The sequence below is a fragment of the Acinetobacter sp. 231_lipA genome, assembly GCF_058243005.1.
In genome coordinates this window covers 2,248,492-2,709,864 of sequence record NZ_JBZAYU010000001.1, presented here as the reverse complement: position 1 = coordinate 2,709,864, position 461,373 = coordinate 2,248,492, and the positions used below count along the sequence as shown (strand labels likewise).

Here is a 461,373-nt window from a genome sequence, read left to right as displayed (position 1 = left end):
CTGCTGGAAGCTGCGGTACGTCGTCATAGTTTCTTAGGGTTTGAAAACTCCGCGTTGGGTAAGCGTGATGGTCAGAGTGACGCTGCAACTGATACAAGAATAGATTAGTCACCAAGTTGTTATTGTTCCAACTATGTTCTGGCTGGGTGCGTGCATATTGGCCATTTTCAAGCTGCTCCCGCTTTAGGCCATAGTGCTCAATATAATTTACGACTTCAAATAACGTAATACCGTACAAAGCTTGAGTGGCTTGGGTGACCGCAATATTTTTCCCAAAACATTTCAGCATCGCCGCATGATAAAGCCCTGACATCGCCCAACCTTGCAACAACTCATTCTTGAGTGACCAAAAACCAAGACCTTGGCGCTCTAAACGTCGAGTTTCAATTTCAACTGCCGACTTAAAACTGCCCACAACCGTTCTCGGCCAAAACTGCCAAAAAGACTCGCCCATTTGCGAAGAAGCTGGGTCCTCAGGTGTCGCCACACGGTGATGGTGCCCATAAGGATGCTCAATTCGAAAATGATTATAAGCCGTCGGTGCCAATGCCAAATGCGACAACATTTGTTCTAATTTATTCGGTTTATGACTCAGCTCATGTGCAGTATTAATCGCGACACCATTCAATACACCCAATAACGTACCAATAAGCACACGATCATGCGTTGGAGTGCTATCACGACTGGCGAGGTATAAAGCATATAAGTTGGCAGTGTATTGTAGTGGAATAAACAACTTCAAAATACGGGCATAGTAGGGATCGGCCTCTAAGGCTGCAATTGCGGCATCAGGTGGGTTTTCGCTGTCCTCACCAATCAATTTGTCCAAAGCTGGCATGACCACGTGCATAAAAATCGGGCCTGTCGAGGCAAACACCGAACGTAATTTTTTGGGGCCAAACTGATAGCCTGCCAAAGCACCCATAGCAATACACGGGTACGCCAAACCAAATAACCATAAATGCCGTTTTTTATCCTTAAACTGATGTTCACTGTGCTGCTGCTCAAGCAAGGTCAGTGCATTCATGCGGAACTCCTTTTTATTTTAGATAGAACGCTTGCTCATTATTGGTAAAATCAGTTGTGATCATTATTCATTTTCGGACACTATATATTCAAAACAAGACATCACTTTAAAAATATGAATCCTCACATTCCATCTATTCCAGCCCGATATTATTTGCGTTTGCTGCCTTTATTGCTGGAACGCGAGATGGATTTGACTGAACTTTTTCAACTGTTAGGAACGGATTTGAGCAGCTATGTACAACAGGAGGATGCCAAGCTTTCTCTGGCACAAATTGAAACCTTAGTCAGCTATTTACTTAAATTTCCAGAAAACCGTGATTTGGCCTTTGAGCTCGGTCGCTCCTTAAAATTGAGCGCCCATCATTTAGTGGGTTATGCCTTACTCAGCTGTGAAAATGTTATGCAAGCCTTAGGCGTGATGTCGCAATATTTCAGCTTAATCATGCCGAACTTTCGACTAAAAGTGACTGAGTTAACAAACGTCGTGGTTTTGGACATTCACCCGCTGCAAGCCATGAGCACGCTCACATTGAATTTTCATTTAGAAGCCATTGCAGTGGGTTTTTGCAGCAGTTTTGCTGAATTGCTCAATCACCAAGTTAAACCCTATGACATTCATTTATCCGTGTTTCAACCGACTTATGTACAAGCTTTACAGCAACTCAAGCCCGCTCAATTTCACTTTGGTACACTCATTCGTCCTAGCATTAAAATCTTTATTCAAGCGGATAATTTAGACACTAAACTCCCCAAAGCAGATGCATTTTCATTGAACATTTTGGAACAACAGTGCCGCGAACAACTGAAACAAATCAGTTTAGATGGAGAGATTATTGACTGGATCAGCATGATGCTCCGCGAAGCATCTCCTCCGCCAAGTTTTGAAGACTGTGCACAAATGTTGAATATCTCAAGTAAAACCCTGCAGCGCTACTTAAAAAAGCAGGATGCCAATTTTAATACCATTCGTAAGCAGGTCATTTTAAGCCGTGCTGAGCATCTGCTGATGCACACCAACAAAAGCATCACCGAAATTAGTTTTGAGCTGGGCTACTCCACGACAGCGAATTTTTGTAGGACATTTAAAGCTGAATTAGGCACCACACCACAGATGTATCGGCTGAATTCCACACCGAAGATAAGCTGACCTTTGTAGTTTCAATAAAAGACACTTTAATAAGAGTTCATACCAAATAAAACAATGATTATCCTGCCAAAATAAATGTCGTAGTCCCTGCTGGTTTTTATTTCAATATCAATAGTAATTTGATATATAACTGTATAATAAAACAGATTTTAAATTTATTTTTTTGGGGCAAGGATGCGCGAAACTGATCACGAAATTATTCAACTTTTTAAACAACACGTTCACCCGCTTTCAAGCAAACTCACCGAAATGTTAAATGAGCATTTCTCCCACCAAACAGAACGTCGCGGTTGCGGCTATACGCAGGCGACACGTGTTTTAGCGGACTATATTAACAGCCCCAGACTCAGCCAAGATTTTGCCGACTTAAAACTGTTTGACCAATACGAAACCAAGACCTTAAAAGTATTGCTTGAGCAATCGCAGTACATGATTTCTGATTGGCATAATTTAGATTTGAATGAGCAAATTCAACCACTGCTCGCAACCGAAAAAAGCTCTGAATTTGCTCAGCAAGTGCAACGTCAACGGCAGTTACAACTACAATTACGCAGTATCAGCACACAAGCGCAACTGGAAGAAACTCAGATTCTGTGCCAACTCATTGCCGATATTATTCTCCCGCAAAGCACAGCGAAAACAGGTTTGGTTGAGCTCGAAGCCTTGGCTGAAAAACCGAAAGTCGGTTCTTGCCCCATGGCTGAAAACTTCTTTCTTAAAATTGCCCATGGCCGCGTCTTAAGACAGGGCGAACTCAATATTTTTGTGGATGAACAACAGCAGCCCTTATTGTTAGAAAAACTCAATATGGGAGATGATCATTCCTGTATTAGCCTCAAACCGATCCTGATGAATGGGGTATGTTTGCCTGCGGGTTCATTGTTCTCAGTCAACTACGATCGCACAGCCATTCAAAACAAAACTCAAAACCAGCAATATAAAGGCTATGTGATCCCCTATTCTGAGATCAACGGCTTTTGGTTTTTAAGACTCACGACCTTAGCCATTTCTCCTGAAAATCGTGCACGTGCTTTTACAACGCATTATCAGCAGCAAGTTGAAAATGGTTTATTTAGTCCGGGAACCACACGCCTACAACAATTGGTTGATGTCGCGACCGTGCAAATACGGAACTAAACGCATGCTACAGGTTTGCTACTCACCAGATTATTATGCTCAGACCCATACCAACAGTATGGAAAAACTGAGCGCTGTGGCCGATGCTTTAGATCCCCTAGGTATCGTAGAGTTCCATCGCCCTGAAAAGCTCTCCATAGATATTTTAAAACAACTGCATGATCCAAAATATGTCGATGCTTTTGATACAGGCTTCCCTGAAAAGCTAGCCACTTTCCAAGGTTTTAAGCCTTGGAATACTCAACTGCGTGATGCGGTTTACCAGATTAATGCAGGGCAAATTCTCGCAGCAGAATTGGCATTCAAACATCAAATTTCGGCCAATATCGCACAAGGCTTTCATCATGCGGTTTACGAACATGGTGGGTCTTTTTGTACCTTTAACGGGCTAGCTTTAATCGCACAACAGTTTCCAGATAAACGTATTTTCGTGCTGGACTGTGATCAACATGGCGGTAATGGTACGGCAGAATTTACCAGCCGTTTTGACAACTTTTTTAATTATAGTATTTATGGGCTGGCCTTTGGCTGTCCGACCTACGAACGTTCAGAAACCTATCATGTGCATAAACATCAAGGGAACTTCAGCCAATACATTTTAGCGATCCATCAAGCTTTTCAACGTGCCCTAGACTGGAACGCTGATTTAATTATCTTTCAGGCGGGAATGGACTGCCATCAAGATGATCCTTGCGGCTCATCATGGTTCAGTACAGAACTGATTGAAAAACGCGATGAAATTGTATTTCGCTTGGCCAAAAAGCACCAACTGCCTTTGATGTTTGTTTTAGCTGGCGGCTATCAAGCACTACCAGAACTGGTCAAGCTTCATGTGGGGACGTTTCAAACTGCTTATAAAACTTACTATACCGAATAAAAAATGCCAGCATATTGACATACACTGGCACAGATAACTCGGCTATTTAATTAAGAAAAATCAAGCTCTTTCTCAAAGCCTTTTAACTCATAACGCGCCATCGCTAAGTTAGACTTGGTACGGTCAAGTACCAAATATAAAAACAATGTTTCATTGCTATCAAGCGGACGAATCAAATGATATTGTTTACCCAAAGTAATCAAAATATCTTCAATGTTATCGTTTAATTGTAATGCTTTCGCAACTTTACGCTTAGAACGTACAACTTCAGTATTACCTGCTGCTGCTAATTCTAAGTCTACACCACTCCCCTGAGTCGCGAGTGCTAAGCCACTGTCACTGTCGACCAGTGCAGCAGCAACAAAACCATCAATCCCTGTTAACGCATCTAAACTAACACGTGCCATCTTATTCTTACCTCTAGTTATAGGGTTACCCCAAAAAATTTAAAGACCCAGTTTCTTACGTAACTTCCCAATAAAACCGCGTAATTTATTTACTTGCCCTGTTTCTGCTTGTTGTGTATCTATCTGATACTTCACTTGATTTTGATCAACAAACTGACCTAATTGCAGTAGAACAGCACATGCTACAAAATTCAATACCCTTTCATTACTTAAATTTAAGGACTGTTTTACTTGATCAATTTGTGCGCCTTGTGAAAAACAGGTTGCCATCTTTAAAAAGTCACGACGTTGTAAATTTTTTTCAAACTGAGGCCATATTTCAAGTCTAAAGTTCTGATTCAAGCTGACTTGCGGTAACTGAATCGCAGACGAAGCATTCACCACTTTCCACAGCCAAATTCTTAGATCATAAACGTCTTTATCTTTAATCGTATCTTGGACCAACTGTGCAGTTGCATACGTTTGGTTCAAGGTCTCATTAAACTGAATCTCTTTATTCGGCTCGACCCAAACACGTTCGGTCCGCGTATCGACCAAAGCGAGAAAACCATGGGCATCGAACAACTGAATATAACCATTACGTGGTGTAAAAATTTCGCTAAAAACCTGTGCCGTGGTCATTACTGGGTTCAGCACTGTAGGCATAACAGATTGAACAGGCATAATGACTTCAAGCGTTGATTTCACATGCACGGTAAGTTCATGTTGTGATAGTAATTTTCTAGATAACCAATCGTGCAAATGCTCTATGTTTGAAAATGGATAGAACAATTGATCTCCAACAATGTGCCCTGCATTTTCAACCTTTTTGACCAGACGCAAATACACAATGTTTTGAATGGTCAGCAACTTTTGAATGCCTGGTGAAAAAAAAAACACATCATTGACCAGCAATAAATCGATTTTTTGCTCAGCAAGATTGACCCATTTCACATTCAAATTTTCAGGTAAAGACAGTAAAATTTGTTCTTTTATTTGCTCTAACGAGTTTAAACTTAAACCAAATACTGCAATATTTAATACGTTTTTCATGCCTAAACCCACGACAACCTCACCCTTTAAATCACGGCATCACGCCGATTGATATAATTAAAAATCAAAAAATATAGAATTTCTTATGATGCAAGGCTGAGCGGCGCGCTGCTTAATCGTGCACTTAACTCTTTGTAGTAATACAGCATTTGCCCCATCAAAATATCTGTGTGGGTGACCGCCACCATGACCATCGGATGCTGTGGGTGGTGGACAGCAGTTAAAAACACTTTGCCATTGTCCGCATCAAGAGTAATGGTTTGGCAGCCCAACAATTGAATTTCTGTAATAAATGCATTCACCATAGCCAAGATGGAGCTGCTGACTGCTGCGATTTTTCCTGTATTGTCGATATTTTTCTTTGAAGCCAAAGCAAGCTCAAAACCATCCGATGAGCACAACATCACAAAGTCGATGCCTGTAACGGTATTTAAAAAACGTTGTAACTCGATATGGGCAGACTCAATCAGTGCTTGCGGAATTTCACGTGAACTATTCATTTATCCTACCTATGCAACTGCAGATTCAGCTTGCATTTCTAGTGTTGTAATTAGTGTTTCAATCATCAGTAAAACATCATCTTGTTCACGCGCATCAACGGCAAACAGCGGAAATTGTTTTTGATGGATCTGCATCCAATCACGGTAAATTTTGAGCTTATGCTGATCTTCTTGATCTAAATGCGTAATGCCAACCACCACATTTGATCCATACTGCTCAAATGCTTTTAAATAAAACTCTAAATCCTTTAAACGATCTGCTTGGCTATGATCGATTAAGATCACGATTCCCATTGCACCCTTGCAGACAATAGACCACATAAAATCAAAACGATCTTGACCTGGGGTACCGTACAAGCCGATCTGCGTACCGTCATCAAGGCTAATTTCACCGTAATCAATACCTACAGTGGTCAAAAATTTATGGTGCGCTGCAGTATCAGTGTTTACTGCTTCTGTCGTCACGACAGGAATATCAGACAATGCTTGAATGGCAGCAGATTTTCCTGCCCCCATGGTTCCCCCGAAAACAATTTTGTACTGCTGTAGGGCTTTGTTGCACAAACATTCAAAAGCTAAACTTCTTCCAAGTTATCTAAATTTAAGTGGCAACTTGGGTGTGAGGTCGACCTAAATCTGTAAATTTATTTAATACGGCCACACGTGCATGAATCTCATTGACTTGGCTTTGAAAGTTTCTCGCACGGAGTTTATCGCCTAATAATTTGATGCAATGCATCTTGGTTTCGACCAAACTTCGGCGATGATAGCCTGCCCATTTTTTCCATAGTGTCCTGCCGAAACGTTTAACTGTTCGTAGTAATTCATTTCGCTCTAGCGAACTGGTCTTTGTATCTTTCCAAGGCTTCGCATTTTTTCTTGGCGGAATCACTGCATGTGCTTGCCGATCTGCAATGACCTGACGGCATTGCTTGGTGTCATAAGCCCCATCAGTATAGACAGAGTCAATCTGCTCATCTTGTGGAATCTGATCGAGTAAATCACCAAGCACTTGTGAATCACTCACGTTATTGGTTGTAAGCTGAACTGCTCGTATTTGAAGGGTTTCAGCATCTATCCCAATATGAAGTTTACGCCATTGGCGACGATATTCAGGTTGGTGTTTCTTACGCTTCCATTCACCTTCGCCTAGAAACTTTAAGCCAGTAGAATCGACGATGAGCTGGAGACCATTACTGCTTTTTTGATAGTTAATTGCAATATCAATATGCTTTTGTCTTCTGCAGATGGTGGAATAGTCTGGTGCTGTCCAATCTAATCTACAAAGATGAATGAGACTTTGCACAAAGCCAGTGACCATGCGTAAAGAAAGATGAAATAAGGATTTGATCATTAAACAGCATTGGATGGCTGTATCTGAATAAGTTTGATTTCGACCATGTTTACCTTTGGGTTGAGCGTACCATTGAGTCTTGGGATCAAACCAAATTGAGAGATATCCTCGATTTATTAATGCACTGTTATAAGAAGACCAATTGGTTGTACGATAGATTTTAGGTGTGGGCTTATTCATTTGAGAATTATATTGTGGAATAAGCCTTTAGAGATAGGTTTGTGCAACAAAGCCATTTAGATATCTCCCCCAAAATAGAGTCGGTCAAAGCGTGCCTTGAAAAGCCAGCTGGAACTGTCAAAACATCTTCTAATGCATGTCGTAAAAAAGATTTTGTTTCTTCAGGAGTCGGGGTATAAAGTTTATTGTCATTTTCTTGAATCAAAGGATGACTACATAAATGACGTTTCTTTTGTAAATGTAGAAGATTTTCATATGTATCTTGGTCAAAAAATTTCATTCGTTCATATACATCTTTAACAATAGACTGCTCCCAATCGCTTCCTTTTTCTCTTTTTTGTTGTTTAGTTTTTATTTCAGCTAAAATTTTATGGGCTGTGGAATCATTAAAATCGATTTCAACCTTTTGCAATTTTGAAACTATATCTGTTACAACTACAGACCACAGTAAGCCAACAGCAGCTCTATAGCACCCAGCTTCATAGCACTTGTATACTTCTAGAAAGTTTTCTTTAGAATTTTTATCTACAATTTTCTCAATTGCTAACTCGATTGAAAATGGTGTCATCAGTTAGTTATTCCGTTTTAAATGATTTAATTTTTTTGATTTTAACAATTTATATAAGTTAAGTATTTATTAGATCTCTTGCGAAAGTAAAAACCACCTCAATATAAATTTCATGAGATATCAGAAATTAAATCGTTTTTCAGATTCTGAATTCAAACGCTTGGTTGGCGTACCTCGACAAGTTTTTACTGAAATGGTAGAGGTTTTAGAAAAAGCAGAATCACTCAAAAAGAAATCAGGTCGTCCTCATACTTTAGATATAGAGGATCAGTTGTTATTAACTCTCAATTACTTACGGAACTACAGCACTCAACTGGAATTAGCGGCAAATTACCATATCGCTGAAAGTAATGTGAATCGAACCATTAAAAAGGTTGAAGATGCATTGATGAAATCAAGACGTTTTACTCTGCCAAAACGAAGCATTACCACAGCAGACGAACACTTTAACTGGGTCATTATTGATGCGACAGAATGTTCAATAGAACGTCCGAAAAAAAAATCAGAGTAAGTTCTACAGTGGTAAAAAGAAGAAACATACGCTAAAAGCACAAGTGATCTATCATCCGAACAGCAAACAAATCATAGGGCTAGATATATCGAATGGCAGTCAGCATGATATTAAATTGGCAAGAAAAACGGTTAAGAAATTCAAACATTGTGAATATGTTATGACCGATTTAGGGTACTACGGATTAGAGCAAGATGGCTTTAAATTATTGATGCCAATAAAGAAAAAGAAGAATTTACCCTTATTTGATGTTGAGAAAAGGTACAATAAAATGATTGGAAAAATACGAGTTGTGATCGAACACATTAATAGTCAATTGAAAACATTTAGAATATTAAGTGAACGCTATCGAAATAGACGGAAAAGATTCGGTTTACGCATTAACTTAATTGCTGCACTCGTAAACCGGATAAACTTGCAATAATGACTTTCGCAAGAGATCTATTTTTTGCTTATTATCTGCTTACGTTACACAAATTAGAAACAACAAAGCCCTGACATTATCAGGGCTTTGTTGTTTCTAATTTGGCGGAAGCGGTGAGATTCGAACTCACGGAGGGGTATAAGCCCTCGTCGGTTTTCAAGACCGGTGCATTAAACCGCTCTGCCACGCTTCCATGTGCGCCATCATACGGAGCTTTTGTTTTCATGACAAGTAAAACTTACCGTCAAAGCAACCAACTGCATATTGTTTCATCAAAAGCTTATAATTTCGAGGCGATTTCGGCACCTTCACGAATCGCACGCTTCGCATCTAGCTCAGCTGCCAATTTAGCACCACCAATAATGTGATAATTCGCTAACATATTTTGCTCAACACTTGGCATCAGATCCTTCACAGACTCCTGTCCTGCACACACAACGATAGTATCAACACGGAGCAATTGATCTTGTCCTGCCATATCGACCCAAAGCCCTTCATCAGTCACAGCTTTGTACTGAACCCCACGTAACATACGTACTGCATGCTTTTTCAACTGTGCGCGGTGTACCCAGCCCGAAGTTTTGCCCAAACCTGCTCCAAGTGCAGAGGTTTTACGCTGTAATAAATAAATCTCACGAACAGGCGGATGAACTTCTGCGGCCTGCGTGCCTCCTTCAGAAACATAATTCGGGTTTGGATCTACGCCCCATTCACGTTGCCAATCTGCAAGCGGTTGTGGCTGAGGTTGATGCTCTGGTTTCAATAAATACTCAGACACATCAAAACCAATCCCTCCAGCACCAATCACTGCAACCTTTCGACCGACAGGTGCGCCGCGTAACACTTCTGCATAAGACAAGACTTGCGGTGAATCACTCCCTTCGATACGTAATGCACGTGGCACAACGCCTGTTGCAATAATAATTTCTTCAAAGCCTTCACGCTCAAGCTGCTCACGATTCACCTTGGTGTTTAAACGTAAGTCGACGCCAGTTTTTTCAAGCTGTACTTTGAAATAACGAATGGTTTCATGAAACTCTTCTTTACCGGGTACAACTTTTGCCAAGTTGAACTGTCCACCCACCTCATGACTTGCTTCAAACAGAGTCACTTGGTGTCCACGACTGGCTGCAACCGTCGCGGCTGACATACCTGCGACGCCACCACCAACAACCGCAACTCGTTTCGGTTGTTTCACTTTCAAATAAACCAACTCAGTTTCAAACGCCGCACGCGGGTTAACTAAACAGGTTGCACGCTGATTTTTAAAAGTATGATCTAGGCATGCTTGGTTACAGGCGATACACGTATTGATTTCATCGACACGATTGGTCGCTGTTTTATTCACCCAAAAAGCATCGGCCAATAACGGACGTGCCATTTGCACCATATCGGCTTTGCCCGATGCCAAAATCTCTTCTGCCGTGTCTGGCATATTGATGCGGTTTGAAGCAATCACTGGCACAGCCACTTGCTTTTTCACTTCCGCAGTATAGTCAACAAAAGCAGCACGTGGCACAGAAGTCACAATAGTTGGAATACGTGCTTCATGCCAGCCAATTCCTGTATTCAACAAAGTAATACCTGCTTTTTCTAGTGCTTGCGCAATGGTAATTACTTCTTGCATGGTATTGCCATCATGCACCAAATCGAGTAATGACAAACGGAAGCAAATAATAAATTTCTCACCAACTTGTGCACGTATCCCTTTGACGATTTCGACCGCAAAACGCATACGGTTTTCAATCGGCCCACCCCAACGGTCTTCACGTTGGTTCACATGACGGCTTAAGAATTGATTCAGTAAATAACCTTCTGAACCCATAATTTCTACACCGTCATAGCCTGCTTTTTTTGCAAGACTGGCACAGTTAACATAGTCATCAATGGTATTCAAAATTTGTTTTTCAGACATTTGACGCGGTTTAAAAGGCGAAATCGGCGACTTGATTGGACTGGAAGACACAACAAAAGGTTGGTAGCCATAACGTCCAGCATGCAAAATTTGCATTAAAATTTTTGCGCCATGCTTATGTACCGCATGTGTCACTAAACGATGCGGAGCAATATCCCCCAGCGTATTCATCGTCCCGCCCGCAGGAAGAAGCCAACCTTGACGGTTTGGAGAAATCCCGCCTGTAATGATCAGGCCGACACCGCCTTTAGCACGCTCACCGAAGTATGCTGCCAATTTTGGATAATTATAAAAACGATCTTCCAAGCCCGTATGCATGGAGCCCATCACCACACGGTTTTTAATGGTGGTAAAACCCAAATGTAAGGGTTTTAAAATATGTGCATAGCTATTGGTTGTCATCATGAATCCTTATCTTTGGCTTTGCAACTTGTTGCATACTACTTTAGCTGTTTTTTAAAATATTGGGATGACAATTTATAAAAAATTCTTGGCATCTACGGTCAATTCAACTGAGCTCTCAAAAACATACGACAATAAAAAACCAGTGACGTTGCCCTCACTGGTTTAGTTTTTTAGACCAAAGCCCTTTACTGCCAATGCTTCAGCTTACTGGTTTGACCAATACCCACATTAAAACTATTGGTTGGATCAAGCTTTTCATAATGCGTTCGTAGTGCAGGTTTTGCTACATATAAATGTCCGACATTATGCTCAGCTGGGTATTCCGCCCCACGAGCATCCAGTAAATGCCACATTTGGTGCTCCATCGCCAAAGGATCTACGCCTTTTTTCACAATATAGTCCTGATGGAACACATGACATAAAAAGTGACCATAATAGAGTTTATGAACAATCAGATCATCCATCTCTTTGGGTAAGGTTTCCACCCACTCGCGATCATTACGACGCAATGCGATATCCAGAGCCACAATATCTTCAACTTCTGAACGGTGCGTATCCCGATAGCGAATTGCTGCACCTGCAACGGCAAAGCGATGTAAAAATGCTTTACGTCCTTCTTCCTCTGTACAGTGGAAAAAATCACCTGAGGTTTTATCTTGAAAATAACATTTTAAAAAGCTTTCAACTTGCTCGACATCTTGATTTTCAATCCGAATAACCAAATGATGTTCATACAGATCACGAAAAACATTCATCCGTTTCGGTAAATGATTGGGCAAAAATTTGGTGATCAATTGCAGGACTTTATCTGACAGACCTTTCACACCAAATTTTTCTAAGTACGCATCGACCTTATCTTTCATTGCAAATGCGGCAGGTACTTTGGCTGTACCGAGTTTTTCAATGAACATGAAGGTGTCTTTACCGTACTCCGCCCCAATATCATAAGCCACACGGTGGATGTATTCCCCTGCAATCGGCAATCGCGGCAAATCTTTTAGTAAAAAACGGCGGATTTCAGTCAAATCATCATGTGAGTTTGTACCGACATAGAATACTTGACTTGGAATTTTTTCAAAGGTATCCAAACGTACGGCAAAAACACACACTTTACCTGCCGAACCCGATGCTTCATATAAACGAGACGGATCGGCATTAAAACGTGCCGGCGTATTTTCATCAACTTGTTTAACATCATGTCCATAACGATGGTCCGATGCGCAGCAACCTGAGTTATTGATAATATCGCCGATTTGATAATTTTTAGTTTCAAGCTTGCTTAGAATTTCTTCAGGTGTTTCTCCGAGATTTACCCCTAAATGATTCACCAACTCTAACTGACCTTCATCATTAACACGGGCATACAATGCCAGCTCAGTATAAGCAGGACCACGACGCACCAAAGCACCGCCTGAGTTATTACAGACGCCACCTAAAACTGAAGCTCCAATACACGATGAACCAATCACCGAATGCGGCTCCCGATTAAATGACACCAATTCTTTTTCAAGTCGATCTAGTGTTGCACCAGGTAGACAAATCACTTGCTGACCGTCATTAATAACCTGAATGCCAACCAAACGACGCGTGCTGATCAGAACTACAGGACGGTCATAGTCATCGCCAAAAGGCGTTGAACCACCGGTCAAACCTGTATTGGCTGCTTGCATAATCACAATACAATCTGCATCAACAGCGGCTTGCAGTACTTGCCACTGTTCCAGTAATGAACCTGGCGCAACAACAGCTAGTACTTTCCCTGCACCGTAACGACGACCTTGGCGGTATAAACGTGTGTCTTTATCGTCAGTTAAAACATGTTGTTTACCAACAATGGTGATGAGTTTTTGAATAGTTTGCGGTGCGTCTAAATTGGATTGCATTTTATATCCTGCCCATTAATTTTTTGAGCTTTTCAATAAAGCTAGATTATGAAATAACTCATTCATTTTTTAAGCGTATTAATCACGGTATTCGATGTCGTGTGGCGGCATGGATGTCGCCGTTGGGCGGGGGTACAGGACGTACCCCTCGCCCAACAAAAGATTTTTGTTACTTTTCATCTTTGAAAAGTAAGGTATCGCCTACGCAATTGAACTTAAATTTTTAATTCAAAATGAGGCAAAGGATGCTTCTTTATATTCATTCGCTTTTATTAGAGAGTTTTACTCAGCCAACTCTCGTTCTAACTTCACTAAACAGTCAGACGTAATATCAGCAATGGTTTTTGCACCTGTTAAGGTCATAGCAACACGCATTTCTTTATCAATCAATTCTAAAAGATTTGAAACACCTTCACCGCCTGCTGCACCTAAAGCATAAACAAAGGCACGACCAAGCATACACGTGTCTGCACCCAACGCCAGCATACGCACAACATCTAGACCATTACGAATACCCGAATCCGCGAGGATTTTAATATCACCTTTGACTGCATCTGCAATTGGTGGAAGTGCGCGTGCAGAAGATAAAACGCCATCGAGCTGACGACCACCATGGTTTGAAACCACAATCCCATCTGCACCGAAACGCACTGCATCTTTGGCATCTTCAGGATCCAAAATTCCTTTAATGACCATTGGGCCATCCCAAAACTCACGAATCCACTCAAGGTCTTTCCACGAAATAGACGGATCGAAGTTAGAACCTAACCAACCAATATAATCTTCTAGACCTGTAGGCTTACCTAAGTATTTGGAAATATTACCCAAGTCATGCGGACGTCCCATCATGCCAACATTCCACGCCCAGTGTGGGTGGAAACACGACTGCATATAACGACGCATTGCTGCATTCGGGCCACTCATACCCGAGTGGGCATCACGATAACGCGCTCCCGGAACAGGCATATCCACAGTAAACACCAAGGTTGAACATCCTGCCGCTTTAGCACGTTCCAAGGCATTTTTCATGAAACCACGGTCACGTAGTACATAGAGCTGGAACCACATTGGACGCTGAATCGCAGGTGCCACTTCTTCAATTGGACATACTGAAACAGTAGACAGTGTAAATGGAATACCCTTTTTATCTGCAGCGACCGCAGCTTGAACTTCGCCGCGGCGTGCATACATGCCTGTTAAACCCACAGGAGATAATGCAACAGGCATCGACAAAGTTTCATCAAACAGTTTGGTTTCTAAACTTAAAGCAGACATGTCGTTCAATACACGCTGGCGCAAAGCAATTTTTGACAAATCTTCTACATTACGCTTCAGGGTATATTCTGCATACGCACCACCATCGATGTAATGGAATAAAAATGGCGGTAAACGACGTCGTGCCGCTTCACGGTAGTCATTGGCAGAAGAAATAATCATGCTTATATCCTGTTTAATCGACTGGCGCGCTGACGACGAGCTTCTTCCTCATCAATCATTCGCACCTGTTGTACTACAAACTCAATGTGTCCACAGACTGCTTTACGTGCAGCTTCTGGATCACGACGTTCAATTGCATTCATGACTTGAAAGTGCTGATCATGCAATTGATCAAACCGGTGTGCTTCGCTATAGACTTTTCGACGTCCCAAAGCGACGTTGAACTGCAACAAATCGAACAGACCACGCATCATCTGAATCAAGACCAAATTATGAGAGGCTTCAGCAATCGCTAAATGAAATTTCGCATCTGCACGAGCCGCTTCGTCATCATTTCCCAAAGCCTGAAAATGGTTAATCTGGTCATAATGATGTCTGATGTTCACCAGATCTTCTTGGGTTGCGCGTTGTGCTGCATACCAAGTTGTTCCACCTTCTAAAATAATGCGCGCCTCTTGCACATCAAATCGATAGGCAGGATCCTCACTCATCAAATTACTAATCGGTTGTACGATTTGATAACTGGACCAAGTTGCTGGTAATTGTTTTAAAAAAGTCCCCGCCCCCACTTTGCTGACCAACATACCCATGCTGGTCAACTGCGAAATGGCCTCTCTTAAAGAAGAGCGAGAGACTTGAAGCTGTTCACACAGTTTTCTTTCAGCAGGCAGACGGTCTCCAACTTGCATATTGCTTTGTTCAATCAATACACGCAGGCTTTGTACAGCTTTATCGGAGACTTTCATCTGCTTTCCTTAACGTTGATACACAATTTGTGTTATGGAATCATCCATGGGAACACATAGGCTTGTAGAGTAATCATAATACCCATCATAATTGTGAACGTTATACTGTGTTTTAAGGTAAAACGGAATAAATCAGACTCTTTACCAACCAGTCCTACCGCCGCACACGCAATCGCAATCGATTGAGGTGAAATCATCTTACCGGTCACACCACCACTGGTATTTGCTGCCACCAGTAAAACTTCTGGCACACCAATTTGCTGAGCCGTAGTGGCTTGAAGTGCTGAAAACAGTGCATTGGCAGAAGTATCTGAACCCGTGAGGAATACACCCAACCAACCCAAGAAAGGCGAGAAGAACGTAAATGCTGAACCTGTATGTGCAAGGGCCAAAGCCAAGGTCGAAGACATACCCGAATAGTTTGCGATAAAAGCAAAAGACAACACCATACCAATTGAATAAATGGGAACTTTCAACTCATTCAGAGTTTCACCAAAAGTTACCACAGCATCTTTCGGTTTCATCTTCAAATAGGCAATGGTGATCAATGCTGCAATAAAGATCGCAGTTCCTGTCGCCGAGATCCAATCAAACTTGTAAATCGCGTCATAATCTTTAATTTCAGCAACCACTGGTGGCATTTTTTGAATCATTTGATGCAAAAATGGCACTTTGATTGAAATCACGAGATCATGCAATGCACCGTCTTTGGCAAATAAATCCTTAAACGGTTTCACACTCCAGATCGTCACCATCACAGTTAAAATCGCGAATGGAGACCATGCTTTTGCAATTTGTCCTACAGTGTATTTTTGCTGTTTTTGTGCAGCCACATCTTCACTCATCGTTGCATCTTGATCTGCAAAACGGAAAATGTGCTTTGGCTGCCAGTATTTAAACAAAATCGTTAAAGAAACCAAGGATGCAATTGCAGCCGTAATATCGGGTAATTCTGGACCGACAAAGTTAGAAGTTAGGTATTGTGCAATTGCAAAGCTACTTGCACCCACCACAACTGCAGGCCATGTTTCTTTAACACCGCGCCAGCCGTCCATAATTGCCATAATCCAGAACAACACGATTGGCACCATAAATGGTAGCTGACGGCCCACCATTTGGCTGATTTCCATCGTATCAACACCAGAGACTTGTCCAGCAACAATAATTGGAATACCCATTGCACCAAAAGCCACAGGTGCTGTGTTTACGATTAGACAGAGACCTGCTGCATATAACGGTTTAAAGCCTAAACCGACTAATAATGCTGCGGTAATCGCCACAGGAGCACCAAAGCCTGCAGCACCCTCTAAGAAAGTACCGAAAGCAAAACCCACCAACAGCATTTGTAAGCGCTGATCTTCAGTAATTGAGAGAATAGAAGAACGAATGATGTCAAACTGGCCTGTCTTCACTGAAATTTTATACAGGAATACCGCACCAATAATAATCCATGCAATCGGCCATAAACCGTAGAGGAAACCATAAGCCATCGATGCGAATGCCATCAGCACCGGCATCTTATAGGCAAATAAAGAGACAAGAAGTGCAAGTACAACAGTGATCGTACCTGCCACACTGCCTTTTAAACGAAATACCGCGAGCGCCAAAAAGAAGAATATAATCGGAATCAGTGCAATTAGACTTGAAATCCAAATATTCCCCATCGGGTCATACATTTGCTGCCATTGAAGCATTGTCATCTCCTTGAAATGCTTACTAAGATTTAATTTTGAGCATATTATTGGCACTTTTGCCAATATTGGACAGACCAATATAAGCAACCGTAAAGAGAAACAAACCAATAATGACTTATGCTTGGCTTATTTTGATTTAAAATGAAGTAAAACTTCAATTAAAAGTTAATATTGGTATGACCAATATTGACTACCTTCATAAACTAGATCATATTTCAATCAAATTAATATCATTGTTTTTACTGATATTTTTATGAAAATAATGCCAATTTTAGACTTTAGTCTAATAATATAAAAAATAATCACCGAACTTAAATCCAGCTTAATACTCAAAAAATGGAAAAATCACACAATATTGATCATACCAATTTAAAACCAAACCAACTTCCCCACTTTTCTGATTAATTTACAGCCTAAACATCTTCTAAAAAGACAAAAAGTGAGCACACAATATAGAAACCGATTTTCTCCAGAAATTTTTCAACAGTATCGATATGCACATGAGCTTTAATATTTTTAAAGCCCTATGATTTTTTAGAAAAACCATTTGGAAAAGTGCTACAATCGCGGACATATTTATTCTTTCAGGCCACCCATTCTCGGTGCCTATATTTATATCGTTAGGATTAACAATGACTGATAATGCAACTATCTTGCAGAATGTCCCAGTTGGCAAAAAAGTTGGTATTGCCTTCTCTGGTGGTCTAGATACTTCAGCTGCACTTTTGTGGATGAAACAAAAAGGCGCAGAACCTTATGCTTATACAGCAAACTTAGGTCAGCCTGATGAAGACGACTACGATGCGATTCCAAAAAAAGCGGAAGCGTATGGCGCAGTAAAAGCTCGCTTAGTTGACTGCCGTTTACAGCTTGCACTTGAAGGTATTGCTGCAATTCAATGTGGTGCGTTCCACATTTCAACTGGTGGTGTACCGTATTTCAACACGACGCCATTGGGTCGTGCAGTAACAGGGACTATGCTTGTTACCGCAATGAAAGAAGATGATGTAAACATCTGGGGCGATGGTTCAACATATAAAGGAAACGATATTGAACGTTTCTACCGTTATGGTTTGTTGACCAACCCTGCACTTAAAATCTATAAACCTTGGTTAGACCAAACGTTTATTGATGAATTAGGTGGCCGTGCTGAAATGTCGCAATTCTTGATCGACAACGGCTTTGACTACAAAATGTCAAAAGAAAAAGCGTATTCAACTGACTCAAACATGTTGGGTGCGACCCACGAAGCAAAAGATCTTGAATACCTCAATGCAGGGATCAAAATTGTTGACCCAATCATGGGTGTTGCATTCTGGAAAGACGACGTAGAAGTTAAAGCTGAAGAAGTATCGATTACTTTTGAAGAAGGCTTCCCTGTTGCAATCAATGGTCAACGTATCGAAGACCCTGTTGAGTTCATCCTTGAAGCCAACCGTATTGGTGGTCGTCATGGTCTAGGTATGTCTGACCAAATCGAAAACCGTATTATTGAAGCAAAATCTCGCGGTATTTATGAAGCACCAGGTATGGCACTTCTACATATTGCTTATGAGCGCTTGGTTACAGGTATTCATAACGAAGACACGATTGAACAATACCGTATTAACGGTCTACGTTTAGGTCGTTTACTTTACCAAGGTCGTTGGTTCGACTCTCAAGCATTAATGCTTCGTGAAACTGCACAGCGTTGGGTTGCGAAAGCCATCACAGGTACTGTGACTTTAGAGCTTCGTCGTGGTAATGACTACACCATCATGAACACAGAGTCTGAAAACCTCACTTATGAAGCTGAGCGTTTGACGATGGAGAAAGGCGATTCAATGTTTACGCCAATGGACCGTATTGGTCAGTTAACTATGCGTAACTTGGACATTACCGATACTCGTGCGAAACTTGGTATTTATACCAATACTGGTTTACTTGCAGTCGGTACTGGTTCTGCTGTTCCACAGTTAAAAGACAAAAACAAATAAGTTTGTTGAATGTCAAAAAACCGCTCATAAGAGCGGTTTTTTTATTCAGTGATTTATTCCGTACAAGTAGAAGTGGTTAAAGGCTGATAATAAATCTGATTACGTCCTAATTGCTTGGCACGGTATAAAGCCTGATCTGCGATCCCTAGCAACTCGACTTTGCTCAAATCGACCTCGCCTTTAAAGACTGTAATCCCTAAACTAATGGTGACAAATGGCGATACTTCAGACATTTCATGCGGAATTTCCAACCGCTCAATCGCTCGGTAAATATTCGAAGCAACCGCATAAGCGCCATGTGCATCGGTTTCTGGCAATAAAACTACGAATTCTTCGCCACCATAACGCGCCACAAAATCCATATGCCGAATCGCATTTTTAATAGACTTTGCAATCGATGAAATCACATCATCGCCCTTTTGGTGACCATAACAGTCGTTATATTTTTTGAAAAAATCAACATCAATAAACAAAATCGACAAGGGTGTTTCATCCTGACGTGATTGCTCATAATAAGTATCCATCATTTCGTCAAAATTACGCCGATTTGATATCTTCGTCAGCTCATCATTCTGACTCAAATGCAGCAATTCTGAAGTATGTATTCGATGTATTTTTTCACTAATTTTAGCGCGGCGAATATTTAAAAAAATGATGCGCTCGCGAGCATAAATCATACGACTAATGATATACCCCAGCAAACAGCTACCAAGCATCACACGCCCCATCACGATCGCATCAAACTTGACCAAAGTCGAGATCAGGACTAAAAATGAAACCCCAGCAGCCACTACGCCAGTGATAAAAATATATCCTGGTTTTACTCCAGTCAGCAAATACCCCAAGACATAAATCATGCAGATGATCATCATCGCTTGATGACGCAAAGCTTCAGTATGCACCGACATGGTCAACCAAGTCGTAGAGACCACAGCCCAAAACACAGCAAACATGGCTGCATAAGCAAAAAAAGGCTTCAGCTTGGTAAAATGTGAAAAAACATAAAGGAACAAAAGACAGACAGCACCATTCAGCAATCCCAGTAAGCAATGAATAAAATCTTGTTTAAAATGAGACTGTTCAATAATCCAGTAATCCCCCGGAATCGTGAAAATGGCAAAAATAAAATAAGCCAAAACACCAGACCAAAGAAAGTCATTAATATTACGACGCGCGCGCTCTAAGTTTAATCGCCAAAACTCTTGTTCTAATTTCTGAGGAAAAACCTGACCAATACGACGGTTATGTCGTGTAATCAGCTCTTCCATTTTTTCTTTATCGTACTGAAGTTTGGCGAGGTTGTATTTATATTCCATACCAGACCAGATTTAATTCTTGTGGTTGCTTAAAAATAACACAAATTTACAAAGATGAATCATAATAATCAGACAAGATGCCTTTATTTGTCATTACCATTTTTGGCGTATATGCATTATCATCTGTTTTATTTCTTTGACAGAAATCGCCTTGAATACGATTACGATTCTCCAGCCAGATGACTGGCACGCTCACCTTCGTGATGGTCTTGCATTACAACGTACGGTTCCCGATTTAGCCCAACAGTTTTCACGCGCTATTTGTATGCCAAATACCGTACCTCCCGTTAAAACGGTTGAGGAAGCGAATGCGTACCGAGAACGCATCATGGCGCACGTACCAGAAGGCAATGCCTTCGACCCACGTATGGTGTTGTATTTTACTGACACAACTTCGCCTGAAGAAGTCAAGAAAATTAAAAACTCTGAGTTTGTAAATGCGATTAAACTCTACCCTGCTGGCGCGACCACCAATTCAGACAATGGCGTAAGTGACATTCGTAAAGTCTATGCTGTCATTGAGCAACTTGAAGAACATCAGGTTCCATTACTTCTGCATGGCGAAGTTACACACAATCATGTCGATATTTTCGATCGTGAAAAACGTTTCTTAGACGAAGTTCTTTCTCCGCTGCTAAAACAATTTCCAAAACTGAAGTTGGTTTTAGAACACATTACGACCAGTGAAGCGGCCAACTTTGTTTTAGAACAAGACCGCAATGTGGCTGCAACCATTACTCCGCAGCATTTACTGTTTAACCGTAATGATATGTTGGTTGGTGGCATTAAACCGCACTTCTATTGCTTACCCATTTTAAAACGCCAAACGCATCAGCAAACTTTGCTCGAAGTTGCGACCAGTGCCAACCCTAAGTTTTTCTTAGGCACAGACAGTGCACCACACTCTAAAAATGCTAAAGAAAATGCATGTGGATGTGCAGGCTGCTACAGCGCACCAACGGCAATTGAACTTTATGCTCAAGCATTCGATCAAGTGGGTAAACTTGAACGCCTTGAAGGTTTTGCCAGCCACTTTGGTGCAGACTTCTACGGTCTACCGCGCAATACTTCAACAATTACACTGGTAAAAGAAGACCAAGTCATCCCTGAGAGTTTAGACTATTTGGATGGTGAACAAATTATTCCGCTGTATGCGGGTAAAACCATTCAATGGAGAAAAGTGTGACAAATGAAACATTGCCAATAATTGGTCAGCGTTTCCGTGGTTTTCTACCTGTTGTTGTCGATGTTGAAACAGCAGGTTTTAATGCACAGACCGATGCCTTATTGGAAATTGCCGCAATTCCGATTATTTATAATGAAGAAGGTCAATTTGTACCGGGTCCTGCACATCATGCGCATATCAACCCATTCGAAGGTGCAAATCTAGACCGTCGCTCATTAGACTTTATTGGTATTGATCCCTTTAACCCCATGCGCATGGCTATGGCTGAAGACGAAAAAACAGCATTAAAACGTATTTTTAAAGCCGTCAATGAAGTCCGTCGCCAACAGAACTGTACACATGCGGTCTTGGTCGGTCATAACGCCCACTTTGATTTAGGCTTTGTACAGGCAGCGATTGCACGTACAGGGACTAAAAATCAAAACCCATTTCACAGTTTCTCTGTATTTGACACCGTCACCTTAAGTGCTGTGATGTTTGGTCAAACCGTTCTTGCGAAGTCATGTATTCAAGCAGGGATTGAGTTCGATGGTAGAGAGGCCCACTCGGCTTTATACGACACTCAAAAGACCGCCGAACTGTTCTGTTATATTTTGAACAAACTCGCGCCGCACCTACTTGACACTCTGGTGGCGGATCAATAGGATACCGCCATCCTCGCAACGTCCCTATCGTCTAGAGGCCTAGGACATCGCCCTTTCACGGCGGTAACCGGGGTTCGAATCCCCGTAGGGACGCCATCTTATTCTATTTCTAGAAAACACCACTTTTCATTTAATCAGTTCTAATTGAACACCGATATTTCATTTCAATTTTAACCATGCGCTAGTTATACGATGCTTCGTGTTTTTCAAGGTTGATTGTTATGTTTAAGAAATTTTTAATCTTTTTATTGATTCTATCACCTTCTATTTTTTATCTATGGTTTGTCCAACAAGGAACCAACAACACCAAACAAGACCCTGTTGCAGAAGAAATACACCCAAGTGCTGAGAACAGCCCTTCTTATCCAACACCTGACCACTAAAAGTCGACTTTAAACATTTGTTTTTTAAATTAATACTGAGATTTCATTAGAAAATTTCAATTCACGTGATTTTTCATCTTATTAAAAACTAGAATATAACTTTAAGCCCATTGTTTGATTTTCTATGCAATCTGCAACGCCGCCTTCGCGGTCTTCAACTGATTCACCGTAAAATACCTCATTAAAACGTGCCATGAGCACACGCCACCTGATCATGTTATCGCTTGGTGGTGCCATTGGTACAGGCCTGTTCATGGGCTCAGGCGAAGTGATCTCTCAGGCAGGCCCTCTTGGTGCTGTGCTGGCTTATATTATTGGCGGGTTGATCGCATATATGGTCATGCTTTGCCTTGGAGAGCTTGCAGTACATTTGCCTGTTTCTGGTTCATTTGGTGCCTTTGCAACACTTTATATTGGCCCTGGCACAGGTTATATGGTGTCGTGGATGTACTGGCTCGGCTGGTCGGCAACACTCGGTACCGAATTTACCGCAGCAGCCATTTTGGTACAGGAATGGTTCCCACAAACGTCGATCTGGTTATGGACACTGATCTTTGCCAGTGGCGTCCTGATTTCAAACCTCAGTTCAACACGAGCCTTTGCAGAGTCTGAGTTTTGGCTCTCCATGATTAAAGTCGCAACTGTACTTATTCTCATTCTATTAGGCTTTGCCTGTATTTTCGGTATCATCCCTTTTCAGGGGTATGAATCTGCACCCTTATTTAACAACTTAACCGCACAGGGCTGGCTACCAAATGGCCTTATTCCTTTGTTTACCACCTTATTAATTGTGAATTTCGCTTTTAATGGCACAGAAATGATTGGCATTGCCGCAGGTGAAACTGAAAACCCAGAAAAAAATGTACCCAAAGCCATTCATGCCGCGGTTTGGCGCCTCATTATTTTCTTTGTTGGTACTATCATTGTCATCAGTTCGCTACTTAACTACACCAACACAGGTTTGCAAGTAGGTGGACATGGCGGCTTAAGCAGCAGTCCATTTGTGACTGTATTCACCCAAATGGGCATTCCCTATGCCGAAGACTTTATCCGTTTTGTGATTATCACGGCATTATTATCAACCGCGAACTCAGGCTTATATGCTGCATCACGCATGATGTGGGCCCTGTCCTCACAAAACCAACTCCCCAAGCTTTTTGCTAAAGTAAGTAAATCTGGCGTGCCTTATATTGCCATTTGGGTCACCATGATTGGTGGCTTGCCGGGCTTACTCTCAGAGCAGTTTGGTGCAGATGTCATTTTTAAGAACTTGATGGGTGTCGCAGCATTTACCATGGTGATTGTCTGGATGAGTATTTGCTGGAGTCAGTTTAACTTTCGTCGCCAATGGTTAAAGCAAGGTCGGGCTTTATCGGAGCTGAAATTCCGTACCCCTTGGTATCCGTTGGTTCCGATCCTAGGCTTTATCTGCTGTACAGCAACAGGCTTAAGTATGGCGGCTGACCCTGAAATGCTTTCAGGTTTTATTGGCTGCTTACTCTTTATGGCGGCTTGCTATGCTAGTTACTATTGGCTCTATCATAATAAAAACTAAGTACCTTCAGCAAAGTGAGCTCAAGCTTATTTTTTGGGCTCACTTTTGCAGCAATAAAAAATTCATTCAATTTAATTACTTGTTTTGCCTAATGTTTGAACTTTCAACCATCACAGAGCAAAAACCCTTTTGACAAATAGGCCTTTAATCCTTAATATACGCATCACCTCGCAACGTCCCTATCGTCTAGAGGCCTAGGACATCGCCCTTTCACGGCGGTAACCGGGGTTCGAATCCCCGTAGGGACGCCATATCTTGATCTTATCCGATCAACACTTATTCATAATTATTATTATTTCATTGCAGATTTGCAGTTTTTCACTACAATAGCCCGCTTCATTCCTGAACTTATTAACGCTTATGCACTCATCTCCGAATGATGCTTCGCATCAGGGCAATTCTGCGCCTTTAAAACGCGCTATGAGTACTCGACATCTGGTTATGATTTCGCTTGGTGGCGCAATCGGGACTGGCCTATTTTTAGGATCGGGTGAAGTCATTGCACAAACGGGGCCTGTAGGTGCCATTATTTCTTATTTCCTCGGCGGGATCATTGCATATATGGTCATGCTGTGTTTAGGGGAACTTGCTGTTCATATGCCTGAGTCTGGCTCATTTGGCGCCTATGCCAAACGCTACATCGGACCAGGTACAGGTTATACCATCACATGGCTGTACTGGCTAACGTGGTCGGTCACGCTAGGAACCGAGTTTACAGCTGCTGCACTGCTCATGCAGGAGTGGTTTCCAGATAGTTCAATGTGGATGTGGACCTTAATATTTGGTGCTTTTGTATTTAGTTTAAATATGATCTCGACCAAATGGTTCGCAGAATCTGAGTTTTGGTTGGCTTTAGTCAAAGTTATCACCGTTGTTATTTTTATTTTATTGGGTCTACTCGCTATTTTTGGCGTGATTGGCTACAGAGGCTATGAAGCTGCGCCTTTATTTAGCAACTTAACGGCTCAGGGTTGGTTCCCAGAAGGCTTGTTCCCTATCTTTACCACCATGTTGATCGTGAACTTTGCATTTTCTGGTACAGAGCTGATTGGTGTTGCTGCGGGTGAAACCAAAGATCCTGCTAAGAATGTACCCAAAGCCATCAATACTGCGATTTTCCGCTTATTGATTTTCTTTGTGGGTACCATCTTGGTCGTGACTTCACTCCTTCCGCATCAAGAAGCAGGTTTAGCAGCTGAAGGCGTGAGTAGCAGTCCATTTGTAACCGTATTCCAACACATTGGCATTCCTTATGCTGAAGATATCATTCGTTTTGTGATTATCACTGCGTTGCTATCTGCTGCGAACTCAGGACTATTTGCCGCTTCGCGTATGATGTGGTCGTTATCTTACCAAAAGCAGTTACCAGCAGTCTTCTCAAAAATCAATGCACGTGGTGTCCCTTATGTGGCAGTCATCGTGACCATGATTGGGGGTATGCCAGGTTTACTGTCTGAACAGTTTGCACCTGAAGCCATTTTTACCAATTTACTGGGTATTGCAGCGTTTACCATGGTCGTCGTTTGGATGAGTATTTGCTTAAGCCAATTTAACTTCCGTCGCCAATGGTATAAACAAGGACGTAAAAAAGAAGAATTAGGTTTTGCAGCACCCCTGTTTCCTATTGTGCCAATCCTTGGCTTTATCTTCTGCTTTATCACCTGCGTCAGCATGGTGTTTGATCCAAGTATGCGTATTAGTTTCTTTGGTTGTTTATTGTTTATTGCAGTATGTTATGCCAGTTATTACACCTTTTATCACAAGAAAACTTAATCCGTATTGTTAAAAAGAGCGACTTCGGTCGCTCTTTTTTTATACTGTTTTGATCAAGTACATCATCGGTGCATGCACGATGAATATTGTATGGATTCATGGGATGAATCAGCAGCACAAGACTGCACGTACCCTGCTTAAACATTGGCTTGTGATCTTACAACAGGTACTGAGCGAACTTGGCCGCGCAGATGACCTTCCCTATCTTCAGCGGCACAGTTGGCTGGCCTTTTATGGAGATCTTCTAACACGTCAGCATTTAGAAAACACCCTCAATGCCAGCACCCTCATGCCACAACATTGGTCTCCTTTTTCTTTTTTACATCCTATTCACCTGACGCACACCGCTGCACCCAATATCGAACATCAAGCTGAAATTTCTAAAAACCCTCAGCTCACAATTTCAGATGAACTCTCATTCAATAATAAAATTAAATACATTAGCCTCCTCGGCAAAGATCTGGCCTTACGTGAGTTAGCTAGTTTAATCAACCACTTCCCAGAGCTGCATAGTAGCTTTATTCATCGTTTTTTGATGGAAGCGTATCTATATTTATCCAATCCACACTTCATCCACACCGTGCATACGCGTCTGCATGAGCACTTACACGGTACGAAACCCAATATTGTGATTGCCCACTCTCTAGGCAGCGTGATTGCCTATATTTATTTAATTCAACACCCCGAACTTAAGATTCAAGCACTAATTACCCTCGGTTCACCACTTGCCTTTCGCGTTATTCAGTGTCATTTGCAGCAACCTATTCAACGGCCTGCAGCTTTATATGGCGATTGGATCAATTTTTATTCAGATGCTGATTTTCTGAGTGCTTTTCCACTGAACCAAAAACCGTTTGCTTTTACACCCGCCATTATCAACAAGCAAATCACCACCGATCTTGCTCATCCTCATCTAATCGAAGGCTATTTACACCATCCCGAGTTCATCAACAACTTGCTAAGTTTGCTTAAAAAATCGGCTTAAATCATATGATTTTTAATCATTTTATCTAGATTGTTTTAAATTTATGCACTCAACACTTAAAACTGGAATTATTTAGAGAAAAGCGTTTGACACCCCTCTGTTTTCGACCTAATATACGCCCACCTCTGAAACGTCCCTATCGTCTAGAGGCCTAGGACATCGCCCTTTCACGGCGGTAACCGGGGTTCGAATCCCCGTAGGGACGCCAATTTCAGAAGTAAAGTTTTATTAAGTCCCTATCGTCTAGAGGCCTAGGACATCGCCCTTTCACGGCGGTAACCGGGGTTCGAATCCCCGTAGGGACGCCATTACTTAAGATCAAAAGTAATCGGTTTTAAAACATCACTTCTGTACTGTCCCTATCGTCTAGAGGCCTAGGACATCGCCCTTTCACGGCGGTAACCGGGGTTCGAATCCCCGTAGGGACGCCATATTTGAGATTGATTTTTTTCTATAGTCATCTCATAAAAAAGCCCAAGCATGATGACTTGGGCTTTTTTATTCCCTGTTCATTTACGATCGACTTCAACCAAAGCGGTCGAGGCAAAAATAGTCTGTGGTGCAATCACAGTTTCATTCAAGGGAATGTTTTGCCCATATCGCTGTTGCATGAGTTGCTTGACTTCAGACGAACTTAAATCAAATTGCTTCAGTTTGGATAACGGAGCCAACTCAATACCTAAAGCATCATGATAGGCCTTCCAGACTATTTCTGAGCAATATAAAGCACGATTGTCCCACTCAAAATAAAGATCATAAGGCTGGCCTAAGTATTGTTCTGCGTTCTTGCTTAGTTGCTGCTTTTGCTGAACAGTCAAATTCGTTTTAAAACGCTTCACCACATAATGCCGCTCTACCCCGCGATCAATCCACTGCTGAAGTGCTGTATATTTCACAGGCTGAACTGCCTCTAAAACCCATGCTTTTCCATCTTTATTAACAATTAAACCCATATGGCTATAACGAGACTTGGTCGCTTTTTGTATCCCTAAACTTTGCTGAGACTTCGAAACATGAAAAATAATATCGCCCGTTTGATAGGACATATTCGCCCATAGCAGTTGAGGACTTACCAACAGTAAAACAGCACTTAAAATCACAACATTTCTATTTTTCATCCTAGATTTCCTTTATTCTTCTTTTTATAGACACGATCAATCACTTAAAACTAAAAATCTTTATGATCTTACATCATCTTCAAAACTCACGTTCACAGCGTATTCTTTGGCTACTCGAGGAACTTGAGCTTTCTTATGAACTCAAACTGTATGATGCAACACAAGCTAGACAAACAAATCTGAAATTTCCAACGCTCGACATTCCACATAATACTCAGACGATACGACTTACGGAAAGCAGCGCAATCGTAGAATATTTATGCCAACGACACCAGAAGTTGATTATTCCCCATGACCATACACAGTATTGGAACTTCTGTTTTTATAGTCGTTATAGCGATGTCAGTCTCATGCCCAATTTGGCATTGAAACAAGTTTTCCAACACATTAAGCAACAAACACCTTTGGTTGTACGTTTTGTGAGTTTGGCCTTTCAAAGCGCATTCAATTATGCTTATTTAAACCCTGAGCTACATCGACAACTTAAAGAAATTGATACCCACTTAAGCGCGTATGCATACTTTGCAGGCGATGTGTTTAGTTATGCGGATATACTAATGTGGTTTCCACTCTATGCAGCCAGTTATGCCACACCGCAGTTTGCTCAGTATCAGGCCATTCAACACTATTTCACCCAAATACAAAGCAGACCTGCCTTCGATGCTGCTATGGCACATGGGCAATGGTCTGCTTCTGATTTTGAACACTATTGGTCTATCACGCAGTAATGCTATGCTTAAGCTGACTTTCTAGAGTTGACTTGCCCTTTAATCACCGCCTTTACATTGCCTTTTAAATAATTAAAAAACACTTTGAGCGGTGACAGTTTCGGATTTGGTTGTTTACCTTCTGCGATATCCTTAAATTGCGCGGCATACCAGATCACTTCCATAATCGCCATTTTATCGATCATTGAAATGCCTGTTTTGATCTTATCGACTGCATAACGTACATCTTGCCCTGCAATTAAACGATTGGTCACGTCGGGTTCAACCGCAAATGGACGCGCCATCCCAATAAAGTCACACGCGCCACTTTCTAAGGCTGCGCTCATACCCGCAGCAGTACGAAAACCACCTGTCACCATCAACTTACACTGGACTTGTTCACGAATTTTTTCAGCAAACTCTAAAAAATAAGCCTCACGTGCAATGGTCGACGCTTTACGTTTTTCTTGCTTCACCCCAGCCATGGCAGGTGCTTCGTAGCTACCACCTGAAATTTCAATCAAATCAATCCCAGCCGCATCAATCGCTTTAAATGTCGCAATGACATCTTCTTCCGAGATTCCACCACGCTGAAAATCTGCCGAGTTGAGTTTGACCGAAATAATAAACTGCTCTGAAGTCGCTGCACGTACTGCTTTATAAATTTCCAATAAAAAACGCATGCGGTTTTCAGCAGAGCCACCCCATTGATCTTGGCGTTTATTGGTCAACGGCGATAAAAACTGACTAATTAGATAACCATGTGCACCATGTAATTGCACGCCTTCAAAGCCTGCTTTCTCACAAATGGCAGCTGAAGTTGCAAAGCGCTGGATAATATCAAGGATTTCATCTTCACGAAGCGCTCGCGGCGTTCCAAAACTCATTGATAAAGCGGGACTAAATGGTACTGCTGAAGGTGCAACCGTTTCCTTATTTAAGCCCTTAGGACATTGACGGCCCGGATGTGACAACTGTACCAATTGCACCATGCCATGTTTTTTACCAATCGCAGCCCATTGTTTTAGTGGTTCTAAGTCACGCTCGGTTTCAATCACCACCACGCCTGGCTCATTTTTAGCTCGGAAGTCCACCATCACATTACCTGTAATGGCACAGCCTAGGCCTCCTTTTGCCCAAGCCTCATACAAGCCTAAGTGCAAATGATTCGGCTGGCCAGCATGATTAGCCAGTGCTTCACTCATTGCCCCTTTAATCATCTTATTTTTAAAATGGACCTGCCCAATGTCGATTGCGCTTGCAAGCTGGCTCATGAAAATTCATCCTTTAATATTTTTTAGTGTTTTTACTCTATGTGTTTTTTGGCTACAGTCAAGAGAATTTGACAATTCATTTTGTCAAAATTTCTGATCTTTTATTTAGAAAATGATTTTACTGATACTGACTGGCTTGAATCAATTGACGCGTATAGTCAGACTGCGGTTGCTCAAAAAGTTGTTCAGTGGCTTGCAATTCCACTACTTTGGCATGTCGCAAAACCAAAACTTGTTGGCAGAGTGCACGTACCACTTGTAAGTCATGGCTAATAAACAAATAGCTCATACCCTGCTCGTGTTGTAGGCGGCGTAATAACGCCACAATCGAACGCTGCGTGCTTCGGTCTAAGGCCGAAGTTGGTTCATCTAAAATCAATAGTTTCGGTTGAAGCACCAAGGCTCGTGCCAAAGCCACACGCTGTCTCTGTCCACCGGATAGCTCATGCGCGTAATAGCTTTTAAATATAACTGGCAACTCCACCTGAGTTAAGACATTCTCAACACATTGCGTCCTCTCAAATGAAGACAAAGGTTTTAAAGTCAAACCTTCTGCAATGATTTGTTCAACACTCATGCGTGGATTCAAACTTGCAAACGGGTCTTGAAACACGATTTGAAAATCACCGCGAAGCGGACGTAATGCTTTTTGCGAAAGTTGGTTTAAATCATGTTCTCCAAACAGAATCCGCCCTCGACTTTCAATCAACCTTGCTACAGCCAGTGCCAAAGAACTTTTGCCTGCACCACTTTCCCCAACAATTCCCAACGAATGCCCTTGAGCCAAGCTCAAGTCCAAAGCTTCAACCGCAGCAAGATACTGTGTCGTGCGATTAAACCAGCCTTTTTTAATCGGAAATTTAACCTCAAGTTGTTTTAAGCAGAGCAAAGGTGCTGCATCTTGTACATTAATGGCTTGACCAAAAGAATGATTGAGTAAGTTTTGAGTATAAGTAGACTGCGACTGCTCAAAAATCTGCGCAACCGCCCCTTGCTCTACGACCTTACCTTGATGGATGACCACGGCATCATCAGCATAGTGTTTCACCAAGTTGAGGTCATGGCTAATCAAAATCATGGCCATGTTATGGCGCTGTTGTAAAGACTTCAGCAAGTCTAAAATTTGAACTTGCAGCATGACATCTAGTGCTGTGGTGGGTTCATCGGCAATCAAAATATCAGGCTCTTGCACCAGTGCCATGGCAATCATGACCCGCTGACGCTGCCCGCCAGACAGCTCATAAGGAAAACGCTGCAACACACTTTCAGGATTTGGAATGCCCACATCCTCCAGCAAGGCAATTACACGTTGCCGAGCTTGCATTTTAGACCAGCCCTGTAACCACAAAGTCTCGGCAATGATCTTTTCCACCCGATGCAAAGAATTCAAGGCAGTCATCGGCTCTTGAAAAACCATTGCGATTTTTTGCCCACGAATCGACCTAAATTGTGCATCGTTTAACTCTAGTAGCTCTTTTCCGTCTAACAGTACTGAGCCGTGCACTTGCAATGCTTTCGGCAATAAACCCATCAAGGCTAAAGCACTGATCGATTTTCCTGAACCACTCTCTCCAACCAGCGCCAAAGTCTGCCCAGCATACAGTTCAAAACTGAGCTGATCGACCAATACCCGTTCTGCACTTTGAATGCGCAGTGTATTCACTTTAAGTATGTGAGCAGTCCTATTATCGTCTAGGGTCAAATGCATCGCGCAAAGCCTCCCCGATATACATCAACAACGCAAGCACAATGGCTAAGCTGAAAAAGCCAGACAGTGCTAACCATGGTGCATTTAAATTATTCTTCCCTTGTAACAAAAGCTCGCCCAATGATGCCGCATCAGGCGGTAGACCATAACCCAAGAAATCCAGTGCTGTTAGCGCTGTAATATTGGCAGTTAAGATAAAAGGCAGTTGTGACAGACTCGAGCTGATCGCGTTGGGTAAAATATGCCGAAAAATAATGGCTCGGTTGGTCACACCCAAACTTCGCGCGGCACGGACATAGTCCAACTGACGTGCCCTTAAAAACTCAGCACGTACCAGTGGAACTAAAATTGTCCAACTGAATAACAGCATGATTAAAAACAGCCAGTAAATATTTGGGCTAAACATACTGACTAAAATCATCACCAAGAACAGCATAGGTAACCCACCCCACACTTCTAAAATGCGCTGCCCGATTAAATCGATCCAACCACCGTAATAACCTTGTATTGCTCCAATCACTATGCCCAGTACAGCTGAACTGAAAGTCAAAATAAAACCGAACAGCAATGAGACACGTAAACCATACAACACGCGTGCCAAGACATCACGACCTTGGTCATCTGTCCCGAGCCAATTTTGCATCGTGGGTGGTGACGGTACAGGGATAGTCAAATCTACATTGGGAGTTTGATATGAATATTGGATCAACGGCCAAACAACCCAACCTTTTGCTTGAATCAGCTGTTGTACCACTGGATCTTTATATTCAGTTTCAGTTTCGAAAACACCGCCAAAAGTCGTTTCAGGATAGTGTTTCAATACTGGAAAATATAAGGTCTGATCATACCTTACCAACAGCGGTTTATCATTCGCGATCAGCTCTGCAGCTAAAGACAGTACAAAAACACAAAGAAATAAAATACAACAACTGAGACCGAGCCTATTTTGCTTAAATCGTTTGAAACCTGCATGTAAAATAGGTGACATCAGCCTCTCCCTTGCGAATCAAAATGTATTCGCGGATCAATCAGCTGATACAACACATCGCCAATTAAACGCAGCAGCAAGCCCAACAAAGTAAAAATGAACAATATGCCAAAAATCACAGGATAGTCACGCTGCACAATGGCTTCAAAGCCCAATAGGCCTAAACCATCCAGATTAAATATGATCTCAATAAATAAATTGCCCACAAAGAAGTAAGCGATTAAAGCTTCAGGTAAGCCTGCTACCACAATCAATATCGCATTGCGAAACACATGACCATACAACACTTGAGACTCAGTCAGGCCTTTGGAACGTGCCGTCAGCACATAAGGCTTGCTGAGCTCTTCCACAAACGAATACTTGGTGAGATAAGTCACTGTGGCAAAGCCACCCATCACCATCGCCAAAAGCGGTAAAGCCATGTGCCAAAAATAATCTTTAATTTTGCCCCATAACGACAAATCCGCAAAATTTTCCGAGACCAAACCTTGTAAGGGGAACCATTGGAAATAAGAACCGCCTGCAAAAAATACAATCAGGAGAATTGCAAAAATAAACGCAGGAATTGCATAGGCCACTGCCAACAGTAACGATGTAGACTGATCAAACACTGTGCCATGCAATCGGGCTTTTTTGATGCCCAAAGGAATGGAAATCAGATAAATCAGCAAAGCACTCCACAATCCCAAGGACACGGATACAGGTAATTTATCCTTAATCAGCGCTGTAACGGGCTGGTCTTTAAAAAAGCTTGTACCGAAGTCCAGTTGCGCATAATTTTTTACCATTTCAAAAAAGCGTATATGCATAGGCTGATCAAAACCATAATGTGCTTTGATCTTTGCGAGCATTTCATCACTGAGTCCTTGCGCGCCTTGATAGACATTTGAGCCTCCACCTGCACTGCGCAGATTACCCAAAGTTTGCATAGCTTCCGCTTGCTGAATGGCTTGCTCAACAGGACCACCGGGTGCAATTTGGATCACAGCAAAATTGATCAGTAAAATCAGAAATAAGGTCGGAACGATCAGCAACAGCCTTTTGAATATATACATACGCATCTCAAAAACCCCTATGCAAGCTTATGGCTTGGCTGCCCGACCTAAATACTGACTCACCGTTTTCGCCTGTTTGGCATCACTCCACCAATAATCCAACCCGACATGTAACTGTGGACTTCGTGCCGGTTTTTGATACATGTTCCAATAGGCATACCATTGATCCGCTTTACCATAGGTTGGAATTTGATAATAACCTGCACGCAGTAATCGATCTAAAATACGCGTTTGCACGACCACTTGCTTACGATCAGGCGTTTGAATCAACTGTTGAATCATCTGATCAATCACCGGATTTTGAATACCCGAATAATTATAATTTCCCACCTGATGGGCTGAAGCACTGCCCCACAGTTGCACCTGTTCTTTGCCCGGTGTCAAAGACTGTGGCATCGTTTGTAGGGTCATATCAAAATCTTGAGTACGCATCCGCTCATAATACTGCGGTGTGTCAACCTGTCGAATCCTCAGCTGTATTCCTAGGCGCTTTAGATGGCGAACAAAAGGCGTAATTTCACGCACAGCATCACTCGGCTGAATCAGAAACTCAAACTGAATCGGCTTGTTCTTCCGATCCAACAATTGCCCTTTGGCATTATATGTATAGCCATTTTTTAATAAAATCTGTCGTGCGATAAGCAAATTATTTCGATTATAACCCGATCCATCCGAAGCCGAATAACGCCAATTCTTTAAAACACCATCGCGCTGCACAGGATGTAATTTCGCCAAATAAGGCTTTAAGATTTTGATTTCAGCAGCCGAAGGCACACCTTTGGCCTCTAATTCACTGTTAGAAAAATAACTTTGCAGGCGTTGATATTGCCCATAGAACATCGCCTTGTTTTGCCATTCGAAATCGTAGGCATAGGTTAAAGCTTGGCGAAAATAAATATCTTGAAAAGGCTGACGGCGGGTATTAAACACAAAACTTTGCGTCGGTATCGGATTGAAATGCTTAAATCGATATTTTTTAACGAGACCTTGTTTCGCTGCGGGAAAGTTATAAGCAGTCACCCATTGTCGTGCGGACTCTTCCTCATGCAAAGTATATAAACCCGCCTTAAACGCAGTAAAAGCAATATCTTTGCTGCGATAATATACATAACCCACGCGGTTAAAATTATAACGCCCTTGGTTGACCTTTAAATCTCTGGCCCAATACTTTGGATTACGCTTATAAATAACCCGCTGCCCTGCATTGATTTTCTCTAAGAGGTAAGGGCCTGAACCTAAAATCGGTTTGACCGAAGTTTGACTAAAGTCTTTGCCTTGCCAGTCTTTTTTGGAATAAATTGGCATTCTGGCCACAATCAAAGGCATTTCCACATTATTTCGGGTTTTAAAATGCATTTTGACGCTGTATTTGGACAACACTTCTGTCTTGGCTAAATCTGACAAATACATCTGTAAGCCAAAATTGGATTTGCTTTGAAAGATATCAAAACTGAACTTTACATCGGCTGCGGTAACAAGACTGCCATCACTAAACCGTGCTTTTGGGTTTAAATGAAAAATGATAGCGTTAAAGTTTTTCGGGTCATAGCTGACCTTTTCTGCCAGCAACGGATACATCACCGCAGGCTCATCCAAAGAACTACTCATAAGTGAGTCAAATAAATAATTGGTTCCCTCAACCGCAGTACCGCGACCATTCATACTGTTTAAGTTATCAAAACTCCCGATGACTGCACGTGTTAATTCGCCACCCTTTGGCGCCTGCACATTGGCATAAGGCAGATAATCCAATTGGCTGTATTTCGGCGTAGCATAAGGTGCAATAAAAGGCATGGTCTGCAGTGCAGACCATGCCTTTAATGGAATCGCTACAAGGCTGAACAGCAAGAATGTTGTTCTAACCTTCATCGGGGCGTTCTCTGAAATTGCATTTCAACTCAATATTAGTTCGGCACCTTAATTACATCGCCAATGCGCAACTGCGTATTCGGTTTAATGTCATTGAGCTCAGCCAATTGCGAAGTGTCCATACCATAACGGCTTGCCAGTCCAATTAAGGTATCACCACGTTTCACTGTGTACTGTGAAATCAGTTTTGGAATTTGAATGGTCTGCCCAACTTGTAAGCCCGCACGCGGACTCAGATTATTTAAACTAGCAAGCTCTGACACAGACATCCCAGCACGGTTTGCAATTGAGTTTAACGACTCGCCTGACTTCACTCTATAAGCTTCAGTTGCACGGCTAGAAGTTGCTTGTGGCTTTGCTGCCACTGTTTCTGTTTTGATCGGCGCGGGATCAACATCACCTTCAATTTTCAAACGCTGACCGACACGAACATTGGCTGTACGGCTTAGGTTGTTTAATGCAGCCAAATAGTTCAGTTGCAAGTGATATTTACGCGCAATACTATTTAGGGTTTCACCCGATTTCACAACGTGAATATCGGTTGAGTTATTACTTGCAGTAGTTTGTTTTTCGACTGTTTTCGGCGTTTCAACAGCAGGCACTTCACCCGTTAATTTGAGTTTTTGACCCGCACGTAAGCCCGCTGTACGACTCATGTTGTTGAGGTCAGCAATATAATCCATACCCAAATTATATTTCGAAGCAATCGCAGTTAATGAGTCTCCAGACTGAACGGTATAAGTATCTGGCACGCTTGAACCCGCAGGGATCTTAATACTTTGACCCACTTGCAAGCCGCTATTGGTTGAAAGATTATTGAGATCAGCCAACTCCGACAAGCTCATCTTCGACTGTGATGCAATGCTATACAATGTGTCACCACGTTGTACTTTATAACTTTCAACTTTGAACTGTGGCTCAGCTTTGACTAGAGATGCTTTGGCACTACTTGTCGTCAAGCTTTTGACCTCATTGAGTGGCACATTAATTTTTTGTCCCACCAACAGGTTGCTGCCCGCATTTAAACCTGGTGTTAAATCTGCCAATTCTTGATTTGACAGCGCATAGCGGTCTGCAATCAGTTTCAGATATTCGCCACGTTTCACCGTATACGACTGGGTTGCCACTTTGGTTGGTCTGCTAGTTTTTTCATCGTTGGATTTAGTAAGGGATTGAGCTGTTTCTTTTAAAGAAAGCTTTTGCCCCACACGTACACCACTCGTTACGCTTAAACCGTTATAGTCAGCCAACTGTTTTAAGCTTAAACCAAACTCATCCGCAATGCCTGTTAAGGTATCATTGGCACGAACGGTATAACTCTCGGGTTTAGTCTCAGCTTTCACTGTAGAACGTACTTCAACTTTTTCAGTTTGTGGTTTTGCATCATATAAATAAATCGATGTACCAACATAAAGTATGGCATTGGCATCCATTTGGTTCCACTTCGCCACATCACGCCAGTTCACCCCATTTTTGGCCGCAATCAGCGCCAAAGTATCACCCGGTTGTACGGTATAAGTTGAACGTTTACCTTTTGGCGGCACAATCACAATTTCAGAGTCGGTCTTAACAAAGTTTTTGCCTTGATTACGTTTCACTTCATCTGAATCTAAACGGGTATTGTCAGCCACAGATTTTGGATAAGCAAAACCTTTGGTTAACTCTTTACCTTGCAGCTCTGCCACGGACTGACTGGTTTGAATTGCGGTGAGTTTAATTTTACCATCTAAAGGATCCACAATTTCTGTGCCTTGAGGGGCCAAAGCTTGAATTTCAGCTACCACTTCAGCTTGCTCTGCTTTGGTCGCAACTGGTTTCAGAACTTCATCGACAGTTTTGCTTTGACCTTCGGCTTGAATTGCCGCGGTTAACTGCTCACGCTCTGCTGCTGAAATTGGTGGTTCAACGGAAACTGGTTTCACTGGGGTCGCTGGCGTAACCGCAACTGGAATACGCGGCGCACTTGGAATATCGCTATTGGCAGCAAAAGCAGCCAGTGCATTAGACCCTTTAGGCGTTGAACCACGGGTAGGCGTCGCAATAGCAGTACTGCTCGACGACGTCACTGTAGACGAAGTGGCAGGCTTTCCTGTTGTGGTTTTTGTTGTTGTCGTCGCTAAAACAGGTGGTGTAGTTTTCGACGGTGTGATCGCTTTGGTGTTTAAGGTCGGCGGTTCAATTTTGCTTGGTTGAATCGTTTGGTTATTTTCAGGCAGTTTGGTATTTGCAGATGCCCACAAGCCGCCTGAACCACCCTGTAATTTTTTCAAACGTACATCCACTGAAGGACTCAAATCCGCAGGAATTAAAATCCGCATTGGACTTGCACCATCAATCCATTCACCGCGGTGTCCCGGGTTTAACTGATACAGCTCGGCACGGCTTAAACCGGTAATCGACGCGACTTCATTTAGACTCACCGCGCCCACAGTAACTTCTCTAAAGTGCGGACGGTTGGCAATCGGTGGTAAATTGATGTTATAGGCATTTGGATTTTTAATGATCTGCGCAACCGCCAAGAAACGTGGCACATAGTTCATAGTTTCTTCAGGCAGTTTTAATGACCAATAATCTGTCGGCAAACCTGCGGCTTTATTACGGTTAATCGCTTGTTGAATACGGCCCGGACCTGCGTTATAAGCTGCTAGGGCAAGTTCCCACGAACCAAACTGGTTATATAAACTGCCCAAGAACTCATACGCGGCACGTGTTGACTCGACCACATCACGGCGACCGTCATATTGGCTACTTTGTTTTAAGCCATAAATACGCCCCGTACTTGGAATAAACTGCCATAAGCCCGCAGCCGCAGCACTACTGGTTGCAGCAGGATCATACGAACTTTCAATCACAGGCAGAAGAGCCAGCTCTGTTGGTAATCCGCGACGCTCGGCTTCTTTAACGGTGTGATACAAATAACGTGAAGCACGTGCACTTAAACGGTCCAAATACGGTTGGCGTGAAATGAACCAACCACGCTGTGCATCAATGCGCGGATTCCAATGATCGCTATTCATTTTAAAGCCCACGGTCATACGCTTCCAAACGTCACCGTGCTTTAACACCAACAGTCGATCCCCTTCCACCGCACGCATGTCGGTTGCAGAAAGTAAATCTTCTAAAGAATCTAGACTATTTGCGTCTAAGTAGTTTGATACGACTTGTTTGGATTTAGATGTTTGCGTTGCACTTTGCGTCGAGGAGCAACCAGCCAGTCCAAGTGTCGCGAGAGCTGAACCGAGTACTGTAATTTTAAATAATGTCGGTAACATCGGTTGGCCAAAAATGGCAGCTGACTTATACATAAGAAAATCCAAACAACTCGTATAAAATTTATTTTTTAGATCTGCCATTGTAGTAAAGCACGCCGCAGACACAAGGCGTTAATTTAACTTGAAATCAGTATAAATGTTACAAGAAATTAAAAAAGCTGCATCTTATACACTTCTCTAGTGCATTTGCGTTATACAATGGTGCCCGCTTAGTTTTAATTTTCAGTTTACGGAAGTTGTGTATGTCACAAACAATTACCCTGTATGTCGATGGTGCTTGTCGTGGAAACCCTGGTCTTGGGGGATGGGGCGCGTACATTATTACAGAAACTGAAGAACATAAACTGTGTGGCGGTGAAGACAACACCACCAATAACCGTATGGAACTCACCGCGGCCATTGAAGGCATTCTTTTTTGCCCAACCGATGCGAAGTTGGTAGTCTGGACAGATTCAACCTATGTCAAACGCGGCATTACCGAGTGGATTACGGGTTGGAAAAAGAAAAACTGGAAAGACGTTAAAAATCCAGATTTGTGGAAAAAACTCGATACAGCCTGCCAAGGCCGTGATATCGACTGGCACTGGGTCAAAGGCCATGCAGGTCATGAAGGTAACGAAATGGCAGATCAATTGGCGAACCTCGGTGCCGATCAAACACAGGCTCAACTTCGTCAGTCTAAAACAGCGACAACAGAACCGTCTGTAGATAAAAAAAAAGTTGAACCAGACTGGTTGTTAAACGACCCTTTTGGTTTGGGTTTCGATGACGAAGAAGCCGATGACAGCGAAGATTTAACCGAAAGTGAAATACACGTTGCAGAACAAAAGCCAAGTTTAGTCGCTGAACCAGAACTTGCTACAACGGTGCCTTCCATTGAACAAACGCCTGAAGTTGTGGCAAGTGTGGATTTAACACAACTCAAACAACATCCACAAATTGTGATTACTCCACGTAAGGTTGAGGTCTTTGGACCTCGACAGCTCATCCTCGATACAGAGACTACAGGTTTCTATTATCAAGATGGCGATCGCATTATTGAAGTTGGTGCGATTGAAATGGTGAACCGGAAGCTCACAGGCAGCTCGATTCATATCTACATCAATCCAAAAAAACCTGTGGGCGACTCTGAAAATATCCACGGTATCTCTGATGACTTTTTAAAAGATAAACCGCTATATCAAGAGATTGCCGACACCTTATTTGCCTATCTCAAAGGTGCGGAAATCATTGCGCATAATGCAAGCTTCGATATGAACTTCTTAGACATGGAGTTCAAACGTGCAGGATTTGTTGCGCTTTCTGAAGTTTGTGTAGTGACAGATACCCTCGCGATGGCAAAATCTAAGCATCCGGGGCAAAAAAACTCACTCGATGCCTTAGTTCGCCGTTACGAAATTCCACAGCGTGACCGTACCTTCCACGGGGCCTTACTGGATGCTGAAATTCTAGCCGACGTTTACTTGGCTATGACAGGTGGTCAGGTTTCCTTTGATATGGATGCCCTGTCACATAGTGAACAACAAAATGGGCAAAGTCAGCATCAAACACTAGATATTGAACTGGCGGTAATTCACCCTTCAGCCGAAGAACTTGAAGCACATGAGACTTGGGTCAAACAATACCAAGAAAAACACGGCACACCCTGCTTTTTTGCCAAATAAATTCTAAAGTTTTTGTTAACTTTTGTATTACAAGATTTTTCAGTTAGGCTATAGTGATGAACAAGTTGCTATGCCTTGTTTGGGCCGCATATAAACACGATAAAACACTAGGATAGGTGCAGATCAATGTCTTACCAAACCTCTATTCATTTTGATCCAACGGCGCTGCTGATAATAAAAAATGAAGTGGATAACTCCATTAAGCTGGTTGAATCAGCTGTGAGCACCTTAGCAGAAGATCAGACTTTACCTTTTGGAATTGACGATGCATTAAACCAATTTGAGCAATGTGCTCAAGTGCTTGCATTGATTGATATGTCGAGCTTGGCCAAAATTGCTGAATATTCCGCAGAGCTTATGCGCAAGATCATGGGGAATCCTGCACAGATTAATACGCAAGATGTGATTGCACTCAGCGAAGGCACGACCATGCTGAAGCGCTATATTGAGTTCATTTGCTTAAGAGAAGTGAAAATTCCACAGTTTTTACTCGATACCTTAAACCGTCTTGAAATTGCATTAGCAAAGCCTTTAACGCAAGAAGGTCAGCAAATCGAGTCATTACTAGACTGTATCACCCCAGATTTCAGCCTCCCTCAAGCACCAAGTCTTGAAAAATCTCAATATGTTCACCGCCTGTACAAGCTGTCTTTAAGTCAAATGCTGAAACAAGAAGAAAGCGAACTTGATTTACAAGCAATGAAATTGGTGGGCACTTATTTAGCGGATCTAGCAGAACAAACGCCGAGTAAACAGTATTGGAACTTGGTCTATGTTGCACTCAATCAAATTGAACAATTGCTCATTAATGAACCACGTTTACGCACTCTGATTAGCATCGAACGTAACATTGCACAGTTCTTTACTGCGCCTGAACGTTTCAAAGCCAGCCTCACAGATCTTGCCAACATTCTCAGCCTATGTATCAGCCAAGAAGACGAAGTTTCTCAACACATCCGTGGCAAACTCAATATTGGCGACGACCTGCTCACAGATACGCAGCTGCAAGTTTTCAGTCGTCATCTGTATGGCCCAGATTTCGACACGATGCATACCATTAGTGATTTGGTAACCACCGAAATGTCTCAAATCCGCAATGACATTGAGTACAACTACCAAAACATGACCCCAGAGAAGACCCAAGAGCTCCAAGCAAAACTGGTCGATTTGGCGAACATCTTCAAAGTATTGAACTTAAATGAAGCGCATAATGACTTAAACCGTCAAGCAACATCACTTAGTCAAGCCGATATGCTGAAAGATGAAGGTTTTGCGCAGCAGTTGATGAACGTGATCTTGTCGGCAATGAACTCGATTGGAGTGTTAGAACGTCACCATACTTCAAGCCGCCTACAGCTTCGTGTGAACAACATGAATATTTCACTAGACCGTTTAGATGAAGCCCATGCTGCGTTATTGTCAGAGGCTAAAACGTCTATTGACTTAAGTAGTCAAGCGTTGGCGCAATATCAGCAAGAACAAGTTTTAACTGTTCTTGAGAATACTCCTGCGCAACTACGTGAAGTTGCGGGCGCAATGTTGTTCTTAGGCGCAGAAAATGGTCAAACAGCCCTGAATATTTCAGCAGATTTTGTGCAACAACAAATCACGGCTGAAACTGCGCTCACTGCTGCTCAGGTGAATCATGTACTTGATGCACTCGCAAGTGCAGATATGCTGATTGATAACTTAAAAAACAAACAGCCTGTATTACACAGTATGTTTGATGTAGCATTGGACAGTAGCCAAAAACTAAAGACTGTTGCCTAATGTCAGAACTTTCACTTGCTTATATTTTTCACCAACAACAATTGTTGGTGGATCATAACTTTCAATTGCCTCGTGTAGAAAAGCTAGCAAGTGATTTAAGTTTTCACTCGGGTGATCAAGTGATTGCCCGAGACCTGCTAGACAATGAGCCGATTCCTGAAGGCTTAGAACTCATCCCAATTCGCCAGTTGCTTCCACTCTGGAGCACCAAACAATTCGAACAGGCCAGCCGAGCTATTCAACTGCTAGAATGGCGTCGCAATCATAAATTTTGTAGTCATTGCGGCCACGCCACAGAAGCACATGCCAGCGAATATGCCATGATCTGTCCTGCCTGCGGTTATCATCAGTATCCACGGGTACAACCCTGTGTCATCACCGTCATTACACGAGGTGAAGATGAAATTCTGTTGGCAAAAAATGCGCGTAATACCCGTAGCAATATGTATGGTTTGATTGCGGGTTTTGTTGAAGTCGGTGAAACTTTAGAAGAAGCGGTACGCCGCGAAACCTTGGAAGAGGTCGGCATTCAAGTTAAAAATGTTCAATACTTAGCGAGTCAGCCTTGGCCTTTCCCAAGTAACCTAATGATTGCGTTTAAAGCAGAATACGCATCGGGTGAACTTTGCTTACAAGAAGAAGAAATCAGTGATGCCCAATTCTTTAAGTTTGATCAACTGCCTGAAATTCCGTTCAAAGGCAGCATTGCACATGCCATGATCATGCATGCGACAGAAGGCACAACGGTCGCAGATGATACACGTGAGTGGCTGTAAGCTCACTCACCATCTCTACAACAAATATACTTTAAAACCCAATTAGTGCTTAAGCGCATCCTCTAGCGCCTGCATAATTTTTTGCTTGGTCGTGAAGTAACGACTAAACAAACTCGATACCGAACCAATCATTGAAATATGACCGATACGCGGCACCGTCCAAAGTTGACTGTAGTTGCCTTTTTCTTTCAACCTACGATCCAAATCAACGGCATTACTCAACCCGACGACATCATCATTTTCTGCAACCAACAGATAATGTTTAACCGTATTCGACTCGACGAAATAATATGGCATCACTTCCTGATAAGGCCTGTTCTGATCAAAAGCATCTGCACAAATTGGATCGCCTTTATAGTCGAAATGATAAGGGCCTGCCAAACCAATAATGGCGGTAATTTGATTGCGGCATTGTATTTCATATGGCTTCGGATGATAGAGCGCAGACATCACATTAAACGCGCCCGCAGAATGCCCCATCAACACCACTTTTTCCGTTGAAATTTGATATTTAAGCTGATGCACATTGAGATAATTTAAAGCCAAGCTGAGATCATCAATAGAGGCAGGAAAAATATGCTCAGGCGCCAAGTGATAGTTAATCACCGCCACATCAAAGCCTTCTTTGGCAAAGGCTTCACCAATAAAACGATAATCTTTTTTATCGCCATGCATCCACGCGCCGCCATGCACAAATACAATCAGAGGACGGTGTTCACGCGGTTTTTGCGTGCGAAACAGATCTAGACGGTGTCGCGCGCGTAAGCCATAGGCCACATTTTCTTGGACCGAATAACCCTTACGTGGTGTTAAACGGTTTAGGGCATAACTACCTACATCATAAATACGAAAGTCACGATAGAGTAATCTTGCATACTCTACCGAACGATTCAGTCTTTGAACAAAAGGCTGAAGCTTATTGAACATTATTTGGTTCAACTTGGTCTGGGTCTATCGCAACAGGCGTTTGCTCTGTCGGTGTTGAATTAATCATTGGTGATGCAAACGCACTGGTCGTTTGCGACTGTTGCTCTATATTATCCACCAATGTGATAATTTTAGTAACATTCCCCACTTGCTGTAAAACTTGGTTTAAATCGGTGATTTCAGCACCATTTAAACGCCCCATCACATATAACACACCATCTTCGGTGTGAATACGCACTTTCGCATCTGAAACAACAGCAGCTTTCATGATCAAGCCACGGGTATTTGCCGTAACTGAGGTGTCTTGCATGATGGTGCTATAACTAATTTGGTTTCCAACTGTAATGTAGTTATGCACGGTTTTGACATCTGACATCGCACGTACATTGTCTTCAGCCAACTGACGTAAGTGTTGATCGGGTACTTGTCCTGTTAACAAGACATTCCCATGAAAACTTTCGATATTGACACGTGACTGTTTAAAACGGCTGTCCAATTTATATAAGTTAATTTTTGCAGTACGCTCAATTGAAGAGTCAATAAAGACCTGCCCTAATGAACGTGCACCGCTTTCTGTTCCTACAGCGGCTGTTCCTGTCCCACCCGAAATGAAACTTGCACATCCAGATAAACTTGCGACGCATAATACGGTCATTGCAATACGATTGAACACTCAGCAAGACTCCTCAACTTTTCAAACTATTTTAATTCAGCATTTCAGCTTTGATTTTGTTCAAAGATTAATAAAGTCTTGATCAAAAGTAAAAGCATTTTCTATCCATTGCTGATCATAAGTGAATTTTGAAAAATCTTGCTGTATGGTTTTTGCAATTTCTTTAAAAAAATCAAAACAAATCACATCAAAGCGGCAATAATATTGCTGGAAATGTGGATGATCTTGTAAAAAAAACATGGCCGTTTTTGCTATTTTGCGTTGTTTTGAATAGGAAATTGTTTCAGCAGCCTGTGCAAAACGCGTTTTTGAACGTGCTTTGACCTCAACAAAAACCAATTCCTGCCCTTTTTGTACAATCAGATCAATTTCACCAAAGCGCGAGTGATAATTGGACTGCACATGAACATAACCCTGTTCTTCTAACACCGTCAAAGCTTGTTGCTCTGCCCATTGTCCCAGCTTCATCTCTTTATCTTCCCCCATTTCGTTTTTTATTTTTTTAATCATCACATTTCGAAAAACTCAATTTCGATCAAAAATCTCACGTCTTGATATTTAAAACCACTGCTGTGAGTCTCTCGAACCAAACAATTCATTTCATTCTACGTTTTAAAGCCTTCTTGGCGTTTAGATTTCAATCGAATGTCTTCCCGACTCCTGCAAATCCATCGCCGACAATATTCTAACTCACGCCACGACGGACAATTCAGGTAGAATGCTTATCGCGGTATCGGTTGAATGCATCAAAGCACTCAAGCCAACCTATCATTTTATTATTTTGCAACGCGGAGAAAACCCATGAGTGCCCAGTTATTTGTAGTCGCAACCCCTATTGGGCACTTAGATGACATGACTTACCGCGCAATTGATGTACTAAAATCAGTCAAAATCATTGCTGCTGAGGATACACGAACTTCAGCACAATTACTGAAACACTTTAATATTCAAACACCGCTCACCGCATGCCACGATCATAACGAAAACAACAAAATTGACATCCTTATTCAGCGTTTGTTGAAAGGTGAAGATATGGCGCTTATCAGTGATGCAGGAACGCCTCTTATCAGTGATCCAGGTTTTAAATTGGTTCGTGCGGCACAAGAGCATAATATCCGCGTAATCCCTGTACCGGGCGCATGTGCTGCCATTGCAGCTTTAAGCTCAGTGGGCTTACCAAGTGATCGTTTCAGCTTTGAAGGTTTTTTGTCCTCTAAACAAACCCAACGACTGGCAAGCTTGGAAAAACTCAAAGACGAAACGCAAACCCTGATTTTTTATGAGGCACCACATCGTATTTTAGACAGTGTCAGTGACATGACTAAAGTCTTTGGTGCTGACCGCCCTGTCGGTTTTGCTCGTGAAATTACCAAAACCTTTGAAACCATCAAGAAAATGACATTAGGTGAGTTGGTTGAATTTATTGCAAACGATCATCATCAACAAAAAGGTGAGATTGTATTGATTGTTGGTGGCGCGACCACTGAAAAAGATATGGCACAAGAAAAACTCGACCAGCTTTTAACGCGCCTCTTACAAGATTTGTCAGTGAAAGCCGCATCACAGTTAGCGGCTGATTTGACTGGCATCAAAAAGAAAATTGCTTACCAGCGCGCTTTAGAGCTAACGCAAGATCAGGCTGAATAGGCTTCGATAGCTTGAACTTAAAATAAAAGTATTGCTTTTTTGAAGGAAAAAATAAAGAGCAACAGACGTAAGTGCTTTGGCCTTTCTCTGCTGCTCTCCATGTTAAGCGGTTCCATGTGAACCGCTTAACTCAAATTATGTAGTTATGTCATTTAAAATTTATAAGCATGTGTATGGGTTGACTGATCGTCAGTTACAATCTCTATCGAATTAGCTTGCTTCTTGGTAAATACGACCGCCGGGTAGTTGGCAAAAGTATTGTTTCAATGCATCCAAACAACGATGGATCTTCATCGGCTGTTGTTCATGCTTTGAAATGATGGCATATAGCGTAAAGTTAGGGAGCTTCCACTCTGGAAGAACTTCCACTAAAGAACCGTTAACCAATTCTTTTTGCACATCTAAATATAAAATACGTGCAACTCCATGCCCATGTTGGCATAAAGTCTTTGTTACTAAAATATTATTACTGGCTACTCTTGATTTCATCTCAAGTTTAACCGCATCACCTGTCACCACATTTTTAAAATCAAAATCATGATTATTTTTCATAATCGTGATCGGAATAAGATCATGATTTTTCAAATCTTCAGGTCGTGAAATTGGTGCAGACTGATTCAAATAGCTCGGTGAAGCAACCAAAATCTGTTCCACGCGCGCCAATGGCACGACATGTACGCTTTGATCGTCAACCGTTGGACTCATTCTTAACGCAATATCAATTCGCCCATTCATCAAATCCACATAATGATTATCTGCTTCAATATGAATAGATAATCCGCGATGTGCAGACATCCAATGCGACAAAGCAGGAATCACATGATTGGCACCCAACTCTGGCGTAGTGGCTATTCGCAGCTCACCCACGAGATCATCGCGCAATTCATTGATACGTATTTTGCCACGTTCAGCAGCGGCGAGCATTTCTTGACAGCTGTGGAAAAAAGCCTGGCCTGCTTCAGTTAAATTCAACTTTCTTGTTGAGCGATGTAAAAGAACAACTTCCATCTCTTGCTCTAAAGAACGAATTTGCTGACTCACAGCACTTGTAGTGATGCCTAACTCACGCGCGGCACCACTAAATGAACTCTTTTCGACAACACAAGCAAAAACACCCATTGCCCGTAGTTGATCTAACATAAAATTCTCTCTGGATTCATGAGAAGTTTTCATCTATTTGATAAAAACAACTCATTGTATTATACGGTGAATTTTTTGCGTTGCATCCAAATTTTTTAATTTAATGGTAAAACTATAGTCGGATTGATTGGCTTGCCATCTAAGCGTACTTGGAACTCTAACATGGTGCGCGTTGCACCTGTGGATCCCATTTCAGCAATTTTCTGTCCTGCCGTCACATTTTGACCGCTCTTCACATTCATCGCACTGTTGTGTGCATATGCTGTGATATAACCATCAATATGCTTAACCAAAATTAAGTTCCCATATTCTTTCAATCCGTCTGCTGCATACACCACTTGGCCATCTGCTGCTGCATAAATTGGATCACCTTGGTTACCAGCATAGCGAATACCTTTTACATTATTTGCTAAATTATAACCTTGCAAAACAGCGCCATTACTTGGTTTTACCCAGCGTAAAGTTGAACTTTTCGAGCTCGCAACAGGTGCGGTCGGTACTTTAGCAGGAGTTGTTGTGGTTGTGGTGGTCGTATTTTGACTCGGGAGACCAACATTTTGACGTTGAATTGGGGCGGTTTGTGTAATAGGTTGCGTCGTGGTTGTACGTGGGCTACCCGAACCTTTTAAACGTAATGACTGCCCCACATAAATACGATACGGCGCAGCAATATCATTCATGTCCGCAACAGAGGTATAACTCAGCCCATAACGAGTTGCAATACCGCTCAGCGTGTCGCCTGAACGAACTGTATAATAGTCTGGTGCTTTCGCAAAACGTGTCGCATTGTTAACCTGTGGTTTAGAAGCACAACCACTCAAAATAACAGTTGAAACTACAGCAGTAGATAACACGACAGTTTTCAGTAGTGCTGTAGGAATTGCAATGAAACGAATTTGAGACAACACAGACATTTATCTTACTCTCTAAAAATACAAAAAATAATCAGTTTAATTTGCGCTAAGATTAGCAAAAAAGTATGTGAAAATAGTATCTCTGCGCGTATTTTCACAAAGTTATAACAAACAGCTGAATACATTCCTTGTATTGCTCAGCTGTAGCGCCTTTTAAGCACTTATTTGCCCTTGTAATGCATGCAAAACTTCATAGTTGGTTGCATCCATCTGAATAGGCGTAATACTCACAAAACCATTTGCCACAGCGAAAAAGTCTGACTCTACCTCATCATAGCCTCTTTTCGGTTCCGCCACAGCTTCACCTGCAAGCCCAATCCAGTACACTTGACGACCACGTGGGTCAACATGACTGGTAATCGGCTTAGACTGACGACGACGTCCTTGATAAGTAATTTTAGCGCCCTGTAACTCAGCGACATCTGGAATATTAATATTTAAAATATGGCGTGGTGGCAGTGCTGGCAAACCTTGTTTCACAAAGTCATGCACCCACTGTGCAGCATGATGATAATCTTCTGGACGATTGTACGAACGCACTTCAGGGCCCGCAAGTGATACCGCAATGGCTGGCTGTTTCATTAGACGCCCTTCAAATGCTGCTCCAACTGTACCTGAGTAGAGTACATCATCACCCAAGTTTGCCCCGCTATTGATGCCACTAACAACCAGATCAAACTCAAAGTCAAATAAGCCATTCATGGACAAATAGACGCAGTCCGCGGGTGTACCATTGACTGCCCACATGTCGGATGCAATTTCGATTGGACGTAAAGGTCGATCTAAAGTTAAAGCACTGGAAAAACCACTGCGTTCACTTTCGGGTGCTACAATCACCACGCGACCTAATGGACGTAAAGCATGTGCGAGCGCTTGAATACCTGGTGCAAAAACACCATCGTCATTAGCTATTATAAAATATTCACTGATGAATCTTCTTAAATCTATATTAATTTAGAAAATATATAAAAAAAACCTCTGTACACGACAAAAATAGATAACTCATTGAAATAATGTCATAATAATTGTTTTCTAACGACGAATACTATGACACATCTCAATGAGTTATATCTTATCTTAAACAAATATCTAAAATGGAACAAGTCACATTTAAAGTGCTTTGCGCTCATCATGCTTGTGATTATTTTAAAGCAAACATGTAATCTTTCTTCTGCATCTAAAGCCTTGCCCATCAAGTGCTTACCACAATCATTTTATCGACGTATGCAGCGCTTCTTTGCAGGTCAGTATTTTGATTATCGTCAAATTTCTCAGTTGATTTTCAATATGTTTTCATTCGACCAAGTGCAACTGACTTTAGATAGAACCAATTGGAAATGGGGAAAACGAAATATTAATATCCTGATGCTCGCAATCGTTTATCGTGGAATAGCGATACCTATCCTTTGGACATTGCTTAATAAACGTGGAAATTCAGATACGAAAGAGCGCATTGCTTTGATTCAACGCTTTATAGCCATTTTTGGTAAAGACCGTATTGTGAATGTGTTCGCAGACAGAGAGTTTATCGGTGAGCAGTGGTTTACATGGTTAATTGAACAAGACATCAACTTCTGCATTCGTGTTAAAAAAACTTCATTGTCACCAATCATTTAGGAAAGAATCATAAAATTAGTGATTTATTTCGCCATCTTAAAGTTGGTCAAATTGAATGTCGTAAACGACGGATTTTGGTTGGTCGGGTGAAACTATATATAAGTGCACTACAGTTAGAAAATGGAGAGCTTTTACTCGTCGTTTCTCCTCAGTTTAATGCCAATGCTATTCAGGATTATGCATTACGCTGGGAAATTGAAACCTTATTCAGTTGTCTCAAAGGACGCGGGTTTAATCTTGAAAATACGCGCTTGACAGACCCTAGACGAGTGAAAAAATTGATTGCGGTGTTAGCTATAAGCTTCTGTTGGTGTTACTTAACGGGTGAATGGCAACATGATCAAAAAAAAGTGATAAAAATAAAGAAGCATGGACGACTCTCAATGAGTTTATTTCGCTATGGTTTAGACTATGTTCAAATGGCGATTCAGCGTTTAATTGGTTTTGGGAAAAAAGAAGAGTTTAAGGAAATTTTGGCAATTTTAAGAAGGCAGAACCCTGATAGGATAAGGGTTCTGTGAAATTTGTCGTGTACAGAGAAAAAAAACATTTATTTAACTTTAAATTTAATCTATTTTAGTCTGTATTAGTTCGCACTAATCTGTCAAAAAACCGAGACTTTTGCGGGTAACTTAATGCTATCAGATACTAAAATAAAATCACTAAAGTCTAAAGAAAAAGCATATAGAGTGCTTGATGCAGAAAGGTTATACATTGAAGTTAGACCCACTGGCAAGAAAATCTGGCGATTCAAATATACATTAAAAGGAAGGAATGGTAAGTTTTGGTGAATATGCTATTGTCTGTCTAGCTGAAGCATGTAAAAGAAAGATGAATCTAGGATCTTATTAAAAGACGATATAAACCCTGTTGATGAAAAAAGAAAAAAAGGCAGAATCTGTTACGGCCTCATCCAATACTTCTACTGCTAACTGCATTCGCTAGCTCACTATCTACTGTATCACAGCTTATCTCTAAAACATTACTTATTTCACCTCCAACTTTACTCATGTTAATTCATCTATATTTATAAAAAATCAAAAAAAACTATTTTAAAAACCTAACCAAGCCTAAAACCATTAAAAAACATTCATATTGTTTTCATTAAGATAAATCATATATATACCTCCTTTCAAAAAACCAATAACCAACTTTTACATATTCAATCTTATAACAAGAAATATTGACATCCATTTTTCTTTCAAAAGCAAATTTTTTAGCGTAATATGGAAAACCACTAATACTTATATCCATGGTACTATAAACTTTACCATCAACATTCACATCATATAATAAAAAATCACTACTATTTCTATGACGATATTTTTTCTCTAAGAACAAGCACCCCCTAATAATATTTTTATCATCTAGCGCCAACTGTCTTGCTCTTTTTTCAAAAAAATAATCACTAATAAAAGGTTGAATAATAACCATTATTAAAATTGGATATATTATAAATTTCACATTACCCCCCTTATCACAACACATTCATAAAATCAAATATAAAAAATGATTTAAATATTTAATTAAAAACTTAGAAGAACTCATATCTTATTAAACGTTCTATTTCTACACGGCTTTGTTGTACAAACCTATTTTTGACAGCTTATTCAGAAATATAATTTTCAAATGAAAAAACCTATAACTGAATTTTATCGCTCAACGAATTGATCCTCTTATAATCAAGCCTTAATCAATCGAGTAAATATATTAATTTGGTTTAATCCTACCACTCAATGGCAGAATGCCATTTGCAACATTACTCCATGAAAAACGTATTTGGGCTGAAAAGAATTTAGCTCAAATTTAACCTAACAGTCTTAAGCAAATATCTGTAACTATCAGCTCAGGTTTGAGCTAGTATACACTATTATAAAAACACGCTTTAAGTATGAGTATATTGAGCCAAGTTATTCGCGTTTTTTACTCATTTCGGATAACAAATCCAGTTGTATTTCTTGTATTTGGGCTAACCTATTCCACTGATGCATCAACAGATGATCTAGTTTTTCATTTAAATGTTGAATTTCTAACTCTGCCTTTAAATTAATTTTATAATCGTTTTGTGAACGCAATCTGTCTTTGGCTTCCTGTCTGTTTTGGCTCATCATAATCACAGGAGCTTGAATCGCTGCAATACAGGATAAAATTAAATTTAATAAAATAAAGGGATATGGATCGGCAGGATGCGTGACCATGACCACTGTATTGACAATAATCCAAATGGCTAGGAAAGTAGCAAAGCACATGAGAAAAGCCCAACTACCACCAAAGGTCGCAATTTTATCTGCCAGCCTTTCCCCTAAAGTCCAATTTTGATCCAACTGATTTTCAACATTTTTGGTGATCACTTCATGTTGTTGCAAACTTTTAATCACCTCATATTCAAGATCAGTCACTTCCCCCTTTTCAGACTTTAACAGTGAATGAACATACTGAATTCGATACTTAGTTAAATCTGCTTGGCAAATATAACTTTGAGGCGACCATTCTGGAAAATCATGTGAAATTTCTTCGGTAATAGATTTTCGTATTGCCCCCATAGGAATGAGGTTTTTAATGAGGAATTTCTGCCCACAGACTAAACATTCATGACTTTGATTTTTTTCGCTCATGCTCGTTCTCTTTTATAATCATTATTGGTTTTGGGGGAGATAAACATCTTCGAACAAATTTTAAACCAATGTCAAATTTTCAGCACCACTCAGAGTAGCTCCTCATTAAGTTTTCTCTAGACAGTAGCCATGAATAAAAAAATGCCACAGATATAATCATGATTCTGTGTCTTAAATAAGGCTAAACAAGTTCATATCATCAGGCTAAAAATTAAAAAAATCCAGCTTTAGAGCAAGGAGACAATCAATGCCTAACTCCGCAAGGCCTATGCGTTTAGGTCTACTTTTTCATACAATATTGCTCACAGGTATCACTGCTAACGTAGATGCGAATACACCACCTGTAATGTTGACTTCTCCTAAAGATTTTATATACCCAGATGTAGATCTGGGTCTAAGTGAAAGTCTTTATCCAAATGAGGCCGCCACTGCTAAAGAAATCGCGAACATCATTGAAATGACGATCCGAAAACAATATTCCACAGATATCGCGCTACGTGATGCGCACCCTAAAGCACATGGTTGCGTACGTGCAGAATTTAAAATAAATGAGACATTGCCTCAAAACATGGCTTATGGTGTTTTTATTCCAGGAAAAACTTATCAAGCATGGATTCGTTTTTCGAATGGATCGAGTAATGCAAAACAGGCGGATATAAAAAAAGATGCACGCGGCATGGCGATCAAACTTTTAGCCGTGCCAGAGAAAAACCTTTTAGATGAACCTGCGGCTACGCAAGACTTCATTATGATCAATCACCCTGTATTCTTTGTAAATGACCCCGCTCGTTATCTATCATTTATACAAGATATCAATAGTGATCGATTTCTAAAAAAACTGCATGTCCCTTTTGCATTAGGAGCCAAAGGAACTTGGATTGCCTTGAACACTAGAAATAAAATTTCAAATCCACTGCAAACCAGATACTGGTCTATGGTTCCCTATCAGTTAGGAGTCGGCGATCATCGTCAAGCAGTAAAGTACTCTGCTCGTGCATGTTCAAGCGTTGTTAGCCCGATTCCAGCTACTCCTCAAAAGGACTTTTTAAGAGAGACACTTCGAACGACGTTACAAGATCGTGATGCCTGCATGGAGTTTTTAGTACAACCTCGGACATCCAGCGCAATGTCTGTTGAAGACTCGATGACGGAATGGAAAGAAGACCAAGCTCCCTTCTATAAGGTGGCCACTATTCGTATTCCTCAGCAAGTTTTTGATACCCCTGAGCAAAATAAGTTTTGTGAAAACCTATCCTTTACACCATGGCATGCATTAGCTGAACATAAACCACTGGGTGCGATAAACCGAATGCGCAAAGTCATATATGACCAGATTAGTCGCGTCAGACATGAAATGAATTCGGCTAAACAAACAAACGCTAACAATGTCGGAGATCAATAAGGAGTCCTATGGTTAAACTCGATGGCCTATTAATCTGTGTGTCTAAAGAAGAAGTCCATCTGGTGATGAAACTCCTTCCAGAACATATTGAATTAACTCATCAAGAAGAAGGCTGCATTTCTTTTGAGGTCAAGCAAAGCCACGACCCTTTTATCTGGGAGGTGCTAGAAGTTTTTGATAGCATGAAAAGTTTTAAGCATCACCAAAGTAGAACGGCCTCGTCCATTTGGGGAGTGAAAACACAAAATATTAAACGACAGTATAAAATATCTGAGGGTGAATAAGGTTTAACTTTCTAGCTATAAAATGACACTTCTATGACTAAAACTTGAAATAGCCCTCAAATGAAAGCTATCTCTATTCAGACCTTAAAATTTAAAATGTTCTGTACTAAAAAACACAATGAAGAATAGCGATTTTTGTATGGATCATCATGCATTGAGCAGGTGTTAAAGCTAAGAGCTTTTTAGTGAGCAATCGCTGCTGCTTTGGGTTTAAAAGCCACCAAACAAAAGACGATAAAAGCACATAGAACAAAGGATGCGCCAAATCGACTCAGATCCAACCCTCCGTGACTAATGGGCTTATCTAGGAAATCCCCCAGTACGGCACCTAATGGTCGCGTGAGTACAAATGCAGCCCAAAATAAGAAAGTTCTAGAGATTTTGGTCCACATATAAAGCATCGTCAGCAATAAAAGTAAACCGCCAAAGATAAGTGCTGCACTGGTATAGCCCAGTCCTTGCGTATCTGCTGTCCAATCCCCTAGCGCTGTGCCCAATGTTTGGGAAAACATAATGGTCAGCCAATAAAACGCTTCACTTTTAGAAGATTGAATACTCTGTACCGCAATTGACCCGCTGCTGTAGTACCACGCCAATAAAGATAAAATAAGCAGGCCAAATAAGATTAAGCTGCCACCTAAATAGCCCAGTCCTAAGGTACGATCAACATAGTCCGCTATAGTTGTCCCTAGAGTTGTTGTTGCAATGATTGTAGACCAATAAAAAAATGCATTATATTTTTTGGCCTTAATCTGTGCCGCAACGAATATTGCAAAAATAACGGCGAAGATACCCGTACTTACGATATATCCCAAATTAAGCGACATGGATAAGGCATCCCCCGCTGTTTCACCCAGAGTTGTTGCCGCAATTTTAATGATCCAAAACAGCAAAGTGACTTCAGGCACCTTGCTCAGCACCTCATGCAGTGTTTTTTCTTCAGTCATGATACGCACCCAAACCTTATTCTTTTGTCTATGCTGAATAATAGTGCTCACAACTGAAACCAATCTTAAATTTCAAAGACCTCGCCCATAGAGGCTGTTTATGGCTTTCAATAACACAACGTCCATAGACTTATTCATCCGCTTTCTAAATGGACTTGAAACCAAGCTGAGCTGAGTTAAACACCTAAGCTGTTGTTACTCGCTACCCGTAAAGACAGCTGTAAAATAAGCCATGGCAAATGTTCTGTTCGCATCAGTTTAATTTGCGATATTTTTGAATTCACCTGATTGACCCGTCTATAAGTAAAGGGTTTAGCTTAATGGAACAATGAACGAATGATGGAAACTATGCTTACTGTATCTCGCTTAGCGAAAAAACTCGGTTTATCCAGAACGACTATTCTCTATTATGAGAAACAGGGTTTATTAAAACCAAGCTTAATCGCTGAAAATGGATACCGGTGGTACGGTGAAAGTGAAATTGAGCGTCTTAAAAGCATCATCTCCTACCGTTCTTACGGACTATCCATTTCAGATATTCGCTTGCTTTTAGAACCACTTAGCATATCCCAAGGGCAGATCTTGGAAAATCATTTTCGGGCATTGGAACAAGAGATCAATAACTTAAGAGCTCATCAAAAAGCCATCATTGAGTTATTGAAAAAGTCCATTTTATTAAAGGAAAAGTTCGTGAATAAAGCCAAATGGGTAGAGATTATGATCGCAGCAGGTTTATCAAAAGAAGATATGATTAAGTGGCATCAAAAATTTGAAGAGATGGAACCTGAGGAGCATCAAAAATTCTTAGAGTCACTCAACATTACACAAGATGAGATTACGGCTATTCGAAGCTTATAGTGCTTTTTAGCTCTCAATATTTGATCATTTGAACATCAAACCCAATAGCTCTCATCTAAGCGCTATTGAGTTCACTGCTTACCTATCGTAAGCATTTTTTATCCCTAAATATTATTCCTGCACCAACAAGCAGATCATCCTAAAGACTGCCAAAACTGAAGATTAGAAGTCGTTAGGATGATCATTGGCGATTAAAAAGTCCAAAACAAAAAACTTTATTAAAAAATGACTGGTCAGAACTTTTCATTGAATTCTAATTGAAAATATATATATTGAGTCTCCGCATCCACCATAAATATGTGATTTTAAAAATGATTAAAAGCTTAACATTACGTAATTTCTTCGGATTAGGCATGGCTATCATGATTTCTCAATCTGCTTTTGCACTAGAGGGATTAAGCACAGAAGAAGCCAACACCATCGTGAAAGAAGATATTGCAGCAGCGCAAGTCATGACCGAATTTTGCCCTGCTTTGGTGGGTCAAGGCCCTAAAATTGAAAGCAACATTCAAACTTTAATTCAAACCTATTTACAAGACTACTCAGATAAGTCGATGACCTATGCAAAATTACAGTCAGACAGCGAATACCAGTCGATTCTGAAAGAAGCTCGTACAGATGCAAATGGTACTGACAAAGCAGAACAAAAGTCAGTATGTGATGACGTTGTAAACTTTGAAGGTTAATTCAAGTTCTACATCTATATCGCAAAGAAAGGATGAATAATGGGGTTATTCATCCTTTTTTATTGGACTGAAAAATGTAAAAACGATGAAGCGACTTCAACAGCTTCTATACATTTTTGCGCTTACATTTACTTAAAATTTGTTTAAGCTCATCCTATTATGGCAACAACATGTATGCACTTAGGGTTTATAATGAATTTAAATGTAATGAAAAAAGTGATTTTGGCAGTTTGTGGTTCTTCTTTGATTGCTATCGGTTCGGCTCATGCGGCCAATAAAGACGAAAATATTGAAGTAACTCCACTGCAACAAGTGACGCAGCAAGAGTTGGCTGCAATTTATGTCCTATCAGAAGTTTGTCCAAGTCTCGTTTCAGACCAGAGTCAGTTTGAAAATGGCTACAACACTTTGGCCAAAGAATATCTACCGCAACAGAAAAACCCGACTGAATACCTTAAAAGCCTCAGCAAAGAGAAAAAATTTAAGCCTATTTTAGCCGAAGCTCAAGCCGATGCGAAAAAAGCAGGTAAAGCGAAAAACCAAGAAATTTGTAAAGAATTGAGCACTTACAGCAAATAATACCAATTGGTTACAATATCTTTGAAATAAGCCGATTTCTCCCGTAGAAGTCGGCAGAACTTTGTCCTAAAATGCAAAGCTCTCGTGCTTATACTAAAGAAATCGGAACCCCTTAGAATGATTCAAAAAAGCGCCCTTGCTGCGGCATTACTCGTACCAAGCATTTCATTTGCAGCAACTGTCTTATCCTCACCACCAGAACTAAATAATAAATCATATGTGCTGATGGATTATGAGACTGGGCAAATCCTCGCATCTAAAAATGAAAATGAAAAATTAGCACCAGCGTCAATGACAAAAATGATGACGAGTTTCATTATTGAGCAAAAGTTGTTGGCGGGCGAGCTAACCGAAGATGAAAAAGTTCGGATGAACGAGTCTGCTTGGTGTCGTGGTAGTAGTTCGGAATCATGTATGTATGTGCCATTAAATGGTACTGCGACTGCATTAGAGATGTTACGCGGCATTATCATCCAATCGGGTAATGATGCATCTAAGGCTATGGCTGAGCACATTGCTGGGAACGAAGGCACTTTCGTTCACATGATGAACACTGAAGCAAAACGTATCGGCATGACCAATACCAGCTTCATGAACTCAACAGGTATGCCTGCTGAAGGTCACTACTCCACTGCTAAAGACATGGCAACGCTTGCACAGCACATCATTCACGACAGTTCAAAATATTATCCGATTTATTCTGAAAAAGAATTTACTTTTAACGGTATCAAACAAGGCAACCGTAATGCCTTGCTTTATACTGACCCAAGTGTCGATGGTTTAAAAACTGGTCATACTGACGAAGCGGGTTATTGCTTAACAACTTCGGCTAAACGTGGCCCAATGCGTTTGATTTCTGTGATTTTTGGTGCGCCAAGCATGCAAGAACGCGCAACGCAAACACGTGAAATTTTAGCGTGGGGTTATGCAAATTTTGAAACTAAAAATGTTCAAGCTGCGAACCAAGTTTTAGCAAAATCAAAAGTGTGGTTTGGTAAAGAAAGTGACGTACAAATTGGTTTAGCTGAAACCTTTAATGTGACTATGCCTAAAGGTCAAGCCAACGCAATCAAAACACAACTCGTGGTTCAACCGAAACTGACTGCACCGTTGAAAAAAGGACAAGTGGTTGGTAAATATGTAGCAAGCCTTGATGGTAAAGTGATTGCTGAAAAACCACTTGTGGCGCTGAAAGATGTTGAAGAAGCAGGTTTCTTTGCACGTATGCTTGACCACATCAAACAATTCTTCTCAAACTTATTCTAAGTAATATTTAGACTTAAGTTAAAGCATCCACACCTCGGTCTGGATGCTTTTTTATTTTATAATGGGCACCTACGCAAAGGCAGAACACCAACATGGCTAAAAATATTCGCCCTTATTTGAACAGCACTCCACAGCTTGGCAACAACTGCTATATCGATGAAATGTCGGTAGTGATTGGTGATGTCATCTTGGCTGAAAATGTTTCTGTGTGGCCTTTTGCCGTGATTCGTGGTGATGTAAACCATATTCAGATTGGTAAAAACTCAAATGTACAAGACCATGCTATGCTGCATGTTAGTCATAAAAAAGCGGACAAACCAAATGGCTCGCCTTTAATCATTGGCGAAGATGTCACGATTGGTCACCATGTTACCTTACATGGCTGTACGATCGGCAATCGGGTTTTGATTGGTATCAATAGCATTGTTTTGGACGATGTCATCATTCCTGACGATGTGATGATTGGCGCAGGAACACTAATTCCACCAGGGAAAGTACTGGAAAGTGGCTATTTATATGTCGGTAGTCCTGCCAAAAAAGTTCGTCCTCTAACAGAAAAAGAGTTGGCATTCTTACCGTATTCAGCACAAAACTATGTCAAAGTATCGGGGCATTATTTAGAGTCATAATCATTGGGAGCATTTTGCTCCCCTTTTCGTATCAGATCAAATAACAATATTCCCTTCAAAAATGCTGAATCTGCGGATTAATACTTCTCAAATGCTGTCACTAAAAAATCAATTAATGAATCATTTCGGGTTTTGGCTCCCAGTTTGGAATCACTTTGACCAAACGCCCTTCTTTTAAATCATTATGAATAATCAGCTCTGGTAACTTGGCAGTCCAAGTCCACCACAATACCTACATAGCCTAGCGGATGAAGACAATACCTAAAGCTTGGAACTAAGCTACTAATTTTATATTCATAACATAGCCACCACCGCCTAAATTTTGTAGAATACTCCTTTTACCCCATGGTGCTTTTATATGACCGCTTGGACAGCTCACGTCACCGTCGCAACTGTTGTTGAAAAAGACGGAAAATTTCTATTTGTAGAAGAGCATACTGCGGGTGTGACACACACTGTATTTAACCAGCCTGCTGGCCATGTTGAATCAGGTGAAACACTCATCGAAGCTGCCATTCGTGAAACTATGGAAGAAACTGGACATGAAGTGTCTATAGATGCGTTATTGGGCATTTATACCTATACACCACCCATGTTTCCAGACCGCACGTATTATCGTTTCTGCTTTTTAGCGCAGTCACTTCATCACAGTCCAACCGCTGAACTCGATACAGGTATCGTGGGTGCAGTATGGATGACTTTGGATGAACTACTCGAAACGGCCCGTGCACGTAGTCCATTGGTGATTAAAGCGGTTCAAGACGCACTCGCGGGGCAAAAATATCCTTTATCGCTCGTTTATGAGCACCAAAATTCTCCCCTTATTTCAAGTTTGGATGCCTAGTCCTATGCAACAACGTGTCATCGTCGGTATGTCGGGTGGTGTAGATTCATCTGTTTCTGCTGCTCTTCTTCTTCAACAAGGTTATCAAGTTGAAGGTCTTTTCATGAAGAACTGGGAAGAAGATGACGGTACGGAATACTGCACGGCTATGGAAGACTTAGCCGATGCTCAAGCCGTCTGTGACAAACTAGGGATTAAGTTACACACCGCTAACTTTGCTATGGAATATTGGGATCGGGTATTTGAGCATTTCTTAGCGGAGTATGCTGCGGGCCGTACACCAAACCCAGATATTTTATGTAATAAAGAAATCAAATTCCGTGCGTTCTTAGATCATGCTATGCAACTGGGCGCAGACTTTATTGCGACTGGTCATTATGCACGTCGCGGCGAAACTATGACCAACTCTAAAGGTGAGGAATACGCACCTTTACTGCGTGGTTTAGATAAAAACAAAGACCAGACCTATTTCTTACATGCTGTGCATGGCCGTGAAATTAATAAGACGTTGTTCCCTGTCGGTGAAATTGAAAAGCCTGAAGTACGTAAAATTGCGGAACAATATGACTTAGTCACGGCGAAGAAAAAAGACTCAACAGGCATCTGTTTTATTGGTGAACGTCGTTTTAATGACTTCTTAAAACAATACTTACCTGCACAAGCTGGAAAAATCGTCTTAGATGATGGCAAAGAGGTTGGTGAACATCACGGCTTAATGTACTATACGCTCGGTCAACGCGGTGGTATTGGTATTGGTGGTTTGAAAGGTGTGGCTGAAGGCGCATGGTTCGTTCTACATAAAGATATTGAAAACAACCGTTTGGTGATTGGTCAAGGTCATGAACATCCACTCATGCAAAGTACTACACTTTGGAGTGAAACAATTGACTGGGTCGCAGGTGAAATGCAGATTCCTGAAACAGGTTTCCGTTGTACCTCACGGACGCGCTATCGCCAAGATGACCAAGATTGTGTGATCTTTAATGATCCGACTACCCCAGGTGGCGTACGTGTTGAGTTCGATGAACCCCAACGTGCTGTGACTCCGGGTCAGAGTGTCGTATTCTACTCAGGTGAAGTTTGTTTAGGCGGTGGCGTGATTCATCATACCAATGCTCCTAAACCTGATTTTATTTAAAGGATTTTAAGACATGGCTGAGTTACCGTTTCAACAGCCTCAAACTTTGAACGAACGCCAAAACCGAGCTTTGGCGTTGGCGGCTGTTTTTCAGTCCGCGCAACTAACGCATATGACCGCCTTAAGCGGTCAGCAAAGTATTGGGGAAAGCGGTAACTTCTATTTAGAGCAGTTGATTAAAGCCAGTTTAAATATCCGACCGAAGGGCAACCAAAGTGGACAAACTTTAGACTTCTTTCATCAACTGGCGGACATCTCCTTAGGACTGAAAACCTTAGAAAGTAGCATTACCCAGCCCTTTAATACCTCACCCAAAACTCGAATTCCCAAATTATCCACCGCTAAACTTCCCATGACCTATGCCATGGCACTCTTACAACTCGAAAAGAAAGTGTATAGCAACCCCAAATTCGTTGAAATTATTGAACAGTCCCAACAAAAAATCTTAAGACAGCTTTCTTTTTTCGATAATAACTATTTACACCCAAGCATCATTGCCAACCTCGCACAAACCTACGTCGATACCGCCGGGCAAATTAACCCACGCATTATGGTGCGGGGCAATGCAGAAGCATTTAAAGACTCATCGCATACCAACCGCATTCGAGCTTCCCTCTTCACTGGCTTACAAATGGCACATTTATGGCGTCAGCTCGGTGGAAGTTCATGGGGCATGGTGTTTAGTAAACGCAAATTGCTCAAAGATATTCAAGATCTCGCTCGTTTACAGTATCAGGTGATTTAACACATGATCGACGGGCTTTTTAGTTTTACGTTTAATTCCAAAGTTTAAGGAATCGCTATGAACGCTTTAACCGCACTTTCTCCATTAGATGGACGCTACGCTAGCAAATGTGATGCGCTTCGTCCTTTCCTCTCTGAGTTTGGTTTAATCCATGCTCGTGTGACTGTTGAAGTGCGTTGGTTACAAGCGCTTGCAAACCGTCCAGAAATCACTGAAGTGCCTGATTTCAGTGCTGAGACCAATGCTGCACTTGATGCAATTGTTGCTGACTTTTCTGAAAGCGATGCCAACCGTATTAAAGATATCGAACGTACCACGAACCATGACGTCAAAGCCGTTGAGTACTTCCTGAAAGAAAAAATTGAAGGCATCGAAGAGCTTAAAAATGCGGGTGAATTCATTCACTTTGCGTGTACCTCTGAAGACATCAACAACTTGTCTCATGCATTAATGCTGAAAAGTGGTCGTGATGTATTGGTTGCATCTATGCAGCAAATCATTGACTCAATCGTGGCATTGGCTGAAAAGCATGCTGACCAACCTATGTTGTCTCGTACACATGGTCAGACGGCAAGCCCAACCACTTTGGGTAAAGAAATGGCAAACGTAGCGTACCGTCTTGCGCGCCAAATCAAACAATTCAAACAAGTTGAGCTTTTAGGCAAAATTAATGGTGCGGTAGGTAACTATAACGCTCACCTTTCTGCTTACCCAGACATCAACTGGCCTGCACACTCACAAGCATTCGTTGAGTCTTTAGGCCTAAGCTTTAACCCATATACCACTCAAATTGAGCCGCATGACTACATGGCGGAACTGTTTGATGCTTTACGTCGTTTCAATACGATTTTGATCGACTTTAACCGTGACGTTTGGGGTTATATCTCGCTTGGTTTCTTCAAGCAAAAACTCAAAGATGGTGAAGTGGGTTCTTCAACGATGCCACACAAAGTAAACCCTATTGACTTCGAAAACTCAGAAGGCAACTTAGGCTTAGCCAATGCTGTACTGGCGCACCTTGGCGAAAAACTTCCAATTTCTCGCTGGCAGCGTGACCTAACGGACTCAACTGTACTACGTAACATGGGTGTTGGTTTTGCACAAAGCTTGATCGCTTTTGAAGCCTGTTTAAAAGGTATTGGTAAACTTGAACTGAATGCTGCACGTATTGATGAAGACTTGAACAATGCGCAAGAAGTTCTAGCTGAACCAATTCAAACGGTAATGCGTCGTTACAACGTTGAAAAACCATATGAAAAACTAAAAGCATTAACTCGTGGTCAAGCCATGACACGTGACATGATGGTTGACTTCGTCAATGGTAATGAACTTGAAGCTGTCCCTGCTGCTGACCGCGCACGTTTAGCGGAAATGACACCTGCAACCTATACAGGTAACGCAGCTGAACAAGCAAAACAAGTTGCTGACTTAATTTCTAAAATCTAATTTTTAGAAATTGAAAAAAGCGAAGCTTAGGCTTCGCTTTTTTATCTATAATGCAAACAAGAATCTCCTATATGCATAATTGAAAAACCAATAAAAATGATGACAATCCTTAAAAGTACAACAACGAAAGCTCACTTTGACTATCAACTGAAAAAACCGCATTGGGTTGCGCTCATTGTACTCGCTGTCGCCATTGCTTTCGCATCGATCCACCCCCTTGAAGTCAGCTCTTATATTCTGCATCAGGTCGGAACCGTATTCATGTTGGTGACGCTGATCATTTGTCTTTATAAAATGGGGCTCAGCTTAATCAGTTTTATGCTATATATTGGGTTTTTGCTGATTCATATACTCGGTGCGCATTATCTATATTCTTATGTGCCCTATAATGAATGGTCTATGCAGTATTTAAATCTAGACCTCAACCAGAGTTTCGGTTGGACGCGGAATATGTATGATCGCTTTGTACATTTAGCGTACGGTTTGCTGCTCTACCCGTTTTTCTACCGTCTGTTTCAAGTGTGGCTGCCTCAACTTTCTAAACTCACCCTATTCTTGCTGGTCATTCAATTTGTGATGGCAAGTAGCCTCATTTACGAATGGATTGAATGGTTTATTGCGATGGGCTTATCGCCTGAAGATGCTGAAAACTACAATGGACAACAAGGTGATATTTGGGACGCGCACCAAGACATGCTTTTAGCCACAGTTGGCGCAATCATCACAGGCATAGCCTGTCTATTGAAAAAGTAGTCATTTTGTCTACCATAAAAAATAACGACAGGACTCATTCAAGTATAAGTGATTTGTACATCAGTTTTAAAAAACAAAAAAAAACACCACGTCAGGCGTGGTGTTTTTAACTCTCTTAGTCTTTCGCAGACTCATCTGTTGGCACTTCAGTAATTCGGCCACCGCGAGCAAGGAATGCCGCAACTTCGTCTTCAAGTGCTTGGCGTTGTTTTAATTTTGCAGTCACCGTCAGTGTTTCAGCTTCGGCAACATCACCATCACTTACAACATTATCAGAAGAATCTGATGCGCCTTTTTCCGCTGCTTGAGCTTCATCTTCGTCGACTGCTGAGTCTTCTACATCATCATAATCATTTGAATCAGTCATCTTAATCTCCCCACAAATGACATTTTAGGTTCCCATGAATTACTGGTTTCCAATTATGTTGAAATTTAACAAGCTCTCAGCCTTTCGCATAGTCTTATTCAACGGAAAATCGTATCTTTTTTAATCAAAATCGTAATCTTATTTTACGACTGCCTAAAAAATAACACTTCCGTTCTTAGACAGCATAACGCGTCTCTTTGAGCAACCCTAAACCATTGGCCTGTGCCATAAAAGCATCTTTTAATACAGGCAGTTTTTCAACCTGTTTCAAACCAAAGTTTCGTGCCCACACCACAGGAAAGAGTTGTGTGGTTTCCATCCAACCGATGGCAGACATGCTATGCATCATGGCATCATTTTGTCCTTTACGGCGGTGTTCATAACGCTTCAGTGTTTGCTCATGTGCCCACGCGCCACGTGCTAGATCATGTAGTAATACATCACACAGTACAGCCGCATCAAGACAACCAATATTCACACCTTGCCCCGCCAACGGATGAATCACATGAGCCGCATCACCAATTAAAGCCAAGCCTGCTTTAACATATTGCTGTGCAGCACGTGCTTTGAGTGGGAAAGTGGCACGAGGTGTCGCTTCCAACACTTCGCCTAACATGTGATGACTTTCTCGCGTTAACAGCTGGGTAAATTCAGCATCTGAAAGTGCAGCATATTCTTCTGCATAATCATCGGGGAGCGTCCATACGATAGATTGCCAATGCCCTGCTTGCTCTGGCTGTAAACTCGCCATTGGTAAAAATGCTAAAGGTCCCATTTCTAAAAAAATCTGATGTGCAACGTGTTGATGAGGCTGTGCCGTGCGAATGGCGCAGCTTAAACCAGCCTGTTTGTAATCCAGCACATCGATATCGATAAACGCTTGTTCCCGTACAAAAGAGTTTGCACCATCTGCACCAATCACCAGTTTGGTTTTCAACACCGTACCATCGGCCAAATGGATATACCACATCCCAACACCTTCTTCTACACGGGCAACTTTAACCTGAGTTCGGTAATCGTTGAGTACAGCAAGCATCTGCTGTTGAATCGCTAAATTAAGCAAACTTGGCTCAACCATAGAACCGAGTGCTTGTTCGCCTTGTGGTTCCTTCTTGGACGCATGACCAAAGTTAATTTCACCATAGCCATTTTTATTCCACACCTGCATGCCACTATACGGCATCTGGCGGGCAATCTTGTCCCAAACATCAACGGTTTTAAGCAAGTGTATCGTCGCTTGACTGAGTGCCAAGACACGTGGGTTTGCAACACTCAAGGTTTTTTGTTCATCTAAAATAGGTGCAGCATCCAGTACGGTAGCTTGCACACCGCCTTGCGCCAAAAGCAAGGCGGTCAGTCCACCAACCAAACCACCACCAATAATCACCACATCTAAAACATCAGTTTGAACATGACTCATGCTTTTAGTCCCATGGCATAGTTGGCAACGAGCGGTTTAATGCCTGGAATCGTATCAAACGCGACCAAACCAGTATTCCGAATAAACTTTAAGATTGGATTACTGTTGCTAAAACCTCGTACCACCGAATCACAGAACTTAATTACGCGTTGTTGATCGGTCAAACGTGAAGCCTCATAAGCTTGCAGCATTTCGGCATCGCCCAAATCGGCATTTTGCGCAATTTGCTCCGTCAAATAGCGTACTAAGACGTGTGCATCTCGCATACACAGGTTAAAACCTTGCCCGGCAACGGGGTGAATGGTATGCGCGGCATTGCCCATTAACACCAACCGTCCTACGGCCTGCTTTTCTGCTAATACTTGTGACAATGGAAAACTAAAACGCTTACCTGTTTTTTGGAACTTTCCTGCACGGTCGCCATAAGTTTCTTGCAAAGCATCTAAGAAATGCTGGTCATTTTCATCGCCCAACCATTCACCTTCTGTGCCTTTTTTCACAGGCCAAACCACGGAACGACGGTATTCTCCAGGAAGAGGTAATAATGCCAATGGCCCTAAGCTACTAAAACGTTCAAAACCCACATGGTTGTGCGGTTTTGAGGTTTGTACCGTGGTCACAATAGCGACTTGATCATAATCATGCTCCGAAGCACCTATTCCTAAGGCTTTACGGCAGAATGAATCACGTCCATCTGCAGCAATGACAAGTTTTGCTTGCAATGACAGTTGTTCTTCTCCACGACTCGCTTCTATGTATGCCATATCGGCATCTTGGGTCAGTTGGGTGACTTGTACACCATCAATCAGCTCAATAAATGGTTGTTTTTGAACTTCCGTCAGTAGTACACGACCAAGCCATGCGTTTTCTATGACCTGCCCGAAGCTTTCGACTTTTTCTTGTTCTGCTTTAAGACGCGCCTTACCAAAGCTGCCTTGTTCGGTGATATTCACTTCTAAAATAGGTGTTGCATGTTCTTGTAAAGCGTTCCATAAACCCAGTTCTTGGTAAATTTGAACTGTGCGACGTGACAAGGCGCTGTTTCGTGCATCAAAGCTAGAATGGTATGGCGCAAGGTTTACATCATCATAATTTGGGTATTTGATCGCCTCTAAAAGCTTCACTGCCATGTTTTGTTTGGCTAACATCAACGCTAGACTGAGTCCGACCATACCACCACCGACTATGATGACTTCTTGTTGCATGCTTCTATCCTTTTTATGGCGTACCTAAAGTCAAAAACTTCAAATACCTATAAGTTTTAATGGATTTATATTACATCAAAGATTTTCTTTTTTATAATGAAATGGATGTTTTTACGTACTTTCACCGTAAAGTGTCATGTCATGATTTTTGAAAAGACAGTCTTTTCGATTTTCATCAAAACTTGTTCAGAACACGGTTTAAGCAAACTTATGAAAAATCTGGAGCTCTGATTAAATAGTAGGCGTGGAACGTGAAGAATCAATAAAAAGCCGTTCTAGGGTTCAGAGCACTAGAACAACTTTAATTAAAGTATTGATTAAGAAGGATAAATTTCAATAATTTCGTATAAGGTGTATTATGTTAATTTTAGAAAATTTAAACATTTACCTTATAATTCAACTGTAGTTCATCCGCATTTCTCCCTCTAATGCCCCAGTTTTCTTTAGGAGTTTCAAATATAGTTATCTCAACATCATTTGAATCAATACCGCATAGATTGTTTATATTTTCGAATAGAGACCTAATAAATGCTTTTTTAGTCTCTTTTGTTCGTCCATCGAACATAGAAATTTCAATAATTATATAAGATTTACTGCGATCTACTGGATATACAAAATCCTTAGATTCTAGTGCGATAAAACGTTGAAACCTTTTCTCTTCAGGGTATTTTAATTCTTTAACTAAAGCCTGATGGATAGCTTTACTTAAATTATCACGATGTAATTCTATTGTTTCATTTAAAGCATAAATTTTTATCTGAGACATTACTTTCTCTAAATTAAAACCCTAATTTTAGCTTAGTTTCTCCCCTATTTAACATAATGGCACTTATACGAAACAAGAGTGTTAGAACCCATTTAAAGTGTCTATATTCTCACCAATAAAAATGTCTGGTTTATGATGGTTTTTATCACCATGGACTGGATATAAAATATAGATGCTGATCACTATGTCTGATAAAGAAATTCAACGTCTTGCAGTTCTGCAAGACGTTAGAGATCATCGTATTACCCAGGTCCGTGCTGCTGAAATCCTGAATCTTTCCACCCGTCAAATTACCCGGTTATTGCAGAAACTCAATCAAGATGGTGTCTCAGGTATGGCACATGCCAGTCGTGGTCAACCTGGCCATCGTCGCCATGATGACTTGTTAAAATCAAAGTGCCTTTCCATTATTGCTGAACATTTGCTGGGCTTTGGACCCACCTTGGCGCATGAGAAGCTCAGCAGCATGTTTGGTCTGCATATCCCGGTAGAAACGGTTCGTCGCTGGATGACTGCAAATGACCTGTGGATTCCTCGATCCAAGCGTCTGAAACGTCCGTATCAGCCTAGATATAACCGTGATTGCTTCGGTGAGCTGATCCAGATCGATGGCTCATATCATGACTGGTTTGAAGGCCGAGCTTCCAAATGCTGCTTGCTGGTTTATATCGATGACGCCACTGGAAAGCTGTTGCATCTGCGCTTTTGTGAGGCTGAAACGACCTTTGATTATATGCTTTCAACCCGAGCCTACATTGAGCAATACGGCAAGCCTTTAGCGTTTTATAGCGATAAACACTCGGTATTCCGAGTGAATCAGAAATCGAGCCAAGATAGCCAGATCACGCAATTTGGGCGGATTCTGAATGAGTTAAATATTGATATTATCTTCGCCAACTCACCCCAGGCTAAAGGCCGTGTGGAACGTGCCAATAGAACACTCCAGGATCGCCTGATCAAGGAAATGCGCCTAGAAGGTATCTGTTCAATTGCCGAGGCAAATGCCTGGCTGCCCTGCTTTATTGAGCATTTCAATCAGAAGTTTGCCAAGTGTGCGCGAAACTCAAAGAATTTACATCGGCCATTAACCGAATCTCATCTTGAACTGGATGATATTTTTACCTGGCAGGAACCGCGTAAGGTCACCAAGAATCTGACCCTGACCTATGACAAATGTATTTATCTGCTTGAACCGACAGAGCTGAATCATAAGCTTGTTGGGCAATATATTTCATTTCTGGAGTACCCAGATGGCACTGTGGCCCTCATGCACGAGGGACGAAAGCTCAACTACAGCATTTTCAATAAATTAGCTGGGCTACAGCAGAATGAGATCGTTGAGAATAAACGGTTAGGTACAGTTCTGGCACATATTCAGCAACAGCATGAAGAGTTGGAAAAACAGAATAAACGTTCCCGTCTCAAGAAAAGTATGCCGAGTCGTAAAGCTCAGAAAGCTGTTATTGAACAAAGAAAGTTAAATCCTGTGCTTGACTCTTGTGGTTAAAAACAGGACATTTTAAATGGTTTATCGCATAGACATTTTAATTGGTGAATAACAAAGAGTCTTAGAATCTAATCAAGCATCTCTAATTCTTTTAATGCAATTCTCAGCGTCCGAATTGCGGAAGCACGAAAAATAGGATTTGTCCCATCAGCGGAAGGATTTTGATCTGTCCAAGCGATTGCTGCAAGACATTGAATGCCAACATAGAATAGAAATTTCATTTTAGGCACAGTCTGCTTATACGTACATTCCCAACCCTCTAAAAAAGCATTTCGTAATTCTAAATCAGAGAAATCTATATCCACCCAAATAATTTTAGCTAAATCATAGACCGCATCTCCAATACGAGCAGCGTCGAAGTCTATAATACCCGAAATTCGATTTTCACTGTCTACAAGGATATTTCGACCTTTATAGTCACAATGCAGTAAATGAAGCTGTGTCGGCTCACATATCGCTTTAGCGTATTTTCGTAACTCATTCAATTGGTCGCAAAACTCATGATAATCAGATGACAATGGATTTATACGTGACATCCATTTTGAGATCATTAATTCTAATTGTTGCTTCCACAATACCCAATGTGTTGATAAGCCATCACGATCTTGCCAGAACCTCATATTCAATATGCGCGTTTGTGGAAGCGCACGATGAAGTTCGCCCAAAGCTCGTCCTGCATTCCCAAGCAAAGAGATTTTCTGTACCCGCGTACAATTCTTTAATGCTTGATCGACTTGAGTACCTTCTATGGCACTTATGACAAGGATAGAAGAACCTTCCCATTCAAACTTATTTAATACCTTTGGTGTTAGTGGAAATTCTTTGAGAGCTTCTAAGATTTCACAGTAACGATCATTAGCCGTTTGAATATTTGCTATTTTGATAAAGACTTCTCCTTGAGAGGATTGCCCTTGATACACTGAAGCCCCATTTCTCTGTGTAACTAAATCTAACGTCTTTGCCTGAATCCTATGCTTTAACTTAGATAAATCTTTCATGCTGCCTAATTTCTGTTGTGAATAAAAATGATGATGAAATAACTAAAATTTTTATTTATAAATATTATAGTTCTCTATTCAACATAAATACCTTATAAAAAATAAAAGCCGATCACATGATCGGCTTTTATACAGTAAATTATATTTATCGCGCCATTAACGCTTCAATCTCTTCTACCGACTTCACCACTTTCGCAGTCAAATTCAGTGGACCGTTTTGGGTTGCTACGATGTCATCTTCAATACGAATACCAATACCACGCCATTTCGCATCGACCGTTTCATCATCAGGCGCAATGTACAAGCCCGGTTCAACAGTCACCACCATGCCTTCTTCATAGGCACGCCACACACCTTCTTGCTTATATGAACCGACATCATGCACGTCCATACCGAGCCAATGTCCTGTACCATGCATATAAAACTGACGGAAACTTTCCTTTTGGATAATCTCTTCAATATCACCTTGCATAATACCCAGATCAAGCAAACCTTGGACTAAAATGCGCACAGCAACATTATGTGGTTCTTTATACGAGTTCCCTACACGCACTGCGTCAATTGCGGCAAGTTGTGCATCAAGGACGACATCATAAAGTGCTTTTTGCTCAGGGCTGAACTTTCCATTGACGGGGAAAGTACGGGTGATGTCGGAAGCATAGTATTCATACTCACACGCTGCATCGATCAGCACCAAATCGCCATCTTTTAGCTCTTTGTTGTTCTCTACATAGTGCAAAATACAAGCATTTTCACCACCACCGACAATGCTGTTATACGACGGCACGCAGCCATTTTGCCCAAATACATAATTAAGCTCAGCTTCAAGAGCATACTCCATCATACCGGGCTTAATGGCTTGCATGGCACGAGTATGCGCTTGTGCGGAAATATCAGAAGCTGTTTGCATCAATGCAATTTCTTGTTCTGACTTAAACAAACGCATTTCATCTAAAATACGGTCTAGCTGTATCACTTGTGCAGGTGCAGCAGTCCCACGACGTGACTCACCATTGGCAGTCGTGATCCATTTTGCTACACGCGCATCAAATTCAGGCTGTTGCCCAATACGATAGAATAATTTTTCTTTGCTTAAGAGTTTTTCAATGATTTCTTCATCTAACAAATCTATCGCATACGCTTCGTCAGCTTCATATTCTTCTACCGCCCCATCCACACCTGCGCGGTAACCATTCCAGATTTCCATCTCGCGGTCACGCTCACGGCAGAACAAACTGTAGCTGTAACCGTCTTCATCGTCTTCGGCAAAGGTTTCAATGACTGCCACGGCTTCGGGCTCAGCAAAACCAGTTAGATAAAAGAAGCTGCTATCGGTACGGTATTTATAGTCTGCATCACGATTACGCATCGCCACTGGACTGGTTGCAATAATGGCAATACTGTTCGGACCCATTTGTGCAGCCAAACGGTCACGGCGTTCCTGAAAATCCACTTGCGTTAGTTTCATGTTTGATCTGTCTTTTTTATACCAAAGAATAAAGTTGCCACGCGCACCCTATCATGTACGCGCAGCAAGTCTTATGCCAATCAGCTTGGGCGATGCGGCGTAAACATTTCTACAACATTGTTCGCTTCTGTTACAGAACGGTCGATTTGTTGCTTGTTATGAAAGTGTTTAAGCAGCGAACTTTCCTCTACCGCAATCTTTTTGCGGCCTACAGATAAGCTCACAGGAATTAAACGTACAAACTCGTATAATTCTTGATAGCTTTGTTCACCCTCTTCATCATCATCGGTTTCTTCAAACTCAACTGCCGCGACATCTTGTAAATGTTCGATCAGTTCCATTTCATCTGGGCGAATATGACCAGACGCCAAACCAAAGCCCAGCACTACGCCTGCGCACCAATCAGCCAAAGCTTGTACACGGTCTGCCAGCGTATGTGTGTCATCGGGAAGTAATGGTAAATAGTCCAATTCATCGTCAGAAAGTGCATGTGCGACATCTTCTGCTTCATCGGCTAACAACGCCAAAGCTTCTTCGCTTAACTCTGGAATTTCCAAAGTCGTGAGGATGTGTTGCCACTCTTCACGGCTCGGTGCCTGAGTTACACAAATGATACCTGTGAGTAAACCATGTAACTCACTTGGGCTAGAAATCTCTTCAATTTTAGAAAAATTTGGCTGCCATTCTGACCAACCTGAAATATCGTCTTGCATTCGTTTATCCAATCTCTATACTTCTTATATATTACCTTTGTTTGCAGCACTGTGCGACCACGATATGTTAGAAGAATTACAGCGTCTACAGGCGCATATTGGCGTTTTAAAAACGCGACTTGCTCATTTTGAAAGTGAAAATAGCACTTTAAATGCAGCTAAACTGGATGCTGAAGAACAGCACCGTTCTCAAGTTGTGCAAAAAAATGGCTTAATTACCCAGAAGCAAGAACAAATTGATGATTTAACTGAGCAATTAAGCAGCGCTCAGACCCAATATCAACACTTAAACACTGATGCGACTGCTTTGGCCGATCGTTATAGTCGTTTGGAAAAAAGTTGTACGGATTTAAAAAATCGCTTTCAGGAAATCTTGGCTGAACGTAATGAATTACGTGCAATTAAAGAAAAAATGAACAATGATCAGCGTCAAGCTCAGCAAGAAATCCAAGCACTTCAGCAAGAACGTGAAAGATTGTTACAAAAAAATGAGCATGCCAAAGCTAAAGTCGAAGCCATCATCCAACGTTTGGCTGTTTTAGGCACAGAGCAAGATCATCACGCGCAAGAAATTCAACAACTTGCCCACCCTACTGAAGCTGGCGAGGAAGTTTAATTATGAGCGAACCAATTACCGTTGAATTACGTGTCTTAGGTCATAGCTTTCGTTTAGTCACAACGGAAAAAGAAAAAGCCGACCTTGAACGTGCAGCTCTGCTTTTAAATGATAAATATGATGAGTTTCGCCGTAAAGCGCCACGGGTAGAACCCAGTAAAATTATCATTATGGTGGCACTAGAATTAATGCAAGAAGTGTTGTCGATGAATAAAACACTACAAGAGTATGCACACGCAGAACGATTACTGGCAAATATTATCGATGAGGTTGCAGAACTTGTTTAAACTCGACTTAATTGAATAAAGTATCAACACTTACTCCAGTTGTTTACAGTTCGTAGCGGTGTATGAGTTGCCATCAGTGTGATATTCGTTATACTTAAGGCAACTCTGAGGTGTTCGCCAGCGGGTCTATTCCCCTGCCGATACTTAAACTTATGGATGTGTTCTGTATATTTAGAGTGTATGCCCACTTTCATGTGGGAAACCCAGCAAGTATACGTCGCGTCCACCTTGAACTCATCGGGTTCAGGGTAACGACACATGCAGCGGCATCTTCGGAGTACTTTATTTAGTTAAAAATAATAATTACATACATCGTTAATACTCTTTTATTTTTTAACTTTATCGTTTTCATCTTGTCTTCCAGTTACCAAACAAAATGATTATTGAATATTTCTATCTCTTTAAATAACGCTTTTATTTGGCTATTCAACCTTTATCAAGTTATTTTTCTATAGAGCAAAGCTAACCAGCCCTCAATTTTTAAAAATTTCCAAACAAAAACCTGACTTAGCTGAATGCTGCATCAGGTTCATTCAAATGATTTATTTTTTTAGCAAATCGATCCAATAATATGCTCTGCGTGACAAGTTGTGCCTTGCAAAGCTGTCAATTGAATCATTCCGCTTTGATGTGCAAGTACAGGGACTTCCATTTTCATGGCCTCCATAATCGCAACCACTTGCCCCTCTACTACCTGCTCCCCGTTTTCTACCTTCCAAGCGCTAATTACGCCATTGATTGGAGCAAGTAAGTGTTCAGCACTCACTGCTGTTTCTGTAGCTGGTTGGTCATGAGATATAATTGCAGGGTTTTGTGCAAACATGCCCGCAGGTAAGCCTAAACGATGTAATTTCCCATCAATTTCAATATAGCTGAGTAACATCGGCTGTTGATGATTCGGAATACTGCGTTTCGTTGGCTTTAAGTCCTGTTTAAAATCATTTTCAATCCAACGAGTATGGACATTAAATGTTTCGGTAAAATCAGCTTCATTTAATACAGCACGGTGAAAGTCTAAAACCGACGCAACCCCTTCAATTTTAAATTGCTTCAGCGCACGTTTAGCACGAGCAATAGCAACCTCACGTGTCGGGCCAGTGATAATCAGTTTTGCCATGAGCGAATCAAAATGACTCGACACCAAAGAACCAGTACGAACACCTGTGTCTACGCGTACGCCCTGACCAAAAGGTGCTTCAAATAAACTCAATACACCAAATGCAGGAATGAAGCCACGAGCAGGATCTTCAGCATTGATACGAAACTCAATGGCATGCCCTTGCACTTTCGGGGTTTCTTTGATTGAAAGTTCATGACCTTGAGCCACACGAATTTGCTCGACCACCAAATCGACTTTGGCCGTTTCTTCAGTAACAGGATGTTCCACCTGCAAACGGGTATTAACCTCTAAAAATGAAAGCTTTCCATCACGGCTCAGCAAATATTCAACGGTACCCGCACCGACATAGTTGGCTGCCTGACAGATATTTTTAGCCGAAGTTAAAATTTCTTCATAAATTGCATCGCTGATAAAAGGCGCTGGGGCCTCTTCAATCAGCTTCTGATTACGACGTTGTAGAGAACAGTCACGTGTACCTAAAACCACTACATTGCCATGTTGATCGGCAATCACTTGCGCTTCGACATGGCGTGGTTGATCTAAGTATTGCTCAACAAAACACTCACCGCGGCCAAAGGCAGCTTGCGCTTCACGTACAGCCGAATCATACAGCTCTTTTACATCTTCCAGTTTCCAAACAACTTTTAAACCGCGACCACCACCGCCAAATGCGGCTTTAATCGCAATAGGTAAACCAAACTGCTTTGCAAACTCGAGTGCTTCATCAGCATTATTCAAGGGGTCTTGTGTGCCTTGAACTAAAGGTGCGCCCACTGAAGCGGCTATCTTACGTGCTTCAATTTTATCACCCAACTTTTCAATGGCGCTAGGTGACGGCCCGACCCACTTTAAGCCTGCATCAATTACGGCCTGTGCAAATTCAGCACGTTCAGATAAAAAGCCATAACCCGGATGAACCATGGTCGCCTTAGATTTTTTAGCAACCTCAAGAATGGCTGGAATATTTAAATAGGTTTCACGTGCAGTTGCACCCGCCAGCCCCCATGCTTCATCCGCCAGTTCGACATGCATACTATCCATATCATCATCGGCATATAACGCAACTGAGCTAATACCCATATCACGACAAGCATGAATAATACGAACGGCAATTTCACCACGGTTTGCAATTAATAATTTTTCAGTAGTCATCATTCATTCTCAAAATCTGTAAATTCAGTCATTTTTTTAAATTTGATTTGGCAACCTGCTGGAATCTGCGCCACCAAGTCCCAATGGTGCTTCGCCACAGCCGCAATCACGGGGTAGCCACCAGTTAAAGGATGGTCATTCATAAACAATACAGGCTGTCCACTTGGCGGAATCTGTAAGGCACCAATACAAGTTCCCTCACTTTCCAACTCATGGGTAATTTTGCGTTGCAACGGCTGCTCACCTGAAAGTCTCAGTCCAACCCGATTGCTTTCATTCGTCACAAGCCAAGCTTGCTGACATAAGCGCTCAATGCTCTCCGCTTCGAACCAATCCGTTCGCGGTCCCATCACAATGTCGAGCTCAACCACATCGCCGACTTTGGGCAAGTGTAACTTCGCAATTTCGGTAATACTGATATTTGAAACTTCAACCTGTCCTTGATAAACCGTATCCCCCATTTTTATAGGTTCTGGCCCCAATATGGCCAAACTATCAAATGAGGCGCTATTCAGCACAGGCTGCACGTCGATACCACCACGAATCGCCAGATAATTCCTCAGTCCTGCCGTCGGTGCTTGAATCTGAAATTCATCACCTTCATCAAGGGCAATCGCCTGATAACTACCAAAGTCAGCCTTTTGGCCATCACTAAATTTCACGTGGATGTTTGAAATCGCTCCCGTAACCGCAATGACTGCGGACTGATGCATTTTGGCTTTCAAACCACCATTTAAAACTTCAATCACAGGCGTCGGAGTTGGGTTACCAACAATTCGATTTGCACTGTGCATCGCCGATACATCCATCGCCCCTGCAACACCAACCCCTATCTTGGTCTGGTTAAAACGCCCTTCATCTTGAATCAGCATCTGTAGGCTCGGTGCAGTTACCGTAAACAAAGGCATGGATTGTTTGGGCTCAACTGTACGAGTGACTTGCTGTGCTACGCTAACCGTGGTTGGTTGATGTGTGACATCTTCAAAATGGACCGTCATTCCTGGTAACAATAGCGCTGGATTTTTACGCTCTAGATCCCACATTTTTTCAACAGTCGTACCGATCAGCTGCCAGCCTCCCGGACTATCTTTCGGGTAAATCCCCGAATATTGTCCTGCCAGTCCCAAAGAACCCGACGGTATTTTTTTACGTGGTACGGCTAAACGAGGAATATCTGTAAAAGGTCGATCGGGACTGCTCATATAAGCAAAGCCCGGCGCAAAGCCAATAAAAGCCACATTCCAAACACTTTGACGATGCTTCAAGATAACATCAGCAATTGAAAGCCCTTGTAACTCTGCAACTTGAGCAAGATCTTCGCCCGTATAGCAAATAGGAATAATCAGCTCTTGGACATTACGCTCAACACCTGAACCAATTTTTACAGTCTGAATCGAAGTAACCAGTGTTTTAAAGGTGGTCTCGATTTCATTAAAAAATACCAAAATCGTTTTTGCAGCAGGGACTAAGTCTTTAATTCCATTCAATTGCATCGTGTGCAATTTATTGTACAACGCCAATGTTTCCTCTAGGCTGGCAAGCTCTATAAGAAAACAATCCGCGTTTACCGATAAAAAACGCATATGCCTATCCTTTTAATTGTTCTTTAGTGCCGCTTAACCCATCCATGCACGATCAGGAATGTCGGTAATCAACATATGACCGGGTGCATGGCTTATGGCAAAAGGAATTTTTGAGTTCATCACCGCTGCTTGTGGGGTTACACCACAAGCCCAAAATACTGGAATTTCCCCAGCCTCAATACGTGAAGCATCACCAAAGTCTGGCTGATTCACATCACGAATGCCTAAACCTTCAGGATGTCCAATATGTACAGGCGCACCATGCACACTTGGCATCCGTGCTGTAATTTTGACGGCATCCGCAATTTGATGGGATGGAATTGGGCGCATAGAAACCACCATATTGCCCGAAATACGACCCGCAGGCTGACATTGAATATTACTCAAATACATCGGTACATTGGTCTGATCATGGATATGACGAACTTCAATGCCCGCCTCCTGCAGTGCTGTTTCAAAAGAGAAACTACAACCAATTAGAAACGTCACCAAGTCAGGATGTGCATGATAAATGTCACTCGCATCCGTGACTTCATCGACCATTTCACCCTCTTTCCAGATGCGATAACGTGGAAAGTCGGTGCGTATATCTGAGTTTTCTGCCAGTCTTGTAGCATAAACACCTTCTTCTAACACGTCTAAAACAGGACAGCTTTGCGGATTGCGATGTGCATACAGTAGAAAATCATAAGCCCAATCTTTAGGCACCGAAATCATATTGACCTGCGTCATGCCCGCAGCCATACCCGCCGTTGGTTTGTCAAAGCCTGCACGGATTTTTAAACGTGCAGCTAAAGCGGCTTCAAGCTGCGCTGAATCGACTCGGATATCCTTATACATTGCGTAGTTCCTCATGCTTTAAGACAAAGGGACGAATTTCAATATGATGATTTAGCAGTTCAGCTTTAATCGCAGCCGACATCTCTAAAGCACCTGCGGTGTCACCATGTAAGCAAATCGTGTCCGCTTGGATAGGGGTAAATACACCATCAATCGACTCAACGCCGCCATTTTTCAACATAGACACCACACGGCGTGCCACAAAGGCCGAATCATGTAAAACAGCCCCGTCCAAACGACGTGAAACCAATGAGCCATCACTGTTATAAGCACGGTCTGCAAAAGCCTCAGATACAACCTTTAAACCTGCTGCACGTGCTTGCTCAACCAAGTGGGAACCAGCCAGTGCCACCAAAACCAGTTCTGGGTTATACATCTTGATAGCATCAATCACCGCAGCGGCCTGAGCGTGATCGTGTGCAATGGTGTTATACAGTGCGCCATGTGGTTTCACATATTGCACGTGAGAACCAGCCACTTTAGCTAGACCATCCAGTGCAGAGATTTGATACAACACATCGGCAATCAGCTCATCACGTGATACATCCATATTGCGGCGACCAAAACCGACGAGGTCTGGATAAGATACATGCGCGCCAATCGTGACATTTAATTCAACAGCTTTACGCAGTGTCTTTAAAATCCCCAGCGGATCTCCTGCATGAAAGCCACATGCAATGTTGGCACTTGTCACCACAGGTAGAATTTGGTCATCATTGCCCATTTTCCACGAACCAAAACTTTCACCTAAGTCACTATTTAAATCTACAAACATGGCTTAATTCCTTTATCACTTCACCGTCTACTGGCTTAAAGTTTGGTTAAATAATTAAAGACTGTGGTAAAGGACATATAGCCCATCCACCATGTCAACATACATGTGAGTACACCCAAAATAAGTAACCATTTTGGATAGTTATAATTCCCCATCATATCTTTACGGCAAGCGGCAACATAAACAAAAATAGTCAAACCAATTGGCAGTACCAAACCATTAAAACCACCAACGAAGATCAACAATCCAGCAGGGGTTGCGCCCAGTAGGACATACAGTAGTAAAGCTAAAGAGATAAATGTAATGGTGGTGTAGTTGGTTTGTTTTGGACTGAGGTTTTTCTTAAATGCAGTAAAGAATGAAACCGAAGTATAAGCGGCACCAATGGTGCTACTGATCCCTGCTGCCCAGAAAATCAGACCAAATAATTTATAACCAAAAGTCCCTGCGGCATATTGAAAAGCTTGCGCTGCGGGATTGGCATCATGGCTGGCTAAATCAATACTTGCACCACTCACCACCACGCCCAAGAAAGCTAAAAACAGCACATAACGCATGATGCCCACAACCACAATACCTTTGGTTGCAGCTCTTGCGACTTCATCAATATTTTCAGGGCCAACCGCGCCTTTATCCAGTAAACGATGGGCGCCTGCATAGCAAATATAGCCGCCGACCGTTCCACCGACAATCGTGGTGATGATGGCAAAATCAATCTGGTCGGGTGCAAACGTTTGATGAACAGCTTGGCCCACAGGTGGCATCACAATGACGGCAACAATGATAATCAAGATGATTTTGAGCAACCCCAAAACGATCATGCTTTTATCCATGGCCAAGGTGGCTTTTCTTGAAGCAAAAATTAAAATGGCTAAAGCACCACTTAAAATGCCACCCCATTTAGTGTCCAAACCAAATAATGCATTGAGACCTAAAGCTGCGCCTGCAATATTACCAATACTGAAGAAGAAGCCACCCAAAATGACCAGAAAAGCCAGTAAGTAACCACTGCCCGGCAAGGCTTTATTGGCAATATCCGAGGCACGCATTTGCGTCAGTGTTACGACACGCCAAATATTTTGCTGAACTACATAATCAATCAAAATAGACACGAGAATGGCAAAGCCAAACGCCGCACCTAATTTCACAGTAAAGACCGCGGTTTGAGTTAGAAAACCAGGTCCCATGGCAGAGGTTGCCATCATGAAGATTGAAGCAACAATGGCCCATTGGCGATCTGATAAAAAAGAAGATTTTAATAAAGACATATTTAATGCGTTCCTCGTCCATTTGAGCTTAATAACGCTATTTTCAAGTTGAACCAAGAACATCATTTTGCTTACAAATTCTGTTCTTAAATCCCTTTAACTGACAAAGATTCCCTGTTGCCCAACCAAAGCCATGGCGGATCAAATCTTCTATTTGAAATAAGAACATAGGCAAGCGCGATGAACAATACGACTTTTTACCTCCACTATTAAAACTAAATAACTGTATTTTATTGTTTTTTATTTATTAAAAGTCTAATGATAAATTTTACTTATCACACACGATAAGCTGCTTTTATAGTTTTTCAAACAAATTACGGTTTGAGATAAAGAAACGTCGCTTGTCAAAAAACTGCGTACGCCTCAATTATTTTTTAATTTTCTCAAGCAGTCTTTTCATTGCACTTTCAGAAACAGTGACTGCGACATCGGTTAATTTCTCTTTCAAGGCAGCATCATTTCCTTGCATATAAATCGAGGTGAAATGAAAGGTTTTGAGCTGGATCGGTGTATTTAAAATCTCTAAACGACCATCTGTAATTTCCTTTAGCGCCGTTAAGGTCGGCACAACGGCGATCCCCAAACCTTGCTCTGCAAGACGCAATAAGGTCGCAAGCGAATAACTGGTAATTGAAAGCGGCTCATCTAGTGCCTGCTCTTTCATTTTGGCCTTGAGCTCTTTATAGGGATAGGTAATTTTCGGGTAAGTTAAAATGGTATGAGACATTAATGCCTTAAACGACATTTGGCCCACACCACCTTTAAAAGATGGAGCTGCCAAAAAACTCAGTTCAAAGTCGCACAGCGCCTGCTCCACACACTCGAAAGCCAAAGTCGGACCCAGCAAAAAGGCCATGTCCAAATCCCCTGTACGCACACCTTCTTGCAAATTTGGGGTTAAATCCACCACAATTTCCACAGAAACTTTGGGAAACTCTTTTTGTACTTTTTCGATATATTCAACCAACCACGTATAAACGATCGTCTCAGAAACACCTAAACGAATTGTTCCTGTTAGGTGTTGATTTTCAGTCAGCTCAGCCACCAAATCGGTTTCCAAACGCATAAACTTTTCAGCATATTTAAACAGGGTCATGCCTTTATGGGTGGGTTTAAGCTGTCGAAAACTGCGATCGAGTACTTTAAAGCCTAAATCATTTTCAAGAGAGGTGATTTTTTGTGAAACGGCAGGTTGGGTCGTTTGTAATTTTGTGGCAGCCTTATTGAAACTATTTAAAGTCACAACCCAATAAAATGCTGCTAGATTTTTTAAATTCACCCTGAATCCTGCCTTTACTCCATCCCGCTTATAGTACGGCAGTTATCACTATTTTTTAAGTTCCTGTTTTATATAATTTCAAAATGACTCACAAGATGACGCTCATTAAAACTCTACCTCTTGCCCAATTACATCCATTTTGCATCTTTTAACCAATTGACTCGGCCTAACCCAATCAAGGCTATTTAAATCAAGTTGAATTAAGAAAAAACGCTTGAAAGGCTTAATGTTTATTCGCACTACTCTTCATTCCATCACGAATCATCATAAAAAAAGCACCTTTGTTTAAAAGATGCTTTTTAAAACTCAACTTAAAAAGAGACTGTAAAATCTAAAAGTGCTTATTTACTCTTCTGTAAGCGCAAAGCGTTTAAAACCACGGACAGTGAGCTCAGTGACATCGCCACCGCAGCGAACATTGGGGTGAGTAATAAACCCGTCAATGGATAGAAAATTCCTGCTGCAACAGGTACACCCAAACCGTTATACACAAAGGAAAAAGCAAGGTTCTGTTTCATATTACGAACACCCAGTTTCGCCATATGTAGTGCATCGGCTGCACCACGAATGTCGCCTTTAACTAAGGTGACTTGCGCGGTTTGTTTAGCAATATCAGTTCCGTTTCCCATGGCAATTCCGACATTGGATTGCGCTAAGGCTGGTGCATCGTTAATGCCATCTCCCGCCATCGCCACAATTTTACCCTGAGCCTGATATTTCTTCACGATCTCCAGTTTTTCAGTTGGCGTACAGTTGCCATAGACTTGTTGAATACCCAATTCCTTAGCCACCAACTGGGCATTTTGTTCATGGTCACCTGTTGCCATGACCACTTCAATACCATCATCAATCAACTGCTGAATTACTTGCTGGGCATTGACTTTAATCGCATCGTGAATAGCAATATAAGCCAGTACTTCTTGGCTATTGCTTAAGAAACTGATCACATTGCCTGTCGCACGCTGCTGGTTCAACTGGCTTTGCAAAGTATCATCTAAAGTGATGCCGAGCTGTTCAAGCAGCTTTTGGCTACCAATATAGAGGGTTTGCTCGCCAATCTGCCCTTTGACGCCAAAACCAGTCACATCCTCAAAGTCTGCCACTTTAAGCAATTGCTGTGCAGGAACTATTTGAGTCAAAGTCTGTGCAATCGGATGACTAGAATACTGCTCAATCGAGGCAATCCACTGTTCTACTTGTGCTTGTTCCACATTTGGGCTGAGCAACTGAATTTCTTTAAGACTCGGTTTACCTTCCGTCAGAGTCCCTGTTTTATCGACAATCAGCGTATTCACTTTACTTAAAGCTTCAATCGCCTCTGCATCTTTAAACAGTACCCCTTTTTGTGCCGCACGACCGGTGGTGGCCATCACTGACATTGGCGTCGCCAAACCCAGCGCACATGGGCAGGCAATAATCAGTACCGCCACCGCACACATCAGTGCCAAATCAAATTGTGCACCACCAAACACCATCCAAGCGGCAAAGGTCAACACACTAATCAGTAACACCACAATCACAAAATACTTGGCAAACACATCGGCCAAACGTTGTAACGGTGCTTTAGAACGCTGTGCTTCTGCCACCGTCTGAATCATTTTCGCCAAAGTAGTATTCGCCCCGACCGCCGTGGTTTGAATACGAATACTGCCTTGTTGATTGACCGTACCGCCGATCACCGTGTCATGCATTTGCTTTTTCACAGGTACAGGTTCGCCTGTCATCATGGCTTCATCGACATAGGTTTTGCCTTCCACCACCACACCATCTAGTGGAATCTGCTCACCCGAGGAAATTTGTAAAATATCGCCTTGTTTGACCATGCCAATATCCACTTCAACCACTTGATCGTTTTGAACCAACTTGGCTGTGTTGGCTTGCAGTTTGAGTAAGGCTTTGAGTGAATCTGCTGTCTTGGCACGTGCTTTCAGCTCCATGATTTGACCAAGCAAACTTAAAGATACGATCATACAGGCTGCTTCAAAGTACACTGCAACGCCATGCCCCGTTTTGGCTTCCATTGGAATCACACTTGGGAAAATCGTTGCCACCACACTATAGATATAGGCCGCCAACACCCCGACACCAATGAGGCTCCACATATTTAAGTTGCGGGTTTTATACGAGGTCCAGCAACGCTCAATAAACGGTTTACCCGCCCATAGCACTACAGGAGTCGCTAGGACCAACTCAATCCACGGCTGAATATGCGGTGAAATGAAACTATGAATATGTGAACCCATCGCCAGTACAAATACAATCAACGTCAGCGGCAAGGTCATCCAAAAGCGATGGCTAAAATCCACCAATTCAGGGTTCGGTGCATCATCTAAAGTCGGTTGCATCGGCTCGAGTGCCATACCACAAATCGGACACGTCCCCGGTCCCTTTTGTACAATTTCAGGGTCCATCGGACAGGTATAGTCCATATCAGCAGCCCCTTCAGGCACAGGACGCTGATCGGGTGGAATCAGATAAAATTCAGGATCTCCCTGAAATTTGTCTAAGCAAGAAGGATTACAGAAATAGTAGGTCTGTTGCTGATAATCAGTTTTTAACTCTGTATTTGGGTCAACGGACATGCCACACACCGGGTCAATAGACTCTGCTGACGCCGATTGAGTACTGTGTTCATGTTGATGTTTCCCACCACCACAGCAGCTACTTTTGGCAGCTTCTACTTTCGGCTTGGGTGTACAGCAACTGGCTTTGCTGTCTGCTTCTGTTTGCGGTTTGGGCGCACAATAAGACGTTTTTTCCTCAGCCACTTTCGAGGTCGAACCACAACAACCTGAGGCTTTAACTACAGAATCTGAACGTTCAGCCTTTACATAAGCCTCTGGGGTTGCAATAAACTTTTGCAAACATTTTTCACTACAAAAGTAGTAGTTTTGCCCCTGCCATTCAGTATGCGGTTTACTTAAGTCCTTGACGGTCATGCCACACACAGGGTCAATAAATGTGGTCTTCTCTGCATCTGACACAGGTTTTGATCCACAACCACAACCCTTAGATGCAACTAATGTGCCTTCCTCTTTCGCCTGAGAACATGCCTCAGCTAAATCTACTTTGGGTTTACTGCAACAAGCACTGGGCGCTTTTTCTGATGTTAAATAAGCCTCTGGATTGGCCGAAAATTTCTTTAAACAGCCTGAACAACAAAACAAATAACGAACTGCTTGATGCTCATACACATGAGGAGAGTCTTCTGCGACCGTCATCCCACAGACAGGATCGATATTCACCACCATCGGCGCTAATTTCTGTTTAGAACAGCAAGACATTTTGTGTTGCTCACTCATTCTGACTCACCTTTTATTTTTTGATTGTGTTAGCATAAAGTCTGTACCTAGGTACTGAGTCAAGCCTTTTGGAGATTATTTTATGCTCACTATCGGCAAGCTGGCAAAACACTGTCAGGTGAATGTGGAAACGATTCGTTATTATCAGCGAATTGGTCTCATGCGCATTCCTGAAACCACACAAAACTATCGTTATTACAGCCAACAAGACATTGAAACCTTAAGCTTTATTCAAAAAGGCAAAGATGCGGGCTTACAGCTCAGTGAAATTCAAGATCTATTGCATTTGCAACTGGACGATCGCGAAAAAGTCCGTCATGTGATTCAGCAACGACTTGAAAAAATTGATCAACGGATTCAAGAGCTGAATGCTTTGAAACAACGTCTTTCAACTTGGGTGGATGAATGTAAAACCACCACTGACAGTTGCTGCCCAATTTTGCAAGAACTGAAAAAAGGTTCAACGGCTACGCCATAAACAGATGCCATCTTTTAAATTTGGCGCTCACTTTAACACTCACTATTTCGATACTCAGGACTGCGTTCACCATGTCGATTGAACTTGCCCAACTCAGAAAACAGCTTCGCAAACAACGCAGACAAGTTTCCGCCTATCAACAGCAGCAGTCCGAATTGCAAATTTTACAACGTTTAAGACGTGTGCCCGAATTCAAACATGCCACCCGTATTGGGATCTACCTACATGCTTTTGGGGAAATTCAGACCCATAAAATCATTGAATATTGCTTTCATCAAAAAAAGTCGGTGTATTTACCGATGATTTGCAATATGAATCAGCGCTTGGTGTGGGTCAAAGTTTCACGCAATCAATTTCAAAATAAACGCTTTTCACACCATCCGCTAGGTATGCAAGAGCCTATGGCAACACGTGGTCAGCACGTTTCACATTTAGACCTGCTACTCATGCCCTTATTGGCTTGTGATCCTTATGGCACACGCATTGGCATGGGCGGTGGTTTTTACGATAAAACCTTGGCTTCTGCACGCTATCACCGTCCATTTCGTCTTGGTTTGGCTCATCACTTCCAGTTGGTGCCACAGCGCTTGATTCGAGAAAAATGGGATCAACCTTTAGATGGACTGCTGACCCCTCAACAGCATTTACGCTTCAAGCGCTAAAATTGACATTTTTGACTGTTGAGAATACTTAAAAATCACATGTTTAGTCATTTTTTATACAATTTATTTTGACCTGCCCTTGTATTTTTTAAAATACCCATCACTATAAAAAACATGGCAACACCGTTGTCACTCATTAGGAGTGCCCATGTCTGAAATTATTATGAATCAAGAAACCTTAGAGCCTCAGGTTCCAAGTGTATTACCACTTTTAGCGTTACGTGATGTGGTGGTGTATCCATACATGCAAATCGCGCTATTTGTAGGTCGTGAAAAATCGATCAATGCAGTTGATGTGGCTCGTAACAGTGACAATCTAGTATTTGTAGTTGCTCAAAAAGATTCTCTTTCAGAAGAAATTGATCACGACAACTTATATCAATACGGTACTGTCGCGAAGATTGTGCAAGTTGTGAATCATGAAAATGATGAAAACTGTATAAAAGTATTAATTGAAGGCTTGCATCGTTCAAAGCTAGAAAAAATCATTGATGAAAATGATTATCTAACCGCAGAACATGCGCTTAGCCCAATGTCAGTCCACATTGACGAAACAACGCAAGAAACACGTGTTCAAGAATTACGTGCCCTGTTTGCACAATACGCTGAAGCAAAACTACGTAACGCACGTGAACTGATTGCTGCAGCGAACAAGATTGACGATTTACTGCAATTGTTATTCTTCGTAGCGACCCGTGTTCCACTGAATATTGATGTAAAGCAAAAATTCCTCGAACACGATGAGTTCGAAGCACATCTACAAGAACTGATGACGTATTTATTGCAACAATCTGAAGAACAACAGATTGAGCAAACTTTACATGACTCAGTGAAGCGTCAAATGGAGAAAAATCAACGCGAATACTTCCTCAATGAAAAGATGAAGGTCATTCAGCGTGAGCTTTCTGACATGAATGGCGGCGCGGAAGATGACGTTGCCGAAATTGAAAAACGTCTTGCCGAAGCTGATTTGCCTGAACACGTGCGCAAAAAAGCTGAAAGCGAATTCCGTAAACTCAAAGCAATGCAACCTGCGTCTAGCGAAGCGGCTGTGGTGCGCAATTATATCGAGGCCATCTTAGATACGCCTTGGAATAAAGCTAGCAAAGTCAGCATTAACTTAAGCAAAGCGCAAGAAATTTTGGATACCGATCATTACGGCTTAGATGACGTGAAAGATCGTATCGTGGAATATTTAGCGGTTCAATCTCGCGTGAAAAAACTCAAAGGCCCAATCCTTTGTTTGGTTGGCCCTCCAGGTGTAGGTAAAACTTCACTGGGTGAATCGGTTGCCAAAGCAACAGGTCGTGAGTTTGTACGTATGGCACTCGGTGGCGTGCGTGACGAGGCGGAAATCCGTGGTCACCGTCGTACCTATATCGGTGCGATGCCGGGTAAAATTGTGCAGTCATTAACGAAAGTTGGCGTGAAGAACCCATTGTTCTTGCTCGACGAAATCGACAAGATGGCACAAGACTACCGCGGCGACCCTGCGTCTGCGTTACTTGAAGTACTCGATCCATCACAGAACAGCAAGTTTAACGATCACTATTTAGATCTTGATCTGGACCTGTCTGAAGTGATGTTCATCTGTACTGCCAACAGCATGAATATTCCAGAAGCATTGCTTGACCGTATGGAAGTGATTCGTCTACCGGGTTATACCGAAGATGAAAAAGTCAATATTGCTGAGCGTTACCTTGTTCCGAAAGCAATGAAGAACAATGGTCTACGTGCGAAAGAATTGACTGTTCACGAAGAAGCGATTCGTGACATCGTGCAACGTTATACACGTGAAGCGGGTGTTCGTAGCTTAGAGCGTGAAGTGTCTAAAATTGCCCGTAAAGTTGTAAAAGAAGCGGTCAGCAAAAAGGCAAAAAACCTGCAAGTTGATGTGACTTCGGCCAATCTTCCAGATTACTTAGGTCCACATAAGTTTGACTTTGGTATGGCGGAAGATGAAGCACAAGTCGGTCGTGTTAACGGTTTGGCTTGGACTTCAGTCGGTGGTGAGTTGTTGACCATCGAAGTTGCAGCGGTCAAAGGTAAAGGTAAATTCATTACCACGGGTTCACTCGGCGATGTAATGAAAGAATCGATTACTGCTGCTATGACTGTCGTGCGTACCCGTGCAGATGAATTGGGTATCGAGTCGACACGTTTCGAAGAAACCGATGTTCACGTTCACTTACCAGAAGGTGCAACACCAAAAGATGGCCCTTCTGCAGGTTTAGCGTTAACAACTGCATTGGTTTCTGCTTTCACAGGCATCCCAATTCGCCCTGATATTGCCATGACAGGTGAAACCAGTCTCGGTGGTCGTGCAATGCGCATTGGTGGCTTGAAAGAGAAACTTCTGGCTGCACACCGTGGTGGAATTAAGCTGGTCTTCATTCCTCAAGACAACGTCCGTGATTTATCTGAAATCCCTGACAATGTTAAAGAAGGTTTAGAGATTAAAGCGGTGAAGTCGATTGATGAGATTTTACCACTGGCGTTGACCTCTATGCCTGAGCCTTTGGTCAAAGCACCAATTGTCAAAGCGGTCGATGAAGGCAAAAAAGCTGCACGCCACTAATTCCGCATCGTAAAGAGAGAGCTTCGGCTCTCTTTTTTATTACAATTTACTGTAGATAACACCACACATCTTTATGCTTTTATTTCCTACAATAATTTGATCAAGGGATACATGTAGGACAACTAAAATGAAAAACCCGATTGGTTGGTTTGAAATTTATGTGGATGACTTATCTCGTGCCAAACAATTTTATGAATCTGTTTTTAATATTCAATTAACTGAATTAACCCCACCAGCGGATGATAACTCACTGCAAATGTGGGCTTTCCCGTCAGATATGCAAGCCTATGGCGCTTCAGGTGCACTGGTGAAAATGCCAGGCCTATCCGCAGGAGAAAACAGTACCTTAATCTATTTTTCATGTGATGATTGTGCGAATGAAGCGAGCCGGCTTGTTGAGTCTGGTGGAAAAATTCATGAAGCAAAAACTGCCATTGGTGAATATGGTTTTATTGTGCTGGCCTTTGATAGCGAAGGAAATATGATTGGCCTACATTCCATGACGTGAAACGGATGAAACTCCAAATTTTTGCCTAGCTTGTTTGATTTTTTGTATTAAACCTTTTCCACTATCATCCATCAGACTTGAAAAATCGATAAAAAGCCCGATATAAATAATAAGAACAGATACGCGCTGTATGTTTCTTTTTATTGATGATTTGAAATTGCATGGTCATCTGATTCTCCAGACGGATGACCTTTTATCGCAGTTCTCGCTACTTGGGAACTGCGTTTTTTATTGCTCAAAATACATTAAGGTTTCAATAAATGCTGTACCAGCCCATCGATCACATTCGCCATTTTGGTCAAATTCAACGTCGCTAAGCGGTCTGCTTTGGTATGGTAGTGACCATTTCGATAAAATGCCGTATCGGTAATCATGACTGCGGGAATATCAAACTCCCAATAATTCAAATGATCTGAAAAATCAAAAGCATTGGCAAAGCTTGGTGCAACCAAACGCTGACATTCTAATTGATCAAGTTTCTGCATCGCTGCACAATATCCTGCGCCTAAATCACGTGAACTGACATTACTCACTGTAGCAATAAAATTACCATGGGTTGGATAAATCCACTTTAAGCCCACAGGATAGCTTTGGATGGTTTGTTCGCTAAAGAACCCTATCATTTCTAAAATATACACACCTTTAATCTTATCTTTTTGTGACTGAACTGATTTCGCATGCACATAGCTGCCCATTTGTTCAGTTTTAGAAAACGGTGGTTCTTCTAAACTATAGAACACAAAGTCCACATTGTTGGGTAGTTTAGCCTTTTGCTCTGCCAAAATACGTGCCGTTTCAATCACGCCGGCAACACCAGAGGCATTGTCATCTGCACCATCTTGATCGCCAAAGACGTCATAATGCGCCCCGACAATCACGCGGTCTGGACGTCCGACGTTTAAACTACACACTACATTTCGGTAGATTTGCTGATTGGCAGTAAAATTTTGATAGTGACATGGGACGCCCAATAAGCGCATTTGTTCTTTGATCCATGCAGAGACACGATTCAGTTCATCAAGGTTTTTATAGTTACGTGCTTTGCCCTGACCAATCACTTGCTCCAAATAAACTTGTAGGTTTTGTTCATCAGCCATTTTGACGTTGCTTGCAAATACCTGCCCTGTGAAAGTACCCAGTACAACAATCAACAAAAAAGCCTGTTTTTTTAAAGTTTTGAGCCACATTGTTATTATTCCAAGTATTTCTTATTCCTCTCATCTGTTGAATTAAGCAACATTAGTTCAGTGAATTCAATTGCATTTTGTTTCGTCTCACTGCAAAGCCTTGCTTTCACCGTTATAATGAATCGTCTCCTTATACATGACCCATTATGAAAATCCGTATTCTGACCATTGGTCAAAAAATGCCTGCATGGGTACTGACTGGTTTTGAAGATTATTTCAAACGTATTCAACCTTTTGTGCAAACGCAGATTATTGAACTGCCAATGGCAAAGCGCGGTAAAAATGATTCAGAAGCAGATATTTTAAAATACCGTCAAATTGAAGGTGATAGCATTTTAAATGCAATGAAAGGAAACGAAGTGCTGATTGCTTTAGAAGTCGGTGGTCGTGAGTTTAGCACCGAAAAACTGGCAGAAACCATGAAAGGATGGATGCTTGAGGGCAATGATATTGTACTGGCAATTGGTGGGCCTGACGGTCACTCTGAAGCAGTACGTAAAGCAGCTGCTTGGCATTGGTCTTTATCCAAACTGACCTTACCTCACCCGATGGTTCGCGTGATGCTGATTGAACAACTCTACCGAGCTATGAGTATTAACCATAATCACCCTTATCATCGTGCAGGTTAAACTCAACTATTGTTCTTTTTTTGGAACAATACGTTGATATTTCCCCCATTACACAGATGATAAGAATCTGACAAAATTCTTTTCATCTTCTGCTATTAGGCTTTCACAATGAACTTACAAACGCTACCCGGCTTATTCATTTCTCATGGCTCACCCATGCTTGCGTTGAATCCAGAGCAAGTTGGGCCTGCGTTACATCGTTTAGGCCTAAACTTACCGACACCACAAGCAATTGTGATTATGTCCGCTCACTGGGAAAGTAACTCACTTGAAGTAAGTACTGGAGTTCGTCCTGAGACATGGCATGACTTTCGAGGCTTTCCTGCTGAGCTTTATGACATTCGCTACCCAGCACCTGGTCAGCCTGTTTTAGCCGAAGAAATTCTACATTTATTGGCAGAAGCGGGTTTTTCAGCTCATGCAAACAGTACTCGTCCGCGTGATCATGGCGTTTGGATGCCTTTACTCCATATGTATCCAGATGCAGACATCCCTGTGGTGGAAATTTCACTCCCGATGAATCTGTCGGCAGAGGAGATTTATAAAATTGGACAAACTCTTGCACCACTACGCGAACAGCAGGTCTTGCTGATTGGCTCAGGGAGTATTACCCATAACTTAGCTGAGCTGTCTTGGCACGGTCAGTCACAAGCGGTACCTGAGTGGGCATCGACGTTTCGTAATCATGTCGTCGCGAAACTTAGCCATCAGGACTTTGACGCCATTTTAGACTGGGAATCGATTCCTTTTGTCCGTCGTAACCACCCAACGTTGGAACACTTTGCCCCAATATTCTTTGCGATGGGTACAGGTCATCGTTTCAATATTGTGCATAGTAGTTTTACCATGGGTGCACTGGGCATGGACATTTACCGTTTTGATTAATGTATAAATTTTACTTATATATTAAAAAAAAATATTTATGGATACATTTTGAAACCCAAAAGAACTGAATGTATCCATTCTTTTAAAAACAACATCGGATATCATGTATCTTGTTATTTTAAATCAAGAACTTGTAACCCATGAAATTAAAATATTTAGCGATTGCCCTTTTCCCACTCGCACTGGCTGCTTGCCAATCATCTGATATTCAAAAAGTAGGAGATTTGGCTGTGTCTGTACTACAACAACAAAATGCAGATCAAACACTCGCAAACTTCCATTGGAGTGCAAACACCGCAGATGCGCCTAAACCATTGGTTTTAAACTTTGACAAAAAAGCAGGTCGCTTAGGCATTGCAACCAGTTGTAACGGTATGGGTACCAGTTGGAAAGTTGAAAACAATCAAATTGTAACGGGTAACCTGATGGCGACTCAAATGGCATGTGAACCAAAAGCCATGGCTCAAGAAGGTGTTGCAGCAGATTTATTTGATAACCGTAAAGCACCGTTTGTTTTAAACCTAAATGATCCTGATGCACCAACATTGACCGTGGTATCGGCAAAGGGTGAAAAAATTGTATTCACAGGTAAGCAAACTGCTGAATCGAAATATCAAAGCCAAGGTGAAACTGTTTTCTTAGAAATTTCACCAGAAACCAAAACATGTTCTGCAGGTGTTGCCCGTATGGAATGCCTACAAGTTCGTGAAATTAAATATGCTGAAAATGGCGTAAAAACGCAGGTCGATAAAGACTGGACGTTATTCTATAACCATATCGATGGTTTCACCCACAATCCGAAAGAGCGTCAAATCGTACGTGTTAAACGTTTTGAAATTGCCAACCCTGCGGCTGACCAATCAAAATATGCTTATGTTCAAGACATGATTATTGAACGTGAAGCGGTAAAAGGTTCATTGTAATCGTTCAATGACCTAGAAAAAAACCGAGGCCTAAAGCCTCGGTTTTTTATTGGGATTTTTCTAAGTGTATATAAACTTAGAATACGCCTTGAGCAAGCATTGCATCTGCAACTTTTACAAAGCCTGCAATGTTGGCACCATTTACATAGTTCACAGTACCGTCTGCTTGTGTACCGTATTTCACACAGTTACGGTGAATTTCTTTCATAATCGCATGTAAACGCTCATCGACTTCTTCAAAAGTCCAACCCAAACGCAAAGCATTTTGTGACATTTCTAGGCCAGAGGTCGCAACACCACCCGCGTTGGATGCTTTACCTGGTGCATATAAAATTTTCGCTTCAACGAATTTTTCGACTGCATCTAAGGTAGAAGGCATGTTTGCCCCTTCAGCGACACAAATCACTCCATTTGTAAGGAGTACTTCAGCATCCGCCTGATCTAACTCATTTTGAGTTGCGCATGGCAATGCGATATCACATGGAATAGACCATGGACGCTGACCTTCTAAGTATTCAAAGCCATGCTTAGACGCAAACTCAGAAATACGACCGCGCTTCACATTCTTCAGTTCCATCACTTCAGCAAGTAAAGCATCGGTAAAGCCTGCTTTTACATATACCGTACCCGCAGAGTCAGACAATGAAACGACTTTTGCGCCTAAGTACATTGCTTTTTCAGCAGCGTACTGCGCTACGTTACCCGAACCAGAAATCGCGACTGTTTTACCTTGGAAGCAGTCGCCACGGGTTTTCAGCATTTCTTCAGCAAAATACACTGTGCCGTAGCCCGTTGCTTCAGGACGCGCCAAAGAACCACCAAAGGTCAAACCTTTACCCGTAAACACAGATGAAGTGTCATTGCTCAACTTCTTCATCATGCCAGCCATATAACCCACTTCACGGCCACCCACACCAATATCACCCGCAGGGATATCCGTATTTGAACCTAGGTGACGGTATAGCTCAATCATTAGCGCTTGGCAGAAACGCATAATTTCGCCTTCAGACTTACCCTTAGGATCAAAGTCTGAACCACCTTTACCACCACCCATTGGCAGTGTGGTTAACGCATTTTTAAAGGTTTGCTCAAAGCCTAAGAATTTTAGGATCGATAAATTCACCGATGGGTGAAAACGCATACCACCTTTAAATGGACCAATCGCCGAGTTGTATTGAACACGGAAAGCACGGTTTACATGGGTTTGACCTTGGTCATCCACCCATGAAACACGGAATTGAATCGCACGCTCTGGCTCAACCAAACGCTCTAGCAAACCGTGGTCTGCATAACGAGGATTTTTTTCAATGAACGGCCAAAGGCTGGTCATGACTTCCTCTACCGCTTGTAGAAACTCGGGTTGATGTTCATCACGTGTTTTCACGTAATCTAAAAACTCATTAAGGCTGTTATATTTCAACGCTTAATCCTCAGCAGAAAATGGATCAAAATTGGTCAAATTTTATAAACAATGTTAAATTTTGGCGCAAACAATTAAATATCTTTTACCAACAATTCACAACACATTTCTATAAAAAAACATATTTATCATTTATATAACAATTATTTATATAAAATATACCTAGAAATTTGTTATAAAAAAACACCAATGAAAACACAGGCTTAAAATCTTTTTTTGCTCAAAAATGATGCAGTTAATGAACCATTTTAGAACACAGGATTAATCAAAAAAAACATGGTAAAATTCAGTGATCTACCTATTTCTCCTAATATCTCTGCAAATTCAGTTGCAGGATTGGTTTACGCATGAATTCGCACATTTCCCTGATCCAAAATATCGATGCCCTCCTTCCCCAAACCCAATGTGGACTCTGCGGACATCGTGATGGATGTCTGCCTTATGCCCAAGCCATCAGCGAAGGTGAAGCAGCCAATAAATGTGTACCCGGCGGGCAGCCTGTAGCCGATGCATTGGCTCAGTTGCTAAACCGACCAGCATTAATTGCAGAGGAAAGTGTTTGGCCTATTCAAGCCGATGGCCGCCCACAGAGAATGAAAGCAATCATTCGTGAGGATGAATGCATTGGTTGTACCAAATGTATTAGTGCCTGTCCTGTAGACGCCATTATTGGTTCGGGTAAACTCATGCACAGTATTTTGACTGATCTGTGTACAGGCTGTGAACTGTGTATCCCGCCTTGTCCTGTCGACTGTATTGACCTTATTCCAGATGTAGACGGCATACCAACGGAAATCTTGCGCAAAGCTGAGCAAGATGATTTAAGACAACGCTATTACGCACATATTCAACGTGAAGAAAAACAGCGCCTACACCGTAAAGGTCCAGTGGTTCGTGCGGAAATTGATACGGCTTTATTTGCCCAGTTTTCAGCACAGAACGATGCTGTACCTGATATTCAGATCATTGAAAAAGAACCAGAAATGGCAGCAAAGCTTGATGCAAAATCCACGATTGAGCTGGCGAAATTACGCGTACAAATTAAAAAATTAGAAAAGCAACTCAGCGTTCGTGAAGATGAAAAAAAACGTCTGTTGTTGGATGACTTAACCCAACAGCTTCATCAGTTACAGGGAGCGTAAAGCATGCTAACGACAAGCGGAAAACCTGTAAAAAACATGACCAAAAAGCAAATTCAAATCTTTTTTGAACGTTTACGTGCACAACGCCCAAATCCCAAAACTGAATTAAATTATTCGAGTCCTTTTGAGCTGTTGGTGGCTGTGACCTTGTCTGCTCAGGCGACAGATGTGAGTGTCAACAAAGCTACAGATAAACTCTTTCCAGTCGCCAATACACCTGAAACTATTTATGCCTTAGGGGTCGATGGTTTAAAAACCTATATTAAAACCATAGGCTTATATAATGCAAAGGCTGAGAATGTCATTAAAGCCTGTAAGATACTGATTGAAAAACATAACAGCATCGTGCCAAACAATCGTGCGGATTTAGAAGCCTTGCCCGGTGTAGGACGAAAAACAGCCAATGTGGTGTTAAATACTGCTTTTGGACAACCGACGATGGCGGTCGATACGCATATTTTTCGTTTAGGCAATCGTACGGGATTAGCAGTCGGCAAAAATGTGCTTGAAGTCGAACACCGTTTAATGAAAGTCATACCGAAAGAATTTATTGTCGACTCACATCATTGGCTGATTTTACATGGTCGATACTGCTGTATTGCACGCAAACCGAAATGCCATGAGTGTATTGTTTCAGATGTGTGTAACTGGCCAGATCGTTTTGAATTTGGTGCAGCACGTATTGCCACAACGACGATAGAAGCTGAACATTAAAGTTCAGTTTTTTTATTTTTGATTTGATTTATCTTTGAAATCTTGCTGCAACTTCGGATGTAACTGACGTTTTGGCTGCTTCTTCGACATTTTTTCTTGTTTACTGACATCGCGTAGCATTTTTACGCTAATGTAAAACAAACCCACCAATACCGCCGCAGCAACAATAATTAAAACAATGATTCCAACTTGTGCCACACGCGACTCCATTTTTAGAGGATCAAGAAAAAGAGCCCTAATATGACTTAGAGCTCTTTCAATGTCAAAACATTGCCATGTTTAAAACATGCAATTATTTGTCTTGATCAAGAATCGCGAACAAATCTGCTTGTACTTCGTCAATTGGACGTAAGCCATTCAGCTTGTCATAGGTTGGTGCATTTTCACCAGACGCTGCGCGACCTTGGTAGAAACCAACCAACTGTTCAGTTTCAGTGTGGTATGAACCCAAACGCTTACGAATCGTTGCTTCTTGGTCATCTGGACGCTGTACCAGCTCTTCACCAGTTTCGTCGTCCTTACCTTCCACTTTAGGTGGATTGTAAACGATGTGATAAACACGGCCTGATGCAGGGTGCTGACGGCGACCAGAAAGACGTTGTACGATTTCTTCGTCAGGAACATCAATTTCAATCACGTGATCAATGTTGATACCTTCATTTTCAAGCGCTTCGGCTTGAGGAATGGTACGTGGGAAACCATCAAAGATACAGCCATTTACACAGTCAGGTTGCGCAATACGTTCTTTCACTAAACCAATGATCAGTTCATCAGATACAAGACCACCATTGTCCATCACGCTTTTAGCTTGTAGACCGAGTTCAGTTCCTTCACGAATTGCAGCACGGAGCATATCACCGGTTGAAATTTGTGGGACATTGTAGCGCTTACAGATCAACTGAGCTTGTGTACCTTTACCTGCTCCAGGTGGTCCGAGTAAGATAATGCGCATAAAAAAACATCCTCATTTAAACAATGTATTTGACACTTTGTACATATCGAAAAATTCGACATATTTTTAGCATCTAATTATAAGAAAGCTACAAACAAATGTATTGTACCCGCAATGAAGCCAGTTACCCCACCCAATAAAATCAAAATCCATTCGTCTTCCTGAAATGCAGGACGTAATAAGTTTTGAAATTCTTTCGGCGTTAGCTCTCGAATACGGTCTCTAAACATTTTATAGATTTTCTGTGCACGGCTCGCATTGAACGCTGGGTCGCATACAGGCACCATCGTAATTTCAATTGAACGATCAATCAAGTCCGTCTTCAGTTTTGCGTATTCACGTGGACCTAAAGACAGTTGCAAAGACGTTCTCACCAATGGCGTTTCCATGATTTCATTAATATGACGTTTGACAATACGACGGGTCTTGTCTTTTTTATTGCCATACATCATTTCAGTCATGATGGATTTTAACGTAATCAGGTCTTCTGTGACTACACTTGCAAACACATCAGACACTTCTTCTTGGCGCTTCATGAAAGCGCCTTGTACATTATAAGTCCCAATGCGCGGAATCACAGGTTTAATCCATGGAAACTTACGATCTTTTGTTAATTCAGTCAGTTGTAAGTATCGAACATAGTGTGGCTCAATTGGATTAAACACCATCCAAATCGCAATCCAGTTGGTTAAGAAGCCCCATACCGCGGCCCAAAATGGCACGGTCCAATGCCATGGCACCACAAACCAAACAATCATTTGGAAGATACCAAAGAACATCCCAATGAGGGCACTAATATGCCAAATAAAGTTGATTTCTTTCTGACCCACTTTCAAGAACATACGCACCATTAGTCTGCGGTCACCTTCCATTTGGCTGACCACCATATCGCGCATATCCACAAGTGACTCGACGTTCATGGTCAGTTCGGTCACTAATTCTCTGAGCACAGCCGGAAGCTGTTTGTGTGCCTGCGCATAAATTCGACGCTTAATCGAATAAGGTAAGTTTTCCCAAAGTACAGCATTACGGTCAATCATGACTTCATCAATCAGGTGCTCAAGTTCAAAACCAACTTGCTCACCAATGATTCGCGCCATATCCTCAGGATCCATTGCATCTAAAAATTCACGCAAAGAACCAAGTTTAGATAAGGTGTTATCCGTAATGATGCCTGAAATACGCCCCGCTTTTCTGGGCACAATACCCTGCCAACCCACAGGCAAAGGCCCAATATGAAACCCCCAAAATGTAATCGGGTAAAAGACCATTTTCAGGGCCATCCAAACGTGTGCCCAAGTCACAAAAGCAGTCACAGGAATAATGCTGAGTACAGCCCAAAAATCGGGTCGATTCAAAAAGGTTTGCCACAACTGATTGACGTACTCAAGCATGCATAACTTCCATATTTAATTTTATTAACTGAATTATATAGCGTTTTAAAAAAGATATTGTGTCTATAAACCGAAACTTAGAGTATAGGAAAATTGTAGTCTCGGTTCAGTTTCTGCAACCACATAGCCCGATTTGGCTTCGAGTTTTTCCCCTGCACCAATCCCCACACTGAAAGTGCTGATTCGCTCAGGACTAAGTAACACATAAGCAAGATCTACACCACCACCAAGGCGAGATTCGTACTCGCCATCTACTTTCTTGCTGTCAATATGCCCTGCGTAAACACCGAGATAATAGCCATTTTTATCTTTACCAGTAAAATGAACTGGAAATCTAAAACCCAGCTGACCACCTACAGGGTAATCATCATTGATAAATACCCCAGCTTTTGCGTATGCAATGCCATAAGGATTCACCCACTCCAAATTGGTGTGCAGTAATTTCTGCGTTACACCAGCCCCTACATTCCACGTTTGAGCACTGCCAGCAGGAATTTTCGCATCTGGCAAAAAGGAATTATCTTGAGCGTAGGCTACGTTTGCACAGGCAACAAGTGCCAACACTGGATAAATTCTTGTCATTATTGTCACCATTATCCGTAATGTTATTTTAGTAATTGGTCCCTTTTTACAGGATTTTGACTGTAGCAGAATTTATAAAACACTTATATACAGCAATTTATATTTTTGATGTCTATAAAGTCAAAATTTAGGCAAAAATGAAAAGCAGAAGCAGCGATAACAAATATCAAAACAGTGTGACATGCGTTAGAATAGCGCGCAGGTATTTTCCTCTTTATCCATGTGTTTAAGTCGATTTGGTATGAAACAGCACTTTCCTTTAAAAAATGTCCAACAAGAAAAGCGCATTTTTCGAAATCGTACCTTTATTTCCATGGGTATTGTGGTTTTCTTCTTGCTGATTTTAGTCACTCGCTATGCCTATTTGCAGCTGGTTCAATTTGACGAGTTTTCAACTGCATCCGATCAAAACCGTATCCGCCTACAACCTTTAGCCCCTGCACGTGGTTATATTTATGACCGCAATGGTGTGCTGTTGGCGGACAACTATCCAGTCTTTACCGCGACGATGAGTCGAGCGGATGTGACGGATATTGATGCCACAATTGAACGTTTAACGCCAATCTTAGAACTCACACCAGATGATATTGAGCGCTTTAACAGTCGTATTAAAGCCTCACGTAAAACTGAACGCGTTTCCATTAAACTTAATCTCAATGAAAATGATATCGCTCGCTTTAGCGAAGTTAAGTATCAATTCCCTGGGGTTAATATCGAAACCCAGATGACGCGCTACTATCCACATGGTGAGCTATTTGCCCATGTGATTGGTTATGTAGGTCGAATTAACGATAAAGAATTAAAAAGTATCAATAAAGATTTGTATGCGGGCACTAACCTGATTGGTAAAATTGGGGTAGAAAACTCCTATGAAGATTTGCTGCATGGTGTACCAGGAAATGAGTCGGTCGAAGCCGATGCGCACGGTAACGTGTTGCGCCATTTAGGTCGCAAAGAACCCGTTCGTGGTAATGACTTATATCTTTCACTCGATTATGGCTTGCAGACGGTTGCCTCAGAGCAGCTTGCAGGTCGTCGTGGTGCAATCGTGGCGATGGATCCACGTACAGGTGAAATTCTGGCCTTGGTCTCAAGTCCAAGTTTTAACCCTAACCTGTTTGTCACGGGGATTAGTCATACCGACTATAGCGGTTTACGCGATAACCTCGATCAACCGCTATATAACCGTGCTGTACAAGGCGCTTACCCACCCGGCTCAACCATTAAACCGATGTTTGGTTTAGGTGGTATTCATTATGGCTTAATTGATTGGGGCACGGCCATTTCCGATCATGGCTATTTCACACTTCCGGGCGATTCGCATAAATTCCGCGACTGGAAAAAGTCAGGTCACGGCGTAGTCAACTTGCATAAATCACAAGTAGTCTCTTGCGATACCTTCTTCTACATTCTGTCGTTCCGTATGGGCATTGAAAAAATGAACACATGGATGCGCCAGTTTGGCTTTGGTGAAAAAACTGGCGTGGATTTACCAAGTGAAAGTACAGGCCTTTACCCCAACCCTGAATGGAAAATGCGTACCCGTGATGCCAAGTGGCTCAAAGGTGAAACCATTTCAGTGAGTATTGGACAAGGTGCTTTTACAGCAACACCGCTGCAATTGGCTATGGCAACAGCCATTACCGCCAACCATGGTTCACATGTGATTCCGCATGTTTTACAAACAAGTAAAGGCGCAAAACCACATAAAGACTTAAATGCACCTGATGGCAGAATCCAGTTCAATGGCACCGATCAAGACTGGATACAAATGCGTGATGCCATGGTCGATGTCATTGAAACAGGGACTGGACGTGGCATTCGCACGCCAATGTATAAAATTGCAGGTAAAACCGGTACGGCACAAGTCAAAAGTATTGCCCAAGGCAAACGCTACAATGAAGCCCTGTTAACCGAACGGCAGTTAGACCACGGTTTATTCGTGGGCTTTGCACCTGCGGAAAACCCTGAAATTGCGATTGCAGTAGTGTGGGAAAATGGTCGTCATGGTGGTTCTGCGGCACAGCTGGCTCGTCCGATCTTAGACTACTGGCTGCTCACACGTCATAAAAATCCAATTCGTCCACAAAACCATCAAATTAGTGGTGGTTTGATGACAGCGGGGATTAAACCGGGTGAATTACCAAGTGGTAGCACGCCACCAGCGACCACAACTGGGACAAGTGCAGCTACGCCAACCAGTACTTCCAATACAGCACCCGCTTCAACAACGGCAAATACAAGCCGTTCAGCTACACCACCTTCTGCACCTGTGGAGTCAGACTAATTATGAAAAACCAACTCCGCATCATTGGAGGGGACTGGAAACGTCGTCAACTGCCTTTTGCCAATATTGAAGGTTTACGCCCTACGCCTGATCGCGTACGTGAGACTTTGTTTAATTGGCTCATGTGGGATGTACAAAATACCAATGTTTTGGATATTTGTGCAGGTTCAGGTGCGTTGGCATTTGAAGCCTTATCACGTGGTGCATCAAAAGTAGTGATGATTGAACCTGACCGCAGTCAAGCACAGTTTTTAACGCAAAACTTGGAACTCCTTAAAGTACCTAAGTCCCGTGCCCAGTTAAAAGTAGCGACTGCACAGCAAACATTAGCCACCTTAAAAGAACAGTTTGATTTGGTCTTTTTAGACCCGCCGTATAGCCTAGAGCTATGGGAAGAATTGGCCCTCTTGGCTGATCCTCTGATTCAAAATAATGGCTATATTTATGTGGAAGCCGATCGAGATTTAAATCTATTAAAACTCCCAACGTCGTGGGTGCAAATAAAGAGCACCAAAGCTGGGACTGTTCGCGCAGGCTTATATCAAAAGAAAGTGGTGGTTTGTCCATAATCTAGACACTTTTATGCCCTTTTGATTTACGCCATCACGAAAGAAAGTGGTCTTAGCGAATATTAGTGTGGTTCTGAGCTACGCTATGTATGAAGATCAATATACATATTCAAAATCAAGCTAAGGTTTCAGTCATTTTACATGTCTAAAACTATGTAGACCGATCAAAAAACCGTACACTCGCTAAAATTTTAAATATATCGCATATGACTTGGTTGATCTTTATCTTAGGTGCAATGGTGGCGGGTTTTGTACAGAGACTCACAGGCTTTGCATTTGCCTTAATCGCCATGTCATTTTGGGTCTGGATCCTGGCACCTCAGCTCGCAGCGCCTCTGGTGGTGTTCGCCTCAGTCTGGAGTCACCTGATTTCCTTAAAGTCAGAATCTGCCTTTCAACTTGATAAAAGCCTCGTTGCACCTTATATCCTTGCAGGTCTGATTGGCGTTCCATTGGGAACCTATCTATTAGACATCATTCAAGCACAGACCTTTAAACTGATACTAGGAATTTTTTTGATTCTTTGGTGTCCATTGATGCTAATTAATCCCCAGATTCGCTTCATTCAAAACTCTGGAAAATACGCCGATAGCAGTATTGGTTTTCTTGGGGGTGTATTGGGTGGGGTGGGAGGCTTTTGTGGCTCACTGCCTTCAGCTTGGGTCATGTTAAAAAACCTTCCTAAAGAGCAACAGCGCTCAATTTTAAGGCATTTTAATTTCGCCATTCAGCTATTCACCTTACTCACCTATCTGCTCCGCGGAAATTTAAACTTGCAACATTTGCCCTATATGGGCATCTTACTTTTGAGTGTGAGTCTACCGGCCATGCTCGGCGCGCAATTGTTTTATAAAATTTCTGAGCGGCAGTTCAAACATACGGTACTGGGTTTATTGTTTAGTTCAGGCTGTTTTCTATGTATCAGCTATCGCTTTCTGTAGTGCTATAAAACCTGACTCTGAACTTTGGCAATGGCTTGGGTCAGCAATTGTGTATTTTGTGTCAATATAGGCTCATCTTTAAACAACTTGGCACTACTAGACTTCCTCCAGCTTCACAAATCTTTATACAATTGGCGCACCTTCCAACCCATCGCTCACCATATATGAAACTGCCTCTTGCACTACTGAGTTTTTGCTTTATCAGTGCTTGCTCCATAAGCTCATCCAAAGAAATAAAACAAGCTGAAAAACTTCTCCAATCTTTTAACTGTCAAAATATAGAGCACGATCAGGCAGACCACAGCAGTATGACCAGTTATCATGAACAAGTGCTTGCCAGCAGCAAACAAAAAGCCCAATCCTATGTAGAAAGCTATCAACATGGCGATCAAATTTTTGACCTGCCACTGCCCGAAGTGATTGAAACACAGCTACAAAGTTATACGGCCGCATGCCAGTCACTAGGTGGGGTTTTACCCAATCCCCAGCAAAGTCTTTAAAATACGATTAGCAATAAAAAAGACAGCTCGAAAACTGTCTTTTTTATTTCATATGACTTAAATTTGAAGTTAAGACACAGTTGAGTCGTTGTGATAACGAGTATCGACACTGAAACCTTGAGGAAATTTAGCAGAAATTTGCGCATAAAATGCCATAATTTCAGCCATATCTTTTTCATAGTCACCCGTAGGATAAATAATTTTACCCACTCCAGTTTTTTTCTTCGCATAGTCCATATAGGCTAACGCAATTGGAACACCTGCACTGACTGCAACATGATAAAAACCTGTTTTCCATTGTTCCTGCTTGGCACGTGTCCCTTCAGGGGTAACCAACATCACCAACTTAGGATGTTCTTTAAAAAGATCACTCATGAGTTGCACCATACTTGGACGTGGTTCACCTTCATGCTTTGGACGACGGTCAATACCTATCCCGCCCATTGCACGAACAAATGGCCCAAATGGCAGTTTCATATAGCTGTCTTTAATAGTAATACGGACATGCACACCTAAGGCCTTTAATGCCAAACGAGCGTACAGCGCATCCCAATTGCTGGTATGTGGCGCTGCAATCATTACACATTGATCGATATTCAAATCCCAATGATTATCAATCTGCCACCCCATTAAGGCCAAACTTTGTTCTGCAAGCTTTTCGAACACAAAAAATACCACATTACTGAAAATCCGCGCCGATTCTAGCAATGCTGCTGATCAAATACACGGCGAGACGCTCAATAAAACAACAATTAATCTATAAACGTATATTTTATTTAATTCCAAATATTTCAGGAAAAATCAGGCTCTTTGAGATTAAAGGTAAAAATACGTGAATAGTATTCTTTATTGAAGATACATAAGCATTCACAGATCTTCACAGTTTCATCTCCAGCACTCCTGTAAGGTAAAACTAAACATTAAGTAATATCGGGTGCTGTATATGCAAAAGACTGTTTTAGCACTATGCCTATCTCTCACCATGTTAACTGCATGCTCAAAGCCAAATGAAAACAATCCTCCACCAGATCACAATGTCACGGCATCTATGGACGACAGTGCTAGCGCAACCGTGATGGATACACCAGACACAGCAAATGCCTTAGATTGGGTAGGCACATATCAAGGGGTTCTGCCCTGTCACGATTGTTCTGGGATCGACACTGAACTTGAACTGACCTTAGATCATCATTTTGTGCTGAAACAAAAAATTTTAGGCAAATCGAATAATAATTATGTCAATGAAGTGAAAGGTTCATTTCAATTTTTGAATGGCTCTGATCAGATGATTCAACTCGACTCATCAGGCGATAGCCGTATTTATTATATTGGTGCGCAATTTATTGAAATGCGTGGCGATAAAGGCCAAGTACTGGATCAACCTGAGTCCAACTTTAAACTCACCAAATCCTTGGAATAGACACTCGCAACATTCTGAATGATTTAAATTGCTTATTTAAATATCACCGCATAAATTTCATCCAAGCATCAAAAAAGGTAGCCAAATTACTTCAGCTACCTTTTTTCATAATTTACTTCTTTTGGTTCTGCATATTTTTGATCACTTCACTAAAGTCAAAAGTTGCTGCTTTTTGTACCGGTGGATAATCCATTAACGATTTGATATGCGAACCAAGCAATTTCTGCATCGGCTCATTGATCCATTGTTTGGTTTGAATAATGTCTGAACGATCTCTAATACTATCAAAAGACTCAAATGGATCCTGACGAAGGTTGTACATAATTGGAAACTTTTGCTTTTGATACTGGTCGTAATAATTTTCACTGGTTTCGAAGTGAACTTTCCATTGATTAATACGAACTGCACGCAAAGTCGACTCATGATAATACAAGAAGTTATCACGTTTACTTTCTTTTGATTTGCCTGTCCAATAGTCGAGATTGTTCACACCATCAATAATTTGCTTACGATTGGTTTTCATTTCCTCTACAACATTTGAGTCACCCGCTGCGGCTGCCAATGTTGTGAACAGATCCATATTGGCTTGAATCCCTGTTTTCACCTGTCCAGCAGGAATATGTCCCGGCCAACGCACCATTGTAGGGACACGAACACCACCTTCATAAGTGGTCATTTTCTCACCACGAAATGGCGTGGTTCCGCCATGATTTTTGGCACTGTGCTCAGGACCATTGTCGGTGGTATAAACAATAATGGTGTTATCCAACACACCCATCTTCTTCATATCGTCCAACAATGCACCGACTTGCATATCATGCTCGATCATACCGCTGCCGTATAAATCATCTTCTGAAGTGGCTTTCGCCGCCAAATAACGATGTGAGTCACGTAAATGGGTAAACATGTGCATACGACTTGGGTTTAACCAAACGAAAAACGGTTTATCTGCTTTCTTGCTGCGCTTCATAAAATCAACACTGGCTGCAATAAACTCATCATCCACCGTTTCCATGCGCTTACGGGTTAAAGGACCTGAGTCTTTACATTTTTGTTTACCCATTACGCCAAAGCGAGGATCGATAGTTTCATCATTATCGTTAGACGAATAACAATGCAATACACCACGCGTTCCATACTGATTCACAAATTCAGGATCTTTTGGATAATCATACTGTTCCGAATCTTCTTCCGTATTTAAATGATATAAATTACCGAAAAACTCATCAAAGCCGTGTACCGTCGGTAAGCTATCGTTGCGATCACCTAAATGGTTTTTACCAAACTGACCATTCATATAACCCAATGGTTTTAGCACTTCTGCCAAAGTCGGCGTTGCAGCTTTAATCCCTAAAGGTGAACCTGGACGCCCTACGGTGGTCATTCCTGAACGAATCGGATACTGACCCGTAATAAAGGCTGCACGTCCAGCGGTTGAACTTGGCTGCGCATAATAATCGGTAAACATAATGCCTTCTTTGGCAATACGGTCAATATTCGGCGTGTTATAGCCCATCACACCATGACTATAAGCACTGACATTCTGCCACCCTACATCATCAGACATAATCACCAAAATATTGGGTGGTTTCGCCATCAATGCAGAAGACAGCAATGCCCCGCCAACTAAAGCTAAAGAGCGAGAAATTAAGTTTTTTTGCATGGTATTTTCCTTAAACAAATTCGTATAAAACGAATTTTCATCCTTGTTTCAAACCCAATTGGCACTAAACGCAAAACGATATCAGTGCCTTACAAATTTAATTTTTAGAAAAATGTTTTTCTAAAAACTAGTGACAATAGTTCCCTAATGCGGCCGTATCCGTTTAGCAATTTCATTCTTTGACAATAGCGCTGTATGAAAAAAACGTTTTAAACCTGAGCAAAGATAATGTAGACCCGCCTCTCCATCCGGGGTCTTGAGGAAACGGTCTTTTGGACAATCTCCCCAGCAATATTGAAGATATGGACATTTTTGGCAGTATTCTGGCAGTGACTTGGATTTGGCATATGCAAATTTCTTTTGTTGCTCAGAAAAAACCAAATCACCTTGGTGAATCTCGTGAATATTGCCCAATTTGTATTCGGGATAAACAAAGTGGTCACAAGAAAATAAGTCGCCATTGTGTTCAACCGCCAAGGATTTGCCACAAATTTGACCCGACACACATTTCTGCGCCCCATAGCCAAACATCATGGAAACCATGTTTTCAAACTGGTCAATAAAGACCTGCCCAAAGTCTTTCTGTAACCATTCTTTCCACACAGTTGAAAGGAATATGCCCCAATCATCGGCAGCAATCGACCAGTTTGTCACCACAGAATCTGAACTTCCCGGTTGTGCTGCTGAACTGCCCAATTTAGGTAAATCTTGAGGATTCCAATGGCCTGGTGCTGTCTGTTGAAACTGGGCACTTTCCATTCCAGGAATCAGTTGAATCATGCGCGGTTGAACTTGGTCTCGGATAAAACGATAAACCTCTAACGGTCGTTTCGCATTATCACGGTTCACCACACATAAGGCATTAAACGGAACTTGATACTGGCGCAATAACGCAGCAGCCTGCATGACTTTGGCATGCGTCGGTTTTCCACCTTTGTTATAGCGATGGATATCATGCAACTCGGCAGGCCCATCTATGGATAAACCCACCAAAAAATCATGTTGTTTTAAAAATGCACACCAGTCTTCATCCAGTAAAGTGCCATTGGTTTGTAAATCATTTTCAATACGCTGATGAGGTTTGGCATATTTTTTTTGCAGCTCAACCACCCGCTGGAAAAACTCTAACCCCATAAGTGTAGGCTCACCACCCTGCCAACTAAAAACCACTTCATTGCCCGTTTGCGCTTCGATATATTGCTTAATATGTAACTCAAGCATCGACTCAGACATACGCGGAACTTTTGGTTGCTGTAACATGTCTTGTTTATGCAAATAGAAGCAATAACTACAGTCTAAATTGCACTGTGCCCCAGTGGGTTTGATCATCACGTGATAGCGATAGGTTTGTCCCTGCACTTGCAGGCTTCTTAATGGCGGAGATTCAGCTTGTATAGGTATCATTCGCATTTTTAGAGTCCTCATTTTTTTCAACGTTCAGGCACAAATTCACAACTGTGCAAAACTATGTACACAAGTCATTCTGCGAAAAGAGATCTGGTAGTTTCATTCCATTCACTGCATGAAGTTTGCTAAAGACTAGAGCCGTTTTGTATTTTGAATAGATTAACCCGAGTGACTATTGCCACTAGACATGCAACAGGAAGGAGGCTATAAGATGACCTTGCAAATCTTTTGATAATTTCAATGTTTTATAATTCATTCTCGTCTTATCCCTAAGCTTAATTTTCATCAGCAAAGCTACCGTGTAAGAGTAAAAATCAACAGCCAATTCCAATTTAGGCATGCTGAAAAATACTGACCCATCTCACACAGTCGCATCGCTTGGTAGAGCACGTTATCAAACTTTGAAAATAGAGAAACCACTCAAAAGAATGGTAATTGCATTTTTTATGGTCGTTATATACTTGAACTACGTCATCGTTCGAATCTAAACACCATTCAGTTAAACCTAAACCAGACATATTTTATAAAAAGTGAAGCTGAGTAATGAATTTTTAAATGATCCATTCATACCTTATGCGCTGGTACGTCTCCGTCTTATCTTTTGTTTTTATTCACACAGTCAGAAAGATCAAAAAGTTCAATAAAAAAGGCCGCTCATGGAGCGACCTTTTTCTTTTCAAATATATGTGAATAACTATGAATAAATTACAAACACTTATTTAATTAGGGTTAGAATTACATCATTCCGCCCATACCACCCATGCCGCCCATATCAGGCATTGCAGGCTTGTCTTCTGGAACGTCAGTAATCATACATTCGGTTGTCAACATTAAACCTGCTACAGATGCAGCATGCTCAAGTGCAGAACGCGTTACTTTCGCAGGGTCAAGAATACCCATTTCTAGCATGTCACCATACTCAGAAGTAGCAGCGTTATAACCGAAGTTACCTTCACCATTTTTCACAGCGTTGATCACAACAGAAGGCTCATCACCCGCATTGGCAACGATTTGACGAAGTGGTGCTTCAATTGCACGACGTAAAATGTTGATACCTACATTTTGATCGTCATTCGCACCATTTACGCCATCAAGCGCAGCTGCAGCACGTACCAGTGCAACACCACCACCAGCAACCACACCTTCTTCAACTGCAGCACGCGTTGCATGAAGTGCATCGTCAACACGGTCTTTCTTCTCTTTCATTTCAACTTCAGTCGCTGCACCAATTTTGATTACAGCAACACCGCCCGCTAATTTAGCAACACGTTCTTGAAGTTTTTCTTTGTCGTATTCAGAAGACGATTCTTCAATTTGCGCACGGATTTGAGTCACACGTTCAGCAATTTGAGCTGCATCACCAGCACCGTCAACAATCACAGTGTTCTCTTTAGACACAGTAATTTTGTGCGCAGTACCTAAGTCTTGAAGAGAAGCTTGCTCTAAAGTCATGCCGACTTCTTCAGAAATCACAGTCGCACCCGTCAAGATTGCGATATCTTGAAGCATTGCTTTACGACGGTCACCAAAACCTGGCGCTTTAACCGCACATACTTTGATAATTCCGCGCATGTTGTTAACAACAAGTGTAGCTAAAGCCTCACCTTCAACATCTTCAGCGATGATTAAAAGTGGTTTACCTGTTTTAGCAACAGCTTCAAGTACAGTAATTAATTCACGGATGTTGCTGATTTTTTTGTCAACAAGCAAGATGAACGGATTTTCAAGTTCAGCCGTTAATGTATCTTGTTTGTTTGCAAAGTATGGGCTGATATAACCACGGTCAAACTGCATACCTTCAACAACGTCCAAAGCATCTTCAAAGCCTGAACCTTCTTCAACGGTAATCACGCCTTCTTTACCTACGCGTTCCATTGCTTGTGCAATGAGTTTACCTACAGTTTCGTCAGAGTTTGCAGAGATTGAACCGACTTGTTCAATTGCTTTGGTATCAGAAGCAGGTTTTGCTGTTGCTTTAATTTCAGCAACTAAGGCTTTAACAGCCAAGTCGATACCACGTTTCAAGTCCATTGGGTTCATGCCCGCTGTTACAGACTTGATGCCTTCATTTAAAATTGCTTGAGCAAGTACAGTTGCAGTTGTTGTACCGTCACCAGCGATGTCATTGGTTTTAGAAGATACTTCACGAACCAATTGAGCGCCCATGTTCTCAAATTTGTCTTTTAGAGAAATTTCTTTCGCAACAGTTACACCATCTTTAGTGATGTGCGGTGCACCAAAAGAACGGTCAATCACAACGTTACGGCCTTTAGGACCTAAAGTTACTTTTACAGCATCTGCAAGCACGTTTACGCCTGCAATCATTTTAGAACGAGCTGAATCACCAAATTTTACGTCTTTAGCTGACATACTAAACTCCAAATATTCTTAAATTTTAATCAATTGTATTGCTTAAACAGCAAATGAACGTTCTGAATTAACCTTCAAGAACCGCTAAAATATCAGACTCTTTCATCACAAGAAGTTCTTCGCCTTCAACTTTAACTTTAGTGCCTGCATATGCACCAAACAGTACATTGTCGCCCACTTTTACATCTAAAGCACGAACGCCATTGTCTGTAATTTTGCCATTGCCTACTGCAATGATTTCACCTTGAGCTGGCTGTTCAGCAGCAGAAGTACTCAAAATTAAACCACCCGCAGTTTTAGTTTCCTTTTCTACGCGGCGAATCACAACGTTGTCATGTAAAGGACGAATTTTGCTCATTTCTAGCTCCATAGACATTTTCAAAATGCCATTGTTTACGATGTGAAGATGACTTCTTATTCCTAGGTCATCAACAAAATTTTGATATGACACTTTTGTGGGGATGGAATAAAACGCTTCAAGGGCAAACACAAAATATTTTTATATTTTTGCGCTCTTTTTAAGCAAACCTCATCAAAGTTTAGACACTCGATTCAATCTGAGGTATTTTGCTGCATCAACTCGAAGCGATTTGTTTCAGCGTTAAAGCTAAAATGTTGTACATCGGCATTCGGCAAAATAATATTCAAGCTATTGGGCAAGCCCGCATGTAAACGATAAGACGTTGCCGTTCCTGCATGAATATCCAGCACAGGATGCGATACCCCAAGTTGATAAATCTGATTCAAATCATAAACGGCAGCGTGGTGTAAATGCCCATGTAAGAGTCCATTTAAACCATGTTGGCTCCATTGCTCCAACGCAATACGACCAAGCATTGGACAGTCTTTCACACAATGACTATGGTCTGGCGGAGTATAAAAAGGCTGATGCGCGGCGATCAGTTTAAGTTTGTGTGCAGGTGCTTGCTGCAATTTTAGGTCAATCTCTTGAATTTGGCTCAGTGAAATATGCCCTCGCGTATGGTAACGCCGACGAATACTATTCACTCCAATGACATAAAAATGTTCAGTTTCTAAGGTGTTTTCCATCCCCCCAAAAAACAGTTGATAACGTGCAAAGGGGCTAAAAAAACGATTCCACACATGGTAAAGCGGAATGTCATGATTCCCCGGCACCACCAAATACGGTAGCTTTAAACTGTCTAAAAACTGCCGACAAGCATAAAACTGAATAAACCGTGCACGTTGGGTCAAGTCCCCACTGACCACTACGGCTTCAAAAGGATGTTCCTCACATAACTGACGAATGGCCTGCATACAGGCTTCGCGTTCGGTTCCAAAGTGTAAATCCGACAAATGTAAAATCATGCGGGAACCATGATATTCAGCGCATGCTTACGTACTGTAATTTTCAGCGGTGGTGTCATCGTGACAATTTCTCCATCTACCGCAACCGTGAGCTTATTACGCTTTGAATGAACAATCACTTCATCTGCTGCAAAGCTATAGACATCGGAAGCCTGATCCAAATTGCCTTTTATCAGCTGCCATAAGGTCTTGAACAAAGTCCGCTTATCACTTTTTGCTACTACCACGCCCGCTACTTTGCCTGCTTCCGCCGCCTTGGCAATGCGTAGTTTCATTTCAGCCAGTTGAAGCTGATTATTGCCAAAGAAAATCAATGGCGTTTTCACTGGATAGCGCTGTCCATCGACTTCTACTTCAAGTTTTAACTCTTTTCGGTCGCGGATGAGAACATCCAATGCCGAGGTATACGCATGCAATGGAAAACGTCCAAAATGCTTATTAAACTGTTCTCTTTTTTGAATAAATAAAGGATAAAGCCCTAAACTAGCATTGTTCAGATAGATATGTTGATTCAGCTGTGCCACATGTACAGAACGTGGCTGCCCTTCACTAATGGCTTTGGCTGCGTCTAATAAATCCAGCGGAATATTCAACACTCGTGCAACATAGTTAAATGTACCTAGAGGCAAGATCCCCATGGGAATATCCGTTCCCATCAATTTAGATGCAACTGCATTTAAAGTACCATCCCCACCTGCAGCAACGATGACCCCTACATTTTCCGCTTGACGATGGCGTAGTAAAATCTCTTGCATCATCTGATCAAAGTTCATGCACTCACTTAACTCAAATGACTGTATTTCAAAACCTGCGGTACTCAGATCTGCTACCAACTGTTCATACACTTCATCTTTATTTGCGGCATGAAAACCTGATTTTTTATTATAAATAAGTGATAAAGGTTTGAGTTGCTCTGACATTTTGCACCTAAACTTGAAGTAATTGCTCTATTTTTGTCCAAATATTCAACACTTAACAGTTTTGTTATGTAAAATTCAAATGATTACCATTTATTTAATCAATAATAAATCTCAATCACAAAATAAATGCAAGCATATGATTTTAATACTAATATCTTAAATGAATAATCTTCATAAATATAATAAATACACAAAATAAAAGCAAAAAATCAAACCAAACTATTGTTTTTTAATAGTTAAAATGAAGCAACCCCATCGAACTGTTCATAATTTAGATACGCCTTTGGTCTTATTTTTTTTATCAAATTATGCTTTAATACAGCCACTTTTTTTTCATCTTTTCATCTCTGCAGTAAATTTTATTGCTGAGATTGTACTTTGTACAAACGTGTACATATTTGAGATAGGCCTCACCATGACCCAAGTGAACGCACCAGAATTCGTTCGTCACCCTAAGCTTATTGCGTGGGTGGAAGAAATTGCAAAATTAACAAAACCAGCGAAAATTGAATGGTGTGACGGCAGCGAAGAAGAATATCAACGTTATATCAACTTGATGATCGCTAACGGCACAATGCAAGCGCTTAACCAAGAAACGCATCCTGGTTCTTATCTTGCTAATTCTGATCCTTCTGACGTTGCTCGTGTTGAAGGTCGTACTTACATCTGCTCTGAAAAACAAGAAGATGCTGGCGCAACAAACAACTGGGAAGAGCCTGCTGAAATGCGTGCTCGTCTAAATGGTTTGTTTGACGGCTCAATGGCAGGTCGTACTTTATATGTAGTACCGTTCTCTATGGGCCCATTGGGTTCTCATATTGCGCACATTGGTATCGAATTAACTGACTCTCCTTATGTAGCAGTTAGCATGTCTAAAATGGCTCGCATGGGTAAAGCTGTTTATGACGTTCTTGGTACAGACGGTGAATTTATTCCTTGCGTACATACTGTTGGTGCGCCGCTTGCTGATGGCGAAAAAGATGTTGCATGGCCTTGCAACCCTGAAAAATACATCGTTCATTACCCAGAAACACGTGAAATCTGGTCTTACGGTTCTGGTTACGGCGGTAACGCATTGTTAGGTAAAAAATGCTTAGCTTTACGTATTGCTTCTTCTATGGGTCGTCAACAAGGTTGGTTAGCAGAACATATGCTGATCCTTGGTGTGACTAATCCTCAAGGCGAAAAACACTACATCGCAGCGGCATTCCCTTCTGCTTGTGGTAAAACAAACTTCGCGATGTTGATTCCACCAGCTGGCTACGAAGGTTGGAAAATTGAAACTGTAGGTGATGATATTGCTTGGATCAAACCAGGTGAAGATGGTCGCTTATACGCAATCAACCCAGAAGCAGGTTTCTTCGGTGTAGCACCTGGTACAAATACCAAGACCAACCCGAACTGCATGGCGACATTGACTAAAGATGTCATCTATACCAACGTTGCGGTAACTGACAACGGTGAAGTATGGTGGGAAGGTCTTACTAAAGAAGCACCTGCCAACCTAACCAACTGGAAAGGTCAACCACATGTTGCTGGTGAAAAAGCAGCTCATCCAAATGCGCGCTTTACTGTTTCAGCGGGTCAATGTCCTTCTATCGATGCTGACTGGGAAAATCCAGCAGGTGTTCCAATTTCAGCGTTCATCTTTGGTGGTCGCCGTGCGGACACAGTGCCTCTAATCTCAGAAGCATTTGACTGGGTAGATGGTGTTTACAAAGCTGCAACTATGGGCTCTGAAACAACTGCTGCCGCTGTTGGCCAACAAGGTATTGTTCGTCGTGACCCATTCGCAATGCTTCCATTTGCGGGTTACAACATGGCGGATTACTTCTCTCACTGGTTAGAGCTTGGTGAAGAAGTTGCAGCGAAAGCTAAAGCTGCGGGGAACAAACTTCCAGGCATCTACAACGTGAACTGGTTCCGTCGTGATGCTGAAGGCAACTTCGTATGGCCTGGTTTCGGTCAAAACATGCGTGTTCTTGAGTGGATCATTGACCGTTGTGAAGGCCGTGCTGATGCAGTTGAAACACCAATTGGTTTAGTTCCAACTTATGAACAGTTGAACTGGACAGGTTCTGACTTCACTAAAGCCCAGTTTGACCTTGTGACTTCTCAAGATAAAGATCAATGGATCAAAGAGCTTGAAAGCCATACTGAGCTATTCGACAAACTTGGTGAACGCCTACCAGCGGCACTTAAAGCTCGCCAAAACGAACTTTTAGATGCTGTTAAGCAATCTGCTTAATCTTTAAATTAAGCCAAAAAAGACCGCGTAAGCGGTCTTTTTTTAATCTCTTTATAATTTTAAAACTTTATAACTCAACAAAAATTTATCACGCTAGACATGGCTTACACAGAAGTAACCACAACTTCATATTTGCGCAATCAAAGGCATACCGGATTCAACTCAATTTGAAATCAAAAAGCGCATCAAAGTCGCTAAAGGCACTTATGGCAGCGTGGTTGAACTCTATCCGCGTTTTGCTGAACGTGCACATCAAGTCGGTGGTAACGTCGTCATTAACTATAATGCCAGCCAACGATTTGGCTTTTGGCCTTGGCGTATTGTCCGCCCAGTCGTTTGGGGAACGGCTGTAAAATGGAAGACACCTGTAGACTGTAAACAGCTCGGCGGTATCGAAATTTAAATCTAAAAAAGCCGCGATAGCGGCTTTTTTAATAGAACAAAATCAAGTGTAACCATGACATGCAATCAACATTATGCAGCATCGCCTTGCATACGACGTAGGTGTAAATCCTGCAAGTAGATGTCTAAAGCTTGAGTTTCTAGTGCATCAAATTTTAAATACAGTTTAGTCCGTCGTTTTAAAATATCTTCACTGCTGATGGCCCACTCACGTTTCACCACATAATCCACTTCTTGCTGATACAAGCCATGGCCAAAAGACTGACCTAAAGTTTGTACATCTTTGTTCTCACCAAGCATATGCCACACTCGACTACCATAACTGTTTGCCCAACGATGTGCTGTTTGAGACTCTAGCCCTTTGATTTCATGCATCAACTCTGCACATAAAACCTCGACTGAACTAAAACCATCTGCACCAGGGAGTTTTGCCTCAGCCGTCCATTCTACTTTCATGTGTGGAAAATAACGTTTTAGCTGTAGCAAAGCCGCTTCCGCCAACTTTCGATAAGTCGTTAACTTTCCACCATAAACAGATAACAATGGCGCTTCATCCGCAACAGATTTAGACATTGCCAGTACATAATCACGTGTCACTTTAGAGGCTTGTGTACTTGCATCATCATACAGTGCCCTTACACCTGCAAAGCTTGAGATTACATCTTCTGGCTGTAATTGAAGCTTGAAATGATCATTAATCACATCAATCAAATAAGCCGTTTCCTGCTCGGTAATGTGGACATAATTTGCATCACCCTCAAACTCTACGTCCGTGGTACCAATCAGGCTGTAATCATCTAAATAAGGAATTACAAACACAATGCGTTGATCATCATTTTGTAGAATAAACGCATGCGGTTCCGGGTATAAACGCTTCACAATAATATGACTGCCCTGAACCAATCGAATACCCGCCTTTGGTGTTTGGAACAGTTGTTGTTGAATAAAATCTGTGACCCATGCACCCGTTGCATTAACCAAAGTTCGAGCTTTAATTTGGTAGTGTTGTTTTTGATGCTCTAAGGTTAGACACCACACACCCTCCTGCTGAACTGCAGAAATGCATCGGGTTTGTGTTCGAATTTGAGCCCCTAACTCATGCGCTTGGATTGCATTAACTACCACCAAACGCGCATCATCCACAGTACAATCTGAATATTCGAAACCACGTTTAATGGTGTCTTTTAAGGGACTGTCGACATTAAAATGAACAAGCTCTGAACCCTCTAATGTTTCTCGTTTTGCCAAATAATCATAGATAAATAAGCCTGAACGAATTAGCCATGCAGGGCGCAAATAAGGCAAATGCGGCATAATAAAACGCATAGGATGGATCAAGTGTGGGGCTTTTTTTAAAAGTACTTCACGCTCTAATAGCGCTTCACGCACCAAACGAAATTCTTTCTGTTCGAGATAACGCAATCCACCATGAATGAGCTTGCTACTGGCTGACGAGGTATGACTAGCTAAATCATCTTTTTCGCAGACGAAAACACTTAAACCACGGCCTACAGCATCATTTGCAATACCCACCCCATTGATGCCTGCGCCTACAACGGCAATATCATAAATGGCATCTGTGTCTTGCATATTCACCTCTCTCATTGAGTTATTGTGTTATTTTTGTTCTTCACGCTAAACTTAACATCAAAATCCAACCTTGTCATATTCCAAAGCCAGTCAAATCAGAGAAAATTCGTTATTCTAAATAAATTAATAACTGCATCTATTTTTACAATTTAATTTTTAATTTTGACTATTCAGTGAAAAGTCGACTAATTTCCAAGCTAAAAACACTTTCTTTTCTAAAAATCAACATTCACCATAAAATAAAAAAGCACTATAACCCTTTGTATTTTAATTGACTATTCATATATTAAAAAACCACAAGAGTTTGTTTTAGATAAGTAAAACGATAATTTCCCATTAAAATAAAGATATTCATTAGAAAAACTTAACAGCATATAAATCATACCAACATTTAGACTAAAGTCGAATGAAGTCCAAGGATAAGGGGCGTATAACGAAACAGAATTTTTTGTTTAATCTTAAAATATATTGTTTTAACTTTTTCTACTTAAAAAAGTTAAAAGATGTATTTTCCGAACTTATCCTTGGGAAATTTTTGTGACTGATCTATCTCCCCAAACTGCTCCAGTAAGCATCGATAAAAAAACCCGTTTAAAATCGATTCTCGGTGGTTCAGCTGGCAACTTAGTTGAATGGTATGACTGGTATGTCTATGCCGCATTTACCTTATATTTCGCGCCACAGTTTTTCCCTGAAGGGGATGACACGGTAAAACTCTTACAAGCTGCAGCCGTCTTTGCACTGGGCTTCCTGATGCGTCCTATTGGCGCGTGGATCATGGGAATTTATGCAGACCGTAAAGGACGTAAATCAGGTCTTACCCTGTCTGTATCTTTAATGTGTGTAGGATCTTTGATTATTGCCTGTGCACCCACCTATGCCAGTGTGGGTATGCTCGCACCTGCCTTATTGCTCTTTGCCCGTTTATTGCAAGGTTTAAGTGTTGGTGGAGAGTACGGTTCAAGCGCAACCTATTTAACGGAAATGGCTGGGAAAAACCATCGTGGTTTCTTCTCTAGTTTTCAGTATGTGACTCTCATTTCAGGTCAGCTCTTGGCGCTGTGTGTGTTGATCATTTTACAACGCACCATGAGCGAAGCACAGTTATCTGAATGGGGATGGCGTATTCCCTTCTTCATTGGTGCTGTACTTGCCATTGTGGTGTTCTGGATTCGTCGTGGTTTGGTTGAAACCCAATCCTCAAAAGATGCACAGGAACAAGCTAAAAATGGTGGCCCAAAATCTAGCGCACTTGCTTTATTTACCAAATATCCAAAGCAAGCGTTCACCGTAATTATGCTGACTGCAGGTGGAACACTGGCATTCAATACCTTTACCACGTATTTACAAAAATACTTAGTCAACACCTCAGGTTTTGAGAAAACCACAGCAACAGAGATCACCACAGCTGCAATCTTTGTCTTCATGCTATTGCAACCTGTGGTGGGTGCACTGTCTGATAAAATTGGTCGTAAACCAATTATGATCACTTTTGGTGTATTGGGTGTACTGTTCACGATTCCAATTTTCAACGGTCTTGGTTCAACCAACAGTCCAACAACCGCATTCATGCTATGTATGAGCGGTATGGTAATTGTAACGGGTTATACCGCAATTAATGCCGTAGTCAAAGCAGAGCTCTTTCCAGCACATATTCGTGCACTAGGGGTTGCCCTACCTTATGCGATTGCAAATACCATCTTTGGTGGCACAGCAGAGCTTGTAGCGTTGAGTTTTAAAAATGCAGGACATGAAAACTACTTCTTTTACTACATCACCTTCATGATTGGTTTATCTCTACTGACTTATATCTTTATGAAAGACACCAAAAAGCACAGTATGATTACCGATCATTGATGCTTAAAGTAAGTGTGTAAGTTAATAAGCTAGACATAAAAAATGCCTTCTCGAATGAAGGCATTTTTTATGTCTGATCAATTTTTTGCCGAAACTTGATCGATTGAATTATCGTGAATTACACCCGCGTATGGCATACTAAGAACAAGAATAATGTTAGGAACTTTTTATATGAAAAATACGTATAAACTTTTAGGCTTAAGCTGTATCGTTTTAGCAGTATCTGCATGTCAAAGCACGCCTCGCCAATACAATGGCAATGTTGGCTATCAAATTGAACATCAATCCGAATCGAGTGCTACCCTTGCTTATACGCTTGCTGCTCGTAAAAATCAGCAACTCGATGAAAACAAATTACAACGTGCTTGCCAAAAAGTTTTAGGTTCACAAAAGAATTATAAATTGGCGATTTTAAGTATTAATGAAATTCCTAACACCGCAGCGGATGTTCCCGAATATGGCCGCCAAATTGGTCAAACCCGTGCCACTTTCGGTTTAAGCAATACACCCGACTTACACCAAGGTGAGAACATTGCAACACGTGAGTCACTTGAAGCACGCCCAAGCACACTACATGTTGTACGCTATACCTGCTCTTAAGACCTTCTAATATAAAAAAGGGCTTAGTGCCCTTTTTGAGCATCTAACGTTCGATAAAAACTCACATTACGAAACTCTGGTGACTCATTTAGATCTGGCCAAGTTGTTGCACTACGCTCATCAAGCTTCATGTATTGCGGATGACTAAAATTTTTAACACGACTATCTGCCACCCAAACTTCAGGTGCAAACTTTAAAAACTCATCTAAAAAGAAACGATTGCATTGATCATATAAAACATCGGCAGCCAATAGAACATCAACTGGTTCCGATTGATACAAGTCATCCAAATACTCTAGCTCTACGTTATTGAGTTCCGCATTAGCACGGCAAGCATATAAACTCACTGCATCAATATCGCAACAAATCACACGTTTTGCACCCGCTATTTTGGCTGCAATCGCCACCACACCTGAACCTGCGCCAAAATCCAACACCACCTTATCTTTGACATGATGAGGCTCTGCCAGTAACCACTGCGCCATGGCTAGGCCTGAAGCCCAACAAAAGATCCAATATGGCGTTTCATTCCAAATGCGACGAATGATTTCATCATCCAGTTTATCGGTTGGAAATACGGGAGGAATGAGCCACAGGGAAATAGATGTTTCAGGAAGCTGTTGCGCAAGCAATTCACAGTGTGGAATCACTTCATGCAAGGCTTGAAGTAAATGATCTGGGGCTTTGGGGAATTGGAAAGTACAGCTCATAAGTTGTTGAGTATTTTTATGCTTTTACTGCAGGATCTTGCAGCTAAGATTTGGATTGAGGAATTAGCCTTCGGCTAGACCTACTTTTGTTTTGGCAAAAGTAGGCAAAACCATGGTCATTCGCTGAACTCGTTAAACACCACCATCTATTTAAAATAGTCGCAGAAACATTCAATAAACAATAAAGTCTTAACTCAAACAACAGCGAATGACGTTTTCGTGTATCTAATACTGGCTTCAAGGCAGCATTAGACCACTTAAAATAATTAAGCTAAAGCTTTCTCAGCCGCTTCAACCGTTTGACGAATTAGTGTCGTAATCGTCATTGGGCCAACACCACCTGGAACAGGTGTGTACGCAGAAGCCACTTCTTCAATACCGACCAATTGAATGTCGCCTACCCCACCACCATCACGTGGATGGAAACCAGCATCAACAACTACTGCACCTTGTTTGATCCAATCTTTTTGAATCAATTCTGCCTTACCAACCGCGCCCACGATAATATCAGCTTGTTTCACAAAGTCAGCTAAGTTTTGAGTACGTGAGTGACAGATCGTTACGGTCGCATTGGCTTGAAGTAGCATCGCAGCCATTGGCTTACCTAAAATTGCAGAACGTCCTACAACGACAGCATGCTTTCCAGTAATTTCGATATTGTTTTCTTGCAAAATAGTCATAATACCTGCGGGTGTCGCAGAACCATATGCTGCCTCACCCATAGCCATACGACCAAAACCAAAACAAGTTACGCCATCCACATCTTTGGCAAGAGAGATTGCATCAAAACATGCACGCTCATCAATTTGTTCAGGCACTGGATGCTGAAGCAAAATACCGTGAACATCAGGATTGGCATTCAGTTTTTCAATTTCAGCCAACAATTGTTCAGTGGTGGTCTCTTTTGGCAGTTCAACTTTAAGTGAGTCCATACCAACACGACGGCAGGCATTTCCTTTCATACGAACATAAGTTGCAGATGCACCATCGTCACCCACCAAAATTGTCGCAAGAATTGGGGTACGACCTGATTTTGCTTTGAGCGCTTCAACGCGAGTTAACAAGTCAGCTTCAATTTGTTTTGCCAATGCACGACCATCTAAAACTAATGCCACGGCACATCTCCAAGTGTTGATATGAATCAATTTTGCACATAATACATGATAATTTTAAATATTTTTCGCTATATGCTGTTTTTATGCGCATACGAATGAAAGCACTATTGTTTTTTTTTCAGAGCTTGCTAATATACGCATCAACAAGACGCGGCGGGGTGGCAGAGTGGTCATGCAGCGGACTGCAACTCCGTGGACGCCGGTTCGATTCCGACCTCCGCCTCCATCTTGTTAAAGCCCGAGTGGTGAAATCGGTAGACACAGGGGATTTAAAATCCCCCGCCCACAAAGCGTGCCAGTTCGAGTCTGGCCTCGGGCACCATTCTTATACTTCTAAGTATGGTGCATATAAAGAACCCAGCGTTAAGCTGGTTTTTTTATGCCTATAGAAAAAGCATAATACAATGCACAAAAAAAGAGAGCACATTGACTCTCTTAAAAATAATATCTCATTTGTTTATCACGATAAGGGTGGTAATAAGTAATGTTGCAGATCTTGTTCTAATTTTTCTTGAAAATGAGCTGGCTCAATAATTTTAATGTATGGAATCCAATAACGTACCAAAGGTAAAAGTTGCATTTCATGACAAATTTGACAATCAATTAATAAACCACCTGATACATCTTCTAGTACAATTTGTTGCTCTGGCAATAACAGACGTTGCTTAAAATATAAAGCAACTTCAGGTCGCACCGATCTTTTCACCGTTTGCTTATGCTTTGCAAACCAAATCCCCTCACTGAGCTCTAATTGGGTCAAAACTTCTAAATGGTGCTCGAAAAGCTCCGACTCATGTACAACCACTTGATCTATTTTACTTAAACGATAAGCACGTAATTCATCAGTTACAGCTGCGGCCAAATACCAACTTCCCTGATGATGAATTAAACGATACGGGTCAACATGGCGTAAACGATCATTATAAATAAAACTGATTTTTTGACGCTTATGAATCGCGCCCGCAAAAACCTGAAAATGTTCAGCAAATTGCTGTGCATTTTCATAATAATAACCTTTGGCAGAGAACACTTGATTCGCACGCTCATCAAGCAGGCCACGTAGAAAAGACATATCTAGAGATGGATAGAGCTCACCAATCCCAGAAAGCTGCGCAAAGTTCTGAATGTCTTGTAGCTTAAAGCGCCCAAGATAAACAGGATCTAAGAAGTACTTCTTGGTATATTCATCTTGAAGTAAAGGCAAATACGTATTGAGACGATCAAAATCTCGCTCTATCGTTCGCGTACTCACCTGAAATTCATGTGCTAGTTCTGCAACCCCTAATTGATATCCAGTATTTAATTTAGTCAAAATATTCGCTAAACGCTCCGCAAGGCGTTCATGTGTTGAAGCTTTACGCTTCATATTGCCCTCGCTGCACAATCAATGTTGTGTCTTTATTTATAGTTAAATGCCTAAGCATTATATTCAATATAAGTCACTGAATAATATTAAGTAAAAGACAAACGGTCAGCTTTCAAGCTATGTCATGTTTTTATCAAAAAAAAATCGATCAATGTTTTTTAGATTTCTTCTTCTTTACTACAGTTTGCTGATGCGCTAAACGCTCTATATAACGCTCAAAATGAATTAAAGCTTTATATAGCTTATGTAACTCATCAGGTAAAACACTATTATAGATAACCGCCTTATGCAAGCGCTTGAGCGCACGGAAACCATGCGCATGTGTATATGATGTCGATAAAATTTTCATGACAACCCTCTTTTCTGTTTTATTTTTCATTTAAAACCACGTAAATTTGTCAGGTTTAAATTTAGTTGCAAATTTACACCACAGTTTTGACAGGTTGTGTCGAACAATTATCATTTTTTAATCTTTGTTAAATTATTTTCTATTTTCAGTACATTATTTTTATTTTTTGGCAAAATTTTAGGCAAAAAAAAGCTGACACTAGGTCAGCTCTACTTTTTATACTATAGAAATATTACAGAATTTTTACCACAACTTTACCCACGTGCTCACCCGTATCCATGCACGCATGTGCTGCTTGAATCTGATCGAACTCAAAAGTTTGATAAATCATTGGCAAGCACTCACCTTTGGCCCATAGCGGTGCTACATGATCTTGTAAACCTTGTGCAATCTCCGCTTTCTCAGCGGTATTTCGTGCACGCATGGTCGAGCCTGTAATGGTTAAGCGCTTCATCATAATTTGCCCCAACTTAACCTCTTTGGCTTTTGCCCCCCCTAAAAAGGCAATATAAACCAAACGTCCATCGCGGCGGAGCAAGTTCAAATTTTTTTCTAAATACGGTGCACCCACCATATCTAAAATCACATCCACACCAGCATTATCCGTTTTCTCATTGATCAGGTGTTCAAAGTCTTGGGTTTTATAATTGATGGCATCTGTCAAATTTGCAATGGCTTGTACTTTTTCATCGCTGCCAACGGTTGCAAAGGTTTTAATGCCCAATGCTTTACATAACATGAGTGCCGTGGTGCCAATACCACTGGTTCCACCATGTACTAACACCACTTCCCCTGCTTTAGCTTTACCCATTTGGAACACATTCGCCCAGACCGTGAAAAAAGTTTCAGGAATAGCCGCCGCTTCCACAAAACTTACATTTTCTGGAATATGTAAAGTTTGACTTTGTGGAACTACACAATACTCGGCATAACCACCACCATTGGTCAAACTACAAACTTTATCACCCAATTTAAACTGTGTAACTTCAGCTCCAATTGCAACGACCTCACCTGCAACCTCAAGTCCTGGCACTTGCGTTACCCCAGGCGGCATTGGATATAAACCCTGACGCTGTAAAATATCTGGACGGTTAATACCAAACGCATGAACCTTAACCAAGACCTCGTCTGCTTTTGCTTCAGGGATCGTCACTGTTTCATATGCCAGCTTATCCACACCACCCGGCTCTGTAATAATGACCTGTTGCATCGTTTCTTGTGACATGATTTATTCCTAACTCTTACGATATTTTTCAAGTTTCATAGACCTATTTGATCATAGAAATAAATTGAAATGAAGAACACCGTACTTATGTATAGTGTGAAGCCTATTTTGCTACGTGATAGCGCTGATCATTGATAAAAAAAGCAAGCTGCGACTGCTCTCGACATCCCTCTCAAGCATTACTTAGAACGATTCGGGCCAAATGAAAAACACAGGTATTCAGTTGCGTGGCTGATCAGGCAAAGATACAAACTGCATTAGAAATTTACGAACCAAAGGCAAAAACACCATAATCAGAGGAAATGCAATCAACCAAGATAAGCTCCAGCTTTTGAGCCAAAGATTGAAGAAATTATGCACTAAGCCTTTATTTAGCAGCAAGTTAAAACCAGAAATAGAACCACTCATCAGACCTGAAAGCAATAAAGGCATTAACCAATTTAAGTGTTTGATATGAATTTTGGGGAGCGTGTTGAACATAATCGACCTGAGTAAATAAAAATTAGCTTTGGCTTGGCGTTTTAACGGTTTGTTTTAAAGTTTTCATAAACTGCCCAAAATGTGGCATAAAATCTTTAAAGAGTGGAAAGTTTTTATGCTCTAGCATCACCTCACTAAAGAGCTTTAGACCAACAGCAAATGATTTCGCTGCTTCAGCATCCAGCATTTGACTGTTTTGAATCACCTGTAACACTTTAAAAATATCGTCGTGGTTGTAGGTGTTAAAACTCAAAGTATCGGTATAGGTCGATGGGTTGCCTTGAGCATCTGCAATGTGTTTGAGGGTGACTTCATAAGTATGTTGTTTCATTCTGTTTTCCTAGAGACGTGCAATATTCACTGCTGCTTGATCGATTTGTTCTGCAATAACACGAATTTGTTCAGCACTTAGCTCACTGTGTTGGATCTTGAGCTTTAGGGAAGCTTTGAGATTTTCCATCGCACGTTTAATATCAAGATATTGTTCATTATTTTGAATTTGTTTACGCGTGTCGAAACGAGATAAAATCTTTTCCACATTTGCTTGCTCAACCTCAAGATGCTTCAAACCCAAGGTTGTTATACGGTATTGCTTACGTTCAGCGCCATCTAATGCGACCTGAACAAACTGTTGCTCTTCCAAATAATTCAAGGTTGGATAGATCGTTCCTGCACTTGGGCAATAGCCCCCTCCCACAATTTCACCCACCTCTTTAATGAGGTCATAGCCATATTTAGGTGCAAATGAAATGAGATGTAAGGCTAAAAGTTTCATCTGACCCACTTCAAATAGGCGCTGTTTACGTAACACTGGCGCTATTTCCAAATCAGTAAAGGGTTCAACTTTTTGTGCTTTAGACATAAACAAGATACATCTTTAAATTACTAAGATATATCTTAAGTTGTTTTTTAAGAATTGCAACCTCAAGCCCTGAAATAGAACATCAAAATTTAAAATCAAATAGGTAACCGTGAAGGATTACTTGATATTTTTAGATAAGATTGCTGAACAGTTGCAATACCGCTAAAATTTAACCTCTGTTTTCACGTTCACCCCCCCTCAAGTGAACTCTGACAAAACTCCTAAAATTCAGAATTAAATTAAAATGACAGATCAACTTAGAAAAAAATTTGAAAACCTACAACTCAATGCTGGGCAAGGCAAGATCAGTGCATTTCTTTCTATTTCCTTAGGCTTTTTGGGTATTCTTGCTGCTTTATGTTTTTTATTCCCCACTGTGCTCACCACACCAGAACTACGCCCGCTATATAGCAAACACTATGATGTTTTCTACTACACCTTACTGTTCGGTATCATCATCAGTGCTGGTTTTGGTACCTATAGTGCGATCATTAAACAGAATAAATATGGTTTTTATGGTTTATGTATCACCATTTTAGCGGCTGTTTTAGGTTGTGGATTAATCAAAGCACCGACATTACCCACTTTGCCATTTTATGCAGGTTTTGATTATTTCGTTATTACTTTAATCATCCTTGCTTTAGTCTTTATTCCGCTTGAAGGATTCTTTGCGAAGAACACTGAACAGAAAATTCTGCGCGTTGGCTGGGTCACAGACATGAAATATTTCATGTTTAGCCATATTGGCATTCAGCTTTTTTCGTTTTTAACGGTCATGCCTATTCAGTATTGGATCACACATATTCCCAATAATCCGATTGTGCCTTATATGCAGGCACAACCGATTTGGTTGCAGTTTATTGAGTTATTGATTGTGGTGGACTTCACCACCTATTGGTTACACCGTGCGATGCATGAAGTGAATTTTTTATGGCGCTTTCATGCCATTCACCATTCAACGGAACAAATGGACTGGCTAGCCTCTTCACGCTTACACATCGTTGAAGTGTTAATGACCCGTTTTATCGCAACCTTACCAATTTTCTTGTTAGGTTTTCATACGTCTGCTGTCTTTGCTTATTTGGTCTTTATTTCTTTCCATGCCATTTTTATTCACTCCAACGTGCGTTTCCGCTTTCCCTATCTGCGCTGGTTGATTGCAACACCTGAATTTCATCACTGGCATCATTCTTCCGAAAAGCCTGCGATTGATAAAAATTATGCAGCCTTTATTCCACTTTATGACGTGATTTTTAAATCGATTTATATGCCTAATCATTTGGCCAGTGTATACGGCACCGTCGGCTATAAAATTCCAAACAGTTTTGTGAAGCAGTTTACTTGGCCATTTAAGCGCTATGTGAATAAACTGAAAAAACGATTTAATAAAGAAAGTTAACTTGTTGTGATTCGATTAGTTAAAATATGAATTAAAAATTAGTTTTTATTAATTTCTTCTTCAAGAATCATAAAATTACTAAAACACGATTTCTAGCTCGAGTCATACTCACATAAAAGTTATTTTTCTGAAGTACTCCATTATGATAAAGATCATCCTTTCTTATAATAATATTATCAAACTCTAACCCTTTCGATGAATGAATAGTCATTGTCACATGCCTTCTTGTATCCCGAAAGAAATTTTTTGTTTCTTCTAATTTACTTAAAGCACAATAGCTTTCATATACTTGACTACTTAGTTCAACAAAATTTATCATATCTAAAAAAATATACAATAAATCAAAAGACTCTGTTTTAATAAACGTGTTTAAATCATCCTTAAGTTTATCTATCTCTTTTTGTTTATATCTATCAATATCTACCTGTAAGTCTTCCATTACGTTATAAAAAAAATATTTTTTTTTAAATTTTAATTTCAAAAGACATATTGCAATTTCCTGTACTCCGGAATTAACATCTCTAGAAAATGATAATTCCTTTAATATGGAAAACTTCCCATCATAATCATGCAAATCATAATTAGTTTTTTTTAAAAATGCGATCGACTCATACTGAAGCTTTTCAACAATTTCATCCAACTTACTGAGATTAGTTACTATATAACCTTTCCCATTCTCACAATAGTTTTTATCTGGGAAACTATATGATATAGCAATTTCATTTATAATATTATGGCATCTAAAGTTCTCAGATAAAATAAAACTATCAAACCTAGAATCATCTTTATATTTTTTAAAGGTTTCAGAACAAGCTCCCCTAAAGCCATATAAAGTCTGATTAGGATCGCCAACCATCAAGATTTTAATCTTGCAATTTATTAAAAATTCAACAATAGAATATTGCTGGATATTATTATCTTGCGCCTCATCAATAAAAACAGCATGAAATTTCGATTTCAAAAATTTTTTTAAATTTATCTTATTAAGTAGAAAAAGAGCATGCTGTAGTACAAAATCATTTTTACCACTAGACCCCATGATAATTTTATTATTTTTAAAAGCATCTAACCACTCAATATATGTATTAGCTCTTTTTTGGAAAGACTCCCTAACTTCATTACAAAAATATGGGTCGAAAGGGAAAACATTTTCAAAAATAAACCCATGAAATGTTGTAATGATAATTGATGGATGATTTACTTTAGAAATCAAATCATCTTTAGATTTATTTGTAAACGTAAGTACTGCCAATTTCTTCCATGGACGACTTAGCAATATTTCCCTTTTTGCTTTTTCAACTAATGTAGAAGATTTTCCAGATCCGGCACAAGCTGAAACAATTATATTTTCCGAAGTACAATCTAATATTCTCTGTTGTTCCAATGTAAAATCTAAACTAGGCATGCTTTTACTTCTTTTAAAAAATCAAATCTTGAATTTTTGAATATTATTTCAAATAGTTCTTCATTTTCTTCTAAAAATAAAAACATATTGTGCCATTTTTTATATTGAAGTTCTGACTTCAATTCCTCTAAATCAACAACTTCACCATTAAGCGAACAATTACTTATTCCCTCATCCAATAAAGCATTTACAATATCATTTTCTAAATCAATTTCAGCCAAAAATATATCATGTTCCAGTTTAAGATTCTCAATTAATGGTTGAAAGTGTTTGTGTAGATCTTTCTTCTTCTTATTCAAAATTATTTCACCTTCATCTTTCCTACCTTTTAGCTCTTCAGGAATGATCTCAGTAAGGTTCTTATTAACTATTTTTAAGCAGCGTTTTAATCCATAAATATCATTCTTATATATATCATTATCCGTTCGAACGATAATCTTGATTCCAAGTTTTTTAAGTAAATCTCTATATGGTTTAAAATTTGTACCAAGCACTGGTAAAACATACAGTTTTTGAAACTGGTTTTTACTGAGTACACAACTTAAAATAGAATCACACAAAAGTTTTTCCGAATAACCTTCAACCAATAAAACACAATCCGCAAAGTATCCTTTACTGAGCCCCTCAGCATACATTTTTTTTAGATTATGATATTCACTACTTATCTGTGCCGAACTACTGATAGTTTTTCTTAAGGGCATATTTTTCTGGCGATACAACCTAACTAAATTACAATCTATACCAATATGATACAGTAGCTCAGATGAGTGGCTTGAACAAAAAATATACTTAATATTTAAATCATCAAATAATGTTCTAGATAAGTCTATTTGCGCACTTAAAAATAAATGATTTTCTGGTTCTTCTAGAATTAAGATGGGAATTTTTTTAATAGCTTCTTTCTCTAAAAAATAATGTAACATTGCGTACATTATTTTCTTCTGTCGACCATCTCCAGATGCTGGATAAAGATGATCATGGTCACTTTCAATTGTATAAATTTTAAGTTGCTTGTATAAGTCATCAACTACAGATTGAGATGTAATTGTTACTTTGTATGCATCATCAAATACTTTTAAATTAGTGTTTATCACTTCTTCAATTTTACAAACCGTTGTCAACTCTTGAATCTTTTCATTTATCTTTTGAAAATTTTCATTTATCTCATTTTTGAGAATGAAGTCATGTTCAACTTCTTCTATATCTTTTAAAATTTCCTTTCTAATATCATTGAAAACCCTTACTGTTTCCACGTGAGAAGGTATGTAAACCACGCTAAATACATCATCTAAAACCAAATAGTTAATGCCTTTAGCTTTTATTTCTCTTAAATTATCTAAATCATCTCCCCAATAAAATTGCTTTAAAGCTCCCTCATCTTCTTTATTATCTATTTTTAGCTTTATATAAAAATTTTGTGATTCTTCTTGTGTTCTTGCCTCTTGTACTTTAGCTATAAGCTTTTCAACATCATCTCCATCAAAATGTGATATATCTAAACCTACAATTATTTCAATAGCCGAACCCATATTTTTATTATGAAAATCACTACTATGTATTTCATCTAATCTTATCTTCCTATCAAATATCATTCTTAATGAATGCAATAGATTACTTTTACCAACATCATTCATCCCTAAAATTATATTTTTATCTTTGAGCTCAATATAAATATTTTCAAAATTTCTAAAATTTTTCAATGTCAAACTTTTAAACATTTAACTAAACTCGTTTATTTTTCATGCATTATTACCACTATTTTTTAATTTTTCAATAAAAAAACCCACCTTACGGTGGGTTCCTTCAAATCAGCTCAATCTCTTATAGACGAACCAATTCAACAATTTTATCAGCTAGCTCTTCAACCGCATCTTGAGTGAATGCGACATCTGTACCATCGACAAGGTCAGTCACCACAACCACACCTGTTTCACGTACTAGTGCAACCTGATCAGCAGTTAGACCTGCTTTCGCAATCGCAACCACACCTTGTTGAATTAACAAGTTTTCAAGTACTTGTGCATTTTCAAGTGCTTTCACAGATACAGTTACCGCAGCAGGTTTTTGACCTAAACGTGCAGCACGATCTTCCGCTGTGACAGGGTTGCTGTATGCAGACCATTCCACAGACTCTTCCACCATACCCGCACCAATCGTCACGTTGTTTAAACGGTCGATGAAGATAAACGAACCTGTATAACGACTGTCTTGGTAGCGATCAAATACGACAGGCGCATCAAACTCAACAGTGACATTGGCAATGGCATTCAGCTCAAGGCTATCCACTTGTACTTTTTCCAATGTATTTACATTGGTACGGTAGTTAATTGCGGTCACTTTTGCAGGAACAGTTTGCGTGCCTACTTTTAAGTTATAAAGCTTACCAATCACCAGTGGTTGATCTGCCATCCAGACCACAGTAGCATTCACTGAACGTGAAATTTCTGGCGCAGTTTGATCTGCACGTACAAGCACGTTACCACGCGAAATATCAATTTCGTCATTCAGCGTCAAGGTTACCGCTTGACCTGCAACGGCACGCTCTAAATTACCATCATAAGTGACAATTTCTTTGATCGTTGATGACTTACCCGATGGTAAAGCCACGATTTTGTCACCTACAGATACATCACCCAACGCAACCGTACCACAGAAACCACGGAAGTCGAGGTTTGGACGGTTTACATATTGCACAGGGAAACGGAAATCGTTAGTCACCGAACTGCGGTTAATTTCCACAGACTCAAGCGTACCCATCAAAGTTTCGCCTGTGTACCATGGCGTATTTGGTGATTTATTGACAACGTTATCACCATTCAATGCTGAAATAGGCGTAAAGATAATGTTGTTTGGCTTACGGTCACCGAGTTGTGCAACAAAACCTGCATACTCTGTCTGAATTTCATTGAAGCGCGCTTCAGAAAATTCAACTAAGTCCATTTTGTTAATCGCAACAATAATGTTCTTAATGCCCAGTAAGCTTGCAATATAAGTATGGCGACGCGTCTGAGTTTGTACACCATAACGCGCATCAATCAAGATAATCGCAAGATCACAGGTTGACGCACCCGTTGCCATGTTACGCGTGTATTGCTCATGTCCTGGCGTGTCGGCAATGATGAACTTACGTTTTTCAGTTGAGAAATAACGATAAGCAACATCAATGGTAATACCCTGCTCACGCTCAGCTTGTAGACCATCTACAAGGAGTGCTAAGTCAGGTGCATCGCCTGTCGTACCGACTTTTTTAGAGTCACGAGTCACCGCTTGCAATTGATCTTCATAAATCAATTTTGAATCGTAAAGCAAACGACCAATTAAAGTTGACTTACCATCATCGACGTTACCGCAAGTCAGAAAACGCAATAAGTCTTTATTTTCATGTTGTTTTAGATAGCCCAAGATATCTTGGCTAATCAGTTCTGATTGATGAGACATTGCTCAAAACTCCACATATTCTTTAGAAATCGGTTTTTAATCTCTTTAATCCCTCTAAATCTCCCTTTGTTAAGGGAGACTTTCCCCTTTACAAAACAAGGGCTTTTCTCCTCTCTTAGAAAAAGATGAGCAGCACTGCTGCGCAAGGGGAGAGATTTATAAACAGTTAGAAATAACCTTCTTGCTTTTTCTTCTCCATCGAGCCCGCCTCATCATGGTCAATCATACGACCTTGACGTTCAGAGCTGGTTGCAAGCAACATTTCTTGGATAATTTCAGGTAAGGTATTTGCCGTTGACTCAACTGCACCCGTAAGTGGGTAACAACCAAGAGTACGGAAACGTACCGATTTCATTTGTGGAACTTCGCCTTCTTTTAAAGGCATACGTTCATCATCAACCATAATCAGGGTGCCACTACGCTCAACCACAGGACGTTCTGCAGCTAAATAAAGTGGAACCAATGGAATGCTTTCCAAGTAGATGTATTGCCAAATATCAAGCTCAGTCCAGTTTGATAGTGGGAATACACGAATACTTTCACCTTTGTTCACTTTACCGTTGTAAAGATTCCAAAGTTCAGGACGTTGGTTTTTCGGGTCCCAACGGTGTTTCGAGTCACGGAATGAATAGACACGTTCTTTAGCACGTGATTTTTCTTCATCACGACGCGCACCACCAAATGCCGCATCAAAACCGTATTTATCAAGTGCTTGTTTTAAGCCTTGAGTTTTCATGATGTCGGTATATTTTGAGCTACCATGGTCAAATGGGTTAATGCCCGCATCTTTCCCTTCTTTGTTTTGATGTACGATCAAATCAAAGCCATGGGTTTTTGCCATGTTGTCGCGGAAAGCAATCATGTCTTTAAATTTCCAGCCTGTATCTACATGTAGAAGCGGAAATGGAAGCTTGGCAGGATAGAACGCTTTAAGCGCCAGATGCAGCATGACTGCTGAATCCTTACCAATAGAATAAAGCATCACTGGGTTTTCAAACTCAGCAGCTACTTCGCGGATAATATGAATACTCTCAGCTTCAAGCTGTTTAAGATGAGTAAGTCTTTCCTCATTTAATGACATTGACAGCACCAACTCACAAAAATCGTGTACTTATTACACTTTTAAAAATATATATTCATTATAAAGATTTAGTTATACACACTATTGCTTGTTTTATTATATTTATATGCAAAAACCTCATATAAAACAAAATTGATAAGCCCTATAAGTTTTATTTAACAATAATATATCACTAAATAAACTCAAATATTACATCAACTTCATTCAAAGCACTAAGCCTGTTCACGCTTCGATTCTTCATCTATGTTTCTGCTAGGTAATACATCTACAAATACCTAGTGTAGGTTTCATTTACGTTCTATGTATATGACTTACCAAACTCGCAACCTAGAATACTAAAAAGCACACTCAATACAGACCAGCTTGTTGATTTTATATATCAACATGATAACCCCAAGTTTGGATTCCAATTATTTCAAGATTAATCCGTAAAACATAAAAAGCCCGCAATAAATGCGGGCTTTTTATGTTCATATCAAACTTAGTTTTTATGACGCATGTGTGGGAACAGAATCACATCACGAATACTTGCTGCATTAGCGAATAACATGACTAAACGGTCAATACCAATACCCTCACCCGCTGTCGGCGGTAAGCCGTACTCAAGTGCTTCAACAAAGTCTGCATCGTAGTGCATTGCTTCATCATCACCTGCGTCTTTTTCTGAAACCTGTGCTTGAAAACGCTCAGCTTGGTCAATCGGGTCATTCAACTCGGAGAAACCATTCGCAAGTTCACGACCACCAATAAAGAACTCAAAACGGTCCGTAATGTGTGGGTTATGATCATTACGACGTGCCAATGGCGAAGTTTCAGCAGGATATTCTGTAATGAAAGTCGGTTGACGTAGCTGAGTTTCAACAGTTTCTTCAAATACGATGGTTTGAAGTTTGCCCAAACCAAAACCTGGTTTCACCTGTTCTTTAAGTTCTTCTTGCACAAATTTTGCCAAGAATTCACGATCATTGACATTTTCAGGCGTGAACTGTGGGTTGTGTGCTAGAATGGCATCAAACATTGAAATTTTCTTGAATGGGCCTTTGAAGCTATATACTTCTTCACCATAAGGCACATCAGTTGAACCCAAAATGTCCAACGCTAAACGCTCAAGCATATTTTCGGTAAGTTCCATCAAGTCTTTATAGTCTGCATAAGCTTGATAGAATTCAATCATAGTGAATTCTGGGTTATGACGCGTCGAAACACCTTCGTTACGGAAGTTACGGTTGATTTCAAACACACGCTCAAAACCACCGACCACCAAACGTTTTAAGTAGAGCTCAGGCGCAATACGTAAGAAAAGTGGCATATCCAAAGCATTATGATGCGTTTCAAATGGACGCGCTGATGCTCCACCTGGAATCACATGCATCATCGGTGTTTCTACTTCCATAAAGCGCTGTTCAGTTAAGAACGCACGAATGCCTGAAACCACTTTGGCACGAATTTCAAAAGTCTTACGTGTTTCCTCGTTCACAATCAGGTCAAGATAACGCTTACGATATTTAACTTCAGTATCGTTTAGACCATGGAATTTATCTGGAAGTGGACGAAGCGACTTGGTTAAAAGCTCAAAGTGTTCAATATGTACATAAAGGTCACCCTTACCTGAACGACCAATATAACCTTTCACCGCGATAATATCGCCAAGATCTAAGCTCTTAATGGTTTCTAGGGTTTCTGGTGCTAACTCTTTACGCGCTACATATAACTGGATACGACCCGTCATATCTTGGATCACGATGAATGAACCGCGGTTCAACATCACACGGCCCGCTACAGACACATAAACATGCTCTGCTGCTTCAATTTCTTCTTTGCTTTTGTCTGCAAATTGATCTTGTAAGTCTTGCGCATAATGTTCACGTTTAAACGTGTTTGGCCATGGGCTAGTGCCCGTTTGTTTGGCTTGATCTTCAATCTGCTTTAACTTGGCATGACGCTGTGCAATTAAATCGTTTTCGGAAATGGCTTGTTCAGAAGTCGATTGAGCGTTTTGTTGCGTCATCTCTGCCTCGTGTATATGTATTAAAAAACGGAAGTTGCATAGCATAGCAGAATTCCAGACGAATGAGCATCATCAAAAACCATGCGGTATATAAAAAAGTATATATCCCGTTTATTTCAGAGCTAAGAACCCACCGTATAAAAGGTCTGTCTATTTCTTAGACCAAAAGCTAACTTCATTTCACGGTTAATCCCTCTACAATGGACATTATAAATCGTGGAAAAGTAAACTTTTCTCCACTCATAAAATAATTTAGTTTTTTAATTGAATGATAAATCATGAGCAGATGCGAATCTAAAATTTTGTTTTTGCATGGATTAGACTCCTCACGCGAGTCCACTAAGTTCCATGCCATTGATGCAAAGCAGAAATTTTGTATCGATATCGATTATCGCTATCTCAATTTTTCTACCGTAGCCAGTTTCTACGACGATATTATTGAAAAAATAAAACCTGAAATTATTGTTGGGCATTGTATTGGTGCATATTGGGCATTGAAAATGTCGCTGCTACATCAAATTCCATGTGTGATTGCCAACCCACGCTTAGCCCCTGACTTTCGCGATGATTATCCGAGTATTAATGATACTGACTTAGACCACAATGTACCGCAAGTGGCCTACTTGGAGCTGGGAGATGAATTAATTGATATGTATGCAGCACAGGAAATTTTAGAAAATTATATGTTGATTCAAGCGGTTGAAGGTGGACATCACCGACTACTTAAACCTGAAAATATTAATCAGCTAATTGAACATTTAGAACAACAATATTTATATAAATAAAAAAAGCCTTGGATGTCCCAAGGCTTTTTAATGTGCTTATGCAGCAACAGAGTCTGGTTTCGATTTATCATCTAACACTGACCAAATCTTTAAACCTAAGTCAGCATGCAAATCAGGCAAATCAAGAAAAATACTGGCACCGAGCACTTCATGATTACATTTTGCCACCAACTGTTTAACGGCTTTTAATGTACCGCCTGTCGCTAAAACGTCATCCACAATAATCACTTTTTGCGATGGGGTATTGGCTGCCATTTCTAAACGGTCTAAACCATATTCCAAACTATAACCCACGCCCACCACTGGTGGTGGCAGCTTGCCCGCTTTACGCACCAACAATAAACCTTTACCTAAACGCTGTGCCAATAAGCTCGCAAGGACAAAGCCACGCGCTTCTACAGCAACAAAACTGTCTACTTCCGCCAACTGTTCAGCAGGAATACTTGCAATTAACGCGTCGGTTAAAGGCTCAATATTGCTCATAAACAATGGTGTTAAATCGAAGAAGCAAATCCCAGGTTTTGGAAAATCTTGGACCGTACGAATGTGCGACCACAACGTTGTAGACAAGTTGTTCATAGGAGATCAATAAAATTTGAAAAGGAATAGATGAATTTTACAGCTTTATCTGTTAAAAAAACAGTCAAGTACTGGCTATGCAGCCGACCGAACAACCAAAATATTTATGTAAATTATTGTTTTTAATTAAATCATTTATTTAATAAATATTAGGTATAGATGTACTCAATATTAAAATAGCAATTTAACTTTGAGTTTACAGCACGACCTTAGTCTATACATCAATAATTTTATAAGGCTAGCTGACTGAAAAAACGCATCTTTTTTAGATGTAATCATCTACAACCTTCACCCATTCGCAAAACGTGATCTGGTTTTAAATGATACGTTTTGTCCTGATTATCGCTTTTAGCCGATAGATTCAATCATTAAACTCCGATATTTACTTTACATTCGTATTAGAACTGCGTAAAAATTTAGGTTAGCGAAGCATGCTAACCACTCAGATGAATAGCAGCTTGCGTAATGGATTATTTTGCTGAACCCTTTCTTGTTCAGCGTTTTGGAGAGTCAAATGAAGAAGTATCAATGCATCGTGTGTGGATGGATTTATGACGAAGCAGAAGGTTGGCCACAAGATGGCATCGTGGCGGGAACAAAATGGGACGATATCCCTGACGATTGGACTTGCCCAGATTGTGGCGTGTCAAAAATCGATTTTGAAATGGTTGAAATCTAATTCATAGTGTTAAAGACCATGCAGCATGGTCTTTTTTTACGTCTTTAAAATAATCTCTGGAGAACCTTATGCATCCCATCGTCATCATTGGCTCAGGTATGGCAGGCTATGCTGTAGCACGTGAATTTCGCAAGCTGAACCCTGAACAAGAGCTGCTTATGCTATGTGCAGATGATGCGACTAATTATGCCAAACCAACGTTGTCCAATGCCTTTGTTGCCAACAAAGCGCCTGAACAGATTGCTTTGGGTGATGCAGAGAAAATGGCAACACAACTGAAAATGCAAATTGCCACGCATACTTGGGTGAAAGAGATTCATGCTGAACAACAGCAGTTAACTCTTGTTAAAGATGGCGCTGAATCTACACAGCCCTACTCTCAATTGGTTTTAGCGGTAGGTGCAAACCCAATTCGCTTAGCCATTGCTGGTGATGGAAGCAATGATATTCAAGTTGTCAACAATCTAGACGACTATAAAGCCTTCCGTGCAGAACTTGAAAAACGTGCAGACAAGCGTGTAGTCATTTTAGGTGCAGGTCTCATCGGCTGCGAATTTGCCAATGATTTACAACATACAGGCCATCAAGCTACCGTCATCGACTTGGCAAACCAGCCTTTGGGCCGTTTATTGCCAGCGCATGTCTCAAGTGCCTTTAAAGAAAACCTTGAAGCAACGGGTATTCATTTTGCCCTTGGCACTACAGTTGAAAAAGTGTCTAAAATTGAAAATGGTGACTATGTTGTGACCTTGGCCAATGGTCAGTCTTTGGTTGCAGATGTAGTCTTATCTGCGATTGGCTTACAACCGAGCATCTCCCTGGCAAAAGAAGCAGATATTCAAACCAGTCGTGGCATTTTGACCAATGCACAACTTGAGACCAATCAGCCGCATATCTACGCTGTCGGAGATTGTGCTGAAGTGAACGGACTCTTGCTACCTTATGTCATGCCAATCATGCAACAAGCACGCGCTTTAGCCAAAACCTTAAATGGTGAGACCACTGCGGTGCATTACCCTGCTATGCCTGTAGCCGTTAAAACACCCGCTGCGCCGCTCACTGTTTTGCCTGCGCCAATCGATGCAGAGGTGAACTGGGAAACTGAGGAATTAGACGATGGCATGATTGCCAAAGCCCTAGACAGTCAAGGTACACTTCGCGGCTTCGTACTGCTCGGTGCAACCGCAGCGAAACAACGCTTAGCATTAACAAAACTGGTTCCAGACTTGATTCCAGCACAGATTTAGAGTTTAAATAAAAGGACATTTATAACAATAGATGTCCTTTATGTGAGGATTACAATAATGAATAGCGCACTCCAATATAATCTTTCACCCTATACCTCTTTCATGCGCGAAACCAAAGTCGACTTAGGCAATGGTATTGAACTCCATGTCGAAATCGGTGGCGAAGACCATCATCCGACCATTGTTTTGATCATGGGCTTAGGAGCACAGCTCTTATTTTGGCCTGATTTCTTCTGTAAATCTCTGATTGATCAAGGTTTTCGTATCATTCGCTTTGATAACCGAGATATTGGTTTATCTTCAAAAATTAAACATCAAGGTCCACGCTTAAACACCCTCAAACTGATGGGTCGTTTTGCTTTAGGTTTAGATAACCGTGGTGCACCTTATGACTTATATGACATGGCTGACGATGTGGCACTGCTTTTAGACCGTTTAGGTTTAGATGAAAGTTATGTGATTGGTGCATCCATGGGGGGTATGATTGGGCAAATTCTAGCAGCACGTCATCCACAGAAGGTCAAAAAGCTCGGCCTAATGTTCACCAGTAACAACCAACCTTTACTGCCGCCGCCTTTTCCAAAGCAACTCTTTAGTCTAATTGGGCGACCTGAATCGACCGATGAAGAAGGAATTGTAAGCCACTCTTTGAAAGTGTTTAAGATCATTGGCTCGCCTGATTATCACAATCCAATCGAGTCAATTCAGACTTCTCGCAAATTATATCGCCGAAGTTATTACCCTGCGGGTGTACTTCAACAGTTTTTAGCAATATTATGTACAGGTTCTTTATTGCAACTGGACAAACAGATTCAACAACCGACCCTTGTGGTACACGGTTCGCGAGACCGTTTACTCCCGCCTAGTCACGGAAAGGCCGTTGCAAAGGCAATTATGGGCGCTAAATTTGAATTAATTGATGGAATGGGGCATGATATCCCACCGCACTTCATTCCAAATCTTAGCGAATTATTTGCACAACACTTTAAATCATAATCATTAGGACACTATGGCTGCATTACCATCCTTAAGACAGCTGTCATATCTCGTTACACTGTCAGAAACGCTGCATTTTACTGAAGCTGCACGCCGTTCATTTGTAACCCAATCGACTTTGTCGGGCGGGATTATGGAGCTTGAACGCCTACTCGGTGGCGTACTTGTAGAGCGTGATCGCCAAAATGTGCGCTTAACTCCTCTAGGCGAGCAAGTCGTTGCTCGTGCTCGTGTTCTACTGGCAGATGCTCAAGACCTGATGCGTTTAAGCCGAGAAATGAGCGAGCCTTTAACTGGTGATTTACATCTAGGTGTTATTCCAACCATTGCGCCATTTATTTTGGCGCAATTGTTAGATGAAGTGCATAAGCAACTCCCTAAAATTCAACTACATTTACACGAAGCGCAAAGTGAGAAAATTGTAGAAAAACTCGAACATGGTAATTTAGACATGGTCGTTTTGGCTCTACCTTTTGATACACGTGGCTTAAAAGTTGCTGAGGTCGCAAAAGAAAGTTTATTTTTGGTCTGCAATAAATCAGATATCGCAAGCCAAGCCAAATCGCTGGATGACTTAGACCTTTCGCGTTTAATGTTGCTTGAAGAAGGCCACTGCTTACGTGACCACACTCTAAGTGCCTGCCCTATTGGTGAACGTAAGAATGACCATCGTTTAAAAGCGAGTTCTTTACCGACCCTTGTAGAAATGGTATCGGCTGATCTTGGTTTTACCTTATTACCTGAAATCGCAATTCATACCAATATGATTAAAGCGAATCCAGATTTGATGGTCAAACAAATTGAAGCTGCTCCAAGCCGTATCTTGGCTTTGGTGACACGTAAAAGCACCCCGCTACAAAGCGAATTTGATGTGCTATTACAAATCCTGCAAAAAATTACTCAAGATCTGCACTAAGTTTATTTTTGTGCATAAAAAAGGAGTCAAACATGACTCCTTTTTTGTGCCTAAATCTTTTTTAGACCCAAGCACCTCTCTAAAGTTATTTAATCACATCTAACAAATAACGCTGTGCATTATGCTCAGTTTCGTCTTCAACTGGTGTCGCACGAAGCCATGTTCCGTCACCCTGTAATAACCAAGCTTGTTGATTATCCTGCAAATAGGTCAACAAACCTTGCTGATAAATACGTTTTTTCAAAGCAGGATCTTCAATTGGGAAACATGCCTCAACACGATTAAATAGATTTCGATCCATCCAGTCAGCACTCGAACCATAAATACGCGCATCGCCATTATTACTAAAATAGAAAACACGGGTATGTTCTAAGAAACGCCCCACGATCGAACGTACACGAATGTTTTCCGAAAGCCCTGGCAAGCCTGGGCGTAGACAACAAATTGAACGAATAATGAGATCAATTTGTACACCTGCCTGCGATGCCTCATATAGCTTGTTGATCAGTTGCACTTCAGTTAGTGCATTTACTTTCACAATAATCTGCGCTTTCTTGCCCGCTTTGGCATTGGCAATTTCATCATCAATAAAGTTAATCAGTTGAGCATGGAGCGTAAACGGTGCATGGAGTAGCTTTTTCAGCTTCGCCATTTTCCCCATACCCGTCAGTTCTTGGAAAATACGGTGTACATCTTCACATAACTCTTTATCGGTCGTGAGCAAGCCATAGTCGGTATAAATTCGTGCATTACCCGCATGGTAGTTACCCGTTCCCAAGTGCACATAACGAACGAGTTTATTATTTTCACGGCGTACCACAAGAATCATTTTGGCATGAGTTTTATAGCCCACAATGCCGTAAACAACCACTGCGCCCGCTTCTTGTAGCACATTTGCCACTTCGATATTTGACTCTTCATCAAAACGCGCACGCAGCTCAATCACTGCGGTAACTTCTTTCCCATTACGCGCCGCTTCTGCTAAGACTTGTACAATTTCAGAGTCTGCACCACTACGGTATAGGGTTTGTTTAATCGCCAACACTTGTGGGTCACGTGCCGCTTCACGCAATAAGTTAATCACAGGTGCGAAAGACTCAAACGGATGATGTAGTAAAATATCCTGTTTCTGCATTGCAGAGAACATGCTTTCCGACTTTTTCAGCACTTTAGGAATAACAGGAATATGCGCGTCATACCGTAGATGGGGACGTTTAAAATTGGACAATAAACGCGCCAAGTTCACCGGTCCTTCGACTTTATACAACTGCTCCTGATGCAGATCAAATTCATCTAGCAAGTAGTTATAAATATGTTCTGGACAGTTTTGTGTAACTTCCAAACGTACTGCTCGTCCAAAACGACGTGAACTTAACTCACCTTTCAGTGCTTTGGCTAAGTCTTCCACATCTTCATTGAGTGCCAAATCGGCATTCCGTGTGACACGGAACTGATAACAGCCTGTCGCTGTCATCCCTGGGAACAAGTCAGAAACATGCTCATGGATAATGGCTGAAAGCATCACATGATGCTCTTTTCCACCTGTGAGTTCATCAGGTAGCCGAACCACACGTGGCAATGAACGTGGTGCAGGAACAACGGCCAAATCAATCTGACGACCAAATGCGTCTTTCCCTTCCAAAGTCACGATAAAGTTGAGACTTTTATTCACTAAACGCGGAAATGGATGCGCAGGGTCAAGGCTAATCGGTGTTAAGACAGGTGCGACCTGTTCTTGGAAATATTTCTTTACCCATGAAGACTGTGCAGGTGTCAGTTCCCCACGGCGTAAGAAGCAAATGTCTTCCTCACGTAGTTTCGGCAGAATTTCATCATTGAGAATACGATACTGACGTTCAATTGCGGCATGTGCGGTTTGCGAAATTTGATCGAGTACTTGGCGTGGGGTTAAGCCATCGGGGCTACGGCTTTCATTGCCCAGATCCAACTGTTCCATGACGCCCGCAACACGAATTTCAAAGAACTCATCTAAGTTACGTGAAAAAATCAGTAAGAAATTCATCCGTTCTAACAGCGGATGTAAAGGATCTACGGCTTGTTCCAATACACGTAAATGGAAATCTAATATCGATAACTCACGGTTAATATAGCGATCGTTATACGCGTATTCAGGTTGTAGTATCGGAGATGTGCTTGCTGCCGTATTCATAGCTAACCTTTGATTATTTGAATGCGTTTTATCATGATAAGTATGCTTCAATTTTGTGACAATTTCATAAAAAAAAGCCCATAAATTTGGGCTTTTTCACATCAATCAAATTAAGGGATATCACTATAGCGCATATACTTTCGAATCATGCGCTCACGGTTTTGCAACTTACGGTCATTTTGATGGTCTTGGTAGTATTTCGGATTGGGTAAAATGGCCGCTAAAAAGACCGCCTGCTCTCGGCTTAAGCTACGTGAACTTTTACCAAAGTAGTGTTGGGTTGCAGCTTCCACGCCATAGATATTATCACCAAACTCCACCGAGTTCAGATAAACCTCTAAGATGCGTTCTTTGCTCCACATCCGTTCCATCATCCAAGTTGCAACAGCTTCCTGACCTTTACGAATGAATGAACGCTTGTTATATAAAAATAAGTTTTTGGCCAATTGCTGAGAAATTGTTGAACCGCCGGCAACTACTTTGCCCGTGTCATTATTACGCTCAAGCGCCGCTTGAATGCCATCCCAGTCAAAACCATGATGTTGCATAAATTTGCCATCTTCAGCCGCAACAATGGCTTTTTTCATGTACTCACTGATCTCGTCATAATCACGCCATTCGTGTTGAATAGGCTTAGATGGCTCAGACCAATAATCAATTCGCATAAACATGGTGGTTTCCACTGGCTTGTACCGCCACCACGCAAGACTTGCAAAAATCCACAACTGTACCAAAAGCACGAAGCTGACAACGACTAACAAACTACGAACAATAAAAGCTTTCATGCCAGTGGCTTACTCCAAAAATCATTTTTATTCATGCTAAGCTTGGGCAAATATAGCAAAATTTTAGCAAGAATAGCATGACCGAGCTTACACCTCCGCAAATCAAAACAAAATTCGACGTACATTTATGGTGGATTACCGCCGTCATTATTGCCGTGAATGTTGGGCTGTTTTTTTGGCAAGTACTGCATGGCATGGATGTCAGCAATCCAAGTACGGCTGATGCTATACACTGGGGAGCAGACTATGCACCGCTCACCTTCTTGACTGAACCGATGCGTTTATTGAGCAGTATGTTCTTTCATTTTGGCTTGGTTCACCTCATATTGAACATGTGGGCGCTGTATATTTTTGGCAGTGTGCTGGAGCAAATGTTTGGACGTGTCTATTTTCTTGCGCTATATGTTCTTGCTGGTCTCATGGGTAGCTTGCTCAGTGGTTATATTGCCATTCAAGACAGTTATGAACTGATTCGTGTTGGTTTAGCAAACCCTGAACTCTTGCCGCGTGTCGGTGCAGGGGCTTCAGGTGCCGTCATGGGACTGGGCGCAGCACTGACGGTTCTATCGCTACTACCGATGCTCCCACAGCAACGTTTTATTTTAGATAAAAAGACTTTGCTCATCGTGATGGGAATCAACTTAGCCATGGGCTTTATGATTTCAGGGATTAACAATGCCGCACATATTGGCGGCATGTTGATGGGTGCTGTTTTGGCGGCACTTTGGTATCTCTCACAAAAAACGCAGCAGCGTTGGATTATGCTGCTGAGCCTTGTTTTGGCAGCCTGCGGTTCGTATTGGTTTTACTTACACTGCCAAAACCTTGTGGTCTATATTCAACCCTTATGGTCAGAAGTGTTAATGATGATGCGTCAACAGCTCAATTTCTAAGATTCAACGCTTAAGATATTAAGAGATCAATCACGATTGATTGATCTCTCTCAAATTTTGTAAAGGTGGAATCTCACTGAGATAACTTAAGCGATAACGCCCAATCAGCGCGCAGAGTAAGGTCATGAACAGTGGTAAAATGAGCCAGATTTCCCAGTGTGGCTGAATGGTTAATCCCATGCGATAACATGCTACTGCACTTATTGCTTCAGCAAATAAACAAGAAACCACACCTGCCATAAAACCAATAAAGCCAATTTCTAGACTGAGCATAGTTCTGAGTTTTTGCTTGGAACCACCAAATGAACGTAATAACGCCACCTCACGTTTGCGCTCATCCATGAGTAAGTTCAGGCACGCAATTAAAACCAAAATACCTGAAATACTCACTAAAACTGCAAGGATCGTGACAATCTGCACCAGCACGGTCACGATGCGCTTAATTTCATCTAAAATTAAACTGACATCAATAAAGACAGTGTTGGAAAATTGTTGAATGATACTGACCAATTTCGCTTTGTCTGACTCAGGCACATAGAAACTGCCCAAATAACTGCCCGCATTTTCATCCATAGTTTGGGGCGCAAAAATAAAGAAGAAGTTTGGGCTAAAACTTTCCCATTCTACAGTTCGTAAGTTTGCCACTTTGGCATGAATCACACCCTCTGGTAAGCTAAAGGTCAGTTGATCCCCCACTTTTATCCCAAGCTCTGTTGCGGTGTTGGCTTCCACCGAAACTTGCCCTTTTGCTGTCAGTTTTGATACTCCAGAGACAATTACATTGTCTTTAGGATAACGGTCTGCTTGGGTTAAATTTAGCTCGCGACGTAAGGAATTATTTTGCTTCACCAAATCCGCAGCAAAAGGCTGTCCATTTTTGGCAATCAGTCTACCTCGAATATTCGGATAGAGCGGCGTACTGTTCCAATGGTTTTGTTCAATTTTCGCTTTTAACTCAGGCATGTCAAAAGGCGGTAAACCATATACAAACTGATTCGGCGTTCCTATAGGAATTTGCTGTTGCCAACGTTCTAACAAATCGGTTCGTAGCACGGCTAAAACCGTAATTAAACTGAGTCCTAAAGCCAAAGCGGTAATCTGAAACGCAGTTTGGTAAGGCGTACGGACATAGGCAGAAACCGCATTTTTCAAGCCGCGCAGGAACTTCAAACTCAGCCAGACCACAACGTATAACACTGCACATAGAATAATAATTGCCCCAATCACCATGGCTGTCAGCACCATGTTTTCAGTCAGAACAATACTAAATAATACCAGACTTGCCGTGCCTGCAAGTAACATCCAAAACATAGACGAAACTGATTTTTCTTGACTGCGAATGACACGGATCGGTGGAGTATTCAAAAGCTCCCAAAAACTTGGTAAGACAAAACCCAATAGCACCACAGCACTAGTCAACATGGCAATCGGAATCGGCCCGAGCAGCATATCCCAAGCTGAAAATGCAATACTTAAGTGTGGAATCAGTTGTAACATCAACTGTAACAGGCCATAACCCAGCCCTACCCCCACGACACTCCCGACCAGCATGGCAAGCAAGAACACCACACCCAACAAGCTAAGGTAAGCCCAAAGAATTTGTGACTTCGCAGCCCCCATACAACGTAATAGCGCAATGTGATCTTGGTTTTGTTGCACAAAACGCTGACTGGTCAAAGCAATCGCAATTCCACACAGTAAAATCGTTAAGATATTCGCCAACTGCAAAAATGTGTCCAAATTTTCAATCGGTTTCATTAAACGGGTATTGCCCTCACTGGCATTCCGTAAGCGTAAGCTGTTTTGTGGTTCTTCCGCATTAGGACTTTGAGTTGTCGCACTGACCTCTTCAGACAATACATTCTGCTTCTTAAAATTTGCTTCAAACTGCTGAGTATTTTGTGCCGTACCTGCCATTAGTAGGCGATATTCAATGCGACTACCGACTTGTATGGCATTGGTCTTGGCAATATCCGCTTCTGAAATAATCACCGTGGGAGAGAAACCTGAAAATCCTAACTCCTGATTGGAGTCATGCTCAATCAAGCCTGTAATCTTAAACACACCATCTGCAATATTCAGCTGATCGCCCAGTTTAACCCGTAGCAAATCCATAGCACGTTGACTCAACCACACTTCACCCGAAGCAATATGCTTCGCCGCAGGCTGAATACGTAACTCTCCGCGCAGAGGGAAGGCTTGATCGATGGCTTTAACATTGACCATAACAAACTGATCATCGGTATATGCCATCGAACTAAAGACAGTGACTTCAGATTGTTTTAAATCGAGAGCTGTCGCTTGCGCTTTCCATTTCGGGTCGAGTTTTTGGCTGTCCGTTAAAACCAAGTCCCCTGCTAGCATCTCAGCGGCTTGCAGTGCTACGGCATTTTGAATTTTCTCATTACTAAACTTCAACGCGGTCGTTGCACTGATTGCGAGAATCAATGCAATAATCAATAAATACACACCGCTACTTTTAAAACTTTGCTTCAGTAAGGGCTGAAATAGAGAATTCATTTTATCCTCCCGTTCGAGGATGTTCGATCAACTGACCATCGAGTAATTCAAAATGCCGTTGGCACTGTTCTGCAAGCGTATGGTCATGCGTCACTAAAATCAGGGTCGTACCCAACTCACGGTTCAATTGAAACAATAATTGCTCGATTTCTCGCGCAGTTTGACTGTCTAAGTTTCCTGTTGGTTCATCGGCAAAGATAATTTTTGGCTCAGCAATCAGCGCACGGGCAATTGCAACGCGCTGCTGCTCCCCACCCGAAAGTACCTTCGGTGTTTGGGTGGCCTGTCGCTCTAATCCAACTTTTTGCAACAAACTCAAAGCGCGTTGCTCCGCTTCAGCGAAGTTAAAGGATGCATGAAGCCGTAACGGCAGCATCACATTTTCAACAGCAGTCAGGTGTGGCAGCAGTTGAAAGGACTGAAACACAAAGCCAATATGCTTCAAACGCACATTCGCACGCTGTTCTTCGTTGAGCTTGGAGATACTTTCACCACAAACGATTAGCTCACCACCGCTAGCCTGATCTAAGGTCGCCAAAATACCCAGTAAGGTAGACTTTCCTGAACCTGAACGTCCTGTAATTGCGACTTGTTCACCTGCTGCGATGCTCAGACTCAAATCTGAGAAAATGGTCAGTTCTTTTTGCGGAAGTTTAATCTTTTGTGTCAGTTGCTGGGCAGAAATAATCACTTGTGGCATGATGCTTACATCACTATGAACTTGGGTCATAACATCCCTATATGCAAATATTCGTGCAAAATCGCAAATTTAAAAAACGTATCAGTTCATACTTGGTTTTGCTTGCACTGTGCCTAAGCCCCACTTGGGTTTTTGCAAAAACCGTGATGGTTTTAGGAGATAGCATTAGTGCAGGTTATGGCATAGAACCACAGCAAGCATGGGTAAATTTACTGCAAAAACGGTTAGACCAACAGTATCCGAAACAACACAAAGTGGTCAATGCCAGTGTGAGTGGTGAAACCACCAGTGGCGCTTTGGCTCGTTTACCCAAACTGTTGCAAACGCATAAGCCAAATGTTGTGGTGATTGAGCTTGGCGGGAATGATGGGCTGCGTGGTCAACCACCTCAGATGATTCAAAAAAATTTAGTGCAACTGATTCAACAGAGTCAAAAAGCCAATGCAACTGTGGTTGTCTTGGGAATGAAAATGCCACCAAACTATGGCACAGCCTATAGCAAGGCATTTGAAAATAATTACAAAGTGGTTAGTCAACAATACAAAGTGAAATTGCTGCCCTTCTTCTTGGAAGGTGTAGCGGGAAATAAAAGCTTGATGCAAAAAGATTTGGTCCATCCAAATGGCAAAGCACAGCCTATTTTATTAAATTTGGCTTATCCCTATATAAAAGGCGCTTTATAGAGCGCCTTTTATTCTGATCATATCCGCTGATCAGAAGTCAAAAAAAACCACTTCACCACTTTCAAGTGAGTACTCAGCGCCAACCACTTGTAACTTGCCTTTGGCAATTAAACTTTCAAGCACAGCTGAGCCATGACGTAACTGATTTACAGAGGCAAATACATTTGAACGCACCGCGTGTTTAGACAGTTTGCATAAATCATGTTTCAGTTCAGTTTGCATCAAGGTTTCAACTGAAGGACGGACACGGTTTACAATCGACATCAAGTTTGCAGACGGTGGGCTATCTGGGTTCATCAAAGTGTCAATGGTGGCTTGAATCGCACCACAGTGACTATGACCAAGAACCACAACGACCGCACAGTCATAACGCTCAGCCGCAAACTCAACACTGCCAACTTGCGAAGGTGCAACCACATTTCCAGCAACACGAATAACAAACAGATCACCCAAGCCTTGGTCAAATACCATTTCTGCAGGCACACGAGAATCAGAACATCCGAGTACAATCGCAAATGGGTTTTGGTCTTCCGCCATCTCTGCTCGTGCTTGGTGAGACAATTGCTTATGGTGGGTTGTCTCACCCGCTACAAAACGTTGGTTACCTTGTTTTAGACGGCTTAAAGCTTCTTGAGCTGTTAGCATTCCCTTTCCCACCCGATTGTTATTAAGTTGGACTAGTTTAATCCCAGCGAAATTGATTGTCACTTGCAAAAAACATAGCGGCTTCTTTTTTTGCTTAATTTTAAATTTGCATTTAATCTCAAACAAATCGTTACGCAGTTCACACTTTATCCAAATGCAGTATATCCTTTCAAATAAATAATTAATGACATTTGCATGAAAGCTATTAGAATCAAACAGACCTGTAAATAAACATAAAAACTATTCAAAATCAGAGCATTTTTATCTTATTCGGTCAGTTTTTTCATTCATCTCCGTTTAAGGATGAACCATGATGATGCGCTCAAAATCCGTCTTGAAACAAAGTCTAAAGGCCGGTCTATTCGCCTTAGCTTTGTCATTTCCTTTCGCCAGCCATGCGGTCGAAAATACCATCATCAAAGACAAACTCAGTTTACAAAGCTACCTTCTACAAGAACGCGTCACCGCCGGCTTAAAAACCAAAACACTTAAAGTGGATGACATCGTTTGGAGTTATAACGAAGGCGGTGCAGTTGATAAACCGACTATTTTGCTGATTCATGGTTTTGCTGGAAATCGGGACAATTGGAACCGTGTAGCACAGTTTCTAACGCCGTATTACCACGTGGTTATCCCTGACCTTCCAACCAACGGCGACACCAAAGTCCCAGATGATTTTGATCTCTCTATGCCAAATGTCACAGAGCGACTCCGTCGTTTTGTTGAAGCCATTCATATACAAGATAAGCTCAATGTTGCAGGACATTCTATCGGTGGTTCTATTGCAACCCTATATGCCGCGCAATACCCTTTTGACACGCAAAGTTTGTTTTTATTGAACAGTGCCGGGATTTATAAAAACGCCAACACCAACTATGCCAAAGACCCGCAATATTTAAAGCACTTGATTGTAAGCAAGCCGGGCGATTTGGATGATGTGATGCAACGCGTCATGCAAACCCCAATCAAAATGCCCTATTATTTAAAGCGCGCCCAAGAAAAACAGTTAATTACTCAGGCTGAAAAAAACAGTAAAGTGATTGATCAATTGGTGACCTTGAACCGAATTTATACCACTGACTCCTTTGCCCGAGTGACTCGTAACATTGAAGCACCCACCCTCATTTTGTGGGGTAAGCAGGACAAAATTATTAATGTCGAAGTGGCGAATGAGCTCAAATCTTTATTGAAACGTGCTGAAGCTCCTGTCATCCTTAACAATGTTGGTCATATGCCACTTTTGGAGGCAGAACAAGCAGTTGCACAGCACTACCTGCCTTTTCTTGCAAAAACACAAAAGTTAAAAAATCCATTGGCTGATAAACTGATTCCACTAAATTAATTTTGTTGAGTACGTATGCAGAAACACCCGATGATTGAGCAGCTCATTGAAGCTCATCTTAATTTTTTAGATCATGAGTTTTCGCAAGCAAGTACCGTACAAAATGAATTCACCCTCTTTTATCACTGGTTTAGAAAACAAACTTTGCAGCAACTGTGGAGCTTTGAAGACATCAATGCGCTGTTGCAAAAACAAATCCTAGCCACACCTGCAACAGAACATCTGATTTCACAAATTGCAGAGCACATCAAATTTGCTTTGATTCACCCCATCAATGAATCAACAAAAATTGCCGATGTGATTCCAGTACTCACCATCGACAAAATTGCGCAGTATGTCGCGAGTAAAAGTGGGCATCGTCAACGCCTGATTAAAACTGTGGTAAATAACCCAGCTTTTTCAGCCATGATTACTCAGCTCATTCAGCACTCAATTCAAGACTATTTAAACAACTCCGTCATGACCAAACGTGTGCCGGGTGTCTCTAGTTTTATGAAAATGGGCAAGTCGGTACTTGAAACCGTCACGGACTCAAACCTAAATGACACCATCGGTCATTATTTGCAAAAGAACATCTTAAAACTCAGTCAAATGAGCGAACAAGTGTTAAATCAAAACTTTAATGATGAAAAGCTGTATCATTTTCAAGCCAATCTTTGGCATAAAATCAAAGACATGCCTTTATCAGTTTTAAAAAATTATGTAGAAGTGCAAGACTTGCCTCAAACCGTCGCTATGGGTCACGAAATTTGGGAACATATACGTCAAACTAACTATCTGCAGCAACAGCTGCATGATGGTGTTTATGCTTGGTACATTCGCAACCAAGAACGTCCTTTTGATTTACTCCTACGTGACTTAAATATCGACGAAGCTTTAATTCAAAATGAACTTCAAGATTTATTGAATCCTATTATTCAAGAGCTCATCAAATCACATTACTTGCGTGATCGAGCACGTTATTATTTAGAACTGTTTTATTATTCTGACCAAGCACAAGCGATTCTAAAACGATAAAAAAAGCCGCATTATGCGGCTTTTTTCTTTCATAATTTAGAATGCATACTTCAAGCTCGCATAATAAGCTCGACCTGGTTCGTTGTAGGTTTGGTTCAAGTCATTATTACGAACAAGTTGCTCATCAAATAAATTACTCACACCTAAACGACCGCTAAATTGATCTGTAAATTTGTATCCAACATTAATCCCTGCGATACCATAGCTTGGCACACTTTTCGTGTTCATCGTTGTATTACGCGTTTCAGCAAATTGACGTGGTTTTTGGCGACCATATTGGGTATAAACGAAATTCACATCAAATTGATCTGTAATATCATAGTTGAAAATCGAATTAATCGTGTAATTAGGTACAACTGACAAAGGATTTCCAGTGGTTTTATTCACTGAATCCATCATATAAGTAAAGTTGTTTGTCCAATTAATATTACCAAAATCTAAGCTAACACTTCCTTCTAGACCTTGAATTAAAGCCTTTGGAATATTGGTCCACTCTAATAAATGATATGTTGTTGAACCTACGGTTGTCGTTCCAACAACTTCGTCACCTGATGTGATTTTGTTTTTATAATCATTACGGAACCACGTTAAGCTTGCATTCACAATATCTTTTTCAAACTGGATACCCACTTCCTTGTTAATAGAAGTCTCAGGTTTTAAGTCTGCATTTCCAACTAAATAGCAACTTCCCGAAGCCGTTGCTGTGGTGTCAGGACAACCGTTCCCACGTGTAAAGAGTAAGTAGCCTTCTGCATTTTGATACATATTTGGCGCTTTATATGCTCTTGCTATACCACCTTTTAAAGTGAAGTAATCTCCAAGTTTTTGGGTAATGTTTAAACTTGGACTCCAGTTTGACCCAGACTTACTATGATCATCAAAACGAACTCCCAAGACCAAATCTGTTGCATCAGTTACTTTAAAGTTATCTTCAATGTATGCAGAAGCAATTCGTGATTTCATGTGAGTACGATCAGATGGCAACTGTACCAAACCAGAGGCATCTGCTTGTACTGTACTGGTTGCATCGCTAAACTTATCTTCAACCCACTCTGCGCCCAAGGTGAGTGCTTGAGGAAGAAATATATCCAATGGAATATTGGTTTCAGCATTAAAACGTGTGGTATCTAGCACCGACGTTTTTTTATCAAATGAATTTGGACTTCCTTCTGGCCCACCAGCTAGTGACTCAGGAATACGCTTATTTTTAGTTTTATCAAATTGAGCCAATAATTTTGTATCACCCCATGCCCATTTTCCTTCATGGGTTAAAGCATAACTGTCTCGGTACATCGTATTAGTTTCTTTACCTAACAATCCATTGACGTACGCAATGTTACTAAAGCTAGAATCTGGATTTGTTGCATCTGCATTACTGTTTTGAATATCACCTGTATATTCATTCCCTTGACGACCAAATGAAGTGTCAATAGTCAAGCTCTGTTGATCATTAATCTGCCAAGCTAAACGCCCTGAGATATCTTTATTCTCAACGCCTTCTCGACCTGCTGCACGACTACCACTTTCTGTCAGTGGGTTGATATCTGCAGCATCCGCATCTGTCTTGTTATAATTTCCATATAAACGATAAGACAATACGTCCTTAATAATTGGACCACTCAAGTTAAAACTTTCTCGATGGCTCGAACCTTCTTTTGAGTTCTCAGGTTGGTTAGTAAATACCTCAACTGAACCATGAACTTCGTTTGTGACTTTTTTAGTTTTAATATTAACAACACCACCCATGGCACCTGAGCCATAACGAGCAGCCGCAGGACCACGCAATACTTCAATAGATTCAATCGCATCTGCGGGCACCCAGTTTGAGTCACCGCGGGTATCACGTTCCCCTCTCCAGCCATAACGCACAGAATTTCTCGAATTCACAGGCTTACCATCAACCAAAATCAAGGTATTTTCTGGCCCCATACCGCGAATATTAATTTGGCGGTTATTACCACGTTGTCCCGTTGCACTATTGCCTGTTAAATTTACGCCAGGCATCCGACGTACATATTCAGAAATATCATTTACAACAGGTAATTTTTCTAAATCTTTATCCGTAATAATAGATGCGCCTAGAGACTGCTTAACCTGTTCCCCAGCCGTTAATACAATCGTTTGTAATTGTGTTGTATCTTTTTCTGCCCCATTAGTCAGCGATTCATTCGCCATCGCAAATGAACTCATTGCCCCTACAACAGCCAAAGCCAAAGTTGATCTCGTCAGATTTTTACCCATAACGTATACACCCAAATACAAAAGAAGGAGAGATTGTGTAAATTTCGTAGGGTATCTTAACAAATGATAAACATATTGCAATAAATATTGATAATTATTCTCAGTTACATTTTACCTTTAGATAAAATATAACCCCCTAATTTAAGGAGGTTATTTGGTAAAATGGTTTAAAAATTATTTGAAGTACGCGCCTTCTGCCTGCGTATGATCCGTCTGGTCAATCACACGACGTAACTCAGGAATGTGTTGTTGCAGAGTCGTTTCAACACCCTGTTTCAGCGTGACATCAATTGCTGAACAGCCTTGGCAACCACCACCGAATTTCAGTACAGCCGTTAAACCATGCTCTTCATCTTCAACGACTTCAACCAATGCACAGTTACCACCATGCCCTGCTAGACCTGGGTTAATTTCAGACTGAAGAATATACGTAATACGCTCTTCAATCGATGCATCAGGACCGACGCGTGGTACTTTCGAGTTTGGGGCACGGAAAGTTAACTGCCCACCAAAACGGTCTTTGTTGTAATCAATCACTGCATCTAATAAGTATGGAATAGACGGTGTATCGATATACGCAGGAAAATCTGGATAATCTTGACGGTAATCGGTTGGGATCACTTCTTCAGGCGCACTATATGCCATACAACATTCAGCACGTGGTGTACCCGGATTTTCAACAAATACACGTACAGCAATGCCCGGTGTATTTTGTTTTTCTAATAAATCACGTAAATACTCTTGTGCAGTCGGAGTAATCAATAAGTTTGGAATTTCCTCTGCAACTGCAGTGCTGCTGTTCTCAGTCGACATAACAATCATTTCCTCAAGCTGAAGTTGCTATTTTAACTGAAGATGCGGGGTAATTAAAAAAAATCAACCAAAATTGTCGGATTTATTGTGAAAGTTCATCTTTTCGCTCAATTTAATGGCATTATGACCACAAGATAGTTATATGCAGAACATCTCAGAAATGTTGGATTTACCTTTTAATCATACAGTTACGATCATTATTATTACGGTGATTATTTCTATGGTGGCCTTTTCAAATCAGAACGTGATGAACCGACTGATTTTCTGGCCTCCTGCGATGCAACGTGGACAATACGATCGTTTTATTACCCATGGCTTTATTCATGCCGATGGTATGCATCTCCTGTTCAATATGTTCACCCTGTTTTTCTTTGGTAGCATCATTGAAAGTTTTTACCGTCAATACTTCTATGAGTTAGGTTTTATTTTGTTTTATCTGGGTGGTTTAATTTTTGCCATTTTACCAAGTTATTTAAAACATAAAAATGATGTGCGCTGGGCAAGCCTTGGTGCTTCTGGTGCGGTCTCTGCGGTATTGTTCGCTTATGTGTTGTTTGAACCTTGGAAGCTGATTTTTGTATTTTTTATTCCCGTACCTGCGATTATTTTTGCAGTGTTGTACGTGGCATATAGCATCTGGGCAGGTAAAAAAGGAAACTCCAACATCAACCATAGCGCCCACCTTTGGGGAGCTGCTTATGGGGTCATCATGACCTTAATTTTAGAGCCGCGTCTTATTCCACACTTTCTGAACAAATTAACCCAGTTACCTATTTAAAGCCGAACGCCTAGATTGCACATGGATTGCATCCATACGCATATAGGCTCAGTAACATTTTTCTACAGCAATGGGTGGTCCTGATTTTTACAATGAACATCAGGACAACTATAAACCAAGGAAATTGCGATAAAAATAATGTCTATATTGGCAACCTTGATGATCAGTCTCAGTTTTACAGCCTGTGCGGTACACACTCCTGAAGGGAGTATCATCGTCGATGATCGTTCTTATTATCCTCATGGCCAAAGCGATTTCTGCCCACTAGGACAGACCAAAAAGGTCGCTGCTAAACTCAAAAGCCTTCTATTCAGAAGGCTTTTTTATTATATATATTTTTACATAAATTTGGCATGAAATGCCAAGCAGTAATTTGATTTGGCATAGATAATGTTTACAACTGTATATAAATAGCAAATGCCAGTGAGATTTCTTGCATGTCCAATCCCTTAGATGGTCTTCAATTTCCAACTTACCCTAAAACACAAAAAGTTAGTACCTCACGTACAGGGAAAGAGATTATTGCAGAGGCCTTAGCAAATGTTGATCACCAGAGCTCTGTTACAGCTCTTACAGAAAAGAGCTGGCGTAAACAATATCCACGCTATTTTAAATCCTTAGTTGAATTTGGGATTCGTAATCAAATTGCACCGATTCAAATGGCACAAGATGGGCTCAACAAAGCACATAATGTGTTTGATTTTTATCGGGATGGGCAAAAACATCTCCTCAAAGATGTAATGTCACTTGAAAGCGCACCACTGCATACTATTAAACTCAAAGGCGAAAGTCATGCGACGCCTGAATGGTCAGTGCCTTATAAAGGCCAACAACTCAAAGGGGGTGCTTTACTTGCACAAATCCAAACATGGTTAGATGCAGGTGTGATTGAACCCAGTCATGCTGAAGCACTGATTGCTTGTGTGGAACATCCTGAATGGTTTGATTTATCAGATCGCACAATGGTTTTGTTCGGTGCGGCATCTGAAGCGGGTCCACTCACATGGTTAGCCCAATGGAAAGCCAATATTGTGGCAGTTGATTTACCGAATAGCCGCGTGTGGAGCAAAATTTTAGACACCATTCAACACGGCAATGCCACGCTATATGCCCCATCAGTTGAAGCTTTGAGCGCGGAAACACCTGTGTCTGTGCTTAAAGAAAAACTTGGTGCGAACTTACTGACACAAGTGCCTGAAATTGCACAATGGTTGGTACAAAACCCACATCAGTTAGATTTGGCTGCGATTGCTTATTTGGATGGTGAAAAACATGTCCGCGTTTCCGTTGCAATGGATGCGATCATGCAATATGTCAGTGCGCAAAAAGCAGATACCAGTTTGATGTATATGTGTACACCTACCGATGTCTATGCAGTTCCAGAAGAAATCATTACAGCGTCTGAGCAAAAGTTCAGTGGACGCTCTAAAACGCAGCAGATGATTAGCAAGAGTATTTCAACCCTCAGCGGACAACTATTTTTTAAGAAAAACCTACATGAGCTCATCGAGTCGGATAATACGAAGTCTTATGGTATCGCCGACTGTTTAGTGATTGAACAAGGGCCGAACTATGCGTTGGCTAAACGTATTCAGCAGTGGCGTGCAACGCTTGCTCGCTCAGAAGGTCAGCGCGTCAGCATCAACATTGCGCCATCAACCACCACGCATTCTGTCACCAAAAATCCACTGCTCAAAGCCGCATTTAATGGAGCGAGCTTGTTTGATGTTGAAGCCTTTAAACCTGAAACTACCAATGCCATCATGGCGGCTTTATGGATCCATGACCTGCGTAATCCTGCGTCTGTAGCTAACCCGGAGGTCAAACTTGAACATCCTTTAGAGCTGATGATGCATGGTGCAAACCATGGTGGCTTATGGCGTGTAGCTTATTTAGCACGTACTGCACTGCCCTTTGTAGCACTTTATGGCTTTGCCGCAGATAAACTACCTTTAGACAAAGTCTGGGCGAAATTCAAAAAGTAAAATATGAACAGCATCGTTCATAAAATACAGAGCTAAAAAAACGCTACCCAAGGTAGCGTTTTTTTTATCATTGGTTTTTACCAATCAGATTAAACGAACTGTAGAAACAACCAGAACAAGCCACCTGATAAACAGATCGTTGCTGGCAAGGTAAAGATCCAAGCCGAAAGAATGGTTCTTACTGTTGCAAAGTTCAGACCAGACTTGTTTGCCACCATGGTCCCTGCAACCGCAGAGTTCAACACGTGAGTGGTCGATACTGGCATACCAAAGCCATCAGCAGCTGCAATCGTGGTCATCGCCACCAATTCTGCTGACATGCCTTGACCATAAGTCATATGGTTTTTACCAATACGCTCACCTACAGTCACGACAATACGCTTCCAACCGACCATCGTACCTAGACCTAAAGCCAATGCCACAGCCACTTTCACCCATGTTGGGATATACTGTAAGAATGAATCAAGGTTACTACGATATTCTTTTACTGTCTTCTTGCCTGCTTCAGACATCGCTGGCAATTGATCCGCTTTATCCAAACGTTTGAACGCAGTCGTGCTTAAGTACATGTCATTACGTAGTGCAGAAACTTCAGCTTCAGGAATAGCTTTAAGATCTCCATAATGGCCAACACGCTCACCCAAATGATCTGTCAAACTGGCTAAAGCAGGTACGACTTCTGGGGTTATTTCTTTGGTTTGAATATATTGCGTGATTACCGTACGGGCTTTTTCATCTGCAATATCGTTATGATTCGGATAAATCACAGCCGCAGTTTGATCTGAAAGTTGAGCAAATGACTGAATGTGCTGTGAATCTAAATTCTTATTTAAAGAATAAGCCAAAGGCACAATACCAATCAAAATCAGCATGATTAGCCCCATACCTTTTTGACCGTCATTTGAACCGTGCGCAAAACTTACACCCGTGCAAGTAAAAATCAAAATGGCACGAATCAGTGGCGGTGGTGGTTTGTTGCCTTCAGGTGGTTGGAACAGTTCCAGTTGTTTCTTAAAGATTTTTTTTACCAATAAGAATAACACTGCTGCAAAAGCAAAACCGATCATAGGTGAAAACAGTAAAGCTTTACCGACTTTAATCACCTGATCCATATCGACACCCGAAGCGCCGCTACCCGAATGCATCAGGTAGTTCATGATGCCCACACCTAAGATTGAACCAATCAAAGTATGTGAACTTGATGCTGGAATACCCAAGAACCATGTGCCCAAGTTCCACAAAATCGCAGCAATCAACATGGCAAATACCATGGCAAAACCTGCACCTGAGCTGACATTCATAATCAACTCAACGGGCAGCAGTGCAATAATACCGTAAGCCACTGCACCACTTGCGACCATAACCCCAAGGAAGTTACAGAAACCAGCCCACATCACCGCAACAGGCGCAGACAGTGCATTGGTATAAATGACCGTTGCAACCGCATTGGCAGTGTCATGGAAGCCATTTACAAACTCAAAACCCAAAGCAATGAACAACGCCGTCGCTAAAAGGATTAAAGAGTAAAGATTCAGTGCAGGAACATGCGATAAGTCAGCAGAAAGCTGAAAGCCAATATAAATTAGCGTTGAAATAATGACCGTTAAAAACACCGGCATAAAAAATTTCGGTGTAGGTACGTGCACATTCGTCGACTTGACCTGTGTCACGTGCACCTGATCTTGGACGGGAGGAATATTAGAATTCATGCAGACGGCTAAAGAGGATATCAATATCCCCTATTGTTCAATTTAATTGTGACAATTATATGACAAATGCGTGTCACATGAAGCCAATTTTTTCATAATTGGCTTATTTTAGATCAGCAGTAAATCACCTATAGGCCTTGAACGCACTGTGCTGGCTCAAAATTTAATTTTTCGGTGCGGATTACGCTGAATTATTTTCTTACATTTGGCTGTGCTGTCTGTAGTCTGTAACAATCTGCTCTAATCAATATTTTTTCATCTCTATTTATTCTGATCTATTAACATAGCGGTTCTATATTTCACTTTCGTGAAAATTAAAGCTAAATCAGCCTTTTTTATTTGCCATATAGCCAATACCACTTGAATTAGGCATCAATCAATCTGCTTTTCTGCTAAAATATTGCACGTTTTGAAAACCTGTTTGTGAGTTTTGAATGTCTACACTTGCCACCTTAAAAGCACTTCTTTCCGAGCGCATCCTTATTATCGATGGTGCAATGGGTACCATGATTCAGCGTCACAAGCTCGAAGAAGAAGATTATCGTGGTGAACGCTTTGTAGATTGGGCTTCTGACCTCAAAGGCAACAACGACCTTTTGGTGCTGACTCAGCCACAAATTATTCAAGGCATTCATGAAGCTTATTTGGATGCGGGTGCAGACATTATTGAAACCAACAGCTTTAACGGCACACGTGTTTCGATGTCGGACTACCACATGGAAGACCTCGTTCCAGAGATCAACCGTGAAGCAGCACGTTTAGCGCGTGCAGCATGCGACAAATATTCAACCCCAGATAAACCACGTTTTGTTGCAGGCGTACTTGGCCCAACCTCACGTACTTGTTCAATTTCACCCAATGTAAATGACCCAGCGTTCCGTAACATTACCTTTGATGAACTGAAAGAAAACTATATTGAAGCAACGCACGCCTTAATCGAAGGTGGTGCAGACATCCTCTTGATCGAAACCGTGTTCGATACCTTGAACTGTAAAGCGGCAATCTTTGCAGTGAAAGAAGTGTTCAAACAACTTGGTCGTGAATTACCCCTGATGATTTCAGGGACCATTACCGATGCGTCAGGCCGTACCTTAACAGGCCAAACCGCAGAAGCGTTCTGGAACTCGGTGCGTCATGGTGACTTACTCTCAATTGGTTTTAACTGTGCCTTGGGTGCAGATGCCATGCGTCCACACGTGAAAACTATTGCTGATGTAGCCGATACTTTTGTTTCAGCGCATCCAAATGCAGGCTTGCCAAATGCTTTTGGTGAATATGACGAAACCCCTGAACAAACCGCAGCCTTCATTAAAGAATTTGCAGAAAGTGGTTTGATCAATATTACCGGTGGTTGCTGTGGTACAACGCCTGATCATATCCGTGCCATTTACAATGCGGTTAAAGATATAAAACCACGTCAGATTCCAGAAACCAGACCTGCATGTCGTTTAAGTGGTTTAGAACCCTTTAATATTTATGATGATTCATTATTCGTTAATGTCGGTGAACGGACCAACGTTACAGGTTCAAAAAAGTTCCTACGTCTCATCCGTGAAGAAAAATTTGCTGAAGCCCTAGAGGTAGCACAGCAACAAGTCGTTGCAGGCGCACAAATTATTGATATCAACATGGATGAAGGGATGCTCGATTCGCAAAATGCAATGGTACATTTCCTCAATCTAGTGGCATCTGAACCTGATATTTCTCGTGTGCCAATCATGATTGACTCATCAAAATGGGAAATTATTGAAGCAGGCTTAAAATGCGTACAAGGTAAGCCTGTCGTGAACTCAATTTCCTTAAAAGAAGGTTATGACGAGTTTGTCGAAAAAGCACGTTTATGTCGCCAGTATGGTGCTGCGATTATTGTCATGGCATTTGATGAAACAGGTCAGGCAGATACGGCTGCACGCAAGCGTGAAATCTGTAAACGTTCTTATGATGTTTTAGTCAATGATGTTGGCTTCCCCGCTGAAGATATTATTTTTGACCCGAACGTGTTTGCAGTGGCAACAGGGATTGAAGAACACAACAACTATGGCGTCGATTTTATTGAAGCCACAGGTTGGATCAAACAGAACCTACCGCATGCCATGATCTCGGGTGGTGTCTCTAACGTCTCCTTCTCCTTCCGTGGTAATGAACCTGTACGTGAAGCGATTCACTCGGTGTTCCTTTACTATGCCATTAAGCAAGGCATGACCATGGGTATCGTGAACGCGGGTCAAATGGCGATTTATGACGATATTCCAAAAGAACTGAAAGATGCGGTTGAAGATGTTGTACTGAACCAAAACCAAGGTGAATCAGGTCAAAACGCCACAGAAAAATTGCTTGAAGTGGCAGAAAAATTCCGTGGTCATAGTGGCGCGCAGCGTGAAGCTGAAAATCTTGAATGGCGGAATGAGTCGGTTGAAAAGCGTCTTGAATACGCACTAGTAAAAGGCATCACTACCTATATCGACGAAGATACCGAAGAAGCCCGCCTCAAAGCCAAACGTCCTCTTGATGTCATTGAAGGCGCATTGATGGATGGTATGAACGTGGTCGGTGATCTATTCGGTTCGGGTAAAATGTTCTTACCGCAAGTAGTAAAATCTGCACGCGTGATGAAACAAGCTGTGGCATGGCTGAACCCGTACATCGAAGCCGAAAAAGGCAATGCACAATCTAAAGGCCGTGTTTTGATGGCAACCGTAAAAGGTGACGTACATGATATTGGTAAGAATATCGTGGGCGTGGTCTTGGGTTGTAATGGCTATGACATCGTTGACCTTGGTGTAATGGTACCTGCGGAAAAAATCTTGCAAACCGCGATTGATGAAAAATGTGACATCATCGGTTTATCTGGTTTGATCACCCCATCTTTGGATGAAATGGTGTTTGTTGCCAAAGAAATGCAGCGTAAAGGTTTTACCATTCCTTTACTGATTGGTGGTGCAACCACATCGAAAGCCCATACCGCGGTTAAAATTGACCCACAATATTCAAATGATGCGGTAATTTATGTAGCAGATGCCTCTCGTGCAGTGGGTGTAGCGACTACCCTACTGTCTAAAGAAATGCGTGGTAACTTTATTGCAGAGCATCGTGCTGAATATGCCAAGATTCGTGAACGTTTAGCGAATAAACAGCCGAAAGCAGCGAAGCTCAGCTATGCCGAATCGATTGAAAATGGCTTTAAAGTGGATGCGAATTATGTACCGCCAATTCCAAATACGATGGGTACACATGTCCTCACCAACTACCCACTTGCAACATTGGTGGAATATTTTGACTGGACACCATTCTTTATTTCTTGGAGCTTGGCAGGTAAATTCCCGAAAATTCTAGAAGATGAAGTGGTGGGTGAAGCCGCGACTGATTTGTACAATCAAGCACAAATCATGTTGAAAGACATTATCGAGAATAATCGTTTCGATGCACGTGCTGTGTTTGGTTTATACCCTGCACAACGTACAGGTGCAGATACCGTCAGCGTATTTGATGAAGCAGGTCAAACTGTAACGCATACTTTTGAGCACCTACGTCAGCAGTCTGACAAAGTCACGGGTAAGCCGAATTTATCTTTAGCCGACTTTATTAGCACTTCTAAAGACAATACCGATTATCTTGGTGGTTTCACGGTATCAATCTTTGGTGCGGAAGAATTGGCGAATGAATATAAAGCCAAAGGTGATGATTACTCTGCAATCTTGATTCAGTCTTTAGCGGATCGTTTTGCCGAAGCATTTGCGGAGCATTTGCATGAGCGTATTCGTAAAGAGTTCTGGGGCTATAAAGCCGATGAGACTTTGGGCAATGAAGAATTGATCAAAGAGAAGTATGTTGGTATTCGTCCTGCGCCAGGTTACCCTGCTTGTCCAGAGCATTCTGAAAAAGCGGTGTTGTTTGACTGGTTAGGTTCTGAAGAAAAAATCGGTACGAAACTGACTGAACACTTTGCGATGATGCCGCCTTCTTCTGTGAGTGGTTTCTATTATTCGCACCCTGAAAGTGAATACTTTAATGTGGGCAAGATTTCTCAGGATCAACTTGAGGATTATGCAAAGCGTAAGGGTTGGTCACTGGATGTAGCGAAGCGTTGGTTGGCACCGAATTTAGATGATTCGATTGTTTAAATCCCCCTCGATCCCCCTTTAACAAAGGGGGAAGAAAATCAATTCGTATTAAATAAAAAAATCCCCTCAAAGTGAGGGGATTCTTTTGAGTTTAATCTCCCTTGCGAAGCAATGCTTCTCACCTGCTTTAAAAAGAAGGGGGATATCATGTGATTAAATGAGTTACGTGGCAGCTCCTCCCTTTTTCAAAGGGAGGTTGGGAGGGATTAAATCCAATCCGTTGATTCTGTCATTCTTGGATGGGATATATATTCAATCTCAGTAGTAATAACAATTGATTTCACCTGTGAAATACTCAGACCACTCATTGCCGTTGCATTCCATGAAAAATAAATTTTATTATTCCCTGCGAAAAGAGAGCTATCTATACCCTCAGTAGTAACCTCAGGGAATAAGATAATATTATCAGCTGTAGGTAACTGAATAGATTTCAAATAAATCCCATCAATTTGGTTTGAAAACTTTACTCTTAAATACTCAAAAAAATACTGACTTATCAAATAATCAAACTTTCCACTATCAAGTTTTGGTCTAGATACACTTGCTATGAGTTTTTTAAAGAATACGTAAACATCTAGTTTTTCAAGATAGTTTTCTTCTAAATGATAGGGATAAAACCCCTTTGCTAATTTATTCAAATTTAATAGCTTCAATTCTACTCTGTTAGAAAATTCAGCAACACCAACATATTGCCCAACTAAAGCTCTAATTTCAGCTACACACGCTAGTTTATCAGTAGATAGATAAAGAGCGGATACACCTAAAGGCGTCATCCTTTGGTCACTAGCTAAGTATGATGGTACAAGTCCAAATTTATTTCGAATATTTTTTGCAAGTTCTTCAGTTTCATTTTCCAACTCAAACATCAAATTATCATTATTAATTTCTTTTTTTAAATCTTTAAGGCTATCAAAACTTCTTCCACGATATAAAGTAGTACTCGGAGGTATAATATTTATGAGTGATTCATTAATTCTTTGATCATCAATTAAAAATTCAAAAGTATGATCTAAAAAATCTTTTAGTTTCGAGTTGAAAAATCTAAATTCATGTTTAAAACTTTCCTGAATATCCTCCCATTCAAATTCCTTATTACACCCTTCATACTCTTCTAAAGAATCATCATAAAGTACTAAACAATCATTACCATACTTCTCTGCCCAATCATCTGCTAATGTTTCTGCTAACTCTTCATCTAAATTCAATGGCTCTATAAGATCATAGAAATTATCCACTACCCCATCTTCATCATGCGCTTCATAAAACCAACCTGCTCTATAAGGAAGATTACTTAAAAGTTTATAATTATTAGATATCACGTCGAATAATTTATTTTTAAAAACTTCATAATCTAAATGCTGAGTTTCACTCTGACACTCTTCACAAAATTGTCTTCCAAAATTTTCATTATTATATGTATAAGATGGTAATTTCTTTTCAATACACATTTTACAAAGCAGCATTTAGGCAACCTTCTTTAATTTCCCCCATAAAGTAAATTCAATATATTACAAACAATTATATTAACCTAAGAGGTGGTCCCACATGTTTGAACAACTAAAAGCTTATTTATAAGTGATACTCTGCTCTAGTTAAGCTACCTTATTTTGTTGTGGTAGCTGGTCATAGTAAAACTCATCTGGAGTCATTTTGTCCAGACTCGAATGAGGTCGTTTCAAATTATAAAATTCAAAATATGCGTTTAATTGCTTCTTCGCATCCAAAACATTGCTGTAGGCTTTGAGATACACCTCTTCATATTTAACGCTCCGCCATAATCGTTCAACCATCACATTATCAACCCATCGACCTTTACCATCCATACTGATTTGAATGCCATTTGATTTCAATACATCAATAAATGCATCACTGGTAAACTGACTGCCTTGGTCTGTATTAAATATTTCAGGTCGACCATATTTTTCAATAGCTTCATTTAATGTTTCTATGCAAAATGTAACCTCCATACTAATCGATACTCTATGCGCAAGTACCTTGCGGCTATGCCAATCAATCACAGCACATAAATAAACAAAGCCTTTTGCCATAGGGATATACGTTATATCCGTAGACCACACTTGATTACTGCGCTGAATAGCCAATCCTTTGAGCAGATATGGATATTTGCGGTGAGCTTGATTAGCCTGGCTTAAATTTGGTTTGCAATATAACGCATTAATGCCCATTTTCTTCATTAAAGTACGTGTATGACGTCGTCCTATATGATGTCCTTGACGATTCAACAAATCACGCATCATCCGGCTACCTGCAAAAGGGTATTGCATATGTAACTCATCCATACACCGCATTAGCTTCAGATCTGATGCACTCACAGGTTTTGGGCGATAGTAATAACAACCACGGGAGACTTTCAGCAGCTGAGCTTGCTTAGATACTGAAATCTGAAGTGAGTCATCGATTAACTTTTGTGGTTGAAGCGGCCCAGTTTCTTCAACACACCTTCTAAAAAATCAATTTCTAATGCCTGCTCACCGATTTTTGCATGTAGTTTTTTTAGATCGATGGGTGGTTCTGTTGGAGCTTTTGATTGATCGAAAGCTTGCGAGGAAGCTGAAATCAGTTGATTTTTCCAGTCGATAATTTGGTTTTGATGAACATCAAATTCAGCACTCAATTCAGCAAGTGTTTTTTCTGCTTTAATCGCAGCAAGTGCTACCTTAGCTTTAAAATCATTTGAATGATTTCTTCTTGGTCTACGTGCCATAAAATACTCCATATATTGATGTTTATAACATCATTTGGGGAGCAAAATATCACTTATAAGTGTTGTTCAAATTTCCTGATCCACCTCTCTATGTTTTTATGAGTAATCCCTCCTAACCTCTCTTTAAAAAGGGAGGAACCCCGCGAATTCAAAACCTCAACAAAATTCGCGTAAAGTCCCCCCTTTCCCAAAGGTGAGAAACTACTTTTCGCAAGAGAGGGATTCCAATCTCTGTTTCGCAATCCAATAAATCTGATCCACCACAGCATCAGTTTCAGTCAAAATCTGCCTATTATCAAACCTCAGCACGTTCAACCCCAACTGCGCCAAAGCTTGATCCCTCGCCCGATCAGCCTCCAGCCCTTCTGCTGTGTAATGCTGCCCACCATCACACTCAATCACCAAATTTGCAGAAGGACAATAAAAATCGACGATAAAATTGAGAATCGGCTTCTGTCTATAAAACTGTAGCCCTAAAATCTGTTTACGTCTTAATCTCTGCCATAATAGTTGTTCAGCATCAGTCATATTATTACGTAAATCACGAGATGGCTGGGCAGAGTAAAACTTGAAGTGCGACATAAACCACCTAATTAATTTAAAGGGTTTATGGAGTATATAAAATTGTCATACCATCATCTTAACTTTGAAGATCGTACTGCATTAATGCTTGAGTCAAGAAAAGAAGGCTTTTCAGCCAGAAAATTTGCTGAACTTATTAAAAGACATCCTAGTACGATCTATCGTGAGCTTAAAAGAAATAGCATCAATGACGTTTATCAAGCTCGATATGCTTCTGATAACACTTTTGCTAGACGTAGACGTGGTCACAGAAAACTCAAAATCGATTCAATCCTCTGGAAATTTATTGTTGAAGCGATCCGTTGTTTATGGTCTCCTCAGCAAATAGCAAAGCGTTTAAAGACATTTCCTGATTTGGATCAAACAATGAATGTAAGCCATACAACGATTTATTCAACGATACGCGCATTACCCAAGGGTGAGTTGAAAAAAGACTTATTATCCTGTCTGCGTCATGAAAATAAAAAGCGAAAAGCTAACGGTGAACCTAAAAAAGATTCTATATTACAGGATATTAAAACTATTCATGAGCGCCCAGCCGAAGTTCAAGAAAGAAAAATACCGGGTCATTGGGAAGCTGATTTAATTAAAGGTAAAGACAATAAAAGTTCGATAGCAACACTTATTGAACGAAATACACGGCTCTGTATCTTGGCAACATTACCTGATGCAAAGGCAGAATCAGTGCGCAAGGCTTTAACTGAAGCTCTGAAATATTTACCTGCAGAACTGCGTAAAACGTTGACCTATGACCGTGGACGCGAGATGGCAGAACATAAAATACTTGAAGAAGATTTAGGCATAGATGTATATTTCTGTGACCCACATTCACCCTGGCAAAAAGGCACATGCGAAAATATGAATGGTTTAATTAGGCAATATTTACCTAAAGGGATTGATTTAAATCAGGCAGATCAGCATTATTTAAATCAAGTTGCCATGTCACTGAATACTCGTCCTAGAAAAGCGTTAGATTGGCTTACACCATTAGAGAAATTTGCTCAGCTTGTTGATTATCATAAGACTTTTCAAACTGTCGCACCTCATGTTTGAATTCGCCCTGTTTTAAGTTTTTATTATACGGTTGCATCACGGCACTCTTAATTTTCATATCTTCTTATAATAACCTTGGCATAATATCTAACAGAAAATGACAATGCACTAAACATCATCATGAACAGTACTCAACTCTTTCTAGGCGTGATCTTTAGCTCAATTGGTTTAGGCTATTTTTTGTATGGAAAAAAGTAAAAAATGACTGTGCCTTTTATTGTAGGTTTAGTTTTAATGGTTTTCCCTTATTTTATTGAGAGTAATTTCCTACTGAGTGGCACTGGTATTGTGTTATCTATCATTCCTTATTTTTTACGTTTTTAATATCATTCAAAATCAAGCTGTTCTAATTGAATCTCCACCACATTCCAGTGATGCATCATCTCCCGCAGTACAATAAAGTAAACCAAACTAGAGAAACCTTCATCAGCCACCTTAGACACATAGTATTCCCTGCGCTCAATAAATGTATTAAAAGCACTTTCAAGTTGCACACGGTCAATTTGCTGCTGATCTGAGAAAAATAATGCTAAAACCTTTTGGAATAATACATCTGAAGTCATGGCGGTCTTAGGTTGGACATACTTCATCTGAACGGATTCTAACAGCTCCTCAATCACATAAATCATCGACTCAATCGCAAGTTCATCCAGTAACCCATGACGCATACTGTTTGACTGTATAAAGCTTAAACCGTGGTCTAACCGAATATGCTGTCCATCCATTTCAAATGAAAGTCGATCTACGCCTAATGAAAATTTGAGTACAGCATTCAGATCAGTCATTACATCAATCCTCTAAAATCAAACCACACAACCCCAGTGCATTTATACATAACAATAATCATCAGGCCAAAATGCAATCGCGCCATCTTAGTTTGATAAGATAGCGCGATTAAAACTGAAGGTCAGCCGTATTCAGTTAGTTTGCTTGAGTCTTCGGTAAAAAGAAGGTCGCTAAACCGAGTAAAGGCAATAACGCACACACGCCAAATACCCATTCAATGCCGTTGACGTCAGCCAAATATCCTAAGCCTGCTGCGGCGATACCACTTACACCGAACATTAAACCAAACATTAACCCTGCAATCATGCCAACTCGTCCCGGAACAGCCTCTTGTGCATAGACCACCATGGCAGCAAAGGCAGAGGAAAGTACTAAACCTGTGATAATCGACAGTACAGTCGTCCAAAATAGATTGGCATGCGGCATCATCAACGCAAACGGCGCCATGCCGACAAAAGACACCCAAATCACCGCTTTACGCCCAATTCGATCTCCAATCGGCCCACCAGCAAATGTACCCAGAGCCACCGCAGCCAAAAAGGCAAAGAGATGTAACTGCGCACTTTGTAAACTGAGGTGAAACTTGTGCATTAAATAAAAAGTGAAATAGTTACTGATGCTGGCGATGTAAGTAAATTTAGCAAACATCAACACGCAAATGGTCGACAGCGCGATGACGAGTTGACGCCCATGCAGTTTGCTTTGCACTTGATGCGCTTTGGCAGCCAATTGTTTTTTACTGTGACTGATGCTCCAACGGCTGACACCGAACAGAACCCAAATCGCAAGTAAAGCAAATACAATCAACCATGCCACGGCATGCTGCCCAAAAGGCACAATAATCAGCGCGGCCAATAAAGGCCCAATCGCTGTACCTGTATTGCCACCGACCTGAAAGGTCGATTGTGCTGTGCCAAAGCGCCCACCCGAAGCCATACGTGCTACACGTGAGGCTTCAGGGTGAAAGGTCGAAGATCCTACACCAATCAATGCCGAGGCCATGAGCAGTACAATAAAATTTGGTGAAAATGCCAACAGCAAAATGCCGCTAAAAGTCACCACCATACCGAGTGGGAGCAGATAAGGTTTCGGATGTTTGTCGGTATAGAGTCCAATCCAAGGTTGCAGTAGCGATGCCGTAATTTGATAGACCAATGAAATCAGTCCGACTTGCGCAAAGCTTAAGGAAAAATTGGTTTTCAGCATTGGATAAATGGCTGGCAAAACGGCTTGAATCAAGTCATTCAGTAGATGCGCAACCGCCACCGCTCCCACCACTTTTATAATCATACCTTGCGGTTGCTCATTGATTGTAGCTTCGCCCATACCCTCTTTCATTTGAATTGAAGACGACATCCCTCGCAAACTCCATGTATTTTTCATCAAGCATTGATTGTAAATTGTCATTCACAAGACTATCTTCCAATAATCATTGTATAACTGACAATTTAAACCACACATGCCAAACTCTCTGATTCAAACCGAAATGTCCGAATTGGTGATTGGACTCTCTTCTGAGCATACCTATCGAGAGATTACCCCTGCGCATACGCATTCACGGGCGCAGTTTCTGTATGCTTCGGCAGGGATGATTCAAGTGTTCACCCCGAATCATGTCTGGATCGTGCCGCCGATGTGTGCACTTTGGATTCCGACCCATGTTGAGCACAGTGTGATTTCATTAAGCCGAGTTAAACTCAATACCGCATTGGTTCAAGCAGATGCAGCTGCACTGCTGGGGCAACATTGTTTTATTATTCGGGTCAGTAAGTTATTGCATGAACTGCTCATTCGGCTCAATGCGATTGAACACATTCCACCCTCCGAGCTGATCAGCTCTGATGAACTGTCTCGATCTTTACAGATTTTAATTTTTGATGAAATTCATAAAGCCAATCTGTTGCCCATTCAAATTCCGTGGCCACAAGACAAACGCTTAATGAATATTTGCCAAGCACTATTAAGTACGCCCGATCAGTTAAAAGATTTAAGCACATGGGCCGATGAAATTGGCACCAGCTCCAGAACCTTGATGCGCATGTTTCAAAAGGAAACGGGGCTGTCTTATCGCGCATGGGTTCAGCAAATGCATATTGCCCATGCCTTAAGTAAAATTGCCAGTGGTGAATCTGTCGCGCAGATTGCAAGATCTCTTGGCTATAGCAATCCGAGTGCATTTAGTGCCATGTTTAAACGTCATTTGGGGCAGACCCCACAACAGTTTAAATATAAAGATGAATAAAATGACACTCGCGACTAAGCACTCAGGCGATCGACAAATAAAATACCATTTAGATGATCGATTTCATGTTGCACAATGCGTGCAGGAAAACCTTCAAAAGTACTTTCCATTACCTCACCAGTCAAAGTGTGATACAACACCTTAATGCTTTGCGCACGCTGTACCTGACCACGCTCATTCGGTACGCTTAAACAGCCTTCTTCACCTAAGGTCGTTGCTTGCGAAAACTCTAAAATTTCAGGATTGACCATCACCACGGCGTCCATTTCAGGTGCATCGGGATAGCGTAAATTTGGCCGTGAAGCCACAATAATGACCCGCTTTGAAATATAGACTTGTGGTGCGGCAATGCCCACACCGCTCCGCTCTAACATGGTCGCAATCATGGCAGAAGCCAACTGCATGAGCCAGTCGCTATTAAATTCTGCATCTGCGACGCGAGCAGCTTTGAGTCTTAAAATATCTTCACCACGTTGCGCAACAGGTAAAATGACACTCATACACAAATCCTAATTTTTATACCTATTTATTCTTTTTATATCATAAGCTTTTTATCTCGCCTGCGTTATAAATTTACGTTGACCGTCAAATCAACTATGTTGATTCATGTATAATTTTTAGTTCAAACCCAGTAAAGAAAGATTGATTATTCATTCAAAAAAGACTTCTTTAAAATCAAATATAAACCTTTATTTAGCTTTGGAAATATACGCATGGATGCAACACCACGTTTGACCAGAGAAGACAAACGTACCCTTGGGCTGTCATCACTCGGTGGTGCACTTGAGTTCTATGACTTTGTTATTTATGTTTTTTACGCCAAAATTATTTCTGAGCTGTTCTTTCCCGCAGGGCTCAGCCCATTTTGGGCTATGCTGAATACTTACGGTATTTTTGCCGCAGGTTACTTCTTCCGTCCACTTGGCGGTGTAGTCATGGCGCACTTTGGCGACCTCATCGGGCGCAAGCGTCTATTTAGCTTATCTATTTTGCTCATGGCTTTGCCTACCCTCATGATCGGGGTTATGCCGACCTTTGAAACGATTGGTTATGCCGCACCTTTACTCTTACTCCTTATGCGGGTGGTACAAGGCATTGCAATTGGTGGAGAAATTCCAGCGGCATGGACCTTTGTTTCTGAACATGTCCCATCTGAAAAAATTGGTTTTGCCAATGGCTTACTTACGGCTGGTTTGTCACTCGGCATTTTGCTCGGTGCTTTAATGTCACTGTTCATTTCTCTTCAGTTTAATGAAGCCGCTATACATGATTGGGCATGGCGCATTCCCTTTATTGTGGGCGGTATTTTTGGCTTAGTGGCCTTGTATTTACGCAGTTATTTGAAAGAAACACCCGTATTCAAAGCCATGCAAGCACGTAAAGAGCTGTCTAAAGAAATGCCGGTGAAACAAGTCTTCGCCAACCATAAAACCGCCGTGGTGATTGGTATGCTCTTGACTTGGTTCTTAACTGCTTGTGTGGTAGTCCTGATTTTAGCCATGCCAAACTTACTGACGGGTGCCTTTGGCTTTGAACGTAGCGATGCTTTTCAAATGCAAAGTGCTGCGATCATCATGCAAATGCTGGGATGTATACTCGCTGGGACATTGGCAGATCGTTTTGGTGCAGCCAAGGTCTTGATTTTTGGCTCGCTCGGTGTCGCCGCTATCGCAACCATTTTCTATCACAGTTTAGGTGCGGTCAGTCCAACTACGGTGTTTGCACTGTATATGCTTTTGGGATTCTTTTCAGGCACGGTAGGGCTTGTGTCCTATAGCATGGTCAAAATGTTCCCTGCTCCAATCCGCTTTTCGGGCATTTCGTTTTCCTACAATGTCGCCTATGCTATTGCAGGAGGCATCACACTGCCTTTGGTTCAATGGCTCAGTCTCTATAGCAACATTGGCGCGATGTATTATATTTGGCTGGTCTGTTTGATTTGCTTCTTCACAGCTTTGGTTTATCGAGCTCAGTTCGAGATGAAGCACTAAAATGATAAAACCCTTCAATCGAAGGGTTTCTTTTTATGCAACATACTTTGAAAACATGAGGTCAAAGCCTTTAGCTTAAAGTTTCTGCATGCAAATTTTGGCGCAGTTCATCTTCCACAATATCAAGCTCGATTTGGCTAAACTTACGGATTTCACCTTCAGCATGTTTTTCTAACATACCGCCAATTAATGGCACTTTCACTTTTACCGTCCATTCCAGTTGAAAGTGAATCTGCTCATCATTACCCGATACACTACGTTGGCACACGGCTTCTAAAGGTAAGTTGGGGTCTAAACGAACTTCCGAGCTCAATACAACTAAATTGCTGACGTCGGTACGTTGTAAGCGAAAGGCATCTTTTAAAAATTTCTTCGCAATATCTGGAATATTGACATCCAAATTATACGCGCGCTTGAGGGTATAAATATCGCCGACTTTATTCGACTCCAAAATTTCCAACTTCTCACCGGGAATACGACGACAAACATTTTCATGTAAGCTGATATTGGCTGCGAGTCGACGGAAGTCATCCAATGAAACACCTTTGATGGTGGCATTGACTACAAACTGATGTGCCATAGCATTAAATCCTTTATTTTTTGTTTTTGTAAACATCCATGCCCTGATCAGGACTGAAAACTGGATCTCGTCATCCTGTAGAAAGGTCAAATATAGACGATGCTCCAGCACCGACTATACCGTGATCTAGATTTCAATGTGTGCCATTCTGTATGACAATATCATCTGCAATATGAATAAAAACCACGCGCTCAAAACAGGCCAAGCGAATATCAAAATGCTCGGCCCCATCATCCAGCCCTGTGACCGCCCAACTTGCACTACTGGGTAAGTCATCCAGCCAAGTGGCCTGATAAAAATCCGCAACCGAAGCAAAGTCCAAATATTGCTGTGGACTTCCCTTTAACCGTTCAATGACCGACTCAAATTGAGCCAATTGTATTTGTTTAAAGTCAATCAACACTGCCTAGCCTAAACACTTTTCAGCTGTTGTTTATGGCGTACCTGTGTCCATTGCCACCATCCAAAAGCCGCCAAGCCAACAAAGCCTGCATATAAAGCCGCGGTTAGGAACAAATCTTTATAGATAAACATACCGACATAAACAATATCGACAAATACCCACAGCACCCATGTCGCAATATGTTTACGACTGGTCCAATAAGTCGCCAACAGACTAAACGCTGCGAGCTGCGCATCCAATAGCGGTACAGCAGCATCGGTCAAATACTTTAAGCTCAAACCAAATACTGCACCAGCCGCAGCGGCAAGTAGCATTTGCAAAATCACTTGCCGAGCTGTAATCGGTTCAATCCGAATCTCATGATCTTGTTGTTTACCTTTGAGCCAGTGATAAAAACCGTAAAAGTTCACCACTACAAAGAAAAACTGCAAAATGGTTTCGCCATACAACTTATAGGTATAAAACAAATAGGCATATAACAAGAAAGCAGCGAAGTTAAACCACCAACACCACATATTGCGCTTAATGGTCAACGTCACCCCAATTAAGCTAATGATGACTGCAAATATTTCAAGGCTAGACATGGTTCAACTGGTATTCAAAGAAGTGCTGCTATTATGAAAAAAAACTCAATAAAGGCAAGACAATTCCGCTCAATCTAAACGTCGTTTTTTTCGGTGAATCGGATCAAACTGTCGAGTCACAGAATGAATACGCATAAGTTTTGACAGTTTTCTAACAATCGTTTAAAAACTTATAAAACGATGCAGGAATAATCAAAATGTCAGAACAACAAGGTCGTGTCAGTCGCGAAGTTCGCGGTTCGTTATTTTTAATTGGTTTAGATCGCGCAGCCAAGCGCAATGCTTTCGATAGTCATATGATTCATGACTTATCACTGGCCCTTACCGAATATGAGGATGATCCTTCACTGCGCTGTGCTGTAATTTTTGCGCACGGAGAACATTTTACTGCTGGGCTTGATTTGGTTGAGTTGCAACCCAAACTCACTGCAGGCGTTTTCGACTTTCCCGCGACACAAATTAACCCTTGGGGCACCAGCTCCAGACCTCGTACCAAACCCGTGGTTGTGGCAGTCCAAGGCTTTTGCTTTACCGCGGGAATTGAACTGATGCTCAATGCCGATGTGGTTATTGCCGATGCCAATACACAATTTGCCCAAATGGAAGTACAGCGCGGTATTTTACCCTTTGGCGGTGCAACGGTTCGCTTTGTACAAGCGGCGGGTTGGAACAAAGCTATGCGCTATCTACTCACAGGTGACAGCTTCAATGCACAAGTAGCTCTCGACCTCAATTTAATTACCGAGGTCGTAGAAGCATCCACGCCAAATGCTGCATTAGAGCGAGCATTGAGCCTTGCAGAATCAATTGCACAAGCTGCACCACTTGCCGTTCAAGCCACGCTGGCTTCTGCACAACAAGCCGTACAACACGGCGCAGACTATGCCTTTGCACATTTACAAGAGCACCTCAGCCCACTACTCAAAACCCAAGATGTCCAAGAAGGTGTCATGGCGATGCTACAACGCCGCCCTGCTCAGTTTAAAGGACAGTAAAGCCCAAAAGTCTGGAACCGACTTTAGTATTTAACAAAAAAGAAGAAACGATAATGCAAGGCACAGCCCATTTAGATTCGCCCCAAATTGAGAAACAAACTGTAAAATTTTCAGCAACCGATGGTTATATACTTGTTGGTACACGTTATCGCTCATCTGAGCCGATCAAAGCCAACATCATTGTTGCCAGTGCAACAGGTGTACCACAGCAGTTCTATCGTCGCTTTGCCGAGTATGCAGTAGCGCTAGGTTTTCAAGTCCTAACTTTTGATTATCGTGGTGTGGGGCTTTCTGCACCGAAGCAACTCAAAGGTTTTAGCATGTCCTATTTGGACTGGGGGCAGCTAGACTTGTCGGCTGCCATTGACTCTATCCACAAAGATGACAAACCTATTTTTGTGGTTGGACACTCTTATGGAGGCCAAGCACTCGGTTTAATCCACAACCATGACCAAGTCACTGCGATGTATTGCTTTGGCACAGGTGCGGGTTGGCATGGCTATATGCCGTTTCGGGAGAAAATGAAAGTACATGTCATGTGGAATCTTATTTTCCCGCCGATGGTTGCACTAAAGGGCTATCTGCCTTGGAGCCTGCTGAAAATGGGTACCGATTTACCTGTGGATGTCTACACACAGTGGCGAAAATGGTGTAAAAATCCGACCTACTTTTTTGCAGATCCAGAGCAGCGACACTTACTGGAACAGTATGCACAGGTCAAAACTCCAATCTATGCTGTTTCAGCACTGGATGATGACTGGGCTTTACCAAACTCAAGGCATGCATTTATGCAGCATTATCGGCATGCGAACATGCATTATCTCAATATTGAAGCCAATGACTATGGCTTGAAAGAAATTGGGCACATGGGATATTTCCGCCAAGGGGCCGAAGCCATCTGGGAAGATATGCTGAACACTTTCGATGGCTATTTATCATTACCAACCATTACGGAACGTTAAAACTCTATGCGCCCACAAAAACTGAGTAAAGAACAAATCCAGTTGCATTGCATGCAAACCTTTAAAACCCATGGTTATGCAGGCACCAGTATGGATTTACTGGCAAAGTCTTGTGGGCTCAGTAAAGCAGCATTTTATTATTATTATTCCAATAAAGAAGCTTTGGTTTTAGATATTTTGCAAATCAGCCAGCAATACTTAAACCATAAATTGTTCAGTATTTTGAATGATACGCACTTAGAGTATTGCGTTCGCTTTGAACACTTGCACCAGCAATCTGTCAGCTTTTTTAGTGCGGGTGTTCAAGGCTGCTTAGTCGGGATGCTGTCATTGGAAATCCCGCATTTATCTGAACAAATTCATCTCAAAATTCAGTCTATTTTTCAAGATTGGGAATTGGCGTTGTTCCACTACTTTCAGCAGGTCATGCCCATTGCTCAAGCTGAGGCACTGGCTAAAATCAGTGTTGCCGATTATGAGGGGGCAATTTTAATGACACGCTTAAAACAGGATGACTTCTATCTAACTCATGTTGCAGAGCGAATTCTTAAGCAGTTATCCATAGCTGTGATGGACGCTGAAGAGGCTTAAGCGAAGAGATCAATCCCGAGTACGATAGCTTTTTTTATGCTCGCGTCCACTGCGGTCAATATGCGTATAAAACATGCCATAACGACTTACATAGTATTCAAGCGACTGATCATAGAAATTCCAAAAAATAGACCATTCATTTAAATCCATTTTTCGGATTTGTGTCTGGGTTTTCGCAGGCATTTTGACCAATAAGGTGCTTTGCATTAACGTTGCATCTTCTTCGACCGTGAGCAATATCGCTTGATCTAGAAATAGAGTCGCCACGTCATCGAACAGCTCTTGTTCATAAGCATCAACTTCAATAACACGCTCAACCTGAGGTGCTCTATTGGTATGCGTTGCCATTTGCACAGATGCTGCTTCAGATTCAACCGCTTTTTTTTGTCGCTTCAGAAAACGTTGCTTTTTTTGAATTTTGATTCCAATAATAGATGTCGCAACCAAAGCAATGAGTATGCAAATCATCAGTAAAAATGTCGCCATGCTCTGCTCTCGTAACCAATATTCCCTTTTAAAATACAGCATTATCGCTCAAATAAACACCAAATTAATTAAAACAGACTACGTATGAACTCAAATGCTCAATTCGATGACTTGTAATTGGGTATTGATTCTCAGACCAATTCAAGTGATTCAACACATATTCGCACAAACGTGAAAGGCATCACAATATGTGATTTTTCACTCACAAAATCACTATAAAAAATAATTAACTTAGTGCGATTGAACAACAAAGTTACATCCGTACTAACAGTAATTCAATTTAATAAATACAGTCGCTAGCATGAAATAGCTGTTTCTATAGCTCTAAGAAGAAAAGATGATACGGGCAGCCCAACTTCAGGACATTCCTGAAATTTTAAATGTCGTGCACGACAGTATTCGATCATGTATCAAAGACCACCATCGCCATGAAAGTACGATTCAAATTTGGCTAGAAAATAAAACCCAATCCAACCTGATTATGTGGATGCACTATAACGACAGCTGGGTCTATGTACTCAATCAGCACGTAGTGGGTTTTATTATGGTCAGTGATCAAGGTCGTATTTTACTCAATTATATTTCATCCGCTGAACAACAGCGCGGCATTGGAAAAGCTTTATTAGAAACTGTTATTGAACATCTTAAACGTAAAAAAATTCACCAAATGAGTTTAGAAAGCACCCAAACGGCATGCTCTTTTTATCAAAAACATGGCTTTCAAATCCATGTCCAAGACATTCCAAATCCCAAAATGGTGACCATGGTTAAACTCTTATCCTAAGTTTTATTAACAGAAGTATGACTCAACTAAATTCACTCATTTTCATAGGATTCATTGGGCATTTTCATCTGATCACGGCCCACTTCTTTGGCTTGATACAGTTTTAAATCGGCCGCTTTCATAAGGTCATGAATATTGGCATAAATCGTTTCATGATCCATCCACGACACCCCCATACTCAAAGTTACATAATCTTTGCCATCTAGGCGGTTATGATGCTCAAAGCGCGCACTACGCACTGCATCTAAAACGGTTTGCATAATCTGACTAATAATCGCAATTGGGACATTATATAAAACAATGGCAAACTCTTCCCCACCATAGCGTGCTAAGTAGGCATTATGTGGCAGTACTGCACCAATCACTTTGACCAGATTTTGCAGAACTTCATCGCCCTTTAGGTGCCCATAGAAATCATTATAATTTTTGGGTGGTGTTTTAAAAAGTATGCTGACATTAAATGAAGCCATTATTGATGTAAAAGAAGGTTAAGTCGAAGGCTTTAAAATGGTTTTCAAGCTTTTTGGAGAAATTGCAACTTCTTCTAAAACCACGCCTTATTCGATGCCTTATTTTGCAATTATTACCTTCAATTCCTACAGTAAACAACTTACCAATACTTTGCTTGCAGTTTTTAAAAGCAGTGATGAAACTGTCCCAATGATCACTTGCAATTCGGGTGTAGTGAATACCTAATTGTTTAAGCTTTGTCTTCAACCTTTGGACTGTAGCTAAATCTCTCTTACCCCAAACATAAGCAACAATCTCACCTGTTTTTCGATGGTAGGCGTAAATAAGCCATTGTTTATTATTTTTATTTCCAACAAAAGTCCAGAATTCATCTACTTCGAGAGATTCATAATGACTTTGTTTAGGCTGAATTTGATAGGCCGATTCAGTTAAAGTCCGTAAGACTTTACCGATACTAATGCGCTCAACTTCAGCGATATCTCGTATACCGCTGCCTCTGACCATTAACTGTAATATTTTACGAGTAATGCCAGAATTACATCCTAGATAGCTCAGAGCATGGTCACCAATAAACTGACGTTTGCAGTCTTTGCATTGGTAGTTTTGTTTCCCATCTACTTTGATGCCATTTTTCTTTATACTGTCACTGAGGCAGGTTGGACATTTGATTTCTAGAGTTATTTGCATTTCTCTATTTTATCAAAATTCAACCTGCTTTTTTTTAGCATACTTTTTGATACACCACCTTTCATTTAAGTCATGTAATTGAGAGGTGCGCTGTTGCACTTTTTGCTCTAAAGAATCATTCAATTCAATTAAATTATTATTTAAACGTTCGGTATGGTAAGTCTGATAAGCATAGTTACGTGATTGTCGGAACATCACCAAAAGTGCATACAGACTGGTAGAGATAAAAGAGAGATGAATCGAATCAATCACATGTAGCGTTAGTAAAAAGTCATGAATGACCGATATACACAGCAATACCACGGCGTATAAATTGATTTTCGAATATTTTTGTTTGGTCTTTAAAGTAAGGTAAAAACCATAGGCAAAATTAAGCAAAATAACAATACTGAAAAATGCGCTATAAAAAGCCAGCTGCTCAAAAACAACTTGCTCGGATAACAAGGTAATGACGATATTCAAGGTCAAAACCAAAATGGAAACGGTATAAATCCAACGCTGTAAATAGTACTGATTGAGCAAATACATATAGCTCAAAAAAAACATGACCGCTAAATAGATAAATAAATATTCTAAACGTATGCCCCACAACCAGTTGATATCTAGGAAGGTCGTATAAGCATATGGCGCAGTAAAAAGATTATGTAAGGCAAGAAATAAAATAAAAATACCAAAAACAAAAATACTTTTACTATTCCGTTCATCTGAACCACGGAACATCGAGAACATGGTGGTGAACATTCCTACACCAAACACCACGCCACAGATCATGGCGATACTCATCATCAGTTGCTGATAATGTCGATTAATCGTTTTAGCAATGCCAATATGCATGGGGCTTTCAAGGCCGCCGCGTAAATTGTTAAAGTTTGAGGCTTGTATACTTAAAGTAAAATAGGGGCTGTCAGGGACAAAATAAGCAATCCGCGGTGCATTTTCTGTTTGCTGTGCTCCCGCATTATCCGCGACATCCCCTAAACGAACTAAAAAATCGCCATTGAGATAAACCCGATAAGCACAATTTTGATTGGGGATATGAATGGCTAGCCTTCGGCCAATAAATTCATCCGGAATTTTGAAATGACCGATAAAAGTCCCATACCCAGTATTACTGCCTGTAAGTTTTTGAAATGAAATTGGCAATTCTGTAGTTTTAGAAGGAAGTTGATGATTAGGCTGAGAAATCAGCTCTTGGTCATAATAAGACCATGTACCTTTTAAATAACTGGTGGTTTGTTCGGTGAATTGAATGTCATTGACATTTTTTTGATGCAAATAATACTGCGTGGGCTCAGCTTCATATTGTGCCCACGTCGAAGGTATCAAACTTAAAACCAGCAAACAGCCTAAAATAAGCACAAACAAAGACTGTTTGCTCAATGAGCTATACAAAAGCGACTCTTCCCTTAAATACGCTCTGCCTAGTAATTAATCTACAAATGTTTTTCTTAAAAACCAAGTGTTTTTACAAATGAATCAAATACATCCTTGTAATTGACTCTTTTATTTATCACTATTTTTGATTAATCACGTGTTTTTACATCATACAATTCAATTTCAAAAATCAAATTTGAATTGGCAGGAATAATATTGCCCATTTTACGCTCACCATAAGCCAAATGTGATGGCACGATGAGTTTACGTTTACCACCCACTTTCATGCCCATAATCCCTTGGTCCCAACCTTTAATGACACGGCCTGTCCCAATCACGGTTTCAAAGTAGTTTCCACGGTCTAAAGATGAGTCAAACTTGGTGCCATCTTCTAACCAGCCCGTATAATGCGTAGTGATTAAAGCACCTTTGACTGCTTCTTTACCTTCACCGACAACCAAATCAATAATTTCTAATTCTGCGCTCATGTTCTCGCTCCAACCTGTTCAATCAATAAATCTAGTTAAACTGCTTGTTTATTGCAATTGCGTCCACTCAATAATGGCTTGTGCATGGTCACCAATTAAGGTCCACTCACCATCCATTACATTTAACTGAAGTTGCATAGTCCGCTCACACAGGGCTTGAACCGCTTCAGTACTTGCAGTCGACAACTGCCAAATTTCAACATTGTTCAATGTCTTCAACTTACTGTTGCGCTTATACCATTCATCGACCGCTGTGCCATAAGTGACAATCGCCACTTGCTTACAACGTGCACTGGCTTTTTTCACTTTATCTTCGTCTGGGCTGCCCACTTCAATCCATTTCACCAACTGACCCGTTAGGTCTTTTTCCCACAGCGCAGGCTCATTGGTTTCAAATAAATCTTTGGTAAACTCTAAAGCTTCATCCGCAAAACGTGCAAATGCCAACAAACGCACCATCAAACGCTCAATGGTTTCTGAAGGATGCAATGCCAAAGTCAGTTGATAGTCCCCATATTGGTGGACATCCATATTGGCAATATTCAAATCTGCCTTATAAATTGTAGCTTTAAGCGCCATACATACCATCCTCAAATTTGCCGACTAGCATATAAGATTTCGGCTTTTTTTGCTTAAAACAATTTAAGTCATTGCTCTATGCGACATTCAAAAAGTGCGCTTTCAAAATCCATCCAATCTCTTTCATTTTGAACAATCAATTCAACTCGATTATCAATTCCTTCCTCGACATCTTGATAGTTAAATTGTTCAGGATTGAAATTAAATACCTTCCACCCCTGATTGGTATGGAAAATTCCTTTAATCCGTCGCCAATCTTGCTGTTCGCAAAGCAAATCGAGTAAATCGTAAAAGTCAAAAACCCAACGCTTCGGCATTTTCCAACCTGCAACACTATAACCTTGCGCCGTTTCTACATAGTGATACGGCAACTGTTTAATCTCGGGAAAATCTTGTTGAGTCGCTTTCAACTGTTGCTGAATGTTCAGTAAAGGCTGCTTGAATCGTTTTGTTCCGATGTACTCAAAATCGATTTGCGCAAGCTCAATCTTGCCCTGCTCTGCCATCAGCCACTGCTGAGCATAAGGCTGATATTCGGTTTGCAGTTTTTCAAGAGCATCTTGATCTGTTTTTTGCATATGAGCTTGATGCGAAACCACCACAATCTGCGCCGCTTTCAATTGATCCTGATAGAGATTTTGTGCTGTCCATGCATGATCATGTAAACGCGAACCATCCAGCACGGTGATCGGAGCACGCATGTGCAGGGTCGAGTGCCAATGTGGCTCGGTCAGTTGCTCCAGTAACTGTGCTGGATGTCCCAAGCCTGTGGGTTCAATAAACAGCCGATCAGGCTTTTGTTCTGAAAGCAAACGAGACAGTGCTATTTGCATCGGTAGTTGGCTGCTACAACATAAACAACCACCGAGTAATTCTTTTACCGCATAGCCTTCCGTTTGTGGCATGAGCTGTTGATCTACGCCAATTTGCCCAAACTCATTCATCAGTACCGCCCAAACTTCATGTTCCGGTTTCTGACCTAACAAATGCATGAGCAAAGTAGTTTTACCCGCGCCAAGAAAGCCTGAAATAATATGCGTAGGAACCGCCTGCGGCATCGACATCAGTTTCAAAATTTTATACCTAGCATGGAATATGATAAAAACAACACAATAAAATAAGCCATCATCTTAATTTAAATCACCAATTTTCTCATCTCAAATCCATGGCATCGAACACTCAGCATTCAATTGGCTGACATTCCATTCATCGATACCCCTATTGGACAAACTTCCTTACATTTTACTCAAAACTGAAATTAGGGTTTCGCACTTAATTCGCATGCTTTGTACAGTTTATGTGAGTTTTCAAACATCTATATTGATCATTAATTCTTCATTCCCTCTCAATCTATTCACAAAAAACTTCTACTTGTTACTTAAAGCTTACTATTTTTTCATCATCTGTAGTTTTAGGTAATGTGCACTTTTCACATTGTTGCTTCGATTGAACCGCAGATATTCAGGCGATAGCATGAAGCTCAGTTCAAATTGATGTGATGATCAGTCTGAACTATTTTTATCTATAAAATATAAGGATGCCAAAACCATGAAACTTTCACACTTAATTATTGCAACATCTTTAACAGCTGCGAGCTTTGCAACTTTTGCTGCACCTCAACAAGCACCAGCTCAAGAAGACAAAGTTGTGGTATCAACCCAAGAAACAGCTGAAACTACAGACTTAAGTGCAAATGCACCAGCTTCGGAAGCATCAGCAGAGCAACCGAATCAAGAAAAAGCCGCTAAATAATTGAAATATTGAGAGATCCAGTGGCTTTACTCTCCTGCTGGATCGCAACAACTTTTTAGCGTCACTTGAAACCAAGATATATCCTATCTTGGTTTCTTTTTATTTATGCGCATGGACTATAGAAATTCGAGATCAACAGGTGTAGAACGCCAAATTAGCGTAGTTTTCCCATATAAGCTTCTATTCAAAACATAAACGTCAGACATTAAAAAAGATCCCCTGTGTAGGAGATCTTTTTTTAAAACTTAACTATGCGATGCTTTTTTATAAATACTGCACGAAGGATGATGGTTCTCTTGTAAGCGCGCGACCTTACGTTGTTCTGCCGCTTCAAAACGGCAACGCTTCCAGTCATTGTCCAAATTCAATGCAGGAATTTGTTTTGGCTTACCATTTTCATCTACCGCAACCATGGTGAAGTAACAGCTATTGGTATGGCGTACTGTACGCTTTTGAATATTTTGTGCTTCAACACGAATACCAATTTCCATCGAAGTACGACCGACATGGTTCACGCTTGCCAAGAAAGTCACTAACTCGCCCACATGAATCGGCTCTTTAAAATTAACTTTATCAACAGATAGGGTCACCACATAACTTCCTGAAAAACGACTTGCACACGCATATGCCACTTGGTCTAACAATTTCAAAATGGTGCCACCATGCACATTTCCTGAAAAATTCGCCATATCAGGTGTCATTAAGACCGACATAGTGAGTTCAGACTGGTCATCCGCAGCCGCAGCAATTTGATCTAATGGGGACATCGCGTTCTCTAATTGGTAAGATAATAGGATATGTGACATTTATTATATCGGTTTTGAACGCTAAATTTGGTAACAAAACCATCATTATTATTTATAGTGATTTGACTATCATTCAAAAAAATATATATAAAGAATACTAAGCTTTTGAATCTATAGGCCTTCTTTAAATTTTAATTTATTCAAAAACATTGTCGCTGTGATATTTTCACAGCATATAAATGGCTTTTAGCCTGATTGGCTGTATTTCGAGTTATAGAAACACATACTAGTCCAGTCCATTCAGGCTTTTATTTTGAAATCACGCGTGATCAATGCGTTCGTGCTTGAATACTTTGAATATTCAATTTCTGCTTATAATTTTTCTGCGCAAAAACTTTTTGAATCTGTCCTAACTGCGCAACGGTTGCATCGACCCCAGCTTGCATGGTCAACTCACGGCCGCTGACATCAAAAATATGTACTTTCTCACGCAAGTCTGGCTGAATCACAATATCTGCATTTTTCAACTCTATTTGCGCAAGGTTCTTTTGCATAATATTGATATTTTGGTTAAACAGCCCCCAGACATTTGAGGTTTCGGTATACATCGGCTGCGCCAAAATATCGACCGCGATAATAATATCTGCCCCTAACTTACGTGCCACATCAACAGGTACAGGGCTGACTAAACCACCATCTACATATTCATCAGTACCAATCTTGGTGGGAATAAACATACTCGGGATCGATACCGATGCTCGAACTGCTTGACCAGTATTGCCATAGTTAAAGACGACTTTTTTACCTTCTTTTAACTGCGTCGCCACTACATACATCGGGATAGGTAAGCGTTGAAGTGGCATATCGCTCACTTGTTCATTAACATAATCTTCAACTTTTTGACCATCAAAGAAACCTTTCATGTCCAAACGAATATCGCGTACATCATTGGCTTTCATATTCAGCGCAATATCACGAATTTGATTGGCATTTTTACCACTTGCATACAGTGAGCCGACGATACTGCCGGCACTAGTGCCGACGATAAAGTCGGGACGAATCCCCGACTGCTCTAAAACTTGAATTGCGCCAATATGCGCATAACCACGTGCACCACCACTCCCCAACACCAAGGCAATAATTGGACGATTTTGTTCTTTTTTGAGCTGTTTAAAATTGATCTGGTTAAGTCGCTCTTGAGCTTCTCCTGAGTCAGTTTCGGCTAAAAAAGCCTGATTTGGCGTTTCTTGAGCCACTTTGGGCATGCTTTGACAGCCTGCTAAAGCGAGCAATGTAAACGACATAAGGCTAAGTTTAATGTTCAACATGATTCACCGAGGTTGAGATGGCGCGAAGTTTTCCAGCAGCATAGTGTATGAAAATCAGCAGTCCATGTACTGTTGTTTTTCGTAAAAGCGTCATATTCCAGCATTATAATCTGTTTCAATTTGTCAGCATAATTCAACATGTGCACTCAGCATCTCACTTGCATCTTTCTGCACTTTTTAAAATTGGGCTGCTTGTCTTTTGGTGGACCTGCTGCTCATTTGGTGTTTTTTCACCGTCATTTTGTACAGCAACTTCGATGGTTGAGTGATGCTGAATATGCCCAGTTGGTTGCTCTCGCACAATTGCTCCCAGGGCCGACCAGCAGCCAAGTGGGTATTGCCATTGGTTATCAACTCCAAGGCTACCGCGGTGCGTGCGCGGCTTGGCTCGGTTTTACTTTGCCGTCTATACTCCTCATGGCATGTTTCGCAGTACTGGGTCAGCAGTATTTCAATCAACTCAGTACGATGACACTACATAGCATTCAGTTGATCGTTTTTGCTGTGGTGATCTGGGCCTTTTGGCAAATGTTGACAAGTTTCTGCAAAACTATTTGGCAATATGTGCTGATGCTACTTAGCACCTTGTTTCTTTACTTTATACCATGGTCATTCAGCCAAGTTATCGTCATTTTAATTGCAGCTCTGGTCGGTATTTATTTTGCATCAGATTCGACATCAAAGCTTCAAGACAGCAGCTCAAAGGCAAAAGTCCAAGCAAAGCGGGCTTATTTTTGGCTGATTGCTTTTGCTGTACCTTTTATACTTTTTATGGTGTGGTATCCATCTTCTTCACTTTTCTCACAAAGTCTGTTTAGTTTTTACCAAGCAGCATCTTTGGTTTTTGGTGGTGGACATATTATTTTGCCACTTTTACATCAAGACTTTGTTGCCAACCATATCTTATCTGCCGAACAATTTGACTTGGGTTATGCGCTGGCTCAACTCATGCCCGGCCCCTTATTTAGTTTCGCAAGTTACTTAGGTGCTTTACTGCCTTTAACTCCGTTTGTTTGGCTGAATGTGGTTCTAGCCACTTTAGCAATCTTTCTGCCCTCATTCTTTTTAATCTTTGCAGCCTTGCCCTATTGGTCTTGGCTTATGCAGCAAGCTGCAATACGAAAAGCCGTGATTGGGATTAATGCTGCAGTGGTAAGTTTACTGCTGTGTTTAGTGATACAAATGGGACAAAGTTATTTCAAGCATTGGACTGACTTAGTTTTTGTAATCGCTGTTATTTTACTGCTTCAAACCAAACTCCCGATTTGGCTAAGCCTGATTTTAAGTTTTGCACTCTATCAGCTGTTGTTTTACTTTAACGGCTAAATAGCCATAAAAAAGCCCCTATCAATGTAGAGGCTTTTTATGTACTAAATAATTACCAAATGTCTGATTTCACTTTGTCTTTAAATTTAGGATGGTTATCCAACTTAAATACTGGCTCTTTCACACCTTGTTTCAGCTGTGCCAAATAGTCTTTTAACAGCATCAATAAGAATGGTGTTAACAGCAAAATAGCAAACAAGTTAATGGTGGCCATAATGCCCATGAACAAATCCGCAGTGTTCCAAATGAGAGGCACACTCATCACTGAACCGAGATACACCATAATCAAAACAAAAATACGGAAGACGAACATCACCTTGGCATTGTTATTAATAAATTGTACATTCCCTTCAGCATAGGCATAGTTACCAATGACTGAGGAAAAGGCAAACATGAACAAAATCGTTGCAAGGAAGTCATCACCCCAAGAACCAATTTGGCTCTCTAAAGCCATTTGGGTGAGCGCTACGCCTTCAAAGCCTGCATCATGATAAAGTCCTGAGGCCAAAATAATAATCGCTGTACATGAACACACCACAAAGGTATCCACAAATACACCGAGCATTTGTACCAAACCTTGGTTTACAGGGTGCTTTACATCCGATGCAGCTGCCGCATTCGGTGCTGAACCCATACCGGCTTCATTAGAGAATAAACCACGTTTAATCCCCATCATCATTGCCATAGAAACCATCGCACCGAAGAAACCGCCAGCAGCAGCTTCAAACTCAAAAGCTTTCGAGAAAATGAGCTGGAAGATATCAGGTAAAATCGCGTAATTAATTACGGCAATATATAAAGCAACTGCCAAATACAACAAGGCCATCAATGGCACAAAACTTTCTGCCACTTTGGCAATACGTTTGATCCCACCAAAGATAATCATTGCGGTCAGCAAGACTAGACCTAGTCCAACCCAAGACACCACAATATGAATGCCACCGAGTTCAAATGCTAGATTGGCTTTATCCCATCCCCATGCATGTGCTGTTGCACCTGTAATTGCATTGGCTTGTACTGCGTTAAACACAAAACCATAGGTTGAAATAAGCGCAACAGCAAAGACTACACCCAACCATTTTTGTTTCAGGCCTTGGGTAATATAGTAGGCAGGTCCACCACGGAACTGTTTATTTTCTTGGTCGCGCACCTTAAATAACTGCGCGAGAGATGACTCAACAAAAGCCGAACTCATACCCAAAAATGCAGTGACCCACATCCAAAATACTGCACCCGGTCCACCAATCGCAATTGCGATCGCAACACCCGCAACATTACCTACACCTACACGACTTGCAAGCCCAGTGACAAAAGCCTGAAAAGGTGTAATGCCATGATCATCATCACATTCCTTACGGCTTGATTTCATGACCTTGATGCTGTGCAAAAATAAGCGCACCTGTACTGCACCTGTAATTAGGGTGTAAAACAAACCGACCGCAACAAGGAAAATCACCAAAAAGTCCCACAGAGGTCCATTCAGTGTATTCACCCACCCGAGTAATGTTTCATTTAATTGATCATTCATCTCGATATCCTAATTATTGTGAGAGACCTGAAAGCAAAAAAGCCCTAGTTTCCTAGGGCAAATTGCATTTCCAATTAGTTAAAATATTGCAAAATAGACTGAATGACAGCCACGTTAATCAAGTCTACAAAGAATGCGCCACATAAAGGCACAATCAAGAATGCCTTGTGCGAAGGACCATACATGTTGGTAATCGCCTGCATGTTTGCAACCGCAGTCGGGGTTGCACCCATACCAAATCCACAGTGACCCGCAGATAGCACAGCAGCATCGTAGTTTTTACCCATCACACGGAATGTCACAAATGCAGCATATAAGCCCATCGTAATCGTTTGTGCACCTAAAATCACCACAAGCGGACCTGCAAGGTCAGCCAATTGCCATAATTTCAACGAAAGCAAAGCCATCGCAAGGTACAACGACAATGATGCATTACCAAATACATCAATCGCACGGTCAAAGATTTGAACTTTGAAAATACCTTCCAACACATTACGTAAAATCACACCACCTGCAAGCGCCCAAACAAAAGTCGGTAACTCAAGCATTGTGCCTTTCATATGGCCGGTCATAAAGTCAGCAAAAGCCAAACAGCCTGCAAACAAACCTAATGTGGTAATCGCATTATCCGCAGTGATTAAACGCACACGATGTGGATATTCAAACGGTACATATTCTGTTGAATTAATATCAGTCAGTGGCGTGTTATCACTCTTTTCAATTTGTTCATTGGTACGAGGCGTTGCCAATTGATAGCGGTTAATGAGTAACTTCGCTAAAGGACCGCCAATCAAACCACCAATAATCAAACCAAATGTCGCACTTGCCATACCCAAAGCTAATGCACCTTGGATACCATGTTTAACTTCTAGAATTTCACCCCAAGCACCCGCAGTACCATGACCACCAGTTAAGGTAATTGAGCCTGCAATCAAACCAATAAGTGGGTCAATACCCAATAAAGTTGCAAGGCTAATGCCGACAAAGTTTTGCACCACAATAAATGAAGCGACAGCCATCAAGAAAATAACCAGACCGATCCCGCCCTCACGCAATTTGGCAAAGTTTGCACTTAAACCAATTGAGGAAAAGAAAATCAGCATAAAGCTTGTTTGCAATTCGCTACTGGTCGTGATGCTATAGCCCCAAAGACTATGCACAACCAAGGAGATAATCGCTGCAACTAAACCACCTGCGACAGGCTCAGGAATGTTGTAGCGTTTCAAGAAACCAATTTTATTTACCAAGAAGCGGCCAAGTAACAAAACGATGACAGCAGCAATCAAGGTATAAAAAGCGTTAAAAGTAAATTCCATGACAATTGTCCATAAAGCGGATGCTTAGATTTTGTTATCTGGCTAATAAGCCACCGAATCCATTGATACTTCAAGAGATATTTCGTAAATCTGAGACAAACTCAGTCTTGCGTATGGAAATTCAGGCAACGGGTAAATTGGTAACAAACTAAGCGATCTGATGCATAACATGTTCAGTTCTACACGATGAGTAAACTGAAATAACGTAATGCCCAATAATGTTTGGACACAGATACGGTTTTTTGAAAAAAATCACAAAACCGCCCCATATTGCTTTAAAAACAAGCAATAAATGCACAATATGGGCGAAAGACGGACATTATGCAGATTTTTTATAGATAATCTTTATTTTTTTACAATAATTTCCAACTATTTCTCTTATTCTTTTCTGACTTAATACTTAAGTCTATATTCAAAATGTATTTAGTCTGTATAAATTTCCCTACTCAAACAAAACAGGAGCTAAAGCTCCTGTTTTTAAACTACAACTATTTCATCACATGATTAGAAGCTGTATTTCGCCATTAAGCCAACACGGTTGTCTTTGTAGCTATCGCCAGCAAAGGTATCACGTTTACCATTGATATATTCAACACCTAAGTCCAATGGCTTAACTGGTGAATAGATGAAGTTAATCCATGCTTGATAAACTTCTTCATTCGCAGCAGTATTTTTACGCTCGTAATTTATACGCGCGTAATCAGTACCATCATTTGCAAAGAGTGCGCCATAGGCTAAAGTTGAACGTAATTTCTCGTTGAATTTATACGTACCACCCACTTGTACACCAAACGCTTCATTTTGCTCGATATTGCCATTCACTGGATTTACATAAAATGCTGTATTGCTTCCGTATAAGTAGTTGCTATTGCCCTGTACATAGGACACATCAGCACTTAGTTTTAAAGGATCAATCACTTGATAGTTTACACCAGCAGCTAAGCCCCAACCTGTTTTATCATCACCAGATGATTCAGACTTATAGTGCTCCACTAAACCACGAACAGATGCATTCGCTTTGCCATCTGCAAAACCTTGCGTTAATTTCGCAGTTAATACTGGTAAGCTATATTTCACATCTGAACTAACAGTCTCACTCTTAGTTTCACCATCAATCGTGGTAACTTTAAGCTGGTTTGCTGAACTATTCCCTTCTTCCGCAGCAATAAATAATTTCGTTGCAGGCGCCAAGTTAAAACCATAACGTACTTGTGGAATACGTGCTGTACCGCCACCCACGTTGGTCCCAAAGTCAATCATTTCTGGCGCATGGTTAGACAGGAAGTTAGATGTAGTTTGACCAAATAACCAGTTGTTATACGTTAAGTATGCATGACGAATACGTAAAGCACCATTGCTATCTGTAGTCGAGCCCGCAAAATCCACTTCTACTTTACCGCCAAGTTTGTTATCGCCACCAACATTGGTATTGAAATCTAAACCTAAACGTGTAGTTTTCGCTGTTGCACGAAGTTTGTCTTTTACATCTTCTTTAGAGCTTGCAACTTTGTTGAAGTCGTCGTCCGCACCTTCAATAATGTAGTTTGCATCGCCACGAACAAAACCATACAGGTTAATGTCTGCGCCAGACTTAGATTTTAACGAAGACAGTGGAGATTCAGCTTTTACAGGAGCTGGCTGTGCTTTGACTTGTTGAATCTGAACGGCTTGTTGTTGTTGAACTTGTTGTTGCTGTTGCATTAAAGCTTTTAACTCAGCAACTTCGGCACGTAACTGAGCGAGTTCTTGTTGTTCTTTAGTTGCAGCATGAGTTGTTGTCATCATCAGAGCAGCCACACTAAGTGCTAGGCTTTGAGCGATAAATGGCTTTTTATTGAGGGCTAAACGCATACACAAACTTCCTTTATTACATTGTTAATAGTGAATCAAAAATTCCATTTCAGTAAAATTTTTTGCACAAAAGACCACTCCGTTTTGGTCTTTTCATATGCAAAGTAATCTTATAAAGATGAAAAATCGCACATTTCGATGTTTTAAGATATGACCTTTTATTACTCTTGCCACTAAAGTCTAATGCACACAATTTCAAACGATAATTGATGTTATTCGCGATTGGCTTTGAAGCATCAAATTACAATTTAGACAGACTTTTGCAATAATTAAGTAACAATTCTTCATATTTTCTTAAATATAGACTGAGTTTTATTTGAGATCTATATTTTTTTCTTATAACTAAAGTCTTAGTCTAATCGATAGCCACCTATGCCCAATGATGGGTGAAAATCACAGCTTTGCACCAAAAAAGCCTAACTATTCAGACGATTATTGAGCATGATAAATAAAATATCCGCAAGCACGAATACACGGTTATGGCAAATAGATGTGCTCATAGGAAAACTCCTAACAAAATGTTTGAGCAAACTCGTCAAACTCAATTTAGACCGTCTGAACATCCTGAAAAAACATCTAATAATAAGAAACTTTTGCATATTATCCAGAAAAATGGATTTCGCCTTTTATTGAGCACCGCAGCGAAAATGGTTGGGGCTTATATGGCTTGCTTAATATTCAAAAAGGTGAAAAAGTGAAAATCGCACAGCAGCAATCACGTAATGACTAATTTTTTTTACGCACCTGTCGAACTATTCTTCACAGTCAATCAAGCCATGGGCATCGGCGCGAAAATATTGCCATGATAATGCAAAATGTGATTATTGCAGCCAAAGTACGAGTCTTAGAGACTTGCCCACAAGCCGCATGGAATCATCTTCATGCTCTCGTGCTGAACAGAATGAAAATTGGTTGCAGCATGACGATGGGTTATGCGGATCCTGAGCAGATCGTCAATCGCTTTATAACACCACGCGTGCCAGTTGAAGATTTTGCAGTATTCTTAAACATTGAGTGAGATTTAACGCATTCATTCAAATTAAAAAAGAGACTAAAATGAGTCTCTTTTTTATATAGTCACGACTTCAATTTTTAGGCTTTTTCGTGCTCAAGCTTAAACACATAATACAAAGCCAAAGCCACAAAAATAGCCATGACAATGGCCATATTCAAAAGTGCCGACCAGAGTAGAAAATTAAGAATCACGCCACAAAGTAGACCACAACCAAATTGCATACTGCCCATAATCGCACTGGCCGTTCCTGCTCGTGCACCCTGCTCAGACATTGCAATCGCCATGGCATTTGGCCCTGTAAAACCGATTGCTGCGACAGCGAGAAACATCCCTGCACATACGATATATAAGGGCGCATGCGTCATGCTACCCGCTACCAACAGCAGCCCCACACCAGCTGACTGCAAAAAACTGCCTAATTTTAAGCGCTGAAAAACACTTAACTTTTGTGCCAGACGTTTATTTAAAGTCGAGAACAGCATAATCCCAACTGCATTGGCACCAAAGGCATAGGCAAAAACTTGCTGACTTAAGCCGTAACCATCCATCAGAATGGCAGCAGAACCACTGATATAGCAAAAGAGTACAGCCCCAGCAAAACATCCAACAAACATCGGACGTCTAAAGCTCGAATCTTGCAGAATCGCCCCGTAGAGATTTAAAACTTGGTTAAAGTTAAGCTTTAAACGGCGCTTCGGGTCTAAAGTTTCTTCAAAGAAAAAGTGTACACAGCACAGGCTTCCCAAACCAACGACCATCAAAAAGGCGAAAATACTATGCCAACTACTGAAACTCAGTACCAGCGCGCCTAAACTCGGTGCAATAATCGGCGCGATGGTGGTCACGATCATCATACTGGCAAATGCTTGGGCTGAGGCTTGCATATCTAAACGATCACGAATCGCAGCACGGGCAATCACCACACCTACACAACCGCCTAAGGCTTGTAAAACCCGAGCGGCAATGAGACTCCACTCACTGTTTGCAAACACACACAGGAAACTGGCAATAATGTAGAGACTCAGTCCAAAATACAGCGGTTTTTTCCGCCCAATTCGGTCACTTACTGGCCCATAAATCAGTTGTCCAATAGCCAAGCCTAAGAAGTACGCAGGTAAGCTGTTGGCCACCATTTGTGTGCTTACCCCGAAATCATCTGCCATTTGTGGCAAAGCAGGTAAATACATATCAATAGACAGTGGACCAAGCGCAGTCAGTGAGGCAAGTAAGAGAATCCAAACGTTGGAATAGACCGCTTTTTCCTGTGTATTCGACATAGGATTAATTTATGTTTTTTGAAAGAGAGTTTGCAGACAAGTTTACACGCTCCATAGTATGATTTATACCAGAGCAGGTGAAATTTCACATATTCTCATATTTGAAAATTGTCCAACCCTAAGCGACAAACAAAGGTGCCCTTTGAAAGCATGGCTGACGAGTCTAAAACAGGCTACTTATAATACAACCTTCATGTATAACCTCCGCATGGTCATTACTTTTGCAGGGACTGCTTTTGTTCCATATTTTATGGGTTTTCAACTGGCAACTATTCCGCTGACACTCGGTGCAGTTGCTGCGGGTTTAAGTGATATTGATGACCGCTTTTCCGTGCGAATCATGAATTTAATTTTTACCTATATTGGCTTTTTCATTACCGCAACGTCGATTTACTTTTTATTTCCACACCCAATTTTATTCGCACTGGGTCTAATCGTTTCGTGTATTGGTCTAATTTTACTGGGCTCACTGGGACGTCGTTATGCCACCATTTCCTATGGTTGCTTAGTGGTTTCGGTTTACTCCATGCTCGGTGTCGGACTTTTTGACAACTGGTATACACAACCGTCTCTGCTAGTGATTGGGGCAATTTGGTATAGTGTTATTTCAACCATCAGTTTTCTGCTCTTTCCCGTTCGTCAGGTTCAAGACAATCTATCGAAGTGTTATTCCTCACTCGCCGATTTTCTGTTTGCCAAATCCAACCTGTTTGATGTCGATATGACAGCAAACAGCTATCAACAGAGTATGATTGAACTGTCGTTGGAAAATGGCAAATTAATTGCAATCTTCAACGACATGAAAACCGCCCTACTCACCCGATTAAAAGGTGACCGTGGACAACGAGATACCCGTCGCAGTCTGCAATATTATTTTGTGGCACAAGATATTCACGAGCGTGCAGATTCAGCACATATTGACTATCAAAAACTGGCGAAAATTTTTCAACACAGCGATATCTTATTCCGCTTTCAACGAATTTTATCTATACAAGCTAAAGCCTGTAAGGACTTAAGCAGCAGCATCTTAAACCGTCAAACCTACACCCATAATAAACGCTTTAAACATGCTTTTGAAAACCTCCGTTTATCATTAGAAAAGCTCAGAGACGAACAACAATATGACCAAATTTGGGTCAATGCTCTGTTTTCACTGTATCAAAACTTAAAGTCGATTGATGCACAGCTGCGTAACTTAGAAACTGAACGCAATATTAAACTCGATAAAGCTAAGCATATCGAAAGCCAGCTCAAAGATGATGACCTGAAAGGCTGGGATGACATTAAAGTTCGGATTAAACAACATCTCACCCCCGAGTCGGTTTTATTTAGACACGCGATTCGTCTGTCTATCGTGCTATTAGTTGGATATATCTTTGTTCAAGTCACCAACATTGAATATGGGTACTGGATTCTACTTACAGCACTATTTGTCAGTCAGCCCAACTTCAACGCAACCAAACGTCGTTTACGTTTACGTATCGTAGGGACGTTGGTCGGGATCATTTTAGGGTATGCCGTATTGTACTTTGTACCTTCGATTGAAGGACAACTTCTCGTATTGGTTATCAGCGGGGTACTTTTCTTTGAGCTTCGTAGTAAACAATACGCTCAAGCCACCGCTTTCATCACCATCTTGGCACTGATTAATTTCAACTTAGATGGTATGGGATATGAAGCTGCCCTTCCGCGCATGATAGATACCTTAATTGGCTGTGGACTGGCATGGTTAGGCGTAAGTTTTATTTTCCCTGACTGGAAGTTCCGTCGCCTACCCCGCACAATTTATCGTTCGCTTTCCGCTCAATGTGATTATTTGGCAGAGGTGATTGAGCAGTATAAGTCTGGACGTAACAACGGTCTGAATTATCGCGTGGTTCGTCGTGCCGCACACAATACTGATGCCGAGGTTGCTTCACTCATTTCCACTTTAGCCACCGAACCCGACTTTGACCCAATGCAAAAGAGCTTGGCGTTTGAGTTCTTGTGTCTCAATCATACTTTTATTAGCTATATTGCAGCTTTGGGGGCTCATCGCGAAAAAATTGACGACCCACAAATTTTAGAATTGATGGATCGCGCTTTTGACAATATCCAAGGTGCGCTCCTGCGGGATGAAATGCCTGATTTAACTGCGCAAAATATGCTACAGACCATTCGTCAGCGTTTAAGCCAAAATAATGAGGAAGATCAGAAGGCATTGATTATTTTACAACAGCTTTCCTTGATGTTTAGCATCTTGAATCAGTTCAGTCGTTTGAAGCAAAGTTTAAGCCACGAACGGGATCATGAGGCCACAGAACTGGCTTCATTATAATTTGGGTGATTTTGGAACAATATACTCACTGAAATGCTCTAAATGATGCTAAACTTTTTGCAGTTTTAAATCTGTTACTTTCACTATGACCGCGAAAAATTTATACGCTTATACTTTACAGCCTGTGACCTATGAAATCACTGAAGCTGAACAACGCGATGCTCAATTAAAAATTTGGCGTAGCACAAACAAAATTAGCATGAAAGCTTGGATCATCATGGCTGTCGTTACAGCCCTTTCGATTCTTGGCCTAATTTTACTCAAGAATTATTCAACCATCTTTTGTTGGGTCGCAATCGCCTGCGTCGTGGTTTACCTTTTAGTCCGTAAATTCGGTTTAGAATGGTATGTGAAGCGAAAAATGAATGAGTTTCCAGTTCAGGAAATTAAAGGCATTCGTTTAGGTGTACAACCTCACGGTCTGATTATGCGCCAGCAAATGGGCATGCAAGAAGGTGTCGGTGCAATCGGTTGGAAAGATATCTACGAATGGTACAACACACCTGAGTTTTTGTTGATTAAATTCAAAGTGAAAGGCCAAGAAGGTGCATACATTCTGCCAAAACGCATGGATAGCAAAAACTTCTCGTTTAATACGATTCGTAAACATTTAAAAGAAACAGTTGGTGAAGCGCAGCCACTTTAAGTCTTGCTTTCTCCTCTGTAAAAAAACCTCCAACTTTTGGAGGTTTTTTTATATCCCAAACCCTCGAATACAAATGATAATGAGAATAAATATTAATTTCTAAATCCATATTATCTTCTCAATCTTCAGGTATAATTTCCGCACAACAAATCGCTCACCATTAAGTATCGCCATGTTTAAAAAAACATTTTTCCAAGTGCATTGGTTTTTGGGAATCACTGCGGGTCTTATCCTGTCGCTTATGGGCGTCACAGGGGCCATCTATTCTTATGAACAACAAATCTTAAAATGGATGAACCCAGATAGCTATACCGTTCAAGCAACACAAAACAATAAATTAACCCCTGCTGAGCTGTATCTACATTTCCAAAAACAAGATCCTGCCATCAAAATCAATAGTATTACGATTGCTCAAGAGTCAACCACTTCAAGTACGGTCAATATCGAGAAAGAAGGCGCACGTCGTGGTTATAACATGATGGTGAACCCGTATACTGCTGAAGTCTTACCCGAAGTTAAAGGCCGTGAGTTTTTTAACTTTATTCAACAGTTACACCGTAATTTAACTGTCGGCCCTGTCGGTAAACAAATTACTGGCGCTTGTACCCTCATGCTTATTTTCTTTGTATTGAGTGGTCTGTACTTACGTTGGCCCAAACGTCATTCCATCAAACAATGGTTTTTTATTAAACCTAAATTGAAAGGGCGTAACTTCATTTGGGATTTGCATGCTGTTGTTGGTACTTGGGTGGTGATTTTTTATCTGATCTTGGCCTGTACAGGACTGTACTGGTCTTATGATTGGTGGCGCGATGGCATGTTTAAAGTCCTTGGTGTTGAGCGCCCACAAGCACAAATGCAAGAAGGACCCCGTCCAAATGCTGGTGCAGCTCAAGGCCCACGTGGCGAACAGGCTGGTGCTCGTGGTGGCGAATCACGTGAGCAAGGTCGTGGCGGCCCACAAGGTGAGCACACTGCACGTGGCGAACGTGGGCAAAGCGAACAACATGGTGAGCGTAAAGGCTTATCTCCAGAACAAGTGCAAATTGCTTTAACCCAAACATGGACAGGATTTAACGCACAAGTTGGTCGAGACTATTCAACCCTGACCCTAAATATTCCGAAAAAGCCTGATGGTACACTTGAGCTTTCATTTGTAGATGCAATTCCACAGCATGAGCGGGCGAGAAACTCAGCGGTCTTCAATTATCAAACTTCACAAATTGAAAAAATGGAGTTGTATGAGCAGAAGAAGCTGAATGAAAAAATCATGAGCAGTATGCTTCCTGTGCACCGTGGTAGCTTCTTTGGCCCAATTTATCAATTCTTTGCCATGTTTGCATCACTGATGATGCCACTGTTCTTTGTAACCGGTTGGATGCTATATCTAAAACGTCGTAAGCAGAAGAAACTCACTCAGCAAGCCCGTGGTGGAGCATTGAATGTTCTGGTTGATCCACATGCGAAACCATGGCTCATTGCCTATGCAACTCAAACGGGTGTTTCTGAGCAAATCGCTTGGCGTACTGCAACCAGCTTACAAGAAGCAAGACAACCTGTAAGTGTTAAAGCTGTGCAACACTTAACACAGGATGACTTAAAAGCTGCTGAGCAAGTGCTTTTTGTTGCAAGTACTTATGGCACGGGTGAAGCACCTGACTTAGCCAGTAGTTTTGAAAAGAAATTTTTAAATACAACTTTGGATTTGTCACACCTTCACTATGCCGTGTTGGCTTTAGGCTCTCAAGAATATCCTGACTCCTATTGTAGTTTTGGACATCGTATTGACCGTTGGTTAAAAGCCAATGGCGCACATGCTTTGTTTGCAACCATTGAAGTCAACAACGCAGATAACAATGATATTCAACGTTGGAACAGTGCTCTTGCCTCTGCAACCAAACTTGAGCTTCAAGCCATGAATATTGACAAAACCTTTGATCAATGGAATTTGGCACAACGTGAAGTACTCAATCCAAATAGTGTCGGAGCACATGCTTATAATATTGAGCTAAAAACCAACTTCGATGCAACATGGCAAGCGGGTGATATTGCTGAAGTTCAACCAGGTAACAGCACAGCACGTATCCAAGCATTTATGCAAAAGCATCACATTGCAGCACAGAGCATCGTTGAGTCTTTAGCCATTTCGATTGAGCAAGCGCTTTGGGATAAGAACCTCAACACAGAGATTGAGCCTTTTGCCAATTTGGAACATTTACTGGAACAGTTGAGCCCTTTACCTACACGTGAATACTCGATTGCAAGTGTACCGACTCAACAAGTGTTACGTTTGGTCGTACGCCAACAGCAAGATTCAGAAGGTGAACTGGGCTTAGGTTCTGGTTGGTTAACCCAACATGCCGAGCTTCAGCAACCTATCGCACTACGTATTCGTACCAATGAATCTTTCCACTTGATCAATGACAACCGTCCTATCATTTGTATTGGAAACGGCACAGGCATCGCTGGTTTAATGAGTCTACTCCATGCACGTACCCGCCTAGACTATACGCAAAACTGGTTGATCTTTGGTGAGCGTCAACGTGAACATGATTTCTTCTATCAAAGTACGATTGAAGCGTGGCAAACCACAGGCATGCTACAACGCTTAGATTTAGCGTTCTCACGAGATCAAGCAGAGAAAGTTTATGTACACCATAAACTACGTGAACAAGCCACTGAGCTTAAAACATGGGTTGAAAATGGTGCCGTAATTTATGTCTGCGGTAGCATTAATGGGATGGCGAGCGATGTCGATGCGGCGCTAATTGAAATCTTAGGTGAAGAAAAATTAGATCAACTCCGTCAAGAAGGTCGTTACCGTCGCGATGTTTACTAAACACTAAGTCTAAATGAAAAAACCGAGCCACAGCGCTCGGTTTTTTCATGCGTAAATTTGCTAGAATCATGCAAACGATAACCCACAAGCCTGTATGCAAAAATCAAAAAGAGTCATTAGTTTTATTATCGGGTCATTACTGTTCGCAGACGGCTTGTATTTTGTTTTGCAACTACGCTTTAATTTTGGCACCCTCTTGCCCTTATTGATTGGACTAGGTCTAATCATTTATGCACTGGCTTATCCTAAACTTATCGCCTATATTCAAAGCAATACAATCAGACAATCAATATGGCGTTGGGCTTGGGCGATTTTCTTTGTTTGGGTTTTTAGCTTAGTCATTTTCTTCGTCTTTTTAGGCTTTTCAAATCAACAAAATACCCCTCATGTCGCTGCACCCGCTATTGTAGTTCTTGGCAGTGGTCTGAAGCATGGCAAACCGAGTCCAACATTGGCCAGCCGTTTAGATCAAGCGGCAAACTATGCCAAGCTACATCCCAACAGCATTATGGTCGTCAGTGGTGGCCTATCTTTTCAGCAAAAAAATAGTGAAGCTGAAGCAATGCGGCAGTATCTGATTGATGTACACCATATCCCAGCACAGCGTATTTACACCGAAGATCAAAGCACCAGTACTGAGTTAAATCTGATCAATAGTAAAAAGATTTTAGCCAAGCAGCATATTTCCCTACAGCAACCGATTGCTATTGTGACCAGTGATTTTCATATCCCCCGTAGTCGTGCTATAGCCATACGTCAGGGTTATCAAACGCCTATCATGATCAGCGCTCAGACACCTCTTGCCACTCGCTATAATGCATGGTTACGTGAGTATTTTGCATATTGGAGTGGTTGGCTACTCAATGAATACTAAAATGAAATCCTCATGAATTAATGGAGGCGAATTGTCCGTGGCGATGGTAATTGTAATTGTTTAAATAATTCAGGCTTCTGCATTGAAAATTGATATAAATAGTTTTTGATATCTAATAATAATTTTTCTGGAGCAACCAAGACATTTTGCCCTTCGGGGCTTAAATTCATCGAGACCGTGGTTTTTTCTGCACGTAAGAATGGAATCACTTTTTCGACTAAATCGCTAAGACCAATACTCTGGATTTCGTAGCCCGCCCAATTATCTTTCACCAAAAGCTGTGCTAAACCTTTACTCTGCCACATCGCAAAGGAACGTTGACCGGTTGGCGTGGCACATAAAGCCCAGTCATCTTGATATAAGGCAATAACATGGCCTTGATGCACGATAGTTTCGATAAAAAGACGATAGATTTCAAGAGGATCGTAAGCAATATTTTGATTTTTAGACGCAGCTTTGCGTTGATATGGGTTTCTCATAAATCTGTCATATTTTAAAATTATTATTGCACAGAAGTGTATGAAAACAGCTTGAGATAAGCAAGGTTTTTACGATAAGGGAATATGGTGGGCGCTGACGGGATCGAACCGCCGACATTCTGCTTGTAAGGCAGACGCTCTACCAACTGAGCTAAGCGCCCTTGAGAAATAAAAATAGCGTCGCTATTTTTATGATGCAAGAAAGAAATCTTGCTTGATTCCATTTACTAGCACAAGGGATCTAGAAAATGGCGCAGCGGACGGGGCTCGAACCCGCGACCCCCGGCGTGACAGGCCGGTATTCTAACCAACTGAACTACCGCTGCAACGGTAATTGCGAATGCAATTAGGGTCATTAAGCTTTACAGCTTGAATATGGTGGGCGCTGACGGGATCGAACCGCCGACATTCTGCTTGTAAGGCAGACGCTCTACCAACTGAGCTAAGCGCCCTGATTTAAGATTGTCAGTCTTAGTGTTCAAATTTAAGCTCAGGGACTTAAATTTATATTTTAAATGGCGCAGCGGACGGGGCTCGAACCCGCGACCCCCGGCGTGACAGGCCGGTATTCTAACCAACTGAACTACCGCTGCGTCGTAAAATATGGTGGGCGCTGACGGGATCGAACCGCCGACATTCTGCTTGTAAGGCAGACGCTCTACCAACTGAGCTAAGCGCCCTGATTAAGATTGTCAGTCTTAGTTTTTAAACTCAAGCTCAGGAACTTAAGTTTAATCGATTCTTTGAATGGCGCAGCGGACGGGGCTCGAACCCGCGACCCCCGGCGTGACAGGCCGGTATTCTAACCAACTGAACTACCGCTGCATCGCAAAAAATCTGGTGGGCGCTGACGGGATCGAACCGCCGACATTCTGCTTGTAAGGCAGACGCTCTACCAACTGAGCTAAGCGCCCTCATTAAGAATTCTGTATAAATGGCGCAGCGGACGGGGCTCGAACCCGCGACCCCCGGCGTGACAGGCCGGTATTCTAACCAACTGAACTACCGCTGCACTTACACAAAGTCACTAATGTGGTACAAACAATATTAAAAATCTTAAGTGGCGCAGCGGACGGGGCTCGAACCCGCGACCCCCGGCGTGACAGGCCGGTATTCTAACCAACTGAACTACCGCTGCACGTAAGATCTTTAACGTAAAGGCTTGGTGGGCGCTGACGGGATCGAACCGCCGACATTCTGCTTGTAAGGCAGACGCTCTACCAACTGAGCTAAGCGCCCTTAACGTCTTTATCGTTTGTGAGGTGCATTATAGAGAATCTTTACAGGCTGTCAAACGCTTTTCGGCTTGTTTTCGCTTTTTTGCAATCGAGTGATTAAAAAATAGGTCAAATGGTATAAAAACAAGTATTTTCTGTATGTTATTTAACATATTTGCGAAAATTAAAATGATTATTCGCTAAATTTCTTTTCCTCAAAATACACATTTTCTATGACTAATCCCCTTCTTCTACTCAATATTCATATTTTAAATTACAGCGTTGAATACTCAATAAAATAAGCTTGCACATTTTTTAACATCTATTTTTAGAGTTCAAGTTTATGTTCGGAAATATAAACCAGCGCATTGCAATCAATTAGTTCAAATAACTCTATGACATCCGTATTACGCATACGAATACAGCCATGCGACATCGGCATCCCCATTGGTTCACTATCTGGTGTTCCATGAATATAGATATAACGTTGATAGGTATCGCAGCCTTCCCCGCGATTGAAGCCCTCTTCTAAACCACTCAGCCATAAAATCCGAGACAAAATCCAGTCACGTTCAGGAAACTGCTTGGCTAAATCGGTGTCGTATACTTCACCTGTAGGCTTTCGAGCAATAAAAACGGCATTTTGCGGTTGCTCAGCACCATGCTTCTCAGCAACCAGATGCCAACCTCGCGGCGTTTTACCACTATTTTCAGTTTCGCCAATACCATTTTTCCCTGACGAGATCAGATAAAATTTATTCTTTTTAGGCAGCGTTAGAGTCTGTTCAGCCAGATCAATCAAGACGTCTGCATCTGCAATTACATAAGACATCAATTGTCCTCTATTTGTTTTTTATCTATTACAGTATTTGGTTCTGGACGTAACCATAACCATATTGCTACAAGCAGCATGATGGTATTGGTAAATAATTTCACTAAAAATGGTGCATTGGTTAGTAGCATGATCAGTCCACTGATCAACATCATGATACTGGCAAACCACTTCGCTTTACGTGGTACAGTGCCATTGGCACGCCATGCTCTTAACGTTACACCATATTTAGGATGGTTGAGTAACCAAGCATCCATTTGTGGCCAACCTTTAGATGCAGCCCAAGCAGCCAAGATCAGAAAAACAGTGGTTGGCATACCCGGCAACAGTGCACCGATAAAGCCTAGGATGACAAAGATCACCACTAAACAACGCCAAAACAACGTTTTCATACCACTTTCCTGAGCACTGAATTGCGGTAGTATAAAGTGTTTTTTAATTTTATCCGTTGTCCTTCTGCATATTTAGCTTCTTTTTTAAGGCACTCACATGCATCTCATTTCACAGCATCAGTTGTTCGAACCTTGGCTCCAATTCAAACATCCATTGGTTCGCCAGTTAGCTTTTGCTGTAGCAAGTCCAAACATTTTGTCTGCGTTGCCATCAGAGCTCGATATACAACATACTTTTCATTTTCATCCCTCACAGATCTGGCAACAGCACTTTCAAACCTATTTACCTCGCCTTAAACAGCTCGATCAAGGCCCTAAAGAACTTGAAGACTTTATGGCTCAGTTGAAAAGTACCCGTCTAGGTCTACGCTTTGAAATGTTCATGTGGTTTTGGTTACGGGATCATCGCTATCATGCATATGAATTATTGGGGCATAGTATTCAAATCATTGATGGGGCACGGACTACAGGTGAGCTGGACTTTTTAATTAAAAATACCGAAACCAATCAAATCGAGCATTGGGAAGTCGCGTTGAAATATTATTTGGGTGAAACAGATCTGAGCTTAACCACATGGTATGGGTTGAATCGTACCGATACTTTAAACCGAAAACTAAAACACTTTACCCATAAACAGTTTCAATTCCAGCAAGCTTTAGACACAGACATTCAGACGCGCTTTTCCGTTTTAAAGGGGCAACTCTTTCTCCCTCTAACAAATGGTTTCACGGCAGTTGATGCTTTAAATCAATACTCCCTTCCCAATTGGCTCAATCCTGACCGTCGACTAGGTACTTGGGGTAACATCATTCCAACGACCGACTTAAATTACTATCGCCTACAGCGTCAAGAGTGGATTTGCCCAAATGCGGAAGTCAGCAGCGAAAATGCACATTGGTGGACCAATGGCCTGTACTTACAAAATCAAAACAATCAGTTTTATATGTACCGAAATCCAAATTTGATTTTAACTTGATTTTGCAGAAGTTAGTTTATACAAAAATACATAACGCAACATACGCTTACTCATCTCCTGTAAAACGATGCTATTGTTTAAAGTGTTTATTTTTTAATCTTAAACAACATCAGAACAAAATCATTTGATGAATACACTAAAAATTTTGGAGACAGCGATGAAAAAAATTGTTTTAAGTTCACTAGTGATGCTTTTTGTTTTAACAGGCTGTAATACCGTCAAAGGTATGGGTAAAGATGTCTCTTCAGCAGGTAATGCTGTATCACATACCGCTGAAAAAACCCAAGATGAAATCCGCAAGTAGTTAATATTTGCATAAAAACCTTATCAATAGATAAGGTTTTTTTATTGCTAAGTTTCGCATTCCAGAGATTAATCGCCTATTATAGTGCCGACTGTTTTATTGACTTTGAAATGCGCATGACCTCTTCTGCTACTCTCGATTTAAGCCTCCAACTTTTACGTCAGCCATCGGTTACACCTGTGGACCACAACTGTCAAAATATTATGGCTGAACGCTTAAAAAAAATTGGTTTCAACATTGAGTCTATGCGCTTTGATGATGTTGATAATCTATGGGCACGAAAAGGTACTGAAGCACCTGTATTCTGCTTTGCGGGTCATACCGATGTCGTTCCTACAGGTAATTTAGATGCTTGGAACTCAGACCCATTTGCCCCTGAAATTCGTGATGGCAAGCTTTATGGTCGTGGCAGCGCAGACATGAAAACTGCCTTGGCTGCAATGGTGGTTGCTTCTGAGCGCTTTGTTGCGAAACACCCAAATCATAAAGGCTCAATCGCGTTCCTCATCACCTCAGATGAAGAAGGTCCATCGATTAATGGCACAGTCAAAGTGATCGAGACACTCGAAGCCCGTAATGAAAAAATGAAGTGGTGTTTGGTGGGTGAACCTTCAAGTACACATCAACTGGGTGATATTGTTAAAAATGGTCGTCGTGGTTCACTTAATGCAGTACTGACAGTGAAAGGAAAACAAGGTCACGTGGCTTATCCACATTTGGCCATTAACCCAATTCATATGGCCTCTAAAGCCGTTGCTGAACTTTGTGATACAGTTTGGGATCAGGGCAACGAATACTTCCCTGCAACCTCGTTCCAAGTGTCCAATATTCAAGCTGGCACAGGGGCAACCAATGTCGTCCCAGGTACCATGACCGTGACTTTCAATTTCCGTTATTCAACTGAATTGACCGCTGAAGAATTAAAAGCACGTGTTTTAGAAATTTTGGATCGTCATGGTTTAGTCTACGACATTAAATGGACACATTCAGGCTTACCATTCCTAACACCAGTGGGTGAGTTGGTGAATGCGGCTAAAAATGCCATTCGTAATGTGACTGGTGTAGAAACTGAGCTTTCAACCTCAGGCGGGACATCAGATGGTCGCTTTATTGCTCCTACAGGTGCTCAAGTACTTGAACTTGGTGTTCTCAATGCCAGCATCCATCAAATTGATGAGCATGTGAATGTCGCTGATCTTGAACCACTTGCTGAAATTTACGAAAAAATTTTAGAAGGCCTTTTGGCATAAGCATTCAAACTCACATAAAAAAGGAACTCAGTTGAGTTCCTTTTTTATTACATTCAAACTTAAGCTTAAAGACCTAAACTCGCCTGAATTTTATTTAAATTCGGTACGTGATAAGTCTCATCCCCCATACGGACTAGCTGGAAAATGGTGGGATCATTCACAGGGCTTTCATCATCAACAATTTCAGAAATACGCAAACGAATTGACTTCGGCATTTCATTACACATCAAAGCAAAGCGCTGAGAAGCATCATCCCCCTCAATCACCAGCGCCACGCCTTCCGTTTGGTCGGGACGGTTGATGGCATAAACAGGCAGATGAAGATCATGCCATTCCACCGTTTTCACTTGCGTATCACTATCGAGTGCAGATAGAACAATATTTTGCGGCAAGAGCATGGGGTTTTTACCATGACACTCAATAATATAAGCATCAATAAAACCTGTTGATACTGTAATCAGATATTGCAATTCTTGCTGACTGATTTGCTCATTCATGCTCTTTGAAACATTTGCGTTCATTTATTTACCCCTGCTTTTCAGCCAATAGTTGCTGAATGTTGGCAAGTAATTCTGCCTCTTGGAATGGTTTGCCCATGTAGTGTGTCACGCCCAAGCTGAAAGCACGTTCACGGTGTTTTTCACCCGTACGCGATGTAATCATAATAATCGGCAAGTTCTGGTGAATTTCGTGGTGACGAACCAAGTTCGTTACTTCGAAACCATCCATACGTGGCATTTCAATATCCAGCAACATCAGGTCTGGTTTAACGCTCTCAAGCTGTTCCATCGCATCGACACCGTCTTTTGCTGTCACAATATCAAAGCCTTGACGCTCTAATAAGCGCGATGTCACCTTACGTACCGTGACCGAGTCATCCACAATCATCACTAAACGACGTGTATCCTGATGGCGACCAAAGTCACGGTGATCAACTGCATGCGTCACACGCTTGGTACTTAAAATCTGACGTGCAATGTTCTGACCATCTAAAATCAAACACACATGTCCATTACCCAAAATCGTTGCACCAGCAATTGCACCAATGCTGGCAAACTGTTGCCCAACTGGCTTCACTACAATTTGCGCACGTGAACCAATCAACTGATCGACCAATAAGGCAATGGTTTGTCCACTGTTGCCTTTAATCAACAACACCGGCAATGAATGTCCAATATTACTCAAACGCGGGATCGGCTGATTGGATAAAAACTCAGATAAATAGCGCAGTTTATAACTCACACCATCAATTTTGAATTGGTCATCTTTGCTGTGGAAATACTGATCCAATTCTGTTGGAGCAATACGCACAATACGATCAATCTGCGCCAATGGAATCGCATATTGTTGATCACCGGCTTTTACCATCAAAGCATCGCTCACCGCTACCGTAGTCGGTACGCGAATAATGAAGGTCGTACCGAATCCAATTTCCGATTCAACCGTGACATGTCCACCCAGTGCTTTAATTTCACTTTGTACCACATCAAGACCAACACCACGTCCAGAAATTTGCGTCACTTCTTTGGCCGTACTAAAACCCGGATGGAAAATAAACTGTAAGATTTCCTGTTTATCTAGCACTTGATCGGCTTTAATTAAACCTAGGTTTAGCGCTTTCGCTTTAATCGTGCTTTCATCAATACCCTTACCATCATCTTTAAAGCTGACGATAACATCTGTACCTTGACGACTAATGTTCAGTTCAATTTGGCCTGTCGCTGATTTTTTCGCAGCGCCACGTTGTTCCGCATCTTCAATACCGTGATCGATTGCGTTACGTAGCATATGCTCAAACGGCGTAACCAAACGTTCAAGAATCGTACGGTCTAATTCACCTTCTGTGTTATGGACGACCAGTTCCGTTGGACGGTTCAAGGTTGATGCAGTCTGACGCACAATACGCTGCAAACGCGGCAACATACGGGAGAAAGGTACCAAACGTGTCTGCATTAAGCTTTCTTGAATCTCTGCTTGAATACGGGATTGTTGTAATAACAAGCCTTCCGCATCACGAATTTTCTCAGCCAAAGTGCTCTTAAAGTCGACCAAATCCGAAGCTGATTCGGCTAAGGATTTAGACAATTGATTGAGCGATGAATATTGGTCCATTTCCAAGGGGTCAAAGTCTGCGTAGCGCGAGTTTTCAGAACCATGCTTCGCAATAATTTGACTCTCAAGCTCGCCTTCCATTCGACGTAACTGATCTGCCAAACGCTTAATTGCAAGCTCCATCTCGTTCAACGTATTGCCGAGTTGACCTAAATCCATTTCAATACGTGAACGGTTAATTGCATTTTCACCTGACAGGTCGATCATTTTTTCAACCAAATCAGCTGAGATACGGATCATCTCATTACCGCCATCCAAGTGAGTCGTTTCTTTCCACTCACCTAGCATTGCTGGCGGCTCAGTACCATCACCCTGCACAAACTCAAAACTTGGTACCGCATTGAGTAAATCAATTTGAGTTACACGCGTCGGTAATTGCGCAATCACATCCACATAATCAATAGATGCTAAGCTGTTTTTCAAACCATCATAATTACTAAAATCACGTTTGAAGATGGCTTGTTTTAACCATTCAAATGCGGTTTGCAATAATGGGTCATACACGTTTGAACTGAAATTATGTACAGCAAATTGCTCAAATGTGGTTTCTAATTCATAAGCAATCGCACCAACGGGCTCATTCTCCGCCATACGCGCGCCGCCTTTTAAGCTGTGCGCAGCACGTTGCAATTGTAGTAACACACTACGGTCACTACGTTGTTCAGTCCACTGTTTCAGTAAGCCATCCGTAGTCGCTAAAATTTCTTCTGCTTCTTCCAAGAAGGTTTCTTCAACAATTGATAACAGACTGGCTGCTTCTTCAACAGCGCTGACTGCTTCTTCTTGGACAAGTGACGGAGTATCCAGCTGTTCAACGACAGTAACATCAGTGTTATCAACTACACTCGGCTCTTCAATCGCAGTTGCTGACTCAACCGCAGCTGCCTCAGCTTCAATCGTTCTATCTATATTAGATAAAGGTTCTTCAACTGCCGCAACAAACGCTTCAACTAAAGGCTCGGATACTGTAGTTGTAACAGTCGTACCCTCAACCAAGCTCTGAATGTTATGCAGTACCTTGATGGTTGCTGTTGCTGGATAATCAACCTTCTCGGTGCGAATGACCTGAATTCGGTCTGCGACGTCATCCTGTACTAAGCGTATGATGCTGATCAACTGTGGTGTTGTGGCAATTTGCTGACGAATCACACGTTCATAAATAGACTCTAATTCGTGTGCAATCGAACCAATAAAAGGTGCAGAAATCATATTGGCACCACCTTTTAAGGTGTGCAAATAACGCATTAAATTATTGAGTGCCGCGGTATCATTGCCATTTTTAGACCAAGTATTGAGATCCTGATCCATCCCCATCAATAATTCTTCGGCTTCTTCCAAGAAGATATCGAGCAAATCATCATCAAAATCGGTATTGGCCGTATTCGATTGCTTGTACTGATGATCCGATGCAATTTGCTGCGAAATCTGCGCAAGATCAAGGCTTGGTTGTAAAGTATTTCCAGAAACAATAGCCTCAGCAACAGGTTCAATTACCGTCGTCGAAGTCGATTCAACATCTTGCTGTACGAAGGCCATTAATTCATTCAGAACTTTATGCACTTCTTCAGTCAGAATGACACGCTGACCCGCAGCTAAAGTGTCAAATAAATGGATAAATTCTTGATGTGCCTGACCAAATAACTCGTATGCATAATCTACATTGAGTAATTCTGGCTTTTCCAGTAAGGCTTGATAACCAGCATATAGCTCAGAAGTAAAGTCATGGATTCCTTGTGCAGCACGGTTATTGGTGAATTCCAGCAATTGTTTTGCTTGTTCACCTAAGTGCTGAATATAGTCTGGATATTCAACTTTAGCCCGCTGATCAAACTCAAATTCAGCATCAAGCAGCAGATCTATATTTAACTCGATCAGCTTCGAGACCATACCTTGTGGGTTTAGCTCATCATCTACGTCTTCTATACTGAAACCATAGTTATCCCAAGCCGTAGTGAACGTGGCGTAAATCACGTCAAGCTGTTCGTTCGTACCACGCCCAAGCACATGTAAATAGTCACGTACAAATTCAGCATATTGGGTGAGTAAAGAGATTTCCTTCGAAGTAGAAACGATCTCTTCTTGAACCAAGGTTTTAAATAGATTTTCAACTTTTGAGCTGGCATTAAAGACATGCTCAATTTGCGCCATAGACGAACTACCGCGCAATGTATGTAAAGCACGGATTAAACCATTGTAATCTTGTACTTTGGTTTCATCTACATTTAAGAACTGATCGATAGTCGCTAAATGGTCTTCCGCTTCTTCAATGAAGATCGCTAAAGTTTCTTCAAGGACATCATGTACTTGATCATCCTGTTCAGATGCGTCTGCAACTTGCGGCTCAGATTCAGCCACTTCGATATCTCTCAGCTCTAATCCCGTCACGACATCATTACTATTTAGATGATTAGACAGTTGTAGCAACTCTTCTAGAGCAGGTTCTAAACTTTGATTTTGTTGTAATTGTTGTCCAATTAAAACCAATGGACGAAGATCAAGATCAATTTCCTGTACCGCTTTGAATATCGGATACAGTTTAAATTGATACAGTTTGAATACTGTTTTAGCGAATTTTTGAACCGTTGCCGTGAGAGGCACAGCCCCTGAAATCACACGATTTAAGGTATCTTCAACCGCCCATGCTGTTTCACCTGCTGACTTTGCCCCCACCATACGACCAGAGCCTTTTAAGGTATGGAAGTGACGACGTATGCTCAACAAAGTTTCTTGATGTGTCGGTTCAGCGTACCACTTTTCAAATAATGGATCTAAGTCAACGAAGATTTCTTCAATTTCTTCAACAAAAATTTCAAGAATTTCTGCATCTTGATCTAGATAACTATCTTCCGGAAGCGTTGTCGTTTCAACTAAATGTTTTAATATTTCTTTCATAGCTAAGGCTTCTTGCGTTGTCAGCTACCCAAAAAAGGTGCATAAACTTCATTATAACCATCATCCCAAACCAGTCTTTTTGCGCAAACTAATTGAGTTGATGTGTATCCTGATTTTGGTATGCCACTCAGACAATGAGCAGCATACCTCCCCCAAAGCAAGCGCTTAATCAGGCAGTTTAAAGTCTGTTACAGACTCACGTAACGCTTCCGCCATGTTCGCAAGTTCAGAGACTGAACGTGCTGTATCGAAAGTCGCAGTGGTAGTTTGTGAGGTAATTTCTTGTACGACGTTCATCGTAGTTGCAATATGACCTGCAGACGCGGATTGTAGCTTTGCGGCATTCGAAATGTTTGCAATCAATTTCGTCAAATTACCCGATACGTTTTGAATCTCATCCAGTGCAACACCAGCATCCTTAGATAAGTTCGCACCACGTACAACCTCAGACGTGGTTTGTTCCATCGAAATTACAGCTTCATTGGTATCGGTCTGAATGGTTTTTACCAGTGTTTCAATCTGTTTGGTTGCTGAAGCAGAACGTTCTGCAAGACGCTGTACTTCATCCGCAACTACGGCGAAACCACGACCTGCTTCACCTGCCATCGATGCTTGGATCGCTGCGTTTAAAGCCAAGATGTTCGTTTGGTCGGCAATATCGTTAATCAAGGCAACGATGTTACCAATTTCTTGCGAAGATTCACCCAAACGTTTAATACGTTTAGAGGTTTCTTGAATCTGCTCACGAATGATATCCATACCTTCAATTGAACGGTTTACAACGTTCGCGCCATTTGCAGCAATTTTTACTGAACGTTCTGCTACCACCGCTGATTCTTCAGCGTTTGAAGATACTTGGTCAATTGACATTGCCATTTCGTTAATCGCGGCAGATGCACCCGCAATTTCTTGCGCTTGGTGTTCAGATGCTTCGGCTAACTGGTTGGTAATCCCCTGTGTACTTGCCGTATATTGTGCAACCTCTTGAGAGGTTTCAGTAATACGCGATACAAGATCACGTAATTGGTCAATTGCGAAGTTAATCGAGTCAGCAATTGCACCCGTGAAGTCTTCAGATACCGTTGCATATGAACGTAAGTCACCATCTGCAAGATCGGCAATCTCATCCAGTAAACGTAAAATCGCGTTTTGGTTACGGTCATATTCATCTTGTAGACGAGATACACGTTTTTTATCTGATTCACCACGAAGTACAAGTAATTTAAATACACAGAACAAGAAGGCAATCAGGGCTAGAATTAGACCTAAGGCAGGAATTGCAATCGCTAAACCTGTACCAACTGACAATTTGTTCAAATTGCTTAACAATGCATCCGACTGTTCAAAAATCGATGATGACGCTTGGCGTACTTTAACGATTTGTGATGAGTTCTTTAAAACGGTTGCTGCTGCTGACTTCAGTACATCATCATATTCAGATTGAATACTGGTTAAAGAGTCACGCATTTCAGGGTCATTAATACGCTCTACACCTAAGTCCGCACTGCCATTTAACTGTGCGTTTAAGTATGACGCGAAGGTTTCTGTATCTGAGCTAAAATCATCCGCAGATTCACGCGAGTTGTCTGAACCCGTTAATACCGAACCAATTGAACGTAGGATACGTTCCGCGATGAATACTTGGTTTTTTTGCAATCACGACTTGGTTGGCTGGCACATTTTGACGTGCCATTTGGTCAACCATTAAGTTGTACTCTGCCTGAATCCCCGGAATACTTTCACTAATCGCAATGTTGGTATCGTAGAGTTGGTTAATGATTTTTTGTTGCGATGCAATTAAATCAATATTTTCAGAAACTTTTTTCCACTGCGCATCTACTTCACGCAGTGCATCTGTACTCGCGTGAATATCTTTTACTGTTTCTAAGTTTTCAGCAAAAGACTTTTGTGATTCTGTCAGTTTTTTAATGGCTTCAGGGGTACCTGATGCTGTTGCTTCAGTTGCCTGACGCGAAATCGTTTGTGATAAAAGACGTAAATCACCCAAGCTACGGGTGAATTCGTTATTTCGAGGTACGCTATAGAATAGGTACAACAATAAGAAAATTGCCAGTACGATACAAAATGCCGCACCCAAAATTAATGGCTTGGACTTTTCACTATCACCAAATACACGTGAAAACTGTTCCGTCTGTGATTGAAGTTTTGCTACTAAAGCATTTCCACCTGAGCGGTTACTGCTTCCATCCGTATTTTTCTTTTTAAGTTTAAAGCCCATGCAGCTTCTCCCCGATTTACGCCCTTATAATTTCGCGCGCGACAATGATATTAATTTATAAATTTTATAGATGCGTTCATATACTTTGGATTGTCTAATAAGCGACTGAATAAGAAAACATGCCATTGTTGGTTGTGTTGGTGAAAATACCCTTGGCAATATTCTTTTAAATTCCGATCTAAATCTTCATGTTTAGAAAAGAAACTCTTCTTATTAAAGTGCTGAATCCCCAGAACCTGATCTACAACTAAACCGACATAGTGGTCATTATGACTAATACAGAGTACTTTTTGAGTCGGTGAATACGCACTACGATGCCCTGATACATAGTGCGCTAAATCGGCAACAGAAAGTAAACGTCCTCGAATATTGGACAAACCCACAACCCAAGGTTGAGTATTTGGCACTAAGGTATATTTCGGAGGATAAATTACCTCTGCAACTTCACCTAATGGCGCAACGAAATATTGCCCCATCATCTCAAAAGCAATGCCCGACCAGCGGTTTACCTCATTTTCGTTTGAAACGTAGTTTTTATTACCACGTTTAGCAAGTCGAAGTAATTCGATAAATCCATTTGCTGCCATAGAGCTTATCCTGCGTTCAGGTGTTGCTTAATCACATCAATCAGTTGGTTTTCATCAACAGGCTTGGTTAAATAATCACACGCACCTTGACGCTTACCCCATACACGGTCTGTAGCCTGATCTTTAGTACTGACGATCACTACGGGAATGTGTTTTGTTGTCGCGCCACGCGCAATTTGACGGGTTGCTTGGAAGCCATTAACGCCTGGCATCACCACATCCATCAAAACAAGATCAGGAAGTTCAGCTTGAGCCATGGTTACACCATCGGCACCATTCGACGCTTCAATCACTTCAAAACCGTGTTTCCCCAAAATTTCTTTAAAGCGGAATGTCTCTGTAGGTGAGTCATCCACAATTAAAATACGCGCCATAATTTCCCCCAATTACACTTATATTATTTATGCTGAAACGTGATTACGAATCGCATTTAATAATTCATCTTTACTAAACGGCTTTGTTAAATATTCATCTGAACCGACAACACGCCCTTTGGCTTGGTCAAATAGACCATCTTTGCTAGAGAGCATTACGACAGGAATATTTTGATAATTTTGTGAATTTTTGATTAATGCACACGTTTGATAACCATCTAGTCGTGGCATCATAATGTCGACAAATACGATATCAGGATTGGCTTGAGCAATTTTTGACAATGCGGCAAAACCATCGACTGCAGTCACCACTTCACAACCTTCACGTTGCAATAATGTTTCAGCTGTGCGACGAATGGTTTTTGAATCATCAATGACCATTACTTTTAGATTCTGGAATTTATCGTCCATTTAATATGACCCTTCCCATTTTTAGAATGTTTGTAGAAACAGATTCGTAGACGCTTTACAAGTTACGTACACTTTTAACATATATTTACTTATATTTTCAACGAACAGTTTCCGCATAAAACCACACTTCATCTTCTTTTTAAGAACGGCTTCACACTTTCCTATACCCGTCGATTTTTTTTTGACTGATTATATTTTTTATTCCTAAATTTAGGACTAATATAGCACTATTTATTGCTTGTAAATAAGTAATTTAGTCAACTTTAAACTGGGGGTATCGATGCTTAGGGAGTTTAATCACAAACTTGCTTTGATCGTGAAAAAAAGGATGACTGCGAAAGTCATTTTGCTGGCTTTGCTAAGTTTGCAAACCATCTCGATTATGGCCGATCCACCTAAAGCGGTCTGGTATCGATATTACGACAGTAAAGGCATCGCGAACGTCAGTAGTAGTGTCACCCCCAACCATATTCGTTATGGTTATGAAGCACTCGATAGCAACATGCAAGTGATTCAACGGGCTCGTCCATACAACGCAGAAAAAGATGCGCAATATGCGCCACAACGCGCAGCTGCGGCCAAGCAACGCGAGTCAGATCTTAAATTAAAACGCGCTTATACCAACACCCAAGTCGCCACTCAAAAACGCAATACTGCCCTTTCCTATATCTTAAAACAGATTAAGTTCCAGCAAGATGAATTAAAACAATTACAGAATGATCGTATTGGATTCTTGCGCCAAGAAAAAGAGAACATGCGTAAAGGTAAAAGCAATCCGAAACCGCTTCAAGATATGATTGATTATAATTCCAAAAATATTGTGATGAAAAAAGAGCAAATACAATCGTTACAAAGTCACTATCGTAATACCAAGGCTGAATACGACAGAATTATTGCTCGTTTAAAAACACTTGAATAATCTGCGTCTTATTTACAGTGTGCTGACTTTCGCCGCTAGACCAAAGGATTTGACTCAATGCAGGCTGCACTACGTATAAAAAACAAATTAAGCCGCCAAGTGCTCCCTATTTTAAAACTCAGTCCGCTGTGTTTGTGCTTACTCCTCTCTGCCTGCCAAAAACAAGACGAGGCCACAGCTCCTACTTCGTCTACAGCTAAAATCGAGCTGATAGCACAAGACTTAGTCCAGTTCCAAGAAGGGCCTTCTATCCAACGTACCGCCTTTACCGGCACTATTCGAGCCGTCAATCAGAGTTCCATTCAGGCTCAAGTGACAGCGACAGCCACCGCTGTCTCTGTTCAAGTTGGACAAACCGTTCAAAAAGGCCAAGTACTGGTTCGATTGAACAATCAAGATAATGCTGCACGTCTCGCTCAGGCTCAAGCCAATCTTGCTTCAACCCAAGCCCAAGCCAATCTTGCAAAAAGCATGGTTCAAAGAAAAAAACGTTTACTCGATCAGGGCTTTATTTCTAAAGTGGAATATGAACAAAGCCTTGTGGAATATCAAGCTCAATTAGAAAATGTTCGTGCGCAACAAGCCAATGTTGATATTGCGGAAAAAGCGGATCGCGATGGCACTATTTTAAGCCCTATTTCAGGGGTTATTACTCAACGTCTGGTTGAACCTGGGCAAACAGTATCCGCAGGACAAACTCTATTTGAAATCATTGACCCGAATCATTTAGAAATACAGGCCAAAATTCCAAGTGATCTACAAGCCGCTTTAAGCTTGGGAGAAAAAATTGAATATCGGCTGCAAGGCAATCCCCAAAAACGGACAGCCAAGCTTAATCGTATTTCTCCAGTTGCAGACCCCGCGAGCCGTCAAATTGAGTTCTTTGCTCAGCCAATTGAAAGTATTAATTCATTGAGTATCGGGACCTTTGTGGAGGGCGACATACTTGGTTCACAGTCCATTACAGGGCAAATTATCCCGCTTGATACCATTCAAGATATACAAAATATGCCTTATGTTTGGGTGATTCGCCACAATAAAATTGAACGTGTTCATATAAAAGTATTGGAACAACGCTATAGCAATAACAGCGCTGTGGTACAGGGACTACAAACTGGCGACCAGATTAGTCGTATAAAGTTTAATGAAAAAGATTTGCATCAAATGGTGACAATCAATCCATAAAAATAAGAAAAGGTTGTTGCTATGTGGTTAACCCGTATTAGTGTGAAATATCCTGTTTTTACCATCATGATGATGTTCTGTCTGATGGTTTTGGGCTTAGCCTCTTGGCAAAGAATGGGGGTTGAGGAGTTTCCTGATGTCGATTTCCCCTTCGTGGTGGTTTATACCACCTATCCAGGGGCATCACCTGAAACGGTGGAATCTGAAATCACCAAGAAAATGGAAGATCAAATCAATACCATTTCAGGTTTAAAGCAGGTCATTTCTCAGTCTAGCGAAGGCTTATCGACCATTATTGCTGAATTTGATCTCGATGTTTCTTCCGCTATAGCCGCGCAAGATGTTCGCGATAAAATTGCACCGGTCACCGCTGAGTTTCGAGACGAAATTCAAGACCCAATTGTTGAACGTTACGATCCTTCTGCCAATGCCGTGATGTCGATTGTATTTGAATCACAAAACATGTCACTGAAAGCGCTCAGTTCTTATTTGGACCAGCGCATCGTTCCACAGTTTAGAACCGTTTCTGGTGTCGGGACAGTCAACTTATTGGGTGATGCCAAGCGACAAATTCGCATACAGATTGAACCCGAAAAATTACAAAGTTTTGGGATTGGTATTGATCAGATCATCAACACGTTAAAAGCTGAAAATGTCGAGGTTCCGGGTGGAACGTTGAAATATGGTAACAGTGAACTTGTGGTCGAAATTAAGTCTAAAGTGATTCATCCTTTAGCCTTCGGCGATTTGGTGATTGCCAATAAAAATGGTGTACCGATTTATTTGCGCCAAGTTGCAAGCATTTCAGACAGCCAAGCCGAACTTGAGTCGAGTGCCTATTTAGATGGTCAAACTGCGGTTGCGATTGATATTTTACGCAGTTCCGATTCAAATGTGATTGACGTGGTCGACGGTGTTTATGAGACCTTAGCAGATATCCAAAAACAGTTGCCTGAAGGCATCACCGCAAAAGTCGTGGTGGATTCATCCAAAGGCATTCGTAACAGCATCACCGATGTTGCACGTACCATTATTGAAGGTGCAGCACTTGCCGTTTTGATTGTCCTGTTGTTTTTAGGCTCATTCCGTTCCACTGCCATTACAGGCATGACCTTGCCGATTGCTCTCCTTGGCACTCTGACGGTTATTTGGATCTTTGGCTTTAGCATCAATATGATGACCTTACTGGCATTATCACTCAGTATTGGTCTACTGATTGATGATGCGATTGTGGTCCGTGAAAATATTGTGCGACATGCAGACATGGGCAAAGACCCCGTCACAGCAGCCCTTGATGGGACCAAAGAAATTGGACTCGCTGTTTTAGCCACCACCTTAACCATTGTTGCGGTGTTCTTACCTGTGGCATTTATGGGCGGTATTATCGGTCGCTTTTTCTATCAGTTTGGCGTAACCGTCAGTACTGCTGTGCTGATCTCCATGTTCGTCAGCTTTACTTTAGATCCAATGCTATCTGCACATTGGGCTGAACAGCATAATCCACATAAACCACCCAATCGAGTCAAACGTTTCTTCAATTGGATTTCTGGCAAACTAGATAATCTCAGCCATGGCTATGAGAAACTACTCAAGCTTGCTCTGCGCTTCCGACTCATCACCCTCATGATTGCTGTGGCTTCACTGTTCGGTGCATTAGGCTTATCTAAACTGATTGGAACAGAGTTTGTCCCTGTTCCAGATAAAGGTGAGATTCGGATTAAGTTCGAAACACCTGTCGACGCCTCTTTGGAATATTCACAAGCCAAACTGCTGCAAGTCGATAAAATTATTCAGCAGCACCCTGACGTTCGAGCAACTTATGCAGTGATTAATGGCGTTACAGATCGTGGTAAAAACCATGTCAATATTCGCGTAACCGTTACACCACGTACAGAACGCAAGAAAAGCTTAACCGACTTAAACAATGAATTCCGCCAACGCCTGCAACAAGTGGGTGGCATTACTGTGACCTCAATTGCCTCCGCAGATGAAACGGTATCGGGCGGACAAAAACCCGTGATGATTTCTATCAAAGGTCCAGACTTAGCCGAATTGCAAAAAATATCAGACCGCTTTATGACAGAAATTGCGCAAGTCAAAGGCATTGTCGACTTAGAAAGCTCACTTAAAGCCCCTAAACCGACTTTAGGCGTGCATATTAATCGGGTCTTAGCCAGCGATTTGGGCCTATCGGTCAACCAAATTGCCAATGTCATTCGCCCACTGATTGCAGGGGATGATGTCACCACATGGCAAGACAACAAAGGCGAAACTTATGACGTTAACCTACGCTTAACTGAAAATGCGCGTAGCTTACCTAGTGATGTACAAAACCTTTACCTCACATCGCAAAAAACGGATGCCAATGGTCAAGCTGTATTGATTCCCCTTTCTAGTGTTGCGCATTTAGAGCAAAGTCTGGGGGCATCGCAGATTAATCGTCGTGATCTAGCAAGGGAGGTCTTAGTCGAAGCCAACACCGCAGGTCGTCCTGCAGGCGATATTGGGGTAGATATTAAAAAAATTGAAGACAACTTTGATCTTCCTGCAGGTTATAGCTTTGACACGCAAGGTTCAAACAAAGACATGGCTGAATCTGCAGGTTATGCCATGACCGCAATCACCTTATCGATTGTGTTTATTTATATTGTGCTAGGTTCGCAGTTTAATAGTTTTATTCACCCTGCGGCGATTATGGCTTCCCTGCCACTATCATTGATTGGGGTGTTTTTAGCGCTCTTCTTATTTAACTCCACCATGAACTTGTTTTCTATTATCGGTATTATCATGTTGATGGGTCTGGTGACCAAGAATGCAATTCTATTGATCGATTTCATTAAAAAAACCATGGATCACGGCGTTGATCGTTATCAAGCGATTATTGATGCGGGTAAAACACGCTTACGACCTATTTTGATGACTACTAGCGCTATGGTAATGGGCATGGTACCTCTGGCTTTAGGACTAGGTGAAGGAGGTGAACAAAGCGCACCGATGGCACATGCAGTGATCGGCGGTGTCATTACATCGACACTGCTGACCTTAGTGGTGGTTCCTGTGATCTTCACCTATTTAGATGACTTTAAGAACTTTATGCTGCGTCAAGTACGTAAAATCATGTCATAATAATCGACATTTTTCTGAGGTGGTGTCGACATGCCTCCTCATTTTTTATCGTATAATCTTTGACTTTCAAAGTTTAAAATTTTAGGACAGTTTCCATGCGCGCGAGTCGCTTTTTATTTGCAACGTTAAGAGAAACCCCAAATGACGCAGAAGTGATTTCACATCAACTAATGCTACGTGCTGGGATGATTCGTAAATTGGCTTCAGGTTTATATACTTGGCTGCCGATGGGCGTTCGCGTATTAAATAAAGTTGCAGCGATCGTTCATGAAGAAATGAACAATGCGGGTTCACTAGAAGTCCTGATGCCCGTAACTCAGCCAGCGTCTTTATGGGAAGAATCTGGTCGCTATGTCCAATACGGCCCTGAATTGCTTCGTTTCAAAGACCGCCATGGCAACCCTTTCGTACTTGGTCCTACCCACGAAGAAGTCATTACCGATCTTGCGCGCAATGAACTCAAAAGCTATAAACAATTGCCTGCAAACTTCTATCAAGTACAAACCAAATTCCGTGATGAAATTCGTCCACGTTTCGGTGTAATGCGTTCACGTGAATTTATTATGAAAGATGCTTATTCTTTCCACGCAAACCAAGAATCACTGCAAGAAACCTATGACATCATGTACGGCGCGTACTGCAAAATCTTTAGCCGTTTAGGTTTAGATTTCCGTCCAGTACAAGCCGATACAGGTTCAATTGGTGGTTCAGGCTCACATGAATTCCACGTGTTAGCATCAAGTGGTGAAGATGATATCGCCTTCTCGACTGAATCTGACTATGCGGCAAATATTGAAATGGCTGAGGCTGTTTTAGTCGGTGAACGTGCAGCGCCAACCAAAGCTTTAGAAGTGGTCGATACACCAAATCAAAAAACCATTGCAGATGTCTCTAACTTCTTAAAATCTGATCCTGCACACTCTGTAAAAGCTTTGTTAGTGCAAGGTATTGCAACCGAAGAAGGCCAAGCAACACCGGTAGTGGCATTGTTTTTACGTGGCGATCATGAGCTGAATGAAATTAAAGCGGAGAAGCATCCAAGCATTGCATCACCATTAACTTTTGCAACAGAAGAACAACTTGCTGCACTGGGTTTAACCGCTGGTTTCTGCGGACCACAAGGCTTGGTAGAAAAAGGCTTAACGGTCATTGTCGACCGTGCTGCATCGGTACTGTCTGACTTTGTTGCGGGTGCAAATGAGGTTGATAAACACGTGACTGGTCTAAACTGGGAACGTGATGCACAGTTCACCGAAGTTTATGACTTACGTAATGTGGTTGAGGGTGATCCGTCTCCAGACGGTAAAGGTACGCTGCAAATTAAACGTGGTATCGAAGTTGGGCATATTTTCCAACTCGGTCAAAAGTATTCAGAAGCTTTGGGTTGTAAAGTTTTAGGTGAAGATGGTAAGCCATTTACTGTAACCATGGGTTGTTACGGTATTGGTGTAACACGTGTAGTTGCCTCTGCAATTGAGCAAAACTTTGACGAAAAAGGCATTATTTGGCCTATGGCAATTGCACCGTTTGAAGTTGCCATTGTGCCTATGAATGCACATAAGTCTCCACGTACTTTAGAAGCAGCTGAAGCACTGTATGCTGAACTTACGACAGCAGGTTATGATGTTTTACTGGATGATCGTAACGAACGTCCAGGCGTGAAATTCTCAGACCTTGAGCTTACTGGGATTCCTCACCGTATTGTGATTGGTGAGAAAGGCTTAGATGCTGGTACTTTTGAATATAAAGGCCGTCGTGATGCTGAATCTGTAAATATTTCTAAAGAAGAGTTGTTGGCGAAAATTGCAAAATAATTCATTTTAGAATAAAAAATCCCGCGTATATCGCGGGATTTTTTATTCGATCACGTATCTAGCAGAATTTTAAACCACCATAGCAGTTCGATCGAAAGTTTTGCCCTTGTAAGCTTAAATTAGTCAGTGGAAAATCCAAAGTCGTCGTATTCATTGGAACATTCCCAACAACTAAGGCAGAACCACCGACACATCCTGTTAAAAGATTACCGCAATTTCGAGGATTGTCCGTTAGATCTTTATTAATACCCGCAATGGTTTGTTTTAAGACTTCATTGGTAATTGCCACTTTGGTCGTTGGGCTTAAGCTACCCAGTTCGACTTCATCTTCCATTGCCAGCCACCAACCTTTATTCGCACCAACCGCAGCACCCGTCCATAGAATATCTTGGGACTGCAAGGATAATGATGCTGGGTTGTTTAAATACAGTGCATGAATTAAGCCTAAACTTTGGTTCACAGTGATATCTGTTTTAAGCCCAGTAATATTGCCGGACACCTGTTTATCTAAGTTTAAAAAACCGAGTACTTTAGCTGTTAATTGTCCACTAAAATCAATTTGCCCAACAGTACCCGTCCCTTTTAAAGTTACATCCTTCATTCGAGTCCCCGACACAACTGTCGAATTAATCGTAAAAGGCGCTGTAGTTGAAGATAGATTTAAATTATAAGTATCAGACGTATATGAAATATCATAACAAGGGTCTAAAAAACCACCTACACAAGTTGTCCCAGAACTACTTCCGAGTAATCGCCCTTGCACAATACCATTCATAGTTAATCCTGTATCCGCAAAGGTCATGCTACGAGCTGCTGTCACTGCAGTACCAGATGCAGTTTTGGTTTTCATATATCCACTAAAGGTATTAATTCCATTGGGTATCGCATTATTATTTGCATCTACATCATTATTGGTACCTAATGTCATCAAGCCTTTAATCTTTTCAGCACTCACACGAAAGCCTAACACCTCACGTGTTGCAGCTGAAGTCGGATTTTTAATCGCAAACTGAATAAATGGATTTGTGATTAATGCCGAAGTTGCTGCACGCTGATCCGATGTATAGTTCGCATCATCAGGTAGTCCACTTAAAGAAATATGATCGATATCACAACTGTTGGCACGAATCGCATTGTTTTCACCGCCACATCCGAGTTGGAGCCTTTTAATATTGGCATTCAGTTCCAATTCTGCACTTAGGGCCAGCTTATAAAAACCAATGTTTGATTGGTTATATGTTTTCCCTTGTGCATCGGTTGTATTTGTCCCCTGCTGGAACTCTAGGTTCATCAAAGATTGACCTTCAACTTCTGACAACTCCTCGTCATTTAAAGCGGTCATCGCATAACTTTGACTCAAGCCTAATGTTGCTGTGATTAGAATTGAAATTAAAGACTTATTCATTTTATTTATTCCTTGTCATTCTTTTTAGCGCGGCGTAATACCTAATGTGCTACGCATAGCCCCACCCGTAATGGCAATATCTGCAACCTTCTGCATGGTACCCGTTGGAGACAATGCAACTTCCGTTCTAAAGGCAGTTCCTTGTCCACCTGCTAATGCCTTATGGTTAAATTGCACTTGATTGTCTATGACAACTGAGTCCTTTTGCATATGAATTTTTCCATTCAAACCTAAGTGACCTTGCATTTTGTTTAAGTTAAAACTTGAGGTTTTTGTTGTTGTTCCATTGCTATCGGTGTTACTTAAACTAATAAAACTTCCTTTTTTACTTTCATTACTCAGGTCTGTGCTACTCAACGTATTAAACTCAAAATTGGATTTAAATGACAAATAGTTGCTTTGTGGTGTCCCGCCTACAGCCTCAAGCCCTGGAATAATAAAGAGTTCACCTTTACCATCCAACATAAAAGCAATCGATGCGAGAACATCATCTTTTTTGGCAAAGTTATTAATCGGTACGACTTCTTTGGCACAACTATTTACCCCTGCTGGACAATTATATAGTGCACCCGGAAGCTGCCCGATTGCGATTTCCGCATTGGCAGCAAACAATAAGCTATCGGCTTTGATATAGATTTCATTTTCATTAAAACCAATCACACCATTGGCTTTAAAATATGAATCAATATTACGTAAGCCTGTATAGTAGTTAACTTCTTCGCCATGCTTACTCATCGCACCATCAATGACGATAATAGACGTTGTTTTAGGGTTGCCTTGACTATCTTCACCATAACCATCAGTTGATACTGCGATGTCATAACCCAACCCATCCTTCACTGTTCCAGCGGTATTGGTATATTTCTTGGCAAAAAATGCTGCATTGGCATTTAGGTTATAAATTGGAATACCTAAGCCCCATGTCCCTTCGTTAGTATTGTTTACCGCAATAGAATTATCTGAAATAAAGCGAGCTTTACCTGCAATGGCTTGAAAATCGAGTCCACGTACAGCAATAAAAGCCATATTTGAAGCATTGCCCGTTGGTGATGGGTTATAAATCAACTCATAGTTTTGCGCACCCAATATCGTCTTAATTTGGTCATTGACTACAAAACCCATTGAGTTGGTGCGAATGTTATTGATATAAATCTGGCCAAAATCAATATAGGCATTTTGACTGTTTATTGCTGAATTGGGGTCAGTGGAAGTACGTACATTGAGCGGTGATAAATTTGAAAACTCGATGGCGTAACTGCCTGTACCAGTGTGTCCTAATTCAAACGTTGTTGGTGTGCTAGCACCAAGCAAACTATTCCCTGCACGGGTAAAGTCAGCCGATACATTTAAATGTAAGCCGCCAGCATTCTTAAAACCATAACCTGCAGATGCAACCACCTCATTTTCTTGAACATTACCGTTAACACGGTTGACCGTATTAAACTTAGCAACACCAGTCTGGTCAGCATTTAATGCGATCTTGCCATTGGTTAAAGCACCTGATGCCCCTATCCGAATTAAGTTTCGATGAGTCGAGTTTGCTGAGCCATAACGTAAATCAACGTTTAACCCCGGATTTGTGGCATTGCCTACACGGCTGTCATGTACATCTGTCTTATCTTCCACTCGACCTAAAACAACAATATTATCGCCAACACTACCCTTTGAGGTGAGAACTACACCTTCCGTTTCATCGATATAGAGATATCCATCAGCAGATAAATTGAAGTTGAAATCTTTTAAGGTTAAATCTTGATTATTTTGTCCATAACTAATACTAGCATTCTGCAATTTAAAATCTAAATGCACCTTTGAGTCACGGTTAAACAGACCATTCGTCGTTGCTAAGTACACTTCAAAAGGTGAAATAGTTGAAAGCTTAATACTTCCTAAATTTTGATCCGTTTCACCCGTTGCACAATTTGGTGAACACATCAGCATGATTTGGGCAGCCGTTGCGGTAAAAGGTGACACACTGGCAGAGAGCTGAATGCCGACCCCTTGCGTACCATTGGCTAATTGTGTTGTTCCCACATCAAAATCGAGTTTGGTTTTAATGTTGTTATAACCAGTTGCCGTTTTCATTTCAATATTATGCAAACCCAGTTTTATCGGTGTTTTTCCGACTTCCGCAGGATCGACCCAATTCAATTGTTTAATTTCAACTTTTGAAGCTTCATGGGTAATTGAAATACCATCTTGACCCGTTACATCACTTAAAATCTGATCATTCAAAGCTTGTAATGCATAACTTTGATTCGCTGCACAAATACACAGTGTCAGAAGGTTTAGTTTTATTATTTTATGCATCTCAATATCCTTTTGAAACTATATGTCTAACAGCGGCTACCCGCAGTGCCCGAACAGTTATAGCTAAAGATTTTTAGATTTCCATCCAGATGTAAGTTTCCGTGAACATTTAAGCCCATAAAACCTTGTTCCTGACCTTTATCAAAAGTGGGTACAGTTTTACTCGTACCATAACTGTTATACGTTGAGGTATTGAAATATCCATTTTCACCACTTTCTACTGAAAGGCTGGCAAAACCTAAGTTTCTAATTTTAAGGGGTTTATCATCGAAAAACTTTAACATCATCGCAGTTTGTGGCTTACCTTCTTTATTCAGAATTGTGGTACCTTCCAGCGAAAATTTATCAATTTGCATGGTGCCTTGGAACTGCTTGAAAACCAGCCATTTTCGTTGCCCATTTTCCTTATGATTATTTGGAGAAATAGCGATACGACACAGTTCTAATAAAGCGCAATCTTGATTTGCACGCATTTGATAATAGGCTTCAGTGACAATAGCTCGCCCATTTGCATCTACACCATTGATCCTAGAGATCGTATTTAAACTCATATCATTGGCATATTGGTGGTTGATCGATAGGGTTAAGCTCAAATCTGCACCGCCCTGTCCAGTCACACCGACCAGTTCCTTATTATCCAAATCTACCAAACCCGCTTGAGACAACATGGATACCGACATCAACATGGTTACACATAATTTTTTCATCATGTCAGTATCCTATAACCCTGTGGTCTTAATTTTTAAGTGTTGGATCAATACACCATCTATAGCAACTGACCCTAAATTTACAGGAACTGCTGTTCCAATCCCGCGGAATACCACACCAGTTGACTGTGTTGCCGTATTGGCTTTAAGCGTATTGGTGGTCGGATCTCGTGTCACGCTACCAATCGAAATACTGCTATGTGTTGCGTTATTTCCTTGGTATTGAATCGCAGTACTCCCTGCCCCCGTTTGAACAAAATTCGAACCACAATAGGCCACATTACATGTTGATCCTTTATAGTCAGCATTGTTTCCACCCTGTACATCTGGGTAGTAGGTATAAATCTGCTTATAAATCTCAGGCACATTCGGAATACGCGTGACTTCGAGAATAATATTGCGTCCTTCCGAACCTACAACAAAAGGCTGATACATATTACCCAAGACCAAGTTAATATTTGGGCTGTATAAATAAAGTCCCTCGCTGGCATCAAAAATTGGAGCCAATGAACGATCTAGTGCAGGTGTGACTGCCGTACCGTCGTTGGTCGCAGCTGTGCTCAGACGAAGGACTTTAGCATTCAATAGCGCTTTATTTGCGTCATCGTTGGCATAGACCAATCCAGATGGATCATCATTGGTATTGATCCGAAGTAAGGCTGCCATCCCAAAGGTTTTATTTTTCTGGTCTAAGGTAGATGCTTGAGTTTGAAACATACGCACCTGTGAGCCATTTAAACTCAACCCATTGGCAACGGCCTGTAAACGTATTCTTTGATTTAAATTTAAATCAAGATCTGCTGCCGCGTTGGTTGTTGTTGGCGCACCAGTGATAGGGTCCACTTTATTTTGGGAATTCCAACTTCGTGAAAAAGCATCCCACCATAAACCTAATTTAATATTATTATCTGCGTCACTGGCTAGAACGGTCGCTAAAGGGGCTTCCAGCCCTAGAAAACTCACATCTGAACTTGCATTCGCTTGATGAAACTGTTTAATCCCCGTGGCTGTGCCAGCGCGAAATAACCAAGGGTTAACATCGTTTCCCCATGTAAAGCCCTGATTGCTGAAACGACTATTGGCATTATTATCAGACCGTGAAAGTGCTAAACCATAAATAAAGATGTCCGCTTTGGTTCGTTTCGTGGTCAGATCATCGGCATTGGTATATTTGGAGTAGTTCTCACCCACAGGAATAATACGAATAAAGCCCGTGTCGTATTGTTGTGGATTGGCCACGCCACGGTTATAACTAGAAGCCGTGGAGAGATCATTAGCCCCTTGAAACACCATCTTGAAGTTTTCAGGAAGTAACGCAATGCCTTCACCTGTAGTATCCGCTAGATATTCATCGGAAAGTGACTCAAGGGCAAATGTAGGCTGCGCAAGCATGAGTCCGACAAGACTAGCTAAACAGGATTTTTTCAATCCTGCGGGATATATACGATTCGTCATCTCGACCATCCTTATTATTCGATGCTCCGCATCTTTATGTACTACATCCTTTGCTTGGCATTTTACTCTGCGCACTATAATTTTTATTTGCGTCAACCAAAGCACTCTAATTCACAATTGATTATGCTGAAACTCAGCACAAATGCAAAACCAACTGTCCGATAATATTTATTTTCCGATGAATGAATTGCCATAAAAAAAGCGGATCAATGATCCGCTTTTTTTAATATCAAAAACTTAGGTCTTCGGTAAAGTCACACCTGTTTGACCTTGGTACTTACCACCACGGTCTTTATACGATGTTTCACACACTTCGTCAGATTCGAAGAACAACATTTGTGCAACACCCTCACCTGCATAAATACGTGCAGGAAGATTGGTTGTGTTCGAGAACTCTAAAGTAACATGACCTTCCCACTCAGGCTCAAGTGGTGTGACGTTTACGATAATACCGCAACGTGCATAGGTCGATTTACCCAAACACACAGTCAACACATTACGTGGAATACGGAAATACTCAACGGTACGTGCTAAAGCAAATGAGTTCGGCGGAATAATACAAACATCAGCTTCAATGTCGATAAAACTTTTATCATCAAAGTTTTTTGGATCGACAATTGCCGAGTGAACATTGGTAAAAACTTTAAACTCACGTGCACAACGAACATCATAACCATAGCTCGACACGCCATAAGAAATGAGTTTTTGACCATTTTCATCTAAACGAACTTGGTTTTCTGCATACGGTTCGATCATGCCGTGTTTTTCGCTCATTTCGCGAATCCAACGATCGGACTTAATAGCCATTTATTCTTTCCAAAAAGCTTAATTTCAATAATTGCGTTGTACTTTAACTGAAATCGCTTTCAATGAAAATAAGCGCGTTTAAGTTCGCAAAATTTCTGTCTTTAATTACTAAATTAAAAACTTAAAATCGCAGAATAGCTCAGTGGAATCGAAAAACTCATCAAGACCAGCGACGCTGTTTTTTGCAGGTTAGATTGGTTCAGCCAGCGAATTTTATTGCTCGCTAAAATTGACCCGATAAAAGTCCAAAAGAAAGCAATTGGAACAATTAACACCAAAAACAGCGACATATGTGACAGATAATAATCCAGTTTTGTCCACGCAATGGTTGGGAAAATGGCTGAAGAAAACAATAATGCTTTAGGGTTCAATAATGTTGCCAAAAATAGTTCACGCGCCCGAATAGTCGGTTGATTAAAACTCACTTCAGCATCGGCTGTACGCCATAATTTGATGGCCAAATAAATGATATAGCTTGCGCTGAACAGTTTTAAAATAGTCGGCAATAAAGGCAAGTGTACGGACACTTTTCCAATAAGGAAGCCCCATGCCGTGATTGAAATGAGATAGCCAAAAGCTTCTGCTGGAATGAGACGCAAAGATTTACGAATACCGACTTGAATGCCCGAAGAGGCAAGTAAGGTATTGGTCGGTCCTGGAGTTAAAAGAATGGTTATCACTAAACCAATAAAAAACCAAGTGACCATATTCACAGACCCACATATACATAGCTATAAGCGTAATGACTTGCCTTGCTGAAAGCAATCAAATTTAGTGAACCGTGATAACAGTTTTTTTAATTTTCTAGGACTTACGCATTGACGGATTCAAAAAAGTATTAAAATACTTTATAAAGTATCTGTGATCAGACGAATTAAACATGCTTCTACAGCAACTTGTACATTACCCATTTATATGGGCTTTCTCATGACAGAACCGAACTCTATTAGCTGCACACAACTTGCCGAGACTTATAACATCTCGCATGATAGTGTAAATCGCTTTCTAGAACGTGAAGACTACACACCTCACGACCTATATCAAGAAGCAATTCAACATATTGATAATAATAAACTTATAGTCAGTATTGATGATACTGTTTTAGATAAACCCTATAGTCAACATATGGACTTGGTTAGCTATTTTTGGTCAGGCAAACACCACCGATCCGTCAAGGGTATTAATCTCATTACCTTGTATGCGACAGATCAGAATGGTCAAAATATTCCAATTAATTTCCGAATTTATGACAAATCTGAAAGTAAAACCAAGAATGATTACTTTATGGATATGTTAAGTGAAGTACTCAGTTGGGGTGCAAAGATTCAATTTATTACAGGTGATAGTTGGTATTCATCGACTGGAAATCTAAAAACCATAAGAAAATATGGTATTCGATTTATGTTTGGTATCGACTGTAACCGTAAGGTTTCCCCAGAAAAAGGACAATGGTTTCAACTGCGTTTATTGCCAAATTTCCATCAGGGTCAAGTGGTCTGGCTCAAAGATTTTGGCTTTGTACAATTATTTAAGACTCAGTTAAAAGAACAGCAGAGGTTTTATATTGTGCATCAAGATGAAGATGATTTATTGTCCTTTGAGGGTTTTCATGAATTACATTCAAGTCATTGGAAAATAGAGCAATATCACCGGGTGATTAAACAGGTTTGTCATATTGAAAAGTTTCAAGTAAGACGATCTAAACTGATTTTGAATCATATTTTTTCAGCCTTGATGGCCTACGTCGAGATACAAAAGAACCAGTTTGAGCGGATCTTTGAAAATGTATATCGTTGGCAGAAGAAATTATTTAGACCAGTTATCAAAAACTTCATTGATGACTTTATTCTCGATAAAAATCATCTGCTACCACAGAGAATCTATAAATAATAGTGCGTAAGTCCTATTTTCATTCAATACTTAACATAAATACCGTATAAGACCCTTACCCAATCTAGCATTCATAAAAATGACGCCACATGCTTTATTCTTTTTTCAAATCAATGATTTTATAAATCAAATAGACATGCCTAATGAAAAAAAACTATTCAAATGATTTTTAATCAGTTACTTTTTAAAACATGCGTATTTTTATTCATCAATCTGATCACGCAAAGTCAAGGATAAAAGAGCCAAGTGAATGGCTTTGAAGATAATAAAACGAGGAAAAGTATATGAAAAAATGGACTCAACTCACGCTACTTTCAATTGCACTTGCGGGTCTAGGAGCATGCTCAAGTGACAATAAAACCGCAACTTCAGGCGATGCTCAAACTGAAACCAGTGCACAAGCATCCGACAAACTCCAAAGTAAATTTGTCAACATAGCGACAGGTGGTGCATCTGGGCCGTATAACGTGATTGGCACCAGTTTGGCTGAAATTTATAATAAAACCTACGGTGTAAATTCAAAAACCCAAACCACAGGCGCATCGGTAGAAAATCTTAACTTACTCAAACAGAAAAAAGTTGAAATGGCTTTTGTCATGAGTGACAGCTTAACCGAAGCACTGAATGGCACAGGTAGTTTTGCCAGTGGGAAAATTGATAATGTCCAACAAGTGGCGGCACTTTACCCCAACTATGTGCAAATTGTGGCATCAAAAAAATCAGGCATTAAAAAGCTTGAAGACTTAAAAGGTAAGCGTATTGCTGTCGGTGCCCAAAACTCAGGGGTTGAAGTTAATGCGCGCACCCTCTTAAATGGTTTTGGTATTACTTACAATGACGTGAAGGTCGACTATCTAGGCTATGCTGAAGCCGCGGATGCTTTAAAGGGTGGAAAAATTGATGCTGCATTCTTAACCAGTGGTATCCCCAACTCATCCTTGATGGAACTGCAACAAGGTTTCGATTTACAACTGGTCGGGATTGATCCGGCGAAAGTGAAACAAATCGCCAAAAACCAAACTTATTTCCTATCTCTGAATATTCCGAAAGGCACTTATGGTAATGCAGAAGATATTCCAACTGCGGCCATTATGAACGCTTTAGTGGTACGTTCCGATCTTTCTGAAGATGATGTCTATAAACTGACCAAAACCTTCTTTGATAGTTTAGGACAATTGGCCAACTCACATCAGGCAGCGACAGAAATTAATCTGGAAACGGCTCAAAAAGGCGTGGTTGCTCCGCTACACCCTGGGGCTAAGCGTTATTACGACGAACTCGCAGCGAAAAAATGAAGCTGAAAAAAGGTGCAGTGATTACTGCACTTTTTCTACTCGGTTTATGCGGGCTGTTGTTCTTACCTGTTCGCTATAGCGAAGTAACTGTTGCTCAAATGCAGTGCCGAATTTCAACAGCACAATTTAGTTTGCAGTGGAAACATTCAGTTGAAAAAACCCGTTGGATTGAAAACTATCAACAGGAGCAACAGCACTTTATATTGCGCTACACCGACCTGATTTCTTTCGGTGCAGGCACACCGAATGACTACCCCATCATCTTTCAAAAAGACGGTATGGTCAGAATGAAAGTTAATCGGCGCATTGATCAAATCAACTGGATCATTTCCAAGAATATGCAAGGCAGTATCATCATTCACCAGAGCGTCTGGCCCATTTTTCAACAATATCCAGATTACACCTTGGTGCAAATTACAGCACAACAACAGCCCTTGTGGAAAGCATGGCAGATCGGAGAATGCCGATGACTCAAAATGAAGAAAAAGTTGTCCCGGAACAATTAGATGAGCAGCAACAACAAGCCATTTTAGAAAAATTTGATCGTGAGTCAGTGACTCGTTCCCCAAGCAACAAATCTGTGGCATGGTTCATAGCGGCGATTGCTATTTTCTATTCCTTATTTCATTTATTTATTACCTTTAATCCACTACCCGAACTGATTCAACGTTCCGCCCATGTCGCTATTGGTTTGGTTTTGATCTTTCTACTTTATCCTGCGCGTCAGTCCAGTTCACGACAAAGCATCCCTTGGTTGGATTGGTTACTTGCCTTAGCCTCTTTAGCAACCTTTTTATACCTTTGGAAAGAATATCAAGCCATTATGACCACGCGTGGGGGTATTCCAAACACTTTAGATATTGTTTTTGCCATTTTAGCCGTGGTGCTGGTGGTTGAAGGCGCTCGGCGGGTTATGGGATGGATGCTGCCTATTTTAGGTTTAGCTTTTCTGTCTTACCCGTTTTTTAGCCACTATGACTGGGTCCCTGATCGTTTATTGACGCGTCCATATAGTATTAGTGATATTTTCGGGCAAATGTATTTAAAAACCGAAGGACTTTATTCTTCCGCAATCGGTGCTTCAGTCACTTTCATTTTTCTGTTTATTTTGTTTGGTGCTTTCCTGGCGAAATCAGGCATGGGCAAATTGTTTAATGATCTTGCGATGGCACTTGCGGGACATAAACAAGGTGGCCCTGCAAAAGTTGCTGTCATTTCCAGTGGATTTATGGGCAGTATTAATGGCACAGCGGTGGCCAATGTCGTAGGTACTGGTTCATTCACCATTCCCCTGATGAAAAAAATTGGCTACCACAAAAATTTTGCAGGTGCTGTTGAAGCCAGCGCTTCTGTAGGTGGACAAATTTTACCCCCTGTGATGGGAGCCAGTGCCTTCATTATGGCTGAAACCACGGGTGTCAGTTATGGCACCATTGCCCTTGCAGCCACCCTTCCAGCTTTGCTGTACTATTTAGGCGTGATGGCGCAGGTTCATTTCCGTGCTGGTAAAGACAATTTAAAAGGTGTACCGAAAGCGGATTTGCCACGGGTTAAAGATGTACTAAAGCAGCGAGGGCACTTGCTTATTCCGATCGTGGCTTTGGTATTTTTCCTCTTTCAATCCATTCCTGTCAGTTATGCCGCGGTCTACACCATTGTCTTAACTGTGATTGTAGCGAGTTTCCGAAAATCGACCCGTATGGGCTTCAAAGAAATATTAGAAGCGCTCGCCGATGGTGCAAAACAATCCCTTTCAGTCATGGCAGCCTGTGCTGTGGTGGGGATTATTATTGGTGTAGTGAGCCTGACCAGCTTTGGCTCTGTCATGACCTCCTCGATTATGAGCATCGGTGCAGGCAGCCTATTTTTAACGCTGTTCTTTACCATGATTGCATCGATGATTTTAGGTATGGGACTTCCTTCGATTCCAGCCTATATCATTACCGCGACTATGGCTGCACCTGCTTTGGCAAACTTTGATATTCCCACGCTGGTGGCGCATATGTTTGTGTTCTACTTTGGTCTTTTTGCCAATATTACTCCCCCTGTCGCCTTAGCCGCCTTTGCAGGTGCGGGAATCGCAGGGGGCGACCCAATGCGTACGGGCTTCCAAGCCTTGAAACTTTCTTTAGCGGGTTTCATTGTCCCGTTCCTGTTCGTCTATAACCCTGCCATGCTGATGATTGATACAGCCAATGTCGCAGTCAACGCACGTGAATTTGCTTTTCCTGCATGGACAACTATTGTGAGTATTGTCTTTACCTCAGTAGTCGGTATTTTGGCGCTGGGTGCTGCAGTTGAAGGTTACTTTAAAGTTGGTTTGAACTGGTTCTGGCGAATTTTCTTAGGTGCAGGTGCTTTATGTATGATTATCCCTGAAACTGTGACTGATATTATTGGGATTGTGATGGTGGTGATCGCCATCAGCATTAATATTATGCAAGCCAAAAAACAAAATCAGTCCTATTCACTGTCCTAAAAAAGCAAAAAAAAAGCCCAGCTTAATGTGTTGGGCTTTTTTTCATTTATGGCTGATTTAGAAAATACGGGTCTGGTCTTTTTCAGCCTGAGGCAGTGCGGCTGCAATTTTTTCAGCAATTTGCATATAGCTGTCTGCTGCACTGTCTTCCACTAAAACAGAAGGCTTGCCCGCATCCGCATTTTCACGTATTTGTACATTTAAAGGTAAACGTCCCAACAGAGGAATAGCATATTGCTCCGACAGTTGATCACCGCCGCCTGTACCAAAAATTTGCTCTTCAAATCCACAATTTGAGCAAATATGGGTCGACATATTTTCCACTACACCCATGACTGGAATGTGTACGCGATTAAATAGCTCAATGCCTTTGGTCGCATCCATAAGTGCCACATTTTGCGGTGTGGTTACAATCACCGCACCTGTCACAGGAATACGCTGCGCAAGGGTCAACTGAATATCGCCTGTACCTGGTGGCATATCAATCATCAACACATCTAAATCAGGCCATAAGGTTTGATTGAACAACTGCATCAATGCCCCTGTCGCTTTCGGCCCACGCCAAGCCACAGGAGTATTATGATCACCTGTTAAATGCCCAATCGATAACACTGCCAAACCATAGGCATCTAAGGGTACAAAATTTTCCGCTTCAATCATCGGCGTTTTGCCCGCATTGCCCAACATGGTCGGAATACTTGGACCGTAAATGTCCGCATCTAAGACACCAACTTTTAAGCCTAGCTTTTGCAAAGCAAGTGCAAGGTTTACCGTGGTAGTGGATTTGCCCACGCCCCCCTTGCCCGAGGACACCAAAATCACATTTTGAATACGCGAATGCTTCGGCACATCACGTTGTTGTGGCGCTGCTTTTTGAATCGGTGGATTGTTTGGATCAGTTTCAACGGGTTGTGCAACTGCTTTGGGTGCTGAGCCTGAAGCATCAACCACTGGGGGTAAATTGCTTTTCGGTGCAGCCTCTTTTGCTTGGCTTGAACAGCTTTCACCTTCAGCATGCTGATGTCCACAGCCACCGGACTTTTCTTTATGTCCCGTTTTTTGTTGAATCACATGCATGTTTAATTCTTTGATACCGCATGCTTCAAGCGCAACCGCCAAATCATCATGAATCTTTTGTAAATCATCGGCTTCGGCAGGAAAAGTATTGATGGTAATTTGCAGAATATTGCCCTGCACATTCACTTGAGTAATGCGGTCTTTCAACGCATGGTTTGAATTGGGCAAGATATAGTTTTGCAGTACTGTTTGGATTTCTTCTTCCTTTACCTCCTGCGCAGGAGAAAAAACTGATTTAAGAGAAGAAAGCCACGACATATATGTACTCCAAATTCGAGTATTCAGCTGAATGCTATAGTTTAACCACAAAACGAACTTAGGTTAAGTTCAGTATTTATGGATTATGCCATGAAATTTAGTATTCCTAGCTTTTTAGTTGGTTTTATACGCTGAATATCAAAGGGCGAAGCTTAGTCGCTTAAGCTAACTAAAAAAATAAAATCGGTGAATTGGATCCTATTTTAACGTAAAGAATTGTAAGTACAATCCAATCTCCCCATTTAAGGTGATGTTATTGCATAGCAAAATATCTATATTCTATTGTTCTATCTTGACGCGATTTGGGGAGAAAAAAATGAAACTTTGGGCCGTGGTTGTTTTGGCTTGCACCATATCTAGCTTTAGTTTTGCAGACACGTCAACCAATTCATTTAAAACCCCTGCGGGTCAAACGGTGACTATCGGTGATCAAGTTCAAGACATGCAGAAAAAAATCGATTTATCGCCGATTTCTATGTCCTCTACCCCAATCAGCAGTGCACCGAATAGCCCACTTGAAACGGTATATGTATATGAAATTGCAAACTATCGTTACACCATCCGCACCGTAAACAATCAAATTCAGAGCATCATGTGGTTTAACTTGGACGCAGACCCTGCACTCAGTACACAGTCTACGCCATAGTATTAGCGAACATTTAAGGCCGACATTCGCGGTTTCGGACGGATTAAGCTTGGTCGTCTTTTTTAAACTTTTGCAGTGTTTCTGTGGCTTTCTTTTTCAACTCGTCAAACTTTTCAGTGGCTTGCACCTTAAATTCTTCCAGTTTAATTTCAGCCTCATGCTTTAACTCAGTGGCTTTAAGTTTCGCCTCATCCAGTTTATGCCCTGCTTCAACTTTAAAGTGATCCAATTTCTCCTGTGCGACTTGTTTCGCATGCTCGGCTTTGGCTTGTGCAGACTCCAACTTTTGCTCAAAAGCTGCATCGCCTTCGGCTTTACTTTCTGCTGCGTTCTGCTTTAAGTCAGTCAGCTGCTTTTCAGCATCAAGCTTGGCTTCTGTAGCCTGATGTTTGACATCTTCCAGCACTTTCTCGCCTTCGAGTTTTGCCGCTTGAGCTTTCAACTTCAAGTCTTCACCCAACTCAGTCGCTTTGGTTTTTAAATCATCGAGTTTATTGTCATTCGTCATGTTACAACCCTCTTTCGTATTTAAAATTTTGCTTAACTCAGAGTTATACCTTGCTTTTTAAGTGCTGACCTCATTTGCATCATTTGGAAACAATAGCTGTACAGGATGCAGCAATTTAAACGCCATCCTGTACCACTACACGGAAGAAACTAACGCTTTAAAGTACTGATAAAACTGATGACTGCAAACAACCAAATAAACAGAATGAAACTGCGGGCTTGAGTGAAATGGGTCACATCTGCACCGTGTACCATATTATGACGGCTGGCAGTGACACTTGAACTCGCATCCATTTTCAAGGCTTCAAGGCTCAGAAAATACGGATTGATTTCACTGGCAATTTTGACTTTATGCCATAGGCTTTTGACTTCATGGCCTTTCAAGCCTGGTACAATTTTATAGACATCGACAAACTTGGTTTGATTTTGCTGTAAATAACCATGCTCAATCAACGCATCAGTCAAAATTCCTTCAATTTGACCATAAAGAACCGTAATACAACCTGCATAACACTGCTGTTGATACAGTTTTAAGGTTTCTTCAATCACGCTGCGGCGTTGGGCTTGGAATGCCCCCAAATCCATCGCGTCGTAAGCGTCAAGCAAAGTCGCTTGAAAATAGTCTGTTTGGATTAAATTAGGCAGCTGAAACTTAGTCATATCAGCTTCTTTTTCATTGGCCGTTTGCCAGAAAAACAACAAATTGAGCACGTCATTGGCCATTGGTTCATCACTTTCATACTCAAGCTGATCGGCCATTATTGCAAAGTACGGGTCTTCAGACTCGAGCTGACGGAGCGACTCAACCAATTGTGCATGAGCTTGACTACCCATTGAAGCAAGATATTGTTCAGCTTGTTGTAAAAGTCGATTGCCCAGTAGTTTAGTCGCTTGTGGATTTTGCGGAATTCGGGTCACGGGTTGGTCGAAATCAAAATCATCATCGATCATGGACGGCATACTCTTAAAAACGGGCTGAATGTACGTATTATCGCTGTTAATGGCGCATGAATATAGAGAAAATATGCATTAGTTTTAAGCTCCATGACTTGAGTTCTGAACAATCCCTTCAATCTTTCATTAAAAGATGAACAAGCTGCTTTAGACCATGCATTTCCCATGATTTTTTCAGTATTTTGCTCAAATTAGCGATGGATGCTCAATCTAGCGATCAATTCCTATGGGCTTTAGTCTCATTTGAAAACTTTTCACCGATTCACTTGTGCAAGTCGCGGCTATCTAAGGTAAAATCGTTGACCTTATATAAAATACGAATGAGAGAGTCATATCCGTGCGTAATATTTTAGTCACTAACGCCCTACCATACGCCAATGGCCCCATCCATATGGGACACTTACTCGGTTATATCCAAGCAGATATTTGGGTTCGTGCCATGCGTGCAATGGGACACGATGTGACTTATGTATGTGCGGATGATGCTCACGGTACAGCCATCATGCTACGTGCCGAAGCCAATGGTATTTCACCTGAAGATCAGATCGCCAATGTACAAAAAGAACACATCCGTGATTTTGACGGTTTCGGTGTGCATTTCGACCATTATGATTCAACCCATAGCGATGAAAACCGCTCTCGTGCCTCTGAAATTTATGTGAAAAACCGTGAAGCAGGTAATATTGCAATCCGTCCTGTCAACCAGCTTTTTGACCCTGAAAAAGGCATGTTCTTATCGGATCGTTTCATTAAAGGCACGTGTCCGAAATGTAAATCGGAAGATCAATATGGCGACGCGTGTGAAGTCTGCGGGACAACATACAATGCGACTGAGCTTTTAAATCCGAAATCGACTTTGAGTGGTGCGACGCCTGTAGAAAAATCTTCAGATCATTACTTCTTTAAACTGCCGAATTTCTCAGAATATTTGCAAAAATGGACGCGTGACCAAGGTCGCTTACCTGTCTCAATTGCCAACAAACTGGATGAATGGTTTGAAGCGGGTCTATCCGATTGGGATATTTCACGTGATGCGCCGTATTTCGGTTTTGAAATTCCAGATGCGCCAAACAAATATTTCTATGTTTGGGTAGACGCACCAATTGGTTATATGTCGAGTTTTGAAAACTACATTAAAGCTAAACGTCCTGATTTAAGTTTTGACGACTTTTGGAAGAAAGACTCTGACAAAGAAGTCTATCACTTCATTGGTAAAGACATCGTTTACTTCCATGCCCTGTTCTGGCCTGCAATGCTAGAAGGTGCAAACTACCGTACGCCATCAGGTTTATTCGTTAATGGTTTCTTGACTGTAAATGGTCAGAAGATGTCGAAGTCTCGCGGGACATTCATCAAAGCTGAAACGTATTTAGAACACTTAAACCCTGAATATTTACGTTACTACTTCGCGTCTAAACTGTCTGATAAAGTTGAAGACTCTGACTTAAACTTGGATGATTTCGTTCAAAAGGTAAACTCAGATTTGATTGGTAAAGTGGTCAACATTGCCAGCCGTTGTGCAAAATTCATCAACACCAAGTTTGATCATAAATTATCAGCAACTTGTGCAGAGCCTGAATTGGTACAAAGCTTTATTGATGCAGGCGACTCAATTGCGAAAGCCTATGAAGCACGTGAGTTCTCTGCTGCGATTCGTGAAATCATGGCGCTTGCAGACAAAGCCAACCAATATATCGATGAGAAAAAACCTTGGGCTTTAGCGAAAGTTGAAGGCGAAGAGCAACAAGTACACGATGTATGTTCTGTCGGTATTAACCTCTTCCGTCAATTGGCTGTGTACCTTGCGCCTGTACTTCCGACTTTAGCGGCTCAAGTGCAAGAGTTCTTAAAACTAGACCGCTTTGACTTTGCTTCTGCTCAAACGGCATTGGTGGATCATGAAATTGCATTGTTCCAACCGTTAATGCAACGTGTAGACCCGAAAGCAGTTGCTGCAATGGTCGATGCATCTAAAGACTCTTTAGCGGCTGCGGCTGAACCTGTAAAAGTTGAGAAAAAGAAAGAGAAAAAAACTGCACCTGCGAAAGTTGAACCTAAAGTAGGTGAAGCAGAGATCATTGGCATTGAAGACTTTATGAAAGTTGACCTACGTGTCGCTGAAGTTTTGGAAGCTGCAATGGTAGAAGGTTCGGACAAACTGCTTCAGTTAACTTTAAATGTCGGTGAAGCTGAACCACGTAACGTGTTTAGCGGTATTCGTGAGTTCTACCAACCAGAAGACCTTAAAGGTAAATTGGTGGTGATGGTCGCTAACCTTGCACCGCGTAAGATGCGTTTTGGTATTTCAAACGGTATGGTTTTAGCTGCGGGTAATGGCGAAGGTGTTTGGGTGATTTCACCTGAATCTGGTGCTAAAGCTGGTGATAAAGTGTCTTAAGATTTAGATCTTAGATGAAAAAAGCCTCTACGTTGTAGGGGCTTTTTTAATTTTAGAATAAATTTGTTCACGGGGTGGAATTAACCTCGATGTTTACAATTTGTGTAGCCACATTCAAATATTCATATGCCACTCTAACTTTTATGGAAAAATTTTTATCTCTTGTAAACAGATACTCACAAAAACAAGCATAGGAAGCGTGAGACATATCACTAAACGAAGCAATAAATCTTTTTTCTTTTTTATGTATACCTTCATCCTGATGGTAACCAATCAGATTTAACATTGTATAAATCTGATTAACTTTTTGAAAAATATAAAATTCACTTTCTGAATTAAATCCTTTTTTCAGTTGAAAAAAATCATCTAACTCAAAATTAACTAATTCGGCGTTATTTTGTTGCAATATTTTCCATATTTGCACTAGAACATTTGGAAATTCAATTTTTCTTAGATGGTTAAGGTCGACTTTCAATGAATCCCTAAATTTTTTATGTGCTGCTTGTTCTTTATTAGCATCCTCTAAATGTTGTACTGATAATTGAACAAATGATTCATATTCTTTTTGTTGCATTCTGAGTTTAGGAATTTCAACTTTATACTTTTCTATTTCAGATAAAATATATTCATCTTTGTCCTCACAACTTTCTAGAAATTTTAGAGAACTCTCCAAAAATATCAATAAATTATTTAAATTATCAATTTGCTCATTTTCAAGTTTGTTAAAATCCTTAATTCCACCAAACATTGCAAATAAATTATTTCTCAAAGGATGCACAAATTTATTTAAATAGTTATTTTCTACAAATTGGTTAAAGTGTATTAAAGGCTCTTCCCAAGACCTAAAAATAGTATTGGTCACTTCACCATTCTCAGTTATTAAAGTAATAAAATGAGCATTCAATTCTTTAAGTACATCTAAAAAGGCTAAACCATAAACACTACTTTTCCCATTAATAACTGACCGATATATTTCTTCGAGAGTAGTAGGAGAATAAACAGCTTGAACTTCATTTTTCAAAAAATTAAATAATTCAGAATCTTTTTTTAACAAACACTTTGGCTCTGTAAATAGATCTAAAATGTTCTGATCCAAATATGCTAAAGGTTTATCCGAACATTGTTGTTCACTCATATAAATAGCTCCTTTATAATTTTAATTTACCATACAAAACTATGAATAAATTCAATAACTCATAAAAAAACCAGCATCTTTGCACCAATATTTTTTCATCAATAAAAAGCCCCAAACTCACCTAATCTATGCTAAAAACAACCAACTTAATCAATTTTTAATCAGAAAATGAAAAAGCCCATCATAACACTAGCGATCCCTTTACTTTGCCTTTTCCCTTTAATTACTCAGGCAGAAACAACCAAAATACTGCCGATCATTGAACAGCACAAACAAGTTTCAGGCTATTACCAATACCAAGCGGGTGATGTACAAATCACTGCCTTGCTAGACGGCACCAACTTCATGTCACCGAAGCTATTTCAAAACCTTCCAGAAAAAGAAGTACATGAAATTTTAAAGAAATATGCCGCCGACCAAGCCAAAGGCGTACAAACCTCAGTCAATGCCTTCCTTGTAAATACAGGTCATTCGCTGGTTTTAGTGGATAGCGGCGCAGCGAGCTGTTTTGGCGAACATTTGGGTTCAGTATTGAGCAACTTAAAAGCATCAGGCTATCAACCAGAACAAGTCGATACCATCTTACTGACGCATCTACACCCAGACCATGTCTGTGGTATTAGCCAAAATGGAGCGGCAAACTTTCCAAATGCCACAGTGTATGTCTCGAACGATGAAGCCAACTATTGGCTAAACCCGAAACAGGTCGAAAAGCTCCCGAAAGAAAAACAAGCAGGTTACTTAGGAACTGTTGAAAAAATTAAACAAGCCATTGCGCCGTATCAAGCCAAAAACCGCTTCAAAACGTATCAGTTGGGCGATCAAGTTCAAGGCTTTAAAGTGATTAATACCGCGGGGCATACACCCGGACATTTTAGCTATGAGTTAAAAACCAAAGATGAAACGATGGTATTTATTGGTGACATTGTGCACTCTCATACTGTGCAATTCGACAAGCCAGAAACCGCAATCGATTATGATATCGACCCGAAAAAAGCAGTACAAACCCGCTTAAAACAATTTGCTGAATATGCAAAAGGCGGGCAAACCATTGCAGCACCACACTTGCCATTCCCTGCGATTGGAAATATCTATTCAGCAGATAGGAAAAGCTATCAATGGATTCCTGTGCATTTTAAGGATTAATTTATACGAAAATTATCTCTTCTTTGGGGTGAGAGTTAAAAGGCTCTTCAAACCAAATAGAAGTTTGTTGAATCATAAAAATCCCCTCATTTGAGGGGATCTTTTTACTGCTGTGGACTCATCGAATTTTGAACAAAATGCGGAGAGCGAGGTCCATATAGCAACCCTTTTTGCTGCATCAACTGCGGAGCATACAACTGGGTACTCACACTGTTAGACAGTACATAGGCTTTGTCCGATAAGTGATTCGAAATTTGGTCAATCAAAGCACCCACTAACATCCCGACCAGACCGGCGTTGCTATTATTATTGGCTTGTTGGATTTTTTCCTGACCTTCCCATAATAATGCTCCGGTTTTTAAATCAACCAATTTCGCCTCTACCGCAACGGTCGAAATGGATTGAATCACCTGATACTTAGAACCATATTCTTTAACTTTGACATACAGTGCGGCATCCGCTCCAAAGATTTCATTGAGTTTCTGAATTGGGATTTGCTGCGCATCATAGCCGTTGGTTACGCCGTTTTCTTTAAATAGCGTATCGACCACAGAAATAGGGAACACATAATAGCCCGCTTCTGCTACAGGTAAAGTCACGGTAGACCAATACCCATAGGTTGCCCGTGTATCGGGTGACTCATTCACAGGCGGCAACACCAAAATAGATTTTGGCATATTGGCATGATATGCAGATAAGTCACGTTTACTTTTTGGTGTCGTAGCACAACCTGTGAAGAGTGTCACAGCAAGGCCAAGTACGCATAGTTTTTTGAAATGTTTCACTTCACACTCCTTGCCGCAGACTGGGCTGTCATTTTTTTCAAAAGACGATCCATTAATACTGTCGACTCTGGGTAGGTTTGGCGTTCAAGCTCAAAATACTGAACGGCACGTGGCCCATTATTGATATTTAAATTCAATAAGCCCAAATGCGCATACAAGCCCGGAGGCACTGCTGCATTTTTGGCTTTGGCTTTTTCAATATCTTTTTCAAGTTTACCAATCTGTTCTTGTGGAGAAGTCTTTTCTGGCAAACTCAACATCAAATAGGTTTGCTGCGGGTATTCGCCCCAGCTGTATAACGATTTTGGCGCTGAAACACAGCCCACCAAAGTCATGGTGCAGATTGCACCTAAAACCAATACGATTTTTTTCATTGATTCAAACCAGTTACTGCACAGACCACTTATTGGTTTGAATATCCAACACCAAATTATTAACCGCTTCACGCACAGCCAAATCTAGAACTTTACCGTTTAAAGTTGAATCATAAGAAGCGGTAGAACCAAAACCTAAGATTTCACGTTCACTGAGTGCGTACTCGCCTGCGCCTTGCACAGAGTGAACAATTTCTGCTGTTTTTACATCGACAATGTTTAAGTTCACTTTGGCATAAGCAATTTGGGTTTTACCACGGCCCAATATGCCAAATAGCTGGTGATCACCGACTTCTTTACGGCCAAATTCAGACACGTCGCCCGTTAATACATAACGTGCGCCTTTGATGGCTTGAGAGGATTTGGTGAAGCCTGCTTCTTGTTGTAATTCAGCTAGGTTGTCACGGTTTAGGACAGAGAAATAGCCCGATTGCTGTAAATGCGTTTCTAAAATGGTTTTCGCCTGACCACCTAAACGGTCAACATTGTCTGAAAAAATACCACGCATGTAGCTCGAGCGGTTGTCAAATTTCCCTACAGAAACTGGCGTTTTAGTGCCAGTATATTTGACAGTCGCCACTGCCGCTGTTACTTGCGGTGCTTGAATTGTTTTTGACGTTTCTGTTGTTGAACATGCAGATAATGCTAAGCCACTCAAAACGGCCAAAAATATAGATTTATTCAAAATTTATCCCTCAAATCTTTAATTTAAAAATCATAAAAAAATCAAAGGGATTATAACCATTTAGCTTTTAGTTACCTATACAAAATCCAGTTTTGTTGTTGTAAACCTTATCACTTCATTCCAAAAATAAGTTTTAAACCCAACACCGTCATTACCGCCCCTGCTGCGCGGTCAAATACGGCTTTAAACTTCAAATACACACGGCGCGGCTTTTCAGCAGACAATGCCACTGCAACCAACGAACACCAACCCGCATCAATAAAGAAACACAGGATAGGTAGTACAAAATAGTAATAGGTTGGGATTTCTTTGGGTAAAAGTGCAGTAAAAATACTGGCTAAAACAATCGCAATTTTAGGGTTGGAGAGCTGAGTAATTAAACCAGTCATAAAGGCACGGCGTAAAGTCATTGCTTTTGAGCTGGAATGATCTGCCTCAATTGGCTCTTTGGCATGTTTAATAATTTTAAATGCGAGCCAAAGCAAATAGATCCCACCACAGATTTTTAAGGCCAAATACGCTGACGGCACTGCCAACAAAAAGGCTTGTAAACCAAGTACAGCCAACAGACCAAAAATAGCGGCGCCTGTTCCAGTTCCCAATGCGGTAAACAGGCCATGCTTTCGAGAAATCGCAATCGAATTTTTTGCTACATAAATCGACGTCGGTCCAGGGCTCATTGCGCCTAACATTAATGCAAAGGCAATCGAGCCCAAAATCCAAAATGATTCCAAGAGTGACCTCTAAATTGAGAGAATTTATCAGCTGCGATTTTACGCTAAACAAAGTTTTTACGATATTCACTTTATCAGTTATTTTTCACATTTATATCGTGATCAAGCCGCAGCGTGTACGTCCATTATATTTTTTAATGATAAACAAAAAGCCTATTTTTAAGGAAATTCGGCATAGGCCATAGTGAAAACAACAATAGAGCAATTACTCAACAATAAACTTCAACATCAGCTATTTAGATCGTATTAAATTTTAATAAAAAGACAAATGTGTATTAAAAATAGCCATCATATGCTTATTTTTAATTACAAAATATAATGGGTGGATTGCTTCCCTTTTCATACATTTTTCATATATAAAAAGACTTACTATTTATAAGGTTTTATTTCTCTAAACTACATTTTTAACTTCATAATTTTTAACATCATAATTAAAGGTGAACCATGCAAAATAAGAAGCGCACCCCATTAGACGCACAACAGACCCATCTTTGGATCATTGGTGGTGGTATTGCAGGTATGGCTGCTGCTGCATTTGCGATCCGTGATGCCAAAGTCCCTGCCAAAAATATCCATATTTTAGAAGAACTCGATATTTCAGGTGGCTCGATGGATGGCGGACAGACCCCGCATGCCGCGCAAGCTTGGGTAACACGTGGTGGGCGAATGCTGACCGATGAAACTTATTTGTGCCTATGGGACTTATTTTCCAGTATTCCATCTTTGGAAAATCCAAACGTTTCGGTACGTGAAGAATGTCGTGAGTTTAATGAACAAGTGAAAACCCACGCCAATGCACGTTTGATTGATGCCGAACATGTCATTGCGGATGCGGCAAAGCTTGGTCTGAATACACTACATCGTGCGCAGATGCTGCGCCTATTGGCTTCAAAAGAAGAAAAAATTGGCAGTCGCCGCATTGATGAGTTTTTTGATGAAGCCTTTTTTGAAACCAATTTCTGGCGCATGTGGCGCACGACTTTCGCTTTTCAAAAATGGCACAGTGCAGCAGAGTTAAGACGCTATTTCTTGCGTTTTATTCAAGAATTGCCACGCATTCATACCTTAGCGGGTGTCAAACGGACCAAGTACAACCAATATGATTCGATGATTCTGCCCCTACAGCGTTGGCTAGTCGCACAAGGCGTCGATGTGCGTTTTGGACACTATGTCACAGATGCGGATTTCATTACCAATGCTGAAACCCAAGAACGCCATACCTCGCGCCTATATGTACAACTGCCTGAAGGCTCAGAGCAAATTAATCTGAAAGCCAATGATTTAGCCATTTTCACTTTAGGCTCTATTACCGCAGACTCACGTTATGGTGGCAATCATGACGTGCCTGCCCTCATTCGTCATCGAGAAGACCATGGCTGGACACTTTGGGAAACGCTAGCACAAAAAGCCCCAGACTTTGGCCGTCCAATGACTTTTTATGGTAATGTCGATGAACATAAGTGGGAGTCTTTCACTCTGACCATGAAAGATGACGTGCTGCTTAAACGCATTGTTGACTATACGGGAAATGAACCAGGCACAGGCGCACTGATGACTTGGTATGAGTCGGGTTGGCATTTATCCATTGTGGTCCCTGCACAGCCACACTTTGCCGACTTACCTGAAGGCCTGTATACCTTATGGGGCTACGGTTTCCAAATTGACCATATGGGCGATTACATCAAGAAACCAATGTCCGAAGCCACAGGGCAAGAAATCCTAACAGAACTGATTAAACAGCTCGGTTTTGACGACATTTTAGATCATGTTTTGGCAACGACTGATGTTACCACAGCCATGATGCCATATGCCTCTGCCCTATTCGCCTGCCGTAAACTGGGAGATCGTCCTCAGGTGATTCCTCAAGGCTCACAAAACTTTGCTTTCCTTGGACAGTTTGTGGAAATTGAAGACGATGTGGTCTTTACTGTGGAATATTCAGTTCGTGGGGCGATGCTTGCCATTTATGAATTCTTTGGGGTGGAACGTGAAATCCCTGAAATTTACAATGGTCTGCTTGATCCGAAAGTCGGTTTGAAAGCTTTGGAAACCTTGTTCCACTAAACTTCTAATCTATAGCGATAAAAGCACCTTTATGTCGCTACTATTACAGAGTTTAATTTAAGCAACGTTTGGATACGCGAGTGTGGCAGGGATGCCACACGTTATCCATCATAATAGGGATGTTATGTATGGATAACAAAGGCTTTTGCTTACTTTTGGCCTATCAAAAGTAAGGGTATTGCCTACACAAACAGCTTTTGTACTTTATTGAAATGTTGAGGCCGTGTACGCACCTAATTTTAAATTGGATAAAAAGCAAAATTAGATAAAACTTTATACCTCATTAGTAAATAAATTGACTAATCAACATAGGAAAAACATCTCCACGTTTTAAATAACACTCCGAAACTGACTAAGTGCTTTTCTATCGTTTTCTCATGATTTTAGATTTCATAAAAATTACAAAACTCACTTGAAGCTTTGACTGCACAGATGCAGCATAAGACTCATCTAAAACTTTAAAAATAAATCTATGAAACTAGCAGAAGCACTTTTATTGCGTAGTGATTTACAAACCAAACTCGCCTCTTTACAACAACGCATCAACAATAATGTGCTAATCCAAGAAGGCGATGAACTGAGTGAAGATCCGAATGCGCTGATTGGTGAGGCCTTTAGTATAAATACAGAGTTACATCATCTGATTGAAAAAATTCATGCGACCAATGCTCAAGCTAAAACCAGCACGGGCCAATCCATGCTCAGTGTTTTAAACACACGTGATTTACTGACACAACAGCATCGCATTATTCAACAGGCCATCGACAGCTCACGACGTGAAAATGGTCGTTATAGTTCGAGTGAAATTCGCTGGGTTAAAACCATTACGGTTGCAGACTTGCAAAAACAAGCCGATGCAATTAGCCAGCAACTCAGGCAAAATAACCTAGAGATTCAAGCTTCAAATTGGCAAATCGAACTGATCTAGCCAATTTGAGCCACAACAGTTTGGGCATATTGGGCGAGTACAAGGCCTTTTATACGTTTGTAAGGCTTTAATTCAACAAACGTTTGCAGGAAGTAAGACGTCTACTTCACATTTTCACAAATCTGGCGTAGCACAATGCATCTTTTATACTGCACATCGCACCTTGCACCACCATGTACTGACAATATGCCTCCCTATTTTTACCTATTAGTAGGCATCAGCCTGTGGAGGCTTTTTCTGATTAAAAGCCATATCTTGTGATGGTAGTTTATAGTCACGATCATGCACAGGAACACCACCAATAATCATGGTACGAGCTTCAGTTCTAGGCTGATTCAAATCCTTTTTTGCATCACACGCGGTCAGTTGAGTGAGCAATAAAACCAATACTAGGGTAGATAAGGTTTTCATCATATCCCCTCATTTATCATTATTGTTCTTTCAGCATAGCACTTTTATTTTTCCAATCCTATCGACTTTGTTACAACTCTTATCCATCTACATGAGGGTTCTCTGCGTATTTTTTTATTTAAATAAAAATCAATCATTCGGTTATAAAACAATAATATAAACGCGAATCTCAACTTTTTAAGTCTTTGAAATAAAAAGGACATAACCCAATTTAATTTTCGACTAAGAAAAGCAAAGCAAGTTATGTCCATTTACGAATTTATCATTTCTGTATTTTTAATCATAGAGCAATTTTACTCAGCGATTGTCATTCAACCTTTAAGAAGTAGAGGATTTCCACCCGCTTTAAGTGATATTGAAATTCTTACTATACAAATTGTGGGAGAGTTTCTTGGCTTAGATTCTGATAAAAATATCTGGTTCTACTTTAAACACAATTGGTTTGAATGGTTTCCAAAATTAGGTTCCTATCCTAATTTTTGCAAACATTGTGCAAAATTATGGCATGTAAATCAACAGATTATGTCACAACTAAAATCTGTTTTCGGTTTAGATAATATTCATTTTATCGATGGCTTTCCTATACCTGTTTGTCGTTATGCTAGAGCAAAAAAACATAAAAACTTCAAAGAATCTGCAGGTTTTAGTTATTGTGCGGCTAAACAAGAAAAATATTATGGTTTCAAAGGACATATCGTTATTAACTTTTCAGGAATGATTACAGGCTATACTTTTGCTCCAGCTCATTGTGATGAACGTGATGTTGCACCCGAAATTACTCAAGATATTCAGGGATTACTTGGTGGTGATAAAGGATACTTAAGACCTGAATTAAAACACTATTTTAAGTACCAAGATATTGATTTACAAACACCTTATAGAAAGAACATGACTGATAGCAGGTCTAAGGAAGCTATGGCGAGGCTCATGAATACTCGTAGAAAAATTGAGACTGTTATAGGTCAATTAACTGAACGATTTCACATTCAAAAAGTAAGAGCTAAAGATTTATGGCATTTAACGCATAGAATTACGCGTAAGATTCTTTCACATACCATTGCAGTAATTTTAAATACACGATTAGGAAATCCACCTTTACAACTGGAAAGCCTTATTCAAAGTTGAGATTGGCGTAATATAAATGATTTAAGTTAACCAAAATTCGATTTAAATATTTATCCGACGTATTGAAAAAACTATCTTGGCGGAGTCTTATCTTGTTTTATTCAATTTCTTCATCAGCCTGCGGCTCGCCCTACTTTTGTTTCGACAAAAGTAGGAAAACCATTGTCATCTGCAAAACCTGTTCATTTCTTGGATTTATTCAAATATAGCGAATAAAACATTATCTTATTTCTTTGTACACGACAAAAAAATATAACTCATTGAAATAATGGCATAATACTTGTTTTCTGACGACGAATATGATGGCACATTTCAATGAGCTATATCTCATCTTAAACAAATATCTAAAGTGGAACAAGTCACATGTAAAATGTTTTACACTGATTATGCTTGCATTAATTGTAAAACAGACATGTAATCTTTCTTCTGCATCTAAAGCCTTACCCATCAAGTGCTTACCACAATCATTTTATCGACGTATACAACGCTTCTTTGCAGGTCAGTATTTCGATTATCGTCAAATTTCTCAGTTAATTTTCAATATATTTTTATTCGATAAAGTCCAATTAACTTTGGATAGAACCAACTGGAAATGGGGGAAACGAGATATCAATATCTTGATGTTAGCCATCGTCTATCGTGGAATAGCCATACCTATAGTTTGGACATTGCTCAATAAACGGGGAAATTCAGATACAAAAGAGCGTATTGCTTTGATTCAACGCTTTATCTCCATTTTTGGTAAAGACCGTATTGTGAATGTGTTCGCAGACAGAGAATTTATCGGTGAGAAATGGTTTACATGGTTAATTGAAAATGACATTAACTTTTGTATACGTGTTAAAAAAACTTCATTGTGACCAATCACTTAGCCAAGAATCATAAAATTAGTGATTTATTTCGTCATCTTCAAGTTGGTCAAACTGAATGTCGTAAACGACGTATTTGGGTTGGTCGAGTGAAACTGTATATTAGTGCGCTACGATTAGAAGATGGAGAACTTTTACTTGTTGTTTCTCCTATGTTTAATGCTTCTGCTATTCGTGATTATGCATTACGCTGGGAAATCGAAACCCTATTTAGTTGTCTCAAAGGACGTGGATTCAATCTTGAAAATACTCGTTTAACAGACCCTAGACGAGTCAAGAAATTGATAGCAGTGCTAGCTATCGGTTTCTGTTGGTGCTATTTAACAGGTGAATGGCAACATGATCGAAAAAAAGCGATAAAAATAAAGAAGCATGGACGACTTTCAGTAAGTTTATTTCGCTACGGTTTGGACTATGTTCAAATGGCTATTCTACGTTTGATTGGTTTTGGAAAAAAAGAGGAATTTAAGAAAATTCTAGCAATTTTAAGAAAGAAAAAGCCTGATAGGACAAGGGCTCTATGAAATTTGTCGTGTACAGAGATCTTATTTACACTATGCAGGTTTCAGATGACGTTTCCGAGTCGCCTATTTCTTGTCGAAATTAGATTAAATTAGAAAAAGACAAAGGGGTTTACAAAATCTTCTCTGTACACGACAAAAATAGATAACTCATTGAAATAATGTCATAATAATTGTTTTCTAACGACGAATACTATGACACATCTCAATGAGTTATATCTTATCTTAAACAAATCTCTAAAATGGAACAAGTCACATTTAAAGTGCTTTGCGCTCATCATGCTTGTGATTATTTTAAAGCAAACATGTAATCTTTCTTCTGCATCTAAAGCCTTGCCCATCAAGTGCTTACCACAATCATTTTATCGACGTATGCAGCGCTTCTTTGCAGGTCAGTATTTTGATTATCGTCAAATTTCTCAGTTGATTTTCAATATGTTTTCATTCGACCAAGTGCAACTGACTTTAGATAGAACCAATTGGAAATGGGGAAAACGAAATATTAATATCCTGATGCTCGCAATCGTTTATCGTGGAATAGCGATACCTATCCTTTGGACATTGCTTAATAAACGTGGAAATTCAGATACGAAAGAGCGCATTGCTTTGATTCAACGCTTTATAGCCATTTTTGGTAAAGACCGTATTGTGAATGTGTTCGCAGACAGAGAGTTTATCGGTGAGCAGTGGTTTACATGGTTAATTGAACAAGACATCAACTTCTGCATTCGTGTTAAAAAAACTTCATTGTCACCAATCATTTAGGAAAGAATCATAAAATTAGTGATTTATTTCGCCATCTTAAAGTTGGTCAAATTGAATGTCGTAAACGACGGATTTTGGTTGGTCGGGTGAAACTATATATAAGTGCACTACAGTTAGAAAATGGAGAGCTTTTACTCGTCGTTTCTCCTCAGTTTAATGCCAATGCTATTCAGGATTATGCATTACGCTGGGAAATTGAAACCTTATTCAGTTGTCTCAAAGGACGCGGGTTTAATCTTGAAAATACGCGCTTGACAGACCCTAGACGAGTGAAAAAATTGATTGCGGTGTTAGCTATAAGCTTCTGTTGGTGTTACTTAACGGGTGAATGGCAACATGATCAAAAAAAAGTGATAAAAATAAAGAAGCATGGACGACTCTCAATGAGTTTATTTCGCTATGGTTTAGACTATGTTCAAATGGCGATTCAGCGTTTAATTGGTTTTGGGAAAAAAGAAGAGTTTAAGGAAATTTTGGCAATTTTAAGAAGGCAGAACCCTGATAGGATAAGGGTTCTGTGAAATTTGTCGTGTACAGAGCAAAATCTTACAGGATTGAATATTTACAACGGACACTTTTGTCCGTTAAATAATAGCACTCCCCAATTAAATGAAATAATCACCATGACCAGTCGCCAACAGCGCGCTGCACAAAACCGCGAGGAATTGCTGGAAGCCGCAGTTCAGGTTTTTCGTACACACGGGATAAATGCGCCCTTACAACAGGTGATTGACGCAGCCAATGTCGGACGGGCGACTTTTTATCGTAATTTTGATGACCGTCGTGCTTTGGTGATTGCCTTAATGGAACAAGCTTTGGAACGCCTCGCAATTCGTGCAGAAGCATTTTCTCAGTATGAAGATGGTTTTATTCGTTTAATTGAAAACCATGTCTATAACTTACCGTATTTAACCGCACTAATGGAATATTGGCGGGTGATTGACCGTGATGATCCTATCATGGTCGATATCTACGCGCGCCGCGATGCTATTTTACAACCGCTGATTGATCAAGCCATTCGCCACGGCGTGTGTCGTCCCGATTTGACCACCCAAGATTACGCCATGATTACGGCCATTTTAAGGACTTCATTTCAAGGACTGACCGATATAGAGCAACAACAACTTGCACAACGTGCAATTGAGCTCTTACTCAATGGTATTCGGGCATAAAGGTCACCACTCATGACACAGCCACCGCGTTTACTCGAACCTGCGCCAAACTGGACTGCTGAAGAAAAACCAACCCTACCCGGCTCTCCTGCCGTGATTGCGCACTCCACGCCTAAGCGCTTCATATATTTTTTTATTGGTTTGTTTGTCGCACTGTCTGCCAGTCTCAGTAACGGTTTTATTACCGCAAATTTACCCTTAATTCAGGGTGAATATGGACTAACACCCTCTGAGGTGGCATGGATTCCTGCGGCTTATGTCATGGCTAATGTCAGTGCGAACCTGATTCTGTTTAAAGCCCGCCAACAATATGGTCTGCGTCTATTCTCTGAAATTGGTCTACTGATTTTTATTGTGGTTTTGGTTTTACACGTCTTTGTGCATACCTTTGAAATGGCGGTATTGGTACGTTTCATTAGCGGCATGGTTGCAGCACCACTCAGCTCTTTAGGCATGTATTACATTATGCAGGCCTTTAAGCGGGAAAATTTTGGTCGCAGTATCTATTTGGCTTTAGGCTTCCAACAACTCGGTATTCCCTTGGCATGGATCATTTCTCCATACCTCATTGATGTGAATAACTGGAATGTCCTGTATACCTTTGAAATTGGTTTAGCGCTGTGCTGTTTCGCAATGGTGGTGTCGCTTAAATTACCCCGCAGTTTAAGAATTGCTGTTTTTGAAAAGCAAGACTTCTTCACCTTTGCCCTGCTTGCGCCCGGTTTTGCCTTTTTGTGTATTGTGCTGACTCAAGGGCCTATCTTGTGGTGGTTTGAAGTGAAATGGTTGGCCTATTTGCTCATTGCAGGGTTCAGCCTGATTGTGATTGGTTTGGTCTATGAGCATTATCGGGTCAATCCACTGATTATGACGCGTTGGCTGGGGACATCATCCACGCTTCGTTTTATCATCGGAGCCTTTGCAATTCGCTTTTTAATGTCGGAGCAAAGTTATGCTGCCGTCAGTTTTCTCAAAACTATGGGCATGGGCCCCGATCAATTTGTCCCGCTCTATGTGGTGATCTTTTTCGGCATCGTGTCTGGAACCTTATTTAGTGCCATCACTTTTTCACGTGAACGGATTATTTGGCACTTACTATTAGCAGAAGTTTTGGTGTTGATTGCTTGCGGGCTAGATTTTCACCTCACCAGCGATATTCGCCCTTCCAACTTCTACGGCAGTCAGTTTTTGGTGGGCTTTGCCAGTGGTGTATTTATTGGCCCACTCTTGATCACGGGTATCTTAAGCGCCATGCAAAAAGGCCCCACCCATATTGTCACGTTCATTGTTTTATTTTCAGCGACCCAAACTTTTGGTGGCTTAGTCGGTTCATCGTTTTACTCTACCTATCAACAAGTCCGAACCCAAAACTATCGTGCTGAGATGATTCAGCAACTCCCCGAAACCAATCCATTGATTGCACAGCGTCTTTTAGCGTATCAACAAAGTTCGCATAGTTACACGCTGGATCAGCAGTTAGAGCAACAACAAGCCTTAAAAAATCTCAATCAAGTGGTGACTCGAGAAGCTCAAGTGCGTGCCTATAACGATGTGATTAGCTTCAATGGTGTCGTTGCCATGTTGCTGTTGTTGTGGGGGGCATTCCTGATTGCACGAAATCAATATCAACTGCGACAACAAGCGAAAATCGGTCCTGCCTAATACTACTGCTCCCTATTTATTGAGAAATTGTTATGTCTGAAGATCAAAAACCAATAGCTCCCGCTGAAACAACTGCAACTTCTGAAGATGCCTCTCAGCCTGAACAGCCCGTGACAGCAACAACACCGATTACGCCGCCTTCGAGTAAACTGATTCCAACAGCAAAACGGACCTTGATTTTGATGTTTGTAGTACTGATCATCGGTATTGGCATCATCTTGTGGGCATGGAAAATTGGGCCATTTGACAGTGCCGTTGAGTCCACTGACAACAGCTATGTCAAAGGTAAAACCACGGTGCTTTCTTCGCAAATTAATGGCTATGTCAAAGATGTGTTGGTCAGTGATTTTGATCACGTCAAAAAAGGACAGGTGTTAATGCATATTGATGCCACGACTTATGACCAAAAAGTGACTCAAGCAGAAGCTGGGGTGGATCAAGCGCAAAATAACCTATCTAATCAAAGCCAAAATATTGCACAGCGTAAAGCCGATATTGTGGCGGCAGAAGCCAAAGTTGAACAAGCGCGAGCAGCCTATAAACTGTCATTGGCACAACAGCAGCGCTATCAACAGTTGGGGGACTCTGGCGCAGCGTCTAAATCAGAACAAGACAAAGCCTTTGCCGATACCCAAAATAATTTAGCTTTACTGCAACAAGCACAGGCCAATGTATTGGTGGCGAAAGAAGCGCTCAAAACCGCTCAAGTGGCTGAGACAGGACTCAAAGCACAAGTGACCAATGCCGCTGCACAACTGGATCAAGCCAAAACAACCAAAAATTACAGCAGTATTATCGCCCCGATGGATGGGCAACTGGGTGAAGTCAATCCACGTGTGGGACAATATGTGGCCGCAGGCACACAGTTGCTCTATCTGATTCCGCAGCAGACGTGGGTCACAGCTAACTTTAAAGAAACTCAAATTGCCAACATGAAAATTGGGCAAAAAGCATGGTTCACGGTGGATGCCCTCAATCATCAGAAATTTACAGGCCATGTCGAGCAAATTTCCCCAGCGGCGGGCTCAGAGTTCAGTGTGCTTAAAGCCGATAATGCTACGGGCAACTTTACCAAAGTGGTGCAACGTATTGCTGTACGGATTGCAATTGATCCGAATCAAACGGGCATTGAAAACCTACGTCCAGGCATGTCCGTAATTAGTTCGGTCGATACCCAATCTGCACAACATTAATCTTGTGCAGAAGAAATTCATTTTCATTTACACTATGCTCTAAGCCGAGTTGATAAAAATTCTATGTTTGACCAAATTGCCCAAACCATTCCCTATCAGCAAATTACTGTCGAAGGATTTGAGGTCAGCATCAAACGTTTAGACTTGGTCCATCCACACATTTCAGGCAATAAATTTTTTAAACTGAAATACAATCTATTGTCGGCGCAGCAACAAGGCTATAAAAAACTGCTGACTTTTGGCGGTGCCTATTCCAATCATATTGTCGCCACGACCTATGCAGCGCAGTTATTTGGTTTTGAGAGTCTAGGCATTATTCGAGGCGAAGAACTGGCCTGTAAACCCCTGAATACAACTTTAAATACAGCACAGCAATTCGGCATGCAATTGCAGTTTGTGTCCCGTGAAGCCTATCGTCAAAAGCAAAATCCAGCATACTTAGCACAGTTACAACAAGATTATCCTGATTATTATGTGATTCCCGAAGGGGGAACCAATCCCCTTGCCATTCAAGGCTGCACAGAAATTCTCTCTGATGCGGATCGAGAAAATTTCGATCTGATTTGTTGTGCCGTAGGGACGGGTGGCACCATTGCGGGTCTGATTGAAGCCAGTGATCGTCAACAGCAAATTTTGGGCTTCTCCGCACTCAAAGGTGATTTTTTGAGTCGAGAACTACAGCAACTGACTGAAAAACGAAATTGGCAAATTACCGATCAATATTGTTGTGGCGGTTATGCCAAAACTAATACTGAGTTATTGCAGTTTATCCATGCTTTTGAACAGCAATATGACATTCCACTGGAACAAATTTACACAGGCAAAATGCTGTTGGGCTTAAGCGATTTAATTCAACAAGGTACATTCCCCATAGATCATCGTATTTTAGTGATTCATTCAGGTGGGTTACAAGGTCGTTTAGCTACGCTTTAGATAGTCCTGAAAAAGCAAAAAAGATGGTCTATAATGCCCTGCTTTATTCTCCCGTGAGTGTGTCATGTCCGCAAATCAATATGATGTCTTAGTTTTAGGTGCAGGTGCATCTGGCTTAATGACAGCCTATATGGCAGCTCAACGCGGACGTAAAGTGGTCATTGTAGAAAAAGCCAATAAAGTCGGCAAAAAAATTCTCATGTCAGGTGGCGGTAAATGTAACTTTACCAATCTGTATGTCGAGCCAAGCAACTTTATTTCACATAATCCGCATTTTGTGATTTCAGCCCTCACTCGCTATACCAATTGGGACTTTATTGGGATGGTTTGTGAGTACGGTATTGAATATGAAGAGCGTAAACACGGACAGCTGTTCACCCTAAAAGGTGCCAAAGAAATTTTAGCTATGCTGTTGAGCGAGTGTGAAAAAACAGGTTTGGTCGACATTAAAACCAACTGTGAAGTAAAAGCCATCACCGCACTCGATGAGCAGGGTTTTCAAATTGCCACGACACTAGGGTATTTTGAAGCCGAATCTGTGGTGATTGCATCGGGTGGTTTATCTATTCCGACCTTAGGCGGCTCTGGGGTTGGCTATGAAATTGCAAAGCAATTTGGTCACCATGTATATCCAACTCGCGCAGGTTTGGTGCCTTTTACCTTTTCAGATAGCTTTAAAGAAGTGACCACACGCTTAAGTGGCAACGCGGTCGATGCGACTTTATCGAATGACTTAAACGCTTTCACCGAAGCCCTTTTATTTACGCATCGTGGGCTCAGTGGGCCAAGCTCGCTACAACTGTCGAATTATTGGGATGTAGGACAAAGCTTCAAAATTGACTTCTTGCCAAGTGTGGATTTGCAAGACTACTTAAAAGCCAAGAAGCACAGTCAACCCAAAGCCCTACTTCGCACTTTACTGGGTGAACATTTCCCGAAAAGTGTGGTGGTTGAGCTGCAAAACCTGATTTGGCCTGAACTGGCTGAAACAGCGATTGGCCAACTGTCGGATGAAAAACTGGAGTACATTGCAACACGCTTGCATGCGTTTGAAGTCAAACCATCAGGAACTGAAGGCTACCGTACTGCTGAGGTGACTTTAGGCGGTGTAGACACCACTGAAGTTTCATCGAAAACCATGGAAAGTAAAAAGCAAAAAGGCTTGTACTTTGTTGGCGAAATACTGGATGTCACAGGACATTTGGGCGGATTTAACTTCCAATGGGCATGGTCATCTGCACATGCCGCATCAGAATATGTCTAAGCCATCTGCTTAAATGATAAATTATTCTAAATAATCAGTGCGTAGCAGTACGCACTGCTTTTGCTTCTGCTGACGGGCAAGCGCTAAGTCCATTTTCGCAATGGCAATATGGACATGGCTCGGTTGAATCACTGAACGTTTCGCCATCAAAGTTTTTTTTAATATTTGCATCATCTGTTTTTTCCTTTTTAAACTGCAATTTATAAAAATAAATCGTGAAATATCCATGCAGCTATCACAAAAGTATAGGCATGTAAGTATTTCTAATTTATGAAATATCCATATTCCACATGCATCAAACATACCAAATTAAAGTTCATTCAACACTATAGACTTTTGTATTATTTTTCATCAGATTCAACCGCATCACGTCCCTCAGTTGCCGCAGTGGGTATTCTTTCAGCATTAGCGTGTGTTGTTGTATCGATCTTCGGTTTTGCAAAGACAAATTTATAAGCACTCACAAAAAATCCAACCGTAATACCCGCAATGATGATTGGGGCAAAATATTTATTTGGGGCTTTTTTTGACATCAGTTTACTCCAATAAAAAACACCAACCGCCATCAGCGGTCGGTGTTTAGTGTGATTAATTTAGTCTGGATCTTTGGGGTGAACGTCAATATCTTGTTCAGCTTCACCCGTTGAACCAAAAGGTTTATTTAAAGGTTTATGCGCAGGATCGACCTCTGCTGTAGTGGGAATATCATCTGCATGTTGATATTCCTCTGCAACCGTTGGTGTATCCATTTGCTCTTTCAGTGGGGCATGCTCTTCTTTGCCTTGTGCTGATTGTGTGCTTTCAGCTTTGGCCTGATAAAGTGGATTCGGTTGCGTACCTTCTTTTTTGGCTTTATCTAACAAATCGGTCAAAACCCGTTCCGCAGGTTGACGCCCACCGAGACCAAAAGCCAGTGCAAATGCAATGGCAACTGCCCCAAGCGTTAAGCCAAAGGCCAAGTTTACGATCGAGTCTGCTATCCCCATGGCACGCAAGCCCATCGCCAACACTAAGCCAATGATCAAGACACGAACAATGTTCGCCACCCAACGAGAACTGTTGTATTCACCACGCTCAATCACCTGTGCAACCAAGTTCGCCAACCAGAAGCCCACACCCAAAATGACTGCACCCAATAGGATGTTTGCACCAAACTGGATAAACATCGCAATCAAACCACTGATCTGTTCAAAGCCGAGTCGATTTGCTGCTTCAGAGACCGCAAATAACATGGTAAAGAACACAATGAAATAACCCACGACGCAAGACGCTTTGGTGTTTCCTAAGAAACGTTGCAAGCCAACTTTGTTTGGAATGTCATCTACACCTGTTCCCGACAAGACTTCAACCACAAGACTTGCGACAAAACGTGACACCACATAGGCCAAAATTAAAATTAATGCCGCTGCAATGATGTGCGGAATTGCATTCATGATTTCATACAGCATGGCCGTCGCTGGTTGAGAAATTGCATCAATGCCTAAAGCTTCAAACGCAATAATCAGCGCTGTGATAATAACCATTGCAAAAACAAAAGATCCGAGCACTTTAGCCAAATCTGAGTTTTTAAACAGTCCTACTTTTTCAACCTGTTTTTGTACATCTAGGCTTCTCAATAAGCCCTCAATAATGCCCCGTACAATTTTGGCTAGAATATAACCTGCAAAAACAATTACACCCGCAATAAAGATATTTGGTAGATACAGTACGGCTTCATTGACCATATTTTGGATCGGAAAGAGCAGCCCAGTCAGACCGAGTATCGACAAAACAATGGGTAAGAATAGCAATAAAATCAACCAATAGACAATTTCACTGATGTTTTGACTCAGCGTACTGACTCCGACATCCTGACTGAGTTTTTCATCTAACTGAGTTCGATCCAATCCTTTTTGTAAACCCACTTTGACCAGCTTTGCCACAATCCAGCCAATAAAGCCCACAGCAACAGCAGCCAACAATTGTGGTATAAACAACAAGAACTGTTGAACCATATTACTAAATGGCCCACTTACACTGGTGAGATTGAGAACATTAAGTGCACCGATCACCGCAATAATCAAGATGAGCCAAAACACAACTCGAGAAATAATATTTTCAATATTCGAGCGATGGCCAGTAGCACTGGAAAGTTTTTGGTTGGTCCCGAGTTTGGTTAAAACCTTTTTCACAGCACCTGCAATCAATAATGCAATAATCCAACCAATGATCAGGATGGCGATTGCGGACAGGATTGGGTGAAACTGGTCCCAATAATACATCGCATCAAATCGACCCTGATGCCCTACATAATCATTCATTTTGTTCTCCCTCTTGTTGTGTCTACATCACAGCGACCTTTGCTCAACTACAGATTTTAGTTTTGAAGTGATTGTCTGCCATGAGGTATGAATGAGAAATGGAATACCTTTTGATGACTGCTAAAGAAAAAACCCCTGTACATTACAAGGGCTTTAGTCACATTTAGCGGTCAGTTGCAGTCGCCGTATTGCTATCGGTGGCTACCGCTTCGTCACCTGCTGTTGCAGTGGTGCTATTATTCGGTGTTGCAGGCTCTGCGCTCGGATTCGGATGACCTGGAGGCGCCTCATTCGGATTTGGCTTGGTATCTGCAAACATATAAAATAATAATGCGATTAAGAAAATTCCGACCAATGCCAATATATACAAGGGCACGCGTTTTTTCTTCTGCCGCTCCTCTGGCGTTTGTACATGGGACGGTTTATTGAAATCATGTGGCATATGTTCCCCCTCAATTTTCTATTATCAAGTTGTCGAATTCTCATACTAACAACTGCTTGTGTAGCATTGTGTTTCAAAGCATAGTGAGATAGTAAACAAGCGCTTTATTTTAAGTTAAATTGTTATTTTTTATGGTTTTAAAAAAAGTCACTCTTCTGTCAAATCAATGTTAAAGGTCATATAAAAAGTATTTCATATAGGCGTAGACAAAAAGAGTCTGGCGAACAGCGCTCTTCAACTGAATTTGCGCTATAATTATGCACCTTGTTTTAGCTGTTTTTGGACTTTATGGCATATCGTCAACAAAGTGTAACGCTTGATTTAGACACTGATGTTACGCACCAATGTCATTTGCACTACACGCGAGACCAACATCTTATTGGTATTATTGAATTTTCTAAGCCTAGTTATATTCTAAAATGGGGCGATCTGGAGTTTTTCCGTCGTCGTACTGAAGAGTTTTCAGTGATGCCTTTTCCTGAATGTGTCAATGCCATGATTATTGACATTCGAAATGTGCAAGCCTTTTTAGACAATGAAACACCCATCATTCCTTGGCGCTTACTGGAAGAAGAATGTCCTGTGCGTTTAGTTGTACCTCAAGACCGTTTAGATCACTATATTGGACTGTTTGAGCCAACATGGCTGACGACGGATATTGAAACGGCTATTTCTGAAATCCGTGAATATATGGATATGTTTGTGCACTAAGCACTTCTTGATACACATCTGCTCATATCCTCTCATTGCGATTGTGCCCTATCATTTGTTCATAACATACAGTCGCTTTTATTTTTTAGTTTTTAATCCCCTGCGGAAAGTGTAGGACAGTAAACCGAATCTAACTGACCTTTATATACTGCGTCCTAAAACGGATCATCTTCAAAATAAAGCACTTTTCTTTGCTATTGCCGTTTTAGCATGTTCTACACGAACAAAAGCCATTCTGTCATGCATCCATAACGAAACGTATAACCACCCCTGTAGCATTAGACATTAGCCTAATAAAATGAATTAGAAAACTTGAAATGGCACGCATTATGCATAATTTTCTTTTTAATATCAGAGGAATATAGCGATGCACTTATTTAAAGCATTATTAACAAAATATTAAAAATCCCTCTTGAGCAGCAAAAGCAATCTCGATTAAGATGCAGACTAAGCTGTAAAAAAATACCATAAAAAGAACATCTTTTGCACAGAATAAAGCTTTAACCCAATTCTGACGTTTTTGATAAAAACAATGCAATTGATGCTGCAAACAAAAGGAGTTTGTACATGACCATGCAACGTAATCTTTCTGCCCTATTTTGTGCAAGTGCACTTGCGCTGAGCCTCAGTGCATGTAGCGACAACAAAGCACCTGCAACGGATGCAGCTAGCACTGGCGCAGATGCTTCACAGTCAGGCACTTTAGATAAGATTAAAAAATCAGGAACCATTGTTTTAGGTTACCGTGACTCCTCTATTCCATTCTCCTATATCGCTGACAACCCAAATCAACCTGTCGGTTATGCACATGATTTACAGCTCAAAGTGGTTGAGGCTGTTAAACAAAAGCTAAATATGCCTGATTTAAAAGTTCGCTATAACTTAGTCACCAGCCAAAACCGTATTCCATTGGTTTCAAATGGTACAGTCGATCTTGAATGTGGTTCAACTACAAACAACAAAGAACGCCAGCAACAAGTTGATTTTTCTGTGGGCTTCTTTGAAGTGGGTTCACGTTTACTTACTGCAACCGATTCAGGCGTGAAGGATTTTGCTGACTTAAAAGGCAAAAAATTAGTAACGACAGCAGGAACAACCTCTGAACGCTATATCCGTCAGCATGAAAAAGAACTTGGTATTGGTGAAGTGATTTCTGCTAAAGACCATGCTGAATCATTCTTAATGCTCCAAAGTGGTCGTGCTGCTGCATTTATGATGGATGACATTTTACTTGCTGGGGAAAAATCGAAAGCCAAAGATCCAAACAAGTGGCACATTGTCGGTACAGCACCAATTCAAGAAGTTTATGGCTGTATGTTGCGTAAAGGTGACACAGGCTTTAAGCAAGTGGTTGATGATGCAATTAAAGCCACTTATAGCTCAGGTGAAATTAACAAGATGTACAACAAATGGTTCGAACAGCCAATTCCACCGAAAAACATTAACCTGAACTTTACTATGTCAGACCAACTTAAAGCCTTAATTGCAAACCCACATGACCGTGATCAGTAAACGATAAGGGAAAGATTAATGTTCACTCAGGCAAAGTTTCTTTGCCTGACCTATTTTAGGGGATTGTCATGAATTATACCTGGAACTGGGGCGTCCTTTGGCAATCCACAGGCGTCGGAGATAGTACCTATCTCAGTTGGATTTTAATTGGTTTAGGCTGGCTGGTTGTTATTGCCATTGTGGCTTGGAGCATTGCAATGGTGCTCGGAAGTATTCTCGGCATTATGCGCACGCTTCCCAATAAAACCGCACGTGCCATCGGCACTGGCTACGTCACCATTTTTCGTAATGTACCGCTACTGATCCAATTATTTATTTGGTTTTATGTGGTGCCGAATTTCTTACCTGGTCCCATTAAGTCATGGTGGATTAATGATTTAAGTGCAGGAACAACAGCACTGATTTCAGCCAGTATCGGTCTTGGACTGTTTACCGCAGCACGTGTCTGCGAACAAGTCCGTACAGGCATTGAAGCCTTACCTACAGGACAGGTCAATGCAGGTTATGCCATGGGTTTTAGTACCGCACAGCTATACCGCTATGTCATTTTACCGCAGTCCTTCCGTACGATTTTGCCGCCTCTGAGTTCAGAGCTGACCAACTGCGTCAAAAATACTTCTGTGGCCTCTTTAGTTGGGGTTTCCGAGATTATTTCGCAGATGAAAACCATCAGCGAATATACGCAGAACACCATTGAAATCTATACCTATGTCACGATTATTTTCATCGTTATCAACGTGTGCTTAATTACCTTAATGACGCTGCTGGAAAAACGTTTACGTGTCCCAGGTTTAATTGCAGGAGCTAAATAATGGAATGGCTCACCGCATTTACCCATGATTTGCAGTTATCTGCACCCGCCCTATGGCATGGTTTAAGTATCACTTTAAAAGTGGTCATCATCGCCACCATTGGTGGTATTTTCATTGGCACGCTGTTGGCACTGATGCGTTTGTCTTCAATTCGCATCTTGAATTTAATTGCCCAAGGCTATGTCAATTTATTCCGCTCGATTCCTCTGCTGTTGGTATTGATGTGGTTCTACTTTGCTGTACCGTTCATCTACACCACAGTCACGGGAAATTACCTGACCATTGATACCGCTTTGGTCTCAAGTATTGTGGCGTTCATGCTGTTTGAAGCGGCTTATTTCTCGGAAATTGTACGTGCAGGGATTCAATCGATTCCTAAAGGACAGTCTGCCGCGGCTTATGCACTAGGCATGACCTATGGTCAGTCCATGCGCTTAATCATTTTGCCGCAAGCCTTTCGTAAAATGACACCGCTGCTGTTACAGCAAACCATCATCTTGTTCCAAGACTCGACCATGGTGTACGCCATTGGCCTACTCGACTTTTTCCGCACCAACTACGTGCGGGGCGATTTGATGTCTCTATTAACGCAATATATTTTATTTGCAGGCCTAGTGTATTTCACCATCAGTATGCTAGCCACATATGCAGTAAAACGATTACAAAGGAGGTTAAGCGTATGAGCGACCAAAAAGTAATGATTGACCTCCAAAATGTCAGTAAATGGTATGGCGATTTTCAAGTCTTAACCGATTGCACCACACAAATTTGCCAAGGTGAAGTGGTGGTGGTCTGTGGCCCATCAGGCTCAGGAAAATCGACCCTGATTAAAACAGTGAATGGACTGGAAGCCTTCCAACAAGGCCAAATCACAGTCGATGGAATACCCATCAAAGACCCGAAAACAGATTTGACCAAATTACGCAGCCGTGTAGGTATGGTGTTTCAGCACTTCGAGTTGTTTCCGCATCTCAGCATTACCGAGAATTTAACCATTGCCCAAATTAAAGTATTGGGACGCTCTGAAGCTGAAGCGAAAAAGAAAGGCTTAGGCTATTTAGAGCGTGTTGGGCTAAGTGCACATGCACATAAATTTCCAGCACAACTTTCGGGTGGACAACAGCAACGTGTCGCAATTGCCCGCGCCTTAAGTATGGATCCGATTGCCATGTTGTTTGATGAGCCTACATCGGCACTTGACCCTGAAATGATTAATGAAGTTCTTGATGTGATGGTCGAGTTGGCACATGAAGGCATGACCATGATGTGTGTCACCCATGAAATGGGCTTTGCCCGCCAAGTGGCCAACCGTGTGTTGTTTATGGATCAAGGTAAAATTGTCGAAGACTGTAGCAAAGATGATTTCTTTAACACCAAACGTGGTGATCGTGCTCAACAGTTCTTAGACAAGATCTTGCACTAGCACAGACGGGTTATCCCACATTAAAAAAGCAGATCACACGATCTGCTTTTTTAATTCACGCTCTAGTCTAAAACCAAGCGCGCATTGGTGGCTTGAACAGGACGATTATTCGGATACCCCATCAGTGCAGCGAAGTTTGCGATTTGCTGTGCTGATGCCTGCTGAATATCTTTTAAGACCACCCAACGTACACCTTCAGTACACGGCGGTGTCGTGAGCGAACCATTAAAGCGGTAGTACTCGCGATGTGTCGGCAGAAATTGATCTGCGTTTAAAGTGAGTACTTTCTGGGGGTACCTGTACTGCTGCCATAGTCCATCAAGTGCTTGATTCTTTTTCCCTTGTTCATACATCACCGCAACCACAGCCAGCTCTCCTTTTTCAGAAGCATGGACTAAATGTAATTCCATCGGAAAACTTTTGCCGTGAATCGTATTTTCAGAAGGGCTATGTAAATGCATTTGCAATAATTGAAATCGTTCTCCCTCTAAACTTAAATAACTGCCTTGATGAAAATTGGCTTGTAAAGTATGAGGGAGCTTCACGATACTCGTTGCAGCAGTTTTATAATCAAAATCAAGTGGCGCAAGGTCTGCTGAAATCACATGCTCAATATTAATGGGTGATTGATTATGCCCCGCACAAGTTTGGTATTTGGTGTTGAGCTGGCTCCAATACTGCGGTGCTGTTTGTGCTTGATAACCCCAATCCGAAGTTACTTCACTACTGGCCCAAGCCATCACACATGGGAGACCAAACAATGTTGCTATTAGTTTTTTCTTCATCATAATCCATCAAAAAATATCGGTTTAAAACGCCCCAATATCCTCTAAGAAATCACGCTCAAGCAGCAAAACCTAAAATGCCAATTCTGCCTGCTTGTCTTTGTTTTTTGTGCAAACTCTGTAATCATAACTTTTCAGCAAAAAGCCAATATTGCCCGACTATTTTGTCTCGTTCTAGATGAAAAATGCTGAAATAGGACTGATCATATATGACAATAATTACAATTAATTACATGTAGTTATGTGATTATTCACCTTTTATCTGTGATAAATTAAAATAAGAATGAGAAAATACAATCATGTTTAAAAACTTTCACTGATGCACAATCAGCACGCACATTTCATGGCATGAGCGTTCCAAAAGAGAACAAAGCAACGAAGACTCAAATAAAAATAGTTGCTGACCGAATTTTTTTATCATTTTTTGAGTTACTGCTTTTTTGGCTTAGCTCAAGAGATAAAATATACACCTGTATATTTAAAATGTAAAAACTTAGATAACCATAATATATTCATAAACTTAATATTAATTTATATTTTAACCCATGCACCACTGCAATGCACAAACACCATCATGGTGCATACTTTTGCTTTATATCGAGTCTTGTTATTTTTAAGCAAAACTTAATCAATATTTCCTTTTTGCTGAGATCTTCACGAAATTACAGGCATCAGTATACTGAGTTTCTTTTTGCAAAATTTTGCACTCAAATGGAACCTAAACATGCAAAATATTGACTTACTTTTTCTTCTTCTTGGTGCGGTTTTAGTCCTTGCCATGCATGCGGGCTTTGCTTTTTTAGAACTAGGGACAGTTCGTCATAAAAATCAAGTCAACGCTTTAAGCAAAATTTTAACGGACTTTTCACTTTCCGCAATCGCCTACTTCTTTGTTGGTTATTACATTTCCTATGGACATCATTTTTTCCATATCGGAGATACCTTAGCGGCGGATCATGGCTATAACCTGATGCGCTGTTTTTTCCTGCTCACTTTTGCGGCCGCAATTCCAGCCATTATTTCAGGCGGTATTGCCGAGCGTGCTAAAATGCGCTCACAAGCGATTGCAACCGTGTTATTGGTGGCCTTGGTTTATCCTTTCTTTGAAGGAATCGCATGGAATGGCAACTTTGGTTTACAGCAATGGCTACAGGACACTTTCGGCGCAAGTTTCCATGACTTCGCAGGTTCAGTGGTTGTACATGCTATGGGAGGCTGGATAGCTTTGGCTGCGGTGGTTTTACTCGGTGCACGTGATGGTCGCTACAAGAAAGATGGCCGTGTCAGTGCGCATCCTCCTTCGTCTATTCCGTTCTTGGCTCTAGGTTCATGGATTTTGATCGTGGGTTGGTTTGGCTTTAACGTGATGAGTGCACAACGTTTGGATGCAATTTCAGGACTGGTCGCGATTAACTCACTTATGGCCATGGTTGGAGGAACCTTAGCAGCCAACTTCGCAGGAAAAAATGACCCAGGCTTCTTACACAATGGCCCTTTAGCGGGTCTTGTGGCAATTTGTGCAGGTTCGAATGTCGTACATCCGATTGGGGCATTGGTGATTGGCGCTATTGCTGGACTGATTTTTGTCAAACTTTTCACCTACACCCAAAACAAGCTAAAAGTCGATGATGTACTCGGTGTATGGCCTTTGCACGGCGTATGTGGTGCCTTTGGTGGGCTTGCAGTCGGGATCTTTGGTCAAAAATGGCTTGGTGGTTTGGGCGGTGTTGCGATGATGTCACAGCTGATTGGTGCGCTCTTAGCAATAGGTATAGCTGTTATTGGTGGATTGGTGGTCTATGGCGCTTTAAAAGCCACGATGGGCATCCGTTTAAGTCAAGAAGATGAATTTCGCGGTGCAGATTTATCTATTCATAAAATCTCTGCCAACTCAGATGACAGTATGTTCTAAACACATTTCCACTTTAATGCGGCTCACATGGGCCGCTTTTTTTATTCGTATTGAACATGATAAGAGGCTTTTAGCGCTCTAAATAATCAAAAATCTCGGACAATACAGTGATACTCGGTGCAGACATCTGTACTGAAGGAACATGAAAGCCTGATAACCACAGTGCTTGCATTCCTGCCTGCTGTGCACCTTGTACATCATTGATAGGATGATCACCGATAAATAAACACTGCTCCACATCAACAGCCAGTTGCTGTGCGGTGTCAATAAAAATATCAACTTCGGGTTTGGCTTGGCCAAACAATCCAGAGCTATTGATCACATCAAAATAATGCTGAAAACCCAAGCCATTTAATATAGACAGCCGTGTGGTATGACCACCATTTGAAATAATGGCGAGTTTATATCCTGCTTGCTTTAGACGGGTCAGTGTTTGCTCAGCTTCAGGCATCGCCACTGCACTGGAACCAAACTGTGCAAACCAAAAATTGCTTAATTCTTCTAAATGCGGAGCCACCTGCCAGTTTAACTCCTGTAGCAACGCATAAGCCACTGAAGCACCGATGCTGGGATGAGTTAAATACTCTTTTAAGGGATAACCACCATTATCAATCCGATTCACAATCGACTCAATCTGCTCCACATCAACGCAGTTAAGTTGGCTTTGATAAGTATCGGCAAGATCTTGACTAAAAGCCGCAACACTTCGTCCACGATGCGTCAAGGTATTATCCAAATCAAATAGAACAGCACGTATCGACATGTTTAAACCTCATGTATTTGAGAGCAAATGTAACACTGAACCGACACTTTGTATTCGCCATAAAACGATAACCAAAGCACAGATCATGCTAAAGCCGATGAAACAGCGTTTATGTTAAGCCTCGCTTAAGCTGACGCTGTTTGAATAGCGCTTATTTTCAGAACATGGCCTCACTTGTGTCGGATCAGCAACGTTTTTTCATCCTTCAGTTTTTTATTTTGACGCTAGGTTTTGCCGTATTGTGGCTGCTCTTCCCTGTGGCGGGCACCATCGACTTACAACTGATTCACCCTTTTATGGATCAAACAGGTCATTTTCCACTAAAGCGCGACTGGGCCTTAGCAGAACTAAATCACCGTTATGTCAAAGACATCATCATCGCAGTGTATGTAATTTATTTGCTGAAATGGCTCGCTTCATATAAATGGGCTGCGTTCAAACCCCGCCGTTGGCAAAATGGCTATTTCATTGGTTTAGTACTCATCAGTACCAGTCTCATTGGGATTTTAAAATCACAATCCGCACATGCCTGTCCATGGGACATGACTCTAGCCACGACACATGATTTCTTTTGGGACTTATCCGCCAGCGCAGGACATTGTTTTCCTGGAGGACATGCTGCGACAGGTTTTGCGCTCTTTGTGGGATATTTCGTATACCGTCTAAATGAACCCAAACGGGCGTGGTTTTATTTGCTTGCTGCCCTAGTTCTAGGCTTTGTAATGGGTTGGGCGCAAATGATGCGGGGTGCACATTTCCTCAGTCACAATTTATGGACGGCATGGGTGATTTGGCTGGTCAATGTACTGGCATATGCGCTGTGTTATAAGCAGTTTACACAGCCCAGCCCAAATCAAACCCAAACTACAGCTTAAAGATCACTTGAACTTGTAACCCCCCCAATCCTGCACTTTGTCCAAAGTGCAGTTTGGCGCCAATTTTTTCCGCGGCTTTATCAACAATGGATAAGCCCAGTCCACTGCCGACTTCCAGATGATGATGTACGCGATAGAAACGCTTTAAGATATGATCATAAAGCTCTGGCGCAATGCCCGGCCCACTGTCTTCAATTTGAACAATGGCTTGCTGATCTTGCTGATAAATGGAGACATTAATCACGCCCTGTTCAGGCGTATATTTAATCGCATTATCCAAGAGATTATAGACAATAGAATGTAAGGCTGAACTTTGAGTTTCTATCCAAAGTGCTTCATGCTGTTCTAAGCCCAAATCGATGTTTTTCGCTAGCGCCAGCTCCATCAGTTGCTCCATACATTCAACTGCCACATCACTTAATCCTAGTCTTTGTGTCGGTTCTAAACTTGGTACAGAAGCATCCTGTTTTGCCAAATTGAGCAATTGTGATACCAAATGTTGAGTCCGAATTAAGCCTAGACTTAGGTTTTTTAACGCTTGGTGTTCTGGAAATTCATGCAGCAAAATTTTCATTTGCAAATTCAGTGCGGTAATCGGGGTTCTGAGCTCATGCGCTGCGTCGGCAATGAATTGCTTTTGTTCTTGTTGCGACAGCGAAATTCGTTCAAATAAACGATTCATTTCATTAATGGTCGGAAGAATTTCTAAAGGATAACCGTCTGGCCGAATCTCACTCAGTTCATATGGTTCACGCTGTGCAAGTTCCGCTTTAAACTCATCTAAGGGCTTTAGACTACGTCCAATAATCCAACTCAGTCCCCATAAAGCCAAAGGCATAAACAGTAAATATGGAATCAACATATTGGCCGCCAGCTCTAAAGCCAGCTTTTGTCTTACACTGCGCTGCTGACTGACTTGAATTTGATACTTTTCTGTTGGCAGCACATAGGTATTCCATAGCCCCTGTGCCGTGTGATGGGTATAAAATCCAGCTTTTTTAACGGGTTGTATTAATAAATCAAACTCATGTTGCCGTTGTTCAGGCAGCCCATACGACCAGACATCTACAAATAAATCTTCTTCGTGATAGTGTCTGTCCGCCTCAAATTCACTCTTAATTGGAGCGGGATCATGCGCTGCAACACGCTCTGCCAAATTACGCATTTGTGCATCGAGTATCTCATTGGTCTCTTCAAGGGCAATGCGATATGCTGCAATCACCAACAAACAGCCCATCACAATACTAAATAAAGAGGTATAGGTAATTAGTTGACGCTTTAAGGAAACAGGAGTCGACTTCGCCATCGTTATGCTTCAACCTGCCCCAAACGATAGCCTAAACCTCGAATGGTACGGATAAAGTCTTTGCCAAGTTTGGCACGTAAATGGTGAATATAAACTTCAATGGTATTGCTGTTAATTTCCGAGTCAAGGTCATAGAGCTTTTCTTCCAAATTGGTTTTGGAAAAAATCTTATTGGGATGACTGACCAGAGGAATTAAAATAGCCCATTCTCGGTTCGACAAATCAATGGTCTGCCCTTTGTACTTGGCTAAGTGCAAATCTTCATCTAACTCTAGACCTGCATAACTCAAAGTCTGGCTTTGCTTTTGCTGTTTTAACGCGCCACTACGACGTAATAGTGCATGAATACGTGCCAGCAACTCATCAAACTCATAAGGCTTAATTAAGTAATCATCCGCACCATGGTTTAAACCATCGACTCGATTTTGTAACTGATCTCTCGCTGAAATAATCAGCACAGGCAAAGTCGGATAAAGCGAGCGAATATTTTTTAGGACCTGCATCCCATCCATCATCGGTAGTCCCAAATCCAACAACACCACATCAAATGGATATTGTTGTAATTGCTTTAAACCATCAAAACCATTATTGACCCATACCACATCAAACTGCTGATAACGCAGCAGCGTTTGTGTGGACTCAGCAATCATAAAATCATCTTCAATAATCAATATTTTTGACATGGTCTAAGTGCTCGCTTTGGTCGCAGTACAGTGTTCTAACATATTATTTTTTGAATCAATCACCGTACTTTTTACCCCAAGTAAACTCAATAAGCTTGGGAACAAATGATCTTGGCTTAATTCTTGGCTTTTTTGTTGCCCTAAGCAAGCGATTTGTTGTGGATTCTGCCTTTGCCATGTTTCTGAAAACCACATCAGCATCGGCACGTGGGTCTGTTGACTCGGTGCAATGGCATAAGGTGAACCATGTAGATACAACCCGTGCTCACCAGTCGACTCACCATGGTCAGATAAATACCAAAAACCAGTTTCAAAATTTGAGTTTTGCTTTAATACACCAATCAGTTGACTCAACACATGGTCGGTATAAACAATGGAGTTGTCATAACTATTTTTCAGCTGTTCAGGTGTGCAGGCTTGAATGGCATTGGTTTCGCACATCGGTTGGAAAGGCTGAAACTTAGGCGTTGAACGCTTATAGTAAGCTGGTCCATGACTGCCCATTTGGTGTAACACAATTAAACGTGGCGTTTTATCATCAGCCGCAATACCAGCCATATAGGCTTTTAAGCTATCCACCAAAATTTCATCGCTACATTCACCATCGGCTGAACACCATTTTTTTTGTATCGGTTCAGGAATTTTATACTGCTCAACCCGATCACAAACGCCTTTGCAGCCAGAGTTATTGTCAATCCATGTCACTTTGTAACCAGCACGCTGTGCAAGGTCTAATAAACCTTCACGGTGGTGCGCTAACTGTGCATCGTAGTTTTCACGTGGCATGCCTGAAAACATACAAGGCACAGAAACCGCAGTGGCTGTACCGCAAGAACTGACTTGATTAAAGTTGATGACATTGAGTTTTTCCAGTTCAGGATTGGTCTTTTTCGCATAGCCATTTAAAGAAAAACTTTCTGCACGTGCCGTTTCACCAACCACCAAAACCATCAATTTCGGCAAATTTTGCTGTCCGACTTGCTTCACCAAATGGGCATCTTCACCATAAGTCACCAACGGTAAATGCGGCTGTGGTCGATTTTTTTTATAATATGACAGCGTTGAACTGATCGCATTTTGCGGTGAAATCATCCCTTTGAGATCACGATGCTCACGGAAAATCGCTGCATAATCAACAAAGAAAATAAACAACATGCCTGCAATCAGCAAAATAGAGACTGCACTACCGAAGAGCTTGTGCAATAACACGGTTTTGAAAGGATCACAGCGGATTTTGACCTTAAATAAGATGACTAAAGGTAGCACCACCATCGCCCCAATCCACAGCACAAGACGCCATGACAACAAGTCGCGCACTTCATTGCCATCGGTTTGCATCATGTTTTGGATCTGATCTGGTGTGATCGAAACACCTAAACTGTTGACAAAATAGGCACTCATTCCACCAATGATGATCAATAGCGCAGCCACCCCTTTAGCCATCGGTCGCCACTGTAACAGCTGAAAAACCAAATGATAAAAAGCCAACACCACCAAAATGGTAGCACCGATAAAGGCATAAGCTTTGAAACCATGATAGGGCGTAAGCAACTGAACTTGCTTATAGAACATCACGTTTAAAACCACGGCTAACCACAGCGCCAAATATACGTTAAAGCGCGAAAGTGAAACTTCTTTAAAAATAGACTGCAAATTGAACATTTTAAATCATGTCTTGCTGAGCGGATGCCCCAATGTAGTTTTCTAAACTTAAAACTCGCTTAAATAAAAAAGGCGCTGTGGCCGAATATATAAAGTCATACCGATCAGTTAAGTAATCAGACGTCCTTTTTGAGCCGCCCAATATTATTTGATACGCGGAAACGTCATCCGCAACCTGCATGTCCATTTAAAAGGAATGTTTTTGCAAAATGATCATTTAAATGCAGAAAAGGAAAAGGTTTTTCGGAAGACAAATGTTTTTGGTTCTTTTGGCTACGCAAAAGAACGGACGAGCTCCAAATATTGAATTTTAAAATACGAAGATTCCCTCGTAAGCGACAAAAAGTTAAGGAGTTTCTATAAAACTCCTTAACTCATTCGCATTAATCTTTAGAGACTTTGCCCTTTCTATCACTTAAACATTAAAATTTGTATTCAATTCCCGTGCCTACTACAGGTTGTTTGGTTTCAAATGATGCTTGTTCAAGTGTCAATATCCCTGCGTAACCATAAGCTTTAACTTGCTTAGTAAAGGCATAATCAGCACCTGCAATAAACTGCTGCGCATCAAAGTCTTCTTTAGATGTTTTAAAACTGGTTGAGTTTTGACTGTATTGAGCTTTCACTGTCCAAGCTTTGGCAGTCGGTAAGTTATATTCAGCCCCAACCAACCAGCCTTGTGCATCGTCTATGGCAGCCGCGGCTGCATCATTGCCTTGTACATCCGCCACTTCAGAAGTTTGATATAAGGCTTTCAACGCCAAACCATTATTCAGATTTACTCGACCAATGGCACGCAAAGTATCAGCTGCTGCAAATGCACTACCAGCCACTCCGCCAGTCACTTCAGGCGCTGACGCATTCAACGTGCCACCTCCTGCAAAGGTTGACGGAATGGCCTTATCATAACCAACCCCTGCAACAAACTTTTTACTGTCATAGACTACTGATGCTGACCAAGCATCGCCCAGACCACGCCCTGCAACTTTTGCCCCGCCTTTAGACTTTTCAATACCACCAGCTTCACCTGTTGCTAACAGTGCCGCAGCTTTCAGTTTACCTGTGCCCACTCCCCAAGCAGGTGTTTCATAGACCAGCACGTTATCGACTCGGTTTTCACCCGTGAAAATCCCCGCCACATCGGCTTTGTTGGCCACATAGTTATTAAAGGTATCTACCACTGAAGACAGTTGTTTAACGGGGGTATCAATTTTACCGACTTTCAATGTTCCCAATTTCTGGTCTTGTAAGCCGACGAGTAAATTACGTGGAACGAAAGTATCTGTGCTACCGCCATTGTCCACATAGAAGGTAAATTCAGCTTGGTAGAGTGCATTTAAGCGATCTGTCAGCTTCTCTTCGCCCTTTAACCCCAAAAAGGAGTTGTTAGAATTCAGCTCGACCACATCGCGGTCTTTATTTGGCGAAGCATTGTCTTCAGGTAAATAATCGGCCGTGACATCAATTTCACCATAAAAAGTAGGTGCTGCGAATGTTACCCCTGCCACTAAACTTAAAGCGATTGCGGCTGCAATTTGTGTTTTCATTATCAAAATATCCTACGGTAAATTTGTTACAAATATTACCGTTCAGACATATATGACAGAACAATTAAAAAATTATTTAGTTATATTTTTTAATTGTTTACGTCAATATTTAGCACTTTTTATGATTTATTTATGAATGAATTATGAAAGGTCTGAATGCATCACAATGCCACGCCATTTGAAGATAAACCACAGGCTCAACATCGCAATGACCACAATCATACACAGATAATTAAAATAGCCGAGCCAATCTCCCAATAGACCGCTCACACTATACAAACCACCACTGACGGTGGCCATCAGCGCCACTTGAAAAGTAAAGTCCGTGCCTGCCAGATGTTTGCGACTGTATTGCATTACTAGGGTGAGCATAACCACCAACAGCATCGATGAAGTCATATCTTCAAAGGCATTGATCAGATAAATCAGCCACGGCTGAATACTGTGCTGGTTTTCATATTGAAAGCCTAACCATGTATAAGCCCCCAGACTGAATATTTTTAGCACCGAATACAGTACTAAAGCCGTGGCACGGCGAATCAACTTCAAACTATAGCCCGCAAGTCCTGCGCCTATTAAGGCGGCACATGCACCCAACATGGTGACATAAAGCCCTATCTGAGAAAAACTCAGACCCAAATCGACCATTAAAGGCTTCAAAAGTGGCCCTGCTAAACCATCAGCAATTTTAAAGCTCAATAGCACTGCTAACCATGCTGCAAGCAAAGGACTCTGGACAAAATAAGCCAAATAGTTTTTGATCTGCTGGAGTTTAAAAGATGGGGTCTGAGCTGCTGATACCTCTCGATGCTTTGGCTCTGGATAAATTAAAATCGGCAGCATGTTTATAAAGACGATTGCCGCCAGCATCAAAAAAGTGCTCTGCCAGCTCAGCCAATCTAATGCCCACAAGATTGCACCACCACCGACTATAAAACCCAGACGCGATCCAATCACCTGAAAGGTATTGCCCCAGTGCTGTTGCTCCCCTTTTAAAATATTGACTGCCAATCCATCGGTTGCAATATCTTGCGTTGCCCCTAGCAAATTCATACTCAGGAGGCCCACAAAGAAAGCCCATAAATAAATAGGTTGATTTAATCCATCAATCGGGAGGAAAGACAGTCCGATCAGCACCAGCACCGTAAGAAACTGCAATGGAATAATCCAACTCCGATAGTGGCCGAAACGGGTGATCCCAAAACGATCTAACACAGGTGCCCAAAACACTTTGATCGACCACGGCAACATCAGCAGTCCGAAGCCCCCAATCTGTGCCAATGAAACACCCTGTGCTCTTAAAATGACAGGCAAGGCATGAGTCATAAACCCGACAGGTAAGCCCTGTGCCCAATACAATGAAAACAGCAAAATATATACATTGCGAGTCTGTAGCATGCTGTTCCTATATACATGGATTGGTCAAAATGTTCATCTGAGATCGGTATCCCTTCACTTTTTTTGCCAATGAATTCAAGCCGATCAGTGCTTATGATGAGATCATATACATCTTGGTCGATTGAGTATAATAACAATGAACCAATATTTTCCAGAACTACCAGATCAAGTTCCAAGTCGTAACTCATCTGCATTCACTCGCGCTATTTTTAAGCAGCTTTATTTGACGCAAGGTTGGCACTTTGTTGGCGAATTTCCCAATCTACCTAAAGCGGTAGCAATTATTTCACCGCATACCTCAAATATCGATGCATGGCATGGCTTTACGGCTCTATTGGGCTTGGGCCTGCAAATCACCATTTTTGGTAAGAACAGTTTGTTTCATACCCCACTGAAACCATTACTTGAGTGGATTGGCGTCATTCCTGTCAATCGTAGCCATGCTCAAGGGTTAACCCAAAATATTATCGATATTATTCACAGCAAAGAAAAAATTTGGGTCGGTATGGCGCCTGAAGGCACACGTAAGCAAGCCGAAGCCATCCGTAGTGGCTTTTATCGCATTGCGTATGGTGCACAGATTCCAATTGTGATGTTTTCCTTTGACTATGCGCAAAAAACTATTCACTGCTTGGGCGTGTTTCATCCTACTGGATATTTTGAGCAAGACCTAGAGCATATTTTAGATCTGTATATCGGCAAATTTTCAGCCAAGAACCCAAAATGGTTGGCCAAGCCTTTACAAAAACGCTTAAAAAATAGCTAGTAAATCAAGGTCGAATCTGCTGAGATGTGCACCATTATTTGTTTTGCATTTTAGTACTGTTGACCATGAATTTTGCTCGTTTATCTCTGATTGGTGCACTCACACTGACTATGGCAGGATGTGATCTTGCATCAAAGAAAACACCAACAACTACTCCTATTCAAGCTCGTGAACCTGTGATTGCGATTGCACTCGGCGGTGGCGGTGCCAAAGGTTTTGCACACATTGGGGTGCTTAAAGTTTTAGAGTCACATGGTATTAAACCTAAAATTGTTACGGGAACCAGTGCGGGAAGTTTTGTGGGCAGTATCTACGCCAGTGGTAAAACGCCTTTCCAACTTCAGCAAATTGCCTTGACCTTAAAAGAATCGGACATTCGAGACTTAACCCTCAACTCCCAAGGGTTTATTCAAGGTCAAAAACTGCAAGACTATGTCAACAAACATGTCGGCAACAAACCAATTCAACAATTCCCTATCCGTTTTGCTGCGGTGGCGACCCGTCTTGACACTGGACGTAAAGCCGACTTTATCAAAGGCAATGCGGGCCAAGCAGTACGTGCTTCATGTAGTATTCCGAACGTTTTTGTACCTGCAGTGATTGGTGGAACCAAATATGTTGATGGCGGTCTGGTCAGCCCAATTCCAGTCAAAACAGCCAAGGACATGGGCGCGGATATTGTAATTGCGGTTGATATTTCAGCCCGTCCCGTTGGAAACAAGCCACTGAATATGTGGGGCTTGCTGGACCAGACCATTAATATTATGGGGCAGCAAAGCATCAATGAAGAATTGAGCCAAGCGACTGTGGTGATTCAACCTAAAGTCGGACACTTGGGTACTTTGGACTTAAAAGCCAGCAATCAATCTATTTTAGAAGGTGAAAAAGCCGCACAGCTCAAAATTAAATCGATTGAAAAAGCCATTGTCGATTTTAAAAAGACCCCAGCTGCTTTTAAACCAGCCCCTAAAGCCAAATTCTAAAAAATTTGATTTTTAATATTCAAAGACTTATTCATCTGCTAAATTGATATAGATGCTTCTGCATCTATATCCCTATAACGAATATATGAGTAGATGTATGGAATTTGCTTTTGAGCCTTGGCACTGGTTTGTATTGGGCGTTCTGTTAATGTTATCAGAGCTGATTCTGCCTGCTTTTGCCGCATTGTGGTTCGGTATTGCGGCCATTATGGTCGGTATTCTGTACTGGATGTTCCCCATGATGGGTGTTACCACGCAGTTTGTGACGTGGATTATTTTGTCTATTTTATGCACTTTACTTTGGTTTAAATTTATTAAACCGCTTTCGACTGACAAAACCAAAGCAGGACTGTCTCGCGAAGCAACCATCGGTCAAATTGGCATGGTGATTCAAGCGAGTCCTGAAAATGAACACATTCGCGTTCGCTTCCCCATTCCAGTACTCGGTTCAGATGAATGGAACTGTCGTACTTTAGATAAAGTCCACGTCGGCGACCGAGTACGTGTCGTTGAAATACTGGGCAATGATTTAATGGTCAAAGCACATCTCTCAACCAACGAAAATAGATAAAAGTGAGTTAAGCATATGTCTGGTGGATTTATTGTCGTTTTAGCAATTTTGGCTTTTGCCGCTGTCACCATTTTTAAAGGTGTCCGTATTGTTCCACAAGGTTATAAATGGATCGTACAACGTCTGGGGAAATACCATACCACGTTGAGTCCAGGTCTCAACTTTGTGATTCCTTATGTCGATGAAGTGGCTTATAAAGTGACGACCAAAGACATTGTATTAGACATTCCCTCACAAGAAGTGATTACCCGCGATAATGCCGTTTTGCTTATGAATGCAGTGGCCTACATCAACATCACGACTCCTGTAAATGCCGTCTATGGGATTGAAAACTATACATGGGCCATTCAAAACTTAGTGCAAACGTCACTGCGTTCAATCGTTGGTGAAATGGATCTCGATGATGCGCTATCGTCTCGTGATCACATTAAAGCCAAACTTAAAGCAGCCATTTCGGATGATATTTCAGACTGGGGCATTACCCTCAAAACCGTTGAAATCCAAGACATTCAACCCTCTTCAACCATGCAAGCCGCAATGGAAGCGCAAGCGGCAGCTGAGCGTCAACGTCGTGCGACCGTGACCAAAGCAGATGGTGAAAAACAAGCAGCGATTTTAGAGGCAGATGGCCGTTTAGAAGCATCTCGTCGTGATGCAGAAGCACAAGTGGTCTTAGCAGAGTCTTCTCAGCGTGCCATTGAAATGGTCACTTCGGCTGTGGGCGACAAGGAAATTCCTGTGGCTTACTTGTTGGGTGAACAATATGTCAAAGCGATGCAAGACATGTCTAAATCGAACAATGCTAAAACAGTGGTGTTGCCAGCCGATATTTTAAGTACCATCCGTGGTGTTATGGGGCGTAAAGACATCTAACTGATGCTTGGTTTGATTAAATGAGGACAGCTTTCGAGCTGCCTTTTTTATTGGCGTTGTGAAAAACTCAAGCCTCTAAGGAACAAGCATTAAAAAAGAGGACACGCTATGTCCTCTTTTTTAAATCTAAACACTGAAATTTAGCTTTGGCGAGCCAATAAAAACTGTGAAATCTGATTAAGTTCTGCTGCCGCATCCGTTGGGAAATAAGCCAGAGCAGCAAAGGCTTGATCATGCAAAGCCTTGGCATACTCTTGTGCAGCGCCTAGCCCCATCAAGGCTGGATAAGTCGATTTTTCGACTTGCTCATCCTTCCCTGCGGTTTTACCCAGTACATCTGTATTTGAAATGATATCTAAAATATCGTCTTGCACCTGAAAAGCCAAACCAATTGCCTGCGCATATTCGCGTAACGTAGGAATCGCTTGATCGCAACCGTCAAATACAGTCACCGCGGCCATCATCACCGCAGCAGAGATTAATGCACCCGTTTTATTCCGATGGATATTTTCAAGTGCAGCCTGATCGACACGTTTACCTTCGGCTTGCAGGTCAAGGACTTGGCCACACACCATTTTAGAGCTCGCTGTCGCTAAAATTTGCATCTGCTTCAGTACAATACCCTGATCAACCACTGGGCCAGCATCAAACAGTCGACTACCTAAAATTTCAAATGCCATAGACTGCAAGATATCACCCGCAAGCAAAGCTGTATCTTCACCATAAGCCACGTGACAGGTCGGCTGACCACGGCGCAAAAGATCATTGTCCATACACGGCAAATCATCATGTGCCAAGGAATAACAATGAATCAGTTCCACAGCCACAGCGGCACGGCGCACGGCAGCGGCATTATTGTTTGGATTTAAATGTGCCGTGGCATAACACAGCGCAGGACGCACACGTTTGCCACCTAACATGACAGCATGATGCACGGCACTCTTTAACGGTTCCGGAATTGAAAAAGCATCAAGTGCCGTCAATAAATCATCGTGAATACGTTGTTGAGCCTGTTGGAGTGCATTTGCTGATACGTCGGTTAGTGCTGACACATTCGCCTCGAATAACAATAGGATAAATTAATCTGGTGCTCAGTTTGCCTGAGCCGATCATTTGAAATGATCTGTTGGCATGATACTGCTTTCTGCCCGCTTTCTCTATGCCGAAAGCACAAACAAGGCACAGTATTCTATTAATTTTTGCGGACGAGGTGATAAGAATGACTTTTCTACTATTTCAAGCAGCCATTACACAAGCAATCAAGCTCTAAAATTCACTGCTCATGCTCTTAGTTATTTTTAGCCTTCTTATCACAGACCTAGAGTTGACATAAAAAAGCCTCTACAGAAAGAGGCTTTTTACATAGCGTTAATCTAAGCTTTCCGCTGGAATACGCACCCAACCTTCCATCAACACGCGAGCACTACGACTCATGACAGCTTTTTTCACTACCCACTGACCCTTTTCTTGTATCGCTTGCGCTCCGACACGTAAAGTCCCTGAAGGATGACCAAAACGAACCGCTTCACGTGCTCCACCACCCGCGGCCAAATTGACCAAGGTTCCAGGTATCGCTGCTGCGGTACCAATGGCAACAGCCGCTGTCCCCATCATCGCATGGTGTAATTTACCCATAGAAAGTGCACGAACCAATAAATCGGTGTCTTGCTCTGTAATGGTTTTACCACTCGAAGAGACATATTGTTTTGGCTTAGAAACAAAAGCAATTTTAGGCGTGTGTTGACGACTGGCAGCTTCAGAAATATCTTGAATCAGCCCCATCTGTTTTGCACCATGGGCACGAATGGTTTCAAAGCGCGCTAAAGCTTTGGCATCGCCATTAATTGCGTCTTGTAATTCACTCCCCGTGTAGCCAATGTCTTCTGCATTTAAGAAAATGGTCGGAATACCTGCATTGATAAACGTTGCTTGAAAGCGACCAATCTCTGGAACCTCTAAAGTGTCAACCAAATTCCCTGTTGGGAACATTGCACCACCATCTTCACCATCATCGGCTGGATCTAAAAATTCAATTTGCACTTCTGCAGCTGGGAACGTCACGCCATCAAGTTCAAAATCACCTGTTTCTTGAACTTGGCCCTGCGTAATAGGTACGTGTGCAATAATGATTTTTTGAATATTCACCTGCCAAATGCGGACTGTGCAGATGCCATTTTCTGGAATACGTGCAGCATCGACCAAACCATTTGAAATCGCAAATGAGCCTACAGCAGCCGTTAAGTTGCCACAGTTTCCGCTCCAGTCGACAAACGGCTGATCAATCGACACTTGCCCAAATAAATAGTCGACATCATGTTCGGGCTGTTGGCTCTTCGCTAAAATCACCGTTTTACTGGTACTCGATGTTGCACCACCCATACCATCAATCTGCTTTGCATAAGGATCGGGGCTACCAATTACACGGAGCAATAACTGATCTCGAACGCGTCCAGCCTGTTGCGCAGCTTCTGGGAGATCATCTAATTTAAAGAATACGCCCTTACTGGTCCCTCCACGCATATACGTTGCTGGAATTTTGATTTGCGGTGCAAAACTCATTTTTATTGAATCCTTCATATTTATCATTGTGTTAAGTCAAGCATGCTGATTTAACTTTGGTTCATCATACCTTTTTTCAATATCCATGCGTAACGTACAGGACTTTAGTCTAAGTAAGTATAAAAAAAAACCATTTGTGAACGTCCGGTTTCCAAATAAAATTCCCGATTTTATAATTTAAATAAAATTAATATATTGATTCGTATGTTTTTTATTTACAACTTATCATATATTATTTTTCATATGAATAATAACTTTTTTTCATGAATTTTGAGCTACTATGCGATTTCTTCGCGATCTATTACAATCGGAAACACTTATCCATTGTCGGGCTGAAATAACTTGAATAAAGAGTCGTCTCAACTTCAGCGTGGCTTAAAGAACCGTCATATTCAATTGATTGCCATGGGCGGCGCAATTGGTACTGGCTTATTTTTAGGTTCCGCACATGTGATTGAATCTGCTGGCCCATCCATTATTTTGGGCTATGCAATTGGCGGTTTAATTGCATTTCTAATCATGCGTCAACTCGGGGAAATGATCGTTGAGGAACCTGTAGCTGGTTCTTTTAGTCATTTTGCAAACAAATACTGGGGCAAATTTGCAGGCTTTTTAGCTGGTTGGAACTACTGGATTCTATATGTTCTGGTGGCCATGACCGAGCTTACCGCTGTTGCGAAGTATATCAACTACTGGTGGCCCCATATTCCTGCATGGGCATCTGTTCTCACCTTCTTTGTGATCATTACCTTAGTCAATTTAGGTAATGTGAAATTTTATGGTGAATCAGAGTTCTGGCTAGCTATTATCAAAGTCACGGCTGTCGTCGCCATGATTGTATTTGGTCTTTATCTTTTGGCTACGGCAGGCGCAGATTCCACGGCTTCATTCAGCAACCTTTGGTCACATGGCGGTTTCTTCCCACATGGCGTTGAAGGTCTCTTCTATATGCTTGCCTTCCTCATGTTTGCCTTTGGCGGTATTGAATTGATTGGTATGGCTGCAGCAGAAGCTGATAATCCACAAAAATCAATTCCTAAAGCAATCAACCAAGTGGTATTTCGTATCCTCATTTTCTATGTGGGTTCATTGACCATTTTGTTATCGCTTGTACCTTGGAATGAATTGCAACTTGGCGGCTTAGATAAGAGCCCATTTGTAATGATCTTCAGTCAATTAGGTATTGGTTGGGCTGCGCATTTACTGAATTTTATTATCTTGACTGCAGCACTTTCTGTATATAACAGCGGTATGTATGCTAACAGCCGCATGCTGTTTGGTTTAGCACAGCAAGGCAATGCACCTAAAATATTCAGTAAAACCAATAAGCAAGGTGTGCCAATTCCGGCAGTCTTGTTCTCTGCATTGCTCATTTTCGGTTGTGTACTGTTGAATTATTTTGCGCCAGAAGATGCTCTCAGCAACTTAATTTATATTGTTGTTGGCGCTTTGGTATTGAACTGGGCCATGATCAGCTTAACTCATCTTCAATTTATGAAGGCCATGAAAAGCGAAGCGAAAAAACCATTATTTCCTGCACTTTGGTCGCCTTTCAGTAACTACCTTGTTCTTGCATTTATTGCTGTAGTGCTTTACATCATGTGGACTCAAGGTTTAAGCGGCGCTGTGATAATGATTCCAATCTGGATCGTATTAATGTTCGTTCTATACAAAATTTTGTATAGAAAAGCATAAAATATTCATTTTTAAATAGTTATTGTTTCGGCAATAACTATTTTTTTTGATTAAAATCAGCTACATTAACCGCACTTTTGCGCTCTTAGCTTAACTGGATAGAGCAGTTGCCTCCTAAGCGACCGACGTGGGTTCGAGTCCCGCAGAGCGCACCATTTTATATTTGTTTTCAATCTCTCTAAGCCTAATCATAAACACTAAAAATTCAATTCATCGCGCCCAGATACTAATAATCTCCTTCAATCTTGGGCGCTGATTCAACAGCCGCTCAAGTTAATGCAAAAAATTCAGCGTGATCAAACTTGCTCGCGGCGACACCTACATCTGGGTTTTCAAATCAGGTTTTAGTAAGTCAAACTATTCTTGATCTTTTGCAATTAATTTTCGTGCTCAAATCAGTTGCTTGGCTGTTTCATTTTCAAATAGCTGTTCTCAACAGATGCACGGAATGAGCCAAATTTCATACCCAATTTTTCCCTTCTATTTTAGTCCTATAGCACAGATTTCATCCTGAAATCTTGGTATAACAAAGCTCCCCTATTTTAAAACATATTTTTATGAATAATATTAATTTAATTTATAGGTCAATCGTTTACCAATTTTATTTATTGCGTAATTAAATTACGTATTGAATAATAATTTAGATCAAGTATGATGAATTAAAACTCCTACACTTGTTCACTCAACATTAAGAATGCTGCTGAACAGGTGCCCCATGTCAGACAAACGGATTTGTCTCTCTCGCTCTAGAATTGTAGCGACCAGTCCGTTAGCTCTGAAAGGAATCGTTAAAAAGATAAGCAATAGGATTGCTTAAAAAAGAAATGAGGACGTTGTATGAATGAATTAGCCAACCCATTAGAACTGTGTGGATTCGAATTTATTGAATTTGTTTCTAAAGATGGTCAGCTAGATGCAGTGTTTGAAACCATTGGGTTCAGCAAAGTGGCAAAGCATAAGTCTAAAAATGCGTATTTATGGCGTCAGGGTAAAATTAATATCATTCTAAATTATCAGCCTGAATCGTATGCAGCTTATTTCTATAAAGAACATGGCCCTTCTGCCTGTGCAATGGGTTTCCGCACCAAGAATGCGGCAAAGGCATTTAAAAAGGCGATAGAAATTGGTGCTGAACCCATTTACAACCAAGTTGGTCCGATGGAGCTAAATATCCCAGCAATTAAAGGGATTGGAGGATCTCCTATTTTCCTCGTCGATTGTGACATTTACCAAAATGACTTCATATTCTTTGATGATGTAGCATCCCATCCTGTCGGCACAGGTTTATATGAAATCGACCATTTGACCCATAATGTGTATAAAGGCCGTATGCAGTATTGGGCTGATTTCTATGAAAAGATTTTTAACTTCCAAGAAATTCGCTACTTCGATATTAAAGGTGAATATACTGGCCTGACGTCCAAGGCACTCACGGCGCCAGATGGCAAAATCCGTATTCCGCTCAATGAAGATTCGGATAAAGGAAATGGTCAGATTGCCGAATTCCTCAATGAGTTTAACGGTGAAGGCATTCAGCATATTGCCTTCATTTGTGATGACCTGATTAGCACTTGGGACAAGTTAAAAGCTTTAGGTGCCAAATTCATGACACCTCCGCCAAATACCTATTATGAAATGCTAGATGAACGTTTGCCTAACCACGGCGAACCTGCTGATGAGCTACAAAAACGGGGCATCTTGCTGGATGGCAATACTAAAGACGGTAATAAGGGCCTCCTCTTGCAAATTTTCTCTCAAAATATGCTAGGCCCTGTCTTCTTTGAATTTATTCAGCGTAAAGATGACGACGGTTTTGGTGAAGGCAATTTTAAAGCGCTATTTGAGTCGATTGAACGCGATCAAATTAAACGTGGCGTTTTAGATGTATCTAAAGCTTAAACGATTTCTAGAATTTCCCTGTACATATAGTTTTATGTACAGGGAAATTTAACTTTTGCGCAAGAACTATACTCGTAAAATTAAAGTCTGCTCCGATGACAATATAAAAATAAGTACACACATCATCATGGTTCAGGGCTTTATCTCACATGGATGAAGAATAAAAATGCAGCATATTGAACAAGGAAACCTGAAAAAAGGTTTAAGTAATCGTCATATTCAGCTCATCGCCCTCGGTGGTTCTATCGGCACGGGGCTTTTCCTCGGTATTTCACAAACCATCAAACTCGCAGGACCTTCTGTTATTTTAGGCTATGCCATCGCAGGCCTTATTGCCTTTCTCATGATGCGCCAGCTCGGTGAAATGATTGTGCATGAACCCGTGAGTGGTTCTTTTAGTCATTTTGCTTATAAATACTGGGGCAAATTTGCAGGCTTTATGTCTGGCTGGAATTATTGGGTACTCAATATTTTAGTATGTATGGCTGAACTCAGTGCTGTCGGCCTCTATATCCATTACTGGTGGCCTGATATTCCAACGTGGGTTTCTGCTTTGGGTTTCTTTATTTTCATTAATGTCATTAATTTACTGCACGTGAAATTATTTGGTGAAATGGAGTTTTGGCTAGCCATCATTAAGGTCGTGGCAATTATTGCCATGATTGCTTTTGGTAGTTACTTGTTGGCTAGCGGTAGTGGTCATAGCCAGTCTAGCTTACAAAATTTATGGCAGCTCGGTGGCTTCTTCCCCAATGGCATTACAGGCTTAGTGATGGCTATGGCCATGATTATGTTTGCTTTCGGTGGAATTGAACTGGTGGGCATTGCAGCAGCAGAGACAGATAACCCTCAGAAAACTCTCCCAAAAGCCGTCAATCAAATTGTTTACCGCGTCTTGTTATTTTATATCTTAAGCCTAGTCGTAATTTTGTCACTTTATCCATGGAATATGATGGCTGAAGGCGGTAGTCCTTTTGTATTGATTTTCGATTCGTTGGGCAGCCAAACCGTGGCCGCTGTTTTGAATTTTGTGGTTTTGACTGCGGCTGTTTCGGTCTATAACAGCACCAATTACTGTACCAGCCGAATGCTGCTTGGTCTGGCACAACAAGGCAATGCCCCAAAATTTTTAAGCAAAATTAATCCGCGTGGTATTCCTGTAAATGCCATTATGGTTTCAGCTTTCTTTACTTTAATATGTGTTCTGATTAACTATTTATTTCCTGAAAAAGCATTTAACTTACTCATGATGCTGGTTGTAGCGGCTATTGTGATTAACTGGGTCGTGATTTCTTATACACATTTAAAGTTTAAAAAAGCCATGAATCGCATGCAGGTAAAAACTCACTTTCCAAGTGTGGCCTATCCATTTACCAATTATTTATGTATTGCCTTCATGGCGAGTATTCTGCTCATTATGAGTCGTAGCCCAGATATGCAAATTGCAGTTCTCATGATTCCAGTCTGGATCGCGATTTTACTGACGGCTTATCTCTTTAAACGGAAGCAAGAAGATCATGTTGCGTTGCTTGAAAAAAGTAAAATCACTTCCTTACCAGAAGCGTAATATCGTATTTATCATATTAGGATGTATTCATGTTTCAACATATTGATGCCTATGCAGGTGACCCAATTCTTTCTCTGATGGAGGAATTCAGCAAAGATACGCGCCATAATAAGGTCAATCTCAGTATCGGACTTTATTATAATGAAGATAATATCGTGCCACAGCTGCAGTCGGTTCAAAAAGCCTATACTCATTTAATTCCTGACTATGACAAAGTCCGAGTGTATTTGCCGATGGATGGGCTCAAGAGCTTTAATCACGCTGCACAAGAACTCATTTTCGGTCAGGCAAGCCCTGCTCGTCAGCAAGGACGTGTCGTCACCATTCAGACTTTGGGTGGTTCTGGTGCACTCAAAGTAGGTGCAGACTTCTTAAACAAATATTTCCCGAAGTCTGAAATCTGGGTCAGTCAACCGACTTGGGAAAATCATATTGCGATCTTTAATGGTGCTGGTGTTCAAACCCATTTCTACCCTTATTATGATGCAAATACCAATGCCGTAAATCTAACTGCGATGCTAGATACCTTAAAGCAGCTGCCTGCTCAAAGTATCGTACTACTGCATCCTTGCTGTCATAACCCGACAGGTGCAGATTTAGAACCTCATGAATGGGATCAAGTGATTGAGGTTCTAAAAGCAAATGACTTGATTCCTTTCTTGGACATGGCCTATCAAGGTTTTGGTCAAGGATTAGAACAAGATGCTTATGCAATCCACGCGCTAGATCGGTCTGGTATGAACTTTATTGTTAGCCATTCTTTTTCCAAGATCTTTTCCTTATATGGCGAACGCGTTGGTAGCTTGAGCTTTGTCTGCGATGACACAAACATTGCCCAAAATGTATTGGGTCAACTTAAAGCGACAGTCCGTCGCATTTATTCTAGCCCAGCAGCCAACGGTGCGTTATTGGTGAGTCAGGTATTAAATGACGCAGCGTTGTCTCAGCTATGGCAGTCTGAATTAGAAGAAATGCGTCAGCGCATTCTACTGATGCGTCGCTTACTCGAAGACAAACTCAGTCAAGCGCTACCAGATATGGATTTTAGCTATCTGACCCAGCAACAAGGCATGTTTAGTTATACGGGCTTAAGTGCAGAACAGGTCGATTTGCTGAAACAAGATTATGGTATTTATTTAGTCCGCAGCGGCCGTATGTGTACTGCTGGCCTAAATTTAAACAATATTGATTATGTGGCTGAGTCGATGGCAACTGTGCTTAAAGCTGCAAGTTCCACTGAGTCTGTGTTTGCTTAAGATATATCATGCTCACTTAGGCTTCTCACTCTAGGGTTAGAAGCCTTTTTTATCGTTATTTTTCAGAACTTGAATCAAGGCAACCTAAGTCTACGGGTTTCAGCATCACTATCTAGTTCCTAATTTCCTCTTTTCCTTTAGATAGCGTGGCAAAAAAGCAAATATTTCGACTGTCTGCCTCCACAACCCCATAAAAAATCCACCAGAGGGTGGATTTAAAACTTAATTCATCTTTTCAATGTAAGCGATGCTTTTATATGGCAGCAGCTGGATGAAATAAAGCATCGATCTGTCGCTGTACGCCAAGAACATAATCAATTGCCTGCCGCATTTGTCCTTCGGGTAACTGATCTTCTGTGCCAATACAAGTAATGACATGATCCAGTTGCTGCGTGAAATTAAAGACTGGAATACTAATCGCATTGATCCCAGCCATCATATCTCCTGTGACCGAAGCATAACCTTGACTCAGAATTTTCGCTTTCAGTTCTAAAAAATCTTCCCAATTTGCAGGATACTGCTCTGGTTTAGCGCTACTTTCCCATTCTTTTTCCAATAATGGTCTGATGATGTGCTCGGGCTGATAGCAGGCATGCAAGCGCCCTGTCGCAGATTTCAGCAGCGGCATGCGTGAACCAACTCGAGTAATAATATTAAAGACATGGTTAGATTCTAGAGACTGAACTACGACCGCGCCATCGGCGAACCATTTACTCACATGAATACTGCAATTCAGATGTTGCTGAATGTCCTGAATATAACGCTGGCTTAATTCCAACATATCTGTTCGTTTGAGTGCATTCACCCCAAAAGCATGTGCACGCTCACCTAAACTATAACGCCCATCCGTTAATTGCTGAGCATAGCCTTTACGAATCAAGCTCACTACATAACGGTGTACTTTAGCTGGATGCATGGATAAAACTTCGGACAGCTCTTTTAACATCATTGGTGCATTATGTACGGTCAATGCATCCAATACGGTTAATCCAACTTCCAGAGACTGAACCCCTCCCTGTATTTTTTCTTCCTCAACACTCATCGCTTTACCCTACATAGCTGCATTAGTTGTCATAACTCCATTGGTGAATTGTACTACTTAAATCAAAAATGTGAGCCATCTAAACCTGACTCTCTCATTCAGAGTAGTATAGCTCAACAATTTACACTATTCATAAATAAATTATTTATTGCGTAATTTTAAAATATAAGTATGATTCTATCTAGAACTTAAATTTTCCACGGAAAGGATCAATATCCATGAGCAAACGCCTGAAGTCATTTGTTGAAATCGCTGCACATTCAGATTTCCCACTAGAAAACCTGCCTTATGGCATTTTTAGTGAAAAACACAATTCGCAGCCTCGTGCTGGCGTAGCACTGGGAGAATGGGTAATTGATCTGGCGGTACTGGAAGCGCATGGTTATTGCAAACTAACAGATGGCAAACTGCTCTTTAATCAGCCGACACTGAATTTGTTTATTGAATCAGGTCAAGCCAATTGGTCTAAGGTCCGCGCTGAATTACAAGTTTTGTTGTCCGCAGATAATCCTGAACTTCGTGATAATCAGACCCTGCGTGATCAGGTTTTCTTCAAACAATCAGACGTTAAAATGCATATGCCTGTAAACATCTCAGGCTATACCGATTTCTATTCGTCTAAAGAACATGCCACCAATGTCGGTTGCATGTTCCGTGACCCGAAAAATGCGCTGCTGCCCAACTGGTCAGAACTCCCTGTTGGTTATAACGGTCGTGCCAGCTCGGTCATTGTGAGTGGTACAGACATTGTCCGTCCATCAGGACAAATCAAGCTGCCAGATTCAGAACGCCCTGTATTTTCTGCTTGTCGTAAACTCGACTTTGAACTGGAAACTGGTTTTATCGTAGGCAAGTCAAGTCAACTGGGTCAACCTGTTCCAATTGAAAACGCTTGGGATCATATTTTCGGTATGGTGCTGTTTAATGACTGGTCTGCTCGTGACTTGCAGCAATGGGAATATGTACCACTTGGTCCGTTTAATGCCAAAACTTTTGCGTCGTCTATTTCACCTTGGATTGTGACGCTGGAAGCACTTGAGCCATTTAAAACCAGTTCGCCTGAACAAGAGCCGAAACCTTTGGCTTATCTGCGTGAAGACAACAGCAGCAATAGTTATGACATTCATCTTTCGGTTGAAATTCAGCCTGAGAATAACGACCAGAGCAATGTGATCTGCAAAACCAACTTTAAATATATGTACTGGTCCATGGCTCAGCAGCTGACACATCATACGATTGCGGGCTGTAACTTACAGGTCGGTGATTTGATGGGTTCAGGGACCATTTCAGGGCCAACCCCAGATTCTTATGGTTCATTGCTCGAAATCACATGGAATGCCACCAAACCTTTAACGCTATCAAATGGCGAACAGCGTAACTTCATTCAAGACGGCGATACCATCATTATGAAAGGCTATTGCGAAAAAGATGATTTGCGTATTGGCTTTGGTGAAGTCAGCGGCAAAATTCTGCCAGCAGTGGATTTTGGTTTTACCCAATAATTGCAGACTAGGATGTTGCCCATGAAACTGTATACCTATTTTCGTAGTTCTGCGGCTTACCGAGTTCGTATTGGCCTGAATTTAAAAGGTCTGACTGCTGAACATGTACCTGTGCACTTAGTCAATAATGGCGGTGAACAGCATAGTGAAAGCTACCGTCAAATCAATCCTAGTGAGCTGGTGCCCACATGGGCAGAGCAAGATTTTGTCTTGACCCAATCGCTAAGTATTCTTGAATATTTAGAAGAAAAATTCCCAGACACAGCCCTGCTCCCTCAAGACTTGCAGCAGCGTGCTTTGATCCGTGCATTTAGTTTAAGTATTGCCTGCGATATCCATCCACTCAACAACCTACGGGTACTTCAGTACCTGACGAGTACATTGGAAATAAGTGATGAGCAGAAAACAGCTTGGTATAAACACTGGGTTTTAACGGGCTTTAAAGCCCTTGAAGCACAACTGGAACAGTCAAATGGCAAATTCTGTTTTGGCAATCAGCCGACCCTAGCGGATTGCTGCCTGATTCCACAAGTCTATAACGCTCAACGTTTTAATCTTGATTTATCCGACTATCCAAAAATTTGTTCGATCTACACCCATTGCAACACTTTAGAAGCCTTTCGACACGCTGCACCTGAAATGCAGCCTGAAGCCGCTTAAGTTTTTTATAAGGATATAAAAATGACCATTCAAATTGAAAAAATCCACCACGTGGCCTACCGTTGTAAAGATGCCAAAGAAACGGTGGAATGGTACAAAAAAAATCTAAACATGGATTTCATTCTCGCCTTTGCTGAAGACCATGTCCCTTCAACCAAAGCCTTTGATCCCTATATGCACCTCTTCCTAGATGCAGGAAACGGCAATGTTCTGGCTTTCTTTGAACTGCCAACCCAACCTGAAATGGGCCGCGATGAAAACACCCCAAAATGGGTGCAGCACATTGCACTCAAAGTCAAAGACCGTCAGGCACTGATTGATGCTAAAGAACACCTAGAAGCCAATGGCATAAAGGTCTTGGGCATTACCAATCATGGTATTTTCCACTCAATTTATTTCTTTGATCCAAATGGCCATCGTTTGGAACTGGCCTATGACGATGAAAAAGCACCACAAAAAATTGCCATGATTACTGAACAAATGAAATATGACATGCTGGAAGAATGGAGCAAAACCAAACGCGCACCGCAGCATACGCATTTCCTACATGCAGATGAATTAAGCCATAACTCTCATACCGCCAAAGTAGACGCTTAAGTCTGGCGAACGTTGTGCTGATGGTGAATGCCTTAGAGGTAACTTCAACGATGATAAAAAAACGCAAAGCAGCTTCGGCTGCTTTTCTGATTTAAATAGATAGGATTTCTTATTTTAATTAGCTACTTAGAGTACCTTAAATCTCCTATCAATCATCAATAATTGCTTTCCATTTGCTTCACGGCGAATCCTATTTCCGTCCTCATCCATATCAAATCGAATTGTTCATGCATGAAACCTGTCTATGCATCCCTTTAAACTTATGCGTTTTAGCTAGTCAAGTAGGCAGCAATTTCATCAGCCACAGCTCTTGCTGTTCTGGACACTCCAATTAAAGTCGCCGATGCCATGCCTGTCCACTCACCATAGCCAACCAACCATAAATTATTTAGTTTCATTGAACGCCCATTATGAACAGCAACCGTTTGATCAGGCTGGACCACACCAAGACCTCTTAAATGATTAAGTGCAGGGTTAAATCCTGTACACCAAATGACAACATCTACCGCTTGAGTTGAACCATCAGCGCAAACAACTGAATGCTCAGCAAATGCTACAAAAGGCTCTCGACTGTGCAAAACTCCTCGTGTTCTTGCCTCTTTGACACTGTCAATCATGACAATATTTCCAAATCCACCTGCGAGCTGTTCCAAACTCCGACCTTCCTGTTGTGCTTTTAAACGCTCCGTTGCACGAAGAAACAAGACCCGCCCATCCACCTCATCCGATAGGAACTCTGGCTCTGTCGTCGTGACCCAAGTTGTTTCTGCCACTTTTGAAACTTCGGCAAGAATTTGCGCGCCTGAGTTTCCACCACCTACAACAATGACTTTCTTGTTTTTAAAAGGTGTTGCATTGACATAGTCCGCTGAATGAAGCTGTATTCCTTTAAACTTTTTACGTCCGATATCATTAGGAATATGAGGCTGGCTCCATGTACCTGTTGCACTGACCACAGCCTTTGCCCGCCAATATTGATCTCCAGCATATACATCTAAATAGCCATCTTCTTGTTCAATATGATCGACATGGACTGGCCGAATGGTCGGAAATTGATAGCGTTGCTCGTATGCCGACAAATATTCGATCACTTCATTTCGCGTTGGGTAGGTGTGTTCAGTTGTTGGCATCATCCAACCCGACAACGAACTCCATGTATGCGGTGAAAAAAGACGTAGCGACTGCCAAGCATGCAGCCATGCTCCACCCGCCTGCGTTTGATCATCTAAAATCACAAATGGAACTTTTTTACGTTTGAGAAAATAAGCTGTAGCAAGTGCCGACTGACCACCACCAATGATAATCACATCGACTTTTGCTTGTAGTTGTGCCAAAGCTTCTCTCCTCTTTGTTATAGTGAAGTCATATTCATAATTAAAAAAGCCCAGTTTATTCAATAAACTAAGCGACTTTTAAAAATTGATCAAATCTGTAATTGGGCTTTTCAATTGCGCAAGCTACTTCTCAACATCTTTGATCATCTAGAGTTTATAAACTCCGTTGATTAACACGCTTAGATAATTCTTCTGCCGACTCTTTTCGCTCTGAATAACGATCTGTGAGGTACTGACTTTGTCCACGAGTGAGCAAGGTGAACTTATATAGTTCTTCCATTACATCGACAATTCGATCATAGAAGGATGAAGGTTTCATCCGTCCATCTTCTTCAAACTCTAAAAAAGCTTTTGGAATAGATGATTGATTTGGAATGGTGATCATGCGCATCCAACGGCCTAAAATACGCATCTGGTTTAAGCTGTTAAAGGACTGCGAACCGCCACTAACCTGCATCAATGCCAAAGTTTTTCCTTGCGTTGCTCGAATTGCACCGCCTGCCAATGGTATCCAGTCAATTTGTGATTTGAAAATTGAACTCATGGAGCCATGACGTTCAGGTGAGCACCACACCATTCCTTCAGCCCAAGCGAGTAAATCATGCAACTCTTTCACCTTTGGATGTTCTGTGTCTGCATCTTCGGGTAAGGGTAGGCCTTTTGGATGAAAGATTTTTACTTCAGCGCCAAACTGCTCCAAAATACGTCCTGCTTCCATCACCGCCAATCGGCTGTATGAGCGCTCACGGTTTGAACCATACAGCAGCAAAATACGCGGTGGATGATCCAGCTCTTTAGCTTGTACTTTTTCTAAAGTAGGTTGATCGAGAAGATTCATATCTACATTTGGGAGAGTCATAGAAATTACACCTCTGCTTTAAAAAACTTTTTTCTGAGCCACAAAGACACACTGACTAAAGCAATCAACACTGGTACTTCAACCAGTGGACCAATTACAGTAGTAAACGCCACAGGTGAAGCTAAACCAAAAGTTGCAATCGCTACAGCCAACGCCAATTCAAAGTTATTCCCCGCAGCAGTAAAGGAAATTGCTGTAGTTTTAGGGTAATCATTGCCCATCCATTTGCTCATAAAGAAGCTGATGAAGAACATCACAATAAAGTAAATGGTCAATGGAATGGCAATACGTAAAACATCCAGTGGTAAACTCACCACATCATTTCCTTTGAGGCTAAACATCGCCACAATCGTGAACAAGAAAGCAAGCAAACTCAGTGGGCTAATTTTTGGTAAGAAGACATTTTGATACCAATCCAAACCTTTCGCTCGAACCAGAATAAATCGTGTCATAAAGCCAAGAAAAAATGGAATTCCTAAGTACACCAATACCGCATGAGTAATGGTCCAAAAATCGACATTGATCACTTGCCCTGCAACACCAAAATAAGGTGGTAAGAAGGTCAAGAACAACCAAGCATAGGTACTGAAAAATAAAATTTGGAAGATACTGTTAAAAGCCACCAATGCAGCAACATATTGGTTATCCCCACAGGCTAAACCATTCCAAACCAAGACCATGGCGATACAGCGCGCTAACCCAATCAAGATTAAGCCTGTCATGTATTCAGGATAGCTGTGTAGAAAAATGATGGCTAAGGCAAACATCAAAACAGGTGCAATAAGCCAGTTTTGTACTAAGGATAGTGTCAGCGTTTTCTTATCTTTAAACACCTGTGGCAAAGCAGCATAGTCCACTTTTGCCAAAGGTGGATACATCATCAGAATCAAACCAATCGCAATTGGAATATTGACGGAATCCACACTCATTTTATCCAATGCCACTGAGGCTTGTGGAAAGAACACACCGATCGCTATTCCGAACGCCATAGCAATAAAAATCCATAGCGTGAGGTTACGATCTAAAAAGGATAATCTTTGTTGAGCCATGATGTTCTCATTCAATATGCGAAATTTGATTGATTGCAGCAATCAAATCTGGGCGAGACATATGAGTAGTATCTAGTGCCAATAAAGCGTCTAAGCGGCGGTTGATATGATCAACAGTAACTTGGAATGCTTTGAGCTTCTCTTCTTTCGGCAAGACTAAGTGCGAAGGATCCGCCAAGCCCCAATGTGCCTTGATCGCTCCACCTAAATAAAGTGGACATGCTTCTTGCGCCGCCGAATCACAAACCGTAATCACCACATCAGGTTGGTATTGTTCGCAGTCATCAATGGTTTTGCTCCACAAACCATCTGTTGAAAGACCTAGATTTTCTAAAGTTTCTATGGTCAATGGATGCACCTGTCCCGATGGCTGACTGCCTGCACTATAGGCTTTCCAACCCTCTGGGGCACGACTATTAAACAGCACTTCGGACAAAATGCTACGGCAACTATTTCCTGTGCATAAAAAAAGGAATTTCATCTTGTTCTACTCGCAATAACTATTGATTTGCGAAAAAGGGCGTTCAATTTGGGGCTGTAAATTGGCATTTTTAAGGGTATTTAAGACGTCTATACACCAAGTGGGTAAACTTGGATTGAGACTGTAATAGACCCATTGCCCTTGGCGTCGATCTTGTAAAAGACCTGAAGAGCGCAGTAAGGCTAAGTGCCGCGAAATCTTAGGTTGGCTGAGTTGCAATTTTTCAGTCAAATCACAGACACACTGCTCATGATTAACCACAACCAACATCACAATGTTGAATCGCGTTTCATCAGCTAAACATTTAAAAAAATTGATTTGATCCATACTTTCACTCACTCATACCTCTGGATATAACAATACTCACAGATACCCAGCACATGTTTATTTTAATCTCTGCCCGTTTTCATCCAGCACTTGTTCACCGTCTTCTTTGCTAAAAGCACCCTTTTGTGGGAGTGGCAGAATTTCTAAAACCAATTCTGACGGACGACTTAAACAAGTTCCTAATTCAGTCACTACAAATGGACGGTTAATCAAAATTGGATACTGAAGCATAAAATCTAAAAGCTGTTCATCCGTCCAATCATCACGTTCTAGTTCTAGCTCAGAATACGGCACAACATTTTTACGAATTGCCTCTCGCACGGTTAAACCCGCATTTACGATCATTTGAATCAGTTCATTTTTCGATGGTGGTGTAACTAGATACTCAATCACTTCAGGTTCAATATTGGCATTACGAATTAACGCCAATGTATTGCGTGATGTACCACATTCAGGGTTGTGATAAATCTTAACTTTTGGAGTAGCAGACATTTGCTCAAACTCAATTGAATCTTTACATATATTTATATATGAATAATCATATATATGCAACTCCATATTTAAAGAATGAAAAATGATCTATATTGAATATATAGTGATCGAATGAGCATGTTAAAATTAGATAAAATATAAGATTTAGAGGTCAAACTATGGAAACAGTCATGATTACTTTGATCTTAGTTATTATTTTGATTTTACTAGGGCTTGTTGAGAATTAACAAAGGCTACTGATTAATTTATAATAGTACTATGGATAGATACATACTTACTGATGCCCAATGGGCAAAAATGGAACCTTTTTGCCTAGGTAAAGTGACCGATCGAGGTCGTAGTGGAAAAGATAATCGATTATTTTTAGAAGCAGTCCTATGGATTGCCCGTACAGGCAGTCCATGGCGTGATCTACCTCCTCATTTTGGTAAATGGAATACCGTCTTTAAAAGATACCGTGATTGGGTGAAAGCTGGTGTATTTGAAACTATTTTTGCATCTGTAAATGAAGATGTTGATTTGGAATACGCCATGATTGATGGAACGATTGTTAAAGTTCATCGACATGGGCAAGGTGCAAAAGGGGGACTTTCAAACAGTCTATAGGTAAATCTCGAGGTGGAATGACCTGTAAAATTCTTGCCTTAGTGGATAGTCTAGGCAACCTTATTAAGTTTCGATTAATGCCTGGTCAATATCACGATTTAGTAGAAACCAAACCTTTAATTGAAGATGTTGATTTTCAAGCATTACTAGCGGATAAAGCATTTGATGCAGATTGGCTCATCCAAGAACTCAATGAACGTAAAGTGAAAGTGGTGATCCCACCTAAATCTAATCGAAAAGTAATGAGAGGATTTGATACGATTATGTATAAATGGCGTCATCTCATTGAAAACTATTTCTGTAAGTTAAAAGAATTTAAACGTATAGCGATGCGTAGTTGTAAAACAGATACGAGTTTTGAAGCCATGATTCAACTGTGCGCGAGTTTAATTAACTCTCGGTAATTCTCAACAGACCCTAGTCATATTTTATAACAAGAAAAAATAAACTATGGCTTTTGGGTCTATGAATAGACTCAGTAATGCCCCCCCAATTAATCGGTAAAAAGGTAAGATAGCTTTTTGCTCTCTTCTTAGCTTAGGAATTTCTGAATTATAGCCCATAAAATCAGCAACGACCTCTAACGCTTTAATACAGCGTTAGAGGGATAATGATCTCAAGATTGTATTGCTTCGGCTGTCTATTTTGCCGTATTAGGCACCATCACCAGCCCAACCCATATCCACTTTTTTAAGCATTACTTAATGCACTGGCTAAATCACCAGTACCCTTCAAGTCAGACACCTGTCCGTCCAAAGGCTGACTAAATTCAATACGCTGAATCTTTGCTGCCCGCTCTGCGGAGAACACTGGGATTTGACTCATCGCAAATTCAGACAGTGCGGTAATGGTCAGTGAGGGATTCACACCTAAATTTCCAGGTACAATCGAACCATCTAATACGCGTAAATTTTGATAACCAAAGACTTGACCCGTGAAGTCCACAACGCCATTCGACTTGTCATTGCCCATCGCGACACCACTCATAATATGTGCTGTCGTTGGCGTTCCCAGTAGAATTTCAGTAAGTGCAGAACCTGGCTCTCCACCCAACTTTTGTGCAATCATTTTAGTGGCTTCTTCAGCCGCTGGGAATGAAACGGTGAGTGGCGTGTCCCCTTCTTTTTGCACGGCAGTGATACTATTTTTGAACAGTCGATACCACTTTCTACGCCATTCAAAATGAATAAACGCTTCAGACTTTTGCATTACCAATAAAATAATAGAGTCTTTGGCTTTACCCTTATAACGCAGTACTTTAAAGGTTTTTAAGGGATGTATTAAAGTGTTTAGCACAAACTTCATAAAGCGCATAAAGCCCTGACCGGTCACCATCGGCACGTATGGAATATAAATCCATGAAGCATCCGCACCTTCAGGGAAACGTGTGACCTCGATATTGGTATCTGCATCGACTGAAATAAAGGAGCTGATTGCCACACCATCATCCAGTTTTTTACCAGTATTGTTCACTGTGGTCAGGGTTTCCGAGTTCGTCCGAACTTCCTGTCCCAGCAATGAAGAAATATTGGGTAAAGTCTTATGCTGATCCCGCATTTTTAACAACATCGGTACCGTACCCATCACCCCTGCAGATAACACAACCCCACGACTTTGCAAACTATACTGACGAACTTGTTTCCCAAGGGTTTCTTTGACTATTACTTCGTAACCTGCTCTACCATCTTCATTTAGTGGTGTAATTTTCACTACTTCTGAACTTGGACGAATTTCAACGCCATTACGCTCAGAAAAATACAAGTAATTTTTCATTAAGGTATTTTTTGCATTGTTGCGACACCCCAACATACAAGCACCACAATAAATACAGGAGTTACGATCTGGCCCATCTCCATTGAAATACGGGTCTTTCGCTAATTGACCTTCCTGACCAGCTGCTTGCGAAAAGAATACCCCTGTGTTGACCGTTTTAAAAGAGTCTGCATATCCAATTTCACTCGCAACTTCTTTTAACGTGTCATCTGCAATATTGGTATAAGTATTATTCGCTGTACCCAACATACGTTGAGCGAGACCATAAAACGGCTTTAAGGTTTCTTTCCAGTCTTTACGAATCTTGGTCCACGCCTCGGACTCAAAAACAGCATCAGGTGGAATTAAATGTACATTGGCATAAATTTGTGAGCCCCCACCAACGCCTACCCCGTGCAAAATGGTGGTTTTACTGGTGAAAGTAAATTGCATCGTACCTCTGAATCCCAGTTCAGGCCGCCACAAATAGTTTTTGGTGTCTAAATTGGTGGTTGGAAAATCCTTATCTTCACGGCGTAAGCCTTTCTCCAAAATCAGGACTTTATAGCCTTTTTCACTAAGGCGTAAAGCACTGACCGATCCACCAAAGCCTGAGCCAATCACGATTTGATCAAAATCAAAATCTTTATTCTTCATCCTATTAACTCCTTTAATAGTTTTATTTTTCTGTTTTTAAACACACCAACCCCTTCACTTCAAAATACCCATCTTGAAGTGAAAAGTGATTTTGAGGTTTTAAAATTTAAGCGCTTATGACTTGATGCGGATCAATAAATTCAACAGCCAATTGGCAAATTTTCCGTAAGGCGGCGCGAGAAACTTCAAGCTCGAAAAACCCGCCTGATAAAACACAGGACGCATTTTGGAAAAAGTCAAAAAGCCTTCATAACCATGATAGTGCCCCATCCCGCTGGCACCGACCCCACCAAATGGCAAGTCATGCTGCCCGACATGAAATAAGGCATCATTGACCGAAACCCCGCCCGACATAACTCTGCTGATATAAAATTCGACTAAGCTTTTATTATTGCTAAATGGATAAAAGGCTAAGGGACGATCACGCTGCACAATATAGCCCACCACCTCTTCAGGCTTCTGGTAGGTTTTGACCATCAAGATCGGGCCAAAGGTTTCGCGCGTATCGATTTCCATCGCATCATTGCTGTTCAACACCAAAGTTAGTGGGAATTTTCGTGTCCCCGCATCAGGCTCTTGCTGATTTAAATTAATCAAACTTGCCCCTTTGGCTTCAGCATCTGCCAAGCTATGTACTAAGCGCTGAAAGGCACGCTCATCAATCACAGAAGTATAATCTTTGCTATGAATATCAGGCACATGTTCTTGCACCCATACTGCCGCGGCCTGAATAAATGCTTGTAACTTCGACTCATGTACAAATAAATAATCGACATTGGTACAAATTTGCCCCGCATTAAACTGTTTCACAAACATAATGCGTTCTACAGCTTTCTCAATAGGGTATTCAGGATCAATCACCGCAGGAGATTTACCACCCAACTCCAAAGTCACTGGCGTCAAGTTCTGTGCTGCAGCAGCCATGACTTTACGCCCTGTCGCACCAGAGCCAGTAAACATCAAGTGATCAAACGGTAGTTTTGAAAACGCGATGCCCACTTCACCAGTCTCATCGAAAATCTGTAATTTTTCCGCTTTAAAGTATTTGGGACTTAACTCAATCAGTAATTCAGCCAAATGTCTTGAATTTTCAGACATTTTAACCATAGCCGTATTTCCCGCAGCAAACACGGCTGACAACTGTGAAAACATCAAATTAATGGGGAAATTCCACGGCACAATAATTCCAATCACCCCCAGCGGCTGCGGAATCACACGGTTTTTTGCACCAAAATACAGGCTATAATCGACATGTCTTTTTTGCACTTTAGTCCATTGCTTCAAATGTTTGATGCTGCCATTAATGTCATCCGTAACAGTAATAATTTCTGCCAATAAGGTTTCATGACGTGAACGATTGCCATAATCACGATTCAGGGCATCAATAATTGCTTCACGGTGATTGTTAATCAATGCTTTTAAATTCAGTAAATGTTGCTTACGTTGCGCAATCGTTTCAATGCCTTGTTGATGAAAGCTTTTGCGCTGTAATTGAAAACAATCGTGTAATGTCTGTTCTATCACTGTTTGCTCGATATGAGACTGAACCGTAAGTTGCATATGCTTTTCCTTTCACGGCTAAAAATGGTGATTCAATACTTCTTTTCTATGTTGGTTGAGACAATCTCTTATCCTACTTTAACAAATGACTTGAATTATGCTTGACTTTTTAGGACACTAAATTGATCTTTTAGGACAACATGGAATGTTGTAATGGGAAGTTATATTCGTGCAGCCAGCCTCGGCGGTTTTGAAGACTTAGTCCGTAGTTATGGCATAAACCCTATAGAAATCTTGAAAGGGATCGGGATTTTACCTGCTTTACTCCGTGATCCAGATTCATTTATTCATTATGATCATTATTTAAATTTATTGGAAAAAGCGGCATTAGCTTGTCAGGATGATTGCTTCGGTTTAAAACTCGGTGCACTCCAAAATATTAGCACAATCGGTTTGATTGGCGTCTATATGTCCCGACAAACGACCATACTTGAAGCCTTAAGCGTGGCGCAAAAATATGTCTATTTACATGCTGAAGGCATTGTCTTCCACGTCTCGCAACATAATGCTCTGCTCTGTAAGCTGAACTTTGTGCGTTTAAGTGAATACAACACCGATGTACCACAAAAATCACAACTGGCCATTTGCCTTGTCGCGAATATTTTAAAAGATTTGATTGGCCCACAGTGGCATGCAGAAAAAATTTGCTTTAAGCAAAAAGCACCACAAAAAGGAGCTCAAACTTTCCAAGCACATTTTTCATGTCAGGTAGAGTTTGAAACCGATGAAGATGCACTTTATTTTCCTGCAAGCTTTTTAAGTTATAAACCCTATAATTTTAATGAAGATGCCATCAATCAACTGATCGTACAGCAGCTTGAAACACAAAGCAGCACCAAAACTGAAGACAATACCGCACTGATAGAGAGTTCAGTCCGCATGCTAATGGCGACAGGAGACTGCAGCATTGAAAATATCGCGCTGTGTATGGGCATGCATCCGAAAAAGCTTCAGCGCGCTTTAAAAATGCAAGGAACAACCTATCGAGATATACTCGAAAATGTCCGAAAAAAAGAAGCACTTCGTATGCTTGATGCAGGCAATGTGAATTTGACAGATATTGCTCTACAGTTGGGCTATGCAGAGTTATCTATTTTTAGTCGCAACTTTAAAAGTTGGTTTGGCGTTCCTCCAACCGAGTTAAGAGACAAAAGTCGAAGGCATATTGTATGACTTCTGGTTTTGCTACTTCATTAAATAAAAAGTACCCAACGGATTCAAGCATATAGTTTAAATCCGTTGAATGTCACTCTAATCAATACAGACTCAATTGATTATTTCGGGAAAACAAAGGATGCGACCAAACGTGCCCCCCAACCTTTCGGGCTGCCATCAGTATCATCAACCCAATATCGAGCACCACCGCCCACACTAATCGCCTGACCATTTAGGCGAATCACTTTGGTCACAGTCAGGTTTACAGGAACTGTGGCTTCTTCTGCATTCCAGTCATATGTCGTTTCAGTATTCAATGCCACCGTCGTACTATTTGGATAAGTGTAACTAATAAAAGGTTGTACAAAGGTACTACTGATCGCCTCAGCATCATCTTCATGCTCTACTCCCCAAATATGGTTTGCCAATGCACCAAATGTCCAACCGTGACTTTGCTTCAAAACGACAAAAGTCGGGCCAGCACCGTATTGATCCGCGCCCAAGGCCTTTTCAGAAGCGGTAGGAAATAGAAAGGCAGGACCTACACCCCATGTAACCCCACTGTCCGATGTTTTTGAGGGAGAAAAGAATAAGCTTTGTACAATGTCACCCACGCCCCAATCATCATCACGCCCACCTTCATTATAAATTTGATAATTTACGGGTAATACAGTACGAGAGATCAAATTCCAATTTTCATTTAACTCAATCGGGATAACAGGCTGAATATTGAGTTAATAACGTTCTATATTTTTAGCCATACCAATGTTTTCATCATAATTTAATTGAAATGGCACACTGACCAAGTTCGCGACAGGATTTGATAACTGTTGGGCCAAATCTGCACCATCGTCGGCATAAGCCTGAGAAGCTCCTAATCCTCCCAAAATGCTAAGAAGAAGCAAGCCTTTTATTGCTCTAGGATTGAAAGAAAAATTATTCATGTACTTATCGCATCCTTCTAATCATTTATGGTTCACAGTAGAGCGATAGCGAACTAAAACTCTAAATTTTTTAATAAATTATGCTTTTAACGGTATAACAAAACTACAGCTTAATTTAAGTCAAGATTGAGTGCTGATTACACCGCTTAATAACCACCTGTATTCATTCATCTATATTTAAAACTAAAGATTTTTGTTCTTAACATTTGTTTCAGCTTTTATATATTTTTTATAACACAACGCAATATAACCGCAACAATTATCATTGTCGCTGTAGACAATATTAATCATGTAAAAAAACAATAACTTGATCTTCTAAATAAAAATAATCGATAAATGATCTACGAAATATAATTTTGTATTATAAATACAGTAAAGAAAAAAGTGATACGAATCACAAAAAGGATTTATTTTTACGCTTAATTGAGTAAATTTTAACCAAAAAATAAATTTTATATTTCAAATTATATATTTATATTTTTCATTAACTTAAGTTGAAAAAAAGTGTTTTTTTAGTGTAAAAACTCTATTGCGATCACTTTTTGAACTGATTAGTTATATCTAGAGTATTTACTCTTATTTTAATTGTGCTATTTTTGTGACACGGAGTAACAAATGATTTCGGTTAACCGACTTCTCCAAAAGCCAAAAAACATAAACACAAAATGAGCAACAAACATTTGCATTTGCACCTCAAGGAAAGACGTAGAATGAAATTAAAGACATTAACGACAGCAATGATTTTAGCAACTGTACCAATGACCGGGGCATTTGCCGCTGCTCTAGATCGTTCAGGTCAGTCAATCTCTGCATTCTTGCAACCTGGTAACTATTTTGAAGCAGGTATTTCTGTATTAGATCCAGATGTATCTGGGAAGGCTATTTCAACTGCTGGTGGCGGCAATCTTTCTGACATGGGAAATGATTACTACTTCCCCTCAGCTGCTCTTAAATTACAAGTAACAGACCACTTCTCATTTGGTTTGATCTATGACCAACCATTTGGTGCTGATGCTGCATACTCAACAAGTGACCCACTTGTTGGTCTCAATACAGGTTTGTTCCACTTAAACGGTGAAGCAACTGAAGTAGAAGTTGACACTCAAAGTTTGTCTATGATTTTTGGTTTCCAGCCAAATGAAAATTTCAACATTTATGCTGGTCCTGTTTATCAAACAATTAAAGGTAATGTTCAATTACGTGGTGCGGCATATGGTTCAGCTAACGGCCTTGGCTTATATAATGCTGATTTAGATGAAGATGGTGCAGTTGGCTGGTTAGCTGGCTTTGCTTATCAAATTCCTGAAATTGCTTTAAAAACATCTATCACTTATCGCTCTGAAATTGACCACAAAGCATCTGCTCGCGAATATGGTCAAAGTAACGTATTAGCATTTGTTGGCAGTAGCCCTGTTTACGATGTAGCAACAGATGCAAATATTACAACTCCCCAATCTGTTAACCTTGATTTCCAAACAGGGATCATGGCAAATACAGTTGCCTTTGCAAATGTACGTTGGGTGAATTGGAAAGACTTTTCTCTTGACCTAAAACAATTCGGAACTGTTGCAGATACTCTAGGTGCGCTAGGCCAGACTCCAGACAACCCAAATGGCTTTGATATTGTTGCTTATACTGATGACCAATGGTCAGCAAACGTAGGTGTAGGCCGTAAATTTAATGATCTATGGGCAGGTAATGTCTCAGTAGGTTGGGATTCTGGTGCAGGTAATCCTATATCAACTCTTGGCCCAACTGAAGGTTACTGGAATGTTGGCTTAGGACTTCAATATAGTCCAACACCTGCAACCTTTATCGCTGGTGGTGTTAAATACTTCTGGTTAGGCGATGCAAAAGCGCAAGCCGCATCTAACTTTGGATCAGATACTTATGTTGCAGAATTTAATGACAATGATGCTTTAGCTTATGGCTTAAAAATCGGTTACAAGTTCTAATTACTAATACTGAAAAAACCATCTGCAAAGATGGTTTTTTCATTTTCAACAATGACACCTACGCTCTTTTTTATACACTTGTGATTCATTTGAGCAATAAACAAACACTTAAACATTTTGCATAATATTCAATCAGCCACTCAGCATCTAAAAATAAATCCATATAAATCATAAAATTAATATTTTTTTTAGTGTTTTTACTCTACACAAGTACAATTTTTAACTTTTCAGTTCATTTTACAACCGTAGTTGAGCATTTACTCTTTTTGTATTTATGTTACTTTTCGTGCCAATCACTTACATAAAGCTACAACAAGGAATGTTCCCTATGAAGCTTACAGCTCTTCGCTCGGCTATTTTGCTCAGCTTAATCCCAACAACTTCAGTATTTGCTGCAGGTCTTGATCGATCTGGGCAATCAATGTCTGCTTTTTTTCAATCGGGCAACTATGCTGAAGCTGGTTTTACAGTAATTGATCCAACTGTAGAAGGTACCTCTACAGTTGTTAAAGATGAAAAAATCAGTGATATGGGAGGTGATTACTACTTCCCTTCTGCAGCGATTAAAATACAGCCAACCGATAATATTTCACTAGGATTATTATATGATCAGCCTTTCGGTGCTGATGCAACCTACTCATCAACAGCAGGTACATTTGGTAATGGTACGGAAGGAACTTCTGTTGAAGTTGATACTCATAATCTAACTGCGCTGATTGGTTATCAACCCAACCAAAACTGGAACTTTTATGCAGGTCCCGTATATCAAACAGTTGAAGGAAAAGTTTCATTACGTGGTGCCGCATACGGTGGTACTCGTCTATTAGGTGGCTACGACATAGATCTCAAAGAAGATGATGCTTTCGGTTGGATCGCAGGTGCCGCATACTCTATCCCTGAAATTGCACTTAGAGCGGCTGTCACTTATCGCTCTGAAATCAAACATGAACTTGATACTTCAGAAACATTTGCCCTAGGTGCTGTTGCTCGTCCTAACTCAAACACAGAAGTTGTTACACCTCAGTCTGTAAACATTGATTTGCAATCAGGTGTCGCTAAAGATACCTTAGCTTTTGCAAATATTCGCTGGGTACATTGGGATCAATTTGCAGTTAAGCCAACATATTTAGCTGCTGCAACACAAGCTGCAAGAGGTAAAGCACAAAATCTAATCGACTATTCAGATGATCAGTGGTCTATTACAACAGGTCTTTCTCATAAGTTTAATGATAAATGGGCTGGTTCAGCTTCTGTTGGTTATGACTCTGGAGCAGGTAACCCTGTTACGACACTTGGCCCTGTAGAAGGAAACTGGAGTATTGGATTAGGCGCTCAATATAGCCCTGCACAAAGCTATTTCATTGCTGCTGGCGTACGTTACCTATGGTTAGGTGATGCAGATGCACAAACAGGTGGGAATGTTGTTGGTAGCTTTGAAGATAACAGCGCCCTTGCATATGGTATGAAAATTGGCTATCGCTTTTAATTAATCTATGTTAACTAACATTGAATTCAATGAAAAATGGCGCTAATTGCGCCATTTTTTATTATTTTAAAATCAATATATTAAGCAGGAATATCACGAACTGAAGCATTACGAATTGCCTCTTTTAAAGCTTCATAACCATGAATTGCAGGGAATTGTGGGAATTCTTTAATCACGTTTTCTGGTGCATCAAACAAAAAACCTTTATCCGCTTCACCCAGCATAGTGGTGTCATTATAAGAATCACCTGCGGCAATCACACGGTAATTTAGTCCATGCAATGCTTTAACTGCTTCACGTTTTTGGTCAGGTTGGCGCAGCTTATAGGTTGTAATCATACCCTTTTCATCAGTCTCTAACTTATGACAAAAAATCGTTGGCCAGCCCAGCTGTTTCATTAATGGGTGCGCAAACTCATAGAAAGTGTCTGACAAAATAATCAGCTGAAAATGTGTACGTAACCATTCAACAAATTCTTTTGCGCCTGGAAATGGTCCCATTTCAGCAATCACTTCTTGAATATCGTTTAAACCTAGACCATGTTCTTTTAATATATTCAAACGCTGCGTCATGAGCACATCATAATCAGGAATATCACGTGTGGTCGCTTCAAGCGCTTTAATGCCTGTTTTTTTAGCAAAGTTAATCCAAATCTCTGGAACTAACACCCCTTCTAGATCAAGGCAAACAACTTCCATGAATACTCCCTTTTATTTACGTGGAAAAATTTTGAACTATCATAGCTTAATATTTGTCTAATGCATTGCTGTTTTTTAAATCTATTTTTTTCATAAGCATTTATTTTTTAGTGATAAGTGGCTTATTTCAACTCTATTAAAATACGCAGCAAATAACGTAATATAGGTCTTGTTAGATTCCAAGCCTATTGCCAGGATACTCATGACAACCATTCCAACTATTGATCTTGTTGATGCTCTCGCAGCTGAATATGCAGACAAATCGCCAAGTGAAATTTTAGCACTTGCACTGAATCAAACGGGTGAAATTGCCATCTCGTTTTCAGGTGCAGAAGATGTCGTACTTATTGATATGGCTGCTAACTTAGGTAAACCCTTTCGTGTCTTTAGCTTAGACACAGGACGTTTACATGCAGAAACCTATCAATTTATCGAGACTGTACGTAAACACTACAATATCAATATCGAAATTTGCTTCCCAGAAGCAGACGCCGTTCAACAACTGGTCAATGAAAAAGGTTTATTCAGCTTTTATCAAGATGACCATAAAGAATGTTGTGGTATCCGTAAAGTTCAGCCTTTACGTAAAAAATTGGCGACTTTAGATGGTTGGATTACTGGTCAACGTAAAGACCAAAGTCCGGGCACACGAACTGAGATTCCAGTTGTTCAGGCAGATATTGGGTTTTCAGGCGAAGGTAAACAGTTAATTAAATACAATCCCCTTGCCAACTGGTCCAGTGCCGATGTGTGGAGTTACATTCGCATGATGGAAGTGCCTTATAATCCATTGCATGAGCGCGGTTTTATCTCTATCGGCTGTGAACCATGTACACGTCCAGTGTTACCAAACCAACATGAACGTGAAGGACGTTGGTGGTGGGAGGAAGCGACACACAAAGAATGTGGCCTGCATGCAGGTAATTTGAAAAAGTAAAGACCAAAACCACTGCAAAGCAGTGGTTTTTCGCAACCAATGGATACACACAAAGCGCTCCCATTGTTAAAAAAATCGATATACTAGCTTTAAGTTCTATAATTCTAACAAGATTGCTCATATAGGAGCGGTCAGATATTGCAGTGAGGCAATCCAGACTATGCGTCCATTACATCCGATTGACTTTATTTTTTTATCACTTGAAAAACGCCAGCAACCCATGCATGTCGGTGGATTATTCTTATTCCAAATTCCTGAAAATGCACCTGCCAGCTTCATTCAAAATTTAGTTGCAGATATTCGTAACTCCAAATCCATTCCTATTCCTCCATTTAACAACAAACTCAACGGTTTATTTTGGGATGAAGATGAAGAGTTTGATCTTGATCACCATTTTCGTCATATCGCACTCCCACAACCGGGGCGTATTCTTGAACTGCTCACCTATATTTCACAAGAACACAGTAGTTTAATTGACCGTGCTAAACCGTTATGGACGTGTCATATCATTGAAGGGATTGAAGGGAATCGTTTTGCGATGTACTTCAAAATTCACCATGCGATGGTGGATGGTATCGCGGGTATGCGTTTGGTGGAAAAATCATTATCACAAGATCCAAACGCAAAGAGTATTGTGCCACCATGGTGTGTTGAAGGCCCTCGTGCGAAGCGTTTAAAAGAACCGAATGTTAGTCGCTTTAAGAAAATAATGAATGGCGTAATGGGCCAGCTTGAGTCAACACCACGTGTCATGTATGAGTTGTCACAAACAGTCATGAAAGATATGGGACGTAATCCTGATTATGTTTCAAGCTTCCAAGCACCCAGCTCTATTCTTAACCAGCGGGTTAGTTACTCCCGCCGTTTTGCAGCACAGTCTTTTGAGTTTGACCGTTTACGTCATATTTCTAAAAGTTTGGGTGTCACGATTAATGACATCGTACTGGCGATTTGTTCAGGTGCCTTGCGTGAATATTTATTGTCCCAAGACGCACTTCCTAAAAAGCCTTTAATAGCCATGGTGCCTGCATCAGTTCGCGATGACGATTCGTCTATGTCGAATCGTATCACCATGATTCTGGCAAATTTAGGCACGCATAAAGAAGATCCACTAGAGCGCCTCGCAATTGTTCGTCGTAGTGTGCAAAATGCCAAAGAAAAGTTCAAACGCATGAATTCAAACCAGATTCTAAACTATAGTGCGTTTGTTTATAGTGCGGCTGGTCTCAACATTGCCTCAGGCTTACTGCCTAAACGCCAAGCGTTTAATCTGGTGATTTCAAATGTCCCTGGCCCACGTGAGCCGTTGTATTGGAATGGGGCACGACTCGATGCACTATACCCTGCCTCAATCATTTTGGATGGCCAAGCACTCAACATCACCATGACCAGTTATTTAGATAAACTTGAAGTGGGTTTAACGGCTTGTCGAAATGCACTACCGAAGATGCAGAATTTACTTACACATTTAGAAGAAGAAATTCAACGCTTTGAAGCGATTGTAGGGGTCGAAGGCCCAAAGTTGCAAGCGGTCAGTTGATGCCGCAAAACGAATCAGAAATACAAGAATAATCAATAAAACTAAGGGGCTTCGATAAGCCCCTTAGTTTTTAATGCTACGACATTGTTTTAATAATTGATGACACGCAGTACGAATCATGGCAGTTGTAATTTGTACTTCTTTACCCTGATCATCCAAAATATACGCATTATGCGTTACTTTCGTATCTAATAAATGTTTCAAACTAGGTTGAATAATTGCTTCTCTAACACCCATATCACACCTCATTTGCTAAACCTATTTGAGAGAATAAGCTTTGGCTATTTCCGTGTTTCTAGTATTAAAAATCTAAGATCGAAAGTAAAATTTCAGTTGTAACAACTATTTAACCATATATTGTTACAATTTCAGCTCAGAATGATATCGTATTGCTCTTGCGTATATAAATTTTCCACCTGAAATTTAATCACACGACCAATGAAATGCTCTAAATCAGCGACTGCTGGCGCTTCTGCGGTTAACAAGCGGTCAATCACCGATGGATGCGCAACGACAGTAAAGCCAGTCTGAGATTGATACGCACGTGTATATCTCATGATTTCTCGAAAGATTTCGTAACATACAGACTCAGCTGTTTTCACATAACCTCGTCCCTGACAGGTCGGGCAAGATTCACATAATAAGTGCTCTAATGATTCACGCGTACGTTTACGTGTCATTTCGACCAAACCAAGCTCAGAAACCTGCGTAATTTTGGTTTTCGCATGGTCTTGCTCAAGCATCCGTTCAAACTGAGTCATGACCTCAGTTCGATGCTCCTGCTCTTGCATGTCAATAAAGTCGATAATAATAATACCGCCTAAATTGCGTAGTCTCAGCTGGCGCGCAATGACCTGTGTCGCTTCCATATTGGTTTTAAACACAGTATCTTCTAAAGAGCGGCCACCCACATATGACCCTGTATTGACATCGATAGTCGTCATAGCTTCAGTCTGGTCTATCATCAAATAACCGCCAGACTTCAACGCAACACGCGTCTGTAGAGCTCTTTGAATGTCTTCTTCGACATTATACAAGTCAAAAATTGGGCGCTCACCCGGATAGTGAATGAGACGTTCTTTGATATTAGGGACAAATTCTTCTACGAACTCTTGGAGCTTGCCATGTATTTCACGCGAGTCGACTGAAATTTTAGCGGTCTTTTCACTCGCAAGATCGCGAATAATGCGTTGGGGTAAAGGCAGTTCTTCAAAAATTAACGATGGCACCGCAATACTGATTTGCTTGCGCTGAATAAATTCCCAAAGTTTTGCCAAATAAGCCATATCTTGTGCAATAGCAGCTTCCGCAATTCCATCAGCAGCTGTACGAACAATCACTGAACCCGGAAGTTTATGTTCCGCTTGAATACGCTCAATCATCGAACGTAAACGATCACGCTCAGCTTCAGACTCAATACGTTGAGACACACCGGTATGATTGCCATAAGGCATCATCACTAAATAGCGCGAAGGAATGGAAAGGTCGGTTGAAAGCCGAGCCCCTTTGGTTCCCAGCATATCTTTCATGACTTGAACGGTAAGAATTTGTCCCGGCTGTAAGAGCTCAAAAACATTGGGTGTGGGTTGATTACGTGACCAAACCATATCATTAATATGTAAAAAAGCAGTTCGTGACAGTCCAATATCGACAAACGCAGCCTGCATTCCCGGAAGAACACGCACCACTTTACCTTTATAAATATTGCCCACTAAACCACGTTTCACCGTACGCTCAATAAATAATTCATTGACCGTGCCGTTTTCAATTAACGCGACGCGACATTCCATAGGCGTGACGTTAATTAATAACTCGTCAGACATAACAAACTCAAAACATTATAAAAAATCTTTTGAGACAGTTAATTTAGTGCCTTAACTGCCTGTAATAACTGTACCGTTTCATGCAACGGTAGCCCTACAACATTGCTATAGCTTCCCTCTATGCGTGGAATATAACGTGCTGCAATGCCTTGTATAGCATAGGCTCCCGCCTTGCCAATGGGTTCAGATGTAGCCCAATATGCTTCCATATCATTCGGGCTCAAATGCTGAAATTCGACTTCAGTACGAACTACTATACTTGAAATTTGCGTATTTGTACGAACACAAACCGCAGTATATACATCATGCTTGCGCCCAGAAATTTTTCCCCACATTTCAAATGCATGCTGCTTAGATTCAGGTTTGCCTAAAATCTCTTGATCGACCCCTAAACTGGTATCCGCAGCTATCACAATTGCATCAGGATATTGAAGTTGTACAGCCTCTGCTTTGGCGCATGCCAATCGCTCCACATAATGAGCTACTGGCTCGCCTACTTGTACAGATTCATCAATATCTGGACTATAGATATCAAAGACAAGACCGAGCTGCTCAAGCAGCTCGCGGCGACGGGGCGAACTGGATGCTAAAATTAAACGCGCCATTTCTTCAAGATGAAATAGACCATCGGGAAAGTCAGCACACTACTCAACAGCGGTTGCCAATGACGTGCAAGGGAAAACTGTGCCCCAATCATAATTTGTGCGATCCACGTAATAAACAAATGCGCGACCACAGCCAAGGTGGCGATGACCCAAATATTGGCAAAGGTCATAATGCGACGTTCACGTGTTAAAAAACGGGACACAAAAGTAATCAGAACAAAACTGAGCGCGTTTAAACCCAAAGGTGCATCGAGCAGTAAATCGGTGAAAATCCCAACTGCAAAGGCAAACCAAATCCCGCTCCATGTCGGCTGGCATAGTACCCAAAACAGCATCACCATCATCATAAACAATGGACGCCAGCCAGAGAGCGCATAAGACAAAGGATAAACCATTAACACTGAAGCAATGATCACCGAAAAAATGATCGGAAATAAGGGGTCACGCTGTTTGGCAGCACGAAGTTTAGCGATCGGCATGCGGTTGCTCCATCGCTAAAGAATCGGAAAATAACACAACGACATGATGCCCACCCGCTAACTGTGCAGCAGGAACAACATCAATTTGAGCAAACTCGCCTGAATTATGACGACTGATTTTTGAAATGGTGCCCACCAGATAACCTGCTGGAAAATGCTCACCTAAACCAGAGCTATACACTTTTTCACCCACTTTGATTTCGGCACTGGTCGGCACGTATTCCATTTTCAAATGACCCAAATCTCCAGTCCCTGAAACAATGGCACGCATTCCAGATCGCTCCAAGCGAACCGAAAGAGAATGTTCTTTATCTGAAAGCAACATGACGCGACTACTATGCGGATAGACATTAATAATCTGTCCCATAATACCTTTGTCATCGAGCACGGTTTGCCCGACTTTTAACTGACTGTTGGCACCACGGTTTACCACAATAATATGGCGCAATGGATCGGCATCTGTCCCAATGACTTCTGCAATTTCCATACGACCATCAATGATCAACGGGGTATCTAACAGACCGCGTAAACGCGTATTTTCCGCAGATAATTCAGATAATTTTTGTAAACGCACCTGCGCCTGCAATAACTCGGCTTGCATCGCGGTATTTTCACGGCGCAATTGAGCTTCAGACTTGGTTTGTTGATTCAGCCACTCTCGCGATAACACGGGATAACTTGCTACGGCATAAATTGGATTATAAGCGGCGTACAAGACATCTCTTGCAGGTTGAATCACATGCGGCATGCGCCAGTTAAAAAACAGCACGACCAAGCATGTGATCACTGCAATGATAAATGAGCGAAAAGATGGCGGTTGTCTGGAAAACAGATTTGTTTGCACCCGCCGATTCCTTTATTAGCCTACAAATAACATGTCGTGATTTGGATTATCGAAGAATTCTAAAACTTTACCACCACCACGAGTGACGCAAGTTAGAGGATCTTCTGCAACCACCACAGGTAAGCCTGTTTCTTGCGCAAGAAGTTTATCGAGGTTACGCAGTAATGCACCACCACCGGTCAACACTATACCGCGCTCAGCGATGTCTGAAGACAGCTCAGGAGGCGTTTGCTCAAGTGCAGATTTCACAGCTGAAACAATACTTTGTAATGGATCAGAAATCGCTTGCGTGATTTCGTCCGAAGTCACAGTGATCGCACGTGGCACACCTTCAGCAAGGTTACGGCCGCGAACTTCAATTTCAAGTGCTTTGGCATCGGCTTCTGGTAAAGCCATACCCACTTCTTTCTTGATAATTTCAGCGGTAGTTTCACCAATCACGCAACCATGTGCTTTACGTACATAGTTAATGATTTGTTCATCAAATACATCACCACCAATACGTAGTGAGTCAGCATAGACACAACCTTGAAGCGAAATGATCGCAATTTCAGTTGTACCACCACCAACATCGACCACCATAGAGCCGCATGCTTGTTCAACTGGCATACCGGCACCAATTGCAGCAGCCATTGGTTCTTCAATCAAACGAACATCACGCGCGCCTGCATTAAATACAGCTTCACGAATAGCACGACGCTCAACCAAAGTTGATTTGCAAGGCACACACACCACAACACGAGGTGCAGGTGGGAACAGACGTTTTTCATGTACTTTACCAATAAATTGGTTCAGCATGGTTTCGGTCACTTCAAAATCGGCAATCACACCATCCTTCATTGGACGAATGGCAGAGATATTTGCAGGTGTACGGCCCAGCATTTGCTTTGCATCAAGACCTACCGCGGCAACGATTTTTTGTGAACCACTGTGACGAATTGCCACAACTGTCGGTTCATTTAATATAATGCCTCGTCCTGGTGCATAAATAAGTGTATTTGCTGTACCTAAATCAATGGCTAGATCGGGCGAAAACAAGCCAATTAGTCTTTTTAGAATCACGGAGACGTTCTCGATTAAACTTTATGTGGACGCAAGGTGGCAACTTTAACTAAATGTGATGATTTGAACAAGTCAATCGCTTATTATAACGCACGATATTTTGAAATTTTTTAATACTGACTCAGGTGATGTTATGTCTACATCGGATGCACAGCATTCTGCAGATTTAAATGCACAAACAGTTTCAGCAATCGCCAATCTTGCTCGATTGTCGCTAGATGATACGCAATCTGCTGAATATGCTCAAAGTCTAAATAAAATTTTAGGCATGATGGAAACCTTAAAAGGCATCGACACCGATGGTGTTGAGCCGCTTAAAAGCCCATTTGATCACCCACAACCCTTACGTGAAGATGTGGTTTCAGAAACCAATCATCGTGATGAATATCAAGCCATTGCACCGCAAGTGCAAGACGGTTTGTACCTAGTTCCTCGCGTGATTGAATAATTTCTATTCAGTTAAACCATTATTTTGTAAAAATTAACGTAAAGACATTTCTCATGACAGATTTACATCGCTTATCGATTCGTGAACTCTCTGAGGGTTTAGCTGGGGCTAAATTTTCATCTCGCGAACTGACTGAACATTATTTAAAGCGCATTGCAAAACTGGATACACAAGTTAAATCTTATGTAACCGTGACTGCAGAACAAGCGCTTGCACAAGCCGATGCTGCCGATGCTGCCATTAAAGCAGGCACAGCAACCGCATTGACAGGTGTGCCGATTGCACACAAAGACATTTTTTGCACCCAAGGCATTAAAACCACTGCGGGCTCAAAAATGTTGGATAACTTTATCTCTCCTTACGACGCCACCGTTGTAGCGAAAGGTAAAGCAGCTGGTCTAGTCACTTTAGGTAAAGTGAACATGGACGAGTTTGCAATGGGTTCAACCTCTGAGAATTCATTCTACGGCGCTACAGCAAACCCTTGGAACTTAGGTCATGTACCGGGTGGTTCTTCGGGTGGTTCTGCGGCTGCGGTTGCAGCAGACCTTGCTCCGTTTGCAACAGGTACGGACACGGGTGGTTCAATTCGCCAACCGGCATCGTTCTGTGGCTTAACGGGTCTTAAACCAAGTTATGGCCGTGTGTCGCGCTTCGGTATGATTGCGTATGCATCATCGCTGGATCAAGGCGGGCCAATGGCACGTTCGGCTGAAGACTGTGCCTACCTCATGAATGTGATGGCAGGTCATGATGCAAAAGACTCAACATCTGTTGAAAAAGACGTTGATGACTATGTGGCGAATCTAAACGGCACATCTGTTAAAGGTCTACGCATTGGTATTCCAAAGCAATACTTCAATGTCGCTGGTTTAGACGCAGACGTGAAAGCGCGTGTTGAAGAATCATTGAAAAAATTGGAAGAGATGGGTGCGACTTTGGTTGAGATTGACCTCAACATGACTGAAGCTTATGTTCCGACCTATTACTTGATTGCACCTGCTGAAGCGTCATCAAACTTGTCTCGTTACGATGGCGTACGTTATGGCTACCGTGCAGAGAACCCTGTTGACCTGATGGACTTATACAAACGTTCACGTTCTGAAGGTTTTGGTGCAGAAGTGCAACGTCGTATCTTGATTGGTACATATGCGTTGTCTGCGGGTTACTACGATGCTTACTACGTGAAAGCACAAAAAGTCCGTCGTCTGATTCAACAAGACTTCTTAAAAGCATTTGAATCGGTTGATGTGATTGCTGCACCTTCTGCGCCAACCACGGCTTATAAAATTGGCGCGAACTTGTCCCCAGTTGAAATGTACTTGGGCGACATTTACACCATCGCGGTTAATCTTGCTGGTCTTCCTGCGATTAACGCACCTGTTGGTTTTGACAAAGACAACTTACCTGTGGGCTTACAGCTAATTGGTAACTATTGGTCAGAATCTCAACTGTTGTCTGTGGTACATCAGTACCAACAAGCGACGGATTGGCATACGAAACGTGCGGCAATTGCTGAGGAGAATGCATAATGGCCCAAAACAATGGTAAGAATGCTGCTAAACCAAAATCATTATTGATTGATGGCTGGGAAGTCGTTATTGGGATCGAGATTCATACTCAACTTGCGACCCAATCTAAAATCTTCTCAGGTTCTTCGACTGAATTTGGTCAAGACCCAAACACACAAGCCAGCCTCGTTGACTTGGCAATGCCGGGTGTACTACCTGTATTGAACAAAGAAGTGGTCGATTTAGCCATTCGCTTTGGTTTGGGTATTGATGCCTACATCGACCAAGCATCTGTGTTTGCACGTAAAAACTACTTCTACCCTGACTCGCCAAAAGGCTACCAAATTAGCCAGATGGATAACCCGATTGTGGGCTTGGGTCATATCGACATTCAACTTGAAGATGGTACGGTAAAGCGCATTGGCGTAACGCGTGCCCACCTTGAGGAAGATGCAGGTAAATCGATCCATGACCAGTTTGAAGGTATGTCAGGTATCGACTTAAACCGTGCAGGTACACCTTTACTTGAAATCGTGTCTGAACCCGATATGCGTTCGGTTGAAGAAGCGGTGGCTTATATCAAGTCGATTCACACTTTAGTGCGTTGGTTGGGTATTTCTGACGGTAACATGGCGGAAGGTTCATTCCGTGCTGACTGTAACGTGTCGTTACGTCGTCCGGGTCAACCGTTCGGTACACGTTGCGAGTTGAAAAACCTCAACTCATTCCGTTTCATTGAACAAGCGATCAATGTTGAAATTGAACGCCAAATGGAAATTTTGGAATGGGATGGCACGATTGACCAAGAAACGCGTCTATTTGACCCTGTGAAGATGGAAACACGTTCAATGCGTTCGAAAGAAGAAGCGAACGACTATCGCTACTTCCCAGACCCTGATTTGCTGCCTGTGATTATTTCAGATGCGCAAATTGAAACGGCTCGTGCTGCGTTGCCTGAACTTCCTGCGGCACGTCGTGAGCGTTTCGTAGCGGACTTTGGTGTGACTGAGTACGATGCACATGTATTGACACTGACCCGTGAAATGTCTGACTTTTATGAAGTGGTTGTGGCTGCTGCTGGCGGTGCTGCACAAGGTAAAGTGTCTGCAAACTGGGTCATGGGCGAGTTCTCTGGTGCTTTAAACAAAGCGGGCTTAGAACTCGCAGACTCTCCTGTTTCTGCTGAAAAACTTGGCGGCATGGTTGCGCGTATCGTGGATAACACCATTAGCGGCAAGATTGCGAAGCAAGTATTCGGCTTTATGTGGGATGAAGGCAAAACTGCGGACGAAATTATTGCGGAAAAAGGCTTGAAGCAGGAAACTGATACAGGTGCGATTGAAGCGATTATTAAAGACGTGCTTGCTGCCAACGAGAAGATGGTTGAAGAGTTTAAATCTGGTAAAGAGAAAGCTTTCAATGGTCTAGTGGGTCAAGTAATGAAAGCGTCTAAGGGTAAAGCTAACCCAGCACAAGTGAATGAGTTGATGAAGAAATTGATTGGTTGATCTGGTTAGTTTTGAAAAATGAACCCGCTTTAGAGCGGGTTTTCTTTGTTTAGACGAAATCCAAGATTAAAGGCTATAACTAATTCAAGTGAAAGTAACAGCATAAGTGAAATAATAATATTATTTGTCTTTAATAAATACTCAGCATAAAATAAAGTAGTTTTTTCAGAGCTAGCCCCAGATATAGGGTATGTTACAACTTGACTAGAATCATTATATTTCAACCACTTATGATGAGTCGCATTTCTCAGTTTACTATCGTATTCACGACCAAAAATATTAAAGATACTAATATTTCCCTCAAAGCATTTCATTTTTCCTGCTTTATCAGAAGTCAAATACCTTTGATAGGTTAGTTTTTCACTTTGAAATACATCATATTCTCTAAGATTATCAATATTATTCAAAAAAGCTACTGTGTTAATATTTGAGCCTAGAACTTCAAACACTTCACCATAAATCATTTTTGTACGTCTAAAATTAACAGATGAAACTTTTGAATCTTTAAATGTTTCGACTTCTAAACGTGCTTGTAAGTTCATTTGTTTGAATTCTTGATAATTTGAAAAAAAAGTATCAAAAACCTCCATGTAAGCATTAGGGTCTGTTGACATTTACTGTTCATAATTAACCCTATAAAGGTAGCCATAAAAATATACAGGCTAAAGCAACAGAACTTTGATAATTTCTTTTGAGCTTGTCATATCGAGTAGCTATTCCTCTAAATTGCTTTAATCTACAAAACATATTTTCAACTAAATGCCTGATTTTATATAAATACCAGTCCATATGGTCATTGTTCGATTGGCTATTTGTTTTCTTTGGTATATTCGCTTTAGTCCCTGTTTTCCTGATCTGTTCACGCAGTGGTTCTGAATCATAGCCTTTATCTGCACATACCACTTTTGTCTCTTTTAAATCTAATGTTGATATTAAATCAGGTGCAACTTTAATATCATGTGTGGTTCCATCGGTAATCATGAAATCAATAGGATTGCCATGTGCATCAACAATCAAATGTATTTTTGAGGAGTTTCCTCCTACACTTTTAGAAATAGATTGATTCGCTATGCCGGCAGAATGTTGATGAGCACGTACATGAGAGCCATCAATAAAAATCCACTCCATATCGGGGCATGAGGCTAGTAATTTGAATAATCTAAGTAACTTACCGCTGCTTGACCAACGATTAAAACGTTTGAAAATAGAGTTTGAATGACCAAAACAACAAGGAATATCTCGCCACGGACAGCCTGTTCTAATTCTATAGAGAATAGCTTCAATAAAATTGCGTAAATTTGAGTTGTGGTGAATGGATAAATTACGCAGAATAACTTTCAACTTTTGCCAGTGTTGATCTGTCAGCATGGTACGAGGCATAGCGAATAGTAAAATTGGGTTTGGCGATTTGATTTTACTACTTCGCTATTTTTTTAAGCTAAAAGTGTCAACACACCCTAATCTTTTCAACTAAATTAGGCAGCAATTGATCTTGCATTAACCTATGAAATTCCTGCTTATTTTTTTGAAGAATACGTTTAGAGAAACTCCCTAATATATCTATATCTCTTTCTAAACGGCTACTACCAATGAACATCCCAATGAAACGAAAAATTAATTCTGTTAACTCCTGTCCATTAGTTATTTTATCTCTTTGAACTAAATTATCCTTAATATTAAATTTATAGGCCTTGTATAAATCTTTCCATAGTTCTTCAATATTAGAAACACCCATTACTCCATCAATTTTTTCAGGAGAAAAACTTTTTCCAAAAGCATCTTCTAGAATTTCTCTCATTTGATATAAAAATGGCGAATATAATTCAGTATTACTTTTTTCATCAGGTACTGTAAAATCAGTACTCAAATTAACAACTTTTGCTAAATGTTGATCTACATAGCTTTTGTCAATATATTCTAAATTTTCCAACTCATTAAATGACACTTTTACATTAGGTGGCTCATCTAATAATAGGACTAATCTGGAATCAGTTTCACAATGTGGGCATGAAAAATTTAGTTCCTGTTTTAATCCATGTGAAATTTGAGTTCTTGTAATAATAAATTCATTACATGTTAAGCATTTGAAATATATTCGTGAAATCATAGTACCCCAGACTATTAAAATAATATTTTTAAATATATGAATCTTTTCTTTACTATAAATATATTACATAAGGACTAACTTTAGACAGTATTATAGCTAGTTGATCCTTCTAAATCTTTAAAATATATTTGTTCAACTGTTTCAGTACTTATCCAACTTTTCAAAGTTCTAATTTATACGTGCTTTATAGTTACCCTCATCCCCTTACGCAACAATGCGTCTCATCCCAAAAGGAGAATGTGCTTACATCACAAGTTTCGTGCTTGCTCAAATTTAATATTGAAAATACAGCGCTTCATAAAAGAGAGTTAAAACCTACTATCTAATTCCCCAAAATTCGTTAAAATCTCAAAAAATTTTTATTACTTCATCCAAAACAAACTTAAAAACTTTAGGACAAAATGAAAACTAGCATTCTTACACTTTCTACCCTTGCCTTCCTCAGCACCACCATCTTTGCAGAAACTAAACCCAATGTTCCAGCTAAAGAAGCTAACCAAATATTTAAAGCCGCAGGCTTTTCAAAAACAAAACATGGCTGGGAAGGCAGCTGCGACACAGGTGAAATCACCACATACAAAGACTTAAATGGTGACGGTTTAAAAGACGCAGTCATTTCAGACTACAGCACCATGTGCTATGGCAATACGAGTACGGGCTACCACATTGTTTCGCAGCAGAAAAATGGAACATGGAAACTCATTTTTGAAAACATGGGCATCCCAACTTTTCTAAAAACCAAAGGAAAAGATGGCTGGCCAGATATTGAAAATGGTGGCCCCGGATTTTGTTTTGCTGTTTACCGCTGGAATGGTCAAAAATATGATGTCAACCGTTATGAATATCAGGGCAAAGCCTGCACATTAGACTATTAACATGTGAGCATAGTAATTTCATATCAATGAATATATAAACTGATTGATTTATCATGCTTTTATAGACAGTTAAAACGCCTCAATTGATTTAGGGCTTTTTATAAAAAATGACTTCGGTTATACGACTAAAGAGCACTGAATGACTTAAAAATGACATCTGAACTGTGCTAATTTAGATCAAAATTGAACATAAATACGCACAAACAATAAAGAGGGTTTAAAAATGTCAAAACAAATTTTAATGCTCGTCGGTGACTATGCCGAGGACTATGAAACTATGGTGCCTTTTCAGTTTTTAACAGGTCTCGGTTATACCGTACATGCAGTCTGCCCCGATAAAAATGAAGGTGAAAGCATCGCCACAGCTATTCATGACTTTGAAGGTGAGCAAACCTATAGTGAAAAACGCGGTCATAACTTTGCCATCAACTACAACTTTGAAGCGGTACACACTGCGGACTATGTCGGTTTAGTTATTCCCGGTGGTCGTGCGCCCGAATATTTACGTATGAATGAACGTATCCTTGAGATCGTGCGTGAGTTTGATGCTGCGAAAAAGCCAATTGCAGCAGTTTGTCATGGCGCTCAGATTCTTGCGGCAGCCGATGTACTCAAAGGCCGTACTTGTTCAGCTTACCCTGCCTGCGCAGCCGAGGTGAAACTAGCAGGCGGGACTTATGCGGACATTGAAGTGACTGAAGCTATAACCGATGGGCACTTGATCACAGCGCCAGCTTGGCCTGCCCACCCTGCTTGGATGGCACAGTTTATTCAAGCTTTAGGAGCGACTGTGACGATTTAATTGTGTTGTTCCTCAAATGAATCTTTTATGGCATAGCCTATCAGCCTTTAGATTCAAAAATAAAAAAAGCTCCTTCGATTCAAGGAGCTTTTTTAATGACTTTTTTATAACATTGATGCTTTCGATTCAGTTTATAAATCGCTCTCACTATTCATTTTTTTCAAAGACCGAACTATCTCGTCACACCCAACTTATTCCAAATTTCTGGGGTTAAAAAAGTCGTGACCAATTTATTCAAATCCACATAGCGCAGTACGCCTTGCAACTGCCCTTTCACTTCAGGGTTCTTTAAAATTTCCTCACCTGTAATCTGTCCAAGTTCTTGAAAACTATCTCCAACCGCTTGTAAGCCTTCGGCTTGAATCACGGCTTTGGTCTGCGCTGAACATTGCTCCACTAAAATGCGTTGTAAAACTTGTGCTAAGTTTTTATCTAGCTGTGTACGCTGTGCATCGGTGACATTGCTATACACCTTCAGATCTGGATGTGCAGCCAATGCCGCAAACGTCCACTGCAACACAGTGGTTTTATCTGTTGCTGTCGTTGACTTCACCAAACAATTACTCAGTTGGTCGACTGTGGTACTGGCCGTTGCAACTTGGACTGAACCACACAATGCTGCTGCCAAAAAAGCATGACGAAAAATAGCAGAAGACCGACCTCGTAAAACGCTTAAAACAGGCTGTGACATAAACTCAACTCCAATCAACAATTGCATTCTTTGTATCACAAAGCCCATCAATCAGCCTGTTATGGAACTGTAAAATTACCGTGTAGTTGGAGAAAAAAATTAAACTGTTCAATTCAAGCGATTTCCCTATCCAACTCAGCGGTTTCAAATGCAGTGAGCTGTGGGTGTATGGTCGGACAGCCATTCCAAAACCAATAGAAATAACCTTTGGGGTCAAGCAAAGTATGCATCTGAATCGTAGATTGATCACTTTCGCCCTTCCAACACGCTAAAGCAGCATTACGGTTATTATGTAAATCGATAAATTCAGGTGCGACTTGCTTCGGCATTTCAGGAATATAAAGTGCGTCACCATGTTCTACCCACAAGTCAGCCAAGTAAATTTTTCGGTCTTTTGGAAAATATCGTCCTGCTGAAATCACCAGCGGCAAATGATTGAGATCGGTCGAAGCAAACACATGCGGAAAGTCATGATGCTCTAAGTCTGTGATGACAAAGGGGTATAAGGTTTTCGCGGCTAGATTGATTTGAATTGGATCATAAGGGAAAAAATGACCCGCCAACATGCCATATTGATATTTAATTTGAGACAATTTTTTTTGCGTAGCCTGTACCTCTATCGCCTGTCCAGCTTTCACCAAAGTCATACCAAATGCAGCAGCCGTTTCAGGCGTGGCTTTGAGTGGCAAAAACTCAAAAGTGTTTCCTGCGAACGCTAACTGGGTCTGCTCTCCCCAATGGGTTTGGATCGTTGCAATTTCTTCAGGCACAGCATAAACATGTCCCATACTCATACGGGCATTGGTTGATGCTACTTGAATCAGTTCAATACCAGTTGATACATCGGCTAAATACTCAGGTGTTCCGCCATTGTTGTAAAAATAAGGCTTAGCTGAAATATCAACGTCTATTTCTTGCACGGTCTGATCCAGCAAAGGCGCAGTAAAATAGGTGGCTGGTGTTTGGACATTACTCATGATGTTCTTCCTTTGGTTGAGGTGCTCACATGAAGTTCGGTCGCAAACAGCCGAAAATCTTACTTCATTTGCTTGAGCATATTTTTAGCACCTGTGTGGTTATGGTTTTTGGCTAAGTTCTGCAAAACATATTTTGCTTGCCCTTTAGGGTTGGAAAAACGACTGCTATAACTTGGAATACCCGTTAAACAGCGTGCAACTAATATGCCCGATTCGGTATAGACATTTGAGGCATCCGACCCTGGCAAACGACCATAGTTATATGCGCGTTGTGCACTGTTACAAGCAGCGACTTGGTTGCGTCCACTGTTAATATCACGGCGTGCAGCCACATACAGTTTGGCCTGTTGCTGCTGTGGTGTTTCTACAGCTTTGACGACTTTAGGTGGTACTTCAACTTTGCTTTCTTTTTTAGGCTCAACTTCTTTTTTGCTTTCTTCCTCTTTCTTCACTTCTGCCTTGGTGGCAGGTGCCTTCGTCACCGTTTTTTTGCTTGGCGTAATAGGGGTCATACTTCGTGGTGCTGACTCAGTCAGTACTTTGCTTTGTAGATTCACCACACGAGTATCATTTGAGTTAGGCAGTTTGCGTTCAGACAATGCCTCAATACTCACCAGCCACTGCTCGCCATTATTGAGCTGGCAACGAAAAGCACCCGTACCCTGTTTTAAACTGTTATAGGTGCGAAGTAATTTTTTCGCCCACGGATCTTTCACTAAGCTAAAACTACTTTTTTGTGTCTGAGTAAAACGCCCACCATGTGCTTGGCAATACTGACTAAACATGCTGCGTGGATATAGCACCTCGATATCTTTTTCATTTTTTACGCCTACCGTGTGATAGACGTATTCTTTGCTGTTTTTATCGGTATCATTAATTTTTCGTTCTACGATTAATTCTTGTGGTGATGCAATATTTTTAAAAGGTGCTTGTGCTATATTTCCCAGACTGGTACAGCCCTGCAACACACTCACCAAAACCCCAAATACACATAAAATTTTATAATTCACTACGACTTTACTCTTAAACACCCGCATAAAAACATTAGCGGAAAGCGCCTAAAATAACAAACTTAAATAACTGTTTTTATTATTTATTTTAGTTTGATGTACACATCATTTTGCTTTGTTTTATGATAATCTCAACAACATTTCATAAATTTAGTCTCTGTACACGACAAATTTCACAGAACCCTTATCCTATCAGGATTCTGCCTTCTTAAAATTGCCAAAATCTCCTTAAACTCTTCTTTTTTCCCAAAACCAATTAAACGCTGAATCGCCATTTGAACATAGTCTAAACCATAGCGAAATAAACTCATTGAGAGTCGTCCATGCTTCTTTATTTTTATCGCTTTTTTTTGATCATGTTGCCATTCACCCGTTAAGTAACACCAACAGAAGCTTATAGCTAACACCGCAATCAATTTTTTCACTCGTCTAGGGTCTGTCAAGCGCGTATTTTCAAGATTAAACCCGCGTCCTTTGAGACAACTGAATAAGGTTTCAATTTCCCAGCGTAATGCATAATCCTCAATAGCATTGGCATTAAACTGAGGAGAAACGACGAGTAAAAGCTCTCCATTTTCTAACTGTAGTGCACTTATATATAGTTTCACCCGACCAACCAAAATCCGTCGTTTACGACATTCAATTTGACCAACTTTAAGATGGCGAAATAAATCACTAATTTTATGATTCTTTCCTAAATGATTGGTGACAATGAAGTTTTTTTAACACGAATGCAGAAGTTGATGTCTTGTTCAATTAACCATGTAAACCACTGCTCACCGATAAACTCTCTGTCTGCGAACACATTCACAATACGGTCTTTACCAAAAATGGCTATAAAGCGTTGAATCAAAGCAATGCGCTCTTTCGTATCTGAATTTCCACGTTTATTAAGTAATGTCCAAACGATAGGTATCGCTATTCCACGATAAACGATCGCAAGCATCAGGATATTAATATTTCGTTTTCCCCATTTCCAATTGGTTCTATCTAAAGTCAGTTGCACTTTGTCGAATGAAAACATATTGAAAATCAACTGAGAAATTTGACGATAATCAAAATACTGACCTGCAAAGAAGCGCTGCATACGTCGATAAAATGATTGTGGTAAGCACTTGATGGGCAAGGCTTTAGATGCAGAAGAAAGATTACATGTTTGCTTTAAAATAATCACAAGCATGATGAGCGCAAAGCACTTTAAATGTGACTTGTTCCATTTTAGAGATTTGTTTAAGATAAGATATAACTCATTGAGATGTGTCATAGTATTCGTCGTTAGAAAACAATTATTATGACATTATTTCAATGAGTTATCTATTTTTGTCGTGTACAGAGAAATTTAGTTTGAACCACACAACAGAAGTTACAGACAAAACGATGCTTGAACACATAAAAAACCTGCCATGAAAGACAGGTGAGATACATCAAAAATATTTAGTCATCCAAAGTCGATTCAAAAGCTTTCAGACGCTTATAAATTGAGAGCAATTCAATAATGGTTTTCCATGACAGAATTAGATATTGAAATGACTCTCGTACTTTATCAAACACATTACCAATTTGGTTGATTAGACCCAAAGTCATTTTCCCTGCTGCAATTGCGGGAAATAACACCACCAAACTGTATAAAATATCCAGTTGCCGATACCATGTCGCGACTAAGTTAAAATAAGCATAGTGAAAATAAAGTCTAAAATAATTCTTTCTTACTCTACTAAACAGTTCGACCAATGTTGCAGGTTGGGCACGGTCTGCATGGTCTTCCCCATAAACCAATTCTTTACGGTAAGCTGCTTCTACTTTTTGATTGTTAAACTCTAAACCTGGTAGTTTACTTCCTACTACCATTAACAAGACCGTACCAAAAATAGCCCAAATAATAGAAGCCCAAACTAGGGAATGCTTTACTTCACCCACAATAGGCAATTCAGGAACATGCTTTGAAAGCTCAAATAGAATTGGTAAGAAAGCCACCAATACCATCACAGCCTTGATCAACTCAACGCCCAAATCTTCTAAAATGGTAGCAAAGCGCATAGTGTCTTCTTGCACACGTTGTGATGCCCCTTCTATATGACGCAATTTTTCCCAGTGTTGGGTGTAGTATTCATTCATCGCTGTACGCCACCGAAATACATAGTGGCTGGTGAAAAAGGCATTGATCACTGCGAAAGTGACCGCAACCATCGCAATATACAAGAAGGTTAAAGTACCCATATATAGGTCTTTAATGTTACCGCCTTTACCAAGCATGCTTTGAATGAGGTCCCAAAATGGTCCATACCATGCGTTGATGGCAACACTGACCTGTACACCAAACCAGATGTTAAACAGAATAAATGCGGAGCCCCAAATCGACCATCTTTGCCATTTATTGTCTGAGACAAAACGCCAAAATAAGGCAAAGAGTGTTGTTGCTATAAAAAACCAGAGATAGAACCACAGAAAAGACGGAGACCAAAAACGGCTTACCCCAATAGCTAATTCAGCCGTTGCATATCCTTGCGGCCAACCTATGGCGCTTCCCCATGTATTTCCCCCTGTGTACCACAGTACGACATTGATCACCGACCAAAGTAATACCGAAATGAAGAACCATCTAGGGTTTGGGAAAAATGACTTAAACATGAACGATATATATCCCTTTTATGTTTCAGGTATGCAATCCGTGCATACTAATCCTTATTTCTTAATTTAGTACAATCGCATTACAGCAAGTTTGTACAATTTACTTATCCTTATTGGGTTATACGTTATTTGATTTGTATGCCCCTTCACAAGAGCTCAGGACATTATTTTCCGACTTGATCAGTCACATCAAAATCAAAATCAATTATTTCAATAACTTATAAAAATAGAAATGAACTTTGCCTCAGATTTCAAATAATATTTTATTGCTTAGGATTTAAAGCGAGTGCAATAACGGTATTTCTTTAACAACCATACGATTACTTGTTGATTTTATGTATAAAAGAATGAAGTTTGCACATTTTAAAATGGCTTCATGCTACTATCTTTTCATTAAAAACTATTGGATCTATGACATGGAAACCCTAGTACTTGAACTGATCAAACCACTCACACTGACAAAAGAAGACTTTCCACCCATTAACTTTGAAGAAGGCACTGTGCTCAAAGTTCTCATGAAAACACCTACAGGTTACTTGGTAACGGCGGACTCTCGTTTTAATTTTACGGTGTCTTTTGATGATGAAAATCAAGTGTGGCAGAAGCTTTAATTTGCAACGCTCTTTAATAAAAGAATAATCCACTCAATAAGATAAAAATAAAAAACCATCTTTTTTTATTGATTTAAAACTGATTATTTTTATTAAAATTTAGTTTTTTATACTCAATCAGCAAATGAAGCCGTGCTGAGAGTTTTCTGTACCTATTGATTTTGTGGGTGGTGTTTTAAAAAGTATGCTGACATTAAATGAAGCCATTATTGATGTAAAAGAAGGTTAAGTCGAAGGCCTCTGTACACGACAAAAATAGATAACTCATTGAAATAATGTCATAATAATTGTTTTCTAACGACGAATACTATGACACATCTCAATGAGTTATATCTTATCTTAAACAAATCTCTAAAATGGAACAAGTCACATTTAAAGTGCTTTGCGCTCATCATGCTTGTGATTATTTTAAAGCAAACATGTAATCTTTCTTCTGCATCTAAAGCCTTGCCCATCAAGTGCTTACCACAATCATTTTATCGACGTATGCAGCGCTTCTTTGCAGGTCAGTATTTTGATTATCGTCAAATTTCTCAGTTGATTTTCAATATGTTTTCATTCGACCAAGTGCAACTGACTTTAGATAGAACCAATTGGAAATGGGGAAAACGAAATATTAATATCCTGATGCTCGCAATCGTTTATCGTGGAATAGCGATACCTATCCTTTGGACATTGCTTAATAAACGTGGAAATTCAGATACGAAAGAGCGCATTGCTTTGATTCAACGCTTTATAGCCATTTTTGGTAAAGACCGTATTGTGAATGTGTTCGCAGACAGAGAGTTTATCGGTGAGCAGTGGTTTACATGGTTAATTGAACAAGACATCAACTTCTGCATTCGTGTTAAAAAAACTTCATTGTCACCAATCATTTAGGAAAGAATCATAAAATTAGTGATTTATTTCGCCATCTTAAAGTTGGTCAAATTGAATGTCGTAAACGACGGATTTTGGTTGGTCGGGTGAAACTATATATAAGTGCACTACAGTTAGAAAATGGAGAGCTTTTACTCGTCGTTTCTCCTCAGTTTAATGCCAATGCTATTCAGGATTATGCATTACGCTGGGAAATTGAAACCTTATTCAGTTGTCTCAAAGGACGCGGGTTTAATCTTGAAAATACGCGCTTGACAGACCCTAGACGAGTGAAAAAATTGATTGCGGTGTTAGCTATAAGCTTCTGTTGGTGTTACTTAACGGGTGAATGGCAACATGATCAAAAAAAAGCGATAAAAATAAAGAAGCATGGACGACTCTCAATGAGTTTATTTCGCTATGGTTTAGACTATGTTCAAATGGCGATTCAGCGTTTAATTGGTTTTGGGAAAAAAGAAGAGTTTAAGGAAATTTTGGCAATTTTAAGAAGGCAGAATCCTGATAGGATAAGGGTTCTGTGAAATTTGTCGTGTACAGAGGTCGAAGGCTTTAAAATGGTTTTCAAGCTTTTTGGAGAAATTGCAACTTCTTCTAAAACCACGCCTTATTCGATGCCTTATTTTGCAATTATTACCTTCAATTCCTACAGTAAACAGCTTACCAATACTTTGCTTGCAGTTTTTAAAAGCAGTGATGAAACTGTCCCAATGATCACTTGCAATTCGGGTGTAGTGAATACCTAATTGTTTAAGCTTTGTCTTCAACCTTTGGACTGTAGCTAAATCTCTCTTACCCCAAACATAAGCAACAATCTCACCTGTTTTTCGATGGTAGGCGTAAATAAGCCATTGTTTATTATTTTTATTTCCAACAAAAGTCCAGAATTCATCTACTTCGAGAGATTCATAATGACTTTGTTTAGGCTGAATTTGATAGGCCGATTCAGTTAAAGTCCGTAAGACTTTACCGATACTAATGCGCTCAACTTCAGCGATATCTCGTATACCGCTGCCTCTGACCATTAACTGTAATATTTTACGAGTAATGCCAGAATTACATCCTAGATAGCTCAGAGCATGGTCACCAATAAACTGACGTTTGCAGTCTTTGCATTGGTAGTTTTGTTTCCCATCTACTTTGATGCCATTTTTCTTTATACTGTCACTGAGGCAGGTTGGACATTTGATTTCTAGAGTTATTTGCATTTCTCTATTTTATCAAAATTCAACCTGCTTTTTTTTAGCATACTTTTTGATACACCACCAGATTATGAACTGTCTAACATTTCGTCCCAATTTATTGAAACCACACTTTGGCATCATTTCTAAGCTAAGTTCTCCCTCCTTGACTAAGCGAAACTGAGGCTAAACCTTTATAGTTCAGAATAAGCCGTATGATTATTTGCATAGCTTTCGTACATGCTTTGACTCTTCTTTTATCTATTTTTCTTTGTAAATATTCTGCATTAATGAGTTTTTCTTATTATACGTTAGAAAGATTCAATTTCTAAAAAGTGCAGCGCAATGCTAAAAAAATAACAAGCAAGGAAGATCAGGAAATAAAAGATGAATAAAGTCGTCGCAAATGCAGCCGAAGCATTGGCTGATGTGGTTGCCAATAATCAAACGGTTGCCGTGGGTGGTTTTGGCCTCTGTGGTATTCCAGAAGCATTAATTGATGCCTTAAAAAATACAGGTGTCACAGGTTTAACCTGTATTTCAAATAATGCAGGTGTGGATGGCTTTGGTTTAGGTAAATTATTAGAAACCAAACAAATTAAAAAAATGATTGCCTCTTATGTCGGTGAAAACAAAGAGTTTGAGCGACAGTATCTCAATGGTGAACTTGAAGTTGAGCTCACTCCGCAAGGTACACTCGCAGAAAAACTACGTTCAGGCGGCGCAGGTATTCCTGCATTTTTCACCCAAACAGGTGTAGGCACCCTCATTGCCGAAGGTAAAGAAGTCCGTGACTTTGATGGTCGTCCGCATATTTTAGAAATGTCCCTTACTGCGGATATTGCTTTAGTGAAAGCCTACAAAGCCGATAAAGCAGGGAACTTAGTGTTCCGTAAAACAGCACGTAACTTTAACCCTGACTGTGCCATGGCAGGCAAATTCACGATTGCCGAAGTTGAACAAGTGGTTGAAATTGGTGAAATTGATCCAGATGACATCCATTTACCGGGTATCTACATCAACCGCGTGGTGCTTAATGCCACCCCAAAAAAGCAGATCGAACAACTGACCATTAAAGCAGAGGAAGCTTAATTATGGCTTGGACACGTAATGAAATGGCGCAGCGTGCTGCCCTTGAACTCGAAGATGGTTTTTATGTCAACTTAGGTATTGGCTTACCGACCTTAGTGGCCAATTATCTACCCGAAGGGATCAATGTTTGGTTACAGTCAGAAAATGGCTTGCTCGGTATTGATGAGTTTCCAACCCGTGATGCAATCGATGCAGACTTGATTAATGCAGGAAAACAAACCGTCACCGCACGTAAAGGGGCTGCATTTTTCTCAAGCTCAGAATCTTTTGCCATGATTCGGGGTGGACATGTCAATATTGCTATTTTAGGTGCAATGGAAGTCTCTGAAACAGGCGACTTGGCAAACTGGATGATTCCGGGTAAAAAAGTCAAAGGCATGGGCGGTGCTATGGACTTGGTTTCTGGTGTACAAAAAGTCGTGGTTCTGATGGAACACTGCGCCAAAGATGGCACGCCAAAAATTATGCCTCAATGTACCCTACCACTCACAAGCAAAGCTGTCGTCAGCCGTATCATTACTGACTTAGGCGTAATGGATATCACGACTGAAGGTGTGAAACTGGTTGAACTGGCACACGATGTAAGCTTAGAGCAAATCCAAAAAGCGACTGGCACAGCACTCATCATCAATGACTTTAAAGCCGCTTAAGTACAAAACAGCATCATTCAAAGCAGCTTCGGCTGCTTTCTTATTGGGCTCAATCAAAAAGATTTTCAGTTACCAATAGGTATTTTTATAGCCTTTAAATCAGACATAAAAACCATCATCAGCTTGATCAAGAGTATTTCTATACTCCGAAATATATTGAAGGATGACTCTCGCGCACATCTTTTTAACCCAAATAGCTGATGAAAAACTAAGCCGCTCGGCTACTATATTTGCATTCCACATTCAGAGGTTCCCATGTCACAACAAGATTATGAAAATGGTTTAAAAGTTCGCACAGAAGTCATGGGCGAATCTTTTGTTAAAAGTGCTCAGGACAATACTGTACCTTTCACCCAACCTTTACAGGACTGGATTAATGAACATGCTTGGGGCTCAACATGGCAACGTGAAGGTGTCTTACCACGTAAATATCGCTCGTTAATTACCATTGCATTCTTGACGGCACAAAAAAGTCCAACTGAGCTGAAAGGTCACGTTCGTGGTGCGTTGAATAACGGTGCAACGGTTGAAGAAATTCAAGAAGTCCTTTTACACAGTTTGCCTTATTGCGGCGCACCTGCGACTCAAGAGGCGTTCCGCGCTGCGCTGGAAGTGATTCAGGAATATCAAAGCCATTCATAAATAGATTATGCGCCATACAAAAGCGTTTTTTGCAGTCGCATGGCGCGATTCATCTGGTTTGGCTATGCTGTATTTTTTGCCTAGCCAAACCATTTCCATTAAAAGGCTTTAGTCACACTCATGCCAACGCTAAAGTTTCGACCATCGGCCGGTTCAAAGAAGCGACTATTGCTGTCATTTACAATCACTGAGCCAACATAGTTACGGTCAAACAGGTTATCGAGTCGAGCATAGCTGTTTACTTTCCAGTCACGGTTTACCCATAAATAGCCGACATTTGCAGCCACAACGGTATAACTTGGCGCAGTATCTGAGTTGATATCATCGACATAAATTTTATCCATATATCGTGCTTCTAAGCCTGCTTGAAAGCCCTGTTCAGGTTGCCATGCAATACGAGTAAATGCTTGATTTTTAGCAATTCCGGGAATCTTATTTCCTTTATTAATGGCTTTCGCATAAGGTTTTGTTGAATCATCTGGATTCGCTATTTCTGCTGTATAACTATCAAATTCAGCATCGATATAACTAAAGCTAGATTGAATATTGAGCTGTTTCCAGATCGTTTGTTGCCATGAAAGCTCTAAACCTTGTCGTGTGGTTTGATCTGCATTACGAAAAGTCGCACGACCATCACGTGTTCCCGCTGTCACTATATCGTTTTCTGTATCTGTCTGGAAAATAGCAAAAGTGAAGAGCCCGAATGGATTCTGCGACTTTAGACCCAGCTCATAGTTATCACTACTTGCTGCTTTTAACGCAAAATTCATACCCGATTTCGAAGGATCAGTGTTATAAGCCATTTCGGTAAAGGTTGGCGTTTCAAAGCCTTTGCCATAACTGGCATAGGCATAAATTTCAGGTAAAATTTCCCAGCCTAAAGCTACAGAAGGCAATAATTTTTGATAATCCGTTGAACCACTGTCATCACCATTTTTATCAAGGATGTAATGATCATCTGACTCATAATGTACATTGCTATAGCGTAAGCCTGTATCAAGATGCCATGTGGGTAAGAATTGCCATGAGGCTTGTACATACGGATCTAAATTCCACAGGGTATTATTTTCATTTCGGCGTAAATCACCTTTCACGCCAAATGTACCCGCATGATTATAATTGTTATAACCTTTACGGTCCTCGACCATCCGGTCTAAAGCCAGTCCTGCAACCAAAGTTGTATTCAGCAAAAGTGCTTTTCCTGTCCAGCGAAAATCTGCGCCATAGTAATCTCGGTCAAAATCAATTACTCCACCTGCATGGCGAGGATTGAGTTGTGAAGAATTCGGTATACATTTGCCTGTATTTTCATTTATTGCACACTCAGGAATCGACTGATATTGTACGACTTGTCGGTTTCCCAAATAGAACATGCTATACAACTCTTGCTGGTCATTCAGCGGTTTAGTCCACGTCAGTCCTGTTTGGGTTTGTTCAATTTCTTTACGCACATTATAAGTATTGGTACGGTCATTCACTTGTTTCGGATTAGCTTTCCACTGCTCACGACTGAGACCTTGCGGGTCGTCAGCATCAATATCGACACGGTTCATCACCCAGTTGATTTTACTGCCATCGTCTAAGTTCCATGTTAGTTTGGCATTATTTAATACTTTTTGTGCAACACTATGGTCTCGAAAACCATCAGTATCAAAATAAGAAGAACTAATCACATAAGCAGGTTGATTGGCCTGTTCGGAACCCCCTTGTAATTGGATATTGGCTTGTTGCTTATGATGGCTGCCTGCATTTAGACCCACTTGAATTGAGTCTTTCCCTTGTCCTTCTTTGCTCTCAGCTAAAATGGTTCCACCTGATGAGTTACCATATAAAGATGAAAATGGCCCTGTCAGTACTTCGATGTGATCTAAACTATTGAGGTCAATATTGGAACTTTGCCCTTGACCATCAGGCATGGTCGCAGGAATACCATCGACATACATCCGAATGCCACGTACGCCGAAAGTTGAACGAGCGCCAAAGCCACGCATCGAAATCTGTAAGTCTTGCGCATAGTTTTCGCGGTTATTAATTTGTAAGCCTGCAACCCCTTGTAATACTTCGGATAGGTTCACATTGGCATTGTTTTGTACTGTAGCCGCTTGGACTTTTTGAATGGATGCAGAAGTCGATAACAACTCGCTATCGGTATGTACCGCTTGGACGGTGATGACAGGAAGTTGATATTCTGTCGCTTCTGCATAAGCATGCATAGATTGTAAAATAACCGCTGTCAATAAGGCTTGTTTAAAAGGCGCAGGCATCAAATAAGTTAATCGCACAATATTTCCTTGCTTGTTATTACCATAAAAATGGGAAGCCTATCATCTCGGCAGGCTTCCCATACAATAAAACGTTTTAATCGGCTAAGCTATACGCAACCACATAATCACCATGATCAGGCGACTGACGTGCCCCACCTGCGGAAATGACCACATATTGCTTGCCTGTTTTTGGAGAAATGTAGCTCATCGGTGTCCCTTGGCTACCCACTGGTAAACGCGCTTTCCATAATTCTTCACCATTAGATGAATTGAAGGCGCGCAAGTAGAAGTCTTGTGTTGCAGCAAAGAACACTAAACCACCTTGCGTCGCCATTGGGCCACCAATGGTTGGCATACCAATCGGCGCTTTTAAGCCCATTTTAATACCCATTGGACCAGTATCTTCAACCGTACCGGCTTTGTTGCACAACTACCTAACACCATGATTTTATTATATTTATTTTTATTAAAATTCTCACAAACCCCTTAAAAATCAGTATCTTGCAAAATATTTATGCAACAAATCAGTATCGGTCTCGAAATATTGTTTATCGCGCGCTGTTAGATAGTCACCCAAAGTCACATAATTTTTACCCTGACCATATTGCGCGATAAACTCATTCACATTACTTGGCATCGGCATTGAAATGGGTAATTTGGCACGGAAACCATCATGTGTTCCTGTATTTGCCCCAGACAACTTTGCATCTTCAGCATTAATCAAACCATCTTGGTTCTGATCGAAACCATCAAAAGTTTTTTCACCAGAGGCTTGGAACTCTTTTAACGTTAACTTTGGATCTTTACTCTTATCTAAAATACCATAACGGACATGTGCCTGTTTTAAAGACATTTCACGTCGTTGCTTAAGTACAGGGGCTAAACGTGCCTGTTCAAATTGTGCAAACTGTTCGGCTGTCACTTTTTTAGTGTTCGCAAAAAGTGCGGCATAATCCTGCGTATATTGCTGTGTTACCAGTGCAGCACTCGGTTGTTTATTTTCTGGGTGGTAAAGCGCATGAATGGCATAAGCTTGTTGGTATGTATCCGTTTGTGCTGTTTTGTCTGCAGCTAAAATACTCGCTGAAGCACTGAGCATAACGATGCCCGTTGCCAATCTAGTCATAATTTTCATGGTGATTTCATTTCCTGAAGGTTAAGTTTGCTGGGCGGAATCTCAGTTCTATCTAGCTTTGAAATTAGTATTTAAATTCAACACTTGCGACAATATTACGACCTGGTTCTGCAGCACGATCGATCAGAGTGGCTTGGTTCGTTCCTGTAATGGTGCCCACTGCGGCATAGTTCCAATACGTCTTATCAAAGATGTTATTCACCGCCACATTCAACTTAGTGAACTTATTCATATTCCAGTAAGCTGAGAGATCAAACACGGCATAACCTGCAACATGTTGATACTCCACGTCATCTTGGTAGGTACTCACATCTTTAGATGCGATTTTGTCCCCGACCGCAGTTGCAGTTAGACCTAAACCAAAGACTTTATCTGGATGGTCATAAGTAAAGGTGAGGCTGCCCTTTTCAGGTTGTACTGAATTCACCCCACTTTTCAGTCCATCTTTATTTTTTGCGGTGCCTTTGGTTTTACCTGCCACTAAAGAGAGGCTAAATCCATCCGAGTGTGGAATAAATTGACCCAAATCAATACGTGTAGACAACTCACCTCCCCAAATTTCGGCATTGGCTAGGTTTTCTGCACGGTAGTAACCATAAGGATATTGTAGGGTGGTGCCATAGTTGTGGTAATCGATGAAGTCACTGTATTTGGTATAAAAACCTGTGACATCAAACTTGATACCATCAATTGAAGTATTTCTCAGTCCAATTTCAAATGCATCACTGGTTTCTTCATCAAGATTCGAGTTACCAATCACGATATAACTTGGATTGCCTGCGGTAGTTTGATAGATGCCGCCTATCTCAGTAGGTGATGGAATACGTGTACCGCGGGTGTATTTAAAATAACTGTAGTTTTCAGGAGTGAATTGATAACTGGCCGCAAAACCCGGCGAAACATAACTAAAGTCACGTGCTTGGACATCACTATAGCTCGAAGAATCTGGTCGATACTCCTGTCGTTCAAAACGAAGCGATGGTGTTAGGGTTAAATCACGACCAAAGAGCCCCAAACGAATTTCATCTGAGAAATAGGCTGCGTAACGCTTTAACTCAGAATCCAGTAAATAACCATCTTGGTAGAGTGTTGGTAGTGTTGCACCATTGCGTAAATCGACTTTGGTACTGGAATAATCTTTTTGGTCGACTGCAAGACCATATTTTAAAGTCTGCTGCTCTAAGTTCTTCGATGCATCAAACTTAATCCCTGTGTTTTTTTCTTTATAAGTGGTTGAGAAATCACGTTTTGAACCGTACTGGGTTTGTCGGAGACTTTTTTATTTAAGTTAGGCCACCTGACCTAACGGGTTAATCTTATCATAGTACATTGCTTCAAACTCAAAAGGCGATACATAACCCAGTGCACTGTGTACACGCTTTTTATTGAACCAATCTACCCAGTTTAGTGTCGCAAGTTGTACATCTGCTAAACCTTGCCAATCTGCTTTTAAATATTCAATCACCTCTGTTTTGTATAAGCCATTCACCGTTTCAGCCAGAGCATTATCGTATGAATCACCAGTTGTACCGACTGATGCTCGTAAATTTGCTGCTTCTAAACGATTGGTATAGCGAATGGAAAGATATTGCACACCTCTGTCGGAATGATGAATCACATTCTTTGGCATGCCTCGATCGTGCAATGCTTGCTCAAGTGCATCGAGTACCATATCTGTATTCATCCGTGTAGATACTTTCCATCCAACAATTGCTCGTGAGAACACATCAATAACAAATGCGGTATAGACCCAGCCTGAATGAGTTTGAATATACGTAAAGTCACCCACCCATAGTTGGTTTGGATGATCAGCATTAAAATTCCGTTTCACTAAATCATCTGCTCGTTTTTGGTCATCTCGGTTACGAGTAGTTTGTTTATTCTTACCACGCCAAACACCTTGTATACCTAGCTTCTGCATCAATCGAGCAACTGTACAACGTGCAATAACATAGCCTTCACGTTTCAGTTGTTGCCAGATCTTACGCACACCGTATCGACCTGAACTTTCTTTCCAAATACGTTTGATTTGCTCTGCATGATGTAAATCATGCAGAGCACGTTTCGCTCGATGTTCTGGATTGTCAGCGAGATCTAAGGTTCGGTAATAGGTTGAAGCTGCGATCGGTAAAATCCTACAAATCGCTTCAACACCATATCGATCTTTATTGTTATGGATAAAATCCACCATTATTTGTGTGGGCGGTCGAGCTCCGCCTGGGCGAAAAAAGCGGCTGCTTTACGTAGAATCTCATTGGCGCGTTGCAGTTCTTTATTTTCGCGTTCGAGTTGTTTGATACGTTCTTGGTCTGAAAGCTGCTGTACTTTAACTGGATTTTGTTTATCTAAATATTTTTGATACCAAACACGTAGTGTTTCAGGAGTACAACCAATCTTAGGCGCAATAGCTGTGATTGCAGCCCAAATAGAAGGATAATCTTTTTCAGATTCAATCAATAATTGAACCGCTCTTTCTCTGATTTCAGGGGTATATTTTAATTTTGTCATCGGGATAGTCTCTCAGAATATTGACTCTCCGACAAACCCGGTACGGTTCACCTAGCAGGTTGGGTTACCACAGAAGTTGGCCGTCAGCCTTGGGTCGTGTATGGCGTGATTCGAACTAAAGACGGTTTATCGCATACAGTCACCGCAGATCAAGTCGGCTTGAGCCTGATTATTTTTGTTCTGGTCTATACCGTCGTCTTTGGCGCGGGTATTTACTACATGCTGCGCTTGATCAAATTAGGCCCTGCTTTTTCTACGCCTTTAGATGCCGTGCAAGATACTGGCCCAGGGCATTTTAAAACCCCTTTACGTCCACTCAGTGCTGTTGAAGAATCCATCGAGACCACTGATCCTTCTGCTCAAAATAGTAAGGAGAAACCACATGATTGATCTCGCTTTGGTTTGGGTCGGTATTATCGGGCTCGGGGTACTCATCTATGTGGTTATGGATGGTTTCGACTTAGGTATTGGTATTCTGTTTCCCTTTATGAACGGAACGCAAGAACGCGATGTGATGATGAATACCGTCGCGCCTGTTTGGGACGGTAATGAAACATGGATGGTCCTAGGTGGTGCTGGCTTATTCGCTGCATTTCCTTTGGTCTATTCAACTGTTTTATCGGCACTGTATTTACCCATTATCTTTATGGTGGTTGCCTTGATTTTCCGCGGCGTAGCGTTCGAGTTCCGCTTTAAAGCCACGCGCACCAAATACCTCTGGGATCTCGCGTTTATCTGGGGCTCTATCTTATCGAGCTTTTTCCAAGGCGTGATTTTAGGGGCTTATATCCAAGGTATTCAGACCACCAATGGTATTTACAGCGGTGGTGGATGGGACTGGTTCACGCCATTTACATGTTTTACCGGTCTAGGTGTCGTGGTCATGTACGCCACTTTAGGCTGTGGCTGGCTCATTTGGAAAACCGAAAAAGAGATACAGCAACGGATGTTTCATCTCATGCCTAGGCTGATTATTGCTTTGCTCATCATCTTCGGTGCCGTGAGTTTATATACGCCGCTGACCCATCCTGAAATTGCACAGCGTTGGTTCTCTCTGCCGAATCTATACTATTTTAGCCCAGTGCCAATTTTAGTCTTACTGTTTGTTGGCTTGATTCTATCTGCGTGCAAAAAGCAGCATGAACTAAAACCGTTTATCTATACTTTGGCTTTAGTCTTTTTGGCTTTTACTGGCTTCGTCATCAGCTTATGGCCCAATATTATTCCGCCATCGGTCACTATTTGGCAGGCCGCTGCACCTGAGTCAAGTTTAAAGTTCACCTTGGTGGGAGCTGCAATTTTAATCCCAATCATCATTGCCTATACCTTCTTGTCCTATTGGGTGTTCCGTGACAAAGTACGTATAGGAGATCAGGGTTATCATTAATTGAGGAGATAGACATGAAAAAATTTGTTGATCGACTCAGCCCACGATTATGGTTTATTTTATTGTGGTGCTTTGGCTTTATTTCTCTCGCACTGATTGCGGGTTTCTTTAAGCTGTTGCTGAGTTTTGCTTACTAAAGCCAGCCAAGCATTTTTTATGAATTAGGCACGGGACTTTCAGTACATGTCCTGTGCCTTTTAATTGCAGCGAACCTATATGTATAAATCAGAAAAACTTGCGCTCAGCCTGAAACATTTGATTGAAAGTGGTTTTTGGAAAGCCAACGATAAACTACCTTCACTTCGTCAACAAGCTGAAATATCGGGTTTTAGCCTAATGACCGTGATGAATGCCTATCAGGAACTCGAAGCGCAAGGGCTGATTTATTCACAAGAAAAACTCGGTTATTTTGTGACAGGCGATGGACGCTCAGACAGCAACTCCAATAGTGTCATCCTCAACGAAAAAATTGAAATCAACTCTAAAATTTTCAGATACTTAAAATCGATCCAATCTGAACAAATGGTTCCCTTTGGCATTGCCTTTCCCAACAGCCAACTGCTCTACTCTGCCAAGCTGATGCAAACGTTGGGACAACGTGCCAAACACCGTCTCAGTTATGAACAGATGCCAAGTTTACCTCCCGGAAACTTTGAGCTGCGGAAACTGATTGCACAGCGCTACTGTATGCAAGGAATTCCAACAGACCCATCCGATATCGTAATTACCTCGGGCGGATTAGATGCTTTAAACCTCTCCTTACAAGCCATGACCCAACCGGGTGACTATATTTTACTTCAAAAAACAATATTTTATGGTGCATGGCAAGCGGCTGAACATTTGGGCCTAAAAGTCATTAGTATTCCTGAACATGAAGAACATGGTATTGACCTTGAGGCGTTTAAAGATGCAATTGAACGTTATCCAATTAAAGTCTGTTTATTGATGCTCAACAGTCACAACCCAATTGGTTTTACGGTCAGTGATGACATCAAATACCAACTGGCAAAGCTACTGCATGAGCGCGATATTTATTTAATTGAAGACGATGTGTATGAAGAGCTTTATTTTGATCCTCTGTACACGACAAATTTCACAGAACCCTTATCCTATCAGGATTCTGCCTTCTTAAAATTGCCAAAATTTCCTTAAACTCTTCTTTTTTCCCAAAACCAATTAAACGCTGAATCGCCATTTGAACATAGTCTAAACCATAGCGAAATAAACTCATTGAGAGTCGTCCATGCTTCTTTATTTTTATCGCTTTTTTTTGATCATGTTGCCATTCACCCGTTAAGTAACACCAACAGAAGCTTATAGCTAACACCGCAATCAATTTTTTCACTCGTCTAGGGTCTGTCAAGCGCGTATTTTCAAGATTAAACCCGCGTCCTTTGAGACAACTGAATAAGGTTTCAATTTCCCAGCGTAATGCATAATCCTGAATAGCATTGGCATTAAACTGAGGAGAAACGACGAGTAAAAGCTCTCCATTTTCTAACTGTAGTGCACTTATATATAGTTTCACCCGACCAACCAAAATCCGTCGTTTACGACATTCAATTTGACCAACTTTAAGATGGCGAAATAAATCACTAATTTTATGATTCTTTCCTAAATGATTGGTGACAATGAAGTTTTTTTAACACGAATGCAGAAGTTGATGTCTTGTTCAATTAACCATGTAAACCACTGCTCACCGATAAACTCTCTGTCTGCGAACACATTCACAATACGGTCTTTACCAAAAATGGCTATAAAGCGTTGAATCAAAGCAATGCGCTCTTTCGTATCTGAATTTCCACGTTTATTAAGCAATGTCCAAAGGATAGGTATCGCTATTCCACGATAAACGATTGCGAGCATCAGGATATTAATATTTCGTTTTCCCCATTTCCAATTGGTTCTATCTAAAGTCAGTTGCACTTGGTCGAATGAAAACATATTGAAAATCAACTGAGAAATTTGACGATAATCAAAATACTGACCTGCAAAGAAGCGCTGCATACGTCGATAAAATGATTGTGGTAAGCACTTGATGGGCAAGGCTTTAGATGCAGAAGAAAGATTACATGTTTGCTTTAAAATAATCACAAGCATGATGAGCGCAAAGCACTTTAAATGTGACTTGTTCCATTTTAGAGATTTGTTTAAGATAAGATATAACTCATTGAGATGTGTCATAGTATTCGTCGTTAGAAAACAATTATTATGACATTATTTCAATGAGTTATCTATTTTTGTCGTGTACAGAGATTTTGATCATAAAAAACCGCTGTCGATGAAATACTTTGATCAGAAAAATTTGGTTTTACACTGCTCTTCTTTTTCAAAAACTTTAGGTGCGGGTTTTCGGATTGGTTGGGTCTATGCGGGTAAATTTTCGGAGCATATTCAGCATCTACAGCTGATGAGCACGCTTTCCGTCAACTCATTTATTCAAAATGCCTTGGTCGATTATTTATCGCATCGACACTATGAAAAGCACTTAAAAACTTTGCGTAACACCTTAAAACGTCTCAAAAATCAGTATTACACTTATTTATCTGAACATTTGTCTGAAGATTATCAAATTCATTATTATCCATCGGGCTATTTTCTTTGGATTACTTTGCCCGAGCAGATCAATGGAAATTTGATTTATGAGCAGCTTTTAGAGAAAAATATCAGCATTGCGCCCGGTTCATTATTTTATCAAACGGACAATGTCCCACATCATATTCGAATCAATTGTTCATTTGAAATCAATGAGCGTATTCAAAATGCCTTAGATGCCTTGATCCAATGTATTTACCCAGAAGCCTTTGAGTAAAAGTTGAATGCTTTAAATCCAAACTGATTTAAAGCATCTTTTTATTTGAAGAGACTCACTGCCCATACTGCAAATATCACCATCCTAGAGATAAAATGACATGATCAGATCGGATCATGCCATTCCTCTCAAGCTAGGTATAAGATTTCTCAGCAATCATATTTTGAAAATAGGTGCGATAGATATAGACACAGCCAAGTGAAAAGCCAGCCATCAGGCCGGATGCAACAGGTAAATACATCACACTGTCTTGTGGAAAGACAAAAACCAAAAATGGAAAGGCATATACCGCAGGAATGCGCATATCAAAGAGCTTGAGCAAAAGAAACATCAAGGGCATATATATAAAGGTGAGCAAGATCCAATCTTGAATCCACAACTGCATAAGCACGGCCATTGAAATCGACAGTGTCAACACAGCAACCTGCTTAAGATACATTTTCAACGAATACATCATCATATTTCTCTGTACACGACAAAAATAGATAACTCATTGAAATAATGTCATAATAATTGTTTTCTAACGACGAATACTATGACACATCTAAATGAGTTATATCTTATCTTAAACAAATCTCTAAAATGGAACAAGTCACATTTAAAGTGCTTTGCGCTCATCATGCTTGTGATTATTTTAAAGCAAACATGTAATCTTTCTTCTGCATCTAAAGCCTTGCCCATCAAGTGCTTACCACAATCATTTTATCGACGTATGCAGCGCTTCTTTGCAGGTCAGTATTTTGATTATCGTCAAATTTCTCAGTTGATTTTCAATATGTTTTCATTCGACCAAGTGCAACTGACTTTAGATAGAACCAATTGGAAATGGGGAAAACGAAATATTAATATCCTGATGCTCGCAATCGTTTATCGTGGAATAGCGATACCTATCCTTTGGACATTGCTTAATAAACGTGGAAATTCAGATACGAAAGAGCGCATTGCTTTGATTCAACGCTTTATAGCCATTTTTGGTAAAGACCGTATTGTGAATGTGTTCGCAGACAGAGAGTTTATCGGTGAGCAGTGGTTTACATGGTTAATTGAACAAGACATCAACTTCTGCATTCGTGTTAAAAAAACTTCATTGTCACCAATCATTTAGGAAAGAATCATAAAATTAGTGATTTATTTCGCCATCTTAAAGTTGGTCAAATTGAATGTCGTAAACGACGGATTTTGGTTGGTCGGGTGAAACTATATATAAGTGCACTACAGTTAGAAAATGGAGAGCTTTTACTCGTCGTTTCTCCTCAGTTTAATGCCAATGCTATTCAGGATTATGCATTACGCTGGGAAATTGAAACCTTATTCAGTTGTCTCAAAGGACGCGGGTTTAATCTTGAAAATACGCGCTTGACAGACCCTAGACGAGTGAAAAAATTGATTGCGGTGTTAGCTATAAGCTTCTGTTGGTGTTACTTAACGGGTGAATGGCAACATGATCAAAAAAAAGCGATAAAAATAAAGAAGCATGGACGACTCTCAATGAGTTTATTTCGCTATGGTTTAGACTATGTTCAAATGGCGATTCAGCGTTTAATTGGTTTTGGGAAAAAAGAAGAGTTTAAGGAAATTTTGGCAATTTTAAGAAGGCAGAATCCTGATAGGATAAGGGTTCTGTGAAATTTGTCGTGTACAGAGATCATATTTAATGATTCGTACACCACCACTGTAATCGGTGGAATCAGTGCCATCGCTTCAACCTTGAAAATAGCAGCGAGTGCAAAACCAATTAAAGTAATACTGGCATACACACCTATTTTTCGTCGATCAAAATTGCCTTTTCTCTCCACACCTTGGTTCAGTTTAAAGAGCACTACACCCAACATCAGGATAAAACTGGTGGCAAAAATCGAAATCAAAAACGATATTTCATAGGCTTGGGTCACAATCGGCAAGAAACCTGTGGCCAGTGCGGGCGGTAATATATAGTTAAACATCCGCATCACGAGCAACATGGCACAGAGAACTAAAACCAGTTTGAATAGATATGAAATTGGCATTAAGTTAATACAGAAGCCTATAACAGCGGTCAAACTGGGTAAAATAAAAATTTTATCTGGCTGATTCAGCCACTGTTTATCTCGATAGACCCACAACCCAACGGCCATCGCCGCCCATTTCAGGCAGAATAATTTCACGATCATTCAGTCCATAGGCAGCTGCCACCATGAATACTATAAAGACAAAGGCCGCGAGATAGCTTTGGGGGCTTAAGATTGTCTTTGCATGTGACATAGGATTCATATTCGATTCCTTGTTGATTTAAAAAAATATAAAGCCAAGTAAATATTTCGTCACTGCAATCAGCGATGGCGCAAATAGCACCATAATGATTCCTGAAATAATCATCGAGAGACTGGCAATGACGCCTTCCAATTTATGCCGCTGTCTTGCTCGAGCTATGCCCATAGCATGTGCGGCATTACCCAGTGCTGCACCTGAGGCAAGGTGATTTTTATATTTAATCCAAAGCAAGAGGAGGTCTCCCAACAACATACCGACTAAACCTGTAATCACGGTAAATAGCGGAATCAGGCTGATAGAGCCCCCGAGTTTTTCGGTGAGCACCAAAGCAAAAGGAATCGAAATGGAACGCGCCAACAGGCTATTTTTAACGATGTCATCAAAGTCCAATATGCTCGCCAAAAACCAACTGCTGAAAATACCCACCAACATGGCGAGGCTGGAACTGAAGAGCAACACTTTAAAATGTTGCTGAATCATGCGGCGATAACGAAATACAGGAATCGCAAAAGCCACCGTGATTGGGCCGAGCATGGCCACCAAATATTGGGTATAAAAGTAATAGTCTTGGAACTGATGCTGTAAAAGAAAGATCAGTATGATGCTCAAGCTAGGAACGACAATAATCGGAGATAAATAGATTTTTTGGGTTCGAACAAAAAGCTGCTTTGCCATGAAATAGCACAGCACGGTCCAAACCAAGTAAAAAAGCCCCCAGCATTCAGTCATACTGATCTTCCTGTTTTGGTTCCTGATTTAGCTCTGGCTGCTTTAACAACAACCGCACGCTATATACAGAAACCATCATCACCAAAGCGGTGCTGATTAAAATCACCAGCAGAATTTTCCAACCACTGGCAATCAATAAATCCTGATATTGAATCACGCCAACCACTGGCGGAATGAAAAACAGCAGCAGTTCAGCCAGTAACAGATCGGCACCGCGTTCAACGTGGGCTAATTTCAACCATTTCATTTCAAGTAAGAACAGCAGCAGAAAAAAACCAAGTACTCCAGATGCCACAGGCAAATTCAGCAGCTTTTGCAAGACCTCAGCACAGCTCCAAACGGCCAAAATAATGATGATTTGGCAGCTCGCAGTGTTTAGCTTTTTCAGCCGAGTTCGGTCATGCAACATCTCAATTTATGTCCGCATAAGCCCGCTCTTTAAACGGCTGGATCGAGACACGTTTGTAGGTTTCTAAAAAAGATTCATACTCCAAACGCAAATCCAGATAAGTATTCAGAATTTCCTCTAGCACATCGGGAATATCTTCTGCAGGAAATGATGGCCCTAAAATATCACCGATGGATGCATCATGATCTGAGTTACCACCTAAGCTAATTTGGTAATATTCAGCGCCTTTTTTATCGACACCTAGAATGCCAATATTGCCGACATGGTGGTGTCCACACGCATTCATACAACCTGAAATGTTCAAATCGACCCTGCCTAAATGATATAAAGCATCCAGATCATCAAAACGGCGAGCAATCGCCTCATACACCGGAATGGATTTGGCATTTGCCAAGGAGCAAAAATCGCCGCCCGGACAGCAAATCATGTCAGTCAGAAAGCCAATATGCGCTCGGGCTAAATTGCCACGATCTAAGACTTGCCACAGTTCAAACAGATCCTTTTGGCGTACATCGGTTAAGGCAATATTTTGCTCATGCGTGGTTCGCAGCTCACCAAAGGTATATTGGTCAGCCAAATCTGCAATTAAACGCATTTCATCGGAAGTCATATCCCCCGGAGCCACACCCGCCCGTTTTAAGCTGATTGTGACTATGCGGTAGCCCGCGACTTTATGTGCATGGGTATTGATATTGAACCAGTGTTTAAACTTCGGATACTGTTGGAACAACGCCTCAAAATTTTCCGCATCTAAAGCTTCATAGGCAAACGGTCGAAATACTGCATCCATTTGCGCTAAAACACTAGGCTGAACTTTGAGCAGTGTTTGAGTATGTGCAAACTCAGCTTCAACTTTTTCCGCAAAGCCCGCTGGAGTGAGGGCTTTCACTAAAATTTTAATACGCGCTTTGTATTTATTATCACGGCGACCATGCAAGTTATATACGCGCATGATGGCATCTAAATAAGCAATTAAATCTTCACGGGCTAAAAATGGCTTAATGACATGTCCCGCTAAAGGGGTGCGTCCAAGCCCACCGCCGACTTTAATTTGATAGCCCAATTCTCCTGCTTCATTTTCTACCAAATAGACCCCAACATCATGAAAAGTCGTGGCAGCACGATCTTGTTCTGGGTGTGCACAGACCGCAATTTTAAATTTACGCGGAAGGAATGAAAACTCTGGATGGAAAGTACTCCACTGGCGAATCAGTTCACAGGTCGGACGTGGGTCTGTGAGCTCCCCTTCAACGACACCTGCATACTGGTCTGTCGTGGTGTTTCGAATACAGTTGCCACTGGTCTGAATAGAATGCATGTGTACCGTAGCGAGTTCCTGCAAAATATCTGGGACATCTGCAAGCTGCGGCCAATTCAGTTGAATATTTTGACGCGTAGAAATATGCGCATAACCACGATCATACTTCTGCGCAACCTCAGCCACCTTACGTAATTGCTCTGTGTTCATTAAGCCATAAGGCACTGCCAAACGTAGCATGGGTGCATAACGTTGAACATATAAACCATTTTGTAAGCGTAAGGGGCGGTATTCTTCTTCGGTCAGTTTTCCCTCTAAATAACGCTGGGTTTGGTCGCGAAACTGTGCGACACGTTCATTCAATAAATTTTGATCAAAGTCTGTATATAAAAACATGGGGATGACCTAGGTATATGCATCAATATGAAAGAAAAGCTGTTTTGAATGGCGCATCAAAAATGCAAGTTAGGCGAAAAAAGTCGCCTGCTTTCGGGACACGCCATGTTGTAAACAAGTCTGCATATACTCGGCATAGACCGATAACTTTTCATAAATATGCTCGGCATAGAACATATCTTCAACCAACTGGATCGCTTGCTGCTGGTTATAACTGCCATAACTCAACAGTAACTGCGCATTCAATGTGGCGAATTTTTCACATAAATCGATATATTGCTGATCTTTGTTTTTAAAGAACAATTTCCGCATATTCCATTCACCGCTGTCGATAATGGCATCTTGCGGATGGAGAGAAATATAGTTAATTTTGACTTTAAAAAACTGTTCCAGCTCTGTGAGTTTTTGTGTATTGAGCACCAATGATGTCACCAAAAAAATCTGAGAGACATCAGTTCGACATAGTGCTTTGATCAATGAAAAATAAAAAAAATCGACATCATTAAATACGCTATCACTCAAATCTAAATAAACATTGAGTGCCTCAAGCACATCATCTATTTTTAGGTTTTGTTTTTGCTCTGCTTGATAGTAACGATTGAGGATATTGAGTACGGTTGGCGTTGCAGGACTGCTATAAATCACAGGATGGTTCAAATTTGCCAAGATAAAAGGCGCAAATAAAAATGCGACCTCGGCATGTTCTGCTTGAATGGCAGACTGCACGATATATTGAACTTTAGCGCTTGAAAAATCTCGTAAAACTTTAGCACGCAGCAAAGTCGCTTCTAAGTTTAAATACTGCTGCGCAAGTAGATGTTGCAGTTGATCTGAAAGACTCTGCCCCTCAACCAATTCAGAAATTGTATTCAGTTGCTGTGTTATAAACATTACGCCACCATCAAGATTGTGATCCCTTCTTGAATCAAATTTTCAGCTAGTTTGGTGCTAATGAGTAGCTACAGTAAGGCTTGAAAAAACTATAACAGCGTGCCTCCTTCTCAAGTTTTATGGGTACAAAACCATCAAAATTAGAAAATAAATTCGCTATTTAAATAGAAGCCAATCCCCTCATGGCGTTATTTTGAGTGCCTAAAAATTCAGAAACTACTCTTCTCTTTTCCTATTTCAAGCTGACTGTTTAGCCATTGAATCTAAAATGGAATATAAAAAGGAGAATAAAAGTTATGGCTGACAAGACACCTCTAAAGTTGTTTTGATCCTTTCTAACACAACGGTGGTTTTAAACCATTGCACATTGGCATTATGATGAAAAAGCTGATCACATAAGGCTTGAAACCGACTCATACTTGGCACCAAGAGTACCAACATAAAATCCGCCTCACCTGTTACGTAATAGCACTGCTGTATTTCTGGAATTGAAAAACTTGCTTTCAACTCGTCAAGGTCAGTCACATGGGTTTGATTGACGCGAACCTCGACAAAAATCGTAATCACTTGTCCCAATTTGTCTGGATCAAGCACCGCGGTATTACCAATAATATAGCCACTGTCTCTTAATTTTTGAATGCGACGTTGTACAGAGGTGGTCCCACTTGTTTGAACAACTAAAAGCGTATTTATAAGTGATATTCCGCTCTAGTTAAGCCACCTTGTTTTGTTGGGGTAGCTGATCATAGTAAAACTCATTTGGTGTCATTTTGTCTAGACTCGAATGAGGTCGTTTCAAATTATAAAACTCAAAATATGCACTTAATTGCTTTTTCGCATCTGTGACACTGCTATAAGCTTTGAGATACACCTCTTCATATTTAACGCTCCGCCATAATCGTTCAACCATCACATTATCTACCCATCGACCTTTACCATCCATACTGATTTGAATGCCATTTGATTTCAATACATCAATAAATGCATCACTGGTAAACTGGCTGCCTTGGTCTGTATTAAATATTTCAGGTCGACCATATTTTTCAATCGCTTCATTTAAAGCCGAAATACAAAAATCCACCTCCATACTAATCGATACCCTATGCGCAAGTACCTTGCGGCTATGCCAATCAATCACAGCACATAAATAAACAAAGCCTTTTGCCATAGGGATATACGTTATATCCGTAGACCACACTTGATTACTGCGCTGAATAGCCAACCCTTTGAGCAGATATGGATATTTACGGTGAGCTTGATTAGCCTGGCTTAAATTTGGTTTGCAATATAACGCCTGAATACCCATTTTCTTCATTAAAGTACGTGTATGACGTCGTCCTATATGATGTCCTTGACGATTCAATAAATCACGCATCATACGGCTACCTGCAAAAGGGTATTGCATATGTAACTCATCCATACATCGCATCAGCTTCAGATCTGATGCACTCACAGGTTTTGGGCGATAGTAATAACAACCACGGGAGACTTTCAGCAGCTTAGCTTGCTTAGATACTGAAATCTGAAGTGAGTCGTCGATTAACTTTTGTGGTTGAAGCGGCCCAGTTTCTTCAACACACCTTCTAAAAAATCAATTTCTAATGCCTGCTCACCGATTTTTGCATGTAGTTTTTTTAGATCGATGGGTGGTTCTGTTGGAGCTTTTGATTGATCGAAAGCTTGCGAGGAAGCTGAAATCAGTTGATTTTTCCAGTCGATAATTTGGTTTTGATGAACATCAAATTCAGCACTCAATTCAGCAAGTGTTTTTTCTGCTTTAATCGCAGCAAGTGCTACCTTAGCTTTAAAATCATTTGAATGATTTCTTCTTGGTCTACGTGCCATAAAATACTCCATATATTGATGTTTATAACATCATTTGAGGAGCAGAATATCACTTATAGGAGTTGTTCAAATTTACGGATCCATCTCTGTTGAAGGTTACTTGTATGAATAATATAGAAAATAAAGTTATTGTTATCACTGGTGCAAGTAGTGGTTTAGGTGAAGCTACTGCTCGCTTACTTGCTAAAAAAGGTGCAAAGGTTGTACTTGGTGCTAGACGTACTGAAAAATTAGAGGTTATTGTTCACGACATTCGTGCTGAAGGTGGTCAAGCTGAATTTATTGGTATGGATATAACCAAACCACATGAAGTACAAGCACTTATTGAAAAGGCATTAAGCGCATTTGGTCAAATCGATGTATTGGTAAACAATGCTGGATTAATGTCTATTGCACCATTAAGTGAGCTAAAAGTTGATGAATGGGATCGTATGATCGACATTAATATTAAAGGTGTTCTTTATGGTATAGCAGCTACACTGCCTGTTTTCCAAAAACAAAACTTTGGACACTTTATTAATCTCGCATCTGTTGCAGGGTTAAAAGTATTTAGTCCAGGAGGTACTGTTTATAGCGGTACTAAGTTTGCTGTAAGAGCCATCTCTGAAGGCCTTCGTCATGAAGTTGGGGGAACAATTAGAACGACTACTATTGAGCCTGGTGCAATTGAGTCAGAACTAAAATTTGGTTCTTCTCATAAAGAAAGTTCAGAGTTTGTTACTGATTTCTACAAACAAGCCATACCAGCTGACTCAGTCGCTCGAGCAATTGCTTATGCAATTGAACAGCCTGCGGATATAGATATTAATGAAATTGTTTTGCGCCCAACGAGCCAAGAGTTTTAATTATTGAATAACATAAAATGGGAGCACTTCGCTCCCATTTTTACTATATTTTTTTAAAGTTGAGGACAAATCTATGAAAGCCGTATCGTATGTTATAAATAACCATGATGATTTTAAAAATTCATTGGTAGATATTGAAAAAGCGAAGCCTACGCTTAAGGAGCGTGATGTACTGGTAAAAGTTCAGGCAATCTCTGTGAATCCAGTTGATACTAAAGTGAGAAAAAATTCGTCTGAAGCAAATAATCGTATTTTAGGTTGGGATGCCGTTGGTGAAATTATTGAAATTGGCTCAAAAGTTACCTCGTTTAAAGTAGGAGATTCTGTTTGGTATGCTGGCGATTTAACCCGAGATGGTAGTAATGCTGAGTTTCAAGCAGTCGATGAACGAATTATCAGTCTTAAACCAATTACAGTATCTAATGCAGAAGCAGCAGCATTGCCATTAACTGCAATAACGGCATGGGAAATGCTGTTTGATCGGTTTCAAATTTCAGAAACAGAAGTTGGCAGTATTTTAATTATTGGTGGTGCAGGTGGTGTAGGATCAATCGCTATCCAACTCCTAAAAGCAAAAACAAATCTGACTGTTATAGCAACAGCTTCACGTGAAGAAACGAAATCTTGGGTGGAATCACTGGGTGCCGACCATGTCATTGATCATAGCAAAGATTTAAATGCACAAATCGAGACACTAGGCATTGAAAAACCAAAGTATGTATTCTCTACAAATCATACAGAAACCTATATCAAGCAAATAGTTTCTCTGATTGCACCACAAGGCAAGCTTGGATTGATCGATGATCCACAAACATTTGATATTATGCCGTTTAAGACTAAATCTATTTCTATCCATTGGGAGTTGATGTTCACCCGTTCAATGTATGAAACCGATGATATTGAAAAGCAAGGTGATCTATTGCAACAGGTTGCTCAATTAGTTGACCAGCAAAAAATTAGAAGTACCCTCAACCAAAATCTAGGCAAAATTAACGCTGCAAACTTGGAGAAGGCGCATAAGTTACTTGAATCAGGTAAGTCAAAAGGCAAAATTGTACTAGAAAACTTCTAAAACAAATTAAAGGTGAAATAATGACTATTTCAGTAATTGCGAACTTTAAGGCAAAGTCAGATCAAAAAGAGACGTTAGAAGCGCTTTTAAAAAGTGTAATAGAGCCTACGCTTCACGAAGAAGGATGCTTGAAATATGAGCTTTATATTAGCGAAAATGACTCGAGTAGATATTTCTTCTTAGAAGAATGGCGTAGCAGGGAGGATTTAGATATCCATATAGCGTCTGATTATATTCAAAGTTTATTTGGTAATATCCAATCGCTCATTGAATCCAGTGATATTGTAGAAATCAAAAAAATATAGCTGTATTCGGACGTTATGATGAAGTATTCTTCAAATTAACATAGGGACTTAGAAAGCTAACAAAAAATGGGAGCTATAAGCTCCTATTTTTTCTGGTTTTTTTCATTTTTAGGGCGTTGTTGCACAAAGATTTGAAAGGCAAAGCGCCCCTAATTGAGGCAAATTTAAGGCGTAACTTGGGTAAGTGGTCGACCTAATTCAGTAAATCTGTTGAGGACAGTTACACGTGCATGAATCTCATTGACTTGGCTATCAAAGCTCCTTGCACTGAGTTTATCTCCTAATAATTTAATGCAGTGCATCTTAGTTTCAACCAAACTTCGCCGATGATAGCCTGACCATTTTTCCATAGTGCCCTGCCTGAGAAGCACTGCTTCGCAAGATTAACTGTTCGAAGTAATTCATTTCGCTCTAGCGAGCTGCTTGTTCTTTGTATCTTTCTATGGTTTCGCATTTTTTCTAGGTGGAATCAGCGCATGCGCTTGCCGATCTGCAATGTCCTGACGGCATCGTTTTGTGTCATAAGCACCATCTGTATAGACAGAATCGATTTGTTCATCTAAAGGGATTTGAGCAAGTAAATCTTCCAGTACCTGTGAATCACAGACATTATTTGCGGTGAGTTGTACAGCACGTATTTGAAGGGTTTTAGCATCGATACCAATATGAAGCTTACGCCATTGGCGGCGATATTCAGGTCCATGTTTCTTACGCTTCCATTCACCTTCACCTAAAAACTTTAGGCCAGTAGAGTCTACGAGTAAACGGAGACCACCACTTTCCAAAATGCTTTTTGTGCAAGAGGATATTCTGATGGATCAGCATGCCCAATCACTTTGAATTGATACATGACTTTAGATATTGGTTGAGTCACATAGACATAAACAATATCGTTAATTTGTAGGCCTTTACCTTCAGTTGTTGCTGAGTTTTTCCAATAAATTTCAGGTAAAGCATCAAAGGCTTTTTCTAAATCAAATTCATCGTAATTAACAGTAACTAACCAATTCGCCATAACAATTCCCCTTAACCGAACCACATTTTAAAATGCCCATGGGTGGCATTTGAAATGTGACCCTGCTCCCTCAATTGAGGGACAAGGTACGCCGTGGGAGATGCTCACATATTCCAGTCTGATAGATCAATCGACTACATTTAAAATGTAGTGAAAAGATATACTCAAATTTGATTGCATTAAAACCACGCTTTAACGCTCTGCCTCGCACGCCCATGCGTTTCTTTTGATTATACGAATAGGTAGCTCAGGTTTACTGTGTTTTATTGAGGGCAGTCAAAAGGGCTAGAACCTTATAAAACCTGAAATCAAAACCTAGCAAGACCCAACATTAGGACGGCAAGATAGAACTATAGAAAACTTCAGGTTGTTATCAATTATTATCGTTTGAACTTAGTAAAACTTAGTCTTAGAACCTATCAAAACCTGTGGTCTGTCTGCATAACTGCTAAGGTTAAAACAGATCAAAATTCTATACAGTTCTATACGGCGAATAGAGTTTTCCTTGATGTACCTTGATGAAATAGGTTTTTCTCAAAATGACGATAAGCCTTACTGTACATACCTTACAGCCAGTTTTTACCATATTTAATGAGCAACTCATCAAGGAAAAGTATCCAGTTTTTCTATGGTCGGATTAGATGAAATTACCCTTACGTAGTCTTACGAAACACCTTATCGTCAAAATTGCCGTAAAGCTTGCACCGTGTAGGCTTAAGCCTGTTTTTATGCCATTTAAACGTGAGTGGCGTAAGGGTAAATGTGATGCCCTAAGCAATCGTACTGGTTCAGTTGATTTATACTTATCTTGCTTTACGTAGCTTTACGAAATAAGAACCATCATTTCGCTGTAAGTCTTTCTATATATGATCTGCTTATCAATTTCCACCAATACGCCGTAAAACAAAAATTACTTAGATGTACTTAGATGGAATAGGCTCTTTTTCAACTATCTTGTGATACGTACTGATACGAAATTAAAGATCAAAAGTCGCCGTGTCCCTTATAGTTCTTGGCATACATACGAATTTTAGTAAGTGAGCTGTATCACAAAAAATAAGCCGTCCTTGTATCTCTAAAATTGAGGCATTTTGTACGACCTAGTACGACAAAACACGTTTTTCTTGCATGACGTAGCATGACAAAACGCACTTTTCTCAAAAGCTCTAAAACCCTTATATAGCCTAGCTTTTAGTGTATTTTTAGGGGTTATTTTATTGACATCTTGTCAAGCAAAATATAAATACCCTGTCGTACAAGATTTAAAGCCTTTTTGCGACACGTAGCGACACAGAACGGTATATGTACCAGTGCGTTTTAACCCTCATAGATTTGAAATCCATAAGGGTAGAATTTCGGATTCTAAATCCTGAATTTGTTATACGTAGTCATACGGATTTACTTTGACGTACCTTGACGAAACGCCACTTTAAAAAACTCACTTAAAACGACTGTAATGCAATACTGGCAAGGCTTTCAATTGAATATACATGCTGTTTTATGTGTGGGTCTGTCAAAGTAAATTGCCTGTGTCTTGTATGACAAGATTTAAGCCCTTTTTATTTATTTTGTTGTACGTAGCTGTACGGATTTACTTGGACAAAACACAACTTTCAACAATGTACATAAAAGAGCTGTGATGCTTTATTTGTAAGGCTCTCAATGGGTTTTCAATGTGGTTTGAAACATAAAGCCGTCCAAGTAAATTACACCAGTGTTGTACAACAAAATACTCGGCGTTTTTCATTCTACGTTGATGGAGTGGTGGAAATGGCACGTAAGTTGATGACATTTAGAATATGACCAAGTTTTTGCTATACGTAGCTATACGAAATGCGCTTTTTTAGGTTGACGTACGTTGACAGAATGGGGATTTATAAAAAATGGCTCTGTACACGACAAAAATAGATAACTCATTGAAATAATGTCATAATAATTGTTTTCTAACGACGAATACTATGACACATCTCAATGAGTTATATCTTATCTTAAACAAATCTCTAAAATGGAACAAGTCACATTTAAAGTGCTTTGCGCTCATCATGCTTGTGATTATTTTAAAGCAAACATGTAATCTTTCTTCTGCATCTAAAGCCTTGCCCATCAAGTGCTTACCACAATCATTTTATCGACGTATGCAGCGCTTCTTTGCAGGTCAGTATTTTGATTATCGTCAAATTTCTCAGTTGATTTTCAATATGTTTTCATTCGACCAAGTGCAACTGACTTTAGATAGAACCAATTGGAAATGGGGAAAACGAAATATTAATATCCTGATGCTCGCAATCGTTTATCGTGGAATAGCGATACCTATCCTTTGGACATTGCTTAATAAACGTGGAAATTCAGATACGAAAGAGCGCATTGCTTTGATTCAACGCTTTATAGCCATTTTTGGTAAAGACCGTATTGTGAATGTGTTCGCAGACAGAGAGTTTATCGGTGAGCAGTGGTTTACATGGTTAATTGAACAAGACATCAACTTCTGCATTCGTGTTAAAAAAACTTCATTGTCACCAATCATTTAGGAAAGAATCATAAAATTAGTGATTTATTTCGCCATCTTAAAGTTGGTCAAATTGAATGTCGTAAACGACGGATTTTGGTTGGTCGGGTGAAACTATATATAAGTGCACTACAGTTAGAAAATGGAGAGCTTTTACTCGTCGTTTCTCCTCAGTTTAATGCCAATGCTATTCAGGATTATGCATTACGCTGGGAAATTGAAACCTTATTCAGTTGTCTCAAAGGACGCGGGTTTAATCTTGAAAATACGCGCTTGACAGACCCTAGACGAGTGAAAAAATTGATTGCGGTGTTAGCTATAAGCTTCTGTTGGTGTTACTTAACGGGTGAATGGCAACATGATCAAAAAAAAGCGATAAAAATAAAGAAGCATGGACGACTCTCAATGAGTTTATTTCGCTATGGTTTAGACTATGTTCAAATGGCGATTCAGCGTTTAATTGGTTTTGGGAAAAAAGAAGAGTTTAAGGAAATTTTGGCAATTTTAAGAAGGCAGAATCCTGATAGGATAAGGGTTCTGTGAAATTTGTCGTGTACAGAGAAAAAATGGCTAAAGCCTTTCTATACATGGGTTTGAATGGGATTTAATGCCTAATTTCTATCGCATACCGTCAACCTAAATTTAAACACCCTGTATAGCTATATTCACGATGTTTTTGTCGATCAAAATGTTAAAACAATTGGTTTATTTTTTAATATTTTATGGCGATATGTCGTAATTAAATGTCAAAAATCTTGGCGAACTTGGAAGTAAATCTTCTATGTTTAATTAGCCAATAAAAAAGCCCCTCAAGCTAAGGGGCTATTACAATTTATTTGTACGGCGTGAATTGGTTGCTATCGTCTTGTAAGAGATTTAATAGTTTAGGATGAATAAAAAGCTTCTCTTTTCCTAGTTGTAATTCATGCAATACACCAATTTCTACAAGTTTTTTTAAGTATGTTGATGCTGCTTGGCGCTTAGCTATATTTTTGTCAACTAGGTTGGATATACGACTGTATGGTTGCTCAAAAATAGTATCAACTAGCTCACGAGTATAAATTTTATCTGCATGAGTTCTTATGTATTCAATTGTATGCTCATGTAGACTTTTGATAGCTGTAATTTTAGATATAGTCCATTCACTGGTGTTCTTGACCGCTTGTAGCATAAACATTACCCAAGAACGCCAATCACTTTCTTTGGTCACATTGAGTAGCAACTCGTAATATTGTGATTTATTTTGAATAATGAATCGACTTAGATAAAGAATAGGCAAGCTTAATAAGTTGCAATCCATAAGGTAGAGAATATTTAAAATTCTTCCTGTACGACCATTCCCATCAATAAAAGGGTGAATTGCCTCGAATTGATAATGAGCTATAGCCATTTTAACCAAAGGGTCTAATTCTTCATTGTAATGAATAAATTTTTCCCAATCGGACAATAATGCCCGTATTACATCTTCGCCTACTGGAGGGGTATAGATAATTTCACCAGTATAACTATTTTTTAAGGCAGTGCCCGTTGTTGCTCTAATCCCTAAATCCACACCTTTAATTGTTTGGCATATCTCAACAGTTGTGCCTGTACATAGAGGTCGTTCTTTAATTGATTGAACCCCTTTATACAATGCAGTTCTATACCTTAAAGCCTCTTTAGTTGCATGGTCTGCATGTTCATCACCCTGTGCATGCTGAAATAGTTTGTCTGTGGTTGTGACAATATTTTCAATTTCTGAGCTGTCTTTGGCTTCTAATAGCGGAATAATATTTATTAGAATCGTTTGATTCGGTATCAACTCCCCAGCTTGTTTTAATTCAGCTAGTGCCGATCTAGCTTCAATACATAATTTTAATACAGCTTTATTTTCTACATCTTGTGATGGGGGAAGAAAGGGTAGAGTGTTATATGGTTGATCTGCTTGCCATTGACTCATTACAGTTATCTCATTTTGTGTCGATTACAATAAGAAAAATCGACATGATTTTTAGTTTATGTCGATAGGATAAACATAACACGACCTTCATGTCGATATATTTAATAAAAATCGACATGAAGTTGTAATTATGTCGATGCAATAAACATGACTATATAAATATGTCGATAAAAACTAAAAAATCGAACATGAGTTTTTGTATATGTCGATGGTATAAGCATATTAATGGTCATGTGTCGATTTGAATAAAAAACATAAGCCCCTTAAAAGAGAGGAGCTTTATTTTTAAAGCAACTGCAACACGTCTGCCCGAATCTCTGTTACCTCTCGATCTACGCTGTTTTGGTCTTTCCATTTCCTAGTACGCAATGAACCCTCTATATATGCCTTACAGCCTTTCTTGAGGTACTTATTGGCAACATCCGCTAAACGTCCGTTGGTGCTGATTCTGTGCCACTCTGTAGCCTCTTTGCGTTCTCCAGTGGTCTTGTCTTTCCAAAACTCAGAAGTTGCTACGCTGAATGTGGTAACGCTTCCACCATTGGGAAATTGTTTAGTTTCAGGGTTACGACCCAGCACACCCATGACAGTGACTTTATTTACGTTTGGCATCTTTTACCTATCAAATTTATATATTTTCTTAGAAGTCTTGGCTTAATGGCTTAATTGCGCTGTAAGGCTTATGTAGTAAGGTTTTCCACTTAGCCAACACCCTAAAAAGCCATTGGCATAATGGCTTAATCAGGATAATTTATTTACTCATTAAGCCACTATGCCACCACATAAAACCCTATCATGCTTAATGGAAAGCCTTTTATAGCAAGGCTTTCAAGGTGATTAAGCCATGAAGCCACCATTTCTAGCAAAATAGGGTTAATTAAGATGTGTCGTGTTCTCCCTACTGATTCAACTTTTATATATTTCCCTAGAAACCTTGCGATTTTGCGATTTCATCTTGTAACCCTTACGTATCAAGGCTTTCAATATCGCAAGCATGTGATTTGCGGTTTTGCATTTTGCGATTCCTTGCATCAATCGCAAAGGAATCGCAACTTATCGCAGTGCTATCGCAACCTATATTGCGATTCTCAAGCCCTTATGCAGTAAGACATACAGCTTTAAATCGCAAAAACGCAGTCATTCTAGTAATAAAGGGTTTAATTCAATGTATGTGGATTTGTTGATAGTGACCAATCGAACATAATTAAATTCAATCAATTCATTGATACAAGGGTCAAATTCTTTGGCTTTTCTTAGGTGTGACGGCGCACCTTTCATAGCCAATGTTTTAGAAATACTACTTACTTTTTGCTCTACACATTTTCGAATAAGCCACTTAATCAGACGTTCAGCATCACTTTCCGTTTTGACCTCAATATCTGCATACATTGCCCATTCATTGAGTGAATGCTTAACGACCTCACAAGCCCCTGTTAAGGTTTTGGCATCAATCCACTGTAAGCCCTCAAAATAAGCGAACACAGTAGCTAAGCGCCGTGCTAATTGACTGGCACGACTAGCAAATGCTTGTAGGTATTCGTAGCGCTTACCTTTGCCCTGCAATTCTTCAAACATGTTGTAGAACGATGCATCTATTTCCCTTGCTTCCTCATTCATGGGAATGACATAACGCCCATTGTGAAGTTCTTGCCCTCCTTGTGGTCTAGGACAGTCATCGAGCAAGTATTCGCACCGTGTCCAGTAAGCAATCAGTCTATGGTCATGATTGGCATTCATAGATCGGTAAATGGCATCTTGTAGGCGTGTCCCTGCCAAGTTCTCAGGGATGGTTAAGATGAATCTCGGCAAAAAGCCTTGCCCCCTTAACACTGGGTCTTTCAAGGCATCTGATAAAACCTCATGCTGTCCCTGTAAATTAAAGGTCAATCGCCCATCATAAGCACGACCACTCCCGTTTAAATTGGATTTAGATCGAGTACGCTCCACAAAACCATCATCAAATAACTTGGCATAGCCTCCAATGGCTTGGGTGCGGGTATCTCCTTTCATGGTATAGCCACCAAAGAATTGACCTGCTTCATCACTGGCAATGGATGCATTGTTTAATATGCCATCCACATATAGCCCTGCAATGGATTCCAAGGTGATGTCACTGTATAAGGTACTTGGGTCATGTGATGGGGGATTCTCAGTACCGTATGCCTCCTTATCCTTTTTATTTAACCCTGCTTGACCGCTTTTCCATTGTTCAAGGTCACGGCGGTATAACTCATATTGTTTACGCTCATGCTGAATAATGGCCTTGTCTGCCATATTACGACTGGTACTTTTACGACTTCCGCTTTGTCCCTCGGTGAGTAGATATAAACTACATGGCTCACCTTGAGGGTTGAATGGGTGCGGTGCATTTACGTGCGCTTGAGCGATATGTGACATAGTCCCAATGACACATTGAGCTGTCATACCAATTGGCGCTTGCACATGCTCGGCTATCGCTATCACAGCATCCCTTGCCAGTGGTGGTAATGCATGGATTGGATAAGTGCTATTTACGGATGTTTCAGCCTGTACCAATGGTAAGAGTTCACCCCATTGATTAGGGGGTGATAAACGCTTGATAGATTCATCAATGAAGATTGTCACATCCTCCGCATCATCATCCTTGTACAGCTCAATGAGGTAATCGGTTTTAATGCCTTGCTCATCAATCACGATATGTTGATTCAGCAAGCGAAGCGCCGTGTCCTGCTCTAGCTTTTGAAATCCCTCGAGCTGGATATGCTCGGGGCGTACTGGCATATAGAGCTTGGTATATCCTGCCTTTGAAAGCTGATTAATCACAAAAATCAAAGGGCTTAAACTCGGTATGTGGAGCATCACATAGGCTTGGCAATATGATCAATGCCACGGCGTAGCCTGTTTGGGCAATCTTAAAGAATGCCTCTAGGTTATAAACATCCTTTGCCACGGCGTTTAATTGTCGACTGGCATTTAGGGCAATGGCTTTGATTTGGGTCTTAGTCATGGATTAAGCCCCCAATACTGCAAGGCTTTGCATTTGCTTGTTATGCCATTCGATCAATTGAGCATAATCAAAATAGACTGAGGCCTGTTTGCTCTCCCCTGTCTTAATTGGTCGGGGAAATGAGGCATCAGTGCGCACGATATGACGCAATGATTCACGGCTTACGTCCAATAACTCGCAAGCTGTTTTAAATTGAACTCGGATTGGTTTGATATTCATAAAAAAACCCATACATGAAAGAATATGGGCTTAGTATGTTTTTGATTTTTATATTGTAATAGTAAGCAACATCTACTTAATAGGGATTAAGCTTAGGTTCCTACCCATTTCTAGGCCTTCCCGCTTGTCTTGAATATGGGTATTTAATTGCTATAGGTTTAATCCATTCCTCAATACTTTTTGCTGTTTCAGGCAATTCATTTTTGTGCTCTGTAGAAACCAAAATACTTTTCAATGTCTTAGCCATCTCACCAATTTTTATTTCTTGTACTTTATCTTGCATCCACAAATAATCAGCTAATGTTCTAGCTGCAAACTTTGCATCAGATTTGCTCTGACTAATTCCTGTTTTATGGCTAGCTGTTATACATTCATCATCATCTTGAATATCTCTACTATTCAAATTCCTCAATTTACCCGTCTTAATTAATTCTAACTCATCATGCGTTATATACATGTTATCTCTAGATAAAGGAAGTTTTATTGCATCATGCAACCCATGCCCTGCAACATATGGGTTTAGTATTTTATTTGTCCTATCCTCTGTTATGGAAAGGGGGACGGGGACAGAAATATCACTACTAAATATAAAACATGAGCATGATTTTTCTGTTTTTTTTAATTTAAATAAAAAATTTCCTAAATGGGTATTTGAGTCAGCAATATATCTAGCTTTTATATCATCCTTATCTGGGTTAAAATTTGAGCGCTCGGTGAATGGTAGGCTTAGAGCTTTTTTTTCATCCAAAAAAACACCATATGGATCATAAATATAATATTCAAAAAATGATTTATAATGGGACTTGTCACAATAATTAAAACCAAAACTCATTAATGACTTAGGATCAATTTTTAAAAAAATATAGTGAGTATTTCTATTAATTAAGTAGCTTCCGTATACGTCAAGCTCCTTTTCGTCACCTTCATATTTTGCGTGAGTATTAGCAAGTAAACCAAAATCATGAGTTGGTGCCAAAATATGTATCTTACCATTCCCCCCCAAGCCAATAAGGCTATCCACTGTCCATAAGTCGGTATCACCAAAATAATTAAGAATATTTGATGCCTGTTCTAATGAATAATAGTGAAGTGATGGAATAATAGTATTAGGCCTTGATAATTTACTCATATATACCTTCCCACAGCATCCCAAAAAAATAGCTAAGTCAATCAAATTTGGTGGCTGCCTTTCGGGGATCAACCTAGACTTAGCAAACTGAATATAAACGATATTTAATTATATTTGTGTATGTTTGGATAAGTAGTAAGACAAGCTATGTCGCAAATGAATCTCAAACCGCTTGCGAAGCGTAAAGCCATATGTAGCAAGGCATACAAGAGAAAAACGCAAAATCGCAAGGTTTCTAGGGAAATATAAAATATATCCATTAAGCCACTATGCCAGTGCATGGAATACTGTGGTGCTTAATGGAAAGCCTTTTATAGCAAGGCTTTCAAGGTGATTAAGCCATTAAGCCACGCTTCTGTAGGAAATATATAAAATACAGATTGTGGGGTTAGTGATTTCACTTGGTCTTTTTAAATTGAATAATGCTCTGGTCTGCTATTTCTTCTAAATAATTGGCATACCACTGCATCATATTTGCCCTGTCATCTAAATATTGGGCTTTGTTATATACCCCTGCTACACCGTCCTTAACATGGGCCAAAGCAGATTCAATATGACGCTCATCAAAGCCACGGTTATTTAGTAGTGTACTGGCTATATGCCTAAATCCATGTGGTGTCTGTCTGCCCTCATATCCCATACGGCGCAAAGCCATGATAAAAACTGTATCTGACTTAGGCTTACTCTTATCGGATCTACTTGGGAATAAATACTCAGAAGTGGTTTCATAGGTTTTTAATTCATTGAGTATGGCAATGGCTTGCTTAGGTAAAGGCACAACATGCTCACGGCGTTTCTTCATGCGTTCCTCAGGGATATTCCATAAACCTTGTTCTAGGTCGAACTCAGTCCATTTAGCGCCCCGTAGCTCAGTAGGACGGCAGAACAACATTGCCAAAAGCTGTAAGCCCATACGGACATCCGTAGTCGGGTAATTATTAATAGCTCGAATTAAGGTTGGTAACTCAGCCTCACTCACATGAGCCATATTCTCTTTTTTGCCCTGCTGTAGATACTTCTGAATGCCCTCTAATGGGTTGTAATCAATTCGCCCTGTTACCTTTGCATAATCATAAATATCACGGCACATGGCCCGAACTCGGCTTACCTGTTCATAGATACCCTGCCTCTGCTGAATACCTTTTAAATGATTCATCCACTCGATAGGTTTTATGCTGGTGTACCCGCATCATCAACAGCAGTAATTGATCCAACCACACCAACTTCTAATGGGTTTGGCTCAATAGACCATGCACCAGCATTATTGGCATGTGTAGCAGCAATCAAACTACCTTTGGCAGCACGAACTTTAATAACTGCACCTGCTTCAGCCGTACCACTTAATTCATCGGCAGAATTAACAACTACCACTGGTAATGCTGGTGCAACTCGATCCGCTGGAACACCAGGCAAATCACCTGCAACGTTTGCATCAGGAACAATAACGCCACCCGCAGCACGCATTTCAGAACGCACTGTGGCTAAGTTTTTACGGAAGTTGTCACCATCTTCTAGTGAAACTTGGGTATCAACATCTTCACGAATATATCCATCAAAACCGATTGATAAATTACCGCACCAGTATTTAGCAGGCTTCTGAACAGGACTAAAGCGAACAGGCAGCCCCCAAAGGTATACTTGAACACCTGTACCTGTTGGAACACCAATTAAATAATGACCATCAGAACCTTTTAAGCGCTCAATGACACCCCAGTCTTGTGGATTTAACACATAACATTCAGGTTGTAAGAAAGATAATGCCGCCTTATATTTTGCACGGTTTAGAACATCAAGAGCCGTATCACCTGCTTCAACTGGAACTGTGTCGTGATTGCCTTCTTCCATCAAGCCGCTAAAGTTTTTCGGCTGACCTGTTGCTGGAATGTGACCATTGACCACAAAATATTCAAGCTTGTAACGAATACCATAGGCCAAACGAGTTTCAATATAACTGGCCAACATTGGCATATCTGCCAAAACTTGATTTGATACTTTGATCCAATGTGCAATCACACCAACATTCAATACAAGTGGACCAAACTCAAGACTAGATTCAGGCTTTTCCTCGCCTTCAGGCACAATATCTGCCATTAGATCCCAAGCTGTTTCACGCAGTAACGTCACGATGTCATTGGTTAATGGTGCCCAGTTAATCAGGTCAACCAAGCTCAATGGCTGGAACGGTACGCGATTTAGGTCATTTTTTGCGTATTGGTAATTTTCACCAAGGCTACCTAGAGTCACAATATTGCGTGCTTTGATACCATCAAAAGAAACAGAGGTATTTTTTTGACGTTTATCAAGCATTGCCTTCGCAATTTCAATTGATTCTGTATTACGAACCAAAATTCCCGCAATGGTGCTTGACTCATCAGTTTGGCGGGCTTTCGCCTGATTAACTAAATCAGTTTGAAGCTGCTCAACTTTGGACGCTAGGTCTTTGATTTCTTTTGAACGTGTTTCAAATTCTTGCTTTTCTTCGGCGGTTAATTGGGTCAAGGCAGTTTTCGATCAAACCCTTAAGATCGTTGCCTAACTTCTGATTTGGTTCAAGTACAAGGAAACGACGGTCACGCTCCTCAATAGCAAGCGGCTACACCTCGTTGGATAAGAACACACAGTTAATGTGGTTATTTTGGCTATAACCTGACATGAACTTTTTCTCAATACGAATCTTCTCTCCAGTGATCATGTGTTTGATCAAACCCATCATGCCGAACTTGGACTTATTGTTAAATATTTCTTCAAAAAGACAGTAAAGCTTACGCTCTGCCCAGTCGGTATAAATAGATTCAAGGCCATTTTGACCGAGCGTAACTGAATAACATTCACCATAGATACGGGTCATGATCTTCTCAAAGAATAATGATTTACCCGATCCTTGAACCGCACTACACAGCAACACGGATGTATTCAATTTTGCACCAGGATGTTGAAGTGGGTAAAGATTTAAAACTCAGTAGCGATTACGTCATGATTTGCCCAGAGACTAATGCTCCATTTTTCAATGAGAAACCACCACGTTTGAGAATGGTAGAAGCTATGAAGTCCTGCATGATCCGCCACCGCCCTGCATATAATGCACGGCATACTTATGCAACCATGCTTTTAATGGATGGCGTTAATCCAGTCTTTGTCGCTGATCAACTTGGCCATAGTCTCCAAATGCTGATTAAGCGATATGCAAAATGGATACATGGAGATAAGAACAGAATAGAAATGGCAAAACTAAACACTACAAATGGCACTTAAGGTGCCTTTTTTAATGCATATGAAAATGTGGCGGGTTTTGTGGGGAAGTGTGGCAAAAATGTGGCAATAAAAAAGCCACTTTTGCAAGTGGCTGATTTATATAAAGAATTTTGGCGGAGGTGGCGTCAATTGAACTCAAAACCTAACTCATTCACTTTAAAGCTCTTTTATTGAATAAAAAAATTCATTGACCCAATTTTGACCCAAATTAGATTTAGTGCATTGAATCACTTTAAAATCTTGTTCAAATCCGAATTCAGGATTTGAAGTGGCGTACGGCATTATAGCAGCAAATTACACCTAAAAATAAATGTAATGTTATAATGTTTCAATTAGCTCATTATGATATTAATAATCACATCAACTTCAGTACAGTTCAATTTTTTAATTTGTACTTTTGCTTAGGACTCTTAGGCTTATCAGGAAGGGTACGTTCAATCACACCTGCTTCTAATGCTGGAGTTAAATAATTTTTTTGGAATGTAGCTCGATGGGACAAGTCCAATAGAGCCATAAGCTCAGTTAAGCTATATTCTTTCTGCTCCATATTCTGGATGAGACGTTTAACTTGATCGCTAACTTGTACGCTAGCTTGAGCGGTATCTTGATCGCTGGCATCAGAACTAAGTATTGCATCTAGAATCATCTGCAAAATAAACTCAATAAAAGGTGCAGAATCTGAACGATCTGTGCTCGCTTGCAATGCATCGTAATAAGCTCTTTGGTTTTGATAAATCAAGCTTTCTACAGGGATGTTGAGAAAAATAGGATTCCACTGGCTTAAGATTAAAGTTTGCCATAAACGCCCCATCCGCCCATTGCCATCAGCAAATGGATGTATAAACTCAAATTCATAATGAAATACTGAACTCTGAATTAATGGGTGCTCATTACCTTCAGCCAACCACTGTAATAACTCTCTCATTAAACGCTGGACTTGATTTGCAGGCGGAGCCATATGCACGACTCGATCCCCTGACATCACACCAACACCGCCATGACGATACTGTCCAATTTCATCAATCAGTCCTGTCATCAATATTTGATGTGCTTTCAGCAAATGCGATTCTTGATCAGGATTCCAATCTTGAATTTCTTCATATGCCTTTAGGGCATTACGTACCTCTTGAACTTCTTTAGGTGGAGCGATAATGGTCTTGCCATTCAGAATCGCTGTGATTTGCTCTGTACTCAAGGTATTTCCTTCTATCGCTAAAGACCCTTGAATCGTTCGAATACGATTGGCTTTTCGCAATTTAAGGCTATCTTGGATTTGAGTTAATGCAGTCAAACGCCCTATTGATTCACTAATTTGTGCAATCAAGTGAATAATTTTAGAGGTGATCGTATAAGGCGGTTGATATTTCATGCCATTCCTCATTGATGTAAAAACAAAGCACAGTTGATTAAACTCTAAAATATTAATATTTCATAGCTTAGTGAGTAATATCTGCTATCAACATGCTTACCTTTTCTGAAACAGTGAGCTAACTAATCGCTATTTCTTTTAAAATAAACCTGTGCATTCTCGTTAAAATACGTAGGTTTCTTCATTACAGGACAACATTATGTTTATTTATGCCGACTTCTCACAACTCGTCATCATCAAGCCAGAGGATTACCATTGGGTAAAATCTCCAGGAGGTGAAGTCGATAGAATGATGCTTGATCGTATTGGCGATGAGAAAGCACGTGCAACTAGTCTTGTGAAATACGCACCAGAATCTGCCTTTCCTGAACATCAACATCCTTTGGGTGAAGAAGTCCTCATATTGTCAGGCATTTTTACCGAGAATGCTGAAGATGATTATCCGGCAGGCTGGTATTTACGTAACCCCCATCATTCAACTCATCGGGTTTCCAGTAAAGCAGGTTGTTTAATCTTTGTGAAACTGATGCAAATGACTGAACATGAGAGAGAACCAACCCGGATTAACACCAATGACTTAGCGAATTGGAAGCTTACCCAACGTCGGATGATATGCCCGCTATTTCAATCTGAACATGAGCAGACCTATTTAGAAAAGCTAAAACCTGATCAAATTTTCGTAGAGAAATCAGAACAAGGGATTGAATTGTTCATTATTAAAGGTCAATTATTTTGCGACACTGAAATATATCCAGCAGGTTCGTGGGTCCGTCTTCCCCTCAATAGTGCTGCTAAATTTCAGGCAGGTCCATCAGGCGCAACGCTTTATGTCAAAACTGGTCATCTACAACATGCCATAGATGTGTGGGTGAAATGAACAATAATGTGTTTCCAAAATGAAGCTGTCTCGTGTCTAGAATACTTGGAGCAGTCCACTTACCACTTTTAAAACCCATACAAAATGTAATGATATATCACTACATTTCTGATCTTTCTTTTTTCATGTATGATCGACTAAGACAAATTCAGGGATAAGGTTATGTTTGAAACTATTGATGATTTAAAGAAAAAATTAGATCAACATCGCCCTCTCTCTCCGTCAATTGTCAAAAATTTACAAGAAGATCTTATTGTCCGCTGGACCTATCATTCCAATGCAATTGAAGGTAATACCCTCACCCTGCTAGAAACAAAAGTAGTACTCGAAGGTATAACTGTTGGTGGAAAGGCATTAAGAGAACACTTCGAAGCGATCAACCATAGAAATGCAATTTACTATGTTGAAGATATCATTCGGAAAGAGGAGCCTTTTTCTGAATGGCAAATTCGCAATATCCATCAACTCATTTTAAAAAATATTGATGATGATAATGCTGGCCGCTATCGCCAACAAAATGTCCTAATCTCTGGTGCCACGTCTACCCCGCCTGATTACACATTATTAAATGACAAGATGGCTCAGCTAGTTGATTGGTATAGTAATGACGCACATAAATTTCATCCTATCGAACGTGCAGCCAAAGTACATGCTGATTTTGTAGGTATTCATCCATTCATTGATGGCAATGGCCGTACATCACGTCTATTGATGAATCTTGAATTGCTTAAAGCTGGTTATCCCCCTTGTGTAATAACAGTTGAAAACCGATTGGCCTACTATGAGGCCCTAGATCAATGGATGGCTTATGGAAAAACTGAAGCATTTATCCAGTTGGTTTCTGAAGCTGTACTTGAAGGATTTAAACCTTATCAAGTTGTATTGGGCATTTAATCGGCTTGATCGGTGTATTGATCCCTAGTACTAGATACCATCCACAATTGCATCTAAAATCATTTGTAAAATAAACTCATTAGATGCTGTAACACTGAAGATATGAGCGGTACAAAGAATATCGCTAGTGACTCATAAATCCGTGGTGATTTACTCAATCAATTTCAATCTGATGAGCGAACAGATTCTGTCTATACTGAGTTGTACGACACTATAGGCTGTAAATCAAAAACCTTTAGACTCAGCATTAAAAGCTTTTTTAATAGTTTTTCCTCCAAATCTATCCAATAAGATTTGATCTACAACATTTAGTTCAATAATACTCAATGCAGCATCTACCCCAAAGTACCCGAAATGCAACTGTCATCAATTTGTAATAAAAATCGATTATATCTCGTGTGATAATGCAACTTTTCTTTGCGAGTTTATAAATGTCAGACAAAATCAGCTTAAACTATTTAAATGAACTCATTCGTAATGCTGAGAAAAAAGATAAAAAAATTGACAAGATCTTATTAGGCTATAAGGCGTATTATTTTTTTATGTCTGACAGCGAATTCCATAAAGAAGTCACTAACTCTGCCCTTTCACCAAGTAAACGTAAATATAAAAACTATAAAATCAAAGTGACTCAGGACGAATATCAAATTGATTTAAAATTTCAGGAAAAATAAGCAGGATTGCTCTAATTCTCAGGTTTAAACTCTTTATTTATTGACAGCCATTATGATTAAAGCATCAAAAAAGACAATCTAGACATTAGATGACCTGTTGTACTTAAGATCGTTACCCGCCAATTCAACATCATCTGATACAATCAAAATAACGGTTCACGTATCCTGTGAACTCCTGTTTTCTGACCAAATAGCACTCCGATAGTGTCCTCTTAAAATTTATTGGACACTATCGTGGTATTAATGAGTTAGAAAAGTGGGGCTCAGCGGATGCTTACGATTAAACAAACGATCGAGCCATCCGTTACCCTGCTCACACCATGATTAATCAGGGCAGAGTAAAACTTGAAGTGCGACATAAACCACCTAATTAATTTAAAGGGTTTATGGAGTATATAAAATTGTCATACCATCATCTTAACTTTGAAGATCGTACTGCATTAATGCTTGAGTCAAGAAAAGAAGGCTTTTCAGCCAGAAAATTTGCTGAACTCATTAAAAGACATCCTAGTACGATCTATCGTGAGCTTAAAAGAAATAGCATCAATGACGTTTATCAAGCTCAATATGCTTCTGATAACACCTTCGCTAGACGTAGACGTGGTCACAGAAAACTCAAAATCGATTCAATCCTCTGGAAATTTATTGTTGAAGCGATCCGTTGTTTATGGTCTCCTCAGCAAATAGCAAAGCGTTTAAAGACATTTCCTGATTTGGATCAAACAATGAATGTAAGCCATACAACGATTTATTCAACGATACGAGCATTACCAAAGGGTGAGTTGAAAAAAGACTTATTATCCTGTCTGCGTCATGAAAATAAAAAGCGAAAAGCTAACGGTGAACCTAAAAAAGATTCTATATTACAGGATATTAAAACTATTCATGAGCGCCCAGCCGAAGTTCAAGAAAGAAAAATACCGGGTCATTGGGAAGCTGATTTAATTAAAGGTAAAGACAATAAAAGTTCGATAGCAACACTTATTGAACGAAATACACGGCTCTGTATCTTGGCAACATTACCTGATGCAAAGGCAGAATCAGTGCGCAAGGCTTTAACTGAAGCTCTGAAATATTTACCTGCAGAACTGCGTAAAACGTTGACCTATGACCGTGGACGCGAGATGGCAGAACATAAAATACTTGAAGAAGATTTAGGCATAGATGTATATTTCTGTGACCCACATTCACCCTGGCAAAAAGGCACATGCGAAAATATGAATGGTTTAATTAGGCAATATTTACCTAAAGGGATTGATTTAAATCAGGCAGATCAGCATTATTTAAATCAAGTTGCCATGTCACTGAATACTCGTCCTAGAAAAGCGTTAGATTGGCTTACACCATTAGAGAAATTTGCTCAGCTTGTTGATTATCATAAGACTTTTCAAACTGTCGCACCTCATGTTTGAATTCGCCCAGCTTTAAAGATTACGCTGATTGACTCGTTTAGACAGTTCTTCAGCCGATTCTTTTCGCTCCGAATAACGGTTGGTCAAATAGGCACTCTGACCGCGAGTCAGCAAAGTAAACTTGTATAGCTCTTCCATTACATCAACAATACGATCATATAGCGATGAAGGCTTCATCCGTCCTTCCTCATCAAACTCCAAAAAGGCTTTAGGAACAGAAGACTGATTTGGAATCGTGATCATCCGCATCCAGCGCCCAAGAATTCGCATCTGGTTTACACTGTTAAAAGACTGTGATCCACCGCTCACCTGCATCAAAGCCAGTGTTTTACCCTGCGTAGCACGAATTGCTCCTCCAGCAAGTGGAATCCAATCAATCTGTGCTTTGAAGATTGAGCTCATCGAACCATGCCGCTCAGGCGAACACCAAACCATGCCTTCAGACCAAGCCAACAATTCATGCAGCTCTTTAACCTTTGGATGTTCCAGATCACCATCTTCAGGTAAAGGTAAACCTTTGGGATGAAAGATTTTAATCTCACAACCAAAACGCTCAAGAATTCGCCCAGCTTCCATCACAGCTAGGCGGCTATATGAACGCTCTCTGTTTGAGCCATATAGCAATAAGATACGTGGTGGGTGACTTAGTTCTTTAGCCTGCACTTCCGCAAAAGTTGGTGTCGGTAAAAGATCAGATTCAAGATTAGGGAGTGTCATCTTTGCCTCTTAAGAATTTGGATAATATTTTTTCTTCAGCCACAAGGATACGCTAACCAGTGCAATCAGCACGGGCACTTCAACCAATGGGCCAATAATCGTAGTAAAGGCAATTGGTGAAGCCAAACCAAAGGTAGCAATCGCAACGGCCAACGCTAACTCAAAATTGTTACCTGCTGCGGTAAATGAAATTGCAGTGGTTTTGGGATAGTCATTCCCCATCCACTTACTCATGAAAAAGCTGACAAAGAACATCACGACAAAGTAAAGCGTCAATGGAATTGCAATCCGCAACACATCCATTGGCAAACTCACTACATCACCGCCTTTCAAGCTAAACATGGCTACAATGGTGAATAACAAGGCCAATAAGCTGAGTGGACCAATTTTGGGTAGAAACTGATTCTGATACCAGTCCAGACCTTTGGCTTTCACTAAAGATAGACGCGTCAGGAAGCCCATCAGGAATGGAATCCCCAAGTACATAAGGACAGCATTGGCAATGGTCCAGAAATCAACATTGATGACATTCCCTTCTATCCCAAAAAATGGCGGCAGATAGGTCAGGAAGAACCAGGCATAACTGCTAAAGAACAGAATCTGAAAAATGCTGTTAAATGCGACCAATGCAGCACCGTATTGATTGTCCCCGCATGCCAGTCCATTCCAGATCAGTACCATGGCAATACAACGCGCCAAGCCAATCAGAATCAGACCTGTCATGTATTCTGGGTAATCACTCAAGAAGACTATCGCCAATACAAACATCAGCACTGGCGCAATCAGCCAGTTCTGAATCAGAGAGAGCGCTAATGTTTTTTTATCCTGAAATACTTTGGGCAAAGCTGCATAATCTACTTTGGCTAATGGTGGATACATCATCAAAATCAAACCAATCGCAATTGGCAAGTTGACTGAATTTACACTCATTGCGTCCAATGCGACGGATGCTTGTGGAAATACCACCCCAATCGCAACACCCAATGCCATGGCCACAAAAATCCATAGCGTCAGGTTGCGATCCAAAAAGGATAATCCTGGTTTAGACATGATCTGCTCGCTTAAAGATGGGAAATTTGATTGATTTCAGCAATAAGCTGATGACGGCTCATGTGATGGGTATCTAATGCAAAAAGTGCATCTAAGCGTTTGTTGATATGTTCTACAGTATTTAAAAATGCATGTAATTTTTCTTGTTCAGGCAAATCTAAATGTGATGGATCTGATAGACCCCAATGTGCTTTGATTGCTCCTCCTAAATACAATGGACAAGCTTCTTGTGCTGCCGCATCACACACGGTGATGACGACATCGGGCTGATACTGTTCACAGGCATCAATCGTTTTACTCGACAAACCTTCGGTAGACAACCCTAGGTTCTGTAAAGTCTGAATGGTTAACGGATGAACTTGACCAGAAGGTTTACTTCCAGCGCTATAAGCTACCCAACCTTCAGGCGCTCGACTATTAAACAGAACTTCAGAAAGAATACTGCGACAACTGTTACCCGTGCACAGAAACAAAAATTTCATGAAAACTTACTCGCAATGGCTCTGTATCGATAGAGCTGAGGGATCAAATAACACGGGAAAATTGCTACGTTTAAGTGTATTCAGAATTTCAAAGCACCATTCAGGTAGTTGTGGGTTAATACTGTAATACACCCACTGCTTTTGCCGACGGTCATTCAGCAAACCACTTGATCTTAACAGGGCTAAATGCCGTGAAATTTTTGGTTGGCTTAACTGGAGTTTATCTGTCAAATTACAAACACACTGCTCTTCATTTTCTGCAATAAGCATGACAATACTGAGACGTGTTTCATCAGATAAACATTTAAAAAACTGAACGTGGTCCATAACTGCTCCCATTCTATTATGTAAATATACACATATCCATATATTCAGTAAAGAGTACTCATTATAAAAGTATACCCATATCCGTATATGCTTGCCAGAACGGGAAAAATTTAAAACTTCTTAATATCTCAAGACACAGATAAAAAAAGACCCGTGGCTTATGCCACAGGTCTTTTTACAGTTTTCCACATACACTTATTTATTTTTTTCAATCAACTCCACAATGGCTTGTGGTTCCAAAACTTTGCCACTTGAAACGATTTGATTATCTATGATCAGACCTGGCGTACTTAACAACCCTGTTTCAGCAATTTGCATCATATCAGTTACATATTCAATTTCTGCCTGAACACCCATGCTTTTTACAGCTTCTTCAGTTGCAGCCAATAAGGCTTTGCATTTACGACAACCTGTTCCTAAAACTTTAATTTGCATCTTTATTCTCCACACTTTTTATAAAAACCAATAACCCAAAGTATTCAGGGTATAACCAACAATCAAGATTCCCACAAAAACGATCCCTACAAACAGGCTCAATAAACGGGTTTTCACCACTTGTTTTAACAAGATTAGCGATGGCAGAGAAAGTGCGGTGACCGCCATCATAAACGCTAAAACCGTCCCCAAGCCAACGCCTTTAGTCACAAGTGCTTCTGCAATCGGCAAGGTGCCAAATATATCCGCATACATTGGCATTCCCACAATCGTAGCAATCAGAACGGAATACCAGTGTTCCTGACCAAGTAAGGCGGTAATCCACTGCTCAGGAATCCAGTTATGAATTGCCGCACCAATCCCGACACCTATCAAGACATAAAGCCAGACCTTACTAAAAATGTCTGTCACCTGTTCCCAAGCAAATGTACGCCGCTCTTTTGCAGTCATGCTGAAATCTTCATCTTCGCCTGAGATTGTTTGATGATGAGTCACAAATTCAGCCACATACTTTTCCATTTTCAAGTAGCTGATTAATGACCCACCGATGACTGCCAGCACTAATCCAAGTAACACATAGACCAATGCAATTTTCCAGTTAAAGATACTCGCCAATAAAATAATTGAAGCTAAGTCAACAAGTGGTGATGAAATCAGAAAGGAAAAAGTGACGCCTACCGGTAGTCCTGCACGAGTAAAACCAATAAACAACGGAATCGAAGAACATGAACAAAATGGCGTAATAGTACCGAGTAATGCCCCCATGATATTGGCTTTGATTCCTGTCATCCGACCTAAAATCAGCCGAGTACGTTCTGGAGGGAAATAGCTTTGAATATAAGATAATGTATAGATCAACACTGAAAGCAGAATAAAGATCTTGAATACATCATAAATAAAGAAATGGACACTACCACCCAACCGGGTTGCAACGGATAAACCAAATACATTTTCAACGAACCAGCGCACCCCATCCGAGAGCCAGGTCATTTTAAGTAGAACATCATTTAACCAAGCAAAAATTGCGACAATGTTCTCCATTTAGATCTCCTGCTCTACACTGATACAAAGTCCAACAGCGTTAGGGGTTTCACCTTTTATTTTAAGCGTCTGCCTTGCTCATCAATGATGACTTCACCATCTTCTTTAGCAAAAGCTTTTAATTGCGGCAAAGGTAGAATATCTAGCACTACTTCAGATGGGCGACATAAACGAGTGCCCAAATCTGTCACGACCAAAGGACGGTTAATCAGGATGGGATGTTCAAGCATAGCATCAAGCAATTGCTCATTTGTCCAGTTCGCATCGTCTAAATTAAGTTCAGTATAAGCATCTACATTTTTGCGTAACACATCACGAACACTTAAACCAGAGTCCTGAATCATTTTAATCAGCTGATCTTTTGATGGTGGCGTAATCAGATATTCAATTACTTCTGGTTCGATCCCCGTGTTGCGAATAAGCGCCAAAGTGTTACGAGACGTGCCACAGGCAGGATTATGGTAAATTTGAACTTTTGGCATTTGATCCATGAGTATAATCTCTTAAACAGACAGCTTTTTATATATGAATATTCGAATATACGCAATATGGAATATATGATTAACTACAAGTACCAATAAATAAGAAAAGCTCCTGAATCAATCAAAAACCTCCCATTTAGGTATTTCTGAAACGGTGTCAATTAAATTAAGAAGCCAAAGCTTCTTTTCGGATTCTCAACTCACATTAGGAACATCCCTCATCTAACAAACTGATCCTAGCCAAATAAAGGATATTCCTCCCCTCACCCTCTGCTATAGCAAGAGTTTTTCCCACAATTGGAACCTGATCTGCTATCTGTTGAATAAAATGATTGGGCGAAATGCCATACAGATCCTGTGTTTGCGAATAAAGATTATCCCAGTGCTGATTCATATCGTTTCCCAATGATTGAAAAAATTAAGCTGTGAATTCTTTAAATGCTTCCAATGGATTAGCGGCATACATCAATGAAGGACCGCCCCCCATATAAACTGCAACACCAAGCACTTCCTCTAATTCTTGCAATGTCATTCCCATTTTGACTAGGGTTCTGACATGAAAACCGATACATCCATCACATCGTGCTGCAACACCAATCGCTAAGGCAATCAGTTCTTTTGTTTTAGGATCAATAACACCATCTCGCATTGCAACTTGTGACAATTGATTAAAACTTTTCATTAAATCAGGAGAATCCTGCGCTAATGTCTTTATACTGCCTGAAATATTTTGAGTTAATTCTTTGTACTTCATGATTTTCTCACTTGAATGTCCATAAACTTAAGTTAGACTTAAAAGAGAAATCTAGTTATTTCTCTACTGGATAACCCTGCTCTAGCCATGCTTGGAATCCACCCTGAACAGATTTCACCTGAGTAAATCCCATATTCTGTAAAGTATCTGTAGCCAGAGCTGATCGGCCACCCGTCCCACAAATCAAATAAATCGGCTGATCTTTAAGATTTTCTAGTGCTTGCAAGGTATCGCAATGATGGCTCGCCACAGGATGCTGGTGAATTCTCATTTCTAAAACACCACGAGGATAATTCACGGCTCGGTCTATCGCTGCCGCCTGAAATTCATCCGGTTCCCGAACATCAATCAGAATGGTTTTATGGTTTTTCATGGCTTCAAGTAAGCCGTCTACCGTCACTTCTTGAATTCGGTTTTTTGCCATTGAAATTAATTGTTCTGCTGTTTTCATTACTCTTTACCTCTTCCGATCTTTAGAAATCTGGTCTCTGATTAAATATTCATGTCTTTAAAATGCAGTTTTTAAATTTGGCTCTAATCTCTTGCTTGTATTAAGTTATGATGACTGTAGAAATTAAATAAAATGCTACGCTTATGACAGTTATGGCAAAAACCTTTTGGATTTGACTATTCTTAACTAAAGGCATCAAACTTCGACCAATCAACATCCCAGCCATGCAAGCTAAAACGAAAGTCAGCGTGACCGAAACGGGGTATTGAAAACCATCTAAAATATGAGCTGAAATGCTGACACCACCTATCAGGAAAATAATCATCAACGAGGTCGCAACAATACTGCGCATATCAAGATCAGTTACTTTACTCAGTGCTGGAACAATCACGAATCCCCCACCTACCCCAAGCAAACCAGTCAATAAACCTGCCACGACACCAATGGCACCGAGAGACAATGCAGTTTTCATGTTCCAAATCAGACGACCAGTTGTTTGGTTAACTTTACACAGCACACCTGTATGGTCATTCACTTTTTTAAAAAAAATCCGGTAAGCAACCACGAGCATGACTAAACTGAATGCTAAGGTAAGCCATAGAGGTGGATCAGGAAATTTGAACAACACTTATAAGTGATATTTTGCTCCCCAAATGATGTTATAAACATCAATATATGGAGTATTTTATGGCACGTAGACCAAGAAGAAATCATTCAAATGATTTTAAAGCTAAGGTAGCACTTGCTGCGATTAAAGCAGAAAAAACACTTGCTGAATTGAGTGCTGAATTTGATGTTCATCAAAACCAAATTATCGACTGGAAAAATCAACTGATTTCAGCTTCCTCGCAAGCTTTCGATCAATCAAAAGCTCCAACAGAACCACCCATCGATCTAAAAAAACTACATGCAAAAATCGGTGAGCAGGCATTAGAAATTGATTTTTTAGAAGGTGTGTTGAAGAAACTGGGCCGCTTCAACCACAAAAGTTAATCGATGACTCACTTCAGATTTCAGTATCTAAGCAAGCTCAGCTGCTGAAAGTCTCCCGTGGTTGTTATTACTATCGCCCAAAACCTGTGAGTGCATCAGATCTGAAGCTAATGCGGTGTATGGATGAGTTACATATGCAATACCCTTTTGCAGGTAGCCGGATGATGCGTGATTTGTTGAATCGTCAAGGACATCATATAGGACGACGTCATACACGTACTTTAATGAAGAAAATGGGCATTAATGCGTTATATTGCAAACCAAATTTAAGCCAGGCTAATCAAGCTCACCGCAAATATCCATATCTGCTCAAAGGATTGGCTATTCAGCGCAGTAATCAAGTGTGGTCTACGGATATAACGTATATCCCTATGGCAAAAGGCTTTGTTTATTTATGTGCTGTGATTGATTGGCATAGCCGCAAGGTACTTGCGCATAGAGTATCGATTAGTATGGAGGTTACATTTTGCATAGAAACATTAAATGAAGCTATTGAAAAATATGGTCGACCTGAAATATTTAATACAGACCAAGGCAGTCAGTTTACCAGTGATGCATTTATTGATGTATTGAAATCAAATGGCATTCAAATCAGTATGGATGGTAAAGGTCGATGGGTTGATAATGTGATGGTTGAACGATTATGGCGGAGCGTTAAATATGAAGAGGTGTATCTCAAAGCCTACAGCAATGTTTTGGATGCGAAGAAGCAATTAAACGCATATTTTGAATTTTATAATTTGAAACGACCTCATTCGAGTCTGGACAAAATGACTCCAGATGAGTTTTACTATGACCAGCTACCACAACAAAATAAGGTAGCTTAACTAGAGCAGAGTATCACTTATAAATAAGCTTTTAGTTGTTCAAACATGTGGGACCACCTCTCCATACAGGAGAAATTATTCCTCCCAGATGCACACCATAACGTGCTGAAGGAATGCTAATCAGTGCAATCCAAAGCGCAGCCCGATAGCGTACTATCTTCTTAAATAAGCCTTCAAATGTCCCAACCAAGGCAGATAAAGTGACTGCAAGCAAGCCAACAGGTGCAGCTTGTGCGACCGTCCATCCTTGACTTGCCATCAGTGCGGGTACGGCCAGAATGCCACCACCAGCACCGGTTAACCCAAGCAAACCACCGATGGCCAGTCCTTCAAGTATTAGCATCCACATCGCTAGTGCCCCCCTCTATTACCAAACCAATTAAACAAAACTTGTTGTTTAATCTTAAAATTTGCCTATTTGAAGTAATTCAGTGGAAGTTTTAAATAAGAAACACCATTCTCTTCGGGTTCAGGGAATTGTCCTGCTTTCATATTGATCTGTATCGAAGGTAAAATCAGTTTGGGCATACTTAAACCCGCATCGCGCTTATTACGCATTTCAACAAAATCATCTTTGGTCGTGCCGTCGTGAATATGGATATTCTGATTTTTTTGAGTCTGAATATCCGTTTCACACATATAGGTATCGCGCTTTTCTGGCAAATAATCATGACAGAGAAATACACGTGTTTTCTCAGGCAGTTGATACAAACTTTGTATTGAATCAAAAAGGATTGATGCGCTTCCCTTCGGGAAATCACAGCGCGCTGTTCCATAATCTGGCATAAACAGGGTATCACCCACAAACACGGCATCACCGATGACATAACTCAGGCAAGCAGGCGTATGTCCCGGTGTTGGAATGTTATAGGCTTTCAGTGTTCCGATTTGGAACGACTCATGATCTTCAAATAAATAATCAAAGAGCTGCTGGGCATTCCATTGTTTAATATCCAGATGATAAATCGCGCCAAAAGTTTCCTGAACAATACCAATTTTCTGGCTCATGGCGATCTTGCCACCTAACTCAGCTTTGAGATATTGCGCAGCAGTTAAATGATCAGCATGGACATGGGTTTCGAGAATCCACTCGACCGTTAAATCCTGCTCTTTAATATAGGCAATAATTTTATCGGCATGAATAGTGGATGTACTTGCTGATGCCGGATCATAATCCAAAACGCTATCAATAATGGCGCAGGCTTTGGTCGCCGGATCACGTACAACATAACTGAAGGTATTGGTATCTTCGTGAAAAAAATCTTTTACTATAGGTAAATTTGACATCGTTAAGCTCCTGACCATTTACGGTGAATCCATACACCCACCAGCATTGCTACAATAAAATAGAGCACTTGATAGTGGCCCAAACCGATCAAAGTGAAACTTGGCGCCGGACAGATGCCGGCAATGCCCCAACCTGCACCAAATAAAACCGCACCCGTGATCAGCTTCTTATCTATCTGATTATTTTTAGGTAAATCAATAGGTTCATTAAATACTGTTTTCGGTTGCGCCGTACGTAATGCTTTCTGGAAGGGAATAAAGGCCACCGCAATCGCGCCCATCATCACAAAGGCCAGACTGGCATCCCAATCGCCAAACAGATCCAGGAAATCGAGTACTTTTTCCGGATTGGACATGCCCGATACCATCAATCCCACAGAGAACAGCGCACCAAATAAAAAGGCAAACACATTTTTCATTTTAGAATGCTCCTGTGAGATGACGGATAATATAAACAGCGACAAAACCTGCAAACATGAAAGTCATGGTCGCGACAATAGAACGCTTAGACATGCGACTGATGCCACAAATTCCGTGACCACTGGTACAGCCCGAACCTAAGCGCGTCCCAAAACCCACCAGCAGACCTGCCACAATCATCATCAGTGGGCTGGCATTCAATTCGATTTCAGGTTGTACAAACAGACCATAAATAAACGGTGTGAGAATCAAGCCTGATAAAAACCAGATTGCAGGTGTTTTAAACATGGTTTTTGAGTTTAATACTTGCCCAATCAAACCACTGATTCCTGCAATACGGCCATTGACGTAAAGATAGCCAACCACGGAAAGCCCGAGCATTAAGCCGCCAATAAATGCGATGAGGAAGTCATGCATGATGAATTAATCCCTACATAATATACTTTTTTATATTATATAATGAAAAATATTAATCAAGCAGTTTTATGGTAAATTATGTAAACTGCACGGGCTACATCAAAAGTTGTGAGGACATTTATGGATATGATTGGTAAGCGTCCGCTGAACACACCTTATGAATTCATCCTATAAGCCTTAATTTAGTCCCCACTTAAAAACAAGTGGGGACTAAAATTTATGACTACAAATCACCAGACATCCATCGCATCTCTTGCGAAAAAACGAAGAACATACAGTGCTGAATTTAAACAGCAGATCGTTCAGGCTTGTAAAGCACCGGACGTTTCAATTGCTTCGGTCGCTTTGCAACATGGATTGAATACAAATCTTGTATCCAAATGGATTCGCTTAATTGATGGTAAGCCAGGGAATGATCGCTCACCACTACCGAATAAACCTGCATTTATTGCCTTATCTTGCTCTGCACCATTAGATCCTACTCCTACTGACATGTTAACGGTTCAAATTACTTTACCCCACTCAAAAGCAGAAATTGGCTTGAAATGGCAGACATCAGAAATACCTGCCTTGGCAGAATTACTCAAGGCACTTGCAACATGATCCGCATTGATGAAATCTGGTTGTCTACTCAGCCCATGGACATGCGTGCAGGTATGGATACGGCCATGGCTCAGGTGGTGAGAGCCTTTGGCTACATCAAACCGCATTGTGCTTACCTGTTCTGTAATAAACGTGGCCATCGCATGAAAGTGCTGGTACATGATGGACTGGGCATCTGGCTGTGTGCCCGGCGTTTGGAACAGGGTAAATTTCACTGGGCTCAAGTTCACCAAGGTGAAACCGTGGCCCTCAGCCCGGAACAGTTACAGGCATTAATCCAAGGTTTGCCCTGGCAGAGAATTGGATTGCAGCAAGTGGTGAATATGCTCTAAACCAAGCTCGACCATTCTGCCATCCTCCAAACGTTCTATTTCATTATCTTCATGACCTCAGGCATACTGCGGTCATGAATACGCTGCCTGACTTAAGCCAACTGACCCATGAACAACTGCTGGAATTCACCAGACAGTTGGCGCTGCAGCATCAGTCTCTAGCACAATCAAACCAGCAATTAGATGCCAGAGTTCAACATCTTGAAGTCACCAATCAGCAATTAGATTCTAAAGTTCAACATCTTTCTATTCTCACGCAAAAATACGAGCATGAGCTCGCACTATTTAAACAGCACAAATTTGGCAGTAAAAACGAACATCTCACCGCAAAACAAATCCATCTGTGGGACGAAGCGGTTGAAGAGGATATCGCAGCAGTTGATTTGGAACTGGAGCGGCTGAATGCAGATAAAACCGATGCAGCGACACAGAAAGCCAAAACCAATAAACCTAAACGTCGACTGCTACCCGATCATCTACACACCATCCGTATTGAGCATGAACCTGCATCAACCCAATGCAGTTGTGGCTGCCAGTTACGTCGTATCGGCGAAGATATCAGTGAAAAACTGCATTTCAGACCGGCACAGTTCTATAAGGAACAGCATGTGCGTGGCAAATGGGTCTGTGATCAGTGTGACACCCTGACTCAGCAAGCGATGCCCGCCTATGTGATTGATAAAGGCATTGCTTCACCTGAACTGCTCAGCCATGTGCTGGTATCGAAGTATGCCGATCATTTGCCGCTGTACCGTCAGCGCCTGATCTATCAGCGGGCGGGCATTGATCTGTCCAGATCTACTTTATCTGACTGGATTGGTCGCTGCGGTGTGGAACTGGAACCTCTGGCGAATGCCTTAAAACAGGTGGTGCTGCAACAGCGGGTGATCCATGCCGATGAAACACCAGTCACCATCATGCGGATGGGTGATGATGAGAAAAAACCGAAGAAAGGTTATGTCTGGGCCTATGCCACTACACAGTACAATCCAGTTCAAGCGGTGATCTATGACTTTCAGGATAGCCGTTCAGGTCAGCATGCAGAAGAGTTCCTGAATGGCTGGCAGGGCCATCTGGTCTGTGATGATTACAGTGGTTATAAAGCACGCTTTAAATCAGGCGATGTCATTGAGGTGGGCTGCATGGCGCATGCACGTCGTAAATTCCATGAGCTACATGTGACTGGGAAAAGTCAGATCGCTGAACAGGCATTACTGATGATTCAGAAACTGTATGCGATAGAAGCAGAACTCAGGAAAAAGACCGATGGTACAGCGGAAGACCGCCGCGAATACCGACAACTGCATAGTCAACCAGTGATGCAACAACTATATGAATGGCTCAACCAACATCATCTGACAGTGCCATCGAGTTCTCCCACCGCCAAGGCCATCAATTACACTCTGAAGCGTTGGCCAGCTTTAAGCCGCTATCTGGATGATGGCAATCTACCTATAGATAATAATTGGGTGGAAGTGCGACACGAAGTCGCTTAATGAAGTTGTTCCCCCCTGCGGGAACCACCCGTGTCACCGGGTGAATCTAGAAGGCTGAATAAAGAGCGCCTTCAACAATGTAACGAGGCACCGCAAGGTGCGGGGTATCAATCGTGAGAGGCGTACCCTTCTGGCAGCCATAGCCGGACAAGGGCTAGATAATCGGTATGGTGAACACATGTGAATCTGCGTAACGATCGTTAAGTTGAACGAGCGGAAATGGCTGATACGCTCGAACCAAAACGGTAATGGAGGTGGGAATTGCGTCTTTCGACTACGCATTCGTGACCCATACGCCTCCCGGTCGATAGCAGGCACCTAAGCCGATGTACTTCAGTAAGCGGAACGTGGAAATCCCGTATTACTCCCATTGGGAAAGCAGTTTGCAAAAACTGCCCATGGTGATGCGGGCGAAGGAACGAGGAAAAAGCGAATGCCAGTCTGTAATGGGTTGGATAGAGGTTGAAACATTACCCCACGCGAAAGCGGGCTGACGTCCTTATGGTCTCTCATCACAAGAGAGTGTGTAGAACCCTTTTAATGGAGGGAGAGCAAATGAATGCAGCAGTATCAGCGTGTGCACCTTCCAGCACATCGTGGGACAGCATCGATTGGATTGCTGTACAGCGTCATGTCAGAGGGCTGCAAGCGCGTATTGTGAAGGCGGTACAAGACGGCAGGCATAACAAGGCGAAAGCTTTGCAATGGCTGCTGACTCACTCGTTTAGTGGCAAAGCATTGGCCGTCAAACGAGTGTCTGAAAACAAAGGCAAAAACACGGCTGGGGTCGACAAGGTGACTTGGAATACACCCAAGGCCAAGACCGGTGCGATGATGTCGTTGAAGAGGCGAGGTTACACGCCCCTTCCGCTTCGGAGAGTCCTTATTCCGAAGAAAAATGGCAAGATGAGACCTCTCGGGATACCCACGATGAAATGCCGGGCCATGCAGGCGCTCCATCTGCTGGCTTTGGAACCCATCGCGGAGACCATCGCTGATCGGAACTCTTATGGGTTCAGACCGCAACGCTCAACCGCGGATGCTGCAGCACAGTGCTTTGGTGTGCTGTCAAGAAAAGTAAGTGCGGAGTGGGTGCTAGAGGGTGACATTCAAGGCTGTTTCGACAATATCAGCCATGACTGGATGATCGCCAACCTCCCAATGGACAAGGTGATTCTACGGAAATGGCTCAAAGCCGGTTACGTCTACCAAAGCAAGCTGTTTCCCAGTCTTTCCGGAACACCGCAAGGAGGTATTATCTCCCCGGTGCTGGCCAACATGACCTTGGACGGACTGGAAACGATGCTGGCGAAGAGGTTCTCTAACGCCAAATGGACAGGCAAAAAGCTGCAACTGGTACGGTATGCGGATGATTTCATCATCACGGGGTATTCTAAAGAGTGGCTCGAAAATGAAGTTCGTCCTGCCGTGGTTGAATTTCTGGCGCAGCGCGGTCTCGTGCTCTCTCAGGAAAAGACCAAAATCACGCACATAGGGAACGGGTTCGATTTTCTTGGCTGGAACGTACGTAAGTACAACGGCAAGCTACTGATCAAGCCGTCAAAGGCAAACATCAGCGCTCATCTTGACAAGCTGCGAGCATTAATCAATGCAAACAAAGCGACACGACAGGCCACTTTGATCGGTTTGCTCAACCCGATTCTAAGGGGTTGGGCCAACTATCACAGTCATGTCGTTGCCAAGAAGGTTTTCAACCAGGTAGACAACGCAGTGTGGGAAATGCTCTGGCGATGGGCTGTACGTCGCCACCCTCGCAAGACACTCCGATGGGTCAAAGATCGGTATTTCAAAGTACAAGGAGCGCGTCGATGGGTGTTCTCATGTGATGAACAGTCCGCCGATGGTCGGAAGCGACAATACACATTAGTGTCTGCCTCGGACACGCCAATTGTGCGACATATCAAGATCAAGGCTGCTGCTAACCCTCATGACCCCGCATGGGATGAGTACTTCGAATCCCGATGGGGTAAAAGAATGCTGGTCTCCGCAAAGGGGCGAGCCAAGCTGTATCGGGTGTGGCTAAAACAAGGTGGTCGCTGCTGCGCCTGTCTTAAACCAGTCACCAAAGATACACCATGGCACAGCCGTCATATTGTGAAGCTAAGTCATGGTGGAACGGATGCAGTTGCTAATCTTGAGATTTACCATCTGTATTGTCCGAGGAGTGTTCAGTTTGCCAATGTCAACGATGTATAACCGGGTGCCGAATGGCGCCTTAGCAGAGGCTTGAGCCGTGTGCTGGGAAACTCGCATGCACGGTTCTTAGGGGGTTGGACGTAGGTAACTGCGTCTGACTACCCGACAACCAGATGCGACCTTGGGCGTTGGGACGTAAGAATTGGCTATTTGCAGGTTCGCTGCGCAGTGGACAGCGAGCGGCAAATATCATGACTTTAATCCAGTCAGCAAAGCTGAATGGGTTGGATCCGTATGCCTATCTCAGTGATGTGCTGAAAAGGCTGCCGACGCATAAAGCGACCCAAATAGAAGAATTACTACCACATCGCTGGAAATCCAACTCAAATTAAAAAATAGGCATGGGGTTCAGCGGATGCTTACTATGATTGCTGAAAATGCCAAAATTGATTTTTCTCAAGTCGATTTCGTCAGCCAATGCCTGAAAGTTTTGGCCAATCCTGATCGCCTGAAAATCTTATGTGTCCTGGTGGATGGGGAAATGAATGTTCAGGAAATTGAAGAATCCACTGACATTCATCAACCTACACTTTCACAACAACTGACTGTCCTACGTAAGGCTGACATGGTCAGCACACGACGTGAGGGTAAACAGATTTTCTATCGTCTGAGTGATCCCAAGGTCTTAAGTTTGATGCAAAAGCTGTACGAGCTGTATTGTGCGAATTAATCCGCTTAGTACAGCCAAAAAGAAATGATCAGAAGCAGTAAACCTTTGTTTTTTTTTAATACTCTTAATATTGAAAAATCCTGTACTCATTTTTTCTCTAGATTAGATTTAGTGAACTAAATCTGAAAAATATTTTATTCAAATTACACAGGGTTATAATTTATCGATTTACAAGTTTGTTCTTATATCGTGCTAGAATTTTGATGTCTACTCAATGTTTTGAACTGCTTTTACCAGAAGAGTGATCTACATTCCGGCTCATTCCATCTCGTGTTTGGAATCACTCTGAATTCTCCCATCCACCAAATTAATGGTTCGATCACAGGTCGCCGATAATCTAGGATCATGAGTCACCAATAAGACTGCACAGTCATGTTCGCGATGTACTTTACGAAATAATTCAAACATTTCCGCAGCAGTTTGAGTATCCAGATTACCTGTCGGTTCATCGGCCAACAATAGTGCAGGCTGAGTAATCAGTGCACGTGCAATCGCTACGCGTTGCTGCTGCCCTCCAGAAAGCTCATTGGGTTTACGGTCAGCGAACTTATCTAACCCTACAGCGGCCAATAATTCATGGGCATATTGCAACGCAGATTGATCTGGCTTACCTTGCTTCAGCATTAATGGCATGAGTACATTATGTAAGGCAGTAAAAGCCTGTATAAGATGATGGAACTGAAACACAAAACCTATACTATTGCCTCGTAATGCTGTCCGAGCCGTATCATCCATACGGCTTGTAGCCTGCCCCAACAAGTACAACTCACCACGACTAGGCTGATCTAATAAGCCGAGAATATTCAGTAAAGTACTTTTGCCTGAACCAGAAGGACCAATTAATGCAGCAAAGTCATTCCGTTGAATACACAGGTCAATTCCATGTAATACCTCCACTTCATTAGGCTGCCCAACATTGTAAGACTTTCGCAATGCTTCTAAACGCAGTACTTCCTGAGATGGATCAAACATGACGAATTGCCTCCACAGGATCAAGTGCAGCAGCCCGACGGGATGGTATTGCAGCAGCCAAAATACCTGTCATTGTCGCCAAGAATAATGCCGACAAGATAAGCTTGATTGAAATCGAAATATAAAACAAGCCGGGACCAAACTGATTAAATCCCCAGATCAAACCATAACTGACTACACTACCAAGCATCGAACCAAGCAGACCAAAAATTGCTCCCTGAAACAAGAAAACTCTTAAAATTTGTGCTTGTGTCGCCCCCGTCGCACGTAAAATACCGATTTCCCGAGTCCGTTGCACCACACTCACCGACATCACACTGGCAATGCCAAAAGCGACTGAAATCCCTACAAAAACAATAATCATGTTGGTCGAAAGACTTTGAGCGGTAATCGCATTCATTAATTGAGCATTGGTTTCAATCCAGCTTTCTGCTTTTAATCCTGTCAGGCGTCCAACTTGTAAGGCAATTTGATCCGCCTGAAAAATATCCTGAATCGTCAGATCAATCACGGTCACGCCACCTGGCAAATTAAGTAAAGATTGCGCCTGTTTCAAATCCAGATAGACATAGCGCGCATCCAATTCACGCACGCCCAGTTCAAATATTCCAGAGATATTCACCACTGCATTTTTCTGTTGCCCAGTATCTAACCTTAATTTGCTCCCGACTTGCACACCCAAATCTTTGGCCAATTGACGCCCAATTAATACATTATCCGCACTGACTCGTAGTTCACCACTCACCATATATTGCTTTAACGGAATAATTTGTCGATAACGTTCAAGATTGATACCAACCAAAGCAACCGATTGAATCGCCTCTCCACGCTGTACAAATGCAGGACCAGAGACCACAGGAGAAACCGCCGTCAACACGGGCAACTGATCTAAAGTCTCAGTAATCTGCTGCCAATTATTAATAGAGCGTAAGCGTTGCGCACGCTGATCTTCTTGTAACAACTGAAGTGTTCCTGCTGCTGGTGGCACAATGTGATTCACCTCATCTGGTGAAAGCAAACGAATATGCGCCTGCGTCCCTAAAGTCCTTTCTACAATATTCGATTGTAAGCCCTGAATTAAGGCGCTAATGAACACAATGACTGCCACCCCCACCGCGATGCCAATGGTAATCATCATCGACTGTGTGCGACCCTCTCGCAGAAAACTGATTGCGATAGTCCACTCTGTCCAAAGTCGCCCAAAAAAGTTTTTCAATCGAATTTCACCGGTAATTCGTTTTTGCTATTTGTCGGATCCGTTTGACTCTGCAAAACACGTTTAGTTTGCTCTATTCGGACACGAATTCCATCTTTAAGTACTGATTCTGCATCGGTAAGGACGTGATCACCTTCTTTCAATCCAGCTACAACTTCCGACATGACCAAACCACGTAAACCCAGTGTGATGGGATGACGTTGAATTTTTCTATCTCTTACTAAAATAACCATAGCCTTGTTTCCACTTATACTGCTTAAAGCATCATTTGGAATGACCAGGGTTTGCTCGCGCTTGTTGGTTTCAACATTTACCGATACCGTCATGTCTTGACGCAAAAAATCAGGGACTGGATCAACTGTTAATCGAACGTCTACTGTGCCACGTTGAGCATCAATACTTGGGGCAATAAAATTAATATGGGCAGGAAAAGGTTGATCTGGATAGGCATCCGTAATCACTGCTGCTTTTTGTTGTAAAGCCAGCAGTGGTAAATTTCGCTCATCAAATGGCACTCGTATTTCAGTCGCACCATCCAGTGCAATAGTGAACAGAGTCTGACTCGGTTGTACCAAATCCCCTGGCTCAACATTACGGGTTAAAATAATACCTGAAACTTCTGCGCGAATTTTGGTCTTGGCGAGTTGCGCTTGTAATGCAGCGAGTTGTTCACGTAATTTTGTCTCTTCAACTTTATCTGGGGCAAGTGAAGCAACTTTTAATCGAGCTGATTCCAAATTATTACGGGCGAGTTTTTCTGCCTCTATCGATTTCTCCCTTTCCTCTGCTGATAATATTCCTAATTCGGTATTTCGTCTGCGTACCGCCTCTCTTTGAGCCTGTTCTAATTGCACTTTGGCATTCGCTAAATCGAATTCTGCTTGCGGACGTCTAGTGGTTGCGAGTTCCTTTAATTCAGCTTCTGCCTGCCGCACCTGCGCTGAAATTTCATCAGATTTCAGTACTAAAAGAACATCCCCTCGAGAGACCCGATCTCCCTCTTGAACCAAGCGCTCAAGAACAACCCCTGTAATTTCACTACCAATCTGAGTCCGAGATACTTTCTCTACCCGTCCTGAAGCAACAACTGTCTGAATCAATGGACTAGATACGACTTCATAACTAGGTAACAATGGTCCTTGCCACCAGCGATATATAGCAAAACTGACGAGCAAAACCAGTAGTATGATCATGATCCAAGGCTTATAACGGGTAACAAGCAATTCCATTCTCCAAGCCAGATTAAAGAAAAGTTTTTGAATTGAATAATTAATGTCTAGGGCCTGTTGACATTTTCTGTTCAAAAAAATAGCGAGAAAGTAAAATTTAATCGCCAAACCAAATTTACTTCTCGCTATGCCTCGTACAATGCTGAATGATCAACACTGGTCTAAGTTACTTTCTATTTTCCGAAATTTTGATATCTATTTCAAATCTAATTTGAGAAATTTTGTCGAAGCAATACTTTATAGAATAAGAACAGGCTGCCCATGGCGTGATTTGCCTAAAGAATTTGGTTCGTATAACTCAATCTTTAAAAAATATAATCGTTGGTGTAAAAATGATAAGTTAATGAAAATATTTAAATTAATTTCTTCAAATGCTGATATGGAATGGGTTTTTATTGATGCTAGTCATGTTCGGGCACACCAACATTCTGCTGGAATAAAAGATCAGGATATTTCTAAAAGCATTGGTGGAAATAGTTCTAAAATACACTTAGCTGTTGATGCGGATGGCAATCCAATCGAAATTATTATCTCCGATGGAACGATACATGATGTCAAGATTGCTCCCAAAATGATTGAAAAACTTGATTTGAGTGAAACGGAAGTATGTTGTGCAGACAAAGGATATGACTCTGAATCATTAAGAGAACAAATATCTGTGAAAAAAACTAAAGCGAATATTCCAAGAAAATCAAATACTCAGTCAAATAATGATCATATGGATTGGTATTTATATAAAATCAGACACTTAGTTGAGAATGCATTTTGTAGGTTAAAGCAGTTCAGAGGAATAGCAACACGATATGATAAGCTAAAGTGTAGCTATGAGGGGGCAGTTGCATTAGCTTGTATATTTATTTGGCTACCTTTATCGGGTAAATTCTATACTTGAAATGTCAACAGACCCTAGTTAAATATATATGAAAATTTAGTTACAACACACCAAATTAAAAAAGCACACCATTTTTATTAAATTATTTTCTCTTACTGTTATAGTTTTTTCATAATTTTGATTAAAAAACAAACAAACAATAAACCTATATTTCTATATATTTCATAATTTTATATAAAATAATAACACGTTTTAGACTTTAACATTCCAGCTATCAATAACGTAATACATAGCCATATTTAGTAAAGTAGCTGTGATGGTGACAGATGAACTACCACCTTACTCATTAATAAATCTAAATTTTTATAATTGCTTTGACCCAATTATTACCTCTATTAAAGTCCCACATAAAACTTCTCAATCAACTGTCTTGTTTTTACCATTAAATTGGTTAGCACATTGTCTCGCTCAAACAGCTTCACTTTGAAGTTAGGCAACTCTTTCATTTCTTCTTTACGTGGCAAGCGTTGATTGAACTCGTAATTATCCAAGACCTGTTTCAACACTTCAGGTTTTAGGTTTTCTTTCTCACAGAAATGTTGATAAGCCTGTTGCTTCTCTGCATCCCAGAACTGAGCAAAGGCTGTTTGTACACTCTGTCCATTGATCATTTTCGGCATATTTTCTTCGATGAATTTTTGGATCAAGTCTTGTTTGTTATGCAAGCTAATATCACTGCCAATCAGATCATGTACTTGAGCTTCGTATTTCTTACGCTGCTCATCTGTTTCAGCATTCACCGCCATTTGTAACAATGTCAGGATATAACCCACATTAATACGGTCACTGTGCAGTAAATCCAATTGGAAATCGACATCATCCAGCACCGAGACTTTTTCTTTTTTAGTGGCTTTACGAGTTGCTCGACATAGATCTGCATATTTCGAAGCGAAATTAGCAAAGTGTTGTTTATCTAAAACAGTCTGATCTTGGTCATATTCCACAAAAGTTTGCAGTTGTGCGTTGTAACGCATGACCTCGCGGAATGCCTTGATGAATTCCAGTTGCTGATCTTCAGTCAGCAAATCATCCACGGCTTGATAGTCGGGGGTAATGTTCAGTAATTTTTCGACTGCATCCGCATAATCCTGTTGAATTTCTTCAAAGCTCGGTACCAGTACTGTCTTTCTTGCTTCCTTATTAGAAAACAGGGCCAAGGCTTCATCCGTAGCACGTTTCAGATTGCGGAAGCTAATGATGTTTCCGAAAGGCTTTTTGTCATTGTACACACGATTGGTACGTGAGAAAGCCTGAATCAGACCATGGTATTTAAGGTTCTTGTCCACATACAGCGTATTTAGGGGCTTTGAATCAAAGCCCGTCAGGAACATATTAACCACTAATAGAATATCAATCTGCTTTTTCTTGACTCGATCTGCAATATCTCGATAGTAGGCATAGAAGCCGTCACCAGAATTGTAGTTAGTACCAAACTGGGCATTATAATTAGCAATGTAACGTTCTAGTTTGTCGCGGCTAGACTGGTTAATTTGTGTTGGGGTGTCTGTAGATTCTTCATGAATCAAACCATTCTGATCTACAGTATCGACTGCTTCATTAGCGCCGTAGGAGAAAATTGTAGCAATGGTCAGTGGCTTAAACAGCCGACCTTGGGCTTCATCCTGTTGTTGCTTTTCAGCTTGGACTTTCTCAAACAAATCGTAGTACTGGGTCAAGGTATCGACTGAACTAACACAGAACATCGCCGTGAATTCACGACTCTTGGTTTTGGTGTCATGTGTCTCAACGATATAACGTGCAATCATTTCCAGTCGTTGCGGATTGTCGTATAGCTCTTGGGTGTCAATCCCCTCAACATCATCATCACAATCAAGATTGTTCTGCATCCCTTTAGCGGTATATTTGCCACGGTAATCAATTTGGAACTGCAATACATTGCGGTCACGTATCGCATCGACAATCACGTATTGATGTAAGCACTGATTGAACAGGTAATCCGTGGTCAGTTTCAAACCTGCTTTGGATTGGCTGTTTTCCTCAAAGATCGGTGTTCCCGTGAATCCAAACATCTGCGCATTGCTGAAGAATTTTTTGATGTTCTGATGGGTATCACCAAATTGGCTACGGTGACATTCATCAAAGATGAACACCACTTTTTTGTCTTTTAAATAATTGATGTGTTCTAAATAGCGGTCTGTGCTAATCGCACGATTTAACTTTTGAATAGTGGTGACGATAAGCTTGTCGTGGCGTTGATCGAGTTGTTTGACCAAAGTATGCGTGCTGTCTGTGCTATCCACACTCTCAGCTTTAAAAGCATTGAACTCTCTAGATGTTTGCGTATCGAGATCATTACGATCCACCACAAATAAAACCTTTTCAACATCGGGCATATTCATGATGATCTGACTGGCTTTAAATGAAGTCAGGGTTTTACCTGAACCTGTAGTATGCCAGATATAGCCGTTCTGATCGGAGTTTTGCACATGCTCCACAATTTTCTGTACCGCATAAATCTGATAGGGACGCAGCACCATCAGGCTTTTGGTGGTTTCTAGCAGCACCATGTACTGGGTCAGCATTTGGGTCAGATGCTGATGATTTAAAAATGCTTCGGCAAAGTCGACAATTTCATTGATGTGTTTATTGGTAACATCTGCCCATGGAAAGGCAAATTCGATGCCTGTTGTACCGTTTGAGTAATAGCGAGTATTTGCGCCGTTACTGATAATAAAGAGCTGAATAAAACCAAATAGCCCTTGCCCTGCCCAATAGGCTTCACGAATATAGCGTTGGGTTTGATTAAAAGCTTCGGCAATTTCCATGCCGCGTTTTTTCAGTTCAATTTGTACCAAAGGCAAACCATTAACCAAGAGTGTGACATCAAAACGGCTGGTTCTGCCATTATAGTCACGGTGATCAATGGTGATCTGGTTGGTGACCTGATAGATATTTTTGCTTGGGTCATCGGACAGGAAAAAAAGGTGTTTACTGGTACCATCATCAAATTTGACTGGAAATAGATCACGCAGATTCTTGGCGCGTTCAAACACTGTGCCCGTGTTCAAAAAACTGATGACCTGTTTCCATTCCGTTTCTGACAGGGGCGCAAGTCCATTGGCACGTTCGACTTGGGTTTTGAGGTTAGACAGTAGTTGGCTTTCATCCTTGAGCGTGACTGAGGCATAACCTAATTGTTGCAGTTGGCCGATCAGTTCATTTTCAAGTTGATATTCGCTTTGTACTGTCATTTCCTTTCCCTCTAAAATCTTAAATTATTCACTTCAATGTCTGTTTAATTAAACTCAAGATATATTCTAAATTTTCACTATCTTTAACTTTCACAGCAAAATAATTTCCATCAACCACATCCTTAAAAAAATTTCTAGGATCATCGATTAATTTCTTTCTTTGCTCACTAATATCAAAACGTATGAAATCTTTCAAAAAATGCACATATAAAAGATTGGAATTCTTACATTTAAAGGCAATATAGTTTTTTCGAATATTCATTTCTATGTCAGGTGCTAGATTTAAAATCGAATCCCTGAATTGCTCATATAGCTCTTTAATGTCATCAGACTTATCCGCCAAGTGATAAGCTTCATCATATGTCTGGATTTCTTTAGCAATTTTTTTAATGTCTTCAGACCCCATCTTTTGCACTTGCTTAATTGAAGGGGCTGATTTGGTTTTCTGCAATGGATTGACTGAAATAATTCCACCCTGATAGCGTTTGATTTCCCACAGCTCAATGCTGAAGTCTTTAAAATTAGTAGACTGCTTTTGAAAGTCAGTAAAGCTCGGTGAAACAAAGATGATTCGGCTCTGGGACCAATCCACATCCTGACGTTTAAGCTGTTTGCTCTGGCTCTCATTGTACTCAACGATAAAATCTGCCTTATAGTCGAGCATCAGATTCAGATAAGAAACACCTTGGTCAATCACGCTATAATTGCGTTCACGCTTGTATTCGATAATTACGAAGGCCTGACTTTCGGGATCGAAAGCCAGTGTATCAATACGGTTGTTTTTAATGGTGAATTCAGACTTGATGAATTCCAGACCTGTAAAACTGTAAAGATTGTTTTCAAACAGGCTTTGAATTTCTCTTTCCAAACGAAAAGGATCTTCTGTAAGTTCTACTAATGACTGTTCTTGGGTTTGATAAAGCTGCATTAAAAATCTCGAATTATTTATTCTTCAAATGTTTGTCTAAGCGGATTCCTCAAAGAAACGCTATATAAAAGTTTTAATCTCTTAATTGTCATTGGAATACCATTTTCGGTTTTATGGAGCATGGCATGACAGTTAGGACAGACTGGTCTTAGATCTTCTTTAGGATCTACTTCATACTCTTCGCCAATCGTGTGCAAAGGCTTAAGATGATGTACGTGGATGAAATCTTTAGCAAATGAGCCATACATATGTTCAAAGCTTAAGCCACAGACATAACAACGTGTTCCATGAATTTCTATACATTTAGCCCTTGCTTCAGGGTTACGCTCATATTTATTCACTAAAACCGTTTGCTTAGCTCCTTCAGGAAAGGTTTCATTTTCTAAACCTGCTTCATCTGGATAATCGTATTCAATACGATCTCTCTGAAATTGATCAGCAATAAAATCCAATAGTAATTTAATCGGGTGATTGAGCGCTTTTTTGCGGTCTGTTCTTCTTGCTTGGAGTGTATCCGTTTTAGGCAATAACCCGCTTTGAATAAAATAATCGCGAGTCAATGACGTTTTATCCAATTTGCTGACTTTCTGAAAAACTGAAAAATTCCCTGTATATGACTCAATTTCCTCTTTCATTTTCCAATATTTGCGCTGTTCAATTGGATAGTTATTACCTGATTGATCAAGCACTTTAAATTGATACATCACCTTTGAAACAGGTTGAGTGACATAGATATAAACATGATCCCCTAATTGAAAACCTGCATTTTGATTTTCTGCGTGATTACTCCAATAAATGACAGGTAATTCTTCATACGCACTTTCTAAATCAAATTCTTCGTATTTAACGCTTATTAACCAATTTGCCATTCTATTTTTCAACCTTACCCCTTACGAAACGATGTTTCTCATCTCTTAAAAGGAGATGGGAAAATCCTTTAAACAAACATCTGCTGTAACAAGCCTTTTTTCCAAGTTTTGGCCTGTTCAATTTGCTGTGCAACCACTTCAATTTTTTGGTCAATGGCAGAGAGAAAATTTGCGATTTTGGTTTGTTCTTCTAAGCAAGGATATAAAATAGGCATGTCGAAAAAATCTTTATTTGTAATATTCATTCGATCATGTCTAGCGCCTGAATTTGCCACACCTTTGACGTAATCATGCCAAAAATTACTATCAAAGAAATACTCTAAATATTTTAGATTCCCTTGTATGACTGTAAAGACGGTATAAAGAGGCGACATTACACCTAAACACTTTTTATTTCGTTTGATTGGTCCAACAGGTGCATGAACAGATATTCGAGGGTTATATACAAAGTCATCTAAATTTACGATGTAATAACCGTTTAAATTTGATTTAGTAACTATTTCTCTTTCAAAGTAATCACTTTGTTTAATAATTCCCTGAGTAGCAGAGTTTGTTAAAACCTCAGAAATACTTCCATCTTTATTTTTGCCCGATCTTTTTGAAGCAATTTCATTTAGAGGTTTATCCTTCCACTCCCCAAACTCACTTCCATCATCTGCTTTAAAACGAATTTGCTGGCTAAACAAATTTTGCATCATGCCTTGTTTATATTGGCTAAGTAGCTGATATTTTTGTGTGAGTTGGCTAATCTTTTCATCCACGGTAGAAAGAAAAGATGCGATTTTGGTTTGTTCTATCTTAGATGGAAACGCTAAATTAAATTCTTCAACAACGCCAACATTTAAATTCTGAACGCCACCACCTTGAAAAACCCCTTGTTCAGCTTGAATTCTAGCTTTAGGGGAATTTAAAAAATGTTTTAAAAAGATATTATCTAAATTTTGATTAGCACGAATATGAGTGAGACTTACATAGACACCATATTCCTCTTCCTTATCAAAAATAGCAGCTACACCATATGATGCCCCAACACGACTGTATAAAATATCCCCCTTTACCAACTTTGTTTTACTAATTCTCTTATAAAAATCGTCAGAGATATTATTAACTTTGGAATAGTTCATCTCACCATCTCGTGAGACATTTTGGGCGGATAAAAAAGGATAACCACCTTCAGTAACATATTTAGGTGTGCTAGCAACCCCACACCTTAAAACATCAGTTAAATCTTTTAACTTTTTAGAAGTCCAACCCCCATCAAACTCTTTAAATCTTAACTTCGGCGTAGCCATTACTTCACCTCCACAAACGGTGAAACAATACCAAGCTCTTTGCAAAAATCTGCAATCACAGCATCGGTCTTTTGACTATTTTGTTCCAAATCTTGCAGCTGCTGGGCAATTGCATCTAGGGCAATTTCTGCTTCGGCTTCAAAGGTATCGACATAACGCGGAATATTCAGGTTGTAATCATTGTCCTTGATTTGCTGCAAGGTCGCGACATGCGCGTATTTTTCAATATCCTGACGGTTTTCAAATGCCGCAACAATCTTATCCAAATGCTCAGGCAATAACTTGTTTTGATTCTTCTGCTTTTCAAAATCATTGCTGGCATCAATAAACAGAATATTGCCGCTCTGCTCACGGTTTTTCTTCAACACCAAAATACAGGTCGGAATAGACGTACCATAGAAAATATTGGCGGGTAGACCAATAATCGCATCCACCACGTTCATCTGCTCAATCAAATACTGACGAATCACGCCCTCACTCGAACCACGGAACAAAACGCCATGCGGTAACACCACCGCCATGGTGCCATGTTCATCCAGTTGATAAAGCATGTGCTGTACAAAGGCCATATCCGCTTTGGAACTTGGCGCCAGCTTGCCATAAGCAGCAAAGCGTTCATCCTGTAGGAATAACGGATCGGCTGACCAGTTAGCTGAAAATGGTGGATTGGCCACCACTGCATCAAACTTTTTATCCAGATGCTGCGGACGGGTTAAGGTGTTTTCCTGCTTGATGTCGAACTTGGCAAAATGCACATCATGCAGAATCATGTTCATACGTGCCAAGTTGTAGGTGGTACGGTTCATTTCCTGACCGTAAATCATATCGACATCTTTAACTTCACGTTTTACCCGTAGCAACAACGAACCTGAACCGCAGGTCGGGTCATAGACTGAACGTAAACGGTCTTTGCCTTGGGTGACAATCTTCGCCAGTAAAGTCGATACCGTTTGCGGGGTATAGAATTCCCCCGCTTTTTTGCCCGCGCCTGAGGCAAACTCACCAATCAGGTATTCGTAAGCATCTCCCAGTACATCGGCTTCGGTATTGGAAATATCAAAATCAATATCATCTAAATGGCTCAGGACTTTCGCCACCAGTGCATTACGGTCGCTGGCATTATTGCCAAGCTTGGTCGAGTTTAGATCCAAATCTTCAAACAGATTGGCAAAGTCATCGGCAGAGTCGGTGCCTAAAGTGCTTTGTTCAATTGATTTTAAGGTCGCAGTTAAATCATCTAGAATGAATTCGCCCTGACGACCACGCTCGGCTAAGGTATGGAATAGCTGTTTTGGTGTAAGCGCATAACCCACTTCGGCAATGGCATTCTTTTTAATTTCTTCGATATAAGGCACATGCTCAGGATTGTTTTCATCCAGCTCAAGAAAGCTGACCTCTTCGCCATCCAGTAATTCATTGGCAAAGTTCACCGATTTTTCTGATAAATATTTAAAGAAAATAAAGCCCAGAATGTAATCACGGAATTCATCGGCGCCCATGGTGCCACGCAAAGTATTGGCAATATTCCAAAGTTGTTTTTGTAATTGTTGCAGTTGTACGTGGGTCATTGTTATAGGAGTCCGATGAAATGAATAAAACATGACTAGTTTACCGAAAATTAAAGTTTTTTCAGCAAAATTGGTTGGATAAAGACATAAACTGTCGCAATTAAATTTAACCACAACAACATTTTTATTTTTTGACTGCCGCCATTTGATATAAGTCAAATCTGATATACTGATTAAAATTTTTGGACTTAAGGAGCCTCAACGTGCTTAAGACAATTGAACAGAAAAAAAAATATATTCAAGCAACACGCTTACAGAATTATCGGGCTAGCCTAAAACTTGAAGGTCTTTCTCCTTCAACAACTACTTCAACTTTAAGCAAAAACCAAATCCTACAAAAGTATAAAAAGCTTTCAGAATCATAATTTGGTGATTTGATGGATAAATATGGTGAAATGGGAGACAGTCTTTACTGTTATCCAAATTCTAGTATTCTCAAAAACAAATTACATATCCAAGATGAAAAAATTTTGGAGCAGGCCGAATTAGAGCTATCTGAATATGCCAGTTTACACATTGAATATACTGAACCACCTTACGATCTCCAATACCTAAAAAACATACACTACTCCTTATTTTCAGACCTTTATGAATGGGCTGGTGAACTTAGGCAAGTTGATATTTCAAAAGGTGATACACGCTTTTGTACTTTTAGTCGTATTGAAGTTGAAGCTAATAAGCTTTTTAAACAACTTCAATCTCAAAACTATTTTCAACATATTGAAAAGCAAAAGCTTATTATGCAGCTTGCCGATTTTTATTGTGAACTTAATGTCATTCATCCCTTCCGCGAAGGTAATGGACGCACTCAGCGCATTTTCTTTGAACATCTTCTCGCCTATTGTGGTTATGGTGTTGATTGGTCTCAAATAGAATCTCAGGAACGTTGGATTCAAGCTAATGTTGAAGGGTTCTATGGACACTTAGACGGATTAGTTCAAATTTTCAAGGAATGTATCGTCATTCCTGAATGAAAAAATAAGGGAGCAGTAGCTCCCCAATTATTCACGACTCGCCAACTTACTTTCAATCCATTGATGGATCTCAAAAGCTGACCAGCCGATACGGTTTTGGGTGATCTTTACTTTCTTTGGAAAAGTTGGATCATAATACGGTGAATATTCATCCATCATTGCATAAACTGTCGAACGTGCTACACCTACTATTTCTACTACTTGATGTATATTGATCAGCTGATTTATTTGAAAAGTTTGGCCAACAAATGCATTCATGATATGTACTCCTATCTCATGGTGACGAGCAACTCGCTCATGAGATACGGGATTCCTGTAAGGTTTTACCCAGTTCAATTCAACGCCGTGACTGATCCTTGCAATCCCTGCTGGATATTAAACACTCTGTTCTCATCTGTTGGCTGGCCATCCTCTCCTTGATAAAACTCCTCAACGACATTCATGCCATCCTCACTATCCACCTCAAACTGCGAATTCCCATAACCCTGTAAAGCCATATGATCTAAAGCATTCTGATTGAATCCAGCCAATTTACTTTTCTGATCAATCTCCTTGGCTGTTTGAATCGCCTCTTGTAAATGAATCCCCTCACGTAGGGTTAAGTCCACGTAGTACACAGGGGTACGATAGCTTTGTGTCGTGGATTTGCCTCGAAGGGTCAATTGCAACGGCAGGCATGACAGCAAGCCATTCGATGCAGCATGGTAATAACGGAGTCGTGCTGACAAAGTCCGAATACTGTTAAAGCCTGTGGTCCTAAATACAAAACTGCCAAACTCATCCGACTCATCCAAATTCACATACAGACGACCATAGGGCTTGCATAAGCCCCCTTGTGCCAAAGCGCATAAATCAGGGGATGGACATGGATGTTGCTCTACGCCTTGATTGGTTAAGCGTTGACAGGTTTCACCATTACCCATGCAAACAGGTCGCCCCGTCTGCCGATCAAATAAACTGTATTCCGCACGTAAGTTCAGTTCGGGATCATTAAAGATCATCCGTACTGGAATGGTTCTGAGTTTTTGACTAGGGGCTTTGACTCGAAGTTGCTCATCTAAAGGATGTTTCACCCAACCCTCCTTGTTCTGGATTTGGCTGGTGATGGTGAATTGGTCATCCTTTTCAGGGAGGCGCTTGCCGTTCTTTTCTACAATTTTTCCGATACTGATTCGTCCGAGTACCGGCGGTGTAATCACTAAACCTTTAATCATGGGGATATTCCTTCTATTCATTTTTATACTGATCAGCCGAATGTATTGAAGCACCTGCTCTTACGTCATTCTTTGATAGCGTCAAGCAAGACACATCAAGCAATGACTACAGGAGAATCTGTTGTGCATCGGTCAATCGATCTGGCAAAGCTGTCCAATGCCCTTTCTTCTTTGAAGGAGGGGCGAAGGGGCTGCTTTGCCGATTTTTTTATGCAGGCGCTTAGATCAAGATTCAGCATCAGTAAAGATATTGAATCGACGACTGCCCTGCTTGTGCAGTGGATATTGCTGTATTAGCTCAGGTTGATGTTCGATCAATGTTTTGGTATTGAGACTGATCGTAGCTTTTGCTTTTTTCCAGACCACCGAACCTCTGCTAAACACCGCACGTTCGTTGTCTTTCATTAGCATTTGGATTTGATGTTTCAGTTGATCAAAGTGTTCTTGCTGATCTTGAAGATCGGCCTTCATTTTGATGAGCTGATCAAACAACTGATTGGCATGTGGGTCATGACTTAAATCTTCAACACTAAGTGGCACATGTGCTGGATATAGTAGTTGCAATGCTTTGGCTGCGGATTCACTGGCATCGGCATCAGGTGGAATATCCTTTTCAACACAGTCCCAGAAGTAACGTTCTGCATTTACAATATGTTGAATCACCGATTCACTACGGGTGACTTTAAAGATACGTGTTTCATGCCCACAGATCAGTACACTTTCGATTCGGGTTCAAGGTTAGCCAGTACGGTATCTGATAACGGTCTACGTTTAATTTCTGTTCTTTTCATGGCTTGTACACCAACGGATTCAATAAATCTTGCAATGTACAAGACAGTGTACACGGTGCATGTACACTGTAGCTAGTTATATTTGGTTATGTTTAGGCAAGAAAAAAGGCTCAATCCCTTTAGAATCAAGCCTTTCATCTACTATTTAAAACATATTTGGGTATGTTTTGTTAGGTATTTGGTGGAGGTGGCGGGAGTTGAACCCGCGTCCGCCAGCACTACGCTCGAGAATACTACATGCTTAGATATCGTCTACTGTTTTAACTCTTTGTGACCCGACGAACAGGGTACAAATCGCGATCCTCTTAATTTAGTACAAAACCCCGAGGCTTGGTTTTATACGGACTTGTGTGCGTGCGCTTCAGTCGGACTCTCTAACCACAAGTATTCGGAGAGGCGGACAAGCTGCCCTTAGGCAGCTAGAGCGTATGATTCGTCGTTTGCGACTAAAAAATGCAAATTTGATTTACGAGAGAAAATGCGCTCTCGACATGCATCTATGAGTTTCATCACCAGCGTCGAAGCCAGAAACACCCCCAAAGTAGCGGCAATCATAGCATAGTTGCTAGAAAATACGATCTATTTTCTAAACAAACACACATATTGATGCGCTTAATTACATAATTGCGCTAATATTTTGGTTTTCAAGTCCAACAATAAAATAATTTATGAGCTACTTACTTGCACTCGACCAAGGAACCACTTCGAGTCGTGCCATTATTTTCAATGAACAAGGTCAAGTTCAGGCAACGGCGCAACGCGAAACACGTATACATACCCCCCAATCAGGCTGGGTAGAACAAGATGCCCAAGAGATTTGGAGCTCACAAATTGCTGTTGTACAGCAGGCTCTGGCTTCTGCTCGTATTTTAGCCAAAGACATCAAAGCCATTGGTCTTACTAACCAAAGAGAAACGACTGTCGTATGGGATAAACGCACAGGTCAGCCGCTTGCACCAGCCATTATCTGGCAAGACCGTCGTGCATTTGAATGGTGCAATCAGCTCCTACAGCAAAACCTAAAAGATAAGATTCAATCCAAAACTGGACTCCGAATTGACCCTTACTTTAGTGCAGGAAAATTGGTCTGGTTACTCGAGCATGTCAATGGTCTACGCACACTGGCTGAACAGGGGCATGTGGCCTTTGGCACGATTGATAGTTGGCTGATTTGGAATCTTACCCAAGGTGCTCAACATGTCATCGAAGTCAGCAATGCCTCTCGCACCATGCTCATGAACTTAAGTACCCAGCAGTGGGATGAAGAGCTGTTAGATCTATTTAATATTCCGTCTGCATTACTACCAAAAATCATCAACTCGGACACCTATGTCGCCGATACCGCGGCAGGCTTACTCGGTGCCAATATTCCGATTACAGGCATATTAGGCGACCAACAGTCTGCGCTGTTTGGACAGTCCTGTTTTGACATTGGGACTGCCAAAAATACCTATGGCACAGGTTGTTTTATGCTGTTCAATACAGGCGAGACCGTTCAATACAGTAAGAACAAACTGCTTTCGACGCTGGGTTGGAAAACGCAACATCAAACCACTTATGCCCTAGAAGGCAGTGTATTTATGGCAGGTGCGATTGTTCAGTGGCTACGAGATAATTTAGGCATTATTCAAAAAAGTAGCGATGTTGAAAAATTAGCTTGTACAGTTCAAGATACCGATGGCGTCATGCTAGTTCCGGCATTTACTGGACTCGGTGCGCCACATTGGGACAGTGAAGCGCGTGCCCTCTTATGTGGAATGTCGCGTGGAACCAATAAGGCCCATATTGCTCGTGCAGCCTTAGAGTCCATTGCCTTTCAAGTCTCTGATGTACTGACCGCCATGCAAGCCGATATCCAGCAGCCGCTGAAAGAGCTCCGCGTCGATGGTGGTGCCAGTCAAAATGACATGCTTATGCAGTTTCAAGCCGATATTTTAAACGTGCCTGTACTACGCCCTAAGATGCAGGAGTCGACCGCATGGGGCGCGGCGGCTATGGCTGGCTTAAAGTGTGGCGTATTTTCAAGTTTGGATGAAATTGCACAGTCTTGGCAGCTTGAACGTGCTTTTGAACCGAAAATGAGTCCAGATCAACGTGAATTTCACTTACAACAATGGCAATCTGCCTTGAAACGCGCAAAGTCAGAACTTTGATTATTTAACGCTATTGTTTTGATATCTCAAAACATCATAAAACGGCATAACATACATAGTAAAAAACCGCTTCTAAAAGCGGTTTTTTACTACCCTAATGCGCATGTCCGCCACCGCCTGCCCCTATTTTAGGTTTAGGACAGAGCCAAATAATAGATGCTGCAAATAGGAACACCAAGGCCAAGATCAGGAAAATATAGTTTGCCGACAAGGTCAACGCTTCTTTATCCACCAAACTAGAAATATAGCCTAATGCACCTTCCGCGCTCATTCCCTGCTGCATCAACACCGACTGAGTTTGATCTGTATGCAAACTGCCGACCATTTCACTACGTGCAACTTTAGTATGGTCGTCCCAAATAGTGACAGCAATCGAGGCGCCTATCGCCCCTGCCATAGTTCTTAAGAAGTTCATTAAACCTGCGGCAGATGCCATTTCATGCGGCAATACCGATGACAGTGCCATGTTTGATAATGGAATAAAGAAAAATGGCACAGCAAAGCCCTGCAAGATTTGCGGTAATGCCAATGCAAAAAAGTCTGCATCGGTAGTCCAGAACGAGCGCATCAAGGTTACCCCGCCCAAGATACTCAAGCCAAAACTGGCCAGGGCACGTTGGTCATATTTGGTTGCTAATTTCGCCACAATAGGTGACATAGCTAAACTACCAAAACCCATGGTTGCGGTTAAATAACCGGCCCAAGTTGCGGTATAGCCCAAATTGATCTGTAACCACTGCGGAATCAGTACAATACTGCCGAAAAATGCGCCAAAGCCAAAGGCCAGTGCCAAGACAGAAATCGTGAAGCTACGGTATCTAAAGATTTGAATATTCACCACTGGATGCCGTTCGGTCAGCTCCCAAATGGTAAAAATCACCAAGCCAATCGCAGCCGTTAAAGCCAGTACCACGATCGCTGGGCTATTAAACCAATCACGTTCATGCCCCAAATCGAGCATGAGCTGTAATGCTCCAATCCATAAAATCAGGAGGATCAATCCACCGCGATCAATTTTGAGTTTGGCCGTTGCGGTTTCCGCAGGTTTAAGCAGACGCATCGCTGCAAAAGCACATGCGATCCCAACAGGAATATTAATAAAGAAAATCCAATGCCAAGACATGTTGTCACTGATGGTTCCTCCTAAAATCGGACCAAGAATCGGGCCAACCACCGTCGTCATTGCCCACATGCCCATAGCTTGGGATTGCTTTTCTGGAGGAAAAATCCGCATCAGTAACATCTGACTGAGCGGCATGATCGGGCCACCAAATAAACCTTGGCCGATGCGGCAAAAAACCAGCATTTCTAAACTGGTCGATAAACCACAAAATACCGAAAATATGGTGAAGCCAATCAGACTTAAGGTAAAAACCCTCACGCCACCAAAACGACCTGCGAGCCAGCCTGTTAAAGGAACACATATCGCTTCAGCCACAGCATAAGAGGTAATCACCCATGTTCCTTGCGAACTCGATACGGCAAGACTTCCCGTAATATGAGGCACAGAAACATTGGCAATGGTCATGTCCAGCACGACCATAAAGTTGGCCAAAGCGAGGACGAAAGCCGCCAACATCAGGCGACCACCCTTTAAGTCACCATAGGGAACGTAGCTATTCATGTGCAACTACTTCGATTTCAAATCGATTTGAGCTTCCATCGACAAACCAACACGTAAAGGATGTTCAGCCAACTCTTTCGGGTCGAGTTGAATACGTACAGGCAAACGCTGTACCACTTTAATCCAGTTACCTGTGGCATTTTGTGCAGGAATCAGCGCGAAGGCAGAACCTGTTCCACCAGAGAAGCCCAGAACCGTGCCATGGAACTCAACTGAGTCGCCATACAAGTCTGAGGTTAAAACCGCTTTTTGACCTGGGCGTACATTTTCAAGCTGGCTTTCTTTAAAGTTCGCGTCGACATATAACTGTGAAATTGGCACCACCACCATGAGCACCGAACCTGGAGCGACACGCTGTCCAACTTGAATTTTTCGACTTGTCACCACCCCATTAAAAGGTGCTTTAATTTCAGTACGTTCTAAATCAAGTAAAGCTTGTTTCAGTTTTGCTTGAGCAACCAAAACATCGGGGGTCGAATTTTCATTGCTGCCTTGAATTAAAGCTTCATTTGCAGCCAAATTACTTTGCGCAGCTTTCTGACTGGATTTAGCCTGCGCCCAACCCGCTTGCGCCAAGTTATAGCCCGCTTGTGCATTATTTAAAGCAGCTTGTGCTGTGCTTAATTCTTCTTTAGAAATCGCGCCTGTCGCACTCAACTGCTGACGACGGTTCAAATCATCTTGCGCTTTATCCAACTCCGCTTTGGCTTTAGCCACTTGTGCTTCAGCACTATGAATGGCGTCATCACTTACAAAGACTTGCGAGTTTAGAGAGCTACTGTTGGCCGCACTTTGTTTATACTGGCGCTGCGCTTTAAGTAATTCGGCCTGAGCTTGGGCTACAGCAATTTCAGCATCACGATGATCGACCAAAACCAACACATCGCCTTGCTTTACAGTTTGCGTGTCACTGACCAACACTTTTTCAACTTGGCCTGTCACCATAGAGGTAATCGAGGCCGTTTCTGCGCCCACATAAGCATTATCAGTTGAAACCGAATGGTTAAAGAACAGTTTCCAAATCAAGAATAAAATGGCAACAATGATCAGGATCACAGCTACGAAACCTAAGCTTTTCTTACGTTTAGCTTTCAGTGCTTGATCATTGATTTGATCGGCTGGATCAGTATCTGGCAGTGTATTTGGGGCATCTGTCATTGATTTTTCCTAAATCTAACAGACTTGGTCAGCCGGCATCATCCCTACGAAAAGGACATCAGACAAGTATTGTCTGCATTGGTGTCGATGAGAAAGTCACAATAAAATTTGATGCATTCTAAGAGCAAATAATCACATTTTGAGAAAATAAATTGTAACTGCTCAGTCTATTTTAGTTTTCAGCATCCAACTTCCTATTAGATGCTATAAATTTCATTTGAATATTAACTACTTAATTAATTTAAAACTAATAAGCATAAGAAGCAATCGCTGTGGCAATCGATTTGCCTTCATCATTGACCATAGTCATGCGCATGGTGCAGCCTTTTCGCCCTAATCTTAGGGTTTCAGCACGGGCAATAAAATATTTTCCACGTCCCGGCGCGAGATAATCAACTCGCATATCCACTGTAGCTAAACGGGATACTTTTTTAATGGTGTCCGCAATCGTGTCAGGTTCCGCTTTTTTATACAGCTCCCCCATCGCTACAATGCCACCAATACTGTCCAAAACCGTTGCAGCCACGCCACCATGTAAAATTTGGAACGCAACATTGCCAATTAAGTAATCTTGCATATCGATATAGGCTTCAATTTGCCCATCAACGACTCGCATAGTCATGGTGTTGTGCTTAAAAAATGGCGACGCATTAAAAGCCTTAACCAACTGCTCAAAAACTACATCTATATCCACTTTTGCTCCTAAGTGTATGCTGCCCGTCCAGCTTTTTTCACCACTACTCATAACAATCTGCTTCACTCTTAAAACAATAAAAACCCGTCAATATGTGCCCAAAGCCATAAGATAGGTCTACAATACTGACCTAGTTTAATACCGATTATCGAGATTTGTATGACCTATACGTTCAATCGTCCCGCCTTCCCCGCTACTCGCATGCGTCGTATTCGTAAAAATGAACATCTGCGCTCTATGGTTCGCGAGACCCATTTAACGACAGATCATCTTATCTATCCAGTATTTGTACTGCCGGGACAAAACCAAACGCAAGACATTCCCAGTATGCCGAATGTTCAACGCCTATCTGCGGACTTACTCTTAAAAAAAGCAGAACGTTTACTTGAACTTGGCGTCTCGAAACTGGCGCTATTTCCAGTTACTCCCCAAGAAGATAAAAGCTTAAGTGCCGAAGCAGCATGGCGTGAAGATGGTGTGGTTCAAAACACGCTACGTCTGCTCAAAAAAGAATTACCTGAAATGGTGCTGATTACCGATGGCGCGCTTGACCCGTATACCACGCATGGTCAAGACGGCATCATAGATGACACAGGTTATGTACTCAATGACGAAACCGTTGAAGCACTGATCAAACAAGGGTTAAGCCACGCTGAAGCTGGAGCAGATGTCTTTGCACCAAGTGACATGATGGATGGTCGTATCGGTGCGATTCGCCAAGCCTTTGAAGCCAATGGTCATATCTACACCTCAATCATGGCCTATTCGGCAAAATACGCGTCGAGCTTCTATGGCCCTTTCCGTGATGCGGTCGGTTCATCCAGCAACCTCAAAGGTGGCAACAAATACAACTATCAAATGGATGTCGGCAACCGCGCAGAAGCATTACATGAAATTGCCCTTGATATTCAAGAAGGGGCTGACATGGTGATTGTGAAACCGGGTATGCCGTATTTGGACATTGTCCGTGAAGTCAAAGACAACTTCGGTGTGCCGACTTTCGTTTACCAAGTCAGTGGCGAATATGCCATGCTCGCAGCGGCCATCCAAAACGGCTGGTTATCGGACAGCGTGATTATTGAATCACTGATGAGCTGCCGCCGCGCGGGTGCAGATGGCATCTGGACCTATTTTGCAGAAGAAGCGGCACTGAAACTAAAAGACATGAAATAACAGCGCGTTTAAAAGGATTGAATTTCAATGCATATTGCCATCATTGGCGCAGGAATCAGTGGTTTACTGACAGCGCTTGAGCTGATTGAACATGGTTGTTCGGTTGAGATTTTTGACCAACAGCAAGCGGGACAAGCGGCTTCATGGGCAGGTGGAGGGATTCTTTCCCCGATGTACCCATGGCGCTATCCACAAAGTGTCAATGACCTCGCCAAATATGGCAAAAGCATGTATCAAGCATGGAATGAAAAAATTAGCCCCGTTTCGGGGATTGATTTTGAAATCCATGAAACAGGCATGCTGATTTTTGATGAAGCTGATTTTGACATTGGCCTAAATTATAAAGACCAACATCAAGAACCGATGCAGCATTGTGAACGTTTGCAACGCGAACAACTGGAACAGGTCAATTCGCGCATTTCTTCGCGCTTTCAACAAGCTATCCATTTTCCGCAGTTGGCCAATGTCCGCAATCCGCGACTGCTCAAGTCGATTGTGGAATATCTCAAACGGCAGCCACAAGTCACCTTTCATGAGCAAGCATGGGTGCATACCTTTGACATACTCAACCAGCAAGTTCAAGGGGTAAAAACTGCTGATGGTCAGAGCTACCATGCAGATCATGTGGTGATTGCAACAGGCGCATGGTCACAGCATTGGTCCGAACAACTCCAGTGCAGCATTCCAGTGAACCCCGTACAAGGGCAAATGTTACTGTTTAAAACCCCGGAAAACTGGCTACCAACCATGTGTATGAATCAGGTTATGTATCTGATTCCACGTTTGGATGGTCATATCGTTTGTGGTTCAAGCATGGCGGATGTCGGTTTTGACCAACGCCCTTCTTTACAAACCCAGCAAAATATTTATAAAGCATGCTTGGACATGGTGCCTGAACTGGACGATTTCCCAATTGTGAAACATTGGGCAGGTCTACGCCCAAGTTCGCCAACGGGCGTCCCTTATATCGGAGCATTCCCCGAAATAGCCAATCTCTGGGCAAACTTCGGTCACTATAGAAATGGTCTATGTATGGGGCCTGCATCTGCACGACTGCTACGCGAATTGATGTTAGGCCAAAGCTTAACGGTTGACGCCAGTGCCTATAGCCCTGAGCGTTTGGTAAGCTTTGCTTGATCAAACGCTACTTGGGTAAATTTTGCGGTTGAATAATGTGGATCAAGGCTTCTTTTAAAGTGGGATATTTAAACTCAAACCCCTGTGCTTTCAATGCTTCGGGGCGAACAAATTGACCATTCAACACCAATTGAGACTGCTCGCCTAAAAGTAACTTCAGCACAAAAGCTGGTAAAGAAAGTACAGGTCTACGTTTTAGAATTTGCGCTGCAGTTTGTGCAAATGCTGACTGGGTGACTTTTTCTGGACTGACGACATTAAAGACTTGTGCAGTGGTTTCATGCAACATTAAAAACTCAATCGCTCGCAGCACATCTTGAATATGCACCCAGACCACAGGTTGCCGCCCCGAACCAATACGTCCACATAAGTTCATTTTGATCGGAAACAACATTTGCGGCAAAATGCCAGCCCCACGTCCAAAGACCACGCCTAAACGAATAATTTTGGTATTTTGCGACGTGTCTTGCCGTGCAGATTGTTCCCATTTTTGACACAACTCTGACATAAAAATAGACTGCGGCGCTGACTGCTCATTACAACACTCTGACCATTGTTCAGTCGAATCAATACCGTAATAGCCCACTGCCGAACCTGAAATAATACATTTCGGTTGAATCTTTCTTTTAGCGAGATATTGATAGAGCATCGTCGTCATTTCAACGCGACTGGTGATCAGCTTTTGTTTGCGGGCATCTGTCCAACGCCCCTGAGCAATACTTTCCCCTGCAAAATTCACCACATAATCAATCCGATCATGCTTGAGTTCTTCTAAAGCTCGAATCCAAGTCAAATGTGGGTGAATTTTAGGCAGATTCTTCTGTCGGCTTAAGCCGATCACTTCATAATCTTTTTCTAATAAATAATCGAGCAAGTTTAAACCAATAAAACCACTTGCTCCTGTCACCAATACACGTTCTTTTTGCATAGCGTGATCTCAAATGATGCTTTTGATCAAACTATAGCATTTAGCCAAGCGCTTTACGATTGATCGATCATTTTTGCCGCCATACGCTCCGCTTGTTTGCCATAGAACCAATAGGTCAGCACATACAGCGGAATCGCGATCAATAAAATCAGAATCACCACCATACTGATAAATTGCGGTTGTTGGACGTAGAGCATAAAGTTTTGCCAAACTTCAGCATCTCCCTGCGCAAAGATAAATACCCCCAACATCAAAAAGGCAAAGTTATAGCTCCAAAAAATCAGACTAAAACCTAAAGTGAATTTCTTCCGCTCTGCTTGGGTTGGCGCACGGCGCTGCTGCTTAATAAATTTAAGTAAAACCCAAATCATGGCCACCAAATAAGGTACAGCCGTTAATACTGCTCCCATCCCTGTCGGAAGTAGAGCAGCGAGTACACCACAGACACAACTAAAGACAAAACATATGAAAAAAAACCAGAGAAAATATCGTGTTAGCGAAATCATAGCGCTACTTTAAACCCAACCAAAAAATCATTATAAAAAAAATTCAGTTTTTTTTCATTTTCATGTCAACCAATCGAAGTTGATGTGCGTTAAATAGGATACAAGGTCGCAGCAACCGTCAACATTGTACCGGCATCCACAATACGTACGGTGACCTTTCCTAGAGCAATAAGATTGGCTCCAAATTTAAATGTTGTCAGCAGCCGACATTTAAGCGTGAAGCAGTTTTCTTTGACCGACGATTTCATCATCACTCGAATCGTCGGTCTTTATTTTTTTGAGGACTGATTTTTCAGTGCTCCCCCACCTCAATAGATGAAGAAGCCCTTAAAAGTTAATATGAGTTTAAGTGCTGGACGTCTTCTGCATCCTGAATGACATAACCATTACGTCCCCGCTCTTTGGCCAAATAGAGATTCTGATCGACCTCTTTTAAAAAGGCCATTTTGTCATTTTTTTGCGTTGGGATAATGGTCTTCACCCCTAAACTGACCGATAAACGCTGATCCAATGGTGATGTACTATGGCAAATATCAGCGGTACGGATACTCTGTAAAATACGCTCCACCACTTCAATTGCAGACGCTTGTGTTGTATCAGGCAATATCAAAATAAACTCTTCCCCGCCAAAACGTGCGACCAAATCACGTGGTCTTGAGACACTTTTTTTCAGTATTTGTGCAATTTGTTTCAGACAAGCATCACCGAGAAGATGACCATTATGATCGTTGTATTGTTTAAAATAATCGATGTCTAATAACATGATGGTCAGTGGTTGCTGTTCACGCTGTGCATTGAGCCATTCACGTTGGTAGCTATCTTCAAAGAAGCGGCGGTTGGCAATCCCCGTCAGACCGTCTTGATAAGAATATTCTTCTAGTTGTTTTTTCAGTATTTCTAATTCTTGTTCCTTTTTTTTACGCTCCGAAATATCGAACATAAATCCAACCAAACTATCGACTTCCCCATCTGGTTTTCGCACTACATGCACCACATCACGAATCCAAATATATTCTCCATTGATGGTCAGTGCGCGATAATCCGCCTCATGATCAACCCCCGAAATCGACTGTGCCACACAAAAATCAACCACCCATGCACGATCATTTTCATGCATTCGCATCGCCCAATCTTCGACTGTTCTCCACGAATCTTGCTTCCAACCCAGCACTTTTTCAATTTGTGGGCCAATATAACTAAACTTTTTGGTTTCCCAATCAATACTCCAAGGAATAGCAAGTGTTGATTCAATCAGCGTCTTATACACCAGATCATTGACAATACGGGGCGAACTGAAAATAGAATCAGACATAGTTATGTTCTCCTTATACCTTGTCCTATTCAAGGCATAACTTATTTTTTAGACATTCTGCATAAATCATTCTTATAAAGTCTCAAAATTGAATCCGTGATCGATGTTCACATTTCATTTACGACTTCGACACGATATACAATTTCACAGAATTACATAATACCCCATTAAAAGAACATTTTTTAATCAAAATTTATCTTTTTACTATGGTGTTAATCAAATAAACCCATCACATTCTTTTTCACATAATCGCTCAATAGTTTTTCTGTGCAATTCAACTTAAAAATAGGCACTCAACTATCAGGTCAAAGATTGTCGTCGTAGCGACAATTATCCATCGCATAATTTTGATTTATGTTAGCTTATAGCTCTATTGCGCTTTGAGCTTGGGGTATCTATGGCTGTTCGTTTTTTTCATACATCTGATTGGCATTTGGGACAGTTTTTTTATAACCATTCCCGTCAGTATGAACATGAACAGTTTTTAGCATGGTTACTGGAACAAATCAGTGCAAGACAGCCAAATGCGCTTTTGATTGCAGGAGACATTTTCGATGTCATCAACCCTTCATCGTCCGCACAAAAGCAACTCTATCAGTTCTTAGCGGATGCGCATGCACGTGCACCGCATATGCAAACCCTGATGATTGCAGGCAACCACGACTCAGGCTACCGCATTGAACAAGTTGAACCGTTATTGGCCAAATACAATGCCAAAGCGGTGGGAGTGATTCATAAAAATAGTCAACAGCAGATCGATCTTGAGCACTTATTGGTGCCAATTTTAGATGAGCAACAAAATACTGTGGCATGGTGTCTGAGCCTGCCCTTTTTACGTCCTGCTGAAATTACAGGCTTTAATGAACACACCACCAATAGCCAAAATGCGATTGCCTATTTGCATCAACAACTGATTGCTGAGGCCAAAGCCCGCAAAACAGCAGATCAAGCCCTGATTTTAATGTCTCATGCACATATGCAAGGCGGCGAAACCTCAGACTCTGAACGGCCCATTGTAATTGGTAATGAAGAAGCACTCTCAACAGCATTATTTGATGAAATCATTGACTATGTAGCGCTCGGACATTTGCATAAACCGCAAAAAGTCGGTGAAGAGCATATCCGCTATAGTGGCTCCCCGATTCCACTATCTTTTAGTGAAATTAACTATAAACATCAAGTTGTTGAAGTGATACTTGATCCCACACAAAACGATTCATCCCGTTTTCAATTGAATGTTTTAGTAATACCACGAAGTATTCAACTGCATAAAATACGCGGTGAACTCAATGAGGTATTGGAGAAACTGCAAGCATTGCCTCAAGGCGCTATCCAAGACCTTGATCAACGTGAATATGTTGATATTGAATACCATACTGCTGTTCCACCGCAGCCCAATTTAAGACAACAATTCGAAGAGGCTCTACCCAAAGACCGTTATCGTTTAGTCCGTATTTCACGTCAATATTTAGCGACTGAGCAAGACCCCAATGCACCCACTAAAGTGAGTTTAGAGCCACCTACACCAGAAAAACTGTTTCAGCAAATTTGGGAAAAACAGGGTTATCACAATGATGCAGAAGTGTTAAACGATTTCATGAGCTTAATGCGTGAAGCAGAACAATCCCTTGCAGATGAACAAGAGGCTTAAAGGTTTAGTATGAATATTTTATCGATTCGAATTAAGAACCTTGCTTCACTTTCTGGCGAACATCTGATTGATTTTGAAAGCGATCCCCTTGCCAGTGCCGGCCTGATTGCCATTGTGGGGAAAACAGGCGCAGGTAAATCCACCATTTTAGATGCTATGTGTTTGGCACTGTTTAACCGTATTCCACGGCTAAAAGACAGTGATGGCAAACTTCAAGATGTCGATGGCTCAGAGCTACTTACCAACTCCCCCTTGACCGTACTGCGTCGTGGCACTGCACATGGCTATGCCGAGCTATGCTTTATTGCACAAGACCAAAAGCGCTATATCGCGCGTTGGGAATTAAAACGTTCACGGGAAAAAGCAGACGGAAAACTGCAAAGTGTGCAGCGCTCTTTAAAATGTGTCACCGATGGTGTTGTGGTTGCGGATAAAGCCAAAGCCGTCGATGAAAATATTAAACGCATCACTCAACTCAGTTTTGAACAATTTACTCGTGCCGTTTTATTGGCCCAATCTGAGGTCACTGTTTTTTTAAAAGCACGGGACAATGAACGCGGTGAATTGTTGGAATATCTGACCAATTCCGCTATTTTTGGGAAAATTGGTCAACTCGCTTATGAGAAAACCAAATCCGTCGCCACGCAGCGCAAAGAACTGGAAAATGTACTGGGTCATATTGAACTGTTAACCGATGAACAAGTCACAGCATTATCGACACAGTTACAGCAGAGTGACAGGGATTATAAACAGCTTGAAGCTCAAAAGTCGCAACTGGAAAAACAACAACAATGGTTTGAACGCAAACATAAACTCGACAGTGAAATCATTAGCAAACAACAACTATTCGATACGCAAAGCAAGTTACAACAAGATTTAGCTCCTGAGCGCGAACACTTGGCTCGTTTGGAGACCTTTTCAGAAATTCGTGCCGTGGTATTCCAGCAACAACAGTTACAGCAAACGGTGCAGCAACTGACGCCCCGTATTCAAAAACAGCAACAACTGTTCGATCATTTACAACTTAAATTTGAAAGTGAAAAAGTCCAATTTACGCAAGCTGAAATGGCAGTCAATAAACTACAACAGTTTGAAAGTACCCATCATGCTGCATTAAATGAGGTGCGTAAATGTATTCAAGAACGTGATTTTATTGGGGCTGAGTTTAAGAAAGTTCAGGAAAAATTGCAGGCTTTAGAGCAGTCTAAGCTGCCCCTAAGCCAGCAACAACAAAAGCTTGAAGAGCAGATTCAACACATTGAGCGACAGCAAACCGAGTGTAAGCAGCAACTGGAAAGCTCACAACAGTTTGTAAACCTAGACAAAGGTCTCAGCGCCCATACTCAACAGCTAGAACAGTTCATTCATCAATATCAAAAAATTGAACATCAACTCGGGCCACGTACTCAGGCTGAACATCGGCTAGCATCAGAAAAACAACAATTACAGCAGTCTATTCAACAGTTCGGGACGATCGAACAGCTTGAAATCAAAGTTGAGCAGACACAGCAGCAACGCGAGTTAAAAATCAATCAACTCAGTCAATTCGAGCTGATTCAGCAAAAAATTCAGCAGTTTTTTGACTTGCAGGCTGAGTCTACAGAACAGCAAGTACAACTCGACAATGCCAAAACACAGCTTAAAGCCGTGCAACACAATAGCCAACAAGCAGAACAAGCCTTTCAGGCTGCCAAAAGTGAACGCATCCAACTGCAACAGGTTTTGCAACAGCAGCGACTTTTGCATGCTGAAAATATCGAAGATTTACGCTCGGCACTCCAAGACGGCGAACCCTGTTTAGTCTGTGGCAGTACCTCACATCCTTATAAAGTGGAAGATACTGCGCTCTCCAAGGCCCTGTTTGAGCTTCAACAGCAGCAGGAACAACAGGCAACACTGAAAGAACAAAATTGCTTTGATGGCTGGCAACAAGCGCAGCAGCAGCTGACTAAACTGAATACTGAAATAGAACAACGCCAAACTTTAATTCAGCAACTTTCTGAAAAAATTAGTACTTTGCAACACGTGTTAATCGCACACAGTCAAACAGCAAATATGGCACTCGACTTCACCCTAACAGCATCAGAATTGAAGACTCAGTTCATGCAAATGGCTCAGCAATATCAGTTGGATTTGCAACAACTCAAACAACAATCTGAGTTGTTGCAACACAATATTAAAATCCAGCAACAATGCATCCAAAACATTCAACAGATTGAACATTTACTACAAACAGCGAACGGTTTGCAAAACCAAGTTCAGCATATCGTGCAGTGTTTATCTGAAGCTGAAAAAACAGCTTGGCAACAGCAGACCACCCAAACCGCTCAGCAAATCTTGATACGTCTAAATACCCGTTCACAACAACTGGAACAGTTGGAACAATGGCGTCAGCAATGCGAACAAAACACACAACAGTTCAAGACCAATCAACTGAATATCGAAAATACCAGTAGGCACATCGCTGAAACTAACAAGCAGCTCAGTGAGATCAAACAAAGAGGACAGCAAAATACAGAAATAGCCAATCAATTAATCCAACAAATGACAGGCTTAACTGACATCAAAGCCAATGAATGGCTCATTCAGCACGATCAACATCGCCAGCTGATGCAAAGCCATTATCAACAGCTGAAACAACATTTTGATCAATTGCGCCATCAATTCGAACAAGAAAAAAATCAGCTAGAACAGCTCAAAGCCCAGTTACAGCAGAATCAGACCAGTGCCAGCCAAGTAGAAAATACCCTTCAACACTGGCTCAATGCGCACCCTGATTTCCATAAGCCTGATTTAGATGCACTAGCTCAAATTAGCTCGGCTCAGGAACAACACATTCGTCAGAAATTACAACATGCAGAACGCCTAGTAAATGAAGCACATGCTGCATTGAAAACTATGCAAGAGCAGTTGAGTGAACATCTGGGCCATCAACCTGAGATTGACCCAGCACAGTTACAACAGCAAATGCAGGAGCATGAAGCGGCACTGCAAACACAACTTGAACTACGCGATCAACTCAAACTCAAACTTGAGTTGCATCAGCAAAATGTCGCAAAACAAAAACAATTTGCAGATCAGATTCAAGCGATACAACAAGAAGAACACCGTTGGGGGAAAATTTCAGGTCTGATGGGAGATGCCACTGGCAAAAAATTCCGTGATTATGCTCAGCAATATAATCTCGATATTTTACTGGAGCATGCCAACCAACAGCTCAACCAACTCTCACAGCGTTATACCTTAAAGCGTTTAGAGCATTCGCTGAGTCTGGCCATTATTGATCATGACATGGATGGAGAAACCCGCTCCGTTGCATCACTTTCTGGGGGTGAGTCGTTCCTGACTGCCCTTGCCCTATCTCTTGCCATTGCCAATATGGCCTCAGGTTCAATGAAAATCGAATCTCTATTTATTGATGAAGGCTTTGGGACTTTAGATGCATCGTCCCTGCACATGGTCATGAATGCTCTCGATCAACTGCAAAACCAAGGACGTAAAGTCGTGCTGATTTCACACATCCAAGAAATGCATGAACGTATTCCTGTGCAAATCCAAGTCAAAGCTTTGGGCGCAGGTGCCAGTACCATTGAGGTAGTGGGATAATTTTAGATTTTTGAAAGTCAAAGTTTGATCTGTTTTAAGACACCATCTCTCAGTTAAAAATAAAGGGAGCATCTTACTTAATGTAAGTGCTCCCTGTGAGATCCAAACGAATGCTTTAATCCGCTGGGAATGCTTTTGGTGGAGGCGCATATTTAGATGCATCTACTGCTTTGTCTGTAGTCGCCACAGACTGTAGCGGGTAAATCACAGTACCAATCACACCTGTATTTTGGATGGAACCATGATCTGAGTTTGCAGCATAGGCATCTTCCGGTCGACTAAAGGTAAAAGATGCCACCGCAGAGTCACTCTTACGGAAGCCTTCAACAATCAACTCCCCCTGTGGACGAAGCACATAACCTGAATTGCTACGTGATGCTGCACGTCCATCAATAACATCTAAACCATCGACACTGGCAACCACTTCAAACGTGCTATTGCTATGGTTTGTATATTTGAGTTGATAGCTTTGTCCATCTTTGCCAGATAAATAATACTGCTGACCATCTCGAAATAAAGGCAGTGGACGCTGTGCATCATCTACAATGGAAAAGCTAATTTTTCCAGCGGCCAATGACAGACTGTTCACGGCTTTCCCCACGTATTTTTTACTGGCATAGCGAACTTGTGATTCAGCAATTGGACTGCTGGATAACCGTTTTAAATTGACTTCCGTGACGTTTGAACTAATCTCATCGCCCCACTTGGTGCCTAATTTTTCACTTTTAGCGACCTGAGCATTCTGAACCGTAGCTTCCGCACTCATCTCACTCATTTTGGTATTTGTACTACTACACGCTACTACAAATAAGCTCAAAAGCAGGGAGATAAATAAATAGAGTTTTTTCATTTTGGCTTCATCCTAAATACAATTTTTATCGTTGTCAGGAAATCATTTTTCATGGTTAATCTGTAGACGATTCAATTCATGATTTTAAATTAAGCCTATTTTTTCAGCAGCCCATTAATTTTATATAATTGTAAGTTAAGCGCTTCTCGCTGCCTTTAACCTCAAGAAACCCTGTTTAGACTTAATGCTGCGAATAATCTCTCGCCCCAAACAAGGCGGTTCCAACGCGAACCATAGTCGACCCAGCTGCAATCGCATCGACCATATCGCCTGACATGCCCATGCTTAAGGTATCCCAGTCTTCAGGATGTACATGCAGCTCTTTCACTTGGTCAAATAACACTTTCGCGGCCTTAAAGGCTTGAGTATTGTTCGGTGCAGGAATCACCATCAAACCACGCAGCTTGATGTGAGGCAACTGACTGATAATTTTTACCAACTCAGCAACCTCGCTAGGTTGGCAACCATCTTTGCTGTCTTGACCATCGATATTGACCTGTAGACAAAGATTTAATGGTGGTTGTGTTATCAGACGCTGCGCCGATAAACGCTCTGCAATAATTAAACGATCAACTCCATGCACCCATGCAAACTGTTCAGCCAAATGTTTGGTTTTATTGCGTTGTACATGCCCAATAAAATGCCATTCGATCTCTAAATCTTGTAGCGCCTCTATCTTCTGCAAAGCCTCTTGTAAGTAGTTCTCACCAAAGGCGCGTTGACCACAAGCGTACATGTCTCGTAACACTTCACTCGGATGTGTTTTAGAAACCGCCAAAAGTTCTACAGACTCCACGTCACGACCTGAAATTTCGCAGGCCTGTTGAATTTGGGATAACACGTGTTGACGTGAATTTTGCAAGATATTCATTGACGAGGGTCTCATTTCGGTCATCTTTTTTGCTTTGCCTTTCAACAAACTGTTGGTTAAGTTGATTGAAAGCCTTATTATTCTATCAAAATAATTAGCATTTAAATGAACTCGGGGAAATAATGGATATCACAGAATTACTAGCCTTTTCGGCTAAGAACGGGGCATCAGATTTACACTTATCTGCGGGTATGCCACCGATGATTCGTGTCGATGGTGAAGTTCGTCGTATCAATTTACCAGCTTTAGAACACAAAGAAGTGCATAAACTGGTCTATGACATCATGAATGACAAACAACGTCGTGATTTCGAAGAAAAACTAGAAACAGACTTTTCCTTTGAAGTTCCAAGCATTGCTCGTTTTCGTGTGAACGCATTCAACCAAAACCGCGGTGCAGGTGCAGTATTCCGTACCATTCCGTCTAAAGTCCTGACCATGGAAGACTTAGGTTTAGGACAAACCTTTAAAGAGTTGTGTGAATTGCCACGTGGTTTAGTTTTAGTGACGGGGCCTACTGGTTCTGGTAAATCTACCACGTTGGCTGCAATGATCGATTATATTAACGATAACCGCTATGACCACATCTTAACGGTTGAAGACCCAATCGAATTTGTACACCAGTCAAAAAAATGCTTGATCAACCAACGTGAAGTACACCGTGATACACATGGTTTTAACGAAGCGTTGCGTTCTGCACTACGTGAAGACCCCGATATTATCCTCGTGGGTGAGATGCGTGACCTTGAAACCATTCGTTTGGCGCTCACTGCCGCTGAAACGGGTCACTTGGTCTTCGGTACACTACATACCACCTCTGCGGCAAAAACCATTGACCGTGTGATTGACGTATTCCCTGCTGAAGAAAAAGACATGGTTCGTGCCATGTTATCTGAATCGCTACAAGCCGTGATTTCTCAAACCTTACTCAAGAAAAATGGCGGTGGCCGTGTTGCCGCGCATGAAATCATGATTGGTATTCCTGCCATTCGTAACTTAATTCGTGAAAACAAAGTGGCACAGATGTATTCTACTATTCAGACTGGTGCAAACTACGGTATGACCACACTGGATCAAAGTCTGAAAAACTTGGTCACCAAAGGAGTGATCAGTCCGCAGACCGCGCGTACAGCGGCCAAGCAACCTGAAACCTTCTTATAAGAAAACAATGGATTTGGGGTATAGATATGGACTTTAACGACTTACTCAATTATATGATTCAACAAAAAGCGTCGGATTTATTTATCACCGCTGATGTTGAACCCTCCATGAAAATTAACGGTCAAATTGTGCCTGTGGCTAAGGGTAAGCTGACGGGTGATGTCGCGGGGCAACTACTCAACTCGATTATGAGTGACAAGCAGCGTAAAGAATTTGCGGACACACGTGAGTGCAACTTCGCGATTATGAATCGGGATAAAACTGCACGTTTTCGTGTCAGTGCCTTTCAACAGCGTGATATGCCAGGTATGGTTTTGCGTCGAATTGAGACGCAAATTCCAACCATGGATGAGTTAAAACTCCCGCCTGTACTCAAAGAGTTAGCCATGACCAAACGTGGCATCATTATCTTTGTGGGTGCAACTGGTACAGGTAAATCGACCTCTTTGGCTTCGATCATTGGTTACCGTAACCAAAACTCGAAAGGTCATATCATTACCATTGAAGACCCGATTGAATTTATTCATGAGCATGCAGGCTGTATCATTACCCAGCGTGAAGTGGGCATTGATACAGACTCTTTTGAAATCGCGCTGAAAAACACCTTACGTCAGGCACCCGATGTGATCCTGATTGGTGAGATTCGTTCCCGTGAAACCATGGATTATGCAATTGCCTTCGCGGAAACAGGTCACTTGGTATTTGCAACACTGCACGCCAACAACGCCAACCAAGCCATCGACCGTATTATTCACTTCTTTGAAGCAGACCGTCATAGCCAATTGTTTATGGACTTATCTTTAAATCTTAAAGCGATGGTTGCTCAGCAGTTGATTCCAACACCTGACGGTAATTCACGTCGTGCTGCCATTGAAATTTTGATTAACTCACCGTTAATTTCCGATTTGATCCGTAAAGGTGAAATCCACGAAATTAAAGACCTGATGAAGCGTTCTCGTGAACTCGGTATGCAAACCTTTGACCAAGCCTTATTCGATTTGTACAAAGCTAAGCAGATTACCTATAAAGATGCGCTGAAACACGCCGACTCTCCAAACGACTTACGCTTACAAATCAAGTTGTCTGAAGAAGGCGGTGATCGTCTATTGCATGCCAGTGCAAACATCACGTTTGACGGACAAGCTTAAGCATTTCTTTAAGCAATAAAAAAGGGCTTCTCATGAAGCCCTTTTTTAGGTGTCTAAGTTATTACTTTTTACGCAGTGCTTCTTGGCACTCAGCAGCATCACAGTAACCGTATAGGTTGAGTGAGTGACCTGTTAAAGTAAAACCGTGCTTTTCAGCGACTTCGTGCTGCTCATGCTCAATCACTTCATTGCTAAACTCAACCACTTTATTGCAGTTTTGACAAACGATATGATCATGATGATCATCTTGCATGATTTCGAAAACAGAGTGGTTATTTTCAAAGTGATGGCGCTGAATAATGCCCGCTGCTTCAAACTGCGTTAACACGCGGTAAACAGTTGCTAAACCGACATCTTCACCTTGTTCAAGTAAAGTCTTATAAATATCTTCCGCACTTAAATGGTGTTGCTTTGAATTTTCTAGTAGTTCTAATATTTTAATTCGTGGAAGTGTAACTTTAAGTCCAGCTTTGCGTAGATCTTGATTTGAAATTGGCATGTAAAAAGGTCTCTCAACAAATTTAAAGTTAGAATATGCAACAAAGTGTAGATGCAGTATGATCTATCCGTGGCTCAATTGCATCATAATTAATTTGGGATAGTGTAGCAAAATGCAAAAAATCATGTTGGCGTTATTCGTCACTTCACTGCTCGCAGGCTGTTCGACCTTGGGCGTTTATAAAGTTGATATTCCTCAAGGTACGCCATTAACTCAAGCACAAGCGTCAAAAATACAAGTTGGCATGAGCCATCAACAAGTTCGCTTTTTGCTTGGCAGCCCGACAGTTTCAGATCCAATGAATCCACTACGTTGGGACTACATCTACAATTATACCCCAGGAACGTATGCTAAAAAAGCCAAGATTCCTGCTGCACAAGGTCAACACCTGAAAGTCTATTTCGACCCAAACGGTATTGTCCAAAAAATTGAAGGCTTAGAAACCATTCCTGCATCTCAGCCGGGCTTACCGGCATCGAAAGAAGCGATTCTAAACGCGCCCCCACTATAAAGCCTTATTCTAAAAAAGAAACCCCTCAACTGAGGGGTTTTTCATATCATTTCGATTGTTTTAAGCGATTGCCTTTTTCAAAGCGACCCACAGGATTATTTTGTGCACGTATCCTTCTAATATCTTTAGGATTAATACTCAAAGGACGATAAATTTCAACACGATCCCCTACCTGCAAAACCTGTTGAAGGTCTTTCAAGCGGACACCAAAGATGCCCAATTGCAAAGGTTCAGGCAATTCGACCTGCGAGCCTATACCACTCAGTTGAATCGCATCCTGTGTCGTCATTCCCTCAGAAAACGGCACACTGATATGGAACTGCTGGTCTGCTGTTGCATAAGCAACCCAGACTTGTTGAAGCATGCGCATTAGATCAGTTTTCCAAGTACGGCTACAATGGCCAATACGATAGAAACGGGTAATACCACACGCACAGCTATGCGCCAAATATTATAAAAAGCTTCATTACTAAAGTTCATCGACTTACGTAAATGGCTAATTTTCATAATCCAACCCGCAAAAATGGCATAAATCAAACAAATCACTAAGCCCCACAGCATCAGTAAGATGTTAAAGATCGGGCCAGTGGCTGGAATTAACCACACCAACGTTGCAGCCAGCAATACGAGCCACTGAATCACAATATTTAACTGGCGCTGAGCCAACTGCTCACGTGCCATCTGTAACAGCACGGCTGCCGCTACAACTGCAGTTAAGGCAATCGCATACGCAGGTAATGCCGCTTGGACTGCAAAAAATGCAAAAGCAACCACCGCCAAAATTTGTGCAATCCAAATCGGTAAAACAGTCTTGCTTGCAGCATCTTGCTGTTGAACTTGTGCCAAACTGTTCTGCCAGTACAGGCCGAGTCCTAAACCGCTTGCCACCAAAGCCAATACCGTTGCACTGCCCCATTCTGAAAATTCAACCGGTGTCACTTGCCACTCAGCGGTTCCTGTACCAGAGAGGTTTGCAAGCACTAAGGAGATCAGCACACCGACCGCCGTTAACGCTAAGGTCAACAGACGTGGGGCAAAAGACAACGCAATCGCAACCACAGCCAAAGCAATAAAGATCACGGACGATGTCATATCGGCCAGTGCATATTGATTTAATAGTTGTGCAGCATTAGACAACATGCCGCCCGCTAAAAAAGGAATAAAGACGACAGCAAGCCATCCTACAAGACGCCACGTCTGAGAAGCATCGGCATCACGCGTTAAACTCGACAAAGCATTCAATGCCGTGGTTTTTGAACGCTTGGCTAAGGCAATTTCTAAGTAACATACAGGTAAAGCCAAGATCACCATGGTCACTAACCAAAGTAACCAAAAGTCGAGCTGACGTTCAACCTGAATTCCCACCAAGGGTGCAAGTGTGGCAATGATAATAAATGATAAACAAAATGCCATCAGCGGCGATAACCATCGTGACAGAGCATTGTCTTGCATGATGCGTTCCTTCAATAAGTCTTGCGCTATTTTGCCTTGCTCGCTTATGAAAATCAAAAACAAAAAGCAAACCATCAAAACTGATGATTTGCTGCGCTAAATATAGTTAAAATTTATTGTTTTTATCCTTCGTTTGGCTCACTTATGAAAAGAAACGAGCAAACCAATTTTTCCCTTTTTTCTTTTCTTTTTCTTTGATAATGCCCATCATATTTTCTTTTACGGCACCGACATAATCTGCATCATCATGCTGGATATGATTAATCAGCCATTTCGACAACACTTCATGCAGTTCAGCTTCGATTGAATGCCCCAGCTCAAAACGGTCACGATAAGATTCAATTTTTTTAATAAATAAATCATGTACACGTTTGTGGGGTACACGATATTTATAACCCGCCTCTTCTTGGAGAGACTCTTCAAAAGTGAAGTGAGACTGTGTGTAATCAATAATATTTTCTAAAATCTGTTTCACGCGTTCACGGTCAGTATTGACATCAATCGCATCAATTTCATTGATATAATCGAGAATACGACGGTGTTGATCGTCAATCACATCGATACCAGTATTATATTCTGGAACCCACTTCATTATCATTCCGACCACCCAATAAAAATTAATAGATTAATTACATGAATTAATCATATCGACTATAATTAAAAATAAAAGTGAATCAAATTGGTTGGTTTTATACTATTTTCACAAAATTAAACTTAAGTATTTATTTTAAATAAGTAAATAAATTTAAAACCGACCAAAAGAATCAGTTATTATTAGACTTCCGTCATAAATCAAAAAACGTACAATTTATTTGATCTTAAATTAATCAGCAAAATTATTTAATTCAAGAGATAATCCTTGGATGAAATTCAAAGATATTCAAAAATTATCAAACGTTAAGTTTCGTAGGCTTACCGGTGTTAGTTGGGCTACATTTAACCTCATGTTGGCCGAGCTAAATAAGCATTTACCTCGTCATATTGGTAAAGGACGACCGCATAAATTACCGTTGGAAGATCGTTTGCTCTTATGTATAGAATATTGGAGAGAATATCGAACATTTTTCCATCTTGGTATGAGTTACGGTGTATCTGAAACGAGTGCAATTCGTATCACACGTGTTATTGAAGATACCTTAATCCGTTCTGGAAAATTCAACTTGCCAAAACAACTTCCTAATCGAGATGAAGTGGATTGGGAAGTTGTTGTGATTGATGCCACTGAAATATTATAGGACTTACGCACTATTATTTATAGATTCTCTGTGGTAGCAGATGATTTTTATCGAGAATAAAGTCATCAATGAAGTTTTTGATAACTGGTCTAAATAATTTCTTCTGCCAACGATATACATTTTCAAAGATCCGCTCAAACTGGTTCTTTTGTATCTCGACGTAGGCCATCAAGGCTGAAAAAATATGATTCAAAATCAGTTTAGATCGTCTTACTTGAAACTTTTCAATATGACAAACCTGTTTAATCACTCGGTGATATTGTTCTATTTTCCAATGACTTGAATGTAATTCATGAAAACCCTCAAAGGACAATAAATCATCTTCATCTTGATGCACAATATAAAACCTCTGCTGTTCTTTTAACTGAGTCTTAAATAATTGTACAAAGCCAAAATCTTTGAGCCAGACCACTTGACCCTGATGGAAATTTGGCAATAAACGCAGTTGAAACCATTGTCCTTTTTCTGGGGAAACCTTACGGTTACAGTCGATACCAAACATAAATCGAATACCATATTTTCTTATGGTTTTTAGATTTCCAGTCGATGAATACCAACTATCACCTGTAATAAATTGAATCTTTGCACCCCAACTGAGTACTTCACTTAACATATCCATAAAGTAATCATTCTTGGTTTTACTTTCAGATTTGTCATAAATTCGGAAATTAATTGGAATATTTTGACCATTCTGATCTGTCGCATACAAGGTAATGAGATTAATACCCTTGACGGATCGGTGGTGTTTGCCTGACCAAAAATAGCTAACCAAGTCCATATGTTGACTATAGGGTTTATCTAAAACAGTATCATCAATACTGACTATAAGTTTATTATTATCAATATGTTGAATTGCTTCTTGATATAGGTCGTGAGGTGTGTAGTCTTCACGTTCTAGAAAGCGATTTACACTATCATGCGAGATGTTATAAGTCTCGGCAAGTTGTGTGCAGCTAATAGAGTTCGGTTCTGTCATGAGAAAGCCCATATAAATGGGTAATGTACAAGTTGCTGTAGAAGCATGTTTAATTCGTCTGATCACAGATACTTTATAAAGTATTTTAATACTTTTTTGAATCCGTCAATGCGTAAGTCCTATATTAGTTCAACGTCCAAAAAAAACAGAAGAAATGGTATAGCGGTAAAAAAAAGCGACATACCTTTAAATTTCAGTTATCTATGCACTATACAACAGGTGAAATACTGAGTGTATGTGGAAGTCATGGAAGGGCGAATTCAAACATGAGGTGCGACAGTTTGAAAAGTCTTATGATAATCAACAAGCTGAGCAAATTTCTCTAATGGTGTAAGCCAATCTAACGCTTTTCTAGGACGAGTATTCAGTGACATGGCAACTTGATTTAAATAATGCTGATCTGCCTGATTTAAATCAATCCCTTTAGGTAAATATTGCCTAATTAAACCATTCATATTTTCGCATGTGCCTTTTTGCCAGGGTGAATGTGGGTCACAGAAATATACATCTATGCCTAAATCTTCTTCAAGTATTTTATGTTCTGCCATCTCGCGTCCACGGTCATAGGTCAACGTTTTACGCAGTTCTGCAGGTAAATATTTCAGAGCTTCAGTTAAAGCCTTGCGCACTGATTCTGCCTTTGCATCAGGTAATGTTGCCAAGATACAGAGCCGTGTATTTCGTTCAATAAGTGTTGCTATCGAACTTTTATTGTCTTTACCTTTAATTAAATCAGCTTCCCAATGACCCGGTATTTTTCTTTCTTGAACTTCGGCTGGGCGCTCATGAATAGTTTTAATATCCTGTAATATAGAATCTTTTTTAGGTTCACCGTTAGCTTTTCGCTTTTTATTTTCATGACGCAGACAGGATAATAAGTCTTTTTTCAACTCACCCTTTGGTAATGCTCGTATCGTTGAATAAATCGTTGTATGGCTTACATTCATTGTTTGATCCAAATCAGGAAATGTCTTTAAACGCTTTGCTATTTGCTGAGGAGACCATAAACAACGGATCGCTTCAACAATAAATTTCCAGAGGATTGAATCGATTTTGAGTTTTCTGTGACCACGTCTACGTCTAGCGAAGGTGTTATCAGAAGCATATTGAGCTTGATAAACGTCATTGATGCTATTTCTTTTAAGCTCACGATAGATCGTACTAGGATGTCTTTTAATGAGTTCAGCAAATTTTCTGGCTGAAAAGCCTTCTTTTCTTGACTCAAGCATTAATGCAGTACGATCTTCAAAGTTAAGATGATGGTATGACAATTTTATATACTCCATAAACCCTTTAAATTAATTAGGTGGTTTATGTCGCACTTCAAGTTTTACTCTGCCAAGCATGCATGATTTTAAAATATTTAAAAAAAGCATGAGGAAATTAAAATTTAGGCCCTTTTTTATCGTTGATAAGGGTTATTTAGGGATAAAGAAATTGGGTTTTGGATGCCTCATGCCATCTAAAGCAAAGAAAACTGAAAAACTAGATTCTGAATTAAAAAAGTTAAATAGAGAGATTGGTCGTAGACGAATTCAAGTAGAGCATGTATTTGGAAGGATGAAATGTTTTAAGATTTTATCTTGTGTATATAGAAATCGTCGTAAAAGATTAAACCTACGGTTTAATTTACTTGCTGGCATATACAATTTAGATTGGGTGAAAGATAAACAATTAAATTGATTGAAAAATGATTTATGAAGGAAGTCTATTTAATCGATTTTATTATTTTATAAGTATGCATCAAAATAAAAGCATGTTTTATTTTATTATCAACATGCTTTTATATTCTAATCATTTTAAAATAAATTAATATTGATCTGCTTTAGTAACGCGTTTTAAAGACGGATCTTTGGCTTCTCGGACTAAACGTTCCACATGGGTCATTTGGTGACGGATCGCTTTGCCATATTGAAATAAAATCATTTCCCCTGGTGCAAAGGCTGTCCACGCTTCATTTTGAGTCAACGGTTCGGTAGTAATCACGGCTACGCGATCGTCTACAGTAGTGACTTGGCTAAAATCGACTTCAACATCAATATCGATCAGCTGCGCAGGTTTAAATGGGTACTCACGCACCAACCAATGCAGTTTGGTAATGGCATAACTAAACAGGGCCTGCCCATTTGATAAACAGAAATTGAACGTGCCATGCTCCGCAATCCGTGGAGAAACATCAGTTAATAAATCAAAAACTTGATCTAGACTTGGCTCGTTATAGCCAAATTTATTCACCAGTTGGTCCAGTAAATAGCAAAATGCACGTTCACTGTCGGTATTACCCACTGGGGTAAAGCGTCCTGAAAGTACAGGATTAAAGTCATGCAAATCGCCATTATGCGCAAAAATCCACTGTCGTCCCCATAACTCACGGCTAAATGGATGTGAGTTTTCTAAGTTAATTTTTCCCTGTGTCGCTTTGCGGATATGTGCAATCACATTGCGTGATTTGATAGGATAGTTGCGAATTAATTCAGCAATCGGCGACTCAACTGCAGATTGATTGTCAACGAATAAACGGCAGGCTTTATCCTCAAAAAAAGCTATCCCGAAACCGTCACAATGGTCTGAAGTAATCCCCGCGCGCTGTGAAAAGCCTCGAAATGAAAAGGTAATATCAGTCGGTGTTGCACAGTTCATTCCGAGCAGTTGGCACATAATCTTGATCTTATTTAAACATATTTATTTATGATGGTTTTATTGTGCATGAGTCCTGACTGGCTTGCAATTCACAATGCTTCATAACCCGAACACATTCACGCATAAAACTATTTTTATAAAATGCATAGGCCTAAAAAAAGCCTCCGAGGAGGCTTTTCAAAATATTTAGTGCTTATTACTGCGATTGGTAATCAATGTACCGACACCATGATCGGTGAAAATCTCCAACAACGTTGCATGTGGCACACGACCATCCACAATATGCGCGCTTACCACACCACCTTTCACCGCATCTAGAGCACAACCCACTTTCGGAATCATCCCGCCGTAAATCACGCCCGTTTCAATGAGACGGTCAACTTCTTGGGTGGTTAGACCCGTGAGCAGGTTTTTATTTTCATCTAAAACACCTGAAATATTGGTCAACAAAATCAGCTTTTCAGCACCTAAAGCTTCAGCCACTTTTCCAGCCACCAAATCCGCGTTGATGTTATAGGTGTTGCCCTCTTCATCCACACCTAAAGGTGCAATCACAGGAATAAAATCACCACTGGTAAACATTTCCAATACATCGGTTTTAACACTGGTCACTTCGCCCACTAGGCCTAGATCAATTTTTTGTACCGTGCCATCTTCCGCAGTTTTTTCCATCAGTAACTTTTGTGCACGCAGTAAGTTACCATCTTTACCCGTTAGACCAATGGCACGACCACCATGTTGGTTAATCAAGTTCACGATGGATTTATTCACACTACCGCCCAACACCATTTCAACCACTTCCATGGTCGCTGGATCGGTCACTCGCATACCATCAATACGATCCGACTCACGCCCCAATTGCTTTAAAAACGAATCCACTTGTGGACCGCCGCCATGCACCACGATTGGATTTAAACCGACGGTTTTTAACAAAACGATGTCACGTGCAAACGAGCTCTCAAGCTCAGGATCGGTCATTGCATTGCCACCATATTTCACTACTAGCGTTTTTCCAGCAAAACGTTGAATATACGGCAAAGCTTCAGTCAGGACTTGTGCTTTGTCGAGGCCAGTATGTTGATGTGGCATGTGCCTCTCCTTAATGGGCGTCTAATAGGTCTTGTGCAATCTGCGGATAATCTGCCGTCAGCATGTGCACAAAGTTATGGCGAATTTGATGGAGCCGCTGATCACTGTCCGCGTCGAAACGTACGGTAAAATACTCGCCTGTATTCGATGCTCGAATAATGCCAAATCCATCCTCAAAATCAAGTCTTACGCCATCAATTTTACTCATTTCCGCTTGAAAGTGCTGACTTTGTTTTTCCACATTCGCTAAAACCAGCGCGGGTGAAATCTGATGGGTACTGATATAAATATCCTCTGTACTGGCACGTTCTGGGTAGTCTGCCAGTGCTTCTGACAAAGTGCATTGCTTCAAGCTTAAGTATTCCAACACACGTAGTGCGGCATATAAACCATCGTCATAACCAAAACCACGACCATCATTAAATACATAATGCCCTGCATATTCACCGCCAAAAACCGCATGTCCTTTAGATTGCGCCAAATATTTCCGCAAAAAAGAACTGCCTGTGCGAATCATTTTTGGAATACCCTGATGGGCCAATACGGTATTTCGAACCATCGTGGAACATTTCACATCAAAAACCACTTCATGTGCTGGATGATCAGCCAAACACATGTGCGCAAACAAGGACAATAAACGGTCTGCTGAAATGATTACGCCCTTTTCATCAATCAATACAACACGGTCACCATCCCCATCAAAGGCAATACCGATATCGGCATGCTGCTGTTGCACGGCGTTTCGTAGTAGATCTAGATGTTTGGCTTGAGATGGATCGGGGGCATGTTCAGGAAATTCACCATTGGCCTCACAGCGTAAAGCATACACCTCACAGCCGAGTTTCTTTAAGACCAAAACGGCGCAACGTCCCGCTGAACCGTATAAACCATCCACCACGACTTTATAGGGTCGAGGTTGAGGCATGAGCTGTATATCATTGAGCAATGCGGCCTGATAAGCCAGACAATATTCAGGCACGATCTGATGTGGTAACGTTTGCCAGTTCATCTCTGCATGGCTGTCAAAATATTCATTTGCATCGCGTGCCACCTGTTGGATTGCCTCAGGTAAAGGAGGCTCACCCTGCATAATCCATTTGATCCCATTATCCGACTTTGGATTGTGGCTGGCTGTCACCATAATGCCATTGCCGTCGAACTGACGTGCCGTGTAATACAACACAGGACTAGCACAACATCCGATGATTTTCGCATCTAAGCCCTGTTTAAGACATTCTTTGTAAATAATTTCTGCAAAAGCAGGACTGCTTTGTCTGGCATCATAACCAATGGCTAAACGTGTCTGCCCAGTTTTTAAATATTGAGTTGCGAGCGCCTGTGCAATGGCACGAATCAGCTCAGCACTCATGACATCCAATTTGCCACGGATGTCATAGGCACGAAAAATATGTGCAGGAAATTTTGGCTGAAAATCCATAGGTCTAACTTCTAATTTATTCAGATCAACAGCTCTTTCAGCTGTCCTTGTTGTTATGCTTAACGCTGCATTTAATTTTACTAAGGATTCAAAAAAGAGTTGTAACTTTTTATGAACTAAAAATGATCATTCAGCAGTAAAACAACAAAGCCTCTTTCATGGAGAGGCTTTGTTGTTTTACTTTATCACTGAGAGATTAGTTTTGACCAGTATGTCCAAAACCACCAGCACCACGTTCTGTCGCTTCAAATTCATTTACAATATCGAACTGTGCTTGAATCACAGGTACAAGTACATACTGTGCAAGACGTTCACCTGGTTCTAAACTGAAAGCTGTTTGGCTACGGTTCCAAACCGACACCATCAATTCACCTTGATAGTCCGAATCAATTAAACCCACCAAGTTACCCAAAACAATGCCGTGCTTATGACCTAGGCCTGAACGCGGTAAAATTAAACCTGCAAAGTGTGGATCTTCAATATAAATAGATAAACCCGTTTTGACCAAAACAGTTTGTCCCGGTTCAATAACGGTCGCAGCATCGACACATGCACGAAGGTCTAAGCCTGCTGAACCCGTTGTCGCATAAGTTGGCATTGGCCATTCATTGCCTAAACGTGAATCCAACACTTTAACCTGAACTTTCATTCTCTTTTTCCTAGTACAATAAATTTCTAAAACAAAAAATAATTAGCGCTTAATCAACGCACGTAAATTGTCTAAATAATGCTGCGCTTGTAATTTCGGATCGACATTGCCCGCCAGTTTCTTTTTACGCCCCAGCCATTCCAACTCATCTTGCGGCAACTCATCCAAGAAGCGACTTGGTGTCATTTGCTTCATTTGACCGCCCGCCTTACGTTGTTCTGCAAGCGTGATGGTTAAACCCTGACGCGCACGGGTAATGCCCACATACATCAGGCGACGCTCTTCCTCAACCGTATCTGCGGCAATCGAGTTTTTATGCGGCAGCAACTCTTCCTCAAGACCGATCAGATAGACATATGGAAACTCAAGCCCTTTGGATGCATGCAGCGTGAGCAGGTTTACTTTGTCAGTGTCTTCTTCTTCTTGCTGCTGCTCTAACATATCCAGCAACACCATTTTACGAATTACACTTTCAATGTTTTTCTCATCAACATCTTCAGCACGGTTAATCAAACTTTGAATACTGCTATACAGCACTTCAATATTATCCAGCTTGGTTTTTTCCTGCGCAGGCGTCGCTGCAGACTCTTTGACATAGTCGATATAACCCGCTTCAACCATCATCTTGCGAATAATCGGTACAGGTTCATCATCCTCAAGCAACTCACGGGTAAAGGTGGTAATGAAGTCTGCAAACTCCGCCAACTGTGTGGTGGCTTTTTTAGGAATCACCATAGTGAGACGCTGATCACCCGCTGCAGAGAGCAAAGACAAATGATTTTCTTGTGCAAACAGACCCAGCTTTTCTAAAGTCACAGGCCCAATGGCACGTTTAGGTGTATTGATAATTCGCAAAAATGCACTGTCATCTTCAGGATTAATAATGACGCGCAAATAGCTCATCACGTCTTTGATTTCAGCTCGTCCGAAGAACGACTGACCACCTGATAATTTGTACGGAATCTGCATTTGACGCAGTTGTGTTTCCAGTGCACGTGCTTGAAAATTACCCCGATACAAAATGGCGTAATCTTTCCAATTTTTACCATTCATCAGTTTATGCGTAATTAAGTCTTTTACTACACGTTCTGACTCATCGTCATCATTGCGGCACGTAATCACTCGAATCACTTCACCATGACCTTTATCTGACCACAGTTTTTTATCAAAAATATGCGGATTGTTACCAATCACGGTATTGGCCGCTTTTAAAATACGACTGGTCGAACGATAGTTCTGTTCGAGTTTAATCACTTTTAAATTGTGAAAATCTTCATTCAGCAAAGCCATGTTTTCAGGCTTGGCACCACGCCATGCGTAGATCGATTGGTCATCATCACCCACCGCAGTGAACTGTCCCATCACCCCGACCAGCAATTTCACCAAAATATACTGTGCGGTGTTGGTGTCTTGATACTCATCGACCAATAAATAGCGAATACGGTTTTGCCAGCGCTCACGTACTTCTGCATTTTCTTGTAAAAGACGCGTCGGCATCACAATTAGGTCATCAAAATCGACCGCATTATAGGCACGTAAATTACGCTCATACAGTTGATACAAGTGCGCAAACTGAACATCTTCTGCGGTTTCACAGGTGGTGTGTGCTTGCTCAGGCGGAATCAGATCATTTTTCCAATCTGAAATCATCTTCATGGCTTTGGCAATCAGTTCTTTACTTTCCGCACCGGATAAATTGTCACGGTGCATCAAGTCCATCAAAATACGCTTACAGTCGTCCGCATCTAAAATAGAAAAATTATTTTTTAATGGTGTGTGTTTCAGCTCTAAACGCAGCATGTTTAGGCCAAAGGTGTGGAAGGTCGAGACTGAAAGCCCTTTTGCCTCTTCACGTGACAGCAGCTTGGTGACACGTTCTTTCATTTCGCGTGCTGCTTTGTTGGTAAACGTCATCGCGGTAATACGATAAGCAGGAATGCCGCAGTGTTTCACCAAGTAGGCAATCTTACGGGTAATCACCGAAGTTTTACCTGAACCAGCCCCTGCAAGTACTAACAAGGGTCCTTGAGTATATTTCATGGCTTCAAGTTGCTTGTCATTTAACTGACTTGCCAGTGACATAGTCTTTCCTCTATTTCATTCCGAGCTCGATTATAGTCATCTCCGCTACAGATGCATAATGCAAATTCATATTTTAACAGTCATAAAAAAAACCACCCGAAGGTGGTTTTTCAGTCTTCAATAAAAATTATTGAATTGCGTAGATGCTGATTTCTACACGACGGTTTTGCTCACGGCCTTCAGCAGTCGCGTTAGACGCGATTGGGTTTGCTGAACCTTGACCTTGTGCATTAATACGTGTTGTAGAAACACCTTGAGATGCCAAGTAGCTTGCTACAGATTGCGCACGCGCTTGAGACAGAGGAATGTTGATTGAATCATTACCTGTGCTGTCTGTATAACCTGTTACAAGAATACCGCTCTTGTTATCTTCAGTTAAGGTTTGTGCAACTTTGTTTAAAGTTGAATAAAAGTTCGGCTTGATGTTTGATTTATTGGTATCAAAGGTAATGTTACCCGGCATAACCAAACCTACAGAGCCATCTGGATTACGGTTAACTTCTACACCAGTACCCGCCATTTGTTGGCGAAGTTTCTTCTCTTTGTTGTCAAGGTAAACACCCGTTGCACCACCGACAACTGCGCCAATCGCTGCAGCACGGTTGTTTTGACTGCTCGTGTTTGCGTTTCCTTTAGAAATACCATAACCAGCAGCAGCACCAATTAAGGTTCCTAATGCAGCTTTATCGTATTCTACACCACCAATGTTATTACCAGTGCTTTGACAACCTGTAAGAACCATTGCCCCAACGACTGCGGAAATTGCTAGTGCACGCATCGCATGCCTCCTTCTTTGTGTGTTTTGTTTATAGAACGAATATTGTCGTAAAACGATGATCTAGACCATTGATTTTTTGTTAATAATAAAGCCTTTATTTACAATATGTAATAAAAAATTTCCTTTTCAAGACTTTCTTCGTCACAATTTCTACACAGTTAATGTTTGGTGCTTTTCTATTTGATCATCCCGTACTATATTGACCTTTAGAAAATAGAACGAGTTGCGAAACGCATTATATTTTAGGGTTTATTTTTATGTCATCGCCAAACCAAAAACAACCTTTATTAAAAAAAATCACCCGTGGTCTAACTGTTGGTTCAGTCATTACAGGCAGTACTTTTTTTCATGGCCCGCCAGTGCTCGCGCTTGGCCTGACCAAACTGTTTAAAAAATCAAAAAAAGTGGATGAGACCAATATTCAAATCACCAACAGCTGGCTTGCTGTGAACAATTATTTAATCGATCATGTCCTACCCAACACGAAATGGGACATTTCTGTCGATGATGATCTTGAGCTGAGTATGCAGGGTCGTTACCTGATGACTTGCAACCATCAAAGTTGGGTCGACACCACGGTTAACCAATATTTTGGTTTAACCCGTATGCCCCTTACCCGCTTCTTTACCAAGTGGGAACTTATTTTTATTCCATTTGTCGGCCAAGCCTTTAAAATTCTAGGCTTCCCGATGATGAAGCGGCATAGTAAAGAACAAATTGCGAAAAACCCTGCGTTGAAAACACGCGATATGGAAGAGGCACGTAAGTCTTGTGAACAACTGCTTAGCCAACCATTCACCCTGTTAAATTATTTGGAAGGCACGCGTTTTACACAAGAAAAACATGCACAGCAGCAGTCGCCTTACCAAAATTTACTTAAACCGAAAGCGGGTGGCTTGGCCTTAGCCTTAAGTATTTTAGGTAATGACATTGATGCCTTGGTAGATATGACCATTGTCTATCCCGACGGCGCACCTGGCTATAGCGAATTTTGGCTCGGGGAAGTCCCACGGATTGCGGTCAATTTACGTAAAATTGATATTCCTGCATGGGTACTCGCTGGAAACTATGAAGACGATGCAGACTTTCGTGAACAATTCCAACAGTGGGTCGATCAACTTTGGACTGAAAAAGACCAGTTGATTGAAAAAATGAAAGCCAAATACTCAACCTCCAATTTAACCGAGTAAGGGTCTATGCATGATGCAGAATAACCAAGTCAAAAAGTCTAAATATCATCAGGTTGATCCACAAAGTTTGTATTTCAAACTGTTTTTGATCTATGACATTTTTATGGTGTTTCTCATCATTTTTAACTTGTTTTGTTTGTGTGCTAATTTTTTTATCATGAGCAATATCGGTGGATGGTTTTTCCATGCCATTCACCTAGAAAGTGTCTTAAGCTTCTATCGTGAGCATTTGCATCCGTGGGTCATCACCACAGAAGCTTGGTTTATTCTGTTCTTGATTACTGAATTATTGGTGCGTTGGGGCATTGCCATCGTGTATCGACACCATCGTCGCTGGTTTTTCTTTCCCTTTATTCATTGGTACGAAATTTTAGCAATTATCCCTCATTTACGCTTTTTAAGATTATTCCGCGCGGGAGTGATTGCTTTTCGACTGCATGAATTAGGCTATAACGTCATTCCTCCATCGGTACAAGCGAAGGGCAAATTTTACTATCGCGTAGTGATGGAAGAACTGTCTGACCGTGTGGTTATTACTGTATTGGATGGGGTGAAGCACGAATTAAATACCAGCTCGACCCATAAAAAAATTATTCATGACCTCGTCGATCATCATCGGACTTTATTTGCACAAGCATTGGCTGAAATTTTACAAGAATCTCTCGCCACCGAACTGAAACAACGTCAATATTTCATTGCCCAAAATGTCGGTCTGATTGTGAATCGTGCGATTGAAGATACCCCTGAACTGACCCAATTACTGCGTTTGATTCCAATTGTGGGTGGAAGAATTGAGCAACAAATTCAAAGTATCGGACAAAGACTTGGTGAAAACATCACACAAGGTTTACTGGAACCAATGGTTGTGGGAAATCCAGCACAGCCCAATGCCACCTATCGCTTGATAGCTGAAAAAGTCAGTGATTTAAAAATCGATAATCAGTCTTTGGAACAGTTGGTTGAGTCTGTTGTCTATGAAAGCTTAGATGCCATTCGCAAGCAAGTTAAGGTGAAACAGTGGTTAGAAGAGCTTGAAAAAGATGATCAAGCCAAAGAATAAGCATTAAGGTAAAAATATTACAAACGCAGCTAGTGCAATCCTTCATTTTGTTCTAGGATTTGCTCTATTTACAACATCACTTCTTTAGTAAAAAATAAATCTGAGAAGTCTTAAGGAAAAATTATGGCTGATATCCGGATAACTGGCAGAATGGTCAATGCGATTCGCATTACCCTTGACACCAATGATCATGATGCAATCCGACAGCAATTAAGTAAAACATTACAAAATGCATCGACTGCTGGGGCGTTAGTTGTTCTGGAAAGTAGCGTTGAGCAAGAATTAATTTCCTTGATTCAATTATTGCTGGATCTGGATGTACAGCCGATGGCAGTACAAGAAGGAATTTTGGCTGAACAAGCCCGTGCCATTCAATTCCCTGTGATTCCCGCGCAAGGACATGGTATTAGCTCGCAACTTCAAGAAGTCAAAGCAACCAAAGAGCAAGTGGTTGAAGCTCCTGCTCCTGCTACGACAGTTTCTACCAATACGCCAGTTGCGGCAGCACCTGTCATTCGCCATGCAACTTCATATCATGACGAAATTTTACGTACGGGGCAGTGCTTGGTTCAAAATCAAGGCGATATCATTATTACCGCAGGCATTAACAGTGGCTCGGAAGTGATTGCTTCAGGAAATATACATATTTATGGTAGTGCTCGTGGTAGAGTCATTGCCGGCGCGGGCGGAAACAGCGCTGCACGCATCTTCTGTCATGCTTTAGAAGCTGAATTGGTTTCAATTGCAGGGACCTATTGTGTTGCAGATGATATTCCAGCGCAGCATTTAAAACGCCCAACACATATTTACTTAAATGATCAACAAGAGCTTGTATTTGAAGCGCTTGAATTTTAATGTATAAATAAACACCAAAAGCCCCAAATGATAAATAAGGGGATTTAAACCATAACAGGAGTGGATTCGGTGGCGAAAATTGTTGTCGTAACATCAGGCAAAGGTGGCGTAGGCAAAACTACGACAAGCGCATCTTTTGCAACAGGTTTAGCCCTACGTGGTCACAAAACTGTTGTGATCGATTTTGACGTAGGTTTACGTAACCTTGATTTGATCATGGGTTGTGAACGCCGCGTTGTGTATGATTTTGTCAATGTATTAAATAACGAAGCTCGATTACAACAAGCGCTTATCCGCGATAAAGATATCGAGAATTTATATATTTTACCTGCGTCGCAAACCCGTGATAAAGATGCCTTAACTGATGAAGGCGTAGCACGTGTCATGGATGAGTTGTCACAAGAGTTTGACTACATTATTTGTGACTCACCTGCAGGTATCGAACGCGGTGCAATTTTAGCAATGTACCATGCCGATGAAGCGATTATTGTGACCAACCCTGAAATTTCATCTGTACGTGACTCTGACCGTATTATTGGTATGCTCGACAGCAAAACCAAAAAAGTTGAAATGAATGAAGGTCGTATTCGTAAACACTTGTGTATCACACGTTTCAACCCTGAACGTGCCGATAAACAAGAAATGTTAACCATTGACGACATTTCTAAAGATATTTTACGTGTGCCAACTTTGGGAGTGATTCCTGAATGTAAGAGTGTTTTACAAGCATCGAACGAAGGTAAACCAGTGATTCTCTTTACTGAAGAATCAGCAGGTCAAGCCTATGATGACCTTGTGGCACGTTTCTTAGGTGACGAACGTCCTTACCGTCATATTACGGTGAAGCCTAAAGGCTGGTTAGCACGACTATTTGGAGCGTAGACATGGCAGGATTTTGGAGTAAGCTTTTTAGTAATGATGAAAAACCGTCTAGTGCTCAAACAGCGAAGGATCGTTTAAAAGTCATCGTAGCGTCTGAAAGTGGTTTAGGTAAACGTCTTAGCCAAGACAAAATCGACCAAATGAAGAAAGAAATCATGCAAGTGGTGAATCGCTATGTTCGCGGTGTAGATGAACAGCACATTCAAATGGCTGTCCGTTCTGAAGCGAATATTGAAATGCTTGAAATGAATATCAATTTGCCTGAAGAACGTTAATCTGATTTTTGATTAGTCAAGCAAATTGAATCAAGGCAGAATATGCGCAGATACAAGAAAGTATTTTCTTTGTCTCCCATATTTTGCCTTTTTTAATGATTAAACCAGCAAGGAGATTGCTATGGCATTATCTCAGCCAGCAACGTTCAATGAAGAATGGTCAGATGAGCGTGTATTTGCCTACTTAACTCAGCTTCCTCCTGAAGGTGTGAATGGCGACTTTCATGTGTTGTACCATGCCTTTAAACACATGCGCCCAAGTGATTATGAGCGTCTGCTCACCCAATTTAAAACGGATGGTCGCGACATTAATGCCACCAATCCAGAAGGTCAGCGTATCCATGACGTAATTGCCGCTTATCCACGTCAAGCAGCTCCCTTCTTAGAGGTTTTGGCTAAATTCGCCTAAGCCTAGATCTGCTTAATGCGCATGACCTACAAATGCCAGTTCATTCTTAGGAGACTGGCATTTTTTATGACTGTAAAAACCACATCCAAAGTGGAAAAGTCAAACCGAAACACAAAGTTTGCAAACTAATGATTGCTGCCATGAGTTGACTGTCCCCTTGAAAATACTTGGTCAGCACATACGCAGCCGATGCCGTCGGCAGTGAGAAGAAAACCACCACAATCATGGTTTCAAATGTTGCTAAACCAAATAATAGACAGCCTACATAGGCTAAAATAGGTACCAAGATTAAACGCCCAAAAGTGTTTAAAATTAGCGCTCGGCCAGCATATTTTAACGCATTAAACTGGAGTGCTGCGCCCACACACAAGAGCCCAAGCGGGAGGCTCATCCCTGCTACTAGCTTTAAAGATTGGTTAATGCTCTCGGACAAATGCATACCTGAAAAATTAAAAATGAGCCCGACCAGACAAGCTAGAATCAGTGGATTTTTCGCAACCGACCACGCAATATTTTTATAAGACAGTCCCTGCCCTTGAGAAAAACCAAGTACGGAAAGTACATTCACTAAAGGAATAACAAAGGCAATAATCATGGCAAAGACTTGCATCCCCGCAGCGCCAAAAATCAAAGCCATACTGGTCAAACCAATATAAGTATTGAAACGAATATGACTCTGTAAATAGACGCCAAATTGCGCCACAGGCGTACCATACACCGCTTTTAATACCCACAGCACCACACTCATCAGCAAGGTCACACTAAAGACCACAGCAAGCGCTGGCAAGACTTGCCCGACATTAAAATGAACGGTGGCTAGACTACTGAACAGCAAAACAGGAAACAAAATCCAATAATTCAGTCTTTCAGCGCCTTGCCAAAATTCCACCGTTAAAAAGCGATACCGCTTTAATACATACCCCATGGCAATGAGTACTACCAATGGAATTAATGCATCAATAATTTGCATGACTGGATGCCTAAACTGAATGATTAAGAAAAAGCCTGCAATCCGCAGGCTTTCTTTTTAAACTAAAATCTCTCGCTTGCCGTTTGCACCTTGCGCACTCACGATCCCGTTTTCTTCCATTTGATCGACAATTCGCGCGGCACGGTTATAGCCTAAACTAAACTTACGTTGTAGCGAGGACACCGAAACCTTGCGTGTTTCCAATACAAAGGATACGCACTGGTCATAAAGTGCATCACGGTTTGGATCGCCATCGCCATCTTCAAAACCACGAGAACTTGGTTCTTCATCAAATGGCGTTAGGATTTCATCAACATAATTTGGTGAGCCGCGTTCACGCCACGCATCGCAGATGCGGTTGACTTCGTCATCGGCAATAAAGGCACCATGTACACGTTCAGGTTCAATTTTACCCGGCCCTAAGAATAACATATCACCATGACCCAATAAGTCTTCCGCCCCACCAGCATCCAAAATCGTGCGTGAGTCAATTTTTGAGTTCACACGTAAAGCCACACGTGTTGGGATATTGGCTTTAATCAGACCCGTAATTACATCGACCGATGGACGCTGCGTTGCAAGTAACAAATGAATGCCTGCGGCACGTGACTTTTGTGCCAAACGCGTAATCATTTCTTCAGCTTTCTTACCGACCTGCATAATCATATCGGCAAACTCGTCCGCCACAATTACAATCGATGGTAATGGAGTCAAACGTGGTGCACGCTCACCGGCAACCGAATCACTGGCTTTCCAGGTCGGATCAATCAGCTCTTCACCATTGGCAATCGCTTCTTCCACTTTACGGTTATAGTCCGCTAGCTTACGAATTTTTAGGAAAGACATCAGCTTATAGCGACGTTCCATTTCATTCACACACCAGTTCAAGGCACTGACTGCATCTTTCATGTCCGTGACCACAGGGGTAAGCAAATGTGGAATATCGTTATAGTTAGCGAGCTCTAACTGTTTTGGGTCAATCAAAATTAAACGTAACTCATTCGGCGTATATTTCAACAACATCGATAAAATCATCGAGTTTACTGCAACAGACTTACCTGAACCCGTTGTACCTGCAACCAGCATATGCGGCGCTTTACCTAAGTCAGCAATGACCGGGTTACCCGAAATATCTTTGCCCATTGCCATCGAAAGAATGCTATTTGGATCAGTAAAAGCAGGAATGGTCAACAACTCGATTAAACGCACCATTTCACGTGTGCTGTTCGGCACTTCAATCCCGATATACGGTTTACCCGGAATGACTTCAACCACACGTACAGATGCCATCGACATCGAACGCGCAAGGTCACGGGAAATATTGGTCACTTTAGAGGCTTTAACGCCTGGTGCTAAATCCAACTCAAAACGAGTTACTACAGGCCCTGGCTGCGCTTCGACCACTTTAGCTTTGACATTGAACTCTTGTAGTTTAATTTCAAGTAATTCAGATAAACGCGCCAACTGTTCAGCAGTGAAATTGACTTTTTTATTGAGGTCAACTTCATCCAGTAAATCCAGTCCTGGCAGCGGTGATAAATCACGACGACGCTCTGCTACTTGCATGGACAAAGACATTGGACGGCCTGATGCATCCGTTAGTGGCGCATCAAAATCGAAGTCGTCTTCTTCTTGCGGTTTTCCAGCAGTGTCCTGCCATGCTTCAATAAACGCTTCTTTGGACAAAACTTCTTTGGCTACAGCCGCTGTAGCACTTGTGCTTACGATATTATGATGCTGAATGGGTGCTTGTACAAAAGCTGATGACTGCGCATAGCTACTGCTGGAGCGTACATCTGAAGCAGCTACTTTCTGCTCCGACCAATCTTCAGCAAGGAATTCGTCTAAATCATCCAACTCATCAAGCTGTGCTTTTGCAATTCCACTCGGCGCTGGTTGTAACGCAACGGGACTTGCAGCAACACTCAAGGTTGCAACCTCGGCTACCGCAATTGGATCTTCAACCACGTGTAAATGAGACACCGGTTCAGGCGTATTGAAGGGGCTGTGAACATCCGTTGCTGTTTTGCCATTGGGTACGGCAGCAAGCAGCTCGTCAAAGATTTCATCATCATCCCAATCAACATTTTTCTTCTGCGCAGGGGCATCGTCTTGGAAATAATGAGGATCAGCAATTGGAGTTGTATGATCTTGTACCACTGCTTGAAAATGTTGTTCTGGGCTAAATGGGCGATCTTCTTCGGCAGCACGAAGTAAAGCATCAATATCATTTTTATGACGTTGATCTTCAGCTGAGTTTAATGCACGCCACACTTCCCCTGTCGCTACCACGCGCTGACTGTCTTGTTCTAATTGGTGCGCTTTTTCTATAGTCCGCTCAAGCTCTACTTCATCATCCACATCCACCTGTTGTTCTTGAACACGTTGCTCTTTGGCCACCATGTCATTAAACAAATGCTCTGCTGAATAGTCGCGCTGAGGTACTTTAACTGATGTCTCTTGCACGGCTACTGGCGCCTTGACCAATTCCGTTGCTTCAATACCTTTTTTCGGTGCCGTTGCAATCACTTCTTTTTTGACGCTTGGCGTCGTACGATCAAAGGCAGACTCGCTTTCAGGTACGTTGCGGTAAAATAAATCTTGTAAATACGCAGGAGTTGCTTTGAGGGTCGCGAAAGTACGGTTCCATTTGATACCGAAAGCCAAGGTCAGTAAGACCACGGTAAACACGACCAAAAATAACGTTGCACCGTAAATGGTTAAAATCTGCGACAAACTTTGTCCCAGTTCATAACCAATAATGCCGCCAGAGGCATTGTCTAAAGTGTCCGCTGGAACTTTCCAAAACAAGAACAGTAAGCTGGCGGTTGCAAGCAAAATAAAGAATTGCGCAGCATAACGAAATGGACGGTTTAAAAAACTATGCGGCCACCAGACTTGAATGGCTTCAATGAACAAAAATACAGGAATAAGTAGACTTGCCCAGCCTAAAAAACCGAACAGTAAGTCAGCAATCCACGCCCCTGCAACGCCACTGGCATTCGAGACTTGCAAGGTATCACTTGATATATGCATCCAGCCCGGATCAAATGGGGTATAGGTCACGGTAGCAAGGAACAAATAAATGCCAAACGAGACTAAAAATAATGTCATTAATAAGCGCTGTGCATAAGCACCCGACACCTCAGTCATATACTGTCCTGTAACAAATTCTTCATTAATGTTTTTGTTCGAAACCTAAAGCAAAAGTTTCACAATAAACGTCATATTATGCACCTCTTCTTTATAAAAAGATGCACTATTCTTAAATGCTTTATGTATAGCGAGCAGATGAATTTTCCACTTTTTCCCGCTCTACACCGCATATTTCTTCTATATAGCTCAAATCGATTTGATTGATCAATAATATCGACATTGAACTCACACAACTGTTATAGAGTTTCACGTATAATTCCACAAATTTCTAAATAAAAAAAGGATTCTACGTATGAGCGCTCGTCACTCACGTTTGATTATTCTCGGTTCAGGCCCTGCGGGTTACAGCGCTGCGGTATATGCTGCGCGTGCCAACTTAAAGCCTACATTGATTGCGGGTATCCAACTCGGTGGTCAGCTAACGACAACGACTGAAGTCGATAACTGGCCGGGTGACCCTGAAGGCTTAACAGGTCCTGCACTGATGGAACGTATGCAAGCGCATGCGGAACGCTTTGGTACCGAAATCATCTACGATCATATCAATGAAGTCGATCTTTCTGTACGTCCCTTTATACTCAAAGGTGACATGGATGAGTTCACTTGTGATGCACTGATTATTGCCACAGGTGCAACCGCTCAGTACTTAGGTCTTGAGTCTGAAGCTGCTTTTATGGGCCAAGGCGTGAGCGCATGTGCAACCTGTGATGGTTTCTTCTATAAAAACCAAAAAGTGATGGTTGTGGGTGGTGGTAATACTGCCGTTGAAGAAGCACTATATTTGTCTAACATTGCATCGCATGTGACTTTGGTTCACCGTCGTGATTCATTGCGTTCTGAAAAAATCCTTCAAGATCATTTATTTGAAAAAGAAAAAGAAGGCAAAATTAGCATCATTTGGAATCACCAAGTGGATGAGGTTTTAGGTGACAACACAGGAGTAACCGCAGTTCGCTTAAAATCAACTCAAGACGAATCTACACAAGATATTGATGTTCAAGGTTTGTTTGTTGCAATTGGCCACAAACCAAACAGCGCAATGTTCGATGGTCAATTGAACTTACGTGATGGCTATATCCAAGTTCAAAGCGGTACATCTGGTAATGCCACAGCTGCTTCTGTCGCTGGTGTATTCGCAGCAGGTGACATTGCTGATAGCGTTTATCGTCAAGCGATCACTTCAGCGGGTTCTGGCTGTATGGCTGCGCTAGATGCGGAAAAGTATTTGGATGCTTTAGGCGAATAATCTAAGCCTTGAAAAAGACCGCCTTCCATAGGCGGTTTTTTTATGTATGATCTTAAAGTCATTTTTTATCATGTATACACACCACTATGCAGCAGTTACCGCCTTCTGAGTATATCTTTCCCGATCCGCTTGAAGTTGACCCTGAGGGTGAAGGCTTAATTTGTATCGGTGCAGACCTCTCCCCTTCTACCCTGTTTGAAGCCTATACCCATGGTTTATTTCCATGGTTCTCAACAGGCGAGCCCATTTGCTGGTGGTGCCCCGAGCCACGTTGCATCATTCGCCCGCAGGATTATCAGCCCAGTAAAACCCTCCTTCGGAGTATGAAAAAGCAGGATTATCGCATCACCATCAATCAGGCTTTTGAACGAGTGATCCGTGCCTGCTCACTGCCACGCAGCTACGCTGATGACACGTGGATCAGTGAAGATATTATTGATGGCTACTGCGCAATGTTTGATGCGGGTTATGGCTATAGCGTTGAAGTTTGGGATCAAACACGCTTGGTTGGTGGACTATACGGCATCAGCATTGGACACGGCTGTTTTGGGGAGTCCATGTTCAGTACCGAAACGGATGTCTCAAAAATGGCATTTTATACGCTGATGTTGATTGGCCGTGAAAATAAGCTGCCTTGGATTGACTGCCAATTGGTCAATGATCATCTTTTAAGCCTCGGTGCTTGTACACTTTCTCGGCAAACCTACTTAAAATCGTTACAAGATGTTGTAAATCAACCCGCTATCGATTGGAAAATGTATCAGGAGGGTGTATTTTCAAGTAAAACAATAGCGCAAAATGCGCGACTGACTGAATAAAGAATAATAGAGGGATTTATCATGAATTCGTATCACCCGAAGTCCCTACTGAATGATTTACAGTATTACATCACGCCACCGCATGACTGCAGCTATCTAGAAAAAAAGTCAGCCCGGATGGTATTTCTCGATCCAGCGCATCGTATTGATGTCGTCACGCTGTCCGAACTTTCTCGGGTGGGTTTTCGCCGGAGTGGTGATTTTGTCTACCGCCCAGAGTGTCATCTGTGTCGACAGTGCCTATCTAGCCGCGTACCTGTGCGCGAATTTAAAATGAACAGCAGTCAAAAAAAAGCATGGAAACGCAATCAAGACCTCACTTTAAAAATTACCCGCACTGCGGATGCCACCAAAAAACATTATGACTTATATGAGCGTTATATTTTTAAACGCCATGCCGATGGAGACATGTTCCCACCTAGTCGCGATCAGTTTGATAAATTCCTCGTACATAGCTGTACCGAGAGCTTTTTCTTAGAGCTGTGGAAAGAAGACCAACTCATCTGTGTTTCGACCTGCGACCCTTTAGATGATGGCTTATCTGCGGTTTATACCTTTTTTGATCCCGATGAAAACAAACGCTCACTCGGCACTTTCGCCATTTTAAAACAAATCGAGCTCGCCAAAGCACGCGCTTTGCAGTTTGTGTATTTGGGCTATTGGGTGCCGCACTCAGAAAAAATGAACTACAAATCGCAGTATTTACCGCTAGAATTGTTAATTGATGGTCAGTGGCGCAGACTCAATCATAGCCTGAGTAGCGAGGAAGTGCAGCAACTGGGAAACTCCTTAATGACCACCCTACCTTCGGGGTGGAATAACGCCATTATTAAATAATGGCACCATACAGAAGCTCAACTGTTCTCTTATTTAAATAACTCGGAAAAGTCATCACTACACGATTTCACCATAATAATGGCATGCTCACGACCACCATCTGGTTTAGGATAATAATTTTTACGCAAATCAATTTGATGAAAACCGGACTTTTCATACAAGGCAATCGCTGCTTGATTGCTCTCACGGACTTCTAAAAATACTTGTATCGGGTTGTTTTTAAGTTGTGCCAGTGAAGCATCTAATAGCTGATAACCCAGCCCTTTGCCTTGCTGGCTTGGATGAATGGCCATTAACAATAAATTAGCTTCATCAAGAACAGGCTGGAGGATACAAAAGCCTACGACCTGCCCCGCCTGTTCAATCACGGTACTATGATAAGACTGTATAGACTCTTGGAACTGTTGTAGGCTCCAAGGGTGGGTTTGAACTAAATTTTCAATCTGCGCAACTTGGTTTAAATCCGCAGCTTGCATTAAACGAATCATCTTCGTTTATCTTTCTAAAATGTGGAGGTCACAGTATAAAAAATTTGTGCTAAAAACCGAACAAAAAAAAGAGCGATTTACATCGCTCAAAGAGCCAAAACTGCTTAAAACCCTAATTTTAGCTTCCACTTCTCAAGTAAAGCGTCGGTATCGTGATGATTAGGATGAAAACCCAGTTTAAAGTACATAATCATTTCACGTGCCATCCCTGTAATAATTCCTTTCGATGGACTATATGCATAGGTATAAATATCCTTCAGCGCAGCCCTGTTCAGTTGTTTATCTTGCTGTAGTAAACGAAATACAAAATACGACTGCACGCAGAATAAAATAGCCATGGCTGCAACCAGCGATCCCGTTCGTAGTAGATAGGATTTGATTCCGTTATTTAAAACCTACTTAAACCTACTTACGTGGGTTTAATGTTTAATTCCTACTTCATCATCAAGAACCAATTGCTATTGCGCTTGGGATTACCTCAATTCCATAGGCTGTCACGGTGTAACTCACCGCCATTGGTGGCTTATGTAGCCACCAATTCTTTATCTGCATGTTTTAGAATATTGATGGCAGCATTAATATCCCTGTGATGCAGGGTGTTACATGAACATCGCCACTCACGCATTGCAAGTGTCAGGTTTTGGTTTAATTCACCACAATTCGAACACATCTTGCTGCTTGGAAAGAATCGTCCAACAGAAAGTATTGATTTGCCATGCTGTTTAGCCTTGTAAATCAACTGTCGCTTGAACTCATAAAAGCCCATATCCGATATGGCTCTTGAGAGCTTACGGTTTTGTACCATACCTTTCACATTTAAATCCTCAATCGCAATCAGATCGAATCGCTTAACTAAATCAGATGTGACTTGATGAAGATTGTTTTTTCTCAAGCATGATATTTTGTAGTGCAAACGAGAGAGCTTGGTTTTCGCTTTTTCTCTGTTTTGACTACCTTTCTTTTTACGGCTAAAAGACTTAGCAAGTCGTCTTAACTTGGCAAGCTGTTTCTTTAGTGGCGCACTTGATGGAACAACCTCGCCATTAGATAAAGTGGCAAGACTGGAAACACCTAAATCAATACCAACAGATAAACCTGTTTTGGGGTGAAGTTTCTCAGGCTGATTTAATTCAACAGCAATCGAAGCAAACCACTTACCACCCTGTTTAAATATTTTCGCTGATAATATTTTTCCTTGATAACGCAAATCCTCAGTCATTTTTACCCAACCCAAGTTTGGGATACTAATTTTTCTATCTTTAATGCTGAATTGGTCATTTGATAATGAGAAGCGATCATCTACGCCTTTTTTTCTAGGCTTTGGATATTTGGATTGACCATTAAAAAAACGATCAAATGAACTACCCAATTGCTTAATCGCAAGTTGTGGCGCACATTTGGTCACTTTAAGCATGAAAGGGTATTTCTCACGCTTGAACGAGTTTAAGTGCTTTCTTATTTTAGCTTCGGATGGTTTATTTAGAAGTTTTTTATCCACCTGAACGCCATAATAGTCACACTGATCTCTATATTCCTTATCTGCTTTATATTGACGTTGCCATTCTTTTAAAGCCCAATTATACGACAAACGAGCAACACCACTCGCTTGAGCGAAATGACTTGCTTGCTTATTATTTGGCAGTAATTGGATTACATGCCCTCGTATGAATCGGCTCATAGTGCGTCTTTGACTGCCTGTATTAACTTTTGGTTTTTCTTACTACGACTACCATATAATCTTGCCGAAAACACTGTAATGATTTCCAAAACATCTTGAGCAAGTTCTTCCTCAAAAGACAAATTTTCACCCTTATTAAGAATGACGATCTCCACGCTTTTAGCTTCACATAAGGCAAAAACCAACTCAGCACCAAACCGCAATAAGCGATCTTTATGCGTTAAAACCAAACGTCCGATTTCATCATTCATGATTGCTTCTAGCAGCTTATTTAAGCCTTTTTTTCTATAGTTCATACCCGAACCAAGATCGGAGATTAATTCAAACGTCCAACCTTGATTTGCACAGTACATTTCAAGAACTTGTTGCTGTCGAATTAAATCTTCTTTTTGGTCATGACTCGATACCCTTGCGTATGCAATGGTTTTCCTTTGAAGTTGACTATCGGGCTTGTGTATTTGCTCAGGCGTGATCTTACTCAGATCATATCGTCTATGATTTTTAGGGGTTCGATCTGCAACCAAAGTGCCTTCTTCATCCCAACGCCTTAATGTTTGAATGGAAACACCTAATGTTTTAGCTGCAACGCTAATGCTTACATATTTACTCATGTTGTATATAATAGTATAGAAATAAGTAGATTTCAATTAGCAGTTACAAACCCTTTCCAAAAACTCCTTCAAATACATCATAAGCCACAGCTTTGTGCTCATTTTCTTCAATGGCATGCCATAACCACATGGTTTTCATGGTTTCATCGCTCATTAGCTCTTGAATGTGGTTATTGACCAACAACTGAGAGGCAATCGTTGCAGTAAAATGTTCCAACGCAGTGGTTGCTGTTAAATCCACCATCTCTTGTGTAATACCCACAGGCTTGCCTAGAAAAGCAAATACTTTACGCGTGGTTTGAATTGCACGATCCGTATAGCGATCAAGTGTTGCAACATCGTGCCCATACTTTTGCGCAGATGCATTAAAACCTTCATGTTCTTGCGTATGCATCGCTTCTTGACCAATAAAGGCTGAAATCTCTTTTTGTAATTCGGCATTATCTTTAATCGAGGGATGCTGTCTGACCGCACGAACACTATCGATAAAAAACATTTCACCTGCTGGAAAGAGTGCTGACAGCGCGGTCATAAAATGGGTCAGTCCAGCTGAACCATTCATCCAATATTCAGGTACGCTTTCAAACTCAAAGTTCATCCGACGTACAGGGAAACTCGCACCCGCACGATTGGTGATTTTTACCTTCGCATTCATCTTTTTGCTCCTATGAATATCCTGAAGACATCCACTGCTTATAGTTGTTTTCGTCTTTTTATCTTACGTGATTGGGCCCTGCTCATAAGTGCAGTTAGGGTCAGCAAAATATCAGTTTAGGACAGTTTCGAGGGTGGATTGTTAGACAATTTAGTGTGCGTAAAGTTCTACGCTATTTTTCAGAATGGATGCTAAAGCATGCTGTATCTTGCCCGAGAATAATTACTTGCTTAATAAAATGAATAGATAAAAAAAGCGCCCCAAAGGAGCGCTTTTTTTACACAATCAGATGATTATGCAGTTACTTTAGCAACTACACCAGCACCAACTGTACGGCCACCTTCACGGATCGCAAAACGTAGACCTGGGTCCATTGCGATTGGGTGGATTAATTCTACTGACATTTCTACGTTGTCACCAGGCATAACCATTTCAACGCCATCTTGTAATTTGATCGCGCCAGTTACGTCAGTTGTACGGAAGTAGAACTGTGGACGGTAACCATTAAGGAATGGAGTGTGACGACCACCTTCTTCTTTAGAAAGTACATATACTTCTGCATCGAATTTAGTGTGCGGCTTGATTGCACCTGGTTTAGCAAGTACTTGACCACGTTGTACGTCTTCACGCTTAGTACCACGTAAAAGAACACCACAGTTCTCGCCCGCACGGCCTTCGTCTAGAAGTTTACGGAACATTTCTACGCCAGTAACTGTAGTTACTTGAGTATCACGGATACCAACGATTTCAACTGATTCGCCTACTTTCACAATACCAGTTTCTACACGGCCAGTTACTACTGTACCACGACCAGAAATAGAGAATACGTCTTCGATTGGCATTAAGAATGCTTGGTCGATTGCACGTACTGGCTCTGGAATGTAAGTGTCAAGCGCGTCAACAAGCGCAACAACTGCTTCTTCGCCATACTGACCAGCGTCACCGTTAAGTGCAAGAAGAGCCGAACCACGGATAACTGGAGTGTCATCACCTGGGAAGTCATAAGTAGAAAGAAGTTCACGAACTTCCATTTCTACTAATTCAAGAAGTTCTTCATCATCAACAAGGTCACACTTGTTAAGGAATACAAGAATGTAAGGTACACCAACCTGACGAGAAAGAAGGATGTGTTCACGAGTCTGTGGCATTGGACCATCAGTCGCAGCACATACAAGGATCGCGCCGTCCATCTGAGCAGCACCAGTAATCATGTTTTTAACATAATCGGCGTGGCCCGGGCAGTCTACGTGTGCGTAGTGACGAGTTGGAGAATCGTATTCTACGTGTGAAGTATTAATTGTAATACCACGTGCTTTTTCTTCTGGTGCAGAGTCAATTGCAGCGTAGTCTTTCGCTTCGCCACCGAATTTCTTCGCACATACAGTTGCAATTGCAGCTGTTAAAGTTGTTTTACCATGGTCAACGTGACCGATTGTGCCCACGTTAACGTGTGGCTTATTACGTTCAAACTTAGCCTTAGCCATGAGATCTTCCTTTTTAAACTACTCATGCAGGATCACTGCATGAGCACTTGGTTTTTAACTATGAATTAGTTTGGGCTTATAGTAATCGAAAGATTACTCGTCGTCACCTTTTTTACCGCCAGACTGGAATTTAGAAATAATGCCTTCAGCCACGTTACGTGGAGTTTCAGCATATTTAGCAAATTCCATAGAGTATGTTGCACGGCCTTGAGACATAGAACGCATTTGAGTCGCGTAACCAAACATCTCTGCAAGTGGAACTTCAGCTTTAATTGCTTTAGTACCGCCAGGCAAGTCATCCATACCTTGAACCATACCACGACGACGGTTTAAGTCACCCATGATATCGCCCATGTAGTCTTCTGGAGTTTCTACTTCAACTTTCATGATCGGTTCAAGCAAGATAGGATCTGCTTTCATGAAACCGTCACGGAATGCGTAAGAACCTGCCATTTTGAACGATAATTCGTCCGAATCGACATCGTGGTAAGAACCGTCAAACAATGTAGCTTTGATGCCAACAACTGGGTAACCAGCAAGGACACCATTCTTCATACGCTCTTGGATACCTTTATCCACAGCACCGAAGAATTCTTTAGGAACTACACCACCAACAACTTCTTCAACGAACTCGTAATCTTTTTCTGATTCAGGATCCATTGGCTCTAAACGTACATATACGTGACCAAATTTACCTTTACCACCAGTTTGACGTACGAATTTACCTTCTTGTTCAACTGTCTTCTTGATCGTTTCACGGTAAGAAACCATTGGTTTACCAATGTTTGCTTCAACACCGAATTCACGCTTCATACGGTCAACAATGATGTCAAGGTGAAGTTCACCCATACCAGCAATAATTGTTTGACCTGACTCTTCGTCAGTACGAACGCGGAATGATGGATCTTCCTTAGCCAAACGACCTAAAGCAATTGACATTTTTTCTTGGTCAGCTTTAGTTTTTGGTTCAACAGCCAATGCAATTACTGGCTCTGGGAATTCCATACGCTCAAGTGTGATGACATTTTTCTCATCACAAAGTGTATCACCCGTAGTTACGTCTTTAAGACCTACACACGCAGCGATATCACCGGCACGAATTTCTTCAACGTCTTGACGATCATTCGCGTGCATTTGCACGATACGGCCGATACGTTCACGTTTAGATTTAACTGGGTTATAAACAGAATCACCTTGTTTAAGTACACCAGAGTAAACACGTACGAAAGTTAAGTTACCTACGAATTTGTCGTTCATGATTTTGAACGCAAGCGCAGAGAACGGAGCTTCGTCAGATGCTTCACGAATCGCTTTAGTTTCAGCTTTGTCGTCAAGAACACCTTCAATCGCTTTAACTTCTGTAGGCGACGGTAAGAATTCAATTACTGCGTCCAACATACGTTGAACACCTTTGTTTTTGAACGCTGTACCACAAAGCATTGGTTGAATTTGACAAGCCAAAGTCTGAACACGTAGACCAGCAACGATATCTTCTTTAGATAGTTCGCCTTCTTCTAGGTATTTGTCCATTAGCTCTTCAGAAGCTTCAGCAGCAGCTTCAACCATGTTTACACGCCATTCTTCAGCAGTAGCTTGAAGTTCAGCCGGGATTTCACCGTATTCGAACTGCATACCTTGTGAAGCTTCATCCCAAATGATCGCTTTCATTTCGATCAAGTCGATTACGCCTTGGAAGTTTTCTTCAGCGCCAACAGGGATTACTACAGGTACAGGAGCTGCACCTAAACGTGTCTTCATTTGTTCAACAACACGGAAGAAGTTTGCACCAGTACGGTCCATCTTGTTCACGAATGCTAAACGAGGCACTTGGTATTTGTTCGCTTGACGCCATACAGTTTCAGACTGAGGTTGTACACCACCTACAGCACAGTAAACCATACACGCACCATCAAGAACACGCATAGAACGTTCAACTTCAATTGTGAAGTCAACGTGTCCCGGTGTATCAATTACGTTGATACGGTGTTCAGGGAACTGTTTAGACATACCTGACCAGAATGTAGTCGTAGCAGCAGAAGTAATGGTAATACCACGTTCTTGCTCTTGCTCCATCCAGTCCATTGTTGCTGCACCGTCGTGTACTTCACCAATTTTGTGAGATACACCTGTGTAGAACAAAATACGTTCTGTAGTTGTGGTTTTACCCGCATCAATGTGCGCAGAAATACCAATGTTACGATAACGAGAAATTGGGGTTTGACGAGCCATGATTTCTTGCATTCCTAAATTTTGTTGTTTAAAACAGGCGCTTTAAGCTGACGAACAGCTTAAAGCGATTCGATGACAGTTTGGCGTAAACCAAGCTGTCACCCTCCTGAATAGGGGCTGTTTTAGTCGCTTAGAAGCGGTAGTGAGAGAATGCTTTGTTGGCTTCAGCCATACGATGCACGTCATCACGTTTTTTAACCGCTGCGCCTTTACCTTCAGCTGCATCAAGCAACTCACCAGCAAGACGTAAAGCCATAGTTTTTTCAGAACGCTTAGCAGCAGCATCTACTAACCAACGCATAGCTAGAGCAGTACGACGGGATGGGCGTACTTCCATAGGTACTTGATAAGTAGCACCACCAACACGGCGTGCTTTTACTTCAACCATAGGACGAACTTTTTCAAGAGTAGTCTCGAAAAATTCAACTGGGTCTACTTTGTTTTTTTCTTGAACGCGGTCTAAAGCACCGTAAACGATACTTTCAGCAATAGATTTTTTACCATCTTGCATTACGTGGTTCATGAATTTAGCGATTGTTTGGCTGCTGAACTTAGGATCCGGAAGGATTTCACGAGCAGCAACTACGCGACGTCTTGGCATTTTAAACTACCTATATATATGACACTTCAGGTTAATCCAGCCGTAGCACAAAGTGTCATGTGCTTTCGCTGGCCTTACTACACGTCGCTTGAATTTCACAAAATTAATGCAGAAATCAGACAAGCGAGACGATAAAGGATTGCAGTTCTAGCGAACTAAGAAGTTAATCTCGAAAGATTATTTCTTAGGACGTTTAGTACCGTATTTAGAACGAGACTGGTTACGATCTTTCACACCAGCACAGTCTAAAGAACCACGAACGGTATGGTAACGTACACCTGGTAAGTCTTTAACACGACCACCACGGATAAGAACAACACTGTGCTCTTGTAGGTTGTGGCCTTCACCACCGATGTAGCTAGAAACTTCAAAGCCAGAAGTTAAACGCACACGGCAAACTTTACGCATTGCTGAGTTAGGTTTTTTAGGTGTAGTTGTGTAAACACGTGTACAAACACCACGACGTTGTGGACAAGCCTTCAACGCAGGAACTTTAGATTTTTCAACTAAAGTCGTACGACCCTTACGGATCAACTGATTTGTTGTTGCCATTTGGCAATTCTCCCGTTAATAAAAAACCCAAAAAAAGACGACTTTTTGAGGGCATGCAATTGTAAGCTAAGACGTAAAAATGGTCAACATTTCAAACTACATGTAATGTTGACCAAATCAGGGCTTTTACAAATTTCTATCTATTTTAAAGGGTTTATTTTTTGCTTGGTGCATTTCGTCTTTTTGTAACCTTTTTTTCAGTCGACTCTACTGCAGGTTTTGCTGTGACTTTTGAAGCCGTATTAGGTTCATTTGGTACTAAAGACTCATTATTATTCTGTGTAGCCTCCTCAGCCTCATCCACTGGATATAAATCTGCAAGATCTTCTTCTATTTGTAGGGCTGGTTGCTGCGGTGCGACAGCATCGTGAGGTTCAACCATTTGATCTGCGAGCTGTTCCAGCCCTTGTTGAACACGCTCTTCGTTTGCGACAGGCTCTGTGACTTTGTCGGACTTTTTCTGAACTTTTACTTTAGCAATACTTTGATGACCATTTAACTCCACTTCAGCTCCAAGTTTCAAATCTGGGCTATCGGTCTCTGATGTACTGCGCTGTGACAATAGTCTTGGCGAGGCTTTCACCAAAAGCTCAAGTGAGCGTTCATATGCTGTTAAAGCACTCAGGCTGGTATCTTTTTGTTGAATGATATACTGGCGGGCTTGTGAAAAAACCAGTTGTGCTTTTTGATGTACATCATCAACAAGGCGCCAACTATAGGCTGCACTCACTCCTGCACTGGCAATTGGTGTGAGTTTTGCCAGCTTATTCAGTAGCGATAGATTGGCAATCGACTGTCCCCATTTCAGCTGACCATCGGCATTGGTCAACCATTTCTTTAAGGCTTCAATATCATTACTTGAACCTAAAAGCTGTTGTAACTGAGAGACATCATGGGTTTGCAAGGTACTTGAAATGGCTTTTATCGCTATCAACAAAGTTTGTTTTTCAGCAATCAACCCAAGATCAATCTGTTTAAAAATAAACTGTACGATGTCTTGATCGGATTCTTTACTTAAGTCAAAACCATAAGAACGCCCCACTTGGTAGATCATACGTAACGACATCACTAAAGAAGCAGGGACATCTACGGTTGAACCCACAAAGCCCGTTGCTCCAGTCAGTGCGCCCTGAAGAATAGCAATGATCTTATTTTGTTCAGACAATGCCTGACTAATCCGTTTTGAACGGTCGACATCTTGGGTCAACATCTCTAAATCACGCACGCCCGCTTCATCTAAAACGGCATCGACCGAGCTCATACTCGAGCTAAATTGATTAAGCTGGCTAAAAAAATAATCTGCGGCTTTATCGGAAAGTTGTGGCGACACAAAATGCGCGACTCGATTTGCGTTGACATAATGACGTCCCAATAAATGCCGTGATACTGTCGGCAGATGGTCTCTTAAGACTTGCTGCGGATTTTCATAACGCTTATTTTTCGATTTTGTTTTTGTACTCGCACTATCACCAGTTGTAGCATTGGTCAGTGCTGAAGCCGTATCTGGGCTCACTTGGTTTAATATGTTTAAACCTGTATGGCTGAGCTTTTTAGCCACTCCGAAGGCATTTGAAAAGAAACCACTGCGCTGTTTATTGTTTGAATCCGCCATTCCGTACCCCGTACTTTATAATCTTTCATTTCTAGCTAAATACTAGGTGTAGTACGCATTTATCTCAATAAGAATATGTGTCTTTTAGTAAAGTTGAAATGCCCTACTCCTGATTTTAAGACAAGTCAAATTGGCATAGGATTTGCCATAAGAATTAAAAATTCTTTCTGCTATTATGATCTGCATTGAAAACATAAGAGTTGCAATTGGCTTAGAAATAAATTGTTGATTCATCTTTAAGCGTAACTCTGCAAAACCACCATATAAGGGATCTTTAAATGAAACGTGTAGTAATCACTGGCATGGGTATCAACTCATGTATCGGTAATACTTTGGAAGAAGTTACTCATGCATTACAAAACGGGATTTCTGGGACACGTTTTAACCCAACCTATGCTGAACTCAATTTTAAAAGCCATATCAGCGCTGCTGCTGAACAAGACTTTGATGGCATCGACCGTAAGCTAAAACGCTTTATGGGTGTTTGTGCCATGTATGCATATAACGCTGCAGTTGCTGCAGTTGAAAATGCTGGCTTAACAGCAGAGCAAATTGGTGGCAATCCACGCTATGGTATCGCGGGCGGTTCAGGTGGTGGTTCAACTGCATCTGTCGTTGAAATGAAAGAATTGTTAGACACCAAAGGCGCACGTAAAGTTGGTCCGTTCTTCGTACCACGTAATATGTCGAACACAATTACGGCAAACGTTGGTGTTGCTTTTAAAATGCAAGGTGTTGCACACACCATTACCAGCGCATGCGCAACGTCTGCTGATGCAATTGGTTATGCCTACAACCTGATTCAACTCGGCAAGCAAGACCTCATGCTTGCAGGCGGTGGTGAAGAAGATCACTGGTCTCAAAGCCTGTTATTTGATGCAATGGGTGCACTGTGCTCAAAATACAATGACACGCCAGAAACAGCGTCTCGTCCTTACTCTGCTGACCGTGACGGTTTTGTGATTGCTGGCGGTGGCGGATTTGTAGTGCTTGAGTCTTTAGAACATGCGCAAGCACGTGGTGCCAACATTTTGGCTGAAGTTGTGGGCTATGCGGCAAACTCTGACGGTGCAGACATGGTTGCGCCATCGGGTGAAGGTGCGACACGTTGTGTACTGATGGCACTTGAAGAAGCAAAACAACACGGCGTAGACAAAATTGACTATGTGAATACGCATGGTACGTCAACGCCTGCTGGTGACATCACTGAATTAAAAGCAATGGAACGTGCATTTGGCGAAGGTCAAGTTCCTCCACTCAGCTCGACCAAATCAATGACAGGTCATAGCTTAGGTGCTGCTGGCGTGCAAGAAGCGATCTACTCAGTCCTAATGATGCAAAATGACTTTATTGCACCAAACATCAACGTGACTGAACTGGATGAAGGCGCAAAACCATTTGATATCGTGCTTGAAAAACGTGACGCAAAATTGAATACTGTGATGAGTAACAGTTTCGGTTTTGGCGGCGTAAATGCATGTCTCATTTTCAAAAAGTGGGAAGGCTAAGCCGCCCATTTTAGGGTGACTTGATGGATGCTCCTTCTGATGCTTTCTTGTGGGTAAAAGCATTACATATTATTGCCGTGGTGTGTTGGTTCGCTGCATTGTTCTACTTACCACGGCTCTATGTTTACCATGCCATGAGTGATGATGCCGTCAGTCATCAACGTTTCGAGGTCATGGAACGCAAGTTGTACCGTGGCATTATGTGGCCGTCGATGATTGCAACACTGATCACGGCACATTTCTTGGTCGATTGGGGTGATGCAACGCGCCACTACCATGAAGCCCTGTGGTTCTACCTCAAAGTGGGCTTGGTTGGACTGTTAGTGATTTACCATTTTGTCTGCGGTTATTACCGTAAGAAATTGATTGGTCATGCGCACTACAAGTCACACAAATTTTGGCGCTTCTTTAATGAAATGCCGACCCTCATTTTATTTGCTGTGGTGATTTTAGTCGTGGTGAAACCGACATTTTAAAATCCCACACTTAAAAAGCCCCGATTGATTCGGCAATGCTGTTCACTTAAGCAATTGAAGCGTGGCGGAGTTTGTTAGAGAATCCGATGTCGGGTTTGGCATTGGATTTTTTATGGTGTTTCAGCAGGATCTTCTCGACCTCAACAGTCTGTTTAACTTCTCGGATCTGAATACATTTACTCATAATATCCCCATTGAGTGGGTTGAATCTGCACTTAAATTGAGCAGTTCGGCTACTATCCGCAGGCGACGCTTGCCCGCAGATCAGGTTCTCTGGCTGGTTCTCGGAATGGCGATTTTTCGTGATGAGCCTGTCCATGAAGTGGCAAGAAGACTAAATATTTGCGCTCAAGGACTGGCCTCTCTTGACCTGTTGGCACGCAGCGGGGTAACTGAAGCACGTAAGCGTTTGGGTGCAGATCCTGTGGAGTGGCTGTTTCGCCAGACAGGTCAGCACTGGGGACATGAGCGTTACCCAGATGATCAATGGCAGGGGCTTCAGGTCTTTGCTGTCGACGGTGCACTCTTGCGAACCCAAGATACAAATGATCTTCGTGAGCATTTTGGCTCAGGGAATACTTCCACGCAGCGCCAGACGCCATTTCCGATGCTACGGCTCGTCGCACTGATGAATGTGCGCTCGCATATATTAGTCGATGCGCAGATCAGTCCCTATCGCCGGGGGGAGATTCCTCTGGCGTCGAAGTTTCTCAGCCAGATTCCCGATCATTCGATCACCTTGTTTGACAAGGGTTTTTGGAGTGCGGACTTATTGCTTTCACTCTCGATGCAGGGTCAAGGTCGTCACTGGTTGATTCCGGAACGCAAAAATCTGAAAAGTGAGGTGATCGAGACGTATGCAGAAGATGACGTGCGGGTACGGATGAAAGTATCACCCCAAGCAAGAAAGAACAACCCGATGCTCCCCGAATACTGGGAAGTCAGGCAAGTCAGTTATGCTGTGGATAAGGGACGAATAAAGACGGTTCTGACCTCGCTGCCGGCCGATCAGTATCCTGCAAAGGATATCGCTAGACTCTATCAAGAACGCTGGGAAATCGAATTAGGTTTTCGGGATATCAAAAGCTCGATGCAGCATAATGCCATCACGCTTCGCAGCAAGACAGTAGAGCTGGTTTATCAAGAGCTGTGGGGTCTATTGCTGACCTACAATATTATCCGGCGAGAAGCGGCATTTGCAGCGGTAGCCTTTGGGCGTTCACCTTCGGATATCCGTTTCAAGCCTGTATGCCAGTACATAGCCGTTCAGCTGATCGTGATGGCGAATGCCAACCCATTATCAAGAACTGGCAGGCGGCTATCGGAGCTGAGATCAGGGATAGGTAGCCTGTTTCTGGAAAGGCGTTCGAGGGCAACAACACCCCGAACGGTTAAGATGTCAAAAACCCGTTATCCAGTAGATCGAAATGCTGCTCCTCTTAAGTGAACAGCATTGCCGATTGATTCGGGGCTTTTTAATGTCTGTACAAAATCAACAGCACAGTTCAAGATCAGTATTACGAACGTATCCAAGATTGACGAATTTTTAAATTGAGTGGGGTCGAATAATATTTCTCAATCACCCAACTCAAAATAAACACTGCGATAAAATAAACAGGCAACAACATCAACTTTTCAGCCGCTAAAGTTTCTTTTGGGAAATACACCACTTTCATTAAGCCGAGAACAATCAAATGAAACAGATACATTTCATAGCTACGCTGTCCAATCCAGACCAAACTCCGTGCCGTGTATGAGATAGGTTTAACTTTCAGGTCTTGGGTAAAACACAATATGAGTAACGCTGTAAGTAAAGCAAATACGCTGATGCCCCAACTACTCACCTCTTTGATGGGTGCATAAAAATATAAAGCGGTCATTAGAAACGCTGTTACTGCAACAATCATTTTTTGATTGTAAATTACACCTTTAAAATGTTGCGCATATATTGCGGTGAGGCAGCCAATGGCAATTCCATCGAAACTAGAAAAATAATGATACAGATAAGCGCCGCTTCCCTCGCCAAAATGGAGGGCACGAAAATACGGTGCATACGCAATGACAACGAGCAGAAAAATAATAAAGCCTTTGCCCCGACCCAGTGCTAAACACAGGACAGGAAACGCTAAATAGAAGACTTCTTCAACCGATAAAGACCACAATACGCCCAAAGTATAGTTCACCCAGCCGTATTCAATAATCAGTAGATTCATCCAGAAGCTCAAAGCTGAAAGGACGGTGACAGCATAGGACACTTCTACGCCATTGGGCGACTGATTGATAAAGGGTTGTAATCCTAAGCTTCCGAGCACACTGACCATCGTGACCAATAACACCAGACACGGCATGATTCGAGCAAGACGACGGATATAAAAATCTTTCAGCTTAATCTGCGCCAAAGATCCACTGCGCTGCAAGGTATGCTGAGTAATCAAAAAACCTGAAATGACAAAAAACATGGTCACACCATAGTTGCCATTTCTTGCAATCAAAGTACTTAAGCTCTCGCCCCCAATTGAGATGCCGAGAAAGGTATCGTGTAATTTATAAGGAATATTGAAATGGTGAATCAGCACCAACAGGATGGACACGCCACGCAGGATGTCTATTTTATAATTACGCATAAATCATTGTTAAAATTTTAAAGTGCCTCATTAAAAGTGAAATCACCTGATTTAGACAGCTTTTATATATAAAATCATACAATTATCTAACACTGAATTAGAACCCATTAATTCAGCTCAAGCAAAAAGAAAGCCCTACTTATGCAGGGCTTTCTTTCAAACATCACGAGTACAGAATGAATTTTAGTTATCCAGTTGCTGCCCTAACAGACGTTTTTTCATACGAGGCTTGTACAGCAGTTGATACGTCACGGCTAGAACAATCACCCATAGTGGACTGATCATGAGTGCACGAAGAGTATCCGCCTCTAAACTCAAAATAATCAACGTAAAGAACAAGAAGATTAAGACCACATAAGACATCCAAACACCGCCCGGCATTTTAAAAGTCGATTTTGCATGTAGCTCAGGACGCAATTTACGGTAGCGGATATAGCACACCATAATAATGCTCCAGATACTGATGAACAGAATCACACACAATGAGCTGGCTAATGTAAAGGCTTCAACCGTGTTTGGTACAAAGTACTGCAGCGCAGCACCTGCCATGATAAAAGCACATGAGAAGAATAAGCCTTTTGCTGGCACCGCACGTTTTGACAGACGCGCTAGGCTCTGTGGTGCTTGCCCTTCTCTTGCCAAACCAAACAGCATACGTGATGTAGAGAACACACCACTATTCATTGAAGACATCACTGAAGACAGTACCACCAAGTTCATAATGATGGCTGAAGTTGGGATACCTGCATGTAAAAATAGTGAAACGAACGGGCTTTGATCCGCAGGAATTTGATTCCACGGCGTCACCGACATCACCACAAATAGCGACAAGACATAGAACAAAATGATACGGGTTGGAATCGCATTCACTGCTTTCGGTAAATTCTTTTCAGGGTCTTTGGTTTCAGCAGCCATGGTTCCAATCAGCTCTACACCGACAAAGGCAAAGAGTGCAATTTGGAAGCCTGCTAAAAAGCCACTGCCACCTTGAGGGAACATCCCTCCATGCGACCAAACATGACTAAAGCTTGCAACTGAACCGCCCGGTGCTTGGAAATGGCTAAACACCATAAAGCCACCAATCACGATCAGCCCTAAAATGGCTAAAATTTTGATTAAAGCAAACCAAAATTCAATTTCACCGAAGAGCTTCACGGTCAATAAATTCAGCCCGAGGACAAACAGTACGCAGCCGACACTGATTAAAGCCTGTCCCATAGGAGTAAAGGCCATGTCTGGTGGGAGCCAAAAGCCGAGATAGTTAATAATGGCTGCCAAGTCCGCAATACCGACCAAGACCCAACCAAGCCAATAGGACCAACCGATATAGTAACCCGCACCTGGCCCAATCAGATCATGAGCCATATCGATAAACGACTTATAGTGCAAATTTGACAATAAAATTTCGCCCAATGCACGCATCAGGAAGAAGAACATGGTCCCGATAATCATATAAATGATTAAGATAGAAGGACCAGCAAGAGAGATGGTTTTGCCCGAACCCATGAACAGGCCCGTACCAATCGCGCCACCAATGGCAATCAATTGCAGGTGGCGGTTGGATAATTTCCGTTGTAATTCATGCGATGATGCATTTGCACCGTCAGCTTGTGGGGTAGTCGTCATAATTTAACATCCTGTTAAAGTCCTTTTTTGCGTATAAACCATGTTCATACAGTGCTCGTTATCCTAACGGGCGGCATTTATACGCTCATCAGCACTTCGGTTGAAACCCAAGCGCTGATATACACGGGGAGAGTTTAAAAATTAGTTTTGTGCAGCCGTCACTGCAATTTCGATCAACCAGTTTGGATTAACCAAATCAGCCTGAATCGTGGCACGTGAAGGTGCTACACAACCATTCATCCAGTCAATCCAAATCGCATTGACTGTAGAAAAATCAGAGAGATTTTTGATGTAAAGCTGAGCAGATAACAAACGTGATTTATCTGTATTTGCCAAAGCTAAAAGCTCATCAATTGTTGCTAAAATTTCACGGGTCTGACCTGCGACATCATTGTCGGTATTTTTTGGCACTTGCCCTGACAAATACACCACTTGATTAAACACAGTGACTGCACTCATGACTTCGTTGGTGTTGAATTTTTGAATGTCTGAATGTGACATAGGTCTTTCCTTGTATGAAACTGTATAAAAATAAAATTTAATCTTGGATAAAATTGACACGTGCAGTGACAGCACACATCAGCTCATAGCCAATCGTGCCTGAACCTGCTGCGACTTCATCAATGCTGAGTACAGCACCCTGTTTCGATGTACCCCACAGCACCACTTCACTGCCGACTTGGGCATTTGGAAGGTGAGATAAATCGACCGCCAACATGTCCATGCTGACACGCCCGACCAAGCTGCTGCGTTGTCCATCAACTAAAATAGGCGTACCTGTTGCGGTAATCCGTTGATAACCATCGGCATAACCACAAGCCACAATACCCACACGCATG

General features: G+C 41.2%; 413 protein-coding genes, 19 tRNA genes, 2 other RNA genes, 28 pseudogenes and 1 other annotated feature (2 of these 463 cut by a window edge). Of the genes and pseudogenes, 196 read left to right on the top strand and 266 right to left on the bottom strand.

Going from position 1 to position 461,373, the window contains the following annotated elements; genetic code table 11:
* Nucleotides 1-1,027: the 5' portion of an alkane 1-monooxygenase gene (locus AC4CUX_RS13290; RefSeq protein ID WP_201950820.1), read on the bottom strand. It extends 191 nt beyond the left edge of the window; the window shows 1,027 of its 1,218 coding nt (coding positions 1-1,027); it begins with the start codon at nucleotides 1,025-1,027; the stop codon falls past the left edge of the window.
* A gap of 114 nt (nucleotides 1,028-1,141) precedes the next feature.
* Between AC4CUX_RS13290 and AC4CUX_RS13285 the strand changes: the two genes are divergently transcribed.
* The 3 genes from AC4CUX_RS13285 to AC4CUX_RS13275 all read left to right on the top strand — a co-directional run bounded on the left by AC4CUX_RS13285 (nucleotide 1,142) and on the right by AC4CUX_RS13275 (nucleotide 4,190).
* Nucleotides 1,142-2,176, top strand: coding sequence for a helix-turn-helix domain-containing protein (locus AC4CUX_RS13285; RefSeq protein WP_201950819.1), 1,035 nt, complete (start codon nucleotides 1,142-1,144; stop codon nucleotides 2,174-2,176).
* Nucleotides 2,177-2,350: 174 nt separating this feature from the next.
* Nucleotides 2,351-3,313: a hypothetical protein gene (locus AC4CUX_RS13280; protein ID WP_201950818.1), complete on the top strand. Its 963-nt coding sequence runs from the start codon at nucleotides 2,351-2,353 to the stop codon at nucleotides 3,311-3,313.
* A 4-nt stretch (nucleotides 3,314-3,317) separates the two neighbouring features.
* On the top strand, nucleotides 3,318-4,190 hold the full coding sequence (locus tag AC4CUX_RS13275) for an arginase family protein (RefSeq protein ID WP_201950817.1): 873 nt from the start codon (nucleotides 3,318-3,320) through the stop codon (nucleotides 4,188-4,190).
* A gap of 50 nt (nucleotides 4,191-4,240) precedes the next feature.
* Here the strand turns inward: AC4CUX_RS13275 and AC4CUX_RS13270 are convergent, their stop codons facing one another.
* The 6 genes from AC4CUX_RS13270 to AC4CUX_RS13245 all read right to left on the bottom strand — a co-directional run bounded on the left by AC4CUX_RS13270 (nucleotide 4,241) and on the right by AC4CUX_RS13245 (nucleotide 8,231).
* Nucleotides 4,241-4,597 (bottom strand): roadblock/LC7 domain-containing protein, encoded by a 357-nt coding sequence (locus AC4CUX_RS13270; protein ID WP_087526884.1) that lies wholly within the window; start codon nucleotides 4,595-4,597, stop codon nucleotides 4,241-4,243.
* A 39-nt stretch (nucleotides 4,598-4,636) separates the two neighbouring features.
* Nucleotides 4,637-5,629: a hypothetical protein gene (locus AC4CUX_RS13265; protein ID WP_490792454.1), complete on the bottom strand. Its 993-nt coding sequence runs from the start codon at nucleotides 5,627-5,629 to the stop codon at nucleotides 4,637-4,639.
* An 83-nt stretch (nucleotides 5,630-5,712) separates the two neighbouring features.
* Nucleotides 5,713-6,129, bottom strand: coding sequence for a roadblock/LC7 domain-containing protein (locus tag AC4CUX_RS13260; protein ID WP_004693977.1), 417 nt, complete (start codon nucleotides 6,127-6,129; stop codon nucleotides 5,713-5,715).
* A gap of 9 nt (nucleotides 6,130-6,138) precedes the next feature.
* On the bottom strand, nucleotides 6,139-6,693 hold the full coding sequence (locus tag AC4CUX_RS13255) for a GTP-binding protein (protein ID WP_201950813.1): 555 nt from the start codon (nucleotides 6,691-6,693) through the stop codon (nucleotides 6,139-6,141).
* Nucleotides 6,694-6,730: 37 nt separating this feature from the next.
* Nucleotides 6,731-7,663 carry an IS5 family transposase gene (locus AC4CUX_RS13250; protein ID WP_201950812.1) on the bottom strand — a complete coding sequence of 311 codons (933 nt, stop codon included), beginning with the start codon at nucleotides 7,661-7,663 and terminating at the stop codon, nucleotides 6,731-6,733.
* Nucleotides 7,664-7,670: 7 nt separating this feature from the next.
* Nucleotides 7,671-8,231: a hypothetical protein gene (locus AC4CUX_RS13245; protein WP_201950811.1), complete on the bottom strand. Its 561-nt coding sequence runs from the start codon at nucleotides 8,229-8,231 to the stop codon at nucleotides 7,671-7,673.
* A gap of 112 nt (nucleotides 8,232-8,343) precedes the next feature.
* Between AC4CUX_RS13245 and AC4CUX_RS13240 the strand changes: the two genes are divergently transcribed.
* A protein-coding gene (locus AC4CUX_RS13240) for an IS5 family transposase (protein WP_087554504.1) occupies nucleotides 8,344-9,166 on the top strand; the annotation gives its coding sequence in 2 pieces (ribosomal slippage) (nucleotides 8,344-8,724 and nucleotides 8,726-9,166; 822 coding nt in all).
* A 102-nt stretch (nucleotides 9,167-9,268) separates the two neighbouring features.
* On the opposite strand, the gene AC4CUX_RS13235 is transcribed toward AC4CUX_RS13240, so the two are convergent.
* The 6 genes from AC4CUX_RS13235 to lldP form a co-directional block, all read right to left on the bottom strand.
* A tRNA-Ser gene (locus tag AC4CUX_RS13235) sits at nucleotides 9,269-9,359 on the bottom strand.
* Nucleotides 9,360-9,446: 87 nt separating this feature from the next.
* Nucleotides 9,447-11,483, bottom strand: coding sequence for an NADPH-dependent 2,4-dienoyl-CoA reductase (locus tag AC4CUX_RS13230; RefSeq protein ID WP_125273175.1), 2,037 nt, complete (start codon nucleotides 11,481-11,483; stop codon nucleotides 9,447-9,449).
* Between the two features lie 188 nt (nucleotides 11,484-11,671).
* Nucleotides 11,672-13,369 carry a D-lactate dehydrogenase gene (gene dld, locus AC4CUX_RS13225; RefSeq protein ID WP_201950809.1) on the bottom strand — a complete coding sequence of 566 codons (1,698 nt, stop codon included), beginning with the start codon at nucleotides 13,367-13,369 and terminating at the stop codon, nucleotides 11,672-11,674.
* A 282-nt stretch (nucleotides 13,370-13,651) separates the two neighbouring features.
* Nucleotides 13,652-14,806, bottom strand: coding sequence for an FMN-dependent L-lactate dehydrogenase LldD (gene lldD, locus AC4CUX_RS13220; RefSeq protein ID WP_195728858.1), 1,155 nt, complete (start codon nucleotides 14,804-14,806; stop codon nucleotides 13,652-13,654).
* A 2-nt stretch (nucleotides 14,807-14,808) separates the two neighbouring features.
* A complete protein-coding gene (lldR, locus tag AC4CUX_RS13215; RefSeq protein ID WP_004694009.1) occupies nucleotides 14,809-15,552 on the bottom strand; it encodes a transcriptional regulator LldR in 744 nt (247 codons plus the stop codon).
* 32 nt (nucleotides 15,553-15,584) lie between these two features.
* Entirely contained in the window at nucleotides 15,585-17,252 is a 1,668-nt protein-coding gene (lldP, locus tag AC4CUX_RS13210; RefSeq protein WP_171054209.1) for an L-lactate permease, read from the bottom strand.
* A 626-nt stretch (nucleotides 17,253-17,878) separates the two neighbouring features.
* On the opposite strand from lldP, the gene argG reads away from it, so the two are divergent.
* Complete coding sequence (gene argG / locus AC4CUX_RS13205) at nucleotides 17,879-19,222, top strand: argininosuccinate synthase (protein WP_004694013.1); 1,344 nt, start codon at nucleotides 17,879-17,881, stop codon at nucleotides 19,220-19,222.
* A gap of 53 nt (nucleotides 19,223-19,275) precedes the next feature.
* Here argG and AC4CUX_RS13200 read toward each other — a convergent pair whose 3' ends face one another.
* A complete protein-coding gene (locus AC4CUX_RS13200) occupies nucleotides 19,276-20,538 on the bottom strand; it encodes a GGDEF domain-containing protein (protein ID WP_195728857.1) in 1,263 nt (420 codons plus the stop codon).
* Nucleotides 20,539-20,689: 151 nt separating this feature from the next.
* On the opposite strand from AC4CUX_RS13200, the gene pyrC reads away from it, so the two are divergent.
* From pyrC to AC4CUX_RS13145, 11 genes are all read left to right on the top strand, one after another.
* On the top strand, nucleotides 20,690-21,724 hold the full coding sequence (pyrC, locus tag AC4CUX_RS13195; RefSeq protein ID WP_010326368.1) for a dihydroorotase: 1,035 nt from the start codon (nucleotides 20,690-20,692) through the stop codon (nucleotides 21,722-21,724).
* Nucleotides 21,709-22,368, top strand: coding sequence for a ribonuclease T (gene rnt, locus AC4CUX_RS13190; protein ID WP_005399764.1), 660 nt, complete (start codon nucleotides 21,709-21,711; stop codon nucleotides 22,366-22,368). The genes pyrC and rnt overlap by 16 nt, the downstream gene beginning before the upstream one ends.
* 20 nt (nucleotides 22,369-22,388) lie before the next feature.
* Nucleotides 22,389-22,464 (top strand) — tRNA-Glu (locus AC4CUX_RS13185).
* A 125-nt stretch (nucleotides 22,465-22,589) separates the two neighbouring features.
* Nucleotides 22,590-22,751, top strand: a complete 162-nt coding sequence (locus AC4CUX_RS13180; RefSeq protein ID WP_171455598.1) for a hypothetical protein — start codon at nucleotides 22,590-22,592, stop codon at nucleotides 22,749-22,751.
* Between the two features lie 193 nt (nucleotides 22,752-22,944).
* Nucleotides 22,945-24,306: an amino acid permease gene (locus AC4CUX_RS13175; RefSeq protein ID WP_227556995.1), complete on the top strand. Its 1,362-nt coding sequence runs from the start codon at nucleotides 22,945-22,947 to the stop codon at nucleotides 24,304-24,306.
* Nucleotides 24,307-24,481: 175 nt separating this feature from the next.
* Nucleotides 24,482-24,557: transfer RNA gene (locus tag AC4CUX_RS13170), tRNA-Glu, on the top strand.
* Between the two features lie 109 nt (nucleotides 24,558-24,666).
* Nucleotides 24,667-26,079, top strand: coding sequence for an amino acid permease (locus AC4CUX_RS13165; RefSeq protein ID WP_078388883.1), 1,413 nt, complete (start codon nucleotides 24,667-24,669; stop codon nucleotides 26,077-26,079).
* Between the two features lie 79 nt (nucleotides 26,080-26,158).
* Nucleotides 26,159-27,064: an alpha/beta hydrolase gene (locus AC4CUX_RS13160; RefSeq protein ID WP_490792453.1), complete on the top strand. Its 906-nt coding sequence runs from the start codon at nucleotides 26,159-26,161 to the stop codon at nucleotides 27,062-27,064.
* A gap of 132 nt (nucleotides 27,065-27,196) precedes the next feature.
* Nucleotides 27,197-27,272 (top strand) — tRNA-Glu (locus AC4CUX_RS13155).
* Nucleotides 27,273-27,296: 24 nt separating this feature from the next.
* A tRNA-Glu gene (locus AC4CUX_RS13150) sits at nucleotides 27,297-27,372 on the top strand.
* Nucleotides 27,373-27,419: 47 nt separating this feature from the next.
* Nucleotides 27,420-27,495: transfer RNA gene (locus AC4CUX_RS13145), tRNA-Glu, on the top strand.
* Between the two features lie 78 nt (nucleotides 27,496-27,573).
* Here the strand turns inward: AC4CUX_RS13145 and AC4CUX_RS13140 are convergent.
* Complete coding sequence (locus AC4CUX_RS13140; RefSeq protein ID WP_125274810.1) at nucleotides 27,574-28,182, bottom strand: YiiX family permuted papain-like enzyme; 609 nt, start codon at nucleotides 28,180-28,182, stop codon at nucleotides 27,574-27,576.
* A 62-nt stretch (nucleotides 28,183-28,244) separates the two neighbouring features.
* Here AC4CUX_RS13140 and AC4CUX_RS13135 point away from each other — a divergent pair, with 62 nt between their 5' ends.
* Entirely contained in the window at nucleotides 28,245-28,910 is a 666-nt protein-coding gene (locus AC4CUX_RS13135) for a glutathione binding-like protein (protein ID WP_125274808.1), read from the top strand.
* 8 nt (nucleotides 28,911-28,918) lie between these two features.
* Here AC4CUX_RS13135 and AC4CUX_RS13130 read toward each other — a convergent pair whose 3' ends face one another.
* The 6 genes from AC4CUX_RS13130 to AC4CUX_RS13105 form a co-directional block, all read right to left on the bottom strand.
* Nucleotides 28,919-30,163, bottom strand: coding sequence for an NADH:flavin oxidoreductase/NADH oxidase family protein (locus tag AC4CUX_RS13130; RefSeq protein ID WP_125274806.1), 1,245 nt, complete (start codon nucleotides 30,161-30,163; stop codon nucleotides 28,919-28,921).
* 118 nt (nucleotides 30,164-30,281) lie between these two features.
* A complete protein-coding gene (locus tag AC4CUX_RS13125) occupies nucleotides 30,282-31,871 on the bottom strand; it encodes an ABC transporter ATP-binding protein (protein WP_201950808.1) in 1,590 nt (529 codons plus the stop codon).
* The gene (locus tag AC4CUX_RS13120; RefSeq protein ID WP_201950807.1) at nucleotides 31,849-32,859 is read right to left on the bottom strand and encodes an ABC transporter permease; all 1,011 of its coding nucleotides are present in this window, start codon (nucleotides 32,857-32,859) and stop codon (nucleotides 31,849-31,851) included. The genes AC4CUX_RS13125 and AC4CUX_RS13120 overlap by 23 nt, the downstream gene beginning before the upstream one ends.
* A complete protein-coding gene (yejB, locus tag AC4CUX_RS13115; protein ID WP_201950806.1) occupies nucleotides 32,859-33,920 on the bottom strand; it encodes a microcin C ABC transporter permease YejB in 1,062 nt (353 codons plus the stop codon). Before yejB ends, AC4CUX_RS13120 begins: the two co-directional genes overlap by 1 nt.
* A gap of 21 nt (nucleotides 33,921-33,941) precedes the next feature.
* The gene (locus tag AC4CUX_RS13110; RefSeq protein WP_201950805.1) at nucleotides 33,942-35,783 is read right to left on the bottom strand and encodes an extracellular solute-binding protein; all 1,842 of its coding nucleotides are present in this window, start codon (nucleotides 35,781-35,783) and stop codon (nucleotides 33,942-33,944) included.
* A gap of 35 nt (nucleotides 35,784-35,818) precedes the next feature.
* Entirely contained in the window at nucleotides 35,819-39,088 is a 3,270-nt protein-coding gene (locus AC4CUX_RS13105) for a LysM peptidoglycan-binding domain-containing protein (RefSeq protein ID WP_201706251.1), read from the bottom strand.
* A gap of 209 nt (nucleotides 39,089-39,297) precedes the next feature.
* On the opposite strand from AC4CUX_RS13105, the gene dnaQ reads away from it, so the two are divergent.
* From dnaQ to nudC, 3 genes are all read left to right on the top strand, one after another.
* Entirely contained in the window at nucleotides 39,298-40,719 is a 1,422-nt protein-coding gene (dnaQ, locus tag AC4CUX_RS13100; protein ID WP_201950804.1) for a DNA polymerase III subunit epsilon, read from the top strand.
* Nucleotides 40,720-40,845: 126 nt separating this feature from the next.
* On the top strand, nucleotides 40,846-42,489 hold the full coding sequence (locus AC4CUX_RS13095) for a chemotaxis protein (protein ID WP_201950802.1): 1,644 nt from the start codon (nucleotides 40,846-40,848) through the stop codon (nucleotides 42,487-42,489).
* Entirely contained in the window at nucleotides 42,489-43,265 is a 777-nt protein-coding gene (gene nudC, locus AC4CUX_RS13090) for an NAD(+) diphosphatase (RefSeq protein WP_087010659.1), read from the top strand. The genes AC4CUX_RS13095 and nudC overlap by 1 nt, the downstream gene beginning before the upstream one ends.
* 42 nt (nucleotides 43,266-43,307) lie before the next feature.
* Here the strand turns inward: nudC and AC4CUX_RS13085 are convergent, their stop codons facing one another.
* From AC4CUX_RS13085 to AC4CUX_RS13075, 3 genes are read right to left on the bottom strand one after another with little or no spacing between them, the layout of a single operon-like run.
* A complete protein-coding gene (locus AC4CUX_RS13085) occupies nucleotides 43,308-44,192 on the bottom strand; it encodes an alpha/beta hydrolase (RefSeq protein ID WP_078388873.1) in 885 nt (294 codons plus the stop codon).
* Nucleotides 44,182-44,865, bottom strand: coding sequence for a BON domain-containing protein (locus tag AC4CUX_RS13080; protein ID WP_005399779.1), 684 nt, complete (start codon nucleotides 44,863-44,865; stop codon nucleotides 44,182-44,184). Before AC4CUX_RS13080 ends, AC4CUX_RS13085 begins: the two co-directional genes overlap by 11 nt.
* A gap of 60 nt (nucleotides 44,866-44,925) precedes the next feature.
* Nucleotides 44,926-45,333 carry a YraN family protein gene (locus AC4CUX_RS13075; RefSeq protein WP_058869310.1) on the bottom strand — a complete coding sequence of 136 codons (408 nt, stop codon included), beginning with the start codon at nucleotides 45,331-45,333 and terminating at the stop codon, nucleotides 44,926-44,928.
* A gap of 333 nt (nucleotides 45,334-45,666) precedes the next feature.
* Here AC4CUX_RS13075 and rsmI point away from each other — a divergent pair, with 333 nt between their 5' ends.
* A complete protein-coding gene (gene rsmI / locus AC4CUX_RS13070; RefSeq protein ID WP_201950799.1) occupies nucleotides 45,667-46,512 on the top strand; it encodes a 16S rRNA (cytidine(1402)-2'-O)-methyltransferase in 846 nt (281 codons plus the stop codon).
* Nucleotides 46,513-46,722: 210 nt separating this feature from the next.
* Here the strand turns inward: rsmI and AC4CUX_RS13065 are convergent, their stop codons facing one another.
* The 3 genes from AC4CUX_RS13065 to surE all read right to left on the bottom strand — a co-directional run bounded on the left by AC4CUX_RS13065 (nucleotide 46,723) and on the right by surE (nucleotide 49,481).
* Nucleotides 46,723-47,652, bottom strand: a complete 930-nt coding sequence (locus AC4CUX_RS13065) for a LysR family transcriptional regulator (RefSeq protein WP_010326350.1) — start codon at nucleotides 47,650-47,652, stop codon at nucleotides 46,723-46,725.
* A 95-nt stretch (nucleotides 47,653-47,747) separates the two neighbouring features.
* The gene (locus AC4CUX_RS13060; RefSeq protein ID WP_176537436.1) at nucleotides 47,748-48,566 is read right to left on the bottom strand and encodes a peptidoglycan DD-metalloendopeptidase family protein; all 819 of its coding nucleotides are present in this window, start codon (nucleotides 48,564-48,566) and stop codon (nucleotides 47,748-47,750) included.
* A gap of 153 nt (nucleotides 48,567-48,719) precedes the next feature.
* On the bottom strand, nucleotides 48,720-49,481 hold the full coding sequence (gene surE / locus AC4CUX_RS13055; protein WP_201953883.1) for a 5'/3'-nucleotidase SurE: 762 nt from the start codon (nucleotides 49,479-49,481) through the stop codon (nucleotides 48,720-48,722).
* A 132-nt stretch (nucleotides 49,482-49,613) separates the two neighbouring features.
* Here surE and AC4CUX_RS13050 point away from each other — a divergent pair.
* Together AC4CUX_RS13050 and AC4CUX_RS13045 are read left to right on the top strand one after the other, a co-directional pair.
* A protein-coding gene (locus tag AC4CUX_RS13050) for an IS4-like element ISAba1 family transposase (RefSeq protein ID WP_088631513.1) occupies nucleotides 49,614-50,704 on the top strand; the annotation gives its coding sequence in 2 pieces (ribosomal slippage) (nucleotides 49,614-50,154 and nucleotides 50,154-50,704; 1,092 coding nt in all).
* 114 nt (nucleotides 50,705-50,818) lie between these two features.
* Entirely contained in the window at nucleotides 50,819-50,974 is a 156-nt protein-coding gene (locus AC4CUX_RS13045; protein WP_227556994.1) for an Arm DNA-binding domain-containing protein, read from the top strand.
* 313 nt (nucleotides 50,975-51,287) lie between these two features.
* Here the strand turns inward: AC4CUX_RS13045 and AC4CUX_RS13040 are convergent, their stop codons facing one another.
* The gene (locus AC4CUX_RS13040) at nucleotides 51,288-51,647 is read right to left on the bottom strand and encodes a hypothetical protein (RefSeq protein WP_201950789.1); all 360 of its coding nucleotides are present in this window, start codon (nucleotides 51,645-51,647) and stop codon (nucleotides 51,288-51,290) included.
* Between the two features lie 165 nt (nucleotides 51,648-51,812).
* Between AC4CUX_RS13040 and AC4CUX_RS13035 the strand changes: the two are divergent.
* Nucleotides 51,813-51,923 (top strand): annotated as a pseudogene (locus tag AC4CUX_RS13035) (IS5/IS1182 family transposase); the annotation flags it as partial.
* Nucleotides 51,924-52,093: 170 nt separating this feature from the next.
* On the opposite strand, the gene AC4CUX_RS13030 reads toward AC4CUX_RS13035, so the two are convergent.
* Nucleotides 52,094-52,798, bottom strand: coding sequence for a DUF1003 domain-containing protein (locus tag AC4CUX_RS13030; RefSeq protein ID WP_078388870.1), 705 nt, complete (start codon nucleotides 52,796-52,798; stop codon nucleotides 52,094-52,096).
* Nucleotides 52,799-53,045: 247 nt separating this feature from the next.
* Here AC4CUX_RS13030 and AC4CUX_RS13025 point away from each other — a divergent pair, with 247 nt between their 5' ends.
* Nucleotides 53,046-54,200 carry a catalase family protein gene (locus AC4CUX_RS13025; protein ID WP_262470872.1) on the top strand — a complete coding sequence of 385 codons (1,155 nt, stop codon included), beginning with the start codon at nucleotides 53,046-53,048 and terminating at the stop codon, nucleotides 54,198-54,200.
* 8 nt (nucleotides 54,201-54,208) lie between these two features.
* Nucleotides 54,209-54,484 carry a putative quinol monooxygenase gene (locus AC4CUX_RS13020; RefSeq protein WP_151836993.1) on the top strand — a complete coding sequence of 92 codons (276 nt, stop codon included), beginning with the start codon at nucleotides 54,209-54,211 and terminating at the stop codon, nucleotides 54,482-54,484.
* A 182-nt stretch (nucleotides 54,485-54,666) separates the two neighbouring features.
* Here AC4CUX_RS13020 and AC4CUX_RS13015 read toward each other — a convergent pair whose 3' ends face one another.
* On the bottom strand, nucleotides 54,667-55,431 hold the full coding sequence (locus AC4CUX_RS13015) for a COG4705 family protein (RefSeq protein ID WP_062034481.1): 765 nt from the start codon (nucleotides 55,429-55,431) through the stop codon (nucleotides 54,667-54,669).
* A 336-nt stretch (nucleotides 55,432-55,767) separates the two neighbouring features.
* Between AC4CUX_RS13015 and AC4CUX_RS13010 the strand changes: the two genes are divergently transcribed.
* From AC4CUX_RS13010 to AC4CUX_RS12965, 10 genes are all read left to right on the top strand, one after another.
* Nucleotides 55,768-56,289, top strand: a complete 522-nt coding sequence (locus AC4CUX_RS13010; protein WP_004694198.1) for a MerR family transcriptional regulator — start codon at nucleotides 55,768-55,770, stop codon at nucleotides 56,287-56,289.
* Between the two features lie 311 nt (nucleotides 56,290-56,600).
* Nucleotides 56,601-56,975 (top strand): MCR_0457 family protein, encoded by a 375-nt coding sequence (locus tag AC4CUX_RS13005; protein WP_035326613.1) that lies wholly within the window; start codon nucleotides 56,601-56,603, stop codon nucleotides 56,973-56,975.
* 192 nt (nucleotides 56,976-57,167) lie between these two features.
* Nucleotides 57,168-57,554, top strand: coding sequence for an MCR_0457 family protein (locus AC4CUX_RS13000; protein ID WP_004694202.1), 387 nt, complete (start codon nucleotides 57,168-57,170; stop codon nucleotides 57,552-57,554).
* A 117-nt stretch (nucleotides 57,555-57,671) separates the two neighbouring features.
* Nucleotides 57,672-58,820 carry a D-alanyl-D-alanine carboxypeptidase PBP5/6 gene (dacC, locus tag AC4CUX_RS12995; protein WP_004694204.1) on the top strand — a complete coding sequence of 383 codons (1,149 nt, stop codon included), beginning with the start codon at nucleotides 57,672-57,674 and terminating at the stop codon, nucleotides 58,818-58,820.
* A gap of 92 nt (nucleotides 58,821-58,912) precedes the next feature.
* Nucleotides 58,913-59,449 carry a gamma carbonic anhydrase family protein gene (locus AC4CUX_RS12990; protein WP_151836996.1) on the top strand — a complete coding sequence of 179 codons (537 nt, stop codon included), beginning with the start codon at nucleotides 58,913-58,915 and terminating at the stop codon, nucleotides 59,447-59,449.
* Nucleotides 59,450-59,807: 358 nt separating this feature from the next.
* Entirely contained in the window at nucleotides 59,808-60,293 is a 486-nt protein-coding gene (locus tag AC4CUX_RS12985; protein ID WP_005399799.1) for an NUDIX hydrolase, read from the top strand.
* Between the two features lie 4 nt (nucleotides 60,294-60,297).
* Complete coding sequence (mnmA, locus tag AC4CUX_RS12980) at nucleotides 60,298-61,431, top strand: tRNA 2-thiouridine(34) synthase MnmA (RefSeq protein ID WP_005399800.1); 1,134 nt, start codon at nucleotides 60,298-60,300, stop codon at nucleotides 61,429-61,431.
* A gap of 13 nt (nucleotides 61,432-61,444) precedes the next feature.
* On the top strand, nucleotides 61,445-62,176 hold the full coding sequence (hflD, locus tag AC4CUX_RS12975; RefSeq protein WP_004980842.1) for a high frequency lysogenization protein HflD: 732 nt from the start codon (nucleotides 61,445-61,447) through the stop codon (nucleotides 62,174-62,176).
* A gap of 57 nt (nucleotides 62,177-62,233) precedes the next feature.
* A complete protein-coding gene (gene purB / locus AC4CUX_RS12970) occupies nucleotides 62,234-63,622 on the top strand; it encodes an adenylosuccinate lyase (protein WP_151836997.1) in 1,389 nt (462 codons plus the stop codon).
* Nucleotides 63,623-63,718: 96 nt separating this feature from the next.
* Nucleotides 63,719-64,375, top strand: coding sequence for a DUF2238 domain-containing protein (locus tag AC4CUX_RS12965; RefSeq protein ID WP_050764484.1), 657 nt, complete (start codon nucleotides 63,719-63,721; stop codon nucleotides 64,373-64,375).
* A 115-nt stretch (nucleotides 64,376-64,490) separates the two neighbouring features.
* On the opposite strand, the gene AC4CUX_RS12960 is transcribed toward AC4CUX_RS12965, so the two are convergent.
* From AC4CUX_RS12960 to AC4CUX_RS12945, 4 genes are all read right to left on the bottom strand, one after another.
* Nucleotides 64,491-64,742 carry a hypothetical protein gene (locus tag AC4CUX_RS12960; protein WP_151836998.1) on the bottom strand — a complete coding sequence of 84 codons (252 nt, stop codon included), beginning with the start codon at nucleotides 64,740-64,742 and terminating at the stop codon, nucleotides 64,491-64,493.
* A 175-nt stretch (nucleotides 64,743-64,917) separates the two neighbouring features.
* Nucleotides 64,918-66,162, bottom strand: a complete 1,245-nt coding sequence (locus AC4CUX_RS12955) for an FAD-dependent monooxygenase (protein ID WP_151836999.1) — start codon at nucleotides 66,160-66,162, stop codon at nucleotides 64,918-64,920.
* Entirely contained in the window at nucleotides 66,159-67,367 is a 1,209-nt protein-coding gene (gene ubiH, locus AC4CUX_RS12950) for a 2-octaprenyl-6-methoxyphenyl hydroxylase (RefSeq protein ID WP_151837000.1), read from the bottom strand. The genes AC4CUX_RS12955 and ubiH overlap by 4 nt, the downstream gene beginning before the upstream one ends.
* A gap of 376 nt (nucleotides 67,368-67,743) precedes the next feature.
* Nucleotides 67,744-68,133, bottom strand: coding sequence for a tautomerase family protein (locus AC4CUX_RS12945; RefSeq protein ID WP_114836855.1), 390 nt, complete (start codon nucleotides 68,131-68,133; stop codon nucleotides 67,744-67,746).
* 172 nt (nucleotides 68,134-68,305) lie between these two features.
* Here AC4CUX_RS12945 and AC4CUX_RS12940 point away from each other — a divergent pair, with 172 nt between their 5' ends.
* Nucleotides 68,306-69,640 carry an ISNCY-like element ISAba32 family transposase gene (locus tag AC4CUX_RS12940; RefSeq protein WP_490792452.1) on the top strand — a complete coding sequence of 445 codons (1,335 nt, stop codon included), beginning with the start codon at nucleotides 68,306-68,308 and terminating at the stop codon, nucleotides 69,638-69,640.
* Between the two features lie 68 nt (nucleotides 69,641-69,708).
* Here the strand turns inward: AC4CUX_RS12940 and AC4CUX_RS12935 are convergent, their stop codons facing one another.
* From AC4CUX_RS12935 to AC4CUX_RS12925, 3 genes are all read right to left on the bottom strand, one after another.
* Entirely contained in the window at nucleotides 69,709-70,638 is a 930-nt protein-coding gene (locus tag AC4CUX_RS12935; RefSeq protein ID WP_151836211.1) for an aminoglycoside phosphotransferase family protein, read from the bottom strand.
* Nucleotides 70,639-70,783: 145 nt separating this feature from the next.
* Entirely contained in the window at nucleotides 70,784-72,106 is a 1,323-nt protein-coding gene (gene pepP / locus AC4CUX_RS12930; RefSeq protein WP_151836210.1) for a Xaa-Pro aminopeptidase, read from the bottom strand.
* A gap of 80 nt (nucleotides 72,107-72,186) precedes the next feature.
* A complete protein-coding gene (locus AC4CUX_RS12925) occupies nucleotides 72,187-72,819 on the bottom strand; it encodes a UPF0149 family protein (protein WP_151836209.1) in 633 nt (210 codons plus the stop codon).
* Nucleotides 72,820-72,883: 64 nt separating this feature from the next.
* Between AC4CUX_RS12925 and AC4CUX_RS12920 the strand changes: the two genes are divergently transcribed.
* From AC4CUX_RS12920 to ssrS, 3 genes are all read left to right on the top strand, one after another.
* On the top strand, nucleotides 72,884-73,435 hold the full coding sequence (locus AC4CUX_RS12920; RefSeq protein ID WP_010326327.1) for a hypothetical protein: 552 nt from the start codon (nucleotides 72,884-72,886) through the stop codon (nucleotides 73,433-73,435).
* A 2-nt stretch (nucleotides 73,436-73,437) separates the two neighbouring features.
* The gene (locus tag AC4CUX_RS12915) at nucleotides 73,438-73,722 is read left to right on the top strand and encodes a cell division protein ZapA (protein WP_151836208.1); all 285 of its coding nucleotides are present in this window, start codon (nucleotides 73,438-73,440) and stop codon (nucleotides 73,720-73,722) included.
* Nucleotides 73,723-73,821: 99 nt separating this feature from the next.
* Nucleotides 73,822-74,005: non-coding RNA, 6S RNA (ssrS, locus tag AC4CUX_RS12910), on the top strand.
* Nucleotides 74,006-74,272: 267 nt separating this feature from the next.
* On the opposite strand, the gene AC4CUX_RS12905 is transcribed toward ssrS, so the two are convergent.
* From AC4CUX_RS12905 to AC4CUX_RS12875, 7 genes and pseudogenes are all read right to left on the bottom strand, one after another.
* The gene (locus tag AC4CUX_RS12905; protein ID WP_171500563.1) at nucleotides 74,273-75,994 is read right to left on the bottom strand and encodes an acetyl/propionyl/methylcrotonyl-CoA carboxylase subunit alpha; all 1,722 of its coding nucleotides are present in this window, start codon (nucleotides 75,992-75,994) and stop codon (nucleotides 74,273-74,275) included.
* Complete coding sequence (locus tag AC4CUX_RS12900; RefSeq protein ID WP_195728798.1) at nucleotides 75,994-77,577, bottom strand: 5-oxoprolinase subunit B/C family protein; 1,584 nt, start codon at nucleotides 77,575-77,577, stop codon at nucleotides 75,994-75,996. The genes AC4CUX_RS12905 and AC4CUX_RS12900 overlap by 1 nt, the downstream gene beginning before the upstream one ends.
* Before the next feature lie 33 nt (nucleotides 77,578-77,610).
* Nucleotides 77,611-78,417, bottom strand: coding sequence for a putative hydro-lyase (locus tag AC4CUX_RS12895; protein WP_151836205.1), 807 nt, complete (start codon nucleotides 78,415-78,417; stop codon nucleotides 77,611-77,613).
* Complete coding sequence (locus tag AC4CUX_RS12890) at nucleotides 78,410-79,192, bottom strand: LamB/YcsF family protein (protein ID WP_151836204.1); 783 nt, start codon at nucleotides 79,190-79,192, stop codon at nucleotides 78,410-78,412. The genes AC4CUX_RS12895 and AC4CUX_RS12890 overlap by 8 nt, the downstream gene beginning before the upstream one ends.
* A gap of 35 nt (nucleotides 79,193-79,227) precedes the next feature.
* Nucleotides 79,228-80,482, bottom strand: a pseudogene (locus AC4CUX_RS12885) (NRAMP family divalent metal transporter).
* A 345-nt stretch (nucleotides 80,483-80,827) separates the two neighbouring features.
* A complete protein-coding gene (gene mumR / locus AC4CUX_RS12880; RefSeq protein ID WP_151836202.1) occupies nucleotides 80,828-81,739 on the bottom strand; it encodes a LysR family transcriptional regulator MumR in 912 nt (303 codons plus the stop codon).
* 341 nt (nucleotides 81,740-82,080) lie between these two features.
* The gene (locus AC4CUX_RS12875) at nucleotides 82,081-85,041 is read right to left on the bottom strand and encodes a heavy metal translocating P-type ATPase (protein ID WP_151836201.1); all 2,961 of its coding nucleotides are present in this window, start codon (nucleotides 85,039-85,041) and stop codon (nucleotides 82,081-82,083) included.
* 82 nt (nucleotides 85,042-85,123) lie between these two features.
* On the opposite strand from AC4CUX_RS12875, the gene AC4CUX_RS12870 reads away from it, so the two are divergent.
* From AC4CUX_RS12870 to AC4CUX_RS12855, 4 genes are all read left to right on the top strand, one after another.
* A complete protein-coding gene (locus AC4CUX_RS12870; RefSeq protein WP_151836200.1) occupies nucleotides 85,124-85,519 on the top strand; it encodes a MerR family transcriptional regulator in 396 nt (131 codons plus the stop codon).
* A 71-nt stretch (nucleotides 85,520-85,590) separates the two neighbouring features.
* Nucleotides 85,591-86,181 carry a 5-formyltetrahydrofolate cyclo-ligase gene (locus tag AC4CUX_RS12865; RefSeq protein WP_151836199.1) on the top strand — a complete coding sequence of 197 codons (591 nt, stop codon included), beginning with the start codon at nucleotides 85,591-85,593 and terminating at the stop codon, nucleotides 86,179-86,181.
* A gap of 148 nt (nucleotides 86,182-86,329) precedes the next feature.
* The gene (gene lon / locus AC4CUX_RS12860; RefSeq protein ID WP_195728797.1) at nucleotides 86,330-88,759 is read left to right on the top strand and encodes an endopeptidase La; all 2,430 of its coding nucleotides are present in this window, start codon (nucleotides 86,330-86,332) and stop codon (nucleotides 88,757-88,759) included.
* A 127-nt stretch (nucleotides 88,760-88,886) separates the two neighbouring features.
* Entirely contained in the window at nucleotides 88,887-89,267 is a 381-nt protein-coding gene (locus AC4CUX_RS12855; protein WP_151836198.1) for a VOC family protein, read from the top strand.
* 245 nt (nucleotides 89,268-89,512) lie between these two features.
* Here the strand turns inward: AC4CUX_RS12855 and AC4CUX_RS12850 are convergent, their stop codons facing one another.
* Nucleotides 89,513-90,454 carry a M20/M25/M40 family metallo-hydrolase gene (locus AC4CUX_RS12850; RefSeq protein WP_151836197.1) on the bottom strand — a complete coding sequence of 314 codons (942 nt, stop codon included), beginning with the start codon at nucleotides 90,452-90,454 and terminating at the stop codon, nucleotides 89,513-89,515.
* 146 nt (nucleotides 90,455-90,600) lie between these two features.
* On the opposite strand from AC4CUX_RS12850, the gene rlmH reads away from it, so the two are divergent.
* From rlmH to AC4CUX_RS12835, 3 genes are all read left to right on the top strand, one after another.
* On the top strand, nucleotides 90,601-91,083 hold the full coding sequence (gene rlmH, locus AC4CUX_RS12845; RefSeq protein ID WP_004980899.1) for a 23S rRNA (pseudouridine(1915)-N(3))-methyltransferase RlmH: 483 nt from the start codon (nucleotides 90,601-90,603) through the stop codon (nucleotides 91,081-91,083).
* Nucleotides 91,084-91,191: 108 nt separating this feature from the next.
* Nucleotides 91,192-91,968 (top strand): dioxygenase family protein, encoded by a 777-nt coding sequence (locus AC4CUX_RS12840; protein WP_005399833.1) that lies wholly within the window; start codon nucleotides 91,192-91,194, stop codon nucleotides 91,966-91,968.
* Nucleotides 91,969-92,108: 140 nt separating this feature from the next.
* The gene (locus AC4CUX_RS12835) at nucleotides 92,109-92,891 is read left to right on the top strand and encodes a DUF4377 domain-containing protein (protein WP_490792451.1); all 783 of its coding nucleotides are present in this window, start codon (nucleotides 92,109-92,111) and stop codon (nucleotides 92,889-92,891) included.
* A 76-nt stretch (nucleotides 92,892-92,967) separates the two neighbouring features.
* Here the strand turns inward: AC4CUX_RS12835 and gdhA are convergent, their stop codons facing one another.
* Nucleotides 92,968-94,311: an NADP-specific glutamate dehydrogenase gene (gene gdhA, locus AC4CUX_RS12830; RefSeq protein ID WP_087010569.1), complete on the bottom strand. Its 1,344-nt coding sequence runs from the start codon at nucleotides 94,309-94,311 to the stop codon at nucleotides 92,968-92,970.
* 347 nt (nucleotides 94,312-94,658) lie between these two features.
* Between gdhA and AC4CUX_RS12825 the strand changes: the two genes are divergently transcribed.
* Both AC4CUX_RS12825 and nth read left to right on the top strand, forming a co-directional pair.
* Nucleotides 94,659-95,453, top strand: coding sequence for an RnfABCDGE type electron transport complex subunit B (locus tag AC4CUX_RS12825; RefSeq protein ID WP_151836196.1), 795 nt, complete (start codon nucleotides 94,659-94,661; stop codon nucleotides 95,451-95,453).
* A gap of 3 nt (nucleotides 95,454-95,456) precedes the next feature.
* Nucleotides 95,457-96,167 carry an endonuclease III gene (nth, locus tag AC4CUX_RS12820; RefSeq protein ID WP_151836195.1) on the top strand — a complete coding sequence of 237 codons (711 nt, stop codon included), beginning with the start codon at nucleotides 95,457-95,459 and terminating at the stop codon, nucleotides 96,165-96,167.
* A gap of 12 nt (nucleotides 96,168-96,179) precedes the next feature.
* On the opposite strand, the gene AC4CUX_RS12815 is transcribed toward nth, so the two are convergent.
* The 4 genes from AC4CUX_RS12815 to AC4CUX_RS12800 form a co-directional block, all read right to left on the bottom strand.
* Nucleotides 96,180-96,377, bottom strand: coding sequence for a hypothetical protein (locus tag AC4CUX_RS12815; RefSeq protein WP_151836194.1), 198 nt, complete (start codon nucleotides 96,375-96,377; stop codon nucleotides 96,180-96,182).
* Nucleotides 96,378-96,459: 82 nt separating this feature from the next.
* Complete coding sequence (adk, locus tag AC4CUX_RS12810; protein WP_004980915.1) at nucleotides 96,460-97,119, bottom strand: adenylate kinase; 660 nt, start codon at nucleotides 97,117-97,119, stop codon at nucleotides 96,460-96,462.
* A 77-nt stretch (nucleotides 97,120-97,196) separates the two neighbouring features.
* On the bottom strand, nucleotides 97,197-98,513 hold the full coding sequence (locus AC4CUX_RS12805) for a DUF445 domain-containing protein (RefSeq protein ID WP_062034448.1): 1,317 nt from the start codon (nucleotides 98,511-98,513) through the stop codon (nucleotides 97,197-97,199).
* Nucleotides 98,514-98,576: 63 nt separating this feature from the next.
* Nucleotides 98,577-99,095 carry a hypothetical protein gene (locus tag AC4CUX_RS12800; RefSeq protein ID WP_004980918.1) on the bottom strand — a complete coding sequence of 173 codons (519 nt, stop codon included), beginning with the start codon at nucleotides 99,093-99,095 and terminating at the stop codon, nucleotides 98,577-98,579.
* Nucleotides 99,096-99,336: 241 nt separating this feature from the next.
* Here AC4CUX_RS12800 and mrdA point away from each other — a divergent pair, with 241 nt between their 5' ends.
* The 4 genes from mrdA (at nucleotide 99,337) to AC4CUX_RS12780 (ending at nucleotide 103,392) form a co-directional block, all read left to right on the top strand.
* Nucleotides 99,337-101,382 (top strand): penicillin-binding protein 2, encoded by a 2,046-nt coding sequence (gene mrdA / locus AC4CUX_RS12795; RefSeq protein WP_005399838.1) that lies wholly within the window; start codon nucleotides 99,337-99,339, stop codon nucleotides 101,380-101,382.
* A gap of 2 nt (nucleotides 101,383-101,384) precedes the next feature.
* The gene (gene rsmD / locus AC4CUX_RS12790; RefSeq protein ID WP_195728796.1) at nucleotides 101,385-101,951 is read left to right on the top strand and encodes a 16S rRNA (guanine(966)-N(2))-methyltransferase RsmD; all 567 of its coding nucleotides are present in this window, start codon (nucleotides 101,385-101,387) and stop codon (nucleotides 101,949-101,951) included.
* Between the two features lie 206 nt (nucleotides 101,952-102,157).
* Nucleotides 102,158-102,892, top strand: coding sequence for a sulfite exporter TauE/SafE family protein (locus AC4CUX_RS12785; RefSeq protein WP_490792450.1), 735 nt, complete (start codon nucleotides 102,158-102,160; stop codon nucleotides 102,890-102,892).
* 164 nt (nucleotides 102,893-103,056) lie between these two features.
* On the top strand, nucleotides 103,057-103,392 hold the full coding sequence (locus tag AC4CUX_RS12780) for a hypothetical protein (protein ID WP_151836190.1): 336 nt from the start codon (nucleotides 103,057-103,059) through the stop codon (nucleotides 103,390-103,392).
* 69 nt (nucleotides 103,393-103,461) lie between these two features.
* Here the strand turns inward: AC4CUX_RS12780 and AC4CUX_RS12775 are convergent, their stop codons facing one another.
* Nucleotides 103,462-104,058 carry a 1-acyl-sn-glycerol-3-phosphate acyltransferase gene (locus tag AC4CUX_RS12775; protein WP_171500561.1) on the bottom strand — a complete coding sequence of 199 codons (597 nt, stop codon included), beginning with the start codon at nucleotides 104,056-104,058 and terminating at the stop codon, nucleotides 103,462-103,464.
* 277 nt (nucleotides 104,059-104,335) lie between these two features.
* Between AC4CUX_RS12775 and AC4CUX_RS12770 the strand changes: the two genes are divergently transcribed.
* Entirely contained in the window at nucleotides 104,336-104,812 is a 477-nt protein-coding gene (locus AC4CUX_RS12770; protein WP_151836189.1) for a copper resistance protein NlpE, read from the top strand.
* 112 nt (nucleotides 104,813-104,924) lie between these two features.
* Here AC4CUX_RS12770 and AC4CUX_RS12765 read toward each other — a convergent pair whose 3' ends face one another.
* From AC4CUX_RS12765 to AC4CUX_RS12740, 6 genes are all read right to left on the bottom strand, one after another.
* Nucleotides 104,925-106,475: an arylsulfatase gene (locus AC4CUX_RS12765; protein ID WP_171500560.1), complete on the bottom strand. Its 1,551-nt coding sequence runs from the start codon at nucleotides 106,473-106,475 to the stop codon at nucleotides 104,925-104,927.
* A 144-nt stretch (nucleotides 106,476-106,619) separates the two neighbouring features.
* The gene (locus AC4CUX_RS12760) at nucleotides 106,620-107,885 is read right to left on the bottom strand and encodes an anaerobic sulfatase maturase (RefSeq protein WP_151836188.1); all 1,266 of its coding nucleotides are present in this window, start codon (nucleotides 107,883-107,885) and stop codon (nucleotides 106,620-106,622) included.
* Between the two features lie 732 nt (nucleotides 107,886-108,617).
* Nucleotides 108,618-110,252, bottom strand: a complete 1,635-nt coding sequence (gene groL, locus AC4CUX_RS12755) for a chaperonin GroEL (protein ID WP_004694331.1) — start codon at nucleotides 110,250-110,252, stop codon at nucleotides 108,618-108,620.
* Nucleotides 110,253-110,319: 67 nt separating this feature from the next.
* On the bottom strand, nucleotides 110,320-110,610 hold the full coding sequence (locus tag AC4CUX_RS12750; protein ID WP_010326285.1) for a co-chaperone GroES: 291 nt from the start codon (nucleotides 110,608-110,610) through the stop codon (nucleotides 110,320-110,322).
* Nucleotides 110,611-110,804: 194 nt separating this feature from the next.
* Nucleotides 110,805-111,581, bottom strand: coding sequence for a metallophosphoesterase family protein (locus tag AC4CUX_RS12745; protein ID WP_151836895.1), 777 nt, complete (start codon nucleotides 111,579-111,581; stop codon nucleotides 110,805-110,807).
* On the bottom strand, nucleotides 111,578-112,501 hold the full coding sequence (locus tag AC4CUX_RS12740; protein WP_151836896.1) for a diacylglycerol/lipid kinase family protein: 924 nt from the start codon (nucleotides 112,499-112,501) through the stop codon (nucleotides 111,578-111,580). The genes AC4CUX_RS12745 and AC4CUX_RS12740 overlap by 4 nt, the downstream gene beginning before the upstream one ends.
* A 415-nt stretch (nucleotides 112,502-112,916) precedes the next feature.
* On the opposite strand from AC4CUX_RS12740, the gene AC4CUX_RS12735 reads away from it, so the two are divergent.
* Together AC4CUX_RS12735 and AC4CUX_RS12730 are read left to right on the top strand one after the other, a co-directional pair.
* Nucleotides 112,917-114,749, top strand: coding sequence for a phosphoenolpyruvate carboxykinase (GTP) (locus AC4CUX_RS12735; protein ID WP_004694340.1), 1,833 nt, complete (start codon nucleotides 112,917-112,919; stop codon nucleotides 114,747-114,749).
* A gap of 130 nt (nucleotides 114,750-114,879) precedes the next feature.
* A pseudogene (locus AC4CUX_RS12730) lies at nucleotides 114,880-115,152 on the top strand (hypothetical protein); the annotation flags it as partial.
* Nucleotides 115,153-115,223: 71 nt separating this feature from the next.
* On the opposite strand, the gene glpD reads toward AC4CUX_RS12730, so the two are convergent.
* A complete protein-coding gene (gene glpD, locus AC4CUX_RS12725) occupies nucleotides 115,224-116,741 on the bottom strand; it encodes a glycerol-3-phosphate dehydrogenase (RefSeq protein WP_151836897.1) in 1,518 nt (505 codons plus the stop codon).
* Between the two features lie 537 nt (nucleotides 116,742-117,278).
* Between glpD and AC4CUX_RS12720 the strand changes: the two genes are divergently transcribed.
* Nucleotides 117,279-118,598, top strand: a complete 1,320-nt coding sequence (locus AC4CUX_RS12720; RefSeq protein WP_058952087.1) for an MFS transporter — start codon at nucleotides 117,279-117,281, stop codon at nucleotides 118,596-118,598.
* A gap of 171 nt (nucleotides 118,599-118,769) precedes the next feature.
* The gene (locus tag AC4CUX_RS12715; RefSeq protein ID WP_078425449.1) at nucleotides 118,770-119,198 is read left to right on the top strand and encodes a hypothetical protein; all 429 of its coding nucleotides are present in this window, start codon (nucleotides 118,770-118,772) and stop codon (nucleotides 119,196-119,198) included.
* 23 nt (nucleotides 119,199-119,221) lie between these two features.
* Here the strand turns inward: AC4CUX_RS12715 and AC4CUX_RS12710 are convergent, their stop codons facing one another.
* Together AC4CUX_RS12710 and folD are read right to left on the bottom strand one after the other, a co-directional pair.
* On the bottom strand, nucleotides 119,222-119,908 hold the full coding sequence (locus AC4CUX_RS12710; protein WP_201706234.1) for a class I SAM-dependent methyltransferase: 687 nt from the start codon (nucleotides 119,906-119,908) through the stop codon (nucleotides 119,222-119,224).
* Between the two features lie 266 nt (nucleotides 119,909-120,174).
* Nucleotides 120,175-121,023: a bifunctional methylenetetrahydrofolate dehydrogenase/methenyltetrahydrofolate cyclohydrolase FolD gene (gene folD / locus AC4CUX_RS12705; protein WP_201706233.1), complete on the bottom strand. Its 849-nt coding sequence runs from the start codon at nucleotides 121,021-121,023 to the stop codon at nucleotides 120,175-120,177.
* Between the two features lie 152 nt (nucleotides 121,024-121,175).
* Between folD and AC4CUX_RS12700 the strand changes: the two genes are divergently transcribed.
* Nucleotides 121,176-121,249, top strand: a tRNA-Cys gene (locus AC4CUX_RS12700).
* A 10-nt stretch (nucleotides 121,250-121,259) separates the two neighbouring features.
* Nucleotides 121,260-121,345, top strand: a tRNA-Leu gene (locus AC4CUX_RS12695).
* Nucleotides 121,346-121,483: 138 nt separating this feature from the next.
* Here AC4CUX_RS12695 and AC4CUX_RS12690 read toward each other — a convergent pair.
* The 6 genes from AC4CUX_RS12690 to AC4CUX_RS12665 form a co-directional block, all read right to left on the bottom strand.
* A complete protein-coding gene (locus AC4CUX_RS12690) occupies nucleotides 121,484-122,389 on the bottom strand; it encodes a helix-turn-helix transcriptional regulator (RefSeq protein WP_490792449.1) in 906 nt (301 codons plus the stop codon).
* Between the two features lie 148 nt (nucleotides 122,390-122,537).
* A complete protein-coding gene (locus AC4CUX_RS12685; RefSeq protein ID WP_406935408.1) occupies nucleotides 122,538-122,768 on the bottom strand; it encodes a hypothetical protein in 231 nt (76 codons plus the stop codon).
* Between the two features lie 202 nt (nucleotides 122,769-122,970).
* Nucleotides 122,971-123,963 carry an NAD(P)H-quinone oxidoreductase gene (locus AC4CUX_RS12680; RefSeq protein WP_201706231.1) on the bottom strand — a complete coding sequence of 331 codons (993 nt, stop codon included), beginning with the start codon at nucleotides 123,961-123,963 and terminating at the stop codon, nucleotides 122,971-122,973.
* Between the two features lie 219 nt (nucleotides 123,964-124,182).
* Complete coding sequence (locus AC4CUX_RS12675; protein ID WP_125281208.1) at nucleotides 124,183-124,443, bottom strand: DUF2798 domain-containing protein; 261 nt, start codon at nucleotides 124,441-124,443, stop codon at nucleotides 124,183-124,185.
* 22 nt (nucleotides 124,444-124,465) lie between these two features.
* The gene (locus AC4CUX_RS12670) at nucleotides 124,466-124,774 is read right to left on the bottom strand and encodes a DUF3861 domain-containing protein (RefSeq protein WP_201706230.1); all 309 of its coding nucleotides are present in this window, start codon (nucleotides 124,772-124,774) and stop codon (nucleotides 124,466-124,468) included.
* 9 nt (nucleotides 124,775-124,783) lie between these two features.
* Entirely contained in the window at nucleotides 124,784-125,305 is a 522-nt protein-coding gene (locus AC4CUX_RS12665; protein ID WP_201706229.1) for a PadR family transcriptional regulator, read from the bottom strand.
* Nucleotides 125,306-125,549: 244 nt separating this feature from the next.
* Here AC4CUX_RS12665 and AC4CUX_RS12660 point away from each other — a divergent pair, with 244 nt between their 5' ends.
* Complete coding sequence (locus AC4CUX_RS12660) at nucleotides 125,550-126,704, top strand: sterol desaturase family protein (protein ID WP_201950786.1); 1,155 nt, start codon at nucleotides 125,550-125,552, stop codon at nucleotides 126,702-126,704.
* Between the two features lie 67 nt (nucleotides 126,705-126,771).
* Here AC4CUX_RS12660 and AC4CUX_RS12655 read toward each other — a convergent pair whose 3' ends face one another.
* The 5 genes from AC4CUX_RS12655 to lysS form a co-directional block, all read right to left on the bottom strand.
* Nucleotides 126,772-128,109, bottom strand: a complete 1,338-nt coding sequence (locus tag AC4CUX_RS12655; RefSeq protein WP_195728795.1) for a UvrD-helicase domain-containing protein — start codon at nucleotides 128,107-128,109, stop codon at nucleotides 126,772-126,774.
* On the bottom strand, nucleotides 128,097-129,827 hold the full coding sequence (locus AC4CUX_RS12650; protein WP_114837886.1) for an ATP-dependent nuclease: 1,731 nt from the start codon (nucleotides 129,825-129,827) through the stop codon (nucleotides 128,097-128,099). The genes AC4CUX_RS12655 and AC4CUX_RS12650 overlap by 13 nt, the downstream gene beginning before the upstream one ends.
* Before the next feature lie 103 nt (nucleotides 129,828-129,930).
* Entirely contained in the window at nucleotides 129,931-131,547 is a 1,617-nt protein-coding gene (cysN, locus tag AC4CUX_RS12645; protein ID WP_151835827.1) for a sulfate adenylyltransferase subunit CysN, read from the bottom strand.
* A 166-nt stretch (nucleotides 131,548-131,713) separates the two neighbouring features.
* Nucleotides 131,714-132,628: a sulfate adenylyltransferase subunit CysD gene (cysD, locus tag AC4CUX_RS12640; RefSeq protein WP_004694369.1), complete on the bottom strand. Its 915-nt coding sequence runs from the start codon at nucleotides 132,626-132,628 to the stop codon at nucleotides 131,714-131,716.
* 481 nt (nucleotides 132,629-133,109) lie between these two features.
* A complete protein-coding gene (gene lysS / locus AC4CUX_RS12635; RefSeq protein ID WP_062034107.1) occupies nucleotides 133,110-134,636 on the bottom strand; it encodes a lysine--tRNA ligase in 1,527 nt (508 codons plus the stop codon).
* A gap of 278 nt (nucleotides 134,637-134,914) precedes the next feature.
* Here lysS and AC4CUX_RS12630 point away from each other — a divergent pair, with 278 nt between their 5' ends.
* Nucleotides 134,915-135,421: a YqiA/YcfP family alpha/beta fold hydrolase gene (locus AC4CUX_RS12630; RefSeq protein WP_010326266.1), complete on the top strand. Its 507-nt coding sequence runs from the start codon at nucleotides 134,915-134,917 to the stop codon at nucleotides 135,419-135,421.
* Nucleotides 135,422-135,457: 36 nt separating this feature from the next.
* On the opposite strand, the gene AC4CUX_RS12625 is transcribed toward AC4CUX_RS12630, so the two are convergent.
* Nucleotides 135,458-136,000, bottom strand: a complete 543-nt coding sequence (locus tag AC4CUX_RS12625) for an adenine phosphoribosyltransferase (RefSeq protein WP_151835828.1) — start codon at nucleotides 135,998-136,000, stop codon at nucleotides 135,458-135,460.
* Nucleotides 136,001-136,514: 514 nt separating this feature from the next.
* Between AC4CUX_RS12625 and rubA the strand changes: the two genes are divergently transcribed.
* The 4 genes from rubA (at nucleotide 136,515) to oxyR (ending at nucleotide 139,838) form a co-directional block, all read left to right on the top strand.
* On the top strand, nucleotides 136,515-136,679 hold the full coding sequence (gene rubA, locus AC4CUX_RS12620) for a rubredoxin RubA (protein ID WP_004694381.1): 165 nt from the start codon (nucleotides 136,515-136,517) through the stop codon (nucleotides 136,677-136,679).
* A gap of 68 nt (nucleotides 136,680-136,747) precedes the next feature.
* On the top strand, nucleotides 136,748-137,926 hold the full coding sequence (locus tag AC4CUX_RS12615; RefSeq protein WP_151835829.1) for an NAD(P)/FAD-dependent oxidoreductase: 1,179 nt from the start codon (nucleotides 136,748-136,750) through the stop codon (nucleotides 137,924-137,926).
* A gap of 57 nt (nucleotides 137,927-137,983) precedes the next feature.
* A complete protein-coding gene (locus AC4CUX_RS12610) occupies nucleotides 137,984-138,922 on the top strand; it encodes an alpha/beta fold hydrolase (protein ID WP_004694383.1) in 939 nt (312 codons plus the stop codon).
* A gap of 13 nt (nucleotides 138,923-138,935) precedes the next feature.
* Nucleotides 138,936-139,838 (top strand): LysR family transcriptional regulator OxyR, encoded by a 903-nt coding sequence (gene oxyR / locus AC4CUX_RS12605; protein WP_004981021.1) that lies wholly within the window; start codon nucleotides 138,936-138,938, stop codon nucleotides 139,836-139,838.
* 85 nt (nucleotides 139,839-139,923) lie between these two features.
* Here the strand turns inward: oxyR and ppk1 are convergent, their stop codons facing one another.
* On the bottom strand, nucleotides 139,924-142,008 hold the full coding sequence (ppk1, locus tag AC4CUX_RS12600) for a polyphosphate kinase 1 (RefSeq protein WP_151835830.1): 2,085 nt from the start codon (nucleotides 142,006-142,008) through the stop codon (nucleotides 139,924-139,926).
* A gap of 110 nt (nucleotides 142,009-142,118) precedes the next feature.
* The gene (gene mtgA / locus AC4CUX_RS12595; protein ID WP_004694386.1) at nucleotides 142,119-142,793 is read right to left on the bottom strand and encodes a monofunctional biosynthetic peptidoglycan transglycosylase; all 675 of its coding nucleotides are present in this window, start codon (nucleotides 142,791-142,793) and stop codon (nucleotides 142,119-142,121) included.
* Between the two features lie 77 nt (nucleotides 142,794-142,870).
* Here mtgA and AC4CUX_RS12590 point away from each other — a divergent pair, with 77 nt between their 5' ends.
* On the top strand, nucleotides 142,871-143,686 hold the full coding sequence (locus tag AC4CUX_RS12590) for a rhomboid family intramembrane serine protease (RefSeq protein ID WP_151835831.1): 816 nt from the start codon (nucleotides 142,871-142,873) through the stop codon (nucleotides 143,684-143,686).
* 30 nt (nucleotides 143,687-143,716) lie between these two features.
* Here the strand turns inward: AC4CUX_RS12590 and AC4CUX_RS12585 are convergent, their stop codons facing one another.
* A complete protein-coding gene (locus AC4CUX_RS12585; protein ID WP_490792448.1) occupies nucleotides 143,717-146,206 on the bottom strand; it encodes an ABC transporter permease in 2,490 nt (829 codons plus the stop codon).
* Between the two features lies 1 nt (nucleotide 146,207).
* Nucleotides 146,208-146,936: an ABC transporter ATP-binding protein gene (locus AC4CUX_RS12580; protein ID WP_151835833.1), complete on the bottom strand. Its 729-nt coding sequence runs from the start codon at nucleotides 146,934-146,936 to the stop codon at nucleotides 146,208-146,210.
* 11 nt (nucleotides 146,937-146,947) lie between these two features.
* Between AC4CUX_RS12580 and AC4CUX_RS12575 the strand changes: the two genes are divergently transcribed.
* Complete coding sequence (locus AC4CUX_RS12575) at nucleotides 146,948-147,589, top strand: arylesterase (RefSeq protein WP_126035831.1); 642 nt, start codon at nucleotides 146,948-146,950, stop codon at nucleotides 147,587-147,589.
* A gap of 30 nt (nucleotides 147,590-147,619) precedes the next feature.
* On the opposite strand, the gene AC4CUX_RS12570 is transcribed toward AC4CUX_RS12575, so the two are convergent.
* Complete coding sequence (locus AC4CUX_RS12570; protein ID WP_004981036.1) at nucleotides 147,620-148,234, bottom strand: carbonic anhydrase; 615 nt, start codon at nucleotides 148,232-148,234, stop codon at nucleotides 147,620-147,622.
* 310 nt (nucleotides 148,235-148,544) lie between these two features.
* On the opposite strand from AC4CUX_RS12570, the gene AC4CUX_RS12565 reads away from it, so the two are divergent.
* Together AC4CUX_RS12565 and AC4CUX_RS12560 are read left to right on the top strand one after the other, a co-directional pair.
* Nucleotides 148,545-149,576: an alpha/beta fold hydrolase gene (locus AC4CUX_RS12565; protein WP_062034416.1), complete on the top strand. Its 1,032-nt coding sequence runs from the start codon at nucleotides 148,545-148,547 to the stop codon at nucleotides 149,574-149,576.
* 15 nt (nucleotides 149,577-149,591) lie between these two features.
* On the top strand, nucleotides 149,592-150,593 hold the full coding sequence (locus AC4CUX_RS12560; RefSeq protein ID WP_201950775.1) for a hypothetical protein: 1,002 nt from the start codon (nucleotides 149,592-149,594) through the stop codon (nucleotides 150,591-150,593).
* A gap of 36 nt (nucleotides 150,594-150,629) precedes the next feature.
* On the opposite strand, the gene AC4CUX_RS12555 is transcribed toward AC4CUX_RS12560, so the two are convergent.
* Both AC4CUX_RS12555 and nfuA read right to left on the bottom strand, forming a co-directional pair.
* Nucleotides 150,630-152,834 (bottom strand): FepA family TonB-dependent siderophore receptor, encoded by a 2,205-nt coding sequence (locus AC4CUX_RS12555; RefSeq protein ID WP_201950772.1) that lies wholly within the window; start codon nucleotides 152,832-152,834, stop codon nucleotides 150,630-150,632.
* Between the two features lie 174 nt (nucleotides 152,835-153,008).
* The gene (gene nfuA, locus AC4CUX_RS12550) at nucleotides 153,009-153,647 is read right to left on the bottom strand and encodes a Fe-S biogenesis protein NfuA (RefSeq protein ID WP_004981041.1); all 639 of its coding nucleotides are present in this window, start codon (nucleotides 153,645-153,647) and stop codon (nucleotides 153,009-153,011) included.
* Nucleotides 153,648-153,807: 160 nt separating this feature from the next.
* Between nfuA and AC4CUX_RS12545 the strand changes: the two genes are divergently transcribed.
* The 3 genes and pseudogenes from AC4CUX_RS12545 (at nucleotide 153,808) to AC4CUX_RS12535 (ending at nucleotide 156,410) form a co-directional block, all read left to right on the top strand.
* A complete protein-coding gene (locus AC4CUX_RS12545; RefSeq protein WP_201950757.1) occupies nucleotides 153,808-154,425 on the top strand; it encodes a rhomboid family intramembrane serine protease in 618 nt (205 codons plus the stop codon).
* A 129-nt stretch (nucleotides 154,426-154,554) separates the two neighbouring features.
* Nucleotides 154,555-154,707: pseudogene (locus tag AC4CUX_RS12540) on the top strand (hypothetical protein); the annotation flags it as partial.
* 155 nt (nucleotides 154,708-154,862) lie between these two features.
* Nucleotides 154,863-156,410 (top strand): hypothetical protein, encoded by a 1,548-nt coding sequence (locus AC4CUX_RS12535; protein WP_490792447.1) that lies wholly within the window; start codon nucleotides 154,863-154,865, stop codon nucleotides 156,408-156,410.
* Between the two features lie 89 nt (nucleotides 156,411-156,499).
* Here AC4CUX_RS12535 and AC4CUX_RS12530 read toward each other — a convergent pair whose 3' ends face one another.
* Nucleotides 156,500-158,119 carry an inorganic phosphate transporter gene (locus AC4CUX_RS12530; protein WP_176537381.1) on the bottom strand — a complete coding sequence of 540 codons (1,620 nt, stop codon included), beginning with the start codon at nucleotides 158,117-158,119 and terminating at the stop codon, nucleotides 156,500-156,502.
* A 434-nt stretch (nucleotides 158,120-158,553) separates the two neighbouring features.
* Here AC4CUX_RS12530 and metH point away from each other — a divergent pair, with 434 nt between their 5' ends.
* The gene (gene metH / locus AC4CUX_RS12525) at nucleotides 158,554-162,240 is read left to right on the top strand and encodes a methionine synthase (RefSeq protein WP_201950745.1); all 3,687 of its coding nucleotides are present in this window, start codon (nucleotides 158,554-158,556) and stop codon (nucleotides 162,238-162,240) included.
* A 206-nt stretch (nucleotides 162,241-162,446) separates the two neighbouring features.
* Here the strand turns inward: metH and AC4CUX_RS12520 are convergent, their stop codons facing one another.
* The 3 genes from AC4CUX_RS12520 to AC4CUX_RS12510 all read right to left on the bottom strand — a co-directional run bounded on the left by AC4CUX_RS12520 (nucleotide 162,447) and on the right by AC4CUX_RS12510 (nucleotide 165,547).
* Nucleotides 162,447-163,703 carry an RES domain-containing protein gene (locus AC4CUX_RS12520; RefSeq protein WP_010326257.1) on the bottom strand — a complete coding sequence of 419 codons (1,257 nt, stop codon included), beginning with the start codon at nucleotides 163,701-163,703 and terminating at the stop codon, nucleotides 162,447-162,449.
* Nucleotides 163,704-163,832: 129 nt separating this feature from the next.
* A protein-coding gene (locus tag AC4CUX_RS12515; RefSeq protein WP_223235881.1) for an IS3 family transposase occupies nucleotides 163,833-164,965 on the bottom strand; the annotation gives its coding sequence in 2 pieces (ribosomal slippage) (nucleotides 163,833-164,713 and nucleotides 164,713-164,965; 1,134 coding nt in all).
* Between the two features lie 201 nt (nucleotides 164,966-165,166).
* Nucleotides 165,167-165,547 (bottom strand): endonuclease domain-containing protein, encoded by a 381-nt coding sequence (locus tag AC4CUX_RS12510; protein ID WP_490792446.1) that lies wholly within the window; start codon nucleotides 165,545-165,547, stop codon nucleotides 165,167-165,169.
* Between the two features lie 27 nt (nucleotides 165,548-165,574).
* Between AC4CUX_RS12510 and AC4CUX_RS12505 the strand changes: the two genes are divergently transcribed.
* Nucleotides 165,575-166,600 (top strand): IS30-like element ISAba125 family transposase, encoded by a 1,026-nt coding sequence (locus AC4CUX_RS12505; protein WP_010326927.1) that lies wholly within the window; start codon nucleotides 165,575-165,577, stop codon nucleotides 166,598-166,600.
* Nucleotides 166,601-166,720: 120 nt separating this feature from the next.
* Nucleotides 166,721-166,924: pseudogene (locus tag AC4CUX_RS12500) on the top strand (amino acid transport protein).
* A gap of 2 nt (nucleotides 166,925-166,926) precedes the next feature.
* Here the strand turns inward: AC4CUX_RS12500 and AC4CUX_RS12495 are convergent.
* Together AC4CUX_RS12495 and AC4CUX_RS12490 are read right to left on the bottom strand one after the other, a co-directional pair.
* The gene (locus tag AC4CUX_RS12495; protein ID WP_005399890.1) at nucleotides 166,927-167,385 is read right to left on the bottom strand and encodes a hypothetical protein; all 459 of its coding nucleotides are present in this window, start codon (nucleotides 167,383-167,385) and stop codon (nucleotides 166,927-166,929) included.
* Between the two features lie 136 nt (nucleotides 167,386-167,521).
* On the bottom strand, nucleotides 167,522-168,742 hold the full coding sequence (locus tag AC4CUX_RS12490; RefSeq protein ID WP_005399891.1) for an MFS transporter: 1,221 nt from the start codon (nucleotides 168,740-168,742) through the stop codon (nucleotides 167,522-167,524).
* A gap of 103 nt (nucleotides 168,743-168,845) precedes the next feature.
* Here AC4CUX_RS12490 and AC4CUX_RS12485 point away from each other — a divergent pair, with 103 nt between their 5' ends.
* The gene (locus AC4CUX_RS12485; RefSeq protein WP_005399892.1) at nucleotides 168,846-169,628 is read left to right on the top strand and encodes an AraC family transcriptional regulator; all 783 of its coding nucleotides are present in this window, start codon (nucleotides 168,846-168,848) and stop codon (nucleotides 169,626-169,628) included.
* 14 nt (nucleotides 169,629-169,642) lie between these two features.
* Here AC4CUX_RS12485 and def read toward each other — a convergent pair whose 3' ends face one another.
* Nucleotides 169,643-170,128, bottom strand: coding sequence for a peptide deformylase (gene def, locus AC4CUX_RS12480; protein WP_004694417.1), 486 nt, complete (start codon nucleotides 170,126-170,128; stop codon nucleotides 169,643-169,645).
* Nucleotides 170,129-170,341: 213 nt separating this feature from the next.
* On the opposite strand from def, the gene AC4CUX_RS12475 reads away from it, so the two are divergent.
* A complete protein-coding gene (locus AC4CUX_RS12475) occupies nucleotides 170,342-171,619 on the top strand; it encodes an MFS transporter (RefSeq protein WP_005399893.1) in 1,278 nt (425 codons plus the stop codon).
* Nucleotides 171,620-171,689: 70 nt separating this feature from the next.
* Here AC4CUX_RS12475 and AC4CUX_RS12470 read toward each other — a convergent pair whose 3' ends face one another.
* The 3 genes from AC4CUX_RS12470 to pnuC form a co-directional block, all read right to left on the bottom strand.
* Entirely contained in the window at nucleotides 171,690-172,199 is a 510-nt protein-coding gene (locus AC4CUX_RS12470; protein WP_183174019.1) for a DUF2505 family protein, read from the bottom strand.
* Between the two features lie 133 nt (nucleotides 172,200-172,332).
* Nucleotides 172,333-172,602 carry a hypothetical protein gene (locus AC4CUX_RS12465; RefSeq protein WP_005399895.1) on the bottom strand — a complete coding sequence of 90 codons (270 nt, stop codon included), beginning with the start codon at nucleotides 172,600-172,602 and terminating at the stop codon, nucleotides 172,333-172,335.
* Nucleotides 172,603-172,610: 8 nt separating this feature from the next.
* Nucleotides 172,611-173,186 (bottom strand): nicotinamide riboside transporter PnuC, encoded by a 576-nt coding sequence (pnuC, locus tag AC4CUX_RS12460; protein WP_005399896.1) that lies wholly within the window; start codon nucleotides 173,184-173,186, stop codon nucleotides 172,611-172,613.
* 197 nt (nucleotides 173,187-173,383) lie between these two features.
* Between pnuC and AC4CUX_RS12455 the strand changes: the two genes are divergently transcribed.
* Genes AC4CUX_RS12455 through AC4CUX_RS12445 form a run of 3 tightly spaced genes read left to right on the top strand, consistent with a single transcriptional unit; the run spans nucleotide 173,384 to nucleotide 175,734 of the window.
* Nucleotides 173,384-174,181, top strand: a complete 798-nt coding sequence (locus AC4CUX_RS12455; protein ID WP_201950730.1) for a crotonase/enoyl-CoA hydratase family protein — start codon at nucleotides 173,384-173,386, stop codon at nucleotides 174,179-174,181.
* 53 nt (nucleotides 174,182-174,234) lie between these two features.
* A complete protein-coding gene (locus tag AC4CUX_RS12450) occupies nucleotides 174,235-175,143 on the top strand; it encodes an alpha/beta hydrolase family protein (RefSeq protein WP_201950729.1) in 909 nt (302 codons plus the stop codon).
* Nucleotides 175,144-175,149: 6 nt separating this feature from the next.
* Nucleotides 175,150-175,734, top strand: coding sequence for a TetR/AcrR family transcriptional regulator (locus AC4CUX_RS12445; protein ID WP_201950727.1), 585 nt, complete (start codon nucleotides 175,150-175,152; stop codon nucleotides 175,732-175,734).
* Nucleotides 175,735-175,743: 9 nt separating this feature from the next.
* Here the strand turns inward: AC4CUX_RS12445 and AC4CUX_RS12440 are convergent, their stop codons facing one another.
* The gene (locus tag AC4CUX_RS12440; RefSeq protein WP_201950724.1) at nucleotides 175,744-176,220 is read right to left on the bottom strand and encodes a hypothetical protein; all 477 of its coding nucleotides are present in this window, start codon (nucleotides 176,218-176,220) and stop codon (nucleotides 175,744-175,746) included.
* A gap of 337 nt (nucleotides 176,221-176,557) precedes the next feature.
* Between AC4CUX_RS12440 and AC4CUX_RS12435 the strand changes: the two genes are divergently transcribed.
* Nucleotides 176,558-177,004, top strand: a complete 447-nt coding sequence (locus AC4CUX_RS12435; protein WP_005399900.1) for a GNAT family N-acetyltransferase — start codon at nucleotides 176,558-176,560, stop codon at nucleotides 177,002-177,004.
* A 32-nt stretch (nucleotides 177,005-177,036) separates the two neighbouring features.
* Here the strand turns inward: AC4CUX_RS12435 and AC4CUX_RS12430 are convergent, their stop codons facing one another.
* The 6 genes from AC4CUX_RS12430 to AC4CUX_RS12405 form a co-directional block, all read right to left on the bottom strand.
* A complete protein-coding gene (locus tag AC4CUX_RS12430) occupies nucleotides 177,037-177,474 on the bottom strand; it encodes a GGDEF domain-containing protein (protein WP_490792445.1) in 438 nt (145 codons plus the stop codon).
* Nucleotides 177,461-178,162 (bottom strand): IS1 family transposase, encoded by a 702-nt coding sequence (locus tag AC4CUX_RS12425; protein WP_490792262.1) that lies wholly within the window; start codon nucleotides 178,160-178,162, stop codon nucleotides 177,461-177,463. The genes AC4CUX_RS12430 and AC4CUX_RS12425 overlap by 14 nt, the downstream gene beginning before the upstream one ends.
* 12 nt (nucleotides 178,163-178,174) lie before the next feature.
* Entirely contained in the window at nucleotides 178,175-179,521 is a 1,347-nt protein-coding gene (locus AC4CUX_RS12420) for a 7TM diverse intracellular signaling domain-containing protein (protein WP_490792628.1), read from the bottom strand.
* Between the two features lie 164 nt (nucleotides 179,522-179,685).
* Nucleotides 179,686-180,024 (bottom strand): FKBP-type peptidyl-prolyl cis-trans isomerase, encoded by a 339-nt coding sequence (locus AC4CUX_RS12415; protein ID WP_004981094.1) that lies wholly within the window; start codon nucleotides 180,022-180,024, stop codon nucleotides 179,686-179,688.
* Nucleotides 180,025-180,072: 48 nt separating this feature from the next.
* Nucleotides 180,073-180,603, bottom strand: a complete 531-nt coding sequence (locus AC4CUX_RS12410) for a YaeQ family protein (protein WP_004981095.1) — start codon at nucleotides 180,601-180,603, stop codon at nucleotides 180,073-180,075.
* Between the two features lie 68 nt (nucleotides 180,604-180,671).
* Nucleotides 180,672-181,676, bottom strand: a complete 1,005-nt coding sequence (locus tag AC4CUX_RS12405; protein ID WP_490792444.1) for a CobW family GTP-binding protein — start codon at nucleotides 181,674-181,676, stop codon at nucleotides 180,672-180,674.
* Nucleotides 181,677-182,151: 475 nt separating this feature from the next.
* Between AC4CUX_RS12405 and AC4CUX_RS12400 the strand changes: the two genes are divergently transcribed.
* Nucleotides 182,152-182,355: a hypothetical protein gene (locus tag AC4CUX_RS12400; RefSeq protein WP_004694446.1), complete on the top strand. Its 204-nt coding sequence runs from the start codon at nucleotides 182,152-182,154 to the stop codon at nucleotides 182,353-182,355.
* Nucleotides 182,356-182,600: 245 nt separating this feature from the next.
* Here the strand turns inward: AC4CUX_RS12400 and AC4CUX_RS12395 are convergent, their stop codons facing one another.
* Nucleotides 182,601-183,122: an acyl-CoA thioesterase gene (locus AC4CUX_RS12395; RefSeq protein ID WP_004694449.1), complete on the bottom strand. Its 522-nt coding sequence runs from the start codon at nucleotides 183,120-183,122 to the stop codon at nucleotides 182,601-182,603.
* A 308-nt stretch (nucleotides 183,123-183,430) separates the two neighbouring features.
* On the bottom strand, nucleotides 183,431-184,429 hold the full coding sequence (locus tag AC4CUX_RS12390) for a patatin-like phospholipase family protein (RefSeq protein ID WP_490792443.1): 999 nt from the start codon (nucleotides 184,427-184,429) through the stop codon (nucleotides 183,431-183,433).
* Between the two features lie 138 nt (nucleotides 184,430-184,567).
* On the opposite strand from AC4CUX_RS12390, the gene chrA reads away from it, so the two are divergent.
* Nucleotides 184,568-185,755, top strand: a complete 1,188-nt coding sequence (gene chrA / locus AC4CUX_RS12385) for a chromate efflux transporter (protein ID WP_490792442.1) — start codon at nucleotides 184,568-184,570, stop codon at nucleotides 185,753-185,755.
* 52 nt (nucleotides 185,756-185,807) lie between these two features.
* Here chrA and AC4CUX_RS12380 read toward each other — a convergent pair whose 3' ends face one another.
* The 3 genes from AC4CUX_RS12380 to AC4CUX_RS12370 all read right to left on the bottom strand — a co-directional run bounded on the left by AC4CUX_RS12380 (nucleotide 185,808) and on the right by AC4CUX_RS12370 (nucleotide 190,450).
* Complete coding sequence (locus AC4CUX_RS12380; RefSeq protein WP_078388425.1) at nucleotides 185,808-187,283, bottom strand: alanine/glycine:cation symporter family protein; 1,476 nt, start codon at nucleotides 187,281-187,283, stop codon at nucleotides 185,808-185,810.
* A 74-nt stretch (nucleotides 187,284-187,357) separates the two neighbouring features.
* On the bottom strand, nucleotides 187,358-188,599 hold the full coding sequence (gene gltS / locus AC4CUX_RS12375; RefSeq protein WP_078388424.1) for a sodium/glutamate symporter: 1,242 nt from the start codon (nucleotides 188,597-188,599) through the stop codon (nucleotides 187,358-187,360).
* 504 nt (nucleotides 188,600-189,103) lie between these two features.
* Nucleotides 189,104-190,450 carry a DcaP family trimeric outer membrane transporter gene (locus tag AC4CUX_RS12370; RefSeq protein ID WP_490792441.1) on the bottom strand — a complete coding sequence of 449 codons (1,347 nt, stop codon included), beginning with the start codon at nucleotides 190,448-190,450 and terminating at the stop codon, nucleotides 189,104-189,106.
* Nucleotides 190,451-191,258: 808 nt separating this feature from the next.
* On the opposite strand from AC4CUX_RS12370, the gene AC4CUX_RS12365 reads away from it, so the two are divergent.
* Nucleotides 191,259-191,468: a nitroreductase family protein gene (locus AC4CUX_RS12365; RefSeq protein WP_490792440.1), complete on the top strand. Its 210-nt coding sequence runs from the start codon at nucleotides 191,259-191,261 to the stop codon at nucleotides 191,466-191,468.
* A gap of 74 nt (nucleotides 191,469-191,542) precedes the next feature.
* Here AC4CUX_RS12365 and AC4CUX_RS12360 read toward each other — a convergent pair whose 3' ends face one another.
* A complete protein-coding gene (locus AC4CUX_RS12360; RefSeq protein ID WP_490792439.1) occupies nucleotides 191,543-192,742 on the bottom strand; it encodes a multidrug effflux MFS transporter in 1,200 nt (399 codons plus the stop codon).
* Nucleotides 192,743-192,884: 142 nt separating this feature from the next.
* Here AC4CUX_RS12360 and yccS point away from each other — a divergent pair, with 142 nt between their 5' ends.
* From yccS to AC4CUX_RS12340, 4 genes are all read left to right on the top strand, one after another.
* The gene (gene yccS / locus AC4CUX_RS12355) at nucleotides 192,885-195,059 is read left to right on the top strand and encodes a YccS family putative transporter (protein WP_490792438.1); all 2,175 of its coding nucleotides are present in this window, start codon (nucleotides 192,885-192,887) and stop codon (nucleotides 195,057-195,059) included.
* Between the two features lie 85 nt (nucleotides 195,060-195,144).
* A complete protein-coding gene (locus AC4CUX_RS12350) occupies nucleotides 195,145-195,705 on the top strand; it encodes a YcxB family protein (RefSeq protein WP_004981126.1) in 561 nt (186 codons plus the stop codon).
* 172 nt (nucleotides 195,706-195,877) lie between these two features.
* The gene (locus tag AC4CUX_RS12345; RefSeq protein WP_490792437.1) at nucleotides 195,878-198,544 is read left to right on the top strand and encodes a PepSY domain-containing protein; all 2,667 of its coding nucleotides are present in this window, start codon (nucleotides 195,878-195,880) and stop codon (nucleotides 198,542-198,544) included.
* 94 nt (nucleotides 198,545-198,638) lie between these two features.
* The gene (locus AC4CUX_RS12340) at nucleotides 198,639-199,418 is read left to right on the top strand and encodes a YdcF family protein (RefSeq protein WP_201953880.1); all 780 of its coding nucleotides are present in this window, start codon (nucleotides 198,639-198,641) and stop codon (nucleotides 199,416-199,418) included.
* Nucleotides 199,419-199,435: 17 nt separating this feature from the next.
* On the opposite strand, the gene AC4CUX_RS12335 is transcribed toward AC4CUX_RS12340, so the two are convergent.
* The 13 genes from AC4CUX_RS12335 to AC4CUX_RS12275 all read right to left on the bottom strand — a co-directional run bounded on the left by AC4CUX_RS12335 (nucleotide 199,436) and on the right by AC4CUX_RS12275 (nucleotide 202,338).
* Complete coding sequence (locus AC4CUX_RS12335) at nucleotides 199,436-199,897, bottom strand: DUF2750 domain-containing protein (RefSeq protein WP_490792436.1); 462 nt, start codon at nucleotides 199,895-199,897, stop codon at nucleotides 199,436-199,438.
* A gap of 85 nt (nucleotides 199,898-199,982) precedes the next feature.
* Nucleotides 199,983-200,058: transfer RNA gene (locus AC4CUX_RS12330), tRNA-Val, on the bottom strand.
* An 88-nt stretch (nucleotides 200,059-200,146) separates the two neighbouring features.
* A tRNA-Asp gene (locus AC4CUX_RS12325) sits at nucleotides 200,147-200,223 on the bottom strand.
* Between the two features lie 50 nt (nucleotides 200,224-200,273).
* Nucleotides 200,274-200,349, bottom strand: a tRNA-Val gene (locus AC4CUX_RS12320).
* 64 nt (nucleotides 200,350-200,413) lie between these two features.
* Nucleotides 200,414-200,490: transfer RNA gene (locus AC4CUX_RS12315), tRNA-Asp, on the bottom strand.
* A gap of 11 nt (nucleotides 200,491-200,501) precedes the next feature.
* Nucleotides 200,502-200,577 (bottom strand) — tRNA-Val (locus AC4CUX_RS12310).
* A gap of 68 nt (nucleotides 200,578-200,645) precedes the next feature.
* Nucleotides 200,646-200,722, bottom strand: a tRNA-Asp gene (locus AC4CUX_RS12305).
* A gap of 13 nt (nucleotides 200,723-200,735) precedes the next feature.
* Nucleotides 200,736-200,811: transfer RNA gene (locus tag AC4CUX_RS12300), tRNA-Val, on the bottom strand.
* 21 nt (nucleotides 200,812-200,832) lie between these two features.
* Nucleotides 200,833-200,909 (bottom strand) — tRNA-Asp (locus AC4CUX_RS12295).
* A gap of 49 nt (nucleotides 200,910-200,958) precedes the next feature.
* A tRNA-Asp gene (locus AC4CUX_RS12290) sits at nucleotides 200,959-201,035 on the bottom strand.
* Nucleotides 201,036-201,060: 25 nt separating this feature from the next.
* Nucleotides 201,061-201,136, bottom strand: a tRNA-Val gene (locus tag AC4CUX_RS12285).
* Between the two features lie 306 nt (nucleotides 201,137-201,442).
* Nucleotides 201,443-201,946: a cell wall-recycling L,D-carboxypeptidase ElsL gene (elsL, locus tag AC4CUX_RS12280; protein ID WP_078425403.1), complete on the bottom strand. Its 504-nt coding sequence runs from the start codon at nucleotides 201,944-201,946 to the stop codon at nucleotides 201,443-201,445.
* Nucleotides 201,946-202,338, bottom strand: a complete 393-nt coding sequence (locus tag AC4CUX_RS12275) for a YbaN family protein (protein WP_419276750.1) — start codon at nucleotides 202,336-202,338, stop codon at nucleotides 201,946-201,948. Before AC4CUX_RS12275 ends, elsL begins: the two co-directional genes overlap by 1 nt.
* A 97-nt stretch (nucleotides 202,339-202,435) precedes the next feature.
* Here AC4CUX_RS12275 and AC4CUX_RS12270 point away from each other — a divergent pair, with 97 nt between their 5' ends.
* From AC4CUX_RS12270 to dapE, 3 genes are all read left to right on the top strand, one after another.
* Nucleotides 202,436-203,314 carry a DUF1853 family protein gene (locus AC4CUX_RS12270; protein ID WP_078388414.1) on the top strand — a complete coding sequence of 293 codons (879 nt, stop codon included), beginning with the start codon at nucleotides 202,436-202,438 and terminating at the stop codon, nucleotides 203,312-203,314.
* 157 nt (nucleotides 203,315-203,471) lie between these two features.
* The gene (locus AC4CUX_RS12265) at nucleotides 203,472-203,618 is read left to right on the top strand and encodes an entericidin A/B family lipoprotein (RefSeq protein WP_010326244.1); all 147 of its coding nucleotides are present in this window, start codon (nucleotides 203,472-203,474) and stop codon (nucleotides 203,616-203,618) included.
* Nucleotides 203,619-203,734: 116 nt separating this feature from the next.
* Nucleotides 203,735-204,868 (top strand): succinyl-diaminopimelate desuccinylase, encoded by a 1,134-nt coding sequence (dapE, locus tag AC4CUX_RS12260; protein WP_490752220.1) that lies wholly within the window; start codon nucleotides 203,735-203,737, stop codon nucleotides 204,866-204,868.
* A gap of 65 nt (nucleotides 204,869-204,933) precedes the next feature.
* Here dapE and AC4CUX_RS12255 read toward each other — a convergent pair whose 3' ends face one another.
* The 6 genes and pseudogenes from AC4CUX_RS12255 to pilG form a co-directional block, all read right to left on the bottom strand.
* Nucleotides 204,934-205,389: a hypothetical protein gene (locus AC4CUX_RS12255; RefSeq protein WP_114837795.1), complete on the bottom strand. Its 456-nt coding sequence runs from the start codon at nucleotides 205,387-205,389 to the stop codon at nucleotides 204,934-204,936.
* A 4-nt stretch (nucleotides 205,390-205,393) separates the two neighbouring features.
* Nucleotides 205,394-209,872: a hybrid sensor histidine kinase/response regulator gene (locus AC4CUX_RS12250; protein ID WP_490792435.1), complete on the bottom strand. Its 4,479-nt coding sequence runs from the start codon at nucleotides 209,870-209,872 to the stop codon at nucleotides 205,394-205,396.
* Between the two features lie 165 nt (nucleotides 209,873-210,037).
* Nucleotides 210,038-212,111, bottom strand: a pseudogene (locus AC4CUX_RS12245) (methyl-accepting chemotaxis protein).
* A gap of 50 nt (nucleotides 212,112-212,161) precedes the next feature.
* Nucleotides 212,162-212,698, bottom strand: a complete 537-nt coding sequence (locus AC4CUX_RS12240) for a chemotaxis protein CheW (RefSeq protein ID WP_490792434.1) — start codon at nucleotides 212,696-212,698, stop codon at nucleotides 212,162-212,164.
* A 5-nt stretch (nucleotides 212,699-212,703) separates the two neighbouring features.
* Nucleotides 212,704-213,072, bottom strand: coding sequence for a response regulator (locus AC4CUX_RS12235; protein ID WP_004694491.1), 369 nt, complete (start codon nucleotides 213,070-213,072; stop codon nucleotides 212,704-212,706).
* A gap of 27 nt (nucleotides 213,073-213,099) precedes the next feature.
* Nucleotides 213,100-213,483: a twitching motility response regulator PilG gene (pilG, locus tag AC4CUX_RS12230; protein WP_490792433.1), complete on the bottom strand. Its 384-nt coding sequence runs from the start codon at nucleotides 213,481-213,483 to the stop codon at nucleotides 213,100-213,102.
* A gap of 280 nt (nucleotides 213,484-213,763) precedes the next feature.
* Here pilG and AC4CUX_RS12225 point away from each other — a divergent pair, with 280 nt between their 5' ends.
* The 4 genes from AC4CUX_RS12225 to AC4CUX_RS12210 all read left to right on the top strand — a co-directional run bounded on the left by AC4CUX_RS12225 (nucleotide 213,764) and on the right by AC4CUX_RS12210 (nucleotide 220,527).
* Complete coding sequence (locus AC4CUX_RS12225) at nucleotides 213,764-214,402, top strand: hypothetical protein (RefSeq protein ID WP_490792432.1); 639 nt, start codon at nucleotides 213,764-213,766, stop codon at nucleotides 214,400-214,402.
* A gap of 57 nt (nucleotides 214,403-214,459) precedes the next feature.
* Entirely contained in the window at nucleotides 214,460-215,587 is a 1,128-nt protein-coding gene (locus tag AC4CUX_RS12220) for an efflux RND transporter periplasmic adaptor subunit (RefSeq protein ID WP_490792431.1), read from the top strand.
* A gap of 21 nt (nucleotides 215,588-215,608) precedes the next feature.
* The gene (locus tag AC4CUX_RS12215; RefSeq protein ID WP_490792430.1) at nucleotides 215,609-218,713 is read left to right on the top strand and encodes an efflux RND transporter permease subunit; all 3,105 of its coding nucleotides are present in this window, start codon (nucleotides 215,609-215,611) and stop codon (nucleotides 218,711-218,713) included.
* Between the two features lie 95 nt (nucleotides 218,714-218,808).
* Entirely contained in the window at nucleotides 218,809-220,527 is a 1,719-nt protein-coding gene (locus AC4CUX_RS12210; protein WP_490792429.1) for a proline--tRNA ligase, read from the top strand.
* 58 nt (nucleotides 220,528-220,585) lie between these two features.
* Here the strand turns inward: AC4CUX_RS12210 and AC4CUX_RS12205 are convergent, their stop codons facing one another.
* From AC4CUX_RS12205 to AC4CUX_RS12180, 6 genes are all read right to left on the bottom strand, one after another.
* The gene (locus AC4CUX_RS12205; RefSeq protein ID WP_490792428.1) at nucleotides 220,586-221,932 is read right to left on the bottom strand and encodes a hypothetical protein; all 1,347 of its coding nucleotides are present in this window, start codon (nucleotides 221,930-221,932) and stop codon (nucleotides 220,586-220,588) included.
* 24 nt (nucleotides 221,933-221,956) lie between these two features.
* Complete coding sequence (locus AC4CUX_RS12200; RefSeq protein WP_490792427.1) at nucleotides 221,957-224,242, bottom strand: DUF6160 family protein; 2,286 nt, start codon at nucleotides 224,240-224,242, stop codon at nucleotides 221,957-221,959.
* Nucleotides 224,243-224,268: 26 nt separating this feature from the next.
* On the bottom strand, nucleotides 224,269-224,952 hold the full coding sequence (locus AC4CUX_RS12195) for a hypothetical protein (protein ID WP_114837864.1): 684 nt from the start codon (nucleotides 224,950-224,952) through the stop codon (nucleotides 224,269-224,271).
* A 9-nt stretch (nucleotides 224,953-224,961) separates the two neighbouring features.
* A complete protein-coding gene (locus tag AC4CUX_RS12190; RefSeq protein ID WP_490792426.1) occupies nucleotides 224,962-226,404 on the bottom strand; it encodes a hypothetical protein in 1,443 nt (480 codons plus the stop codon).
* A gap of 237 nt (nucleotides 226,405-226,641) precedes the next feature.
* Nucleotides 226,642-227,211 carry a dCTP deaminase gene (gene dcd / locus AC4CUX_RS12185; protein WP_004694514.1) on the bottom strand — a complete coding sequence of 190 codons (570 nt, stop codon included), beginning with the start codon at nucleotides 227,209-227,211 and terminating at the stop codon, nucleotides 226,642-226,644.
* Nucleotides 227,212-227,324: 113 nt separating this feature from the next.
* The gene (locus AC4CUX_RS12180; RefSeq protein WP_279045471.1) at nucleotides 227,325-227,918 is read right to left on the bottom strand and encodes a LysE family translocator; all 594 of its coding nucleotides are present in this window, start codon (nucleotides 227,916-227,918) and stop codon (nucleotides 227,325-227,327) included.
* A gap of 154 nt (nucleotides 227,919-228,072) precedes the next feature.
* Here AC4CUX_RS12180 and AC4CUX_RS12175 point away from each other — a divergent pair, with 154 nt between their 5' ends.
* The 4 genes from AC4CUX_RS12175 (at nucleotide 228,073) to AC4CUX_RS12160 (ending at nucleotide 232,875) form a co-directional block, all read left to right on the top strand.
* Nucleotides 228,073-229,101, top strand: a complete 1,029-nt coding sequence (locus tag AC4CUX_RS12175) for an IS701 family transposase (RefSeq protein ID WP_007116247.1) — start codon at nucleotides 228,073-228,075, stop codon at nucleotides 229,099-229,101.
* A 284-nt stretch (nucleotides 229,102-229,385) separates the two neighbouring features.
* Nucleotides 229,386-230,396 carry a TAXI family TRAP transporter solute-binding subunit gene (locus tag AC4CUX_RS12170; protein WP_279045149.1) on the top strand — a complete coding sequence of 337 codons (1,011 nt, stop codon included), beginning with the start codon at nucleotides 229,386-229,388 and terminating at the stop codon, nucleotides 230,394-230,396.
* Nucleotides 230,393-230,866, top strand: a complete 474-nt coding sequence (locus tag AC4CUX_RS12165) for a DUF1850 domain-containing protein (RefSeq protein ID WP_279045148.1) — start codon at nucleotides 230,393-230,395, stop codon at nucleotides 230,864-230,866. The genes AC4CUX_RS12170 and AC4CUX_RS12165 overlap by 4 nt, the downstream gene beginning before the upstream one ends.
* On the top strand, nucleotides 230,863-232,875 hold the full coding sequence (locus tag AC4CUX_RS12160) for a TRAP transporter permease (RefSeq protein WP_078425388.1): 2,013 nt from the start codon (nucleotides 230,863-230,865) through the stop codon (nucleotides 232,873-232,875). The genes AC4CUX_RS12165 and AC4CUX_RS12160 overlap by 4 nt, the downstream gene beginning before the upstream one ends.
* A gap of 57 nt (nucleotides 232,876-232,932) precedes the next feature.
* Here AC4CUX_RS12160 and apbC read toward each other — a convergent pair whose 3' ends face one another.
* The gene (gene apbC, locus AC4CUX_RS12155) at nucleotides 232,933-234,210 is read right to left on the bottom strand and encodes an iron-sulfur cluster carrier protein ApbC (RefSeq protein WP_490792425.1); all 1,278 of its coding nucleotides are present in this window, start codon (nucleotides 234,208-234,210) and stop codon (nucleotides 232,933-232,935) included.
* A 316-nt stretch (nucleotides 234,211-234,526) separates the two neighbouring features.
* On the opposite strand from apbC, the gene AC4CUX_RS12150 reads away from it, so the two are divergent.
* Complete coding sequence (locus AC4CUX_RS12150) at nucleotides 234,527-234,856, top strand: hypothetical protein (RefSeq protein ID WP_004694526.1); 330 nt, start codon at nucleotides 234,527-234,529, stop codon at nucleotides 234,854-234,856.
* Nucleotides 234,857-234,899: 43 nt separating this feature from the next.
* Here the strand turns inward: AC4CUX_RS12150 and AC4CUX_RS12145 are convergent, their stop codons facing one another.
* Both AC4CUX_RS12145 and AC4CUX_RS12140 read right to left on the bottom strand, forming a co-directional pair.
* Nucleotides 234,900-235,364, bottom strand: a complete 465-nt coding sequence (locus AC4CUX_RS12145) for a hypothetical protein (protein ID WP_004981189.1) — start codon at nucleotides 235,362-235,364, stop codon at nucleotides 234,900-234,902.
* Nucleotides 235,365-235,513: 149 nt separating this feature from the next.
* Entirely contained in the window at nucleotides 235,514-236,314 is an 801-nt protein-coding gene (locus AC4CUX_RS12140) for a hypothetical protein (RefSeq protein WP_279045144.1), read from the bottom strand.
* Nucleotides 236,315-236,654: 340 nt separating this feature from the next.
* Between AC4CUX_RS12140 and metG the strand changes: the two genes are divergently transcribed.
* The gene (metG, locus tag AC4CUX_RS12135; RefSeq protein WP_279045142.1) at nucleotides 236,655-238,715 is read left to right on the top strand and encodes a methionine--tRNA ligase; all 2,061 of its coding nucleotides are present in this window, start codon (nucleotides 236,655-236,657) and stop codon (nucleotides 238,713-238,715) included.
* A gap of 67 nt (nucleotides 238,716-238,782) precedes the next feature.
* Here metG and AC4CUX_RS12130 read toward each other — a convergent pair whose 3' ends face one another.
* The gene (locus AC4CUX_RS12130; protein WP_279045140.1) at nucleotides 238,783-239,850 is read right to left on the bottom strand and encodes a hypothetical protein; all 1,068 of its coding nucleotides are present in this window, start codon (nucleotides 239,848-239,850) and stop codon (nucleotides 238,783-238,785) included.
* 168 nt (nucleotides 239,851-240,018) lie between these two features.
* Here AC4CUX_RS12130 and AC4CUX_RS12125 point away from each other — a divergent pair, with 168 nt between their 5' ends.
* Complete coding sequence (locus tag AC4CUX_RS12125; protein ID WP_279045139.1) at nucleotides 240,019-240,996, top strand: MBL fold metallo-hydrolase; 978 nt, start codon at nucleotides 240,019-240,021, stop codon at nucleotides 240,994-240,996.
* 104 nt (nucleotides 240,997-241,100) lie between these two features.
* Here the strand turns inward: AC4CUX_RS12125 and AC4CUX_RS12120 are convergent, their stop codons facing one another.
* From AC4CUX_RS12120 to AC4CUX_RS12105, 4 genes are all read right to left on the bottom strand, one after another.
* Nucleotides 241,101-241,781: a DUF799 domain-containing protein gene (locus AC4CUX_RS12120; protein ID WP_336955391.1), complete on the bottom strand. Its 681-nt coding sequence runs from the start codon at nucleotides 241,779-241,781 to the stop codon at nucleotides 241,101-241,103.
* Nucleotides 241,778-242,155: a DUF4810 domain-containing protein gene (locus AC4CUX_RS12115; protein WP_279045567.1), complete on the bottom strand. Its 378-nt coding sequence runs from the start codon at nucleotides 242,153-242,155 to the stop codon at nucleotides 241,778-241,780. The genes AC4CUX_RS12120 and AC4CUX_RS12115 overlap by 4 nt, the downstream gene beginning before the upstream one ends.
* A 13-nt stretch (nucleotides 242,156-242,168) precedes the next feature.
* The gene (locus AC4CUX_RS12110; protein ID WP_279045565.1) at nucleotides 242,169-242,840 is read right to left on the bottom strand and encodes a CsgG/HfaB family protein; all 672 of its coding nucleotides are present in this window, start codon (nucleotides 242,838-242,840) and stop codon (nucleotides 242,169-242,171) included.
* Between the two features lie 110 nt (nucleotides 242,841-242,950).
* Complete coding sequence (locus tag AC4CUX_RS12105; RefSeq protein WP_234951372.1) at nucleotides 242,951-243,574, bottom strand: LysE family translocator; 624 nt, start codon at nucleotides 243,572-243,574, stop codon at nucleotides 242,951-242,953.
* A gap of 444 nt (nucleotides 243,575-244,018) precedes the next feature.
* On the opposite strand from AC4CUX_RS12105, the gene AC4CUX_RS12100 reads away from it, so the two are divergent.
* Together AC4CUX_RS12100 and AC4CUX_RS12095 are read left to right on the top strand one after the other, a co-directional pair.
* A complete protein-coding gene (locus AC4CUX_RS12100) occupies nucleotides 244,019-245,638 on the top strand; it encodes an oleate hydratase (protein WP_490792424.1) in 1,620 nt (539 codons plus the stop codon).
* Between the two features lie 472 nt (nucleotides 245,639-246,110).
* The gene (locus tag AC4CUX_RS12095) at nucleotides 246,111-246,566 is read left to right on the top strand and encodes a DIP1984 family protein (protein WP_426977256.1); all 456 of its coding nucleotides are present in this window, start codon (nucleotides 246,111-246,113) and stop codon (nucleotides 246,564-246,566) included.
* A 207-nt stretch (nucleotides 246,567-246,773) separates the two neighbouring features.
* Here the strand turns inward: AC4CUX_RS12095 and AC4CUX_RS12090 are convergent, their stop codons facing one another.
* Nucleotides 246,774-246,977 (bottom strand): NF038215 family lipoprotein, encoded by a 204-nt coding sequence (locus AC4CUX_RS12090; RefSeq protein WP_058952158.1) that lies wholly within the window; start codon nucleotides 246,975-246,977, stop codon nucleotides 246,774-246,776.
* Between the two features lie 243 nt (nucleotides 246,978-247,220).
* On the opposite strand from AC4CUX_RS12090, the gene AC4CUX_RS12085 reads away from it, so the two are divergent.
* The 8 genes from AC4CUX_RS12085 to AC4CUX_RS12050 all read left to right on the top strand — a co-directional run bounded on the left by AC4CUX_RS12085 (nucleotide 247,221) and on the right by AC4CUX_RS12050 (nucleotide 256,481).
* The gene (locus AC4CUX_RS12085; RefSeq protein WP_490747433.1) at nucleotides 247,221-248,102 is read left to right on the top strand and encodes an IS982 family transposase; all 882 of its coding nucleotides are present in this window, start codon (nucleotides 247,221-247,223) and stop codon (nucleotides 248,100-248,102) included.
* Nucleotides 248,103-248,404: 302 nt separating this feature from the next.
* Nucleotides 248,405-249,495 (top strand): IS4-like element ISAba33 family transposase gene (locus AC4CUX_RS12080; protein WP_094148494.1). Its coding sequence is split into 2 segments (ribosomal slippage): nucleotides 248,405-248,945 and nucleotides 248,945-249,495, totalling 1,092 coding nucleotides; the frame shifts between segments, so codons are not numbered across the junction.
* Nucleotides 249,496-249,687: 192 nt separating this feature from the next.
* Nucleotides 249,688-250,778, top strand: a protein-coding gene (locus tag AC4CUX_RS12075; RefSeq protein WP_155118754.1) for an IS4-like element ISAba1 family transposase whose coding sequence is annotated in 2 segments (ribosomal slippage) — nucleotides 249,688-250,228 and nucleotides 250,228-250,778 — 1,092 coding nt in all. Because the reading frame shifts where the segments join, the coding sequence is not laid out codon by codon here.
* A 102-nt stretch (nucleotides 250,779-250,880) separates the two neighbouring features.
* A complete protein-coding gene (locus tag AC4CUX_RS12070; RefSeq protein WP_279044831.1) occupies nucleotides 250,881-251,429 on the top strand; it encodes a TetR/AcrR family transcriptional regulator in 549 nt (182 codons plus the stop codon).
* A 12-nt stretch (nucleotides 251,430-251,441) separates the two neighbouring features.
* The gene (locus AC4CUX_RS12065) at nucleotides 251,442-253,091 is read left to right on the top strand and encodes an MFS transporter (RefSeq protein WP_279044834.1); all 1,650 of its coding nucleotides are present in this window, start codon (nucleotides 251,442-251,444) and stop codon (nucleotides 253,089-253,091) included.
* Nucleotides 253,092-253,123: 32 nt separating this feature from the next.
* A complete protein-coding gene (locus tag AC4CUX_RS12060; RefSeq protein ID WP_279044836.1) occupies nucleotides 253,124-254,284 on the top strand; it encodes an HlyD family secretion protein in 1,161 nt (386 codons plus the stop codon).
* 63 nt (nucleotides 254,285-254,347) lie between these two features.
* Nucleotides 254,348-255,217: a 1-aminocyclopropane-1-carboxylate deaminase/D-cysteine desulfhydrase gene (locus AC4CUX_RS12055; protein ID WP_490792423.1), complete on the top strand. Its 870-nt coding sequence runs from the start codon at nucleotides 254,348-254,350 to the stop codon at nucleotides 255,215-255,217.
* Nucleotides 255,218-255,281: 64 nt separating this feature from the next.
* Nucleotides 255,282-256,481 carry a BaiN/RdsA family NAD(P)/FAD-dependent oxidoreductase gene (locus tag AC4CUX_RS12050; protein ID WP_279044839.1) on the top strand — a complete coding sequence of 400 codons (1,200 nt, stop codon included), beginning with the start codon at nucleotides 255,282-255,284 and terminating at the stop codon, nucleotides 256,479-256,481.
* Between the two features lie 21 nt (nucleotides 256,482-256,502).
* On the opposite strand, the gene AC4CUX_RS12045 is transcribed toward AC4CUX_RS12050, so the two are convergent.
* The 4 genes from AC4CUX_RS12045 to AC4CUX_RS12030 all read right to left on the bottom strand — a co-directional run bounded on the left by AC4CUX_RS12045 (nucleotide 256,503) and on the right by AC4CUX_RS12030 (nucleotide 259,223).
* Complete coding sequence (locus AC4CUX_RS12045) at nucleotides 256,503-256,655, bottom strand: hypothetical protein (protein ID WP_171500578.1); 153 nt, start codon at nucleotides 256,653-256,655, stop codon at nucleotides 256,503-256,505.
* Nucleotides 256,656-256,822: 167 nt separating this feature from the next.
* Nucleotides 256,823-257,014 carry a hypothetical protein gene (locus AC4CUX_RS12040; RefSeq protein WP_148826515.1) on the bottom strand — a complete coding sequence of 64 codons (192 nt, stop codon included), beginning with the start codon at nucleotides 257,012-257,014 and terminating at the stop codon, nucleotides 256,823-256,825.
* A gap of 60 nt (nucleotides 257,015-257,074) precedes the next feature.
* Entirely contained in the window at nucleotides 257,075-258,781 is a 1,707-nt protein-coding gene (locus AC4CUX_RS12035) for a mechanosensitive ion channel (RefSeq protein ID WP_058869131.1), read from the bottom strand.
* A gap of 163 nt (nucleotides 258,782-258,944) precedes the next feature.
* Nucleotides 258,945-259,223 carry a hypothetical protein gene (locus AC4CUX_RS12030; protein ID WP_159151709.1) on the bottom strand — a complete coding sequence of 93 codons (279 nt, stop codon included), beginning with the start codon at nucleotides 259,221-259,223 and terminating at the stop codon, nucleotides 258,945-258,947.
* A 288-nt stretch (nucleotides 259,224-259,511) separates the two neighbouring features.
* On the opposite strand from AC4CUX_RS12030, the gene AC4CUX_RS12025 reads away from it, so the two are divergent.
* From AC4CUX_RS12025 to AC4CUX_RS12005, 5 genes are all read left to right on the top strand, one after another.
* On the top strand, nucleotides 259,512-259,934 hold the full coding sequence (locus tag AC4CUX_RS12025) for a hypothetical protein (protein WP_004694572.1): 423 nt from the start codon (nucleotides 259,512-259,514) through the stop codon (nucleotides 259,932-259,934).
* Between the two features lie 567 nt (nucleotides 259,935-260,501).
* Nucleotides 260,502-261,446 carry a transporter substrate-binding domain-containing protein gene (locus AC4CUX_RS12020; RefSeq protein ID WP_114836868.1) on the top strand — a complete coding sequence of 315 codons (945 nt, stop codon included), beginning with the start codon at nucleotides 260,502-260,504 and terminating at the stop codon, nucleotides 261,444-261,446.
* 68 nt (nucleotides 261,447-261,514) lie between these two features.
* Complete coding sequence (locus AC4CUX_RS12015; RefSeq protein ID WP_004981232.1) at nucleotides 261,515-262,258, top strand: amino acid ABC transporter permease; 744 nt, start codon at nucleotides 261,515-261,517, stop codon at nucleotides 262,256-262,258.
* Nucleotides 262,258-262,941, top strand: a complete 684-nt coding sequence (locus AC4CUX_RS12010; RefSeq protein WP_005399959.1) for an ABC transporter permease subunit — start codon at nucleotides 262,258-262,260, stop codon at nucleotides 262,939-262,941. The genes AC4CUX_RS12015 and AC4CUX_RS12010 overlap by 1 nt, the downstream gene beginning before the upstream one ends.
* Before the next feature lie 14 nt (nucleotides 262,942-262,955).
* Complete coding sequence (locus AC4CUX_RS12005) at nucleotides 262,956-263,681, top strand: amino acid ABC transporter ATP-binding protein (RefSeq protein WP_010326224.1); 726 nt, start codon at nucleotides 262,956-262,958, stop codon at nucleotides 263,679-263,681.
* Nucleotides 263,682-263,743: 62 nt separating this feature from the next.
* Here the strand turns inward: AC4CUX_RS12005 and AC4CUX_RS12000 are convergent, their stop codons facing one another.
* Complete coding sequence (locus tag AC4CUX_RS12000) at nucleotides 263,744-264,466, bottom strand: carbonic anhydrase (protein WP_236770353.1); 723 nt, start codon at nucleotides 264,464-264,466, stop codon at nucleotides 263,744-263,746.
* 724 nt (nucleotides 264,467-265,190) lie between these two features.
* Between AC4CUX_RS12000 and AC4CUX_RS11995 the strand changes: the two genes are divergently transcribed.
* Nucleotides 265,191-266,378: an ammonium transporter gene (locus AC4CUX_RS11995; protein ID WP_490792422.1), complete on the top strand. Its 1,188-nt coding sequence runs from the start codon at nucleotides 265,191-265,193 to the stop codon at nucleotides 266,376-266,378.
* A 70-nt stretch (nucleotides 266,379-266,448) separates the two neighbouring features.
* On the opposite strand, the gene AC4CUX_RS11990 is transcribed toward AC4CUX_RS11995, so the two are convergent.
* Complete coding sequence (locus AC4CUX_RS11990) at nucleotides 266,449-267,141, bottom strand: HAD family hydrolase (RefSeq protein ID WP_279044844.1); 693 nt, start codon at nucleotides 267,139-267,141, stop codon at nucleotides 266,449-266,451.
* Nucleotides 267,142-267,305: 164 nt separating this feature from the next.
* Between AC4CUX_RS11990 and AC4CUX_RS11985 the strand changes: the two genes are divergently transcribed.
* Nucleotides 267,306-268,016 (top strand): phosphatase PAP2 family protein, encoded by a 711-nt coding sequence (locus AC4CUX_RS11985; protein WP_279044850.1) that lies wholly within the window; start codon nucleotides 267,306-267,308, stop codon nucleotides 268,014-268,016.
* On the opposite strand, the gene AC4CUX_RS11980 is transcribed toward AC4CUX_RS11985, so the two are convergent.
* The 5 genes from AC4CUX_RS11980 to AC4CUX_RS11960 form a co-directional block, all read right to left on the bottom strand.
* Nucleotides 268,006-269,322, bottom strand: coding sequence for an ATP-binding protein (locus tag AC4CUX_RS11980; protein ID WP_184118933.1), 1,317 nt, complete (start codon nucleotides 269,320-269,322; stop codon nucleotides 268,006-268,008). The two genes, AC4CUX_RS11985 and AC4CUX_RS11980, sit on opposite strands and share 11 nt — an antisense overlap.
* A 2-nt stretch (nucleotides 269,323-269,324) precedes the next feature.
* Complete coding sequence (locus tag AC4CUX_RS11975; RefSeq protein ID WP_004694591.1) at nucleotides 269,325-270,005, bottom strand: response regulator transcription factor; 681 nt, start codon at nucleotides 270,003-270,005, stop codon at nucleotides 269,325-269,327.
* A 3-nt stretch (nucleotides 270,006-270,008) separates the two neighbouring features.
* Nucleotides 270,009-271,667: a phosphoethanolamine transferase gene (locus tag AC4CUX_RS11970; protein WP_490792421.1), complete on the bottom strand. Its 1,659-nt coding sequence runs from the start codon at nucleotides 271,665-271,667 to the stop codon at nucleotides 270,009-270,011.
* A 422-nt stretch (nucleotides 271,668-272,089) separates the two neighbouring features.
* Nucleotides 272,090-273,214, bottom strand: coding sequence for a porin (locus AC4CUX_RS11965; RefSeq protein WP_490792420.1), 1,125 nt, complete (start codon nucleotides 273,212-273,214; stop codon nucleotides 272,090-272,092).
* Nucleotides 273,215-273,355: 141 nt separating this feature from the next.
* Nucleotides 273,356-274,612, bottom strand: a complete 1,257-nt coding sequence (locus tag AC4CUX_RS11960; RefSeq protein WP_490792419.1) for an MFS transporter — start codon at nucleotides 274,610-274,612, stop codon at nucleotides 273,356-273,358.
* Between the two features lie 136 nt (nucleotides 274,613-274,748).
* Here AC4CUX_RS11960 and AC4CUX_RS11955 point away from each other — a divergent pair, with 136 nt between their 5' ends.
* The 4 genes from AC4CUX_RS11955 (at nucleotide 274,749) to AC4CUX_RS11940 (ending at nucleotide 277,805) form a co-directional block, all read left to right on the top strand.
* Nucleotides 274,749-275,378, top strand: coding sequence for a 1-acyl-sn-glycerol-3-phosphate acyltransferase (locus AC4CUX_RS11955; RefSeq protein ID WP_201950593.1), 630 nt, complete (start codon nucleotides 274,749-274,751; stop codon nucleotides 275,376-275,378).
* A gap of 65 nt (nucleotides 275,379-275,443) precedes the next feature.
* Nucleotides 275,444-276,361 carry a patatin-like phospholipase family protein gene (locus AC4CUX_RS11950; protein WP_325086682.1) on the top strand — a complete coding sequence of 306 codons (918 nt, stop codon included), beginning with the start codon at nucleotides 275,444-275,446 and terminating at the stop codon, nucleotides 276,359-276,361.
* Nucleotides 276,362-276,458: 97 nt separating this feature from the next.
* Nucleotides 276,459-276,932: an NfeD family protein gene (locus tag AC4CUX_RS11945; protein WP_004981271.1), complete on the top strand. Its 474-nt coding sequence runs from the start codon at nucleotides 276,459-276,461 to the stop codon at nucleotides 276,930-276,932.
* Nucleotides 276,933-276,947: 15 nt separating this feature from the next.
* Nucleotides 276,948-277,805 carry an SPFH domain-containing protein gene (locus AC4CUX_RS11940; RefSeq protein WP_058869115.1) on the top strand — a complete coding sequence of 286 codons (858 nt, stop codon included), beginning with the start codon at nucleotides 276,948-276,950 and terminating at the stop codon, nucleotides 277,803-277,805.
* Nucleotides 277,806-277,945: 140 nt separating this feature from the next.
* On the opposite strand, the gene AC4CUX_RS11935 is transcribed toward AC4CUX_RS11940, so the two are convergent.
* Both AC4CUX_RS11935 and prpF read right to left on the bottom strand, forming a co-directional pair.
* Nucleotides 277,946-278,857 (bottom strand): polyprenyl synthetase family protein, encoded by a 912-nt coding sequence (locus tag AC4CUX_RS11935; RefSeq protein ID WP_201950587.1) that lies wholly within the window; start codon nucleotides 278,855-278,857, stop codon nucleotides 277,946-277,948.
* Between the two features lie 316 nt (nucleotides 278,858-279,173).
* Entirely contained in the window at nucleotides 279,174-280,364 is a 1,191-nt protein-coding gene (gene prpF, locus AC4CUX_RS11930) for a 2-methylaconitate cis-trans isomerase PrpF (RefSeq protein WP_279732648.1), read from the bottom strand.
* Nucleotides 280,365-280,706: 342 nt separating this feature from the next.
* Between prpF and AC4CUX_RS11925 the strand changes: the two genes are divergently transcribed.
* From AC4CUX_RS11925 to AC4CUX_RS11905, 5 genes are all read left to right on the top strand, one after another.
* Nucleotides 280,707-282,059, top strand: a complete 1,353-nt coding sequence (locus AC4CUX_RS11925; protein ID WP_029574969.1) for an amino acid permease — start codon at nucleotides 280,707-280,709, stop codon at nucleotides 282,057-282,059.
* A gap of 79 nt (nucleotides 282,060-282,138) precedes the next feature.
* Nucleotides 282,139-282,214, top strand: a tRNA-Arg gene (locus AC4CUX_RS11920).
* Between the two features lie 682 nt (nucleotides 282,215-282,896).
* Complete coding sequence (hppD, locus tag AC4CUX_RS11915; protein ID WP_279666904.1) at nucleotides 282,897-283,958, top strand: 4-hydroxyphenylpyruvate dioxygenase; 1,062 nt, start codon at nucleotides 282,897-282,899, stop codon at nucleotides 283,956-283,958.
* A gap of 166 nt (nucleotides 283,959-284,124) precedes the next feature.
* Nucleotides 284,125-285,525 carry an amino acid permease gene (locus tag AC4CUX_RS11910; RefSeq protein ID WP_004981288.1) on the top strand — a complete coding sequence of 467 codons (1,401 nt, stop codon included), beginning with the start codon at nucleotides 284,125-284,127 and terminating at the stop codon, nucleotides 285,523-285,525.
* 29 nt (nucleotides 285,526-285,554) lie between these two features.
* The gene (locus AC4CUX_RS11905) at nucleotides 285,555-286,781 is read left to right on the top strand and encodes an amino acid aminotransferase (RefSeq protein WP_151836915.1); all 1,227 of its coding nucleotides are present in this window, start codon (nucleotides 285,555-285,557) and stop codon (nucleotides 286,779-286,781) included.
* A gap of 253 nt (nucleotides 286,782-287,034) precedes the next feature.
* Here the strand turns inward: AC4CUX_RS11905 and AC4CUX_RS11900 are convergent, their stop codons facing one another.
* Nucleotides 287,035-287,823, bottom strand: coding sequence for an IclR family transcriptional regulator (locus tag AC4CUX_RS11900; protein ID WP_125274534.1), 789 nt, complete (start codon nucleotides 287,821-287,823; stop codon nucleotides 287,035-287,037).
* Nucleotides 287,824-288,041: 218 nt separating this feature from the next.
* Here AC4CUX_RS11900 and fahA point away from each other — a divergent pair, with 218 nt between their 5' ends.
* From fahA to AC4CUX_RS11885, 3 genes are read left to right on the top strand one after another with little or no spacing between them, the layout of a single operon-like run.
* The gene (gene fahA / locus AC4CUX_RS11895) at nucleotides 288,042-289,325 is read left to right on the top strand and encodes a fumarylacetoacetase (RefSeq protein WP_178928414.1); all 1,284 of its coding nucleotides are present in this window, start codon (nucleotides 288,042-288,044) and stop codon (nucleotides 289,323-289,325) included.
* A 21-nt stretch (nucleotides 289,326-289,346) separates the two neighbouring features.
* Entirely contained in the window at nucleotides 289,347-289,985 is a 639-nt protein-coding gene (maiA, locus tag AC4CUX_RS11890) for a maleylacetoacetate isomerase (RefSeq protein WP_178928415.1), read from the top strand.
* Nucleotides 289,986-290,006: 21 nt separating this feature from the next.
* Nucleotides 290,007-290,582 (top strand): VOC family protein, encoded by a 576-nt coding sequence (locus tag AC4CUX_RS11885; protein ID WP_125274531.1) that lies wholly within the window; start codon nucleotides 290,007-290,009, stop codon nucleotides 290,580-290,582.
* Between the two features lie 269 nt (nucleotides 290,583-290,851).
* Here the strand turns inward: AC4CUX_RS11885 and AC4CUX_RS11880 are convergent, their stop codons facing one another.
* The 6 genes from AC4CUX_RS11880 to arsC (AC4CUX_RS11855) form a co-directional block, all read right to left on the bottom strand.
* Nucleotides 290,852-291,916 carry an ArsO family NAD(P)H-dependent flavin-containing monooxygenase gene (locus AC4CUX_RS11880; RefSeq protein ID WP_151726210.1) on the bottom strand — a complete coding sequence of 355 codons (1,065 nt, stop codon included), beginning with the start codon at nucleotides 291,914-291,916 and terminating at the stop codon, nucleotides 290,852-290,854.
* Nucleotides 291,917-292,070: 154 nt separating this feature from the next.
* A complete protein-coding gene (arsH, locus tag AC4CUX_RS11875) occupies nucleotides 292,071-292,775 on the bottom strand; it encodes an arsenical resistance protein ArsH (RefSeq protein ID WP_000174605.1) in 705 nt (234 codons plus the stop codon).
* Nucleotides 292,776-292,780: 5 nt separating this feature from the next.
* Nucleotides 292,781-293,824 (bottom strand): ACR3 family arsenite efflux transporter, encoded by a 1,044-nt coding sequence (gene arsB, locus AC4CUX_RS11870; protein WP_178928418.1) that lies wholly within the window; start codon nucleotides 293,822-293,824, stop codon nucleotides 292,781-292,783.
* Between the two features lie 7 nt (nucleotides 293,825-293,831).
* The gene (locus tag AC4CUX_RS11865) at nucleotides 293,832-294,305 is read right to left on the bottom strand and encodes an arsenate reductase ArsC (protein WP_490792418.1); all 474 of its coding nucleotides are present in this window, start codon (nucleotides 294,303-294,305) and stop codon (nucleotides 293,832-293,834) included.
* A 6-nt stretch (nucleotides 294,306-294,311) separates the two neighbouring features.
* Nucleotides 294,312-294,632 carry a metalloregulator ArsR/SmtB family transcription factor gene (locus AC4CUX_RS11860; protein ID WP_201706172.1) on the bottom strand — a complete coding sequence of 107 codons (321 nt, stop codon included), beginning with the start codon at nucleotides 294,630-294,632 and terminating at the stop codon, nucleotides 294,312-294,314.
* A gap of 57 nt (nucleotides 294,633-294,689) precedes the next feature.
* Entirely contained in the window at nucleotides 294,690-295,124 is a 435-nt protein-coding gene (gene arsC, locus AC4CUX_RS11855; protein ID WP_201706171.1) for an arsenate reductase (glutaredoxin), read from the bottom strand.
* 258 nt (nucleotides 295,125-295,382) lie between these two features.
* Between arsC (AC4CUX_RS11855) and AC4CUX_RS11850 the strand changes: the two genes are divergently transcribed.
* Nucleotides 295,383-296,134, top strand: a protein-coding gene (locus AC4CUX_RS11850) for an IS5 family transposase (RefSeq protein ID WP_151837326.1) whose coding sequence is annotated in 2 segments (ribosomal slippage) — nucleotides 295,383-295,719 and nucleotides 295,719-296,134 — 753 coding nt in all. Because the reading frame shifts where the segments join, the coding sequence is not laid out codon by codon here.
* 286 nt (nucleotides 296,135-296,420) lie between these two features.
* On the opposite strand, the gene AC4CUX_RS11845 is transcribed toward AC4CUX_RS11850, so the two are convergent.
* Together AC4CUX_RS11845 and AC4CUX_RS11840 are read right to left on the bottom strand one after the other, a co-directional pair.
* Nucleotides 296,421-298,139 carry a GMC oxidoreductase gene (locus AC4CUX_RS11845; RefSeq protein ID WP_490792417.1) on the bottom strand — a complete coding sequence of 573 codons (1,719 nt, stop codon included), beginning with the start codon at nucleotides 298,137-298,139 and terminating at the stop codon, nucleotides 296,421-296,423.
* Between the two features lie 114 nt (nucleotides 298,140-298,253).
* On the bottom strand, nucleotides 298,254-299,699 hold the full coding sequence (locus tag AC4CUX_RS11840) for a coniferyl aldehyde dehydrogenase (RefSeq protein WP_263506950.1): 1,446 nt from the start codon (nucleotides 299,697-299,699) through the stop codon (nucleotides 298,254-298,256).
* A 153-nt stretch (nucleotides 299,700-299,852) separates the two neighbouring features.
* On the opposite strand from AC4CUX_RS11840, the gene AC4CUX_RS11835 reads away from it, so the two are divergent.
* Nucleotides 299,853-300,872, top strand: coding sequence for an AraC family transcriptional regulator (locus tag AC4CUX_RS11835; RefSeq protein WP_279698753.1), 1,020 nt, complete (start codon nucleotides 299,853-299,855; stop codon nucleotides 300,870-300,872).
* A 101-nt stretch (nucleotides 300,873-300,973) separates the two neighbouring features.
* Here the strand turns inward: AC4CUX_RS11835 and AC4CUX_RS11830 are convergent, their stop codons facing one another.
* Entirely contained in the window at nucleotides 300,974-301,540 is a 567-nt protein-coding gene (locus AC4CUX_RS11830) for a hypothetical protein (protein ID WP_308954810.1), read from the bottom strand.
* 48 nt (nucleotides 301,541-301,588) lie between these two features.
* Nucleotides 301,589-301,798, bottom strand: a complete 210-nt coding sequence (locus tag AC4CUX_RS11825; protein WP_308954809.1) for a hypothetical protein — start codon at nucleotides 301,796-301,798, stop codon at nucleotides 301,589-301,591.
* Nucleotides 301,799-302,508: 710 nt separating this feature from the next.
* Here AC4CUX_RS11825 and AC4CUX_RS11820 point away from each other — a divergent pair.
* Together AC4CUX_RS11820 and AC4CUX_RS11815 are read left to right on the top strand one after the other, a co-directional pair.
* The gene (locus tag AC4CUX_RS11820) at nucleotides 302,509-303,753 is read left to right on the top strand and encodes an OmpP1/FadL family transporter (RefSeq protein ID WP_490792416.1); all 1,245 of its coding nucleotides are present in this window, start codon (nucleotides 302,509-302,511) and stop codon (nucleotides 303,751-303,753) included.
* Between the two features lie 328 nt (nucleotides 303,754-304,081).
* A complete protein-coding gene (locus AC4CUX_RS11815; protein ID WP_125274525.1) occupies nucleotides 304,082-305,239 on the top strand; it encodes an OmpP1/FadL family transporter in 1,158 nt (385 codons plus the stop codon).
* Nucleotides 305,240-305,319: 80 nt separating this feature from the next.
* Here AC4CUX_RS11815 and thrH read toward each other — a convergent pair whose 3' ends face one another.
* The gene (gene thrH / locus AC4CUX_RS11810; RefSeq protein ID WP_062034400.1) at nucleotides 305,320-305,937 is read right to left on the bottom strand and encodes a bifunctional phosphoserine phosphatase/homoserine phosphotransferase ThrH; all 618 of its coding nucleotides are present in this window, start codon (nucleotides 305,935-305,937) and stop codon (nucleotides 305,320-305,322) included.
* A gap of 202 nt (nucleotides 305,938-306,139) precedes the next feature.
* Between thrH and AC4CUX_RS11805 the strand changes: the two genes are divergently transcribed.
* Both AC4CUX_RS11805 and AC4CUX_RS11800 read left to right on the top strand, forming a co-directional pair.
* A complete protein-coding gene (locus tag AC4CUX_RS11805) occupies nucleotides 306,140-306,874 on the top strand; it encodes a phosphoadenylyl-sulfate reductase (protein WP_125281560.1) in 735 nt (244 codons plus the stop codon).
* Between the two features lie 160 nt (nucleotides 306,875-307,034).
* Complete coding sequence (locus tag AC4CUX_RS11800; protein WP_490792415.1) at nucleotides 307,035-308,414, top strand: WS/DGAT/MGAT family O-acyltransferase; 1,380 nt, start codon at nucleotides 307,035-307,037, stop codon at nucleotides 308,412-308,414.
* A 63-nt stretch (nucleotides 308,415-308,477) separates the two neighbouring features.
* On the opposite strand, the gene AC4CUX_RS11795 is transcribed toward AC4CUX_RS11800, so the two are convergent.
* From AC4CUX_RS11795 to AC4CUX_RS11770, 6 genes are all read right to left on the bottom strand, one after another.
* Nucleotides 308,478-308,651: a PA1571 family protein gene (locus AC4CUX_RS11795; protein WP_010326168.1), complete on the bottom strand. Its 174-nt coding sequence runs from the start codon at nucleotides 308,649-308,651 to the stop codon at nucleotides 308,478-308,480.
* Between the two features lie 131 nt (nucleotides 308,652-308,782).
* Nucleotides 308,783-310,237 (bottom strand): ribonuclease G, encoded by a 1,455-nt coding sequence (gene rng / locus AC4CUX_RS11790; protein ID WP_004981336.1) that lies wholly within the window; start codon nucleotides 310,235-310,237, stop codon nucleotides 308,783-308,785.
* Between the two features lie 38 nt (nucleotides 310,238-310,275).
* Nucleotides 310,276-310,842 (bottom strand): Maf family nucleotide pyrophosphatase, encoded by a 567-nt coding sequence (locus tag AC4CUX_RS11785; RefSeq protein ID WP_010326167.1) that lies wholly within the window; start codon nucleotides 310,840-310,842, stop codon nucleotides 310,276-310,278.
* Nucleotides 310,830-311,321 carry a rod shape-determining protein MreD gene (gene mreD / locus AC4CUX_RS11780; protein WP_004694666.1) on the bottom strand — a complete coding sequence of 164 codons (492 nt, stop codon included), beginning with the start codon at nucleotides 311,319-311,321 and terminating at the stop codon, nucleotides 310,830-310,832. Before mreD ends, AC4CUX_RS11785 begins: the two co-directional genes overlap by 13 nt.
* Entirely contained in the window at nucleotides 311,308-312,165 is an 858-nt protein-coding gene (mreC, locus tag AC4CUX_RS11775) for a rod shape-determining protein MreC (RefSeq protein ID WP_004694667.1), read from the bottom strand. Before mreC ends, mreD begins: the two co-directional genes overlap by 14 nt.
* 15 nt (nucleotides 312,166-312,180) lie before the next feature.
* Nucleotides 312,181-313,227, bottom strand: a complete 1,047-nt coding sequence (locus tag AC4CUX_RS11770; RefSeq protein ID WP_004694670.1) for a rod shape-determining protein — start codon at nucleotides 313,225-313,227, stop codon at nucleotides 312,181-312,183.
* Nucleotides 313,228-313,360: 133 nt separating this feature from the next.
* Here AC4CUX_RS11770 and gatC point away from each other — a divergent pair, with 133 nt between their 5' ends.
* Genes gatC through gatB form a run of 3 tightly spaced genes read left to right on the top strand, consistent with a single transcriptional unit; the run spans nucleotide 313,361 to nucleotide 316,694 of the window.
* Complete coding sequence (gene gatC, locus AC4CUX_RS11765; RefSeq protein WP_004694671.1) at nucleotides 313,361-313,675, top strand: Asp-tRNA(Asn)/Glu-tRNA(Gln) amidotransferase subunit GatC; 315 nt, start codon at nucleotides 313,361-313,363, stop codon at nucleotides 313,673-313,675.
* 53 nt (nucleotides 313,676-313,728) lie between these two features.
* The gene (gene gatA, locus AC4CUX_RS11760) at nucleotides 313,729-315,207 is read left to right on the top strand and encodes an Asp-tRNA(Asn)/Glu-tRNA(Gln) amidotransferase subunit GatA (protein WP_062034405.1); all 1,479 of its coding nucleotides are present in this window, start codon (nucleotides 313,729-313,731) and stop codon (nucleotides 315,205-315,207) included.
* Nucleotides 315,207-316,694 (top strand): Asp-tRNA(Asn)/Glu-tRNA(Gln) amidotransferase subunit GatB, encoded by a 1,488-nt coding sequence (gene gatB / locus AC4CUX_RS11755; protein WP_110974958.1) that lies wholly within the window; start codon nucleotides 315,207-315,209, stop codon nucleotides 316,692-316,694. The genes gatA and gatB overlap by 1 nt, the downstream gene beginning before the upstream one ends.
* A gap of 29 nt (nucleotides 316,695-316,723) precedes the next feature.
* Here gatB and AC4CUX_RS11750 read toward each other — a convergent pair whose 3' ends face one another.
* The 3 genes and pseudogenes from AC4CUX_RS11750 to AC4CUX_RS11740 all read right to left on the bottom strand — a co-directional run bounded on the left by AC4CUX_RS11750 (nucleotide 316,724) and on the right by AC4CUX_RS11740 (nucleotide 318,801).
* On the bottom strand, nucleotides 316,724-317,308 hold the full coding sequence (locus AC4CUX_RS11750; RefSeq protein WP_201706165.1) for a hypothetical protein: 585 nt from the start codon (nucleotides 317,306-317,308) through the stop codon (nucleotides 316,724-316,726).
* A pseudogene (locus AC4CUX_RS11745) lies at nucleotides 317,309-318,074 on the bottom strand (IS5-like element ISAba31 family transposase).
* 67 nt (nucleotides 318,075-318,141) lie between these two features.
* Complete coding sequence (locus AC4CUX_RS11740; RefSeq protein WP_490792414.1) at nucleotides 318,142-318,801, bottom strand: hypothetical protein; 660 nt, start codon at nucleotides 318,799-318,801, stop codon at nucleotides 318,142-318,144.
* Between the two features lie 401 nt (nucleotides 318,802-319,202).
* On the opposite strand from AC4CUX_RS11740, the gene AC4CUX_RS11735 reads away from it, so the two are divergent.
* A complete protein-coding gene (locus AC4CUX_RS11735) occupies nucleotides 319,203-319,676 on the top strand; it encodes a hypothetical protein (protein ID WP_201706163.1) in 474 nt (157 codons plus the stop codon).
* 223 nt (nucleotides 319,677-319,899) lie between these two features.
* Entirely contained in the window at nucleotides 319,900-320,478 is a 579-nt protein-coding gene (locus AC4CUX_RS11730; RefSeq protein WP_151836246.1) for a DJ-1/PfpI family protein, read from the top strand.
* Nucleotides 320,479-320,650: 172 nt separating this feature from the next.
* Here AC4CUX_RS11730 and AC4CUX_RS11725 read toward each other — a convergent pair whose 3' ends face one another.
* From AC4CUX_RS11725 to sbmA, 5 genes are all read right to left on the bottom strand, one after another.
* Complete coding sequence (locus tag AC4CUX_RS11725) at nucleotides 320,651-321,169, bottom strand: hypothetical protein (protein WP_151836247.1); 519 nt, start codon at nucleotides 321,167-321,169, stop codon at nucleotides 320,651-320,653.
* A 113-nt stretch (nucleotides 321,170-321,282) separates the two neighbouring features.
* On the bottom strand, nucleotides 321,283-322,146 hold the full coding sequence (locus AC4CUX_RS11720) for a hypothetical protein (RefSeq protein ID WP_201706162.1): 864 nt from the start codon (nucleotides 322,144-322,146) through the stop codon (nucleotides 321,283-321,285).
* Between the two features lie 59 nt (nucleotides 322,147-322,205).
* On the bottom strand, nucleotides 322,206-323,156 hold the full coding sequence (locus tag AC4CUX_RS11715) for a hypothetical protein (RefSeq protein WP_490792413.1): 951 nt from the start codon (nucleotides 323,154-323,156) through the stop codon (nucleotides 322,206-322,208).
* 173 nt (nucleotides 323,157-323,329) lie between these two features.
* A protein-coding gene (locus tag AC4CUX_RS11710) for an IS4-like element ISAba1 family transposase (protein ID WP_490792115.1) occupies nucleotides 323,330-324,420 on the bottom strand; the annotation gives its coding sequence in 2 pieces (ribosomal slippage) (nucleotides 323,330-323,880 and nucleotides 323,880-324,420; 1,092 coding nt in all).
* A 170-nt stretch (nucleotides 324,421-324,590) separates the two neighbouring features.
* Nucleotides 324,591-325,784 carry a peptide antibiotic transporter SbmA gene (sbmA, locus tag AC4CUX_RS11705; RefSeq protein ID WP_178928804.1) on the bottom strand — a complete coding sequence of 398 codons (1,194 nt, stop codon included), beginning with the start codon at nucleotides 325,782-325,784 and terminating at the stop codon, nucleotides 324,591-324,593.
* 416 nt (nucleotides 325,785-326,200) lie between these two features.
* Here sbmA and AC4CUX_RS11700 point away from each other — a divergent pair, with 416 nt between their 5' ends.
* Entirely contained in the window at nucleotides 326,201-326,395 is a 195-nt protein-coding gene (locus AC4CUX_RS11700) for a hypothetical protein (RefSeq protein WP_004694700.1), read from the top strand.
* Nucleotides 326,396-326,704: 309 nt separating this feature from the next.
* A protein-coding gene (locus tag AC4CUX_RS11695; protein ID WP_085947913.1) for an IS4-like element ISAba1 family transposase occupies nucleotides 326,705-327,795 on the top strand; the annotation gives its coding sequence in 2 pieces (ribosomal slippage) (nucleotides 326,705-327,245 and nucleotides 327,245-327,795; 1,092 coding nt in all).
* Here the strand turns inward: AC4CUX_RS11695 and AC4CUX_RS11690 are convergent.
* The gene (locus tag AC4CUX_RS11690; protein WP_490792412.1) at nucleotides 327,757-328,479 is read right to left on the bottom strand and encodes an IS1 family transposase; all 723 of its coding nucleotides are present in this window, start codon (nucleotides 328,477-328,479) and stop codon (nucleotides 327,757-327,759) included. The two genes, AC4CUX_RS11695 and AC4CUX_RS11690, sit on opposite strands and share 39 nt — an antisense overlap.
* 360 nt (nucleotides 328,480-328,839) lie before the next feature.
* On the opposite strand from AC4CUX_RS11690, the gene AC4CUX_RS11685 reads away from it, so the two are divergent.
* The 3 genes from AC4CUX_RS11685 (at nucleotide 328,840) to AC4CUX_RS11675 (ending at nucleotide 330,836) form a co-directional block, all read left to right on the top strand.
* Nucleotides 328,840-329,544 carry a CoA transferase subunit A gene (locus AC4CUX_RS11685; protein WP_201950508.1) on the top strand — a complete coding sequence of 235 codons (705 nt, stop codon included), beginning with the start codon at nucleotides 328,840-328,842 and terminating at the stop codon, nucleotides 329,542-329,544.
* Between the two features lie 2 nt (nucleotides 329,545-329,546).
* Complete coding sequence (locus tag AC4CUX_RS11680; protein WP_201950505.1) at nucleotides 329,547-330,194, top strand: CoA transferase subunit B; 648 nt, start codon at nucleotides 329,547-329,549, stop codon at nucleotides 330,192-330,194.
* Nucleotides 330,195-330,449: 255 nt separating this feature from the next.
* Nucleotides 330,450-330,836 carry a carboxymuconolactone decarboxylase family protein gene (locus AC4CUX_RS11675; protein ID WP_201950503.1) on the top strand — a complete coding sequence of 129 codons (387 nt, stop codon included), beginning with the start codon at nucleotides 330,450-330,452 and terminating at the stop codon, nucleotides 330,834-330,836.
* Between the two features lie 98 nt (nucleotides 330,837-330,934).
* Here the strand turns inward: AC4CUX_RS11675 and AC4CUX_RS11670 are convergent, their stop codons facing one another.
* From AC4CUX_RS11670 to AC4CUX_RS11650, 5 genes and pseudogenes are all read right to left on the bottom strand, one after another.
* On the bottom strand, nucleotides 330,935-333,100 hold the full coding sequence (locus tag AC4CUX_RS11670; RefSeq protein WP_201953866.1) for a TonB-dependent receptor: 2,166 nt from the start codon (nucleotides 333,098-333,100) through the stop codon (nucleotides 330,935-330,937).
* Nucleotides 333,101-333,194: 94 nt separating this feature from the next.
* Nucleotides 333,195-333,515 (bottom strand): annotated as a pseudogene (locus AC4CUX_RS11665) (membrane-bound PQQ-dependent dehydrogenase, glucose/quinate/shikimate family); the annotation flags it as partial.
* 78 nt (nucleotides 333,516-333,593) lie between these two features.
* On the bottom strand, nucleotides 333,594-334,235 hold the full coding sequence (locus AC4CUX_RS11660) for a hypothetical protein (RefSeq protein ID WP_227556987.1): 642 nt from the start codon (nucleotides 334,233-334,235) through the stop codon (nucleotides 333,594-333,596).
* Between the two features lie 64 nt (nucleotides 334,236-334,299).
* Nucleotides 334,300-335,481, bottom strand: a pseudogene (locus AC4CUX_RS11655) (TonB-dependent receptor domain-containing protein); the annotation flags it as partial.
* Between the two features lie 42 nt (nucleotides 335,482-335,523).
* A protein-coding gene (locus AC4CUX_RS11650) for an IS3 family transposase (RefSeq protein ID WP_490792411.1) occupies nucleotides 335,524-336,743 on the bottom strand; the annotation gives its coding sequence in 2 pieces (ribosomal slippage) (nucleotides 335,524-336,467 and nucleotides 336,467-336,743; 1,221 coding nt in all).
* Nucleotides 336,352-336,468, bottom strand: a sequence feature (AL1L pseudoknot). (Overlaps the previous gene by 117 nt.)
* 51 nt (nucleotides 336,744-336,794) lie before the next feature.
* Between AC4CUX_RS11650 and AC4CUX_RS11645 the strand changes: the two are divergent.
* From AC4CUX_RS11645 to AC4CUX_RS11630, 4 genes and pseudogenes are all read left to right on the top strand, one after another.
* A pseudogene (locus AC4CUX_RS11645) lies at nucleotides 336,795-337,133 on the top strand (cytochrome ubiquinol oxidase subunit I); the annotation flags it as partial.
* Nucleotides 337,126-338,130, top strand: coding sequence for a cytochrome d ubiquinol oxidase subunit II (gene cydB / locus AC4CUX_RS11640; protein ID WP_039889800.1), 1,005 nt, complete (start codon nucleotides 337,126-337,128; stop codon nucleotides 338,128-338,130). The pseudogene AC4CUX_RS11645 and the gene cydB, both read left to right, overlap by 8 nt.
* Before the next feature lie 14 nt (nucleotides 338,131-338,144).
* Complete coding sequence (locus tag AC4CUX_RS11635; RefSeq protein WP_004694789.1) at nucleotides 338,145-338,267, top strand: hypothetical protein; 123 nt, start codon at nucleotides 338,145-338,147, stop codon at nucleotides 338,265-338,267.
* Between the two features lie 79 nt (nucleotides 338,268-338,346).
* Nucleotides 338,347-339,267: pseudogene (locus tag AC4CUX_RS11630) on the top strand (aminotransferase-like domain-containing protein); the annotation flags it as partial.
* Here AC4CUX_RS11630 and AC4CUX_RS11625 read toward each other — a convergent pair.
* Nucleotides 339,224-340,314 (bottom strand): IS4-like element ISAba1 family transposase gene (locus tag AC4CUX_RS11625; protein WP_085947913.1). Its coding sequence is split into 2 segments (ribosomal slippage): nucleotides 339,224-339,774 and nucleotides 339,774-340,314, totalling 1,092 coding nucleotides; the frame shifts between segments, so codons are not numbered across the junction. The pseudogene AC4CUX_RS11630 and the gene AC4CUX_RS11625 overlap by 44 nt on opposite strands.
* 73 nt (nucleotides 340,315-340,387) lie before the next feature.
* On the opposite strand from AC4CUX_RS11625, the pseudogene AC4CUX_RS11620 reads away from it, so the two are divergent.
* Nucleotides 340,388-340,942 (top strand): annotated as a pseudogene (locus AC4CUX_RS11620) (aminotransferase class I/II-fold pyridoxal phosphate-dependent enzyme); the annotation flags it as partial.
* Between the two features lie 133 nt (nucleotides 340,943-341,075).
* Here the strand turns inward: AC4CUX_RS11620 and AC4CUX_RS11615 are convergent.
* Nucleotides 341,076-341,381 carry a hypothetical protein gene (locus tag AC4CUX_RS11615; RefSeq protein ID WP_490792410.1) on the bottom strand — a complete coding sequence of 102 codons (306 nt, stop codon included), beginning with the start codon at nucleotides 341,379-341,381 and terminating at the stop codon, nucleotides 341,076-341,078.
* A gap of 96 nt (nucleotides 341,382-341,477) precedes the next feature.
* Here AC4CUX_RS11615 and AC4CUX_RS11610 point away from each other — a divergent pair.
* Nucleotides 341,478-342,568 (top strand): IS4-like element ISAba1 family transposase gene (locus AC4CUX_RS11610; RefSeq protein WP_085947913.1). Its coding sequence is split into 2 segments (ribosomal slippage): nucleotides 341,478-342,018 and nucleotides 342,018-342,568, totalling 1,092 coding nucleotides; the frame shifts between segments, so codons are not numbered across the junction.
* Here the strand turns inward: AC4CUX_RS11610 and AC4CUX_RS11605 are convergent.
* The 7 genes and pseudogenes from AC4CUX_RS11605 to AC4CUX_RS11575 all read right to left on the bottom strand — a co-directional run bounded on the left by AC4CUX_RS11605 (nucleotide 342,475) and on the right by AC4CUX_RS11575 (nucleotide 348,720).
* Nucleotides 342,475-343,092 carry a hypothetical protein gene (locus AC4CUX_RS11605; RefSeq protein ID WP_490792409.1) on the bottom strand — a complete coding sequence of 206 codons (618 nt, stop codon included), beginning with the start codon at nucleotides 343,090-343,092 and terminating at the stop codon, nucleotides 342,475-342,477. The two genes, AC4CUX_RS11610 and AC4CUX_RS11605, sit on opposite strands and share 94 nt — an antisense overlap.
* A 118-nt stretch (nucleotides 343,093-343,210) precedes the next feature.
* Nucleotides 343,211-343,921 (bottom strand): LrgB family protein, encoded by a 711-nt coding sequence (locus AC4CUX_RS11600; RefSeq protein WP_201950491.1) that lies wholly within the window; start codon nucleotides 343,919-343,921, stop codon nucleotides 343,211-343,213.
* Nucleotides 343,914-344,330: a CidA/LrgA family protein gene (locus AC4CUX_RS11595; RefSeq protein WP_201950488.1), complete on the bottom strand. Its 417-nt coding sequence runs from the start codon at nucleotides 344,328-344,330 to the stop codon at nucleotides 343,914-343,916. Before AC4CUX_RS11595 ends, AC4CUX_RS11600 begins: the two co-directional genes overlap by 8 nt.
* 1 nt (nucleotide 344,331) lies before the next feature.
* Nucleotides 344,332-345,984 (bottom strand): nitrite/sulfite reductase, encoded by a 1,653-nt coding sequence (locus tag AC4CUX_RS11590; RefSeq protein WP_201950486.1) that lies wholly within the window; start codon nucleotides 345,982-345,984, stop codon nucleotides 344,332-344,334.
* Nucleotides 345,985-346,053: 69 nt separating this feature from the next.
* Nucleotides 346,054-346,875 (bottom strand): hypothetical protein, encoded by an 822-nt coding sequence (locus AC4CUX_RS11585; RefSeq protein WP_201950479.1) that lies wholly within the window; start codon nucleotides 346,873-346,875, stop codon nucleotides 346,054-346,056.
* A gap of 294 nt (nucleotides 346,876-347,169) precedes the next feature.
* Nucleotides 347,170-347,535, bottom strand: a pseudogene (locus AC4CUX_RS11580) (Lrp/AsnC family transcriptional regulator); the annotation flags it as partial.
* 52 nt (nucleotides 347,536-347,587) lie between these two features.
* Nucleotides 347,588-348,720 (bottom strand): IS3-like element ISAba14 family transposase gene (locus AC4CUX_RS11575; protein ID WP_227555099.1). Its coding sequence is split into 2 segments (ribosomal slippage): nucleotides 347,588-348,468 and nucleotides 348,468-348,720, totalling 1,134 coding nucleotides; the frame shifts between segments, so codons are not numbered across the junction.
* 104 nt (nucleotides 348,721-348,824) lie between these two features.
* Here AC4CUX_RS11575 and AC4CUX_RS11570 point away from each other — a divergent pair.
* From AC4CUX_RS11570 to AC4CUX_RS11560, 3 genes are all read left to right on the top strand, one after another.
* Nucleotides 348,825-349,565: an SDR family oxidoreductase gene (locus AC4CUX_RS11570; RefSeq protein WP_004799257.1), complete on the top strand. Its 741-nt coding sequence runs from the start codon at nucleotides 348,825-348,827 to the stop codon at nucleotides 349,563-349,565.
* 73 nt (nucleotides 349,566-349,638) lie between these two features.
* A complete protein-coding gene (locus AC4CUX_RS11565) occupies nucleotides 349,639-350,637 on the top strand; it encodes a zinc-binding alcohol dehydrogenase family protein (RefSeq protein ID WP_025651772.1) in 999 nt (332 codons plus the stop codon).
* A 20-nt stretch (nucleotides 350,638-350,657) separates the two neighbouring features.
* Complete coding sequence (locus AC4CUX_RS11560; RefSeq protein WP_004281848.1) at nucleotides 350,658-350,942, top strand: putative quinol monooxygenase; 285 nt, start codon at nucleotides 350,658-350,660, stop codon at nucleotides 350,940-350,942.
* Nucleotides 350,943-351,106: 164 nt separating this feature from the next.
* Here the strand turns inward: AC4CUX_RS11560 and AC4CUX_RS11555 are convergent.
* Nucleotides 351,107-351,721, bottom strand: a pseudogene (locus AC4CUX_RS11555) (IS5 family transposase); the annotation flags it as partial.
* Complete coding sequence (locus AC4CUX_RS11550) at nucleotides 351,697-351,957, bottom strand: hypothetical protein (RefSeq protein ID WP_227556983.1); 261 nt, start codon at nucleotides 351,955-351,957, stop codon at nucleotides 351,697-351,699. The pseudogene AC4CUX_RS11555 and the gene AC4CUX_RS11550, both read right to left, overlap by 25 nt.
* A gap of 1,958 nt (nucleotides 351,958-353,915) precedes the next feature.
* On the opposite strand from AC4CUX_RS11550, the gene AC4CUX_RS11545 reads away from it, so the two are divergent.
* Nucleotides 353,916-355,006 (top strand): IS4-like element ISAba1 family transposase gene (locus tag AC4CUX_RS11545; RefSeq protein ID WP_085947913.1). Its coding sequence is split into 2 segments (ribosomal slippage): nucleotides 353,916-354,456 and nucleotides 354,456-355,006, totalling 1,092 coding nucleotides; the frame shifts between segments, so codons are not numbered across the junction.
* 289 nt (nucleotides 355,007-355,295) lie between these two features.
* On the opposite strand, the gene fic is transcribed toward AC4CUX_RS11545, so the two are convergent.
* From fic to AC4CUX_RS11500, 9 genes and pseudogenes are all read right to left on the bottom strand, one after another.
* The gene (gene fic, locus AC4CUX_RS11540; protein WP_489774122.1) at nucleotides 355,296-356,402 is read right to left on the bottom strand and encodes a protein adenylyltransferase Fic; all 1,107 of its coding nucleotides are present in this window, start codon (nucleotides 356,400-356,402) and stop codon (nucleotides 355,296-355,298) included.
* Between the two features lie 288 nt (nucleotides 356,403-356,690).
* Nucleotides 356,691-357,014, bottom strand: a pseudogene (gene ssb, locus AC4CUX_RS11535) (single-stranded DNA-binding protein); the annotation flags it as partial.
* Between the two features lie 525 nt (nucleotides 357,015-357,539).
* Nucleotides 357,540-359,162: a DUF3987 domain-containing protein gene (locus tag AC4CUX_RS11530; RefSeq protein WP_407079333.1), complete on the bottom strand. Its 1,623-nt coding sequence runs from the start codon at nucleotides 359,160-359,162 to the stop codon at nucleotides 357,540-357,542.
* A gap of 34 nt (nucleotides 359,163-359,196) precedes the next feature.
* On the bottom strand, nucleotides 359,197-359,388 hold the full coding sequence (locus tag AC4CUX_RS11525; RefSeq protein ID WP_407079332.1) for a hypothetical protein: 192 nt from the start codon (nucleotides 359,386-359,388) through the stop codon (nucleotides 359,197-359,199).
* A 3-nt stretch (nucleotides 359,389-359,391) separates the two neighbouring features.
* Nucleotides 359,392-359,607: a transcriptional regulator gene (locus AC4CUX_RS11520; protein ID WP_201950384.1), complete on the bottom strand. Its 216-nt coding sequence runs from the start codon at nucleotides 359,605-359,607 to the stop codon at nucleotides 359,392-359,394.
* A 100-nt stretch (nucleotides 359,608-359,707) separates the two neighbouring features.
* Entirely contained in the window at nucleotides 359,708-360,736 is a 1,029-nt protein-coding gene (locus tag AC4CUX_RS11515) for a hypothetical protein (RefSeq protein ID WP_201950381.1), read from the bottom strand.
* Nucleotides 360,737-361,133: 397 nt separating this feature from the next.
* Nucleotides 361,134-361,919: pseudogene (locus AC4CUX_RS11510) on the bottom strand (tyrosine-type recombinase/integrase); the annotation flags it as partial.
* On the bottom strand, nucleotides 361,907-363,235 hold the full coding sequence (locus AC4CUX_RS11505) for a phage major capsid protein (RefSeq protein ID WP_489774123.1): 1,329 nt from the start codon (nucleotides 363,233-363,235) through the stop codon (nucleotides 361,907-361,909). The gene AC4CUX_RS11505 and the pseudogene AC4CUX_RS11510, both read right to left, overlap by 13 nt.
* Before the next feature lie 94 nt (nucleotides 363,236-363,329).
* Nucleotides 363,330-363,653, bottom strand: coding sequence for a primase-helicase family protein (locus AC4CUX_RS11500; RefSeq protein WP_490792408.1), 324 nt, complete (start codon nucleotides 363,651-363,653; stop codon nucleotides 363,330-363,332).
* Between the two features lie 44 nt (nucleotides 363,654-363,697).
* Here AC4CUX_RS11500 and AC4CUX_RS11495 point away from each other — a divergent pair.
* Nucleotides 363,698-363,988, top strand: a pseudogene (locus AC4CUX_RS11495) (site-specific integrase); the annotation flags it as partial.
* 376 nt (nucleotides 363,989-364,364) lie between these two features.
* On the opposite strand, the gene AC4CUX_RS11490 reads toward AC4CUX_RS11495, so the two are convergent.
* Nucleotides 364,365-365,357 carry a Fic family protein gene (locus AC4CUX_RS11490; protein WP_017395734.1) on the bottom strand — a complete coding sequence of 331 codons (993 nt, stop codon included), beginning with the start codon at nucleotides 365,355-365,357 and terminating at the stop codon, nucleotides 364,365-364,367.
* Between the two features lie 199 nt (nucleotides 365,358-365,556).
* Between AC4CUX_RS11490 and AC4CUX_RS11485 the strand changes: the two genes are divergently transcribed.
* From AC4CUX_RS11485 to AC4CUX_RS11470, 4 genes are all read left to right on the top strand, one after another.
* Nucleotides 365,557-366,234 (top strand): cupin domain-containing protein, encoded by a 678-nt coding sequence (locus AC4CUX_RS11485; RefSeq protein ID WP_017395735.1) that lies wholly within the window; start codon nucleotides 365,557-365,559, stop codon nucleotides 366,232-366,234.
* 162 nt (nucleotides 366,235-366,396) lie between these two features.
* The gene (locus AC4CUX_RS11480) at nucleotides 366,397-367,128 is read left to right on the top strand and encodes a Fic family protein (RefSeq protein ID WP_017395736.1); all 732 of its coding nucleotides are present in this window, start codon (nucleotides 366,397-366,399) and stop codon (nucleotides 367,126-367,128) included.
* A 431-nt stretch (nucleotides 367,129-367,559) separates the two neighbouring features.
* Nucleotides 367,560-367,802 carry a hypothetical protein gene (locus AC4CUX_RS11475; protein ID WP_017395738.1) on the top strand — a complete coding sequence of 81 codons (243 nt, stop codon included), beginning with the start codon at nucleotides 367,560-367,562 and terminating at the stop codon, nucleotides 367,800-367,802.
* 386 nt (nucleotides 367,803-368,188) lie between these two features.
* On the top strand, nucleotides 368,189-369,214 hold the full coding sequence (locus tag AC4CUX_RS11470; RefSeq protein ID WP_005100823.1) for an IS30-like element ISAba125 family transposase: 1,026 nt from the start codon (nucleotides 368,189-368,191) through the stop codon (nucleotides 369,212-369,214).
* Nucleotides 369,215-369,226: 12 nt separating this feature from the next.
* Here the strand turns inward: AC4CUX_RS11470 and arsH (AC4CUX_RS11465) are convergent, their stop codons facing one another.
* From arsH (AC4CUX_RS11465) to AC4CUX_RS11420, 10 genes and pseudogenes are all read right to left on the bottom strand, one after another.
* Complete coding sequence (gene arsH / locus AC4CUX_RS11465; RefSeq protein ID WP_490792407.1) at nucleotides 369,227-369,931, bottom strand: arsenical resistance protein ArsH; 705 nt, start codon at nucleotides 369,929-369,931, stop codon at nucleotides 369,227-369,229.
* Between the two features lie 9 nt (nucleotides 369,932-369,940).
* Nucleotides 369,941-370,981, bottom strand: coding sequence for an ACR3 family arsenite efflux transporter (gene arsB / locus AC4CUX_RS11460; RefSeq protein WP_161416981.1), 1,041 nt, complete (start codon nucleotides 370,979-370,981; stop codon nucleotides 369,941-369,943).
* A gap of 11 nt (nucleotides 370,982-370,992) precedes the next feature.
* Nucleotides 370,993-371,463, bottom strand: coding sequence for an arsenate reductase ArsC (locus tag AC4CUX_RS11455; protein ID WP_489774127.1), 471 nt, complete (start codon nucleotides 371,461-371,463; stop codon nucleotides 370,993-370,995).
* Between the two features lie 6 nt (nucleotides 371,464-371,469).
* Nucleotides 371,470-371,790: a metalloregulator ArsR/SmtB family transcription factor gene (locus AC4CUX_RS11450; RefSeq protein ID WP_489774129.1), complete on the bottom strand. Its 321-nt coding sequence runs from the start codon at nucleotides 371,788-371,790 to the stop codon at nucleotides 371,470-371,472.
* A 195-nt stretch (nucleotides 371,791-371,985) separates the two neighbouring features.
* Nucleotides 371,986-372,225, bottom strand: coding sequence for a thioredoxin family protein (locus AC4CUX_RS11445; RefSeq protein ID WP_489774130.1), 240 nt, complete (start codon nucleotides 372,223-372,225; stop codon nucleotides 371,986-371,988).
* An 18-nt stretch (nucleotides 372,226-372,243) separates the two neighbouring features.
* Nucleotides 372,244-373,266, bottom strand: a complete 1,023-nt coding sequence (locus AC4CUX_RS11440; protein WP_490792406.1) for a permease — start codon at nucleotides 373,264-373,266, stop codon at nucleotides 372,244-372,246.
* Between the two features lie 56 nt (nucleotides 373,267-373,322).
* Nucleotides 373,323-373,757 carry an arsenate reductase (glutaredoxin) gene (arsC, locus tag AC4CUX_RS11435; RefSeq protein WP_004988483.1) on the bottom strand — a complete coding sequence of 145 codons (435 nt, stop codon included), beginning with the start codon at nucleotides 373,755-373,757 and terminating at the stop codon, nucleotides 373,323-373,325.
* A 409-nt stretch (nucleotides 373,758-374,166) separates the two neighbouring features.
* Nucleotides 374,167-374,502: a carboxymuconolactone decarboxylase family protein gene (locus AC4CUX_RS11430; RefSeq protein WP_490792405.1), complete on the bottom strand. Its 336-nt coding sequence runs from the start codon at nucleotides 374,500-374,502 to the stop codon at nucleotides 374,167-374,169.
* Between the two features lie 55 nt (nucleotides 374,503-374,557).
* Nucleotides 374,558-374,953 (bottom strand): rhodanese-like domain-containing protein, encoded by a 396-nt coding sequence (locus tag AC4CUX_RS11425; protein ID WP_489774133.1) that lies wholly within the window; start codon nucleotides 374,951-374,953, stop codon nucleotides 374,558-374,560.
* Nucleotides 374,954-375,053: 100 nt separating this feature from the next.
* Nucleotides 375,054-375,557: pseudogene (locus AC4CUX_RS11420) on the bottom strand (TSUP family transporter); the annotation flags it as partial.
* An 83-nt stretch (nucleotides 375,558-375,640) separates the two neighbouring features.
* On the opposite strand from AC4CUX_RS11420, the gene AC4CUX_RS11415 reads away from it, so the two are divergent.
* Nucleotides 375,641-376,773, top strand: a protein-coding gene (locus AC4CUX_RS11415; protein WP_223235881.1) for an IS3 family transposase whose coding sequence is annotated in 2 segments (ribosomal slippage) — nucleotides 375,641-375,893 and nucleotides 375,893-376,773 — 1,134 coding nt in all. Because the reading frame shifts where the segments join, the coding sequence is not laid out codon by codon here.
* 61 nt (nucleotides 376,774-376,834) lie between these two features.
* On the opposite strand, the pseudogene AC4CUX_RS11410 reads toward AC4CUX_RS11415, so the two are convergent.
* The 4 genes and pseudogenes from AC4CUX_RS11410 to AC4CUX_RS11395 all read right to left on the bottom strand — a co-directional run.
* Nucleotides 376,835-377,122 (bottom strand): annotated as a pseudogene (locus AC4CUX_RS11410) (TSUP family transporter); the annotation flags it as partial.
* Nucleotides 377,123-377,187: 65 nt separating this feature from the next.
* Nucleotides 377,188-378,060, bottom strand: coding sequence for an MBL fold metallo-hydrolase (locus AC4CUX_RS11405; protein WP_017395159.1), 873 nt, complete (start codon nucleotides 378,058-378,060; stop codon nucleotides 377,188-377,190).
* Between the two features lie 2 nt (nucleotides 378,061-378,062).
* Nucleotides 378,063-378,479 carry a DUF6691 family protein gene (locus AC4CUX_RS11400; RefSeq protein WP_005404969.1) on the bottom strand — a complete coding sequence of 139 codons (417 nt, stop codon included), beginning with the start codon at nucleotides 378,477-378,479 and terminating at the stop codon, nucleotides 378,063-378,065.
* 1 nt (nucleotide 378,480) lies between these two features.
* Nucleotides 378,481-378,897: a YeeE/YedE family protein gene (locus tag AC4CUX_RS11395; RefSeq protein WP_017395160.1), complete on the bottom strand. Its 417-nt coding sequence runs from the start codon at nucleotides 378,895-378,897 to the stop codon at nucleotides 378,481-378,483.
* A gap of 219 nt (nucleotides 378,898-379,116) precedes the next feature.
* On the opposite strand from AC4CUX_RS11395, the gene tnpA reads away from it, so the two are divergent.
* From tnpA to AC4CUX_RS11365, 6 genes and pseudogenes are all read left to right on the top strand, one after another.
* On the top strand, nucleotides 379,117-379,500 hold the full coding sequence (tnpA, locus tag AC4CUX_RS11390; protein WP_034589178.1) for an IS66-like element accessory protein TnpA: 384 nt from the start codon (nucleotides 379,117-379,119) through the stop codon (nucleotides 379,498-379,500).
* Nucleotides 379,497-379,832 (top strand): IS66 family insertion sequence element accessory protein TnpB, encoded by a 336-nt coding sequence (tnpB, locus tag AC4CUX_RS11385; RefSeq protein WP_068523813.1) that lies wholly within the window; start codon nucleotides 379,497-379,499, stop codon nucleotides 379,830-379,832. Before tnpA ends, tnpB begins: the two co-directional genes overlap by 4 nt.
* A gap of 74 nt (nucleotides 379,833-379,906) precedes the next feature.
* Nucleotides 379,907-381,307 (top strand): annotated as a pseudogene (gene tnpC / locus AC4CUX_RS11380) (IS66 family transposase); the annotation flags it as partial.
* Nucleotides 381,308-381,883: 576 nt separating this feature from the next.
* Nucleotides 381,884-383,545 (top strand): group II intron reverse transcriptase/maturase, encoded by a 1,662-nt coding sequence (gene ltrA / locus AC4CUX_RS11375; RefSeq protein WP_005167203.1) that lies wholly within the window; start codon nucleotides 381,884-381,886, stop codon nucleotides 383,543-383,545.
* A gap of 104 nt (nucleotides 383,546-383,649) precedes the next feature.
* Nucleotides 383,650-383,877, top strand: a pseudogene (locus AC4CUX_RS11370) (transposase domain-containing protein); the annotation flags it as partial.
* A 23-nt stretch (nucleotides 383,878-383,900) separates the two neighbouring features.
* Nucleotides 383,901-384,215, top strand: coding sequence for a metalloregulator ArsR/SmtB family transcription factor (locus AC4CUX_RS11365; RefSeq protein ID WP_490792404.1), 315 nt, complete (start codon nucleotides 383,901-383,903; stop codon nucleotides 384,213-384,215).
* 258 nt (nucleotides 384,216-384,473) lie between these two features.
* Here AC4CUX_RS11365 and AC4CUX_RS11360 read toward each other — a convergent pair whose 3' ends face one another.
* Genes AC4CUX_RS11360 through AC4CUX_RS11350 form a run of 3 tightly spaced genes read right to left on the bottom strand, consistent with a single transcriptional unit; the run spans nucleotide 384,474 to nucleotide 387,626 of the window.
* Nucleotides 384,474-385,187 (bottom strand): ABC transporter ATP-binding protein, encoded by a 714-nt coding sequence (locus AC4CUX_RS11360; protein ID WP_004984479.1) that lies wholly within the window; start codon nucleotides 385,185-385,187, stop codon nucleotides 384,474-384,476.
* Complete coding sequence (locus AC4CUX_RS11355) at nucleotides 385,180-386,403, bottom strand: ABC transporter permease (protein ID WP_490792403.1); 1,224 nt, start codon at nucleotides 386,401-386,403, stop codon at nucleotides 385,180-385,182. The genes AC4CUX_RS11360 and AC4CUX_RS11355 overlap by 8 nt, the downstream gene beginning before the upstream one ends.
* A complete protein-coding gene (locus tag AC4CUX_RS11350; protein WP_026070342.1) occupies nucleotides 386,400-387,626 on the bottom strand; it encodes an efflux RND transporter periplasmic adaptor subunit in 1,227 nt (408 codons plus the stop codon). The genes AC4CUX_RS11355 and AC4CUX_RS11350 overlap by 4 nt, the downstream gene beginning before the upstream one ends.
* A 133-nt stretch (nucleotides 387,627-387,759) precedes the next feature.
* Here AC4CUX_RS11350 and AC4CUX_RS11345 point away from each other — a divergent pair, with 133 nt between their 5' ends.
* Entirely contained in the window at nucleotides 387,760-388,524 is a 765-nt protein-coding gene (locus tag AC4CUX_RS11345) for an IS5 family transposase (protein WP_078426309.1), read from the top strand.
* Between the two features lie 335 nt (nucleotides 388,525-388,859).
* Here the strand turns inward: AC4CUX_RS11345 and AC4CUX_RS11340 are convergent, their stop codons facing one another.
* The 6 genes and pseudogenes from AC4CUX_RS11340 to AC4CUX_RS11315 all read right to left on the bottom strand — a co-directional run bounded on the left by AC4CUX_RS11340 (nucleotide 388,860) and on the right by AC4CUX_RS11315 (nucleotide 396,393).
* Complete coding sequence (locus tag AC4CUX_RS11340; RefSeq protein WP_490792402.1) at nucleotides 388,860-391,736, bottom strand: type I restriction endonuclease subunit R; 2,877 nt, start codon at nucleotides 391,734-391,736, stop codon at nucleotides 388,860-388,862.
* A 28-nt stretch (nucleotides 391,737-391,764) separates the two neighbouring features.
* Complete coding sequence (locus AC4CUX_RS11335; protein ID WP_490792401.1) at nucleotides 391,765-392,664, bottom strand: DUF5655 domain-containing protein; 900 nt, start codon at nucleotides 392,662-392,664, stop codon at nucleotides 391,765-391,767.
* 17 nt (nucleotides 392,665-392,681) lie between these two features.
* Complete coding sequence (locus AC4CUX_RS11330; protein ID WP_490792400.1) at nucleotides 392,682-393,533, bottom strand: HNH endonuclease; 852 nt, start codon at nucleotides 393,531-393,533, stop codon at nucleotides 392,682-392,684.
* 68 nt (nucleotides 393,534-393,601) lie between these two features.
* Nucleotides 393,602-394,336: pseudogene (locus AC4CUX_RS11325) on the bottom strand (restriction endonuclease subunit S); the annotation flags it as partial.
* A pseudogene (locus AC4CUX_RS11320) lies at nucleotides 394,316-394,825 on the bottom strand (restriction endonuclease subunit S); the annotation flags it as partial. The pseudogenes AC4CUX_RS11325 and AC4CUX_RS11320, both read right to left, overlap by 21 nt.
* Nucleotides 394,825-396,393 (bottom strand): type I restriction-modification system subunit M, encoded by a 1,569-nt coding sequence (locus tag AC4CUX_RS11315; protein ID WP_490792399.1) that lies wholly within the window; start codon nucleotides 396,391-396,393, stop codon nucleotides 394,825-394,827. The pseudogene AC4CUX_RS11320 and the gene AC4CUX_RS11315, both read right to left, overlap by 1 nt.
* 203 nt (nucleotides 396,394-396,596) lie before the next feature.
* On the opposite strand from AC4CUX_RS11315, the gene AC4CUX_RS11310 reads away from it, so the two are divergent.
* Both AC4CUX_RS11310 and AC4CUX_RS11305 read left to right on the top strand, forming a co-directional pair.
* Complete coding sequence (locus AC4CUX_RS11310) at nucleotides 396,597-396,758, top strand: YhfG family protein (RefSeq protein WP_126037373.1); 162 nt, start codon at nucleotides 396,597-396,599, stop codon at nucleotides 396,756-396,758.
* Between the two features lie 12 nt (nucleotides 396,759-396,770).
* Entirely contained in the window at nucleotides 396,771-397,367 is a 597-nt protein-coding gene (locus AC4CUX_RS11305; protein ID WP_004694827.1) for a putative adenosine monophosphate-protein transferase Fic, read from the top strand.
* A 27-nt stretch (nucleotides 397,368-397,394) separates the two neighbouring features.
* Here AC4CUX_RS11305 and AC4CUX_RS11300 read toward each other — a convergent pair whose 3' ends face one another.
* From AC4CUX_RS11300 to ssrA, 5 genes and pseudogenes are all read right to left on the bottom strand, one after another.
* Nucleotides 397,395-397,625 carry a helix-turn-helix transcriptional regulator gene (locus AC4CUX_RS11300; RefSeq protein WP_004694829.1) on the bottom strand — a complete coding sequence of 77 codons (231 nt, stop codon included), beginning with the start codon at nucleotides 397,623-397,625 and terminating at the stop codon, nucleotides 397,395-397,397.
* A 74-nt stretch (nucleotides 397,626-397,699) separates the two neighbouring features.
* Nucleotides 397,700-398,581 (bottom strand): recombination directionality factor, encoded by an 882-nt coding sequence (locus AC4CUX_RS11295; protein ID WP_287167016.1) that lies wholly within the window; start codon nucleotides 398,579-398,581, stop codon nucleotides 397,700-397,702.
* A 225-nt stretch (nucleotides 398,582-398,806) separates the two neighbouring features.
* Nucleotides 398,807-399,298 (bottom strand): annotated as a pseudogene (locus tag AC4CUX_RS11290) (YqaJ viral recombinase family nuclease); the annotation flags it as partial.
* Nucleotides 399,295-399,372 (bottom strand): annotated as a pseudogene (locus AC4CUX_RS11285) (Arm DNA-binding domain-containing protein); the annotation flags it as partial. The pseudogenes AC4CUX_RS11290 and AC4CUX_RS11285, both read right to left, overlap by 4 nt.
* A 179-nt stretch (nucleotides 399,373-399,551) precedes the next feature.
* Nucleotides 399,552-399,910: a transfer-messenger RNA gene (gene ssrA / locus AC4CUX_RS11280) on the bottom strand.
* 130 nt (nucleotides 399,911-400,040) lie between these two features.
* On the opposite strand from ssrA, the gene glpK reads away from it, so the two are divergent.
* On the top strand, nucleotides 400,041-401,525 hold the full coding sequence (gene glpK / locus AC4CUX_RS11275) for a glycerol kinase GlpK (protein WP_201950235.1): 1,485 nt from the start codon (nucleotides 400,041-400,043) through the stop codon (nucleotides 401,523-401,525).
* 94 nt (nucleotides 401,526-401,619) lie between these two features.
* Here glpK and AC4CUX_RS11270 read toward each other — a convergent pair whose 3' ends face one another.
* The 3 genes from AC4CUX_RS11270 to AC4CUX_RS11260 form a co-directional block, all read right to left on the bottom strand.
* Nucleotides 401,620-403,149, bottom strand: a complete 1,530-nt coding sequence (locus tag AC4CUX_RS11270; protein WP_490792398.1) for a DHA2 family efflux MFS transporter permease subunit — start codon at nucleotides 403,147-403,149, stop codon at nucleotides 401,620-401,622.
* Between the two features lie 6 nt (nucleotides 403,150-403,155).
* Entirely contained in the window at nucleotides 403,156-404,307 is a 1,152-nt protein-coding gene (locus AC4CUX_RS11265; protein WP_490792397.1) for an EmrA/EmrK family multidrug efflux transporter periplasmic adaptor subunit, read from the bottom strand.
* Between the two features lie 247 nt (nucleotides 404,308-404,554).
* Nucleotides 404,555-405,052 carry a thioesterase family protein gene (locus AC4CUX_RS11260; RefSeq protein WP_004694841.1) on the bottom strand — a complete coding sequence of 166 codons (498 nt, stop codon included), beginning with the start codon at nucleotides 405,050-405,052 and terminating at the stop codon, nucleotides 404,555-404,557.
* 108 nt (nucleotides 405,053-405,160) lie between these two features.
* Here AC4CUX_RS11260 and hemB point away from each other — a divergent pair, with 108 nt between their 5' ends.
* Together hemB and thiO are read left to right on the top strand one after the other, a co-directional pair.
* The gene (gene hemB / locus AC4CUX_RS11255) at nucleotides 405,161-406,174 is read left to right on the top strand and encodes a porphobilinogen synthase (protein ID WP_126035513.1); all 1,014 of its coding nucleotides are present in this window, start codon (nucleotides 405,161-405,163) and stop codon (nucleotides 406,172-406,174) included.
* Nucleotides 406,175-406,201: 27 nt separating this feature from the next.
* The gene (thiO, locus tag AC4CUX_RS11250) at nucleotides 406,202-407,311 is read left to right on the top strand and encodes a glycine oxidase ThiO (protein WP_490792396.1); all 1,110 of its coding nucleotides are present in this window, start codon (nucleotides 406,202-406,204) and stop codon (nucleotides 407,309-407,311) included.
* A gap of 7 nt (nucleotides 407,312-407,318) precedes the next feature.
* Here the strand turns inward: thiO and AC4CUX_RS11245 are convergent, their stop codons facing one another.
* From AC4CUX_RS11245 to AC4CUX_RS11235, 3 genes are all read right to left on the bottom strand, one after another.
* Nucleotides 407,319-408,239: a TIGR01777 family oxidoreductase gene (locus AC4CUX_RS11245; protein ID WP_490792395.1), complete on the bottom strand. Its 921-nt coding sequence runs from the start codon at nucleotides 408,237-408,239 to the stop codon at nucleotides 407,319-407,321.
* Nucleotides 408,240-408,292: 53 nt separating this feature from the next.
* The gene (locus AC4CUX_RS11240; protein ID WP_201950209.1) at nucleotides 408,293-408,745 is read right to left on the bottom strand and encodes an ABZJ_00895 family protein; all 453 of its coding nucleotides are present in this window, start codon (nucleotides 408,743-408,745) and stop codon (nucleotides 408,293-408,295) included.
* Nucleotides 408,746-409,079: 334 nt separating this feature from the next.
* Nucleotides 409,080-410,057 (bottom strand): GGDEF domain-containing protein, encoded by a 978-nt coding sequence (locus AC4CUX_RS11235; protein ID WP_201950208.1) that lies wholly within the window; start codon nucleotides 410,055-410,057, stop codon nucleotides 409,080-409,082.
* Nucleotides 410,058-410,454: 397 nt separating this feature from the next.
* Between AC4CUX_RS11235 and AC4CUX_RS11230 the strand changes: the two genes are divergently transcribed.
* Nucleotides 410,455-411,708: an exonuclease SbcCD subunit D gene (locus AC4CUX_RS11230; RefSeq protein WP_201950206.1), complete on the top strand. Its 1,254-nt coding sequence runs from the start codon at nucleotides 410,455-410,457 to the stop codon at nucleotides 411,706-411,708.
* 9 nt (nucleotides 411,709-411,717) lie between these two features.
* A complete protein-coding gene (locus tag AC4CUX_RS11225) occupies nucleotides 411,718-415,314 on the top strand; it encodes an AAA family ATPase (RefSeq protein ID WP_201950203.1) in 3,597 nt (1,198 codons plus the stop codon).
* A gap of 115 nt (nucleotides 415,315-415,429) precedes the next feature.
* On the opposite strand, the gene AC4CUX_RS11220 is transcribed toward AC4CUX_RS11225, so the two are convergent.
* Nucleotides 415,430-416,164: a hypothetical protein gene (locus tag AC4CUX_RS11220; protein WP_201950202.1), complete on the bottom strand. Its 735-nt coding sequence runs from the start codon at nucleotides 416,162-416,164 to the stop codon at nucleotides 415,430-415,432.
* Nucleotides 416,165-416,345: 181 nt separating this feature from the next.
* On the bottom strand, nucleotides 416,346-417,035 hold the full coding sequence (locus tag AC4CUX_RS11215) for a YggS family pyridoxal phosphate-dependent enzyme (protein WP_004694859.1): 690 nt from the start codon (nucleotides 417,033-417,035) through the stop codon (nucleotides 416,346-416,348).
* A 122-nt stretch (nucleotides 417,036-417,157) separates the two neighbouring features.
* Here AC4CUX_RS11215 and AC4CUX_RS11210 point away from each other — a divergent pair, with 122 nt between their 5' ends.
* Entirely contained in the window at nucleotides 417,158-418,195 is a 1,038-nt protein-coding gene (locus AC4CUX_RS11210; RefSeq protein ID WP_005400155.1) for a type IV pilus twitching motility protein PilT, read from the top strand.
* Between the two features lie 26 nt (nucleotides 418,196-418,221).
* Nucleotides 418,222-419,343: a PilT/PilU family type 4a pilus ATPase gene (locus tag AC4CUX_RS11205; protein WP_004984301.1), complete on the top strand. Its 1,122-nt coding sequence runs from the start codon at nucleotides 418,222-418,224 to the stop codon at nucleotides 419,341-419,343.
* 61 nt (nucleotides 419,344-419,404) lie between these two features.
* On the opposite strand, the gene fur is transcribed toward AC4CUX_RS11205, so the two are convergent.
* Complete coding sequence (gene fur, locus AC4CUX_RS11200) at nucleotides 419,405-419,842, bottom strand: ferric iron uptake transcriptional regulator (protein ID WP_004694866.1); 438 nt, start codon at nucleotides 419,840-419,842, stop codon at nucleotides 419,405-419,407.
* Between the two features lie 112 nt (nucleotides 419,843-419,954).
* Here fur and AC4CUX_RS11195 point away from each other — a divergent pair, with 112 nt between their 5' ends.
* Entirely contained in the window at nucleotides 419,955-420,353 is a 399-nt protein-coding gene (locus AC4CUX_RS11195) for an outer membrane protein assembly factor BamE (protein ID WP_004694868.1), read from the top strand.
* A 46-nt stretch (nucleotides 420,354-420,399) separates the two neighbouring features.
* On the opposite strand, the gene AC4CUX_RS11190 is transcribed toward AC4CUX_RS11195, so the two are convergent.
* From AC4CUX_RS11190 to AC4CUX_RS11180, 3 genes are all read right to left on the bottom strand, one after another.
* A complete protein-coding gene (locus AC4CUX_RS11190; RefSeq protein WP_151836586.1) occupies nucleotides 420,400-420,723 on the bottom strand; it encodes an RnfH family protein in 324 nt (107 codons plus the stop codon).
* Nucleotides 420,723-421,805, bottom strand: coding sequence for a hypothetical protein (locus tag AC4CUX_RS11185; RefSeq protein WP_201950200.1), 1,083 nt, complete (start codon nucleotides 421,803-421,805; stop codon nucleotides 420,723-420,725). Before AC4CUX_RS11185 ends, AC4CUX_RS11190 begins: the two co-directional genes overlap by 1 nt.
* Before the next feature lie 142 nt (nucleotides 421,806-421,947).
* Nucleotides 421,948-422,403 (bottom strand): bacteriohemerythrin, encoded by a 456-nt coding sequence (locus tag AC4CUX_RS11180; protein WP_005400160.1) that lies wholly within the window; start codon nucleotides 422,401-422,403, stop codon nucleotides 421,948-421,950.
* 265 nt (nucleotides 422,404-422,668) lie between these two features.
* On the opposite strand from AC4CUX_RS11180, the gene AC4CUX_RS11175 reads away from it, so the two are divergent.
* The gene (locus tag AC4CUX_RS11175) at nucleotides 422,669-423,040 is read left to right on the top strand and encodes a transposase family protein (RefSeq protein WP_201950198.1); all 372 of its coding nucleotides are present in this window, start codon (nucleotides 422,669-422,671) and stop codon (nucleotides 423,038-423,040) included.
* A 13-nt stretch (nucleotides 423,041-423,053) separates the two neighbouring features.
* Here the strand turns inward: AC4CUX_RS11175 and AC4CUX_RS11170 are convergent, their stop codons facing one another.
* On the bottom strand, nucleotides 423,054-424,082 hold the full coding sequence (locus AC4CUX_RS11170) for an IS701 family transposase (protein WP_007116247.1): 1,029 nt from the start codon (nucleotides 424,080-424,082) through the stop codon (nucleotides 423,054-423,056).
* A 74-nt stretch (nucleotides 424,083-424,156) separates the two neighbouring features.
* Between AC4CUX_RS11170 and AC4CUX_RS11165 the strand changes: the two are divergent.
* Nucleotides 424,157-424,342, top strand: a pseudogene (locus AC4CUX_RS11165) (hypothetical protein); the annotation flags it as partial.
* On the opposite strand, the gene AC4CUX_RS11160 reads toward AC4CUX_RS11165, so the two are convergent.
* Nucleotides 424,277-425,302: an IS30-like element ISAba125 family transposase gene (locus AC4CUX_RS11160; protein WP_005100823.1), complete on the bottom strand. Its 1,026-nt coding sequence runs from the start codon at nucleotides 425,300-425,302 to the stop codon at nucleotides 424,277-424,279. The pseudogene AC4CUX_RS11165 and the gene AC4CUX_RS11160 sit on opposite strands and share 66 nt — an antisense overlap.
* Nucleotides 425,303-425,360: 58 nt before the next feature.
* On the opposite strand from AC4CUX_RS11160, the gene AC4CUX_RS11155 reads away from it, so the two are divergent.
* Nucleotides 425,361-425,699: a transposase family protein gene (locus tag AC4CUX_RS11155; RefSeq protein ID WP_086230560.1), complete on the top strand. Its 339-nt coding sequence runs from the start codon at nucleotides 425,361-425,363 to the stop codon at nucleotides 425,697-425,699.
* Nucleotides 425,700-425,825: 126 nt separating this feature from the next.
* On the opposite strand, the gene AC4CUX_RS11150 is transcribed toward AC4CUX_RS11155, so the two are convergent.
* The 6 genes from AC4CUX_RS11150 to AC4CUX_RS11125 all read right to left on the bottom strand — a co-directional run bounded on the left by AC4CUX_RS11150 (nucleotide 425,826) and on the right by AC4CUX_RS11125 (nucleotide 432,692).
* A complete protein-coding gene (locus AC4CUX_RS11150; RefSeq protein WP_201950194.1) occupies nucleotides 425,826-426,674 on the bottom strand; it encodes a class II glutamine amidotransferase in 849 nt (282 codons plus the stop codon).
* A 168-nt stretch (nucleotides 426,675-426,842) separates the two neighbouring features.
* Entirely contained in the window at nucleotides 426,843-427,745 is a 903-nt protein-coding gene (argB, locus tag AC4CUX_RS11145; RefSeq protein WP_004984290.1) for an acetylglutamate kinase, read from the bottom strand.
* Between the two features lie 10 nt (nucleotides 427,746-427,755).
* Nucleotides 427,756-429,183: a phosphomannomutase/phosphoglucomutase gene (locus AC4CUX_RS11140; protein ID WP_201950192.1), complete on the bottom strand. Its 1,428-nt coding sequence runs from the start codon at nucleotides 429,181-429,183 to the stop codon at nucleotides 427,756-427,758.
* A gap of 196 nt (nucleotides 429,184-429,379) precedes the next feature.
* Nucleotides 429,380-429,832, bottom strand: coding sequence for a dUTP diphosphatase (gene dut / locus AC4CUX_RS11135; RefSeq protein ID WP_004694889.1), 453 nt, complete (start codon nucleotides 429,830-429,832; stop codon nucleotides 429,380-429,382).
* 42 nt (nucleotides 429,833-429,874) lie between these two features.
* The gene (locus AC4CUX_RS11130) at nucleotides 429,875-431,914 is read right to left on the bottom strand and encodes a UvrD-helicase domain-containing protein (RefSeq protein ID WP_004694892.1); all 2,040 of its coding nucleotides are present in this window, start codon (nucleotides 431,912-431,914) and stop codon (nucleotides 429,875-429,877) included.
* Nucleotides 431,915-432,041: 127 nt separating this feature from the next.
* Entirely contained in the window at nucleotides 432,042-432,692 is a 651-nt protein-coding gene (locus AC4CUX_RS11125) for a YiaD family glycine zipper/OmpA-like lipoprotein (protein ID WP_201950189.1), read from the bottom strand.
* Between the two features lie 257 nt (nucleotides 432,693-432,949).
* Here AC4CUX_RS11125 and yihG point away from each other — a divergent pair, with 257 nt between their 5' ends.
* The 6 genes from yihG (at nucleotide 432,950) to AC4CUX_RS11095 (ending at nucleotide 437,363) form a co-directional block, all read left to right on the top strand.
* Nucleotides 432,950-433,882, top strand: coding sequence for a 1-acylglycerol-3-phosphate O-acyltransferase, YihG family (gene yihG / locus AC4CUX_RS11120; protein WP_004694896.1), 933 nt, complete (start codon nucleotides 432,950-432,952; stop codon nucleotides 433,880-433,882).
* 10 nt (nucleotides 433,883-433,892) lie between these two features.
* Nucleotides 433,893-434,942 carry a hypothetical protein gene (locus tag AC4CUX_RS11115; RefSeq protein ID WP_004694898.1) on the top strand — a complete coding sequence of 350 codons (1,050 nt, stop codon included), beginning with the start codon at nucleotides 433,893-433,895 and terminating at the stop codon, nucleotides 434,940-434,942.
* A gap of 123 nt (nucleotides 434,943-435,065) precedes the next feature.
* Entirely contained in the window at nucleotides 435,066-435,797 is a 732-nt protein-coding gene (minC, locus tag AC4CUX_RS11110) for a septum site-determining protein MinC (protein WP_078389443.1), read from the top strand.
* Between the two features lie 69 nt (nucleotides 435,798-435,866).
* On the top strand, nucleotides 435,867-436,679 hold the full coding sequence (minD, locus tag AC4CUX_RS11105; protein WP_039889843.1) for a septum site-determining protein MinD: 813 nt from the start codon (nucleotides 435,867-435,869) through the stop codon (nucleotides 436,677-436,679).
* Between the two features lie 2 nt (nucleotides 436,680-436,681).
* Complete coding sequence (gene minE / locus AC4CUX_RS11100) at nucleotides 436,682-436,954, top strand: cell division topological specificity factor MinE (RefSeq protein ID WP_004694905.1); 273 nt, start codon at nucleotides 436,682-436,684, stop codon at nucleotides 436,952-436,954.
* A gap of 121 nt (nucleotides 436,955-437,075) precedes the next feature.
* Entirely contained in the window at nucleotides 437,076-437,363 is a 288-nt protein-coding gene (locus tag AC4CUX_RS11095) for a PA4642 family protein (RefSeq protein ID WP_004694907.1), read from the top strand.
* Nucleotides 437,364-437,427: 64 nt separating this feature from the next.
* On the opposite strand, the gene AC4CUX_RS11090 is transcribed toward AC4CUX_RS11095, so the two are convergent.
* The gene (locus AC4CUX_RS11090; RefSeq protein WP_078426382.1) at nucleotides 437,428-438,333 is read right to left on the bottom strand and encodes an AEC family transporter; all 906 of its coding nucleotides are present in this window, start codon (nucleotides 438,331-438,333) and stop codon (nucleotides 437,428-437,430) included.
* 57 nt (nucleotides 438,334-438,390) lie between these two features.
* Complete coding sequence (locus AC4CUX_RS11085) at nucleotides 438,391-441,486, bottom strand: DNA translocase FtsK (protein ID WP_490792394.1); 3,096 nt, start codon at nucleotides 441,484-441,486, stop codon at nucleotides 438,391-438,393.
* 295 nt (nucleotides 441,487-441,781) lie between these two features.
* Between AC4CUX_RS11085 and trxB the strand changes: the two genes are divergently transcribed.
* From trxB to AC4CUX_RS11070, 3 genes are all read left to right on the top strand, one after another.
* Nucleotides 441,782-442,735: a thioredoxin-disulfide reductase gene (trxB, locus tag AC4CUX_RS11080; protein WP_201950178.1), complete on the top strand. Its 954-nt coding sequence runs from the start codon at nucleotides 441,782-441,784 to the stop codon at nucleotides 442,733-442,735.
* 86 nt (nucleotides 442,736-442,821) lie between these two features.
* Nucleotides 442,822-443,553, top strand: a complete 732-nt coding sequence (aat, locus tag AC4CUX_RS11075) for a leucyl/phenylalanyl-tRNA--protein transferase (protein WP_062034249.1) — start codon at nucleotides 442,822-442,824, stop codon at nucleotides 443,551-443,553.
* 21 nt (nucleotides 443,554-443,574) lie between these two features.
* A complete protein-coding gene (locus AC4CUX_RS11070) occupies nucleotides 443,575-444,390 on the top strand; it encodes an arginyltransferase (protein ID WP_004694916.1) in 816 nt (271 codons plus the stop codon).
* Nucleotides 444,391-444,419: 29 nt separating this feature from the next.
* On the opposite strand, the gene rimI is transcribed toward AC4CUX_RS11070, so the two are convergent.
* The 10 genes and pseudogenes from rimI to AC4CUX_RS11020 form a co-directional block, all read right to left on the bottom strand.
* Nucleotides 444,420-444,878 carry a ribosomal protein S18-alanine N-acetyltransferase gene (gene rimI / locus AC4CUX_RS11065; protein WP_126035469.1) on the bottom strand — a complete coding sequence of 153 codons (459 nt, stop codon included), beginning with the start codon at nucleotides 444,876-444,878 and terminating at the stop codon, nucleotides 444,420-444,422.
* A gap of 104 nt (nucleotides 444,879-444,982) precedes the next feature.
* Nucleotides 444,983-445,273 (bottom strand): annotated as a pseudogene (locus tag AC4CUX_RS11060) (metal-dependent hydrolase); the annotation flags it as partial.
* Nucleotides 445,274-445,401: 128 nt separating this feature from the next.
* Nucleotides 445,402-446,556 (bottom strand): RNA-guided endonuclease InsQ/TnpB family protein, encoded by a 1,155-nt coding sequence (locus AC4CUX_RS11055; protein WP_005402020.1) that lies wholly within the window; start codon nucleotides 446,554-446,556, stop codon nucleotides 445,402-445,404.
* On the bottom strand, nucleotides 446,553-447,167 hold the full coding sequence (locus AC4CUX_RS11050; protein WP_005402019.1) for an IS607 family transposase: 615 nt from the start codon (nucleotides 447,165-447,167) through the stop codon (nucleotides 446,553-446,555). Before AC4CUX_RS11050 ends, AC4CUX_RS11055 begins: the two co-directional genes overlap by 4 nt.
* A gap of 46 nt (nucleotides 447,168-447,213) precedes the next feature.
* Nucleotides 447,214-447,822 (bottom strand): annotated as a pseudogene (locus AC4CUX_RS11045) (metal-dependent hydrolase); the annotation flags it as partial.
* A 293-nt stretch (nucleotides 447,823-448,115) separates the two neighbouring features.
* The gene (gene tuf, locus AC4CUX_RS11040) at nucleotides 448,116-449,306 is read right to left on the bottom strand and encodes an elongation factor Tu (protein ID WP_004692776.1); all 1,191 of its coding nucleotides are present in this window, start codon (nucleotides 449,304-449,306) and stop codon (nucleotides 448,116-448,118) included.
* A gap of 93 nt (nucleotides 449,307-449,399) precedes the next feature.
* Complete coding sequence (gene fusA / locus AC4CUX_RS11035) at nucleotides 449,400-451,535, bottom strand: elongation factor G (RefSeq protein WP_004694927.1); 2,136 nt, start codon at nucleotides 451,533-451,535, stop codon at nucleotides 449,400-449,402.
* 130 nt (nucleotides 451,536-451,665) lie between these two features.
* Entirely contained in the window at nucleotides 451,666-452,136 is a 471-nt protein-coding gene (gene rpsG, locus AC4CUX_RS11030; RefSeq protein WP_004694929.1) for a 30S ribosomal protein S7, read from the bottom strand.
* A 177-nt stretch (nucleotides 452,137-452,313) separates the two neighbouring features.
* The gene (gene rpsL, locus AC4CUX_RS11025) at nucleotides 452,314-452,688 is read right to left on the bottom strand and encodes a 30S ribosomal protein S12 (protein ID WP_002050319.1); all 375 of its coding nucleotides are present in this window, start codon (nucleotides 452,686-452,688) and stop codon (nucleotides 452,314-452,316) included.
* A gap of 154 nt (nucleotides 452,689-452,842) precedes the next feature.
* Nucleotides 452,843-454,300, bottom strand: a complete 1,458-nt coding sequence (locus AC4CUX_RS11020; protein WP_201950176.1) for an EcsC family protein — start codon at nucleotides 454,298-454,300, stop codon at nucleotides 452,843-452,845.
* Nucleotides 454,301-454,578: 278 nt separating this feature from the next.
* Here AC4CUX_RS11020 and AC4CUX_RS11015 point away from each other — a divergent pair, with 278 nt between their 5' ends.
* From AC4CUX_RS11015 to AC4CUX_RS11005, 3 genes are all read left to right on the top strand, one after another.
* Complete coding sequence (locus AC4CUX_RS11015) at nucleotides 454,579-455,808, top strand: beta-ketoacyl synthase N-terminal-like domain-containing protein (RefSeq protein ID WP_004694933.1); 1,230 nt, start codon at nucleotides 454,579-454,581, stop codon at nucleotides 455,806-455,808.
* A gap of 23 nt (nucleotides 455,809-455,831) precedes the next feature.
* The gene (locus tag AC4CUX_RS11010) at nucleotides 455,832-456,284 is read left to right on the top strand and encodes a CopD family protein (protein WP_005011820.1); all 453 of its coding nucleotides are present in this window, start codon (nucleotides 455,832-455,834) and stop codon (nucleotides 456,282-456,284) included.
* Between the two features lie 112 nt (nucleotides 456,285-456,396).
* A complete protein-coding gene (locus tag AC4CUX_RS11005) occupies nucleotides 456,397-457,731 on the top strand; it encodes an IS4 family transposase (RefSeq protein ID WP_201953753.1) in 1,335 nt (444 codons plus the stop codon).
* Nucleotides 457,732-457,801: 70 nt separating this feature from the next.
* On the opposite strand, the gene AC4CUX_RS11000 is transcribed toward AC4CUX_RS11005, so the two are convergent.
* The 4 genes from AC4CUX_RS11000 to alr all read right to left on the bottom strand — a co-directional run.
* Complete coding sequence (locus AC4CUX_RS11000; protein WP_201950174.1) at nucleotides 457,802-458,908, bottom strand: acyltransferase family protein; 1,107 nt, start codon at nucleotides 458,906-458,908, stop codon at nucleotides 457,802-457,804.
* 183 nt (nucleotides 458,909-459,091) lie between these two features.
* The gene (locus tag AC4CUX_RS10995) at nucleotides 459,092-460,534 is read right to left on the bottom strand and encodes an amino acid permease (RefSeq protein ID WP_176537218.1); all 1,443 of its coding nucleotides are present in this window, start codon (nucleotides 460,532-460,534) and stop codon (nucleotides 459,092-459,094) included.
* 141 nt (nucleotides 460,535-460,675) lie between these two features.
* The gene (locus AC4CUX_RS10990; RefSeq protein ID WP_004694941.1) at nucleotides 460,676-461,035 is read right to left on the bottom strand and encodes a RidA family protein; all 360 of its coding nucleotides are present in this window, start codon (nucleotides 461,033-461,035) and stop codon (nucleotides 460,676-460,678) included.
* A gap of 37 nt (nucleotides 461,036-461,072) precedes the next feature.
* Nucleotides 461,073-461,373: the 3' portion of an alanine racemase gene (alr, locus tag AC4CUX_RS10985; RefSeq protein WP_201950171.1), read on the bottom strand. Its footprint extends 797 nt past the window's final position; the window shows 301 of its 1,098 coding nt (coding positions 798-1,098); its start codon lies beyond the right edge, outside the window; it ends in the stop codon at nucleotides 461,073-461,075.

Coding starts and splice junctions, on each gene's coding strand:
- AC4CUX_RS13285 (WP_201950819.1), top strand. CDS start 1,142: ATGAATCCTCACATTCCATCTATTCCAGCCCGATATTATTTGCGTTTG.
- AC4CUX_RS13280 (WP_201950818.1), top strand. CDS start 2,351: ATGCGCGAAACTGATCACGAAATTATTCAACTTTTTAAACAACACGTT.
- AC4CUX_RS13275 (WP_201950817.1), top strand. CDS start 3,318: ATGCTACAGGTTTGCTACTCACCAGATTATTATGCTCAGACCCATACC.
- AC4CUX_RS13270 (WP_087526884.1), bottom strand. CDS start 4,597: ATGGCACGTGTTAGTTTAGATGCGTTAACAGGGATTGATGGTTTTGTT.
- AC4CUX_RS13265 (WP_490792454.1), bottom strand. CDS start 5,629: ATGAAAAACGTATTAAATATTGCAGTATTTGGTTTAAGTTTAAACTCG.
- AC4CUX_RS13260 (WP_004693977.1), bottom strand. CDS start 6,129: ATGAATAGTTCACGTGAAATTCCGCAAGCACTGATTGAGTCTGCCCAT.
- AC4CUX_RS13250 (WP_201950812.1), bottom strand. CDS start 7,663: ATGAATAAGCCCACACCTAAAATCTATCGTACAACCAATTGGTCTTCT.
- AC4CUX_RS13245 (WP_201950811.1), bottom strand. CDS start 8,231: ATGACACCATTTTCAATCGAGTTAGCAATTGAGAAAATTGTAGATAAA.
- AC4CUX_RS13230 (WP_125273175.1), bottom strand. CDS start 11,483: ATGACAACCAATAGCTATGCACATATTTTAAAACCCTTACATTTGGGT.
- dld (WP_201950809.1), bottom strand. CDS start 13,369: ATGCAATCCAATTTAGACGCACCGCAAACTATTCAAAAACTCATCACC.
- lldD (WP_195728858.1), bottom strand. CDS start 14,806: ATGATTATTTCTTCTGCCAATGACTACCGTGAAGCGGCACGACGTCGT.
- lldR (WP_004694009.1), bottom strand. CDS start 15,552: ATGAAAGTCTCCGATAAAGCTGTACAAAGCCTGCGTGTATTGATTGAA.
- lldP (WP_171054209.1), bottom strand. CDS start 17,252: ATGACAATGCTTCAATGGCAGCAAATGTATGACCCGATGGGGAATATT.
- argG (WP_004694013.1), top strand. CDS start 17,879: ATGACTGATAATGCAACTATCTTGCAGAATGTCCCAGTTGGCAAAAAA.
- AC4CUX_RS13200 (WP_195728857.1), bottom strand. CDS start 20,538: ATGGAATATAAATACAACCTCGCCAAACTTCAGTACGATAAAGAAAAA.
- rnt (WP_005399764.1), top strand. CDS start 21,709: ATGGAGAAAAGTGTGACAAATGAAACATTGCCAATAATTGGTCAGCGT.
- AC4CUX_RS13180 (WP_171455598.1), top strand. CDS start 22,590: ATGTTTAAGAAATTTTTAATCTTTTTATTGATTCTATCACCTTCTATT.
- AC4CUX_RS13175 (WP_227556995.1), top strand. CDS start 22,945: ATGAGCACACGCCACCTGATCATGTTATCGCTTGGTGGTGCCATTGGT.
- AC4CUX_RS13165 (WP_078388883.1), top strand. CDS start 24,667: ATGCACTCATCTCCGAATGATGCTTCGCATCAGGGCAATTCTGCGCCT.
- AC4CUX_RS13160 (WP_490792453.1), top strand. CDS start 26,159: ATGAATATTGTATGGATTCATGGGATGAATCAGCAGCACAAGACTGCA.
- AC4CUX_RS13140 (WP_125274810.1), bottom strand. CDS start 28,182: ATGAAAAATAGAAATGTTGTGATTTTAAGTGCTGTTTTACTGTTGGTA.
- AC4CUX_RS13135 (WP_125274808.1), top strand. CDS start 28,245: ATGATCTTACATCATCTTCAAAACTCACGTTCACAGCGTATTCTTTGG.
- AC4CUX_RS13130 (WP_125274806.1), bottom strand. CDS start 30,163: ATGAGCCAGCTTGCAAGCGCAATCGACATTGGGCAGGTCCATTTTAAA.
- AC4CUX_RS13125 (WP_201950808.1), bottom strand. CDS start 31,871: ATGCATTTGACCCTAGACGATAATAGGACTGCTCACATACTTAAAGTG.
- AC4CUX_RS13120 (WP_201950807.1), bottom strand. CDS start 32,859: ATGTCACCTATTTTACATGCAGGTTTCAAACGATTTAAGCAAAATAGG.
- yejB (WP_201950806.1), bottom strand. CDS start 33,920: ATGCGTATGTATATATTCAAAAGGCTGTTGCTGATCGTTCCGACCTTA.
- AC4CUX_RS13110 (WP_201950805.1), bottom strand. CDS start 35,783: ATGAAGGTTAGAACAACATTCTTGCTGTTCAGCCTTGTAGCGATTCCA.
- AC4CUX_RS13105 (WP_201706251.1), bottom strand. CDS start 39,088: ATGTATAAGTCAGCTGCCATTTTTGGCCAACCGATGTTACCGACATTA.
- dnaQ (WP_201950804.1), top strand. CDS start 39,298: ATGTCACAAACAATTACCCTGTATGTCGATGGTGCTTGTCGTGGAAAC.
- AC4CUX_RS13095 (WP_201950802.1), top strand. CDS start 40,846: ATGTCTTACCAAACCTCTATTCATTTTGATCCAACGGCGCTGCTGATA.
- nudC (WP_087010659.1), top strand. CDS start 42,489: ATGTCAGAACTTTCACTTGCTTATATTTTTCACCAACAACAATTGTTG.
- AC4CUX_RS13085 (WP_078388873.1), bottom strand. CDS start 44,192: ATGTTCAATAAGCTTCAGCCTTTTGTTCAAAGACTGAATCGTTCGGTA.
- AC4CUX_RS13075 (WP_058869310.1), bottom strand. CDS start 45,333: ATGAAGCTGGGACAATGGGCAGAGCAACAAGCTTTGACGGTGTTAGAA.
- rsmI (WP_201950799.1), top strand. CDS start 45,667: ATGAGTGCCCAGTTATTTGTAGTCGCAACCCCTATTGGGCACTTAGAT.
- AC4CUX_RS13065 (WP_010326350.1), bottom strand. CDS start 47,652: ATGTTAGATCAACTACGGGCAATGGGTGTTTTTGCTTGTGTTGTCGAA.
- AC4CUX_RS13060 (WP_176537436.1), bottom strand. CDS start 48,566: ATGTCTGTGTTGTCTCAAATTCGTTTCATTGCAATTCCTACAGCACTA.
- AC4CUX_RS13045 (WP_227556994.1), top strand. CDS start 50,819: ATGCTATCAGATACTAAAATAAAATCACTAAAGTCTAAAGAAAAAGCA.
- AC4CUX_RS13030 (WP_078388870.1), bottom strand. CDS start 52,798: ATGAGCGAAAAAAATCAAAGTCATGAATGTTTAGTCTGTGGGCAGAAA.
- AC4CUX_RS13025 (WP_262470872.1), top strand. CDS start 53,046: ATGCCTAACTCCGCAAGGCCTATGCGTTTAGGTCTACTTTTTCATACA.
- AC4CUX_RS13020 (WP_151836993.1), top strand. CDS start 54,209: ATGGTTAAACTCGATGGCCTATTAATCTGTGTGTCTAAAGAAGAAGTC.
- AC4CUX_RS13015 (WP_062034481.1), bottom strand. CDS start 55,431: ATGACTGAAGAAAAAACACTGCATGAGGTGCTGAGCAAGGTGCCTGAA.
- AC4CUX_RS13010 (WP_004694198.1), top strand. CDS start 55,768: ATGATGGAAACTATGCTTACTGTATCTCGCTTAGCGAAAAAACTCGGT.
- AC4CUX_RS13005 (WP_035326613.1), top strand. CDS start 56,601: ATGATTAAAAGCTTAACATTACGTAATTTCTTCGGATTAGGCATGGCT.
- AC4CUX_RS13000 (WP_004694202.1), top strand. CDS start 57,168: ATGAATTTAAATGTAATGAAAAAAGTGATTTTGGCAGTTTGTGGTTCT.
- dacC (WP_004694204.1), top strand. CDS start 57,672: ATGATTCAAAAAAGCGCCCTTGCTGCGGCATTACTCGTACCAAGCATT.
- AC4CUX_RS12990 (WP_151836996.1), top strand. CDS start 58,913: ATGGCTAAAAATATTCGCCCTTATTTGAACAGCACTCCACAGCTTGGC.
- AC4CUX_RS12985 (WP_005399799.1), top strand. CDS start 59,808: ATGACCGCTTGGACAGCTCACGTCACCGTCGCAACTGTTGTTGAAAAA.
- mnmA (WP_005399800.1), top strand. CDS start 60,298: ATGCAACAACGTGTCATCGTCGGTATGTCGGGTGGTGTAGATTCATCT.
- hflD (WP_004980842.1), top strand. CDS start 61,445: ATGGCTGAGTTACCGTTTCAACAGCCTCAAACTTTGAACGAACGCCAA.
- purB (WP_151836997.1), top strand. CDS start 62,234: ATGAACGCTTTAACCGCACTTTCTCCATTAGATGGACGCTACGCTAGC.
- AC4CUX_RS12965 (WP_050764484.1), top strand. CDS start 63,719: ATGATGACAATCCTTAAAAGTACAACAACGAAAGCTCACTTTGACTAT.
- AC4CUX_RS12960 (WP_151836998.1), bottom strand. CDS start 64,742: ATGACTGATTCAAATGATTATGATGATGTAGAAGACTCAGCAGTCGAC.
- AC4CUX_RS12955 (WP_151836999.1), bottom strand. CDS start 66,162: ATGAGTCATGTTCAAACTGATGTTTTAGATGTGGTGATTATTGGTGGT.
- ubiH (WP_151837000.1), bottom strand. CDS start 67,367: ATGCAACAAGAAGTCATCATAGTCGGTGGTGGTATGGTCGGACTCAGT.
- AC4CUX_RS12945 (WP_114836855.1), bottom strand. CDS start 68,133: ATGTCTCAGATAAAAATTTATGCTTTAAATGAAACAATAGAATTACAT.
- AC4CUX_RS12940 (WP_490792452.1), top strand. CDS start 68,306: ATGCTGATCACTATGTCTGATAAAGAAATTCAACGTCTTGCAGTTCTG.
- AC4CUX_RS12935 (WP_151836211.1), bottom strand. CDS start 70,638: ATGAAAGATTTATCTAAGTTAAAGCATAGGATTCAGGCAAAGACGTTA.
- pepP (WP_151836210.1), bottom strand. CDS start 72,106: ATGAAACTAACGCAAGTGGATTTTCAGGAACGCCGTGACCGTTTGGCT.
- AC4CUX_RS12925 (WP_151836209.1), bottom strand. CDS start 72,819: ATGCAAGACGATATTTCAGGTTGGTCAGAATGGCAGCCAAATTTTTCT.
- AC4CUX_RS12920 (WP_010326327.1), top strand. CDS start 72,884: ATGTTAGAAGAATTACAGCGTCTACAGGCGCATATTGGCGTTTTAAAA.
- AC4CUX_RS12915 (WP_151836208.1), top strand. CDS start 73,438: ATGAGCGAACCAATTACCGTTGAATTACGTGTCTTAGGTCATAGCTTT.
- AC4CUX_RS12905 (WP_171500563.1), bottom strand. CDS start 75,994: ATGACTACTGAAAAATTATTAATTGCAAACCGTGGTGAAATTGCCGTT.
- AC4CUX_RS12900 (WP_195728798.1), bottom strand. CDS start 77,577: ATGCGTTTTTTATCGGTAAACGCGGATTGTTTTCTTATAGAGCTTGCC.
- AC4CUX_RS12895 (WP_151836205.1), bottom strand. CDS start 78,417: ATGTATAAGGATATCCGAGTCGATTCAGCGCAGCTTGAAGCCGCTTTA.
- AC4CUX_RS12890 (WP_151836204.1), bottom strand. CDS start 79,192: ATGTTTGTAGATTTAAATAGTGACTTAGGTGAAAGTTTTGGTTCGTGG.
- AC4CUX_RS12875 (WP_151836201.1), bottom strand. CDS start 85,041: ATGAGTGAGCAACACAAAATGTCTTGCTGTTCTAAACAGAAATTAGCG.
- AC4CUX_RS12870 (WP_151836200.1), top strand. CDS start 85,124: ATGCTCACTATCGGCAAGCTGGCAAAACACTGTCAGGTGAATGTGGAA.
- AC4CUX_RS12865 (WP_151836199.1), top strand. CDS start 85,591: ATGTCGATTGAACTTGCCCAACTCAGAAAACAGCTTCGCAAACAACGC.
- lon (WP_195728797.1), top strand. CDS start 86,330: ATGTCTGAAATTATTATGAATCAAGAAACCTTAGAGCCTCAGGTTCCA.
- AC4CUX_RS12855 (WP_151836198.1), top strand. CDS start 88,887: ATGAAAAACCCGATTGGTTGGTTTGAAATTTATGTGGATGACTTATCT.
- AC4CUX_RS12850 (WP_151836197.1), bottom strand. CDS start 90,454: ATGTGGCTCAAAACTTTAAAAAAACAGGCTTTTTTGTTGATTGTTGTA.
- rlmH (WP_004980899.1), top strand. CDS start 90,601: ATGAAAATCCGTATTCTGACCATTGGTCAAAAAATGCCTGCATGGGTA.
- AC4CUX_RS12840 (WP_005399833.1), top strand. CDS start 91,192: ATGAACTTACAAACGCTACCCGGCTTATTCATTTCTCATGGCTCACCC.
- AC4CUX_RS12835 (WP_490792451.1), top strand. CDS start 92,109: ATGAAATTAAAATATTTAGCGATTGCCCTTTTCCCACTCGCACTGGCT.
- AC4CUX_RS12825 (WP_151836196.1), top strand. CDS start 94,659: ATGAATTCGCACATTTCCCTGATCCAAAATATCGATGCCCTCCTTCCC.
- nth (WP_151836195.1), top strand. CDS start 95,457: ATGCTAACGACAAGCGGAAAACCTGTAAAAAACATGACCAAAAAGCAA.
- AC4CUX_RS12815 (WP_151836194.1), bottom strand. CDS start 96,377: ATGGAGTCGCGTGTGGCACAAGTTGGAATCATTGTTTTAATTATTGTT.
- adk (WP_004980915.1), bottom strand. CDS start 97,119: ATGCGCATTATCTTACTCGGACCACCTGGAGCAGGTAAAGGTACACAA.
- AC4CUX_RS12805 (WP_062034448.1), bottom strand. CDS start 98,513: ATGCTTGAGTACGTCAATCAGTTGTGGCAAACCTTTTTGAATCGACCC.
- AC4CUX_RS12800 (WP_004980918.1), bottom strand. CDS start 99,095: ATGACAAGAATTTATCCAGTGTTGGCACTTGTTGCCTGTGCAAACGTA.
- mrdA (WP_005399838.1), top strand. CDS start 99,337: ATGAAACAGCACTTTCCTTTAAAAAATGTCCAACAAGAAAAGCGCATT.
- rsmD (WP_195728796.1), top strand. CDS start 101,385: ATGAAAAACCAACTCCGCATCATTGGAGGGGACTGGAAACGTCGTCAA.
- AC4CUX_RS12785 (WP_490792450.1), top strand. CDS start 102,158: ATGACTTGGTTGATCTTTATCTTAGGTGCAATGGTGGCGGGTTTTGTA.
- AC4CUX_RS12780 (WP_151836190.1), top strand. CDS start 103,057: ATGAAACTGCCTCTTGCACTACTGAGTTTTTGCTTTATCAGTGCTTGC.
- AC4CUX_RS12770 (WP_151836189.1), top strand. CDS start 104,336: ATGCAAAAGACTGTTTTAGCACTATGCCTATCTCTCACCATGTTAACT.
- AC4CUX_RS12765 (WP_171500560.1), bottom strand. CDS start 106,475: ATGCAAAAAAACTTAATTTCTCGCTCTTTAGCTTTAGTTGGCGGGGCA.
- AC4CUX_RS12760 (WP_151836188.1), bottom strand. CDS start 107,885: ATGCGAATGATACCTATACAAGCTGAATCTCCGCCATTAAGAAGCCTG.
- groL (WP_004694331.1), bottom strand. CDS start 110,252: ATGTCAGCTAAAGACGTAAAATTTGGTGATTCAGCTCGTTCTAAAATG.
- AC4CUX_RS12750 (WP_010326285.1), bottom strand. CDS start 110,610: ATGAGCAAAATTCGTCCTTTACATGACAACGTTGTGATTCGCCGCGTA.
- AC4CUX_RS12745 (WP_151836895.1), bottom strand. CDS start 111,581: ATGATTTTACATTTGTCGGATTTACACTTTGGAACCGAACGCGAAGCC.
- AC4CUX_RS12740 (WP_151836896.1), bottom strand. CDS start 112,501: ATGTCAGAGCAACTCAAACCTTTATCACTTATTTATAATAAAAAATCA.
- AC4CUX_RS12735 (WP_004694340.1), top strand. CDS start 112,917: ATGACCCAAGTGAACGCACCAGAATTCGTTCGTCACCCTAAGCTTATT.
- glpD (WP_151836897.1), bottom strand. CDS start 116,741: ATGCAAGACACAGATGCCATTTATGATATTGCCGTTGTAGGCGCAGGC.
- AC4CUX_RS12715 (WP_078425449.1), top strand. CDS start 118,770: ATGAAAAATACGTATAAACTTTTAGGCTTAAGCTGTATCGTTTTAGCA.
- AC4CUX_RS12710 (WP_201706234.1), bottom strand. CDS start 119,908: ATGAGCTGTACTTTCCAATTCCCCAAAGCCCCAGATCATTTACTTCAA.
- AC4CUX_RS12690 (WP_490792449.1), bottom strand. CDS start 122,389: ATGAAGCGTAAAGCTTCAACACATGAACGCCTTGCGGAGCGTTTAGCG.
- AC4CUX_RS12685 (WP_406935408.1), bottom strand. CDS start 122,768: ATGAAAAATAAAACAGAAAAGAGGGTTGTCATGAAAATTTTATCGACA.
- AC4CUX_RS12680 (WP_201706231.1), bottom strand. CDS start 123,963: ATGTCACAAGAAACGATGCAACAGGTCATTATTACAGAGCCGGGTGGT.
- AC4CUX_RS12675 (WP_125281208.1), bottom strand. CDS start 124,443: ATGTTCAACACGCTCCCCAAAATTCATATCAAACACTTAAATTGGTTA.
- AC4CUX_RS12670 (WP_201706230.1), bottom strand. CDS start 124,774: ATGAAACAACATACTTATGAAGTCACCCTCAAACACATTGCAGATGCT.
- AC4CUX_RS12665 (WP_201706229.1), bottom strand. CDS start 125,305: ATGTCTAAAGCACAAAAAGTTGAACCCTTTACTGATTTGGAAATAGCG.
- AC4CUX_RS12660 (WP_201950786.1), top strand. CDS start 125,550: ATGACAGATCAACTTAGAAAAAAATTTGAAAACCTACAACTCAATGCT.
- AC4CUX_RS12655 (WP_195728795.1), bottom strand. CDS start 128,109: ATGCCTAGTTTAGATTTTACATTGGAACAACAGAGAATATTAGATTGT.
- AC4CUX_RS12650 (WP_114837886.1), bottom strand. CDS start 129,827: ATGTTTAAAAGTTTGACATTGAAAAATTTTAGAAATTTTGAAAATATT.
- cysN (WP_151835827.1), bottom strand. CDS start 131,547: ATGTCTCATCAATCAGAACTGATTAGCCAAGATATCTTGGGCTATCTA.
- cysD (WP_004694369.1), bottom strand. CDS start 132,628: ATGTCATTAAATGAGGAAAGACTTACTCATCTTAAACAGCTTGAAGCT.
- lysS (WP_062034107.1), bottom strand. CDS start 134,636: ATGACGCAACAAAACGCTCAATCGACTTCTGAACAAGCCATTTCCGAA.
- AC4CUX_RS12630 (WP_010326266.1), top strand. CDS start 134,915: ATGAGCAGATGCGAATCTAAAATTTTGTTTTTGCATGGATTAGACTCC.
- AC4CUX_RS12625 (WP_151835828.1), bottom strand. CDS start 136,000: ATGAACAACTTGTCTACAACGTTGTGGTCGCACATTCGTACGGTCCAA.
- rubA (WP_004694381.1), top strand. CDS start 136,515: ATGAAGAAGTATCAATGCATCGTGTGTGGATGGATTTATGACGAAGCA.
- AC4CUX_RS12615 (WP_151835829.1), top strand. CDS start 136,748: ATGCATCCCATCGTCATCATTGGCTCAGGTATGGCAGGCTATGCTGTA.
- AC4CUX_RS12610 (WP_004694383.1), top strand. CDS start 137,984: ATGAATAGCGCACTCCAATATAATCTTTCACCCTATACCTCTTTCATG.
- oxyR (WP_004981021.1), top strand. CDS start 138,936: ATGGCTGCATTACCATCCTTAAGACAGCTGTCATATCTCGTTACACTG.
- ppk1 (WP_151835830.1), bottom strand. CDS start 142,008: ATGAATACGGCAGCAAGCACATCTCCGATACTACAACCTGAATACGCG.
- mtgA (WP_004694386.1), bottom strand. CDS start 142,793: ATGAAAGCTTTTATTGTTCGTAGTTTGTTAGTCGTTGTCAGCTTCGTG.
- AC4CUX_RS12590 (WP_151835831.1), top strand. CDS start 142,871: ATGACCGAGCTTACACCTCCGCAAATCAAAACAAAATTCGACGTACAT.
- AC4CUX_RS12585 (WP_490792448.1), bottom strand. CDS start 146,206: ATGAATTCTCTATTTCAGCCCTTACTGAAGCAAAGTTTTAAAAGTAGC.
- AC4CUX_RS12580 (WP_151835833.1), bottom strand. CDS start 146,936: ATGACCCAAGTTCATAGTGATGTAAGCATCATGCCACAAGTGATTATT.
- AC4CUX_RS12575 (WP_126035831.1), top strand. CDS start 146,948: ATGCAAATATTCGTGCAAAATCGCAAATTTAAAAAACGTATCAGTTCA.
- AC4CUX_RS12570 (WP_004981036.1), bottom strand. CDS start 148,234: ATGCTAACAGCTCAAGAAGCTTTAAGCCGTCTAAAACAAGGTAACCAA.
- AC4CUX_RS12565 (WP_062034416.1), top strand. CDS start 148,545: ATGATGATGCGCTCAAAATCCGTCTTGAAACAAAGTCTAAAGGCCGGT.
- AC4CUX_RS12560 (WP_201950775.1), top strand. CDS start 149,592: ATGCAGAAACACCCGATGATTGAGCAGCTCATTGAAGCTCATCTTAAT.
- AC4CUX_RS12555 (WP_201950772.1), bottom strand. CDS start 152,834: ATGGGTAAAAATCTGACGAGATCAACTTTGGCTTTGGCTGTTGTAGGG.
- nfuA (WP_004981041.1), bottom strand. CDS start 153,647: ATGTCGACTGAGAACAGCAGCACTGCAGTTGCAGAGGAAATTCCAAAC.
- AC4CUX_RS12545 (WP_201950757.1), top strand. CDS start 153,808: ATGTTGGATTTACCTTTTAATCATACAGTTACGATCATTATTATTACG.
- AC4CUX_RS12535 (WP_490792447.1), top strand. CDS start 154,863: ATGTCCAATCCCTTAGATGGTCTTCAATTTCCAACTTACCCTAAAACA.
- AC4CUX_RS12530 (WP_176537381.1), bottom strand. CDS start 158,119: ATGAATTCTAATATTCCTCCCGTCCAAGATCAGGTGCACGTGACACAG.
- metH (WP_201950745.1), top strand. CDS start 158,554: ATGTCTACACTTGCCACCTTAAAAGCACTTCTTTCCGAGCGCATCCTT.
- AC4CUX_RS12520 (WP_010326257.1), bottom strand. CDS start 163,703: ATGCTGCTTTGTAAAATGTGTATTGAAAAGAAATTACCATCTTATACA.
- AC4CUX_RS12510 (WP_490792446.1), bottom strand. CDS start 165,547: ATGTCGCACTTCAAGTTTTACTCTGCCCAGCCATCTCGTGATTTACGT.
- AC4CUX_RS12505 (WP_010326927.1), top strand. CDS start 165,575: ATGGAGTATATAAAATTGTCATACCATCATCTTAACTTTGAAGATCGT.
- AC4CUX_RS12495 (WP_005399890.1), bottom strand. CDS start 167,385: ATGACTGATCTGAATGCTGTACTCAAATTTTCATTAGGCGTAGATCGA.
- AC4CUX_RS12490 (WP_005399891.1), bottom strand. CDS start 168,742: ATGTCGTCTTCAATTCAAATGAAAGAGGGTATGGGCGAAGCTACAATC.
- AC4CUX_RS12485 (WP_005399892.1), top strand. CDS start 168,846: ATGCCAAACTCTCTGATTCAAACCGAAATGTCCGAATTGGTGATTGGA.
- def (WP_004694417.1), bottom strand. CDS start 170,128: ATGAGTGTCATTTTACCTGTTGCGCAACGTGGTGAAGATATTTTAAGA.
- AC4CUX_RS12475 (WP_005399893.1), top strand. CDS start 170,342: ATGGATGCAACACCACGTTTGACCAGAGAAGACAAACGTACCCTTGGG.
- AC4CUX_RS12470 (WP_183174019.1), bottom strand. CDS start 172,199: ATGGCACATCAGTTTGTAGTCAATGCCACCATCAAAGGTGTTTCATTG.
- pnuC (WP_005399896.1), bottom strand. CDS start 173,186: ATGTCTAGCCTTGAAATATTTGCAGTCATCATTAGCTTAATTGGGGTG.
- AC4CUX_RS12455 (WP_201950730.1), top strand. CDS start 173,384: ATGTCAGAACAACAAGGTCGTGTCAGTCGCGAAGTTCGCGGTTCGTTA.
- AC4CUX_RS12450 (WP_201950729.1), top strand. CDS start 174,235: ATGCAAGGCACAGCCCATTTAGATTCGCCCCAAATTGAGAAACAAACT.
- AC4CUX_RS12445 (WP_201950727.1), top strand. CDS start 175,150: ATGCGCCCACAAAAACTGAGTAAAGAACAAATCCAGTTGCATTGCATG.
- AC4CUX_RS12440 (WP_201950724.1), bottom strand. CDS start 176,220: ATGGCGACATTTTTACTGATGATTTGCATACTCATTGCTTTGGTTGCG.
- AC4CUX_RS12435 (WP_005399900.1), top strand. CDS start 176,558: ATGATACGGGCAGCCCAACTTCAGGACATTCCTGAAATTTTAAATGTC.
- AC4CUX_RS12430 (WP_490792445.1), bottom strand. CDS start 177,474: ATGGCTTCATTTAATGTCAGCATACTTTTTAAAACACCACCCAAAAAT.
- AC4CUX_RS12425 (WP_490792262.1), bottom strand. CDS start 178,162: ATGCAAATAACTCTAGAAATCAAATGTCCAACCTGCCTCAGTGACAGT.
- AC4CUX_RS12415 (WP_004981094.1), bottom strand. CDS start 180,024: ATGAGCGCAGAATTAGAAATTATTGATTTGGTTGTCGGTGAAGGTAAA.
- AC4CUX_RS12410 (WP_004981095.1), bottom strand. CDS start 180,603: ATGGCGCTTAAAGCTACAATTTATAAGGCAGATTTGAATATTGCCAAT.
- AC4CUX_RS12400 (WP_004694446.1), top strand. CDS start 182,152: ATGAAACTTTCACACTTAATTATTGCAACATCTTTAACAGCTGCGAGC.
- AC4CUX_RS12395 (WP_004694449.1), bottom strand. CDS start 183,122: ATGTCCCCATTAGATCAAATTGCTGCGGCTGCGGATGACCAGTCTGAA.
- AC4CUX_RS12390 (WP_490792443.1), bottom strand. CDS start 184,429: ATGTTGAACATTAAACTTAGCCTTATGTCGTTTACATTGCTCGCTTTA.
- chrA (WP_490792442.1), top strand. CDS start 184,568: ATGTGCACTCAGCATCTCACTTGCATCTTTCTGCACTTTTTAAAATTG.
- AC4CUX_RS12380 (WP_078388425.1), bottom strand. CDS start 187,283: ATGAATGATCAATTAAATGAAACATTACTCGGGTGGGTGAATACACTG.
- gltS (WP_078388424.1), bottom strand. CDS start 188,599: ATGGAATTTACTTTTAACGCTTTTTATACCTTGATTGCTGCTGTCATC.
- AC4CUX_RS12370 (WP_490792441.1), bottom strand. CDS start 190,450: ATGCGTTTAGCCCTCAATAAAAAGCCATTTATCGCTCAAAGCCTAGCA.
- AC4CUX_RS12365 (WP_490792440.1), top strand. CDS start 191,259: ATGCAAAATGTGATTATTGCAGCCAAAGTACGAGTCTTAGAGACTTGC.
- AC4CUX_RS12360 (WP_490792439.1), bottom strand. CDS start 192,742: ATGTCGAATACACAGGAAAAAGCGGTCTATTCCAACGTTTGGATTCTC.
- AC4CUX_RS12350 (WP_004981126.1), top strand. CDS start 195,145: ATGACCGCGAAAAATTTATACGCTTATACTTTACAGCCTGTGACCTAT.
- AC4CUX_RS12345 (WP_490792437.1), top strand. CDS start 195,878: ATGTTTAAAAAAACATTTTTCCAAGTGCATTGGTTTTTGGGAATCACT.
- AC4CUX_RS12340 (WP_201953880.1), top strand. CDS start 198,639: ATGCAAAAATCAAAAAGAGTCATTAGTTTTATTATCGGGTCATTACTG.
- AC4CUX_RS12335 (WP_490792436.1), bottom strand. CDS start 199,897: ATGAGAAACCCATATCAACGCAAAGCTGCGTCTAAAAATCAAAATATT.
- elsL (WP_078425403.1), bottom strand. CDS start 201,946: ATGTCTTATGTAATTGCAGATGCAGACGTCTTGATTGATCTGGCTGAA.
- AC4CUX_RS12275 (WP_419276750.1), bottom strand. CDS start 202,338: ATGAAAACGTTGTTTTGGCGTTGTTTAGTGGTGATCTTTGTCATCCTA.
- AC4CUX_RS12270 (WP_078388414.1), top strand. CDS start 202,436: ATGCATCTCATTTCACAGCATCAGTTGTTCGAACCTTGGCTCCAATTC.
- AC4CUX_RS12265 (WP_010326244.1), top strand. CDS start 203,472: ATGAAAAAAATTGTTTTAAGTTCACTAGTGATGCTTTTTGTTTTAACA.
- dapE (WP_490752220.1), top strand. CDS start 203,735: ATGACCTCTTCTGCTACTCTCGATTTAAGCCTCCAACTTTTACGTCAG.
- AC4CUX_RS12255 (WP_114837795.1), bottom strand. CDS start 205,389: ATGAACGCAAATGTTTCAAAGAGCATGAATGAGCAAATCAGTCAGCAA.
- AC4CUX_RS12250 (WP_490792435.1), bottom strand. CDS start 209,872: ATGAAAGAAATATTAAAACATTTAGTTGAAACGACAACGCTTCCGGAA.
- AC4CUX_RS12240 (WP_490792434.1), bottom strand. CDS start 212,698: ATGGCAGCAAATGGATTTATCGAATTACTTCGACTTGCTAAACGTGGT.
- AC4CUX_RS12235 (WP_004694491.1), bottom strand. CDS start 213,072: ATGGCGCGTATTTTAATTGTGGATGACTCACCTACAGAGACATTCCGC.
- pilG (WP_490792433.1), bottom strand. CDS start 213,483: ATGGACGATAAATTCCAGAATCTAAAAGTAATGGTCATTGATGATTCA.
- AC4CUX_RS12225 (WP_490792432.1), top strand. CDS start 213,764: ATGCTTAGGGAGTTTAATCACAAACTTGCTTTGATCGTGAAAAAAAGG.
- AC4CUX_RS12220 (WP_490792431.1), top strand. CDS start 214,460: ATGCAGGCTGCACTACGTATAAAAAACAAATTAAGCCGCCAAGTGCTC.
- AC4CUX_RS12215 (WP_490792430.1), top strand. CDS start 215,609: ATGTGGTTAACCCGTATTAGTGTGAAATATCCTGTTTTTACCATCATG.
- AC4CUX_RS12210 (WP_490792429.1), top strand. CDS start 218,809: ATGCGCGCGAGTCGCTTTTTATTTGCAACGTTAAGAGAAACCCCAAAT.
- AC4CUX_RS12205 (WP_490792428.1), bottom strand. CDS start 221,932: ATGAATAAGTCTTTAATTTCAATTCTAATCACAGCAACATTAGGCTTG.
- AC4CUX_RS12200 (WP_490792427.1), bottom strand. CDS start 224,242: ATGCATAAAATAATAAAACTAAACCTTCTGACACTGTGTATTTGTGCA.
- AC4CUX_RS12195 (WP_114837864.1), bottom strand. CDS start 224,952: ATGATGAAAAAATTATGTGTAACCATGTTGATGTCGGTATCCATGTTG.
- AC4CUX_RS12190 (WP_490792426.1), bottom strand. CDS start 226,404: ATGACGAATCGTATATATCCCGCAGGATTGAAAAAATCCTGTTTAGCT.
- dcd (WP_004694514.1), bottom strand. CDS start 227,211: ATGGCTATTAAGTCCGATCGTTGGATTCGCGAAATGAGCGAAAAACAC.
- AC4CUX_RS12180 (WP_279045471.1), bottom strand. CDS start 227,918: ATGGTCACTTGGTTTTTTATTGGTTTAGTGATAACCATTCTTTTAACT.
- AC4CUX_RS12170 (WP_279045149.1), top strand. CDS start 229,386: ATGAAAAAATGGACTCAACTCACGCTACTTTCAATTGCACTTGCGGGT.
- AC4CUX_RS12165 (WP_279045148.1), top strand. CDS start 230,393: ATGAAGCTGAAAAAAGGTGCAGTGATTACTGCACTTTTTCTACTCGGT.
- AC4CUX_RS12160 (WP_078425388.1), top strand. CDS start 230,863: ATGACTCAAAATGAAGAAAAAGTTGTCCCGGAACAATTAGATGAGCAG.
- apbC (WP_490792425.1), bottom strand. CDS start 234,210: ATGTCGTGGCTTTCTTCTCTTAAATCAGTTTTTTCTCCTGCGCAGGAG.
- AC4CUX_RS12150 (WP_004694526.1), top strand. CDS start 234,527: ATGAAACTTTGGGCCGTGGTTGTTTTGGCTTGCACCATATCTAGCTTT.
- AC4CUX_RS12145 (WP_004981189.1), bottom strand. CDS start 235,364: ATGACGAATGACAATAAACTCGATGATTTAAAAACCAAAGCGACTGAG.
- AC4CUX_RS12140 (WP_279045144.1), bottom strand. CDS start 236,314: ATGATCGATGATGATTTTGATTTCGACCAACCCGTGACCCGAATTCCG.
- AC4CUX_RS12130 (WP_279045140.1), bottom strand. CDS start 239,850: ATGAGTGAACAACAATGTTCGGATAAACCTTTAGCATATTTGGATCAG.
- AC4CUX_RS12125 (WP_279045139.1), top strand. CDS start 240,019: ATGAAAAAGCCCATCATAACACTAGCGATCCCTTTACTTTGCCTTTTC.
- AC4CUX_RS12115 (WP_279045567.1), bottom strand. CDS start 242,155: ATGAAAAAAATCGTATTGGTTTTAGGTGCAATCTGCACCATGACTTTG.
- AC4CUX_RS12100 (WP_490792424.1), top strand. CDS start 244,019: ATGCAAAATAAGAAGCGCACCCCATTAGACGCACAACAGACCCATCTT.
- AC4CUX_RS12095 (WP_426977256.1), top strand. CDS start 246,111: ATGAAACTAGCAGAAGCACTTTTATTGCGTAGTGATTTACAAACCAAA.
- AC4CUX_RS12090 (WP_058952158.1), bottom strand. CDS start 246,977: ATGAAAACCTTATCTACCCTAGTATTGGTTTTATTGCTCACTCAACTG.
- AC4CUX_RS12085 (WP_490747433.1), top strand. CDS start 247,221: ATGTCCATTTACGAATTTATCATTTCTGTATTTTTAATCATAGAGCAA.
- AC4CUX_RS12070 (WP_279044831.1), top strand. CDS start 250,881: ATGACCAGTCGCCAACAGCGCGCTGCACAAAACCGCGAGGAATTGCTG.
- AC4CUX_RS12065 (WP_279044834.1), top strand. CDS start 251,442: ATGACACAGCCACCGCGTTTACTCGAACCTGCGCCAAACTGGACTGCT.
- AC4CUX_RS12060 (WP_279044836.1), top strand. CDS start 253,124: ATGTCTGAAGATCAAAAACCAATAGCTCCCGCTGAAACAACTGCAACT.
- AC4CUX_RS12055 (WP_490792423.1), top strand. CDS start 254,348: ATGTTTGACCAAATTGCCCAAACCATTCCCTATCAGCAAATTACTGTC.
- AC4CUX_RS12050 (WP_279044839.1), top strand. CDS start 255,282: ATGTCCGCAAATCAATATGATGTCTTAGTTTTAGGTGCAGGTGCATCT.
- AC4CUX_RS12045 (WP_171500578.1), bottom strand. CDS start 256,655: ATGATGCAAATATTAAAAAAAACTTTGATGGCGAAACGTTCAGTGATT.
- AC4CUX_RS12040 (WP_148826515.1), bottom strand. CDS start 257,014: ATGTCAAAAAAAGCCCCAAATAAATATTTTGCCCCAATCATCATTGCG.
- AC4CUX_RS12035 (WP_058869131.1), bottom strand. CDS start 258,781: ATGAATGATTATGTAGGGCATCAGGGTCGATTTGATGCGATGTATTAT.
- AC4CUX_RS12030 (WP_159151709.1), bottom strand. CDS start 259,223: ATGCCACATGATTTCAATAAACCGTCCCATGTACAAACGCCAGAGGAG.
- AC4CUX_RS12025 (WP_004694572.1), top strand. CDS start 259,512: ATGGCATATCGTCAACAAAGTGTAACGCTTGATTTAGACACTGATGTT.
- AC4CUX_RS12020 (WP_114836868.1), top strand. CDS start 260,502: ATGACCATGCAACGTAATCTTTCTGCCCTATTTTGTGCAAGTGCACTT.
- AC4CUX_RS12015 (WP_004981232.1), top strand. CDS start 261,515: ATGAATTATACCTGGAACTGGGGCGTCCTTTGGCAATCCACAGGCGTC.
- AC4CUX_RS12010 (WP_005399959.1), top strand. CDS start 262,258: ATGGAATGGCTCACCGCATTTACCCATGATTTGCAGTTATCTGCACCC.
- AC4CUX_RS12005 (WP_010326224.1), top strand. CDS start 262,956: ATGATTGACCTCCAAAATGTCAGTAAATGGTATGGCGATTTTCAAGTC.
- AC4CUX_RS12000 (WP_236770353.1), bottom strand. CDS start 264,466: ATGAAGAAAAAACTAATAGCAACATTGTTTGGTCTCCCATGTGTGATG.
- AC4CUX_RS11995 (WP_490792422.1), top strand. CDS start 265,191: ATGCAAAATATTGACTTACTTTTTCTTCTTCTTGGTGCGGTTTTAGTC.
- AC4CUX_RS11990 (WP_279044844.1), bottom strand. CDS start 267,141: ATGTCGATACGTGCTGTTCTATTTGATTTGGATAATACCTTGACGCAT.
- AC4CUX_RS11985 (WP_279044850.1), top strand. CDS start 267,306: ATGGCCTCACTTGTGTCGGATCAGCAACGTTTTTTCATCCTTCAGTTT.
- AC4CUX_RS11980 (WP_184118933.1), bottom strand. CDS start 269,322: ATGGCGAAGTCGACTCCTGTTTCCTTAAAGCGTCAACTAATTACCTAT.
- AC4CUX_RS11975 (WP_004694591.1), bottom strand. CDS start 270,005: ATGTCAAAAATATTGATTATTGAAGATGATTTTATGATTGCTGAGTCC.
- AC4CUX_RS11970 (WP_490792421.1), bottom strand. CDS start 271,667: ATGTTCAATTTGCAGTCTATTTTTAAAGAAGTTTCACTTTCGCGCTTT.
- AC4CUX_RS11965 (WP_490792420.1), bottom strand. CDS start 273,214: ATGAAAACACAAATTGCAGCCGCAATCGCTTTAAGTTTAGTGGCAGGG.
- AC4CUX_RS11960 (WP_490792419.1), bottom strand. CDS start 274,612: ATGCTACAGACTCGCAATGTATATATTTTGCTGTTTTCATTGTATTGG.
- AC4CUX_RS11955 (WP_201950593.1), top strand. CDS start 274,749: ATGAACCAATATTTTCCAGAACTACCAGATCAAGTTCCAAGTCGTAAC.
- AC4CUX_RS11950 (WP_325086682.1), top strand. CDS start 275,444: ATGAATTTTGCTCGTTTATCTCTGATTGGTGCACTCACACTGACTATG.
- AC4CUX_RS11945 (WP_004981271.1), top strand. CDS start 276,459: ATGGAATTTGCTTTTGAGCCTTGGCACTGGTTTGTATTGGGCGTTCTG.
- AC4CUX_RS11940 (WP_058869115.1), top strand. CDS start 276,948: ATGTCTGGTGGATTTATTGTCGTTTTAGCAATTTTGGCTTTTGCCGCT.
- prpF (WP_279732648.1), bottom strand. CDS start 280,364: ATGAGTTTTGCACCGCAAATCAAAATTCCAGCAACGTATATGCGTGGA.
- hppD (WP_279666904.1), top strand. CDS start 282,897: ATGAATGAATTAGCCAACCCATTAGAACTGTGTGGATTCGAATTTATT.
- AC4CUX_RS11910 (WP_004981288.1), top strand. CDS start 284,125: ATGCAGCATATTGAACAAGGAAACCTGAAAAAAGGTTTAAGTAATCGT.
- AC4CUX_RS11905 (WP_151836915.1), top strand. CDS start 285,555: ATGTTTCAACATATTGATGCCTATGCAGGTGACCCAATTCTTTCTCTG.
- AC4CUX_RS11900 (WP_125274534.1), bottom strand. CDS start 287,823: ATGAGTGTTGAGGAAGAAAAAATACAGGGAGGGGTTCAGTCTCTGGAA.
- fahA (WP_178928414.1), top strand. CDS start 288,042: ATGAGCAAACGCCTGAAGTCATTTGTTGAAATCGCTGCACATTCAGAT.
- maiA (WP_178928415.1), top strand. CDS start 289,347: ATGAAACTGTATACCTATTTTCGTAGTTCTGCGGCTTACCGAGTTCGT.
- AC4CUX_RS11885 (WP_125274531.1), top strand. CDS start 290,007: ATGACCATTCAAATTGAAAAAATCCACCACGTGGCCTACCGTTGTAAA.
- arsH (WP_000174605.1), bottom strand. CDS start 292,775: ATGACTCTCCCAAATGTAGATATGAATCTTCTCGATCAACCTACTTTA.
- arsB (WP_178928418.1), bottom strand. CDS start 293,824: ATGGCTCAACAAAGATTATCCTTTTTAGATCGTAACCTCACGCTATGG.
- AC4CUX_RS11865 (WP_490792418.1), bottom strand. CDS start 294,305: ATGAAATTCCTTTTTTTATGCACAGGAAATAGTTGCCGTAGCATTTTG.
- AC4CUX_RS11860 (WP_201706172.1), bottom strand. CDS start 294,632: ATGGATCAAATCAATTTTTTTAAATGTTTAGCTGATGAAACGCGATTC.
- arsC (WP_201706171.1), bottom strand. CDS start 295,124: ATGTCTGCTACTCCAAAAGTTAAGATTTATCACAACCCTGAATGTGGT.
- AC4CUX_RS11845 (WP_490792417.1), bottom strand. CDS start 298,139: ATGAAGAATAAAGATTTTGATTTTGATCAAATCGTGATTGGCTCAGGC.
- AC4CUX_RS11840 (WP_263506950.1), bottom strand. CDS start 299,699: ATGCAACTTACGGTTCAGTCTCATATCGAGCAAACAGTGATAGAACAG.
- AC4CUX_RS11835 (WP_279698753.1), top strand. CDS start 299,853: ATGGGAAGTTATATTCGTGCAGCCAGCCTCGGCGGTTTTGAAGACTTA.
- AC4CUX_RS11825 (WP_308954809.1), bottom strand. CDS start 301,798: ATGAATAATTTTTCTTTCAATCCTAGAGCAATAAAAGGCTTGCTTCTT.
- AC4CUX_RS11820 (WP_490792416.1), top strand. CDS start 302,509: ATGAAATTAAAGACATTAACGACAGCAATGATTTTAGCAACTGTACCA.
- AC4CUX_RS11815 (WP_125274525.1), top strand. CDS start 304,082: ATGAAGCTTACAGCTCTTCGCTCGGCTATTTTGCTCAGCTTAATCCCA.
- thrH (WP_062034400.1), bottom strand. CDS start 305,937: ATGGAAGTTGTTTGCCTTGATCTAGAAGGGGTGTTAGTTCCAGAGATT.
- AC4CUX_RS11805 (WP_125281560.1), top strand. CDS start 306,140: ATGACAACCATTCCAACTATTGATCTTGTTGATGCTCTCGCAGCTGAA.
- AC4CUX_RS11800 (WP_490792415.1), top strand. CDS start 307,035: ATGCGTCCATTACATCCGATTGACTTTATTTTTTTATCACTTGAAAAA.
- AC4CUX_RS11795 (WP_010326168.1), bottom strand. CDS start 308,651: ATGGGTGTTAGAGAAGCAATTATTCAACCTAGTTTGAAACATTTATTA.
- rng (WP_004981336.1), bottom strand. CDS start 310,237: ATGTCTGACGAGTTATTAATTAACGTCACGCCTATGGAATGTCGCGTC.
- AC4CUX_RS11785 (WP_010326167.1), bottom strand. CDS start 310,842: ATGGCGCGTTTAATTTTAGCATCCAGTTCGCCCCGTCGCCGCGAGCTG.
- mreD (WP_004694666.1), bottom strand. CDS start 311,321: ATGCCGATCGCTAAACTTCGTGCTGCCAAACAGCGTGACCCCTTATTT.
- gatC (WP_004694671.1), top strand. CDS start 313,361: ATGTCTACATCGGATGCACAGCATTCTGCAGATTTAAATGCACAAACA.
- gatA (WP_062034405.1), top strand. CDS start 313,729: ATGACAGATTTACATCGCTTATCGATTCGTGAACTCTCTGAGGGTTTA.
- gatB (WP_110974958.1), top strand. CDS start 315,207: ATGGCCCAAAACAATGGTAAGAATGCTGCTAAACCAAAATCATTATTG.
- AC4CUX_RS11750 (WP_201706165.1), bottom strand. CDS start 317,308: ATGTCAACAGACCCTAATGCTTACATGGAGGTTTTTGATACTTTTTTT.
- AC4CUX_RS11740 (WP_490792414.1), bottom strand. CDS start 318,801: ATGATTTCACGAATATATTTCAAATGCTTAACATGTAATGAATTTATT.
- AC4CUX_RS11735 (WP_201706163.1), top strand. CDS start 319,203: ATGAAAACTAGCATTCTTACACTTTCTACCCTTGCCTTCCTCAGCACC.
- AC4CUX_RS11730 (WP_151836246.1), top strand. CDS start 319,900: ATGTCAAAACAAATTTTAATGCTCGTCGGTGACTATGCCGAGGACTAT.
- AC4CUX_RS11725 (WP_151836247.1), bottom strand. CDS start 321,169: ATGTCACAGCCTGTTTTAAGCGTTTTACGAGGTCGGTCTTCTGCTATT.
- AC4CUX_RS11720 (WP_201706162.1), bottom strand. CDS start 322,146: ATGAGTAATGTCCAAACACCAGCCACCTATTTTACTGCGCCTTTGCTG.
- sbmA (WP_178928804.1), bottom strand. CDS start 325,784: ATGTTTAAGTCATTTTTCCCAAACCCTAGATGGTTCTTCATTTCGGTA.
- AC4CUX_RS11700 (WP_004694700.1), top strand. CDS start 326,201: ATGGAAACCCTAGTACTTGAACTGATCAAACCACTCACACTGACAAAA.
- AC4CUX_RS11690 (WP_490792412.1), bottom strand. CDS start 328,479: ATGCAAATAACTCTAGAAATCAAATGTCCAACCTGCCTCAGTGACAGT.
- AC4CUX_RS11685 (WP_201950508.1), top strand. CDS start 328,840: ATGAATAAAGTCGTCGCAAATGCAGCCGAAGCATTGGCTGATGTGGTT.
- AC4CUX_RS11680 (WP_201950505.1), top strand. CDS start 329,547: ATGGCTTGGACACGTAATGAAATGGCGCAGCGTGCTGCCCTTGAACTC.
- AC4CUX_RS11675 (WP_201950503.1), top strand. CDS start 330,450: ATGTCACAACAAGATTATGAAAATGGTTTAAAAGTTCGCACAGAAGTC.
- AC4CUX_RS11670 (WP_201953866.1), bottom strand. CDS start 333,100: ATGCCTGCGCCTTTTAAACAAGCCTTATTGACAGCGGTTATTTTACAA.
- AC4CUX_RS11660 (WP_227556987.1), bottom strand. CDS start 334,235: ATGAAAATTATGACTAGATTGGCAACGGGCATCGTTATGCTCAGTGCT.
- cydB (WP_039889800.1), top strand. CDS start 337,126: ATGATTGATCTCGCTTTGGTTTGGGTCGGTATTATCGGGCTCGGGGTA.
- AC4CUX_RS11635 (WP_004694789.1), top strand. CDS start 338,145: ATGAAAAAATTTGTTGATCGACTCAGCCCACGATTATGGTTTATTTTA.
- AC4CUX_RS11615 (WP_490792410.1), bottom strand. CDS start 341,381: ATGTATCTTAAGCAGGTTGCTGTGTTGACACTGTCGATTTCAATGGCC.
- AC4CUX_RS11605 (WP_490792409.1), bottom strand. CDS start 343,092: ATGATCGTGAAATTATTCTGCCTGAAATGGGCGGCGATGGCCGTTGGG.
- AC4CUX_RS11600 (WP_201950491.1), bottom strand. CDS start 343,921: ATGACTGAATGCTGGGGGCTTTTTTACTTGGTTTGGACCGTGCTGTGC.
- AC4CUX_RS11595 (WP_201950488.1), bottom strand. CDS start 344,330: ATGTTGCATGACCGAACTCGGCTGAAAAAGCTAAACACTGCGAGCTGC.
- AC4CUX_RS11590 (WP_201950486.1), bottom strand. CDS start 345,984: ATGTTTTTATATACAGACTTTGATCAAAATTTATTGAATGAACGTGTC.
- AC4CUX_RS11585 (WP_201950479.1), bottom strand. CDS start 346,875: ATGTTTATAACACAGCAACTGAATACAATTTCTGAATTGGTTGAGGGG.
- AC4CUX_RS11570 (WP_004799257.1), top strand. CDS start 348,825: ATGAATAATATAGAAAATAAAGTTATTGTTATCACTGGTGCAAGTAGT.
- AC4CUX_RS11565 (WP_025651772.1), top strand. CDS start 349,639: ATGAAAGCCGTATCGTATGTTATAAATAACCATGATGATTTTAAAAAT.
- AC4CUX_RS11560 (WP_004281848.1), top strand. CDS start 350,658: ATGACTATTTCAGTAATTGCGAACTTTAAGGCAAAGTCAGATCAAAAA.
- AC4CUX_RS11550 (WP_227556983.1), bottom strand. CDS start 351,957: ATGGCGAATTGGTTAGTTACTGTTAATTACGATGAATTTGATTTAGAA.
- fic (WP_489774122.1), bottom strand. CDS start 356,402: ATGAGTCAATGGCAAGCAGATCAACCATATAACACTCTACCCTTTCTT.
- AC4CUX_RS11530 (WP_407079333.1), bottom strand. CDS start 359,162: ATGCCAGTACGCCCCGAGCATATCCAGCTCGAGGGATTTCAAAAGCTA.
- AC4CUX_RS11525 (WP_407079332.1), bottom strand. CDS start 359,388: ATGACTAAGACCCAAATCAAAGCCATTGCCCTAAATGCCAGTCGACAA.
- AC4CUX_RS11520 (WP_201950384.1), bottom strand. CDS start 359,607: ATGAATATCAAACCAATCCGAGTTCAATTTAAAACAGCTTGCGAGTTA.
- AC4CUX_RS11515 (WP_201950381.1), bottom strand. CDS start 360,736: ATGAGTAAATTATCAAGGCCTAATACTATTATTCCATCACTTCACTAT.
- AC4CUX_RS11490 (WP_017395734.1), bottom strand. CDS start 365,357: ATGAAATATCAACCGCCTTATACGATCACCTCTAAAATTATTCACTTG.
- AC4CUX_RS11485 (WP_017395735.1), top strand. CDS start 365,557: ATGTTTATTTATGCCGACTTCTCACAACTCGTCATCATCAAGCCAGAG.
- AC4CUX_RS11480 (WP_017395736.1), top strand. CDS start 366,397: ATGTTTGAAACTATTGATGATTTAAAGAAAAAATTAGATCAACATCGC.
- AC4CUX_RS11475 (WP_017395738.1), top strand. CDS start 367,560: ATGTCAGACAAAATCAGCTTAAACTATTTAAATGAACTCATTCGTAAT.
- AC4CUX_RS11470 (WP_005100823.1), top strand. CDS start 368,189: ATGGAGTATATAAAATTGTCATACCATCATCTTAACTTTGAAGATCGT.
- arsH (WP_490792407.1), bottom strand. CDS start 369,931: ATGACACTCCCTAATCTTGAATCTGATCTTTTACCGACACCAACTTTT.
- arsB (WP_161416981.1), bottom strand. CDS start 370,981: ATGTCTAAACCAGGATTATCCTTTTTGGATCGCAACCTGACGCTATGG.
- AC4CUX_RS11455 (WP_489774127.1), bottom strand. CDS start 371,463: ATGAAATTTTTGTTTCTGTGCACGGGTAACAGTTGTCGCAGTATTCTT.
- AC4CUX_RS11450 (WP_489774129.1), bottom strand. CDS start 371,790: ATGGACCACGTTCAGTTTTTTAAATGTTTATCTGATGAAACACGTCTC.
- AC4CUX_RS11445 (WP_489774130.1), bottom strand. CDS start 372,225: ATGCAAATTAAAGTTTTAGGAACAGGTTGTCGTAAATGCAAAGCCTTA.
- AC4CUX_RS11440 (WP_490792406.1), bottom strand. CDS start 373,266: ATGGAGAACATTGTCGCAATTTTTGCTTGGTTAAATGATGTTCTACTT.
- arsC (WP_004988483.1), bottom strand. CDS start 373,757: ATGGATCAAATGCCAAAAGTTCAAATTTACCATAATCCTGCCTGTGGC.
- AC4CUX_RS11430 (WP_490792405.1), bottom strand. CDS start 374,502: ATGAAGTACAAAGAATTAACTCAAAATATTTCAGGCAGTATAAAGACA.
- AC4CUX_RS11425 (WP_489774133.1), bottom strand. CDS start 374,953: ATGAAAACAGCAGAACAATTAATTTCAATGGCAAAAAACCGAATTCAA.
- AC4CUX_RS11405 (WP_017395159.1), bottom strand. CDS start 378,060: ATGTCAAATTTACCTATAGTAAAAGATTTTTTTCACGAAGATACCAAT.
- AC4CUX_RS11400 (WP_005404969.1), bottom strand. CDS start 378,479: ATGAAAAATGTGTTTGCCTTTTTATTTGGTGCGCTGTTCTCTGTGGGA.
- AC4CUX_RS11395 (WP_017395160.1), bottom strand. CDS start 378,897: ATGCATGACTTCCTCATCGCATTTATTGGCGGCTTAATGCTCGGGCTT.
- tnpA (WP_034589178.1), top strand. CDS start 379,117: ATGACTACAAATCACCAGACATCCATCGCATCTCTTGCGAAAAAACGA.
- tnpB (WP_068523813.1), top strand. CDS start 379,497: ATGATCCGCATTGATGAAATCTGGTTGTCTACTCAGCCCATGGACATG.
- ltrA (WP_005167203.1), top strand. CDS start 381,884: ATGAATGCAGCAGTATCAGCGTGTGCACCTTCCAGCACATCGTGGGAC.
- AC4CUX_RS11365 (WP_490792404.1), top strand. CDS start 383,901: ATGCTTACTATGATTGCTGAAAATGCCAAAATTGATTTTTCTCAAGTC.
- AC4CUX_RS11360 (WP_004984479.1), bottom strand. CDS start 385,187: ATGTTTGATCCATCTCAGGAAGTACTGCGTTTAGAAGCATTGCGAAAG.
- AC4CUX_RS11345 (WP_078426309.1), top strand. CDS start 387,760: ATGCCTCGTACAATGCTGAATGATCAACACTGGTCTAAGTTACTTTCT.
- AC4CUX_RS11340 (WP_490792402.1), bottom strand. CDS start 391,736: ATGACAGTACAAAGCGAATATCAACTTGAAAATGAACTGATCGGCCAA.
- AC4CUX_RS11335 (WP_490792401.1), bottom strand. CDS start 392,664: ATGCAGCTTTATCAAACCCAAGAACAGTCATTAGTAGAACTTACAGAA.
- AC4CUX_RS11330 (WP_490792400.1), bottom strand. CDS start 393,533: ATGGCAAATTGGTTAATAAGCGTTAAATACGAAGAATTTGATTTAGAA.
- AC4CUX_RS11315 (WP_490792399.1), bottom strand. CDS start 396,393: ATGACCCACGTACAACTGCAACAATTACAAAAACAACTTTGGAATATT.
- AC4CUX_RS11305 (WP_004694827.1), top strand. CDS start 396,771: ATGGATAAATATGGTGAAATGGGAGACAGTCTTTACTGTTATCCAAAT.
- AC4CUX_RS11300 (WP_004694829.1), bottom strand. CDS start 397,625: ATGAATGCATTTGTTGGCCAAACTTTTCAAATAAATCAGCTGATCAAT.
- AC4CUX_RS11295 (WP_287167016.1), bottom strand. CDS start 398,581: ATGATTAAAGGTTTAGTGATTACACCGCCGGTACTCGGACGAATCAGT.
- glpK (WP_201950235.1), top strand. CDS start 400,041: ATGAGCTACTTACTTGCACTCGACCAAGGAACCACTTCGAGTCGTGCC.
- AC4CUX_RS11270 (WP_490792398.1), bottom strand. CDS start 403,149: ATGAATAGCTACGTTCCCTATGGTGACTTAAAGGGTGGTCGCCTGATG.
- AC4CUX_RS11265 (WP_490792397.1), bottom strand. CDS start 404,307: ATGACAGATGCCCCAAATACACTGCCAGATACTGATCCAGCCGATCAA.
- AC4CUX_RS11260 (WP_004694841.1), bottom strand. CDS start 405,052: ATGAGTAGTGGTGAAAAAAGCTGGACGGGCAGCATACACTTAGGAGCA.
- hemB (WP_126035513.1), top strand. CDS start 405,161: ATGACCTATACGTTCAATCGTCCCGCCTTCCCCGCTACTCGCATGCGT.
- thiO (WP_490792396.1), top strand. CDS start 406,202: ATGCATATTGCCATCATTGGCGCAGGAATCAGTGGTTTACTGACAGCG.
- AC4CUX_RS11245 (WP_490792395.1), bottom strand. CDS start 408,239: ATGCAAAAAGAACGTGTATTGGTGACAGGAGCAAGTGGTTTTATTGGT.
- AC4CUX_RS11240 (WP_201950209.1), bottom strand. CDS start 408,745: ATGATTTCGCTAACACGATATTTTCTCTGGTTTTTTTTCATATGTTTT.
- AC4CUX_RS11235 (WP_201950208.1), bottom strand. CDS start 410,057: ATGTCTGATTCTATTTTCAGTTCGCCCCGTATTGTCAATGATCTGGTG.
- AC4CUX_RS11230 (WP_201950206.1), top strand. CDS start 410,455: ATGGCTGTTCGTTTTTTTCATACATCTGATTGGCATTTGGGACAGTTT.
- AC4CUX_RS11225 (WP_201950203.1), top strand. CDS start 411,718: ATGAATATTTTATCGATTCGAATTAAGAACCTTGCTTCACTTTCTGGC.
- AC4CUX_RS11220 (WP_201950202.1), bottom strand. CDS start 416,164: ATGAAAAAACTCTATTTATTTATCTCCCTGCTTTTGAGCTTATTTGTA.
- AC4CUX_RS11215 (WP_004694859.1), bottom strand. CDS start 417,035: ATGAATATCTTGCAAAATTCACGTCAACACGTGTTATCCCAAATTCAA.
- AC4CUX_RS11210 (WP_005400155.1), top strand. CDS start 417,158: ATGGATATCACAGAATTACTAGCCTTTTCGGCTAAGAACGGGGCATCA.
- AC4CUX_RS11205 (WP_004984301.1), top strand. CDS start 418,222: ATGGACTTTAACGACTTACTCAATTATATGATTCAACAAAAAGCGTCG.
- fur (WP_004694866.1), bottom strand. CDS start 419,842: ATGCCAATTTCAAATCAAGATCTACGCAAAGCTGGACTTAAAGTTACA.
- AC4CUX_RS11195 (WP_004694868.1), top strand. CDS start 419,955: ATGCAAAAAATCATGTTGGCGTTATTCGTCACTTCACTGCTCGCAGGC.
- AC4CUX_RS11190 (WP_151836586.1), bottom strand. CDS start 420,723: ATGCGCATGCTTCAACAAGTCTGGGTTGCTTATGCAACAGCAGACCAG.
- AC4CUX_RS11185 (WP_201950200.1), bottom strand. CDS start 421,805: ATGCAAGACAATGCTCTGTCACGATGGTTATCGCCGCTGATGGCATTT.
- AC4CUX_RS11180 (WP_005400160.1), bottom strand. CDS start 422,403: ATGATAATGAAGTGGGTTCCAGAATATAATACTGGTATCGATGTGATT.
- AC4CUX_RS11175 (WP_201950198.1), top strand. CDS start 422,669: ATGAAATTCAAAGATATTCAAAAATTATCAAACGTTAAGTTTCGTAGG.
- AC4CUX_RS11160 (WP_005100823.1), bottom strand. CDS start 425,302: ATGGAGTATATAAAATTGTCATACCATCATCTTAACTTTGAAGATCGT.
- AC4CUX_RS11155 (WP_086230560.1), top strand. CDS start 425,361: ATGCATGATTTTAAAATATTTAAAAAAAGCATGAGGAAATTAAAATTT.
- AC4CUX_RS11150 (WP_201950194.1), bottom strand. CDS start 426,674: ATGTGCCAACTGCTCGGAATGAACTGTGCAACACCGACTGATATTACC.
- argB (WP_004984290.1), bottom strand. CDS start 427,745: ATGCCACATCAACATACTGGCCTCGACAAAGCACAAGTCCTGACTGAA.
- AC4CUX_RS11140 (WP_201950192.1), bottom strand. CDS start 429,183: ATGGATTTTCAGCCAAAATTTCCTGCACATATTTTTCGTGCCTATGAC.
- dut (WP_004694889.1), bottom strand. CDS start 429,832: ATGAAAGTTCAGGTTAAAGTGTTGGATTCACGTTTAGGCAATGAATGG.
- AC4CUX_RS11130 (WP_004694892.1), bottom strand. CDS start 431,914: ATGTCACTGGCAAGTCAGTTAAATGACAAGCAACTTGAAGCCATGAAA.
- AC4CUX_RS11125 (WP_201950189.1), bottom strand. CDS start 432,692: ATGCGTGCACTAGCAATTTCCGCAGTCGTTGGGGCAATGGTTCTTACA.
- yihG (WP_004694896.1), top strand. CDS start 432,950: ATGTCATCGCCAAACCAAAAACAACCTTTATTAAAAAAAATCACCCGT.
- AC4CUX_RS11115 (WP_004694898.1), top strand. CDS start 433,893: ATGATGCAGAATAACCAAGTCAAAAAGTCTAAATATCATCAGGTTGAT.
- minC (WP_078389443.1), top strand. CDS start 435,066: ATGGCTGATATCCGGATAACTGGCAGAATGGTCAATGCGATTCGCATT.
- minE (WP_004694905.1), top strand. CDS start 436,682: ATGGCAGGATTTTGGAGTAAGCTTTTTAGTAATGATGAAAAACCGTCT.
- AC4CUX_RS11095 (WP_004694907.1), top strand. CDS start 437,076: ATGGCATTATCTCAGCCAGCAACGTTCAATGAAGAATGGTCAGATGAG.
- AC4CUX_RS11090 (WP_078426382.1), bottom strand. CDS start 438,333: ATGCAAATTATTGATGCATTAATTCCATTGGTAGTACTCATTGCCATG.
- AC4CUX_RS11085 (WP_490792394.1), bottom strand. CDS start 441,486: ATGACTGAGGTGTCGGGTGCTTATGCACAGCGCTTATTAATGACATTA.
- trxB (WP_201950178.1), top strand. CDS start 441,782: ATGAGCGCTCGTCACTCACGTTTGATTATTCTCGGTTCAGGCCCTGCG.
- aat (WP_062034249.1), top strand. CDS start 442,822: ATGCAGCAGTTACCGCCTTCTGAGTATATCTTTCCCGATCCGCTTGAA.
- AC4CUX_RS11070 (WP_004694916.1), top strand. CDS start 443,575: ATGAATTCGTATCACCCGAAGTCCCTACTGAATGATTTACAGTATTAC.
- rimI (WP_126035469.1), bottom strand. CDS start 444,878: ATGATTCGTTTAATGCAAGCTGCGGATTTAAACCAAGTTGCGCAGATT.
- AC4CUX_RS11055 (WP_005402020.1), bottom strand. CDS start 446,556: ATGAGCCGATTCATACGAGGGCATGTAATCCAATTACTGCCAAATAAT.
- AC4CUX_RS11050 (WP_005402019.1), bottom strand. CDS start 447,167: ATGAGTAAATATGTAAGCATTAGCGTTGCAGCTAAAACATTAGGTGTT.
- tuf (WP_004692776.1), bottom strand. CDS start 449,306: ATGGCTAAGGCTAAGTTTGAACGTAATAAGCCACACGTTAACGTGGGC.
- fusA (WP_004694927.1), bottom strand. CDS start 451,535: ATGGCTCGTCAAACCCCAATTTCTCGTTATCGTAACATTGGTATTTCT.
- rpsG (WP_004694929.1), bottom strand. CDS start 452,136: ATGCCAAGACGTCGCGTAGTTGCTGCTCGTGAAATCCTTCCGGATCCT.
- rpsL (WP_002050319.1), bottom strand. CDS start 452,688: ATGGCAACAACAAATCAGTTGATCCGTAAGGGTCGTACGACTTTAGTT.
- AC4CUX_RS11020 (WP_201950176.1), bottom strand. CDS start 454,300: ATGGCGGATTCAAACAATAAACAGCGCAGTGGTTTCTTTTCAAATGCC.
- AC4CUX_RS11015 (WP_004694933.1), top strand. CDS start 454,579: ATGAAACGTGTAGTAATCACTGGCATGGGTATCAACTCATGTATCGGT.
- AC4CUX_RS11010 (WP_005011820.1), top strand. CDS start 455,832: ATGGATGCTCCTTCTGATGCTTTCTTGTGGGTAAAAGCATTACATATT.
- AC4CUX_RS11005 (WP_201953753.1), top strand. CDS start 456,397: ATGGTGTTTCAGCAGGATCTTCTCGACCTCAACAGTCTGTTTAACTTC.
- AC4CUX_RS11000 (WP_201950174.1), bottom strand. CDS start 458,908: ATGCGTAATTATAAAATAGACATCCTGCGTGGCGTGTCCATCCTGTTG.
- AC4CUX_RS10995 (WP_176537218.1), bottom strand. CDS start 460,534: ATGACGACTACCCCACAAGCTGACGGTGCAAATGCATCATCGCATGAA.
- AC4CUX_RS10990 (WP_004694941.1), bottom strand. CDS start 461,035: ATGTCACATTCAGACATTCAAAAATTCAACACCAACGAAGTCATGAGT.